Genomic DNA, 461,373 nt, shown 5'->3' with positions numbered 1-461,373 from the left:
GCTTCGCCTCCAGCTTCCAGTACGTGTCGATGACCGCCGGCCAGATCCTCGGCCTCGGCCTGCAGATCGTGCTCCAGCGGACCATGTCCACCGAGGCCCTGCACAGCTGGGGCTGGCGCATCCCCTTCATCGTGGGCGCCCTCGGCGCGGCCGTCGTCTTCTACCTGCGCCGCAACATGCTGGAGACCGAGGTCTACGAGGAGACCGCCGACGACGGCGTCGCCGGCGCCGAGAAGGGCACCATCAAGGCCCTGTGGGCGCACCGGCGCGAGGCCTTCCTCGTCATCGCGCTCACCATGGGCGGCACGGTCGCCTACTACACGTACACCACCTACCTCACCAAGTACCTGTCCAACTCCGCCGGCCTGTCCAAGCAGACCGCCACCCTGGTGTCCTTCTGCGCGCTGATCGTCTTCGCCTGCCTCCAGCCGCTGGCCGGCCGGCTCTCCGACCGGATCGGCCGCCGCCCGCTCCTCATCACCTTCGCGGTCGGCTCCACCCTGCTCACCGTGCCGATCATGACGATGCTGCGGCACGCCGGCTCCTTCTGGCCCGCCCTCGGCCTGTCGCTGCTCGCCCTCGTCGTCGTCACCGGCTACACCTCGATCAACGCCTGCGTGAAGGCCGAACTCTTCCCGACCGGCGTGCGCGCCCTCGGCGTCGCCCTGCCGTACGCCATCGCCAACGCCCTCTTCGGCGGCACGGCGGAGTACGTCGCCCTGTGGTTCAAGGACGCGGGCGTCGAGTCCGGCTACTACTGGTACGTGGCGGGCTGCGCGGCCGTCTCCCTGATCGTGTACGTCACCATGCGCGAGACCCGCGACATCGACCTGGGCCGGGTGGGCCGCGGCGACCGGGCCGCCGTCCCCGCGCCCGTACGAGCGAGGGAGACCGCCGCCGATTCCGCATCGTGAGATCCGCGTCCGCCGTCGCGCGCGGGTGTGGCAGACTTCCGGCGTGCTCGCTACCACCCTGATTATCGGCAGCAGCGCGCCGGTCCGCAGTGACCGCTGAACCGCGGGACTCCACCCCCGCGGCAGCGGCCACCGTGCCCCAGACCCGCGCGCAGACCTCTCGCACCCGCGAGGGGTTTTTTCGTTTTCCGGCCCCACCACCGCCGGAAGCGGACAGCGCGTGAGAATGGGGGCAAGTGGATCCAGACCTTCCGGAGCCACATCCGACAGGAGCCATCACAGTCATGACCACGGAGAACGGCGAGAGCTCGCGCCTGGACGCCGGCCACGTCGACGACAGCTTCCACGTCTTCGACACGACGCTGCGCGACGGGGCGCAGCGTGAAGGCATCAACCTCACCGTCGCGGACAAGCTGACCATCGCGCGACACCTCGACGAGTTCGGCGTGGGCTTCATCGAGGGCGGCTGGCCCGGCGCCAACCCGCGCGACACGGAGTTCTTCGCCCGCGCCCGGCAGGAGATCACGTTCCGCAACGCCCAGCTCGTGGCCTTCGGCGCCACCCGCCGGGCCGGCGGCAACGCCGCCGAGGACCCGCAGGTCAAGGCACTGCTCGACTCCGGCGCGCCGGTGATCACGCTGGTCGCCAAGTCGCACGACCGGCACGTCGAGCTCGCCCTGCGGACCACCCTCGACGAAAACCTGGAGATGGTCCGCGACACCGTCTCCTACCTGCGCTCCCAGGGCCGCCGGGTCTTCGTCGACTGCGAGCACTTCTTCGACGGCTACAAGGGGAACCCGGACTACGCCAAGGCCGTGGTCCGCGCCGCCCACGAGGCCGGCGCCGACGTCGTCGTCCTGTGCGACACCAACGGCGGCATGCTGCCCGCCCAGATCCAGGCCGTCGTCGCCACCGTCCTCGCCGACACCGGCGCCCGCCTCGGCATCCACGCCCAGGACGACACCGGCTGCGCCGTCGCCAACACCCTCGCCGCCGTGGACGCCGGCGCCACCCACGTCCAGTGCACCGCCAACGGCTACGGCGAGCGGGTCGGCAACGCCAACCTCTTCCCCGTGGTCGCGGCCCTGGAGCTGAAGTACGGCAAGAAGGTGCTGCCCGAGGGCGCGCTCGCCGAGATGACCCGGATCTCGCACGCCATCGCCGAGGTCGTCAACCTCACCCCCTCCACCCACCAGCCCTACGTGGGCGTCTCCGCCTTCGCGCACAAGGCGGGCCTGCACGCCTCCGCCATCAAGGTGGACCCGGACCTCTACCAGCACATCGACCCCGAGCTGGTCGGCAACACCATGCGGATGCTCGTCTCCGACATGGCCGGCCGCGCCTCCATCGAGCTCAAGGGCAAGGAGCTCGGCGTCGACCTGGGCGGCGACCGGGCGCTGGTCGCCCGGGTGGTGGAGCGGGTCAAGGAGCGCGAGCTCAAGGGCTACACCTACGAGGCGGCCGACGCCTCCTTCGAGCTGCTGCTCCGCGAGGAGGCGGAGGGCAGGCCGCGCCGGTACTTCCGTACGGAGTCCTGGCGGGCGATCGTCGAGGACCGCCCGGACGGCACCCACGCCAACGAGGCCACCGTGAAGCTGTGGGCGAAGGGCGAGCGGATCGTCGCCACCGCCGAGGGCAACGGACCCGTCAACGCCCTCGACCGGGCGATGCGGGTGGCCCTGGAGCGGATCTACCCCCAGCTCGCCAAGTTCGAGTTGGTCGACTACAAGGTCCGCATCCTGGAGGGCCGCCACGGCACCGAGTCCACCACCCGGGTCCTGGTCACCACCAGCGACGGCAACGGCGAGTGGTCGACGGTGGGCGTCGGCGAGAACGTCATCGCCGCGTCCTGGCAGGCCCTGGAGGACGCCTTCACCTACGGCCTGCTGCGGGTCGGCATCGAACCGGCCGAATAGGTGCCCCGTTCCCGCTGATCGCACCATGTCCGCTATGTCCTGTTCGACGTTGTTCGGGTAGCGTCGAAGCATGAGGACCAGGGCGATATCCGCGACCACGGCACTGTCGGCCCTCGCGGGGCTGATACTCCTGCTGCTCACGGTCCTGGCCCCCGCCGCGGGAGCCAGGGCCACGGGCATCTCCGACGCCGCCGCCGCCCTCAAGCAGGGCCCGGTGTACGTCGACCCCGGCGCGGCCGACCAGCTGTCGAAGGCCGACGCCGACGCCCTCGCCCAGAAGATCGAGGACGCCGACAAGCCGCTCTTCGTGGCGGTGCTGCCCGCGAACGCGCAGTTCCCGCCCGAGGACCTCTTCCAGAACCTGCGCACCCGGACCGGCATCACCGGCCTGTACGCGGTCCGCCTCGGCGACGGCTTCGACGCCCGCGCCGACCGGTCGGTGATGTCCCGCGACGCCGTGGAGAACCTGGTCACCTCCGTACGACAGCCCGGGGTGGACGCCCGGACGGAGCTGAACGACTTCGTCGACCAGGCCCTGCCCACCCTGCGCGGCTCCGCGCCCGCGAGCTGGGGCTCCACCGGCGCGGACTCCGGCGCGCCGGTGGGCGGACTGGTCGTCCTGGGCGCGGTCGCCGCGGCCGGCGGCGCCGGGGCCTACGCGGTCGTCCGCCAGAAGAGGCGCCGCAGGGAGGCCGAGGAGCGCGAGGCCCTGGAGCGGCTGCGGGTCGTCGTCGACGAGGACATCACCGCCTTCGGCGAGGAGCTGGAGCGGCTGGACTTCCACCCGGCCGAGGCGGGCGCCGACGACGCCATGCGCGGCGACTACGAGCGGGCCCTGGACTCCTACGACAAGGCGAAGTCCCTGATGGGCTCCGCCACGCATCCGCACGACGTCCGCGCCGTCACCGAGGCCCTGGAGGACGGCCGCTGGTCGCTCGCCGTCCTGGCCGCCCGCCGCGCGGGCCGGCCGCTGCCCGAACGGCGCCCGCCCTGCTTCTTCGACCCCCGTCACGGCCCCTCCACGGCGGACCGCACCTGGACCCCCGCGGCCGGTGCCGCCCGCCAGGTCCCGGTCTGCGCGGCCGACGCGACCCGCCTGGACGAGGGCCGCGACCCGATGGCCCGCACCGTCGACACCGAGACCGGCCGCCGCCCCTACTGGGAGGCGGGGCCCGCCTACGGCCCCTGGGCCGGCGGCTACTTCGGCGGCGGCATGCTGCCCGGCCTGCTCGTGGGCACCATGCTCGGCTCGATGCTGGCCACCCCCGCCTACGCCGGCGAGTACGGCGGCGGTGACTTCCAGGACTTCCAGGGCGGCGACTTCTCCGGCGCCGACTTCAGCTCCGGGGACTTCGGCTCGGGCGACTTCGGCGGCGGAGGAGGCTTCGACGGGGGCGGCGGCTTCGACGGCGGCGGCGGTTTCTGAGCCGCGGCCGGCCCCTCGGGGTCAGACCAGCGGCTTGACCGACATCAGCAGATGGCGGTGCGCGTCGCCCTCCGCGTCCGTGATCAGCGCCCGCTGCCCCGGTCCGAGCAGCCGCAGCCGCAGCCGAGGGGTGTCGAAGGAGCCGAGCGCGTCGAGCAGATAGCCCGGGTTGAAGGCGACCGTCATGGCCTCGGCCCCCAAGAGCCCGGCCGGCAGCCGCTGCGAGGCCACGTCGTCCTCGTACCCCGCCTGCAGGTGCACCGTCGTGCCGTCGAAGGAGAGCTGTACGGGGCTGTCGCCCTCCGCGACGACCGCGACCCGCCGCACCGCCTCGACCAGCGGCGCCCGCTCGGTGACCGCCACCGCGTGCTCCCCGAGCGCGAAGAGCTTGTCGTGCCGGGGCAGCCGGCCGTCGAGGAGGCGGGTCGTCGTCCGCATGCCGCCGCTCTCGACGCCGAAGGAGCCGCCGTCGAGGGCGAGCCGGACCGTCCCCGCGCCGGCGAGCGAGCGCGCGATCTCGGTGAGCCGGCGGGCCGGCACCACCACGTCGGCGGCGTCTTCCGCGCCGGGCGCGGGCTTCCAGTCCAGCGTGCGCACCGCGTACCGGTAGCGGTCGGTGGCCGCCAGCGTCATCGTCGTCCCGTCCAGGCCGAGCCGTATCCCGGTGAGCACCGGCAGCGAGTCGTCCCGGCCGGCCGCCACCGCCACGTGTCCGACGGCGGCCGCGAAGGCGTCCGCGTCGACCTCGCCGCGCCACGCGGGCAGGGCCGGCTGGGCCGGATAGTCGTCCAGCGGCAGCAACGAGAGCCCGAAGCGGGCGTCACCACCGGTCACCGAGAGCCGCGCGCCGTCGGCCGCGCACTCCACGGGTCCCGGCGGCAGCACCTTGCAGATGTCGAGCAGCCGCCGCCCGAGCACCAGCGCCCGGCCCTCGCCCAGGACGTCGGCGTCCACCTCGATCCGGGCGGACGCCTCGTAGTCGAGGCCGGAGACGCGCAGCCTGCCGTCCGCCGCCTGGAGGAGCAGGCCGCCGAGGACGGGCACGGGGGAGCGGGCGGGCAGCACGCGGGCGGCCCAGGCCACGGCCTCGGTCAACACGGCTTTCTCGATGCGGAATTCCATGCCGCCGACGTTAACGGCCGCCACTGACAACGGCGTCGGCCGGCAGTTTCAGCCGACCGTCGGCGAGGTCCAAACGCAGCCTGCCGCTGCCGTCGAGCGCGGCGAGTCCGCGCAGGGCGCTCCAGGTCAGCGCGGCGGGGGAGTGCCGTCCGGCCGGCCGCCGGGCGCCCTGTGCGCGGGACCGGAACGCCGAGCGCCCGCCCTCCGTGACGACGGAGAGGCGGGCGCGCTCGTTTCCGGCGGGGCCGGGGGCCGGGGCTCGCTCAGGCGGCGTTCCTGATCGCGGAGATGTCGAAGGTCAGCTTCACCTTGTCGCTGACCATGACGCCGCCGGTCTCCAGGGCCGCGTTCCAGGTCAGGCCCCACTCGGAGCGCAGGATCTCGGCCGAGCCCTCGAAGCCGACGCGCTCGTTGCCGTAGACGTCCGTGGCCACGCCGTTGAACTCCAGGTCGATGGAGAGCGGCTTGGTGACGTCCTTGATGGTGAGGTCGCCGGTGATGCGGTACAGGTCGCCGCCCAGCTGCTCGGCCCCCGTGGAGCGGAACGTCATCAGCGGGAAGCGCTCGGCGTCGAAGAAGTCGCCGCCGCGCAGGTGGGCGTCGCGGTCGGCGATGCCCGTGTCGACGGAGGCGATCCGCACGTCGATCGCGGCGCTGGAGGAGGCCGGGTCGGAGCCGTTCAGGTCCAGCGTGCCCTCGTACTCGCCGAAGCCGCCGCGCACGTTCGTGACCATCGCGTGACGCACGGTGAAGCCGATGCTGCTGTGGGCCGGGTCGATGGTGTACGAGCCGGTCAGCGCGGCGAGGGCCGGGTCCACCGGGAGGGTGGCGACGGCGGAGGTGGCGGCGGACTCGTTGTTCTTGCGGCTGAAGAGACCCATGACTGCTCCTTGGGGACGGTGCGCGGGGGTGCGCTTCGTGGCTTTGTTGAACCTTCAACGAGAATGACTCTAGACCTATTCCGTTCAACTTTCAACATCTCGCGCCGAGTGTTCACCCGCAGGACCCCAAGAGCACCGCGCGGCCCTCTAGCGGACGCGCGTAGACCTGCGCCACCATCTCCCTGCGCGATCCCCCACAGCGACACCCGCGCAGTGACACCCGCGCAGCGACACCACGTAGCGACACCCACGTACGTTCACTCCCAGGAGGAACCGAACCGTGAAGCTCCGCTCCGTCCTCACCGCCCTGGCCCTCGTCCTCGGCGCCCTCTTCGCCCCGGGCTTCGGCGTCCTGGCCACCGCCACCGACGCCCACGCCGTCACCAAGATCAGCCACTCCACCGCCACCTCGATGTTCCGCGAGGTCGGCATCACCTGGTCCTCGTCCGGCGGCTGCTCGGACCGCTACAACTCCACCTGCACGTCCTTCGAGCAGCTCAACCTCGCCTCCGCCCAGGGCGCCCAGACCCTCAAGCGGGCCAGCGGCTGCGCCCTCAACATCACGGGCGGCACCGAGACCGGCCACGCGAGCGGCACCTACTCCCACTGGAACGGCTACAAGCTCGACTACAGCAAGTACACGTGCATCGGGAACTACATCAAGAACACCTTCACCTACATCGGCGTCCGCGGTGACGGCGCCCCACAGTGGAAGTCCGGCTCGGGCAACATCTACGCCGACGAGGGCAACCACTGGGACGTCACCTACTACAACTGCGGTGGCTGCTGAGGGCCTTGAGGCACCGGGACCAGCACTTGGACTAACCGCAGGGGGTTGTTGGACTGGAGGGGCCGTCGACGCGCGATCTCGTTGACGGTGGTCCGTCACACGGGCCAACTAGTGCGCATGTCGCACCCATACCCTCCCGCCGCGGCGCGGCGGCTGCGCACGGCCTGTGCGCTGGCCGCCGCCGCCTCCGCCGTGCTCGTCCTGGCCGGCCCGGCCCGCGCCGGCACCCCGTCCACGGCCCCGGCCCGCGTCGGCACCCCGTCCACGGCCCCGGCCCGCGCCGGGGCCCCGGCCGCCGCCGAGACCGCCGCCGCCTCCGCCGTCATCGGCTCCGAGCAGCTCTCCGTCACCGTCGCCGAGGACTTCCCCCGCGTCCTCGCCTACACCGACCGCGCCACCGGCGCCCGGCTACTCGGCTCGACCGCCCCCGTCACCCAGGTCGTCCTCAACGGCACCGCCCACACCGTCCGGGCCGGGGCCGCGCCCGCCGTGACCGGCGACTCCGCCGCGTACACCCTCGTCTTCCCGGACCTGCCCGGCGTCGAGATCGACGCCCGGATCAGCGTCAGCGGCCGGTCCACCACCTTCCGGATCACCGCCGTCCGCGACACCGAGACCTTCCGGGTCGGCACCCTCGACATCCCCGGCCACGACCTGGTCTCCGTCGGCTCCACCGACCCCGGCGCCGCCACCGCCTTCACCCGGCTCGACCCCGACTCCACCCGGACCGCCGACGTCTTCGCCCAGGTCACCGACGCCACCCCGGCCGACACCGCACCCGTCGGCGCGAGCTACGCGATCGTCAGCACCGGCCGGCTCGCCGCCGCCGTCGAGTCCAACTCCAGCTACGACAAGCCCTCCGGCGCCTCCGCCCGCGACGGAGCCCGCTTCTGGCACCAGGCCCGCAAGGCGTCCACCCCCGCCGGCACCGAGACCCGCGTCGGCGTCTGGTCCGGCCAGTGGACCTACCGCGGCGCCGGTGCCCCGCAGCCCGAGAGCGGCGACCACCTGCCCTGGGCCAGGGTCGTCGTCACCCCCGACGCCAACGACGACGGCCGCACCGACTGGCAGGACGGCGCCGTCGCCTTCCGCACCATCGGCATCAAGGCCCCGGGCAGCGACCGGACCCCGGACCGGGTCGTCGCCCACATCCCGTTCAACTTCGCCTCGAACGCCACCCACCCCTTCCTGCGCACCCTCGACGACGTCAAGCGGGTCTCCCTGGCCACCGACGGCCTCGGCCAGTTCGCCCTGCTCAAGGGATACGGCTCCGAGGGCCACGACTCCGCCCACCCCGACTACGGCGGCAACTACAACAAGCGCGCCGGCGGCCTCGCCGACCTCAACACCCTCCTGAGGCAGGGGAAGAAGTGGGGCGCGGACTTCGGCGTCCACGTCAACGCCACCGAGGCGTACCCGGAGGCGAAGAACTTCAGCGAGACCCTCGTCGACAAGAGCAGGCCCGGCTGGAACTGGCTCAACCAGAGCTACTACATCGACCAGCGCCGGGACGTGAACAGCGGCGACCTCGCCCGCCGCCTCCGGCAGCTGCGCGACGAGACCGACCCCGGCCTCTCGACGCTCTACATCGACGTCTACTACACGCACGGCTGGATCGCCGACAAGACGGTGCAGGCCGTCCAGGCGCAGGGCTGGAACGTCGCCACCGAGTGGTCCGAGAAGTTCGAGCGGGCCTCGCTCTGGTCCCACTGGGCCAACGACCTCGACTACGGCGGCGTCACCAACAAGGGCCTCAACTCGCAGATCATCCGCTTCATCCGCAACGGCGAGAAGGACGTCTGGAACGACCACCCCGTCCTCGGGCAGACCGCCCTCGTCGACTTCGAGGGCTGGACCGGCGAGACCGACCACACCGCCTTCACCGCCAACCTCTGGCAGCGCAACCTGCCCGCCAAGTACCTCCAGCGGCAGCGGATCACCCGCTGGAACGGTGACGACATCACCTTCACCGGCGGCGTCCGCGGCACCGTCGAGAACGGCCGCCGCACCTTCTACGAGAACGGCCGCAAGGTCCTCGACGGCGACGCCTACCTGCTGCCCTGGGCCGGCGGGAGCAAGCTCTACCACTACAACAAGACCGGCGGCAGGACCAGTTGGGCCGTGCCCCCCGGCACCGGCGCGTACTCCGTCTACCGGCTCACCGACAACGGCCGGGTGAAGACCGGGACGGTCACCCCCGTCGGCGGCCGCGTCTCCCTCGACGCCACCGCTGGACAGCCCTACGTGCTCTATCCCTCCGCCGCCCCGGCCGCCCCCGATCCCCGCTGGGGCGAGGGCACCCCGGTCCGGGACCCCGGCTTCAACGACGCCCGGCTGAACGCCTGGGCGAAGAGCGGCACCGTGACCCGCGACACCGACGCGCACGGCCGCAACAGCGCGAAGCTCACCGGCTCCGCCACCGCCTCCGTCCGCCAGCAGATCACCGGACTGACCCCGGGCCGGCGCTACACCGCCTCGGTCCTCGTCGAGGTCGAGGCCGGGAAGACCCGCCCGACCACGCTCTTCGCCGGCGGCACCTCCGTCACCGTCGCCCGCTCCACCCTGACCGACCGGGTCGCCGCCTCCGACTGGAACGGCACCCGCTTCCAGCGCGCCAAGACCACCTTCACCGCCCCCGCCACGGGCACCACCACCCTGCGCGTCGAGGCGGCGGGCGGCTCCACCGCCGCCGTCCGCCTGGACGACGTCCGCATCGTCGCGAACGACCCGGCGACGAAGGCCGGGACCACGGTGTACGAGGACTTCGAGGCCGTCGACCAGGGCTGGGGCCCCTTCCTGAAGGGCGACGCCGGCGGCACCACCGACCCGCGCACCCACATCGCCCAGCTCCACGCCCCCTACACCCAGGCCGGCTGGAACGGGAAGACGGTCGACGACGTCCTCGACGGCGCCGAGTCCCTCAAGTCCCACGACGAGAACAGCGGTCTGGTCTACCGGACGGCACCCTGGACCGTCCCCATGAAGGACGGGCGCAGCTACCGCGTCGAGTTCGCCTACCAGTCCAGCCACGCGGGCGCCTACGAGTGGGTCACCGGCTACGACCGTACGAGCGGCCAGGGCGCCCCCGTCGAGACCCGCCGCACCCCGATCGGGCAGCAGAGGACCACCGGCCACTTCTCCCAGACGGTGACCGCCGGTTGCGGCGACACCTGGACCGGACTGCGCAAGCGCGCCGACGCCCCCGACGGTGCCGACTTCGTCCTCGACCGCTTCACCGTCACCGACCTCGGCCCGGCCGCCGAGCGGGCCGCCTGCGGCACGCTCTCCGTGACGGCGCCCGAGACCCTGGAACCGGGCCGGGCGAACACCGTCACCGCCACCTTCGGCAACGACGAGGCCGCCGCCGTCTCCGGCGCCGAGGCCGTCCTCACCCTCCCCGAGGGCTGGACCGCCGAACCGGCCGGCCCGGTCGCCCTGGCCACCGTCGCCGCGGGCCAGTCGACGACCGCCACCTGGAAGGTCACCCCGCCGGTGGACGCGGCCCACCGCCCGTACGACCTCGGCGCCACCGTCACCTACGGCGTCGCCGGAGAGGCGCGCCGGCTGACCGCGGCCACCACCGTCCGCACCCTGCCCCCGCCGCCGACCGCCGACGCCTGGGCGAGCGACCTCCACTGGACCTCGGCCGCGAACGGCTGGGGCCCGGCAGAGAAGGACCGGTCCAACGGCGGGACCGGCAGCGGCGACGGCGGCCCGCTCACGATCGGAGGAGTCGCCTACGCCAAGGGACTGGGCACCCACGCGACCGCGAAGGTGCGCTACTACCTGGGCGGACGCTGCACCTCCTTCACCGCCGAGGTCGGTGTGGACGACGCGCAGACCACCCGGGGCAGCGTCCAGTTCGGCGTGCTCGCCGACGGCACGGAGAAGGCGAAGTCCCCGGTCCTCAGGGCCGACGACGGCGCCTGGTCCCTCACCGCCGACGTCACCGGCGCCTCGTACGTCGACCTGGTCGTCGGCGACGCGGGCGACGGCAACGGCAACGACCACGCGGACTGGGGGAACGCCCGCTTCCACTGCGCGGCCTGATCCTCGCCGGGCCCGGGCGGGACAAGGCGGAAAGCGCTTCCCGGCGTTGCCGTCCGCCGTCCCGCCCGCTGCCCCCGTCCCCTTCGGCCGTGCTCATTGATTGCGTTCCGAATCCGCTGCTACACCAGGCGCCAACCGGTCTACACCACCCTTCCCGGGAGGCTTTCGTGCCCGTCCCCGCCTGGTCCCGCCGCACCTTCCTCGCCACCGCCACCGCCACCGCCACCGCGGCCGCCCTCGCCCTCGACCCCCTCGGCCCCCTCGCCCACGCGGCGGAGACCGACGAGTTCGAGACCCTGCGGAGGCGGTGGCTCGACATCCAGCTCGGCTCCGGCTACGACGCCGGGGCCGAGCCCTACGCCTCCCGGCTCGCCGAGACCGGCACCCTCGCCCGCACCTTCCGGGCCACCATGGCGCCCGCCGCCACCTCGCTGTGGCCCGGACTCGCCTTCGACCCGCCCGCCGGCATCACCCAGAGCTACGGCCGGCTGTGGACGATGACCCAGGCGTACGTCCAGGACGGCACCGGCCTCACCGGCGACCCCGGCCTGCTCACCGACGTCCTGCGCGGCCTCGACCACCTCTCCGAGCGCGTCTACCACTCCGGCACCACCCGCTACGGCAACTGGTGGGAGTGGCAGATCGGCTCCCCGCGCCTGCTCATGGACATCGTCGCCGCCCTCCACCCGTTGCTCGGCGCCGCACGGATCGCCGCCGCCTGCGCGGCCGTCGACCACTTCGTCCCGGACAGCGCGCTCGGCTCCTACACCGGCACCTCCACCGGAGCCAACCGCGTCGACCTGTGCCGCTCGGTCGCCCTGCGCGGCGTCCTCGGCGCGAACCCCGCCAAGATCGCCCTCGCCCGTGACGCCCTCTCGCCCGTCTTCCCCTACGTCACCAAGGGCGACGGCCTCTACGCCGACGGCTCCTTCGTCCAGCACACCTGGGTCGCCTACTCGGGCACCTACGGCCAGGTCATGCTCGACGGCCTCGGCCGGCTCTTCACCCTGCTCGCCGGCTCCAGCTGGGACGTCACCGACCCGAACCGGCAGATCGTCCTCGACAGCGTCGAGAGGGCCTACGCGCCCCTGATCTACGACGGCCTGATGATGGACAGCGTCAACGGCCGTGCCGTCAGCCGCGGTCTGCCGAAGGACGACGAGCGGCGGATCATGCGCTCCGACCACTTCCACGGCCAGGGGGTCATCGCCGCCGTCGCCCTGCTCGCCGGCGGCGCGAGCCAGGCCGAACGGGACCGCTGGCACGCGCGCGTGAAGGGCTGGATCGAGCGCGACACCGTCTCCCCGATCCTGAGCGCCCGCCAGTTCGGCGTCGCCGACCTCGCCCGCCTCCACGCCGTCGCCGCCGCACCCGTCCCCGCCGCCCCCGAGCCCACCGGGCACCGGCTCTTCGCCGCCATGGACCGGGCCGTGCACCGCCGCCCCGGCTGGGCCGCCAACATCTCCATGGCCTCCGAGCGGATCGCGTACTACGAGTGCGGCAACGGCGAGAACCCGCGCGGCTGGCACACCGGCGCCGGAATGCTCTCCTGGTGGACCCGGGGCCAGGGCGGCCAGTACACCGACTGGTTCTGGCCCACCGTCGACCCCTACCGGCTGCCCGGCACCACCGTCTCCACCAAGCGCCTCGCCGACCGGGCCGGCGGCGAGTGGGGCGCGCCCAAGCCGGCCGTGAAGTGGGTCGGCGGCACCACCGACGGCGAGTTCGCCGCCGTCGGCCAGCACCTCAAGGGCCTCGGCTCCACCCTGGAGGCCCGCAAGTCCTGGTTCTGCGCCGCCGACACCGTCATCTGCCTGGGCGCCGGCATCACCGCCCGGGACGGCGTCCCCGTCGAGACGGTGGTCGACAACCGCTGCCTGGGCGAGGAGGGGACCGCCTCCTTCACGCGGGGCGCCGGCTGGGCGCACCTCGCCGGCCACGGAGGCTGGGTCTTCCCCGGCCCGGACGGTACGGAGCGGCTGCGCACCCTGCGCGAGGACCGTACCGGCGCCTGGAGCGACATCAACACCACCAGCGCCACCGAACGCCGCACCCGCCGCTACCAGACCCTCTGGATCGACCACGGCACCGACCCGACGGACGCCTCCTACGCCTACCTGCTGATGCCGGGCGCCTCGCCCGCGACGCTCGCCGCCCGCGCCGCCGACCCCGGCTGGCTCAGGATCCTCGCCAACGGCGCCGACCGGCAGGCCGTCGCCGTCCCGTCCCTCGGACTGACCGCCGCCAACTTCTGGCAGGCCGGTACGGTGGACCGCCTCACCGTCTCGGCACCCGCGAGTGTGCTGCTGCGGCGAGGCCGCTCCACCGCGACCCTGCGGATCAGCGAGCCGCTCCGGTCCGGGCAGCCGTTCGAGCTGGTCTGGGACCGGCCGGTACGGGCCGTGCTCGCCCGCGACGCCACGGTGGAGGTGCTCGGCACCGGGGCCGCGCTGCGGCTGCGGATCACGCCCGGTACGGCGTGCGCCACCCACGGCTGCACCCTGCTCGTCTAGGGCTTATGTGGAAACCCTACAAGCAGCTGGGGTGCCTGGCTGTTGAGTCGGCCTGGTGGGGGGACGGTTCTGTCCGGCCCCACCAGGATTCGACACGCGAGACTGTACGGAGTCGACGGCGGGTTTTCCCCACCGAGTTCGTAGGGTCGGTACATGACCGTTGTGGACCAGATCCCGAGCGAGCCCGCTGACGCCCGTGGCCGTGTGGCCGAGCTGCACGAGCTGCGCGAGCAGGCTCGCCGCGGCCCGAGCGACCGGGCGACCGAGGCCCAGCACGCCAAGGGCAAGCTGACCGCTCGCGAGCGCATCGAGCTGCTCCTCGACCCTGGTTCCTTCCAGGAGGTCGAGCAGCTGCGCCGCCACCGCGCCAGCGGCTTCGGCCTGGAGGCCAGGAAGCCGTACACCGACGGTGTCATCACCGGCTGGGGCACGGTCGAGGGCCGTACGGTCTTCGTCTACGCGCACGACTTCCGGATCTTCGGCGGCGCCCTCGGCGAGGCCCACGCCACCAAGATCCACAAGATCATGGACATGGCCATCGCGGCCGGCGCCCCGCTGGTCTCCCTGAACGACGGCGCCGGCGCCCGCATCCAGGAGGGCGTCTCCGCCCTCGCCGGCTACGGCGGCATCTTCCAGCGCAACACCCGCGCCTCGGGCGTCATCCCGCAGATCTCGGTCATGCTCGGCCCGTGCGCCGGCGGCGCGGCCTACAGCCCCGCCCTCACCGACTTCGTCTTCATGGTCCGCGAGACCTCGCAGATGTTCATCACCGGTCCGGACGTCGTCAAGGCGGTCACCGGCGAGGAGATCACCCAGAACGGCCTCGGCGGCGCCGACGTCCACGCCGAGACCAGCGGCGTCGCGCACTTCGCGTACGACGACGAGGAGACCTGCATCGCCGAGGTGCGCTACCTCCTGTCGATGCTCCCGCAGAACAACCGCGAGAACCCGCCGACCGTCGTCTCCGAGGACCCGGCCGACCGCCGCTCGGACGTCCTGCTCGACCTCGTGCCCGCCGACGGCAACCGCCCGTACGACATGCACAAGGTCATCGAGGAGCTCGTCGACGACGGCGACTACCTGGAGATCCACGAGCGCTGGGCCCGCAACATCATCTGCGCCCTGGCCCGCCTCGACGGCCAGGTGGTCGGCATCGTGGCCAACCAGCCGCAGACGCTCGCCGGCGTCCTGGACATCGAGGCGTCCGAGAAGGCCGCCCGCTTCGTCCAGATGTGCGACGCCTTCAACATCCCGATCATCACCCTTCTGGACGTACCCGGCTTCCTGCCCGGCGTCGACCAGGAGCACGGTGGAATCATCCGCCACGGCGCGAAGCTGCTCTACGCCTACTGCAACGCGACCGTGCCCCGGATCTCGCTGATCCTGCGCAAGGCGTACGGCGGCGCGTACATCGTCATGGACTCCCAGTCCATCGGCGCCGACCTGACCTACGCCTGGCCCACCAACGAAATCGCGGTGATGGGTGCCGAAGGCGCCGCCAACGTCATCTTCCGCAAGCAGATCGCCGAGGCCGAGGACCCCGAGGCCATGCGGGCCCGCATGGTCAAGGAGTACAAGGCCGAGCTGATGCACCCGTACTACGCCGCCGAGCGCGGTCTCGTCGACGACGTCATCGACCCCGCCGAGACCCGCGAGGTGCTGATCAAGTCCCTCGCGATGCTCCGCACCAAGCACGCCGACCTGCCGTCCCGCAAGCACGGCAACCCGCCTCAGTAAGAGGAGCCCACCCACGTGACCACGCCCGCCACCGCCAGCCTTCTCCGCGTCGAGAAGGGCCACGCCGAGCCCGAGGAGCTGGCCGCCATCACCGCGGTCCTGCTCGCCCGCGCCGCCGCCACCCCCGCCGAGCCCGCCCACCGCGGCCGCTCGACGGCCGGCTGGCGCCGCCTGGAGCGCGAGAACGGCTTCCGCGCGCCGCACAGCTGGCGCTGACGCCGCCACGCCCACGGAGAGAGGGCCGGACCCCGGGGAGACCGGGGTCCGGCCCTCCTCCTTCTATTTGAGAAGCCCCTGGATCAGCACGATCAGACCCCAGATCACCGCGACCACGACACCGGCGGCCAGCGCGAAGATCGCACAGCCGAGCGCCATCTCGCCGTTGGTGGCGGGCTGGGGGGCGGTCTTCCCGGCCGGCTCGGGGGCGCCCTGCGCCTTCCCGTTCCCGTCCGAGTCCGGCTTCGGCCTCGGCTTCGACGGCGGGGCGGGACGGGGCTTCGGCTTCGACGCGGACGTCGGGGTGGGCTTGGTCCTCGGGGGAGGGGCGGAGGACCCGGACCCGGAAGCCGACGTGGCGGACGAGGTCGAGGCGGAGGCGGACGACGAGGTCGAGGCGGACGACGAGGCGGAGGCGGACGACGAGGCGGAGGAGGGCCGGGAGGCCGACGTGGAGCCGCCGGGCCGCTGGGCCGACGCCCTCGTCCCGGCCCGGCCGTCCACGAACGGGTCGGACTGCCCCGCCCCGACCCGAGCACACCACGGACAGTCGGACAGGTGCCCTCCGTAGTGGTGCTCCGGCACGGCCGCGCAGGTCACCACCGACTCGCGGGCCTCGTCCAGGGCCTGGAGCCACCGCGCCGACGAAGGCCGCCGGGCCGGATCCCTGAGTCCCGGCCCGAACGCCTCCCGGGCCAGCCGCAGCACCGCGGGCGGCTGCACCTCGGGCGGCAGCAGCCGGGCCGGGACGCGCACCCGGGCCGGCTCCACCAGGAAGGACGTGCCGGCCACGATGTTGTCCTTGCGGGTGGCCTCGGCGGAGCCGTTCAGCGGGGCCCCGTCGAAGGGGTGGTTGCCCGCGGTGAGCAGCTGGTAGACGAGGACGGCGAGCGCGAAGTCGTCCGAGTGCCGGGTGGCCTGCTCCCCGCGGTGCCGCTCCGGCGCCGCGTAGTCGTCGGTGAAGACGTCACAGCCGAAGAACTCGCCGGTCATGGTGTCCGTGAAGGCGAAGGAGTCGCAGTCCAGGAGCGTGACGTAGCCGCGCGGGTCGACGACGGCGTTCCGGTCGGACAGGTCGCCCACCACGAAACCGCGGTGGTGCAGCTCCGCGGTCATGTACGCGAGGTTGGCCGCGACCCCGAGCAGGAACTTCCAGTGCGCCCGCCCCTCGAAGCGGCGCAGCCGCACCTGCTTCTGGAGCACCCCGTTGAGCGGGGTCTGCACCGTGAGGTCCACGAGCGGCATCCCGTAGCCGATGGCCCGTCCGCCCGCCTCGATCAGCTGGACCGGCCACACCAGCATCGGCGGCTGTCCGGGGGCGAGCCGCTCGCCGGCCAGCGGGTCGGCCCGCAGCATCGCGGCGAGCCGGCGCAGCTGGGCGTCGTCGGGGGCCCGGTCGTAGATCTTGCCGGCGAGGTCGGAACGCTCCGCGAGCGCCCAGACGCTGCCCTGACCGCCGGTGCCGAGCGCCTTGCCCGTACGGCTGATCCGGGTGCCGTCGCCGAGGGTCAGGTCGAGGCCGTCCGCGAGGCCCGAGCCGTCGGTGGAGTCGTCAGTGGTCGTCATGTCGTATCGCCCACAGGAGAGTCTTGTCGTCCCCGGTCACACGGGTGATCTGGTCGGAGGCGAGGAAGTCCCCGAGCCGGCGCTCCTCCTCGTCGTGGTCGTAGTCGGACCGGCCGAGCCGGTCGAAGAGATGGCCGAGGAAGGCGTCGTGGGGCAGCGGCGGGCCGGCGGGCGCCCGCCGCAGCAGCGCCTGGGTCAGACCGTCCGTGGACAGCAGCACCCCGTCGATGGCGTCGTCGCGGACGCAGTCGACCCGGAGCCGGCCGAGGGCGGTGGTGGAGCCGAGGAAGACGGTCTCGTTCGCGTACTCGCTGCCGGTGTGCGCCCGCGGCAGCAGATGGTACGAGGGCGCCGCCGTGCCCCCGCCGGGGCCGGCGGTTCCGCTCGCGTACGGGCCGCTTTCCGCAGGCCCCGCCGGGCCGCCCCGCGGACCGCCGACCGGTACCGCCCGGACGAGCACGAGACCGTCGCCGACCGAGGCCTGCCCCAGCCAGCCTTCGGCGGCCACCACCACCGTCAGCGTGGTCGCGTACGGCCCCGGCGGGCCCTCGCACCAGCGCAGGAAGGAGGACCGGACCTCCCGGAACGCCTCGGTCATCCGCTCCCGGCACAGCCGTGCGCCGCCGATCCGCTGCCACGGCGCCGCCACCGGCGCGAACGCCTCCACCGCGAGCCGTACCGCCTCCCGCGCGCCCTCGCCGGACCGGGGCGCGCTGCCCGCCCCGTCCGCCACCGCGAGCACCAGACCGCCCGGGGTCTCCAGCCGGTCCCAGGCGTCCTGACAGGGCGTGTCGTCCTGGATGTGCCGGTAGCCCCGGGAGCTGATGTCGTGCACCCGCCACCGGGACGACGGCCGGTCCCGCCCCCTCACGCGGGGACCTGCCCACCGCCGCGCCGGCGCTTGAGCCGGGCGAAGATCTCCTGGAACTCGGCCTCGGCCGCGCCGCCCTGGGTGGCCCGGGCGCTGTGCGACATCGCCGTGAGCAGCTCGGCGAAGGGGAAGCCGTCCAGCCAGGCGTGGTAGTGCGGGGCGAGCTCCTTGAGCACCTCCTCCGCACCGGCGTGCCGCTCGCCCACCCCGACCGCGAAGAGCCGGAACCGCTGTTCCCGCTCCGCCTTGCGCAGCTCCGGCAGCAGCTCGCGGTAGGCGTGCGAGAACCGGCCCTGCTCGTCGCTGGGGGCGCCGTCGGTGACCACGCAGATCTGCGGGCGGTAGTAGGTGAGGCCCTCCGCGCGCAGCCCCGCCTTGTAGTCGGCGACGACCTCCATGGCCAGGTGCAGCGCCCGGTCCAGGAGCGTCACCCCGTGGGCGCGCAGCACCGGCGGACGGAACTCGTTGGCGGGCACGAACGGGCTGTGCGGCCACTTCGGCGCGACGGCGCCGAGCGGGGTGGCGCCCTGCCAGACGGTGATGCCCTCGACGCCCCCGAACGTGATCACGGCGACATCGACGGCGGCGCTCAGCGCCATGTCGTTGGCCAGGCTCTCCGCCCAGGAGGTGAGGGCGTCGTTGAGCGCGCCGATGGCGCCGCTCTGCGTCAGGGACGAGGAGGTGTCCAGACACAGCAGGAGCGGCAGGCGCTGGGCACTGTCGAACTCGAAGCCCATGTACGGCACGGGGAGCGGGGCTTCGTCGGGACTTGCGGTGGGGAACACGGCTACTCCGTGGAGCGAAGGACGGGGACGGGGGTCGCGCGGTGGTTCAGTGGAGCGGGCCGGCCAGGAGCAGCGGCGGGTCGAGGGCCGGATCGAGGGTGACGCGGACCAGGTCGCCGGGGCGGGGGTAGGCCGACGCGGGCCCCAGCCAGCGGGCCCGGCACAGGGCGCCCTCCCACTCCACGTATCCGTCGGGGCGCAGCCAGGTCGCGGCGCTGACGACGATCCGCTGCCCGGAGCCGAGGGCGAGGGTGTCGCCCTCGGCGGCCCGTGGGGGCGGGCCGGCCGGAGCGGTCGGTGCGGCCGTGGCCGGCAGGGCGGGGCGACGGGCCGCGGGGACGGCCCACGGCTCCGGCACCGTCGCCGCGCCTGGTCCCGCCCTGGTGCCCGCTCCCGGACCGGACCCCGGTCCCGGCTCCGTGTCGAGCCGCGACGCCGCCTCGGACCCGGCCCCCGGCCCGGTCCCCGGCGTCGCGCCGGGCGGGGTTCCGGCATCGGCCCCCGGCCCGGCCGCGCCGTCGGCCTCCGCCCGCGCCGCGGGGTCCGGCGGCGGCGTCGTGCGGTGCGGCAGCAGGGAGGCGGTCGCGTCGAGCACGTTGTTCAGGAGCGCGCGCGGGCCGGCCATGAGCCGCTCGACGTCGTCCCGCAGCAGCCGGGGCGGCGGACCGGAAGGGCTCCGGTACGGGTCCGGAGGAGCCGTGCCCTGCCCCTGCTCCTGCCCCTGACTCCCGTACGCCTGGCGGGGGTCGGGCTCCTGTCGCCCGGCCCGGCCCGGCCCGGGCGCCCGGCCCCCGGACTCCCACGGCCGGGCCGGGCGTTCACCCGCCCGCCGCTCGTCCGTCCGGCGTTCGGCGGCCCGGCGCTCCTCGGTCCGGCGTTCGGCGGCGCGGCGTTCTTCGATCCGTCGTTCCTCGTCCGTCCGGCGTTCGGCGGCCCGGCGTTCTTCGATCCGTCGTTCCTCAGCCCGGCGCTCTTCCGCCCTGCGGTCTTCCGCCCGGCGCTCTTCCGCCCGGCGACGGTCGGGCCGTTCGTGGTCGTCCGCGTGCCGGCGGGGGCCCGTGAGCCAGGAACCCGTGCTCGCCCACAGCACGACGAGCAGCGCCGCCATGGGCACCACCGCGACCGCCAGGACGACGGCTGCCGACTCCACGGCGTCAGTCCCGCGTGGCGAGGTCATCGTCGCTCCGCAGAACGAATCCCAGGTCATGGCACTCGCGCAGCAGCCGCACCGCCCGCTCGAGGAGCGTGTCCAGCGTCGCCGCGAACCCGGGGACGGACAGGTGCGAGACCAGGGGCAGCGCGAGGACCGCGGAGAGCAGGGGCTCGTCGCTGCGGGCGTCGCCGAGGACGGCGGCCGGGGTCACCTCGTGGGCGTTCCACGCGGTCGCGGCCGCGGCCGTCGGGGCCAGCCGGTCCGGCGGGACCAGCGTCCCGTCGGTGACGGCCACCACGAGCGAACCGGCCGCCGGGCTGATGTCCACGGTGAGACGGGTCCCGGACGGGCCCCCGGCCTTCGTCTGGAGGTACAGCGCGCCGTCCTCGCTGTGGACCTGCTCGCCGCGCCGCCGCGCCCAGGCGCGGACCAACGACTCCCAGCCCTCGCGCAGTTCGACCACGGGCTCAACGGGCATGTTGCAGAACCGCCTTCCTGATGAGGGGACGCGACATCCCCGAGGCGAGCAGTCGGGCCGCGACCGGCCGCAGGGCGCACCCCTCGCCGGCGGCCGGCGGCACCGGCACGTGGCAGTGGTGCGGTGGATCGGACACGGGGAGGGTGCGGGCCCGCGGGTCCCGGCCCGGCGCGGCGGGCGTCGCGGGCGAGCCGGGCGTGGCGGACAAGACCGGCGGGGCGGGCGCGTCGCGTGGTGCGGGCGGGGCGGGGGAGTCCTCGCGCGCGACCTCGTGGAGCGCCGCCATGATCGCCTCCGGCGCCGGGCGGTCGGCCGGCGCGGCCGACAGACAGGCGGCCACGACGTCCACGAGCGAGGGCGGGACTCCGGTCAGCCGGGGCGGCTCGCCCTGGTGGATCCGCAGGCTCGCGGGCAGTCCGTGGCCGTACGGCGGATGGCCGGTGGCCGCGAACACCAGGACGGCGCCGAGCGCGAACACGTCGACCGCGGGCGTCGGTTCGTCCCCCTGTAGCTGTTCGCGCGGCATGTAGCCGTGCGTGCCGAGGGGCGAACCGGGGATGGTCAGGCCGCGGGTCACACCGGCCGACCGGGCGATCCCGAAGTCGATGAGCCGGGGCTCCCCGCCCTCCAGGATGATGTTGGTGGGCTTGAGGTCCCGGTGGATCACCCCGTGGGCGTGCACGTCGGACAGCGCCTCCGCCAGCATCGCCCCCAGCTCCGCGACCCGCCGCTCGGGCAACGGCCCCCGGGCGCGGACGTGGGCGTCCAGGGTGGGCCCCTCCACGTACCGGGCGGCGAGCCAGAGCGGTGGCCGAACGGTCTCGGCCGCGTACACCGGCAGCGTGTACGGGCTGCGCACCCCGAGCAGGGCGTCGACCTCGCGGTTGAACCGCACCCGGATGTCGTGGTCGTCGGCCAGGTCCTTGCGGATCACCTTGACCGCGAGCCGGAGTCCGGCGGGCGTACGGCACAGGTAGACCTTGCCCATCCCGCCCCGGCCCAGCGTCTCCTCGATCGTGAAACGCCCGATCCGGCGCACACCGTCCGGTGCCCTCGACGTGCCCGACGCGTCCGGCCAGCCCATCCCCACCCCCCCGGGTCCGCGTACAACGTACTGGACGCGCCGCACCCGGCGGGCGGTTTCGCCGGGGACGGCGGCGGGGGCACGAGCCGGCGGCGGGGGGCCACAAGCCGAAGGCCGCGTTCCCCGGGACGGGGACGCGGCCTTCGGCGAACGCCGGGGACAACTACCGCAGGCGGGCCATGAGGGCGTGCTCGACGAGGGTGATGAGCGCGCTCTTGGCGTCCGCGCGGTGGCGGGCGTCGGTGGTGATGATGGGGGTGTCGGGACCGATCTGGAGGGCCTCGCGGACCTCGTCGGGGGTGTACGGCTGGTGGCCGTCGAAGCCGTTGAGGGCGATGACGAACGGCAGGCCCGAGTTCTCGAAGTAGTCGACCGCCGGGAAGCAGTCGGCGAGACGCCGGGTGTCGACCAGCACCACGGCGCCGATGGCACCGCGGACCAGGTCGTCCCACATGAACCAGAAGCGGTCCTGACCGGGCGTACCGAAGAGGTACAGGATCAGGTCCTGGTCCAGGGTGATGCGGCCGAAGTCCATGGCGACAGTCGTCGTCGTCTTGTCGCCCGTGTGGGTGAGGTCGTCGATGCCCGCGGACGCGGACGTCATCACGGCCTCGGTTCGCAGCGGGTTGATCTCGGAGACGGCGCCGACGAATGTGGTCTTGCCCACGCCGAAGCCACCCGCCACCACGATCTTCGCGCTGGTGGTTGAACGGGTCGCGCCGCCGCTAGAGCTTGCGAAGTCCACTGAGCACCCTTTCGAGCAGTGTCACGTCTGGCTGACCGCCGGCGGCCTCGTCGCCGCCGGGCTGGTGGATGGCGACAAGTCCGGCCTCGGCCAGGTCGGCGACGAGAATCCGGGCAACGCCGAGGGGGATGGAGAGAAGTGCCGAGATCTCCGCGACCGACTTGATCTCGAAGCACAGCCGGCAGATCCGCTGGTGCTCGGGCAACTGCCCCTGCAGCCGGGCCGGATCGGCCGTCGTACTGACCAGCGCCTCGATGGCGAGCTGGTAACGCGGCCGGGTCCGGCCGCCGGTCATCGCGTACGGGCGCACGAGCGGGTTGTGCCCGCCCGAGGCGCCCTGACCGCCCGCTCTGCGGCCCGGCGCGGCGGACGCGCTCGGGCTGCCGGCGGCCGGGTGCTGAGGCTGCGGCTGCTGCTGATAGGGCTGCTGGGTGCCCTGTCTGCTCGGGGCGGAGGGAAAGTTGAAGCGGTTCTGCGCGGTGTCGCCCAGCGGCGCCTGATGCCCGTCGAAACCGTTGTAAGGGCTTCCGCCCGGGGGTGTGCCCACGTCTTCGTCTCCTCCTCCGACTGCCTCGCGGCCCCATGTCCCTTGGAACCGCGCCACCGCACCCTACGGTGCGGTGGCGAGAAACGCACCGTCTGTCTGTTAGTTGAGAAGACTTCCCTGCAGTTCCGCCCGCAGGTCGGGGGTCAGGACGCTTCCCGCGCGGTCGACGAGCAGTGCCATCTCGTAGCCCACGAGACCGATGTCGGACTCGGGGTGGGCGAGCACGGCCAGCGAGGAGCCGTCCGAGATCGACATGATGAAGAGGAAGCCGCGCTCCATCTCCACGACGGTCTGGTTGACCGCACCGCCCTCGAAGATCCGGGACGCGCCCGCGGTCAGCGAGGTCAGCCCGGACGCGACCGCCGCCAGCTGGTCGGCGCGGTCCCGGGGGAACCCCTCGGACATCGCCAGCAGGAGGCCGTCGGCGGAGACCACCACCGTGTGGGACACCCCGGGGGTGTTGTCCACGAAGTTGGTGATCAACCAGTTCAGATTCTGCGCCGCCTGGCTCATCGCGCTCACACTAACGCTCCTGGTTGTAGGTGTTGCCCGGGCCGAGGCCCGATCCGTTCGTGTCCGTACCCCCGCTGCGCCCCTGCTGGACTCCGCGGCGCAGGTTGCTCAACCTGCCCCGCACGTCCTCCGGTGCGCGGGAGACCTGTGGGCCGCCCTGCGGGGTCTGCTCCGCGGCCCCTTCGACCAGGTTGGCCTTGGGGACCCGTCGGGGAAGACCGGAGGGGGTGACCCCGCCCGCCTTCGGGTCGCGGAGCTTCTCGGCCCGGGACCAGCGCTCGTCGTTGGCGGAGCGCCAGTCCCCGGTGCCGTCGGCTTCGTTTCCGGCCGGACCCGCGGACTGGGCCGGCGGCGCGGACTGCGGCGCCTGCGGGGTCTGCGGCGCCTGCGGGGCGACGCTGCCGCGGCGCGGCAGACCGGCGTCGGTCAGCGCGTGGCCGGCGTCCGGGGAGGGACTCGGCGTGGCACCCGGACGGTCGAAGCCTACGCGGTCACGGTCCTGTTCGGGAGCGGCCTGGGCAGATTCCGATTCGGTCCCGAACTGCTGCGCGTAGCCGTCGCCGTAGCCGGTCTGCTGCTGCCAGTCCCCCTGGTGGGGCTGGGGTTCGTAGCCGTTCTGGTATCCGCCGTGGCCGCTCGCGCCGGCGTCGTACGAGGCTTCCGCATATGCCTGCTCGCGGTAGCCGTCGGCGGGCTGCTCGTACTGCTCGTACCCCTGCTGCGGGAAGCCGTAGGCGTCCTGGCCCTGCGGGTAGTCCTGCCCGTAGTCCTGGGCGTACTCCTGCGGGTACTCGGCGGACTGCTCCGCGCCGTACTCCTGCTGGTGCTCCTGCGGTACGTACGTCTGCTGCCCGGAGGCGTCCGTCTCGTCCCCGTACAGCGGGCGGTCGTCGCCGTGCTGCACCTGGGCCCCGAGGGCCGCCCGGCGCTCCTCGCGCATCAGGGAGCGGTTCACCGGGTCCAGCTGGCGGTCGTCGGCCGGCTGCTCGTAGCGCGAGTCGTCGAAGCCGAGCTCGGCCGCGGTCCGCATCGGCTGCGCCTGCGGCTCGAAGGCGTGCTGTGCCTGCTGCGGGATGATCTGCGAGACGGTGAAGTCGTCCTGCACCGGCTGCTCGCCGCCACCGCCGTGCGTGATCGCGTCCGGCAGCATGACCAGCGAGGTCGTGCCGGCCTGCTCGCCCGAGGGGCGCAGCTGGACCCGGATGCCGTGCCGGTCGGCGAGGCGGCCGACCACGAACAGGCCCATGCGCTGCGAGACGGCGGCGTCCACGGTCGGCGGGTTGGCCAGCTTGTGGTTGATGTCCGCGAAGTCCTCGGCGGTCAGGCCGATGCCCTTGTCGTGGATCTCGACCATGACGCGGCCGTCGGGCAGGCGGGTCGCGGTGACCCGGACCTTGGTCTGCGGGGAGGAGAACGTGGTGGCGTTCTCCAGGAGCTCGGCGAGCAGGTGCACGAGGTCGGTCACGGCCTGGCCGTGGATCTCGGCGTCCGGGACGCCGGCCAGCTCGATGCGCTCGTACTGCTCCACCTCGGAGGAGGCGGCGCGCATGACGTCGACCAGCGGGACCGGCTGGTCCCAGCGGCGGCCGGGCTCCTCGCCGGCGAGGACGAGGAGGTTCTCGCCGTTGCGGCGCATACGGGTCGCCAGGTGGTCCAGCTTGAAGAGGTTCTCCAGCTGGTCCGGGTCGGCCTCGTTGTTCTCCAGGTCGGTGATGAGGGTCAGCTGGCCCTCGATGAGCGACTGGTTGCGGCGCGAGAGGTTGGTGAAGATCGCGTTGACGTTGCCGCGGAGCATGGCCTGCTCGGCGGCGAGCCGGACGGCCTCGCGGTGCACCTGGTCGAAGGCGCGGGCGACCTCGCCGATCTCGTCCTGGGAGTCGATCGGGATGGGCTGCACGCGGGTGTCGACCCGGCCCGGCTCGGTGCGGGAGAGCTGGTCGACCAGCATCGGCAGGCGCTGCTCGGCGATGGAGAAGGCCGCGGTGCGCAGCTCGCTCATCGAGCGGCTCATCTGGCGGGCCATCATGCCGGCCAGGATGAAGGCGGCGAGCAGGGCGATCACGACGATGCCGCCGTTGACCCAGGCGTCGGTCTGGGCGTCGCCGGCGATGTCGGCGGCCTCGGTCACGGCCTTGTCGACGAGCTCCTTCTCGACCTCGGTGTAGCCGTCGAACTTGGCGGTGGCGATGGCCATCCAGGTCTCGGCGGTGATGCCCTGCTGCTTGAGGTCCGCGAGCGCGTCGGCGTCCTTCGCGGAGCCGATCAGCTGGGCCGCGCCGCCGTAGACGGAGCCGGAGGCGTCCTTGGGCAGTTCGACGCCGGCCGCGGCCATCTTCCGGGAGCCCTCGGTGGCCTTGGCCGCCATGACCTTCTTCAGCCGCTCCACGTCGGCCTCGGTGCCACCCGACTGGTACTCGCCGAGGGCGATCTGCTCCAGGTAGTTGTACGAGTTGAACGCAACCGACTGCTGCGCGAAGACGTCGTCCTTCTTGGAGGGACGGACCAGCAGCTGGGTGCCGATCGACCGCTGCAGGGACTCGGCGGCCTTCGCGAGCTGGATCGCGTAGACCGTACGGCCGTAGCTGGTGATGTTGCCGGTGCCCAGACCGAGCTCGTTGGAGAACTCCATCAGGTAGTGCTGGACCTCGGTGTAGCCGCGCTGGGTGTTCACCGGGTCGAGCGCCCGGGTGTAGGCGACCTTGCGCAGCTCCGTGAGCTTGGGCTCGGCGCTGCGGAACAGGCCGAGGCGGCGCTCCAGGCCCTGTCCGCTCGGCAGGTTCTTGGCCGCCTCGTCGAACTTCAGCTTGGCGGCGTCGGTGGCGGCGTACGCCTGGGTGACCTCGTCGGTCTCCCGGTCGCCGGCGTTCTTGGCCTTGAGCAGCGGGATGGCGGTCAGGTCACGCTCGTTGAGCAGCGCCTGGCTGTACTCCGAGGCGGCGCGCACGATGAGCGCCGTCTTCTCGGCGTCCTTCGCCTCCTGCCAGGTGTCGATGGCGGTCTTCACCTGGAAGCCGCCCATGACCAGGCCGACGAGCACGGGTATGAGGAGGATCGCGTTCAGCCTGGTGGGCACGCGCCAGTTGCGCGGGGACAGCTTGCTGGAGCTGCCCTTGCGGCTCGGGGCCGGGGGCGTCACGGGCTCGTCCACGGGCGTGAACCCCGGGCGGGACGGCGGCGTGAAGTTGCCCCGCGCCTGCTGCTCTGCGGAGCTTTCCTTGCTTCGCCTCACTCGACCAACAACCTCTCGGCGTCGGCACCTACGTTGTGCCGGTGTTTCGTTCAGGGCCGTACTACTCGGGAGTTCATGAATTGCAGCACGTGAAGGGGGTCCCTTCCAAACAGTGCGGAGCAGCCGGTTTTTCTGGCTCCGACCCGAGATAAAACGGGCATAAAGAGCGAGCCCCGCCAAAAAGCGGGGCTCATGTGAGCGCAGCGGCACCGATCGGATGCGTCGGGTGTCCGAGGCGCCCCAATTCTCTGTCGAAATGTTATGAACCCCGGGGCGGTCGTGTCGAAGGACACAGACCGCCCCCAAAACCTCTACGACAACTGCCGTATATCGACTTCTACTTGATGTGTACTACTTCAGACGCGCCATGAGGGCGTGCTCGACGAGGGTGATGAGCGCGCTCTTGGCGTCCGCGCGGTGACGGGCATCCGTCGTGATGATCGGGGTGTCGGGACCGATCTGGAGGGCCTCACGGACCTCGTCGGGCGCGTACGGCTGGTGGCCGTCGAAACCGTTCAGGGCGATCACGAAAGGAAGGCCCGAGTTCTCGAAGTAGTCGACCGCCGGGAAGCAGTCGGCGAGACGCCGGGTGTCGACCAGCACGACGGCGCCGATGGCACCGCGGACCAGGTCGTCCCACATGAACCAGAAGCGGTCCTGACCGGGCGTACCGAACAGGTACAGGATCAGGTCCTGGTCCAGGGTGATGCGGCCGAAGTCCATGGCCACCGTGGTGGTGGTCTTGCCCCCGGTGTGCGTCAGGTCGTCGATGCCCGCCGAAGCCGCCGTCATCACGGCCTCGGTCCGCAGCGGATTGATCTCGGAGACCGCGCCGACGAACGTGGTCTTGCCCACGCCGAAGCCGCCGGCCACCACGATCTTCGCGCTGGTGGTCGAACGACTCTGCGGAACGGAGCCGCCGCTAGAGCTTGCGAAGTCCACTGAGCACCCTTTCGAGCAGTGTCACGTCCGGCGTGCCGCCGGCCTCTCCGTTGCCCGGCTGGTGGATGGCCACCATGCCCGCCTCGGCCAGGTCGGCCACGAGGATGCGGGCGACGCCGAGCGGCATCGACAGGAGCGCCGACACCTCCGCCACCGACTTCACCTCACGGCACAGGTGGCAGATCCGCTGGTGCTCGGGAAGCAGGGTGGCCAGGTGCGCGGGGTCGGCCGTGGTGCTGACCAGCGCCTCGATGGCGAGCTGGTAGCGCGGCCGGGTCCGGCCGCCGGTCATCGCGTACGGACGGACCAGCGGCTGGTCGCCCTCAGGTCCGTACGGGTCGTCTATCGAGGCGCCGTACGGATCGTGAGAGGCGGGGGGCGGGGTCATGAATCCTCCGGGCGTGACGGCAGAGGCCTCTGCCGTCTGATGGGGCCGGTGGGGGGCCGGGTGGGGCGGCCGGACGGTGAACGGTACGGGGCGGTGCGGAGGGGCGCACCGCCCTGCGGCGTGTCGTTTCGGGTACGGACGTGAGGAGCCGGACTAGTGGAGCAGGCTGCCCTGGAGCTCCGCCCGCAGATCCGGGGTGAGCACGGAGCCCGCCCGGTCCACGAGGAGCGCCATCTCGTAGCCCACGAGGCCGATGTCGCACTCCGGGTGGGCGAGCACGGCCAGCGAGGAACCGTCCGAGACGGACATCAGGAAGAGGAAACCGCGCTCCATCTCCACGACGGTCTGGGCGACGGGCCCGCCCTCGAAGATCCGGGACGCCCCCGCGGTCAGCGAGGTCAGCCCGGACGCGACCGCCGCCAGCTGGTCGGCACGGTCACGGGGGAACCCTTCGGACATGGCAAGGAGCAGTCCGTCGGCGGAGACCACCACCGTGTGGGACACCCCGGGGGTGTTGTCCACGAAGTTGGTGATCAACCAGTTCAGGTTCTGCGCCGCCTGGCTCATCGCGCTCAACTATCGCTCCTGCTGCTGGGTCGGGCCGAGAGGGAAGGAACCCGTGGTGGAGTTGCCCGCCTGCCGGCCCTGCTGGATACCGCGGCGCAGATTGGTGAGCCGGCCGCGGACGTCGTCGGGTGCGCGGGAGACCTGGGGGCCGGCCGTGTGGGCCTGCTCCTGGGCTGTCCCGGGCACGAGGTTGGCCCGCGGCACGCGCCGCGGAAGCCCCGAGGTGGTGACACCGCCGGCCGCGGGCTTGCGCACCCGCTCGGCCTGGCGCACCAGCTCGTCGTTGGGAGAGGTCCGCCAGGCGGCCCCGCCGTTGGTGTTCTGCCGCCCCGCCTCGGGCTGCTGCGGGACAGCCGCCCCCGGCCGCTGCGCGGCGTCCGTTCCGGGTCGCTGCCCGACCACGGGGGACTGCATCGTCCGCTCGGCCTCCGGCACGCCCCGCGACGGGTCCTGCCGCGGCGCCGGGGACTGGGGCGCCGCCGGGGCGGGCGTCTGGCCCTGGCCCTGCTCCTGGCGGAACCAGTTGGTCTCCAGCGTGTCGTACAGCGGCGTGCGGCCGTCACCGGCACCCGCCGGCGGCAGGGCCTCCGGCTGACGCGGCTGCTGGAGCTGCGGCTGACGGGGCTGCTGCTGCGGCTCGCCGGCCGCGTGCCGGCGCGAAGGCTGCTGCGGGGCCTGCTGCTGCGGGGCCTGCTGGGGCGCCTGGGCCTGCGGCACGAACGGCTGGTGGCCGTACGCCTGCTGCTGCGGAGCCTGCTGCGGGGCGTGCTGCGCCTGCTGGGGCGCCCCGAAGTCCGGCCGCGGGAACTGCGCGGTGGACGCCGGGTCCTGCGCGCCGCCCTGGTAGCCCTGCGGGGCCTGCTGCGGCGCCCCGAAGTCCGGGCGGGCGAACTGGCCCGTGGAACCGGGACCCTGCGGCTGCGCGTGACGGCCCTGGTTCTCCGGCTCCTCGTGACCGCGCGGCGCGTCCAGCGGCGTCATGTCCTGCTGCGGCCTGCGGACCGGCTGCGCCTGGTCGTTGCTGCCCCAGCTGGCGGCCTGCGGCCGCTGCGGGTGCTGCGGCTGCGGGTTGCCGCCGGGCAGCTCCGCGCGCGGGAAGCCGTTCTGGGCCGGGCGCGGCTCCTGCGGTGCCGGGGCCTGCGGGCCCTGGCCGCCGTTCAGGCCGTTCTGGCCGTTCCGGTCGGTGTTCTGAGCGTTGCCGCGGGCGTTGCCCTGGCCGCCCCAGACGTCCGTGCGGGACGGGATCGCGCTCTGCGCGCCGCCCACGAGGCCGCCGGGCGCGCCGAGGCCGGGACGCGCCCCCCGGTCCTGCGGAACGGGCGGCAGCTGCGCGGTCTGCGGTCCCTGGGCCTGGGCCGGAGCCGGGGTCTGCGGCCGCTCCTGGAACAGGTTCGGGCCGCCGGGGGCCTGACCGCCCTGGCCCTGCGGGCCGTTCGCGGCACCGTCCCGGCCGGGCAGCGCCGTACGGGCCGCACCGGCGCCGAGCCGGCCGCCGGGCGCGGACGGGGCACCGCCCGGACGACCGCCGGGGGCACCCGGACCGCCGGCCGCACCGGGACCGCCGGCGAGGCCGGCCGGGGCCGGACCGCCCTGGCCGCCGGGACCGGCCTTCGGCACGGGCTTCTTGCCGCCGTGGGCGACGTCGACCGGGAGCATGACGAGCGCGGTGGTGCCGCCCGAGTCGGACGGGCGCAGCTGGATCCGGATGCCGTGCCGCAGGGACAGGCGGCCGACCACGAACAGACCCATGCGGCGGGAGACGGAGACGTCCACGGTGGGCGGCGAGGCGAGCCGCTCGTTGATCGCGGCGAGGTCCTCGGGGGACAGGCCGATGCCGGTGTCGTGGATCTCGACCAGCACCCGGCCGTCCGGCAGGGCGTGACCGGTGACGCGGACCTTGGTCTGCGGCGAGGAGAACGACGTGGCGTTCTCCAGCAGCTCGGCGAGCAGGTGGACGAGGTCGTTGACGACCCGGCCGGCGACCTCGGTCGCGGGGACCGCGGCCAGCTCGATGCGCTCGTACTGCTCCACCTCGGAGGCGGCGGCGCGCAGGACGTCGACCAGCGGGACCGGGCGGGTCCAGCGGCGGCCGGGCTCCTCGCCCGCGAGGACGAGGAGGTTCTCGCCGTTGCGGCGCATGCGGGTCGCGAGGTGGTCGAGCTTGAACAGCGAGGACAGCTGGTCCGGGTCGGCCTCGCGGGACTCGAGCTCGGAGATCAGCGAGAGCTGGCGCTGGATGAGGCCCTGGGAACGGCGCGAGAGGTTGGTGAACATCGCGTTGACGTTGCCCCGGAGGAGGGCCTGCTCGGCGGCGAGGCGGACCGCCTCGCGGTGCACGTCGTCGAAGGCCGCGGCCACCTGGCCGATCTCGTCGCGGGAGTGCACACCGACCGACTCGACGGAGGTGTCCACGTCCTGCGGGTCGGACTCGGAGAGCTGCTTGACCAGCTCGGGCAGGCGTTCCTGGGCGACCTTGGTGGCGGTGTCCTGGAGCCGGCGCAGCGACCGGATCATGGACCGGGCCACGACGAAGGCGCCGACGAGCGAGACGCCGAGGACGAGGAGGATCAAGGCACCGTTGATGATGGCGTCGCGCTGCGACTCCTGCCGCAGCTCACGGGCCTTGGTCTCCATCTCGCCGAGCAGCGTCGCCTCGATGGTGTTCATGGCACGCATCTTGGTGTCGTACTCGTCGGTGAAGTTCAGGTAACCGCGCTTGACGTCGGGCAGGCCGCGGTCGGACTTCAGCATCCGCTGCGCGTAGTTGTCGGCGGCCTCGATCGAGGGGTTGCCGTTGGTCAGCGAGGCGGTGAGCTCCTCGGCGTCGCCGCCGGTCGACTCGTAGATCGCCTTGAAGGACTTGAACTCGACGGCCTCACTGGTGAGCGCGGCGTCGCCGTAGAGGCGGTCGCCCTGCTCGATCCGGGCGGCCCGGCTGTCGTTCGGGGGCAGCGAGGCGGCGATGATCGCCTGCTGGATGGAGGCGTACTCCTTGGCGGACGAGAACGCGGCGAGCGCCCGGGTCCGCTTGATCATCTCCGGGTTGCTGGTGGCCTGCGCCATGTCCTGGGACAGGCTGAGCAGGGAGCGGATCAGCCGGCTGTACGCCTCGACCGTCACCGAGTGGGCGACGTTCTTCTTGTACGCCTCGCCGCGGATGCCGTGCAGCTGGCTGACCTGGGAGGCGATCTGGTTGACGTTCTGCCGGATGCTGCGCAGCGACTCGTCGTCCTCGGTCGCCGGGATCGCGTTGGTGGCCTCCAGGAAGGCCTTGTAGGCGCGGTCCGTCTTCTTGCGCGGGGTGTCGACCTGGTAGTCGCCGGGCGACTTGCCGTTGGCGAGCGGACCGGCGGAGTGGTCGCGCTCCTCCTGGAGTGCCTCGGCGAACTTGGTGGCTTCCTTGGTCAGCTCGGTGAGCAGCTGCATGTGATCCAGCTGCTCCATGTCCTGCAAGGACTCGTTGATGCGGATGCCACCGAGGCTGGTCGCCGCGACCACCGGAAGGGTCAGCAGGGCGACCAGACGGGTGGAGATGCGCCAGTTGCGCAGGGCTATTCGGGGCCCGACCTGGTTCTCGGACTGGAGCCGGGGCAGGGGGGCCTGCTCGGCGACGGCGTCCGCGGCGGTGGTGCGCGCGGCACCGTCGGAGCCGTCGCCCTTCCCCGGCTTCTGGGGGTGCGGGGCCGGGGAACCGTGCTGGGTCCCGGCACGCGGCTCCTGCTCCGCCGGAGCTTCCCCTCGGCCCTTGCGGGCCTGGGAAGAGCCCGTGCCATCCCTCTTGAAACGTCCCTGCACTAGCGTCGCAACCTCTGGACCAGGCGTCCCTCCGCGTGAACGGAGAGGACGGTGTCGGCGTGTGGGACGCGGTGCGTCCCCGTGGTGGTCGTCGGTGACCGGCGCAGATCCCCCTATCCCCGCCACTCGGCCGGCGCTGCGTTGCGCCCCCTGCGCGCCGGCTTGAAACCCGCGGCGGTGCGTGGAATTCCAGCACAGTGCCGGATCTCCAACAAGGTCCGCCGGGCGTGGCGCGAAGGGCATGACAACGCGTGAACGGCGAGTCACCCCACGTAGAACATGATCACGGAGGAATCGGGCGTATCACCCTGAAGGGGTGGACGGCGGGGGGTGTCCCAGTCGCGATGATCAGGAGCGGAATGGCGCGTTCAGTGGCGGAATGCCCGTTTCGGTCACCCCTCATGGCAGTGCGTAATGCCCGGTTTGTTCCCGCTGGGGTGAGCAAACTCACACGTAGTTCGTTGAATCCGCCATGCATTCGAAGGGAATTGCATGTTTAGCCTGACGCTTTACAGAATGGGAACCCCGTCCACCGCGCCCGCGTGGGCGCGCCCCCACCGCAGACAAGGGTCCGACACGCGATGAAGACGACGTCCGTACTCCGCACCACGGCCAACCCCCGCCGCGCCACGCTCGCCCACCTGGAGGACGCCGCGCAGCTGAGCCGGGGCGCCCGGCCCGAGTACGCCGTCGAGCTCCCCGGCCGGACCGCCAACCCCCGCCGCACCATCCTGATGACCGCGCCCGAGCCGTACCGCCCCGCCGAGTAATCCGGCGATCGGGCCTCCTTGCCGCGTTAGCCTGGAGCGTCAGACTCCAGCCAGCAGCAAGTGAGGGGCCACAGCACTCGTGCGCATCGCCAGATTCTCCATCGACGGCAACGTCGCCTTCGGCGCGGTCGAGGGGGAGGGGACCGTCGAGTCCGGCGGCCTGGTCCTCGACATCATCAAGGGCATCCCGTACACCGACTTCGAGCTCAGCGGCACCAAGGTCCCGCTGAGCAAGGTCCGGCTCCTGCCGCCCGTCCTGCCCAACAAGGTCGTGGCCATCGGCCGCAACTACGCGGAGCACGCCAAGGAGCTCGGCAACGAGGTCCCCGAGGTCCCCGTGACCTTCCTCAAGCCGACCACCTCCGTCATCGGCCCCGGCGACGCCATCGAGTACCCCTCCTTCTCCCGCGAGCTGCACCACGAGGCGGAACTGGCCGTGGTCATCGGCCGCATGTGCCGCGAGGTGCCGCGCGAGCGGGTCAAGGACGTCGTCTTCGGCTACACCTGCGCCAACGACGTCACCGCCCGCGACGTCCAGAAGCGCGAGGCCCAGTGGGCCCGCGCCAAGGGCTTCGACACCTCGTGCCCGCTGGGCCCCTGGGTGGAGACCGACCTCGACCCCGCCGACCTCACGATCCAGTGCACGGTCAACGGCGAACAGCGCCAGCTCGGTCGTACGAGCGACATGACCCGCTCCATCGAGGACCTGGTCGTCCACATCTCCGAGGCCATGACGCTGCTCCCCGGCGACGTCATCCTCACCGGCACCCCCGCCGGGGTCGGCCCCCTCAACGTCGGCGACGAGGTCGCCGTCACCATCGAAGGCATCGGCACTCTCACCAACAGGGTGATCAAGCGTGGCTAACGCGAACGTCCGCGTACGTTTCTGTCCCTCCCCGACCGGCAACCCCCACGTGGGCCTGGTCCGCACCGCCCTCTTCAACTGGGCCTTCGCCCGGCACAACCAGGGCACCATGGTCTTCCGCATCGAGGACACCGACGCGGCCCGCGACTCCGAGGAGTCGTACGAGCAGCTGCTCGACTCGCTGCGCTGGCTGGGCCTCGACTGGGACGAGGGCCCCGAGGTCGGCGGCCCGCACGCCCCCTACCGCCAGTCGCAGCGGATGGACATCTACCGGGACGTCGCCGACAAGCTGCTGGCCGGCGGCTACGCGTACCACTGCTACTGCACCACCACCGAGCTGGACGAGCGCCGCGACGCCGCCCGCGCCGCCGGCCGGCCCTCCGGCTACGACGGCCACTGCCGCGAGCTCACCGCCGAGCAGGTCGAGGTCTACCGGGCCGAGGGCCGCGACGCCATCGTCCGCTTCCGGATGCCGGACGAGCCGATCACCTTCACCGACCTGGTCCGCGGCGAGCTCACCTTCACCCCCGACAACGTCCCGGACTACGGCATCGTGCGCGCCAACGGCGCCCCGCTGTACACCCTGGTCAACCCGGTCGACGACGCCCTGATGGAGATCACCCACGTCCTGCGCGGCGAGGACCTGCTCTCCTCCACCCCGCGCCAGATCGCGCTCTACAAGGCGCTGATCGAGCTGGGCATCGCCAAGGAGATCCCGGCCTTCGGCCACCTGCCCTACGTGATGGGCGAGGGCAACAAGAAGCTGTCCAAGCGCGACCCGCAGTCCTCGCTCAACCTCTACCGGGAGCGCGGCTTCCTCCCCGAGGGCCTGCTGAACTACCTCTCCCTGCTCGGCTGGTCCTTCTCCGCCGACCAGGACATCTTCACCGTCCCCGAGATGGTCGAGAAGTTCGACATCGCGGACGTCAACGCCAACCCGGCCCGCTTCGACCTCAAGAAGGCCGAGTCGATCAACGCGGACCACATCCGGATGCTGGACGTGAAGGACTTCGCCGCGGCCTGCGAGCCCTGGCTGAAGGCCCCGCACGCCAACTGGGCCCCGGAGGACTTCGACCAGGCCGCCTGGGAGGCCATCGCGCCGCACGCCCAGACCCGCCTGACCGTCCTGTCCGACATCACGGCCAACGTCGACTTCCTCTTCCTGAAGGAGCCGGTCTTCGACCAGCCCTCGTGGGACAAGGCGATGAAGGGCGAGCCCGCCGCCCTCCTCACCACCGCCCGCGAGAAGCTCGTGGACGCCGACTGGAGCGACCCCGAGTCCCTCAAGGCCGCCGTCCTCGCCGCCGGCGAGGCCCACGGCCTCAAGCTCGGCAAGGCCCAGGCCCCGGTCCGCGTCGCCGTCACCGGCCGCACGGTCGGCCTGCCGCTGTTCGAGTCGCTGGAGATCCTGGGCAAGGAGAGGACCCTCGCCCGCATCGACGCGGCCCTGGCGAAGCTCGCCGGCTGACCCTTGCGCGTACGCCCCCGGGGGCGGCGGCCACGACGGCCGCCGCCCCCGCGGCGTACCCCGGCCGAAGTCCCCGGGGGGGGTATCCCTCGGCATCCGGGCCGTCGACACCGGGAAACCCCGACCGGCCGCCGGCCCCGGCGGTACGGTCGTTCCATGGCCATCCGCGCGGTGCTCTGGGACATCGACGACACGATCTTCGACTACGCGAGCGCCGACCGCGCCGGCATGCGCGCCCATCTCGCGGCCGAGGGGCTGCTCGGCGGCTACGCCTCCGTGGAGGAGGCCCTGCTGCGCTGGAAGGAGCTCACCGAGCTGCACTGGCGGCGCTTCGAGGCCGAGGGCGGCGACTTCCTCGACCAGCGGCGCGACCGGGTCCGCGACTTCCTCGGCGCGCCCGAGCTGACCGCCGCCGAGGCCGACGACTGGTTCGAGCGGTACGTGGTCCACTACGAGGCCGCCTGGGAGCTCTTCCCGGACACCCTGCCCGTGCTCGACCTGCTCGCCGCGGACTACCGCCACGGGGTGCTGTCGAACTCCAGCATCCGCAACCAGGACCGCAAGCTGCGCGTGCTCGGCGTACGGGACCGGTTCGAGGCGGTCGTGTGCGCCGCGGAGCTCGGCGTGGCCAAGCCGGCCGCCGCGGCCTTCCACGCGGCCTGCGCGGCCCTGGGGCTGCCGCCGGAGCAGGTGGCGTACGTGGGGGACCAGCCGGAGACCGACGCCCTCGGGGCGGCACGGGCGGGCCTGACGGGCATCTGGCTGGACCGTGCCGGCACGGGCGGCAGACCGGGTCTGACCAGGATCACCGGCCTCCACCAGCTGCCCGGAGTGCTGCGCGGGGATACCCGTTTTGGAGCACCGGACACCTTCGGGTAATGTTCTTCCTGCGCCGAGGGGAGCGGGCCGAAAGGCCGGAAAGCCCCGAAAGCGCAAGCCAGAGCAAGATCCCCCTACGGAGGGATCACGCCCCGGTGGCCTATGGTGTAATTGGCAGCACGACTGATTCTGGTTCAGTTAGTCTTGGTTCGAGTCCAGGTAGGCCAGCTCGCAGAGCTCATCTGCAACCGTGGATAATGATCCACAAAGCCCCCGTTGTGTAGCGGCCTAGCACGCTGCCCTCTCAAGGCAGTAGCGCCGGTTCGAATCCGGTCGGGGGTACAGATCCATCCTGCGGATCACCAGGGTCGCACCCGGTGAACACGCGGTGACATCATCCGGCGCTCAGGCGCCGGATGGGATCGCTAGGGCCCCCGTTGTGTAGCGGCCTAGCACGCCGCCCTCTCAAGGCGGTAGCGCCGGTTCGAATCCGGTCGGGGGTACCAACTGGTCTAAACCACCAGTGGCCTATGGTGTAATTGGCAGCACGACTGATTCTGGTTCAGTTAGTCTTGGTTCGAGTCCAGGTAGGCCAGCGGATCTTCCAGATCTTGCCCCCGTTGTGTAGCGGCCTAGCACGCCGCCCTCTCAAGGCGGTAGCGCCGGTTCGAATCCGGTCGGGGGTACCAAACGAAGAAGCCCTTCCCTTCGGGGGAGGGCTTCTTCGCTGTCTGCCGTCGTGGGTACAACTCCGGCCCACCGCTGCGGCGTTGGAGCGGTGGGCCGGAGTCACACAGGTGAAGAGGGGAAGCGGATCAGCCGTTGCGGCGCAGGGCCTCGGTCAGGCGGGCGGCCGCGTCGATGACCGCCTGGGCGTGCATGCGGCCCGGGTGGCGGGTCAGGCGCTCGATGGGGCCCGAGACCGACACGGCGGCCACCACGCGGTTCGAGGGGCCGCGCACGGGCGCCGAGACGGACGCCACGCCGGGCTCCCGCTCGCCGATCGACTGGGCCCAGCCGCGGCGCCGTACGCCAGACAGGGCCGTCGCCGTGAAACGGGCGCCCTGCAGGCCGCGGTGGAGCCGCTCGGGCTCCTCCCAGGCCATGAGGATCTGCGCGGACGAGCCGGCCTTCATGGTCAGCGTGGAGCCGACCGGGACGGTGTCCCGCAGTCCGGACAGCCGCTCGGCCGCCGCCACGCAGATCCGCATGTCGCCCTGGCGCCGGTAGAGCTGCGCGCTCTCCCCGGTCACGTCGCGCAGATGCGTCAGCACCGGCCCGGCGGTCGCGAGCAGACGGTCCTCACCGGCCGCGGCGGCGAGCTCCGCCAGGCGCGGTCCGAGGATGAACCGGCCCTGCATGTCGCGGGCCACCATCCGGTGGTGTTCCAGTGCCACGGCGAGTCGGTGTGCCGTGGGTCGTGCGAGTCCCGTCGCCGCGACCAGACCTGCGAGGGTGGCCGGACCGGACTCCAGGGCGCTCAGGACAAGGGCTGCCTTGTCGAGAACGCCTACGCCGCTAGAGTTGTCCATGCAACGATATTCACGTCTCACTCTGTGAAACGCAAGTTCAATTTTCCGAGGAACCCGTCACTCTGGTGGGGCGGCCGCACAACGGCCCGCGAAACGGGTCTCTAGCAGTGCCGGCGCAGCCGCCGGCCGGAGGGAAAGCGATGGGTAGGACACTCGCGGAGAAGGTCTGGGACGACCACGTCGTCCGGCGCGCCGAAGGCGAGCCCGACCTCCTCTTCATCGATCTGCACCTGCTGCACGAGGTGACCAGCCCGCAGGCCTTCGACGGGCTGCGTCTCAGCGGCCGGCAGGTGCGGCGCCTCGACCTCACCATCGCCACCGAGGACCACAACACCCCGACCCTCGACATCGACAAGCCCATCGCGGACCCCGTCTCCCGCGCCCAGCTGGAGACCCTGCGCAAGAACTGCGCCGAGTTCGGCGTGCGGCTGCACCCGCTGGGCGACGTCGAGCAGGGCGTCGTCCACGTCGTGGGACCGCAGCTGGGCCTGACCCAGCCCGGCATGACCGTGGTCTGCGGCGACTCGCACACCTCCACGCACGGCGCGTTCGGAGCCCTCGCGTTCGGCATCGGCACCAGCCAGGTCGAGCACGTGCTCGCCACCCAGACCCTGCCCATGGCCCGCCCGAAGACCATGGCGATCACCGTCGACGGCGAGCTGCCGGCCGACGTCACCGCCAAGGACCTGATCCTGGCGATCATCGCCAAGATCGGCACCGGCGGCGGCCAGGGCTACGTCCTGGAGTACCGGGGCTCCGCCATCGACAAGCTCTCGATGGAGGCCCGGATGACCATCTGCAACATGTCGATCGAGGCCGGCGCCCGCGCGGGCATGATCGCCCCCGACGAGACCACCTTCGCCTACCTCGAGGGCCGCGCCCACGCCCCCGAGGGCGAGGACTGGGACGCCGCCGTCGCGTACTGGAAGACGCTGAAGAGCGACGAGGACGCCGTCTTCGACGCCGAGGTCGTCATCGACGCCGCCTCGCTGGCGCCGTTCGTCACCTGGGGCACCAATCCGGGCCAGGGCGCGCCGCTTTCGGGACAGGTCCCCGACCCCGCTTCGTACGAAGACCCTTCGGAGCGCCTGGCCGCCGAAAACGCCCTGAAGTACATGGGGTTGACCGCCGGACAGCCGCTGCGCGACATCAAGGTCGACACCGTCTTCGTAGGCTCCTGCACCAACGGCCGCATCGAGGACCTGCGCAACGCCGCCGCCCTCCTGGAGGGCCGCAAGGTCGCCGACGGCGTCCGCATGCTGGTCGTCCCCGGCTCGGTCCGGGTCGCCCTGCAGGCCGTCGAGGAGGGCCTGGACAAGGTCTTCAAGGAGGCCGGCGCCGAATGGCGGCACGCGGGCTGCTCGATGTGTCTGGGCATGAACCCCGACCAACTGGCCCCCGGTGAGCGTTCCGCGTCCACCTCCAACCGCAACTTCGAGGGCCGGCAGGGCAAGGGCGGCCGCACCCACCTGGTCTCCCCCCAGGTCGCCGCCGCCACCGCCGTCCTGGGCCACCTGGCCTCCCCGGCCGATCTGTCCGACGTCGCCACCACCGCGGGGGTCTGAGGAACCATGGAAGCTTTCACCACCCACACCGGCCGCGCCGTTCCGCTGCGCCGCAGCAACGTCGACACCGACCAGATCATCCCGGCGCACTGGCTCAAGAAGGTCACCCGCGACGGTTTCGAGGACGGCCTGTTCGAGGCCTGGCGCAAGGACCCCGAGTTCGTCCTCAACCGCCCCGAGCGGCAGGGGGCCACGGTCCTGGTCGCCGGCCCCGACTTCGGCACCGGCTCCTCCCGTGAGCACGCCGTCTGGGCCCTGCAGAACTACGGCTTCAAGACCGTCATCTCCTCCCGCTTCGCCGACATCTTCCGCGGCAACTCGCTGAAGAACGGCCTGCTGACCGTCGTCCTGCCGCAGGCCACGGTCGACGCCCTGTGGGAGCTGACCGAGGCCGACCCCACCGCCGAGGTGACCGTCGACCTGGAGGCCCGCAAGGTCCTCGCCGCCGGGATCGACGCCGACTTCGAGCTGGACGAGAACGCCCGCTGGCGGCTCCTGAACGGACTGGACGACATCAGCCTCACCCTTCAGAACGAAGCGGACATCGCCGCCTACGAGGCCGCCCGCCCGTCCTTCAAGCCCCGTACAATTACCGCCTGAGCAGCGCTTTTCCAGTACTGCGCCCTCCACCGTCCGGTGGGGGGCGCAGTCGCTTGTTGAGACCCCGTCGGGCGACAACTCGCCCTAGATGGCACAATCGGTGCATGGAACGCGACAGCCAACTCGAGCTCTACGAGGCAGTCGCCGCCCGATTGAAGGAAGCGCACACCAGGGTGCGCGCACTGCAAGTCCCGGAGGGCGTAAGGATGGCGCTGTCCCGGAAGCTGCTGGTCGTCACGGCCGCGGCGAAGCACGATCTCGCGGACGCGGCAACGCGTCTGGACCGGTTGATGAAGGACCTCGACGAGGGCCGATTCCCTGAAGACGACTGACACCAGGAACTCCGCAACGGCACTTCCGCGTTGCGGCACTAGGGTGATTAGCCCGTTTCGTGTTTGATTTGCGGTATATACATGCCTAACGTGCGAAAAAGCTTGAACACTTTCGTTCCGGCAATGTCTCCGAAGGGGAAGACGTGAACAAGGCGCAGCTCGTAGAAGCGATTGCCGACAAGATGGGCGGTCGCCAGCAGGCCGCCGACGCCGTCGACCACGTGCTCGACGCCATCGTGCGTGCCGTGGTCGGCGGGGACCGGGTCTCGGTCACCGGCTTCGGCTCGTTCGAGAAGGTCGACCGTCCGGCCCGCTACGCCCGCAACCCGCAGACGGGCGAGCGGGTCCGGGTCAAGAAGACCTCCGTTCCGCGCTTCCGTGCGGGTCAGGGCTTCAAGGACCTGGTCAGCGGTTCGAAGAAGCTCCCCAAGGGAGGCGAGGTCTCCGTCAAGAAGGCGCCCAAGGGCAGCCTCTCCGGTGGCGCCTCCGCGACCGTGAAGAAGGCCGCGGCCAAGAAGGCCACCACCGCGAAGAAGGCGGCCGCCGCGAAGAAGGCGACCCCGGCCAAGAAGACCACCACGGCCGCAGCGAAGAAGGCGACCCCGGCCAAGAAGACCAGCACGGCCGCCGCCAAGAAGGCCACTCCGGCCAAGAAGACCAGCACGGCCGCCGCCAAGAAGGCCACTCCGGCCAAGAAGACCACCACCGCCGCGGCCAAGAAGACCACCGCCAAGAAGACCGCGCCGGCGAAGAAGGCCACCGCGAAGAAGGCGCCCGCCAAGAAGACGACGGCGCGCAAGACCACCGCGAAGAAGACCGCCGCGAAGTAGCGACGGCAGTACGCGACGGCAGTACTCACACGCCGGGCCGGGCTCCCCCAGGGGGAGCCCGGCCCGCGGCGCGCCCGGGGGACCCGGCGAGGGCCCCCTAGAAGGTCTGCAGCGTCACCAGCGTGATCCGCAGGGCCGCCCCTGAGCCCTCCGTCTCGATCCGCACCCGCTGCCCCGGCCTCAGACGCAGCAGCCCGCCCGCCTCGAAGGCGTCGGCACCGAACTCCACCGGCGTGCCGTCGTCGAGCAGCACACTGCCGCTGCGGGTCTCGGGATCGTACGTGTACGCGGTCGCCTGCATGGACCGCAGCCTATCCGGCCGCGGGCAGCCAGCGGGCCGCCGTCCGCGGCCCCACGCCCAGCGCCACGGCCGCCGCCAGGTCCTCCCCGGTGTCCACGTCCCGGCGCACGGAATCCACCCCCGTCAGCCGGATTTCCACCGCCCCCGACGACAAATGCCGGCGCCGCGAAGCCCCTCCGAAAGCCGGTTCCAATTCCACCCCCGGCCCCGCCGAGAGGAATGTCGTACCTATTCCGGCGGCATCCGCGAGAAATGCCCGCCCGAATTGCCCCGCCGCCGCGAGCACCCGCGCCAGCTCCGCCGGACGCAGCGCCGGGAGGTCCGCGTTCAGCGCCGCCACCCGCGCCGCCGGCCGCACCGCCCGCACCGCCCGCGCCCCGTGCGCCAGCGCCGCGTTGAGCCCCGCACCCGGAAGGTCGGGCACGATCCGCGCCCCGAGGGCCGCGAGGGCCGCACCGGCGGCCGGATCGTCCGTGATCACCGCCACATCCCGCACCCCCGGGCTGGCCAGCGCCGCCGCCACCGTGTCCTCGGCGAAGGCCAGCGCGAGGCGGCCCCGCAGCGGGCCCCCCACGGCCGGGCCCAGTCTGCTCTTCGCCCGCGCCAACGGCTTCAGGGGCACCACCAGGGACCAGGTGCCGCCCCCGGTCCCGGCGGCGTATCGATCGGCGTAGGTCGTCATCGCGCCCTATTGTGTCCCGCCCGCGCGAAGCGCCCGAGTCCCGGGGCGTACGGTGTCCTCGACAGGCCAGGAGCAGCGGGCGACACTTGACCCCCTGCGAACCAGTCCGGAGAAAGGTGTCCGAGTGTCCCGCCGCAGAATCGGCTTCTGGTACCGCCTGGCGGCGGTCATCGCCAAACCCCCACTGGTGGTGCTGTTCAAGCGGGACTGGCGCGGAACGGAGCACATCCCGGCCGAGGGCGGCTTCATCACCGCGGTCAACCACAACTCGTACCTGGACCCGCTGTCCTACGCCCACTACCAGTACAACACCGGGCGCGTCCCCCGTTTCCTGGCCAAGGCGGGGCTCTTCAAGAGCGGCTTCGTGGGCACCATGCTCCGCAACACCGGCCAGATCCCCGTCTACCGCGAGACCACCGACGCCCTGGACGCCTTCCGCTCCGCCGTCGACGCCATCGAGCGCGGCGAGTGCGTCGCCTTCTACCCCGAGGGCACCCTCACCCGCGACCCCGACATGTGGCCCATGGCCGGCAAGACCGGCGCCGCCCGCGTCGCCCTGCTCACCAAGGTCCCCGTCATCCCGGTCGCCCAGTGGGGCGCCAACCTCGCGATGCCGCCCTACGCCAAGGAGAACAAGCTCCGGCTCTGGCCGCGCAAGACCCTGATCGTGCAGGCCGGTCCGCCGGTCGACCTCTCCCGCTTCCACGACGTCGAGCCGACGCCCGACGTGCTGCGCGCGGCCACCGAGGAGATCATGGCCGCCATCACCCGGCTCCTGGAGGAGATCCGCGGCGAGAAGGCCCCCGCGGAGCCCTACGACCACCGCAGGGCCCGCCTCGAACAGCGCCGCAAGGCCGCGCAGGGCGGGGCCGGGAAGAGCGCCGGCGCCGCGCAGGGCGGCAAGGCCACACCGAGCAGCAGGACCGGAGAGGGCGAGAAGTGACCAAGGCAGCCGTCTTCGGCAACGGATCCTGGGGCACCGCCTTCGCCATGGTGCTCGCCGACGCGGGCTGCGAGGTCAGCCTCTGGGGCCGCCGCGCCGCCCTCGCCGACGCCATCAACAGCACCGGCGTCAACCCCGACTACCTGCCCGGCGTCGAACTCCCCAAGGGCATCACGGCCACCGCCGACCCGGCCGAGGCCGCCCGCGACGCCGACTTCACCGTCCTCGTCGTGCCCTCCCAGACCCTGCGCGAGAACCTCGCGGCCTGGGTGCCCGACCTCGCCCCCGGCACCGTGCTCGTCTCCCTGATGAAGGGCATCGAACTCGGCACCGCCAAGCGGATGAGCGAGGTCGTCCAGGAGGTCGCCGGCGTCCCCGCCGACCGCGTCGCCGTCCTCACCGGCCCCAACCTGGCCAAGGAGATCGCCGCCCGGCAGCCCGCCGCCGCCGTCGTCGCCTGCGCCGACGAGACGGTCGCCCAGCGGCTCCAGACCGCCTGCATGACCCCGTACTTCCGCCCGTACACCAACACCGACGTCGTCGGCTGCGAACTCGGCGGAGCGGTCAAGAACGTCATCGGCCTCGCCGTCGGCATCGCCGACGGCATGGGCCTCGGCGACAACTCCAAGGCCACCCTCATCACCCGCGGCCTCGCCGAGACCACCCGCCTGGGCCTCGCCATGGGCGCCGACCCGCTCACCTTCTCCGGTCTCGCCGGCCTCGGCGACCTGGTCGCCACCTGCTCCTCGCCGCTCTCCCGGAACCACACCTTCGGCACCAACCTGGGCCGCGGGATGAGCCTGGAGGAGACCATCGCGGTCACCAAGCAGACCGCCGAGGGCGTCAAGTCCTGCGAGTCCGTGCTGGATCTGGCCCGCCGCCACGGCGTCGACATGCCCATCACCGAGACCGTCGTCTCGATCGTCCACGAGGGCAAGCCGCCGATCGTCGCCCTCAAGGAGCTGATGTCGCGCAGCGCCAAGGCGGAACGCCGGTGACCCGCCGCTGACCCGGACGCGCGCGGAACGCGCGGGGCGCTCAGCAGTTCGGACGTCGCAAGGTACCCTCATCGCGATATGAGCGAGAACACCCAGAGCCCCCGCAAGCCGCGCGTGGCCGTCGTCTTCGGCGGACGCAGCTCCGAGCACGCCATCTCCGTCGTCACCGCCGGTGCCGTCCTCAGCGCCATCGACCGGGACGCGTACGACGTGCTGCCCATCGGCATCACCACCGACGGGCGCTGGGCGCTGACCGCCGACGCGCCGGAGCGGATGGCCATCGCCGACCGCGCCCTGCCGAACGTCAGCGACCTCGCCGAGTCCGAGACCGGCGGCGTGGTCCTCTCCGTCGACCCGGCCAGCCGCGAGGTCGTCCACACCGAGCCCGGCTCCGTGCCGAAGGCCCTCGGCGAGGTCGACGTCGTCTTCCCCGTCCTGCACGGCCCCTACGGCGAGGACGGCACCCTCCAGGGCCTCCTGGAGCTCTCCGGCGTCCCCTACGTCGGCGCGGGCGTCCTCGCCTCCGCCGTCGGCCAGGACAAGGAGTACATGAAGCGGGTCTTCGTCTCCTTCGGCCTGCCCGTCGGCCCGTACACGGTGATCCGCCCCCGGGAGTGGGAGCAGAACCCCGCCGCCGCGCGCAAGAAGATTGTGGAGTTCGCCGCCGACCACGGCTGGCCGCTGTTCGTGAAGCCGGCCCGCGGCGGCTCCTCCGTGGGCATCACCAAGGTCGACGACCTCTCCGGCCTCGACGAGGCCGTCGAGGAGGCCCGCCGCCACGACCCGAAGATCATCGTCGAGGCGCTGGTGCGCGGCCGCGAGATCGAGTGCGGCGTCCTGGAGTTCGAGGACGGCCCCCGCGCCAGCGTGCCCGCCGAGATCCCGCCCGTCACCGACCACGACTTCTACGACTTCGAGGCCAAGTACATCGACTCGGCCTCCGGCATCGTGCCCGCGCCGATCGGCGACGAGGCCACCGCCGAGATCCAGCGCCTCGCCGTCGCCGCCTACGAGGCCATCTCCTGCGAGGGCCTGGTGCGCGCCGACTTCTTCCTCACCGAGGACGGCGAGTTCGTCATCAACGAGGTCAACACGATGCCCGGCTTCACGCCCATCTCCATGTACCCGCGCATGTGGCAGGAGAGCGGCGTCAGCTACCCCGAGCTCGTCGACCGGCTCATCCAGGCCGCGCTGCGCCGCTCCACGGGCCTGCGCTAGGAGCGGTCCGACGGACCGGAGGGCGGCCCGGGGACCCTCCCTAGCCGCACTCCGGTTCCAGGGCGCAGGGCACGGCCCGCCGCACGGGGGCGGCGAGGTCCGTGAGCGGGCCGATGTCGTGCGCGTACCGCTCGTCGAGGGTCACCTCGACGTACGCCTTGCGGTACGTCGTGGTGAAGCGGGGTCCGTCGCCCTCGCGCTGCTCCAGGAGCCAGCGCACGCCGTCGGCGACGATGCCCAGCGACTGGGGATCGCTCATCTTTTCGGGCCGCGGGACCCCGCAGCGCAGTACGATCGCGGCATCCCCCCACGCGGCGGTCAGCTCGGACTCCGGCTCGGTGCCGGTCCGCTCCAGACCCGCCACGGCGCCGGGCAGCTCCTTCGCGAGGGCGCGGCAGAAGGCGGCCTCGGCCGCCGGAGGGCGGGGGACCGGGACCGACGCCTTCGCGTCCGGAGAGGAACAGCCCGCGACGGCCAGCAGCAGCACGGCCGAGGCGGCGGAAGCGGGCAGGCCGAAAGGCCGGTGGGAAGACATCACCGGCCAAGGGTAGACGGGGGCTAGATATGCACGACCGGGCAGGTGAGGGTGCGCGTGATGCCTTCCACTTGCTGGACCTTGGCGACCACCATGCGGCCCAGCGCGTCCACGGTGTCGGCCTCGGCACGCACGATCACGTCGTACGGACCCGTCACGTCCTCCGCCTGGATCACCCCCGGGATCTTGGCGATGGTCTCGGCGACGGTCGACGCCTTGCCCACCTCGGTCTGAATAAGGATGTACGCCTGTACCACGGAACCTCCAGGGCGGCCACGAGGATCTTGTGGGAGAAAGAGACGCCACGGTACCGCGTCGCCGCGGGCCGCGGGGAGACCTCCGTGATCGGAGGCGCCCGGGGTGTGGCGTACACAGATGAGAAGTTGACGGTCTACTTGACGGTATCCGGCACGGTGACGGCCCGCGACCCGCACGGCGAGGAGCAGCGGAGCGGCGCGGCGGCCGGCACGACGACACGAGGTGAATCGCGGTGAAGGGCACAGTCGGAGAGCTGGGCGAGTTCGGGCTCATCAGGGAGCTCACCTCCCGGCTCACCTCCACCCCCGCGGTGCGGATCGGCCCCGGCGACGACGCCGCGGTGGTCTCCGCCCCCGACCGGCGGGTGGTGGCCAGCACGGACATCCTGCTCGAAGGACGCCACTTCCGCCGGGACTGGTCGACGGCCTACGACGTCGGCCGCAAGGCCGCGGCCCAGAACCTCGCCGACATCGCCGCCATGGGCGCCGTCCCCACCGCCCTCCTGCTCGGCCTCGTCGTCCCCGCCGAACTGCCCGTCACCTGGCCCACCGAACTCATGGACGGGCTGCGCGACGAGTGCCAGGTCGCGGGCGCCGCCGTGGTCGGCGGCGACGTCGTCCGCGGCGACACCATCACGGTCGCCATCACCGCCCTCGGCGACCTGCGCAACCACGACCCGGTCACCCGCGGCGGGGCCCAGCCCGGCGACGTCGTCGCCTACACCGGCTGGCTCGGCTGGTCCGCCGCCGGCTACGCGGTGCTCTCCCGCGGCTTCCGCTCCCCGCGCGCCTTCGTCGAGGCCCACCGCCGCCCCGAGCCGCCCTACCACGCGGGCCCCGCCGCCGCCGGACTCGGCGCCACCGCCATGTGCGACGTCAGCGACGGCCTCATCGCCGACCTCGGGCACATCGCCGAGGCCAGCAAGGTCCGCATCGACCTGCGTTCGGGACTCATCGACATCCCGACCCAGATGAACGACATCGGCCAGGCCGTCGGCGTCGACCCGCTCCAGTGGGTGCTCACCGGGGGAGAGGACCACGCGATCGTCGCCACCTTCCCGCCGGACGTGAAGCTGCCCGCCCGCTGGAAGGTCATCGGCGAGGTCCTCAACCCCTCCGCGCTGCCCCAGGTCACCGTCGACGGCGCCCCCTGGCACAGCAAGGGCGGCTGGGACCACTTCGGGGTGACCGAGTGAGCTCGGCCCCGCGCCCGCCCCTGGTGCTCACCGTCGCCGGATCCGACTCCGGCGGCGGCGCCGGCATCCAGGCCGACCTCAAGACCATGCTCGCCCTCGGCGTCCACGGCATGAGCGTGCTCACCGCCGTCACCGCCCAGAACTCACTGGGCGTCCACGGTGCCTGGGAACTGCCCGAGGAGGCGGTACGGGCCCAGTACCGGGCGGTCGTCGACGACATAGGCGTCCAGGCCGTCAAGACCGGCATGCTCTCCTCCGCCGCGCTGGTGGAGACGGTGGCGGAGCTGCTGGCCGGCACGGACGCCCCGGCCGTCGTCGACCCCGTCGGCGTCTCCAAGCACGGCGACCCGCTGCTCGCCGCCTCCGCGCTCGACTCCGTCCGCACCACGCTGCTGCCCGTCGCGACCGTCGCCACCCCCAACCTGGACGAGGTGACGCAGCTCACGGGCCTGGTGGTGGAGGACGAGACCGGAATGCGGCGCGCGGCCGACGCGATCCTGGCGTACGGGCCGCGCTGGGCGCTGATCAAGGGCGGCCACCTGCCCGGTGACGCCGCCGAGGTCGTGGACCTGCTCACCGACGGCAGCGAGGAGCACTGGCTGTACGCCCCCCGCTACGACAACCGCCACACCCACGGCACGGGCTGCACGCTCGCCTCGGCGGTCGCCTCGCACCTGGCGAAGGGCCTGACGGTGCCGGAGGCCGTACGGGAGGCGAAGGCGTACGTGACCGGGGCCCTCGCGGCGGGCTTCGCACTCGGCGGCGGCATCGGCCCCGTCGACCACGGCTGGGCCTTCCGGGGCTGACTGGGGACCGGCCCGTCCCCGGGCAAGGCAAAAGGCCGGTTCACCGAAGTGAACCGGCCTCTCAAGGCAACCGCAGGGCTGCGCTACGACAAAACGTCGCGGTTAGCGCGAGACCTTGCCGGCCTTGATGCACGAGGTGCAGACGTTGAGCCGCTTCGGCGTCCGACCGACCACGGCACGCACGCGCTGGATGTTCGGGTTCCAGCGACGAGACGTACGGCGGTGCGAGTGCGAAATGTTGTTGCCGAAGCCCGGCCCCTTGCCGCAGACGTCGCAGTTGGCAGCCACGGGTCACTCCAAAGACTTCAGATTTACAGTGAAATCCGGCGCACCGGATCGGATCAGGGATCTGAAGTGGTTTGCCGGGGGAATGGCCCGACAGGTGCCGGGCAACCGAAGCAGCATACAACGACTGCTTCCGTGGAACGAAACTACCACGGTCCGCACGGCCCCCGCCCCGGGCCCCGGACCGATGCGGGTCTACCCTGCGGTGAGCCCACCGCAGAGCACAGGAGGACCACCCGTTGCCGCGAGCACCGCAGACCCTCGACGCCGAGGCGGTCCGATCCTGGTGCCGGGGGGCGCTGGAGGCGCTCGGCAGGGAGCGCGAGGAGATCGACGCGATCAACGTCTATCCCGTCGCGGACGGCGACACCGGCACCAACCTCTACCTGACGGTGGAGTCGGCGGCCCGGGCCGTGGACGCGACCTTCACGGACGCGACCGACGGCCCTCCCGGCGTCGCCGAGGCCATACGGGCCATGGCCCGGGGCGCCCTCCTCGGCGCCTGCGGCAACTCCGGCACCATCCTCTCCCAGCTGCTGCGGGGCATGGCCGGCGTCCTCGCCTCGGGCGGTGACGGGGATCACCTCGCCCGGGCCTTCGCGAGCGCCGCCGAAGCGGCCCGCAGGGCCGTCGCCCACCCCGTCGAGGGCACCCTCCTCACCGTCGCCGACGCCGCCGCCCGCGCCTGCGACGGGGGCCGCGACCTCCTGACGGTGGCCTCGGCGGCCTACCAGGGGGCGTGCGAGGCCCTCGACGCCACCCCCGGACAACTGGCCGCGCTCCGCCGCGCCGGGGTCGTGGACGCCGGCGGACGCGGTCTGGTGGCCGTGCTCGGAGCGCTCGTGGAAGCCCTGTCCGGTGAGACGCCCGCCCGCCCCGCGGCACGGGAACGCTCCCGGCCCGCCCCGAACGGCGACCTCGCCGGCCCCCTCGACATCGCCGGCGCCCTCGACTGCGACGGCGCCCTCGACTGCGACGGCGCCGACGCACCCGCCGCCGGCCCCGCCTACGAGGTGATCTACCTCCTGGAGGCCGAGGACGCCGCCGTCGACCGGCTCCGGACCCGCCTCGACGAACTGGGGGACTCCCTGGTCGTCGTCGGCGGCGACGGGCTGTGGAACGTGCACGTCCACGTCGACGACGCCGGCGCGGCCGTCGAGGCGGGCGTCGAGGCGGGACGCCCGTACCGCATCCGCATCACCCACTTCGACCTGCCCGAGCCCGCCGGACGCGCCGTCGTCGCCGTCCTGCCCGGCGAGGGCCTCGCCGGGCTGTGCGCCGAGGCCGGCGCCACCACGCTGCTCGCCCGCCCCGGCGAACCCCCCACCGGCACCGAACTCGCCGAGGCCATCCGCCGCGCCCACGCCCACGAGGTCGTGCTGCTGCCCAACGACACCGAGCTGCGCGGGGTCGCCGCCGCGGCCGCCGAACAGGTCAGGGCCGAGGGCATCCGCGTCGCCCTCATCCCCACCCGCGCCGCCGTCCAGGGCATCGCCGCCCTCGCCGTCCACGAACCGGCCCGCCGCTTCGACGAGGACGTCGTCGCCATGACCGCCGCGGCCGGCGCCACCCGCTACGCCGAACTGGCCGTCGCCGAACGCCAGTCCTTCACCTCCGCGGGCGTCTGCCAGGCCGGCGACGTCCTCGGCCTCATCGAGGGCGACGTCGCCGTCATCGGCCGGGACCTCACCGCCACCGCCGTCACGGTCCTCGACCGCATGCTCTCCGCCGGCGGCGAACTCGTCACGCTCATCGTCTCCTCCGACACCCCCGCCGCCCTCGCCCCCACCCTCGAACAGCACGTCCGCGCCGCGCACTTGGCGGTCGACACCACCGTCTACCACGCGGGCGAGGGAGCCCCGCCGCTGCTGATCGGGGTCGAGTAGCCACGACGGGCGTCCCCGCCTCCTCGGCGCATGTCCGAGCCATGGTGTGCAATGGATCGCGTGCCTTCGCTCGACGAACCCCTCAAGAAGCTGCTCGGCGCCGCCACCGCCAAGGTGATGGCCGAGCACATGGACCTGCACACCGTCGGTGACCTGCTCCACCACTACCCCCGGCGGTACGCGGAGCGCGGCGAGCTCACCGCGCTCGCCGACCTGCCGCTCGACGAGCACGTCACCGTCGTCGCCCAGGTCGCCGACGCGCGCCTGCACACCTTCAACAAGGGCGGCCGCGGCAAGGGACAGCGCCTGGAGGTGACCGTCACCGACGGCAGCGGCCGGATGCAGCTCGTGTTCTTCGGCCGCACCGTCCACTTCCACCAGAAGGAACTGCTCCCCGGCCGCCGCGCCATGTTCGCCGGCAAGGTCGGCGTCTTCAACCGCAGGCTCCAGCTCGCCCACCCCGAGTACAAGCTCCTCGACGCCGACACCAGCACCGACACCGTCAGGGCCTTCGCGAGCGAACTGCTCCCGATCTACCCGGCCTGCAAGCAGATCGAGTCCTGGACCATCGAGCAGTCCGTGGCCATCGCCCTCGACTCCATGGCGGCCACCGGCTGGGAAGGGCTCGTCGACCCGCTGCCGCCCGCCCTGCGCGAGGGCCGCGGCCTCACCGACCTGCCCGACGCCCTCACCAGGATCCACCGGCCCCGCACCAAGGCCGACATCGCCGACGCCCGCGACCGCCTCAAGTGGGACGAGGCGTTCGTCCTCCAGGTCGCCCTCGCCCGCCGCCGGCACGCCGACACCCAGCTGCCCGCCGTCGCGCGCCGCCCCGCCCCGGACGGGCTGCTCACCGCCTTCGACGCCAAGCTCCCCTTCACCCTCACCGAGGGCCAGCGGAAGGTCTCCCAGGAGATCTTCGACGACCTCGCCACCGACCACCCCATGCACCGCCTCCTCCAGGGCGAGGTCGGCTCCGGCAAGACGCTGGTCGCCCTGCGCGCCATGCTCGCCGTCGTCGACGCCGGCGGACAGGCCGCGATGCTCGCGCCCACCGAGGTCCTCGCCCAGCAGCACCACCGCTCGGTCACCGAGATGATGGGCGAGCTCGCCGAAGGGGGCATGCTCGGCGGCGCCGAGCACGCCACCAAGGTCGTGCTGCTCACCGGCTCCATGGGCACCGCCGCCCGCCGCCAGGCGCTGCTCGACCTGGTCACGGGCGAGGCCGGCATGGTCATCGGCACCCACGCGCTGATCGAGGACAAGGTGCAGTTCCACGACCTCGGCCTGGTCGTCGTCGACGAGCAGCACCGCTTCGGCGTGGAGCAGCGCGACGCCCTGCGCGGCAAGGGCAGACAGCCCCCGCACCTGCTCGTCATGACGGCCACCCCCATTCCCCGTACGGTCGCCATGACCGTCTTCGGCGACCTGGAGACCTCCGTCCTCGACCAGCTGCCCGCCGGCCGCTCGCCCATCGCCAGCCACGTCGTCCCCGCCGCCGACAAGCCGCACTTCCTCGCCCGCGCCTGGGAGCGGGTCCGCGAGGAGGTCGAGGCCGGGCACCAGGCGTACGTCGTCTGCCCCCGCATCGGCGACGAGGAGGACCAGAAGCCCAAGCGGAAGGCGGGCCCCGAGGACGACGCCGAGAAGCGGCCGCCGCTCGCCGTCCTCGACGTCGCCGAGCAGCTGCGCGCCGGACCGCTCGCCGGGCTCCGCGTCGAGGTGCTGCACGGCCGTATGCACCCCGACGACAAGGACGAGGTCATGCGCCGCTTCGCCGCCGGCGAGGCCGACGTCCTCGTCGCCACCACCGTCATCGAGGTCGGCGTCAACGTCCCCAACGCCACCGCCATGGTGATCATGGACGCGGACCGCTTCGGCGTCTCCCAGCTCCACCAGCTCCGCGGCCGCGTCGGCCGCGGCTCCGCCCCCGGCCTGTGTCTGCTCGTCACCGAGATGCCCGAGGCGAGCCCCGCCCGGCAGCGCCTCGGCGCCGTCGCCGCCACCCTCGACGGCTTCGAGCTCTCCCGCATCGACCTCGAACAGCGCCGCGAGGGCGACGTCCTCGGCCAGGCCCAGTCGGGCGTGCGTTCCTCGCTGCGGATGCTCACCGTCATCGAGGACGAGGAGGTCATCACCGCCGCCCGCGAGGAGGCCACCGCCCTCGTCCTGGCCGACCCCGACCTCACCGCCCACCCCGAGCTGCGCACCGCCCTCGACGCGCTCCTGGACAAGGACCGGGAGGAGTACCTGGAGAAGGGCTGACCCCGTCGCGCCGGGCACCGCCCTAAGCTGTTGCCCAGGCAGACGCCCACGAGGACGAGGAATCCACATGACCCGCGTGATCGCCGGCACCGCCGGCGGACGCCGACTCGCCGTACCGCCGGGCAACGGCACCCGCCCCACCTCCGACCGGGCGCGGGAGGGCCTCTTCTCCACCTGGGAGTCCTTCCACGGCCTGGCCGGCGCGCGCGTCGCCGACCTCTACGCGGGCTCCGGGGCCGTCGGCCTGGAGGCGCTGTCCCGCGGCGCCTCCCACGCCCTGCTCGTCGAGGCCGATCCGCGCGCCGCGCGCACGGTCCGGGAGAACATCCGGTCCCTCGGCCTGCCGGGCGCCGAGCTGCGCACCGGCAAGGCCGAGCAGATCGTCACCGGGCCGGCCCCGGCCGAGCCCTACGACCTGGTCTTCCTCGACCCGCCGTACGCCGTCTCCGACGACGCTCTGCGCGAGATCCTCCTCACACTGCGCTCGGGGGGCTGGATCGGCGAGGATGCCCTCGTCACCGTGGAGCGCAGCACCCGGGGCGGAGAGTTCCGCTGGCCGGACGGCTTCGCACCACTGCGGTCCCGTCGCTACGGCGAGGGAACGTTTTGGTACGGTCGCGCCGCCTCTACGTGCGAAGACGCACGATGACCGGACCGGAGAGCGAGGGACCCAAGTTGCGCCGCGCCGTCTGTCCGGGGTCATTCGACCCCATCACCAATGGACACCTCGACATCATCGCCCGCGCCTCCAAGCTGTACGACGTCGTGCACGTCGCGGTGATGATCAACCAGTCGAAGCAGGGCCTGTTCTCCGTCGACGAGCGGATCGAGCTCATCCGCGAGGTCACCGCCGACTTCGGCAACGTCGAGGTGGAGTCCTTCCACGGCCTGCTCGTCGACTTCTGCAAGCAGCGCGACATCCCGGCCATCGTCAAGGGCCTGCGGGCGGTCAGCGACTTCGACTACGAGCTCCAGATGGCCCAGATGAACAACGGGCTCTCGGGCGTCGAGACCCTGTTCGTGCCCACCAACCCGACCTACAGCTTCCTGTCCTCCTCCCTGGTCAAGGAGGTCGCGGCCTGGGGCGGCGACGTGTCCCACCTGGTGCCGCCGGCGGTGCTCGCCCGGCTCACCGAACGCCTGCGCGAGCGGTGACCCGGGGCCACCTCCCCTGACGCTCCGTCACCAGCTCCCGGGCAGGGCCCGACTGGCCTTACAGTCGTCCCGTCCGTCTCCAACCAGCTGTAGAGAGTGGCGAGCACCGGTGGACGTGCAGAAGAAGCTCGACGAGATCGTCGCGACGGTCAGAAACGCCCGCTCCATGCCCATGTCGGCGTCCTGCGTGGTCAACCGGGCCGAGCTGCTCGCCCTGCTCGAAGAGGTCCGCGAGGCCCTGCCGGGCTCGCTCGCCCAGGCCCAGGAGCTGCTCGGCGGGCGCGAGCAGATGGTCGAGCAGGCCCGCCGGGAGGCCGAGCGGATCATCGAGGCCGCCCATGCCGAGCGCGGCTCGCTGATCTCCGACACCCAGGTCGCCCGCCAGTCCCAGGACGAGGCCGAGCGCATCCTGGCCGAGGCCCGCCGGGAGGCGGAGGAGATCCGCGCCGAGGCCGACGACTACGTCGACTCCAAGCTGGCGAACTTCGAGGTGGTCCTCGGCAAGACCATCGCCTCCGTCGACCGGGGCCGCGAGAAGCTCCTCGGCCGTGGCCCGGGCCTGGACGCCGACGGGTTCGCCGACGAGGACGCACCCGAGTACAGCTCCGACCCGCAGACCCTGATCCAGCGCGCCGACGCCTACGTGGACACCAAGCTGGGCGCCTTCGAGGCCGTGCTGAGCAAGACCCTGGAAGCGGTCGGCCGCGGCCGCCAGAAGCTGCACGGCCGGATCGCCAGCGACGCCCTCGGGGAGCACATGGCCGCCCAGGACGCGGCCGGGCCCGGGACGCAGCACACCAGCGACGCCGACTACCTGGCCGGCCTCGCGGAGCTGGCCGACCCCGAGCCCGTACAGATCCCCGCGCAGCAGCAGGCCGCCCCGCCGCCGCAGCACGACCCGTACGCCTACCAGCAGCCCGTCCAGGACCCGTACGCCTACCAGCAGCCGGTCCAGGACCCCTACGCCTACCAGCAGCCGCAGCAGGCCGACCCCTACGCGTACCCGTACGGCTACGAGCAGCAGCAGCAGCCGCAGCAGCAGCCCCACCCGCCCCAGCACCAGCCGCAGGCCCAGCAGGCCGGCTCGCTCGACGAGACCAGCTTCTTCGACACGAGCATGATCGACCTGGACCAGCTGCGCCGGTACGAACAGGGCCACTAGCCCGGATTGGGCTGTGAGCGAAGCGTCCAGTATCCTGGCTGTTCGGTCGCGCTATGCCCGCGATCCATGCTGCCCGCTTCGACTGGCGACGCGTACGGCAGCCCCCACGTCGTGAACGATCCGAAAGCAGGAAGAGCCCTGAGCACGCGCCTCGACCATCGCAACCCCCTCGTGTTCGACACGCACGAGCTGGGACGGCGTCCTGGTGCCATGCAGCGGCTCTCCCGCACGGTCGACGCCCCGGTCGACCTGGGGATCGCCGACGTCATCGCGGTGCCCGAGGGCGCCCCGGTGGAGATCGAGCTCCGTCTCGAGTCGGTCATGGAAGGGGTGCTTGTCACAGGCACCGCCCGTGCATCGGCCGAGGGGGAGTGCGTAAGGTGTCTGGAGCCCGTCGAGCTCGATGTCGACGCGGATTTCCAGGAGATGTTCTCGTACCCCGACTCCGACGACCGGGGCCGCTCGAAGGCGGCCGCGGACGACGAAGCCGAGGACGGCGAGGACATGATCCCCCTCGAGGACGGCATGTTCGACCTCGAACCCGTGCTGCGTGATGCGGTGGTGCTCGCACTGCCGATGCAGCCGGTGTGCCGGGAGGACTGTGCGGGCCTGTGCTCCGAGTGCGGAGCCAGCCTGAACGACGACCCGGACCACCACCATGACGCCGTCGACGCACGTTGGGCGGCACTGCAGGGACTCGCCGGTTCGCTGGGAACCGACGAGAAGGACAACATGAGCGATGCCGCATCCGGTGTCGACGAGAAGCAGGAGAAGTAGCCGTGGCTGTTCCGAAGCGGAAGATGTCGCGCAGCAACACGCGCCACCGCCGGTCGCAGTGGAAGGCTGCGGTCCCCACCCTGGTTTCGTGTGAGCGTTGCCAGGAGCCGAAGCAGCAGCACATCGCGTGCCCGAGCTGCGGCACCTACAACAAGCGCCAGGTCCTCTCGGTCTGAGGGGCTGGTGAGAGGCACGATGTCTGACCACGTCAGTTCAGCCTCGTCCCACACGCTTCTGGAAGGGCGGCTCGGGTATCAGCTCGAGTCCGCCCTTCTGGTGCGTGCGCTCACCCACCGTTCCTACGCGTACGAGAACGGCGGTCTGCCCACCAACGAGCGTCTGGAGTTCCTCGGGGACTCCGTGCTCGGCCTGGTGGTCACGGACACGCTGTACCGCACCCACCCCGACCTGCCCGAGGGCCAGCTGGCCAAACTGCGGGCCGCGGTGGTCAACTCGCGTGCGCTGGCGGAGGTGGGCCGCGGCCTCGACCTCGGCTCCTTCATCCGGCTCGGCCGGGGCGAGGAAGGCACGGGCGGCCGGGACAAGGCGTCCATCCTCGCCGACACCCTTGAAGCGGTGATCGGCGCGGTCTATCTCGACCAGGGCCTCGACGCGGCGTCCGAGCTGGTGCACCGGCTCTTCGACCCGCTGATCGAGAAGTCCTCGAACCTCGGTGCGGGCCTGGACTGGAAGACCAGTCTCCAGGAGCTGACCGCGGCCGAGGGTCTGGGTGTTCCGGAGTACCTCGTCAGCGAGGAGGGTCCGGACCACGAGAAGACCTTCACTGCTGCCGCCCGCGTCGGTGGTGTCTCGTACGGCACCGGCACCGGCCGCAGCAAGAAGGAAGCGGAGCAGCAGGCGGCGGAATCCGCGTGGCGCGCGATTCGCGCGGCCGCGGACGAGCGCGTGGCGGCGGCGAAGGCCGTCGTCGAGAACGCGGTCGACACCGCCGTCGCGGGCGACGGGGAAGAGGCCGCCGACCCCTCTTCCACCAGGGACCAGGCCACGGCCTGACCCCTTCGCTTCCCGGTGCCCCCGCCCTCGCCAGGGACGGGGGCACCGTCATGCCGGGGCCCGGCCCGGCGGTTGTAGGCTGCGAGGAACAGCCGCCGAACGCCATCCGGAGGAGTCCCGTGCCCGAGCTGCCCGAGGTCGAGGTCGTACGACGCGGTCTTGAGCGATGGGTCGCGGGGCGGACCGTCGCCGACGTGGAGGTCCTGCACCCGCGGGCCGTGCGCCGCCACGCGGAGGGCGCGGCCGACTTCGCCGCCCGGCTGAAGGGCCACCGGTTCGGGGTGGCGCGGCGGCGCGGCAAGTACCTGTGGCTGCCGCTGGCGGACGCCGGCGCCTCCGTGCTCGGGCACCTCGGCATGAGCGGTCAGCTCCTGGTGCAGCCCGAGGACGCCGCCGACGAGAAGCACCTGCGGATCCGGATCCGCTTCGCCGACCTCGCCGGCACCGAGCTGCGCTTCGTCGACCAGCGGACCTTCGGCGGGCTGTCCCTGCACGACACCGCCCCGGAGAGCACCGACGGGCTCCCGGACGTCATCGCGCACATCGCCCGCGATCCGCTCGACCCCGCCTTCGACGACGCCGCCTTCCAGACCGCGCTGCGGCTGCGGCGCACGACGATCAAGCGGGCGCTGCTCGACCAGTCGCTGATCAGCGGCGTGGGCAACATCTACGCCGACGAGGCGCTGTGGCGGGCGCGGCTGCACTACGACCGGCCGACCGCCACGCTGACCCGGCCGCGCTCGGCCGAGCTGCTCGGGCACGTACGGGACGTGATGAACGCGGCGCTCGCGGCCGGCGGCACCAGCTTCGACTCGCTGTACGTGAACGTGAACGGCGAGTCCGGCTACTTCGACCGGTCGCTCGACGCCTACGGGCGGGAGGGCGAGCCCTGCCGCCGCTGCGGCACGCCGATGCGCCGGCGCCCCTGGATGAACCGCTCCAGCTACTACTGCCCGCGCTGCCAGCGTCCTCCGCGCGCGCCGGCGGGAGCGGTCCTGGCCGCCTGAGCGGTCCCGGCCCGCCCTGCGGACGCGTTACGGGGCCACGGACGCGTTACGGGGCCACGGGCGCGGCGCGCTCCGCGTCGTACGCCTCGCGGGCGGCGAGGACCTCGTCCATGCGGCCCTCCACCAGGTGGATCAGGCCGAGCAGCCGCTCGGCTACCTCCGCGCCCAGCGGCGTGAGCCGGTAGTCGACGCGCGGGGGATTGGTGGGCTGGGCCTCGCGGTGCACGAGGCCGTCGCGCTCCAGGGCGTGCAGCGTCTGGGACAGCATCTTCTCGCTGACGCCGTCGACCCGGCGCCGCAGCTCGTTGAAGCGGAACGAGCCTTCGTGGAGCGCGCCCAGGGTCAGGCTGCCCCATCGGCCGGTCACGTGCTCCAGCGTGCCGCGCGAGGGACAGCCCTTCGCGAACACGTCGTAGACGAGGTCGTCGGTCATGTCTCCACCATACTCCCGCACAGCGCTATCTGAAGGTGGGCGCTAACCCTGGGGTTGCACTTTCGAAAAGTTAGTGCTCTACTTCTGGGCGTTCCCCTGCCGTTCCAGCGCACCACCGAGGAGTCCCTCCATGACCACGCCCGTCGTCTCCATCGCGTACCACTCCGGCTACGGCCACACCGCCGTCCTCGCCGAGGCCGTCCGGGACGGTGCCGCCGACGCAGGGGCCACCGTCCACCTGATCAAGGTCGACGAGATCACCGAGGCCCAGTGGGAGCTCCTCGACGCCTCCGACGCGATCGTCTTCGGCTCGCCGACCTACATGGGCACCGCCTCCGGTGCCTTCCACCAGTTCGCCGAGGCCACCTCGAAGCGCTGGTTCGCCGACGCCTGGCTGGACAAGCTGGCCGCCGGCTTCACCAACTCCGGCTCGAAGAGCGGCGACAAGCTGCACACCCTGCAGTTCTTCCAGACCCTCGCCGGCCAGCACGGCATGACCTGGGTCAACCTCGGCCTGAAGCCGGGCTGGAACACCAGCGAGGCGTCCGAGAACGACCTGAACCGCCTCGGCTTCTTCTCCGGCGCCGGCGCCCAGAGCCCGGCCGACCTCGGCCCCGAGGCCGTCCACAAGGCCGACATCGTCACCGCCGAGCACCTCGGCCGCCGCGTCGCCGAGACCGCCCGCACGTTCGCGCGCGGGAAGGCCGCCGTCTGACCCTCCGCTACGCGAAAGGGCCCGTCACCGGTGCGGTGACGGGCCCTTTCGCGTACGAGGAGATTCAGAAACCGAAGAAGTGCTGGGCCGGCCTGCGACTGCGTCATGGATCAACGCTACGACCTGCGATCTAGCCGTTGGCCTTGATCAACGTTGGTCGTTAGTGGTCTTCATTGCAGCCCAGAGACGGCTTCTGGAAATCCCGTGCGCTTGCACTGCGCCATTCGGCATAGTCCTTTCCGTGTCCCGCGACCGTGGTGAAGAGAAGTGGGCGGCAGCTTGCCTGCGCCAGGCACTGCCAGGCGTGCAGGTGGAGCCTTATGACGACGGCAGCCGACCAGGTATGCACGACTTCAACCTGACCCGCGCTGGGCACAAGTTTGCTGCTCTGGAGGTCACGTCGGCGTCCGACGCCGAATCGATAACCCTCTGGAAGATCATGCACCGCGAGGGGCTCTGGGTTCACGACAGACTGGTCGGCGGCTGGATGGTAGGACTGCTGCCGTCAGCGAGGGTCAAGCGGGTTCGCGCCGAATTGCCACGCTTGCTGGCCAAGCTAGAAGATCTAGGTGTTACACACCTGAATGAGTTCGGTGGAGCCCCAGAGGAGTTCTTCGAGTCGGCGGAACGTCTCGGGGTGGTGTCGGCACATCAGTCAGCAACAGACTTCCCTGGCAGCATCTACTGCACTATTGCTCTGCCGCCCGAGCAAGCAGGCGGATGGGTGGCGGACACCGGAGACGCGCTTGCGACCTGGATCAGCGCATGGGTATGTGAGCCGTCTCAGGCTGACAACCTCGGCAAGCTAAGTCGTTCCCAGGCGGAGGAGAGGCATCTGTTTGTGCTCCTTCCGGTCTTCACCACTGCTCCCTTCGAGGCTTTCGAGCCTCTGGTGAGGCATGACGGCCCACTGCCTACCGTAACCCCTGAGCTGCCAGACGAGATCACACATCTATGGGTGATGAGCCAGTGGGCCTCGGGTGACGGTTTTGCCTGGGCTCCGGATTCCGGGTGGCGCCGCTTCCAGAAGCTAGTGTGACGTCGACGGAGCGGCTTTGGGCGGGAGCTGCCATGGGGCGCGTGATCATGACCCAGTAAGCTGATGGCGCGTCGGGCAGTCTGTGGAGGGCAAAGAGCGACGGTCGCCCTTGAGCACCCCTTCGCCGTGATTTATGTCCTGGTCAAGATCGCCCTGTCGGGCAGCCACCACGCCAAGAGTGATCCGCGCCTCCGCCATGTGCAGAGGTCGATCGCTCTGAGCCGTCGAAGTCTGTAACGGCCCGGATGACGTCGTGGGCAAGGTTCTAGCCGTGTATCAGTGGTGCCGTAAGCGCACCAGTCCGCACAACTTTCGCGTAGGTCGCCACCTCCGCTAAGACCCCGAAGGCGTTCGCGCCTGGGTCTGCTAGGGCGCTTATGGAAGCTGTCTTCGGTACTCAAGGGTTACGGATGACAGCCCAGAGGCGGCCCAACAGGGGGCTGATAGTGCCCTGACCAGTGCTTGTCTCAGAAACCGAAGTCCTGGGTCCACCACGGGCCGCCCTCGGCGAAGTGCACACCCACGCCCAGGGTCGTGTAGTCGCAGTTCAGGATGTTGGCGCGGTGGCCGTCGCTCGCCATCCAGGACTTCATCACCGCCGCCGCGTCGACCTGCCCGCGGGCGATGTTCTCGGCGCCCAGGTTGGTGATGCCGGCCTTCGCGGCCCGGCTCCACGGGGTGGCGCCGTCCGGGTCGATGTGGTGGAAGAAGTTCCGGGCGGCCATGTCCGCGCTGAAGGCGCCGGCCAGGGCCGCGAGGCCGGAGTCGGAGCGCACCGGGCCGCAGCCCACCTGCGCGCGCTCGACGTTCACAAGCCGCACGACCTCCGCCTCGGCGGCCGCCGCCTTGCTGCTCAGGGAGCGGGTGGCGGCGGAGGGGGAGGAGACGGGGGTCCTGGTGGCCGGAGCCCCGGTCCGACGGGTCGTCCGCGGCGGCTCGGCCGCCGGCGTCCTGGTGGTCCTGGTCACCTCGGGGACCGGCTTCGCGGCGGGCGCGGAGGAGGGCTGCGCCTTCGTCGCGGCGGGCTCGGTCGCGGCGGGCTTCGGCGCCGAGGGCTTCGCCGACGGGGTGGTCGGCGCGGAGGGGGCCTGGGCGCTGCCCGTACCCCTGCCCGCCGGGGTGCCGCTGCCCGTACGGGCCGGGGACGTCGAGGAGCCGCCCTGCGTGGTCAGGCTCGGCGCCTGCTGCGCCTCGGTGCGCTGCTCACCGGTGGCGCTGCCGCCGGTCGTGAACGTGTCGCCGCCGGGCAGCAGGCCCGCCGCCACGCCGATCGCGCCGACCGCGACCGCCGCGGAGACACCGAGCAGTCCGGTGCGCACGGGTGCGCCGCGTCGTGCGCCGCGATGACGTCCCATCTCCTCGGCCTCCCTGACGATCTTTGCTGTCTTTGCTGGTGTGGATGCTGTCGAGCGGGGCGCGGCCAAACGGGTGAGCCCCATTCCGTCGGGACTGTACGCCATGACATGCCGGGCCGACGTGCTCCTTCCGCGATTCGCCCGTTAGCGTGCAGCCATGAACGACGACGTACGAATGACCGCCTGGGTGCGCGGCCGGGTACAGGGAGTGGGCTTCCGCTGGTTCACCAGGGCAAACGCACTGGAGATCGGGGGGCTCGTCGGCTTCGCCCTGAACCTCGACGACGGCCGGGTGCAGGTGGTGGCCGAGGGGCCGCGTGAGAATTGCCACCGTCTGCTCGACTGGCTCTGCTCCGACGACACGCCCGGCCGGGTGGACGGAGTCACTGAGATCTGGGACACCCCCCGCGGCGTCTACGACACCTTCGCCATCCGCTGACGATCTTCGCGCGCCCGCTCCGCCCGGTGGCCGGAACCGGCCTCGGGCGGACGTTCGACGAACAGTTCGCGAAGCGGAAAAAGCCTGGTGATTGCCAAGAAGCACTTGCCGTGCCAGGCTCCGCGAGGAAGGATGATCTCCAAGCCCCTCGGGCACCGAGTTGCGAGGCGCCGCCGCCCTGCGTACGGCCGCGGACCCCCCGGTGAGCCCGCGATGCCGGGCGTGATCGTGTTGACCGTCAAACTTTTTGGTGAGACTCTGGAAGCCCCGCGCACCTTAGCTGTTCGAGCGTGAGAACGGGCACGACAAAGAGCACGGTCGGACACCGCGGGTGCGAATCCCTCACGACCCAACCGCATCGGTCGGTCACTCATTGTGGAGGACCATCCATCATGGCAAAGGCGCTTCTCGGTTACGTCGGCGGCTCCGACCCGCGACTCCTCGCCGAGATGCGACGGCTTCAGCAGCGCGTCCAGGACCTCGAGTCCGAGCTTGTTCGGATCCAGTCCGAGAACGACGCCCTGACCGCCGCCGCTCAGCAGGGAGACTCGCTGCTGGACAGCATCGATCTCGACGTCACCAAGGCGGAGCCTGCGCTCACCTGAGGTATCAGCCCCGAGGGGCCAGGTGAGAAACACTCTCGCCAGCACAGCTGGATATGCAAGGGACGCTTCGGCGTCCCTTCTTTCTTGAGCCCCCCATGCCCCACCCTCCTTGGGGGAGGGTGTGCCCTGCACCTTCACAGGTGAAACCCACGGCCCCGGGTAGAGTCCGCAGGCGTGCACCTCAAGGCCCTCACGCTCCGCGGTTTCAAGTCGTTCGCCTCCGCCACCACGCTGAGGTTCGAACCGGGGATCACCTGCGTCGTCGGCCCCAACGGCTCCGGCAAGTCCAACGTCGTGGACGCCCTGTCCTGGGTCATGGGCGAACAGGGCGCGAAGTCGCTGCGCGGCGGCAAGATGGAGGACGTCATCTTCGCCGGCACCACCGGGCGGCCGCCGCTCGGCCGGGCCGAGGTCTCGCTGACCATCGACAACTCCGACGGCGCCCTGCCCATCGACTACGCCGAGGTCACCATCACGCGGATCATGTTCCGCGGCGGCAGCAGCGAATACCAGATCAACGGCGACACCTGCCGGCTGCTGGACATCCAGGACCTGCTGTCCGACTCCGGCATCGGCCGCGAGATGCACGTCATCGTCGGCCAGGGCCAGCTCGACTCCGTCCTGCACGCCGACCCGATGGGCCGCCGCGCCTTCATCGAGGAGGCGGCCGGCGTCCTCAAGCACCGCAAGCGCAAGGAGAAGGCGCTGCGCAAGCTGGACGCGATGCAGGCCAACCTCGCCCGCGTCCAGGACCTCACCGACGAGCTGCGCCGCCAGCTGAAGCCGCTCGGCCGGCAGGCCGCGGTCGCCCGGCGCGCCGCCGTCATCCAGGCCGACCTGCGCGACGCCCGGCTGCGGCTGCTCGCCGACGACCTCGTACGCCTCAAGGAGGCCCTCGAGGCCGAGGTCGCCGACGAGGCCGCGCTGCTCGCCCGCAAGGAGACGGCCGAGGCCGAGCTCAGGGCCGCCCTCACCCGGGAAGCCGAACTGGAGGACGAGGTGCGCCGCCTCGCCCCACGGCTCCAGCACGCCCAGCAGATTTGGTACGAGCTCTCGCAGCTCGCCGAACGCGTCCGCGGCACGGTCTCCCTCGCCGACGCGCGCGTGAAGAGCGCCACCGACCGGCCCGTCGAGGAACGGCGCGGCCGCGAACCCGAGGACATGGAACGCGAGGCCGCCCGCATCCGCGAACAGGAGGCCGAACTGGAGGCCGCCCTGGAGGCCGCCGAGCGCGCCCTGGAGGACACGGTCGCCCACCGCGCCGAACTGGAACGCGCCCTCGCCGTGGAGGAACGCCGCCTCAAGGACGTCGCCCGCGCCATCGCCGACCGCCGTGAGGGCCTGGCCCGGCTGCACGGCCAGGTCAACGCGGCCCGCTCGCGCGCCGCGTCCGCCCAGGCCGAGATCGACCGGCTCGCCGCCGCCCGCGACGAGGCGGGGGAGCGGGCCGCCCTCGCCCAGGAGGAGTACGAGCGGCTGAAGGCGGAGGTCGACGGGCTCGACGCCGACGACACCGAACTGGGCGAGCGCCACGAGGCAGCCCGCCGGGAGCTCGCCGACGCCGAGGCCGCACTCGCCGCCGCCCGCGACGCCGCCGGAGCCGCCGACCGAGCCCGCGCCGCCACCCGCGCCCGCCACGACGCCCTCGCCCTCGGCCTGCGCCGCAAGGACGGCACCGGCGCCCTCCTCACCGCCGGCCTGGCCGGCCTCCTCGGCCCGGCCGCCGAGCTCCTCACCGTCACCCCGGGCCACGAGATCCCGCTCGCCGCCGCCCTCGGCGCGGCCGCCGACGCCCTCGCCGTCACCGGCCCCACCGCCGCCGCCGAGGCCCTCCGCCTCCTGCGCAAACAGGACGCGGGCCGCGCCGCCCTGCTCCTCGCGGGCGAGCCGCACCAGGCCGCCGAGCCGCCCGCCGCCACGACGGTCGGCGGTGTCGGCGTCGTCCCCGCCGCGCGACTGGTCACCGGACCCGACGAACTCCTCGCAGCCGTACGGCGGCTGCTGGAGGACGTCGTCGTGGTCGGCACGCTGGACGAGGCGGTCGAGGTGGTGCGGGCACGGCCCGAGCTCACGGCCGTGACGGCGGAAGGCGACCTGCTCGGGGCGCACCTCGCGCAGGGCGGCTCCGCCGGTGCGCCCAGCCTCCTGGAGGTGCAGGCGTCCGTGGACGAGGCGGCGGCCGAACTGGCCGACCTGGAGGTGCGCTGCCGGGAGTCGGCGGCCGCGCAGGAGGAGGCCGCCGAGCGCAGGCGGGAGGCGGCGCGGCTGGTCGAGGAGCTGGGGGAGCGGCGCCGCGGCGCCGAGCGGGAGAAGTCGGCCGTGGCCCAGCAGCTCGGGCGGCTCGCCGGGCAGGCCAAGGGCGCCGCCGGCGAGGCCGAGCGTGCCGCCGCCGCTGCCTTTCGCGCCCAGGAGGCCCTGGAGAAGGCGCTCGTCGAGGCGGAGGAGCTGACCGAGCGGCTGCTCGTCGCCGAGGAGACCCCGGCCGACGAGGAACCCGACACCTCCGTGCGGGACCGGCTCGCCATCGACGGCTCCAACGCCCGCCAGACCGAGATGGAGGCCCGGCTCCAGGTCCGCACCCACGAGGAGCGGGTCAAGGGCCTGGCCGGACGGGCGGACTCCCTGGACCGGGCGGCCCGCGCCGAGCGCGAGGCCCGGGCACGCGCCGAACAGCGCCGGGCGCGGCTGCGCCACGAGGCCGAGGTCGCCGCCGCCGTCGCCTCGGGCGCCCGGCAGCTCCTCGCCCACATCGAGGTGTCCCTGGTCCGGGCCGAGCGGGAACGCGCCCTCGCCGAAGCCGGCAAGAGCGCCCGCGAGCAGGCCCTCGCCGCCGCCCGGGCCCGGGGCCGGGAACTGAAGGCCGAGCTCGACAAGCTCACCGACTCCGTCCACCGCGGCGAGGTCCTGGGAGCGGAGAAGCGGCTGCGGATCGAGCAGCTGGAGGCCCGCTCGCTGGAGGAGCTCGGCGTGGAGCCGGCCACGCTCGTCGACGAGTACGGCCCCCGTCAGCCCGTACCGCCGTCGCCGCCCGCCGAGGGCGAGGAGCTTCCCGAGGACCCGGAGCACCCGCGCAACCGGCCGCGCCCCTTCGTCCGTTCGGAGCAGGAGAAGCGGCTCAAGGCGGCCGAGCGGGCGTACCAGCAGCTCGGCAAGGTCAACCCGCTCGCCCTGGAGGAGTTCGCCGCCCTGGAGGAGCGGCACCAGTTCCTCTCCGAGCAGCTGGAGGACCTGAAGAAGACCCGGGCCGACCTCCTTCAGGTCGTGAAGGAGGTGGACCTGCGCGTCGAGCAGGTGTTCACCGAGGCGTACCGGGACACGGCCCGCGAGTTCGAGGGCGTGTTCGCGCGGCTCTTCCCGGGCGGCGAGGGCCGGCTGGTGCTGACGAACCCGGCCGACATGCTCACCACCGGCGTCGACGTGGAGGCCCGTCCGCCGGGCAAGAAGGTCAAGCGGCTCTCGCTGCTGTCCGGCGGCGAGCGCTCGCTGACGGCGGTGGCGCTGCTGGTGTCGATCTTCAAGGCGCGGCCGAGCCCGTTCTACGTGATGGACGAGGTCGAGGCGGCCCTCGACGACACCAACCTCCAGCGGCTCATCCGGATCATGCAGGAGCTCCAGGAGTCCTCGCAGCTGATCGTCATCACGCACCAGAAGCGGACGATGGAGGTCGCGGACGCGCTGTACGGCGTTTCCATGCAGGGCGACGGGGTATCGAAGGTCATCAGCCAGCGACTGCGCTGAGATGACTCTCTTCAAGTTCTGAACACAAGAGGTCATGGAGTGCGTGACAAGTCATACGACATTCCCTCTTGACTTCGAAACCTGAAGGAATAGTCTCTGCAACGTTGCTTTTACCTTCAAGTGGTGGGCGGCGTGAAGTTGTGCGCCACTGGAAGGGCTCGCCCCCCACCGCACCGGCGACGCTGCCGGAGCCCCGAGGAGTCCCCGTGACCAGCACCGCGCAGGCGCCCACACCGCCTCCGTCCGAGGGCCGTTCGGCCCACCCGGACCACATCGGACACGTCATCTTCATCACGGCCTCGGCCGCGATGGGAGGCTTCCTCTTCGGTTACGACAGTTCCGTCATCAACGGCGCCGTCGAGGCCATCCGCGACCGCTACGACATCGGCTCCGGCACCCTCGCCCAGGTCATCGCCATCGCCCTGATCGGCTGCGCCATCGGCGCCGCCACCGCGGGCCGCATGGCCGACCGCATCGGCCGCATCCGCTGCATGCAGATCGCCGCCGTCCTCTTCACCATCAGCGCCGTCGGCTCCGCGCTGCCCTTCGCCCTGTGGGACCTGGCCTTCTGGCGGATCGTCGGCGGCTTCGCCATCGGCATGGCCTCCGTGATCGGCCCCGCCTACATCGCCGAGGTCGCCCCCGCCGCGTACCGCGGCCGGCTCGGCTCCTTCCAGCAGGCCGCCATCGTCATCGGCATCGCCATCTCCCAGCTGGTCAACTACGGCATCCTCCAGCTCGCCGACGGCGACCAGCGCGGCGAGATCGCCGGCCTGGAGGCCTGGCAGTGGATGCTCGGCGTGATGGTCGTGCCCGCGCTCCTCTACGGCCTGCTCTCCTTCGCCATCCCCGAGTCCCCGCGCTTCCTGATCTCCGTCGGCCGCGTCGACAAGGCCAAGGAGGTCCTCGCCGAGGTCGAGGGCCGCGGCGTGGACCTGGACCGCCGGGTCGCCGAGATCGACCAGGCCATGCGCCGCGAGCACAAGTCCACCTTCAAGGACCTCCTCGTCGCCGGCTCGAAGTCCAAGCTGCTCCCCATCGTCTGGGTCGGCATCGGACTCTCCGTCTTCCAGCAGCTCGTCGGCATCAACGTCGCCTTCTACTACTCCGCGACGCTCTGGCAGTCCGTCGGCATCGACCCGTCGAGCTCCTTCCTGTACTCCTTCACCACGTCGATCATCAACATCGTCGGCACCGTGATCGCGATGGTCCTGGTCGACCGGGTCGGCCGCCGCCCGCTCGCCCTCGTCGGCTCCGCCGGCATGGCCCTCGCCCTCGCCGTCGAGGCATGGGCCTTCTCCGCCGACCTCGTCGACGGCAAGCTGCCCGAGACGCAGGGCGTCGTGGCCCTCGTCGCCGCCCACGTCTTCGTGCTCTTCTTCGCCCTGTCGTGGGGCGTGGTCGTCTGGGTCTTCCTCGGCGAGATGTTCCCCAACCGCATCCGCGCCGCCGCCCTCGGCGTCGCCGCCTCCGCCCAGTGGATCGCCAACTGGGCCATCACCGCCAGCTTCCCGTCCCTCGCGGACTGGAACCTCTCCGGCACCTACGTGATCTACACGATCTTCGCCGTGCTCTCGATCCCCTTCGTGCTCAAGTTCGTGAAGGAGACCAAGGGCAAGGCGTTGGAGGAGATGGGCTAACCCCCGCTGCCCCTCTCCTCGGAACGCGAGACCGCCCCGGGGCCAGGTCCACACCTGGCGCCGGGGCGGTCCGGCGTTACCGGCCGGGACGGACTCCCGCTATGCCGCCGGGCCACCGCTCGTGACGCCCAGATCCGCCCGGGCCCGCTCGTGATAGCGGTTCATCAGCTCGATCAGCTCACCCTCCGCGTCGCCCCCTTCACCGTTCCTGGTCGCGATCTCCTCCCGCCACAGGGCGAGGTTGACGGCGTGGGCGGCCTCGATCGCCGCCGGCAAGGCCAGCAGGACGAGGGTTTCGAAGAGCACGGACCGCCGCAGCTCGGCCGTCTCCATGCGGGTCAGGTAGTCCGCCCGTTCGTCCGACCCCTCCGCCGCCTGGCGGGCCCGCTTGGCCGTACTGGATATCTCCTTCACACACTCGGCGTACTCGATGTAGGTGGCGAGCTTGCGCTCGTCCCAGCGCGTCGCCATGGTCCGGCGGTGCCGCGTGCGCTCGGCCGCGGAGGTCACGAGGAACGAGGTCAGGGCACCGGCGAGGACGCCGACGAGGGTCACTATCTGACTGATCACGAGAGCGAACACTGGCCGCACGGGGCCCCCTTGGCAAGCCCGCCCGGTTCGCGTGCCGTCCCGACGCTAGGAGACGGCGTCCCGGGCCGTCAGCCGCGGCAGTACGCCGTCACAGAACAGCTCCACGCTCCGCCACCCCTCCTCGACCGGCATCCCGCCGCACAGCGGATGCAGCACCAGGCTCTCCAGCTCCCGCCCGAGCGCCACGCACTCCTCGGGCGTCACCACCCGGTACACACCCTCCGCCCGCAGCTCGGCCACCGTCCGCGCGCCCGAGCGCACCGCCGAGCGGATGTCCTTCGACTGCCAGGACGCGTAGGTCCGCGCCTCGTGCAGGAAGTGCTCCCCGTACCGCGCCCAGGTGCGGTCCGGATCCTCCGAGACGTGCAGCAGCGGGGTCTCGCGGGCCGGCATCATCGTCCAGCCCTCCGTCCCGTACGCGGCGCACCGCTCCCGGTAGTACGCCTCCAGTTCCGGCAGGTGCGCGCTCGGGAACAGGGGAAGTCCCAGCCGGGCCGCCCGGCGGGCGGCCGCCTTCGACGAGCCGCCCACGAGCAGCAGCGGGTGCGGCCTGGTCAACGGCCGCGGGGTGACCCGTACCGTACGGCCCCGGTACGGGAAGGGCTCGCCGGACCAGGCGGCGAGCAGGGTCTCCAGGAGTTCGTCCTGGAGCCTGCCGCGCCGCCCCCAGTCCACCCCGCGCTCCTCGTACTCCTCCGGCCGGTAGCCGATCCCCGCCACCGTCACGAGGCGGCCCCCGCTCAGCAGGTCCAGGACCGCGATCTCCTCCGCGAGCCGCAGCGGGTCGTGCAGCGGGCCGATGGCCGCCGAGACCGTCACCGCGATCCTCTTCGTCGCGCCGAAGACCGCGCCCGCGAAGACGAAGGGGGAGGGGAGCCAGTTGTTCGCCGCCCCGTGGTGCTCCTCGGTCTGCACCGTGTCGACGCCGTGGGCGTCGGCACGGGCCGCCATCTCCAGGGCCGCCCGGTAGCGGGCCGAGAGGGAGACGGGACCGGCGTGCGGGTCGACGAGGTTGAAGCGGACGACGGTGAACGGCATGGGAAGTCCCCCTCCACGGATGCGTCGTGGAGGGGGACGTTAGCTGACGAAGTGTCAGATGGAAACGGTCTCGCGCGCCCCGGCGGGCTCGTCGGCCACCGGCGCGGCGGCCGCGCGGTCCCGCGGCAGCACCGCGTACAGCACCGCCGCCACCACGATCGTCGCCGCCCAGCCGAGCCCGTTCCGGCCGATCCACGAGGACGCCAGCGGCCCCGCGAACCAGTCGACCTTCGTGAACAGCAGGCCCGCCACCAGCGCCACGGCCCACGCCGTCATCGCCTGCCAGGCGAAACCGCCCCGGTACCAGTAGGCGCTGGTCCGCCCCGTGTCCATCAGCGCCTCCGCGTCGTACGACGTACGCCGCAGCATGTCCACGCCGAAGACGCCGATCCACGCCGAGAACGCCACCGCGAGCAGCGTGAGGAAGGAGATGAACGAACCGATGAAGCTGGTCGCCACCACCATCAGCAGGAAGCCGAAGACCAGGCTGATCACCGCGTTCACGCTCACCGCCGCCGCCCGCGACACCTTGATGCCGAGGGTCTGCGCGGTGAAACCGGCCGAGTACATCGACATCGAGTTGATCAGCAGCATCCCGATCAGGGCGATCAGCAGGTACGGCACCGAGATCCAGGCCGGCAGCAGCTCGCCGATGAAGGACACCGGGTCCTGCGCCGAGGCCAGGTCCGGCGTCGACACCGCCATCACCGCACCCATCAGCACCATCGGCAGCACGACGATCCCCGCGCCGCCCACGGTCGAGCCCACCACGGCCTTCGACGAGGCGGTGCGCGGCAGATAGCGGGTGAAGTCGGGGCCCGAGGGCACCCAGCTGATGCCGCCCGCCGCGATCGTGCCGATGCCGGCGACCAGCATCGCCGTCGAACCGGCCGGCTTGGCGAAGACGGCCGACCAGTCGGTGTTCGCCACCAGATAGACGAGCACCAGCACCGAGAACGCGCCGAAGAGGTACGTCGACCAGGTGCTGCACACCCGCAGCGCGTTGATCCCGAGCCCGGAGACCAGGAAGGTGCAGGAGACGAAGGCCAGCAGCGTCACCACGATCAGGAACGTGTTGGACTTCACGCCGAACAGCAGGTCGAGCACCGTGAGCACCGCATAGGCGCCGGTGACCGCGTTGATGGTCTCCCAGCCCCAGCGGGCCACCCAGATCAAGGACCCGGGAAAAAGGTTTCCGCGCTGACCGAACACCGCCCGCGACAGCGCCATGCCCGGCGCGCCGCCCCGCTTCCCGGCGATCGAGATCACACCCACGATCCCGTACGACAGGACCGGCGCGGCCACCGCCACCAGCAGCACCTGCCAGAAGTTCAGGCCGTTGAAGACGATCAGACCCGCGCCCATGGTGAGCAGCAGCACACTGATGTTGGCGGCGACCCAGGTCGGGAAGAGCTCACGGACCCGGCCGGTCCGCTCGGCGTCGGGGACGGGTTCGAGGCCGCGGCTCTCCAGCGTGCCGCCGCTCGGCACGCCTTCGGTCTCGGGCGCGTGGGGCATAGGGGTACTCCGTCGTACAGATGGGGGGAACCACCACTCTACGTGCTCCGCCTCAGGCGCCCTCGTGGCCGATACTGGTCCCGTTATGGAACTCATCCTTGCTGTAGTCATCGCTCTCGTCGTCGCGGTCGCCGTGACCAGCGGGCTCGTGATCAGCGGTCGCAAGAAGAAGCAGCTGCCGCCGGCCGAGCCGCCGTCCACCACGCCGACCATCACCGCTCCGCCCGCCGAACCGCACGTCGGCGACGAGGCGGAGACACCGCGGGAAGAACCACGCCGCACCGTCGAGGAGGTCGAGCTCCCCACCGCCGAGGCCCCCGAGGCCCCGGTCGCCGTCGAGGAGCCGCCCGCCCCCGAGGCCCCCGCCATCGAGGTGCCCGAGCCCACCGCCGGCCGTCTCGTCCGGCTCCGGGCCCGGCTCGCCCGCTCCCAGAACTCCCTCGGCAAGGGGCTGCTCACGCTCCTGTCCCGCGAGCACCTCGACGAGGACACCTGGGAGGAGATCGAGGAGACCCTCCTCACCGCCGACGTCGGCGTCGCCCCCACCCAGGAGCTCGTCGAGCGACTGCGCGAGCGCGTCCGGGTCCTCGGCACCCGCACCCCCGAGGAGCTGCGCGGCCTGCTGCGCGAGGAGCTCATCGCCCTCCTCGGCCCCGACCTCGACCGCACGGTGAAGACCGAGAGCCCCGAGGACGTCCCGGGCGTCGTGATGGTCGTCGGCGTCAACGGCACCGGCAAGACCACCACCACCGGCAAGCTGGCCCGCGTCCTGGTCGCCGACGGCAAGTCCGTCGTCCTCGGTGCCGCCGACACCTTCCGCGCCGCCGCCGCCGACCAGCTCCAGACCTGGGGCGAGCGGGTCGGCGCGCGCACCGTGCGCGGCCCCGAGGGCGGCGACCCGGCCTCCATCGCGTACGACGCCGTCAAGGAGGGCATCGCCGAGAAGGCCGATGTCGTCCTCATCGACACCGCCGGCCGCCTGCACACCAAGACCGGCCTCATGGACGAGCTCGGCAAGGTCAAGCGCGTCGTCGAGAAGCACGGCCCGCTCGACGAGATCCTCCTCGTCCTCGACGCCACCACCGGCCAGAACGGCCTCATCCAGGCCCGGGTCTTCGCCGAGGTGGTCGACATCACCGGCATCGTCCTGACCAAGCTCGACGGCACCGCCAAGGGCGGCATCGTCGTCGCCGTCCAGCGCGAGCTGGGCGTCCCGGTCAAGCTGGTCGGCCTGGGCGAGGGCCCGGACGACCTCGCCCCCTTCGAGCCGGCCGCGTTCGTCGACGCGCTCATCGGCGACTGACGCTCCCGGCGCCCATCGGCCCGTACGAGAAGGGCCCCTGCCGCAGCTCAACGGCAGGGGCCCTTCTCCATGCGGCCGGCGCGGCCGGCTTCACGCGGCCGGATCTCAGAAGTGCGTCCGATGGCAGATGTACGCCAGCGTCCCCAGCAGCAGCCGGGCCTGCGGCGGCGCGCCCGCCGTGTCCAGCGTCGGTGGCCGCAGCCAGCGCACCGGGCCGAGGCCGCCGAGGTCCGAGGGCGGGGCCGTGACGTGGGCGCCCGGCCCCAGGCAGTGCAGGTCGAGATCGGCGTCGTCCCAGCCCATCCGGTACAGCAGCTCCGGCAGCTCGGCCGCCGCGCCCGGAGCCACGAAGAACTGCGCCCGCCCGGTCGGCGTCGCGCACACCGGCCCCAGCGGCAGCCCCATCCGCTCCAGACGCACCAGCGCCCGCCGGCCCGCCGCCTCCGCGACCTCGATCACGTCGAAGGAACGGCCGACCGGCAGCAGGACCGCCGCCCCCGGATACCGCGCCCACGCCTCCGTCGCCTCGTCGAGGCCCGCGCCCGCCGGAACCGGCTCGGCGAAGCCGAGCGGATGCGCCCCCGGGGCCGTACAGTCCGGATCGCCGCAGGAACAGCGGCCGGCCGCCGCCCGCGCTCCCGGGACCACGTCCCAGCCCCACAGCCCGGTGTACTCGGCCACCGCTGTGCACTCCGTGGTGCGTACGCGGCGACGTGAGCCGGACCGCATCTCACGAATGCCGCCGATCGTGAAGCCCATGCCCCCTCCAACGGGTCGGACGCGCCGGTGGTTACGGACCGGAGGTCCACCGCCACCCTCCGTCGCCACTCAGGGCGCGCGGTGGTGCGAGTGGTGGTGCGCACCGCCGCGCGCGCCTCCTCGCGCTGCGGTCCGCCGACCCCGTTCCGTCGCATGTCAAGTGAATCGCGTTCCACGCGTGGCGAGTTCATTCGAAGGGGTGGCGAATGGTGGCGTTTCTTGAAACGCCATGTCCGGACGGGTGATCGTAGGATTACCTTCGGTACACGAACCCCGGCGCGGAGCGCACGCACGGGTATGCCGGAGGCAACCCGGTTTTCCGTTCGAAGGAGTAGAAACACCGGACGAACACCGGGGAACAGGGCATCCTGTCAGGGGTTCGCACGACGACATCAGGTGGATGGGGGCGTTCCAGTGGGCGGCAACGGCGCAGACGGTACGACTGCCGGCAAGCGCCCCAACGAGCAGCTGGGCTCGTGGTTCGTGCGCAGCGGCTGGTCGAAGGGCGAGCTGGCGCGCCAGGTGAACCGCAGGGCACGCCAGATGGGCGCGCACCACATCTCCACCGACACCTCCCGGGTGCGCCGCTGGCTCGACGGCGAACAGCCCCGCGAGCCCATCCCGCGGATCCTGTCCGAACTGTTCTCCGAGCGCTTCGGTTCCGTCGTCGCCATCGAGGACCTCGGCCTGCGCACCGCCCACCAGTCGCCGTCCGTGTCCGGCGTCGACCTTCCCTGGGCCGGCCCGCAGACCGTCTCCCTCCTCAGCGAGTTCTCCCGCAGCGACCTCATGCTCGCCCGCCGCGGCTTCCTCGGCTCCTCGCTCGCGCTGGCCGCCGGCCCCGCGCTCATCGAACCGATGCAGCGCTGGCTCGTGCCCACCCCGGCCGGCGAGCCCGAGCGGCCCGACGGCCCCGGCGAGGAGCGGCGCACGCACCGGCTCTCCCCGGTCGAGCTCGACCTCCTCGAATCCACCACCGCGATGTTCCGCCAGTGGGACGCCCAGTGCGGCGGCGGACTGCGCCGCAAGGCCGTCGTCGGCCAGCTGCACGAGGTCACCGACCTCCTCCAGGAGCCCCAGCCCGCCGCCACCGCCCAGCGCCTGTTCCGCTGCGCCGCCGAACTCGCCGAGCTCGCCGGCTGGATGAGCTACGACGTGGGCCTCCAGCCCACCGCCCAGAAGTACTTCGTGCTCGCCCTGCACGCCGCCAAGGAAGCCGGCGACAAGCCGCTGGGCTCGTACATCCTCTCGTCCATGAGCCGCCAGATGATCCACCTCGGCCGGCCCGACGACGCCCTCGAACTCATCCACCTCGCCCAGTACGGCAGCCGCGACTGCGCCACCCCGCGCACCCAGGCCATGCTGTATGCGATGGAGGCCCGCGCCTACGCCAACATGGGCCAGCCCTCCAAGTGCAAGCGGGCCGTCCGCATGGCCGAGGACACCTTCGCCGACGTCGGCCTCGACGGCGAACCCGAGCCGGACTGGATCCGCTTCTTCTCCGAGGCCGAGCTCAACGGCGAGAACTCCCACTCCTACCGCGACCTCGCCTACGTCGCCGGACGCTCCCCGACCTACGCCTCGCTCGCCGAACCCGTCATGGAACGGGCCGTCGAGCTCTTCGAGAAGGACCCCGAGCACCAGCGCAGCTACGCCCTCAACCTCATCGGCATGGCCACCGTCCACCTCCTCAAGCGGGAACCGGAGCAGTCCGTCGTCCTCGCCGAGAAGGCCCTCACCGTCGCCCGCCGGGTCCGCTCCGAGCGCGTCAACACCCGACTGCGCAAGACCGTCGACACCGCCGCCCGCGACTTCGGTGACGTCGCCGAAGTCGTCCAGCTCACCGACCGGCTCACCGCCCTCCTCCCCGAGACGGCCGAGGCCGTCTGACCGGACCCGCGACCCGCCCGCCCCAAGACCCCGGCCGCGCCGGCCGTCCCGTAAAGCCCGACTCGGCTCCCCCGCCGCAAGGACATACGGACGCCGGCGCGGCCGGCCCGTTCCCGGCGCACGGCCCGAGGCCCGTTGCCGGAGCGGTCGGCCCCCGCCCGGACCGTGGCCCGTTCCCGGTCCGCGACCGGCCCCTGCCCGGACCGTGGCCCGTTCCCGGTCCGCGGCCCGGATGGTACGCCCGTTACATCCCCGTGACCCTGCCGTTCACGGCCGCGTAACACGCCCCGCCCCTTCGTCACTGCGGCGAAACATCGAGCGGCATCGGCCGAAACCGCGCTGCGCGAATCTCTGGCGCATAACCGGCCACCCCTCATGGCCGAGCCGCTCTTCGGCCCCGCCCCCGCACCGGCCGTTCGACGACGAGGAGACGCCGATGGCAGCAGCCATCACGACCCTGGCCGCAGGCGAGCCCACGCTCTCCGCAGCCAACACCGGGTTCATGCTCATCTGCTCCGCCCTGGTCATGCTGATGACCCCGGCCCTCGCCTTCTTCTACGGAGGCATGGTCCGCGTGAAGTCCACCCTCAACATGCTGATGATGAGCTTCATCAGCCTCGGGATCGTCACGATCCTGTGGGTGCTCTACGGCTTCAGCATCGCCTTCGGCACCGACTCCGCCTCGCTCGTCGGCTGGTCCTCCGACTACGTCGGACTCAGTGGCATCGGCATCACCGAACTGTGGCCCGGCTACACCATCCCGGTGTACGTCTTCGCCGTCTTCCAGCTGATGTTCGCGATCATCACCCCCGCCCTCATCAGCGGCGCCCTCGCCGACCGCGTCAAGTTCACCGCCTGGGCCCTGTTCATCACCCTGTGGGCCACGATCGTGTACTTCCCCGTCGCCCACTGGGTCTGGGGCACCGGCGGCTGGCTCTTCGAGATGGGCGTCATCGACTTCGCCGGCGGCACCGCCGTCCACATCAACGCCGGCGCCGCCGCCCTCGGCGTGATCCTCGTCATCGGCAAGCGCGTCGGCTTCAAGAAGGACCCGATGCGCCCGCACAGCCTCCCGCTGGTCATGCTCGGCGCCGGTCTGCTCTGGTTCGGCTGGTTCGGCTTCAACGCGGGCTCCTGGCTCGGCAACGACGACGGCGTCGGCGCCGTCATGTTCGTCAACACCCAGGTCGCCACCGCCGCCGCCATGCTCGCCTGGCTGATCTACGAGAAGGTCCGCCACGGCTCCTTCACCACCCTCGGCGCCGCCTCCGGCGCGGTCGCCGGCCTCGTCGCCATCACTCCCGCCGGCGGCTCCTGCTCCCCGCTCGGCGCCATCGCCATCGGCGCCGTCGCCGGCCTGGTCTGCGCCATGGCCGTCGGCCTCAAGTACAAGTTCGGCTACGACGACTCCCTCGACGTCGTCGGCGTCCACCTCGTCGGCGGCGTCATCGGCTCCCTCCTCGTCGGCTTCTTCGCCACCGGCGGCGTCCAGTCCGACGCCAAGGGCCTGTTCTACGGCGGCGGCCTCGAACAGCTCGGCAAGCAGGCCATCGGCGTCTTCTCCGTCCTCGCCTACTCTCTGATCGCCTCCGCGATCCTCGCCCTGATCATCGACAAGACGATGGGGATGCGGGTCAGCGAGGACGACGAGGTCGCCGGCATCGACCAGGTCGAGCACGCCGAGACCGCATACGACTTCAGCGGGGCCGGCGGCGGCATCGCCGGACGCACCGCCACCGCCGCCCCCGCCCCCGCCCCGACGGAGAACAAGAAGGTGGACGCATGAAGCTCATCACCGCGGTCGTCAAGCCGCACCGGCTCGACGAGATCAAGGAAGCCCTCCAGGCGTTCGGCGTCCACGGGCTCACCGTCACCGAGGCCAGCGGCTACGGCCGCCAGCGCGGCCACACCGAGGTCTACCGCGGCGCCGAGTACACCGTCGACCTCGTCCCCAAGATCCGCATCGAGGTCCTCGTCGAGGACGACGACGCCGAACAGCTCATCGACGTCGTCGTGAAGGCCGCCCGCACCGGCAAGATCGGTGACGGCAAGGTGTGGAGCGTGCCGGTCGAGACCGCCGTACGGGTCCGCACCGGCGAACGCGGACCGGACGCGCTGTAGAGCACACGACCCCCAAGGAGCCGCCGGGTGACGAACCTCGACGTGAAAACGGAAACCGAAGACTCGGGACCCAGCGGTTACGCGGCGGCCCGGCTGCGCCTTCTCACCGAGAAGGCGCGGCCCGGGCCGCCGCGCCGTACCGCCCTGGCCCGCCTCACCGACGACTGGCTCGCCGGCCTCCACCGGGCCGCCGGAGCGCCCCCCGGAACCGCGCTCGTCGCCGTCGGCGGCTACGGACGCGGCGAACTCTCCCCGCGCAGCGACCTCGACCTGCTCCTCCTGCACGACGGCACCGCCGACGCCCGTACGATCGCCGCCCTCGCCGACCGCCTCTGGTACCCAATCTGGGACCTCGGCCTCGCCCTCGACCACTCCGTCCGCACCCCCGCCGAGGCCCGCAGGACCGCCGGCGAGGACCTCAAGGTCCAGCTCGGCCTCCTCGACGCCCGGCCCGTCGCCGGCGACACCGCCCTCGCGACCGCCCTGCGCACCGCCGTCCTCGCCGACTGGCGCAACCAGGCCCCCCGCCGCCTGCCCGAACTCGACGCCCTGTGCCGCGAACGCGCCGAACGCTCCGGCGAGCTCCAGTACCTCCTCGAACCCGACCTCAAAGAGGCCCGCGGCGGACTCCGCGACGCCCAGGCCCTGCGCGCCGTCGCCGCCTCCTGGCTCGCCGACGCCCCCCGCGAAGGACTCGACGACGCCCGCCGCCGCCTCCTCGACGCCCGCGACGCCCTCCACCTCGCCACCGGCCGCGCCACCGACCGGCTCGCCCTCCAGGAACAGGACGCCGTCGCCGCCGGACTCGGCCTCCTCGACGCCGACACCCTGCTGCGCGAGGTCTACGAGGCCGCCCGCACCGTCTCGTACGCCTCCGACGTCACCTGGCGCGAGGTCGGCAGGGTCCTCAAGGCCCGCTCCGCCCGCCCCCGGCTCCGCGGCCTCCTCGGCGGCCGCGGCAGCGGAGGAAAACCACCGGTGGAACGCACCCCGCTCGCCGAAGGCGTCGTCGAGATGGACGGCGAGGCCGTCCTCGCCCTCAGCGCCCGCCCCGAACGCGACCCCGTCCTGCCGCTGCGCGCCGCCGCGGCCGCCGCCCAGGCCGGCCTCCCGCTGTCCCTGCACGCCGTACGCCGCCTCGCCGCCACCGCCAAGCCGCTGCCCGCGCCCTGGCCCGCCGAGGCCCGCGAGGCCCTGGTCACCCTCCTGGGCGCCGGCGAGGCCACCGTCCCCGTCTGGGAGGCCCTGGAGGCCGAAGGACTCGTCACGCGCCTCCTGCCCGACTGGGAACGCGTCCGCTGCCGCCCCCAGCGCAACCCCGTCCACACCTGGACCGTCGACCGGCACCTCGTCGAGACCGCCGTCCGCGCCGCCTCCCTCACCCGCCGCGTCCACCGCCCCGACCTGCTGCTCGTCGCCGCCCTCCTGCACGACATCGGCAAGGGCTGGCCCGGCGACCACTCCGTCGCCGGCGAGACCATCGCCCGCGACCTCGCCACCCGCATCGGCTTCGACCGCGCCGACGTCACCGTCATCGCCACCGTCGTCCGCCACCACCTCCTCCTCGTCGAGACCGCCACGCGCCGCGACCTCGACGACCCCGCCACCGTCCGCACCGTCGCCGCCGCCGTCGGCACGCTGGGCGCACTGGAACTCCTGCACGCCCTCACCGAGGCCGACGCCCTCGCCACCGGGCCCGCCGCCTGGTCCTCCTGGCGCGCCTCCCTCGTCGCCGACCTCGTCGCGCGCGTCGCCGGCGTCCTCGCGGGGGAGGAGCCGCCCGACCCCGAGGCCGCCGCGCCCAGCGCCGAACAGGAACGCATCGCCATCGAGGCGCTGCGCACCGGGGAACCCGTCCTCGCCCTCCACGCGCACGAACCGGCGGCCCCCGACTCCGACGAGCCCGAACCCGTCGGCGTCGAACTCCTCGTCGCCCTCCCCGAGCGGCCCGGCGTCCTGCCCGCCGTCGCCGGCGTCCTCGCCCTGCACCGCCTCACCGTCCGCGCCGCCGAACTCCGCGCGGTCGCCCTGCCCACCGAACTCGGCCGCGGACCCGTCCTCGTCCTCGACTGGCGCGTCGCCGCCGAATACGGCTCGCTCCCCGAGGCCCACCGCCTGCGCGCCGACCTCGTCCGCGCCCTCGACGGCTCCCTCGACATCCCGGCCCGCCTCGCCGAACGCGACACCTCCTACCCGCGCCGCCGGGGCGTACCGGCCCCGCCACCCCGCGTCACCGTCGCCCCGGCCGCCTCCCGCCACGCCACCGTCATCGAGGTCCGCGCCCAGGACGCCCCCGGCCTCCTCCACCGCATCGGCCGCGCCCTGGAGGGCGCCGACGTCCGCGTGCGCAGCGCCCACGTCTCGACCCTGGGAGCGAACGCGGTCGACACCCTGTACGTGACCCGGCCGGACGGCCTGCCCCTGTCGGACGACGAGGCGACGGACGTGGCGAAGGTGGTGGAGGGGGCGCTGGGGTAGGGCGTGCCCTGCGCCCGTGCCGGTCGATCACGACCGGCACGGGCGACTCCGTCCCCGGGCCGGATACCCTTGGTGGCGACCATCCGCCCCGACCCGAGGAATCGCGACCACCGTGTTCGATACGCTTTCCGACCGCCTCAGCGCGACCTTCAAGTCCCTCCGGGGCAAAGGCCGCCTCACCGAGCAGGACATCGACAGCGCGGCTCGGGAAATCCGTATCGCCCTCCTCGAGGCCGATGTCGCCCTTCCCGTCGTCCGCGCGTTCATCTCCCGCGTCAAGGAGCGGGCCGTCGGAGTCGAGGTCTCCAAGGCCCTGAATCCGTCGCAGCAGTTCATCAAGATCGTCAACGATGAGCTGGTCGCCATCCTCGGTGGCGAGACCCGCCGCCTCCGGTTCGCCAAGACCGCGCCCACCGTGATCATGCTCGCCGGTCTCCAGGGTGCCGGTAAGACCACCCTCGCCGGAAAGCTCGGCCTCTGGCTCAAGGGCCAGGGCCACTCCCCGCTGCTCGTCGCCTGCGACCTCCAGCGCCCCAACGCCGTCAACCAGCTCTCGGTCGTCGCCGACCGCGCGGGCGTGGCCTTCTACGGCCCGCAGCCCGGCAACGGCGTCGGAGACCCGGTCCAGGTCGCCAAGGACTCGATCGAGTACGCCCGGTCGAAGGTGTACGACGTCGTCATCGTCGACACCGCCGGCCGCCTCGGCATCGACCAGGAGCTGATGCAGCAGGCAGCGGACATCCGCGACGCCGTCAGCCCCGACGAGATCCTCTTCGTCGTCGACGCCATGATCGGTCAGGACGCGGTCAACACCGCCGAGGCGTTCCGCGACGGCGTCGGCTTCGACGGCGTCGTGCTGTCCAAGCTCGACGGCGACGCCCGCGGTGGTGCCGCGCTCTCCATCGCGCACGTCACCGGCAAGCAGATCATGTTCGCCTCCAACGGCGAGAAGCTGGACGACTTCGACGCGTTCCACCCGGACCGCATGGCGTCCCGCATCCTCGGCATGGGCGACATCCTGTCGCTCATCGAGAAGGCCGAGCAGACCTTCAGCCAGGAAGAGGCCGCCAAGATGGCCTCCAAGCTGGCGTCCAAGAAGGGCCAGGAGTTCACGCTCGACGACTTCCTCGCCCAGATGGAGCAGGTCCGCAAGATGGGCTCCATCTCCAAGCTCCTCGGCATGCTCCCCGGCATGGCCCAGATGAAGGAGCAGATCAACAACATCGACGAGCGCGAGGTCGACCGCGTCGGCGCGATCATCAAGTCGATGACCCCGGCCGAGCGCCAGGACCCGACGATCATCAACGGCTCGCGCCGCGCCCGCATCGCCAAGGGTTCCGGCGTCGAGGTCAGCGCCGTGAAGGGCCTGATCGAGCGCTTCTTCGAGGCGCGCAAGATGATGTCGCGGATGGCGCAGGGCGGCGGCATGCCCGGCATGCCGGGGATCCCGGGCATGGGCGGCGGCCCCGGCCGGCAGAAGAAGCAGATCAAGCAGGCCAAGGGCAAGCGCAAGAGCGGCAACCCGATGAAGCGGAAGGCCGAGGAGCAGGCCGCGCAGGCGAAGCGCGAGCAGGCGCAGGCCGGCGGCGCGTTCGGGCTGCCGGCGGCGGGCCAGGGGCCGGGCGACTTCGAGCTCCCGGACGAGTTCAAGAAGTTCATGGGCTGAGGCCCGAGGGGCGCCCACGCGCGTACAGAGGACGCGCGTACAGAGGACGCACGTACAGAGGAGAGGGCCCGGGCGGTGCGACACCGCCCGGGCCCCTCGTCCCGTTTCATCCCCGCAGATCATCCGTAATGCCGGGAATGCCCCGCTCTTCGATACTGGGGCCACTGCTGTCCCGAGGAGAGCCCGTGGCCAACCCCGTACCCCCGCGCGACCGGACCGACCAGCCCTGGCGCTCGGAAGGGGCGCCGCCTCCGCCGGCGAAGAGGAAGATGCCCGGCGGCTGGGGCGGTCTCATCCTCACCGCGCTCGCCGTCTACCTCATCGCCAACATCGTGCTGTCGTTCTTCAACGAGGGCGACGGGCCGACCATCTCGTACACCGAGTTCGACAAGCAGGTCGCCGCCGGCAACGTCACCAAGATCTACTCCAAGGGCGACGCCATCCAGGGCCAGCTGAAGAACAAGCAGCCGGTCCCCGACGGCGAGGGCGACTACACCAAGTTCACCACCCAGCGGCCCGCCTTCGCCGACGACGACCTGTGGGCCCAGCTCACCCGGCAGAAGGTCGTCGTCACCGCCGAACCGGTCGTCCAGGAACGCAGCTTCCTGTCCAACCTGCTGATCTCGCTCGCCCCCATGCTGCTGCTCGTCCTGCTGTGGGTGTTCGTCGCCCGCCGCATGAGCTCGGGCCTGGGCGGAGCCGGCGGCATGCTGGGCCGCAAGGCCCCGCCCAAGCCGGTCGAGCTGGAGAGCGGCAAACGCACCACCTTCGAGGACGTCGCCGGCATCGACGAGGTCGAGGGCGAGCTCAACGACGTCGTCGACTTCCTGAAGAACCCCGGCGCCTACCGCGAGCTCGGCGCCAAGATGCCCCGTGGCGTGCTGCTCGCCGGCCCGCCCGGAACCGGCAAGACCCTGCTCGCCCGCGCCGTCGCAGGAGAGGCCGGGGTGCCGTTCTTCTCCGCCTCGGCCTCCGAGTTCATCGAGATGATCGTGGGCGTCGGCGCGTCCCGGGTGCGCGAGCTGTTCGCCGAGGCCCGCAAGGTCGCCCCCGCCATCATCTTCATCGACGAGATCGACACCATCGGCCGGGCCCGCGGCGCGGGCGCCGGCATGGGCGGCCACGACGAGCGCGAACAGACCCTCAACCAGATCCTCACCGAGATGGACGGCTTCACCGGCTCCGAAGGCGTCATCGTCCTCGCCGCCACCAACCGCGCCGACGTCCTCGACCCCGCCCTGACCCGGCCCGGCCGCTTCGACCGGATCGTCCACGTCAACCCGCCCGACCGCGGCGGGCGCGAGGCCATCCTGCGCATCCACACCCGCGAGATCCCCCTCGCCGAGGACGTCGACCTCGAACACGTCGCCAAGACCACGCCCGGCATGACCGGCGCCGAACTCGCCAACCTCGCCAACGAGGCGGCCCTCCTCGCGGTGAAGCGCCGGCAGAAGGCCGTCACCCGATCGGACGTCTCCGACGCCCTGGAGAAGGTGCAGCTCGGCGCCGAACGGCCGCTGGTCATGCCGCCCGAGGAGCGGCGGCGCACCGCGTACCACGAGAGCGGCCACGCCCTGCTCGGCATGCTCCAGCCCGGCGCCGACCCCGTCCGCAAGATCACCATCGTGCCGCGCGGCCGGGCCCTCGGCGTCACGCTGTCCACCCCGGAGTCCGACAAGTACGCCTACACCGAGGACTACCTGCGCGGCCGGATCATCGGCGCGCTCGGCGGCATGGCGGCCGAACAGGTCGTCTTCGGCGTCATCACCACCGGCGCCGAGAGCGACCTGGAACAGGTCACGAAGATCGCCCGGGGCATGGCGGGCCGCTGGGGCATGAGCGAACGCGTCGGCCGGCTGACCGCGATCCCCGGCGACGCCCAGCAGGCGTACGGCCTGTCGGCTGCACCCGCCACCCTCGACGCCGTCGACGAGGAGATGCGCCGCATCGTCGACGAGTGCTACGAGAGCGCCCTGCGGCAGCTGCGCGAGCACCGCGACCGGCTCGACGCCCTCGCCGAGGCCCTCCTGGAGAACGAGACCCTGGAAGAGGACGCGGCCTACCGTGCGGCGGGCATCCCGCGCCGCACGGAGCAACCGCCCGCCGGGCCCGCGGAGGCGTGACCCGCAGGCGCGGGGTTCGGGGGTGCCGGGCCTCTACGGGGCACGGGACCTGGGGGCACGGGACCTGGGGGAGCGGGCCACGGGGAGCCGGTCCCGGGACGCCGGAACCCCACCCGGGGGCCCCGCACCGCCGGGCCCGCGGGCCGGCGGCACCCGCCCCCCCCACGGCACCCGCCCCCATGGCGCCCGCCCCCTACGGCACCCGGGCGATGACGTACCGGAAGACGTTCGGCATCCACACCGTGCCGTCGGGGCGCACGTACGGTTCGAGCGCCTCCAGGAGCTCCTTCTCCACCTGACCCGGGTCCGTCGCCCGGACGGCCGCGTCGAACTCGCCCGTGGACAGCAGCCCCCGCACCGCGCTGTCCGCATCGGCGTAGCCGAACGGGCACGCCACCCGGCCCGAGCCGTCCGGGCGCAGCCCCGCCGCCAGGACCGCCCCGTCCAGGTCCTCACGGGGCGCCGGACGCCAGCCGGTCAGACGCGCCGCGAGCCCCAGCACCGACGTCGTCGCGCACCGCTCCGGCGGCCCCCAGCCGGCCAGCACCAACGCCGCGCCCCGCTGGGCCGAACGGGTGAGGGCAGCCGGGTCCCTGCCGAGCGCGGCCGTCCCGTGGAAGGCCGTGACCACGTCGTAGGGACCGTCCTGCGGCAGGTCCGCCGTCAACGGCGTCCCCTCCGGCAGACGTTCCCTGGCCAGCGCCACGCGCGCGTGGTCCCGGTCGACGCCGGCCACCCGCGCGCCCCGGGCCGCCGCCATCAGCAGCGCGAGACCGGAGCCGCAGCCGAGGTCGAGCACCCGCGACCCGGCGCCCACGCCGAGCCGGTCGTACACCGCCTCGTAGAGCGGCACGAGCATGCGTTCCTGGATCTCGGCCCAGTCGCGCGCGGGGTGGTGCGGGACGAGCGTAGGTGTCATGGAAAGCGCCCCAATCCGTGCCTGGACGACAACCCCCCGTAACCAGGGAACTGCGCATCCGGGCGCCCGTCCAGTGCTCGCGCCGGACGACTCCGCCCCGATCCGGGCGACTTCCGCCCGGAGCCTGCCGCACTCCGGCGATATTCGGCCGAGGGGAGGGGTCGGTGCCCGAGTTCGGGCAGACACCCGGTACTGTCCGTTCCACCGTCCCCCCGGCGCGCGTGAGTCGACCGCGCGCGGGGCGTATGAGCCGCTGTGCACCAGCTCCGGTCGCATCCGTACCGACTGACGGGTACGTGCAAAATATTTGAGTTGCCCCGGAATGGAACCCGGAAGCGATCCGGCTCGTTGTACCCGACGTGAGCACGACACCACCTGTTCTCGCCGCAGAGCTGGCACAGGCGTGGGCCGACATTCAGCGGCACCACCCCGAGCTGCCGGACCTTGCCGCGCCCGAGTCCCTGATCGGAGAGTCCTCGTCCGCCTGCGGCGCCGAGCTCTCCTTCGAGCGACTGCTCCACGAGGCAGTCCACGGCATCGCCGCCGCCCGAGGAGTCCGCGACACCTCACGCGCCGGCCGCTACCACAACCGCAGATTCCTCGCGATCGCCGAGGAGCTGGGCCTGGACCATCCGGAGGAACCGCACGCCAGCAGCGGCTTCTCCCTGGTCACCCTGAACGCGGAGGCCAGGCGGCGCTACCGGCCCACCATCGAGCGGCTCCAGCGCGCCCTCAAGGCGCACACGGTCGCCACCGCCGCCGACACCAAGCGCTCCTTCCGCGGACCGGCCGCCCGGCACGGCTCCTCCGGCGGCGGCGTGCGCGTCAAGGCCGTCTGCGACTGCGGACGCAACGTGCGCGTGGTCCCCTCGGTGCTCGCCCAGGCCCCCATCGTCTGCGGCGGCTGCGGCAAACCCTTCCGCATTCCGGAGACGGTGGGCGCCGCGAGCTGACCCCTCGGCGTGTGGCACAATGGCTAGCTGTACTCGACAGTCGCACAGGACCCCTCTCTCCTCCGACTGACGCGTCCATCGGGCACCCGAGTACCGCAACCCCACGTGGCATCTCAAGTGCCCAACCACGTCAAGACCAGGAGACACCACTCCAGTGGCAGTCAAGATCAAGCTCAAGCGCCTCGGCAAGATCCGCCAGCCGCACTACCGCATCGTCGTCGCCGACTCCCGCACCCGCCGGGACGGTCGTGCGATCGAGGAGATCGGCCTCTACCACCCGACGTACAACCCGTCGAAGATCGAGGTCGACTCCGAGCGCGCGCAGTACTGGCTGTCCGTCGGCGCCCAGCCGACCGAGCCGGTTCTCGCCATCCTGAAGCTCACCGGCGACTGGCAGAAGCACAAGGGCCTCCCCGCTCCGGAGAAGCCGCTGCTCGCCCCGGCGACCAAGGAAGCCAAGCGCGCCACCTTCGACGAGTTCGCCAAGGCGCTCGAGGGTGACGACACCAAGGGTGAGGCCATCACCCCGAAGGCCAAGAAGGCCGACAAGAAGGCGGACGAGGCTGCTGAGGCCGAGTCCACCGAGTCGACCGAGGCCTGATCATGCTCGAGGAGGCTCTCGAGCACCTCGTGAAGGGCATCGTGGACAACCCCGACGACGTGCAGGTCGCCTCGCGCAACCTGCGCCGCGGTCGCGTGCTGGAGGTTCGGGTGCACCCCGACGACCTCGGCAAGGTGATCGGCCGCAACGGCCGCACCGCGCGTGCGCTGCGGACCGTCGTGGGCGCCATCGGCGGCCGTGGCATCCGGGTCGACCTCGTCGACGTGGACCAGGTCCGCTGAAGTTTGACACCGGCACGGGCCGGGGAGGGCTGACCGCCCACCCCGGCCCGTTGCCGTACGACAGGAGAGATCACCAGTGCAGTTGGTAGTCGCACGGATCGGCCGCGCCCACGGCATCAAGGGCGAGGTCACCGTCGAGGTGCGGACCGACGAGCCCGAGCTGCGGCTCGGACCCGGCGCCGTCCTGCACACCGACCCGGCCTCCGTCGGGCCGCTCACCATCGAGACCGGCCGGGTGCACAGCGGCCGGCTGCTGCTCCGCTTCGAGGGCGTGAAGGACCGCAACGCCGCCGAAGCCCTGCGCAACACCCTCCTCATCGCCGACGTCGACCCCGACGAGCTGCCCGAGGAAGAGGACGAGTACTACGACCACCAGCTCGTCGACCTCGACGTCGTCCTCGCCGACGGCACCGAGATCGGCGTGATCTCCGAGATCTCCCACCTGCCGTCGCAGGACCTCTTCATCGTGGAGCGGCCCGACGGCAGCGAGGTGATGGTCCCGTTCGTCTCGGAGATCGTCACCGAGATCGACCTGGAGAACCAGCGGGCCGTGATCGCCCCGCCGCCGGGCCTCATCGACGACAGCGAGGCCGTCGTCGCCTCCACGCGCGACGCCGGCGCCGAGGCTTCCGAGCCCGCCGCTGCCGGAAACGCCGACGGTGAGGGCCCCGACGGTGAGGGCGACGTGCAGAAGGACGCCCCCTGATGCGCCTCGACGTCGTCACGATCTTCCCCGAGTACCTGGAACCGCTGAACGTCTCCCTCGTCGGCAAGGCCCGCGCCCGCGGCCGCCTCGACGTGCACGTCCACGACCTGCGCGACTGGACCTACGACCGGCACAACACCGTCGACGACACCCCGTACGGCGGCGGCCCCGGCATGGTCATGAAGACCGAACCCTGGGGCGACGCCCTCGACCAGGTCCTCTCCGACGGCTACGAGGCCGGCGCCCACGGCCCGGTCCTCGTCGTCCCCACCCCCAGCGGCCGCCCCTTCACCCAGGAGCTCGCCGTCGAACTCTCCGAGCGGCCCTGGCTGATCTTCACGCCCGCCCGCTACGAGGGCATCGACCGCCGCGTCATGGACGAGTACGCCACCCGGATGCCCGTCTACGAGGTGTCCATCGGCGACTACGTCCTGGCCGGCGGAGAGGCCGCCGTCCTGGTCGTCACCGAAGCCGTCGCCCGGCTCCTGCCCGGCGTCCTCGGCAACGCCGAGTCGCACCGGGACGACTCCTTCGCCCCGGGCGCCATGGCCAACCTCCTGGAGGGGCCCGTCTACACCAAGCCCCCCGAGTGGCGCGGCCGCACCATCCCCGACGTGCTCCTCAGCGGACACCACGGCAAGATCGCACGCTGGCGACGGGACGAGGCGTTCCGCCGCACCGCCGCCAACCGGCCCGACCTCATCGAGCGCTGCGACCCCGCCGCCTTCGACAAGAAGGACCGCGAGATCCTCTCCATGCTGGGCTGGGCCCCCGAGCCCGGTGGCCGATTTTGGCGCAGGCCGCAGAGCGTGGAAGAATAGGCCGCTGTCGTACGTCCGGCGCGCGCCCCTGCCACAGGGGGGACGACGCCCGCCACAGACGGACGACGCCCATTCACCATTCGTACGTACCGCTGATGACCTGTGGCATCAGCGAGGAAAGAGACCTCCATGGCCTCCCTGCTCGACCAGGTCAACTCCGCTTCGCTGCGGTCCGACGTCCCGGCCTTCCGCCCCGGCGACACCGTGAACGTCCACGTTCGCGTCATCGAGGGCAACCGCTCCCGTATCCAGCAGTTCAAGGGCGTCGTCATCCGCCGTCAGGGCTCGGGCGTCTCTGAGACCTTCACGGTCCGCAAGGTCTCCTTCTCCGTGGGCGTCGAGCGCACCTTCCCGGTGAACAGCCCGATCTTCGAGAAGATCGAGCTCGTCTCCCGCGGTGACGTCCGTCGCGCCAAGCTCTACTACCTGCGTGAGCTGCGCGGCAAGGCCGCCAAGATCAAGGAGAAGCGCGACAACTGAGCTCCGGCCCACAGGGGTGCGGGATAGGCTCTGCCCCCGATGGACACCGAAGCACAGCACACGGAGCGCGACCGCTCCTCCGGCGAGGAGGAGCGGTCGCGCTCCGCGCGCGTTTCCGGGACGGGCACGGACGGTGACGCGGTACGGGGCGGTGACCGGGCCGTACGAGGTGACGGTGACGCGGTACGGGGCGGTGACCGGGCCGTACGAGGTGACGGCGAGGTCGCGGGAGACGGTGACGGAGGCGCACGGGACGACGATGCGGGGGGCACGCCCTCCGGGCTCCTGACCTGGCGCCGCACGGGACTCATCGGCGGCGCCTGCATGGTGTTCCTGCTGCTGTTCAGCCACTTCGTGCTGCAGCCCTTCCTCATCCCCAGCGGCTCCATGGAGCCCACCCTCCGGGTCGGCGACCGGATCCTGGTCAACAAGCTGGCGTACCGTTTCGGCGGCGAGCCGAGCCGCGGTGACGTCGTCGTCTTCGACGGCACCGGGTCCTTCGTCCAGGGACAGCCCGAGGGGAACCCGGTCAGCGGCCTGCTGCGGGACGCCGCGGCCGCCCTCGGCCTCGCCGAACCCGCCGAGACCGACTTCGTCAAGCGGGTCGTCGGCACCGGCGGCGACCGGGTGATCTGCTGCGACAAGGACGGCCGCCTCACCGTCAACGGCGTGCCCGTACCCGAGACGTACGTGATGCTGGGCGACCGTCCCTCCGACGTGCCCTTCGACATCGTGGTGCCGGACGGCACCCTCTGGGTGATGGGCGACCACCGCAGCCAGTCCAGCGACTCCCGCGACCACCTCGGCCGGCCCGGCGGAGGCATGGTGCCGGTCGACAAGGTCGTCGGGCGCGCCGACTGGATCGGCTGGCCGGTCGGCCGCTGGTCCACCGTGCCCGGCACCGACGCCTTCGACGCCGTACCGGAACGGACCGCCGGCGGCCATGGGTAGACGGGGCAAGACCCCCGCCGGCCGCCGGGCCGCCGGACCCGGGCCGCGCGGCGGCGACGGCGCCGGCGGCGAGGGCCGACGGGGCGGCGAGACCGGGACCCGCGGCGGGGGTCGGCGGCCCCGCGAGGGGCGACACAGCGGCGGCGAGGGCCGTGCGCCGCACGGGCGGGCCGAGCGGCGCAGACTCGCCCGCAAGGTCAAGCGGCGCCGGCGGCGCTCCGCCGTCACGGAGATCCCGCTCCTCCTCACCGTCGCCGTCCTCATCGCCCTGGCCCTGAAGACCTTCCTGGTGCAGGCCTTCGTCATCCCCTCCGGGTCGATGGAGCAGACCATCCGGATCGACGACCGGGTGCTCGTCGACAAACTGACACCCTGGTTCGGGGCCACCCCGCAGCGCGGCGACGTCGTCGTCTTCAGGGACCCCGGCAACTGGCTCCAGCAGGACCCCGCGCCGCCGGCCGACGACCCCGTCGGCGTCAAGCAGCTCAAACAGGCCCTGACCTTCATCGGACTGCTGCCCTCGGCCGACGAGCAGGACCTGATCAAGCGGGTGGTCGCGGTCGGCGGGGACACCGTGAAGTGCTGCGGCGAGGACGGCAGGCTCACGGTCAACGGCGTACCGGTGGAGGAACCGTATCTGCACCCCGGGAACGCGCCGTCGACGATCCCCTTCGAGGTGAAGGTCCCGCCGGGCCGGATCTTCGTGCTCGGCGACCACCGGTCCGACTCGGCCGACTCGCGCTTCCACCTCGACGAGAAGGACCACGGCACCGTCTCCGAGGACCAGGTGGTGGGCCGCGCCGTCGTCATCGCCTGGCCCGTGGGCCACTGGCGGCGCCTGGAGGAGCGGTCCGCGTTCGCGTCCGTCCCGGACGGCGGCGCGGTGCGCGCGGCCGAGGCGGGGGGCCCGTCGCATAGTGTGTCCCAGCGGAACACGAACGGATTGCCCTGGCTCCCGACCCCTGCGGAACTTCTGCTCGTTATGGGAGTGGTGGGCCTGTCCCTGTCCTGGGACGGGCGATTGCACGGAGTGAGGAGTGGATGTGGGGGATTTGGCCGTCGGCGCACGGTCCGGACACGGCGAGCCCGAGAAGAGGCCCGAGCGGCCCGCACCGGCGGCGGCCATGACGGATGACTCCACGGGCCGCCAGGACCCCGATCCGCGAACCGAACCGCCAGCCGATCCTCCAAGCGGTCCGCGCTCCGACCAGCGGCCTGACCTGGGCCACCAGGCGCCTTCCGGCGGGCCGGGCGGCACAGCGTCCGACGGCGGCGACGGACCCGGGCGCGGCGACGGATCCGGGCGCGGTGACGGCTTCCGGCCCGGCGGTATCCCCGGCGCCGTCCCCGGAGACGGTGACGGACACCGCGACGGACACGGTGACGGGCAGGGTGACGGTCAGGGCGAGGGCCAGGACGCGGGGCACGGCGACGGTGGCGACGAGACCACCGGCCGAGAAGGACACGACGGCCGCGACCCCAGAAGGCCGCGCTCCTTCTGGAAGGAACTGCCCCTCCTCATCGGCATCGCGCTCGTCCTGGCGCTGCTGATCAAGACCTTCCTCGTGCAGGCGTTCTCGATCCCCTCGGACTCGATGATGAACACGCTGCAGCGCGGCGACCGGGTCCTCGTCGACAAGCTCACCCCGTGGTTCGGCGCCGAGCCCGACCGCGGCGAGGTCGTCGTCTTCCACGACCCGGGCGGCTGGCTCGAGGAGAGCAAGGCCCCCGAGCCGAACGCCCTGCAGAAGGTCCTCAGCTTCATCGGCCTCATGCCGTCCGCCGAGGAGAAGGACCTGATCAAGCGGGTCATCGCGGTCGGCGGCGACACCGTCTCCTGCAAGGAGGGCGGCAAGGTCGTCGTCAACGGCAAGGAGCTGGACGAGAGCGCCTACCTCCACCCCGGCTCGGTGCCCTGCGACCCCGCCTTCGGGCCGGTCAAGGTCCCCGACGGCCGCATCTGGGTCATGGGCGACAACCGCCAGAACTCGCTCGACTCCCGCTTCCACATGGAGCTCCCCGGCGGCGGCACCGTCTCCAACGACGAGGTCGTCGGCCGCGCGGTCGTCATCGCCTGGCCGGTGACCCGCTGGGCCACCCTTCCGGTCCCCGACACCTTCGACCAGCCGGGCCTCGGCCAGGCCCTCGCCGTCGCCCCCGGCGCGGCCGGACTCGCCGGCGCGCTCCCGCTGGTGCTGTGGCGGCGCAAGCGGCGCACCCTGCGCGAGACGGCGGGCTCCGCCCGTACCGCCGGGTAGCGACCCGCGGGTAGGGTGCGGTCCCTGGCCGTCGCACGGACGGCCCGCGGATCCTCCGAGGTGCCCATGAGCGTCGACACCAACGACGACACGAGTGACGTGAGCGGCGGGCGCGTCCCGCCGCTCCCGCCGCTCCCACCGCGTACGAAGGCCGGCCGCGGCCGCCTCGGCAGTGTCCTGTCGGGGCTGGCCGTGGCCGTCGGCTGTGTCCTCTTCCTCGGCGGATTCGTCGTCGCGGCCGTGCTCTACCAGCCGTTCTCCGTGCCCAGCGACTCCATGACACCGACCCTCGACGTCGGCTCCAAGGTGCTCGCCCAGCGCGTCGACGGTGCCGACGTGAAGCGCGGCGACATCGTCGTCTTCCAGGACCCGCTGTGGGGCGACGTCACCATGGTCAAGCGGGTCGTCGCCGTCGGCGGCGACACCGTCGCCTGCTGCGGCGCCGACGGCCGCCTCACCCTCAACGGCACCCCCGTCGACGAACCGTATCTGCCGGCCGGAAAGCCCGCCTCCGGGCAGAAGTTCTCGGTCACCGTGCCGGCCGGGAACCTCTTCCTGCTCGGCGACGAGCGGCACACCTCGATGGACTCCCGCGCCCACCTCCAGGAGGCCGGGCGGGGCTCCGTACCGCGCTCGGCCGTCGTCGCCCGCGTCGACGCCGTCGCCTGGCCCGCCAAGGGCGTCGTGGAGCGGCCCGCGCCGTTCGCCGCCCTCCCCGGAGGCATCTCACGGCCCGGCCCCATCGCCCTCCTCTTCTTCGCGATCGTCGCCGGGTGTGTACTGATCCTGGGCGGAGCGGCGTACGGGCCGGTGGCCCGTGCGCTCGGACGGAAGGCGAGCGCCGGGCAGCAGGTCAGCGCCGGACAGCAGGCGCGCCCCGGGCAGAAGGCGAGCTGAGCGCATGAGCGAAACGGAACAGGAGCGAGCCGAGCAGACGGCCGGGGAGGCCGAGGGCGCCGGGGGTGCCGGGGGTGGTGCGGAGGCCGCCGGGTACGCGGACGGTGGTGCGGACGCCCCGGCGGTGGAGCCGCGCCGCGTGGCACGCGTCGTGCTGCTCGACCCCGACGACCGCATCCTGCTCCTCCACGGCTACGAGCCCGACGACCCCGCCCAGACCTGGTGGTTCACACCCGGCGGCGGCCTGGAGGGCGAGGAGACCCGCGAACAGGCCGCCCTGCGCGAACTCACCGAGGAGACCGGCATCACCGACGTCCGGCTCGGACCGGTGCTGTGGCGGCGCTTCTGCTCCTTCCCCTTCGCCGGGCGCCGCTGGAACCAGGACGAGTGGTACTACCTCGCCCGCACCACCCAGACCGCCACCGCTCCCACCGCCCTCACCGAGCTGGAGGCCCGCAGCGTCGCGGGGCTGAGGTGGTGGACCTCCGCCGAACTGTCGGCGGCCCGTGAGACGGTGTACCCCAACAGACTGGCCGAGCTGCTCCAGACGCTGCTCGACGAAGGACCTCCGAGCGCGCCGCTCGTTCTCGCCCCCGAAATCGTTTAGGGGCCCGGACGACTGGCGCACAATAGGGGGACGCACGGCTGAAGGGGAACATGCCATGAGCGCCGAGGACCTCGAGAAGTACGAGACCGAGATGGAGCTGAAGCTCTACCGGGAGTACCGCGATGTCGTCGGGCTGTTCAAATACGTGATCGAGACCGAGCGGCGCTTCTACCTCACCAACGACTACGAGATGCAGGTCCACTCGGTCCAGGGCGAGGTCTTCTTCGAGGTCTCCATGGCCGACGCCTGGGTCTGGGACATGTACCGGCCCGCCCGCTTCGTCAAGCAGGTCCGCGTCCTGACCTTCAAGGACGTGAACATCGAGGAGCTCAACAAGAGCGACCTCGAACTCCCCGGCAGCTGACGCCCCGGCCGCGGCCGGCACGGAAACCGAAGCCGGAACCACCCGCGAGGGTGGCCCGGTTATCCACAGCGGGCCGCCTGTCCACAGGCTCGCACACGCTCCGTCACCGTGCGTCACAGTCGGTGCCGGAGGTGGTACCGAATGAACGCCACGACAACCGCCCGCGAAGCCCTCGGACGGTACGGAGAAGAACTCGCCGCCCGCCGGCTCACCGCCACCGGACTGCACGTCATCGCCAGGAACTGGCGATGCGGCCGCACCGGAGAGATCGACATCGTCGCCCGCGACGGCGACACCCTCGTCGTCTGCGAGGTCAAGACCCGCCGCGGCGGAGCCTACGAACACCCCATGGCCGCCGTCACCCCCCGCAAGGCCGAACGGCTGCGCCGCCTCGCCGCCTGCTGGCTCCACCGCCACGGCGGCCCACCCCCCGGCGGAAACGTCCGCATCGACCTCATCGGCGTCGTCCTGCCCCACCGCGGCGCACCCGTCGTCACCCACGCCCGAGGGGTGGCCTGATGGGATTCGCCCGCACCTGCTCCGTCGCCCTCGTCGGCGTCGAAGGCGTCGTCGTCGAGGTCCAGGCAGACCTGGAAGCCGGAGTCGCCGCCTTCACCCTCGTCGGCCTCCCCGACAAGAGCCTCACCGAAAGCCGCGACCGCGTCCGCGCCGCCATCGTCAACTCCGACGCCGAATGGCCCCAGAAGAAACTCACCGTCGGCCTCAGCCCCGCCTCCGTCCCCAAAGGAGGCAGCGGTTTCGACCTGGCCGTCGCCGCAGCCGTCCTCGGCGCCGCCGAACGCATCGACCCCCGCACCATCGCCGACCTCGTCCTCATCGGCGAACTCGGCCTCGACGGCCGCGTCCGCCCCGTCCGCGGCGTCCTGCCCGCCGTCCTCGCCGCCGCCGACGCCGGCTACCGGCAGGTCGTCGTCCCCGAACAGACCGCCGGCGAAGCCGCCCTCGTCCCCGGCATCTCCGTCCTCGGCATCCGCAGCCTGCGCCAGCTCATCGCCGTCCTCACCGACGAACCCGTCCCCGAAGAAGAACCCCACGAAGAAGGCCGCCCCGACCCCATGCTCGCCGGACTCCTCGTCCCCGGAGCGGGCATCGGCACCGGACTCGCCGCCGACCCCACCGACGGACCCGACCTCGCCGACGTCGCCGGACAGCACACCGCCCGCCGCGCCCTCGAGATCGCCGCCGCCGGCAGCCACCACCTCCTGCTGACCGGCCCACCCGGAGCAGGCAAGACCATGCTCGCCGAACGCCTCCCCGGCATCCTGCCGCCCCTCACCCGCCAGGAATCCCTCGAAGTCACCGCCGTCCACTCGGTCGCCGGCATCCTCCCGCCCGGCGAACCCCTCGTCCACCGCCCGCCCTACTGCGCACCCCACCACTCCGCGACCATGCAGTCCCTCGTCGGCGGCGGCAACGGACTGCCCCGCCCCGGCGCCGTCTCCCTCGCCCACCGCGGCGTGCTCTTCCTCGACGAAGCCCCCGAGTTCTCCTCCAAAGCCCTCGACGCCCTCCGACAACCCCTCGAATCCGGCCACGTCGTCGTCGCCCGCGCCGCCGGCGTCGTCCGCCTCCCCGCCCGCTTCCTGCTCGCCCTCGCCGCCAACCCCTGCCCCTGCGGCCGGCACACCCTCCACGGCGCCGGCTGCGAATGCCCCGCCTCCCTCATCCGCCGCTACCAGGCCCGCCTCTCCGGCCCCCTCCTCGACCGCGTCGACCTCCGCGTCCAGGTCGAACCCGTCCACCGCTCCGACCTCCTCGGCCACGGCGGACGCGGCGAACCCAGCACCACCGTCGCCGCCCGCGTCCACGAAGCCAGGGCCCGCGCGGCCGCCCGCCTCGACGGCACCCCCTGGACCGTCAACAGCGAAATCCCCGGACACGAACTCCGCACCCGATTCCTCGCCCGCCCCGGCGCCCTCGCCGCCGCCGAACGCGACATCGAACGCGGCCTGCTCACCGCCCGGGGCCTCGACCGAGTCCTCCGCGTCGCCTGGACCGTCGCCGACCTCGCCGGACACGACCGCCCCGAAGCCGACGACATCGCCCTCGCCCTCGAACTGCGCACCGGCATCACCCGAGGCGTCCCCGTCGCGGCGGGGGAGTGGCGATGACCACCACACCCCACCACCACGAAGCCGAACGCCTCGCCCGCGCCGCCCTCACCCACATCATCGAACCCGGCGACGAACACGCCGGCCGCGCCCTCCGCCGCCACGGAGCAGTCCACCTCCTCCGCCTCCTCCACCAGAACGACACCCCACGCCACCCCACCCCCTGGGACCCCGCCGAACCGGACACCCCGCCCCGCACACCCCCCGCAGCACCCGACCCCCGCCCCCGGCCCGCCCACACCCACCCCGCACCACCCGACCCCGGCCCCGGACGACCCGCGAAGCCCCCGCACCCCACCCGTACCGACCCCAGCCCCCACGCCGACGACTTCCCCGGCACCGGAGAAGCCCGCATCGCCACCTGGCGACGCCGCGCCCGCACCGCCACACCCGAACACGACCTCGACCTCATCACCCGCCTCGGCGGACACTTCCTCATCCCCGGCGACACCGACTGGCCCACCCAACTCGACGACCTCGGCGACGCCCGCCCCATCGGCCTGTGGACCCGAGGCCCCGCCCCCCTCCGCACCTGGGCCCTCCGCTCCGTCGCCCTCGTCGGCGCCCGCACCTGCACCCCCTACGGCGCCCACACCGCCACCACCCTCGCCGCCGGACTCGCCGAACGCGGCTGGGTCGTCGTCTCCGGCGCCGCCTTCGGCATCGACGGCGCCGCCCACCGCGGCGCCCTCGCCGGCGGCGGCGCCACCATCGCCGTCCTCGCCTGCGGAGTCGACACCCCCTACCCCCGCGGCCACGCCGGCCTCCTCGGCCGCATCGCCGAACAGGGCCTGATCATCGGCGAACTCCCACCCGGCGCCCACCCCACCCGCAGCCGCTTCGTCCTCCGCAACCGCGTCATCGCCGCCCTCACCCGCGGCACCGTCGTCGTCGAAGCCGAATACCGCAGCGGCTCCCTCGTCACCGCCCGCGCCGCCACCCGCCTCGGCCGCCACACCATGGGCGTCCCCGGCCCCGTCACCAGCGGCCTGTCCGCCGGAGTCCACGAACTCCTCCGCGGCGAAGCCACCCTCGTCACCGACGCCGCCGAGATCATCGAACTCGTCGGATCCGTCGGCGACCTCGCCCCACCCCGCCGCGGCCCCGTCCTGCCCCGCGACCTCCTCGCCCCCGACACCGCCCGCGTCCTCGAAGCCCTCCCCGCCCGCGAGCCCGCCTCCCTCACCACCATCGCCGCCCGCGCCGGCACCCACCCCGACCACACCCTCGCCAAGCTCTACGAACTCCACTCCCTCGGGTTCGTCGAACGACGACAGGACCACTGGCGGTTGACGAACACCCGCACAGAACGCTCGAACACCCGGCATGGCGCCTGTCGACCCGACGCAATCGGGTGAAAAGGTGAGGCCGATGAGCAATCGAGTTCTCTCGGCCGCACCCGAGGGGCCGACCCGCGCCACGGCCCCCGTTCGAAGACCTGGACGACGCCGGCCACCCGGACCGGCGGCAACCCCCGATGTTCGCGCACCGCGATCGTCCACTCACGCTACGCTCACGAGGATCCCCCGCCCCGCGACCGGACCGACTCCTCCGCACCCGACAGCAGAACGGCTCAAGGCAACGCATGCCCCAGCACACCTCCGGGTCTGACCGCGCTGCGGTGCCCCCAGCAGCCCGGGGCACCGTGCGACCACCCGCACCGACCTCGCTCGACGAGCTGTGGCGCTCGTACAAGGAAACCGGCGACGAACGGCTGCGGGAACAGCTGATCCTGCACTACTCGCCCCTCGTCAAATACGTCGCCGGACGCGTCAGCGTCGGACTGCCCTCCAACGTCGAACAAGCCGACTTCGTCTCCTCCGGAGTCTTCGGGCTCATCGACGCCATCGAGAAATTCGACGTCGAACGCGCCATCAAATTCGAGACCTACGCGATCACCCGCATCCGCGGCGCCATGATCGACGAACTCCGCGCCCTCGACTGGATCCCGCGCTCCGTACGCCAGAAGGCCCGCAACGTCGAACGCGCCTACGCCACCCTCGAAGCACAGCTGCGCCGCACCCCCTCCGAGGCAGAGGTCGCCGACGAGATGGGCATCACCCTCGACGAACTCCACGCCGTCTTCAGCCAGTTGTCCCTGGCCAACGTCGTCGCCCTCGAAGAACTCCTGCACGTCGGCGGAGAAGGCGGCGACCGGCTCTCCCTCATGGACACCCTGGAGGACACCGCCGCCGACAACCCGGTGGAGGTCGCCGAGGACCGCGAACTGCGCCGGCTCCTCGCCCGGGCCATCAACACGCTCCCCGAGCGCGAGAAGACCGTCGTCACGCTCTACTACTACGAGGGCCTCACCCTCGCCGAGATCGGCCACGTCCTCGGCGTCACCGAGAGCCGCGTCAGCCAGATCCACACCAAGTCCGTCCTCCAGCTTCGAGCCAAACTGGCCGACGTGGGCCGCTGACCCACCCCGGTCCACCGGTCGTACAGTGGAGCCGTGCCAAGGATTCGAGCGGCCTCCGTGGCCGAGCACCGGACGATGCAGCGCGGCGCCCTGCTGGACGCCGCGCGAAGCCTGCTGTCCGAAGGCGGTACGGAGGCGCTGACCTTCCCCGCCCTCGCCGAGCGCACGGGCCTGGCCCGGTCCTCGGTCTACGAGTACTTCCGCTCCCGCGCGGCCGTGGTCGAGGAACTCTGCGCCGTCGACTTCCCCGTCTGGGCCGCCGAGGTCGAGGCCGCCATGGCCGCCGCCGACACCGCCGAGGGCAAGATCGAGGCGTACGTCCGCAGCCAGCTCCAGCTGGTCGGCGACCGGCGGCACCGCGCGGTCGTCGCGATCTCCGCCGGCGAGCTCGACGACGGCGCCCGCGAGAAGATCCGCGCCGCCCACGGGGGCCTCGTCACCATGATCGTCGACGCCCTCACCGCCCTCGGCCGCCCCCAGCCCCGCCTGGAGGCCATGCTCCTCCAGGGCGTCGTCGACGCGGCCGTCCGCCGCATCGAACTCGGCGCCGCCGAGGACCCGGCGACCATCGCCGACGCGGCCGTCTCGATGGCCCTCGGCGGCATCCGCGGCACCTGAGGCACCTGTCCCCTTCCCTTCACCTCCGGGGCCCCCTCCCCCCCTCCCCCCCACCCCGCCCCGCCCCCCGTCCCCCCTGTCGTGTCAGTCCGGTGCGCCGTGCAGCGGCAGCAGGCGGGACGGGCCCGTGCCGAGCAGGCGGAGCGGGTTCAGGTAGGTGTCGCCGCGCAGCAGGCCCCAGTGGAGGCAGGGGCGTGTGCAGTGGCCGCCGGGGCTGACGCGGGCGAGGAGGTCGCCGGGGCGGACGGTGGTGCCGGGGCGCAGGAGGGGGTCGACCGGGACGTAGGTGGTCCGCAGGGGTGGTGCGCCGCCACCCGTAAGGGTGAGGACGAGGACGCCCTGGCCGCCGACCGGGCCGGCGAAGGTGACGGTGCCGGCGGCGGGGGCGTGGACCGGGGTGCCCGGTGGGGCGGCGAGGTCGATGCCGCGGTGGCCGGCGGCGTAGGGGCCCGGTGGTGGTTCCCAGCCGCGCAGGACGTCGGGCCGGGGCGGGCCGACGGGCCAGACGGCGGTGGCCAGGGCGAGGGGGAGGGCGAGCAGGAGTGTCGTCGTGGAGTGCATGACGGCAGGTTGCCCGGCGGGCGGGGTCCGCGACGGGCGCGGGGCGGATCTGTGGACAACTCCCGGGTTGTGGACAGCGCCGTCACCCGGTGCCCCCGGGGTCCCGTACACTTTCCATGGCGACCCGGGTCACCGGGTCGACTTCGCACGCCCCGCCACCGGTCTCTGGCGGGTGGCAGCGCCTTTCGGTCCTTCGTGGCACGGCGCGCCGGGGCGTCAGGAAAACAACCGAGAAACCCAAGGAGATACGGCCATGGCCGTCGTCACGATGCGGGAGCTGCTGGAGAGCGGCGTCCACTTCGGTCACCAGACCCGTCGCTGGAACCCGAAGATGAAGCGCTTCATCTTCACCGAGCGCAACGGCATCTACATCATCGACCTGCTCCAGTCGCTGTCGTACATCGACCGCGCCTACGAGTTCGTCAAGGAGACCGTCGCGCACGGCGGCTCCATCATGTTCGTCGGTACGAAGAAGCAGGCCCAGGAGGCCATCGCCGAGCAGGCGACGCGTGTCGGCATGCCGTACGTGAACCAGCGCTGGCTGGGTGGCATGCTCACCAACTTCTCGACCGTCTACAAGCGTCTGCAGCGCCTCAAGGAGCTCGAGCAGATCGACTTCGAGGACGTGGCCGCCTCCGGCCTCACCAAGAAGGAGCTCCTGGTCCTCTCCCGCGAGAAGGCCAAGCTGGAGAAGACCCTCGGTGGTATCCGCGAGATGCAGAAGGTGCCGAGCGCCGTCTGGATCGTCGACACCAAGAAGGAGCACATCGCCGTCGGTGAGGCGCGCAAGCTCCACATCCCGGTCGTCGCGATCCTCGACACCAACTGCGACCCCGACGAGGTCGACTACAAGATCCCGGGCAACGACGACGCGATCCGCTCCGTCACCCTGCTCACCCGCGTGATCGCCGACGCCGTCGCCGAGGGCCTCATCGCCCGTTCCGGCGCCGCGACCGGTGACTCGAAGCCGGGCGAGAAGGCCGCCGGCGAGCCGCTCGCCGAGTGGGAGCGCGACCTGCTCGAGGGCGACAAGAAGGCTGACGAGGCCCCGGCCGCCGAGGCCGCTGCCGAGGCTCCGGCCGCCGAGGCCGAGGTTGCCGCCGAGGCTCCGGCCGCCGACGCCGAGCAGGCCTGACCCTTCCGGTCCCTGAGGACCTTCGGGTGATGACGGCGGGGGCACGTGCTGCTCCCGCCGTCCACCCGTGGACCCGCCCGATCTTTCAGACTTCGAGAGAGAAAAAGACTCATGGCGAACTACACCGCCGCTGACGTCAAGAAGCTCCGCGAGCTCACCGGCGCCGGCATGATGGACTGCAAGAAGGCCCTGGACGAGGCCGACGGCGACGTCGACAAGGCCGTCGAGGCCCTGCGCATCAAGGGCCAGAAGGGTGTCGCCAAGCGCGAGGGCCGCTCCGCCGAGAACGGCGCCGTGGTCTCCCTCATCGCCGACGACAACACCTCCGGCGTCCTGGTCGAGCTGAAGTGCGAGACGGACTTCGTCGCCAAGGGTGAGAAGTTCCTGGCCGTCGCCAACGCGCTCGCCGCGCACGTCGCCAAGACCTCCCCGGCCGACATCGAGGCGCTGCTCGCCTCCGAGATCGAGCCCGGCAAGACCGTGCAGGCGTACGTCGACGAGGCCAACGCCAACCTCGGCGAGAAGATCGTCCTGGACCGCTTCGCGCAGTACGCCGACGGCTACGTCTCCGCGTACATGCACCGCACGATGCCCGACCTGCCGCCGCAGATCGGTGTCCTGGTCGAGCTCGACAAGGAGAACGCCGAGGTCGCCAAGGGTGTCGCGCAGCACATCGCCGCGTTCGCCCCGAAGTACCTCACCCGCGAGGACGTCCCGGCCGACGTCGTGGAGTCCGAGCGTCGCATCGCCGAGGAGACCACCCGCGCCGAGGGCAAGCCCGAGGCCGCGATCGCCAAGATCGTCGAGGGTCGTGTGAACGGCTTCTTCAAGGACGCCACGCTGCTCGGTCAGCCGTACGCCCTTGACAACAAGAAGTCGGTCCAGCAGATCCTGGACGAGGCCGGTGTCACCCTGAAGCGCTTCACCCGCATCAAGGTCGGCATCTGAGTCCGTACGCAACGGACACCGGACCCCGGTAGGGTCTGAGGCAGCCGCCGGCGTACGCGCCGGACGGCCGCAGATCTGACGAGGAGGCCATTGCCGTACGGGAAACCGCAAGGACCCCAGGGCAATGGCCTTCTTCGTATGTGCACGAGGAGATCTCCAATGAATCAGGGCGCCGCACAGGGCGACGACAACAACGGCAAAATGGCCGGCCGCTTCATGCTGAAGCTGTCCGGTGAGGCTTTCTCCGGGGGCACCGGCCTCGGGGTCGATCCGGATGTCGTACACGCCATCGCGCGCGAGATCGCCGCTGTCGTCCGCGACGGCGCCCAGATCGCGATCGTGATCGGCGGAGGCAACTTCTTCCGTGGCGCCGAGCTCCAGCAGCGCGGCATGGACCGGGCCCGCTCCGACTACATGGGCATGCTCGGTACCGTGATGAACTGCCTCGCCCTCCAGGACTTCCTGGAGAAGGAGGGCATCGACTCCCGCGTCCAGACCGCCATCACCATGGGGCAGGTCGCCGAGCCGTACATTCCGCTGCGTGCCGTGCGCCACCTGGAGAAGGGCCGTGTGGTCATCTTCGGTGCCGGTATGGGCATGCCGTACTTCTCCACCGACACGACCGCCGCGCAGCGCGCGCTGGAGATCGACGCCGAGGCCCTGCTCATGGGCAAGAACGGCGTCGACGGGGTCTACGACTCCGATCCGAAGACCAACCCGGACGCGGTCAAGTTCGACGCGCTGGAGTACGGCGAGGTGCTCTCGCGCGACCTGAAGGTCGCCGACGCCACCGCGATCACCCTGTGCCGTGACAACAACCTTCCGATCCTCGTCTTCGAACTGCTCGCCGAGGGCAATATCGCGCGCGCGGTGAAGGGTGAGAAGATCGGCACGCTCGTGAGCGACCAGGGCACCCGGGCCTGACCCGAACCGGGAACCGCCCCGCGAGGGGGGATGGACAGAGCCCTGCCGGTCGTACACCGTGCAGGACACAACGCGACGACACGCAGGAGCAAGTGGTGATCGAAGAGACCCTCCTCGAGGCCGAGGAGAAGATGGAGAAGGCCGTCGTGGTCGCCAAGGAGGACTTCGCCGCGATCCGCACCGGCCGTGCGCACCCGGCGATGTTCAACAAGATCGTGGCCGACTACTACGGTGCGATCACGCCCATCAACCAGCTGGCGTCGTTCTCGGTGCCGGAGCCGCGCATGGCCGTGGTGACCCCGTTCGACAAGAGCGCGCTGCGCAACATCGAGCAGGCCATCCGCGACTCGGACCTCGGCGTCAACCCGAGCAACGACGGCAACATCATCCGGGTGGTGTTCCCCGAGCTGACCCAGGACCGCCGCAAGGAGTACATCAAGGTCGCCAAGACCAAGGCCGAGGACTCCAAGATCTCGATCCGCTCCGTGCGCCGCAAGGCCAAGGAGACCATCGACAAGCTCGTCAAGGACGGCGAGGTCGGCGAGGACGAGGGCCGCCGCGCGGAGAAGGAGCTCGACGACACCACCGCGAAGTACGTCGCGCAGGTGGACGAGCTGCTCAAGCACAAGGAAGCCGAGCTGCTCGAGGTCTGATGAACGACTCTTCCTGGAGGGCCCCGGCCGGTTCCGGCTTCGGGGGGCCCGACCAGGGGCCTGCCCCGGCGGGTCCCGCCTACGAAGGGCGGCGGGCGGCGCAGACTCGGCCCATGCCCATCGTGTCCGATCCCGCCGGCGACAACCAGGACGATCACGACCGGGGGGCCGCTCAGCCGGGCGGTCCCCTGTTCCGTGACGAGACGCCGCACGAGCATCCGCAGGAGCCCATGTCCAGCCCGTCCCAGCCCGCGCCTGCGCCTTCGCCCCGGCAGAAGCCGCGGCAGAAGAAGAGTGCGGGCCGTGACCTGGGTGCGGCCATAGGAGTCGGTCTCGGTCTCGGCGCCGTCATCATCGCGTCGCTGTTCATCTGGAAGCCGGCGTTCGTCGGTGTGATAGCGGTCGCCGTCGTGGTCGGCCTGTGGGAGCTGACCTCCCGCCTCCAGGAGCGCAAGGGCATCAAGGCTCCGCTGGTCCCGCTCGCGCTCGGCGGTGCGGCGATGGTCGTCGCCGGGTACGTGCGGGGGCCGGAGGGCGCGTGGGTGGCGATGGCGCTCACGGCTCTCGCGGTGCTCGTGTGGCGGATGACGGAGCCGCCCGAGGGCTATCTGAAGGACGTCACGGCGGGGGTCTTCGCGGCCTTCTACGTGCCGTTCCTGGCGACGTTCGTGGCCCTGATGCTGACGGCCGACGACGGCCCGTGGCGGGTGCTGACCTTCCTGGTCCTCACCGTGGTCAGCGACACCGGCGCGTACGCGGTGGGCTGGCGTTTCGGCCGGCACAAGCTGGCCCCGCGCATCAGCCCCGGCAAGACCCGCGAGGGTCTGCTCGGCGCGGTCGCGTTCGCCATGGCGGCGGGCGCGCTGTGCATGGAGTTCCTGATCGACGGCGGCCTGTGGTGGCAGGGGCTCCTGCTCGGCCTCGCGGTGGCGGCGAGCGCGACGCTGGGCGACCTGGGCGAGTCGATGATCAAGCGTGACCTCGGCATCAAGGACATGGGCACGCTGCTGCCGGGCCACGGCGGGATCATGGACCGGCTGGACTCGTTGCTGCCGACGGCGCCGGTGGTGTGGCTGCTGCTGGTGCTGTTCGTCGGAAGCGGTTGACGGACAGCAGGTACTCTGGAAGGGCTCGCGGCCTGGTGTCGCGGGCCCTTCGCAGTCCCCGCCACCGCGGGGACGGTCCAGTGAGGTCTCCTGGCTTCGGCACCGTGTTGCCGTGCTTCCCGCCGCCGCGGGGATGTCGGACCTCGTCGTACTGAGGAGACACCCGCCGTGGCCCGCCCGCTTCCCGGAGAACTCACTTTCGTCGCCCCGCGCGGAGCCAAGCAGCCCCCGCGGCACCTGGCCGACCTCACGCCCGCCGAGCGGAAGGAGGCGGTCGCCGCGATCGGCGAGAAGCCGTTCCGCGCCAAGCAGCTGTCCACGCACTATTTCGCCCGGTACGCGCACGACCCGGCGCAGTGGACCGACATCCCCGCCGCCTCGCGCGAGAAGCTGGCCGCTGAGCTGCTGCCCGATCTGATGTCGGTCGTGCGGCACGTCTCGTGCGACGACGACACCACCCGCAAGACGCTGTGGCGGCTGCACGACGGGACGCTCGTGGAGTCGGTGCTCATGCGCTACCCGGACCGGGTGACCATGTGCATCTCCTCGCAGGCCGGCTGCGGCATGAACTGCCCGTTCTGTGCCACCGGCCAGGCCGGTCTGGACCGGAACCTGTCGACGGCGGAGATCGTGCACCAGATCGTCGACGGTATGCGCGCGCTGCGGGACGGCGAGGTGCCGGGCGGCCCGGCGCGGCTGTCGAACATCGTCTTCATGGGGATGGGCGAGCCGCTGGCCAACTACAAGCGGGTCGTCGGCGCGATCCGCCGGCTCACGGACCCCGAGCCCGACGGCCTGGGCCTGTCGCAGCGCGGGATCACGGTGTCCACGGTCGGTCTGGTCCCGGCCATGCTGCGGTTCGCCGACGAGGGCTTCAAGTGCCGGCTGGCGGTCTCGCTGCACGCGCCCGACGACGAGCTGCGCGACACCCTGGTGCCGGTGAACACCCGCTGGAAGGTCCGCGAGGTCCTCGACGCGGCGTGGGAGTACGCGGAGAAGTCGGGGCGCCGGATCTCCATCGAGTACGCGCTGATCCGGGACATCAACGACCAGGCGTGGCGGGGTGACCTCCTCGGCCGGCTGCTGAAGGGCAAGCGGGTGCACGTCAACCTGATCCCGCTCAACCCGACGCCCGGCTCGAAGTGGACGGCGTCCCGTCCCGAGGACGAGAAGGCGTTCGTCGAGGCCATCGCCGCGCACGGCGTGCCCGTCACCGTCCGCGACACCCGCGGGCAGGAGATCGACGGTGCCTGTGGACAGCTCGCGGCCGCCGAACGCTGACCTTGTAGTCTGAGCTCGAACACATCTGCATATTCCGACAGGGGAGCGCCACAGCGCTGAGAGTGCGGCACATGCTGGGAAGTCGAGCACCGTGGCCGCAGACCCTCTGAACCTCGCCCAGGTCATTCTGGGTAGGAAGTTCGGTCGTAACTCGAGCTGTTGCGCCCTGCCCGCGTCCGGTGTCCCCGGCCGCGGGCAGGGCCGCGTCTCTTCCTGGTCAACCCCAGGAGGAATTCACGTGAACACCACGAAGGCAGCCGCCGCCGCGCTCGTCGCGGCGCTCGGCGTCACCACGCTCGCCGCCTGCGGCACCGACGACGCGCGGGACGCGGCCGGCAAGAGCGGCGGTCCCGCGCCCAAGACCGTCACCCTGGTCAGCCACGACTCCTTCAACGCCTCCAAGGAGGTCCTGGCCGAGTTCACCCGGCAGACCGGTTTCACGGTCCGGGTGCTCAAGAGCGGTGACGCCGGCGAGGCCGTCAACAAGGAGATCCTCACCAAGGGCGCCCCCCAGGGCGACGTCTTCTTCGGCGTCGACAACACCCTGCTGTCCCGCGCCCTCGACAACGGCATCTTCGTCCCGTACGAGGCGAAGGGCCTGGACCGGATCCCCGCCGCGCTCCGGCTCGACAAGGAGCAGCACCGGGTCACCCCGGTCGACTCCGGCGACATCTGCGTCAACTACGACAAGAAGTACTTCGCCGACAAGAAGCTCGCTCCGCCGCAGACCTTCGACGACCTGGCCAAGCCCGCGTACAAGGACCTCCTCGTCGTCGAGAACCCCGAGCGCTCCTCCCCGGGCCTCGGCTTCCTGCTCGGCACCGCCGCGAAGTACGGCGATGGGGGCACCTCCCAGGGCGAAGCCTCCGGGGGAGGGTGGCAGGACTACTGGAAGAAGCTCAAGGCCAACGGCGTGAAGACCGTCGACAGCTGGGAGCTCGCCTACAACCAGGAGTTCTCCGGATCCGCCGGCGGCAAGAAGGCCAAGGGCGACCGTCCGCTCGTCGTCTCCTACGCCTCCTCCCCGCCGGTGGAGGTGCTCTACTCCGAGCCGCAGCCCAAGGTGGCCCCCACCGGCGTGTCCACCGGCACCTGCTTCCGGCAGACCGAGTTCGCCGGTCTGCTGAACGGGGCGAAGAACCCCGAGGGCGGCAAGGCGCTGATCGACTTCCTGATCTCCAAGACGTTCCAGGACGACATGCCGCTGCAGATGTTCGTCAACCCGGTCACGAACGACGCGACGCTGCCCGAGCTGTTCACCAAGCACGGCGTGGTGATCGACAAGCCGGAGACGATGGCGCCGGAGAAGATCGCCGAGAAGCGCGAGCAGTGGATCGGGCAGTGGACCTCGCTCGTCCTGAAGTAGTCCGCCGGGGCCGCCCTTCCGGCCGCCGTCGGGGAAGCGCGGCGCGGCTGGGGCTGATGCTGCTGCCCGTCGCCTTCTTCGCGGTCTTCTTCGCCTGGCCCGTCGTCTCGATCGTCGGGCGCGGGCTCAGGCCGGACGGGCGGCACTGGGAGCTCGGCCGGTTCGGTGAGACGCTGACCCGGCCGGACATCCTCGACGTCCTGTGGTTCACGCTGTGGCAGGCCCTGGCCTCCACGGCGCTCACCCTGCTCGTCGCGCTCCCCGGCGCCTACGTCCTGGCCCGGTTCGACTTCCCCGGCAAGCGGATCCTGCGGGCCGTGGTCACCGTGCCGTTCGTGCTGCCGACCGTCATGGTCGGCACCGCGTTCCTCGCGCTCGTCGGCCGGCGCGGACTCCTCGACGAGCTGTGGGGCGTCCGGCTCGACACCGGCGTGTGGGCCATCCTCCTCGCCCACGTCTTCTTCAACTACGCCGTCGTCGTCCGCACCGTCGGCGGCCTGTGGTCGCAGCTCGACCCGCGCCAGGAGGAGGCCGCGCGGGTGCTCGGCGCCTCCCGCTGGCGGGCCTGGCGGACCGTGACGCTGCCCGCGCTCGGGCCGGCCGTCGCCGCCGCCGCGCTCATGGTGTTCCTGTTCACCGCGAGCTCCTTCGGCATCGTGCAGATCCTCGGCGGCCCCGCGTACTCCACCCTGGAGACGGAGATCTACCGGCAGACCGCCGACCGGCTCCAGCTGTCCACGGCCGCCGTCCTCACCATGGTGCAGTTCGCCGCCGTCGGCACGATCCTCGCCGTGCACGCGCGGACCGTCCGGCGGCGGGAGACGGCGCTGCGGCTCGTCCCGCCGGAGCGGACCGCGCGCCGTCCGTGCGGCGCGGGACAGTGGGCGCTGCTCGGCGCCGTGCTGCTGTCCATCGCGCTGCTGATCGTCGCCCCGCTCGGCGTGCTCGTGGAACGGTCCCTGGCCACACCGTCCGGTTACGGACTCGACTACTTCCGGGCGCTGGGGCACGTCGACGGCACCGGCACCTTCCTCGTGCCGCTGACCGACACCGTCGTCAACTCGCTGCAGTACGCGCTCGCCGCGACCGGCATCGCCGTCCTCGTCGGCGGGCTCGCTGCGGCGGCCCTCACCCGGCGTGCCGGGCGGCTCGTGCGCGGCTTCGACGCCCTGCTGATGCTGCCGCTCGGCGTCTCCGCCGTCACCGTCGGCTTCGGCTTCCTCATCACCCTCGACGAGCCGCCGCTCGACCTGCGGGCCAGCTGGATCCTCGTCCCCCTCGCGCAGGCCCTGGTCGGCGTCCCCTTCGTCGTACGGACCATGCTGCCCGTGCTGCGGGCCGTCGACGAACGGCTGCGGGAGGCCGCTGCCGTCCTGGGCGCCTCGCCCTGGCGGGCCTGGCGCGAGGTCGACCTGCCGCTGGTGCGGCGGGCGCTGCTCATCGCCGCCGGTTTCGCGTTCGCCGTGTCCCTCGGCGAGTTCGGGGCGACCGTGTTCGTCGCCCGCCCCGACAACCCGACCCTCCCGGTGGCCGTGGCCCGGCTCCTGAACCGGCCCGGCGAGCTCAACTACGGCCAGGCCATGGCCCTCTCGACGATCCTCATGGTGGTGTGCGCGGTGTCCCTGCTGCTGCTCGAACGGCTCCGTACCGACCGGACCTCGGGGGAGTTCTGATGCTGACGCTTCGCCGGGCGACCGTACGGTTCGGGGACCGCACCGTGCTCGACGCGGTGGACCTGGAGGTCGCCGACCACGAGATCGTGTGCGTGCTGGGGCCCAGCGGCAGCGGCAAGTCCACGTTGCTGCGGGCCGTCGCCGGACTCCAGCCGCTGGACGACGGGCGGGTGTTCCTCGACGGCGCCGACCAGAGCGGCGTGCCCGTGCACCGGCGCGGCGTCGGCCTCATGTTCCAGGACCACCAGCTGTTCCCGCAGCGGGACGTCGCCGGGAACGTCGCCTTCGGGCTGCGGATGCGGCGCGTCGCCCGGGCCGAGCGGGACGCGCGGGTCGAGGAACTCCTCGACCTCGTCGGGCTGCCCGGCGCCGGGCGGCGGGCGGTCGCCGCGCTGTCCGGGGGCGAACAGCAGCGTGTCGCGCTCGCGCGGGCGCTCGCCCCCCGGCCCCGGCTCCTCATGCTCGACGAGCCGCTCGGCCAGCTCGACCGGGGCCTGCGGGAACGGCTCGTGCTGGAACTGCGGGAGCTGTTCGGGCGGCTGGGCACGACGGTGCTCGCCGTCACCCACGACCAGGGCGAGGCCTTCGCCCTCGCCGACCGGGTCGTCGTGATGGACGACGGGCGGATCGCCCAGTCCGGCACGCCCCTCGACGTGTGGCGGCGGCCCGCCTCCGAGTTCGTCGCCCGCTTCCTCGGCTTCGGCAACGTGGTCCCGGCCACCGTCACCGGCACCACCGCCGACACCCCCTGGGGCAGGATCCCCGTCCCCGACGGCTCCCCCCAGGGCGAGCGCCGCCTCCTCGTCCGTCCCGCCGGCGTCCACCTCGCCGCGACCGGCGACGGCCTGCCCTGCCGCGTCGAGACCCGCACCTTCCGCGGCAGCCACGTCGCCGTCACCCTCCGCCCCAGCGAAGGCCCGCTGCTGGAGGCCGAGTTCGCGCTGCGGGACACCCCGGACGAGGGCGCCGAGGTGGACGTGGACTTCCGGGCGGACGACGTGGTGGTGCTGGGCGCCCCCTCGATCGCGTCCGGAACGTAGCGCCGTCCGCCCGAAGGGCAGGGCCTCGGCGGCGTCCGGTGCGCGGGGTCCGCCCGGGCCCGCACCTCCTGGCCGCCCGATCCGCTCACGCCGTCAGAGGTGGCGGTCGTAGAGCGCGCGCAGCCAGGGTTCGCGGACCTCCGGCATCCGGGCCAGTGTGCCGCGGAAGGCCCGGAGGTCCGGCTGCAGCGTCCTCCAGGGGTGGTCCGGGAGCGGGTAGTCGTCGCGCAGCACTCCTTCCGGCAGGGTGCCCGACGCCGGGAGGGGCGAGGTCTCCGGGGGCAGCGCCAGCCAGGCCCACACACCGTCCGGCAGCGGTACGGGAACCGCGCCGCCCTCGGGGCGCCAGGGACCGCCCGTCCCCGGGTCGTGCGGTACGAGCGCGATGTCGAGGCCGTCGCCGGGCAGCCCCGGACCGGCCGGACCCGCCGTCCGCACGACCGGGCCGGGCGGGAGCAGCGCGTCCAGCGCACGTCCGAGCACGTCGGTGAGGAGCCCGGCGGGCAGCCGGACGCGTGCCCCGCCGGAGGCGACCACCAGACCGGCGAGCGCCGCCCCCATGGCCGCCTCCCAGCGGGGGCTCCAGGAGCCCGGAGGGTCGACGGGCGGGACGGCCGTGAACGTACGGGGCGGAGCCGGGGCACCGGTGGGCACCCGGCGCACGGCGCCCGGTTCGAGCCACACCGTCTGCCAGAGTCCGCAGTCGTCCACCCGGGACGCCACCGGCAGCCCGCAGCACTCGCACTCCAGGTTCGGCTCGGCCCCCGCGGCGATCCCCAGACAGTGGTTGACGCACTTCTCGGGCACGAGGACCGTGCCGCGCACGTCACCCGGAGCGGTCACGATCCGGCCCCGGGCCCCGAAGGACACCGGCCACGGTGCGAACACCCCCTGCGCGGCGGCCGCCGCCTCCCCGATGTCCTGCCCGTCCCGGAACGGCGGGCCCGACGGAGCCGGGTCGACCGCGTACGTCCCCGGTTCCATCAGGGCGGGGTACGGCTCGTGCCCGTACGAGAGGTGTGCCTCCGGAGGGAGCGGCACCCGTGCCAGGGGCACCGTCAGCACCGCGTCGCAGCGCGCGCACACGAAGACGTCCATCGCCCGGGATTCTCCCCCGGCCGGTCCCAGTGGCGCGCGCGGTTTTCCGTGGGCCCGCCTTGGACCCGCCCGCCGGCGACGGACCGGGGCGGCCGGCCCCGCCGGGCCCTCGCGGAAAAGGGCTGTGCCCCTGGCGGGGCCGGGCCTACGGTGGGCCGGTGAGGAAGGACCGCCGGCTCCGCCGGCTCGTGGTCGGCGGGACCACCTGGCACTGGACCGTGCGGCAGCGGATCCGGCCCCGCTACGAGGACTGCCGGCTGACCCTGACGTTCTTCCGGGGCGGCGGGGCGGGAGCCGACCGGCAGCGGTTCGCGCTGGTGTTCGCACCGGCCGGGAACCGCGTCGTCTCGAACTGCTCCTTCGAGTCGGGCACCGTGATCCGCCTGCCCGGGCAGGAGTGGCTGAACCTGTACGAGCCGGGGACCGCACGGCGGCTCCTCGAAGCCGCCGTGCGCCCCGGCGCGCGCGGCGCCCGCGTCGACGGATGGCCGTACGCCGAGGCCCTGATGGACGCCACCGACTACGGCGCGAGCCGCGCCAGCGCCTGAGGGGCCTCGTCGACCGAGTCCACCAGCGCGATCCGCGCCGCCATCGGACGCTCGGCCGCCAGCGCGGACAGCAGCGGCCACACCGGCAGCCGCTCGGTCCAGTGGACCCGGTCCACCAGCACCATCGGGGTCGGGGCGCCCCGCGACCCGTAGTAGTTCGGCGTCGCGTTGTCGAAGACCTCCTGCACCGTGCCCGCGGCGCCCGGCAGGAACACCACACCGGCCGTCGACCGCGCCAGCAGACCGTCCTCGCGGGTCGCGTTGGCGAAGTACTTCGCGATGTGCCCCGCGAACGCGTTGGGCGGCTCGTGGCCGTAGAACCAGGTCGGGATGCCGACCGAGTCGCCGCCGCGCGGCCACCGCGCCCGCACCCCGAACGCGGCGCGCGCCCAGTCCGTCACCGAGGGCCGGAAGGACGGCGCCTTCGCGAGCAGCTCCAGGGCCTCGTCGAGGACCCCGTCGTCGAACGGTGCCGTGTACGCGCCCAGGTTCGCCGCCTCCATCGCGCCCGGCCCGCCGCCCGTCGCCACCGTCAGGCCCGCCCGGGTCAGCGAGCGGCCGAGCCTGGCGGCCCCCGCGTACGCGTCCGTGCCCCGGCCCATCCGGTGCCCGCCCATCACCCCCACCACCCGCGCCCCCGCCAGGTGCTCGTCCAGGGCGTCCGAGACGGCGTCGTCGTGGATCGCCCGGAGCATCGACGCGAAGACGTCGCCGTCCGCCTTCGTCCGCTGGAACCAGCCGTACGCGAGGGCGTCCGGCGTGTCCTCGTACGGACGGTCGGCGATGCCCTCGTACAGCTCTTCGGGGGAGTAGAGCCGGGCCCGGTACGGGGCGAACGGAAGGTCCGGCACCGGCGGGAACACCAGCGCCCCGTCCGCCCGCACCTTCGCCGCGGCCTCCGGCTGCAGCGCGCAGCCCAGGAACACGGCGCCGGCGGCGGGGACGGTGAGCAGGGCGAAGGTCCGGTCGGTGAGATCGACGGACTGGATCCGGTAGCCGGTGAGGGAGCCGTGCGCGGCGAGCACCGCGTCGAACTCGTCCGGTGAGTGGATCTCGCGCTCGTGCGTCATGCGGCCACGATAGGGGCGGTGCGCGGGGTGCGGGACCGGGCCGGCGCGGCGCGCGGCCCCGGCACGGTCCCGTGTCGGTCCGGCCGTCCGCTCAGCCGCGCAGGGGTACCGCGGCGAGCGTGCCGACGGTCCAGGTGAGCGGGGTGAACAGGGCGATGAGGACGGCGGCGCGGAGCAGGGCCGTGGTGCGCAGGACCGTGGGCGGCGCGCCGAGGCGGCGGAGGGCCTCGGTGGTGTGGGCGCGGGTCTGGCGGGACTCCAGGGCCGCGGTCAGCAGGGTCGCCGTGGTGCAGCCCACCACCAGGGCCACGCCGAGCCAGGCGAGGGCGTCGACGGCGCCGTCGTGGAGCACGTATCCGGCGACCGCGCCCGAGCCGACGGCGCAGACCACGCCGAGCGGGCGGCCGATGCGGCGCGAGTCGTTCATCAGGACCCGGCCGGCGAGCAGCCGGACCGCGCCGGGGCGGGCCGTCTGGAGCAGGCGGCCGCAGCCGTAGGTGAGGCCGGGGCCCATCGTGGCCAGGCCGACCGCGGTGAGGATCCAGCCGGTGAGGACGCCTCCGCCGTCGCCGCGGGCCGCGTACGTCTCGACGGCGAGGCCCACCGCGAGGAGGGCGATGCCCCAGGGGAGGCCCGAGGTCGGTGACGTGCCGGAGGGGGCCGGCCGGCTGCGGGGGCGCAGGGCCAGGGCGGCCGCCGCCGACGCGGTGACGGGGACGATCGCGAGGAGGGTCAGGGCCGCCGCGAGCGGGACGGGCTGGTCGGCGGCGAGCAGCCCGGCTGCCGCGCCGTCGAAGGGCAGGCCGGTGAGGTCGCCGCGCAGATGCAGGTAGAACAGCAGGGCGACGGCGGAGCCGAGGGTGCAGGAGACGGCCGTGGAGGCCGCGGCGACGGCGGTGAGCCGGGCGGGGCCGAGGCCGATCGCACAGAGGCCGGGCCGTGGCCGGGTGCTGGGGTCGGTGCGGGCGACGGCGACCGCGAACTGCACGGTCGCGGCGAGCGGGAGCACGCACCACAGCAGCCGCAGGGCCGCGGTGGGGGAGCCGGGATGGCCGACCGCGTAGCCGAGGGCGCACAGCAGCAGGAAGCCCACCCCGGCGGCGGCCGTGGCGACGGCGAGCCGGCGGAGCTGGACGACGGGGTGGGTCCCGCGGACTAGACGGAGAGCGAGCACGCCGTGACGCCCTCCGCCCCGGTGGCCGGTGGTACGGAGCCGACGCGGCGTCCGTCGAGGAGCGCGACCGTGCGGTCGGCGACGGCGGCGACCTCCGGGTCGTGCGTCGCGAGCAGCACGGTGATGCCGTGGGAGCGGGCCGCAGCGGCGAGGGTGCGCAGGACCTGCGCGCCGTCGGCGCGGTGCAGGGTGGCGGTCGGCTCGTCGGCGAAGAGCACGGACGGAGTGGTGACGAGCGCGCGGGCGATGGCGATCCGCTGCCGCTGCGGGTGGGGGAGCGTGGAGGGGCGTTTGCGGGCGGCGGCGCCGACGTCGAGGCGTTCGAGCCACTCGGTGGCGGCGGTCCTCGCGGCCCGGTGGGACACCCCGCGCAGCAGCAGGGGGAGGGCGGCGTTCTCCCAGCCGGTGAGCTCGGGGACGAGGCCCGGCTCGGGGTCGATCCAGGCGAAGCGGTCGCGGCGGAGCCGTTCGCGCCGGCTGTGGTTCATGGTGTGGACGGGGGTGCTGTTGAACCAGATCTCGCCCTGTTCGGGGACGAGCTGGCCGGACAGGCACCGCATGAGGGTGGTCTTGCCGCTGCCGCGCGGGCCGACGAGGGCGAGGATCTCGCCCTCGCGCACGCCGACGGAGACGCCGGTCAGCACGTCGGAGCCGGCCAGGGCGCAGCGCAGGGAACGCGCCCAGAGCACGTCGTTGTCCGGTGGGGCCATCGCGTACACCTCGATGTGGAAGCCGGTCCGTTGTCGTTCCCCTGGATGGGGGAACGAGAGGGCGGGCCGGTCGGTCACTGGGCCTTTCCGGCACGTTAAGGATTCACATCGGTTTGTACGGACAGCACGCGGCCCGGGCCGCCGCCATCCACTCGGATGGCGGCACGCCCGGGCCGGGGTCACGCCGTGAGGGCGGCGTGATGCTTCGGGAGGATCAGAGCTTCGTCCACGCCTCGGTGAGGGTGGCGCGGAGGATCGACTCGATCTCGTCGAAGGTGGACTGGTCGGAGATCAGCGGCGGAGCCAGCTGGATGACCGGGTCGCCACGGTCGTCGGCACGGCAGTACAGGCCGTTGTCGAACAGCGCCTTGGAGAGGAAGCCGTACAGGACGCGCTCGGTCTCCTCGTCGTTGAAGGACTCCTTGGTGGCCTTGTCCTTGACGAGCTCGATGCCGTAGAAGAAGCCGTTGCCGCGGACGTCGCCGACGATCGGCAGGTCGTGCAGCTTCTGCAGGGTCGACAGGAAGTTGCCTTCGTTGTCGAGCACGTGCTGGTTCAGCTTCTCCTTCTCGAAGAGGTCGAGGTTGGCGAGGCCGACGGCCGCGGAGACCGGGTGGCCGCCGAAGGTGTAGCCGTGCAGGAAGGTGTTGTCACCCTTGTAGAACGGCTCGGCCAGGCGGTCGGAGATGATGCAGGCGCCGATCGGGGAGTAGCCCGAGGTCATGCCCTTCGCGCAGGTGATCATGTCCGGCACGTAGCCGAACTTGTCGCAGGCGAAGGTGGTGCCGAGGCGGCCGAAGGCGCAGATGACCTCGTCGGAGACGAGCAGCACGTCGTACTGGTCGCAGATCTCGCGGACCCGCTTGAAGTACCCGGGCGGCGGCGGGAAGCAGCCACCGGCGTTCTGCACCGGCTCCAGGAAGACCGCGGCGACGGTGTCGGGGCCCTCGAAGAGGATCTGCTGCTCGATCTGGTCGGCGGCCCAGCGGCCGAAGGCCTCGGGGTCGTCGCCGAAGAGCGGCGCGCGGTAGATGTTGGTGTTCGGCACCTTGTGCGCGCCGGGGACCAGCGGCTCGAAGGGGGCCTTCAGGCCGGGCAGGCCGGTGATGGACAGGGCGCCCTGCGGGGTGCCGTGGTAGGCGACCGCACGCGAGATGACCTTGTACTTGGTGGGCTTGCCGACCAGCTTGAAGTACTGCTTGGCGAGCTTCCAGGCGGTCTCGACGGCCTCGCCGCCGCCGGTGGTGAAGAACACCTTGTTGAGGTCGCCGGGGGCCTCGTTCGCGAGGCGCTCGGCCAGCTCGACGGCCTTGGGGTGGGCGTAGGACCACACCGGGAAGAAGGCGAGCTCCTTGGCCTGGCGGGCGGCGGTCTCGGCGAGCTCGGTGCGGCCGTGTCCGGCCTGGACCACGAACAGGCCGGCGAGGCCGTCGAGGTACTTCCTGCCCTTGTCGTCGTAGATGTAGGTGCCCTCACCGCGGACGATGGTGGGCACGGGGTTGTTCTCGTACGACGACATGCGGGTGAAGTGCATCCACAGGTGGTCGTAGGCGGACTTGGAGAGGTCGCTGCGGGAGGTGCTCACGGCTATCGGGTTCCCCACATATAGGTCTGCTTCTTGAGCTTCAGGTAGACGAAGCTCTCGGTGGAGCGCACCCCGGGGAGGGTGCGGATGCGTTTGTTGATCACATCCAGGAGGTGGTCGTCGTCCTCGCAGACGATCTCCACCATCAGGTCGAAGGAGCCCGCGGTCATCACCACGTACTCGCATTCGGCCATGGCCGTCAGGGCGTCCGCAACCGGATCCAGGTCACCCTCGACGTTGATGCCGACCATCGCCTGACGCCGGAAGCCCACGGTGAGCGGGTCGGTGACGGCGACGATCTGCATGACGCCCTGGTCGAGCAGCTTCTGGACGCGCTGCCGTACGGCTGCCTCGGACAGCCCGACGGCCTTGCCGATGGCGGCGTAGGGACGGCGGCCGTCCTCCTGGAGCTGTTCGATGATCGCCAGGGAGACGGCATCGATCGTCGGGGACGAACCGGTTCCGGTTCTGGAGTGGGTGCTTTGACTGGCCACGTCTTCACTGTGCACCGAACCTCGTCAGTCTCGCAACCCCAGACTGATGAAATCCGTTGTTCAGGGGTCTCGATCATGCTGAATCCGAAGTTGCGGGGGGTCGGGGCTGTTGAAAGCGTCGGTGGACCGATTACCCTGGGGTGTCTCGCCCATCGGGACACCGCACGACGAGGTGCGGAGACAGAACGTGACAGGAGGGGTGGCAAGTGACCACCGAGCTGCGCCGGCTGCGCAACTACATCAACGGGGAGTTCCGGGACGCGGCCGACGGCCGCACGATCGACGTGATCAACCCGGCCACCGGTGAGGTGTACGCCACCTCCCCGCTGTCCGGGCAGGCCGACGTCGACGCCGCCATGGAGGCCGCCGCGGCCGCCTTCCCCGCCTGGCGTGACACCACGCCCGCGGAGCGCCAGAAGGTCCTCCTGAAGATCGCGGACGCCTTCGAGGAGCGCGCCGCCGACCTCATCGCCGCGGAGGTCGAGAACACCGGCAAGCCGATCGCCCTCACCGCGAGCGACGAGATCCCGCCGATGGTGGACCAGATCCGCTTCTTCGCGGGTGCCGCCCGGATGCTCGAGGGCAAGTCCGCCGGCGAGTACATGGAGGGCATGACCTCGATCATCCGCCGCGAGCCGGTGGGCGTCTGCGCGCAGGTCGCGCCGTGGAACTACCCGATGATGATGGCCGTGTGGAAGTTCGCCCCGGCGCTCGCCGCGGGCAACACCGTCGTCCTCAAGCCCTCCGACACGACCCCCGCGTCGACCGTCCTGATGGCCGAGATCATCGGCTCCATCGTCCCCAAGGGCGTCTTCAACGTCATCTGCGGCGACCGCGAGACCGGCCGCGCCATGGTCGAGCACCCGACCCCGGCGATGGCCTCCATCACCGGCTCGGTCCGCGCCGGCATGCAGGTCGCCGAGTCGGCGTCCAAGGACGTCAAGCGCGTCCACCTGGAGCTGGGCGGCAAGGCCCCGGTCGTCGTCTTCGAGGACACCGACATCGACAAGGCCGTCGAGGACATCTCGGTGGCGGGCTTCTTCAACGCCGGCCAGGACTGCACCGCCGCCACCCGCGTCCTGGTGCACGAGTCCATCCACGACGAGTTCGTCTCCGCCCTCGCGAAGGCCGCCGCCGGGACCAAGACCGGTCAGCCGGACGACGAGGACGTGCTCTACGGCCCGCTGAACAACGCCAACCAGCTGAAGCAGGTCGCGGGCTTCATCGACCGCCTCCCGGCCCACGCCAAGGTCGAGGCCGGCGGCCACCGGGTCGGCGACAAGGGCTACTTCTACGCCCCGACCGTCGTCTCCGGCCTCAAGCAGGACGACGAGATCATCCAGAACGAGGTCTTCGGCCCCGTCATCACGGTCCAGTCCTTCACCGACGAGGCCCAGGCCCTGGAGTTCGCCAACGGCGTCGAGTACGCCCTGGCCTCCTCCGTCTGGACCAAGGACCACGCCCGCGCGATGCGCATGTCCAAGTCCCTCGACTTCGGCTGCGTGTGGATCAACACCCACATCCCGCTGGTCGCCGAGATGCCCCACGGCGGCTACAAGAAGTCCGGCTACGGCAAGGACCTGTCGGCCTACGGCTTCGAGGACTACACGCGCATCAAGCACGTGATGACGTCCCTGGGCTGATCACCGGCGCCACACGGCCGTGCGGGCGGGGGACCTTCCCCCGCCCGCACGGCCGTTCTCACGAACAGTCGTGGTGGTACGCGAAGGGCCGGCCGGGACAGGTCCGGCACTCGAAGACGTACACCCCGCCCATGTCGCCGAGCATCAGCCCGTGCGCGCCCTGCACCCGGCGGCGCTCCTCATGGGGGAGGTCCAGCACCGTCCCGGTCCGCGGCACGTCCTCGCGGGGCACCCACGAGCGCCACGACTCGCCGTCGAACTCCCGGCTGCTCACCGTCAGCAGGTGCTCCATCCGCCGCCCGCAGCCCTCGCAGTCCGGCCAGTGCGGATCCTGCGTCCAGGTCGGGAAGCCGCCCGCCTTCACGCCGGGCGCCACCGACAGGTGCGACCAGTACGACCAGCCCGTCTCCTCCTCGACCTCCTCGAAACGCTCCTCCAGCGCCTCGTACACCTCCTCCGGCAGGTCCCACGAGGGATACTCCGCCACCCGCTCCGGGTGCAGCACGCACGGCTCCGGCACGTAGTCCTCCGGGGCGCCGGCGGGGCGCGGCGGGGCGGGCAGGACCTCGGTGACCTCGGCGGCCGCACGCCAGTACCGCTCCGGGCGCGGCGCGTAGCGCGGCTCGTGGTCGAAGGGGCACCACAGCAGCTGGAGCACGTCCGTGCCGGGCGGGAAGGGCAGCCCGGGGACGTCCCCGGCGAACAGCTGGAGCACCGGCACGAGCGGCAGGGGGCCGGCGGCGTCCCGCGGCGGGGCGAACGCCGTGCGGGGGTGGTCGTCCGCGCAGGCCGGCCACGGCTCCTGGGCCGGCCACAGCAGCGGCCCGCCCATCGAGCTCTCCCGCACCCCGGGACGCCCGGCGCGCGGATGCAGCCGGACCGCCTCCCGGCGGTAGCAGGCCGCCTCGGGGAACAGGGCCGCCACGTCGAGCGGCCGCGGCGGGGTCGTACGCGCGGGTCGGTCAGCCATCCCGGCACCGTACCGCGCTCCTTGACCGGCACGGTGCCCGGGCCGGCGGCGGCTGCCCGGTCCGCCGTCGCCCCGGACGTCACGCCCCGGGAGCGTGCCTCGTCCACCGGGCGGTGGAACTCGCTGACGGGCCCGCGAGTTGCCGGTGCGTGGACCACGACACCCCCGATGCCCTCGTCACCTACGGACTCCTCGCCGCCTGGGCCCTGCACGACGCCGAGGAGGTGGCCTTCGGGCCGCGCTGGCTGCGGGAGAACCTGCCCCGGCTGCGGGAGCGTTTCCCCGGCGTGCCGGAGGCGGTGTGGCGGGCGGCCGGCTCCGTCGACGACCGCGAGTTCCGGGCCGCCGTCGCGGTGATGGCCGTGATCGTGGGCTCGGCCGCGGTCGCCGGGCGGCGCAGCGGCGGCCGGTCCGCCTTCTACCAGGGGGCGTTGAACGGCTTCGGCCTGCACGGGCTCGTGCACCTGGCGCAGGCGGCCGCGGTCCGTGGCTGGACGCCTGGCTCGGCCACCTCGCCCCTGGTCGTCGTCCCCTTCACCCTGTGGGCGCGGGGCCGGCTGCGACGGGCCGGGGTGCTGCGGCCGGCCCGGGCCCGGGACGTGGTCGCCGGGCTCGCGGTGGCGGCCGGGGCGACGGTCCTCTCGCATGCCGCGGCCCGTGCCCTGACCCGTTTTTGAACGCGTTCATGAAGGGCGTAGGCTGCTCCCATGAGCGACACGAACGGGCCGAGAGCCCTCCTCAAGCGCATCCGCGTCTGGCTGGTCGTCTTCATCGTCTGCCTGGTGCTCAGCGGGGTCACCGCCTTCCCGCTGGTGACCGAACTCCGCCTGGTCGAGGGCGCCCTGACGTCCTGGGCCGCCCCGCTCGCCGACCTCTTCCCCGGACTCCTGGAGTGGATCCGGCGGGTGCGGGACGGCCTCGACGCCGCCGACGCCCGGTACCCCTTCCTGCTGTACGGCACGGACTGGCTGGCCTTCGCCCACCTCGTCATCGCCGTCGCCTTCTACGGGCCCTACCGCGACCCCGTGCGCAACATCTGGGTCATCCACTTCGGGATGATCGCCTGCGCCGGGATCATTCCGCTCGCCCTGATCTGCGGGCCGATCCGCGGCATCCCCTTCTGGTGGTCCGTGATCGACATGGCCTTCGGCGTCATCGGGATCCTGCCGCTGCTCGCCGTCCACCGGCTCGTCAGGCGCCTGGAGGCGGCGACGGCGGACGCCCCCCCGCGAGCCCGTCACTCCGGCGGCAGGCCGTACGTCCCCAGCATGATGCCGAGGGCCACCCTGTTCATCTCCTGGCCCTTCGCGTCCGTCGCGTTGACGCTGTAGACCAGGGTCCGCTCGCCGTGCCGGGTCGAGGCGATGGCCGTGTTGTAGCCCCAGCGGCCACCCGTCTTGCCCCACACCTCGCGCCCGCCCAGCCTCTTCATCGACAGGCCCACCGAGTACGCGGCCGGATCGCCGCTCTTGAGGTCCGCCACCTTCGGCAGCGTGAACATCTCCTCCAGGAGCGGCCCGCGCACCACCGCCCCCGCGAACAGGGCCCGGGTGAACCGCTCCAGGTCGGCGGTCGTGGAGATCAGGTCCCCGGCCGCCCAGCCGTCCGTCACGCCCCACACCGACACGTCCCGCAGCCCGGTCGTCCCGTCGTCGAGCCGCATCGTCTGATAGCCGTGGTTGTACGGCCCCGCGATCCGCGGGTCCGTCCCCGGGAAGTAGGTGTCCCGCAGCCCGAGCGGACGCAGGACCCGCCGCTCCACCTGGTGCTCGAACCGGCCACCGGTGACCCGCTCCACGAGCAGACCGGCGATCGTGTAGCCGATGTTCCCGTAGTGCTGCCGCGTCCCCGGCTCGAACTCGCGCGGCTTCGCCGTCGCCGAGCGGACGACGTCCTCGGGCACGTGGACGTCGAAGCGGTGCGCGTACTTCTCCTCCACCGTGGTGCCGGGGAAGTCGGCGGACGGGATGCCGTGCGTGTGGTCGAGGAGCTGGCGGACCGTCACCCCCGCGTAGCGGCCCGGGATCAGCTCCGGCAGGTACGAGCGGGCCGAGCGGTCCAGATCGATCCGGCCCTCGGCGGCGAGCCGCAGCACCGTCGCCGCCGTGAACACCTTCGTCACCGAACCGACCCGGAAACGCGCGGCCGGATCCGCCGGGCGCATCGACTCCAGGTCCCGCACGCCCGAACTGCCCCGCCACACCCCCTCCGTGCCGCCGATCCGCACCAGCGCCGCCGTCGCGTCCGCGCTCGGCAGCCCCGCGATCACCGCGCTCAGATCAGGGGCCGGGGCCCCCACCTCCGACACGGCCGCCGGGCCCGCGGCGAACGCCGGGGTGAGCGCCGGGCCGCCCGCGACACCCAGGACCAGGGCCGCGGCCAGCAGGGCACGGGTGGACTTCCTCATGGTCAACTCCAGTGATGTGAGCCGTTGTTCTCGACGGCTTCATCCTGTCGACCGGCGGCGGCCCGCGGATCGCCCGCACCGGCGGTTCCCGCCCGGTCAGTTCCTCGCCCACGCGGGGGAGCCGGCCGCGGCCCGGCCTCCCCCGGCCGGGGGAGCGCCCGCCGTGACCAGACCCGTCTCGTACGCGCAGATCACCGCCTGGATCCGGTCGCGCAGACCCAGCTTCGCCAGCACGTTGCCCACATGCGTCTTCACGGTGTGGTCGCTCACCACCAGCTCCGCCGCGATCTCCGCGTTCGTCAGGCCCCGGGCGAGCAGCAGCAGCGTCTCCCGCTCCCGTGCCGTCAGCGCGTCCAGGCGCGGATCGGTCCGCCGCGGACCGCCCGCCGTGTACTGCTCCACCAGCCGTCGCGCCACCGACGGGGCGAGCAGCGCCTCGCCCGCCGCCACCACCCGCACGGCGTGCACCAGATCGTCCCGGCGGACGTCCTTCAGCAGGAAGCCGCTGGCGCCCGCGTGCAGCGCCTCGTACACGTACTCGTCGGTGTCGAAGGTCGTCAGCATCACCGTCCGGCACGCTGACCCGGCGCTGATCGCCCGGCACGCCGCGATGCCGTCCATCACCGGCATCCGGATGTCGAGCAGCGCCACATCGGGGGAGTGCCGGCGCACCGCGTCGACCGCCGCCGCTCCGTCCCCCGCCTCGGCGACCACCTCGATGTCCTCCTGGACGTCCAGGATCAGCGCGAAACCACTGCGCACCAGCTCCTGGTCGTCCGCCACCACCACGCGGATCGTCATGACGTCCCCACCTCGCGTCCCGCGCGCGCAGCCGTCAGCGGGAGCACCGCGCGCAGCTCGAAGCCCCTGCCGTCGGGGCCCGGACCGGACCAGGCGGAGCCGCCGTGGGCCGCCGCCCGCTCCCGCACCCCCACCAGGCCGTGGCCGCCGGAGCGGCCGGGCCGCGGGCCGTGCCCGTCGTCCGTCACCCGGACCTCCACCTCGTCCTCCCCGTAGACGAGCAGCACGGACGCCGAGGCCGCCCGGGCGTGTCTGACCACGTTCGTCAGCCCCTCCTGGGCGATCCGGAAGACGGCCGCCCCCGTCGCCGCGGGCAGCGGGCGCACGGCGCCGCTCGTCTCCCACCGCACGTCCAGGCCGCCGGCCCGGACCCGCCGCACCAGCTCGGGCAGCTCGCCCACGCCGGGCTGCGGCCCCCGGGGAGCCCGCGGCGCGGACTCGTCCTCGCGCAGCACGCCCAGCATCCGCCGCAGCTGCACCATCGCGTCGCGGCCCGTCTCCGAGATCGCCTCGAAGGCCGCCTCCGCCCGCTCCGGCGCCGCCCGCACCGCCACCGGGCCCGCCTCCGCCTGCACGATCATCAGGCTCACCGCGTGCGACAGGATGTCGTGCATCTCCCGCGCGATCCGGGCCCGTTCACGGGCCGCCGCCTGCTCCGCCTCGACCCGGTGGGCCCGCTGCCGGGCATCCGTCAGCCGGCCGAAGACGTACGCGGCCCCGAACACGAAGAGGGAGAAGGTCAGTTCGCGCATCGACCGGCTGTTGAGCCACACGGACACCGGCACCGCCAGCACGATCAGCACCGCCGCCGCCAGCCGCTTCGGCGCCGGGGAGAGCACCGCGATCGTGTAGAGGCTGACCAGACCCGTGTACGGCAGCGGCTGCCCCGGCCCCTCCAGGGCCAGCCGGTACAGGCCGCTCGTCGCCAGGATCGCCAGCAGGACGGCCAACGGCGCCCGGCGCCGCCACACCAGCGGCACGACGGTCAGGGTGGTGAGCCCGTACGCCTGCCAGGTCGCCGGCGGCAGGTCCGGCGCCCGCGGCACCACGAACGGCATCGTCATCGCCGCCTGCACCAGCAGCGCGATCCCGATGTCCACCACCCACGGATTGGCCGCGCCCCAGGCCGCCCCCCGGGCCGTGCCCCGGGCCCACAGCTCCCGGGCCCCCCGTATCCGCCCCGCCCCCATTACGGCTTGCGGCCCACCGCACCGAACTGCGCGACCTCGGCCGCCTCCGGCGCACGCCAGCGCGCACACGACACGATGCCCGGGTCCAGGAGGTCGAGCCCGTCCAGGAAGGAGGCGAACTCGGCCCGGCTGCGGGCGGTGATCGGCGGGGTGGCGTGGGCGTTCCAGAACTCCATCGCGGCCACGTTCGCCTCGCCGCCCAGATCCGCGTCGTACGTCGGGTGGGTGAGGACGAGATGGCTGCCGGACGGCACCGCGTCCATCAGGGTGCGGACGATCGAACGGGCCTCGTCGGTGTCCAGGACGAAGTTGAGGATGCCCAGCATCAGCACCGCCACCGGCCGCGAGAAGTCCAGCGTCCGTGCCGCCGCCTCGAGGATCCGCTCCGGGGCGTGCGCGTCCGCGTCCACGTACTCCGTGGCGCCCTCCGCCGTGCCCGTGAGCAGGGCGCGGGCGTGCGTCAGGACGATCGGGTCGTTGTCGACGTAGACGATCCGGGAGTCCGGCGCCACCCGCTGCGCCACCTCGTGGGTGTTGTCGGCCGTCGGCAGCCCGGTGCCGATGTCCAGGAACTGGCGCACCCCCGCCTCGCGCGCCAGATGCGTCACCGCCCGCCCCAGGAACGCCCGGTCCGCGCGCGCCACCGCCCCGATGCTCGGATGGAACGCCGTCACCCGGTCGCCGACCTCCCGGTCGACCGGGTAGTTGTCCTTGCCGCCCAGCCAGTAGTTCCACACCCGCGCGTTGTGCGCGATGTCCGTGCGGATGCGGTCGTGGAGGTGCTCGGAAGGGGGCAGGTCGGTCATCGACGGGCCTTTCGGAGGACGGCGGCCAGGGCGTCGACCCGATTGGTCGTGATCGAATCGACCCCGTTGCCGATCAGCTTACGCATCGACCGGCGGGTGTCCGGCGTCCACACGGACACCAGCAGACCGTCCCGGTGCACCCGCTCCACCAGCTCCCGACTCGCCAGGCCGAAGCGGTAGTTCAGCCAGCGCGGGCGCACCGCCTCCAGCAGCACGGGGCGCGGCGGCGCCAGCGTGTTCCAGGTCAGCGCGATCTCCGCGTCCGGATCCGCCGCCCGCACCTGGAGCATCGCCACGCCCCCCGCGCAGTAGAGGACCCGTTCCGCCGCCCCGCACTCGCGGACCGTGCCGACGACCGTGCGCACCGACCCCTCGTCCCCGCCCGGCAGGTCCAGCATCAGCCGGTGCTCCCCGGCCGCGGTCAACGCCTCCCGCAGCGTCGGCACCCCGCCGTCCGTCAGCTCCTTCACCTCGGTCACGGTCAGCGAGGCCAGCGGCCGGTCATGCCCCCACAGCCGCTTCAGGGTGTCGTCGTGGAGCAGGACCGGCACCCCGTCCTTCGTCAGCCGCACGTCCACCTCCACCGCGTCCGCGCCCCGCCGGATCGCCGACAGGACCGAGGGGACGGTGTTCTCGCGGACGCGGTACGGGTCGCCGCGGTGGGCCACCACGGTGGGGGAGGCGGACGACGACGGCGGAGTCACGGGGGGCACGGGCGTCAGGGAGGCCATGACCCCATTCTGCTGACCGCTAGGCCGACAGCCACCGCTCCGTGTACGTGTCGATCTCCCCGGCCAGCCGCGCCTTGCCGTCGTCGTCCAGGAACGACGCCTCCACCGCGTTCTTCGCGAGCGCCGCGAGACCCCGCTCGTCCAGGTCCAGCAGGCGCGCGGCCACCGCGTACTCGTTGTTCAGATCCGTACCGAACATCGGCGGGTCGTCGCTGTTGACCGTCACCAGCACACCCGCCTCCACCATCCGCCGGATCGGGTGGTCCTCCAGGCGCTCCACCGCCCGGGTCGCGATGTTCGACGTCGGGCAGACCTCCAGCGCGATCCGGTGCTCGGCCAGATACGCCAGGAGCTCGGGGTCCTGGACGGAGCTCGTGCCGTGGCCGATCCGCTCGGCGCCCAGCTCGCGCAGGGCGTCCCACACCGTCTGCGGGCCCGTCGTCTCGCCGGCGTGCGGCACCGAGCGCAGACCGGCCGCGCGGGCACGGTCGAAGTACGGCTTGAACTGCGGACGCGGCACACCGATCTCCGGGCCGCCCAGACCGAACGACACCAGGCCCTCCGGGCGCAGGTCCACCGCGAGCCGTGCCGTCTCCTCCGCCGCCTCCAGACCCGCCTCACCCGGGATGTCGAAGCACCAGCGCAGGATCACGCCGAGCTCCGCCTCCGCGGCCTTGCGGGCGTCCTCGATCGCCGCCATGAACGCGCGCTCGTCGATGCCGCGCCGGGTCGAGCTGTACGGAGTGATGGTCAGCTCCGCGTAGCGGATGTTCTGCCGGGCCATGTCCCGGGCCACCTCGAAGGTGAGCAGGCGCACGTCCTCCGGGGTGCGCACCAGGTCCACGACGGACAGGTACACCTCGATGAAGTGGGCGAAGTCCGTGAACGTGAAGTAGTCCACCAGGGCTTCCGGGTCCGTCGGGACCTTGGAGTCCGGGTGGCGGGCGGCCAGCTCGGCCACGATCCGCGGCGAGGCGGAGCCCACGTGGTGGACGTGCAGCTCCGCCTTCGGGAGCCCGGCGATGAAGGAATGCAGGTCGGTCATCAGGTCATCGTAGGCCGGGCCGTTCCCCCGGAAGGGCGAGGTCGTAGCATGGCGTGACCACGATGGGGGAGGCCCATGTCTGAGAACAGCGACCAGCCGGTGGACCCGTGGGCTCCGCCGAACCAGGACGGCGTCGAAGTGAGCAAGGGGGCGACGGGCGGAGCGGCGCCGGGTACGCCGGGCGCGCCCGGATCGCCCGTGCACGACCAGCCGACCATGGCGTCCGGCGTCGAGCTTCCGCCTCCGCCGGCCGCGCCGGGCGGCGGCTTCGGGCAGCCGACGACGCCGATGCAGCCGGTCGCGCCGCAGCCGACGATGGGCGCCGGCACGGGCTACGGCTATCCGCCGGCCCCGGGATACCCGGGATACGGCACCGGCTACGGGCAGCAGGGCTGGCAGCAGGCCCCGTCCAACGGCATGGGCACGGCCGCCATGGTCCTCGGCATCATCGCCGTGGCCGGCTTCTGCTTCTACGGGCTCGGCGCGATCCTCGGCATCCTCGCCCTGATCTTCGGCATCCTCGGCCTGAAGAAGGCCAACCGCGGCGAGGCCACCAACCGGGGCATGGCCATCGCGGGCATCGTGCTCGGCGCCATCGGCACCCTGGTCAGCGCCGTCTTCCTGGGCTTCATCATCTGGGCCGTCGCCAACGACCCGGACGCCTTCGACGACTCCGAGGACCCCTGGGCGACGAGCCTCACCGTCTCCGCCGCCACCCGCTGACGGGCGGCCGTCAGGCCGGCACGGGGGACGTTCCGGGAGCCGGAACGTCCCCCGCTCCCGTCTCTCGCAGCCTCTCCCGCGCCTCCATCAGCGCGAAGCCGAGGAGGTTGAGGCCCCGCCACCGGCCCGGGTCGAAGGCCCGCGGGTCGTCGGCGGCCAGACCGATGCCCCAGACGCGGTCCAGGGGACTGGCCTCCACGAGGACGCGCCCACCGGTGCCGAGGAGGAAGGCGCGCAGGGGCTCGGACGAGAACTTGTGGACGCTGCCCCGGACGACGATGCCGAAGCGGTGCTCCGCCCAGACGGCCTCGTCGAAGCCGCGCACCCGCCTTCCGGCGTTCTTCGCCTGCGCGGGGGAGCCGGCCGTCAGGGCCTCCGCCTCCGCCTCGGCGTCCCCGAAGAGCCGCGCCTTCTCGGCCATCATCCAGTGCTCGGCCGTCGCGTACCGCACGCCGTCCACCTCGAAGGGTGACGGCCACCACTGACTGAGGCAGCTCGCCGAGAGCCGCCCGTCAGGGTGCGGCCGGTGGCCCCAGAAGTGCAGCCATTTGATCTTCGCTCCCGTTCTGACCTGGCGTTTCAGTGCGTCGAGATCGTTCATGCATGCCACCTTGTCAGGTGCCACGGACACTCCGTACGGCAATTTCCCGCCGCCCTCGACACATGGTCGACCGATTCCGTCGCGTAATCAAAAGGCAACAACGGAATCCCTTGTTGGGTGTGGGGGCCTCTGTCAGGATCGGCACTCAACTCGAGCTGGAACAACGGAGAGCGTCATGGTCAACCGCTTCCAGGTGTCGGATCGCTTCGCGGACGGCGCGCAGTACATCGGGGGGCGGCTGCGCGCCGGAACCTCCGGAGAACACCACAGCGTGATCGATCCGGCGACCGGGGAGAGCGTCCACACGTACGAGCTCGCCTCCACCGTCGACGTGGACGAGGCGGTGGCCGCCGCCAAGGAGGCGTTCGACGGGTGGGCGGGCGCCACGCCCGGGGAGCGGTCCGACGCGATGCACCGGCTCGCCGGGGTGCTGGCCGAGCAGGCGGAGGACTTCGCCCGGGTCGAGTCCCTCCAGTGCGGCAAGCCCCTCAAGCTCACGACCGAGTTCGACGTGCCGGGGACGGTCGACAACACCGCCTTCTTCGCCGGCGCCGCCCGCCACCTCCAGGGGCAGGCGGCGGGGGAGTACAGCGGTGACCACACCTCGTACGTACGGCGGGAGCCGGTGGGCGTGGTGGGGTCCGTCGCCCCGTGGAACTATCCGCTGCAGATGGCCGCCTGGAAGATCCTCCCGGCGATCGCCGCTGGCAACACCGTCGTCCTGAAGCCGGCCGAGCTGACGCCGCTGACCTCCCTGATGTTCGCCCGGGCGGCGACGGAGGCCGGCATCCCGGACGGCGTCGTCAACGTGGTGACCGGTGCCGGGCGGGTCGCCGGTGAGCATCTGGTCGGGCACCCCGACGTGGCCATGACCTCGTTCACCGGGTCCACCGGGGTGGGCAAGCGGGTCGCGGAGATCGCCACCGCCACGGTCAAGCGGCTGCACCTGGAACTCGGCGGCAAGGCGCCCTTCCTGGTCTTCGACGACGCCGATCTTGAGGCCGCCGCCCACGGCGCCGTCGCCGCCTCCCTGATCAACAGCGGCCAGGACTGCACCGCCGCCACCCGGGCCTATGTGCAGCGCCCGCTGTTCGACGCCTTCGTCGCCCGCGTCGCGGAACTCATGGAGACCGTACGGGTGGGGGACCCCTTCGACCCCTCGACCGATCTCGGGCCGCTCGTCAGCCACGTCCAGCGGGACCGGGTCGCCGGTTTCGTCGAGCGGGCGCGGGCCTACGCGACCGTCGTCACCGGAGGCGAAGCCCCTGGTGGCGCGCTCAAGGACGGCGCATATTATCGGCCCACCCTGATCACCGGTGCCCCGCAGGACAGCGAGGTCGTGCAGTCGGAGATCTTCGGACCGGTCCTGGTGGCCCTGCCCTTCGACGGCGACGACGAGGGCATCCGGCTCGCCAACGACACCCCGTACGGACTCGCCGCCTCCGCCTGGAGCCGGGACGTCTACCGGGCGAACCGGGCCACGCGGGAGATCAAGGCGGGATGTGTGTGGGTCAACGACCACATCCCGATCATCAGCGAGATGCCGCACGGGGGCTACAAGGCCTCCGGGTTCGGAAAGGACATGTCCGCGTACTCCTTCGAGGAGTACACGCAGGTCAAGCACGTGATGTACGACAACACGGCGGTCGCCGCGAAGGACTGGCACCGCACGATCTTCGGGGACCGATAGCAGCCAGCCGTCGACCAGCGGCGAACCCATCCCGAAAGGGCACAGCGCATGGAGCAGTACCAGCCGGACAGCCTGTCCGCCGCGCAAGCGGCGGCGATGCGGCGCAGTCTCACGAGCGGCCGGGGCGCCCTCACCCGCCGTTCGATGCTGCGTGCCGGAGGCGTCGGCGCGCTCACCGTCGGCGGCCTCGCCGGCCTGAGCGCCTGTGGCATCCCGCCCGCCAAGCGCGAGGGCGAAGGCCCCGCGTCCACCGACTTCTCGGCCAAGGAGAAGACCCTCAGCTTCTCCAACTGGACCGAGTACATGGACGTCAGCGAGGACGAGAAGTCCCGCCCGACCCTGGAGGCCTTCACCCGGCGGACCGGCATCAAGGTCAGGTACACCGAGGACATCAACGACAACGTCGAGTTCTTCGGGAAGATCAAGCCGCAGCTCGCGGCCGGCCAGGACACCGGCCGTGACCTGATCTGCGTCACCGACTGGCTGGCCGCCCGCATCATCCGGCTCGGCTGGGCGCAGAAGCTCGACCCGGCGAACCTCCCGAACGCGTACGCCAACCTGTCCGCCCAGTTCCGCCGCCCCGACTGGGACCCCGGCCGGGCCTACTCGTACCCGTGGACCGGCATCTCGACCGTGATCGCCTACAACAGCAAGGCGACCGGCGGGAAGAAGGTCGACTCCGTCACCCAGATGCTGGACGACCCCTCGCTCAAGGGCCGGGTCGGCTTCCTCACCGAGATGCGCGACTCGGTCGGCATGACGCTCCTGGACATGGGCAAGGACCCCGGTTCCTTCACCGACGCCGACTTCGACGCCGCCGTCGGGCGCCTGCAGAAGGGCGTCGACAAGAAGCAGATCCGGCGCTTCACGGGCAACGACTACACCTCCGACCTCGACAAGGGCGACCTGGCGGCCTGTCTCGCGTGGGCCGGTGACGTCATCCAGCTCCAGGCGGACAACCCGGACATCAAGTTCGCCATCCCCTCCGCCGGATACATCACCTCCAGCGACAACCTGCTGGTCCCGGCGAAGGCCCGGCACAAGACCAACGCCGAGAAGCTCATCGACCACTACTACGAGCTCCCGGTCGCCGCCCAGCTGGCCGCCTACATCAACTACGTCTGCCCGGTCGACGGGGTGAAGGACGAACTCGCGAAGATCGACCCCGAGCTGGCGAACAACACGCTGATCCTCCCGGACAAGGCGATGGCCGCGAAGTCGCGCGCCTTCCGTTCGCTCAGCAGTGCCGAGGAGACGGCGTACGAGGAGAAGTTCGCCAAGCTCATCGGTGCCTGAGGCCGTCGTCCCCCATCTGAACGAACACCGGGAATCCCTCCATGACTGACACCACCACCGGCGGCGACGTCCGTCTCACCGGCATCAGCAAGACCTACGGCTCCTTCACCGCCGTGCACCCCCTCGACCTCACCGTCCCGCAGGGGTCCTTCTTCGCCCTGCTCGGCGCCTCCGGCTGCGGCAAGACCACCACCCTGCGGATGATCGCCGGCCTCGAGGACCCCACCACCGGCAGCGTCTTCCTCGGCGACCGGGACGTGACGGACCTGCCGCCGTACAAGCGGCCCGTCAACACCGTCTTCCAGTCCTACGCGCTCTTCCCGCACATGGACATCTCCGAGAACATCGCCTTCGGCCTGCGCCGGCGCGGCATCAAGTCGGTGAAGAAGCAGGTCGACGAGATGCTGGAGCTCGTCCAGCTCGGCGACAAGGCCCGGCACAAGCCGCACCAGCTCTCCGGCGGCCAGCAGCAGCGCGTCGCCGTCGCCCGCGCGCTCATCAACCACCCGCAGGTGCTGCTCCTCGACGAGCCGCTCGGCGCCCTCGACCTCAAGCTGCGCCGCCAGATGCAGCTGGAGCTCAAGCGCATCCAGACCGAGGTCGGCATCACCTTCGTGCACGTCACCCACGACCAGGAGGAGGCCATGACCATGGCCGACCAGGTCGCGGTCATGAACGGAGGCCGGGTCGAGCAGCTCGGCGCCCCCGCCGAGCTGTACGAGAACCCGCGGACCACCTTCGTTGCCAACTTCCTCGGCACCTCCAACCTGATCGAGGCCGAGGTCGTCGAGACCGGCGCCGACGTCCTCGTCGCCGCCGGCGGCGGCAGGCTGCGGGTACCGGGCGAGCGCTGTGCCTCGGGCGTCCGGACCGGGGAGAAGGTGCTCGTGGGCGTACGGCCCGAGAAGATCTCGCTGGCGCACGCCGACGACGCGGGCGAGATCGGCGCGGGCCGCAACCGGGTGACCGGACGGATCGTCGACTCCTCGTTCATCGGCGTCTCCACCCAGTACGTGGTGAACTCGCCGGCCGGCGCCGAGCTCCAGGTGTACGAGCAGAACATCGAGCGCGACACGCGCCTGGTGCCGGGCGCCGAGGTCGTCCTGCACTGGAACCCCGCCCACACCTTCGGCCTCGACGCCGGCCAGGACATCGACGCGGGCGTGGAGACGGTGGAGGACTCGCTGTGAGCGCGACGCTGACGAAGGAGGCGCCGCCGGCCGGCGGGCCGGTGCCGCGCAAGCCCGCCACCCGCAGGCGGCTGGTCCCGTACTGGCTGCTGCTGCCCGGCATCCTCTGGCTGCTCGTCTTCTTCGCGCTGCCGATGGTCTACCAGGCGTCCACCTCCGTGCAGACCGGCTCCCTGGAGCAGGGCTTCGAGGTCACCTGGCACTTCGCGACCTACTGGGACGCCCTGACGGAGTACTGGCCGCAGTTCGTCCGCTCGCTGCTGTACGCGGGCACGGCGACGCTGCTGTGCCTGCTGCTCGGCTACCCGCTGGCGTACCTGATCGCCTTCAAGGCCGGCCGGTGGCGCAACCTGCTGCTGGTCCTCGTCATCGCGCCGTTCTTCACCAGCTTCCTGATCCGCACGCTGGCGTGGAAGACGATCCTCGCCGACGACAGCGTCGTGGTGGACGTCCTCAACGCGCTGCACGTCCTCGACGTGACCAGCTGGCTCGGCTGGACCGAGGGCGAGCGGGTCCTCGCCACCCCCATGGCGGTGGTCTGCGGCCTCACCTACAACTTCCTGCCGTTCATGATCCTGCCGCTCTACACCTCCCTGGAGCGGATCGACGGCCGGCTGCACGAGGCCGCCAAGGACCTCTACGCCTCCCCGGCGACCACCTTCCGCAAGGTGACCTTCCCGCTGTCCATGCCCGGCGTCGTCTCCGGCACCCTGCTCACCTTCATCCCGGCGAGCGGCGACTACGTCAACGCCGAGCTCCTCGGGTCGACGGACACCAAGATGGTCGGCAACGTCATCCAGTCGCAGTTCCTGCGGGTCCTCGACTACCCGACGGCCGCCGCCCTGTCGTTCATCCTCATGGCGATCGTGCTGCTCATGGTCACCGTCTACATCCGCCGCGCGGGAACGGAGGACCTGGTCTGATGCAGTGGCTTCGGAAGAACCTGGTGGCCATCGCGGGACTGCTCACGCTCGCGTACATGGTCCTGCCGAACGTCGTCGTCATGGCGTTCTCCTTCAACAAGCCCAACGGGCGCTTCAACTACGCCTGGCAGCAGTTCTCGCTGGACGCCTGGAAGGACCCCTGCGGCGTCGCCGACCTGTGCGCCTCGCTCACCCTCTCGCTCCAGCTCGCCGCGTGGGCCACGGCCGGCGCGGTCGTCCTCGGCACGATGATCGCCTTCGCGCTGGTCCGCTACCGCTTCCGGGCGCGCGGCGCGATCAACTCGCTGATCTTCCTGCCGATGGCCATGCCCGAGGTCGTCATGGCCGCCTCGCTGCTCACCCTGTTCCTCAACATGGGCGCCGAGCTGGGCTTCTGGACGGTCCTGATCGCCCACATCATGTTCTGCCTGTCGTTCGTCGTGACGGCGGTCAAGGCGCGCGTGATGTCCATGGACCCGCGCCTGGAGGAGGCGGCACGCGACCTGTACGCCGGTCCCGTGCAGACCTTCCTGCGGGTCACGCTGCCGATCGCCGCCCCCGGCATCGCCGCCGGCGCGCTGCTCGCCTTCGCGCTGTCGTTCGACGACTTCATCATCACCAACTTCAACGCGGGCTCCACCGTGACCTTCCCCATGTTCGTCTGGGGCTCGGCACAGCGCGGAACCCCCGTGCAGATCAACGTGATCGGCACCGCGATGTTCGTCCTCGCGGTGGTGATCGTCGTGGCCGGTCAGATCATCTCGAACCGGCGCAGGAAAACAGCAACAGCCTGAATCAGCGCCCGACCGGCGACAGCCCGGTCGGGCACCGAAGGAGTTGGAAACCATGGCCCCAGTCGCCATGCGTCTCGCTGCACAATCTCTCTCCGACGCCCAGCCCGTCCCCTTCTGGCTGGAAGACCCCGGCAAGCCCGGAGCCCTGCCCGCCCTCACCGGCACCGAGCGGTGCGACCTGCTCGTGGTCGGCGGCGGTTACAGCGGACTGTGGACCGCGCTCCTCGCCAAGGAGCGCGACCCCTCCAGGGATGTCGTCCTGATCGAAGGCCGCGAGGTGGGCTGGGCCGCCTCGGGCCGCAACGGCGGCTTCTGCGCCGCCTCCCTCACCCACGGCTTCGGCAACGGCCTCGCCCGCTGGCCGGGTGAGCTCGCGACGCTGGAGCGGATGGGCGAGCGGAACCTCGACGCCATCGAGGAGACCGTCGCCCGCTACGGCCTGGACTGCGACTTCGAGCGCACCGGCGAGATCGACGTGGCGACCGAGCCCTACCAGGTCGACGAACTGCACGCCTGGTACGAGGAGGCCGACCGGCTGGGCCTGGCCGACGGACTGACCCTCCTGGACCGGGACGCGGTGCGCGCCGAGGTCGACTCGCCGACCTTCCAGGGCGGTCTGTGGGACCGCCGCGGCGTGGCCATGCTGCACCCGGCGAAGCTCGCCTGGGGGCTCAAGCGGGCCTGTCTGGACCTCGGGGTGCGGATCTTCGAGAACACCCCGGCGCTCGACCTGGTGTCGGCGGGCGGCCCCGGCGGCGGCATGGCCGTGCGCACCCCGTACGGCCGGGTCGCGGCCCGCCGGGTCGCCCTCGGCACCAACGTTTTCCCGTCGCTGGTCAAGCGGGTGCGGCACTACGTCGTCCCTGTCTACGACTACGCGCTGATGACCGAGCCGCTCTCGCCCGAGCAACTGGCGTCGGTGGGCTGGAAGAACCGGCAGGGACTCGGCGACTCCGCCAACCAGTTCCACTACTTCCGGATCACCGCCGACCACCGCGTCCTGTGGGGCGGTTACGACGCGGTCTACCGCTTCGGCGGCAAAGTGGCCGCCGAGATGGACCACCGCCCCGAGACCTACCTCAAGCTCGCCCAGCACTTCTTCACCTGCTTCCCGCAGCTGGAGGGCCTGCGCTTCAGCCACGCCTGGGGCGGCGCGATCGACACCTGCTCGCGCTTCTCGGCCTTCTTCGGCACCTCCCACCAGGGCAAGGTGGCGTACGCGGCCGGCTACACGGGCCTCGGCGTGGGCGCGACGCGCTTCGGCGCGGACGTGATGCTGGACCTGCTGGCGGGGGAGCGGACCGAACGGACGGAGCTGGAGATGGTCCGCTCCAAGCCGCTGCCGTTCCCGCCGGAGCCGATCGCCTGGGCGGGCATCGGGCTCACCAAGTGGTCGCTGGCCCGCGCCGACGAGAACGGCGGCCGGCGGAACCTGTGGCTGAAGGCGATGGACCGGCTCGGCCTCGGCTTCGACAGCTGATCCCGCCGATGTGACACAGGTCACATGCGCGGAGTGGTGAACCCGCGTCATAGCGGCGGGGCGGCCCTCTCTCTCCGTACGGACACCGCGACCGCGGGTCCCGACGCAGAGAGAGGGCTTTCGTGATGACCGGTACGGAGACGGGGACGGGTGCGGGCGCCGGGGAGGCCAGGACCGCGGTGGAGTGGCTCGTCTCGGTCGCGCCGGATCCCGACGCCTGCCGCTGGGAGTGGGAGCGCAATCCGCACGGGGTCGCGCTGCTGCCCGCCGGCCGGCGGTGGGACGTGCTGATCCTGCCGGCCGAGCTCGGCTATCCCACCCTGGACGTGCTGACCCGCCTGGTGGACCGGCCGGGCCCGGTCCTCGCCGATTTCGGCGACGCCCGGATGGGCTTCTTCGTCCCGCCGGGCACCGCGACCCGCTGGCTGGGCACCGGCGTCCGCGGCGCCGGCGCCGGCACCTGGATCGTTGTCCCCTACCCGGGCCGGGCGACCGGCGGCGGGGTGCGCTGGCTGGTGGCCCCGGACGCGGCCGGAACCCTCACCGACGCCTCGCTGCTCGAACTGGCGATGCACGAGGCGGCGGGCCGGCTGGCCGGGGAGGAACGCGAACCGGGAGGCGCCTGAGCCGCGCGCGGACCCCTACGGGTCGCGGTCAGAGGTCTTGACCACTCGATTGGTCTGGACCATGCTGTGGCGCGCTCCACCTCGATTCCCCATCCCCGGAGGCAGTTGTGGACCGCCCCAGACCCCTCACCCTCCTGCTGGCCGGAGTGCTCGCCGCCGCGGGACTCACGGCGCTCACCCCCACCGCCCAGGCCGCCGACACCGAGATCGCCCGCAACGGCGGCTTCGAGGCCGGCCTGGACGGATGGAGCTGTACGGCGGGCAGCGGGGCCGTCGTCACCTCGCCCGTGCACGGCGGGACGAAGGCCCTGCGCGCCACCCCGGCCGGCAGCGACAACGCCCGCTGCTCCCAGACCGTCAGCGTGAAGCCCGACTCCACCTACGCGCTCAGCGGCTGGGTCCGCGGCGGCTACGTGCACCTGGGCGCCACCGGCACCGGCACCACCGACGTCACCACCTGGACCCAGTCCGCCCCCGACTGGCAGCGGCTCGCCACCACCTTCACCACCGGCCCCCGGACGACCTCCGTCACCGTCTTCACCCACGGCTGGTACGGCACCGGCGCCTACCTCGCCGACGACCTGTCCCTCCTCGGCCCCGGCGGCGACCCCGTCGGCACACCGGCGACCCCCACCGGCCTCACGGCCGGCTCCCCGGCCGCCACCTCGGTGACGCTGACCTGGCCCGCGGTCCCCGGCGCCACCTCGTACCGGGTCCACAAGGACGGCCTCCCCCTCGCGACCGTCACCACCCCCGCGTACACGGCCACCGGCCTGAGCCCCGCCACCGCGTACACCTTCCAGGTCTCCGCCGCCAACAGCGCCGGCGAATCGGCGAAGTCCACCCCCCTGACCGTGACCACCGCCTCCGAAGGCGGCGGCGACCCCGGCGGCGGTCTGCCCGCCCACGCCCTGGTCGGCTACCTCCACGCGAGCTTCGCCAACGGCTCCGGCTACACCCGCATGGCCGACGTCCCCGACTCCTGGGACGTCATCAACCTCGCCTTCGGCGAACCGACCACGGTGACCTCGGGCGACATCCGCTTCCGTCTGTGCCCGGCGACCGAATGCCCGAACGTCGAGCCGGCCGCCGACTTCAAGGCGGCCATCAAGGCCAAGCAGGCCGCCGGCAAGAAGGTCCTCATCTCCATCGGCGGCCAGAACGGCCAGGTCCAGCTGGCCACCACCGCCGCCCGCGACACCTTCGTCTCCTCCGTGTCGAAGATCATCGACGAGTACGGCCTCGACGGCCTCGACATCGACTTCGAGGGCCACTCGCTGTCGCTCCAGACCGGCGACACCGACTTCCGCAACCCGACGTCCCCGGTCATCGTGAACCTCATCGCGGCCCTGAAGACCCTGAAGGCCCGCTACGGCGACGACTTCGTGCTGACCATGGCGCCGGAGACCTTCTTCGTCCAGCTGGGCTACCAGTACTACGGATCCGGCCCCTGGGGCGGCCAGGACCCGCGCGCCGGCGCCTACCTGCCGGTCATCCACGCCCTGCGCGACGACCTCACCCTGCTCCACGTCCAGGACTACAACTCGGGCCCGATCATGGGCCTCGACAACCAGTACCACTCCATGGGCGGCGCCGACTTCCACATCGCCATGACCGACATGCTCCTCACCGGCTTCCCCGTCGCCGGCAACACCGACCGCGTCTTCCCGGCCCTGCGCCCCGACCAGGTCGCCATCGGCCTGCCCGCCTCCCCCCAGGCCGGCAACGGCCACACCCCGCCGGCCGAGGTGAACAAGGCCCTGGACTGCCTGACGAAGAAGGCGAACTGCGGCCCGTACCGGACCCACGGCACCTGGCCCGGCCTGCGCGGCCTGATGACCTGGTCGATCAACTGGGACCGCTTCCACCAGCAGGAGTTCAGCCGGAACTTCGACGCCTACGCCTGGAGCTGACCGGCCTCGGCCTCGCGGTCCAGACCCGTGCGCCGCAGCGCCCGGACCATCGCCGGAAGGTCCGGGTCGCCGCGGTCCTCCGCCACGACGTGCGCCGCCAGCAACTCCGGCGTCAGGCGGTGCCCTTCGGCGGCGGCCATGAGGAGCTCCGCCGCCGGACGGTCGTACGCCACGTGGTCGGCCAGCAGGAGCAGGGTCTCGGCCCGGAAGACGAACCGGCTCATCCCGCAGTCCAGGCCGTCGTCGTCCAGGTCCTCCGGGTACGGGGCACGGCCCCAGGCGCCGTCCTCGTACCAGTAGACGCAGCCCAGCTCGTTCCCCGCGAGCCGGTCGCGCAGCTCCTCGTACGGGAGCCAGTCCGGGCCGCCCGCCAGCATGTCGACCGGCGGCTCATACCACTTGCAACCGCTCGACTCGTCCTCGCCGAACAGCACGTAACGGCCCTCGCCCACGCGGGAGAAGGTCCACCAGGTGCAGCCGCAGTCGTCGAGGTGCAGACCCTCGTCGTCGATCCAGACGCCGGTCCGGTGGACGCCGTCGTCCTCCGCCTCGGTGGTGGCCTGCACGACGGCGGCCAGGGCCCAGCGCGTCCACAGGAGGTCGGGGTCGGGCAGGTCGGTCGGGAGGCCGGGCCGGTGGATCGTCATCTCTTCTCCGGTGCGGGTGTCGCGGGCGGGGCGACGCGACCGTACCGCGCGGCGAGGGCGGGCCAGTACAGCAGGGGCAGGCACAGCGCGACGGAGGCCAGGATGTCCAGGGGCCAGTGGAAGCCGCGCAGCACCAGCCCCGTGGCGGTGACCGCGGTCAGGAGCACGGCCAGGGGCAGCAGGCGGCGGGAGACCAGGAAGGCCGCGCTGACGTAGGCGACCAGCGCCGTGGCCGTGTGGCCGGAGGGGAAGTAGCCGTGGGCCCACGGCTCCAGGGGCCCGGGGCGGGCCGTCCAGAGCTTCAGCGGCACCACCAGGAGCGGGACGAGGGCCATGGCGAGGCCCGCGAAGACGGCGGCCGCGCGGCGCCCCCGCCGGACCGCGTACGCCATCGCGCAGGCCAGGACCGGTACGGCCACCGTCAGGTTGCCGAGGTCGGAGGCGAGCTCGGAGAGCGGGCGCGGGACGGAGTCCACCAGCGCGCGGGACACGCGCTCGTCGAGGCGGGCGAGGGGGCCGTGGACCAGGACCTGCCAGGTGCAGACGGCGAGGAAGGCGAGGCCGAGGAGGGCGACGAGGACCCGGAGGGCCCGGAGGGCAGCCGACCGCCCCGGAACAGGGGGGGTGGTTCCGGGGCGGTCGTCGTGACCGGGCTGCCGCGCGCCCCGGGGGGTGTGGGGCGGGCGGCCATCCGATCGGTGAGGAGTTCCGGAGCCCAGGGCTCCAGTGGTGTGCGCGAAGGCACGGTGCGGGCGGGGCTGGGGAGGCTCCGCCCGGGGTGTTTCTCTCATCTGCGGAAACCGTACGGCACGCGGAAGGGGACCGACAGCCGGATCGCCATCCCGCCATCGGCCCCCCACAGCTTCTTCACACAGGGTGTCAGAAGCGGTCTTCCGGTCGTCAGATACGGGCCAGCGCCGACTCGATGACGTCCAGGCCCTCGTTCAGGAGGTCCTCGCCGATGACCAGCGGCGGGAGGAAGCGCAGCACGTTGCCGTAGGTGCCGCAGGTGAGGACGAGCACGCCCTCGGCGTGGCAGGCCTTGGCCAGCGCGCCCGCGGCCTCCGGGTTCGGCTCCTTGGTCGCCGGGTCCTTCACCAGCTCGATGGCGACCATGGCGCCGCGGCCGCGGATGTCGCCGATGATCTCGTACTTCTCCTGCATGGCGGAGAGGCGGCCCTTCATGACCTCCTCGATGCGCTTGGCCTTGCCGTTGAGGTCGAGCTCCTTCATGGTCTCGATGGCGCCCAGCGCACCCGCGCACGCGACCGGGTTGCCGCCGTAGGTGCCGCCGAGGCCGCCGCCGTGGACGGAGTCCATGATCTCGGCGCGGCCGGTGACGGCGGCGAGCGGCAGACCGCCGGCGATGCCCTTGGCGGTCGTGATCAGGTCCGGGACGATGCCCTCGTCCTCACAGGCGAACCACTGGCCGGTGCGGCAGAAGCCGGACTGGATCTCGTCCGCGACGAAGACGATGCCGTTGTCGTTGGCGAACTTCACGATCGCCGGCAGGAAGCCCTTGGCCGGCTCGATGAAGCCGCCCTCGCCGAGCACCGGCTCGATGATGATCGCGGCGACGTTCTCGGCGCCGATCTGCTTGGTGATCTGGTCGATGGCCTGGGCGGCGGCCTCGGGGCCGCAGTTCTCCGGGCCGGTGGGCCAGCGGTAGCCGTAGGCGACCGGCACGCGGTAGACCTCGGGGGCGAACGGGCCGAAGCCGTGCTTGTACGGCATGTTCTTCGCCGTCAGCGCCATGGTGAGGTTGGTGCGGCCGTGGTAGCCGTGGTCGAAGACGACGACGGCCTGGCGCTTGGTGTACGAACGGGCGATCTTGACCGCGTTCTCGACGGCCTCGGCGCCCGAGTTGAACAGCGCGGACTTCTTGGCGTGGTCGCCCGGGGTCAGCTCGGCGAGGGCCTCGCAGACCTCGACGTAGCCCTCGTACGGCGTGACCATGAAACAGGTGTGGGTGAAGTCCGCGAGCTGGGCGGAGGCGCGGCGGACCACGGCCTCGGCGGAGGCGCCGACCGAGGTCACGGCGATGCCGGAACCGAAGTCGATCAGCAGGTTGCCGTCGACGTCCTCGATGATGCCGCCACCGGCCCGCTTGGTGAACACGGGCAGCACCGAGCCCACGCCACCGGCGACCGCGTCGAGACGGCGGGCCTGAAGCTCCTGCGACTTCGGGCCGGGGATGGCGGTGACGACGCGCCGCTCCTGCGGGACAGCGTTCATGCGGGGCTCCTGGGGGTGTTCTGGACGCACTTGCGGGTTTCCTCCGCAGGCTAGGCGCGGAGGAGGGGGTCGGGCATGCGCCGATCGGGAGTGTTGCGGGCGTGTCGTTGTCCGTGGTGGACATGGTGCGGCGGGCGAGGCCGGGAAGGCGGGCCGGATCCGGGTCCGTGCCGCTCCTCGGAGGAGATGGTCCGTACGGGTGGGCGAATCCCCTCCGGCGCGGGCCCGGCGCACTAGATTGACGGTGGCACAGTGGCGGCGACCTGGCTGGTCAGGGGGCAGGGGTTCATGGAGACCGACGGTACGTACGAGTCGAGCGACACCCGAGGAGCCGGGGTGCCGCGCCCGGCCACGCCGCCGGGCGCCCTGCCGCCGGCGCCGCCGGTGCCGCCGAGCCCCCCGGCGCCCGCGCCGGCCCCGGCCGTACCGCCGAGTCCCCCGGCGGCCGGGCCGGGACCTGCGGCGGCCGGGCCGGGACCTGCGGCGACCCCGGGTGGGGCGCCCGCGCGGGGATCCGATCCGGGACGCCCGCCCGTGTCCGCGGCGGCTTCCGCGCCCGCCGGGGCCCCGGGGCCCGCTGAGGTGCCCGGCCCCACGGGAGTGCCGGGGCCCGCGGGCGTGCCCGCGCCCCCGGCCGTCCCTCCGGCCGCGCCGCCCCCGCCCGCCCGGGCGCCCGGCGCGAGCCTCGTCGCCGAGTGGCTGGACGCCCCGCGTCCGGCGGCCGGGCCCGGGATCTGGCGGTTCCGGCACGAGCCGCCCGGCCCCGAGGGGCCCGAGCGGCTCGCCCCCGTCACCATCGCCGGCATGCTCATCCCGGTGGCGATCGGACTGCTCGCCTGGTCGGCCTGGCGGTCCGACGTCTTCCCCTACAAGCCCGAGTTCCTGTGGCTGCTCACCCCCAGGGACTGGTGGTACCCGGCCACCACCGCCCCCGTGGACTGGCACGGCCAGGCGGCCCGCGCCATGTACGACGGCGTGTTCCTCCTCGTCCTCGTCTGCGCCATCGGCTTCCTCGGTTCGTGGCGCGCGATCGTCCGGCACTACGTGAGCCGCTTCCGCCCCGGCGGCCGCGCCGCCGTCGCGGCCGCCATGGCCCTGGGCACCCTCGTCCTGGTGTGGCCGGAGGCGTTCGGCCTCGACTGGGACCCGCTGCCCGTCGTGGCGCCCGTGCTCGCGCTCGTCGCCCTGCTCACCGGCGGCTTCGACGTCTTCACGTCCCCCTTCGTCGTCTACACCCTCTACACCCTCATCACCCTCCTCGTCCTGTGGCCCTTCGCCCGGCTCGGCGACTGGAAGGGCCTCCTCCGCGCCCGCCGCGCCCGCCGCGCCCGCGCCGCCGCCGCTGCCGCCGCCCAGGCGGCGGCAGCCGGACAGGCCCCGCCCCCCTCCCAGTGGCCCGAGCTCCGCGAGGCCGGCGAACGGCAGACGGCGGACCTGCTCACCGCCGCCGTGGCCGACGGCCGCATGAACGACGTCGACTGCGCCCGGGTGCGCCGCGCCTGGCAGGACGCCGGCCACGACGCCGTACGCCGCGCCGCCCTCGTCGGGCAGCTGCTGCGGGAAGGGCCCGGCGCCGGCGCCCACCCGTCCGGCGACCGCGACCTGCCCCGGCGCACGGCCACCCACGACCTGCTCCTCGGCCAGGTCCGGGTCGGTCGCTACGCCGCCGCGGACCGCACGCCCCGCGCCTACCGCGAGGCCGGTCTCGCCCTCGACCCCGGCCTCCTCGGCACGTCCCTCCTCGCCGTCGGCCCCTCCGGCTCCGGCAAGACCCGCTCGCTCGTGGCCCCGGTCGTCGAGTCGCTCACCCTGCAGGCCCTCGCCGGCGGCTGCTCCGTCGTCGCGGTCGCCGCGGCCGGCGCCCCGCTCGGCCCCGACGGGGCCTACGACGTCGTGATCCGGCTCGGCGACCCCACCTCCCCGTACGACCTGGACCTCTACGCCGGCGCCGTCGACCCCGACGAGGCCGCCGCCTTCCTCGCCGAGGGGCTGGTCGGCGACATGGAGGGCGTCGAGACCCGCCGCGCCGCCACCGTGCTCGCCCAGCTCATCGGCCCCTACCGGGCCGCGTACGGCCGCTTCCCCACCGTCCCGGTGCTCCGCGAACTCCTGGAGGCCCGCCCCGAGGCGCTGCGGGCCCTGGGCGGTCTGCTGACCGAGGACACCGCCGGGGCCATGCGGCGGGAACTGGACTCCCGGATCCGCCAGGTCGGCACCGCCACGGACCTCGGCCCCGTCCTCGCCGACCGCCTCGCGGCCCTCGACCGCCCCGTCTTCGCCGACTTCTTCGGCGGCGGCGGTACGGACAGCCGCTCGTTCTCCCTCCGGGCCGTCACCCAGCACCCCGTGCGGGTGAGGATCGGCCTGCCCGACGGCGCCCACGAGGAGGCCGCCCGGCTGCTCAACCGGCTGTTGCTCGCCCAGTTCCAGACGGTCGTCCGGGACCGCGCGCCGCGCGGCCACTTCGCCTGCCTCGTCCTCGACGACGCGGCCGGCGCGCTCACCACCGGGACCGTGCGGGCCCTCCAGCGGCTGCGCCCCCAGAACGCCGGCGTCGTCCTCGCCCTGCGCACCCTCGCGGAGGTCCCCGCCGCCCTGCACGGACCGCTGCTCGCGGTGGTCGGCTGCCGGATGGCGTTCGCGGGCATTCCCAACTGGGACGGCCGGGCCTTCGCCGAGGCGTGGGGCACCGAGTGGGTGCAGAGCACCGAGGTCGCGCACCACACCGTGTTCGCCGACCAGCCGATGACCCGCGCCTTCCACGCCCTGCGCAAGCTGATGACGGGCAAGGCGGTGACGACGGAGGCCGTGACCGTCCGCGAGGTCGAACGGGAACGCTGGTCCGCCTCCGACCTCGCCCACGCCGTCCCGCCCGGCCACGCGGTCCTGTCCCTCACCCACGTACGGGGCGAACACACCCCGCCGCTCCTGGTCGACCTGCGAGACACGGCCTGAGGGCCCGGGGACGCCTGCGAGGCCGAGGGCGCACCCCGGTACGGACTGGCACAATCGGTGGCGCGCCGCCCGACGGGCGGCGCGCGCCTCCCCACCGCGCGCCTTCCCTCCCCCCTTAAGGTCCGACGGTCCCCAATGCCGCCCACCCTCGCCTCGCTCGTCCAGCACTCGGCGCTCAAACTCACCGTCCGAGCCGGTGAGGACCGCCTCGACACCCCCGTGCGCTGGGCGCACGTCAGCGAGCTCGCCGACCCCGTCCCCTACATGGAGGGCGGCGAGCTGCTGCTCACCACCGCGCTCACCCTCGACGCCGAGGACCCCGAGGCGATGCGGCGCTATGTGCGGCGGCTGCTCGGCGCCGGTGTCGTCGGGCTCGGCTTCGCCGTCGGCGTCAACTACGAGACCATTCCGGCGGCGCTCCTGGGCGCGGCCCGCGAGGAGCACCTGCCGCTGCTCGAAGTGCCCCGGCGCACCCCGTTCCTCGCCATCAGCAAGGCCGTGTCCGCGGCCATCGCCGCCGACCAGTACCGGGCCGTGACCGCCGGTTTCGAGGCCCAGCGCGAACTGACCAGGGCCGCGCTCGCCGAGGGCCCCGACGCCGTCGTCGCCCGGCTCGCCGCGCACGTCGACGGCTGGGCCGCGCTCTACGACACCTCCGGCAGCGTCCTCGCCGTCTCGCCCGAGTGGGCGGCCCGCCGGGCCGCCCGGCTCACCGCCGACGTCGAACGGCTCCGGGAGCGGCCCGCGCCCGCCAGCGCCGTCGTCGGCGGCACCGACGACCGGGTGGAGTTGCAGTCCCTCGGCACCGGCCGGCGGGTGCGCGGCGCGCTCGCCGTCGGCACCGGGGCGCCGCTGGGCACGGCCGAGCGGTACGCCGTGCACTCCGCGGTCGCCCTGCTGACCCTCACGACGGAACGCTCCCGCTCCCTCCAGGCCGCCGAGCAGCGGCTCGGCGCGGCGGTGCTGCGGATGCTGCTCGCCGGGCAGCCCGACCACGCGCGCGCGGTGGCCGGCGGCCTGTACGGGAGCCTGCTCGACGCCCCGTTCCGGCTGCTCATCGCCGAGCCGGTGCCGGGCGGCGAGGCGAAGGAGGGCGGCGAGGCACCGCTCGCGGTGCTCGCCGAGACGCTGGAGGCGGCCGCCGCCCGGGCGGGCGAGTCGGTCCTGACGGTGCCGGAGGGCCCGGAGAGCGCGGAGCGGCTCGTCGTCCTGGCCGGGGACGGGGGAGCGGTGGTCGCGGCGTGCGCGGGGTACGCGACGCGGGAGGCGGAGGAGGCCGGTCTGGTCGTGGGGCTGTCCGCCCCGACCGGGCTGATCGCGGCGGCCGCCGCCTACAAGCAGGCCGAGCAGTCGCTGTCCGTGGCCCGCCGGCGCGGGCGGGCGCTCGTCGAGCACGAGGAGCTGGCGGCCGGCTCCGTGCTGCCGCTCCTGGCCGACGACGCCGTCCGGGCCTTCGCCGACGGCCTGCTGCGCGCCCTGTACGACCACGACGCCACCGGCCGCGGCGACCTGGTCGCCTCCCTGCGTGCCTGGCTCTCCCGGCACGGCCAGTGGGACGCGGCCGCGGCGGACCTGGGCGTCCACCGCCACACGCTGCGCTACCGGATGCGCCGGGTGGAGGAGATCCTGGGCCGCTCCCTCGACGATCCCGACGTCCGCATGGAGCTCTGGCTGGCCCTCAAGACGCGTGGCGACGGGACGCCTCCGCGCGGGGCGGCCGGCTCGGAGTAGCCCCACCTGGCCGAAAACGTTCCCCTGCTGCCCGATATCGGGCACAATTCTTGGATATCTCCCCTTCCGCTGCCTAGTCTCCTGGGCATGACAACCCCCGCCGCCGACACGGCGACCGACGCCCAGCCGCCCGCCTCCGCCCCCCGGCGCGTTCCCGTCGCCGTGTGGGTGGCCCTCGGGATCGTGTACGTCGTGTGGGGGTCGACCTACCTCGGCATCCGGGTCGCCGTGGAGACGCTGCCGCCGTTCCTCTCCGCCAGTACCCGGTTCGTCGTCGCGGGACTGCTCCTCGCCGGGATCATCGCCTGGCGGCAGGGGCCCGCCGCGCTCAAGGTGACCCCGCGCCGGCTCGGCTCCGCCGTGGTCGTCGGACTGCTGCTGCTCCTCGGCGGCAACGGCCTGGTCGTCCTCGCCGAGACCTCCGTGCCGTCCGGGCTGGCCGCGCTGCTCGTCGCGGTCGTCCCGGCCTGGGTGGTGCTGTTCAAGGCGGGCTTCGGCGAGCGGCCGAGCGCGGGCGGTCTCGTCGGCGTGCTGCTCGGCCTGGCCGGGCTCGCCGTGCTCACGCTGCCGGGGCTCAGCGGGGACGTGCAGGCCGGCGGGGTGGTCCTCGTGATCGTCGGGACGCTGCTGTGGTCGGTCGGATCGTTCGCCTCCTCGCGCATCCCGATGCCCGCCAACCCCTTCACCGCCAGCGCGTACGAGATGATCGCCGGCGGCGTCGGCTGCCTCGGCGTCGCCCTGGTCCGCGGCGAGCAGCACGGCCTGGACCCGTCGGCCGTCTCCGGCCGCTCCTGGGCCGCCCTCGGCTACCTGATCGTCTTCGGCTCGCTGATCGCCTTCACCGCGTACGCCTGGCTCCTCCAGACCGCTCCGCTCTCGCTCGTCGCCACCTACGCGTACGTCAACCCGGTCGTCGCCGTCGCCCTCGGCGCCCTGATCCTGAACGAGGCCCTGTCGTGGCCCATCGTGCTCGGCGGCGCGATCGTGGTCGCCGGGGTCTGTCTCATCGTCTCGACCGAACGGCGCGGATGATCGCGACAACGCCAAAGCGGACAGGACGTCCCGCCCACCACTCCATCACGGACAAGCGCCCCTTCGCCCGCTTCGCCCTAACGTGGCACGAGAGCGCGAGAACACCCCCTCGCACCACCCCCGAAACGGAAAGGGCCGGTACGCAATGACGACCACCCACGCCTTCTGGCTCGCCGGCCGCGAGGCCACCGGCGAGGCCACCTTCGACGTCACGAACTCGTACGACGGACGTCTGGTCGGCAAGGTCAGCGTGCCCACCGAGGCCCAGGTCGAGGAGGCCGTCGCCGCCGCGTACGCCGTCGTCGACGAGTTCGCCGCCACCCCGGCGCACGTCCGCGCCGCCGCCCTCGACCACGTGTCGAAGCGGCTCGCCGAGCGCTCCGAGGAGATCGCCCAGCTGATCTCCGCCGAGAACGGCAAGCCCATCAAGTGGGCCCGCGGCGAGGTCGGCCGTGCCGTGTCCGTGTTCCGTTTCGCCGCGGAGGAGGCCCGCCGCTTCAACGGCGGCGAGGCCCAGCGCCTCGACACCGAGGCCGGCGGCGTGGGCCGCCTCGCGCTCACCCGCCGCATCCCCAAGGGCGTCGTGCTCGGCATCGCGCCGTTCAACTTCCCGCTGAACCTCAGCGCCCACAAGGTCGCCCCGGCCATCGCCGTCGGCGCCCCCATCATCCTCAAGCCGGCCCCGTCCACCCCGATCTCCTCCCTGGTCCTGGGCGAGATCCTGGCCGAGACCGACCTGCCGGCCGGCTCCTGGTCGATCCTGACCGTGCCGAACGACCGCATGCCCGCCCTGGTCCAGGACGAGCGCCTCCCGGTCATCTCCTTCACCGGCTCCGACAAGGTCGGCTACGCCATCCAGGAGTCCGTGCCGCACAAGCACTGCACCCTGGAGCTCGGCGGCAACGCCGCCGCCGTCGTCCTGCCCGACTGGTCCTCCGAGGAGGACCTGGACTGGGCGGCGACCCGCATCGCCACCTTCTCCAACTACCAGGGCGGCCAGTCCTGCATCTCCGTGCAGCGCGTGATCGCGGACGCCTCCGTCTACGACCGCCTGCTGCCGAAGATCGTCGCCGCCGTCGAGGCCCAGGTCACCGGCGACCCCGCGGACGACGCCACCGACGTCGGCCCGCTCGTCGACGAGAACGCCGCCCGGCGCGTCGAGGCCTGGGTGGACGAGGCCGTCGCGGCCGGCGCCAAGCTGCTCGCCGGCGGCAAGCGCGAGGGCGCGACCTACGCCCCGACCGTCCTCACCGACCTCCCGGCCGACGTCACCCTGGCCCGCGCCGAGGTCTTCGGCCCGGTGCTGACCGTCGCCCGGGCCGACGGCGAGGCCGAGGCGTTCGCCGCGGTCAACGACTCCGACTTCGGCCTCCAGGCCGGCGTCTTCACCCACGACCTCCAGGCCGCCTTCCGCGCCCACCGCGCCCTCGAGGTCGGCGGCGTGATCATCGGCGACGTCCCGTCCTACCGCGCCGACCAGATGCCGTACGGCGGCGCCAAGCGCTCCGGCGTCGGCCGCGAGGGCGTCAAGTACGCCATGGACGACTACACGTACGAGCGGGTCCTGGTCCTCACGGGCCTCGCGCTGTAACCCGTACGTACGCATCACAGACCGACGGCCGGAGCCCACTGTGCGGGGGCTCCGGCCGTCCTGCGTGCCCGCTCCCCGCCCCGCCCGTCTTTCCGAACCCGTGGATATCGGGTACGACGGACATAGCCACATGGCCCCCCGACGAGCGGCGAGGTGAGCTTTTCATGTCCGCACCCACCCAGCGGCCGCCCAAGGTCACCGAACGCGAGGCCCGGCAGGTCGCCGAGGCAGCCCGGCAGCAGGACTGGCACAAACCCAGCTTCGCCAAGGAACTCTTCCTCGGCCGCTTCCGTCTCGACCTCATCCATCCGCACCCGCTCCCCGCCGACGAGGACGTCCGGCGCGGCGAGGCGTTCCTCGCCAAGCTGCGCGCGTTCTGCGAGACCCGGGTCGACGGGGCCCGCATCGAACGCGAGGCCCGCATCCCCGACGAGACCGTCCAGGGCCTCAAGGAGCTCGGCGCGCTCGGCATGAAGATCGACCCCAAGTACGGCGGCCTCGGCCTCACCCAGCTGTACTACAACCGCGCCCTCGCCCTCGTCGGCTCGGTCAGCCCCGCGCTCGGCGCGCTGCTCTCCGCCCACCAGTCGATCGGCGTCCCGCAGCCGCTGAAGCTCTTCGGCACCCAGGAGCAGAAGGACGCCTTCCTGCCCCGGCTCGCCCGCAGCGACATCTCCGCCTTCCTCCTCACCGAGCCCGACGTCGGCTCCGACCCGGCCCGGCTCGCCACCACCGCCGTCCCCGACGGCGACGACTACGTCCTCGACGGCGTGAAGCTGTGGACCACCAACGGCGTCGTCGCCGACCTGCTCGTCGTCATGGCCCGCGTGCCCGCCTCCGAGGGCCACCGCGGCGGCATCACCGCCTTCGTCGTCGAGGGCGACTCGCCCGGCATCACCGTCGAGCACCGCAACGCCTTCATGGGCCTGCGCGGCCTGGAGAACGGCGTCACCCGCTTCCACCGGGTGCGCGTTCCCGCCGCGAACCGCATCGGCCCCGAGGGCTCCGGCCTCAAGATCGCCCTCACCACCCTCAACACCGGCCGGCTCTCGCTGCCCGCCGCCTGCGCCGGTGCCGGCAAGTGGTGCCTGAAGATCGCCCGCGAATGGGCCGCCGAACGCGAGCAGTGGGGCAAGCCGGTCGCCCGGCACGAGGCCGTCGGCACCAAGATCTCCTTCATCGCCGCCACCGCCTTCGCCCTGGAGGCCGTCGTCGACCTCGCCTCGCAGATGGCCGACGAGGACCGCAACGACATCCGCATCGAGGCCGCCCTCGCCAAGCTCTACGGCTCCGAGATGGCCTGGCGGATGGCCGACGAACTGGTCCAGATCCGGGGCGGACGCGGCTACGAGACCGCCGACTCCCTCGCCGCCCGCGGCGAACGCGCCGTCCCCGCCGAACAGCTCCTGCGGGACCTGCGGATCAACCGCATCTTCGAGGGCTCGACCGAGATCATGCACCTGCTGATCGCCCGCGAGGCCGTCGACGCCCACCTCGCCGTCGCCGGCGACATCATCGACCCCGACAAGGCCCTCGCCGACAAGGCGAAGGCCGGCGCCAGGGCCGGCGGCTTCTACGCTCGCTGGCTGCCGAAACTCGTCGCCGGCCAGGGCCAGCTGCCCGGCGCGTACGGGGAGTTCGGCGACCTCGCCACCCACCTGCGGTACGTCGAGCGCACCTCCCGCAAGCTCGCCCGCTCCACCTTCTACGCCATGTCCCGCTGGCAGGGGAAGATGGAGCTCAAGCAGGCGTTCCTGGGGCGGATCGTCGACATCGGCGCCGAGCTGTTCGCGATGAGCGCGGCCTGCGTACGGGCCGAACTGCTGCGCACCACCGGCGACCACGGCCGCGAGGCCCAGCAGCTCGCGGACGCCTTCTGCCGCCAGGCCCGGCTGCGGACCGCCGAGCTCTTCGGCCGGCTCTGGGACAACACCGACGACCTGGACCGCAAGGTCGTCGACGGGGTCCTGGCCGGCTCGTACACCTGGCTGGAGGAGGGCATCCTCGACCCCAGCGACGACGGCCCCTGGATCGCCGACACCACCCCCGGGCCGTCGTCGAAGGACAACGTCCACCGCAAGATCCGCTAGACAGCCGGCCTCCGGCCGCGCGGCGCCGTCACGGGACCCGGTCCCGAGGCGGCGCCGCCTCCCTCCCCACCGCACCCCCGCCCGCCGTACCACCGCCCCGCCGCAGCCCGCCGCGCGCGCCGGACCGGGCGCGGCCTCCGTCCCCGCCGTACCCCCGCCCCGCCGTCCACGTTCCGGACTGCGCGGCGACCGCGCCGCCCGCACCGGCAGGATGACGGGCGTGACCGTCATCGACATCCCCGGCTCCAAGTCCGTCACCGCCCGCGCCCTGTTCCTCGCCGCCGCCGCGGAAGGCACCACCACGCTGCTGCGGCCGCTCCGCTCCGACGACACCGAGGGCTTCGCCGAAGGTCTGAAGTCCCTCGGCTACGCCGTACGGCAGGAGCCCGGCGCCTGGCACATCGAGGGGCGGCCCGCCGGGCCCGGCGTCGACGAGGCCGACGTGTACTGCCGGGACGGCGCCACCACCGCCCGCTTCCTGCCCGCCCTCGCCGCCGCCGGCCACGGCACCTTCCGCTTCGACGCCTCCGCCCAGATGCGCCGCCGCCCCCTCGGTCCGCTCACCACCGCCCTGCGCGAGCTCGGCGTCGAGCTGGCCCACGGCGAGCGCGAGGGCCACCACCCGCTCACCGTCACCGGCCGCGGCATCAAGGGCGGCGCCGTCCGGCTGGACGCCGGCCAGTCCTCCCAGTACCTCACCGCGCTGCTGCTGCTCGGCCCGCTCACCGCCGAGGGCCTCGCGATCACCGTCACGGACCTGGTCTCGGAGCCGTACGTCGAGATCACCCTCGCGATGATGCGGGCCTTCGGAGCGGAGGTCACCCGTGCGGCCGGCCCCGGGGGACGCACGTACACCGTCGCCCCCACCGGCTACCGCGCCACCACCTACGCCATCGAGCCCGACGCCTCCACCGCCAGTTACTTCTTCGCGGCGGCCGCCCTCGTCCCGGGCGGCGCCGTCACGGTCCCCGGCCTCGGCACCGGCGCCCTCCAGGGCGACCTCGCCTTCGTCGACGTCCTGCGCCGCATGGGCGCCGACGTCTCGGTCGGCGCCGAGGCGACCACGGTCCGCGGCACCGGAACCCTGCGCGGCCTCACCGTCAACATGCGGGACATCTCCGACACCATGCCCACCCTCGCCGCCCTCGCGCCCTTCGCCGACGGGCCGGTCCGCATCGAGGACGTCGCCAACACCCGCGTCAAGGAGTGCGACCGCCTCGACGCCTGCGCCGAGAACCTGCGCCGCCTCGGCATCACCGTCACCACCGGCCCCGACCGGATCGAGATCCACCCCGGCACCCCGACGGGACCGGTGGAGATCACCACCCACGGCGACCACCGCATCGTGATGTCCTTCGCGGTCACCGCCCTGCGCACCCCGGGCATCACGTTCGACGACCCCGGCTGCGTACGGAAGACGTTCCCGGACTTCCACACCGTTTTCGAGGGCTTCCGACAGGCCCTGTGAAGAGCGCACGGCGTTTGCGGCAAGAATGGGGGGCATGAGCGACCGCCCCTCTCCTCTCGCCGACCCGCACATCGCCTTCGACGTCTCCGAAGGCCGCCGGGACGTCGTCGTCCTCGGCTCCACCGGGTCCATCGGCACCCAGGCCATCGACCTGGTCCTGCGCAACCCCGACCGGTTCCGGGTCACCGCCCTCGCCGCCTCCGGCGGCCGCGTCGGGCTGCTCGCCGAGCAGGCGCACCGGCTGAGGGTCGAAGCGGTCGCCGTCGCCCGCGAGGAGGCACTGCCGGAGCTGCGCGAGGCGCTGAAGGCGCTGTACGGCTCCGAGCCGCTCCCCGAGCTCCTCGCGGGCCCCGACGCGGCCACCGAGCTCGCCGCCTCGCCGTGCCACACCGTCCTCAACGGCATCACCGGCTCCATCGGCCTGGCGCCCACCCTCGCCGCCCTGGAGGCCGGCCGGACGCTCGCGCTCGCCAACAAGGAGTCGCTCATCGTCGGCGGCCCGCTGGTGAAGGCGCTCGCCAAGCCCGGCCAGATCATCCCGGTCGACTCCGAGCACGCGGCCCTCTTCCAGGCGCTCGCCGCCGGCACCCGCGCCGACGTCCGCAAGCTGGTGGTCACCGCCTCCGGCGGTCCCTTCCGCGGCCGGACCCGGGCCGAGCTGGAGGGCGTCACCCGCGAGGACGCGCTCGCCCACCCCACCTGGGCCATGGGCCCCGTCATCACGGTGAACAGCGCCACCCTCGTCAACAAGGGCCTGGAGGTCATCGAGGCCCACCTGCTCTACGACATCCCGTTCGACCGGATCGAGGTCGTCGTCCACCCCCAGTCGTACGTCCACTCCATGGTGGAGTTCACCGACGGCTCCACCCTGGCCCAGGCCACCCCGCCCGACATGCGCGGCCCCATCGCCATCGGCATCGGCTGGCCCGAGCGCGTCCCGGACGCGGCCCCCGCCTTCGACTGGAGCACCGCCTCCACCTGGGAGTTCTTCCCGCTCGACGACGAGGCCTTCCCGTCGGTCAACCTGGCCCGGCACGTCGGCACCCTCGGCGGCACCGCCCCCGCCGTCTTCAACGCCGCCAACGAGGAGTGCGTGGACGCCTTCCTCGCCGGAAGGCTGCCGTTCAACGGAATCATGGATACGGTCACCGCAGTCGTCACCGAGCACGACGGGAGCCCCACGGGAACCTCCCTCACGGTGTCCGACGTCCTGGAAGCGGAGACCTGGGCCCGGGCCCGGGCCCGGGAACTCGCGGCGAAGGCAATCGCGGAGGCGCGCGCATGACCACACTCCTGACCCTCCTCGGCATCGTGCTGTTCGCGGTGGGACTCCTCGTCTCGATCGCCTGGCACGAGCTGGGGCACCTCTCCACGGCCAAGCTCTTCGGCATCCGGGTGCCGCAGTACATGGTCGGCTTCGGCCCGACCCTGTGGTCGAAGAAGAAGGGCGAGACGGAGTACGGCATCAAGGCCATCCCGGCCGGCGGCTACATCCGGATGATCGGCATGTTCCCGCCCGGCAAGGACGGCCGGATCGAGGCCCGCTCCACCTCCCCCTGGCGCTCCATGATCGAGGACGCCCGCGAGGCGTCCTTCGAGGAGCTCCAGCCCGGCGACGAGTCCCGGCTCTTCTACACGCGCAAGCCGTGGAAGCGGATCATCGTCATGTTCGCCGGGCCCTTCATGAACCTGGTGCTCGCCGTCCTGCTGTTCTTCGGCAGCGCCATGGCGATCGGGTTCGAGACCCAGACCACCAAGGTCGCCGGCGTCCAGAAGTGCGTCATCGCCCAGTCCACCGAGCGGGACCGGTGCCAGGCCGGAGACCCGGTCTCGCCCGCGTACGCCGCCGGCCTCGAGGAAGGCGACCGGATCGTCGCCTTCAACGGCACCCCCGTCGCGGACTGGAACACCCTCTCCGACCACATCCGCGACACCATCGGCCCCGCCACCGTCACCGTCGAGCGCGGCGGGCAGCGGATCGACCTCCACCCGACCCTGATCAAGAACGACGTCTACAAGAAGGACGCCGACGGCCGGGTCGTCCAGCCGCTGCAGACCGTCCCCGCCGGCTACCTCGGCTTCGCCTCGAAGACCGAGGTGCTGCCCCTGACCTTCGGCCAGGCCACCGACCGGATGACCGAACAGCTCCAGGCCGGCGTCGAGTCCGTCATCGCCCTGCCGAGCAAGATCCCCGCCCTGTGGGACGCCGCCTTCGGCGACGGCGAACGCAAGCAGGACTCCCCGGTCGGCGTCGTCGGCGCCGCCCGCCTCAGCGGCGAGCTGATGAACCTCGACGCGCCGCCCCAGACCATCCTCGTCTGGTTCATGAACCTGCTGGTCATGTTCAACGTGTCGCTGTTCCTGTTCAACATGCTCCCGCTGCTCCCGCTCGACGGCGGCCACATCGCCGGCGCCCTGTGGGAGTCGATCCGCCGCAACACCGCCCGGATCTTCCGCCGGCCCGACCCGGGCCCCTTCGACGTGGCCAAGCTGATGCCGGCCGCCTACGTCGTGGCGGGCGTCTTCGTCTGCTTCACCCTGCTCGTCCTCGTCGCGGACATCGTCAATCCGGTGAAGCTCACGTGACGCGCCAAGCGGCCGGACCCGTGCTGTGTCCGGCCGCCCGCCCCCGGGGCGGTAATCTCGAAGACCTGAGCCCGATGAACCACACCTTGGGGTTGTACAGCTGATGACCGCGATCTCTCTCGGTATCCCGTCCGTTCCGACGAAGCTCGCCGAGCGGCGCAAGAGCCGCCAGATCCAGGTCGGGTCGGTGGCCGTCGGCGGCGACGCCCCGGTGTCGGTGCAGTCGATGACCACCACCCGCACCTCCGACATCGGCGCCACGCTGCAGCAGATCGCCGAGCTGACCGCCTCCGGCTGCCAGATCGTGCGCGTCGCCTGCCCCACCCAGGACGACGCCGACGCGCTCCCGATCATCGCGAAGAAGTCGCAGATCCCGGTCATCGCCGACATCCACTTCCAGCCGAAGTACGTCTTCGCCGCCATCGACGCCGGCTGCGCCGCGGTCCGGGTGAACCCCGGCAACATCAAGCAGTTCGACGACAAGGTCAAGGAGATCGCCAAGGCCGCCGGCGACGCCGGCGTCCCGATCCGCATCGGCGTCAACGCCGGCTCCCTCGACCGCCGCCTGCTCCAGAAGTACGGCAAGGCCACCCCCGAGGCCCTCGTCGAGTCCGCCCTCTGGGAAGCCTCCCTCTTCGAGGAGCACGGCTTCCAGGACATCAAGATCTCGGTCAAGCACAACGACCCGGTCGTGATGGTCAACGCCTACCGCCAGCTCGCCGCCCAGTGCGACTACCCGCTGCACCTCGGCGTCACCGAGGCCGGCCCCGCCTTCCAGGGCACCATCAAGTCCGCCGTCGCCTTCGGCGCCCTGCTCGCCGAGGGCATCGGCGACACCATCCGGGTCTCCCTCTCCGCCCCGCCGGCCGAGGAGATCAAGGTCGGCATCCAGATCCTGGAGTCCCTGAACCTCCGCCAGCGCCGCCTGGAGATCGTCTCCTGCCCGTCCTGCGGCCGCGCCCAGGTCGACGTCTACAAGCTCGCCGAGGAGGTCACCGCCGGCCTCGACGGCATGACCGTCCCGCTGCGCGTCGCCGTCATGGGCTGCGTCGTCAACGGCCCCGGCGAGGCCCGCGAGGCCGACCTCGGCGTCGCCTCCGGCAACGGCAAGGGCCAGATCTTCGTCAAGGGCGAGGTCATCAAGACCGTCCCCGAGTCGAAGATCGTCGAGACCCTCATCGAGGAAGCCCTCAAGATCGCCGACCAGATGGAGAAGGACGGCGTCGCCTCCGGCGAGCCGACCGTCGCCGTCGCCGGCTGACGCCTCCTGCCGGACCCCGCAGCACGGAAACAAGCCCCTCCCGCCACGGGAGGGGCTTCTTTCGTACCTCCCCGAGGGCGGGAAGGGGCGGTAAAGTGCCAGGACCAGCAGAACCGTACGGTGAGGCCCCACGTGTTGACGCAATCATCGACGCGGGTCCTCGAACCCGCCGACCTCGGCGCCGCGCTCGCCGTCCTGGACAGCGCCCCCGTCGAGAACGCCTTCGTCGCCGCCCGCGTCCAGATCGCCGGCCTCGACCCCTGGCGCCTCGGCGGCGAGATGTGGGGCTGGTACGCCGACGGGCACCTGCGCTCGCTCTGCTACTCCGGCGCCAACCTCGTCCCCATCTGCGCCACCCCCGAGGCCGTCCGCGCCTTCGCCGACCGGGCCCGCCGCGTCGGCCGCCGCTGCTCCTCCATCGTCGGCCCCGCCGAACCCACCGCCCGGCTCTGGAGCCTCCTCGAACCCAGCTGGGGCCCCGCCCGCGACGTCCGCGCCCACCAGCCCCTGATGATCGCCGAGGAACCGTCCGCCACCGTCCCGCCCGACCCGCTGGTCCGCCGCGTCCGCAAGGACGAGATGGACGTGATCATGCCCGCCTGCGTGGCCATGTTCACCGAGGAGGTCGGCGTCTCCCCGATGGCCGGCGACGGCGGACTGCTCTACCAGGCCCGCGTCGCCGAGCTCGTCGGCGCCGGCCGCTCCTTCGCCCGCATCGAGGACGGCAAGGTCGTCTTCAAGGCCGAGATCGGCGCCGCCACCCGCCACGCCTGCCAGATCCAGGGCGTCTGGGTCGCCCCCGAACACCGCGGCAAGGGCCTGTCCGAGACCGGCATGGCCGCCGTCCTGCAGTACGCGCTCACCGACGTCGCCCCGGTCGTCAGCCTCTACGTCAACGACTACAACACCCCCGCCCGCGCCGCCTACCGCAAGGTCGGCTTCCAGGAGGTCGGCGCCTTCATGAGCGTGCTGTTCTGACCGGCTTGTAGGGTGCGGCGCATGGATGAGCGCATGGATGACACCGAGGTCGCGATCGCGCCGGTCGATCTCGCCGCACGGGTCGACGAGGCCCTGGCCGTACAGGCCGTCGCCTTCGGACTCGACGAGACCGAGGTCGCCGTACGCCGCCACATCGTCCTGCGCCACCTCCTCAGCCTCGGCGCCCGCGCCTTCGCCGCGACGACCCCCGACGACCGGCTCGTCGGCTTCGTCTACGGGATGCCCAACGACCGCACCCACTGGTGGTCCACCGTCGTCGAGCCGTACCTCCGCTCCGAGGGCCACGCCGCCTGGCTCCACGACGCCTTCGTCATCACCGAGCTGCACGTCCACCCCGACTTCCAGGGCAGGGGAGTGGGCCGCGCGCTGATCACCACCATCACCGACGGCTCCGACCTCCCGAAGTCGATCCTCTCCGCCATCGACACCGAGAGCCCCGCCCGCGGCCTGTACCGCTCGCTCGGCTACACCGACCTCGCCCGCCGCGTCCACTTCCCCAGCGCGCCCCGCCCCTACGCGGTGATGGGCGCGCCGCTGCCGCTGCGGCGCGCGCCCGGCACCCGGAACTGATTTCACCGTCCCGGGGCCGCCCGGCTAACCTCCTAGCCATCACCCTTTGTCCCGGCAGGAGTACGAGAACCATGGCCAACGCACCGGTCCAGCGCATGTCCCAGTTGATGGCGAAGACGCTGCGCGACGACCCGGCGGACGCCGAGGTCCTCAGCCACAAGCTCCTCGTCCGCGCCGGCTACGTCCGCCGCACCGCCGCCGGCATCTGGAGCTGGCTGCCCCTCGGCAAGAAGGTCCTCGCCAACGTCGAGCGGATCGTCCGTGAGGAGATGGACGCCATCGGCGCCCAGGAGGTGACCCTCCCGGCGCTGCTGCCCCGCGAGCCCTACGAGGCGACCGGCCGCTGGGACGAGTACGGCGCCGAGCTGTTCCGCCTCCAGGACCGCAAGGGCGGCGACTACCTCCTCGGCCCCACGCACGAGGAGATCTTCACCCTGCTGGTGAAGGACCAGTGCTCGTCCTACAAGGACCTGCCGGTGATCCTCTACCAGATCCAGACGAAGTTCCGCGACGAGGCCCGCCCCCGCGCCGGCATCCTGCGCGGCCGCGAGTTCCTCATGAAGGACTCGTACTCCTTCGACCTGGAGGACGAGGGCCTCGCCCACTCCTACGAGCTGCACCGCCGGGCCTACCAGCGCGTCTTCGAGCGCCTCGGCCTGGACTACCGCATCTGCGCCGCCACGGCGGGCGCGATGGGCGGCTCCAAGTCCGAGGAGTTCCTCGCCCCGGCCGAGGCCGGCGAGGACACCTTCGCCGACTGCCCGAACTGCGACTTCGCCGCCAACACGGAGGCGGTCTCCTACGAGCTGAAGCCGGTGGACGCCGCCGGTGTGCCCGCCGCCGAGGACATCCCCACCCCCGACACCCCCACCATCGAGACCCTGGCCGCCTCGCTCGGCGTGCCGGCCTCCGCGACGCTCAAGAACCTCCTGGTGAAGGTCGACGGCGAGATCGTCGCCGTGGGCGTGCCCGGCGACCGCGAGGTCGACCTGGGCAAGGTCGAGGCGCACTTCGCCCCCGCGGCCGTCGAGATGGTCACCGAGGCCGACTTCGCCGAGCGCCGTGACCTCGTCCGCGGCTACGTCGGCCCGCAGGGCCTCGACAAGGTGAAGTACGTCGCCGACCCGCGCGTCGCGCCCGGCACCGCGTGGATCACCGGCGCCAACAAGGAGGGCACGCACACGAAGAACGTCGTCGCCGGACGTGACTTCGAGGTCGAGGAGTACGTGGACGTCGTCGTCGTCGAGGAGGGCGACCCCTGCCCGAAGTGCGGCACCGGCCTGAAGCTGGACCGCGCCATCGAGATCGGCCACATCTTCCAGCTGGGCCGCAAGTACGCCGACGCGCTCAAGCTCGACGTCCTCGGCCAGAACGGCAAGCCGGTCCGCGTCACCATGGGCTCGTACGGCATCGGCGTCTCCCGCGCCGTCGCCGCGCTCGCCGAGCAGACCGCCGACGACAAGGGCCTGTGCTGGCCCGCCGAGGTCGCCCCGGCCGACGTCCACGTCGTCGCCGCCGGCAAGGCCCTCCAGACCGAGCTGGCCCTGGAGGTCTCCGACAGGCTCTCCGCCGCGGGCCTGCGCGTCCTCGTCGACGACCGCGCCGGTGTCTCCCCGGGCGTCAAGTTCACCGACTCGGAGCTCATCGGCGTCCCCAAGATCCTCGTCGCGGGCCGCCGCGCGGCCGAGGGCGTCCTCGAGCTGAAGGACCGCCGGACCGGCGAGCGCGAGGAACTGACGGTCGACGAGGCCATCGCCCGCCTCAGCGCCTGACGGCCCGGCTCCGCGTACGCGGCGGGGCATCGCCTCGTGGGCCCCGCCCCTCACCGGGGACGGTGCCCCGGGCGGCCCCACCGCGGGCCGGTGCGGCCTCCAGCCGGCGACCGCGGTGCCCACCCGCGCTCGGCGCGCGTGCGGCGTCGCCGTGCGCTTCCTGCCCTGCCGGGCGCCGCCCGCCCGGCGCGGGGCGTGCTCGTTGCGGGACGCCTCGGCCGGTTCACCGGGCGGAGCACACCCTCAGCACTCCCGTTGTGGGCATGTGTCCCGCTGGGGCCCCAGCGGGACACATGCCCACAACGGAGGTCGGTGAAGGGCACCATTCCAGGGGGTCGCAGGCCCTCCACGGAGGAGCAGCGGCAGCGCGCCCGGCGGGGCGACGGCCCGCACGGGGGTGGGGAGGTCACGCACGTGCGCGGCGGCCCGCACGGGAGCCGGGCGCGAGCCCAGGTCGCAGCTGTACGGGCACCCGGCACGAGCCCGAGGCCCGCACCCCGTCCCGCCAGGGACCCCTCAGCCGCCGTCCTCGTGCGGGGCCGGTTCCACCGACGTGCCCGTCAGGTCCTCGATCGCGTCCTGGGCCGCCGCCCGGCCCGCCGTGTACGCGTCGCTGCGCGGCGGCACCGTAGGTTCGTGGTACGCGTGGTGCTGGGCCGGCCCCGGCCCGGCGGGTGCCGCCCGCTCCAGGAACCGCAGCAGCTCCACCGGAATCGGCAGGACCAGCGTCGAGTTCTTCTCGGCGGCGACCGCCATGACCGTCTGCAGCAGCCGCAGCTGCAGCGCGGACGGCGCCTCCGCCATCTGGTGCGCCGCCTCCGCCAGCTTCTTCGACGCCTGCAGCTCCGCGTCCGCGTTGATCAGCCGCGCCCGCCGCTCCCGGTCAGCCTCCGCCTGCCGGGCCATCGACCGCTTCATGGTCTCCGGCAGCGAGACGTCCTTGATCTCGACCCGGTCGATCTGCACGCCCCACCCGATCGCCGGCGAGTCCAGCATCAGCTCCAGCCCCTGGTTGAGCTTCTCCCGGTTCGACAGCAGGTCGTCGAGGTCGCTCTTGCCGATGATCGACCGCAGCGAGGTCTGCGCCATCTGCGAGACGGCGAACTTGTAGTCCTCCACCCGCACCAGCGCCTCGGCCGCGTCGACCACCTTGAAGTAGACGACCGCGTCCACCCGCACCGTCACGTTGTCCCGGGTGATGCCCTCCTGCGCGGGCACGGGCATCGTGACGATCTGCATGTTCACCTTGTGCAGCCGGTCCACGCCGGGAACGATCATGGTGAAGCCGGGCTTGCGGACCTCACCGCGCAGCCGCCCGAAGCGGAACACCACGCCCCGTTCGTACTGCTTCACCACGCGCGCCGCGGCGCCCACGTACGCCACGGTCGCCGCCCCGGCTCCCGCGGCCGCCATCAACAGCTCTTCGATCATCACGGCCCCCTCAGGAAGGGTTAGAGCCAGCGTATGCCCCTAGAGCCAGCCCGCGAACTCGAACAGCAGCTCCGCGTCCGTCCGCCGGCCCGCCGTGAGCGCGCGGGTCGCGGACTCGACGGCGCGGAACAGGGTCCAGCCGCGCAGCCGCTCCCGGTCCAGCTCCAGGGAGTCCGCCAGCTTGTTCACCCGGCGCCGGGCCGTCGACGCGCCGGCCGAGCCGGCCACCAGGTCCTCCACCCGGTCCCGTACCAGCCGCGCCAGGTCGTAGGCGCGCTCGCCGACCAGGGGATCGGGGCCGACCGCGAGCCACGGCGCCCGGTCGCCGGCCAGCACCTTGCCCTGCCGGAAGCAGCCGTGCAGCAGCAGCGTCTCCGCCGGCCCGGCGACCAGCTCCGCGCGGGCGGCGAGCGCGGCCGCCACCAGCTCGCCCGCCTCGGCGTCGGCCCGGTGGGCGTCCATGGCCGCGGCCTGGCGGGCCGTCCGCTCGGCGACCGACTCGAAGCCGTGGCCCGCGGGCGGCTCCACCCACAGCTTCCGGACCGTCCCCGCGGCCTCCAGGAGGGCCTTGGCCTCCGGCAGCGAGCGCAGTGAGACGTCGGGGTGCAGCCGCTCCAGGAGCAGCGCGCCCTCCCGTGCCTGGTCGAGGAGCCGGACCGCGCCCCAGCCGTTCCAGTGGGCGAGCGCGTCCCGCTCCAGGTCCGGACGGGTGAATCCGGGCGCGATCTTCACGACGGCGCCGGGGACGAGGACGACGAGGCTGCTGCGCCCGCCGGGGGCGATCACCCGTTCGGCGGCGAGCCCGGTGTGTTCCAGGGTGTCCCGGGTGAGCTCCGGGAGCTCGTCGAGCCATCCGGCCGCGGCAGCGTCCCCGTACGTCTCGCGGAGAGCCCGCACCAGTCGCTGCGGCGGTTCGAAACCCATGCGTGCGTTGTTCCTTCGGCTCGGCTCAGGCCCGTTCGGCGAGCCCAGGAAAGGTTACGTCGGTGCCGCGCCAGCGGACCGCCCGCACCGCCGCCTCGCGCAGCGCGGACGCCGCGTCCCGGCGCAGCGCCCCGTCGGCGGAGCGCACCAGGTCCGAGTAGACGCCCGCGACCCGGTCCTCCAGGACGGCCGCGAGGCGGACGGCGGCGGCGCCGTCCGGCACCGGGAACGGCAGCGCGTAACCGGCGGCCGCGGCGACCGGCTCGCCGCCCAGGTCCCGTACCGTGCGGCGCAGCGCGTCGCGCCGAGCGCGGTGGGCCTCGTAGGCGGCGGTGGCCTCCGGGCGCCGTTCCTCGCCGACGCGGGCGCCGACGACCCCGTAGCCGTACACGGCGGCGTGTTCGGCGGCGAGTGCGGCCTGGGCCGCGTCGAGCGCCGTCATCCCCGGCCCCCTTCGGTCGGAGCGGTCGTCGCAGCGGTCAGCAGGAAGGCGTGGGCCGCCCCGGAGGCCGCGACGGAGGCGAGCAGCCGGGCGTACTCGGGCGGCGCGGTCAGGAGCGCGGCCGTGTGGGCGTCGGCGGCCGCCCGTTCGGCGGTGGCGAGCGTCTTCAGCGCCGCCTCCGGGTCGGCCGGTACGCGGACGAAGGCGAGCGACCGGGACGGCGACGGAGAGCCGGAGGGGGCGGCGGAGTCCGGGGCGGCGGGGGCGGCGGACGCGGAGGAGCCCGGGGCCGGGCCCGTGCCGTCCTCGCCCAGGGCCTTCACGTGGGCCGCCACCGAGGCCCGCAGCGGCGCCAGCCGGGCGGCGAGCACCGGATGCCCGGAGAGGACGGCGTCGTACCGGAGCAGCAGGTCCCGGCTGGTGTGCGCCGAGCGGGCGCGCAGGGCCGCCTCCGCGGCCGCCGCCCGTTCGGCCGCGTCCGGCTTCCTCGGGCCGTCGTTGCGGCCGGACGTACAGCCCGCGAGGGTCGTCGCCGCGCCCGCCGCGAGGAGCGCGCGCCTGCCCACTGTCGTCACGCCTACTCCCTCGCGTGTTCGAATCACTCGAAGATCACCGCAGGCGAGCGTACCCGCGGCCCCCGGCCAGGTGGACGGCAACACCCTCCTGGACCGGATACCCTTTGATCTGACACGCGACGAACCCACAACAGCACACGCGGCCGAGGAGTCACCCGGATGAGCACCACCCAGAGCGAACGGCTGCGCGGTCTTCTGGAGCCGCTCGTTCACGCGAAGGACCTCGACCTCGAAGAGATCGAGGTGTCCCGGGCCGGCCGCCGCGGACTGCTGAGGGTCATCGTCGATTCGGACGAGGGCGTCGAGCTGGACGCCTGTGCCGAGCTGAGCCGCGTGATCTCCGAGAAGCTGGACGAGACCGACGCGATGGGCGAGGGCGAGTACGTCCTCGAAGTCAGCTCGCCGGGCGCCGACCGCCCTCTCACCCAGCACCGCCACTACGTGCGCGCCACCGGCCGCCTCGTCAAGCTGCAGCTGACCCCGGAGGCGGGCGGCGGCGAGGTCGTCACCCGCATCGTCGCCGTGGACGAGGACGGTCTGGACACCGAGGTGCCGGGCGTGAAGGGCCGCAAGGCCACCGCCCGCCGCGTGGAGTTCGCCGAGATCGCGAAGGCGCGTGTCGAGATCGAGTTCAACCGCAAGGACAAGAAGGAAGAGGAGGCGTAGCCGTGGACATCGACGTGAAGCTCCTGAAGGGCTTGGCACAGGAGAAGGAAATCTCCTTCGAGATGCTGGTCGAGGCGATCGAGTCGGCCCTCCTCATCGCGTACCACCGCACCCCCGACGCCCGCCGCCACGCGCGCGTGGAGCTGGACAAGAGCACCGGTCACGTGACGGTGTGGGCGAAGGAGGACCCCTCCGAGCTGGAGGAGGGGCAGCAGCCGAAGGAGTTCGACGACACGCCGTCGGACTTCGGCCGGATTGCGGCGAGCACCGCCCGCCAGGTCATCCAGCAGCGGCTGCGGGACGCCGAGAACGACGTCACCTTCGGCGAGTACGCCCGCCGCGAGGGCGACATCGTGGCCGGCCAGGTGCAGCAGGGCAAGGACCCGAAGAACGTCCTGGTCAAGCTCGACGACAAGCTGGAGGCCATCCTGCCGGTGCAGGAGCAGGTGCCCGGCGAGGAGTACACGCACGGCCTGCGGCTGCGCACGTACGTCGTACGGGTGGCCAAGGGCGTCCGCGGCCCGTCCGTCACCCTCTCGCGCACCCACCCCAATCTGGTGAAGAAGCTCTTCGCCCTGGAGGTGCCGGAGATCGCCGACGGTTCCGTCGAGATCGCCGCCATCGCCCGTGAGGCCGGTCACCGCACCAAGATCGCCGTCCGTTCCACCCGTTCGGGCCTGAACGCCAAGGGCGCCTGCATCGGCCCCATGGGCAGCCGGGTGCGCAACGTGATGGCGGAGCTGCTCGGCGAGAAGATCGACATCGTCGACTGGTCGGACGACCCGGCCGAGATGGTGGCGAACGCCCTGTCCCCGGCGCGGGTCTCCAAGGTCGAGATCGTCGACCTGGCCGCCCGTTCGGCCCGGGTGACGGTGCCCGACTACCAGCTGTCGCTGGCCATCGGCAAGGAGGGCCAGAACGCCCGGCTGGCCGCGCGGCTCACCGGCTGGCGGATCGACATCCGCCCCGACACCGAGCAGCCGGACGACGCGGCTCACTGATTCTTTTTGGCCAACGACTGTTCGATTTTTGCCCCGAACGGGTGAGGTCGGTACGGGGAGGTAGACTTAAGCGTGTCTGGCCGGACGCATGCCCGCGCGTGCCCTGAGCGAACCTGTGTGGGATGCCGGGAGCGAGCGGCCAAGAGCGATCTGCTGCGGATCGTGATGAATAAGGACGAGTGCGTTCCGGATCATCGCGGTACGCTGCCCGGCCGGGGTGCTTATCTGCACCCCGCCTCGGTCTGTCTCGACCTGGCGGTGCGTCGCCGGGCGTTCCCGAGGGCCTTCAGGGTCCAGGGTCCGCTCGACACGACGGCGCTTCGCGAAGACGTCGAGCAGGCGGCACCGTAGAGATGTACGGCACGAAGAAGTACGGCACGGAACACCGTGCGGTCAGGTACCTCGCGAGTTGGAAGTAGGTCGAGATTGCGATGAGCACTCGATGAGTACGCGATGAGTACGCCCATGAAGTAGCGACGGTCCGGCGGTAACCGGACCTCAAAGGAGCGAAGTGGCTAAGGTCCGGGTATACGAACTCGCCAAGGAGTTCGGTGTGGAGAGCAAGGTCGTCATGGCCAAGCTCCAAGAACTCGGTGAGTTCGTCCGTTCGGCGTCCTCGACGATCGAGGCGCCGGTCGTGCGCAAGTTGACTGATGCACTGCAGGGTCCCGGCGGCAACGCCGGCAAGACCGCTGCGAAGCCGGGTGCGCCCCGCAAGGCGACGCCCGCCCCCAAGCCGGCCCCCGCGCCCTCCCCGGCGCAGGCCGCACGTCCGGCTGCCCCGAAGCCTGGCGCGCCCACCCCGGCGCCCAAGCCCGCGGCTGCCGAGAAGCCCGCAGCGGCCCCCGCCGCCCCGGGCCCCCGTCCCACCCCGGGTCCGAAGCCCGCGGCCGCGCCCAAGCCGGCGCCCGCCGCCCCGGCTCCGACCACCCCGGAGTTCACCGCGCCTCCGTCGGCCCCGGCCGCCGGTCCGCGCCCCGGCGCGGCCCCCGGTCCGCGCCCGACCGGCGCCCGCCCGGGCCAGCAGGCCCCGCGCCCCGGTCAGCAGGCTCCCCGTCCCGGCGGCCAGCAGGCCCCGCGTCCGGGTGCCCGTCCGGCCGGTCCCCGTCCGGGCAACAACCCCTTCACCTCCGGTGGCTCCACCGGCATGGCGCGTCCCCAGACGCCCCGTCCGGGTGGCGGCGCGCCGCGTCCCGGCGGCCAGGGCGCCGTTCCGGGCGCTCCGCGTCCGCAGGGTCCCGGCTCCGTGCCCGGCGCCCCGCGTCCGCAGGGCCAGGGTGCGCGACCGACCCCCGGTGGCATGCCCCGTCCGCAGGCTCCCCGTCCGGGCGGCGCGCCCGGCGGCAACCGTCCGAACCCGGGCATGATGCCGCAGCGTCCCGCTGCCGGCCCGCGTCCGGGCCCCGGCGGCCGTGGCCCGGGTGGCCCCGGCGGCCGTCCCGGCGGTCCCGGCGGCGGCGGTCGTCCCGGCTTCGCCGGTCGTCCGGCCGGTCCCGGCGGCGGTGGCGGCGGCTTCGCCGGCCGTCCCGGCGGTCCCGGTGGCGGCGGCGGTCGCCCGGGTGGTCCCGGCGGCGGTGGCGGCGGCTTCGGCGGTCGTCCCGGCGGCTTCGGCGGCCGTCCCGGCGGCCCGGGTGGCCGTGGTGGCACGCAGGGCGCCTTCGGTCGTCCCGGCGGTCCCGCGCGTCGCGGTCGCAAGTCGAAGCGGCAGAGGCGCCAGGAGTACGAGGCCATGCAGGCCCCGTCCGTGGGCGGCGTGATGCTGCCTCGCGGCAACGGCGAGACCATTCGCCTGTCGCGCGGTGCGTCCCTCACCGACTTCGCGGAGAAGATCAACGCCAACCCGGCGTCGCTCGTCGCGGTCATGATGAACCTCGGCGAGATGGTCACGGCCACGCAGTCCGTCTCCGACGAGACGCTGCAGCTCCTCGGCGACGAGATGAACTACACCGTTCAGATCGTCTCGCCGGAGGAGGAGGACCGTGAGCTGCTCGAGTCCTTCGACATCGAGTTCGGCGAGGACGAGGGCGGCGAGGAAGAGCTCGTCTCCCGTCCGCCGGTCGTGACCGTCATGGGTCACGTCGACCACGGTAAGACCCGACTCCTCGACGCCATCCGCAAGACCAACGTGGTCGCGGGCGAGGCCGGTGGCATCACCCAGCACATCGGTGCCTACCAGGTCGCCACCCGCGTCAACGACGAGGACCGGGCCATCACCTTCATCGACACCCCGGGTCACGAGGCGTTCACCGCCATGCGTGCCCGTGGTGCGAAGTCGACCGACATCGCGATCCTCGTGGTGGCGGCCAACGACGGTGTGATGCCCCAGACGATCGAGGCGCTGAACCACGCCAAGGCGGCCGACGTGCCGATCGTGGTCGCGGTCAACAAGATCGACGTCGAGGGCGCGGACCCGACCAAGGTGCGCGGTCAGCTGACCGAGTTCGGTCTGGTCGCGGAGGAGTACGGCGGCGACACCATGTTCGTCGACATCTCCGCCAAGCAGGGCCTGAACATCGACAAGCTGCTCGAGGCGGTCGTCCTGACCGCCGACGCCGCCCTGGACCTGCGGGCCAACCCGAACCAGGACGCGCAGGGCATCGCGATCGAGTCCCACCTCGACCGCGGCCGCGGTGCGGTCTCGACCGTCCTCGTCCAGCGCGGCACGCTGCGCATCGGCGACACGATGGTCGTCGGCGACGCGTACGGCCGTGTCCGGGCCATGCTCGACGACAAGGGCAACAACGTCGAGGAGGCGACCCCGTCGACTCCGGTCCTGGTCCTGGGTCTCACCAACGTCCCGGGCGCCGGCGACAACTTCCTCGTCGTCGACGAGGACCGCACGGCCCGCCAGATCGCCGAGAAGCGCGCCGCGCGGGAGCGCAACGCCGCCTTCGCCAAGCGCGTCCGCCGGGTGTCCCTCGAGGACCTCGACAAGGTGCTCAAGGCCGGCCAGGTCCAGGAACTCAACCTCATCATCAAGGGCGACGCGTCCGGTGCGGTCGAGGCCCTCGAGTCCTCGCTGCTCCAGCTCGACGTCGGTGAAGAGGTCGACATCCGCGTCCTGCACCGCGGTGTGGGTGCGGTCACCGAGTCCGACATCGACCTGGCCATGGGCTCCGACGCCATCGTCATCGGCTACAACGTCCGCGCGGCCGGCCGTGCCGCGCAGATGGCGGAGCGCGAGGGCGTCGACGTCCGGTACTACTCGGTCATCTACCAGGCGATCGAGGAGATCGAGGCGGCGCTCAAGGGCCTCCTCAAGCCGGAGTACGAAGAGGTCGAGCTCGGTACGGCGGAGATCCGCGAGGTCTTCCGCTCGTCCAAGCTGGGCAACATCGCCGGTGTCCTCATCCGCTCCGGCGAGGTCAGGCGCAACACCAAGGCGCGCCTCATCCGCGACGGCAAGGTCGTGGCCGAGAACCTCAACATCGAGGGTCTGCGCCGCTTCAAGGACGACGTCACCGAGATCCGCGAAGGCTTCGAGGGCGGTATCAACCTCGGAAACTTCAACGACATCAAGGTCGACGACGTCATCGCGACCTACGAGATGCGCGAGAAGCCGCGCTCGTAACGCACAGCGCGAGGACCGGGGCCGGTCGGCGGAGTATTTCCGTCGATCGGCCCCGGCCGTTGCGTGTACGGTTTTGATGTTCCTGCCGGGCCGTCGCCCGGCAGGCCGTCGAACCCGAACCGGCGGGACATCCGGCACCGCATGTACGTGGGGACCCTGTCCTTCGATCTGCTCCTCGGCGACGTTCATTCGTTGAAGGAGAAACGCTCCGTCGTCCGGCCCATCGTCGCCGAGCTCCAGCGCAAGTTCTCCGTGAGCGCGGCCGAGGTGGGCGACCAGGACCTCCACCGCAGAGCCCGTGTCGGGGTCGCGCTGGTCGCCGGGGACGCGGGGTTCGTGTCGGACGTGCTCGACCGCTGTGAGCGGCTGGTCGCGGCCCGGCCCGAGGTGGAGCTGCTGTCGGTGCGCCGCAGACTCCACACTGATGAAGACTGAATGAGCAAGGCAAAGAAGGAGAAGGACCAGTGGCCGACAACGCGCGGGCGAAGAAACTGGCGGACCTCATCCGGGAGGTGGTCGCCGAGAAGCTGCAGCGCGGCATCAAGGACCCGCGCCTGGGTACGCACGTGACCATCACGGACACCCGCGTCACCGGTGACCTGCGGGAGGCCACGGTCTTCTACACGGTCTACGGCGACGAGGAGGAGCGGGCCAGCGCCGCCGCCGGCCTGGAGAGCGCCAAGGGCGTCCTGCGCTCGGCCGTCGGCCGGGCCGCGGGCACCAAGTTCACCCCGACGCTCACCTTCGTGGCCGACGCCCTGCCGGAGACCGCCCGGAACATCGAGGACCTCCTCGACCAGGCGCGGGCCTCCGACGCCAAGGTGCGCGAGGCGTCCTCGGGCGCCACGTTCGCCGGCGACGCCGACCCGTACAAGAAGCCCGGCGAGGACGAAGCCGCCGAATGAGCAAGGCAACCACCACCACGCCCGACGGGCTTGTCATCGTCGACAAGCCGTCGGGCTTCACTTCGCACGACGTCGTGGCCAAGATGCGCGGGATCGCCAGGACCCGCCGGGTCGGCCACGCCGGCACGCTCGACCCCATGGCCACGGGCGTCCTCGTCCTCGGCGTGGAGCGGGCGACCAAGCTGCTCGGTCACCTCGCACTGACCGAGAAGGAGTACCTGGGCACGATCCGCCTCGGGCAGACCACGATCACCGACGACGCCGAGGGCGAGATCACGGCGTCGGTCGACGCGTCGAAGGTCACCCGCGCGCAGATCGACGCGGGCGTGGCCGAGCTCACCGGCGCCATCATGCAGGTGCCGTCGAAGGTCTCCGCGATCAAGATCGACGGCAAGCGGTCCTACGCGCGCGTGCGCGGCGGCGAGGAGTTCGAGATCCCGGCCCGTCCGGTCACCGTCTCCTCCTTCCAGGTGTACGACGTGCGCGAGGCCACCGCCGAGGACGGCACCCCCGTCGTCGACCTCGTCGTCTCCGTCGTCTGCTCCTCCGGCACCTACATCCGGGCGCTCGCCCGCGACCTGGGCGCCGGACTCGGCGTGGGCGGCCACCTGACCGCCCTGCGCCGCACCCGGGTCGGCCCGTACAAGCTCGACGCGGCCCGCACCCTGGACCAGCTCCAGGCGGAGCTGACGGTCATGCCGGTCGCCGAGGCGGCCGCGGCGGCGTTCCCGCGCTGGGACGTCGACGAGAAGCGGGCACGGCTGCTCCTGAACGGCGTCCGCCTGGAGATGCCGGAGTACCCGGCGGGCCCGGTCGCGGTCTTCGGTCCGGACGGGCGGCTGCTCGCCCTGGTCGAGGCGCAGCGGGGCAAGGCGAAGAGCCTGGCCGTCTTCGGCTGAGCCGGATCGCGTCCCTCGGGCTCGTGGGCGGGGCACCCCAGGGTGCCCCGCCCCCTTTTTTGCCCCCCGTTCACCCCATCGGGCAGGCGCTCGAAGTGAACGGGGGGAGCGCGAGGGGGCGCGTTCGGCCGGTGCGCTGCCCCGGTGATCACCGGACGCCTACCGTCGAACCATGGGGAGCGGGAATCGGACGACGCTGGTACGGATCGAGGATCCGTCCGGCCGCTCCGTCGGCACCGGATTCCTCGTCGACCACCACGGCACCGTCCTCACCGGCCACGAGGTCGTCGCCACCGCCGGCCCCGAGGGCCTGCTGCTGCGCGCCCCCGGCGGCCCGAGCCGCCGCGCCACGCCCGCCGACATCACCCCGCTGCCCGACAGCGGGCTCGCCCTCGTCCGCACCGACGGCCTGGACGCCCGCCCGCTGCCGCTCTCCGCCCGGCGGGACCTCGAACCCGGCACATACGTACGGATCGAGGCCCACGGCTGGCGCGAGGCCCGCGTGCTCGGCGCCACCGCGGGAGGCGCGCTCGAACTCGCCATCGGCACCGAGGGCGCCGAAGCCCTGCGCGACGGCGGCCCCGCCGCCGGAGGCCCCGTCCTCGACCCCGTCACCGGAGCCGTCCTCGCCGTCCTCGGCACCGCCCGCCACGGCGACCGGCGCGCCGCCGGCCACGCCCTGCCCGTCCCGCCCACCGGGCCGCTCGCCCCGCTCCTGCGGCGCAACGCCGCCACCGTCCCCTGCTACGGCCGCGACCTCAACGCGGCCGGCGTCCTGGAGCTCACCGCGACGACGACCGGCACGCACGAGGACCTTCCGCCCGCCCGCGTCCACGACGACGGCACCACTCCCGTCCTCGCCGTCGTCGGCGCCCCCGGCACCGGCCGCAGCACCGCCCTCGCGGGACTCGCCGCCGCCCGCGCCCACGGGCCGGAGCCCGCGCCGACCGTCTGGCTGCGCGGCGCCGACCTGCGCGCCGGCGACCGCTCCGTCGCCGACGCCGTCGGCCGCGCCCTGCGCCGGGCCGGCAGGGTCGCCGCCGCCTCGGGCACCCCCGGCGACCCCGCCGCCGTCACCCCCGAGCAGGCCGCCGCCCACGGCCCCCTCCTCGTCCTCCTCGACGCCCCCGAGGAGATGCCGCCGCACCTCGCCCACCGCCTCGCCGCCTGGACCGCCGCCACCGAACGGTGGCTCGGCGACCACGGCGCCCGCCTCGTCGTCGCCTGCCGCCCCGAGCACTGGGAGCAGGCGAGCGGGCTGTACGGGACGCAGCCCCGGGCCGTCGTCCTCGGCGACCTCACCGAGGCGGAGGCGGCCGAGGCCCGGCGGCGCCTCGGGATCCCCGACGACGCCCTCGCCGAGGAGGACGCCCGCCACCCGCTCGCCCTGCGGCTCCTCGGCGAGGTCCGGGCGGCCGCCCGCGGCGACCTGCCGGGGCGGCCCGACCGGCACGAGATCTTCCAGGCCCACCTGGACCTGATGTGCCTGCGCGTCGCCGTACGCATCGCCGCCGCCCGCCGTCCCTTCCTGCGGGGCACCGCCGTGCGCCGCCTCGCCGCCCGCGTCAGCGGCCGGGTCCACGAGGCCGCCCGCCGCTGCCTCGGCCCCGGCCAGGGCGAACTGGACCGCGCGTCCTTCGAGGAGCTCTTCCCCTGGAGCACCGGCTGGGCCTCCGCCGTCCTCACCGAGTCCCTCCTCGTCCCCGCGGGCGCCGGCTACCGCTTCGCCCACGAGGAGGTCGCCGACTGGCTCCAGGGCACCCACCTCGACATCGACCGCGCCCTCGACACCCTGATCCACCACCCGGCCCCCCTCCCCGTCCCCCGCCACCGCATCGGACCCGTCCTCCAGTCCCTCCACCACCTCCACCACGACCACGGCCCGACCGCGCTGATCCCACGCCTGACGCACCTGGTGGACGCGCTGGAGAGCTTCGGGCCAGGGGCGGGGGCAGCAGCTCTGGGGGCCGGCCCGGGGCGCGAAGCGCCGGACGCCGTGTGGCCGGCGGCTGCCGAGGAGCCCGACGGCGTGGCGGCTTCGCAGGCGCCGCGTGCGTACGGGACGCAAGGCGGGGCCGGTGTGCCCGAAGCCGTGCCGCCGGTCACGGGTGAGGGCTCCTCGTCCGCCCCTCCCGCCCGGGGGCGGCACCGGGCGGGCGCGGCCCCGGCACCTGCGGCCGCGGACGCGGTCGGGCGCGGGCCGGCAGGGGGGCCCGGAACCGGCGCGGGCGCGTGGTGCGCCTCGGGCGTGGCCCGACCCGTCCTGGCGGACACCGGCGTGGCCCCCGCCGCCGGGCCGGCGGAGCCGACGGCCCGGGCTGCGGCCGACGGACCCGGCCGCGAGGGACCGCACGGCCCGGCCGCAGCGCCTGTGGCATGGGCCGCCGCGCCGGCGCCCGGCGCCCCTGGAGCCGCCCCGGCGGCGGATAGCGCACACCCGGCGCGGGCCGTCGGTGCCGTCACCTGGGGTGTCGCGGCGCCCGCCCCGGCCGCAGGTGGAGGCGCGGCCTCCTCCAGCGCCCGGGAGTGGCCCGCCACGGCGCCGTCCGGTGCGGCGCACCTGGGGGCCTCCTCCAGCGCCCGGGAGTGGCCCGCCACGGCGCCGTCCGGTGCGGCGCACCTGGGGGCCGCCTCCGGGCAGCGCGCGGCAGTCGACGGTCCGCAAGAGGGGCCCGGACCCGGCCGGTCCGGGGACCCGGGTGGTGTCGCCCCTCCCGTGCCGGGATCCGAGAGCGGCCCCGCCGGCAGCCCGGAGGCGCCCGCTCCGGACGCGCCGGTGGGCGTGGTGCCCCGCGCTCGGGACACGGTCCCTTCGGCGGGGGCGGCCGGAGCCGAGGCCGCACACGCCGCCGCGGCCCTGATGGGCTCCGGCGCCGGCGAGAGCGAATACGCGGCCGGCGCCGGGCCGTGGGCCGGTCAGCAGGCGGTGGCCGGTCAGCAGGCGGTGGCCGCGTGGCGTGCGGGAGAGCCCCGCGGCTGGGCCACCTCCGTGCCGGGAGGCGGAGCCCCGGGCACGGACGTGGCACACCCGGCGGAAGCCGCCCGCAGGGCCCTGGACCCGGTGGTGCCCGCACCCGGCGCCCCGGCGGCCGTCCGTACGGCAGCCCGGGCCCCGGCGCCACCCCCCGCGGGCGCGCCGCCGGCCGCAGGCCCGGAGGCATGGGCTCCGGCCGGGTCAGTGGCCGTGGCCCCGCGGGACGCCGCCGCGCCCCCGGCCGCCCCGGGTGCGGGCGGCACCGGCCCCGTGGACACCGGGTCCGGTGTGCCCCCCGCCACCGCGCCCCTGACCGTCCCGGGCTCGGGCGCGGGCGAGGCCGTCCCGGCGGGCGCGAGGGTGCTGCGAGGCGCCGACTCCGCGGTGCGGGTCCCCCGGCCCCGGGTGGGGGCGGTGGGGCTGCGGGCCGAAGGGGCGTGGTGGGCCTCGCGACTGCTGCGCGGGGTGCTCGCGGGGACGCGGGACGCACGGCCGTACCTGCCCGTGCTGCGGCGGCTCGCCGATCTCGTCGGCGCCGGCACGGTGCGGGGGTTCGAGCCGGAGTTCTGGGGCGGGCTGCGGGTCGGCGAGGGGGAAGGGCTCGATCTGCTGCGGCGGCTCGTGGTCGCCGACCCGCCGCCCGCCGCGCGCGGCCCCCGGTTCCTCGACCTCGCCGCCGCCCGCCTCGTCGCCGACCCGCGCGGCGTACAACCCCTGCTGTGCCGGTGGTTCGGCGACGAGCGGCCCCTCGTCGCCGCACCCGGCGCCACCGTCGGCACCGCCGCCCAGGCGCTCCTGCACACCCACCGCTCGCTCGCCGTGGACGACCTGTGCGAGGCCCTGGTCGCCACCGCCCACCCGCTCGCCGAAGGGCTCCTCGCGGCGCTCGCCGAGGACGAACCGGCGGCCGTGTGCCGGGCCGTCGACCGGTGGGCGCACGACGACGGCCGCCCCGAGCGGCGTGCGGCGGCAGCGGCGTACGGGACCCTCGTCGCCCCGCACGCCACGGACCCCGCCGACCGCGGCACCCTGCGCTACGCGGCCCTCGCCCTGCTCGCCCGCCCCGCCGACCGCCCCCTGCACGGCGCCGCCCTCGGGCTGCTGCTCCGCGACCCGGACGTCCGCGGCCGGTTCCTGCCCCGCGCGCTCGCCGACCCCGACGTGCCCGTGGACGCCCTCGCCGCCGCCCTGCCCACCCACCCCGAACCGGTCCTCGACGCCCTCGGGGCCCGGCTCCACGGCTCCGACCCGGGCCCCGTCCTGCGCGTCCTCGCCGAGGTGGACACGCCCCGCCTCGCGCGCCGCGCGGCCGCCCTCGTCGCCGAGTACGCCGAGCGGCATCCGGAGGGCGCCCCGCTGGTCGCCGCCTTCGTCGACCGCCGCCTCGAAGAGGGCCCGGTGGTCCGCTGCGTCCTGCACCCGCTGGTGACCCGGCTCCTGGCCCTCCCGGCCGCCCGCGCCGCCCTCGCGCCCGTCCTCGCCGCCCCCGGCACCGGCGCCTCCCGCTTCCTGCGCGGGGAGTTGCGGGCCGGACCACGAGACATGGCCGACACCATGCCGATGCCTACGAAGCCGCATGCTCATGGCAGTCTTAGACCTGCGCCAACAGGCGTACACGCGGACATGGGTACAGGCGGACGAGGAGCGGTCACAGTGCAGCGCTGGCGTGGCTTGGAGGACATTCCCGAGGACTGGGGGCGCAGCGTCGTCACCATCGGCTCCTACGACGGCGTGCACCGCGGGCACCAGCTCATCATCGGCCGGGCCGTGGAGCGCGCCCGCGAGCTGGGCATCCCCTCGGTGGTCGTCACCTTCGACCCGCACCCCTCCGAGGTCGTCCGCCCCGGCAGCCACCCGCCGCTGCTGGCCCCGCACCACCGGCGGGCCGAGCTGATGGCCGAGCTCGGCGTGGACGCGGTGCTGATCCTGCCCTTCACGGCGGAGTTCTCGCAGCTGTCCCCGGCGGACTTCATCGTGAAGGTCCTCGTCGACAAGCTGCACGCCAAGCGCGTGATCGAGGGCCCCAACTTCCGCTTCGGCCACCGGGCCGCCGGCAACGTCGACTTCCTGGCCGAGCTCGGCGCCACGTACGACTACGAGGTCGAGGTGATCGACCTGCGGGTGAGCGGCACCGCGGGCGGCGGGGAGCCGTTCTCCTCGACGCTCGCCCGCCGGCTCGTCGCCGAGGGCGACATGGCGGGCGCCGCCGAGATCCTGGGCCGCCCGCACCGCGTCGAGGGCATCGTCGTGCGCGGCGCCCAGCGCGGCCGCGAGCTCGGCTTCCCGACGGCCAACGTCGAGACCCTGCCGCACACCGCGATCCCGGCCGACGGCGTCTACGCGGGCTGGCTGACCGCCGACGGCGAGCGGATGCCCGCCGCGATCTCGGTGGGCACCAACCCGCAGTTCGACGGCACGGAGCGGACCGTGGAGGCGTACGCGATCGACCGCGAGGGCCTGGACCTGTACGGCCTGCACGTGACCGTCGACTTCCTCGCCTACGTGCGCGGGATGCTCAAGTTCGACACCCTCGACGACCTGCTCGCGGCGATGGCCGACGACGTCGCCAAGTGCCGCGAGCTGACCGCCGCCTACGACCGGGGCGGACGCCCGGTCACCACGTGACCCACAGCTCCCTCGGCCCGCGGATCAGTCCCTTGGACTGGAACTCCGTCTCCTCGGGGCGGCCCGCGAGCCGCAGCCGCGGATAGCGGGTGAGCAGCGTGGAGAGCATCACCTCGGACTCCATCCGGGTCAGCATGGCGCCCATGCAGTGGTGGGGCCCGTGGCCGAAGGAGACGTGCCCGACACCCGTACGGTCGAAGTCGACGGTGTGCGGGTCCTCGAAGACCTCCGGGTCGCGGTTGGCGGCCAGGTAGGAGGCGTACACCGCCTCGCCGGCCCGGATCAGCACCCCGCCGACCTCCACGTCCTCCAGGGCGATCCTGGGCAGGCCGACGCCGTTGCGGTGCGGGATCCAGCGCAGCAGCTCGTCCACGGCCTGCGGCAGCAGCTCCGGTTCGGCGCGCAGCCGGTCGGCCAGGTCCGGCCGGGTGAGCAGCAGGTAGACCATGTTGGCGCTGTTGTTGCGTACCGCGTGCGCGCCGCTGATCAGGATCGCCATGGCGAGCGACACGGCCTCGTCGTTGTCGACGCGGCCCTCGGCCAGGGACTCGGCGAGCACCCCGGCCAGGTCGTCGGACGGCTCGGCCCGGCGCTGTTCGAGGAGCCGGGAGATGTAGCCGTGGATCTGGGCCTTCGCGGCCCGGCTGCTCTCCGGGCCGGGACCCGAGGACAGGATCAGGTCCGGCCAGGAGGCGAGTTCCGCCCGGTCCTCCTCGGGAATGCCGAGCAGGTCGCACACCACCGCCATCGGCAGCGGCCCGTGCAGGTGCTTCATCAGGTCGGCGGGACGCCCGGCCCGCTCCATGGCGTCGAGGAGCCGGTCCGTGGTCGCCTGGGCGAGCGGACGCAGCCGTTTGGTCGACTGCCCGGTGAACGCCTTCGTCACCGCCTTGCGGAGCTGGGTGTGGTACGGCGGATCGGCGTAGTTCAGCGCCGCCTTGGAGGCCACCATGTGGCCCGTCATCCCGGTCACCGGGCGGTCCAGCAGGGCCGTCCGGCTGAACCGCGGGTCGGAGGTCACCGCGCGGACGTCGTCGTACCGGGTGACCAGCCACGCCTCGTGGTCCGCGCCGAACGGCAGCCGGATCCGGGCGACGGGCTCGTCGCGGAGCAGTTCCGTCAGCAGCGGGTCGAAGTCGAGGGCCGGCAGGTCCTCGACCGCCCAGGTGCGGACGGGCCGGGACTCACCCGGGGGGACCGGGGCCGGGGGAGCGGCCGCCGGGGGCGGGGAGGTGGTGGGTTCGGAGGTCATGACAGGGCTGTTCCCGGCGGGGCCCGACCGCGACACGCCGAGCGCCGACAGCCCCCTGAACGGAGGACGCGCCCGGCCCGCCCGCGGTCACGTTCCGCGACCGTCCGGTCGCTCTCGCGGTTGCGGGCTCGCGACGCCGGGGTGAGTGTGGGCCCAGTTCACGGCGAACGAGACGAAGGAGCGCGTGTCGTGGTGACTCTGTGCAAACCCGCGGTGTCCGTACCCGAGTACGTGATCACGATGGAGGAGACCCTCGAGCTCGCCCGCTCACGCCATGCCGACCACCCCCAACTGGCCCTCGCCCTCAGGCTGATCGGGAACACCGGGGTCACCCGTCGGCACATCGTGCAGCCGATCGAGGAGACCCTGAAACATCCCGGTTTCGAGGAGCGCAACGCGCTCTACGAGGCCGAGGCGAAGGCCCGCGTGCCCGCGGTGATCAAGGAGGCCCTGGACAACGCCGGTCTGGGCCCCCAGGACATCGACATGATCGTGTACGTGTCGTGCACGGGCTTCATGATGCCCTCGCTCACCGCCTGGCTCATCAACACCATGGGCTTCCCCAGCCACACCCGGCAGATGCCCATCGCCCAGCTCGGGTGCGCGGCGGGCGGCGCGGCCGTCAACCGGGCGCACGACTTCTGCACCGCCTACCCGGACGCCAACGTCCTCATCGTGGCCTGCGAGTTCTGCTCGCTGTGCTACCAGCCCACCGACCTCGGCGTCGGATCGCTGCTGTCCAACGGCCTGTTCGGCGACGCGGTGGCCTCCGCCGTCGTCCGGGGCCGCGGCGGCACCGGCATCGCCCTGGAACGCAACAACTCCTACCTCGTGCCCGACACCGAGGACTGGATCGCCTACAGCGTCCGCGCCACCGGCTTCCACTTCCTGCTCGACAAGCGGGTGCCCGGCACGATGGAACCCCTCGCCCCGGCGCTGCGCGAACTCGCCGGCGAACACGGCTGGGACGCCGGCAAGCTGGACTTCTACATCATCCACGCGGGCGGCCCGCGCATCCTGGACGACCTCAGCCGCTTCCTCGAAGTGCCCCCGGAGGACTTCCGGTTCAGCCGGGCCACCCTGACGGAGTACGGCAACATCGCCAGCGCCGTCGTCCTGGACGCGGTGCGCCGGCTCTTCGACGAGGGCGGTCTTCCGGAGGGCGCGCGGGGCATCCTGGCCGGCTTCGGCCCGGGCATCACCGCCGAGATGTGCCTGGGGCGGTGGACGAACGGGCAGCCCGCGCAGGACACGAGCCTGAACGCGCGCCGCATCGTGGGCTATGCGCCCCGGCACGCCACCCCGGTCCGCACCACCGCCGCCTGACCACCGGCCGGGCCTGTACGGCGTCGCCGGCCCGGCCGCGTCCCCGAACCCCACCTCACCCCCGTACCACCCCGCTCCCCACCGCAGAGGAGATCCCATGCCCGCCACGCCACCCTCTCCCCGCAGATCGCTGCGCGGCCCCGCCGCCCTGGCCGTCCTGGTCGCCGCGGCCTCCCTCACCGGTGTGCCCGCCCACGCCTCCGCCCGCGTCCCCATGCACCAGTGCTGGGTCAACGACGTCCCCGCCCCGCCCGGAGCGCAGGTCAACGGCACGCCCAAGGACGACCACATCTTCTGTGACAGCGACATCGAGGGCGTCACCGTCTCCGGCGGCAACGGCAACGACATGATCGAGGTCAGGGGCCTGGTCATCGACTCGGCCGTGGTCGGCGGCGAGGGCGACGACATCATCCGGACCAAGCACCTGGTGCCGCAGACCACCTTCAGCATGGTGCGCGGCAACCGCGGCAACGACATCATCAAGGTGGCCACCGTGCACGGCGACGGGGCCAAGCTGGGGGCCGTCGTCCACGGCGACGACGGCAACGACAAGATCACCACCGGCTCGGTCCACGGTGCGCCCGGCCAGTTCAACCGCGGCGGCGGCATCGTCACCGGCAACGACGGCGCGGACACCATCAAGACCGGCGTCATCGACTTCTCCGGCCGGGTCCTCGGCGGCAGCGAGAACGACACCATCGAGGCCGCCGCGCTCGGCCCCGAGTCCGGCGGCATGATCCAGTCCGGACCGGGCGACGACACCATCCAGGGGCCCGGCGGGGCCGTGCTGATCGTCGGCGAGCACTGGGGCACCGTGGACGCCGGCGTCGGCAAGGACACCTGCACCGTGAAGTCCGTCTCCACCCGGACCTCCATCAGCTCCTGCGAGATCCTCCCGAAGGGCTCCGTGACCCAGAAGCCCTCGGGCCAGCCGCAGAACCCCGCGGCCCCGGACTCCGAGACGAAGCCGCCGCACGACCAGGCGAAGCCGGCCCAGGACCACGACCAGGCGCAGCCGCCGCAGCACCCCGCGGCCCCCCACTCCGAGGCCAAGCCGTCCCACGACCAGGGGCAGCCGCCGCACGACCAGGCCAAGCCGTCCCACGACCAGGGGCAGCCGCCGCACGACCAGGCCAAGCCGTCCCACGACCAGGGGCAGCCGCCGCACGACCTGGTGCCGCCGCCCTTCTAGGCCGCGTCAGACCCGTTCGGCCCGCGCCCAGTGACAGGCCGCCTCCACCCGGTCCGCGCCCCCGGCGAGGACCGGAAGGTCCTGCGTACGGCAGCGCTCCGCCACCTCGGCCGCCTCGCCCGAGGCCAGCACGGGGCAGCGCACGTGGAAGCGGCAGCCGGACGGGATGCGGGCCGGGTCCGGGGGTTCGCCGGTGAGCACCACCGGATCGCCCCCGGACTCCGGAAGCACCGACAGCAACGCCCGCGTATAGGGATGCCTGGGGCTCGTCAGAACCGATTCGACGGGCCCCGTCTCCACGATCCGGCCCAGGTACATGACCGCCACCCGGTCCGCGATGTTCCACGCCAGGCCCAGGTCATGGGTCACCACCAGGGCCGACAGGCCGAGTTCGTCGCGCAGGCGCAGCAGCAGGGCCAGGATCTCGCCGCGGACCGACGCGTCCAGCGAGGCGACCGGCTCGTCCGCGACGATCAGTTCGGGCTCCAGGACGAGCGCGCCCGCGATGACCACCCGCTGGCGCTGCCCGCCGGACAGCTCGTGCGGATAGCGCAGGAAGAACCGCTCCGGCGGCCGCAGCCCGGCCCGTGCCAGGGCCTCCGCGACCGCCGCCCGCTCGTCCCCCGCGTACCCGTGGATCCGCAGCCCCTCCGCCACCGCGTCGTACACCGTGTGCCGCGGGTTCAGCGAACCGCTCGGATCCTGAAGGACCAGCTGGGCCCGCTTCCGGTAGGCCCTCAGCGCCTTCCCCGTGTACGCCAGCGGCTCGCCCGCGAACCGCACCGTGCCGCCGCTCGGCCGGACCAGGCCCAGCAACGACCGGGCCAGCGTCGTCTTGCCGCACCCCGACTCGCCGACCAGGGCCACGATCTCGCCCGCGCCGACCTCCAGGTCCACCCCGTCCACCGCCCGCGCGGCCGGCGCGCCCCGCCGCCCCGGGAACACCACCCGCAGACCCTCCGCCGACAGCAGCGGCCGCACCGGCCCGGAAGAACTCATGACGTGCTCCCCACCTGGGTTCCGACGTGTACGCAGGCCGCCCGGCGCCCCGCGCCCGCGTCCCGCAGCTCCTGGTCCCGCTCCGCGCACCCCTCCACCGCCACCGGACAGCGCGGATGGAAGGCGCAGCCGCCCGGCAGGCCGGCCGGGTCCGGAGGGTCGCCCGGCAGCCCGCGCGGGGCGCGCCGCGAGGCCGGATCACCGATGCGGGGGAACGCCGCGGACAGCGCCCGCCCGTACGGGTGCGCGGCGGCCTCGTACACCGCCTTCGCCGGACCTTCCTCGACCACCCGCCCCGCGTACATCACGGCGAGCCGGTCACAGGTGTCGGCCAGCACCGCCAGGTCGTGGCTGATCATCAGCAGACCGATGTCCTGCTCGGCGACCAGCCGCTCGATCAGCCGCAGGATCTGCGCCTGGATCATCACGTCCAGCGCGGTGGTCGGCTCGTCCGCCACGATCAGCCGCGGATCGCAGGCCAGCGCCATCGCGATCATCACGCGCTGCCGCTGCCCGCCGGACAGCTCGTGCGGATACGCCGCCGCCCGCGCGGCCGGCAGGCCCACGTGCTCCAGCAGCTCACCGGCCCGGGATCGCGCCGCCGCCGGGGTGGCCCGGCCGTGCACGAGCAGCGGCTCGGCGATCTGGTCGCCGATCCGCCGTACCGCGTTCAGCGAGTGCATCGCGCCTTGGAAGACGATCGACGCGCCCGCCCAGCGCACGGCCCGCAGCCGCCCCCACTTCATGGTGAGGACGTCCTCGCCGTCCAGCAGGATCTCCCCGGTCGTCCGGGCCGACGCCGGGAGCAGCCGGAGCAGCGCGAGCGCCATCGTCGACTTCCCGCACCCGGACTCGCCCGCCACCCCGAGCTTCCGCCCGGCCGGCAGGGTGAGGTCCACGCCCCGTACGGCGGGGACGGCGGCCGCCCCCGACCCGTACGTCACGCTCAGGTTCCGTACCTCCAACAGCGGACGCGTGCTCAACGCCCCACCCCCAGCCTCGGGTTGAGTACGGACTCGATGGCCCGACCGCACAGCGTGAACGCGAGCGCGACCAGGGCGATGGCGATCCCCGGCGGCGCCAGGTACCACCAGTGCCCGGACGAGACGGCACCCGCCTCACGGGCGTCCTGGAGCATCCCGCCCCAGGAGACCACCGTGGGGTCGCCGAGCCCGAGGAAGGCCAGCGTCGCCTCGGTGAGGATGGCCGTGGAGATGCCCAGCGTGGTCTGGGCGAGCACCAGCGGCATCACGTTCGGCAGCACGTGCCGGGTCATGACGTGCCCGTGGCCGCCGCCGAGCGCCCTCGCCCGCTCGATGTACGGGCGGGACTCCACCGCGATGGTCTGCGCGCGGACCAGCCGGGCGGTCGTCGGCCAGCTGGTCACCCCGATCGCCAGGATCACCGTCCACATCGACCGGGACATCACGGTCGCGAGCACGATCGCGAGGACCAGGGCCGGCATCACCAGGAACCAGTCGGTGATCCGCATGACGACGGTGGAGAACCAGCCGCCGTAGTGCCCGGCGACGATCCCCACGAGGGTGCCGATGGCCACGGACAGCGCCGCCGCCGTGAGGCCGACCAGGAGCGAGATCCGCGCACCCCAGATCAGCAGGCCGAGCAGCGAACGCCCGAACTGGTCGGTGCCCAGCGGGAACGCGGCGCTCGGCGATTCGAGCGCGGTGCCGGGCGCGTTCGTCACCGACTGGACGTCGGCGCCCACGACCAGGGGCGCGGCGAGCGCGAGCAGCCCGATCAGGGCCAGCCCGAACAGACCGTAGAGCCCCGCCCGGTGGCGGCGGTACTCCTTCCAGAAGCGGGCGACCGTGCGGCGCCTGCGTGCCCAGGTCAGCGAGGTCTTCGTCGGTGTCGCCGGTGTCGTCGGTGTCGTCGGCGTCGTCGGGGAGGACTTCGTCGGTGAGGTCATCGGCCCACCCGGGGGTCGAGCAGCGGATAGAGCAGGTCGGCGATCAGGTTCATCACGATCATCGCGCCGGCGAACACCACGAACAGGCCCTGCACCAGCGGCAGGTCGGGCACGCTGAGCGCCTGGTAGAACAGGCCGCCGAGGCCCGGCCAGGAGAACACCGTCTCCACCAGGATGGAGCCGGCCGCCACATGGCCGAGGTTGATGAAGACCATCGTCACGGTCGGCAGCAGCGCGTTCGGTACGGCGTGCCGGCGCCGTACGGCGTCGTCGCGCAGCCCCTTCGCGCGGGCGGTGGTCAGATAGTCGCCGCCCATCTCGTCGAGCAGCGAGGACCGCATCACGAGCAGGGTCTGCGCATAGCCCACGGCGACCAGGGTCAGCACCGGCAGCACCATGTGGTGGGCGACGTCGAGCACGTGGGCGAAGCCCGTCTCGCCCGTGCCCGACTCCATGCCGCCGGTCGGGAAGAGCCCGGGCACGGGCCCGACGCCCACCGAGAACACGATGATCAGCAGCAGGCCGAGCCAGAACGACGGCACCGACCAGAGGGTCAGCGCCACACCGGTGTTCAGCCGGTCACCGAGGCCGCCGTGCCGCCACGCGCTGCGGGTGCCGAGCCACAGGCCGAGGGCCGAGTACAGCAGCACGGCCGTGCCGGTGAGCAGCAGCGTCGCCGGGAGCTTCTGCGCGATGAGCTCGCCGACCGGGGCACGGAACTGGTACGACATGCCGAGGTCGCCGGTCAGCGCCTTGGCGCAGTAGTCGGTGAACTGCTGCCACAGCGGCAGATCGAGACCGAACTGCCGGCGCAGGGTCGCCAGTTGCTCGGCCGTGGTGGGCATGCCGTGGGTCATCGTCTTCACCGGGTCGCCCGGGATGATCCGGAACAGGAAGAAGCTGGTGACCAGGACGGCGAGGAGCGAGACGGCCGCACCGGCCGCCTTCCCCGCCGCGTGACGGAGGTAGGCGGCGGCGGTACGGGCCCGCGCGCCGCCCTCGGTGGCGCGGACCGTGCCGGCACCGGTGCCGGTGCCGGTCTGCGCCACCGGGGCGGGAGTGCTTGCGCTGGTCACGGGCTACTCGCGGTCGTCGGCGGAGGTGCGGCGGCGCAGCGCGAAGAAGATCCCGATGGCGACGACGGCCACGACGGCCGCGCCGATCCCGGTCACCACACCGGCGGACGAACCGCCGCCGGACCCCCCGTCGGAGGTCTGCGCCGCCGGCACGGCGGACCACCAGCTCCAGTAGCCGTCCTGCCCCCACAGGTTGCCGGCCGCCTCGGGCATGGTGGTGATGGAGCCGATCTGGTCCGTGCGGTAGGCCTCCAGGGCGTTCGGGTACGCGAGGACGTTCATGTACCCGGTGTCGTAGAGCCGCGACTGCATCCGCTTGACGATCTCGGCGCGCTTGGCGGCGTCGTACTCGACGGCCTGCTGCGCGTAGAGCGCGTCGAACTCCCGGTCGCAGATGAAGTTGTCGGTGGCGCCGGTGTCCTTCGGGGTCGCGGGCAGCGTGCCGCAGGTGTGGATGGACAGCACGTAGTCCGGGTCGGGGTTCACCGACCAGCCGTCGAAGGCGAGGTCGTAGTCGCCCTTCACCCACGGGTCGGAGACGCTGTCGAGGCACTCGACCTTCAGCCCGATGCCGAGCTTGCCCCACCACTCCTGGAGGTACTTGCCGACGGCCTTGTCGTTGGGGTCGGTGGCGTGGCACAGGATGCGGAAGTCCAGCGGCCTGCCGTCCTTGCCGACCCGCTTGCCCTCACCGTTCACGCGGTAGCCGGCGGCGTCGAGGACCCGCGCGGCCCCGGCGGGGTCGTAGGAGCGCTTCTGCCCCTCGGCCGGCTTCCAGAAGTACGAGCCGAAGCGCGGCGGGATGTAGCCCTCGCCCTCGACGGCGTGGCCCTGGAAGACCTTGTCCACGAGGGTGGTGCGGTCCACGGCGAGGAACAGCGCCTTGCGCACCTCGGGGTCGAGCAGGGCCTTGTGCCCGTTGCCGAAGGTCCGGCCGTCCTTGGCGCGCGCCCCGGGATTGGTGGCGAGGGCGAAGAAGCGGCGGCCGGGCGCGTCGTTGACCTTGATGTCGTCGTGCTTCTTCAGGGCGGCCGCCTGGGCGGGCGTCAGGTTCGGCACGAAGGACACCTCGCCCTTCTGGAGGGCGGCGACGGCCGCGTCACCGTCCTTGTAGTACTTGAAGACCAGCTCGTCGAACTTGGGCGCCCCGCGCCAGAACTTCCTGTTCGGCTCGAGCTTGATGTACTGGTCGACCTTGAAGTCGGTGATGACGAAGGGCCCGTTGCCGACGATGGGGAACTGCCGGTCGTTGTTGAACTTCGAGAAGTCGGTGACCTTCTCCCAGACGTGCTTGGGCACGATCGGCACGTCCAGGGCCGTCATCGTCGCCTGCGGCTTCTTCAGCTTGATGACCAGCGTCTGCGGGTCGGGCGCGGTGACCTTCTCGAAGTTGGCCGTGAAGCTGCCGTTGGCGGTGGCGGCGTTCGGGTCGGTCATCATCTTGTTGAAGGTCCAGGCGGCGTCCTCGGCGGTGGCCGGCTTGCCGTCGGACCACAGCGAGTCCTTGCGGATCGTGTACGTCCAGGTCAGCTTGTCCGGCGAGGTCTTCCACGCGGTGGCGAGACCCGGGATGGGGCGCGCGTCCTTCACGTCGTAGTTGGTCAGGTACTCGTAGGCGAGCCGGTGGATGCTGGTGGAGACGAGCTTCTGGGCGAGGAACGGGGACAGCGAGTCGACGCTCTGCGAGACGGCGACGGTGAGCGTCGTCCGGGCGGGCTTGTCGTCCGCGCGGGCCGCCTGCGCCGCCTGCGCCGGCCGCGCGGCGTGCGCCGCCGCGGGGACCGCGACGAGCGAGGCGGCGAGGACGCCGGCCGCGGTCAGGAGGCGCGCGGCTCTGCGGAGGGGTGCCGGACGGGGTGGAACCTTCGTGACCATGACCATGGGACGTGACCTCGCGTCGGGATGCGTGCGTCGGGGGAAGTGCCGTGGATCTTGGGCTGACGATGGATGAAGCGAAGGTGTATCAGCGGTGGTCTGCCGTCGTCAACGATCCCTCAAACCCCGTGTGGGCTGCGGGAATGCCGAGAGGCCCCGTACCGGAACACCGGTACGGGGCCTCATTGGTCTACTCCTGTGACGCCCTACTGCTGAGGGGCTGGCGGCGCCTGCGGGGGCTGCTGCTGCCAGTTCGGCGGCGGCACCTGGCCCGGAGCCGGAACCTGGCCCTGGGCCTGCGGGTCGGCATGCGGCGGCAGCGGCTGCGCCGGGGGCTGCTGCCAGCCCTGCGGCACGCCCGGCTGACCGGCCGGAGCGGGCGCCGCACCGTACGGATGTCCGGGTGCCTGCGGTGCTCCGTACGGCTGACCCGCGGCCTGCTGCGGCGGGTACGGCTGCTGCGGGAACGGCTGCCCGGGGGCCGGCGGCCCGCCGTAGGGCTGCCCCGGCGCGGGCGGCTGCTGCTGCGGATAGGGCTGACCGGCCCCCGGCTGACCGGGCATCGGCTGCCCCGGCACCGGCTGACCGGGGCCGCCCTGCGCCGGCATCGGCGGGGCCATGTGCGGAGGCATCCCGCCCTGGCCGTCACCGGTCCACAGGCCCTGCGCCTGCTGCGCCCGGGAGAAGTCCTCCGCCACCATCGCCGACAGGTGGAAGTACGCCTCGCGGGTCTTCGGCCGCATCATGTCGAGGTCGACCTCGGCGCCGGCCGCCAGGTGCTCGTCGAAGGGCACCACGACCACACCGCGGCAGCGCGTCTGGAAGTGCTGCACGATGTCCTCGACCTTGATCATCTTGCCCGTCTCGCGGACCCCGGAGATGACCGTGATCGACCGCTGCACCAGCTCCGCGTACCCGTGCGCGGACAGCCAGTCGAGCGTCGTCGACGCGCTGGAGGCACCGTCCACGGACGGCGTCGAGATGATGATCAGCTGATCGGCCAGGTCGAGGACGCCGCGCATCGCGCTGTAGAGCAGACCGGTGCCGGAGTCGGTCAGGATGATCGGGTACTGCTTGCCCAGGACGTCGATCGCCCGCCGGTAGTCCTCGTCGTTGAAGGTCGTCGAGACGGCCGGGTCCACGTCGTTGGCGAGGATCTCCAGACCGGACGGCGCCTGCGAGGTGAAACGGCGGATGTCCATGTACGAGTTGAGGTACGGGATCGCCTGCACCAGGTCGCGGATGGTCGCCCCGGTCTCGCGCCGCACCCGGCGGCCGAGCGTGCCGGCGTCCGGGTTGGCGTCGATGGCCAGGATCTTGTCCTGGCGTTCGGTGGCGAGGGTCGCGCCCAGCGCGGTGGTCGTGGTGGTCTTGCCCACGCCGCCCTTGAGGGAGATCACCGCGATCCGGTAGCAGGAGAGCACCGGCGTCCGGATCAGCTCCAGCTTCCGCTGCCGCTCCGCCTCCTCCTTCTTGCCGCCCAGCTTGAAACGGGCCGAAGCCCCGGGGTTCCGGCTGGACTTGGGCTTCTGCTTGTTGTTGCGCAGCAGCCGGTCGGAGGACAGCTCGACGGCGGCGGTGTACCCGAGCGGCGCACCCGGCACCGAACGCTCCCGCTGGTCGTGCGTCACCGCCGACGGCCACGCGGCGCCCGTCCGCGGATCGGTCCCCGGCCCCCCGGGACCGGGCGCGGGCTGCGGGAAGCCGTAACCGCCCTGGGGCGGCTGGGGCGCGTGGGGCGCGTGGGGCGGCTGAGGCGCGTAGGGCGCCTGCGGCGGTACGGGCCCGGGGGCGGCGGCCTGGGGCTGCGGCTGGGCCTGCGGGTGAGGCTGGGCCTGGGCGTGAGGCTGGGCCTGGGCCTGGGCCTGGGCTTGGGCGTGGGGCTGGGGCGCCTGACCGGGGTGCGGGAAGCCGTATCCGCCCTGCGGGCCGGGGGCCGGGGCCGGGGGCTGGCCCGGCTGTCCGGGCTGGCCGGGGTGCGGGAAGCCGTAGCCGCCGTGCGGCGGCTGGGCCTGCGGGGGCACCGGCGGCTGTCCGGGCTGGCCGGGGTGCGGGAAACCGTAGCCGCCCTGCGGGCCGGGGGCCGGGGCCGGGGGCTGGCCCGGCTGTCCGGGCTGGCCGGGGTGCGGGAAGCCGTAGCCGCCCTGCGGCGGTACGGGGCCGGGAGCGCCCGGACCCGGAGGCGCGGGCCAGGCACCGGCGGCCGGCAGCGGCGCGGCCTGGGGCTGCGGCTGCTCGCCCGGGGCGCCCTGCGCGGGCCACTGCGGCGCGGACGCGGGGGTCGCGGGCTGGAACGACGGCGGCAGCGGCGGAAGCCCGGCGTTCTGCGGCGGCAGCGGGGCACCGACGGGCGGCAGCGGCGCGGCCGGTGCGGCGTCCTGCGGCTGCTCGACCGGCGTGGCGGCGTCCGTGGCTCCGGTGGCCCCGGTGCCCTCGGCCGCGGGCGTCTCGGGCGTGGCGGTGCCGGGTTCGGTGCCCGCCGCGTCGTCCGTGGCGGCCGGGGTGTCCGCCGGACCGCCCTCGGGCGCGTCCGCCTCCGTGGTGCCGGCGGCCGCCGGAGCGTCGTCCGCACCGCCGTCCACCGCGCTGTCGGCGCTCTCGCCGCCCGCGCCGCCGCTCTCGGCGCCGTCCTCGGCCTCCGCGTCCGGGCCGGACGTCAGGGGGGCGGCGCCGGTCTCACCGTCAGCTCCGTCCGTGCCGGCTCCGGCGGCCTCCGGTGCGGGCCGCTCGGCGTGCTCGGCCTGCGGCGCGGTGCCCGCGGTCCCCGCGGTGTCGGTGGCCGGGGTGGCCGGGGTGTCCGGGGTCCCGCCGTCCGTACGGCCGGTCGTGTCCGGCGTCGGGGGCAGCGGCGTCGGCTGAGGCGCCTCCGGGGCGGCAGCGATGTCGGCCGGAGCAGGCTGCTGCTCGGCCAGTTCCGCCATCTCGCGCTTCAGCGCGGCGGGGGAGAAACGCATGGTGGCCCCGCTCTCCACGTCCCCGCCGCCGAACGGCGCCGGTGCGGGGGCAGGCTGGGGCTCGGGCTGGGGCGCGGGAGTGGGCTCGGGCGCGGCGGCGGGAGCGGCCGGCGGCACCGGGGCGGCCGGCGGCGGGGGCGCCGGGGCCCAGGCCGCCTCGTAGGGCCCGGGTGCCGGGACGCCGGGCACCGCGACCGGGGCACCGGTCGGCGGCGGAGGCGCGGGCACCCCGCCCCCCGTACCGCCCGACGACGCGTTCTGCGTGTACCAGGCCGGCGGGGTGTAGTCGATGGTGAACTCACCCGTCATCTCGGCGGGATCTGCGTCGGACTGATCGTCGACGGGCGGGTTCCAACCCCCGTTGATCTCGTCCCGATCGCGGTTCACTTTGCCTCCTGGTGTGGTCGCGCACCCTTGTGCAGTCGTGGGCGGGCACATCCCACCCTAAACGCCAACCGGGTCCGCCGGGCAGGGCCGTCGGCCCGCCGCCGGTCCTCGCGCCGACGGCGCGCGCCCCCAAGTGACCCGCAGGTACCGGAGAGTGAAACCCCGGATGCCCCGAACCCCTACAAAAGCGGACAGGTTCGGCTGGATCTCGTGGGGTTCCGGTGTGGTTCTCGTGTGTTCCCCCGGGTCCGGCCCGGGTCAGTCCATGCGGCGGGCGCCGCCCAGCAGTCCGGTCTCGGCGTCCGTGGCCTGCGTCATCACGAACTGCCGGTCGCCCGGCGTGCACCAGAGCGTGACCCCGTCGGCCAGCGTGGACAGCGCCTCCCACTCCGCGCGCTGCAGGCCCATGATGCGGCCGATCTGCGCGGCCTCGTCGGGGGAGACCCGCTGCACCCCGACGAGGGAGGACTTCTCCAGCAGCCGCGGGGCGACCGGGCTCAGATAGGGGAGGAGGGTGACGACCGACTGCCAGGGGGCGGAGACGACCCGGCCGCGCGGCGGCCGCATGCCGCAGTCGCGGACGACGACCACGGGGCTGCCCGCCGACGCGCCCTGCGGCGGCACCCGGCCCACGTCGTGCAGGGTGACGCAGGGCTGGCCGCCTCCGGCCGCCTGGGCGAGCGCCGTCCATGCCTGCGCCCGGCCGGTCTCCACCGCGATGCGCGCGCCGGTGGCCGCCGCCCGCAGCGCCAGGACCTGCGCGGTCCACAGGCCGCCGATCAGCGTGACGTCGTACGGGCTGGGCCGGTTGATGCCGAGCACCGCGGGCCGGCCCTCGGCGTCCACGCCGACGACCACGCCGTCGTCGCCCACCGGCAGCGTCAGCGCGTCCAGTTGGTCCACGGGAACGGAGTGACGGTCGCGGCGCGGGCCGATGAGCCCGAAGCCGAACCGGGGCTTCGTCCCCCGCCCCGTACGCCGGGCGGCCCGTCCGCCACCCGCGTGGCCCCGCCGCGCGGGCGCCGAGCCGGGCATCCCGCCCGACGGCCCGGCCGTGCCCCCACCGGCCACACCGCCCGCCACGAAACCACCCGTCACCGGCCCACCGGCCGCCATCTGCCCACCGGCCACCGGCCCGCCGTGCGGCTGTCCACCGGCACCGGGCCCGCCCGCCACACGTCCGCCTGCCGGTCCGCCTGCCGCGGGTCCGCCCGGACCCGGCCGCCCCATCGCCGGAGTCGTCATCAGCGCGCACCCCCCAGCGGCAGCGTCGCCAGCATGCCCGGGACCTGTTCGCGGTCCAGCCGCACCAGACCCGTCTTCACGCCGCGCGCCGCGCGCTCCAGTTCGTGCCGGGCGGCCACCAGTTCCTCGTCGCTGCGCCCGGTGATCCGTACATGTCCGGTGACCGTCACCTCCTGACGGTCACCACCGCTCAGCGTCAGGCTGAAGGTCGTCGCGAGCGCCGGCAGCGAGGTGAGCAGCGCCACCAGCTGCGGCATCGACGCCCCCGCGCCGCCCGCCGCGCCCAGCTGGGGCCAGCGTCCCACCCAGTACGTCGTGTGACGCCGGTCGTCGACCCGCCAGGTGCGCGCCGTCTCCTGGGTGCGGCGGCCCGGAGCCTGGCCCCGGCCCGCCTGCGCTATCGCCATCGGGCTGGCGCACGTGGAGGTGGCCAGGGCCGAGGTGAGCTCCTGCTCGGTGAGGACCGTGGCGCGGAACCCGGCGCCGGACAGTCGGCTCGCCAGCTGGTCCGCCGCCCGCACCAGGCACTTCTGCGCGCCCGTCAGACCCCCGCCGCGCGCCTCGACCGCCTCCGGGCACAGCTCGGGGTCCAGCTTCAGCGCGATCCAGGTGATGCGGACCGCCGGCGAACCCGTCTGGGCCTGCAACGGCACGTAGTTGCGGGCGGCCATCGACTGCGCGGGCAGATGCGGCGCCGGGGCGGGCTGCGTGTGCTGCACGATCTGCGCGGACTCCAGCCGGATGCCGTCCACCGACAGCACGTCCCGGACCAGGCCCACCGGCAGCGGCCGCGCCGCGCGGTCGGGGCGCAGCGCCGAGCCCTCGGACTCGACCCGTACGACCGCGGTGAGGAAGGTGCCGTCGCCGATCATCCCGATCGGCCGCCGGTCACGGTCGCTGTACGTGTACGTACGCAGCGCCGGGTCGCACTCCACGACCGGGGCGAGACCCGGCTCCGTGCCCTCCGGCACGGTGAAGGAGGCCGCCCGGCGGGTGCGGGCCCGCAGCGCCAGGAAGGTGGAGAGCCACTCGGGCAGCGAACGCCGGTGCCGGCGCACCACCGCGAGCAGCACCAGCAGCGCCGCGACCACACCGGCCGGAACGAGCAGAAGCTTGTCGACGACCGCGGCGACGAACAGCAGCGCCGCCGCCACCTCGATCAGCACGAGCTGTTGCAATCGGAACGCACCGAAGTGTCCCGGGCGTGCCTGGAGCCTCGGCGAGACCGAGGACGGAACCGGCGAACCGGACCCCTGCGAGGCGGCAGCGGGGGGCGCGGAAGTGGACGTGGCCGCAGCGGGCCGCGTCCGCGTCGCGGAAGCCATGATGGAGAATCCCCCTCAATTCGTCCCGATCACCCTCGCTCGCCAGGCCTTTGGCGGCTGGATCACCCTACCCGCCCCACGAGCACGGACGGACAGCAGGCATAGTAGGGGGCCGGTCCGACAGCCGGGGCCCGGGCGCCATGCTCCCCGGACTCCCGCGCGAAGACTGCGCCTGACGAAAATGGGGACTCATGGCATCACGGCGGGACGAGCTCAACGCGTACACCTTTGCGAAGAAGCGCACGGTCGCGGCATTCCTCCAACCCTCTCCCTCCGGTACGGAGGAGGGGGCGCCCCGGCCGCTGCGCGCGGTGCTCCCCGGGCTCATCGTCGGCGCGCTCGTCATCGCCGGCTTCGGCGCCTGGGGCATGTTCAAGCCCACCGCGCCCAAGGGGTGGGACGAGCCCGGCACCAAGGTGATCGTCGGCAAGCAGTCCACCACCCGCTACGTCGTCCTCACCACCGGCAAGGGCAAGGACAAGAAGACCCTCCTCCACCCGGTCCTCAACCTCGCCTCCGCCCGGCTGCTGCTGAACCCGGACGACTTCCAGGTCATCCAGGTCGACGACAAGACCCTGGACGAGGGCAAGCCGCCGCGCGGCCCGATCCTCGGCATCCCGTACGCCCCCGACCGCCTCCCCGGCGCGCCCGACGCCGGCACCGCCAAGCGCTGGGCCGTGTGCGAGCAGCCGGGCGGCGGCAACGGCGGCAGCGTGCAGAAGGCCACCTTCCTCTTCGCCAAGCGCGACCTCGGCCGCACCGACAACAGCAGCAAGCTGAAGGCCGGACAGATCCTCTACGTCAAGGGGCAGAAGGACAGCGCCCAGTACCTGGTCGACCACACCGGCACCAAGTACCTCGTCAACGACGAGGCCAAGGGCCTCACCACCACCCTCTTCGGCGTCAACCGCGAGCCGCAGCAGGTCACCGACGACTGGCTGGCCACCCTGAAGACCGGCAGCCCCGTCGACTTCCCGCAGATCCCCGGCCCGGTCGGCGCCGACGCCCACGTCGACGGCGGACTCACCCCCGCGCAGGACAGGGTCGGCATGGTGCTCCTCGCCCAGACCGGATCCGGACCCCAGCACTACGTGGTGCTCCAGGGCAAGGTGCAGCCGGTCTCCGGCTTCACCGCCTGGCTGCTCATCAACTCCCCGCAGACCGACATGCTCGACATGAAGGGCGAGCCCTCCGCCGTCGACCAGGTCTCGCTCAGCCCCGACTCCGCGTACTTCGGCGCCGGCCTGCGCTGGCCCGAGGTCAAGTCCGCCCAGGTCAACTCGGTGGGCGGCGCGGGCTCCCGCGACACCATCTGCTCCGTCCTGGAGAGCGTGGACTCCAAGGGCCGGCCCACCCTCTCCACCTGGGCCGGCACCAAGTACCCCGCGGACATCACGGCCGGCGGCACCAGCACGTACGTCACCCCCGGCACCGGCCTGCTCTACACCCAGGTGCAGGGCAACCAGTCCCGGCCCGACGGCTCGCTCTTCCTCGTCACCGACACCGGACTGCGCTACGCGGTGCAGGCCAACGGGGACAGCGACTCGGGCCGCTCCGAGATCGGCGCCCCCGAACAGAACCAGCAGAGCGACGGGCGTCCGGAACCCAGCGACGCCCAGAAGCGTCTCGGCTACGAGAAGGTCACCCCGGTCCTCGTACCGCTGGAGTGGTCGGAGTTCCTGTCGAAGGGCCCGCGTCTCGACACCAACAGCGCACGTCAGCCGCAGGGTTCGTGAGGGGGCGCGAGGTGACGACACGAGATACGGCGAGGACACGGGTCGCGGCGACGGCGCGGGGCGCGGCGCCCCGGCGTGCGGCCGCCCTGCTCGCGGCCGCGACCCTGACCGGCCTCCTGGCGGCGCCGCCCGCGGCCGCCGAGAGCCCGGTGGACATAGACGGCAGCGGTGAGTGCACCTTCCCGATGAAGAAGCAGATCGAGGGCATCCCCTGGTCGCTCCAGCGGGTGCTGCTCGACGAGCTGTGGCAGGACACCAAGGGCAAGGGCGTCAAGGTCGCCGTCATCGACACCGGCGTCGACGACGTCAACCCGCAGCTCAAGCCCGCCGTCGACGCCAGACTCGGCAAGGACTACCTGAAGCCCGACAAGGAGAGCGCGAGCAGCGGCAACGACCAGCGCGGCAAGACCGACGGGACCGTCGACGAGGTCGGCCACGGCACCAAGGTCGCCGGCATCATCGCCGCCAGGCCCCGCAAGGGCACCGGCTTCGTCGGCCTCGCTCCCGAGGCGACGATCATCCCGATCCGGCAGAACGACGAGAAGAACAGCGGCAAGTCCGACACCATGGCGCAGGCCATCGACCACGCGGTCGACAAGGGCGCCCACGTCATCAACATCTCCCAGGACACCACCCAGCCGCTCGGTCCCGAATCGCTCATGGCCAAGGCGGTGGCCCGCGCCCTCGCCAAGAACGTGGTGGTCGTCGCCTCCGCCGGCAACGACGGCATGGACGGCAAGCTCAAGAACACCTACCCCGCGGCCTTCCCGGGCGTCCTGGCCGTCGCCTCCTCCGACCGCAACAACGAACGCGCCGCGTTCTCCCAGTCCGGCACCTTCGTCGGCGTCGCCGCACCGGGCGTCGACATGGTCTCCACGGTGCCCGGCGGCGGTCAGTGCGTCGACAACGGGACCAGCTTCTCGGCCCCGTACGTCGCGGGCGTCGCGGCACTGCTGCGCGCCAAGTACCCGCAGTGGACGGCCGCGCAGATCGTGACGAGAATCGAGCAGACGGCCATCCGCTCCATCAACGGCCGTGACAACCACGTCGGTTGGGGAGTCGTCGACCCCGTACGGGCACTCGCCGACGGTCCCGAACCACCACCGTCCGGTCCCACCCCGGACCCCGGCCCCCCGAAGCCACCCGCGCCCGAACCGGCCCACATGGCGATGTCGGAGACTCCCCAGGAGCGCTCCGAACGCCTCGCCACCTACGCACTGGGCATCGGCGCGGTGCTGGTCGCGGTGGTGTCCGGGACGGCCGTCGTCATCCGCGACAGCCGGCGACGCGGGGCCATCCGATGAGCCGTCACATGCGGCATGTCGTAAGTAGGAATACCTAGGTAGCTTTGCAGTTGGAACTGTCGTACCAAGTCGTTAGAGTGAGCGAGTTCGAGCGTGTGACGAGGGGGAACTGAAGTGGCAGGGCCGAACGGGGACGGCAGTGGCAAGCAGGGTCTGGAAGTCGGGGACGTCACCCTCCAGACCTTCCAGTCACGCATGCAGAAGCTGGTCGACGATCTGAAGGGCTCACCCGCCGAGCACAAGAAGATCGGCGAGCAGAAGGTCACGGCGGACTCGTACGGGACGGGCTTCGCCGCGGCGACCGAGCTCCACGGGGCGTACGAGAAGGTGCGCACGCGGCTCGAGGAGCTGACGCGGATCTTCGGCGAGACGATCGAGGCCATGGGAATCCGGGCCCAGATCGCCGACAAGGGCTACGCGGGCGTGGACGAAGAGGAGCGCCAGCGCTTCGCGGAGATCCAGAAGCGCACCAAGGAAGACTACGAAGAGCGCCACGGCGGCGGTCAGCAGCCGGCGACCGGCCCGGCCGGCCCGGCCGGCCCGAACCAGCCGGCGCCCAAGCCGACGACCAACACCGGCGATTCCGGCGGATTCAGCTAAGCGGGGGAGTGCACCAAGATGTCTGGAGAGTTCGAGGGCAAGTCCCTGGACGCCCTGTACGCGATGATCGCGTCCGCCAAGCCCGAGGAGATCACCAGCACCGGCGAGGCCCTCGCGGCGGCGGTGCCGAAGATCCTCGACATCGCGGCCGACCTGCGCCACTACATCTCCCGCGTCCAGTGGGAGGGCGAGGGCGCCGAGGCGTTCCGCAAGTGGGGCGCCGGCATGGTCTCGGAGACGCTCGTCCTGGGCGACTTCACCAAGGTCGTCTCCGAGGAGATGAAGCGCGCGGGCGCGGCACTGCGGGAGGCGAAGTCCTCCGTGCCGAAGCCGGCGGGCATGTGCTTCGCGGACCCGGAGAAGGAGAAGGCCCGCCAGGAGGCGGAGACGGGCCCGAAGCTTCAGGAAGCGATCGCGGCGATGCGGCGGCTGTCGTCGTACTACACGGCGACGAACAACCGGATTTCGTCGGAGCGGCAGCCGGACTTCAAGCCGATGACCGGTGAGGTCTGGGTCTCTGAGCGCGAGATTGGAACGGGGAGCGGTACCGGCTCCGGCACCCACTCGGGTACGGGTACGGGCTCGACTGAGTCCAGCCACACGTCTCTCCGTCGCGCCGACGAGTCGATCACCAGCAACGGCACCGACCGGCAGATCCGCGACGAGCGCATCACCCTGCCACCGACCGCGCCGACCCGTCCGCCGGAGTCCGAGGTCGACACCAACCTCGACTCGGTGACCATCACGCCGGAGACGCCGACCAAGCCCACGGTGCAGCCTCCGGCCGTGCAGCCGCCGTCGACGAACGGCCCGCAGCCGGTCGTGCTGCCGCCGGTCGCTCCGCCGCTCGGGCCGCAGACCAATCCCCAGATCGGTCCGCAGGGCCGGACGTCCCACCCGGGTCTTCCGGGCCCTGCCGGTCGGAGCAACCCGTTCTCGCCCAGCCCGCTGGGTCCGGGGCCTCGGGCCGAGGGCATCACCGGTGGGCGCCAGGTGCCCGGTCGCCCCGGCATGGGCCAGCCGGTGGGGAGGCCGCCCATGGCCACCGTCATCGGCGAGGAGAGGGCCTCTCAGTACGGTCGCGGTGCGGCCGGTCTGCACGCTCCTGGTGCCATGGGGCCCGGCGCTCCCACTGGTGGGCCGGGCGCTGGTTCCGGTCGTCGTCTGGCGACGCAGCCAGGCGGAACCGTGGGAGGTCCCTCGGCGTCCGGAGTCACGGGACGCTCGGCGTTCACGCCCGGCGGTACGGGCCTCGTCCGTCCGCCCGCCTCGACGGAGCCGGGCCAGGAGGAGCGGCGTTCGTCGCGCCGTCGGCCCGACTACCTGTCCGAGGACGAAGAGACGTGGAACTCGGGCCAGCGCCCGATCGTCCCGCCCGTCATCGACTAGGAGCACTCTCTGATGTCCCCCCTCACCCGGGCCGCTCGCAAACGAGCGGTCGGCCTGCTCGGCGCCATGGCCGCCGTCGTCGCGACCTGGACCGTCGCGGCGCCGGCGGCGCAGGCCGAGGACATGCGGTCGCGCCAGTGGTACCTGGACGCGATGAAGGCCGACGAGATGTGGAAGGTCGCGACGGGCAAGGGCATCACGGTCGCTGTGCTCGATACGGGTGTCGACTCGACTGTGTCGGAACTGCGCGGCAAGGTCCTGCCGGGGCGCAACTTCAACGGGCAGGGCCTGGGACGTGTCGATGAGAAGGACACGAACCGTCACGGCACGAATATGGCTATCGTCATCAGCGGTAGTGGAACGAATGGCGGGATCAAGGGGATCGCTCCCGATGCGCAGATCCTCCCAGTCAAGATCGGGGATTCCACCTCGTTCGGGATTGTGGGGACCGCGACGAAGGGGATCCGCTACGCGGTTGACAACGGCGCCCGAGTGATCAACATCTCCTTCGCCGGACCGGCGGACGAGACAGAGATTCCTCAGTGGCGAGAGGCGGTGGAGTACGCCCAAAGGAAGGGCGCTTTGATCTTTGCAGGCTCCGGCAATGAGGGGCTTGCGATGAAGGTCCATCCTGCCGCTATTCCTGGCGTCGTTGCCGTCGGGGCCCTGGACACCAAAGGCAAGGTTGCCAAGTTCTCCAACTATGGCTCCCACCTCGCCCTCGCCGCCCCCGGAGTCGAAATTCCCTCCCGCTGCATCGACAACAAGAACAAGTACTGCGCCGCGGATGGCACCAGTGGTGCCACCGCCATCGCCTCCGGCACCGCCGCCCTCATCTGGTCCGCTCACCCCGACTGGACCGGCAACCAGGTCCTCCGCGTCATGATGGAGACGGCCGGCCACAACGGCCCCGTCCCCAGCAAGTACATCGGCTACGGATCCGTCCGTCCCGCCCAGGTGCTCCTCGAAGGCAAGGGGAACCCGGGCGATCCCGACGTCAATCCGCTGCTCGCCGCGCAAGGCGGCGGCCAGTCACCGGCGTCCAAGCCTTCTGAGCCTTCCCAGGCTTCACAAACCTCCCCCTCTCCTGAGAACACGGGGGCAAGCGGCAGCGACCAGGTCGAGGACCAGGCCGCAGGGTCCGACGAGGGCGGGTTCCCGCTCTGGGCCATTGTCGCGAGTGCCGTCGCCGTCGTGGCCGTCATCGGCCTCGTCGTCGCGGCGGGCGTACGCAGGAGAGCGTCGACAGACGCATGAACAACGCCATCGACTAGAACGAGGAGCTTCAATGAGCACTCCGGGTGGGTTCGGACTCGCAGACGATCCGATCGTCCAGGCGAAGAACAAGATCATGGAGACCGGTGACGCCGTCACCAAGCAGGCCCGTGAGCTCGCCAACATCCTCGAGACCTGCAGCGCCGGCTGGACCGGTGTGGGTGCGGCGGGCTTCAAGCAGGCCCAGACGCTCCTCAACGAGGACCACGACGTCATCCGTCGCCTGCTGAACGTTCTCCTGAACGCCGTCGGCGAGACGAAGAACCTCAGCAACGCCAACGACGACGAGGTGCGCGCCACCTTCGCCGCCGTCAACAACTCGTCGCTCAACAACATCTGACGTAAAGGGGGAGCACCATGTCTGCCGACAACGCAGGGACCAAGGTCCGGTACGAGAGCGTTCAGGAGATGGCGAACCGCATCCGTACGGTTTCGCAGAACATCGTCAAGGACATCCAGGAGATGGACGCCGCGCTCCGCGTCGTCACGGACACCTGGGACGGTGACGCGCACCGCGAGTACGAGATCCTCCAGGGCAAGTACAAGAAGCGCGCCGAGGACATGAAGAACCGCCTCGAGCAGACGGCGAAGATCGTCGAGCAGGGCAAGGACAGCTACCGCTCCACGGACGTCAAGGCCTCGCGCCTGTTCACCGAGGCGTACTGATCCACCCGGACCCTTCCGGTCCACGAGAAGGGGCCCGCTCCTCCCGGAGCGGGCCCCTTCCGCACGTCCTCCGGCTTCACTGGAGGTCGAACTCGCCGTCCTTCGCGCCGAGGACGAACGCGTCCCACTCGGCCTTCGTGTAGCGCAGCACGGTGTCGTGGTCGAGGGAGGACCGCATGGCGACGGCGCCGCCCGGCAGGTGGGCGATCTCCACGCGCTCCTCGTCGGGGCTCGTCCCCGGAGCGCCCTGCCACTCGACGCCGCTGATGTCGAGCGCGTACAGCTCGTCCTTCTCCTGCTGAGTGCCCATCTGGCTCTCTCCTTCATACGGCGGTGGAACACGCGCACACGCGTCGTTGCAGGTCAATCATGGGTGCCGCGGGGTCCGGCTGTCAGCCGGACCCCGGAATCGGCCCCGCCGGTTCACTCGGCCTGGGCGGCGAAGGTCCGCGCGAGGTCGAGTACCTGCTCCGGCTTCAGCTTGCTCTTGTCGTCCTCGCCGACGGTCAGCAGCAGGGCGACGTCCCCCTTGCCGCCGGAATCGAGCCGTACGGTGACGACGTTCCCGCCCTTGGTCGGCACGGCCTCGCCGGGCTTCGCCTTGTCGGCCTTCTGGTGGTAGGCCGTCACCTCGTCGACACTCATGCCGGAGGCGCTCTGCGTGGTGGGCAGCAGGAGGTTGACCACGCTTCCCGCTTCCGTGCCCGCGGTGTGGATAACCAGACTCTCGTCACCCACGTGGTACGAGCAGGTGACCCACGCACCGGGCTTGCCGGCGAAGGGCGACTGCGGATCCGTCTTCTTCCCGCCCTCGGCGGTCGCCACGGGGTCGTCGGCCCCCGCGTCCGCCGCACCCGGCTGGATCTTCTCGCCGACCTTCGCCGCCTCGGCCGCCTTCTCGACGTCGTACGGCAGCGGGCAGTTCTCCGCCCCGTCCTTGCCGACCTCTTCCGAGAGCGTGACCAGCCTGTCCACACTCAAGGGCCCACCGGCGCCCGCCCCGCCGCCTCCGCAGGCGACGAGGGTGGACAGAACGGCGGTGCCCGCCACAACGGCGATCTTGTGCTTCACGTGGTTCACGATCCGGCTCTCTCAGTTCGGACTACGGGGTCCTTCTTCAGCGGATCCCCCTTGCAGCCCAAGGCCTCCGTGACCTCCCGAGCCAGGAGATAGGCGAAGGAGACCTGCTGCTTCTTCGTCTCCTCACTGACCTTGGTGCCCATCAGCACAGTGTTCGTGAGGTCGGCTCGGAGATAGACCTGGCTCGACGGCTTGGCCTCGGCCGCGGGAAGGACGCAGCTCACGCGGAGCGCCGACGTGATGTCGTTCGCCTCGGCCTCCACTCCGTTGACGTCGTAACGGCTGGACGGAGCAGGAAGCCGCCGACCGGTGTCGTCCTTCGGGAGCCAGAAGAACTCGAGCCGGGCGCTGCTGCTGCCCGTCCCGTCCTTCGGCTTGAAGCGGCATGCGTCCGCCGTGGACGTGGGCTTCCCGGGGACCTGCTCGCGGAGATCCTCCCGCAGCCGCTCCACAAGATCAGGAGTCGTCTCGAAGTACGTCGTCTCCACCTGGTCCGTGCCGAGCAGCCCGTGCAGCAGCTTCGCCTCGGCGGAACCGGCGGCCACCTCGCACGGCTGGTCGACGGGAGCCGCGGACTCGTCGCTGGTTCCGCACGCGGTCACCACCAGGGCCGTCGCGGCGAGCACGGCGGCCCAGGCCCGCAGGTTATTCACCTTGTCGCAGGTGCGTGGTGGCGGCGTTCCGTCCGGCGTCATAGCCGTCATTGGCACTGTTCTTGGCCTCCTTCCAAGCCCCGTCTCCCTGGATGCCATTCTTCTCTCCCCAGGCGTCGAACAGGCGGTTGGTGCCTTCCATGCCCGTCGCGTAGTTGTTGCTGGCGTCCTTCTTGCCCTGGTCCTCGGCCGCCTCGACGACATCCTTGGTCCAGTCGTACTTGATGGTGTCGACGATGGCGCCGGCGGCAGACCCCGCGAAGGGAATCTCGCCGACGACGCTGTTGACGCCGTTCGCCGCGTACTCGGCCGTGTCCTCCGCCCATTCGACCTTGTCGTCCATCTTGTCCCGGTAGACGTCGGCGCCGATGCCGTTGAGCGCGCCCATCGCCGCACCGACGTCCCGGCCACGGTCGTTCCACTCCGCGCTCGAAGCGTGCGTCTTGTCGCCCTCGAACGAGGGGACGGTGGCCAGCTGATGGGCCGAGTACGCGCGCTCCGACTCGTACAGCAGGGCGAAGCCCTCGCTGTCGTCGGCGACGCCTCGCATGACACGGACCAGGCTGCCCTGTCCCACGGCGATGCTTGACGTGTCCCCCGGGCCCTGGCGGATGGTGATGTCCTCGTTGCCCTTGATTCCGCCGTAGGCCGACTCCTGGCCGCCCAGGATGACGTGGGTGTCGGCCACGTAGTCCGCCAGCGCGTGGGCCATCGGCTTCTGCAGGTTCTTCAGGTCCTCGGGGAACTCGTCGCCGCCCATTTCGGAGTCCAGGTACTTGATGGCGTGGTGCATCACGCGCGCCTGGCCGTCGCTGTGGAGGCCCACCGGCCCCGGCTTCTCGCCCGGCTCGTGACCCGTCGCCGCCGCCTGGATCGCCGCCCCCAGGCCCGCGGCCTTGTTCGGGTTGTCCATGTCCATGGGGGGCCCGACGGCCGTCGCCATCCAGGGGTCGACCCATTTCCGGTCCGTGAGCAGGTACTTCAGGTGGTCGTTCTCGTTGCCCGGGGCCTTGGGGTCGAGGAAGTACTCCGCGTCGGACGGGTCCTTGCTCATGATCTTGAGCAGGCCGTCCAGGGGGTCGTGCATCAGGTTGGGACGCTGGCCGTCGAAGGCGTGCGCCCAGATGTTCTCCTTGTCCTTCTCGACCTTGATCATGTCGGTGCCGATCTCGTTGAGGAACTCCTTGCCGTAGTCGGCGTTCCCCTGCGACATCAGCGTGACCAGGTGCTGGTACCCGTGCGACGGCCTCAGGTTGCCCGTGAGGTTGTCGTCGCCGAGTTCCTTCAGCCCGTTCACGAACGGCCGGTACGCGTAGCCGTTCGGGTCCTTCGTGCCGGAGGCGATCGTGTCCGCCAGGCCCGTCTGGATCGCCTCGTAGAGCTTCTTCTGGTCGGCGGGGATGCCCCGCTCGTTCGCCGCCAGGTTCATCGTGTCGGCGATCTTCAGCGCGTCCTTCGGCCCGAGGGCGTGCAGGTACGCCTCGCTGAAGTGCTTGTCGCCCGAGTTCTTCGCCAGGATGTCCCGGTAGTGCGCCAGCTCCTCCTTCGACGCCTTGCCCTCGCGGACCTTCTCCGACAGGGCGAGCGCCTCGACGGCCTCGACGTCGTTGACCGGCTTGGAGTTGAAGCCCAGGGGAGCCGTGCCGTCGGCGCCGGAGGCGTTGAGGAGGGCGACCTTGACGTCGGCGTCGAAGTCGGTGACCGCCTTCACCGCGTCGTTGATCTTGCGCGTGTACGACATCTCCACTTCCCGCAGGTCCGGGTCGTGGCGGATGGCGTACGCCTCCTTGTCGCTGACCTTGCTGAAGTCGTAGCTCGCGTTGCCGGACTCGGAGACCTTCATGCCGGCCGCTATCGCCTCGTCGACCGCCGACTTCACCCGGCCCTTGAGCTCGGTGAAGGTGCCGTGCGCGTCACGCAGCAGCGACTCCATGGCGAGCGCTTCCTTCTGGGCGGCGTCGAGCTCGTTGCGCGTGATCTGGAAGTTCTGCGCGCTGAACTGCTGGGCCTGGCCGGTCCACAGCGGGTTCTTGGTGGCGACGCTCTGGACCTCCCTCTCGTAGAGGTCCTCGACCTTCTTCAGCTTCTCCGCCATGCTCTTCCAGCCATCGGCGGCCGTGTTCAGCTTGCCGAGGTCGGTCTGCATGATCTCCTGGTACGTCGGCATCGCGATTCCCCCTAGATTCCCGAGACCTTGGACTGCGTCGGGGCGAAGCTGTACCCCGTCGTCAGGTCGTTGTTCTGGAACAGCGTCGAGGTGTTCCGCAGCGAGCTCTTCTCCGACTCCAGGCGCGCGTTCAGACGCTTCACCTGGCTGTCCCAGTGCTCGTGGGCCTTCTTCAGGCCGCTCGCCGTGTCCCAGCCCTTGAATTCGGCGACCGCGCCGTTGGTGCCCTCGTCGGCCGCGTCCGCGGCCGTCTTCAGGTCCGGCTGGATCTGGGTCTCGATGGTGTTGGCCGCGGCCTTCTTCTTCGCCGGCGACGTCGCCAGGTCCGGCTGCCCGCCCCCGCCCCCGCCTCCGCCTGGGTCGGCCGGCAGCTGATTGAGCTGCATGCTCGTCGATTGACGCTCCATGACGGCGCTCTTCTGCTGTGCCCACTCGTCGTCGAACGACACGGTTTCCCCCTTGGCTGGCCTTGGGCTGGGTTACGGCGATGTTTGCATTTCTGAAGTGCTCACGTCCAACGACGTGTACGGACCGGTTCCGCCATGATCACGGCGGAACCGGCCCCGTACGTCACGAGCCCTACCTTTCCGGCATACGACCCGTCTGCACCAGCGACGCGGCCCCGCGCCGCGACACGAAGTACCCGCGGCCCGGCGGCATCGGCCGCGGCCGCGCGGTGCCGAGCAGGTCACCCTCCGACGGGTCACCCGAGAGGACCACGCCCTGCGCGCCCAGCTCCTTGATGCGCTGCATGAACGCCTCGTACATCGAGCGCGAGGCGCCCGCGCTGTTGCGGGCGATGATGAAGCGCACGCCGGTGTCGCGGGCGAACGGCAGGTACTCCGCCAGCGGCGCGAGCGGGTTGCCGGCGCTCGTCGCCACCAGGTCGTAGTCGTCGACGATGATGAAGACCTGCGGACCCGACCACCAGCTGCGGTCCCGCAGCTGCTGCGGCGTCACGTCCTGCGGCGGCTGGCGGCGCGCGAAGACGCCCGAGAGCGCCTCCATGTGCATCTGCATGGAGCTCGCCATCGGCGCGTACTCCAGCAGGTGCTCCTCCGGCAGGCTGCCGAGCAGCGCGCGGCGGTAGTCGCCCACGACGAGCTTCGCCTCGTCGGGGGAGTAGCGCTCGCCGATCTGCTTGGCGATCAGGCGCAGCAGGTTCGTCTTGCCGGACTCGCTCTCGCCGAAGATGAGGAAGAACGGGTCGGTCTCGAAGTTGACGAAGACCGGCTCCAGCCGCGTCTCGTCGATGCCGATCGCGATGCCGTGCTGCGGGAACTCGAAGCCCTTCGGCAGCCGGTCCGCCGACAGCTTGTGCGGCAGCAGCCGCACCGGCGGCGTCGCCGGCCCGTGCCAGGCGGCGCGCACCGCCTCGACGAAGGCCGCCGTGCCCGCCGCGAGGTCGCTCGCCGAGCTCGACCCGTCGATCCTCGGCAGCGCCCCCATGAAGTGCAGCTTCTCCGGCACCTGGCCGCGACCGGGCACGCCGGTCGGAACGTTCGCGGCGACCTTGCGGTCGAACTCGGAGTCCATGACGTCACCGAGCCGCAGCTCCAGACGCCCGAGCATCTGGTCCTTGAGCGCCGCCCGCACCTCCATGTAGCGGGCGGCGGTGATCACGACGTGGATGCCGTAGCCGAGGCCGCGCGCCGCGAGGTCGGCGACCAGCGGCTCCAGACCCTCGTACTCGTTGCGGAAGCCGCCCCAGCCGTCGATGACCAGGAACACGTCGCCCCACGCCTCGTTCGGCAGCTCGCCCGCCGCGCGCTTGCGCCGGTAGGTGGCGATGGAGTCGATGTTCTGCGAACGGAAGAACTCCTCGCGCCGGTTGAGCACGCCGAGCACCTCGGCGACCGTCCGCCGTACCCGCTCCGGGTCGAGCCGGGACGCCACCCCGCCGACGTGCGGCAGGTCGGCGAGCGAGGACATGCCGCCGCCACCGAAGTCCAGGCAGTAGAACTGCACCTCGGCCGGGGTGTGGGTGAGCGCGAACGACGAGATCAGCGTCCGCATCAGGGTCGACTTGCCCGACTGCGGACCGCCGACCACCATCATGTGGCCGGCCGCGCCGGAGAAGTCCCGGTACAGCACCTCACGCCGCTGCTCGAACGGCTTGTCGATCAGGCCGAGCGGGACCGTCAGGCCGCCCGGACGGGTGTACTCCGTCGCCGTGAGCCCCCGGTCCGCGGTCTGCGCGAGACCCGGAAGGAGCTGGTCGAGCGACGGCGCCTGGTCGAGCGGCGGCAGCCACACCTGGTGGGCGGGGACGCCCTGCCCCTCCAGACGGCGCACGATCACGTCCAGGACGGTGTCCGCGAGCGCGTCGTCCTCCTCCGCCCGCTGCGCCGTCAGGTACGCCGGGTCCGGAGCCGCGTACACCACCGGCACCGGCGAGGCCGTGAACAGCGCGGGCCGCCGCTCGATCGGCAGCTGCCCGACCTCCAGGCGCGGACCGCCCGTGCGGTACGTGCCCGAGACGTACGCCGCCTTGAAGCGCGTCATCTCGTCCGTACCGAACTTCAGATAACCCGAACCCGGCACCGACGGCAGGTGGTAGGCGTCCGGCACGCCGATCGCCGTGCGCGACTCGGCCGCCGAGAACGTCCGCAGACCGATCCGGTACGACAGGTAGGTGTCCAGGCCGCGCAGCTTGCCCTCCTCCAGGCGCTGCGAGGCGAGCAGCAGGTGCACACCCAGCGAGCGGCCGATGCGGCCGATCTGGATGAACATGTCGATGAAGTCCGGCTTCGCCGTGAGCAGCTCGCTGAACTCGTCGATGACGAGCACCAGCGAGGCCAGCGGCTCCAGCGGGGCGCCCGCCGCCCGCGCCTTCTCGTAGTCGTGGATGTTGGCGTAGTTGCCCGCCGAACGCAGCAGCTCCTGACGCCGCTGCAGCTCGCCGCGGATCGCGTCGCCCATGCGGTCGACCAGCGTCAGGTCGTCCGCCAGGTTGGTGATGACGGCCGCCACGTGCGGCATCTGCGACATGCCGGCGAAGGTCGCGCCACCCTTGAAGTCCGCGAGGACGAAGTTCAGCGTCTCCGAGGAGTGCGTCACCGCGAGACCGAGCACCAGGGTGCGCAGCAGCTCCGACTTGCCGGAACCCGTCGCGCCCACGCACAGACCGTGCGGGCCCATGCCCTCCTGCGCGGCCTCCTTCAGGTCGAGCATGACCGGCTGGCCGTCCTCACCGACACCGATCGGCACCCGCAGCCGCTCCGCGACCGACCGCGGCCGCCAGGTCCGCGCCACGTCCACCGACGCCGCGTCGCCCAGGTTCAGCAGGTCCGTGAAGTCCAGGTTGGCCAGCAGCGGCTCGTCGTCGTCCCCGCCGCCCATCCGCAGCGGCGCCAGCTGACGGGCCAGCGCCTCCGCGGCCGGCAGCGACATGACGTCCGGCACGCCCTCGTACGCGAAACCGCCGCCCGCCTCCAGGCGCAGTCGCCCGGGCCGCACGACCACGGACAGACCGCCCCGCGGCTCGTCCAGCTCGCCGGAGACCACCTCGACGATGGTGACGCCCTGCAGCCCCTCGGCCGCCGCGAACAGCGAGTCCGGCGGCACCATCCCGCCGTCCAGGATCACCACCACGTGCGGCTGGTCGAGCACCGGCTGGTTCTCCCGGCTGAACCGCGGCCGGCCGTCCAGCTTCGAGCGGATCAGCTGCTCCAGCTCGCCCAGGTCGTCCCCGAACAGCCGCTTCGTGCCCGCGCCGTCGACCGTGCCCGGCACCTGCGTGTGGGGCAGCCACTTGGTCCAGTCCCAGCGCTCCTGCGCGCCCCGCGCCGCCACCACGGCCAGCATCAGGTCCTCGGGGGAGTGCAGGGTCACCAGCTGCGCCACCAGACCGCGCGCCGCGGACTGCGCCGCCTCCGGGTCACCGGAGACCGTCACGTGGTAGAAGGCCCGCAGCGACACCGCCATCGGCAGTCCGTCCAAGGTGCCGTGCACCGCGAGGAACTGCTGCATCGCGCCCGCGCACAGCGGCTCCAGCTCGTCGACCGGCGCCGTCTCCGGCGCCACCAGCGGCGTCGCCAACTGCTGGGCGCCCAGTCCGATCCGGGCCTGCGCGAAGTCGGCGTCGCCGACCCGGCGCTCCCAGACGCGCGACCCCTCGGCGACCACGGACCACAACTGCTCGGGCGCCGGGTGCAGATACAGCTGCGCGTCCCGCTGCCGGCGCGCGGTCCGCCGCACCGTACGCCGCGTCTGGGCGAGGTATTTGAGGTAGTCCCGCCGGACATCCGCCATTTGCCCCTGCGACCCGCGGCGGAACCTCACGAACTGGGCGATCGCCATGCCGATGGTCGACGCCAGCATCAGCGTGCCCATGATCCGCATGATCGGCGACGGCGTCATGAAGAAGAACACCACGGACGAACCCATGCCGAGCATCGGCAGGAGCTGCATCAACGCCGACTCCTGCTGTCCCCGCGGCAGTTCCGGCGGAGACTCCAGGACCAGTTCCTCGCTGGGTACTTCCGGAGGAAGGGACCTCGGCGGGCGTTTGACGACGATCTGGCTCACCGGCGCATCAATCCCTCGTTACGGGCGGGCTCGTGGAGGGAACTTCCGCACCGGCGCCCCCGTCGGCTGTGTGCAATGCGGACCCCCGAGACGACCAGGATCCTACTTGCAGCCACTGACACCGGTGCCCGGTAGGGTGGCCCGGCATCGTGCGCAACCGCGAATCAGGGGGTCCAGACACGTGAGTACGACCGCAGCGACCGGTTTCTGCCGCGTCACCGTCGTGGCGCCGGACAGCCGCATCGACGTCGCACTCCCCGAGGACATCGCCGTCGCCGACGTCTACCCGGAGATCCTCCGGCTCACCGGCCAGACCCAGCCGGCCGGCGCCCCCACCGGCTACCACCTGGTCCGGCGCGACGGCTCGGTCCTCGACGGCGCCCGCAGCCTCGCCGCCCAGCAGGTCCTCGACGGCGAGGTGCTCTCGCTGCGCCCCTTCGCGCAGTCCCTGCCGCCCGCCGTCTACGACGACGTCTCCGACGCCGTCGCCTCCGCCGTCACCCGCGACCGGCACCTGTGGAGCGACGAGCTGCTGCGCGGCGCCGGACTCGTCGGCGGCGTCCTGCTCCTGGTCCTCATGGGCTTCGTGCTCTGGTTCGCCGACCCGGTCCGCCACGACATGCACAGCCTGCCCGGCATCATCGCCGGCGCGGCCGGACTGCTGCTGACCGCCTTCGCCGGCGTCCGCGCCCGCGTCTACGGCGACCGGGCCACCGCCGTCGCCCTCGGCCTCGGCGCGCTGCCGCTGCTGCTGATCGCCGGCTCCGGCATCGTCGCCCCGGACGCGGGCCAGGGCCCCGGCCGGCTGCAGTTCCTGCTCGGCTGCGTCACCGTCCTCGTCGCCGCCGTCGCGCTCGTCGCGCTCACCCCGAGCGGTGACGCCCCCTTCGTCGCCGCGACCTTCCTGGCCGCCGTCGGCACCCTCGCCACCTTCGTCGCCGTCCTCACCGAGGCGTCGGCCACCCAGACCGCGTCCGTGTGCGTGCCCGTCGCCATCGGACTGGTCGCCTTCCTGCCCGGCCTGTCGGCCCGCTTCGCCCGGCTCCCCATCGGCTACGCCTCGCCGCGCAGCGCCACCGACGAGGAGTTCCTCGGCGACCCGCACCAGCCGGCCCAGGAGCAGGCCCAGCCGGTCGACGGCGAGCGGATCGCCCTCCAGGCCCGCCGCGGCCACGAAATGCTGCTCGGCCTGGTCGGCGGCTGCGCGGCCGTCGTCGTCGGCGCCTGTGCCGTCCTCGGCTTCGCCGGGAACGTGTGGGGCCAGCTCCTCGCCCTGGCGGCCGGCCTCGCGATGCTGCTGCGCGCCCGGCTGTTCCGCTACACCGCCCAGGTCACCTGCGTCCTGGTGGCCGGCCTCGCCGCCATCGCCCTGCTGGTCCTCGGCCTCTCCCTGAACCCGCCGGTCGACCTGGTCAAGGACCTGCTCCTGTACGGCGACCGCGGCGGCCTGGACATCCGTACGATCTGGCTGTCGGCGGCCGTCGCCGCCGGCGCCGCCCTGGTCACCGCCATCGGCCTGATCATCCCGCGCAAGGGCCTCTCCCCCTTCTGGGGCCGGCTGCTCGACCTCACCGAGGGTTTCGTCCTGCTCTCCCTGGTGCCGCTGTGCCTCGCCGTCCTGGACGTCTTCATGCGGGCCCGCTCGCTCACCGGCTGAGCCGCCGGCCGGTGACCGGCGCTCCCGTCGGGGGCGTGGCCGCGAGCTGGTACGCTGGGTGACGGCCGTTTGTGTACGCGCTTCCGGAAAAGCCACGGGTCTCCCGTGAGGATCGGGGAGCAGCGCTCATCGGACCTTCGCTCCCGAGTCACGGAAGTTTCCCCTGAGACCAAGACCAGGGGCACTCGTGGGCGCACGAACCAAGAGGAGATCCGCGTGGCTCTCGACGCCGCCGTCAAGAAGCAGATCATGGCCGAGTTCGGCACCAAGGAGGGCGACACCGGCTCCCCCGAGGTCCAGGTCGCGATGCTGTCCCGCCGCATCTCGGACCTGACCGAGCACCTCAAGACCCACAAGCACGACCACCACTCCCGTCGTGGTCTGCTGATCCTGGTCGGCCAGCGCCGCCGCCTGCTGCAGTACCTGGCCAAGAAGGACATCCAGCGCTTCCGTACGCTGGTCGACCGCCTCGGCATCCGCCGCGGTGCGGCCGGCGGCGCCAAGTAAGACGCTCGGAGGGAGCGGTTCCCACTTTCAGGGGGCCGCTCCCTTTGCTGTACGTGCGCGATGTACCCACCGGCACTTAGTCTGGTCACACAACGCCACACCAACGCGCGAGAAGCAGCCGGCACGCCGCCGGTCCTCGGTAGTGGCCCCCGGGCATCGTCCCCGGGTGCTTCGATCGAAGACCGGCCTGCCACGACAGCGCTCCTCCCGCACCGTCCCGGGCCATACGGGCCCGGGACGCAAAGACGCAAACGTAGGAGAAACCGCTAGTGGAGAACGAGACCCACTACGCCGAGGCCGTCATCGACAACGGCACCTTCGGCACCCGCACCATCCGCTTCGAGACCGGCCGCCTCGCCAAGCAGGCCGCCGGCTCCGCCGTCGCCTACCTCGACGACGACACCATGGTCCTCTCGGCCACCACCGCCTCGAAGAAGCCCAAGGACCAGCTCGACTTCTTCCCCCTGACGGTCGACGTCGAGGAGCGGATGTACGCGGCCGGCAAGATCCCCGGCTCCTTCTTCCGCCGGGAGGGCCGCCCCTCCGAGGACGCGATCCTCACCTGCCGCCTGATCGACCGCCCGCTGCGCCCCTCCTTCAAGAAGGGCCTGCGCAACGAGATCCAGATCGTCGAGACGATCATGGCGCTCAACCCCGATCACCTCTACGACGTGATCGCGATCAACGCCGCCTCCTGCTCCACGCAGCTGGCCGGCCTGCCCTTCTCCGGCCCGATCGGCGGCACCCGTGTCGCCCTGATCAAGGGCCAGTGGGTCGCGTTCCCGACGCACACCGAGCTCGAGGACGCCGTCTTCGACATGGTCGTCGCCGGTCGCGTCCTGGAGGACGGCGACGTCGCGATCATGATGGTCGAGGCCGAGGCCACCGAGAAGACCATCGAGCTCGTCAAGGGCGGCGCCGAGGCGCCGACCGAGGAGGTCGTGGCCGCCGGTCTCGAGGCCGCGAAGCCCTTCATCAAGGTCCTGTGCAAGGCGCAGTCGGACCTCGCCGCCAAGGCCGCCAAGCCCACCGGCGAGTTCCCGGTCTTCCTCGACTACCAGGACGACGTCCTGGAGGCGCTCACCGCCGCCGTCAAGAGCGAGCTCGCCCAGGCGCTCACCATCGCCGGCAAGCAGGAGCGCGAGGCCGAGCTCGACCGCATCAAGGAGCTCGCCGCCGAGAAGCTCCTCCCGGCCTTCGAGGGCCGCGAGAAGGAGATCTCGGGCGCCTACCGCGCGCTGACCAAGAAGCTGGTCCGCGAGCGGATCATCAAGGACAAGGTCCGCATCGACGGCCGCGGCATCACGGACATCCGTACGCTCGCCGCCGAGGTCGAGGCCATCCCGCGCGTGCACGGCTCGGCGCTGTTCGAGCGTGGCGAGACCCAGATCCTGGGCGTCACCACCCTCAACATGCTCCGCATGGAGCAGCAGCTGGACACCCTCTCCCCGGTGACCCGCAAGCGCTACATGCACAACTACAACTTCCCGCCCTACTCCGTCGGCGAGACCGGCCGCGTGGGCTCGCCCAAGCGCCGCGAGATCGGCCACGGCGCGCTCGCCGAGCGCGCCATCGTGCCGGTCCTCCCGACCCGCGAGGAGTTCCCCTACGCGATCCGCCAGGTGTCCGAGGCCCTCGGCTCCAACGGCTCGACGTCCATGGGCTCGGTCTGCGCCTCCACCATGTCGCTGCTGAACGCCGGTGTGCCGCTCAAGGCCCCCGTCGCCGGCATCGCCATGGGCCTGATCTCCGAGGAGATCGACGGCCAGACGCACTACGTCGCCCTCACCGACATCCTCGGTGCGGAGGACGCCTTCGGCGACATGGACTTCAAGGTCGCCGGTACGAAGGAGTTCGTCACCGCCCTCCAGCTCGACACCAAGCTGGACGGCATCCCGGCCTCCGTCCTGGCCGCGGCCCTCAAGCAGGCCCGCGACGCCCGCCTCCACATCCTCGACGTGATGATGGAAGCGATCGACACGCCGGACGAGATGTCCCCCAACGCCCCGCGGATCATCACCGTCAAGATCCCCGTGGACAAGATCGGCGAGGTCATCGGCCCCAAGGGCAAGATGATCAACCAGATCCAGGAGGACACCGGCGCCGAGATCACGATCGAGGACGACGGCACCATCTACATCGGTGCCCAGGTCGGCTCGCAGGCCGAGGCCGCCCGCGCCACGATCAACGGCATCGCCAACCCGACCATGCCGGAGGTCGGCGAGCGCTACCTGGGCACGGTCGTCAAGACCACCACCTTCGGTGCGTTCGTCTCCCTGCTCCCGGGCAAGGACGGTCTGCTGCACATCTCGCAGATCCGCAAGCTCGCCGGTGGCAAGCGCGTGGAGAACGTCGAGGACGTGCTCGCGGTCGGCTCCAAGGTCCAGGTCGAGATCGCCGAGATCGACCAGCGCGGCAAGCTCTCCCTCATCCCCGTGATCGAGGGCGAGGACGAGGCGAAGGACGACACCGACCAGTGACGTCCCGCAGTTCCGCGACGACGGCCCGCCCCTCCTCCGAGGGGCGGGCCGTCGCCCGTACCCAAACGCTTCTCCCGGGCAAGGACGGCATCGGCACGGTCCGGCGCACCACCCTCCCCGGCGGCCTCCGCATCGTCACCGAGACCCTGCCCTCGGTGCGCTCCGCCACCTTCGGCATCTGGGCGCACGTCGGCTCCCGGGACGAGACCCCGGCGCTCAACGGCGCCACCCACTACCTGGAGCACCTCCTCTTCAAGGGCACCCGCAAGCGGTCCGCCCTCGACATCTCCGCCGCCGTCGACGCGGTCGGCGGCGAGATGAACGCCTTCACGGCGAAGGAGTACACCTGCTACTACGCCCGGGTCCTTGACACCGACCTGCCGCTGGCGATCGACGTCGTCTGCGACATGCTCACCGACTCGCTCATTCTCGAAGAGGACATCGACGTCGAGCGCGGGGCGATCCTCGAAGAGATCGCGATGACCGAGGACGATCCGGGCGACGTGGTCCACGACCTGTTCGCCCGGACCATGTTCGGCGACACCCCGCTGGGCCGCCCGGTGCTCGGCACGGTGGAGACGGTCACCGCCCTCGACCGCGCCCGGATCGCCCGCTTCTACAAGAAGCACTACGACCCGACCCATCTGGTCGTCGCCGCCGCCGGCAACGTCGACCACGCCACGGTGGTGCGCCAGGTCCGCCGCGCCTTCGAGAAGGCCGGCGCCCTCACCCGTACCGACGCCGTCCCGGTCGCCCCGCGCGGCGGACGGCGCACCATCCGTACGGCGGGCAGGGTCGAGGTGCTCGGCCGCAAGACCGAGCAGGCCCACCTGGTCCTCGGCATGCCGGGGCTGGCCCGCACCGACGAGCGCCGCTGGGCGCTGGGCGTGCTGAACACCGCCCTCGGCGGCGGCATGTCCTCCCGCCTCTTCCAGGAGGTCCGGGAGAAGCGCGGCCTGGCCTACAGCGTCTACTCGTACACCTCCGGATTCGCCGACTGCGGCCTGTTCGGCGTGTACGCGGGCTGCCGGCCCGGCCAGATCCACGACGTGCTGAAGATCTGCCGGGACGAGCTCGACAAGGTCGCGGCCGACGGACTGACCGACGAGGAGATCACCCGCGCCATCGGGCAGCTCTCCGGCTCCACCGTCCTCGGCCTGGAGGACACCGGCGCGCTGATGAACCGCATCGGCAAGAGCGAGCTGTGCTGGGGCGACCAGATGTCGGTCGACGACATGCTGGCCCGGATCGCCGCGGTCACCCCGGACGACGTGCGCGAGGTGGCCCGCGATGTACTGGAGCAGCGGCCCTCGCTGTCGGTGATCGGCCCGCTGAAGGACAAGCAGGCGGACCGCCTCCACCGAGCGGTCTCCTGACCCACCCGTCCCTTAAGGAAGAGCAATGAGCAAGCTGCGCGTGGCGGTCCTCGGAGCCCAGGGCCGTATCGGCTCCGAGGCGGTCAAGGCGGTCGAGGCCGCCGAGGACATGGAACTGGTCGCGGCCCTCGGCCGCGGCGACAAGCTGGAGTCGCTGGTCGAGGCGGACGCCCAGGTCGCCGTCGAGCTGACCACCCCCGCCTCGGTCATGGGGAACCTCGACTTCTGCGTGCGCCACGGCATCCACGCGGTCGTCGGGACCACCGGCTGGACCGACGAGCGCCTCGCGCAGCTGAGGGGCTGGCTCGACCAGTCTCCGCAGACCGGCGTCCTGATCGCCCCGAACTTCTCCATCGGGGCGGTCCTCACCATGAAGTTCGCGCAGATCGCGGCCCCGTACTTCGAGTCGGTCGAGGTCGTCGAGCTGCACCACCCGAACAAGGTGGACGCCCCCTCCGGCACCGCCACCCGCACCGCCCAGCTGATCGCCGAGGCCCGGTCGAAGGCAGGCTGCGCCCCGCAGCCCGACGCCACGACCACCGCCCTGGACGGCGCGCGCGGCGCGGACGTGGACGGCGTGCCGGTGCACGCGGTACGCCTCCGGGGCCTGCTGGCCCACCAGGAGGTGCTGCTCGGCGGCGAGGGCGAGACCCTCACGGTCCGCCACGACTCGCTGCACCACTCCAGCTTCATGCCGGGCATCCTCCTGGGCGCCCGCCGCGTGACGACCGCCCCGGGCCTCACCTTCGGCCTGGAGCACTTCCTGGACCTGGGCTGACGGTCATGGGCGGAAAGATCACGTACGTCTTCCTCAGCACCGTCCTCGTCCTGGTCTTCGCGGTGGTGGGGATGGAGGGCGTCCTGCTCCTGCTGACGGGCGAGCCGGCGGCGATGGGCATGGGCGCGGTGGCGTTCCTGCTGCCGCTGGTCGGCGGCTGGTTCCTGTGGAAGAACACCCGCTTCGCGCGCCGGGCGAACCGCCTGGCCGCGGAGCTGGAGGCCGAGGGCGGGCTGCCGGTCGACGAACTGAAGCGCACGGCGGGCGGCCGGATCGACCGGGACTCGGCCGACGAGGTGTTCGCCCGGCGCAAGGCGGAGACGGAGGACGCGCCGGACGACTGGCGCTGCTGGTTCCGGCTCGCGGTGGCGTACCACGACGCCCGTGACACGCCGCGCGCCCGCAAGGCGATGCAGCGGGCGATCGCCCTCCACGAGGGCCGTACGGCCGGCGTCTAGCGGACCTCGGCGCCCGCGTACTCGGCGCTCTCGGTGTATTCGGCGTTCCAGGCCTCGATGGAGTCCGCGGCACGGTCGAAGGCCTCGACGCGGGCGAGGAAGTCGGCGTTGTGATCGGTGAGCAGGGGAGCCTGCTCACCGTTCTGCCGTACGAGGACGAGGGCCTGGCCCTGCACGGTGCGGGGGAGTCCCAGCCAGCGCACCGGCTGCTGCGCGGTGCGCACGGCGGAGACCTGACCCCAGGGGACGGTCCTCGTCGAGAAGAAGGCGACGTGCCGCAGCCCGGCGCGGCTCACCCACACCCCCATGCGCAGCAGGCGCAGGGCGGCGCAGATGACGACCGCGGCCAGGCCGAAGGTGAACAGGGCCCCGCCTGCCGCCCCCGCGACGGCGATGATCACGGCCGCGAGCAGCACGAACGAGGCGAGCAGCAGCGCCACGGCGGCGATGCCCACGCGCCACGGACCGGGCCGGTACGGCCGGCGCCACTGGTCGTGGTCGTCGAACGGCAGCGCGACGTCGTCGGTCGTGTCGAATGCACGGTCAGCCGTCAGGAAGGGCAGGGGCACGACGGGTCCTCACTCACAAGCACGTTCGGGGGCTGTGCCCGGGAGGCTACCTCAGCGGCCCTGGGAAGCCTCGGACCGCTGCTGGTGCCCGCTCGCGTCGCCGGGCTGCAGGGACGGCATCCCGAAGACGAGGGAGCCGACGAGCCCCGCGACGAGGGTCAGTCCGAGAAGGGTGCGGCCGAGGATCTGGGATGCGGTGGGCCGCTGGCGGGGCGGCGGTGTGACGTTACTGCGGAAGCGGTCGGACTCCGCGACGAACGCGAACGGGACGGCCTCTCGCCGGGACGGCATCAGGGTCACTCTCCTTCGGACCAGTGGGTGCGGGTGTGTGTCGTGCGATCACAGGTACAGACGATCGAACCCCTGGTTTGGTGCCGTTTTTCATCAAAGCGGCCGAATCTCCGACGGGTGTGGCACCGGAGCGGACATAAGTACGAACTTCGCGGGCGAAGTGTCCGTATTGCGACGTTTCGTGAAGTTCATCTAGGCTGATCAAACGGACCCGGCACTGCTTGAACCCCCGAGCAGGCAGTGCCGGGCTCCGCATATCCCGTCCCCCGAGGGGGGACCCGGCGCTGAGCAGCGAGTAGCGTGTTACCCATGGCTCCGATCTCCACTCCGCAGACCCCCTTCGGGAGGGTCCTCACCGCCATGGTCACGCCCTTCACGGCGGACGGCGCACTCGACCTCGACGGTGCCCAGCGACTCGCCACCCACCTGGTGGACGCCGGCAACGACGGCCTCGTCGTCAACGGCACCACCGGCGAGTCGCCCACCACCACCGACGCGGAGAAATCGCAGCTCGTACGGGCCGTACTGGAGGCGGTCGGCGACCGCGCCCACGTCGTCGCCGGCATCGGAACCAACGACACCCACCACACCCTGGAGCTCGCCCGCGCCGCCGAGCGCGACGGCGCACACGGCCTGCTCGCCGTCACGCCGTACTACAACAAGCCCCCGCAGGAGGGCCTGTACCGGCACTTCTCGGCCATCGCCGACGCCACCGAGCTCCCGGTGATGCTCTACGACATCCCCGGCCGCAGCGGCGTCCCCATCGACACCGAGACGATCGTCCGGCTCGCCGAGCACCCCCGGATCGTCGCCAACAAGGACGCCAAGGGCGACCTCGGCCGCGCCAGCTGGGCCATCGCCCGCTCCGGCCTCGCCTGGTACTCCGGCGACGACATGCTCAACCTGCCGCTGCTCTCCGTGGGCGCCTGCGGCTTCGTCTCCGTCGTCGGCCACGTCGTCACCCCCGAGCTGCGCGCCCTGCTCGAGGCCCATCTGGCCGGCGACGTCCAGAAGGCCACGGAGGTCCACCAGCGGCTGCTGCCCGTCTTCACCGGCATGTTCCGCACCCAGGGCGTCATCACCACCAAGGCCGCCCTCGCCCTCCAGGGCCTGCCGGCCGGCCCCCTGCGCCTGCCGCTCGTGGAGCTCTCCGAGCAGGAGACCGCCCAGCTCAAGGTCGATCTGGCCGCCGGCGGGGTACAGCTCTGACAACGGACTTCACAACCGAAGACGCGTAACTGAACAGAACAACCGAACAGACGTAACTCAAAACAACAGCAAGTGCACGATTGTCATGCGCGCCACGTGCCGAGCCGGTACGTGGCGCGTGTGGTGAGGAGAGACTTTTGAGCCATCCGCATCCCGAACTCGGCGCCCCGCCGAAGCTGCCCAAGGGCGGCCTCCGCGTCACCCCCCTCGGCGGGCTGGGTGAGATCGGCCGGAACATGACGGTCTTCGAATTCGACGGCCGTCTGCTGATCGTCGACTGCGGCGTCCTCTTCCCCGAGGAGGAGCAGCCCGGCATCGATCTGATCCTGCCCGACTTCACCACCCTCCAGGACCGCCTCGACGACATCGAGGGCATCGTCCTGACCCACGGCCACGAGGACCACATCGGTGGTGTGCCGTACCTGCTCCGCATGAAGCAGGACATCCCGCTCATCGGCTCCAAGCTGACCCTGGCCCTCATCGAGGCCAAGCTCCAGGAGCACCGCATCCGCCCCTACACCCTTGAGGTGGCCGAGGGGCAGCGCGAGCGGTTCGGCCCCTTCGACTGCGAGTTCATCGCCGTCAACCACTCCATCCCCGACGCGCTGGCCGTCGCCATCCGCACTCCCGCGGGCATGGTCGTCCACACCGGCGACTTCAAGATGGACCAGCTCCCGCTGGACAACCGCCTCACCGACCTGCACGCCTTCGCGCGCCTGAGCGAGGAGGGCATCGACCTCCTCCTCACGGACTCGACGAACGCCGAGGTCCCGGGCTTCACCCCGCACGAGCGCGACATCTCCAACGTCCTGCGGAACGTCTTCGCCAACGCGCAGAAGCGCATCATCGTGGCCAGCTTCGCCAGCCACGTGCACCGCATCCAGCAGATCCTGGACGCCGCCCACGAGTACGGCCGCCGGGTCGCCTTCGTCGGCCGCTCCATGGTCCGCAACATGGGCATCGCCCGCGACCTCGGCTACCTGCGGGTCCCCGCCGGCCTGGTCGTCGACGTCAAGACCCTCGACGACCTCCCGGACGACGAGATCGTGCTGGTCTGTACGGGCTCCCAGGGCGAGCCGATGGCCGCCCTGTCCCGGATGGCCAACCGCGACCACCAGATCCGGATCGTCCCCGGCGACACCGTGATCCTGGCGTCCTCGCTCATCCCGGGCAACGAGAACGCGGTCTACCGCGTGATCAACGGCCTGACCCGCTGGGGCGCCAACGTCGTCCACAAGGGCAACGCCAAGGTCCACGTCTCGGGCCACGCCTCGGCCGGCGAGCTGCTGTACTTCTACAACATCTGCAAGCCGAAGAACCTCATGCCGGTCCACGGCGAATGGCGCCACCTGCGCGCCAACGCCGAGCTCGGCGCGATGACCGGCATCCCGAAGGACCACATCGTCATCGCCGAGGACGGCGTCGTCGTCGACCTGGTCGACGGCCGCGCCCGCATCACCGGCAAGGTCCAGGCCGGCTACGTGTACGTCGACGGCCTCTCGGTCGGCGACGTCACCGAGACCTCCCTCAAGGACCGCCGCATCCTCGGCGAGGAGGGCATCATCTCGGTCTACGTCGTCGTCGACTCGACGACCGGCAAGATCGTCGGTGGGCCCCACGTCCACGCCCGCGGCTCCGGCATCGAGGACTCCGCCTTCGACGCGGTGCTCCCCAAGATCGACCAGGCCCTGAACAAGTCCGCCCAGGACGGCGTGGTCGAGGCGCACCAGCTCCAGCAGCTGATCCGCCGCACGGTCGGCAAGTGGGTCTCCGACACCTACCGCCGCCGCCCGATGATCCTCCCGGTGGTCGTGGAGGTCTGACGGCCGGCCCGTCGACGGGCTCGACCAGGAGCGGGGCGCCTCGATTTGCATCGGGGCGCCCCGCTCCAGTACGTTTACGGCTCCGCCAGAACGGGAAGCCCCGGGCGCCGCCGTGCGCCAGGAGAGTGAACCGGGAGGCGGGAAATCCGACTCAGAAGTTCTGATAAAGTCGGAGCCGCCGGAAAGGCCCGAAACGACGAAAGTCGAATAGGACCCGGAAAGCACCGAGGAAATCGGATCGGAAAGATCTGATAGAGTCGGAAACGAAGGAAGCGCCCGGAGAAAAGCCCGTGAGGGTGAGTACAAAGGAAGCGTCCGCACCTTGAGAACTCAACAGCGTGCCAAAAATCAACGCCAGATTAGTTGATACCCCGTCCATCTTCGGATGGTCGAGGTTCCTTTGAAAAAGTCCACCCCACGGGGTGGCACACAGCGAGGACGCTGTGAACGGTACGGACTATTCCTCCGGACCGTTCCGCTCAACGCGAGTGTAGAACCGGATTACCGGTAAACATTCACGGAGAGTTTGATCCTGGCTCAGGACGAACGCTGGCGGCGTGCTTAACACATGCAAGTCGAACGATGAAGCCCTTCGGGGTGGATTAGTGGCGAACGGGTGAGTAACACGTGGGCAATCTGCCCTTCACTCTGGGACAAGCCCTGGAAACGGGGTCTAATACCGGATACGAGTCGCGGAGGCATCTCCGAGACTGGAAAGCTCCGGCGGTGAAGGATGAGCCCGCGGCCTATCAGCTTGTTGGTGAGGTAACGGCTCACCAAGGCGACGACGGGTAGCCGGCCTGAGAGGGCGACCGGCCACACTGGGACTGAGACACGGCCCAGACTCCTACGGGAGGCAGCAGTGGGGAATATTGCACAATGGGCGAAAGCCTGATGCAGCGACGCCGCGTGAGGGATGACGGCCTTCGGGTTGTAAACCTCTTTCAGCAGGGAAGAAGCGAAAGTGACGGTACCTGCAGAAGAAGCGCCGGCTAACTACGTGCCAGCAGCCGCGGTAATACGTAGGGCGCAAGCGTTGTCCGGAATTATTGGGCGTAAAGAGCTCGTAGGCGGCTTGTCACGTCGGGTGTGAAAGCCCGGGGCTTAACCCCGGGTCTGCATCCGATACGGGCAGGCTAGAGTGTGGTAGGGGAGATCGGAATTCCTGGTGTAGCGGTGAAATGCGCAGATATCAGGAGGAACACCGGTGGCGAAGGCGGATCTCTGGGCCATTACTGACGCTGAGGAGCGAAAGCGTGGGGAGCGAACAGGATTAGATACCCTGGTAGTCCACGCCGTAAACGTTGGGAACTAGGTGTTGGCGACATTCCACGTCGTCGGTGCCGCAGCTAACGCATTAAGTTCCCCGCCTGGGGAGTACGGCCGCAAGGCTAAAACTCAAAGGAATTGACGGGGGCCCGCACAAGCAGCGGAGCATGTGGCTTAATTCGACGCAACGCGAAGAACCTTACCAAGGCTTGACATATACCGGAAAGCATTAGAGATAGTGCCCCCCTTGTGGTCGGTATACAGGTGGTGCATGGCTGTCGTCAGCTCGTGTCGTGAGATGTTGGGTTAAGTCCCGCAACGAGCGCAACCCTTGTCCTGTGTTGCCAGCATGCCCTTCGGGGTGATGGGGACTCACAGGAGACCGCCGGGGTCAACTCGGAGGAAGGTGGGGACGACGTCAAGTCATCATGCCCCTTATGTCTTGGGCTGCACACGTGCTACAATGGCCGGTACAAAGAGCTGCGATGCCGCGAGGCGGAGCGAATCTCAAAAAGCCGGTCTCAGTTCGGATTGGGGTCTGCAACTCGACCCCATGAAGTCGGAGTTGCTAGTAATCGCAGATCAGCATTGCTGCGGTGAATACGTTCCCGGGCCTTGTACACACCGCCCGTCACGTCACGAAAGTCGGTAACACCCGAAGCCGGTGGCCCAACCCCTTGTGGGAGGGAGCTGTCGAAGGTGGGACTGGCGATTGGGACGAAGTCGTAACAAGGTAGCCGTACCGGAAGGTGCGGCTGGATCACCTCCTTTCTAAGGAGCACAGTACCGATTGCAGGCAAACGTTCTGCACGGTCAGCTCATGGGTGGAACGTTGATTAGTTGGCACGATCGTGAGAGTCCGTCACCAGTACTGCTTCGGCGTGGAACGTGATGAGGTCTTGAAGGATCGTGCTTGGCACGTTGTTGGGTATCTGAGGGTACGGCCGAAAGGTCTTGCCTTCGCGATGCCGGCCCCAGTAAAGCTTTGCTTCGGCAGGGTGTGATGGGTGGCTGGTCGTTGCTTGAGAACTACACAGTGGACGCGAGCATCTGTGGCCAAGTTTTTAAGGGCGCACGGTGGATGCCTTGGCACCAGGAACCGATGAAGGACGTGGGAGGCCACGATAGTCCCCGGGGAGCCGTCAACCAGGCTTTGATCCGGGGGTTTCCGAATGGGGAAACCCGGCAGTCGTCATGGGCTGTCACCCATGCCTGAACACATAGGGCATGTGGAGGGAACGAGGGGAAGTGAAACATCTCAGTACCCTCAGGAAGAGAAAACAACCGTGATTCCGGGAGTAGTGGCGAGCGAAACCGGATGAGGCCAAACCGTATGCGTGTGATACCCGGCAGGGGTTGCGCATGCGGGGTTGTGGGATCTCTCTTTCACAGTCTGCCGGCTGTGAGGCGAGTCAGAAACCGTTGGTGTAGTCGAAGGACATGCGAAAGGTCCGGCGTAGAGGGTAAGACCCCCGTAGACGAAACATCAGCGGCTTGCTTGAGAGACACCCAAGTAGCACGGGGCCCGAGAAATCCCGTGTGAATCTGGCGGGACCACCCGCTAAGCCTAAATATTCCCTGGTGACCGATAGCGGATAGTACCGTGAGGGAATGGTGAAAAGTACCGCGGGAGCGGAGTGAAATAGTACCTGAAACCGTGTGCCTACAAGCCGTGGGAGCGTCGCGCATTGAGTTTACTCAATGCGTCGTGACTGCGTGCCTTTTGAAGAATGAGCCTGCGAGTTTGCGGTGTGTTGCGAGGTTAACCCGTGTGGGGAAGCCGTAGCGAAAGCGAGTCCGAACAGGGCGTTTCAGTAGCACGCTCAAGACCCGAAGCGGAGTGATCTAGCCATGGGCAGGTTGAAGCGGAGGTAAGACTTCGTGGAGGACCGAACCCACCAGGGTTGAAAACCTGGGGGATGACCTGTGGTTAGGGGTGAAAGGCCAATCAAACTCCGTGATAGCTGGTTCTCCCCGAAATGCATTTAGGTGCAGCGTCGTGTGTTTCTTGCCGGAGGTAGAGCACTGGATAGGCGATGGGCCCTACCGGGTTACTGACCTTAGCCAAACTCCGAATGCCGGTAAGTGAGAGCGCGGCAGTGAGACTGTGGGGGATAAGCTCCATGGTCGAGAGGGAAACAGCCCAGAGCATCGACTAAGGCCCCTAAGCGTACGCTAAGTGGGAAAGGATGTGGAGTCGCAGAGACAACCAGGAGGTTGGCTTAGAAGCAGCCACCCTTGAAAGAGTGCGTAATAGCTCACTGGTCAAGTGATTCCGCGCCGACAATGTAGCGGGGCTCAAGCGTACCGCCGAAGTCGTGTCATTGCAGCAATACTCCCAACGGAGGCTGTGATGGGTAGGGGAGCGTCGTGTGCCGGGTGAAGCAGCCGCGGAAGCGAGTTGTGGACGGTTCACGAGTGAGAATGCAGGCATGAGTAGCGATACACACGTGAGAAACGTGTGCGCCGATTGACTAAGGGTTCCTGGGTCAAGCTGATCTGCCCAGGGTAAGTCGGGACCTAAGGCGAGGCCGACAGGCGTAGTCGATGGACAACCGGTTGATATTCCGGTACCCGCTTTGAAACGCCCAATATCGAATCCATTAATGCTAAGGCCGTGAAGCCGCCCCGGAGCCTTCGGGCAAAGGGGAGTGGTGGAGCCGCTGACCCAAGGTGGTAGTAGGTAAGCGATGGGGTGACGCAGGAAGGTAGTCCAGCCCGGGCGGTGGTTGTCCCGGGGTAAGGGTGTAGGGCGCTGTCTAGGCAAATCCGGACAGCACATAGCCTGAGACCTGATGCCGAGCCGATTGTGGTGAAGTGGATGATCCTATGCTGTCGAGAAAAGCCTCTAGCGAGTTTCATGGCGGCCCGTACCCTAAACCGACTCAGGTGGTCAGGTAGAGAATACCGAGGCGTTCGGGTGAACTATGGTTAAGGAACTCGGCAAAATGCCCCCGTAACTTCGGGAGAAGGGGGGCCACGCCTGGTGATCGGATTTACTCCGTGAGCTGGGGGTGGCCGCAGAGACCAGCGAGAAGCGACTGTTTACTAAAAACACAGGTCCGTGCGAAGCCGTAAGGCGATGTATACGGACTGACGCCTGCCCGGTGCTGGAACGTTAAGGGGACCGGTTAGCTCACTTTCGGGTGGGCGAAGCTGAGAACTTAAGCGCCAGTAAACGGCGGTGGTAACTATAACCATCCTAAGGTAGCGAAATTCCTTGTCGGGTAAGTTCCGACCTGCACGAATGGCGTAACGACTTCTCGACTGTCTCAACCATAGGCCCGGTGAAATTGCACTACGAGTAAAGATGCTCGTTTCGCGCAGCAGGACGGAAAGACCCCGGGACCTTTACTACAGTTTGATATTGGTGTTCGGTTCGGCTTGTGTAGGATAGGTGGGAGACTTTGAAGCCGTGACGCCAGTCATGGTGGAGTCGCCGTTGAAATACCACTCTGGTCGTGCTGGATGTCTAACCTGGGTCCGTGATCCGGATCAGGGACAGTGTCTGATGGGTAGTTTAACTGGGGCGGTTGCCTCCCAAAGGGTAACGGAGGCGCCCAAAGGTTCCCTCAGCCTGGTTGGCAATCAGGTGTTGAGTGTAAGTGCACAAGGGAGCTTGACTGTGAGACCGACGGGTCGAGCAGGGACGAAAGTCGGGACTAGTGATCCGGCGGTGGCTTGTGGAAGCGCCGTCGCTCAACGGATAAAAGGTACCCCGGGGATAACAGGCTGATCTTCCCCAAGAGTCCATATCGACGGGATGGTTTGGCACCTCGATGTCGGCTCGTCGCATCCTGGGGCTGGAGTCGGTCCCAAGGGTTGGGCTGTTCGCCCATTAAAGCGGTACGCGAGCTGGGTTTAGAACGTCGTGAGACAGTTCGGTCCCTATCCGCTGTGCGCGTAGGAATATTGAGAAGGGCTGTCCCTAGTACGAGAGGACCGGGACGGACGAACCTCTGGTGTGCCAGTTGTCCTGCCAAGGGCATGGCTGGTTGGCTACGTTCGGGAGGGATAACCGCTGAAAGCATCTAAGCGGGAAGCCTGCTTCGAGATGAGTATTCCCACCTCCTTGAGAGGGTAAGGCTCCCAGTAGACGACTGGGTTGATAGGCCGGATGTGGAAGCCCAGTAATGGGTGGAGCTGACCGGTACTAATAGGCCGAGGGCTTGTCCTCAGTTGCTCGCGTCCACTGTGTTAGTTCTGAAGTAACGAACACGCCCCCCTTTTGGTCAGGGGCGCGGCGGTTCAACTTCATAGTGTTTCGGTGGTCATAGCGTTAGGGAAACGCCCGGTTACATTCCGAACCCGGAAGCTAAGCCTTTCAGCGCCGATGGTACTGCAGGGGGGACCCTGTGGGAGAGTAGGACACCGCCGAACAACCCGCCCTTTTAGCTCAGTCGGCAGAGCGTCTCCATGGTAAGGAGAAGGTCAACGGTTCGATTCCGTTAAAGGGCTCAGAGAAAAGGCCTCCGCCTGATGGCGGGGGCCTTTTTTGTTTCACCGACAGCCGGCAGAAGAAGCCGGCCCCCGAAAGGGCCGGCGTTCTCACTACTGGTGGTGCGGCTCCGGGATGCGCAGGGCCAGGATGGCCATGTCGTCGGAGGCGGGCTCCTGGGCGAAGCGTTCGACCGCGCGCAGGACACGGGCGGCGACCGCGCCGGCCGTCAGGCCCGTACACGTCCTGAGAACCTCGGTGAGCCCGTCGTCGCCCAGCATGCGCGTGCCCTCGCGGCGCTCCGTCACACCGTCCGTGACGCACAGCAGCACGTCGCCCGGGTCCAGGGTGACCGTCTGCTCGTAGAGCTCCAGGTCGTCCATGACGCCGAGGAGGGGCTGCGGGTCGGCGGCCGGGCGGACCGTGCCGTCCTGGCTGAGGCGCAGCGGCAGCGGATGACCCGCGCACACCACCTTCAGGACGGCGGAGCCGTCCTCCTGGGGACGCATCTCGCCGTACAGCAGCGTCAGGAAGCGGCTGCGGGCGCCCTCGTCGAGGATCGCCGCGTTCAGCCGCTCCAGGACCGCCGGACCGCCGAAGCCCTCACGGGCGAGGAGCCGCAGGGCGTGGCGGGCCAGGCCCGTCACGGCGGCGGCCTCCGGGCCCGTACCGCAGACGTCGCCGATGGCGAAGCCGTAGGAGCCGTCCCGGATGGGGAACAGGTCGTAGAAGTCGCCGCCGACCTCGTTGCCCTCGCCGGCCGCGCGGTAGATGACGTCGACCTCGACCCCGGGGATGTCCGGCAGGCCGGGCGGCAGCAGGCTGCGCTGGAGCGAGCGGCTGATCGCCGTGCGCTCCGAGTACAGGCGGGCGTTGTCCAGGGCCAGGGCGGCCCGGCGCGAGAGGTCCTCGGCGAGCTCCAGGATCTCCTGGCGGAAATGGTCGTCGGTGGGCTTGCCCAGGGTCAGCATGCCGATCACGCGGTTGCGGGCGACGAGCGGCAGCACCACGGTCTCGCCGCCGACGGCCGCCGCGGTCGCCAGCGTCGGGCCGATGCCCGAGGAGACCGGCCCGGCGGCGCCGTCGAGCTCGCGCATCGAGGCACCGAGCGCGGCGCGGTGGGCGGCCTCGCCGGGCGCCGTCCACACACGGGCGCCGGGCGTCGGCACCGGGTCCGGCGGAGCGATCGAGGAGAGCAGGTCCTTCAGCCCGTCGATGAGGTCCTCGTCCTCGTGGAGGACATAGGAGAGGTACGGGTCGGAGGACTGGTCGGCGATCGTGTAGACCGCGCACCAGGTCGCCAGGGTGGGGACCGTCATCTGGGCCATGAGGGCCAGGGTCTGGTCGCGGTCGAGGGTTCCGGCCAGCAGGTCGGACGCCTCGACGAGGAAGCTGAGGGAGCCGCGGCGGAGCCGTTCGAGCTCGCCGAGGCGGGCCGACTCGACGGCCAGGGCGATGCGGTCGGCGGCGAACTGGAGGCGCAGGGCCTCCTCGTTGGAATAGCGGTTGGGGGTCTCGGCGGCCACCCCGAGGGAGCCGGTGAGCCGGCCCTCGACCTTGAGCGGGACCGTGACGACCGAGCGCATGCCCGTGCCTTCGAGGAGGGGCACGGCGCCGGGCACGGCGGCCAGGTCCTCGTGGACGGCGGGCATGCGGGCCGAGCCGTAACGGCTGGCGCCGGTCTCGACGGGGACCCGGGCGAAACGCTGACGGGCGGAGGGCAGGCCCGTGGTGGCGCGTACCTCCAGCTCCGTCTCGTCGTCCGTGGCCAGCAGCAGGAAGGCGGAGTCCCCGTCGAGCATGTCACGGGCGCGTTCCACGGTGCGCTGGAGGAGGCCGTCGAGGTCGTCGGGGGCCGGGGAGCCGATGAAGACCTCGAAGGGGTCCGCGGTGGTACGGCTCTCGGGGCCGCCGGACTCCGAGGCGCTGGGGCGCTGCGGGGTCTGGAGGACGGCGCGCTCGTGCTCCCGTACCAGGAGGCAGACCGTGGAGGGCTCGCCCTGGGCGTCGCGGACGCGCAGATGCGAGGCGTAGACGGGGATGACGCGGCCGTCGGCGCAGCGGATGCCGTAGCTGCCCTCCCAGCGGGAGAGGCGGAGGGCCTCGGCCAGGCCGGTGCCGATGCCGGGAGTGTGGGGCCAGGCGGCGAAGTCGCCGAGAGGCTTGCCGGTGACCTGCTCGGAGCCGTATCCGAAGAGGTCTTCGGCGTCCTCGTTCCAGGCGGAGATGGCGCCGGTGCCGTCGATCTGGACGACGGCGACGCGGACGCGGCTGTCGGCGAGGGGCAGCAGCGGGTCGGGCAGGACGGGGCCGGCGGAGCGGGTGCCGACGGGCCGCTCGGGGAGGTCGAGGTGGAACCAGACGTGTTTGCGGGTGGGGCTGTAGTCGACGCCCCAGCGGGTGGCGAGGGCGGCGCAGAGCAGAAGGCCCCGGCCGTTCTCGCGGTCGGGGCTGCCCATGGTGCGTCCGTGCTGGAGGGGGATCTCGCGCTCGGGGTAGCGGTCGGCGACCTCGATGCGGATGCCGTCGTCGCCGCGCAGGCACAGGACGTCGGCCGCCGTGCCGGCGTGGATGACGGCGTTGGTGACGAGTTCGCTGGTGAGGACGACGGCGTCGTCGACGATCTCGGAGTGTCCCCAGCCCTGGAGGGTGTCCCGGACGAAGGCGCGGGCGGTCGCGACGGACCGCCCGACGGGTTCGAAGGTGGCAGCCGCCCGCGCGGTGATCACTGAACTCCTCGTACGCGTTTCGACGCCCGGCTCTGCCATGATCGGTGTGCCCCTCCCCGCTGTCCGTGCTCTCTTCGCGCCGTGCCGCCCCCGCCGGGCGGCCCGGGGCGGTTGGACAGCCGCATGCCAGGTTACTTACCTTCGCTGTCCCAGCGGATGCCGGTCTCCGCTGTTTCGGTCCCTCGGACGTGGGGACGTTGTGCGAAGCTGCCGAACTGTTATCGCCTGGTTCGGACACGGTGAAACACTGGGCAGGCTGGTAGCGAAAGACCGATCGGTACGGTCGACCCCTTCGGGAGGGACACGGTGGAGTCTGGCACGACGACGCGACGCGGTGGCGGTTCGCGGGCGAAGGGCGGCGGCCGGTCCAGGGGCGGGGGCACGGTGCAGGTGGACGCGGCGGCGCTGCACCGGTTGCTGGCCGCCCTGGTCTCGATGCGGGACGGCAATTTCCGCAAGCGGCTGACGGTGTCGGGCGACGGGGTGATGGCGGAGATCGCGGCCGTCTTCAACGAGGTCGCGGACCGGCAGACGCATCTGACGGGGGAGCTGTCCCGGGTGCGCCGGGTGGTGGGGCGTGAGGGCAAGCTGTCCGAGCGCCTGGAGACCGGTGCGGCCGAGGGGGCCTGGGCGGCGGCCATCGACGCGGCGAACGCGCTGGTCGACGAGCTGGCGCGGCCGGTGTCCGAGGTGGGCCGGGTGCTGTCGGCGGTGGCCGAAGGCGATCTGGGGCAGCGGATGGAGCTGCGCTCGGAGGGGACGGACGGGACGACGCGGCCGTTGCGCGGTGAGTTCCTGAAGGTCGCGCGGACCGTGAACAACCTGGTCGACCAGCTGTCGGTGTTCGCGGACGAGGTGACCCGGGTCGCCCTGGAGGTGGGCACCGAGGGCATTCTCGGCGGCCAGGCGCAGGTGCGCGGGATGTCCGGTTCGTGGAAGGACCTCACGGACTCGGTGAACACCATGGCGAACCGGCTGACGGCGCAGGTGCGGGACATCGCGCTGGTCACGACGGCGGTGGCCAACGGTGATCTGTCGCAGAAGGTCACGGCGAACGTGGCCGGCGAGATGCTGGAGCTGAAGAACACCGTCAACCGGATGGTGGACCAGCTGTCCTCGTTCTCCTCCGAGGTGACCCGGGTGGCCCGTGAGGTGGGCACGGAGGGCGAGCTGGGCGGTCAGGCCGAGGTGGCCGGGGTCGCCGGCGTGTGGAAGGACCTCACCGATTCCGTCAACACGATGGCGGGGAATCTCACCAATCAGGTGAGGGGCATCGCGGAGGTCACCACCGCGGTGGCCAACGGTGACCTGTCGCAGAAGGTGCGGGTGTCGGCGCGCGGTGAGATCGCGCAGCTCGCGGACACCATCAACCAGATGACGGAGACGCTGCGGACCTTCGCCGACGAGGTGACCCGGGTCTCCGGCGAGGTCGGTGCGCAGGGTCTGCTGGGCGGTCAGGCGCAGGTGCCGGGCGCGGCGGGTACGTGGAAGGACCTCACGGACTCGGTCAACACCGTCTTCCGGAACATCACCACGCAGGTGCGGGACATCGCGCAGGTGACGACGGCGGTGGCCAACGGTGATCTGTCGCAGAAGGTCACGGTGGACGTGGCCGGCGAGATGCTGGAGCTGAAGAACACCGTCAACACGATGGTCGACCAGCTCTCGGCGTTCGGTTCCGAGGTGACCCGGGTGGCGCGGGAGGTCGGCGTCGAGGGTCTGCTGGGCGGCCAGGCCGAGGTGCCGGGTGCGGCGGGCACGTGGAAGGACCTCACCGATTCGGTGAACACGGCGTTCCGCAACCTGACGGGTCAGGTGCGGGACATCGCGCAGGTGACGACGGCGGTCGCGAACGGTGATCTGTCGCAGAAGGTCACGGTGGACGTGGCCGGCGAGATGCTGGAGCTGAAGAACACCGTCAACACGATGGTGTCGCAGCTGTCGTCGTTCGCGGACCAGGTGACGCGGATGGCCCGGGACGTGGGCACCGAGGGCCGGCTCGGCGGTCAGGCCCGGGTGGACGGCGTGTCCGGCCGGTGGCGGGAGCTCACCGACTCGGTGAACTTCATGGCCGGCAACCTGACCTCGCAGGTGCGGCAGATCGCGCAGGTGACGACGGCCGTGGCGCGCGGTGACCTGTCGCAGAAGATCGACGTGGACGCGCGCGGCGAGATCCTGGAGCTGAAGAACACCATCAACACGATGGTCGACCAGCTGTCCGCGTTCGCGGACCAGGTGACGCGGGTGGCCCGTGAGGTGGGCACGGACGGGCGGCTCGGCGGTCAGGCGCAGGTGCCGGGCGTGGCCGGGGTGTGGCGCGATCTGACCGACTCGGTGAACGGCATGGCCGGGAACCTGACGGCGCAGGTGCGCAACATCGCGCAGGTCGCGACCGCGGTGGCGCGCGGTGACCTGTCGCAGAAGATCGACGTGGACGCGCGCGGCGAGATCCTGGAGCTGAAGAACACCCTCAACACGATGGTGGACCAGCTCTCCAGCTTCGCCGACCAGGTGACGCGGGTGGCCCGTGAGGTGGGCACCGAGGGCATCCTGGGCGGTCAGGCCGAGGTGCAGGGGGTCTCCGGCACCTGGAAGGACCTGACCCAGTCCGTGAACTCGATGGCGAACAACCTGACCTTCCAGGTCCGCAACATCGCCGAGGTCACCACGGCGGTGGCGCGCGGCGACCTGTCGAAGAAGATCACCGTCGACGCCAAGGGCGAGATCCTGGAGCTGGTGACGACCGTCAACACGATGGTCGACCAGCTGTCGAACTTCGCCGACGAGGTGACGCGGGTGGCCCGTGAGGTGGGCACCGAGGGCATCCTCGGCGGTCAGGCCCGGGTGCGCGGGGTGACCGGCATCTGGAAGGACCTGAGCGACAACGTCAACCTGATGGCCAACAACCTGACCTCGCAGGTGCGGAACATCTCCCGGGTCTCGGCGGCGGTCGCCAACGGCGACCTGACGAAGAAGGTCACCGTCGAGGCGCGCGGCGAGGTCGCCGAGCTCGCCGACACCGTCAACACGATGGTGACGACGCTGTCGTCGTTCGCCGACGAGGTGACGCGGGTGGCCCGTGAGGTGGGCACCGACGGCATCCTCGGCGGTCAGGCGCGGGTGCCGGGCGTCTCGGGCACCTGGAAGGACCTCACCGACTCGGTGAACGGCATGGCCGACAACCTGACCGGTCAGGTGCGGCAGATCGCGGCCGTCACCACGGCCATCGCCAAGGGCGATCTCACCAAGAAGATCGACATCGATGCGCGGGGCGAGATCCAGGAGCTGAAGAGCACCATCAACACGATGGTCGACCAGCTGTCGAACTTCGCCGAGGAGGTCACGCGCGTGGCCCGCGAGGTGGGCACGGACGGGCAGCTCGGCGGTCAGGCGCGGGTGCGGGACGTGGACGGCACCTGGCGGGACCTGACGGAGTCCGTGAACGAGATGGCCGGGAACCTGACCCGGCAGGTGCGGGCGATCGCGGCCGTCGCCACGGCGGTGACCCGCGGCGACCTCAACCTGAAGATCGACGGTGTCGACGCGGCGGGCGAGATCCAGGCCCTCCAGGAGAACATCAACACCATGATCGCCAACCTGCGGGACACCACCCTCGCCAACGAGGAGCAGGACTGGCTGAAGGGCAACCTGGCGCGCATCTCGGGTCTGATGCAGGGCCGGCGGGACCTCGACGACGTGGCCTCCCTCATCATGAGCGAGCTCACGCCGGTGGTCTCCGCGCAGCACGGCGCCTTCTTCGTGGCGATGCCGACCGGTTCCGCCAACGCCGACGGCGAACCGCTGGGCGAGGGAGAGGGCTCGTACGAGCTGCGGATGCGCGGCAGTTACGGCTACTCCGCCGGTTCCATGCCGACCTCGTTCCGGCCGGGCGAGACGCTCATCGGGACGGCCGCGGAGGAGAAGCGGACCATCCAGGTCAACGTGCCGCCGGGCTATCTGAAGATCTCCTCCGGGCTCGGCGAGGCGGCGCCAGCTCATGTGATCGTGCTGCCGGTGCTGTTCGAGGGCCGGGTCCTCGGGGTGATCGAGCTGGCCTCGTTCCAGCCGTTCACGCAGATCCAGCGGGACTTCCTCAACCAGATCGCCGAGCTGATCGCGACCACGGTCAACACCATCAGCGTCAACACCCGTACCGAGGTGCTGCTCCAGCAGTCGCAGGAGCTGACCGAGCAGTTGCGGGAGCGGTCGGCGGAACTGGAGCACCGGCAGAAGGAGCTGCAGAACTCCAACGCCGAGCTGGAGGAGAAGGCGGAGCTGCTGGCCCGTCAGAACCGGGACATCGAGGTGAAGAACACCGAGATCGAGGAGGCCCGGCAGGTCCTGGAGGAGCGTGCCGAGCAGCTCGCCGTCTCCATGCGCTACAAGTCGGAGTTCCTGGCCAACATGTCGCACGAGCTGCGCACGCCGCTCAACTCGCTGCTGATCCTGGCCAAGTTGCTCGCCGACAACGCGGACGCCAATCTGACGCCCAAGCAGGTCGAGTTCGCCGAGACCATCCACGGGGCCGGCTCCGACCTGCTCCAGCTGATCAACGACATCCTGGACCTGTCGAAGGTCGAGGCGGGCAAGATGGACGTCTCGCCGACGCGGATCGCGCTGGTGCAGCTCGTCGACTACGTGGAGGCCACCTTCCGGCCGCTGACCGCGGAGAAGGGACTGGACTTCTCGGTGCGGGTCTCGCCGGAGCTGCCGGCCACCCTGCACACCGACGAGCAGCGGCTGCTCCAGGTGCTGCGCAACCTGCTGTCGAACGCGGTGAAGTTCACCGACACCGGCGCGGTGGAGCTGGTGATCCGGCCCGCGGGCGCGGACGTGCCGCAGTCGATCCGGGAGCAGCTCCTGGAGGCCGGGACGCTGCGCGACCCGGAGGCCGAGATGATCGCGTTCTCGGTCACCGACACCGGCATCGGCATCGCGGCCGGCAAGATGCGGGTGATCTTCGAGGCGTTCAAGCAGGCCGACGGCACCACCAGCCGCAAGTACGGCGGTACGGGGCTGGGTCTGTCGATCAGCCGGGAGATCGCCCGGCTGCTGGGCGGCGAGATCTACGCGGCGAGCGAGCCGGGCCGCGGCTCGACGTTCACCCTGTACCTGCCGCTGAACCCCCAGGAGCCCGCGCAGTCGGGGCAGGGTTCCGAGCAGCCGGACGCGGAGGACCGCCTCGCCCTGGAGGAGCAGACCGCGGAGGGCCTGGTGCACTTCGCGCCGGCACCGGCGCGCACGGAGGCCAGGTCCGGGGCCGGCGCGCTGTTCCGGCACCGCCGCAAGGCGGTGGAGCAGCGGGCGCAGCTGCCGGGGCAGCCGGGCAAGGAGGAACAGGCCGCCGGGGAGGAGCGGGCGGAGCCCGAGCCGCGTCCGACGTTCTCGTTCGCGGGCGAGAAGGTGCTGATCGTCGACGACGACATCCGCAACGTGTTCGCGCTCACCAGCGTCCTGGAGCAGCACGGCCTGGCGGTGCTGTACGCGGAGAACGGCCGCGAGGGCATCGAGGTCCTGGAGCAGCACGACGACGTGTCGGTGGTGCTGATGGACATCATGATGCCGGAGATGGACGGGTACGCGACGACCACCGCGATCCGGCGGATGCCGCAGTTCGCGGGCCTGCCGATCATCGCGCTGACCGCGAAGGCGATGAAGGGCGACCGGGAGAAGGCGATCGAGTCGGGGGCCTCCGACTACGTCACCAAGCCGGTCGACCCCGACCATCTGCTGACGGTGATGGAGCAGTGGATGCGGGGGGAGGGCCGCTGACGAGGTGGGGCGCCGTCCGGCGGGCCGCCGCCACCGGGTGTGAGAGCCCGCCGGACGGGGAACCTTCTGGTCTCCCGCCGCGTTCGACGGAGGGGCACGCAAGTGCGTGCTCTGTGACAATGCGGTGACAGGGTGTGGCGACGGGCGGGGTGCGGCTACGATGACCGGCACAAGGACGGACGGCGCATGGGAGTCGTCTTCTGGGGCGGCGCCCGGTGCTTCCCCCGGCTCGCAGAGCCTGAGGGAGCCAGTGCCGGGGCGAGGAGGACGGGGCATGGTGCAGAAGGCCAAGATCCTCCTGGTCGATGACCGGCCGGAGAATCTGCTGGCGCTGGAGGCCATTCTCTCCGCGCTCGATCAGACGCTGGTGCGGGCATCGTCCGGGGAGGAAGCGCTCAAGGCGCTGCTGACGGACGACTTCGCGGTCATCCTGCTGGACGTCCAGATGCCGGGCATGGACGGGTTCGAGACGGCCGCGCACATCAAGCGGCGCGAGCGGACCCGGGACATCCCGATCATTTTCCTCACGGCCATCAACCACGGCCCCCCACCACACCTTCCGGGGGTACGCGGCGGGCGCGGTCGACTACATCTCCAAGCCCTTCGACCCGTGGGTGCTGCGGGCCAAGGTCTCGGTCTTCGTCGACCTGTACATGAAGAACTGCCAGCTGCGCGAGCAGGCCGCGCTGCTGCGCCTCCAGCTGGAGGGCGGGGCCAACGGCGGCCAGGGCAGCCAGTCGGCCGGGCTGCTCGCCGAGCTGTCGGCGCGGCTCGCCGCGGTCGAGGAGCAGGCCGAGGCCCTGTCCAAGCAGCTCGACGACGACTCCGCCGACGCGGCCGCCGTCGCCACCGCGGCCCACCTGGAGCGCAAGCTCACCGGTCTGCGCCGGGCCCTGGACGCCCTGGAGCCGGGCACGGGCGCCGCGCCCACGTCCCTGCCCACGCAGAACTGACACCGGCTGACGCACGGTCACCCGGCCGGTGCCCGCCGTGAGCGGGCGTCAGTTTCGCGCTCCCGTACGGGCGACACGAACGGGTGAGCTGTATCCCCGGCGGCGTACACCGGTAACCTCGGCATCATGGCCTCACGTACGTCCGGCAAGGGTTCCCAGGGCACGGCGGGCACCGCGAAGCCGCGCGCCGGCCGTACGACCGGCACCGCGAAGAAGGCGGCGGCCGCGAAGTCGCCCGCCAAGCCTCCCGCGAGGAAGGCGCCGGCGAAGAAGGCCGCGCCCGCCAAGCGCGCGCCCGCGAGGAAGGCGGCGGCGAAGAAGGCCGCGCCCCGTCCGGCCCCGTCCCCGACCGGCGGCGTCTACCGGCTCGTGCGCGGGCTCTGGCTCGGGCTCGCCCACGCGGTCGGTGCGATGTTCCGGGGGATAGGGCGCGGCGCCAAGGGCCTCGACCCGGCCCACCGCAAGGACGGACTCGCGCTGCTGCTGCTCGGCGTCGCCTTGATCGTCGCCGCCGGCACCTGGTCGAACCTGCGCGGTCCGGTCGGCGACCTGGTGGAGATGCTGGTCACCGGCGCCTTCGGCAGGCTCGACCTGCTGGTCCCGCTGCTGGTCGGCGCGATCGGCGTGCGGCTGATCCTGTATCCGGAGAGGCCCGAGGCCAACGGGCGGATCGTGATCGGCCTGTCCGCGCTGGTCATCGGCGTTCTCGGGCAGGTCCACATCGCGTGCGGGTCGCCCGGCCGGGGCGACGGCACCGAGGCCATGCAGGACGCGGGCGGGCTCATCGGCTGGGCCGCCTCGCAGCCGCTCGTCTTCATGATGGGCGAGGTCCTCGCGGTGCCGATGCTGGTGCTGCTGACGATCTTCGGTCTGCTGGTGGTCACCGCCACCCCCGTCAACGCCATCCCGCAGCGGCTGCGGGCCCTCGGCGCCCGGCTCGGCATCGTCGAGGCGGAGTACGACCCCGAGGAGGCCGCGGGCCACGACGCGTACGGCGACGACTGGCGGGACGACCAGCCGCGGCCCACCCGCCCGGTCCGCCGCCGTGCGTCCGCCGCCGGGCCGGACTACGACCCGGACACCGCGGAGGCCGCCGCCCTGGAGCGGCGCGGACGCCGGCGCCGCACCCCGCCGGCGTCCGCCTTCGACACCGGGGGCCTGGACCCCGTCGACGTGGCCGCCGCCGCGGCCGCCGCCCTCGACGGTGCCGTCCTCAACGGCATGCCGCCGTCCCCCGTGGTCGCCGACCTGACCCGGGACGTCACCGCGGAGCGGTCCGCCGCCGTGACCGCGGCCGGCGCCGACGCGGCACCCGACACCGTGCCCGTACGACCGGGCGCCCCCGTGCCCGGCGCGCGGGGCGGCGGGGAACGGCAGACCGGCGGGCCCGCCGGGGGAGTGCCCGACCTGACGAAGCCGGCGCCCGAGCCGACCGAGATGCCGTCGCGGGCCGAGCAGCTCCAGCTCTCCGGCGACATCACGTACTCGCTGCCCTCGATGGACCTCCTGGAGCGCGGCGGGCCCGGCAAGACCCGCAGCGCCGCCAACGACGCGATCGTCGAGTCGCTCACCAACGTCTTCGCCGAGTTCAAGGTCGACGCGGCCGTCACCGGCTTCACCCGCGGCCCGACAGTCACCCGCTACGAGGTGGAGCTCGGCCCGGCCGTCAAGGTCGAGAAGATCACCGCGCTCACCAAGAACATCGCGTACGCGGTGGCCAGCCCCGACGTGCGGATCATCTCGCCGATCCCGGGGAAGTCCGCGGTCGGCATCGAGATCCCGAACACCGACCGCGAGATGGTCAACCTCGGCGACGTGCTGCGCCTCGCCGACGCGGCGGAGGACGACCACCCGATGCTGGTCGCGCTCGGCAAGGACGTCGAGGGCGGCTATGTGATGGCCAACCTGGCGAAGATGCCGCACATCCTCGTCGCCGGCGCCACCGGATCCGGCAAGTCCTCCTGCATCAACTGCCTGATCACCTCGGTGATGATAAGAGCGACCCCGGAGGACGTCCGGATGGTCCTCGTCGACCCCAAGCGGGTCGAGCTCACCGCGTACGAGGGCATCCCGCACCTGATCACCCCGATCATCACCAACCCCAAGCGGGCCGCCGAGGCGCTGCAGTGGGTCGTGCGCGAGATGGACCTGCGCTACGACGACCTGGCCGCGTTCGGGTTCCGGCACATCGACGACTTCAACCAGGCGATCCGGGACGGCAAGGTCAAGCCGCCGCCGGGCAGCGAGCGCGAGCTCCAGCCCTACCCGTACCTGCTGGTGATCGTCGACGAGCTCGCCGACCTGATGATGGTCGCGCCCAGGGACGTCGAGGACGCCATCGTCCGCATCACCCAGTTGGCCCGCGCGGCCGGCATCCACCTGGTGCTGGCCACCCAGCGGCCTTCGGTCGACGTCGTCACCGGCCTGATCAAGGCCAACGTGCCCTCCCGGCTCGCCTTCGCCACCTCCTCGCTCGCCGACAGCCGCGTCATCCTCGACCAGCCCGGCGCCGAGAAGCTGATCGGCAAGGGCGACGGCCTCTTCCTGCCGATGGGCGCCAACAAGCCCATCCGTATGCAGGGCGCCTTCGTGACCGAGCACGAGGTCGCCGCCGTCGTCCAGCACTGCAAGGACCAGATGGCGCCCGTCTTCCGGGACGACGTCACCGTCGGCACCAAGCAGAAGAAGGAGATCGACGAGGAGATCGGCGACGACCTCGACCTGCTGTGCCAGGCCGCCGAGCTGGTCGTCTCCACCCAGTTCGGCTCCACCTCGATGCTCCAGCGCAAGCTGCGCGTCGGCTTCGCGAAGGCCGGCCGGCTGATGGACCTGATGGAGTCCCGCAACATCGTCGGACCGAGCGAGGGTTCGAAGGCCCGCGACGTGCTGGTCAAGCCGGACGAACTGGACTCGGTGCTCGCCGTGATCCGGGGGGAGGACGGGGCCTGAGGGGCCCCCGGGGCGGCGCTGCCGTAACGAGACCTGGCCGAGACTCACTCGTAAGGGAACGGGGGCAACCGTTTCCCCTGGGCGTACGTCAAGTTGGAGGGAGGGAAAGCACCATGTCCAGCCTCATGGCGTACAAACGACGCCCGCCCGGTTGCCCCACCCTTTCGTACCACCCATAGACTGAACGTCCAGCAGGTGGCTACACGCTCGAAAGGCGCTCTCGTGTCCATCGGCAACTCCCCCGAATCCCCCGAGGACGACCGGAACTTCCCGGCAGATGACCGGGATTCGATCGGTCGCGCCCTCCAGCAGGCCCGTGTCGCCGCCGGTCTCACCGTCGAAGAGGTCAGCGCCTCCACCCGGGTGCGCGTGCCGATCGTGCACGCCATCGAGGAGGACGACTTCTCGCGGTGCGGCGGCGACGTCTACGCCCGCGGGCACGTCCGCACGCTCGCGCGCGCCGTGGGGCTCGATCCGGCTCCGCTGATCGAGCAGTACGACGCCGAGCACGGCGGGCGGCCCTCGCCCACCCCGGCCGCCCCCCTCTTCGAGGCGGAACGCATCCGCCCCGAGCCCCGCCGCCCCAACTGGACCGCCGCCATGGTCGCGGCCATCGTGGCCGTCGTCGGCTTCGTCGGCTTCACCATGTTCAACGGCACCGACGGCCAGGCCGGACCGGGCGCGGTCGCGGAGGGGCCCGCCCCCGTCAAGACCACCGCCCCCGCCAAGCCCAAGCCCGTGAAGCCGGCCCCCAGGCCCTCCGAGAGCGCCATCGCGGCGGTCCCGCAGGACAAGGTCACGGTCAGGCTGACCGCCACCGACGACAAGAGCTGGATCTCGGCCAAGGCCCACGACGGCAAGCTGCTCTTCGACGGGCTGCTCCTCGCGGGCGAGTCCAAGACCTTCCAGGACGACGAGCGCATCGATCTCATCCTCGGCAACGCCGGTCCGATCGAGCTCTACGTCAACGGCAAGAAGATCGAGGACTCGTTCGAGCCCGGCCAGGTCGAGCGCCTGTCCTACACCAAGGGCGACCCCCAGGCCGGCTGACGTCCGGCCGCCTCATGGGCCGGACGACCGGATGTGACGACCGTCGCGCAGGTGAACCCTGCGCGACGGAGGTGCGTCCGGGACGAAGTAGTCTTGAGTCCATGCCCGAACGCCGTACCGTCGCCCTTGTCACTCTCGGCTGCGCCCGTAACGAGGTGGACTCGGAGGAGCTCGCAGGCCGCTTGGCAGCGGACGGCTGGGAGCTCGTCGAGAACGCCGAGGAAGCGGACGTCGCCGTCGTCAACACCTGCGGCTTCGTCGAAGCCGCCAAGAAGGACTCCGTCGACGCCCTCCTCGAAGCCAATGATCTGAAGGACCACGGCCGCACCCAGGCCGTCGTCGCCGTCGGCTGCATGGCCGAGCGCTACGGCAAGGAACTCGCCGACGCGCTGCCCGAGGCCGACGGCGTGCTCGGCTTCGACGACTACGCGGACATCTCCAACCGCCTCCAGACCATCCTCAGCGGCGGCAGCGTCGAGGCGCACGCGCCGCGCGACCGCCGCCAGCTGCTGCCGCTGTCTCCGGTGGAGCGGCAGAAGGCCGCGGCCGCCGTGGCCCTGCCCGGGCACGGCGACGGAGCCGCCCCCGCCGAGACCCCCGCGGACGAGCCCGCCGCCGACCTGACGGACCTCCCCGAGGGCCTCGCACCCGCCTCCGGGCCCCGCGCGCCGCTGCGCCGCCGCCTGGACAGCAGCCCCGTCGCCTCCGTGAAGCTGGCCTCCGGCTGCGACCGGCGCTGCACGTTCTGCGCCATCCCCTCCTTCCGCGGCTCCTTCGTCTCCCGCCGTCCCTCGGACGTGCTGAACGAGACGCGCTGGCTCGCCGAGCAGGGCGTGAAGGAGATCATGCTGGTCTCCGAGAACAACACCTCGTACGGCAAGGACCTCGGCGACATCCGCCTCCTGGAGAGCCTGCTGCCCGAGCTGGCGGCGGTCGACGGCATCGAGCGGGTCCGGGTCAGCTACCTGCAGCCCGCCGAGATGCGTCCCGGCCTGATCGACGTGCTCACCTCCACCGAGAAGGTCGCCCCCTACTTCGACCTGTCGTTCCAGCACAGCGCCCCGGACGTGCTGCGGGCCATGCGCCGCTTCGGCGACACCGACCGCTTCCTCGAGCTGCTGGAGACCATCCGCTCCAAGGCCCCGACCGCCGGCGCCCGCTCCAACTTCATCGTCGGCTTCCCCGGCGAGACCGAGGCGGACTTCGCCGAGCTGGAACGCTTCGTCACCCACGCCCGCCTCGACGCCATCGGCGTGTTCGGCTACTCCGACGAGGACGGCACCGAGGCCGCCACGTACGAGCACAAGCTGCCCCAGGACGTGGTCGACGAGCGCCTCGCCCACCTGTCCCGGCTCGCCGAGGAGCTCACCGCCCAGCGTGCGGAAGAGCGGATCGGCGAGACCCTGGAAGTACTGGTGGAGTCCTTCGACGAGGAGGAGGACGGCTGGATCGGCCGGGCCGCGCACCAGGCGCCCGAGACCGACGGCCAGGTGCTCCTGCCCGCGGACTCCGCCGAGGGCCTCGACCTGGCCCCGGGCCGTATGGTCAGGGCCGAGGTCGTCGCCACCGAGGGCGTCGACCTGGTGGCCGAGTGCCGCGCGAACCTGGGGATCGACCCCCAGGCCCCCGAGGCCGAGGAGGCGGGCAGATGACCGGAGTCCCGGCATCCGCGACGGGCGGGTCCGGAAGGCCGGCGCCGCGCGGAAAGCTGGGCGCGGCGGCCGTCAATCAGGCCAGCCTCTGGAACATCGCCAACATCCTGACCATGGTCCGGCTCGTGCTCGTGCCCGGCTTCGTGGTGCTGCTGCTCCAGGACGGCGGACACGACCCCGCGTGGCGTGCCTGGGCCTGGGCGGCGTTCGCCGTCGCCATGATCACGGACATCTTCGACGGGCACCTGGCGCGGGCGTACAACCTGGTCACCGACTTCGGGAAGATCGCCGACCCGATCGCCGACAAGGCGATCATGGCGGCCGGCCTGATCTGTCTGTCCGCCCTCGGCGACCTGCCCTGGTGGGTCACGGCGGTGATCCTCGCCCGGGAGCTCGGCATCACGCTGATGCGGTTCTGGGTGATCCGGCACGGGGTGATTCCGGCCAGTCGCGGCGGCAAGATGAAGACCCTCGCCCAGGGCACCGCGGTCGGCATGTACGTGCTGATGCTCACCGGTCCACTCGCCACCCTGCGCTTCTGGGTGATGGCGGTGGCCGTCGTGCTGACGGTCGTCACCGGTCTGGACTACGTGCGGCAGGCGGTCGTGCTGCGCCGTCGCGGGCTCGCACAGGAGCGGGCGGCCGCGGCGGCGGAAGCCGCCTCGCAGGCCGGTTCCGGGGCCGGTCCGGCCGGTTCGGGGGCTGGCGCACGATGAACGAAGCCGCCCGGGTGCTGGCGCTGCTCGCGGAGCGTGGTCACACGCTGGCCGTCGCGGAGTCCCTCACGGGCGGTCTGGTGGCCGCGGAGCTCACCGGGGTACCCGGTGCCTCGAAGTCCTTCCGCGGATCCGTCACGGCCTATGCGACGCCCCTCAAGCAGCTGCTGCTCGGCGTGGACGCGGCCCTTCTGGCGGAGCGCGGAGCGGTCGACCCGGACGTCGCGCTGCAGATGGCGGCCGGTGTGCGGGCCCGGCTCGGCGCCGACTGGGGGCTGGCGACGACCGGTGTCGCCGGGCCCGATCCGCAGGACGGGCAGCCCGTGGGCACCGTCTACGTGGCCGTCGCGGGGCCCTCGGGGCAGCCCGGCGGGGCCGCGGCGGCGGGGAAGGTGGCCGCGCTGCGGTTGAACGGCGATCGAGCGGAAATCCGTAGAGAGAGTGTACGGAGCGTGCTCGAATTGCTGCGTGAACTGCTCGCCGACGAACACTCGGAAAATGCGCGGGCACAGGATACGGAACAGAACGGGGGAGATTGATGTTTGCAGCCATGAGTGAACACGACATCGCTCCCCGCACGGCCGCGGCGCGAGGCGGTACGGTGGGGCGTGAAGGATGCGGCTACGCGGTCCGAGGAGGGAGCCACCGATGATTCTGCTCCGTCGCCTGTTGGGTGACGTGCTGCGTCGGCAGCGCCAGCGCCAGGGCCGTACTCTGCGCGAAGTCTCCTCCTCCGCCCGAGTCTCACTCGGCTATCTCTCCGAGGTGGAGCGGGGGCAGAAGGAGGCTTCCTCCGAACTGCTCTCCGCGATCTGCGACGCGCTGGACGTACGGATGTCCGAGCTCATGCGCGAAGTGAGCGACGAGCTGTCGCTGGCCGAACTTGCCGAATCGGCAAGGGCGAGCGAACCGGTGCCGGCGCCGGTACGGCCGATGCTCAATTCGGTGTCGGTGACGTCGGTGGCCGGTGTGCCCACCGAGCGGGTGACCATCAAGGCACCCGCGGAGGCCGTGGACGTCGTCGCCGCCTGAGAACGACACGGGGTGAAGCCCCGGTCGGTGCCCTGGTCAGGGTGCCGGCCGGGGCTTTCCTCATGCCCGGACGGGACTTCGGTCCCTCGCCCCGCCGGCCCTTGGTCCGGTAATCAGTTGATTACGTTTGAGATGCCGGATTCGGGTGATGCGTGACATCGTTGGGGGAACCGTACGACCGAAGTTGGAGAGTACGCATGACTGTCGTGAAGAGCTCCCTGTCCGATGCCGACCTGAAGACGGTCGGCAACGCCCTGCAGGGCGCGCTGGTCGACCTGGTCGACCTCGCCCTGGTGGCCAAGCAGGTCCACTGGAACGTGGTCGGCCCCCGTTTCCGGTCCGTCCACCTCCAGCTCGACGACGTGGTGGCCACGGCCCGGACGCACTCCGACACGGTGGCCGAACGCGCCTCGGCGATCGGCGTGAACCCGGACGGACGCGCGACCACGGTGGCGTCCGGGAGCGCGATCGGCTCCGTGCCGGAAGGCTGGATCAAGGACACCGACGCGGTACGGATCCTCGTCGACGCGCTGGGCGCGGTGGTGACGCGGATGCGCGAGCGGATCGGCGCGACCGAGGAGCCGGACCCCGTGACGCAGGACATCCTCATCGGGCTGACGGCCGACCTCGAGAAGCACGCCTGGATGTTCCAGGCGGAGAGCGCCTGACCGTGGCTGACGGCGTGGCGATATGCGTCCCGTGCGCCGGGGTTGCCACTTGTGCGCCCTCCCGCCGGGTGATCCTGCCGGTCTAGCGTCGACCGGAGGAGGCGGCCATGGTACGGCGACGGGTTCCGCTGGTGACGCTCATGCTGGTCGCGGCCGGACTGGCGGTCGGCGGGCTCTGGTGGTGGGCGGTGGCGCGCCTGCTGCTGGTGCCGGGGGAGACCGGACCGGTCGAGGGGGCGGTGGCCGCGGGCGGCTGGGGGCTGAGCCTGCTGCCGGTGCACGTGGCCGCCTCTTCGAGCCGGCGAGGCCGCGGCGGCCCGAGCCGGCCCGGACGCACTCCGGGCGGCGCGCCGCGGGCGGGGCTCTGGCGGTCGGTCACCAGGACGGCGTCACGCGGTGGTTGAGGCCACCGGCGGGGAGACGGCCTGACAGCCGGTCAATCGCTCGGCAGACAGTGGAGAGATCAGGGCGTTGAACCGCCCTGCGGGCCCTTCTGGCAGCCGGGACACCAGTACGTCACCCGGTCGCCGAGCTCCGCCTTGCGGATCGCCGTGCCGCAGCGCGCACAGGGGCGCCCACCACGACCGTAGACGTACAGACGTTCACCGGGACGGCGGCTCGTGGTCGTCCGCATGCCGGGACTGTCCTTGTTCGCCTCCAGGAGGCGGTGCGCCGTGGCGACCAGCCGCTCCGGGACGCCCGGCGCGAGCTCGCCCACCGGCAGCCAGGGCGTGACGGCGGCGAGAAAAGCCAGCTCCGACTTGTAGACATTGCCGATCCCGGCCAGGTTCCGCTGATCGAGCAGAGCCTCACCGAGCGTGCGCTCCGGATCCGCGCCCAGACGGCGCACGGCCTCCGCCGGGTCCCAGTCCGGCCCGAGCAGATCCGGCCCGAGATGGCCGACCACCTTGGCTTCCTCCGCCGTACGGATCAGCTCCAGGACCGGCAGACGGTAACCGTACGCGGTGAACTCCGCGTTCCCGAGGATCGCCCGGATCTGGTGCGCGGGCCCGCCGCGCGGGCGCTCACCGGTGGCGTACACCCGCCACGCCCCGTCCATCCGCAGGTGCGAGTGAAGGGTCAGCCCGCCCTCGATCCGGGTCAGGAGATGCTTGCCGCGCGGCGTGACGTCCAGGACCCGCCGCCCGGTCAGATCGGCGGTCGCGAACCGGGGCACCCGCAGATCCGACCGCGTCAGCACCCGCCCCGCGAGGGCCGAGTCGAGCCGGTGGGCCTCGTACCAGACGGTGTCACCTTCGGGCATGGAGCCATGATGCCGTGCGGGGGCGCGGCACGCTTCGAGCAGGGGCGGCGACGGGGTGGCGGGCGGCGAGCGGGTGGCGGGCGGCACGCGGGGTGGGAGGGCCGCCGGACCGGTGCCCCTCCCACCCCGCGCTCTCGTCGGGCGGGGCGGCACCGGGCCGGCGAACGGCAACCGGGGCGGCGCGCCGGGGCGCGCCCGGTCGTCACGCGCGCAGGCGCAGGCCGCGGGGGGTGGCGTGGAAACCGGCGGTCTCCAGGGCCCGGGCGAGGGGTGAGGTGAGGGCGGTCGCCCCGTTGAGGCGCTCCACCGTGACCGTGCCGAGCGAGCCCGCCGACGCCGCTGCCGCCAGGGCCTCCGCCGCCGCCCGCAACGCGGGGGACTCCGGGTCGTCCGGCCAGGACAGCAGCGTCTTTCCGCCCCGCTCCATGTAGAGCGTGAGCTCGCCGTCCACCAGGACGACCAGGGCACCCGCCTTGCGCCCCGGCTTGTGGCCCGCGCCCGACGGCGGCTCGGGCCAGGGCAGGGCGGCCCCGTACGCGTTCGCCGGGTCGGCCGCCGCGAGGACCACCGCCTGGGGACCCGCGCCCTCCTCGGCCCCCCGGTCCCGGGCGTTCGCCGCCGCGCGCAGCCGGTCCACGGCCCCGTCCATGGCGAACTGGGCCGCGCCGAGCCCCTCCACCACATAGCCCCGGCGGGCCTGGCCGCTGTCCTCGAAGGCGGACAGGATCCGGTACGTCGCCGAGAAGCCGCCCTCCACACCCTCGGCGGCGACCGCGCCCCGGGTGACCACCCCGTGCCGGTCCAGGAGCGTGCGGGCCAGGGCGTGCGCCCGGTGGGTGGGCTCCGGCTCCAGCGGGGGCAGCAGCGACCAGCGGCCGCTCACCGTGGGCGGCCCGGTGCGGGAGGCCGTGCGGGCGGCGGCGCTCAGCGTCCCGTACCGGCCGCGGGGGACCGTGCGGCGGGCGCGGTGCGCCGTGGAGCCGGCCGTGCGGCCCGAGCCCAGGAGGGCGCGCAGCGGGGCCAGCGTGTCGTTGGTGAGCCGGCCCGACCAGGCCAGGTCCCACAGCGCGTCCGCCAGCTGCGGATCCGTCGCGTCCGGGTGGGTCGTGGCCCGCACCTGGTCGGCGATCTGGCGGAAGAACAGCCCGTACCCCCCGGACAGGGTGGTCAGGACGGACTCGTGCAGCCCGGTGAGCTCCAGGGGGTGGGCCGGGGGCAGGAGCAGCGGCGCCGCGTCGGCCAGGTAGAGCGAGATCCAGCCGTCCTTGCCGGGCAGGGCCCCGGCGCCCGCCCAGACGACCTCGCCGGTCGTGGTCAGCTCGTCGAGGAGCGCGGGGGAGTAGTCCCGCACCCGCGAGGGCAGGACGAGCTTCTCCAGGGCCGAGGCCGGCACCGGCGCGCCCTGGAGCTGCTCGATCGCCCGCGCCAGACCGTCGATGCCGCGCACGCTGCTGCTCCCCAGGTGCTGCCACTGGGGCAGGAAGGTGGCGAGCGCGGCCGGCGGCACCGGCTCCAGCTCGTGGCGCAGGGCCGCGAGGGAGCGGCGGCGCAGCCGGCGCAGGACGGCGGCGTCGCACCACTCCTGGCCGATGCCGGACGGGTGGAACTCGCCCTGCACGACCCGCCCGGCACCGGCCAGCCGGTGCAGCGCCCCGTCCGTGACGGCCGCGCCCAGGCCGAAGCGGGCCGCGGCCTGGGCGGAGGTGAACGGGCCGTGGGTACGGGCGTAGCGGGCGAGGAGGTCGCCCAGCGGGTCCTTCACCGGCTCCGTGAACGCCTCCGGCACGCCCACCGGCAGCGCCGTGCCGAGCGCGTCCCGCAGGCGGCCCGCGTCCTCGATCGCCGCCCAGTGGTCCGCGCCCGCGATCCGCACCCGGATCGCCCGCCGGGCCCGGGCCAGTTCCTCCGCCCAGCCGGCCTCGGCGCCCCGCGCGGCCAGCTCCGCGCCGGTCAGCGGCCCGAGGACCCGCAGCACGTCGGCGACGCCCTCCACGTCCTTGATCCGCCGGTCCTCGGTGAGCCACTGCAGCTCCCGCTCCAGCTCGGTGAGGACGTCCGCGTCGAGCAGCTCCCGCAGCTCGGCCTGCCCGAGCAGTTCGGCCAGCAGCCGCGAGTCCAGGGACAGCGCCGCCGCCCGCCGCTCGGCGAGCGGTGAGTCGCCCTCGTACAGGAACTGGGCCACGTAACCGAAGAGCAGGGAGCGGGCGAACGGAGACGGCTCGGGAGTGGTGACCTCCACGAGCCGCACCCGGCGGGACTCGATGTCCCCCATCAGCTCCCGCAGGCCCGGCACGTCGAAGACGTCCTGGAGGCACTCGCGGACCGCCTCCAGGACGATCGGGAACGAACCGAACTCGCTCGCCACCTGGAGCAGCTGCGCGGCCCGCTGCCGCTGCTGCCACAGCGGGGTGCGCTTGCCCGGATTGCGCTTGGGCAGCAGCAGGGCGCGCGCCGCGCACTCCCTGAACCGGGAGGCGAACAGGGCGGAGCCGCCGACCTGGTCGGTGACGATCTGCTCGATCTCACCCCGGTCGAAGGCGACGTCGCCCGCGCCGATCGGCGCCTGATCGCTGTCGTACGTGGTGTCGGCGAACCGGCCCGGGTCCACGGGGTCGTGGTCGAGCAGGTCCAGGCCCATCAGGTCCGCGTCCGGCAGCCGCAGCACGATCCCGTCGTCGGCGTGCATGACCTGGGCGTCCATCCCGTACCGCTCGGCGAGCCGGGCGCCGAGCGCCAGCGCCCACGGGGCGTGGACCTGCGCGCCGAACGGGGAGTGGATGACCACCCGCCAGTCGCCGAGCTCGTCGCGGAACCGCTCCACCAGGATCGTCCGGTCGTCCGGCACGTGGCCGCAGGACTCGCGCTGCTCGGCGAGATACGCCACCACGTTCTCCGCCGCCCACGCGTCGAGCCCGGCGGCCAGCAGCCTGAGGCGGGCGTCGTCGGGCGCGAGGGCACCCACCTCCCGCAGGAACGCGCCCACCGCCCGGCCCAGTTCCAGCGGCCGCCCCAGCTGGTCGCCCTTCCAGAACGGCAACCGCCCCGGCACGCCCGGCGCGGGCGACACCAGCACCCGGTCACGGGTGATGTCCTCGATCCGCCAGGACGTCGTGCCCAGCGTGAAGACGTCGCCGACCCGCGACTCGTAGACCATCTCCTCGTCCAGCTCGCCGACCCGGCCGCCGCCCTTCTTCGGGTCCGAGCCCGCCAGGAACACCCCGAACAGGCCCCGGTCGGGGATCGTGCCGCCCGAGGTGACGGCGAGGCGCTGTGCGCCGGGCCGGCCCGTGACCGTCCCCGTGACCCGGTCCCACACCACGCGCGGGCGCAGCTCGGCGAAGGCGTCCGAGGGATAGCGTCCGGCCAGCATGTCCAGGACCGCCGTGAACGCCGACTCCGGGAGCGCCGCGAACGGGGCCGCCCGGCGGACCGTCGCGAGGAGGTCGTCCACCTGCCAGCTGTCCAGGGCGACCATCGCCACCAGCTGCTGGGCGAGCACGTCCAGCGGGTTCGCCGGCACCCGCAGCGACTCGATGGAGCCGCTGCGCATCCGCTCGGTGACCACCGCCGACTGCACCAGGTCGCCGCGGTACTTGGGGAAGACCACACCGGTGGAGACCGCCCCCACCTGGTGGCCCGCGCGGCCCACGCGCTGGAGCCCGGAGGCGACCGAAGGGGGCGACTCCACCTGCACGACCAGGTCCACCGCGCCCATGTCGATGCCCAGCTCCAGGCTGGACGTGGCCACCACGGCGGGCAGCCGGCCCGCCTTCAGGTCCTCCTCGACCTGGGCGCGCTGCTCCTTGGAGACCGAGCCGTGGTGCGCGCGGGCCAGCAGCGGCGGGGCACCCTGCGCGGCACCCGACTGGGCCATGATCTCGGCGGGCGGGGATCCCTCGGGCAGGGCCTCGCCGGTGGCCCGCTCGTACGCGATCTCGTTGAGCCGGTTGCACAGCCGCTCGGCGAGCCGGCGGGAGTTGGCGAAGACGATGGTCGAGCGGTGGGCCTGCACGAGGTCGGCGATCCGCTCCTCCACATGCGGCCAGATCGACGGCCTGTCGCCGCCCTCGGTGCCCGCCGAGGCGGGGGAGCCGCCCAGCTCGCCCATGTCCTCCACGGGCACGACCACGGAGAGGTCGAACTCCTTGCCCGACGGGGGCTGGACGATCTCCACCTTCCGCTGCGGAGAGAGGTAGCGGGCCACCTCCTCCACCGGCCGGACCGTCGCCGACAGGCCGATCCGGCGCGCCGGGCGGGGCAGCAGCTCGTCCAGCCGCTCCAGGGAGAGCGCCAGATGCGCGCCGCGCTTCGTCCCGGCGACGGCGTGCACCTCGTCGAGGATGACCGTCTCGACGCCCGCGAGGGCGTCGCGCGTGGCCGAGGTCAGCATCAGGAACAGCGACTCGGGCGTGGTGATCAGGATGTCCGGCGGCCGGGTCGCCAGCGCCCGGCGCTCGGCGGGCGGAGTGTCACCGGAGCGGATGCCGACCTTCACGTCCGGCTCGGGCAGTCCGAGCCGGACCGACTCCTGGCGGATGCCGGTCAGCGGGGAGCGCAGATTGCGCTCCACGTCGACGGCGAGCGCCTTCAGCGGAGACACGTACAGCACCCGGCAGCGCTTCCTGGCGTCGGCGGGCGGGGGCGTGGCCGCCAGCCGGTCGAGGGAGGCGAGGAAAGCGGCGAGCGTCTTGCCGGAACCGGTCGGCGCGACGACGAGCACGTCCGAGCCCGCGCCGATCGCCTGCCAGGCGCCCTCCTGCGCCGCGGTGGGCGCGGTGAAGGCCCCGGTGAACCAGCTGCGGGTGGCGGGGGAGAACGAGTCGAGTGCGGACCTGGCCATGCCCCCCATCGTGCACCCCGCCACTGACAACCGCCCGGACCTGGGGAAAGCGGCTCGTGGCGGCGCCGGGCCGTGGCGCACAATGAGGACATGGCAAGCGGCGGCGCGGAGGACGGACGCGCGGGCGGGACGGGCCCCGACCCGGCGCCCCGGGCCGAGGCCGCCGACGGGAGCCGGGCGGGCACAGCCCCAGCCCCGGGCGGACGGGCCGGCCAGGGCGGACCGGCGGGCCAGGGCGGACCGGCGGGCCGGGCCGGACGGGGCGGGGACGGGTGGCCGAGGGGGCACGCCGTCGCCGAGGGCGACCGGAGCGGAGCGCCGACCGAGCCCGATGCCCCGGGAGCCGGCGGAACCGCTCGCGCGTCCGCGCGCGGCCACGCGGCGGACGGCGACGGCCCCGGCGGGCCACGCGGTGAGCGGGCACGCTACTGGCGGTACCCCGACCTGCCCGGGGTGGATCTGCTGCACGCGCACTACATACGGAAGTCCTTCTCCCGGCACACCCACGAGAGCTTCGTCTTCGCCGCCATCACCGAGGGCGTCGAGGCCTTCCACTACGGAAGCGACCTCGTCCACGCGGGCCCGGGCCAAATCGCGCTGGTCAACCCCGACACCCCGCACACCGGGCACGCCGGGGTGCCCGAGGGATGGACCTACCGCACCATCTACCCCGACGCCGAGCTGATCCGCTCCATCGCCGCCGACACCATCGCGCTGCGCGGCGACATCGGCTTCACGGCCCCCGTCGTCGACGACCCGTACGCCGCCCAGCTCGTCATCGGCGTCCACCGCGCCGCCGAAGAGGGCAACGCGCTCGCCGCCGACAGCCTGCTGCGGCTGGTCACCGCGCGGATGCTGCGCAGCCACGGCGGCCGGGTACGGTCCCCGGCGCCCCTCGCGGCCGGGGCACGGGACGCGGCACGGGCGCGTGCCCTCCTGGAGGAGCGGATGGCCGACCCGCCGACCCTGGAACGGCTCGCGGCCGAGCTCGGCACCAGTCCCTTCGCGCTGCTGCGGGCCTTCCGCGCCGCGTACGGGATGCCGCCGCACACCTGGCTCACCGACGCCCGGGTGCGGCGGGCCCGCCGGCTCCTGGACGCGGGCACGCCCCCGGCGGAGGCCGCCGTCGCGGTCGGCTTCACCGACCAGCCCCACCTGAACCGGCACTTCACCCGCAGCGTGGGCGTGCCCCCGGGCGCCTACCAGCGGGCCAGGGCCGCAAGAACGTACAAGACCGGGCGCCGACCGTCCCCGTAACGTCCCCGACGTGGCACAACGGACAGCATCATCACCCTCAGTAAGAGGAGGCGGGCCGGCAGCGGAGCCCAAGAGCGACGGGGCCGTCGTGCGCGACGCCCTCGGCGTCGGCATCGCCGTCGGACTCTCCGGCTTCGCCTTCGGCGTGACCTCGGCCGGATCCGGCCTCACCCTGCTCCAGACCTGCGCGCTCAGCCTGCTGGTGTTCACCGGCGCCTCGCAGTTCGCCCTGGTCGGCGCCCTCGCGGCGGGCGGCAACCCGTTCACCGCCGCCGCCGGAGCCTTCTTCGTCGGCACCCGCAACGCCTTCTACGGCCTGCGGCTGTCCCAGCTGCTCGCGCTGCGCCCGCTCGTGCGGCCGCTCGCCGCGCAAGCGGTGATCGACGAGACGACGGCCGTCGCCCTCGCCCAGCCGGACCGCAGGACCGCGCGCATCGGCTTCACGGTCACCGGCCTGACCCTGTACGTGCTGTGGAACGTCACCACGCTGCTCGGCGCGCTCGGCGCCGAGGCCATCGGCGACACCAGCGCGTGGGGCCTGGACGCGGCCGGGCCTGCGGTCTTCCTCGCGCTGCTCGCGCCCATGCTGAGGAGCACCACGGAGCGCGCCACCGCCGCCCTCGCGGTCCTGCTCGGCCTCGGCCTGCTCCCCGTCCTGCCGGCCGGCGTTCCCGTCCTGGCCGCCGCGCTCGCCGCACCGGCGGTGCTGTGGTTCCACGGGCGCCGCCTCGGCAGCGGGCATCTCCGGGGCGGCCGCTCCGGAGAGGGCGAGGGCCGTTCCGGGCGCCCGGGGGAGGACGCCCGATGAACGTCTGGCTCGCCATCGCGCTCACCGCCGCCGGCTGCTACCTGGTGAAACTCCTCGGCCTGCTCGTCCCCGCCGACACCCTGGAACGCCCCCTCGTCCAGCGGCTCGCGGCCCTGGTCCCCGTCGCCCTGCTGGCCGCGCTCACGGCCCAGCAGACCTTCAGCGCCCAGGGCGCCCTCACCGTCGACGCCCGGGCCGCCGGACTCGCCGCCGCGGCCCTCGCGCTGGTCCTCAGGGCTCCGTTCCTCGTGGTCGTCGGCGCGGCCGTCCTCGTCACGGCGGGGGCCAGGGCCCTGGGCGGCTGAGCTCGTCCCGGGGCCCCGCCCTCCACCTGGAGCCGCCCGTCAGCCGCCAGCAAGCCGATCGTCAGCCGCCAGCAAGCCGATCGTCAGCCGATCGCCCGTCCGTGCGCGCGCAGCGTGCGCAGCGCCTCCACGGTGACGATCGGGCGGCTCTCCAGGGCCGATCCCGGCGCCCACCGCCGCCAGGTGACCGGCCAGCCGCCGTCCTCCGCCTGAGAGGCCGCGAGGTGGTCCAGGGACCGGGCCATCTCCTCGTCCGTGAACCAGCGGCGCGCCAGCGAGTCCGGCACGCGCGCGTAGTCGTGCGGATAGTGGAGCTCGCCCGGCGCGTACCCCTCCGCGACCGGGTAGTCCTCCGGCCGGTCCGGATCGAGCACGGCGAGCCCCTGCTCCCGCACCAGACGCCCCAGCCGGTCGCTCGCCGCCTGGGCGCGGGCGCGGTCGGGGACCCCGTCGAGGAACGCGACGGCGGCCTGGACCTCGTACGGATGGGACTTCTCCAGCGCCTCCACGGCCGCCCAGCAGAACTCGGTGGCCCGGAACAGCCAGGCGTGCCAGACCTGGTTGCGGTGCAGCAGACCGACCACCGGGCCGGTGGACAGCAGTGCGCTGGGCGGGTCGTCGACGACGGGCACGAACGGGGCCGCCGGATAGTCGCGTTGCGAGGGATGGACGGCGGGCAGCGCGCCGTCGTGGGTCGACACCTCCGTCAGATAGCGGCAGATCCGCTCGACCCGCAGGCCGCCGCAGCGGCCGATGGAGTCCAGGACCCGCAGCGCGTGCGCGGTGTGCAGCGGCTGGCTGACCGGTCCGCGCAGATCGGGTTCGAGGGCGTGGCCGTAGCCGCCGTCCTCGTTGAGGTACGCGGTGAGCGCCGCCTCGACGGGGTCCGCACCGCCGCGCAGGAAGTGGTACGCGAAGCGGCGCTGTTCCAGCACGCGGGCGGTCAGCCACACGAAGTGCTCGGCACGCGCGAGGGGTGACGCGGACGGATCGGGGGTTTCTGCAGGTTTTCCGGCCATGTTCCGACCGTAGGCGGGAAAGCGCGTCTGACAAGGTCTACGGCCCGGGCTGCACTCCTGAGGGCGGGATACTGGGGTCATGCGGTTGACGATTTTCTGGGAACGGATGTCGGAGCACTTCGGTGCGGCCTACGCCGAGACCTTCGCGCGGGACCATGTGATGACCGAGCTCGGCGGACGGACGGTGCACGAGGCGCTGGACGCGGGCTGGGAGGCCAAGGACGTGTGGCGGGCGGTCTGCGCGGCCGTCGGCGTACCGGCCGAGAAGCGATGACCTGACGGGTCCGGACGGGAATGTCCGGGCGGTGAGCGAGACTGGCGGGGTGGCCCCGATCGACGTGAACGACGACACCGATGGCAACGAGGACGACGACCGCCGGAGCACGCCGGTCTCCGGCACCGAGGGTCCCGGCGGTCCCTCTGGCCCCACTGGCCCTTCCGAACCCGCCGCACCGACGGTCCTCTCCCGTCCTTCCGGCCCCACTGGGCCTTCTGGCCCCACTGACCCTTCCGGACCCACTGGCCCTACTGGCCCTTCTGGACCCACTGGGCCTTCCGGACTCACGGGTCCCTCCGAGGCCGTCCCGCCGGCGGCCAGGATGCCGCGCTGGCTGCCCCGGGCCCTGGTGCTCGCCCTCGCCCTCTACGCCTGCTTCCAACTGGGCAGCTGGGCGTTCCACCAGCTCATCGGCCTCCTCGTCAACATCCTGCTCGCCTTCTTCCTGGCCCTCGCCATCGAGCCGGCCGTCGGCCGCATGGCGGCGCGCGGAATGCGCCGGGGGCTCGCCACCTTCATCGTCTTCTTCGCCGTCCTGGCCATCGGCGTCGGCTTCGTCGTGCTCCTCGGCTCGATGCTCGCCGGCCAGATCGTCGACATCTTCGAGAACTTCCCCAAGTACCTCGACTCGCTGATCAACTGGATCAACCAGCACTTCCACACCGAGCTGTCCCGGGTCGCGGTCCAGGACAGCGTGCTGCGCTCCGACTGGCTCCAGAAGTACGTGCAGAACAGCGCGGCCGGTGTCCTGGACGTCTCCGCCACCCTCCTCGGCGGCCTCTTCAAGCTCCTGACGATCTTCCTCTTCGCGTTCTACTTCGCCGCCGACGGGCCCCGGCTGCGCAGGGCGCTGTGCTCGGTGCTGCCCCCGAGCCGGCAGACCGAGGTGCTGCGCGCCTGGGAGATCGCCGTCGACAAGACCGGCGGCTACCTCTACTCGCGCGGCCTGATGGCGCTGATCTCCGGCGTGGCGCACTTCGTGCTCTTCGAGATCCTGGGCGTGCCCTACGCGCCCGCGCTCGCCGTCTGGGTCGGTCTGGTCTCGCAGTTCATCCCGACGATCGGCACGTATCTGGCCGGGGCCCTGCCGATGCTGATCGCCTTCACCGTGGACCCCTGGTACGCGCTGTGGGTGCTGTGCTTCGTGGTCGTCTACCAGCAGTTCGAGAACTACGTGCTGCAGCCGAAGCTGACCTCCAAGACCGTCGACATCCATCCGGCCGTGGCCTTCGGTTCCGTCATCGCCGGCACCGCGCTGCTCGGCGCGGTCGGTGCCCTGATCGCCATCCCCGCCGTCGCCACCCTGCAGGCGTTCCTCGGCGCCTATGTGAAGCGGTACGACGTGACGGACGACCCGCGCGTCCACGGCCACCGGCGGTACGGGGAGGCCGTCGTCGCCCGGCTCCAGAAGGCGCTGCACCACAAGAAGGAGAAGGAGCGGAAGCAGCGGCACGAGGCGGAGCGCCGGGCGCGGCGGCGCGACCAGGGGCAGGGCGAGGTCTAGGACCGGGCCGGGGCCGGGAAGGGCATGGACCAGTGCCAGGGCCAGGGCCAGGGGAAGGGACGGGCCTGACGGCGGGCCGGTGCCGGTGCCGGCGACCGTGGGACGGGTGAGGGACGGTCAGAGGTAGGACGGTCCGGTCACGCGGTGCCGGAAGGTGTGCCAGATCCACGCCTGGACGCCCACGAGCGGCACGGTGACCACGAGCAGGGCCGGCACGAGCAGCCCCAGGGTGCCCGGATCAGCGGTGTGGGAGCCGGGCGCGAGCGCCGCGCCCCCGGCGAGCGGCAGGCCGCCGAGCAGCACGGCGGTGAGGGCGAAGGAGTGCCAGGGCCGACGGGCCCGCCCCACGAGCCGGCGGGCGCGCTCGTACGGCAGCCCCGTCAGGCGCAGGGTGGCGAAGCCGAGGCCGTGCGCGGCGAAGAGCGCGGCCACCGCGAGCGCGGTGAGGACGGCGGTGGGCCCGGTGGCCGGTTCGTACGGTCGTCCGGTGAGGAGGGCCGCGAGCAGCCAGCCCGTCGCCAGGGCCAGGGTCCAGCTGCCGGTCGTCACGGCGCCGTCGCAGAGCGCGCGCCAGCGCGGCCCCGGCCCCCGTCCGCGCGTCCACAGCCCGACGTCGCGCACGATCCAGCCGGTGAGGAGCGGGAGGAGGACCGGGAGCTGGCCGGTCAGCAGGGTGCCTTCCAGCTCCGGGAAACAGCCGGCGAGCACGCCGGCGGTGGCGATCAGCCAGACCTCGTTGCCCAGGAAGAACGGCGCGAAGGAGGCGAGGACGAGCCGCCGTTCGCGGTCGGTGCGGCCGAGGTACGGGGTGAGCATGCCGGTGCCGATGTCCGCGCCGGCGAGGACGAACCAGCCGGTGGCGAAGAAGGCCAGCAGGGCGAGGGCGAGGGTGTCCACGGTCGGTCGGCTCCTCGTTCGGGTCGGTGGCGCCGAGGGGACGGCGGCGGGGGGTGGCGGCGCGCGGCGGTGGTGCGCGGCGGTGGTGCGCGGCGCGGTGAGTCAGTAGCGGGGGACGGGGAGGGCGGCGGCCGGATCGGGCGCGTCCGCGTCCGCGGTCCGGTCGTCGTGGCCGAGTCCGGCGTCGACCGGCCCCCGGCGGGCGTGCCGCGCGAGCAGCCAGGCGTTGAGCACGGCGAGGAGAACGAAGAGGGTGGTGAAGACGGCGAGCGAGAGCCGCATGGTGCCGGGGGAGAGGGCGGAGACCGCGTCCTCGGTCTTCAGCAGCCCGTAGACCACCCACGGCTGGCGGCCGGCCTCCCGGAAGACCCAGCCGCTGATCATCGCCAGGTACGGCAGCGGGACCGCCGCCATCAGAGCGAGGTGCCAGAGCCGGAAGCGGAAGACGGCCTTCTTGAAACAGGCGAGGATCACCCCGGCGAAGCTGAAGTACATCATCAGGGCGAAACAGATGAGCATGACCAGACCCGCCCCGCGCGTCCAGCCGATCGAGGGCACGTAGTCCCCCGGACCGAACCGGGCGACCATGTCCGCCTGGATCTGAGCGATCTCGGCGGTCTTCTGACTGAACACGGCCGACTTCATGGGCTGGAAGGTGCGCAGACTCGCGAACTGGATCCCGCCGAAGACCGCCGTCACCATCAGCGCGGGAAAGGACAGGAACACGCCCGTCCGCAGACCGCGCCCGAAGAACTCCCACTCGGGCGTGCGCCGGAAGAGGTGGTAGGCGCTCACCCCCGCGACGAAGAACCCCGCCGTGAGCAGGGCCCCGGCCACGATGTGCCCGAAGGCCGACAGGGCCGAGGGGTTGGTGAGCACGGCCACCGGGTCGTCGAGGACCAGCTTCCCGCCCTCGGTGCGATGCCCCACGGGGTGGTTGAGGAAGCCGTTGGAGACCAGGATCCAGTAGGCCGAGAGGTAGGCCGTGAAGGTGACGATCCAGATCGCCGCCAGGTGCGCCCAGCGGTTCAGCCGGTTCCAGCCGAAGATCCACAGCCCGAGGAACGTCGACTCGACGAAGAAGGCCACGATCGTCTCGACCGCGAGCGAGGCGCCGAAGACGTTCCCCGCGTAGTGGGTGAGGCCGCTCCAGCTCATGCCGAACTGGAACTCCATCACGATGCCGGTGACGATCCCGACCGCGTAGTTGATCACGTACAACTGGCCCCAGAACCGCACCTGGCGGGCGTCCAGCGGTGAGCCGGAGAGGGTCGCCCGGGTCTGGAGCACCGCGACGACGGTCGCGAGCCCCAGCGTGAGGGCGACGAAGAGGAAGTGGCCGCCCGCCGTGAGGGCGAACTGCAGCCGCGCGAGATCGAGGACGTCGGGATTCACGCCGCAAGCGTCGGCGTACGGCCGGGGGCGGGGCGTCGGCCCCCGGTGGACACCGGCCCTACCCCAGCGGTTGCGCCGGCCCCCGCCCGCGTACCCCGGAAGTTGCGCCCGGCCGGCCCCGCCCCCTAAGGGTCGGACGGCCGGTCAGCCCGGCCACTCGGACAGGCAGACAGGTAGGCAGGCAGGCAGGCAGGCAGGCCGGAGGGGGTCAGGCCAGCCAGCCCGGAGTGATCATCCCCGACTCGTACGCGAGGATCACCAACTGCGCCCGGTCCCGCACGTCCAGCTTGGTCATGATCCGGCTGACGTGGGTCTTGGCCGTGGCCGGCGACAGCACCAGCCGCTGGGCGATCTCGTCGTTGGACAGCCCCGCCCCCACCAGGCCCATCACCTCCCGCTCGCGCTCGGTGAGCGCGTTGAGCCGTGGGCTCGGATCCGGCCGCCGGACGGCCCGGCCGGCGAACTCGGCGATCAGCCGCCGGGTCACCGCCGGGGCGATCAGCGCGTCGCCGCGCGCCACGACCCGGATGCCGTGCAGCAGCTCCATCGGTTCGGTGTCCTTCACCAGGAAGCCGCTCGCGCCGGCGCGCAGCGCCCCGTAGACGTAGTCGTCGACGTCGAAGGTGGTGAGGATGACCACCCGCACGCCGTCGAGGCGGGCGTCCCCAGTGATGCGGCGGGTCGCCTCCAGGCCGTCGAGGACCGGCATCCGTACGTCCATCAGGACGACGTCCGGCCGCAGCTCGCGGGCGAGCGCCACCGCCCGCTCCCCGTCGGCCGCCTCGCCGACCACCTCGATGTCGTCCTCGTCGGCCAGGATCGAGCGGAAACCGGCCCGGACCAGGGTCTGATCGTCGGCGAGCACGACACGGATCATGCGGGATCTCCCTCGGAGGCAGGCGCAGCGGGGGCGGACGGGGCGGTGAACGGAAGCCGGGCGTCGACCCGGAAGCCGCCGGGAACGTTACGCGCCGTCAGCTCCCCGCCGAACGCACGGGCCCGCTCGGCCATGCCCCGGATGCCGCTGCCCGACGGTCCGTCCTCCGGCGCGCCCCCGCCGTCGTCCTCGATCCGCAGCCGCAGCTCGTCCGCACCCCACTCCAGCGCCACCAGCACGGAGCACGCGCGCGCGTGCCGGGTCACATTGGTCAGCGACTCCTGCACGATCCGGTACGCGGCGAGGTCGACCGGAGGCGGCAGCGGCACCGGCGTGCCGTCGACCCGGCTCCGGACGTCGAGACCGGTGCTCGCGGCCCGCTCCACCAGTTCGGGCAGGAGCGCCAGACCGGACGACGGGGCGGTCGGAGCGGCCTCGTCGGCCCGGCGCAGCACCCCGAGCGTGGCGCGCAGCTCCCGCAGCGCCTCCTTGCTCGTGTCCCGTACGGCCTGCAGCGCGTCCTGCGCCGTGGCGAGGGCGAGCTCGGGGGCGGGCTTCTTGCCGAGCCGGTGCAGCGCGGCGCCGGACTGGACGTTGATCAGCGAGATGCTGTGACCGAGGATGTCGTGCACTTCACGGGCGATCCGCAGCCGCTCCTCGGTGGCGCTCTGCCGGGCCCTGGCCTCCTGCTCCCGTTCCGCGGCGAGGGCGCGCTGCTCCACCTCGTACAGATAGGCGACCCGGTTGCGCTGCGCGCGGCCGACGGCGACCAGGCTGATCAGCCAGCCGGCCATCATCGCGAGCGAGGTGTCGTCGATCTGCCGGCGGCCCGGCCGGTGTCCGATCTCGCCGAGGCCGACCGCGAGGAGCGTCACGGCCGCCAGGGCGACGGCGGCGGCGAACCGGCCCTCGGCGGCGGTGGTGTACAGCGCGAGGGCGAAGGCGATCAGGAGCGGACCGTCCTGCGCGGACAGCGGGTAGTAGACGGCGCAGGCGAGGAGCGTCACCACGGCCACCGTCACCGGCTGCCGGCGGCGGAAGCACAGCGCCCCGCAGCCGGCCAGGATCAGCAGCCAGCCCAGTACGGTGCGGGAGACCGGTTCCTCGGCGTAGTGGGCCGAGACCAGGGTCCAGACCGTCACGACGAGCAGGACCAGCAGCGCCACACCGGGGTCGCGCACGCGGAGGGGGAGGGCCATGGCACGAAGGATAGGCATGGTGCCGCGCCCTCGGGGGACCTCGTTCCGCGGCCCGTGAGGGCCTCGTCCCGCGATCGGCCGGGGCCCACGCACCGGTGAACGCGCCTCCCCGGGCGCCCGCGCCCGGCCCGCCCGCCCGCCGGAAGGTCGCTCTTGCCGCCCGTCACGCGGCCCGGGGCGCGGAGGACACAGGCGCGGTGGTCCCGGGCGCCGGGGTGCGGGAGGCGCGTGCCACGAGGAGGAGGAAGAGGCCGCAGCACGTCACGAGGAGCCAGCCCGGCCTCGACGCCTCGGCCAGACGGCCGTCGGGGACGTGGGCGACCAGGGCTCCGGCGGCGGCGATGCCGACGGCGGCGCCGAGCTGGCGCGCGGTGGAGGTGATGGCTCCGGCGACGCCGGCCCGGGCGGGCGGCAGGCCGCCGACCGCGGTGTTGGTGAGCGGGGCGTTGGCGAAGCCGAAGCCGATGCCGATGAGGAGGTACGCGGTCGACAGCTGCGCCAGTCCGGTGGCCTGGCCGAGGTTCACCAGGCACAGGCCGCCGGCGGCGGTGAAGGCGCCGGCGAGCAGCAGCGGGCGGCGCGGCCCGACGCGGCCCGCAAGGACGCCGGCCCAGGGCGCGCACACGGTGGCTCCGAGGGCCATGGGCAGCGTCGCCGCGCCCGCCGCGAGCGGCGTCCAGCCGCGGGAGTGCTGGAGGTAGAGCGTGGTGAGCAGGAGGCTCACGTTGAGCGCGACGAACACCGCGACCGCGCCGAGCACCGCCATCGTGAAGACGGGCCGCCGGAAGAGGGCGAGGTCCATGAGGGGTTCGGGGCGGCGCAGCTCCACGCGGACGAACGCGGCGGTCGCCGCCACGGCCACGGCGTAGCCGGTCAGGGCGAGCGGCGAGGTCCAGCCGGCGCGGGGGGCTTCGATGAGGACGGCGACGGTGACGGCCAGCGCCAGGGTGAGGAGGACCTGCCCGCCCAGGTCGAGCCGCCGGGCCCGCCGGCCACGGGACTCCGGCACGAAGACGGCGACGAGGACGAGGGCGGCGGCGATGACGGGCGCGTTCACCCAGAAGACCGACCGCCAGCCGAACGCCTCGACGAGGGCCCCGCCGGTGACCGGTCCCGCCGCCATGCTGAGGCCGAAGACCGAGGCCCATAGGCCGATCGCGCGGGCCCGCTCCCGCGGGTCGGGCATGGCGTTCACGACGATCGCCAGGGCGACGGGGCTCAGCATGGAGGCGCCGACGCCCTGGACGGCCCGGGCCGCGACGAGCAGGCCGAGCGACGGCGCCAGGGCGCAGGCCAGCGACGCGAGCCCGAAGACGACGAGCCCGCAGCGGAACACCCGGCAGCGTCCGAAGCGGTCGGCGAGAGCTCCGGAGACGACGAGGAAACCGGCCAGGACCACGGTGTACGCGTCCACGATCCATTCCAGGCCCCGCGTGTCCGCGCCCAGGCCGCGCCCGATCTCGGGCAGGCCCACGTTGACGATGGTCGTGTCGAGGCCGACGAGGAACATGCTCAGGGCGCAGACGGCCAGGACCGTCCATCTGCGGCGGGTGCCGAGGGGCTCGTCGGCCGGGGTCGCGGCGGTGGCCGCGGGCGTGGCCCCGGGTGTGGCTGGCGGCGTGGTCATGAGGTGCGCCTTCCGTCGTCGTACGGACCGGATCTTTAAGGTCCCGTCATGCTCGAACCCGCGGGCGGCGGCGGCCCAGCGCTTTTGCGGACACCGCAAAATGGAGGTCATGGACGCCGATCTCGCACGGATTCTCGATGGCATAGGCCCCCGGCTGCGGGTGCTGCGGCGCGACCGGGGACTCACCCTCGAAGCCCTCGCCGACGAGACCGGGATCTCGCTGAGCACGCTGTCCCGCCTCGAATCGGGCAAGCGGCGCCCGACGCTCGACCTGCTCATCCCGCTCGCGCGGGCGCACCGGGTCGCCCTGGACCAGCTGGTGGCGGCGCCCGCCACCGGCGACCCCCGCGTCCACCTGCGCCCCCGGCGCGGCAGTCAGGGCAGCGTGCTCGTGCCGCTGACGCAGTACCCGGGCCGGGTCCAGGTCTTCAAGCAGGTGCTGTCCCGCCGCGAACCGAAGCTGGTGACCCACGCCGGTCACGAGTGGCTGTACGTGCTCGCCGGTGAGCTCCGCCTCGTGCTCGGCGCGCGCGAGTTCACGCTCCGGCCCGGGGAGATCGCCGAGTTCGACACCGCCGAACCGCACTGGTTCGGCCCCGCCGGCGACCGGGCCGTGGAGATCCTCCACCTCTTCGGCCCGCAGGGCGATCAGGCCGTCGTCCGCACCGGGTCCGCCGCCGCGACCTGACCGGGGTGGACCCGGCGTGGTGCGCTTGACACGAAAATCGAACATCCATTCATATGGGGGGGCCGGGCCTTGGAATCTCGGGGTTGTCGCCGAGTTATCCACAGGCCGGAGGGGACGTCGGGGCCCATTGTCAGTGGCAGGGGTTAGCGTCTTTCACATGAAGCGATCGACTCAAGCAAACCGGGTGGAACCCATGGCAGGAACCGACCGCGAGAAGGCGCTCGACGCCGCGCTCGCACAGATTGAACGGCAGTTCGGCAAGGGTGCCGTCATGCGCATGGGCGAGCGCTCGAGGGAGCCGATCGAGGTCATCCCGACCGGGTCGACCGCCCTCGACGTCGCCCTCGGCGTCGGCGGCCTGCCGCGCGGCCGTGTGGTCGAGATCTACGGACCGGAGTCCTCCGGTAAGACGACCCTGACCCTGCACGCCGTCGCCAACGCGCAGAAGGCCGGCGGCCAGGTCGCCTTCGTGGACGCCGAGCACGCCCTCGACCCCGAGTACGCCCGCAAGCTCGGCGTCGACATCGACAACCTCATCCTGTCCCAGCCGGACAACGGTGAGCAGGCCCTCGAGATCGTCGACATGCTGGTCCGCTCCGGCGCCCTCGACCTGATCGTCATCGACTCCGTCGCCGCGCTCGTCCCGCGCGCGGAGATCGAGGGCGAGATGGGCGACTCCCACGTCGGTCTCCAGGCCCGCCTGATGAGCCAGGCCCTGCGGAAGATCACCAGCGCGCTCAACCAGTCCAAGACCACCGCGATCTTCATCAACCAGCTCCGCGAGAAGATCGGCGTGATGTTCGGCTCGCCGGAGACCACGACCGGTGGCCGCGCCCTGAAGTTCTACGCCTCGGTGCGCATCGACATCCGCCGCATCGAGACCCTGAAGGACGGCACGGAGGCGGTCGGCAACCGCACCCGCTGCAAGGTCGTCAAGAACAAGGTCGCGCCCCCCTTCAAGCAGGCCGAGTTCGACATCCTCTACGGCCAGGGCATCAGCCGCGAGGGCGGCCTGATCGACATGGGCGTGGAGCACGGCTTCGTCCGCAAGGCCGGCGCCTGGTACACGTACGAGGGCGACCAGCTGGGCCAGGGCAAGGAGAACGCCCGCAACTTCCTCAAGGACAACCCCGACCTCGCCAACGAGATCGAGAGGAAGATCAAGGAGAAGCTGGGCGTCGGCGTCCGGCCCGAGGAGCCCTCGGCCGAGACGGGAGCGGACGCGGTGAGCGGCACGGACGCGGCCGGTGCGGCGGCTGCGGCGGGCGCGGACGAGGCGGCCAAGGCCGTCCCGGCCCCGGCCAAGGCCGCCAAGGCGACCAAGGCCACGGCGGCCAAGAGCTGACCCGGTGACCGGTCGCACCGAATGGCCGGACGACAGCCCCGACTCGTCGAGGGCCGAGAAGGAGCTGTCGTCCCAGGATCCGGGTGAGCGGGCGCGGGCGATCTGCCTGCGCCTGCTCACCGGGACCCCCCGCACCCGCAAGCAGCTCGCCGACGCCCTGCGCAAGCGGGAGATCCCGGACGAGGTCGCCGACGAGGTGCTCTCCCGGTTCGAGGACGTCGGGCTCATCGACGACGCCGCCTTCGCCGGCGCCTGGGTGGAGTCCCGCCACCACGGCCGGGGCCTCGCCCGCCGGGCCCTCGCCCGCGAGCTGCGGACCAAGGGGGTCGACCCCACCGTGATCCAGGAGGCGGTCGACCGGCTCGACTCCGACCAGGAGGAGGCGCGCGCCCGCGAGCTCGTCGACCGCAAGCTGCGCGCCACCCGCGGCCTGGAGCGCGACCGGCGGCTGCGCAGACTGGCCGGCATGCTCGCCCGCAAGGGATACCCGGAGGGCATGGCCCTGCGCGTGGTCCGCCAGGCCCTGGAGGAAGAGGGCGAGGACACCGAGGGGCTGGACGAGCCCTTCTAGCCTCCCGACGACCCCGACCCCGACCCCGACCCCGGCACCGGCCCGGACCTCGGCACCGGCTCAGGCCCCGAGTCCGGTCCCCAGCCCGGCGCCGACTCCGAGCCCGGCCTCGTACCCGACCCCGACTCTCGACTCGGCGTCGGCCCGGGCCCCGGGTAGGACCTCGGCCCCGACTCCGGCCCCGCACCCGAGCCCGTCTCCGTACCCGACCCCGAGTCCCGACCCGACCCCGAGTCCCGACCCGGCGTCGGCCCGGCTCCCGGTGACGGGCCCTTCGACGGCAGCAGGACCGGAAGGCCCGCCGCCCTCCACGCCTGGAAGCCGCCGATCACATCGGTCGCGCGGTGCAGGCCCAGCCGGCGCAGGGAGGCGGCGGCGAGCGAGGAGGCGTAGCCCTCGTCGCAGAGCACCACCACCCGCAGATCGTGGCTGTCGGCCTGAGGGGCGCGATGACTGCCCAGGGGATCGAGCCGCCACTCCAGTTCGTTGCGCTCCACGACCAGCGCGCCGGGGATCAGACCGTCCCGTTCGCGCAGGGCGGCGTAGCGGGTGTCGACCAGCAGGGCGTCGCCCGCCGCGTAGGCCGCGTACGCGGTCCGGGCGTCGATCCGGTCGAGACCGGCCCGGACCCGCTCCAACAGCTCGTCGATGCCGACGGGTTCACTACCGCCGCCACCGGCACCGGACCCCACACCGCCGGCCGCGTCGGCAACGGCGCCCGTACGCACGCCCTCGTGTGCCGCGCTCACTGCCAGTCCTCCGGGCGCTCGACCTGCTCGAGGCGGAGCATCGCGCCCGCCCGGCTGAAGCGCCGGATCAGCGGGAGCGGCGGATGGTAGGCGTGCACCGAGACCGCGTGCTCGGTGCGGGACTCGTTCAGCACCTCGTGCACATGGTGCCGGCCGAAGGACCGGCTCCGGCCGGCCGGGAGCTCGCGGTCGCGGTCGACGCCGTCGGCCAGCTCCAGGGTCTTCCAGCCGCTCGCCGGGAGCCGCACCGCGAGGGAGTTCTCGCGCAGGGTCCCGCGCGCGGTGGCGAAGGCGCCGAGCGACTCGGCGTGGTCGTGCCAGCCGGTCCCCGTCCCGGGCGGCCAGCCGATGAGCCAGGCCTCGCTGCCGCCCGGCCCGTCGAGCCGCACCCAGGTGCGCCCTTCGGGGTCCAGGGGCAGGGAGGCGATCAGCGCGGGATCGGCGGCCGTGCGCCGGACGAAGTCCAGCAGATCGGCCTGGGTGGGGGAGGCGGGGGAGGGGGCGGGGCCGGAAACGGGCGAGGAGACGTGCTGCGTCTGGGGCACGGAGGACCGTCCTGAGGTTCGCGAAAGAGCGCACGGCGAAGCGCGCGCCGGAAGAAGGGAAGGCGAATTCAGCAGGACGGGCGACACACGCAGCCCGCATAGCGGACGAGGTCCATATGGACCCTCCGCCACAGGCGCAGATCGGTGCCGGTCACGTTCCGGAGTACACCATGGACGCCCGTGGCGGTCAATCGTCCCTCACTTGACGTCCGCCGCCACGTCCGCCGCGGCGCCCTCCGGCACCGGCTCCGGCTCTCCCTCCGACTTCCCCTCCGGCGTCCGCCCCGCCCGCGCCTCCGGCTCCGTCGCCGCGTCCCCCGCCGGGTCCCCGCCCCGTACCGCCTCCGCCGCAGCGTGCAGTTCCTCCGGCCGCACTCCGGCGAACGCCGCGGCCAGATGGCCGTCGGGGCGGACGAGGAGCACCGCGTGGGCCGGGGCGCCCGGATACGCCTCGGTCACCAGGAGCTCGGCCGGCGCGGGCAGCCCGTCCACGGCCTCGGCGAGCCGGGGCATCACGCCCGCGCTCACCCAGTGCCGCCGGTCCCACACCCCGGTGCCCGGGGCGACGAGCAGCACCAGGAGCCGTCCCCTGCCGAGCCGGTCCCGCAGCCGTACGGTCGTGCCGTCCGGCGCCGTCACCCGCACGTCGTCGACCGGCGCGCCGTCCGGCGTACCCACCGGGATGCGTCCCTCGGAGGGCTCCGGCGCCAGCGGGGAGTGCGGGAACGCCGGAAGCGCGCCCAGCGGACCGCGCCCCAGGTGCCCGTCGGTCAGCAGGGCGTCGTGGCCGCGGCCGCCGCCCGGCAGATACGTGCGCAGGCCCCGGCCGCCGCGCAGCACGGGCAGCACCTGGTCGGCCGCGCGCAGCAGCCCGGCGACGGCCGCCCGGCGCTCGCTCTGGTAGCTGTCGAGCAGGGTGACCGAGGCGTCGCGGTGGTGCCAGGCGTAGGCCAGTTTCCAGGCCAGGTTGTCGATGTCCCGCAGGCCCTCGTCGAGCCCCTGGGTGCCGACCGCGCCCAGCAGGTGCGCCGCGTCCCCGGCGAGGAAGACCCGGTCCACCCGCCAGCGCCGGGCGAGCCGGTGGTGCACCGTGTGGACGCCGGTGTCGATCAGGTCGTACGGCGGGGTCGAACCCTCGCACCAGCCGGCCAGGGTCTCCCGGATGCGGGTGACGAGCGCGTCGGGAGTGACCAGTTCGCCGCGGGGCGGCAGCAGCCAGTCGATCCGCCACACGCCGTCGGGCAGCGGCCGGGCGGCGACCTCCTCGCCGCCGCTGCGCCACGGCGGCTGACGGTGGAGCAGGGCCTCGCCCGCCCAGGGGAGTTCGGTGCGCAGCGCGGCCACCGCGTGCCGTTCCACCGCCGTACGCCCGGGGAAGCGGACGCCGAGCAGCTTGCGCACGGTGGAGCGGGCGCCGTCGCAGCCGACGAGGTGGCTGCCGCGCCACCAGGTGCCTTCGGGACCGCGGGTGTGGGCGCTGACGCCGTGGGCGTCCTGCTCGATGGTGTCGACCCGGGAGTCGGTGACCACGGTGACGAGGTCCTGGCGAGCGATGGCGTCGCGCAGCCCACGGGCCAGGGCGTGCTGCGGGATGTGCAGCGGGGCGGCGGGCCCCGTGGCGCCGCTCTCCGGGTCGCCGGCGTCGCCGGGCAGGCCGAGGTCGAGCGGGACGTGCCGCATCTGCTGCCGGCGGCGCACGGAGCGCCAGCCGACCCAGCGGACGCCCTCGTCACGGAGCGTGGCACAGCCGAGCCGCTCCACCAGGGCGGCCATGTCCGCGCGCAGCACGACGGTGCGGGCGGGGCGCGGCTCCTCCTTGCCCCCGCTCTCGTCGAGGACGACGCTGGGCACGTCCTGGGCGGCCAGGGCGAGGGAGAGCGCGAGGCCGACCGGCCCCGCGCCCACGATGATCACCGGGTCCACGGCGCGGCTCCTGAGGGCGTGCGAGGCCGTACGGTCGTGCGGGAAGCACAGCGGGGTGTGGCGCGGGCCCGGAGCTTGATCACAGAACGTATGCAACCCACTGGGGGTGCGTGCGTCAAGTGACGGGGGCAGCGGCGTCGCCACTGCCCCCGGATGATGTCACATGCCGTCAGTTCTTCGTGATGCCAGGGCCGTCGGAGCCGTCACCGATGATCCCGGCCGCCCCGCCGGCGGTGCCCGCCTCGGCGGCGCGCACGACGGCCTGCGCGTCGGTGTCGGAGGCGAGGACACCGGTCTTCGAGCGGCGGCCGCGCTTCTCGATCCAGGTGGCGAGCGCGGACAGCGCCAGACACAGCGCGATGTAGATGACGCCGAAGACCACGATCACGGAGACGTACGGGTACGAGCCGTTGACCAGCGTGTTGGAGGCGATCAGACGGGCCGAGTAGAGCAGCTCGGGGTACAGGATGACGAAGCCGAAGGAGGTGTCCTTCAGGGTGACCACCAGCTGGCTGATGATCGTGGGCAGCATGGCCCGGACCGCCTGCGGCAGCAGGACGGTGGTCATCACCTGGGTCTTGGTCATGCCGAGCGCGTACGCGGCCTCGCGCTGTCCGCGCGGCACGGAGTTGACGCCGGCGCGCAGCACCTCGGCCTGGACGCAGCCGTTGTAGATCGACAGGCCGATCGCCAGCGCCCACATCGAGTAGTCGGTGAGGAAGGCGACCCACACCGCGTAGATGGTGATGAGCAGCGGCAGGGAGCGGAAGACCTCGATGAAGGCGGTGGCCGGCCAGCTGATCGCCTTGTGGTCGGAGAGCCGGGCGACGGCGAGCAGCACGCCGAGGACCAGGGAGCCGACGGCGGCGAGAGCGAAGGCCTTCAGGGTGGCGAGCAGCGCGTCGGCGATGTTCTGCCGGATGCCCGCGTAGTTGAAGATGTCCCACATCTCGGGGGCGAGGTGCCCCTTCTCGGCGAGCCGCAGCAGGCTGACGACGAGCAGGGCGACGATGACGAGGCTGCCGACGACGGCGTAGATCCGGTTGCGGATCTTCGCCTTGGGGCCGGGGGCGTCGAAGAGAACGCTGGCGCTCATCGGGCGACCTCCAGGTTGCGCTCAAGGAGACGGAAGAGTCCGCTGATGGCGAAGGTGATGACGAGGTAGGCGACGGCGACCCAGCAGAAGATCGGGAGGATCGCGTAGCCCTGCTCGCTCATCAGCGTCTGCCAGCCGAAGAGCTCGGTGACGCTGAAGGCGCCGGCGATGGCCGAGTTCTTGGTCAGCGCGATGAAGATCGAGCTCAGCGGCGGCAGCACCGTACGGGTGGCCTGCGGCAGCACGATCAGGCGCAGCGTCTGCGAGAAGGTGAGCCCGAGCGAGCGGGCGGCCTCGGCCTGGCCCAGCGGCACCGTGCTGATGCCGGAGCGGACCGCCTCGCAGATGAACGAGGAGGTGTAGAAGCCGAGCGCCAGGGAGGCGAGCACGAAGGGGCTCATGCCCGGGAAGAGGATCTCCGGGACGACGAAGAAGAAGACCAGGAAGAGCAGCGTCAGCGGGGTGTTGCGCAGCAGTGTCACCCACGCCGTGCCGAAGAAGCGCAGCGGCGGGACGGGGGAGACGCGGAAGCCGGCGATGACGATGCCGAGGACCAGGGCGATGACCGAGCTGACGGCGGTGATCGACACGGTTCCTATGAATCCGTTGCGGAACTCCGGGAAATGGTCGAGCAGTACGTTCATGAGGACTCCGCGTCGGCAGTCAGCGGCAGGTGTACGGGCAGGGGGCGGGGCGCCCCGTAGCGCACAGGGCGTACGGGGCGCTCACGCGGAGGCGGATCAGTAGCGGACGACCGCCGGCGGCGCGGTGTAGGCCGAGCCGGAGAGGCCGAGGGTGGCCTCGTAGATCTTCTTGTAGGTGCCGTCGCCCACGTACTTCTCGAGGATGTCGTTCACCTTGTCGCGGAGGACCTTGTCGTCCTTGTTGATGCCGACGCCGTACGGCTCCTTGGTGAACGGCTTGCCGACGACCTTGAGCTTGCCGGCGTTGGCGGCGGCGTAGCCCTTGAGGATGGAGTCGTCGGTGGTGACGGCGTCGACCTGCTTGGTCAGCAGCTGCTGGACGCAGTCGGAGTACTTGCCGAGCTCGACGGTCTCCGCGCCGTACTGCGGCTTCTTGATCTCCTGGAGCGGGGTCGAGCCCGTGATGGAGCAGACCTTCTTGCCCTTGACGGACTCCGGGCCGGTGATCGCGGTCTCGTCCTTGCGGACCAGCAGGTCGGCGCCGGCCTGGTAGTACGGGCCCGCGAAGCCGACCTGCGCCTTGCGCTTGTCGTTGATCGTGTAGGTGCCGACGTAGTAGTCGACCTGACCCGTGGAGATCGCGGTCTCACGGAGCTTGGAGTCGACGGTCTTCCACTCGATCTTGTCCTCGGAGAAGCCCAGCTCGGCGGCGATCATCTTGGCGATCTCGATGTCGAAGCCGGAGCGCTTCTTGGTGGCCTGGTCCTCGAAGCCCAGGTACGGCTGGTCGGCCTTGGAGCCGATGATCAGCTTGCCGCGCTCCTTGGCCTTCTTGAAGGTCGGCGAGTTCAGGTCGACGCCGCTCGCGACGGTGTACGTGGGGAGCTTGGGGGCGCTGGCGTCACCGGGCTTGGTGGCGGGCTTGTCGCCGGCCGAGCCCTCCTTGCCGCCACAGGCGGTCGCGGTCAGCGCGAGCACGGCAACGGCCACGGCCGCGGTCTTGCGGAGCTTCATCGTGAACATCCCTCAGGTCGTGGGTAGTTGATCGTCAGTGTGCAGCACGTCGGCGGCGGCGACTGGGAAGTTGTCGCGGCAGGGCGCCAGCGGTACCCGTCAGTGGTGCAGGATCTTCGACAGGAAGTCCTTGGCGCGGTCGCTGCGCGGGTTGCTGAAGAACTCGTCGGGGGTGGCCTGCTCCACGATCCGGCCGTCGGCCATGAAGACCACGCGGTTGGCGGCGGACCGGGCGAAGCCCATCTCGTGGGTGACGACCACCATCGTCATGCCGTCCCGGGCCAGCTGCTGCATGACCTCAAGGACCTCGTTGATCATCTCCGGGTCGAGGGCCGAGGTCGGCTCGTCGAACAGGATGACCTTGGGGTCCATCGCCAGCGCGCGGGCGATCGCCACGCGCTGCTGCTGGCCGCCGGACAGCTGCGCCGGGTACTTGTCGGCCTGCGTGCCCACGCCGACCCGGTCCAGAAGGGCGCGGGCCTTGGCCTCCGCCGCCTTCTTCTCGGTCCTGCGGACCTTGACCTGACCCAGCATCACGTTCTCGAGCACCGTCTTGTGCGCGAAGAGGTTGAAGGACTGGAAGACCATGCCGACGTCGGAACGCAGCCGCGCCAGTTCCTTGCCCTCCTGGGGCAGCGGCTTCCCGTCGATGGTGATGCTGCCGGAGTCGATGGTCTCCAGCCGGTTGATCGTGCGGCACAGCGTGGACTTGCCCGACCCGGACGGCCCGATCACGACCACGACCTCGCCGCGGCGGATCGTCAGGTCGATGTCCTGGAGCACGTGCAGCGCGCCGAAGTGCTTGTTCACGTCGGACAGCACGACCAGGTCGTCCGTGGCCGGCACGGCGCCCTCCGAACCCTTGGTCACTGACACTCCGCTCATCGGCATCTCGCTCCGTCCTGCTCGGTTGGGGAGGACACTAGAGACCGGGTGCGAGAAGCGTCATCACATCTGAGCGAAGTTTGAGCATAACGATCCGGTCGCAACCGGACACACTGCGTGAAGGGGGTGCGTACCGCCGTACCGGGTGGATAACGAAAAACGCGGGAGTCACGGGGGGACACTTGACTGTGACCGTGACCATCGGCGTTCATGCCCTGGTACACAGATAGTCATCACCCGCGCCGCGCGCACGCAGCGAGCACCGCGCACACACCAGGCGACCGCAGGCCCGACCCCCTGCGGAGACACCATCGAGAGATGCCGAGAGATCACGGAGGAGGGCCATGAGACTGCTGCTCGTCGAGGACGACGACCACGTCGCCGCCGCGCTCTCCGCGATCCTCGCCCGCCACGGCTTCACCGTCACCCACGCCCGCAACGGCGAGGAGGCGCTCCAGGCCGTCCTGCCCGCCGCCCACGGCGAGCGCCCCTCGTACGGCGTGATCCTGCTCGACCTCGGCCTGCCCGACCAGGACGGCTACCAGGTCTGCGGACGCATCCGGAAGCTCACCGCCACCCCCGTGATCATGGTGACCGCGCGCGCCGACGTGCGCTCCCGCATCCACGGCCTCAACCTCGGCGCCGACGACTACGTCGTCAAGCCCTACGACACCGGTGAACTGCTGGCCCGGATCCACGCCGTCAGCCGGCGCAGCGCCGCCGGCGACGAGCAGTCCGGCCCCGGCGACGACAGCACCCTGCGCCTCGGCTCCGTCACCATCGAGCTGCCCACCCGCCGGGTCAGCGTCGACGGCGACGCCGTCCCCCTCACCCGCAAGGAGTTCGACCTGCTCGCCCTGCTCGCCCAGCGGCCCGGCGTGGTCTTCCGCCGCGAGCAGATCATCAGCGAGGTCTGGCGCACCAACTGGGAGGGCACCGGGCGCACCCTGGAGGTCCATGTGGCCTCCCTGCGTTCGAAGTTGCGCATGCCCGCCCTGATCGAGACCGTGCGGGGCGTCGGCTACCGCCTGGTCGCGCCCACCGCGTAGCGGCAGGTCCGCCCGCCCGTGCGCACCCGACTCCTCCCGCTCCTGATCGTCCTGATGGCGGGCGTGCTGCTCGCCCTCGGCTTCCCCCTGGCCGCCAGCACCGCCGCCTCCGAGCAGCAGCGGGTGGTCGTCGACCGGCTCGACGACGCCGCCCGCTTCGCCGCCCTCGCCCAGTTCGTCGAGGAGAGCAGCTTCGGCCCCGACGAACGGCGCTTCACCCTCAGCGGCGAGCTCGCCAGCTACCACGACGTCTACGGCATCCGCGCAGGCATCTTCTTCCGCGACAACCAGGCCATGGCCGCCGCCCCCGAGGACTGGGTCGTCCCGTACGAGGGGGAGGGCCGGCGCGCCTTCAACGAGGCCCTGCTCGGGCGCCGCAGCCACGACCCGCCGCAGGTCTGGCCCTGGCAGGGGCACGCCCGGCTCACCATCGCCTCCCCGGTCGTCCGGGACGGCGACGTCGTCGCCGTCGTCGTCACCGACTCGCCCACCGGGCAGCTCCGCTCCCGCATCCTGCGCGACTGGCTGCTGATCTTCGCCGGCGAGGCCGCCGCCATGCTGCTCGCGGTCGGCGCCGCCTTCCGGCTCACCGGCTGGGTGCTGCGGCCCGTGCGGGTCCTGGACGCCGTCACCCACGACATCGCCACCGGCCGCATGAAGTCCCGCGTCGCCGCGGCCGGCGGACCACCCGAACTGCGCCGCCTCGCCCGCTCGTTCAACGAGATGGCCGACAACGTCGAGGACGTCCTCGAACAGCAGCGGGCCTTCGTCGCCGACGCCTCCCACCAGCTGCGCAACCCGCTCGCCGCGCTGCTGCTGCGGATCGAACTGCTCGCCCTCGAACTCCCCGAGGGCAACGAGGAGATCGCCTCCGTCCGCACCGAGGGCAAGCGGCTCGCCCAGGTCCTCGACGACCTGCTCGGCCTCGCGCTCGCCGAGCACACCACCGCGGACCTGCGGCTGACCGACATCGGCGCGCTCACCGCCGAGCGCGTGGGGTCCTGGCGGGCGGTCGCCGACGACAAGGACGTGGCGATCGTCGCCGACACCACCGCCGTCACCGCCTGGACGGACCCGGTGGCGCTGTCCAGCGCGCTCGACGCGGTGATCGACAACGCCTTGAAGTTCACCCCGGCGGGCGAGGACGTCTCCGTACGGGTCTTCCTCAGTCCCGGCGGCCGGACCGTCGCCGTCGAGGTCGCCGACCACGGCCCCGGCCTCACGGACGAGGAACTGGAACGGGTCGGCGACCGCTTCTGGCGGTCCAACCGGCACCAGAACATCAAGGGATCGGGCCTCGGCCTGTCCATCGCGCGGGTCCTCCTGGCGGCGGGCGGCGGCACCCTGGCGTTCGCCCGCAACGAGCCGCACGGCCTCAAGGTGACCGTCAGCGTGCCGCGGGACGACCCGCGCTCGGCCTCGGGGGGCGGTCTGCGGATCGCCGCGGCCGGGGAGGGGGCGCGCGGGGGGCGCTCGGACGAGGGCCAGGGGCGGGCGGACCGCACTCAGGGCTTCACGGAGCGGTAGTAGCGCCGGGCGCCCTCGTGCAGCGGCAGCGGATCGGTGTAGATCGCGGTCCTCAGGTCCACCAGCTGGGCCGGGTGGACCTGGCTGCCGATCCGGTCACGGCTGCCGATCACCGTACGGGTGAAGCCCTCCACCAGGTCCGGGTCGGCGGCCTCCGTGGTGACCAGGATGTTCGCCACCGCCAGGGTGTCCACCGCGTTGCCGTCCTGGGCCCGGCTGTAGGCGTCGGCCGGGATGGTCGCCGAGCGGTAGTGGCGGGTGGAATCGCCCACGTCGTGCAGGCTCTGGACCAGCGTCTCGTCGAGGGCCACCAGCCGGATCGGCAACCGCACGGACAGCTCCTGGACGGCGTCGGTGGGCAGGCCGCCCGACCAGAAGAAGGCGTCCAGCCGGTGCCGCTCCAACAGGCCCGGCATCGTGTCGATGCCGGCCGAGACCGGGACGATGTCGACGTCCGGGGTCAGCCCCGCCGCCGCGAGGACCCGGTCGGCGATCAGCCGCACGCCCGAGCCGTCCTGTCCGACGCCGACGCGCCGCCCGCGCAGATCGGCCACCGACTGCACGGTCGATCCCTTGGGCACGACCAGCTGGACGTAGTCGTCGTAGAGCCGCGCGCAGCCGCGCAACCGCTCGAAGCCGGGCTTGCGGTCCCGCTGGTACTGGGCCACGGCGTCCGCCGTCGCCACCGTGAAGTCGGCCTCGCCCGAGGCGAGCCTGGCCAGGTTCTGCTGGGAGCCCTCGCTGTCCTTCAGCGTTATCGAGACGTCCGGGAGATCACGGGCCAGGGCCTGCTGGAGCAGCTTCCCGTACCGCTGGTAGACGCCCGTGGGCACGCCGGTGCTGAAGGTGATGTGCCCGCTGGGCTCCTTCGCACCGATCGGAACCAGCCACCACACCAGGACTCCGGCCAGCGCCAGGAGCGCTGCCGAGACCTGAAGGACGCGGCGGCGGGCGGTGCGGGAGAGTGCGGCGGGCATGGCGCGATCCTGCCAGCTCGCCGGGCGTCCTGGCCAGGGCGGACGGGCGGGCGGCCGGTGTCGGTGCTCACGGTGGTGACGTACACCGTGGTGGCGGCCTCAGGCGGCTGGTGGCGATGCCGGTGGAGGCGGCGTCGGCGTCGATGGTGACGGCGGCGTCCGCGTCGATGGTGACGGCGGCGTCGGTGACGGCGGTGACGGCGGCGGGGTCAGGGAAGCCGCCTGCTGCCGCAGCCAGCCCAGCAGCGTCACGATCCGAGCGTCCCGCTCCGGCGGGCGCGGGCTGAGCAGTCCGTAGCCGGTCCCGTCCGCCACGAACCCGTACGGGGCGGCCAGCTGCCCCCGTACGAGATCGTCCCGGACCAGCGCGTACGGCCCGACGGCGACGCCCACGCCCGCGACGGCCGCCTGCAGCGCCAGATAGAAGTGCTCGAAGGTCTGCTGCGGCGTGCCGGCGGCGCCCGTGGTGCGCCCGCTCAGGCGCCGCCAGTCGTCCCAGGCGGTCGGCCGGGTGCCGGTGTGCAGCAGGGTGACGCCCTCGAAGCCGCCGGTCGCCAGCCGCTCGGCCAGCTCGGGGCGGCAGACCGGGCCGATCCACTCCTCGAAGAGCGGCACCCGGCTCACCCCCTCGGGCACCGGGAAGTCGTCCCGGCGCAGGGCCACGTCCACCGTGTCCCGAGCGAAGTCCGGCGGGCCGCCGCCCGCCGACAGGTGCACGGTGAGGCCGGGGTGCCGTGCCGCGAGGTCGGGGAGGCGCGGGATGAGCCACCGCATCAGGAGCGTCGGCTCGCAGGAGAGGGCCAGCGGGCCGCCCGGACCCCGGCCCGAGACCTCGGCCGCGGCCGCCTCGATCAGGTCCAGCGCCTCCCGGACGGCCGCGGCGAGCCGCCGGGCCTGGGGGGGTGGGCCGCAGGGAGCGCGCGCCGCGTTCGAAGAGGGTCGTCCCGAGCGCCTTCTCCAGGTTCTGCACCTGGCGGCTGACGGCGCCGTGCGTGACGTGGAGCTCCCGGGCGGCACCGGTCATGCTCGCGTGGCGCACGGCGGCCTCGAAGGGCAGGAGGGTGGAGAGGGGCGGCAGGGAGGGCCTGGTCATGAGGGGAATCTAGCTGTGAGGCCTGCTCACAGGAGGGGTGAGAAGGAATCGCTTGTCCTGCGCGTTCGCGAGGGGCGAGGGTTGATCCCGTCACGCACCGACGGCCCACGGCCGTCAGGCGCGGCCCGCACCGTCACCCACCCCGTTCCGCCTCCTTCCCCGAGAAAGGGGCCGTCCAGCATGCCGCCCTCCACCGTCGTCGTCCTCGCCGACGACCTGACCAGCGCCGCCGACGGCGCCGCTCCCTTCCGTCGGCACGGCCACCGCGCACGCGTCCTCTTCGCCCCCGAGGCCGCCGCTCCCGGCATCGAGTCCGGCGTCACCGCCGTCGACCTCGGCACCCGGCTGCTGGGCGAGGCGGACGCCGCCGCCCGGTGCCGCGAGGCGGCCGCCGCGTACGCCGGCGCGGACCTCCTGGTCAAGACCGTCGACTCGACCCTCCGCGGCCATGTGGCGGCCGAAGTGCGCGCCGCGCTCGCCGGATCCGGCCGCCGCACGGTGATCCTCGCCCCCGCCTTCCCCTCCGAGGGCCGTACGACGGTCCGGGGCGTCCAGTACGTCCGGGGCGTACGGGTCGACGCGAGCGAGTTCGCCCGCGACCCGGCCCACCCGGTCCGCTCGGCCGACCTCGCCCGCCTGCTGCCGGAGGCCGTCGTCCTCGATGTCGCCGCCCCGTCCGAGCCCGAGCCCGAGCCCGCGTCCAGTCCCGACCCGGGCCCTGAGCCCGTCACCGCGTGCGCGTCCGGTCCCGGCCCGGACCCCGGCCGCGATCCCGGCCCTGAGCCCCGCCCCGACCCCGTACGGGAACGGCTCGCGGAGCTGTCGCGGCTGGTCGACGCCGGGGGGATCCTCGTCTGCTCGGCGGCCGACGACGCCGACCTGGACGCCGTCGTCGCCGCCGTCCCCCGCCCCCAGGACGTCCTGTGGGTCGGTTCACCGGGACTCGCCGACGCCCTGGCCCGCCGCCACGCACGGCGTCCGGCCGACGCCCTTCCCGCGCTCCCCGCCGTGCGCAGCCCGCTGATCGTCGTCGGCAGCGCCAACCCCACGAGCCGCCGCCAGCTCGCCGCCCTGCGCGCGCGGTTCACCGGCGAACCCCTCGCCGTCCTCCACACCCCCGAGGAACGGGCCGCCGACCCCGCCGACCCCGCCGGGCCGGCCGCGCTCGTCCGCCGGCTCGCCGAGGAGACGCGGCGGCGGACGGAGAGCGGCCGCGCCGACGGACTCGTCCTCACCGGCGGGGAGACCGCCGCCGCCGTCCTGGGCGCGCTCGGCGGCACCGGCATCGAGCTGTACGACGAGCCCGAGCCCGGCATCGCCCGCGGCACCCTGCACGGCCCCGGCGCACCCCGGCTTCCCGTTCTGGTCAAGGCCGGGGGCTTCGGCGACGACGGCACCCTCGTCCGCCTCCACGCCCTCCTGACCGCGGGTGGCGCCCGGTGACCCGCCCCGTCGCCGTCACCATGGGCGACCCCCACGGCATCGGCCCCGAGATCACCGTCAAGGCGTGCGCCGACCCGCGCCGCCGCGTCCCCGTCGTCGTCATCGGCGACCCCGGCACCCTCGAACGCGCCTGCCGCACCACCGGCGCCCGCCTCCGCGTGCGCGCCCTGCCGGCCGCGCCCGGGGCCGCGACCGTCCCCGGCACCGCGGGAGGCACCGGCGGCACCCCGCGCGTCGAGGACGCGGGCCGCACCCCCGGAGTCCTGGACGTCCTCGCCGAAGGCCCCGCCCTGCCCGCCTCCGGCCTCGCCCTCGGCACCGTCGCCGCCGAGGCGGGCGCGGCCTCCTACGCGTACGTGCGCAAGGGCGTCGAACTCGCCCTCGAGGGCCGGGTGCGCGCGCTCACCACCGCCCCCGTCAACAAGGAGGCCCTGCACCTCGCCGGCGTGCCCCACCCCGGCCACACCGAGATCCTGGCCGAGCTCTCCGGCACCCGCAGCTACGCGATGATGATGGCCAACGACCAGCTGCGGACCGTCCTCGTCACCGTCCACCAGTCGCTGCGCAGCGCGATCGACGCGCTCACCGCCGAGCGGGAACTCGACGTCATCCGGCTCACCCACCGCGCGCTGCGGCCCTCGTCGCCCTCCCGGCCCCGGATCGCCGTCGCGGCCCTCAATCCGCACGCCGGCGAGAACGGCCTGTTCGGCCGCGAGGACCTCGACGTCATCGCCCCCGCCGTGCGCGCCGCCCGCGCCGAGGGCATCGACGCGAGCGGTCCCTGGCCCGCCGACACCGTCTTCATGCGGGCCCGGGCGGGAGAGTTCGACGCCGTCGTCGCCCAGTACCACGACCAGGGGCTCATCCCGGTCAAGTACCTGGGCCTGGAGCACGGGGTCAACATCACCCTCGGCCTGCCGTTCGTCCGCACCAGCGTCGACCACGGCACCGCCTTCGACCTCGCCGGAACCGGCACCGCCGACCACACGAGCCTGCTCACCGCCCTGCGCCACGCCGACGAGCTGGCCCCGCGACACCCTTGAGGGGAACCCCGTGGACTTCATCTTCATGCTCACCCGCGACGACCGGACCGTCACCGACTGCCTCCACGTCCTCGACTCCGTCCGCGAGCTGGGCATCACCCACATCGGCTTCAAGGACGTCGGCGTCGACACCGCGACCCTGCGCCGGCTCCACGAACAGATCAGGGCGCTCGGCGCCACCAGTCACCTGGAGGTCGTCTCCACCGGCCGCGCCGAAGTGCTCGACTCCGTACGGACGGCCGTCGACCTCGGTGTGGACTGGCTGCTCGGCGGCACCCGGATCGAGGAGACCCTCGCCCTGCTCGACGGCACCGGCATCCGCTACCTGCCCTTCGCGGGCGAGCCGACGGGCCATCCGACCCGGCTGGCCGGCACCCCGGCCCGTATCGCCGACGACTGCCGCCGTGCCGAGGCCGCCGGGTGCGCGGGCGTCGACCTGCTCGCCCACCGCGCCACCGACGCCGACCCGCTCGACCTGGTCCGCGCCGCCCGCGCCGCCACCGCGGGCCGGCTCGTCGTCGCCGGTTCGCTGAGCACCCCGGCCGAGATCCGGGCCCTCGCCGAGGTCGGCGCGGACGCCTTCACCGTCGGCTCCGCGGCCTTCGCGGGCGCCCTGCGCCCGGAGGCCGGCACCCTCGCCGCCCAGCTCACGGCGGTCCTGGAGGCGAGCGGCGGCCGGCCCCGAGGTGGACCGGTGACGGGCGGAGGTGGCCGGGCAGCCCCGTGACCCCCTTACCCTTGTCTGGTGACCAGCAGCAAAGACGGGACCGGAGCCGTGGCCGAGCAGGACGTCGTGACGCGAACCTACGAAGTGCGCACCTACGGGTGTCAGATGAACGTCCACGACTCCGAGCGGCTCTCCGGTCTCCTGGAGGACGCCGGCTACGTCCGCGCCCCCGAGGGCTCCAACGGCGACGCCGACGTCGTGGTCTTCAACACCTGCGCGGTCCGCGAGAACGCCGACAACAAGCTGTACGGCAACCTCGGCCACCTCGCCCCGAAGAAGGCCGCCCGCCCGGGCATGCAGATCGCCGTCGGCGGCTGCCTGGCCCAGAAGGACCGCGACACCATCGTCAAGAAGGCCCCCTGGGTCGACGTGGTCTTCGGCACGCACAACATCGGCAAGCTGCCGGTCCTGCTGGAGCGCGCCCGCGTCCAGGAGGAGGCGCAGGTCGAGATCGCGGAGTCCCTCGAGGCCTTCCCGTCGACGCTGCCGACCCGCCGCGAGTCCGCGTACGCCGCGTGGGTCTCCATCTCCGTCGGCTGCAACAACACCTGCACCTTCTGCATCGTCCCGGCGCTGCGCGGCAAGGAGGAGGACCGCCGCCCCGGCGACATCCTCGCCGAGATCGAGGCGCTGGTCGCCGAGGGCGTCTCCGAGATCACCCTGCTCGGCCAGAACGTCAACGCCTACGGCTCCGACCTCGGCGACCGCGAGGCGTTCAGCAAGCTGCTGCGCGCCTGCGGCGAGATCGAGGGCCTGGAGCGGGTCCGCTTCACCTCCCCGCACCCGCGCGACTTCACCGACGACGTCATCGCCGCGATGGCCGAGACGCCGAACGTGATGCCGCAGCTGCACATGCCGCTCCAGTCCGGTTCGGACACGGTCCTGAAGGCGATGCGCCGCTCGTACCGGCAGGAGCGTTTCCTCGGGATCATCGAAAAGGTGCGCGCCGCCATCCCGCACGCCGCCATCTCCACCGACATCATCGTGGGCTTCCCCGGCGAGACCGAGGAGGACTTCGAGCAGACCATGCACGTGGTGCGCGAGGCCCGCTTCGCGAACGCCTTCACCTTCCAGTACTCCAAGCGCCCCGGCACCCCGGCGGCCACCATGGAGGGCCAGGTCCCCAAGGAGGTCGTGCAGGCGCGCTACGAGCGTCTCGTCGCCCTCCAGGAGGAGATCTCCTGGGAGGAGAACAGGAAGCAGGTCGGCCGCACCCTGGAGGTCATGGTCGCCGAGGGCGAGGGCCGCAAGGACGGCGAGACCCACCGCCTGTCCGGCCGCGCCCCCGACAACCGGCTCGTCCACTTCACCAAGCCCGACGAGGACGTCCGGCCCGGTGACGTGGTGACCGTCGAGATCACCTACGCCGCCCCGCACCACCTGCTCGCCGAGGGCCCGACCACCTCGGTGCGCCGCACCCGCGCGGGCGACGCCTGGGAGAAGCGCACCGCCGCGGCGGCCGCGAAGCCGGCCGGCGTGATGCTCGGGCTGCCGAAGATCGGCGTCCCGGAGCCGCTGCCGGTCGCCGACGCGCCGGCCTGCGGGAGCCACTGACAGAAGTGACGCAACAGGGGGGAAACATGGGGGAATGGGCCGTCGTCGCACAGTACGGCGCGGGGGAGAACCACCGGACCCGGGTGGTCCGGGAAGTGACCGGCACCCTGGAGCAGGCGAGGGACGCGCTCTGGAAGACCGCCCTCTCCTACCGGGAGCCGGTGCGCGAGAAGCGCCGCCGGGTGTACCGGCTCGGCACCGGCGACGCCTATCTCCTGCGGGTGAGCGGGCTGATGTCCGAGACGGACACCCTGCTGACGCTGGCCGAGCTGGTCCACGACTCGGCCGGAGGCGCCGCCCCGGAGGGCCCGCCCGCCGCGCAGTAGGCTGCGGATCATGCTTGTCGCCGCAGCCGTCTGCCCCTGCCCCCCGCTGCTCGTGCCCGCCGTCGCGGCCGGTGCCGCCGCCGAGCTCGCCGACGCGCGAACGGCCTGTTCCGACGCGCTCGCCGTGCTGGCCGCCTCGCGGCCGGACCGCCTCGTCGTCGTCGGCCCGGCGGACGAGGGCTCCCGGGGCGTCCACCCGGGCGGTACGGCCGGGTCCTTCGCCGGGTTCGGCGTCGACCTGACCGTACGGCTCGGCAGCGGGCCCGGCGGCGGCCGGCCGCTGCCCGCCTCCCTGGCCGTGGGCGCCTGGCTCCTGGAGCACACCCGCTGGGCCGACGCACCGATCGAGGGCCTCGGGGTCGACGCGTCGCTGGACGCCGCCCGCTGCGCCGGGACGGGCCGGGAGATCGCCGCCTCGGCCGGACGGGTCGCCCTGCTCGTGATGGGCGACGGCAGCGCCTGCCGCACCGTGAAGGCCCCCGGCTACCTTGACGAGCGCGCCGAGGCGTTCGACGCCGAGGCCGCCCGTGCTCTCGGCGCGGCGGACGCGGCGGCGCTGCTCGCCCTGGACGAGGGCCTGGCGCACGAACTGAAGGCGGCCGGCCGGGCGTCCTGGCAGGTGCTGGCGGGCGCCGCGGAGGGCGCGGACCTGGCAGGGCGGCTGCTGTACGAAGACGCCCCGTACGGCGTCGGCTACGTCGTCGCCGCCTGGAGCTGAGGCGCGAGGTCACCGGCCATCCCGGAACACGACGGCGGACGGCCGCGGAGCGAGGTGCTCCGCGGCCGTCCGCCGTCGCGAAGGGATCGGGGCCGGGACCGGGGACCTCGGGCGAGGCCCGGCGCCGCGGGCGTCGGTCAGGCGGCCGGCGGCGGCGAGGCCGGGGGAGGAGACGGGGGCGTGTCCCCGTCCTTGTGGGCCAGCCGCTCGATGGCGTCCTTGGCCTTGCCCGTACCGGACTCGATCTTGTCGCTGTACTTGCCCTTGGTCTTCTCGTCGACCACCCGCGCGGCCTTCTCCAGGCCGTGCTCGACCTTGCCCCCGTGCTCCTTGGCGAGGTCGGAGACCTTGTCCTTGGCGGGAGCGAGCTTGGCCTTCAGTGAATCCAGGAGACCCATGGGGTCACCATCCCTCCGACGGACCGCTGGGGCCCGTGCCGTTCTTCGTTCGCTACCGAACGCTTCCGTGCCCGTCCTACGCGCGGGCGCCCTCGCCGGCCTCGTTGTCCGCGGCCTCCTCCGCCGACTGCTGCTTCGGGATCTCCACGGCCTCGCCCTTGGCCCCCGTGTCGGCGCCGGCGTCACCGGCCTCGGTGGCCTTCGGCGCGGCGGCCTCCGGCTCCCCGGACTCCGGCTCCTCCGCCGCACCCGCGACCGCCTCCGTCTCCTCCGTCACGGCCGCGGCCTCGACCGTTTCCGATTCCTTGCTCTTCCGGCGAAACAATGCGAAAACACCCATATCTGCTCCCTAGCGTACTCAGGGTCGGAATCCCGCAACAGGCAACGAAGTCGGACCAGGGCCGTCACGTAGCTCATTCGGGGACGCGCCGTGAGGTTTGCGAGACTGGGGAAGTGAGAAGTGCAGCTCCCGCCCCGCGGGTCATCGCCGTCGTCGGTCCCACAGCGGCCGGAAAGTCCGATCTGGGCGTTTTCCTGGCCCAGCAGCTGGGCGGCGAGGTCGTCAACGCCGACTCGATGCAGCTCTACCGAGGGATGGACATCGGCACCGCCAAACTGACGGTGGAGGAGCGCGGCGGCGTCCCGCACCACCTCCTCGACATCTGGGACGTCACCGAGGCCGCCAGCGTCGCCGAGTACCAGCGCCTCGCCCGCGCCGAGATCGACCGGCTGCTCGCCGAGGGCCGCACCCCCGTCCTCGTCGGCGGCTCCGGCCTGTACGTCCGCGGCGCCATCGACGTCCTGGACTTCCCCGGCACGGACCCGGAGGTCCGGGCCCGCCTGGAGGCCGAGCTGGAGGAGCGCGGCTCCGGCGTCCTGCACGCCCGGCTCGCCGTCGCGGACCCCGAGGCCGCCCGCGCGATCCTGCCGAGCAACGGCCGGCGCATCGTCCGCGCCCTGGAGGTCATCGAGATCACCGGCAAGCCGTTCACGGCCAACCTCCCCGGCCACGACTCCGTCTACGACACCGTGCAGATCGGCGTCGACGTCGCCCGCCCCGAGCTCGACGAACGCATCGCCACCCGGGTCGACCGCATGTGGGAGGCCGGCCTCGTCGACGAGGTCCGCGCCCTGGAGGCGCGCGGTCTGCGCGAGGGGCGCACGGCCGCCCGCGCGCTCGGCTACCAGCAGGTGCTCGCGGCGCTCGCGGGGGAGTGCACGGAGGACGAGGCGCGGGCCGAGACGGTGCGCGCCACCAAGCGCTTCGCGCGCCGTCAGGACTCGTGGTTCCGGCGCGATCCCCGTGTCCACTGGCTCAGCGGCGCCGCCGCGGACCGCGGGGAACTCCCCGGGCGGGCCCTCGCGTTGATCGAACGAGCGGTTACAGCCTGATCACGTGATGGCATCGGGACGTCATGCCCGTCATTCCGGGGGGCGGGAGCGTGCCATCATCGAGCATCGATCGACCAAGTGGAGTCCGAGTTGGGAGGGCGCGTGGCGATGGAGGCCGGCCCTCGCGACACAGAGCAGCAAGCCGCCGTCCGGGGCGAAAGCACCGGTGGGGCGCCCGGACTGACCCCTGACGGCCCCGACGAGGCCGAGGGCAGCGCCGTCGAGGTGGACGCGGCGGAAGTCGAGGTGGAACTGCGCCCGCAGCGCCGCCTGAGGATCTGGCAGCTCGCCCCGATCGTCGGGCTCGCCGCCCTCGGCTCCCTGATGTTCGCCTTCCCGCTCGCCTTCGGCTCGGGCGACGGCGGCGCCGTCGTCGCCATGCTGGGCCTGCTGATCAGCTGCTGCGCGGCCGGCTGGGGCATGATGGCCGCCCGCCGGGTCGGCCACACCTGGCCCGGCCTGCCCGCCCGCGGCTCCGGCGAACGCCCCGACTGGCGCGTCCTCGCCCTGTACGTGTCGCTCAGCGCCCTCGTGGTCGCCCTGGCGGTCTGGCGCGTGGCCCGCCTGCGCTGAGCGCCCCGCCCGGCGAGAACGCGCGGTGACGGGCGCCCCTGGCCCCGTGCCGCCCTGTCCGGCCGGGCGCCCCTGGCCCCGTACCGGCCTGTCCCGCCGGGCCCGGCCGGGGCCACGGCGCCGGGCGCCCTCGTACCCGACCACCCGCGCCCAGGCCCGCGCCCCCACCCCGTACCGCTCACCGGACGGCCGGGCCCCCCGTCGTACCCGACCCGTACAGTTGATCCCGTGACCAACGCGCAGACCTCGCCCCTCGTCTTCCTCAAGGGCCACGGCACCGAGAACGACTTCGTCATCGTCCCCGACGCCGACAACGCCGTGGACCTGCCCCCGGCCCTCGTGGCCCGGCTGTGCGACCGCCGGGCCGGCATCGGCGGCGACGGCGTGCTGCACGTGGTGCGCAGCGCCGCCCACCCCGAGGCGCGCGCCATGGCCGACGAGGCCGAGTGGTTCATGGACTACCGCAACGCCGACGGCTCCGTCGCCGAGATGTGCGGCAACGGCGTGCGCGTCTTCGCCCGCTACCTCCAGCACGCCGGCCACGTCACCGCCGGTGAGGTCGCCGTCGCCACCCGCGGCGGTATCAAGCGCGTCCACCTCGACAAGGACGGCTCGGTCACCGTCTCCATGGGCCGCGCGGTGCTGCCCGAGGAGGGCGTCACCGTCACCGTCGACGGCCGCAGCTGGCCCGCCCGCAACGTGAACATGGGCAACCCCCACGCGGTCGCCTTCGTCGACGACCTCGCCCACGCGGGCACCCTCTACGACGAGCCCCCGTACGAGCCCGCCGGGGTGTATCCGAGCGGCGTCAACATCGAGTTCGTCGCCGACCGCGGTCCCCGCCACGTCGCCATGCGCGTCCACGAGCGCGGCGCCGCCGAGACCCGCTCCTGCGGTACGGGCGCCTGCGCCGTCGCCGTCGCCACCGCCCGCCGCGACGGCCTCGACCCGGCCCAGACCGGGGCCCCCGTCACGTACACCGTCGACGTCCTCGGCGGCACCCTCGTCATCACCGAGCACCCCGACGGCGAGATCGAGATGACCGGCCCCGCCGTGATCGTCGCCGAGGGCACCGTCGAGCCGTCCTGGCTCGACGCCTCCGCCTGAGCCGCCCGCGGCACCGCCCGGCCCTCGCGCGGGCGCGCCGGGACCCGGCGCGAGGGGCCGGATCCCCCACGGTCAACGACTGATTCGTCCCTCGAATGGGTGATCCGGTTCACGCTCGGCGAGAGCGCGACTGCGCCACGTGGTGGGGTCGGTAGCATCAAGCACCGGCCCACCGGGCATGCCGGCCCGGTTCCGCCGGTCGACGCCGCCGGAGGTGCCCCCCATGAGCGCAGAGGCCATCAATCCCGTGAGCGAGGCCGGGGCCAGTGGCCCCGACGCTCCCGGCCGCAGACGAGGCCGCCCGAGGATCGACCTGCGCAGGATCGGCCGCGCCGCCCTGCTCGGCGCGACCGCGGGACCCGCCGTGCGCGACCGCCTGCCCGACGCCATCGGGCACGTCGCCGAGGCCCACCGGGCCCACCACCCCGACGCCGACCTGTCCGTGCTCCGCCGGGCGTACGTGCTCGCCGAGTCCTCGCACCGGGGCCAGTTCCGCAAGAGCGGCGAGCCGTACATCACCCACCCGCTCGCGGTCACCCTGATCCTCGCCGAACTCGGCGCCGAGACGACCACGTTGACCGCCTCCCTGCTCCACGACACCGTGGAGGACACCGAAGTGACGCTCGAACAGGTCCGGCGGGAGTTCGGCGACGAGGTCGCCTACCTCGTCGACGGCGTCACCAAGCTGGAGAAGGTCGACTACGGCGCGGCGGCCGAGCCCGAGACCTTCCGCAAGATGCTCGTCGCCACCGGCAACGACGTCCGCGTCATGTCCATCAAACTCGCCGACCGGCTGCACAACATGCGCACCCTCGGCGTGATGCGCCCGGAGAAGCAGGCCCGCATCGCCCGGGTCACCCGGGACGTCCTCATCCCGCTCGCCGAGCGCCTCGGCGTCCAGGCCCTCAAGACGGAGCTGGAGGACCTCGTCTTCGCGATCCTCCACCCCGAGGAGTACGAGGCCACCCGGGCCGTCATCGCCGACGCCCCCGGCGCGGCCGACGCCCTCGCCGCCGTCGCCGAACAGGTCTCCGCCGTGCTCCGCGACGCGGGCATCGGCGCGGAAGTCCTCGTCCGTCCGCGGCACTTCGTGTCCGTCCACCGCGTCCGCCTCAAGCGCGGCGAACTGCGCGGCAGCGACTTCGGGCGGCTGCTCGTCCTGGTCGCCGAGGACGCCGACTGCTACGCCGTCCTCGGCGAACTGCACACCTGCTTCACCCCGGTGATCTCCGAGTTCAAGGACTTCATCGCGGCCCCCAAGTTCAACCTCTACCAGTCGCTGCACACCGCCGTCGCCGCCCCCGACGGCGCCGTCGCCGAAGTGCTCATCCGCACCCACCGGATGCACAAGGTCGCCGAGGCCGGCGTGGTCGCCCTCGGCAACCCGTACAACGGCCAGGAGACGGCGCCGGGGGAGTGCGTCGAGGACGGCGAGCGCGCCGACCCGACCCGGCCCGGCTGGCTGTCCCGGCTGCTCGACTGGCAGCAGTCCGCCCCCGATCCCGACACCTTCTGGACCTCCCTGCGGGCCGACCTCGCCCAGGACCAGGAGATCACCGTCTTCCCCACCGACGGCGACACCCCCGGCGCGATCAGCCTGCCCGCCGGAGCCACCTGCGTCGACGCCGCCTACGCCCAACACGGAGACGCCGCTCACGGCTGTCTGGGGGCGCGGGTCAACGGCCGGCTCGCGCCCCTCGGCACCGTGCTCCAGGACGGCGACACCGTCCAGCTGCTGCTCGCCCAGGACGCCGGTTCCGGGCCTCCTCCGGAATGGCTCGACCACGCCAGGACCCCCGCCGCCCGCATCGCCATCACCGGCTGGCTCCAGGCCCACCCCGAGGCCGCCAAGGACCCCGCGGCCACCCCCCGGCCACCGGTCACCGTCACCGCCGACCGGCGCTCCGGGGCGAGGCTGCGCGTCGAGCTCCCCGGGCCGGAGGGCGTCGCGCCGCCCGCCGTGCGGCCGGCGGGGTGCTGCACGCCCGTACCGTCCGACGAGATCACCGGCTTCGTCGTCCGCGGCGGCTCCGTCACCGTCCACCGCACCGGCTGCGCCTCCGCCGACGCCATGAAGCGCCTAGGCCGGGCGCCGGTCACCGTCCACTGGGGCGACACCGCCGCCTGCCGGGTCACCCTCGTCGCCGAGTCCTTCGGCCGGCCGCGGCTCCTCGCCGACCTCACCGAGGCCATCGCCGCCGAGGGCGCCGCCGTCGTCTCCGCCACCGTCGAACCCCCCAGCGAGCAGCGGGTCCGCCACACGTACACCCTCCAGCTGCCCGACGCGGCCCGGCTGCCCGCGCTGATGAAGGCGATGCGGGACGTGCCGGGGGTGTACGACGTGAGCCGGGCGCGGCACCAGGCGGCGCCGCAGCTCTGACGCCGGATCCCGGATCCCGGATCCCGTGCGCGGGATCCGGGATCCGCTCCCCCTGCCCCCTTCGAGTGGCAGGTGCGCGCGCCGCCCCGGGGAGCGCCGCGTCCCCTGGTAGCGGTAACCCATGCCGCTCCCCTCCCGCACGCCCCGTGAACGGGCTCCCCGCGCGCGTGCCCTGCGCTCCGCCGTCCTCGTCGCCCTCTCCGCGGGGCTCGTCGCCGCCGCCCTGCCCGCGCCCACGCCGCTGGGCATCGGAGACCCGCTCTTCCCCCACCTGGGCAACCCCGGCTACGACGTCCTGACCTACGACATCGACCTCACCTACAAGGGTCCCAACACCGCCCTGCTCGACGGCGTCACCCGGATCAAGGCGCTGGCCACCGGCGACCTGGAACGGATCAACCTCGACTTCACGCACGGCACCGTCTCCACCGTCACCGTGGCGGGCGAGCGGGCCGACTGGACGACCAGCGGCGAGGACCTGGTGATCACCCCCGCACGGCCGGTGGACCGGGGGGAGGCGGTCGAGATCGCCGTCGCCCACACCAGCGACCCCAGCGGCCCGGCCACGTCCGGCGGCTGGGTCCGCACCGGCGACGGCCTCGCCATGGCGAACCAGGCGGACGCCGCCCACCGCGTCTTCCCCTCCAACGACCACCCCTCCGACAAGGCGTTCTTCACCTTCCGGATCACGGCGCCGAACGACCTCACGGCCGTGGCGAACGGCCTGGCCGGCGAGCCGGTCCGCAACGGCCCGACCACCACCTGGACCTACCGCACCGCCCACCCCATGGCCACCGAGCTCGCCCAGGTCTCCATCGGCACGTCCACCGTCGTGCACCGCGAGGGTCCCCGCGGACTGCCGGTACGGGACGTCGTGCGCACCGCCGACCGGGAGGTCCTGGAGCCCTGGCTCCGGCGCACCCCGGGCCACCTGGAATGGATGGAGGCCCACGTCGGCCCGTACCCGTTCGAGAACTACGGGGTGCTGGTCGCGGACGCCGAGACCGGCTTCGAGCTGGAGACCCAGACCCTCTCGCTCTTCGAGCGGCGCCTGTTCACCGGGCCCGGCTACCCGAAGTGGTTCGTCGACTCCGTCATGGTCCACGAGCTCGCCCACCAGTGGTTCGGCGACAGCGTCTCGCCGCGCACCTGGTCGGACCTCTGGCTCAACGAGGGCCACGCCACCTGGTACGAGGCCCTGTACGCGGAGGAGAACGGCGGGCCCGCCCTGGAACGGCGCATGAAGGCCGCGTACGCCGCCTCCGACGGGTGGCGCGCGGCGGGCGGCCCGCCCGCCGCGCCCAAGCCGCCGGCGCCCGGCCAGAAGATCAGCCTGTTCCGCCCCGTGGTCTACGACGGCAGCGCCCTGGTCCTGTACGCGCTGCGCCACGAGATCGGCGCCGACGCCTTCGGGCGCCTGGAGCGGCGCTGGGTGGCCGACCACCGGGACGGCACGGCCACCACCGCCGACTTCACCGCCCTCGCGGCCGAGGTCGCGGGGCGGGACCTGACCCGGTTCTTCGCCGACTGGCTCTACGCGGCGAAGACTCCGCCCATGCCGGGGCACCCGGACTGGCGCAGCCGGGCCCCGGAGCGCGCCGCCGGCCCGGAGGCGCGCCGGGCCCGGTGAAACCCGGGTGACGCGGGCCGCCCCGCCGTGCCACCATCTTCAGGTCGGCGGCGCGGCCGGGCCCCGGGAATTCTTTCCGGGCATCACGCGTTGTGACTGCCGTAACGACTTTTCTTCGACGTAAGGATCAAATGACCTCCTCTTCTTCCCCTTCCCAGGACAAGCAGAGCTTCGCGGAGACGAGCCGCACCGAGAGCCTTCGGGCCGATGCCCTGATGGAAGAGGACGTCGCCTGGAGCCACGAGATCGACGGAGAGCGGGACGGCGACCAGTTCGACCGCTCCGAGCGCGCGGCTCTGCGCCGTGTCGCCGGCCTCTCCACCGAGCTCGAGGACGTCACCGAGGTCGAGTACCGCCAGCTGCGCCTGGAGCGCGTCGTGCTGGTCGGTGTGTGGACCTCGGGGACGGTCCAGGATGCGGAGAACTCCCTCGCGGAGCTCGCGGCCCTCGCCGAGACGGCGGGTGCCCTCGTGCTCGACGGCGTCATCCAGCGCCGCGACAAGCCGGATCCGGCCACCTTCATCGGCTCGGGCAAGGCGCAGGAGCTCCGGGACATCGTCCTGGAGACCGGTGCCGACACCGTCGTCTGCGACGGTGAGCTCAGCCCCGGCCAGCTCATCGCACTCGAGGACGTCGTCAAGGTGAAGGTGGTCGACCGGACCGCCCTCATCCTCGACATCTTCGCCCAGCACGCCAAGTCCCGAGAGGGCAAGGCGCAGGTCGCTCTCGCGCAGATGCAGTACATGCTGCCGCGACTGCGCGGCTGGGGTCAGTCGCTCTCCCGGCAGATGGGTGGCGGCGGCGGTGGCGGCATGGCCACCCGCGGTCCCGGTGAGACCAAGATCGAGACGGACCGGCGCCGGATCCGCGAGAAGATGGCGAAGATGCGCCGGGAGATCGCGGAGATGAAGACCGGCCGCGACATCAAGCGGCAGGAGCGGCGTCGCCACAAGGTGCCGTCGGTCGCCATCGCCGGATACACCAACGCCGGCAAGTCCTCCCTGCTCAACCGCCTCACCGGCGCGGGCGTGCTGGTGGAGAACGCCCTGTTCGCCACCCTCGACCCGACCGTACGGCGGGCCGAGACGCCCACCGGCCGGGTCTACACCCTGGCCGACACCGTCGGCTTCGTCCGGCACCTGCCCCACCACCTGGTCGAGGCGTTCCGCTCCACCATGGAGGAGGTCGGCGACTCCGACCTCATCCTGCACGTGGTCGACGGCGCGCACCCCGCCCCGGAGGAGCAGCTGGCGGCCGTCCGCGAGGTGATCCGGGACGTCGGCGCGGTGGACGTGCCGGAGATCGTCGTGATCAACAAGGCGGACGCGGCGGACCCGCTGGTGCTCCAGCGGCTCCTGCGGGTCGAGAAGCACTCCATCGCGGTCTCCGCCCGCTCGGGCGAGGGCATCGAGGAGCTGCTGGCCCTCATCGACGCCCAGCTGCCGCGGCCGCAGGTCGAGATCGAGGTCCTCGTGCCGTACACGCAGGGCGGGCTCGTCTCGCGGGTGCACGCCGAGGGCGACCTCCTCTCCGAGGAGCACACCCCGGAGGGCACGCTGCTCAGGGCACGGGTGCACGAGGAGCTGGCGGCGTCGCTCGCGCCGTTCGTTCCGGCCGCGCACTGACCCGCCCGGCTCCGCCCGACGGACAGGGGCGGGGCCGTACGGAGACGTACACAAAGGCGCCGGCCGCCTCCCGAGAGGGAGGCGGCCGGCGCTTCGCGCGTATCCGGTCGGGACCGGCGGGTCGGATGCGGTCAGCGGGCGAACTTCTTGCTGACCATCTCGTGGGCCGCCTTGGCGCCCTTGCCCAGCTGCGGTCCGGCCAGCCAGCCGTTGCGGCCGGCGGGGCCGATCGAGGTGTTCGACACCAGCGCCGTCTTGCCGTTCGGCATGACGCGGAACCAGCCGCCGCCGGAGGAGCCGCCCGTCATGGTGCAGCCGATCCGGTACATGGTCGGCGTCGCCGGAGCGGTGGTGTACCGGGTGGCCCGGTCCAGGCACTTGTGCATGATCACGCCGTTGTACGGCGGCGCGGCCGGGTAGCCCCAGGCGCCGACGGTGCCGGTCCGCGCGGGCGCCGGAGCGGAGAAGTCCATCGGCAGGGCCGCGCCCACCGTCTCCTCCAGGGACTTGCGGCCCTTCTGCGGCTGGACGTGCAGCACGGCGTAGTCGTACGGCCAGGCCTGGTTGGTGCCGCCGTTCCTGATCCACTCGCCGGAGGTCACGGCCCAGTCGGCCCAGTACTGGCCGTACGGGTAGACCTGGTGCGGCTGCGCGTTGCGCAGCGCCGAGGGCGACTTGCCCAGGTCGTTGAAGGCGGGGACGAAGGTGATGTTGCGGTACCAGCCGCCCTTCTTGCCCGCGTGGACGCAGTGGCCCGCGGTCCACACCAGGTTGGACTTGCCGGGCCGGCGCGGGTCCTTCACGATCGTGCCGGAGCAGACCATGTGGCCCTTCGGCGAGTCGAAGAAGATCTTGCCGACCGGGGCGGCGTTGCGGTGGTACGGCGTCTTCTCGCGCTGCGCGGTCACCGGCCGCGGCACCGGGTCGCTGCCGCCGCCGGTCGCCTGCGTCTCGACGGTCGGGTCGGGGCTCGTCGCGGACTGCATCCGCTCGGTGTCCCACAGGCCGTCGATCACCGGGTTGACGAAGTCCTCGGCCTCACGGAGCCAGGTGGCCTGGTCCCAGTTCTGCCATTCGCCGTTCTTCCACTTGTCGATGTCGACGCCGTGCTTCTTCAGCTTGTCGAGACCGTCGGCGAGGGCGTCACCGGCGTCGCCGGCGGCCGGGCTCGCGGTGGCGGTGGCGGTGGTTTCGGCGGGCTTGTCGGCCGCCGGAGTCTCCGTCGGGCCGCAGGCAGTCGCGGTCAGCGCTATCGCGAGCGCCGCCGCCACGCCGGTGGCGGCGGGCATGAGTCGTATGGAACGCATGAAGTGGTTTCCCCCTGGGGTGTTCGCGCGTCCGGCCCGGGGCGGCTGCGGCCGCCACGGATGGTTTGCCATGGACGCGTCACTAGCGGTGCACAGTATGCCCGCACGGGCCGGGCGGGACCGCATCGGTCCCGCCCGACACCCGCGCGTGTCCTACTGGTTGGCGTACTTCTTGCTCACGCCCTCGTACAGGGCCTTCGCCTCGGCGCCGAGGCGCGGACCGGCCAGCCAGCCGGCCGACACCGGCCCGATCGACGTGTTCGACACCAGCGCCGGCTTGCCGTCCTTGCCGGTGGCCACCCAGCCGCCGCCGGAGGAACCGCCGGTCATGCTGCAGCCGATCCGGTACATCGTCGGCTGATCCGCCTTCACCGACAGCCGGCCCGGCTTGTCCGCGCACTGGAACATCTTCTGGCCGTCGAAGGGCTTGCCCGCCGGATAGCCCGTCGCCGTCATGCTCGCGATCTTCGGGACCGCGGGGGCGTTGAAGTCCACCGGCAGGGCCGCGCCGACCGTCTCCTCCAGCGACTTGCCCGTACCGCCCTTCTCCGGCGTCACGTGCAGCACCGCGTAGTCGTACGGAGCGCCCTTGCCGCCGGTCTGACCGCCCTGGTCGATCCACTGCTGCGAGGTCTGCGCCCAGTCGCTCCACCACACGCCGTACGGGGCGATCTCCTCGCGGGTCGCGCTCTCCAGCGCGGCCGTCGGCTTGCCGCTGTCGTTGTACGACGGGACGAAGGCGATGTTGCGGTACCAGCCGCCCTTCTTGCCCGCGTGCACACAGTGCCCGGCCGTCCAGACCATGTTGGACTTGCCCGGGTGCGCCGGGTCCTGCACGACCGTCGCCGAGCAGACCATCGAGCCCTCGGGGCCGTCGAAGAACACCTTGCCGGAGGCCGGCTCCGACGAGTGGTAGGGCGGCTGCACGGCCTTCGCCCGCACCGGCTCGGGCGTCGGGTCGGTCACGCCCTTGTCACCGGAGATGTCCTCCTCCTCGACCGGCTTGTCGGGACGCTCGGCGTCCCGCATCCGGTCCGGGTCCCAGAGGTCCTCGATGATCGGGTTGACGAAGTCCTTGGCCTCACGCAGCCACTTGTCCCTGTCCCAGTTCTTCCACTCGCCGCCCCGCCACCGGTCGACGTCGATCCCGTGCTCCTTCAGACGCTCCTTCAGGTCCGGCGGAATCGTGATCTTGCCGCCCGCGGACGGGGTCGCGGAGGCGGTGGGCTGCTTGTCACCCCCCGCGTTGTCCTCGGTCGGACCGCAGGCAGTCGCCGTCAGCGTCAGCGCCGCGACGGCGGACGCTGCGGCCAGCAGCGGACGAATCGATCGCATCTCGTGATCCCCCTGGGACTACGTCAACTTGTGCATAGGTGAACAACGGCGGCGCGGCAGCCCGCGTCGCACGAAGCCCCCACTATGCCGGTGCCGGAGGGGACGGTACGACGCAGGTCCGCGGTTCCGGCCCCGCACCGGTCGTTGCCGTGCCGTGATCCACGAGCCGCCAAGGATCTTGACGCCCGACCGTGATCCCCGGCAGACCCCGTCGTTGGTACGTGCGGGGGACACGACGGCAGCCTTCAGGACGCCCTCGGGCCGGCCCTGCAACGTACCGACGTGCAACGCAACCGTTACCGCGGGAGGACACCGAGCCGTGGCCGTGACCGAACCAGCTCCGGCCGTACCACCGGCCGCGCGGGCCTTGGAGGGCCCCCGCACGACCGTCGACGGCAGCGCCCACGAGGGCATCCTGCGCCGCCAGGCCCAGCGCGAATCCGCCGCCCGCACCTATGCGCGGTCCCTGCCGATCGTCCCCGTGCGGGCCAGAGGGCTCACCATCGAGGGCGCGGACGGCCGCCGCTACCTGGACTGCCTCTCCGGCGCGGGCACCCTGGCCCTCGGGCACAACCACCCCGTCGTCCTGGAGGCCATCCGCAAGGTCCTCGACTCGGGCGCACCCCTCCACGTCCTGGACCTCGCCACCCCCGTCAAGGACGCCTTCGTCACCGAACTGTTCGCCACCCTCCCCGCGGGGCTCGCCGACGACGCCCGCGTCCAGTTCTGCGGACCCGCCGGCACCGACGCCGTCGAAGCCGCCCTCAAACTCGTCCGCACCGCCACCGGCAGGAGCGGTGTCCTCGCCTTCAGCGGCGCCTACCACGGCATGACCGCCGGCGCCCTCGACGCCTCCGGCGGCGCCACCGACGTCCGCGTCGCCCGGCTGCCCTACCCCCGCTCCTACCGCTGCCCCTTCGGCGTCGGCGGCGACCGCGGCGCCGAACTCGCCGCCCGCTGGACCGAGAGCGTGCTCGACGACCCCAAGAGCGGCATCCCCACCCCGGCCGGGATGATCCTCGAACCCGTGCAGGGCGAAGGCGGCGTCATCCCCGCCCCGGACGACTGGCTGCGCCGCATGCGGGAGATCACCGAGGCCCGGTCCATCCCGCTGATCGCCGACGAGATCCAGACCGGAGTCGGCCGCACCGGCGCCTTCTGGGCCGTCGAACACAGCGGCGTCGTCCCCGACGTGATGGTCCTCTCCAAGGCCATCGGAGGCTCCCTCCCCCTCGCCGTCATCGTCTACAGGTCGGAGCTCGACGCCTGGGAACCCGGCGCCCACGCCGGCACCTTCCGTGGCAACCAGCTCGCCATGGCCGCGGGTGCCGCCACCCTGGCCTACGTACGCGAGAACCAGCTCGCCGAACGCGCCGGTGCCCTCGGCGCCCGCATGCTCGGACAGCTCCAGGGCCTCGCGGCGGCCCACCCCTCCATCGGCGACGTCCGCGGCCGCGGACTGATGATCGGCGTCGAACTCGTCGACCCGGAGGCCACCGGCCCCGACGGGCTCACCCCGCCACCGGACGCCGAGCTCGCCCGCGCCGTCCAGCGTCACTGCCTCGACCGAGGACTCATCGTCGAACTCGGCGGCCGTCTGGGCGCGGTGGTCCGCCTGCTGCCCCCGCTCACCCTCACCGACGAGCAGGCGGCCGCCGTCCTCGACCGCTTCGCCGACGCCCTGGCCGCTGCCGAACGGGCCCACCGGCCCCGACCGTCCGGATCGCCCCACTGAACCGGACCGCCTCCGACCGGTCCCCGCCCCCTCCCAAGGAACCCCGTGAACCCCACCCCCACCCCCACCCCCGCTCCTGAAGCGCCCGGCACCGGCACCGCCGGCGGCCCCCTGACGGCCGAACCCACCGTCCCCCGGCAGTACCCGGGCCCCCACCCCGCCCCGTACGAGCCGGGCGGCACCGCACCCGCCGGGGCCGGGGCGACGGCGCCCGACCCGCTGGACGACCCCGACCCGGCCCGCGCCGCGGACAGCGCCTCCGTCGAGAACCTGCTGCGCTGCTGGGTACGGGAGAAGAACCTCCCCGCGCCCAGCGGCGACGCCCCCCTGCGCATTCCCCTCGACACCAGCGGCACCGCCCTCCTCGTCCCCGTCCGCCACTGGTCGCCCACCGGCTGGCACCGCTTCGGCGCCCCCGCCATCGAGGGCCTCCCCGCCTCCGCGCCGCCCGTCGACGCCGTCACCCTCGCCGCCCTCCTCAGCCGCGAGACCGGCCGCCCCGAAGCCACCGAACTCGTCGGCCGGGTCGCCGACTCCACCCGCCGCACCGCCGAGTTCATCGCCGCACGCCGGCGCGACCCCCGGCCCGCCCCCGAGGCCGACCTCTTCCTCACCGCCGAACAGTCCCTGCTGCTCGGCCACCCCCTCCACCCCACCCCCAAGAGCCGCGAAGGACTCTCCGACGCCGAGGCCCGGCTCTACTCACCCGAACTCCACGGCTCCTTCCCCCTCCACTGGATGGCCGTCGACCCCGCCGTCCTCGCCACCGACTCCGCCTGGACCGAACAGGGCCGCCCTGTCGCCGCGGCCCAGCTCACCGCCGGCCTCGCCGAGGGCCTCGACCTCCCCACCGGCACCGCTGCCCTGCCCCTCCACCCCTGGCAGGCCCGGGAGCTCCGCCACCGCCCCGCCGTCGCCGCCCTCCTCGACGCGGGCCTCCTCCACGACCTCGGCCCCCACGGCAGCCACTGGCACCCCACCTCCTCCGTCCGCACCGTGCACCGCCCCGGCGCCCGCGCGATGCTCAAGCTCTCCCTCGGCGTACGGATCACCAACTCCCGCCGGGAGAACCTCCGCAAGGAACTCCACCGCGGCGTCGAGGTCCACCGGCTGCTGCGCACCGGCCTCGTCGACCAGTGGCAGGCCGCGCACCCCGGCTTCGACATCGTCCGCGACCCCGCCTGGCTCGCGGTCGACACCCCCGACGGCGAACCCGTCCCCGGACTCGACGTCATGATCCGCCACAACCCCTTCGCCGCCGGAGACGACGCCGTCTGCCTCGCCGGACTCACCGCCCCGCGGCCCTGGCCCGGCTCCACCCGGATGCGCTCACGCCTCGCCGACATCGTCCTCCGCCTCGCCTCCCGCACCGGACGCCCCACCACCGCGGTCGCCGCCGAGTGGTTCCTGCGCTACCTCGACCAGGTCGTCCGCCCCGTGCTCTGGCTCGACGGACAGGCCGGCGTCGCCCTGGAGGCCCACCAGCAGAACACCCTGGTCCTCCTCGACCCCGAAGGCTGGCCCGTCGGCGGCCGCTACCGCGACAACCAGGGCTACTACTTCCGCGAGTCCCGCCGTGACGACCTCGAAAGCCGCCTCCCCGGCATCGGCACCGTCAGCGACACCTTCGTCTCCGACCAGGTCACCGACGAACGCTTCGCCTACTACCTCGGCATCAACAACGTCCTCGGCCTCATCGGCGCCTTCGGCTCCCAGCACCTCGCCGACGAACGCGTCCTGCTCGCCGCCCTCCGCCAGTTCCTCACCGGCGTCACCAGCCTCGGCTCACCGCTGCCCCACCGGCTCCTGGAGGCGGCGACCCTGCGCTGCAAGGCCAACCTGCTCACCCGCCTCCACGGCCTCGACGAGCTCGTCGGCCCCGTCGACACCCAGTCCGTCTACGTCACCATCACCAACCCCCTCCGCACCTGAACCCACCACCCGAAACCACCCCGGCCGGCCCCGCCCGCCGACCCCACACGACCACCGGCCCCCCGCCCGCCGAGAGGAGAGCGCCCCGTGCCTCCCACCGAAGCGCACCCCGGCACCGCCGGCCCACCCGATGCCGACCACGTCGCCCACCCGAGCGCCGACCCGAGCGCCGACGACACCCTGGACCTGCACCTGCCCGAGGAACTCGCCGCCCTCCTCGCCCTGGGCGAGCAGCACCCCGGCGACACCGGCGACACCGGCGACCTCCTCGACGACCTCGCCGACTGGCGCCCGGCCGCCACGCCCGCCGGCCGCTTCCAGCTCGTCCCCGTCCGGCTCGACCGCGACCTGCCGCTCGTCGCCCGGTGGATGAACGACCCGGCCGTGGCCGCCTTCTGGGAGCTCCAGGGCCCCGACAGCGTCACCGCCGACCACCTCCGCGCCCAACTCCACGGCGACGGACGCAGCGTGCCCTGCCTCGGCGTCCTCGACTCCACACCGATGAGCTACTTCGAGATCTACCGCGCCGACCTCGACCCGCTCGCGCGCCACTACCCCGCACGCCCGCACGACACCGGGATCCACCTGCTCATCGGTGGCGCCGCCGACCGCGGCCGCGGCCTCGGCACCACGCTCCTGCGGGCCGTCGCGGACCTCGTCCTCGACCACCGGCCCCGGTGCACCCGGGTCATCGCCGAACCCGACCTGCGCAACACCCCCTCCGTGTCAGCCTTCCTGGCCGCCGGCTTCCGCCTCTCCGCGGAAATCGACCTGCCCGACAAACGAGCCGCGCTCATGATCCGCGACCGGGCCCTGCGCCACGTCCTCTGAACACCCTCTGCCTTACATACACCGCTCGACCCACAGCGGTTCCCACTCCGAGGAGTCCTCGTGTCGACGTCCCCTGCACCTCACGACTCCGCACCATCCACACCGTCGGACCTCTACGATCCCCCCGAGCTCCGGGCGGCCGCCTGGAGCAGGGCCGGTGCCCGTCTGCTGGCCAAGGCAGTCGCCGAGTTCGCCTACGAGGAGATCGTCCGGCCCCGGCCGGCCGACGGCCCCGGCCGCTACGCCCTCACCCTCGACGACGGCGGCACCCTCGCCTTCACCGCCCGCCGCGGCGCCTACGACAGCTGGCGGGTCGACCCCGGCTCGCTCACCCTCGACGGCAGGCCCGCCACCGACCCCCTCGCCTTCCTCGTCCGTGCCCGCCGGCTCCTCGCCCTCGACGGCGCCACCCTCGGCCACCTCATCCGCGAGCTGACCACCACCCTCGCCGCCGACACCCGGCTCGACCACACCGCCCTGCCGGCCGCCCGCCTCGCCGACCTCGGCTACGCGGAGCTGGAAGGCCACCAGACCGGCCACCCGTGGCTCGTCGCCAACAAGGGCCGGATCGGCTTCTCGGCCACCGACGCCGCCCGCTGGACCCCCGAGGCGCGCCGCCCCGCCCGCCTGCCCTGGATCGCGGTCAGCAGCCGGATCGCCGCCTACCGCGGCGCCCCCGGCCTCGACACCCCCGACCTGCTCTACGCCCGCGAACTGGACCCCGAGGTGCGGGAGACCTTCCACGGCACGCTGCGCGCCCGCGGCCTCGACCCCGACGGCTATCTGTTCCTGCCCGTCCACCCCTGGCAGTGGGACGAGATCCTGCTGCCGCTCTACGCCCCGGCGATCGCCACCGGAGCCGTGGTCCCGCTCCCCGCCGACCCCGACCTGCGACTGCCGCAGCAGTCCGTCCGTACCTTCCTCAACACCACCCGTCCCGACCGGCACACCGTCAAGCTGCCGCTCTCCGTCCTCAACACCCTGGTCTGGCGGGGCCTGCCCACCGAGCGCACCCTCGCCGCCCCCGCCGTCACCTCCTGGGTCCACGGCCTGCGCGACGCCGACCCCTTCCTGCGTGAGGAGTGCGGCGTGATCCTGCTCGGCGAGGTCGCGTCCGTGACCGTCGAGCACCCGCTGTACGACCGGCTGCCGGAAGTCCCGTACCAGTACAAGGAACTCCTCGGCGCCATCTGGCGCGAACCCCTCCGGCTGCCCCCCGGCGAGCGCGCCCGCACCCTCGCCTCGCTGCTCCACACCGACCCCGACGGGCGGGCCTTCGTCGCCGAGCTGGTCACCCGCTCGGACCTCGCCCCCCGGGCCTGGCTCCAGCGCCTCTTCGCCGCCCTGCTGCCGCCCCTGCTGCACTTCCTCTACCGGTACGGCACCGTCTTCTCCCCGCACGGCGAGAACGCCATCGTCGTCTACGACGAACAGGACGTGCCCGTCCGCCTGGCGATCAAGGACTTCGTCGACGACGTCAACGTCAGCGCCGTGCCGCTGCCCGAACACGCCTCCATGCCGGACGACGTCCGCGCCGTGCTCCTCACGGAGGAGCCCGACTTCCTCACCCAGTTCATCCATTCGGGCCTTTTCGTGGGCGTCTTCCGCTACCTGGCGCCGCTGTGCGAGGAACAACTCGACGTGCCCGAGGAGGAGTTCTGGACCCTGGTGCGTACCGAGATCCTCCGCCACCAGGCACGCTTCCCGGAGCTGAAGGAACGGTTCGAGCTGTTCGACCTCCTCGTCCCGAGGATCGAGCGGCTGTGCCTCAACCGCAACCGCCTCCACCTCGACGGCTACCGCGACCGCCCCGAGCGGCCCCACGCGGCCGTCCACGGCACCGTCCCCAACCCGCTCGCGTGATCACGGGGAGGACCCGGCTGTCAGTGCCGCCCCGTAGGCTGGGAGGGCTATGACGAAGCCATCCCTCCCCGATCTCCTCCACGCCGCCGTCACCGCCGTCGGCGGTGTGGAGCGCCCCGGCCAGGTCACCATGGCCGAGGCCGTTGCCGAGGCCATCGACGACGGTTCCCACCTCCTCGTCCAGGCCGGCACCGGCACCGGCAAGTCCCTCGGCTATCTCGTGCCGGCCCTGGCGCAGGGCGAGAGGGTGGTGGTCGCGACGGCGACGCTGGCGCTCCAGCGCCAGCTCGTCGAGCGCGACCTCCCGCGGACGGTCGACGCGCTCCATCCGCAGCTCCGCCGCCGCCCCGAGTTCGCCATGCTCAAGGGCCGGTCGAACTACCTGTGCCTGCACCGGCTGCACGAGGGCGTCCCGCAGGACGAGGAGGACGGACTCTTCGATCCCTTCGAGGCGGCCGCGCCGACCAGCAAGCTCGGCCAGGACCTGCTGCGGCTGCGGGACTGGTCGGACGAGACGGAGACCGGCGACCGGGACGACCTCACGCCGGGCGTCTCGGACCGGGCCTGGGCCCAGGTCTCGGTCTCCTCGCGCGAGTGCCTGGGCGCGAGCAAGTGCGCGTACGGGGCGGAGTGCTTCGCCGAGGCGGCCCGTGAGCGGGCCAAGCTGGCCGAGGTCGTCGTCACCAATCACGCGCTGCTCGCCATCGACGCGATCGAGGGTGCGCCGGTGCTGCCGCAGCACGAGGTGCTGATCGTCGACGAGGCCCATGAGCTGGTCTCCCGGGTGACCGGCGTGGCCACCGGCGAGCTCACGCCCGGCCAGGTGAACCGGGCGGTGCGACGGGCGGCGAAGCTGGTCGACGAGAAGGTGGCCGATCAGCTGCAGACCGCCGCCGAGGGTTTCGAGAAGCTGATGGAGCTGGCACTGCCCGGCCGCCTGGAGGAGATCCCGGAGGACCTCGGCTATGCGCTGATGGCCCTGCGCGACGCCTCGCGGGCGGTGATCACCGCGCTCGGATCCACCCGCGACCGCTCCGTGCAGGACGAGGACGCCGTGCGCAAGCAGGCCCTCGCCTCGGTGGAGACCGTCCACGGGGTGGCCGAGCGGATCACCCAGGGCTCCGAGTGGGACGTCGTCTGGTACGAGCGGCACGACCGCTTCGGTGCCTCGCTGCGGGTCGCGCCGCTCAGTGTCTCCGGCCTGCTGCGGGAGAAGCTGTTCGCGGACCGCTCGGTGGTGCTGACCTCGGCCACCCTCAAGCTGGGCGGCGACTTCAACGGGGTGGGAGCCTCGCTGGGGCTCGCGCCCGAGGGCACTCAGGGCGAGGACCTGCCGGTGTGGAAGGGCATCGACGTCGGATCGCCCTTCGACTACCCCAAGCAGGGCATCCTGTACGTGGCCAAGCACCTCAACCGGCCCGCCCGGGACGGTGAGCGGGGCGACATGCACGACGAGCTGACCGAGCTGATCCAGGCCGCCGGCGGTCGGACGCTGGGGCTGTTCTCCTCGATGCGGGCCGCTCAGCAGGCGGCCGAGGAGCTGCGGACCCGGATCCCCGAGCTGCCGATCCTGCTCCAGGGCGAGGACACGCTCGGCGAGCTGATCAAGAACTTCGCCGCCGACCCGAAGACCTGTCTGTTCGGGACGCTGTCGTTGTGGCAGGGGGTGGACGTGCCCGGCCCCAGCTGCCAGCTGGTCGTCATGGACAAGATCCCGTTCCCGCGCCCGGACGACCCGCTGATGAGCGCGCGGCAGAAGGCGGTCGAGGAAGCCGGCGGCAACGGCTTCATGGCCGTGGCGGCGACCCACGCGGCGCTGCTCATGGCGCAGGGTGCCGGCCGGCTCGTACGGGCGACGGGGGACCGCGGCGTGGTCGCCGTCCTGGATCCGCGGCTCGCCACCGCCCGATACGGCAGCTATCTCAAGGCGTCGATGCCCGACTTCTGGTACACGACCGATCGCAATCAGGTGCGGCGGTCGCTGGCGGCCATCGACGCGGCCGCGCTCAAGGCGGCAGCCGACCAGCCCTGAGGGGCGTCCCGAGGCGCCCGAGGCGAGTGAACCGAAGGGGTGCGCCGAGGGAACCGTGCCGAGGCGCGCGCAGGCCCTGAGGAACGAGGGGGCGAGCACGGTCGGTGCCGTGAGCTCGGCTCCAGCGCCCCCGGAGGAGAACAGAGCCCAGAAAAAAGAGCCCCGGGACCGGCGCAGTGGGTCCCGGGGCCCGGTGCAGGGCCGACGTGGTGGGTCACACCCGTCGTAGCACGGCGACGACCTTGCCGAGGATGGTGGCCTCGTCGCCGGGGATCGGCTGGTAGGCCGCGTTGTGCGGCAGCAGCCAGACGTGGCCGTCCTCGCGCTTGAAGCGCTTGACCGTGGCCTCGCCGTCGAGCATGGCGGCCACGATGTCACCGTTCTCGGCGACGGGCTGGCGGCGGACCGTGACCCAGTCGCCGTCGCAGATCGCGGCCTCGATCATGGAGTCGCCGACGACCTTGAGGACGAACAGCTCGCCGTCACCGACCAGCTGCCGGGGAAGCGGGAACACGTCCTCGACCGACTCCTCGGCCAGGATGGGGCCACCGGCCGCGATGCGGCCGACCAGGGGAACGTAGGAGGCGGCGGGCTTGCCCGTCGTGTCCGTCGGCTGGGTGCTGGGCTGGTCGGAGCCGCGCACCTCGTACGCCCGGGGCCGGTGCGGGTCGCGACGGAGGAAGCCCTTGCGCTCGAGGGCCATGAGCTGGTGTGCCACGGAGGAGGTGCTGGAGAGGCCGACGGCCTGGCCGATCTCGCGCATCGACGGGGGGTATCCACGGCGCTGCACGGAGTCGCGGATGACCTCGATGACCCGGCGCTGCCGGTCGGTGAGGCCGGAGCTGTCGGCCCTGATGCCTGGAGGCCGGCCGGGGAGCGAGCGCGCGGGGCGGCCGGGCTCCCCCTCCCCGTTCATGACTGTGTCGTTCATGGCGTGTACCGGCTCGAGTCGGCCCTGGGAGCGGTCCTGGGCGGTAATGGTGGCACTGTCTGCGGTGGTGGTCACGTCGTCGGCCCCTCTCGAATGGTCTCCCTGGCTGGCACAACGGTAGTGGCTTTCGAAAGGTTGCGCCAAACACACGTTCGAGTGAAAATTCGCAGTTCGGCTTACGCGTACACATAGGTGGGTGTATATGCAGACCCCCGCCGTTCGAACGCGGTCGTCACGGTAGCCTTCACCACCGGGCCGCAGGGGACGGATTCCGTCCCCGGGGACGCCCTTCCAGTGTCGCACCGGCCACCCCGCAATCCGCGGCGCCGCGCCCTTCCCGTACCCTCATGCCCGTTCCCGCCGCGCTTCGCGCGCCCGTCGGCGGCGCGACACGCGCATGGTGCCGAAATTGCGGATGGACCCAAGATCTAGTGGTTGGATTGCATCCGCCACCCACAAGTAGTGGTCCCCGGTCTGCCGGGGGTGCTCGGATCGCCTATGCTGGTGGTCGCTTCGAGGGGGCCTTGACGGGCCCGGCGAAGCTATTCAGTCGTGCCGTGAGGGAGGGTCGGAACCAATGCACTGCCCCTTCTGCAGGCACCCCGACAGCCGTGTCGTCGACAGTCGCACCACCGACGACGGGACGTCGATCCGACGCCGCCGCCAGTGCCCCGACTGCTCCCGTCGCTTCACGACGGTGGAGACGTGTTCGCTCATGGTGGTGAAGCGGTCCGGGGTCACCGAGCCCTTCAGTCGTACCAAGGTCATCTCCGGCGTGCGCAAGGCGTGCCAGGGGCGGCCCGTCACCGAGGACGCCCTCGCCAAGCTCGGCCAGCGGGTCGAGGAGGCGGTGCGCGCCACCGGGAGCGCCGAGCTGACCACGCACGACGTGGGACTGGCCATCCTCGGCCCGCTGCAGGAACTCGACCTGGTCGCCTACCTGCGCTTCGCGTCCGTGTACAAGGCTTTCGACAGCCTCGAAGACTTCGAGGCCGCCATCGCGGAACTCCGTGAGCGGCCTCCCGCTGAGGACGGCGGGACCGCGGCGACCCCAGGGGTCCCCGTTCCCGCCCACGCCGCCGACTGACCGGCGGGCCGGACCGCCAGGGTCCGGCAGCCGGCCGCCGCGCGGCCGGGGAAGGACGTGCCCCGAGAGGCCCCTGAGGCGCTCGTGGCAGCAGCAGTACAGACAGCAGTACAGAAAACAGGGCCCTGGAATTTTCCGGGTGCTCCAGGGTGTTTTGCCCGTATATGGGAGGCGGCATGACAGAGACGGCGAGCGGTCCGGCACGTGGTTCCCGCACCAAGGGAGCCAAGGCGGCGAGCAAGGGCCTGCGTATCGAGCGCATCCACACCACCCCCGGCGTGCATCCGTACGACGAGGTGACCTGGGAGCGTCGTGACGTCGTCATGACCAACTGGCGCGACGGCTCGATCAACTTCGAGCAGCGAGGCGTCGAGTTCCCCGACTTCTGGTCGGTGAACGCGGTCAACATCGTCACCAGCAAGTACTTCCGCGGGGCCGTCGGCACCCCGCAGCGCGAGACCGGTCTCAAGCAGCTCATCGACCGGATCGTGAAGACCTACACCAAGGCCGGCGAGGACTACGGCTACTTCGCCTCGCCCGCCGACGCCGAGATCTTCGAGCACGAGCTGGCCTACGCCCTCCTGCACCAGATCTTCAGCTTCAACTCCCCGGTGTGGTTCAACGTCGGCACGCCGCAGCCCCAGCAGGTCTCCGCCTGCTTCATCCTGTCCGTCGACGACTCCATGGAGTCGATCCTCGACTGGTACAAGGAAGAGGGCATGATCTTCAAGGGCGGCTCCGGCGCCGGCCTGAACCTCTCCCGCATCCGCTCCTCCAAGGAGCTGCTCTCCTCCGGCGGCAACGCCTCCGGCCCGGTCTCCTTCATGCGCGGCGCCGACGCCTCCGCAGGAACGATCAAGTCGGGCGGCGCCACCCGCCGCGCGGCCAAGATGGTCATCCTCGACGTCGACCACCCGGACATCGAGGACTTCATCGAGACCAAGGTCAAGGAGGAGGAGAAGATCCGCGCCCTCCGTGACGCGGGCTTCGACATGGACCTGGGCGGCGACGACATCACGTCCGTCCAGTACCAGAACGCCAACAACTCCGTCCGCGTGAACGACGAGTTCATGAAGGCCGTGGAGTCCGGCGGCACGTTCGGCCTGCGCGCCCGCATGACCGGCGAGGTCATCGAGGAGGTCGACGCCAAGTCGCTCTTCCGCAAGATGGCCGAGGCCGCGTGGGCCTGTGCCGACCCGGGCATCCAGTACGACGACACGATCAACCACTGGCACACCTGCCCCGAGTCCGGCCGCATCAACGGCTCGAACCCGTGCAGCGAGTACATGCACCTGGACAACACGTCCTGCAACCTCGCCTCGCTGAACCTGATGAAGTTCCTCAAGGACGACGGCAAGGGCAACCAGTCCTTCGAGGTGGAGCGCTTCGCCAAGGTCGTCGAGCTCGTCATCACCGCGATGGACATCTCCATCTGCTTCGCCGACTTCCCGACCCAGAAGATCGGCGAGAACACCCGCGCCTTCCGCCAGCTCGGCATCGGGTACGCCAACCTCGGCGCCCTGCTGATGGCGACCGGCCACGCCTACGACTCCGACGGCGGCCGCGCCCTCGCCGGCGCCATCACCTCCCTGATGACCGGCACCTCCTACCGGCGCTCCGCCGAGCTCGCCGCGGTCGTCGGCCCGTACGACGGCTACGCCCGCAACGCCGAGCCGCACCAGCGGGTCATGAAGCAGCACGCCGACGCCAACGACAAGGCCGTCCGCATGGACGACCTGGACACCCCGATCTGGGCCGCCGCCACGGAGGCCTGGCAGGACGTGATCCGTCTCGGCGCCAAGAACGGCTTCCGCAACTCCCAGGCCTCGGTCATCGCCCCGACCGGCACCATCGGCCTCGCGATGTCCTGCGACACCACCGGCCTCGAGCCCGACCTCGCCCTGGTCAAGTTCAAGAAGCTGGTCGGCGGCGGCTCGATGCAGATCGTCAACGGCACCGTCCCGCAGGCCCTGCGCCGCCTGGGTTACCAGGAGGAGCAGATCGAGGCGATCGTCGCCCACATCGCCGAGCACGGCAACGTGATCGACGCCCCCGGCCTGAAGACCGAGCACTACGAGGTCTTCGACTGCGCCATGGGCGAGCGTTCCATCTCCGCGATGGGCCACGTCCGCATGATGGCCGCCATCCAGCCCTGGATCTCGGGCGCCCTGTCCAAGACGGTCAACATGCCGGAGTCGGCGACCGTCGAGGAGGTCGAGGAGATCTACTTCGAGGCGTGGAAGATGGGCGTCAAGGCGCTCGCGATCTACCGCGACAACTGCAAGGTCGGCCAGCCGCTCTCCGCCAAGAAGAAGGAGGACGAGAAGGCCGAGGTGACCGCGAAGACCGAGGCGACGATCCGCGAGGCCGTCGAGAAGGTCGTCGAGTACCGCCCGGTCCGCAAGCGCCTCCCCAAGGGCCGCCCGGGGATCACCACCTCCTTCACCGTCGGTGGCGCCGAGGGCTACATGACCGCCAACTCCTACCCGGACGACGGTCTCGGCGAGGTCTTCCTGAAGATGTCCAAGCAGGGCTCCACCCTGGCCGGCATGATGGACGCCTTCTCCATCGCCGTCTCCGTGGGTCTGCAGTACGGCGTCCCGCTGGAGACCTACGTCTCCAAGTTCACCAACATGCGCTTCGAGCCGGCCGGCATGACGGACGACCCGGACGTGCGGATGGCGCAGTCGATCGTCGACTACATCTTCCGTCGCCTGGCGCTCGACTTCCTGCCCTTCGAGACCCGCTCCGCCCTCGGCATCCACTCGGCCGAGGAGCGTCAGCGCCACCTGGAGACCGGTTCGTACGAGCCGGCCGAGGAGGACGTCGACGTCGAGGGTCTGGCCCAGTCCGCGCCCCGCGCCCAGGAGCTGAAGGCCGTCGCCGCCCCGGCCCCGAAGGCCGAGGTTCCGGCGCCCAAGCAGGCCCACACCTCCGCGGAGCTCGTGGAGATGCAGCTCGGCATCAGCGCGGACGCCCCGCTCTGCTTCTCCTGCGGTACGAAGATGCAGCGCGCCGGCTCCTGCTACATCTGCGAGGGCTGCGGCTCGACCAGCGGTTGCAGCTGACCGACTGACGCGTGAGTGAGAGGGTGCCGACCGGTGGTCGGCACCCTCTTCCGCGTGCGCGGACCTCTCCGTTCGCGCGCCGACGATCACTGGTTAGGCTCTGCCGTCGCGCGCACGGAGCGCGCCCAGGGGTGGGGTGGAACATGGCCTGTGACACGGGCGGATCGTTGAAGGGGCCGAGGGTGGGCGCGCAGGTGGCGGCGGCGCTGGCCCTGGGCGGGGTGCTGGCGGGCGGCTTCTGGTTCCTGGCCAAGACCTCCCAGGAGGGCTCCGTGGAACGGGGCCCCGCCGTCTGCACGACGGCGGCGACCGATCCCGTGCCGCCGCGGTACGTGTCCGGGACGCGGTTGTGCGAGGCGCTGAACCGGCCGGACCTGCCGGTGCTGCTCGCGACGCCGGGCGAGAAGGCGACGAACGCGTACGGCACCCACGGGTGGACGACCCTCGGCGGCAGCGAGGGCGGAGGAGAGACCGGGAGCGCGAACGGCGCCGGGGACGGGGACGGAGCCGGGGACGGGAACGGCGCCCGGGACGGGAACGGGGCCGGGGGCGGCAGGATCCCGACGCCCTCGGGCGCCGTCGACCTGCCGACGTACTCCGTGCGCCTCTCGGTCTCCTACGACCGCCTTCCGGTCGCACGCCTGGGACGGCTGCTCGGGAATACGGTGGAGCCCACGAAGGTTCTGGGGCGCACCGCGCTCTTCTACTCGGACCGCACCCTCGCGTTCAGGGCGCCGCTGGGCGGCGGGAAGGCGGAGACCACGACGGGCGGCATCGCCCGGCACCTGCTGGTCGCCAAGGACCCGAAGGACGGCGGCGGCTCCTACGAGCTCGTCATCTGGCGCCAGGACCAGGGGATCCCGGTCGACGACGCCGCGCTCGTGCGCCTCGCCGAGCGGGTGCTGCCGACCGTTCCCGGCTGGACGACGGGCTGACGAGCCGGCCGGAGCGCCGGTCCCGCGGAGGACCGGCGCCCCGTGGCCGGGCGGCCCGGCTCAGGAGTGCCGCGCGCCCATCAGGGCGCCGAAGTCCTGCGGATCCGTGTCGAGACCGCGCAGGAGGGGACGGAAGGTCCAGCCTTCCGTCTCGTCGCGGACGAACTCGGCCACGACCACGGCGGTCGCGTCCGCCACGGACGTGAGGTCGTCGTCCAGGAGGTCGGTGTAGCCCTCACGGACCCGTACGCCGGTCCGGGCCACCTGCCCGAAGGTCACCCGGCCGCCGCTCTGCTGGATGGCCACGCCCACCACCACGCGCGCGTACCGCTCGGCGAGCCGCGGGAGTTCGAGCGTCATCGCCTCGTCGTAGCCGAAGCCCTGGCCCGTACGGCTGTCGCGGTGGAGCGTGATGGTGCCGTCGGGGGAGCGGCTGTCGAAGTGCACCAGATAGGCCGGAGAGCCGTGCGGAGCGTCCGCCGTGTAGACCCCGGCGACGAGGTCCAGGTCGTGCGGAGCGGCGCCGGCCGGACTGGGGTCCCACTTGAGCGCCACCTCGACCTTGCCGACCCCTTTGTTGAGTCCGCTCATCGTGAATCCCCTCTCCGCGCGCGGTTTCTGACGAGACGTTCATGGTGTCATGTGATCAACATGTCACCGGACGAGGGGGAGCGCCGCATGTGGGGCGGGGAAGAGCTGGATCTGGACGCATATCTGGCGAGGATCGGCTACTCGGGGGCGCGCACGGCCGATCTGGCCACCCTGCGCGCCGTACAGCGGGCGCACGTCTCGGCCATTCCCTTCGAGAACCTGGACGTCGCACTCGGGCGCCGGATCGCGCTGGACGTCACGAGCCTGCGGACCAAGCTCGTCGACCGGCGGCGCGGCGGCTACTGCTACGAGCAGAACACCCTGCTCGCCGCCGCCCTGGAGCGGATCGGCTTCCGGGTCGCGGGCCGCGGCGCCCGGAACCGTACCCGCGGAGACGTGCTGACGCCGGTCACCCACGCGCTCCTCGTCGTCACCGTCGAGGACGAGCAGTGGCTGGTGGACGCCGGATTCGGGTGGCAGGGGCCACTGGAGCCGGTGCCGCTGACCGCCGGCTCCCGGGTCGAGCAGGACGGCTGGGGCTTCGGCGTCGAGGCCGAGGACGAGGGCGTCCACGTGCTGCGCGCCCGTCGCCCGGAGGGGTGGACCGATCTGTACGCCTTCGCTCCGCACACCCTGTACCCCGTCGACTTCGAGCTCATGAACCACTACAGCTCCAGCCATCCCCAATCGCGCTTCCTCGGCCAGGTCGTGGCCCAGCGGCCCGGGTCCGAGGTGCGCAGGGCTCTGGTCCGCGACGGCCTGACCTCGGTGCGCGTGGACGGGAGCCGCGAGGAACGCCGGGTCGGGCCGCACGAGTTGGTCGCGACCCTCGACGGGCTGTTCGGCATCGAACTGGACGACGAGGAGGCCGCGGGCCTGCTGCGGGTGCACTCCGCAGAGGTCTGACGGCGTGCCGTTCCGCCCCGTACCATGGCGCGGTGCTGGTCAAGTGGATTCGCTGCACCGTGGTGGACCGTCGAGGGTTCGAGCGGGGGCAGCGGAAGTGGGCGGGGCTGCTCGGTGAGCCGGGATTCCGGGGGCAGGGCGGGGGATGGAGCCGGCTGAGGCCGGATGTCGCCCACGTCTTCGCGTTCTGGGAGAGCCGTGCCTTCTACGACTCCTTCATGGCGCGCTCGCACGACCGGCTGGCGGCGGCGCAGGTCGGCACGTTCCGCAACGCCCAGGTCAAGCTGTTCGACCACCGCTTCGACGTGAAGACCGGATTCGAGCCGCGCTTCGCCGACGCCGACGTGGCCCGGGTCGCGCACTGCCGCGTGCGGGAGGAGAAGGTCGAGCACTTCGCCCTCATGCAGGAGAAGGTGTGGAACCCGGCGATGGCCGGATCCCCCGGCATGCTCCGCGGCATGTTCGGGGAGGCGCCGGGACACGAGTTCGTGGTCCTGTCGATGTGGAACTCGGCGGCCGAACACGGCAAGTACCGGGCGGAACGGGTCGAGCGCCTCGGCCTGCGCGCGCAGACCGAGGCCGACGTGGCGGCGATGACCGGCGACGTGGTGCAGCTCGAATCCGCCTGGACGGTGTGAAGGGACGGGTGGACGGGGCGCTGAACGAGGCCGCCTGAACGGGACCGGCTGAACGAGGCCGCCTGAACGGGACCGGCTGAACGAGTCCGGCTGAGCGGGACCGGCTGAACGAGTCCGGCTGAGCGGGACCGGCCGGCTCGGCCCGACCGCCCTCCCGGTCGGCCCGGCCCTCTCCGGCCGGCCCCTCCGCCCGGGCCCCGTCCGGCCGGCTGGGCGTGGCGTGGCGAGGCCCGCTCCGCCGGTGCTCGCCTCGGGGACGCGCCGGCGCCCACCGCCACCGCCGGGGCCGTCCGGCGGCCTGGGCTCCGACCGCCGGGTCGATCCGGTCACGGGGTGGCTCGCGGGTGGCTCGCGGGTGACGAAGAGGCGCCGCATACGCCGGATGGACTCCGGACGCCTGCCCGGCTGAGCCGGCCGGCGGGGGTCCGTCTAGGGTCGGTCGCATGGCACGACCGCGGCGCATCGTCCTCGTACGGCACGGAGAGTCCGAGGGCAATGCCGATGACACGGTGTACGAGCGGGAGCCCGACCACGCGCTCCGGCTCACCGCGACCGGGTGGCGGCAGGCCGAGGAGACCGGGGAGCGGCTGCGGGCGCTGTTCGGTCAGGAGCGGGTCAGCGTCTACGTGTCGCCGTACCGCCGCACGCACGAGACGCTGCGCGCGTTCCGGCTCGACCCGCACCGCGTCCGGGTCAGGGAGGAGCCCCGGCTGCGCGAGCAGGACTGGGGCAACTGGCAGGAGCGGGAGGACGTGCGCCTCCAGAAGGCGTACCGGGACGCCTACGGACACTTCTTCTACCGCTTCGCCCAGGGCGAGTCGGGAGCGGACGTCTACGACCGGGTGGGCGCCTTCCTGGAGAGCCTCTACCGGAGCTTCGAGGCACCCGACCACCCGCCCAACGTCCTGCTCGTCACCCACGGCCTGACCATGCGCCTCTTCTGCATGCGCTGGTTCCACTGGACGGTCGCCGACTTCGAGTCCCTCTCCAACCCGGGCAACGCGGAGACCCGGATGCTGCTGCTCGGAGAGGACGGGAAGTACCGGCTCGACCGGCCCTTCGAACGCTGGCGTACCCCGGAACCGTACGGCCCCACCGGATAGAGTGGCGGAGCGATGACCGCTGACTCCTCTCTTGACCGGCGCTTCGACCGCGCCCTGGCCAGCCTGCGCGGGCTGTCCGTGGGAGACGCCCTGGGCTCCCAGTTCTTCGTTCCCGCCCACTACCCCCTGCTGAAGCGGCACGAGCTGCCGCCCGGTCCCTGGCAGTGGACCGACGACACGGAGATGGCCTGTTCGGTCCTGGCCGTGCTGGTCAGCCACCACCGCGTCGACCAGGACGCCCTCGCCGAGTCGTTCGCCCGTCACCACGACTTCGACCGCGGCTACGGCCCGGCCGTCAACCGGATGCTCCGGCTCATCCGCGAGGGAGGCGACTGGCGGCAGCTCGCGGCGGCCCTCTTCAACGGCCAGGGCTCGTGGGGCAACGGCGCGGCCATGCGGATCGCGCCCCTCGGCGCCTGGTACGCGGACGACCCGGAGCAGGCCACCCACCAGGCGGAGATCTCCGCGTACACCACCCATCAGCACCGCGAGGCCGTGGTCGGGACGATGGCCGTCGCCGCCGCCGCGGCCCTCGCCGCGGACCCGGCCGGGCCGCCCACGCCCGAGGCGCTGCTCGACGGAGTCGTCGCCCTCGTGCCGCGCAGCGCCGTCGGTGCCGGTCTGCGCCGGGCGCGCGACATGCTCGACTACGGTGACGCGGCCACGGTCGCGGCAGTGCTCGGCAGCGGCCGGCGTACCACCGCGCACGACACCGTCCCGTTCGCGCTCTGGTCCGCGGCCCGGGCGCTCGGTGACTTCGAGCGGATGTTCTGGACGACGGCGGAGGTCGGCGGTGACGTCGACACCACCTGCGCCATCGCCGGCGGGGTCGTCGCCGCCTCGGCGGCCGGGGCCCCGCCCGCCGAGTGGCTGGCCCAGACCGAAGACCTGCCCGACTGGGTCCCCTCGGCCGTACGCCCGTAGCCCGACGAGCCTGGCACCGTAGGCCACCGACATGCCGATGGCCTGCGGCCAGGTCATGACGGGGACGACCTGCGCGGCCGCCCTCGGTGGCGGCGGCCCTGGTGCAGGCCCGTCGAGGGCGGCGATGCCCTGGCCGACGGCGAGGCCGGGTTTTTCGGAATCGGACGTTCAGGGCGGAACCCGTCGCCCGCCGACGGGTTCGGGCGGGCTGAGTGTCACGGTCCTGCCACAGCCGCGTCCGGGGCGGTTCGGCAGGGCGCGGCGCGGTTAGAGTCGGCCACTCCGCAGCGCTGATCATGACAACAGCGTGCCGACGAGACACCCGGGACCGCCTTCTCCGGCCACACGGCCGCCGCGCGGCCCGGGCCGGGAGGGGGTCCCGTGACCGATACACCATCCGCAGAGCCGCCGAAGGACGGCCGGCCGGAGGGCAGCGCGCCGGACGGCTCGCCGGAGGGTGGCGCCGCGCCTGAGGGTGCCACGCCGTCGGCGCAGGCGAACACGCCGGGCGGCTCGTCGGAGGGTGGCGGGCCGGAGGGCGGCGCCGGGCCCGAGGGCACCGCGCCGTCGGCGCAGGCCAACACGCCGGAACCGGGGCGGACCGTCGCCGCATCACCCGCCCCACCCGCCCTACCCGCCTCGCCCGCTGCCCCAGCCGCTTCGAGGGCGGCCGCGTTCGGCGGCGCGCCGTCGCCCGGCGGGCCGCCTCCCGGAAGGTACGGGCCGGGACAGCCGTACGGGCCGGGACAGCCGTACGGACCGGGGCAGCCGTACGGGCCGGGAACCCACCCGACGTACCGGGCCTGGGGCCCGCCGCAGCCGAAGCCCAGCCGGCTCAGGCCCGCCGCACCCGCCAAGCCGACCGCCGCCACGCTGTGGGCCGTCCTCGCCACCGCGCTGGCCGCGGCCCTGCTGCTCGGCGGGGGCGCCGGGGTGAACCTGCTGCTCGTGGCGGTGCCCGCGACCCTCGCCGGCGCCTTCGCCGCCCGTGCGGCCGGCCGACGGCTGCGGCCCTGGACCCTGGTCTGGGCGATCGGAGCCGCCTCGCTGCTCGTCGTGCCGGTGCTGAGCGACGCGAGCTGGCCGACCTTCCTCGCGGTCGTCACGGCCCTCGGTCTCACCGGCTTCGCCCTGCACGGTGGCCGCGGATGGCCGAGCATGCTGTTCGGTCCCCTCGGCCTCTTCGACTCCGTCGGCACCGGCATGATGTGGGGATGGCGGGGCGTACGCGAGCGTGCGGGCGCGTCCCAAGGGCGCTGGGGTCCGCTCCTGCGCACCGTCCTGATCGCGGTCGGTCTGCTGGTCGTCTTCGGGGCGCTGTTCGCCGGGGCCGACGCCGCCTTCGCCGACCTGCTCGGCTCGCTCGTCCCGGACGTCTCTCTCGACCAGGCGCCCTGGCGGCTGCTGCTCTTCCTGCTCGGAGTGGTCGGCGGCCTCGCCGTCGCCCGCACCGCGGCGGCACCGCTGCGGTGGGACCGCCTGACCTTCAGCCCCGGCCGGGCCCGCGGCCGGTTCGAATGGGCGCTCCCGCTGGTCGTCCTGAACCTGCTCTTCGCGGCCTTCATCGGGATCCAGCTCACCGTGCTGTTCGGCGGCTACGACAAGGTCCTCGACGAGACCGGCCTGACCTACGCCGAGTACGCGCGCCAGGGTTTCTGGCAGCTGCTCATGGCCACCCTGCTCACCCTGGGCGTGATCGGCCTGGCCCTGCGCTGGGCGCCCCGCGCCCATGCCGGCGACCGGCGTCTGGTGCGGGCCGTGCTCGGAACCCTGTGCGTCCTCACCCTCGTCGTCGTCGCCTCCGCCCTGCGCAGGATGGACCTGTACGTCGACGCGTACGGTCTCACCCGGCTCCGGATCTCCGTCACCGCCATGGAGATCTGGCTCGGCGTGGTGATCCTGCTGATCATGGCGGCCGGGATCTGGGGCGCCCGTCTGCTGCCCCGCGCCCTGGCGGCCAGCGCCGCCGGCTTCGTCCTCGTCTTCGGACTGATCCAGCCGGACTCCGTCATCGCCCAGCAGAACGTCGAACGCCACGAACGGCTCGGAAAGATCGACCTGCACTACCTGGCGGGCCTCTCGGCCGATGCCGTGCCGGCCCTCGACCGGCTGCCCGAACCGCTGCGGTCCTGCGCACTGCAGAGCCTCGCCTACCGGCTCCGCGAAGACGGCGACGAGGCCTGGTACGAGACCAGCCTGGCGGAGGCCCGGGCCAGGGACATCCTGGCCGAGCGCGAGGCCGGCCGCACCGGCTCGTGCGGCGACCCGACGCGTGAGGAGCACTACGACCCGGACGCCGACCCCTACTCCGACGACTCCGACCCGTACGCGCCCTGAGAGACGGGGCGTGCTCTCCTCCCCGTACCGTACGGAGAGGAGAGCACGCCCACGTCCTCAGACGGCGGAAATCCTTCACGAATGCGACCGCGAGACCGTCGGCCGTTCCCTTGGGGCGAGCCTCGACGGAGTGTGAGCAGCCCGTAACGCGGCCGCAGGGCGAGGCGTTCGGTGCCGTCCGCGAGGGGATCGAAGGAGATTCCGGCGCTCGCTCGGTGATGTGCGGCAGCGAAGAGATGCCACCTGTGCGCCGTGCTGGAGGGGTCGGGTTTCGGCCGGGGTGGACCAGCACACGGAATCCGGGTACCAAGGGAGGTATCCATCGGCGTAACCTGTCAGGCGCCATGCCGTACGAACCACCCACCCACACTGTCGAGCGATCGATCCGGGCCACCACCGGCGCCAAGATCGTTGCCGGGGTCGACGAGGTCGGACGCGGGGCTTGGGCAGGTCCAGTCACGGTGTGCGCCGCCGTCACCGGCCTGCGCCGCCCGCCCCCAGGGCTCACCGACTCCAAGCTGATCACCCCCAAACGCCGCGCCGCGCTCGCCGCGGAACTCGAGGGGTGGGTCACGGCGTACGCGCTGGGCGACGCCTCACCCGCCGAGATCGACGAACTGGGGATGACCGCGGCGCTCCGACTGGCCGCGATCCGCGCCCTGGAAGGCCTCCCGGTCCGCCCCGACGCCGTGATCCTCGACGGCAAGCACGACTACCTCGGCACCCCCTGGCAGGTCCGTACGGTGATCAAGGGCGACCAGTCCTGCGTCGCCGTCGCCGCCGCCTCCGTGATCGCCAAGGTCCGCCGCGACGCGCTGATGGCAGAGCTGGAGGCCGAGGCCGAGGGCTACGCCGCCTACGCCTTCGCGGCCAACGCGGGCTGCCCGTCCCCGGTTCACAAGGCCGCACTGCACGAGCTGGGGCCCAGCCCCTATCACCGGCTCTCCTGGGCCTATCTCGACGCGATGCCTCGCTGGCGGCATCTCAAGAAGGTCCGGATCTCCGCCGAGGCGGCCGCACTCGAAAGCGGGGGCCAACTCGGCTTCGACTTCTGACCACTTCCCACCACCGACTTCCGGCTTCTGAATCTGCTTCTGGATGCTCCGGCGGGCCCCTGGGTCTCTCCGGCAGAGCCGTCTCAGCAGCCGGGGCGCATCTCTGCGCCCACCCGCCGGAGCCCCGCGCGACGGCGTTTGATAGACATCCACCCATGCCTCTCATCCCCGAGGAGCCTCAGATTCACGAGAGTGCCCAGGGTCCCCGCGTGACCGCGCCCGCAGGCCGTCCCACGCCGACCCCTCGACCCGTACCCGGCCCGCGTTCCACGGCCTCTCCGCGCCCCGGGCGTCCGGGCCCCGGCCCGGCCAGGCCCGCACCGCCGGTGCCGCGCCCGCCCGTTGCCGCTACGGCGCCCGTTGCCACGGAGAATCGTTCCGACGAACGCTCCGCGCCGCAGATCCAGCTGATCCCCGCACCCGCCGACGGCGCCGTCGACGCCGCCGAGGAGGCCGTGGACCTGCTCCTGGAGTCCGGTCGCGCCCCCGGCGACGTCCTGGTGCTCACCACCGGCGAGCAGCACCCGTGGGCGGCGCACGAGCTGTCCTTCGGTGAGGCCGCCTACTGGGCCCAGCAGGACACCCGCGAGGACGTGTTCTTCGCGGACGCCGCCGCCGTGTCCCGGGCAGCCGTCCGGCCCGTGGTGGTCGTCGCCGTCAACGGCGGCTCCGACGAGGACCTCGCGCGCCGGCTGCCCGAGGCGATGCGGCGGGCGACGGCCCTCCTCATCGTCTGCGGCGACCCGCAGCGGGTCAACACCGTGCTCGGCGCAGGCGTCTGACACGCCCGTCCACGTCCCGGCCGCCGTCCGGCGGCCGGGCGGACACCCTTCCAGGCGCCGCCCTACCCGCATCGGGCCGGACGGACGCCGATCGGTGCAGGTGCCGGTGCAGGTGCCGGTGACGTGCCGGTGTCCGGGCGAGGGGGGAGGGGGAGGCGGGGAGGCCGGTCGCTCAGCGGGCGGCGGCCCGGCGCAGTGGCTCGGGCGCACCGCTCGCGATCCGCGGCGCCAGCCGGTCGGGTTCGGAGTCCTCACCCAGGGGTGTCGGGCGCGAGTCGGAGCTCGGCCTGCGACCGCCCCGCCCCTCGCCGAGCACCTGCCAGCCGCCGGCGGTCAGGGTGATGTACGCACCGCAGCGCAGGCCGTGCAGGGTGCAGGCGTCCCGCAGGCCCCACATCCACGCACCGTCCTCTTCGGTCCAACGCTCGTCGCCCTCACGGCAGTAGAGCAGCACGGCCGTACGCACGGGGGAACGCCGCCGCAGGTCGTGCGGGATGACCCGGCGCAGATGGGCGAGGAGCGCGTTGCGGAACTCCCAGCCGTCCGCCGGAGCCGGCCTGCGGAAGAAGGAGGCGCTGGCCGCGAGCCGTTCCTCGTGGTCGAGCACGGCGACCACCGCCGTCGACGGCGTCGGCCGGTGACGGGAGTGCAGACCGCTGACGACATCCCGGGGATTGCGCAGCAGCGGGATCCCCGCCGCGGCCCACTCGGCCGGTTCCAGCATCCGAGCGAGGCGGCTGGCCGACCCGGACGACAAGTTGCCCGAGGCGGCTGAGGACGGAGCGAATCCGAGGGTCACGATCCTCCCTTCGGATACGCGCCCGCTCCGCGGGCAGGGTCGGGTGAGGGCGCACCACGGCATGGTCCAACCGGACCACGTACGGGCCGTGCGGGGCGGATTCCCAATTCTTCCTGGCCCGTGGTCGAGCGGCAACGAGCAATTGAGACCGCTGACTGGAATGATCCGGTATGCCTCTCATATCCCTGCCCAGTTACCTATTGTTCACGCCCCGTTCTACGCCTGGACGGCGAGGACCAGCGGAAACACTCCCTCGGCTCCCGCCCGTCGCATCAGCCTCGCCGCCACCGCCAACGTCCAGCCGCTGTCGGAGAGATCGTCCACGAGCAGGACGGGACCGCCCGCCGATCCCAGACGCTCTGCCAGATCGGGCGGTACGACCAGCGCCCGCTGCAGTCCGAGCACGCGCTGTGCGCTGTTCGTCCGGGAGATCCGCAGGTCCTCCGCCTCCGGCGCGTACTCCACCGATCCGAGCAGCGGCATCCGCCCGATCTCGGCGATCCGCCGGCCGAGCGAGCCCACGAGCCGCGGCTTGCGGTGCGAGGCGACCGTCACCACGCCGACCGGCCGGGGCGGGGCGTCGGCCGCTCCCGAGGCCCAACCGCCCGGCCCCTTGGCCCAGTCGGCCAGCACCTTGACCACCGCCTGCACCACGTCGTCCGGCACCTCCCCGTCCGGCGCGGAGTCGGCCAGCAGCGGACGCAGCCGGTTGCCCCAGCCGATGTCCGAGAGCCGGCCCAGCGCCCGGCCCGCGTACGACTGCTCGCCCGCCGGGATACGACCCTTCAGATCCACGCCCACGGCGGGCAGTCCGGTCGGCCACATCTTGCGCGGCTCCACCTCCACGCCCGCCCTGCCCAGCTCGCCCCGCGCCATGTCCAGCGCGGCCTCGGACACCTTCGCGTCGAACCTGACGCCCGCACAGTTGTCACAGCGGCCGCACGGAGCCGCCGCCTCGTCGTCCAGCTGCCGGCGCAGGAACTCCATCCGGCAGCCCGACGTCGCCGCGTACTCCCGCATGGCCTGCTGCTCGGCCGCCCGCTGCCGGGCCACCCACGCGTACCGCTCGGTGTCGTAGACCCACGGGCGGCCCGTGCTCGTCCAGCCGCCCTTCACCCGGTGCACCGCGCCGTCCACGTCGAGCACCTTCAGCATCGTCTCCAGCCGCGTCCTGCGCAGTTCGACCAGCGGCTCCAGCGCGGGCAGGGACAGCGGCCGGCCGGCCTGAGCCAACACGTCGAGGGTGCGGCGCACCTGCTCCTCCGGAGGGAAGGCCACCGAGGCGAAGTACTGCCAGATCGCCTCGTCCTCCTTGCCCGGCAACAGCAGCACCTCCGCGTGCTCCACACCGCGCCCGGCACGGCCCACCTGCTGGTAGTAGGCGATGGGGGAGGAGGGCGAACCCAGATGGACCACGAAGCCCAGGTCCGGCTTGTCGAAGCCCATGCCGAGCGCCGAGGTGGCCACGAGCGCCTTGACCCGGTTGGCCAGCAGGTCGTCCTCCGCCTGCTGCCGGTCGGCGTTCTCCGTACGCCCCGTGTACGAGGCGACCGTGTGCCCGCACTGGCGCAGATGCGCGGTCACCTCCTCGGCCGCGGCGACCGTCAGCGTGTAGATGATCCCCGAGCCGGGCAGCTCGTCGAGGTGGTCGGCCAGCCAGGCCAACCGGTGCGCCGCGTCCGGCAGCCGCACCACGCCGAGGCTCAGGCTCTCGCGGTCCAGCGGGCCGCGCAGCACCAGCGCGTCCGTGTCCCCGCCCGTCCCCAGCTGCTCGGCGACGTCCGCGGTCACCCGGGCGTTGGCCGTCGCCGTCGTCGCCAGCACCGGCACCCCGCCCGGCAGCTCCGCGAGCATCGTCCGCAGCCGCCGGTAGTCGGGCCGGAAGTCGTGACCCCAGTCCGAGATGCAGTGCGCCTCGTCGACGACGAGCAGTCCGGTCGCAGCGGCGAGGCGCGGCAGCACCTGGTCGCGGAAGTCGGGGTTGTTCAGCCGCTCGGGGCTCACGAGCAGCACGTCGACCTCACCGGCCGCCACCTCCTCCTGGACGGTGTCCCACTCCTCGGTGTTCGACGAGTTGATCGTGCGGGCGCGGATGCCCGCGCGGGCGGCCGCCTCCACCTGGTTGCGCATCAGCGCGAGCAGGGGCGAGACGATCACGGTCGGGCCCGCGCCGCGCTCGCGCAGCAGCGAGGTCGCGACGAAATACACCGCCGACTTGCCCCAGCCGGTCCGCTGCACGACCAGCGCCCGGCGTCTGTCCGCGACCAGTGCCTCGATGGCGCGCCACTGGTCCTCGCGGAGTCTCGCCGTCCCCGTCGGGTCCGAGACGAGTCGGGCGAGCACGGCGTCGGCGGCGGCGCGCAGGGCGGCGCGGTCCTCGGGGCGGTCTGCGTTGGTCATGCCCCCATGCAACCTGATCGGTCCGACAAAGCGCGAACGAGCGGGCCGAGCCTGTGGAAAACTCACGGACCGGTCGGGCCGGGAGTTATCCACAGGGGTTTCGCTACCGACCGTGATCGCGGGACCGTCGTGACCATGAACACGAACCACGACGAATCCCACGGCCCGTCCTCGACCCAGCAGATCACCCTGCGCGGCCCGGCCGAGCTGGCCGACGCGCTGCCGTTCATGCTCGGCTTCCATCCCAGCGACTCCGTCGTCCTCGTCGCGCTCCACGGCGAGCGCGGTCGCTTCGGCGGCCGCGTCAGGGTCGGCATCCCGAGCTCGCCGGCCGAGTGGTCCACAACCGCCGACCACCTGGCCGAATGCCTGGTCGAAGGCTCCACGCGCCGAGGCGACCGCCCCGACGCGATCGTCGTCTTCCTCTGCCAGGAACCGGCACCGGGCGAGACCGGGCGGCGCGTGATGGAGCGGCTGCGCCCCTTCGCCCAGCGCCTGCGCACCGCCTGCGGCGCGCTCGACACCCCCGTCCTCGAAGCCCTCTGCATTTCCGACGGCCTGTACTTCTCCTACTGCTGCCCCGACGCCCGCTGCTGCCCGCCCGACGGCACACCCCTCGCCCTGTCCGGTACGTCGGTGATGGCGGCGTCCGCCGCCTATGCGGGGATCCAGGTGCGCGGCAGTCTCAAGGACATGGAGGCCCGGCTGAAGCCATGGGGCTCCGAAGGCGACGCGGCGCAGCGCGCGGCCCTGAACGACGCCGCCGCGGTCATCGTGCCCAGGATCCTCGCCGGCGCGCCGGGAGGTCTGGGGCGCCAGGAGACGCGTGACACCACCCTCGCCCTGGTCCGCCGGCTGATCGCCCGGTTCGCCGCACCGCCCGAGTCCCCGGTGGCAGGCGCGACCACCGGCCGCAGCGTCGTTCCGCCCGGACTCACCGGGCTCACCGGTCTCGTGAACGGGGCGGCGGCCGGGACGGCGAGCGCCGACGCCCGCGACGACGCGCTCCTCACACCCGACGAGGCCGCCACGGTGATCCTCGGCCTGCAGGACCGCGACACCCGCGACCAGGCCGCCGAATGGATGGAAGGCCCCGAGGCGGCCCCCGCGCTGCGGCTCTGGCGAGCCCTGTCCCGGCGCTGCGTCGCCCCCTACCAGGAATACGCCGCCGCACCCCTCACCCTGGCCGGCTGGGTCGCCTGGTCCACCGGTGACGAACCCTCCGCCCGGGTGGCCCTCGGCCTGGCCCTGGAGGCCGACCCCGACTACCTCTTCGCTCGCCTGCTCCACCAGGCGTGCAACGAGGGCCTGGATCCCGAGTCCCTCCGCGACTGCCTGCGCAAGGAGCGGGACGCGCGTCTCGCCGCCACGTCCGGGCCCGGTCCGGCCCCGACGGAGGAGGGCCGGGAGCCGGACGGGGCCGGCGTGCCGGAATGGAGCCAGCGGCAGGACGGGCCGTCCGGCCCGCAGCCGGTGCAGGCGGCCGCCCCGAGTGACGGCGGGACCCGGGACCGACTGCGACGCCAGGCCCGCCAGGCCGCCCGGCGGACGACGCGGCAGGCCGGGCTGCGCGCCGCGGGAGCCGGCCGAGGCCCGGCCCATGCCCCCTCGACAGCCCGCCGTGACGCGCAGCCCAGGTCACCCCGGAGCGCGGTGGTGCGACGGACCGGCCGGCGCGGAGCCAGGAGCGGTGAATGAGCCGTACACATGCCCCTAAGGGCGTGACCGCCCGGCCGGGCACCGGTGTCCCCGGGCTGCGGGGTGCCGTCAGGTCAGGAGCGAAGCGTGTCGCCGGACCGCGGCGCGTCGTCCGGTCGGTGGCGGGGTTCGCCGCAGGGGGTCGAGGAGCAGCCCGGCGGGGCGCGGGACCTGCCACCCGGGCCTGGGGTGCTGTCCGGCCGGGTGGGGGACTTGCCGCTGGGGTTCGGCGTGTTGCCCGGGTGGGAGAGCGGTGTGCCGCCGGGCGGCAGGGCCTCATCCGGACGTGCACGGGTCTGGGCACAGGGGGGCCGGGCACAGGGGGTCGGGGTGCCGTCCGGCCGAGTGGGGGACTTGCCGCACGGGTCAGGAGCGTCACCCGGTCTCGGGCGAGGTCCGCCGCAGGAGTCCGGGGCGGCTTTCGGCCGGGTGCGTGGTTCGCCGGACGGGGGCTGCGGGGCATCCGGGCAGGCGCGAGGCTCGTTGGCGAACCGCGCCGCGTCTTCCGGTCGAGGGCGGGCCGGGCCGTGACCCGGTGGGCCGCGGCGGCGTTCACCTCTGTGGCGGTCGCGCAGGAGCGGTGCCGCCCCATGGCCGGAACCCCGGACCACCCGAGCGGCGTCCACCGTGGACGCCCCGGGGCCCGGCCGAGCCGTCCGGACCGCACAGAGAGCGCCGCACACCTGTCATGGCCCCCAGCCCCGCCCAGGCCCCCGGACCCTCCACCGGTCACTCCTCCCACCCCGGCCCTCCGCCACCGGGAACGGGAGCCGGGCCGGCCCGCCCCGTCGACCTGCCCGCCCTGCACGACACCCTCGTCGGCGTCGCGCTCCCGGCCCTCACCCTCAGCCCCCGCCACGGGCAGCTCACCGGCACAGGAATCGAAGGCGTCTTCCTCGGCGGGCGACGGCTCCTCTCCCGATGCGTCCTGCGCGTGGCCGGACGTGAGCCCGTCCCCCTCCACGGCCGGCCGGCCGCCCCGGACCGCGCCGACTTCCTGGCTGTCCTGCGCGCGCCCGGCGACACCGGCCCCGACCCCGGCCTCCGCGTCGAGCGCAGCCGCGAGGCCGACGGGACCGAGCGGATCACCCTGCGCAGCTCCGCGCTCCGGCCACTACGGGTCCCCGTGGAGCTCGCTCTGGGCACGGACCTCGCGGACCTGGGCGCGGTGGCGGGCGGGCGGCCGGGGCCCGAGCTGGCCGCGAGCGTCCACGGCACCGGGCTCCGCTGGGTCCATGAGGACGGCTCCGCCGTCACCGTCGCGGCGGACCCGCCGCCCAGCGACGCGCTGGCGGCGGCCGGGCTCCTCCGCTGGGAGGCCGCACTGGCCCCAGGGGATCACTTCGCCCTCACCCTCCGGCTCGGCAGCGAGCGCTCCCGCCGCCGGCAGGGCCCCGGTGCCGGACGGCCGGGCGGCCACACGCTCGCCGACGCCGCCGCCGAAGGAGACGACCCGCGCCTCGGGCCGCTGCTGCGCTCCTCCGTCGCCGACCTGCGCGCGCTGCTCCAGCGCGACCCCGCTCACCCCGCCGACGTCCACCTCGCGGCCGGAGTCCCCTGGCGCTGCGGCCCCGTCACCGCGGAGGCGCTCTGGGCCGCCCGCATGGCCCTGCCGCTCGGCACCCGGCTCGCCGTCACCACCCTGCGGGCCCTCGGCCGGGCCCAACGCGCCGGCACGGGACCGCAGGCGGGGCTCGTCCCCGGGCCGCTCAGGGACGCAGGCCCCCTGCTGCCGCCCCGCTGCACCGGCGTCGAGGCCACCCTCGCCTTCCCCGTCGTTCTCGCCGAGGCCCGCCGCTGGGGACTTCCCGAGCAGGACCTGGCAGAACTGGTCCCCATCGCCGAGCGGTGCCTCGACTGGCTGCGCGGGGCCGCCGACACCGACGGGTTCGTGCCGGATCCGTGGCCCACCGGGCCGGTACGGGCCGAGACCCAGGCCCACGCCCACCGTGCGGCCCTGCTCGGCGCCGACCTGCTCGACGCCTGCGGGAGACCCGGCGGGGACGCGTGGCGGGAATGGGCGCGGGCACTGCGCGAGCGGTTCCGCGGGAGGTTCTGGCTCGACGACCCCTCCGGCGGCCGGCCCGTTCTCGCCCGCACACCCGACGGCCGCCCGCTGCCGCACCTCGGAGGCTGGGCCGCGCACCTCCTCGACACGGGGCTCGCCGCCGCCGGCCGGCGGGCCCCCGGACTGCTCGACAAGGACCAGACCGAGCGACTGGCCAGGCTGCTCGCCGCCCCGGCGCTCGACTCCGGGTGGGGCCTGCGCGGCCTCGGGGAGAAGGAGCCCGGCTACAACCCGTTCGGGCACCGGTCGGGAGCGGTGCGGGTGCACGAGACGGTGGTCGCCGTCGCCGGGCTCGCCGCGGCCGGGCACGAGAACGAGGCGGCGTCGCTGCTGCGCGGCGTTCTGGACGCCGCCGAGGCGTTCGACCACCGGCTCCCCGAGATGTACGCGGGGGAGCGGCGGACGACCGGCGCGCTCCCGGTGCCGCACCCGGCGGCCTGCCGGCCCGCCGCGGTGGCCGCAGCGTCCGGGGTGCATCTGCTCACCGCGGTCCTCGGGATCCGTCCCGACGTCCCCGGACGCACGGTCGCCCTGCACCCGCTGCCTTCGGCCCCGCTCGGAGAAGTACGGCTGTCGGGTCTCCGGGTGGCCGGCGAGCCGTTCGCGGCCCGCGTCGGACGGCTGGGGCTCGGCATGGTCGAGGAGGCGACGCCCGGCCTCCAGCTGGGAGTCTGACCCGCCACGGGCCTTTCGACGGTGGTCGGCGAGTTCGAGCGGAAGAACAGGAGGACCGGGAGGGGCGAGCGGAGAAGAAGTGGTGCCGGATCCTTCCCGCGGGCGTGTTTATCGTCAGGAAGACGACTATGATCACGGGCATGCCTCCCTACGACCCGTCGGCCTTTCCGCCCTTCGCCGTCACCGTCGATCTGGTCGTGCTCACCGTGCGGCGCCATGCCCTGTGCGCCCTGGTCGTGAAACGGGGGGAGGCCCCGTTCCAGGGGCGCTGGGCACTGCCGGGCGGCTTCGTCCGGGCCGACGAGGACCTCGACGCCGCCGCCGCGCGCGAGCTGGTCGAGGAGACCGGCCTCTGCGTCCACGACCCGGGGGCCCCGCCGCCCGTGCCCGGCAACGGGGCGCACCTGGAGCAGCTGGCGACCTACGGAGCGCCCGACCGCGACCCGCGGATGAGGGTGGTCAGCGTGGCGCACCTGGCGCTCGCGCCGGACCTGCCGGCGCCGCGGGCGGGCGGCGACGCCAACAGTGCGCGCTGGGCACCCGTCGAGGAGCTCCTCGGGCAGGACGGGGCGGCGGATCCGGAAGGCGAACCGCCGGTGCCGCTCGCCTTCGACCACGCCCGGATCCTCGCCGACGGGGTGGAGCGCGCACGCTCCAAGATCGAGTACTCCTCGCTCGCCACCGCCTTCTGCCCGCCGGAGTTCACGGTCGGCGAGCTCCGCCGGGTCTACGAGGCGGTGTGGGGAGTGGCCCTCGATCCGCGCAACTTCCACCGCAAGGTGACCGGCACGCCCGGCTTTCTGGTTCCGGCAGGCGGCACCACGACCCGTCAGGGCGGCCGTCCCGCCCAGCTTTTCCGCGCTGGTGGGGCCACGTTGCTCAACCCGCCCATGCTCCGGCCGGAGGTCTGACGGGCGGTCGCCCGCCCGCCCCGAGCCGTCAATCCTGCGCCAAAAGTCCTAAATGGGACGTTATCTTGCTGGGAAAGCCGCCCTGCCGCGGAGCGGTCTCACCTACCCGCGAGAGAAGCGATGCTCCAGGCCATCGGACTCACCAGCACCCCCCGCCGGGACCTTCCTCCCGCCGTGGACGACCTCACCTTCGAGGCGCGGCCGGGCGCCGTCACCGCCTTGCTCGGCCCGGCCGGCGCCGGCAAGACCACCGCGCTGCGGCTCATGCTGCAGCTCGAACCGGGCCGTGGTGTCACCTACTTCCGGGGCCGCCCGCTGCACCGCGTCGCCAACCCCGCCCGGGAGGTCGGCGTCCTGCTCGGTGACGTCCCCGGCCACCCCTCCCGCACGCTGCGCAGTCAACTGCGCATGCTGTGCGCCGCCGCCGGAGTCCCCGGAACCCGCGCCGACGAGATGCTGCGGGTCGTCGGGCTGACCGGCGTGCACGACCAGCGCATCGGCACCCTGTCGCTCGGCATGGACCGTCGACTGGGCCTCGCCGCAGCCCTGTTGGGCGACCCGCACACCCTGCTCCTCGACGAGCCCGCCGCCGGACTCTCCGTACGCGAGAGCGCCTGGCTCCACGAACTGCTGCGCACCCACGCCGACGAGGGCGGCACCGTCCTCTTCACGACGAGCGACCCCAAGGACGCCGCCCGCAACGCCGACCGGGTCGTCACCCTCGACGGCGGCCGGCTCGCCGCCGACCAGGATGTCACCGAGTTCGCCCGCACCCGGCTGCGTCCCCGGGTCGCGGTCCGCACCCCGCACGCCGCCCGGCTCGCCGCCGTCCTCACCCAGGAGTCCCGCGCCGCCCGCCGTCCGGTCGTGGTGGTCACGGAGGGAGGCAACCGCCTCTCCGTCTACGGCAGCGACTGCGCCACCGTCGGCGAGACCGCCTTCCGCAACGGCGTGCTCCTCCACCGCCTCGCCGACGAGACCGGTGACACCCGCCCGTCCTCCGACATCCGGCGTGCCACGCCCCAGCCCCCCGCGGGCCCGCCCCCCACCGCCGTACCCCCTGCCGCCCCGCCCTCCTCGACAGCGGCCCCCGCCGCCGAGACCGCAGCCCACGGCACCCCCGCGACCGCCCTCACCCCCGCGACCGCCCTCACCCCGGCGACCGCCCCCGCCCCGGCGGCCGTGCCCGCTCCGCCGGCCGGGCGCCGGGCGCACCGCGCCCCGTACCGTTCCCCGCTGCGTCCGCTGCGGTACGAGATCCGCCGCCTGCTCGGCGTCCCCTCCACGCCGCTCGTCGTCGCCGGGGTGGTGCTGGTGTCCGTCGCCCTGGCCGTGCTGCTCGCGCGCGGCGGGCGCACCCCGGTGCCGGCCGTCCTGGCGGGATGGCCGGGCATCTCCCCGCTGCCGCCCGCCGCGCTGGGGGCGGGGCTGCTCGGCGCCTTCTCGTTCGGCGAGGAGTACCGCTACCCGGCTCTCACCACCGGGCGCGGCGCCGTACCACGCCGGCTGGGCCTCCTCCTCGCCAAGCTCGCCGTCGCGGCCGCCGTCGGAGCGGCCCTCGCGGTGCTCGTGGTCGTGGCAGACCTGGAGGCGCTGCGCCTCGTCTACGGCGGCGAGTTGATCCCCGTACCTCGCAACTGGCCTGCCCTCTGTGCGAATTGGTGCGGTCTGGTGATCGGCTGCGCCTGGGCCGGAGTGCTCGGTGCGGGCGTCTTCCGGGCCGCGGCCGCGGGCGTCGCGGCGGTGCTGGCCGTACCGGTGGTCTTCGCCCCGCCGCTCCAGCGCCTGCTCGCCGGCGCGCCCCGGCGGTCGGTCGCCGGACTGCCCGCGCGGTTGCGCGAGTTCGTCGGCTTTGAATGGTCGTCGGCCGCCGACCGGTGGCTGATGGGTGCGCTGCGCGTGCTCGGGCAGCCCGTGGGAGTGGCTCTGACCCTGACGTTGACGGTCCTGCTCTGTGCCTATGTGTTCACCGGCCGTCACAGCAGAGCGCGTTGGTGATCGCCTTCCGACCGGAAGTTTCCGCATGGGCGGCAACTCCCTTGAAGGATGTGCGCTATGTCCGATTAATCGTCAATTGTGTAGCGAGTGCCGATCACCCTTTCGTGTGCTTTTCACCAAAGACCTCAAGGGGGGTGAGAGCCACGCCGACAAAGGATGCGTGAGTACCCTTGCGCACACGATGATGACCCCCGCCCGCCCCGTCGAGTCCGGCCTCGGCGCGCCGGGCGACCTCGACCGCTACCCCTACGCGGAGACGCCAGGGGCCGACCGCGTGGGCCCGCCCGCCTGGGAGGCCACGGAAGACCTCGGCCGGGTCGGCCGCAGGACCGCCGGCAGCCGCGGCCGCGGACTGCACGGACAGCTCGTCCAGCAGCTCGGCCAGATGATCGTCTCCGGTGACCTCGGCGCCGACCGGCCCCTCGTTCCCGAGGAGATCGGCCAGCGCTTCGAGGTCTCCCGCACCGTCGTCCGCGAGTCGCTGCGCGTGCTCGAGGCCAAGGGCCTGGTCAGTGCCCGCCCCAACGTCGGCACCCGAGTCCGTCCCGTCAGCGACTGGAACCTGCTCGACCCCGACATCATCGAATGGCGCGCCTTCGGGCCACAGCGCGACGACCAGCGCCGCGAGCTCAGCGAACTCCGCTGGACCATCGAACCCCTCGCCGCGCGACTGGCCGCGGGCCACGGCCGCGAGGACGTCCAGCAGCGCCTCTCCGACATGGTCGAGATCATGGGCCACGCGTACGCGCAGGGCGACGGCATCACCTTCTCCCGCGCCGACACCGAGTTCCACGCCCTGCTCATCCAGCTCGCCGGCAACCGCATGCTGGAGCACCTCTCCGGCATCGTCGGCGCCGCCCTCCAGGTCTCCGGGGCGCCCGCCACCGCCTGTGACCGCCCCGGCGAGAGCTGCCTCGCCCACCACGCCCGGATCGTCGACGCCCTCGCCGCCGGGGACGCACTGGGCGCCGAGACGGCCATGCGCCAGCTGCTGACCGTCCACCCCGAGGTGGAGCGTGTCGTGCCGGCACCCCGCGAGCATTGATCCGCCGGCCGTGGGCAGGAGCACCGTGAGGCCCGCACCGCGTGCCGCCGGATCCGAGCGGAGCCCGGGGGCGGAACCCGTCCCCGGGGGCGCCAGGGTCTGGCGGCACGCGCCGGGGCGCGCGGAAGCGGGGCCGGGACGCCGCGAGACGCCGTGATCGTGTCGCGTTCCGTATGTTTGATGGCGGATCGTCGCAAATGAGGTGTGACTCGGGCCACGCGGATTGGGCGTAACACTCCTCGAAGCCGCGCGATGACCTAAGAGGTGACAGCCGAGGAAGGAATACAGCAGCCGCTCGTGGCGCTGTGCAGTTCCCCGGTCCAGCCCGCGCCGTCGGCACATTCCCGGCCGACGGTCGTCGGCTCCGGCCCGATCCCGGGCGGGGCCGGAAGCCGTTTCCATCGTTCCGAGAGGTTGTTCGTGTCGGCCAGCACATCCCGTACGCTCCCGCCGGAGATCGCCGAGTCCGAGTCTGTGATGGCGCTCATCGAGCGGGGAAAGGCTGATGGGCAGATCGCCGGCGATGACGTGCGTCGGGCCTTCGAGGCTGACCAGATTCCGCCAACCCAGTGGAAGAATGTTCTGCGCAGCCTCAATCAGATCCTCGAGGAAGAGGGTGTGACGCTGATGGTCAGTGCAGCGGAGTCGCCGAAGCGCGCCCGCAAGAGCGTCGCAGCGAAGAGCCCGGCCAAGCGCACCGCCACCAAGACCGTCACCGCCAGGACGACCGTGACGAAGTCCGTCTCGGGCGCCTCCGCGGCCCCGGCGGCCGAGAGCGCGGACCCGGCCGACGAGGCCGGAGCCCCGGCCAAGAAGGCGGCCGCCGCCAAGAAGACCGCCGCCAAGAAGACGGTGGCGAAGAAGGCCACCGCCAAGAAGACGGCGGCCAAGAAGACCACGTCCAAGAAGGACGAGGACGAGCTGCTCGAGGGCGAGGAGCTGCTCGAGGACGTCGCGCCCGGCAAGGGCGACGACGAAGAGGCCGAGGGCGAGAACAAGGGCTTTGTCCTGTCCGACGAGGACGAGGACGACGCGCCGGCCCAGCAGGTCGCCGTCGCCGGTGCCACCGCGGACCCGGTGAAGGACTACCTCAAGCAGATCGGCAAGGTCCCGCTGCTCAACGCCGAGCAGGAGGTCGAGCTCGCCAAGCGCATCGAGGCCGGTCTGTTCGCCGAGGACAAGCTGGCGAACTCCGACAAACTGGCGCCCAAGCTCAAGCGCGAGCTGGAGATCATCGCCGAGGACGGCCGCCGCGCCAAGAACCACCTCCTGGAGGCCAACCTCCGCCTCGTGGTCTCCCTGGCCAAGCGCTACACCGGCCGCGGCATGCTCTTCCTGGACCTGATCCAGGAGGGCAACCTCGGTCTGATCCGCGCCGTCGAGAAGTTCGACTACACCAAGGGCTACAAGTTCTCCACGTACGCCACCTGGTGGATCCGTCAGGCGATCACCCGCGCCATGGCCGACCAGGCCCGCACCATCCGCATCCCGGTGCACATGGTCGAGGTCATCAACAAGCTCGCGCGTGTGCAGCGCCAGATGCTCCAGGACCTGGGCCGCGAGCCCACCCCGGAGGAGCTGGCCAAGGAGCTCGACATGACCCCGGAGAAGGTCATCGAGGTCCAGAAGTACGGCCGCGAGCCGATCTCCCTGCACACCCCGCTGGGCGAGGACGGCGACAGCGAGTTCGGTGACCTCATCGAGGACTCCGAGGCGGTCGTCCCGGCCGACGCGGTCAGCTTCACGCTCCTGCAGGAGCAGCTGCACTCGGTCCTCGACACCCTCTCCGAGCGCGAGGCCGGCGTCGTCTCCATGCGCTTCGGTCTCACCGACGGTCAGCCCAAGACCCTCGACGAGATCGGCAAGGTCTACGGCGTGACGCGTGAGCGCATCCGGCAGATCGAGTCGAAGACGATGTCGAAGCTGCGCCACCCGTCGCGCTCGCAGGTGCTGCGCGACTACCTCGACTGATCCGGCCGAGGGACGCGTACGACGAACGAAGGGCCCGGTTCCCCGTGGGGGAGCCGGGCCCTTCGGCGCGTGCGCGGGTGCAGGGAACGTCCGTCTGGACGACGCTGGGTGAACCGACATCACCGGAGAGTCAGGAGGCTTCATGCGTCGTCCCATCGCCCGAGCATTGACCGGTTCCCTGGGCCTGATCGCCGCGGCGGCGGCACCGCTCACCGCCGCGGCTCCCGCGTCCGCCGACAGCGTCGTCGTCGGCGGACAGCCGACCCGGATCTCCGAGGCGCCCTGGGTGGTGGCGCTGTCCAGCCGTGACCGGTTCGGGGGTACGCGGGCCGGTCAGTTCTGCGGCGGGGCCCTCGTGGCCCCCACGAAGGTCCTCACCGCCGCCCACTGCCTGGGCCGCGACGTCCTCGGCGGAGAGCCGTGGCAGCTCCCCGACCTCAGGGTGATCGCCGGACGCACCTCGCTGCGCGGGCAGGGCGGCCAGGAGGTCCGGATCGCCGACACCTGGGTCGATCCCCGTTACGACCCCGCGACCAACTCGCGGGACCTGGCGGTGCTCACGCTGGAGAAGCCGCTGCCGGCCTCCTCCGTGATCCCGGTGGCCGCGCCAGGCGACGCCGCCACCACCCCCGGGACACCGGCGAAGGTGTACGGCTGGGGCGACACGAGCGGCCGCGGGACGTACGCGATGTCGCTGCGCTCGGCGCCGGTGCAGGTGCTGCCCGACGCGGCCTGTGAGCGGGCGTACCCGAGCGGCCTCGGCGCCGCCTACCGCGGCGACACCATGCTGTGCGCGGGCGACCCCGACGGCGGCAAGGACGCCTGCCAGGGCGACAGCGGAGGGCCTCTGGTGGCCCAGGGCAAGCTCATCGGCCTGGTGTCCTGGGGGAGCGGCTGCGGGCAGGCGGAGAACCCCGGGGTCTACACCCGGGTCTCCGAGCTGCTGCCACGCCGTTCCTGAAAGCCGGTCACTCCCGGGCCGGCCCTCGTCACCGTATGAGAACGGGCGGCCACCCCCTCGCGGGGAGTGGCCGCCCGTCGGCCGGTCGTCAGGAGCCGGCCCCTGGCTCGTCGTGGACGCGAGGCGTCAGTGCTCGTCTCCCATGGTTCGGGCCGGCACGTCGGTGAGCCGGTCCGTCTCATCCTGTATCTCTGCGGCGATCTTCTTGAGTTCCGGCTCGAACTTGCGCCCGTGGTGGGCGCAGAAGAGCAAGTCACCACCGCTGGTCAGGACGACACGCAGGTACGCCTGGGCGCCGCAGCGGTCGCAGCGGTCAGCGGCCGTCAGGGGGCTCGCGGGGGTCAGAACAGTAGTCACGTCGCCTCTTCTCTAGCTCGACGAGCTGTCGTACCAGGGTCAACATCCAACCAGGCCGAAAACGTTCCCGCTCGTGGCTTTTCCTCGAAACTTTTTCCCAAGGTGGCTGTCTGCTGCCGGTTGGCGGCGAATGAGCCGTATTGCTTCGCTCTACGGGTTTCGCATTGCTGTGTGTGGTTGAGTCCCTCCGGCGGGTTGCCGGTTGTTCATCAGGACGTGCCCGAACCCTAAATGGTTCATGCCTCGAAGGGAACGTGATGTTCACGTCACCCTATCGAGGGATCGAACACTCATACGACACTGGACTAGCATGAGGAATCAGGAGGGTGGCGTGACAGCGCCTCTACCAGGCATCGGTACCCTCTGACCGGTGACCGACGCCGGGCTTTACCCCACCGGGCAAGATTTCAAATTCAGCGAGGAGCGAACCGCGTGACCGCCGAGACGTCCGTGCCGTCCAGTGCGCTGCTGACCGCAGACCGTGACGGTTCCAACTACACCGCGCGGCACCTGCTCGTCCTCGAAGGGCTCGAAGCCGTCCGCAAGCGCCCCGGCATGTACATCGGGTCCACCGACAGCCGTGGCCTGATGCACTGCCTCTGGGAGATCATCGACAACTCCGTCGACGAGGCCCTCGGCGGCTACTGCGACCACATCGACGTCATCCTCCACGACGACGGCTCCGTCGAGGTCCGCGACAACGGCCGGGGCATCCCCGTCGACGTCGAGCCCAAGACCGGCCTGTCGGGCGTCGAGGTCGTCATGACCAAGCTCCACGCCGGCGGAAAGTTCGGCGGCGGCTCGTACGCGGCCTCCGGCGGCCTGCACGGCGTCGGCGCCTCCGTGGTGAACGCGCTCTCCGCCCGGCTCGACGTCGAGGTCGACCGCAACGGCTCCACCCACGGCATCAGCTTCCGCCGCGGTGTCCCCGGCATCTTCACCGAGCAGGGCCCCGACAGCCCCTTCGACCCGGCCGGCGGCCTCCGCAAGACCAAGCGCGTCCCCAAGACGCGCACCGGCACCCGCGTGCGGTACTGGGCGGACCGCCAGATCTTCCTCAAGGACGCCAAGCTCTCCCTGGAGACGCTGCACCAGCGCGCCCGCCAGACCGCCTTCCTCGTCCCCGGCCTCACCATCGTCGTCCGCGACGAGCGCGACCTGGACGGCGTGGGCAAGAGCGAGGAGATGTTCCGCTTCGACGGCGGCATCAGCGAGTTCTGCGAGTTCCTCGCCCAGGACAAGGCCGTCTGCGACGTGCTCCGCCTCACCGGGCAGGGCACCTTCAAGGAGACCGTCCCGGTCCTCGACGACCGCGGCCACATGACTCCCACCGAGGTCACCCGCGAGCTCGGCGTCGACGTCGCCCTGCGCTGGGGCACCGGGTACGACACCACGGTCCGCTCCTTCGTCAACATCATCGCCACGCCCAAGGGCGGCACCCACGTCTCCGGCTTCGAGCAGGCGATCACCAAGACGGTCAACGAGGTGCTGCGCGCCACCAAGATGCTGCGCGTGGCCGAGGACGACATCGTCAAGGACGACGCCCTCGAGGGCCTCACGGCCGTCGTGACCGTCCGCCTCGCCGAGCCGCAGTTCGAGGGCCAGACCAAGGAGGTGCTGGGCACCTCGGCGGCCCGCCGGATCGTCGCCAACGTGGTGGCCAAGGAGCTGAAGGCCTTCCTGACCTCCACCAAGCGCGACGCCAAGGCCCAGGCCCGCGCCGTCCTGGAGAAGGCCGTCGCCGCCGCCCGTACCCGGATCGCGGCCCGCCAGCACAAGGAGGCGCAGCGCAGGAAGACCGCCCTGGAGTCCTCCTCGCTGCCCGCCAAGCTCGCCGACTGCCGCAGCGACGACGTCGAGCGCAGCGAGCTCTTCATCGTCGAGGGAGACTCCGCGCTCGGCACCGCCAAGCTCGCCCGCAACAGCGAGTTCCAGGCCCTCCTGCCGATCCGCGGCAAGATCCTCAACGTCCAGAAGTCCTCCGTCTCGGACATGCTCAAGAACGCCGAGTGCGGAGCGATCATCCAGGTCATAGGAGCGGGCTCGGGCCGCACCTTCGACATCGACGCCGCCCGGTACGGGAAGGTCATCATGATGACCGACGCCGATGTCGACGGCTCCCACATCCGTACGCTGCTGCTGACCCTGTTCCAGCGCTACATGAGGCCCATGGTCGAGCAGGGCCGCGTCTTCGCCGCCGTGCCGCCGCTGCACCGCATCGAGCTGGTCCAGCCCAAGAAGGGCCAGGACAAGTACGTCTACACGTACTCGGACAACGAGCTCCGGCAGACGCTGCTGGAGTTCCAGCGCAAGGGCGTCCGCTACAAGGACTCCATCCAGCGCTACAAGGGCCTCGGCGAGATGGACGCGGACCAGCTGGCGGAGACCACCATGGACCCGCGCCACCGCACCCTGCGCCGGATCAACATCGGCGACCTGGAGGCGGCCGAGCAGGTCTTCGACCTGCTCATGGGCAACGACGTGGCACCCCGCAAGGAGTTCATCACCAGCTCCGCGGCGACCCTCGACCGCTCCCGCATCGACGCCTGACGGCCTCGGGGACCCACGCCCGACGCCTCCCGCGGCCGCCGTGCGCCCTCGGAGCACCGCGGCACCGCACACCACCCTGACCGGCCCCCGATATGCCTATCGGACGGGCCGGTCAGGCGCATCCGGGATCGCATCACCTAATGGGGTGAAGAGGGGCGGGAGAAGAGTCCGGGATCTTCCCGCTCTGTCCATCCTTGGGCACGCGGCCGAAACGGTTCGCTGACAAGGAGAGTTCACCGGTGGAGAAGCAGGAAGGGCGCGACCCCGCGGCGGTGGGGATCGACGACCCCTGGTACGACGAGCTGGCCGCCGGCTGGGGCGAGCACGACGGCGACGGGACCGAGGGCGAAGGGCCCGTCGGCCACGAGCAGGGCGGCGGCGAACTCGACGGCGCCGTGTCCGGCCGGACCATCACGGCGGCCCCGCACCTCTCCGGGACCGTGCCCCGGCAGCAGGCCGCCGACAGCGCCGCCGACATCTACCTGGAGGTCCAGCGCAGCCCCGCCTTCCAGGAGGTGCGCGGCCGCTACCGCCGCTTCGTCTTCCCGGCCGCCCTCGCCTTCCTCCTCTGGTACCTGGCGTACGTCGTCGCGGCGACCGCAGCCCCCGGCCTCATGGCCCGCCCCGTCGCCGGGGCGGTCAACGTCGCCATGCTCGCCGGACTCGGCCAGTTCGCCACCACCTTCCTGCTGACCTGGGCCTACGCCCGGCACGCGCGGCTGCACCGGGACCGGGCCGCCCTCGAACTGCGCTGGGACACCCAGGAGATGACCCGGGGGGTGCGGCGGTGACCGGAGACCACCAGACCCTCGCGCTGCTGCTGTTCAGCGCGTTCATCGCGGTCACCCTGGGGATCACCACCTGGGTCAGCCGCAACCGGCACGGCTCCGCCGAGGAGTTCTACGCCGGAGGCCGGCTGTTCTCACCGATGGAGAACGGCTTCGCCATCGCGGGCGACTACATGTCCGCCGCCTCCTTCCTCGGCATCTCCGGCCTCATCGCCCTCTTCGGCTACGACGGCATGCTCTACTCCGTCGGATTCCTCGTCGCCTGGCTGGTCGTGCTCCTGCTCGTCGCCGAACTCGTCCGCAACTGCGGCCGTTTCACCCTCGCCGACGTCGTCGCCTCCCGGATGGCCGAGCGTCCGGTCCGGATCGCCGCCGGAACGTCCTCCGTCACCGTGTCCGTGCTGTACCTGGTCGCCCAGATGGTCGGCGCCGGCAGCCTCGTCGCCCTGCTGCTCGGCGGCACCAGCGAAGCCGCCCGCTCCTGGACGGTGATCGGCGTCGGCGCGCTGATGGTCGTCTACGTGTCGCTCGGCGGCATGCGGGCCACCACCTGGATCCAGATCGTCAAGGCCGTGCTCCTCATGGCCGGCACGATCACCCTCACCCTGCTCGTGCTGGCCCGCTTCCATGGGGACTTCGACCAGCTGCTCACCACCGCGGCGGAACGCAGCGGCCACGGCCGGGACTTCCTCGCCCCCGGCCTGCGCTACGGCGGCGACTGGACCGCCCGCGCCGACTTCATCAGCCTCGGCATCGCCCTCGTCCTCGGCACGGCCGGACTCCCGCACATCCTGTCCCGCTTCTACACCGTGCCCACCGCCCGCGCGGCCCGGCGGTCCGTCGTCTGGGCCATCGGGCTCATCGGCGGCTTCTATCTGATGACGATCGTGCTCGGCTTCGGCGCGGCTGCCCTGGTCGGTCCCGACGCCGTCCGCGCCTCCAACAGCGCCGGCAACACCGCCGTGCCGTTGCTCGCCCTCGACCTCGGCGGCGGAGCGGGCTCCACCGGCGGCACGGTCCTCTTCGCCGTCGTCGCCGCCGTCGCCTTCGCCACCATCCTGGCCGTCGTCGCCGGCATCACGCTCGCCTCCTCCGCCTCCGTCGCCCACGACCTGTACGCCTCCCTGCGCCGCGGCCACGGCAAGCGGTACAGCGAGGTGACCGTCGCCCGGCTCGCCGCCGCGGGGATCGGCGTGGCCGCCATCGGCCTGGGCCTGCTGGCGCGGGACCTCAACGTGGCCTTCCTCGTCGGCCTCGCGTTCGCGGTCGCCGCCTCCGCGAACCTTCCCGTGCTGCTCTACTCGCTGTTCTGGCGCCGATTCACCACGCGCGGAGCGGTCTGGTCGGTCTACGGAGGACTCGTCCCCGCCGTTCTGCTGGTGGTGGTCTCGCCGGTCGTCTCCGGCAGCCCCGACGCCCTCTTCCCCGGCGTCGACTTCCAGCTCTTCCCGCTGCAGAACCCGGGTCTGGTGTCCATCCCGCTCGGCTTCCTCGCGGGCTGGCTCGGCACCGTCACCTCGCCCGAGCCGCCCGACGAGGCCCGGCACGCCGAGACCGAGGTACGGGCGCTGACGGGGGCGGGCGCGGTGTGACGGGAGCGTGCGGGAGGGCGTCGGGGACGAGCAGAGGGCGGTGAGTTCGGCGAGGGCGGTGAGGTCGAGCGGGAGGCCGAGGACGGGGCGGCGCGGGAGGATCCGCCGCCGGGTCAGCCCGCGGGCGAGCTCACCCAGGCGTACCGGTGCTCGGGGCGGCCCGTCTCGCCGTACTTGAGCGACAGCCGCACCCGGCCGGCCCGCTCCAGCAGCTTGAGATAGCGCTGGGCGGTCTGCCGGCTGACCCCCGCCCGCTCGGCGATCTCCTGTGCCGACAGCGGCCCGTCCGCCCCGAGCAGCACCTGGCGCACCAGCTCCGCCGTCGTGGGCGAGTGTCCCTTCGGCAGGTCCGGCTCCGCCGAGCCGGCCGACAACGCGCCGAAGATCCGGTCCACCTCGGCCTGCTCCGCCTCGCCGCCCTCGTCGAGGGTGCGCCGCAGCGCCGCGTACGCCTCCAGCTTGGCGCGCAACCCGGCGAAGCCGAACGGCTTCACCAGGTACTGCAACGCCCCGTGCCGCATCGCGGCCTGCACGGTCGCGACGTCGCGGGCCGCGGTCACCATGATCACGTCGCAGGGCCGGCCGAGGGCGCGCAGTTCCCGGACGACCGCGAGGCCGTTGCCGTCCGGCAGGTAGTGGTCGAGCAGCACCAGGTCCACCGGCGGCGCCGCCTCCGCGAGCCGGGCCAGGGCCTCGGCAGCCGAGTGGGCGACCCCGACCACCCGGAACTCCGGCACCTTGGCCACGTAGGCGGCGTTGACCCGCGCGACCCGGACGTCGTCGTCGACCACGAGGACGCCGATCACCGTGCCTCCTCCGCGTCCACCGGGGCGAGATCGTCGTCCGCCGCACTCAGTGCCTCCGGCAGGACCACGGTGAACTCCGCCCCGCCGTCCGCGCCCGTCCCCACCCGGGCGCTGCCGCCCCGGCGTTCCGCGAGCCGGCGCACCAGAGGGAGTCCCAGGCCGCGCTTGCCGTGCGCGGGCGGCTCCTTGGTGCTCCAGCCCTCGGTGAAGATCAGCTCACGGCGCTCCTCCGGCACGCCCGGACCGCTGTCCGTGACGCGCAGCACGACCGTGCGGCCCTCGGCCCGCAGATCCACCTCCACGCGCGCGTGGAGGGTGCCGGAGGCGGCGTCCAGGGCGTTGTCGACCAGGTTGCCGACCACCGTGACCAGCTCGCGCGGATCGACGAGCCGGTCGGGGAGCAGCGAGCCGGGCGCGATGCGCAGCGAGACGCCCCGCTCGGCGGCGACGGTGGCCTTGCCGACCAGGAGCGCGGCGACCAACGGGTCGTGGACCTTCTCGGTGACCTGCTCGGCGGTGGCGCGGTGCACGCCGACCACCTCGGTGACGAAGGCGGCCGCGTCCTCGTACATCTCCAGTTCCAGCAGGCCGAGAAGGGTGTGCAGCCGGTTCGCGTGCTCGTGGTCCTGCGCGCGCAGGGCGTCGATGAGGCCGCGCGTGGAATCGAGCTCCCGGCCGAGCCGCTCCAGTTCGGTGCGGTCGCGCAGGGTGGCGACGGCGCCGCCGTCGTCCGTCGGCATCCGGTTGGCGATGAGCACCCGGCTGCCCCGCACGGTCACCAGGTCCTCGCCGGTTGCCCGGCCGGCGAGCACGTCGGCGGTGCGGCCCGCGCCGAGGACCTCGTCGAGCGGGCGTCCGGTGGCCTCGGGGCCCAGTTGGAGCAGCCGCTGCGCCTCGTCGTTCATGAGCCGGATCCTTCCGGCGCGGTCGAGGGCCACCACGCCCTCGCGGATGCCGTGCAGCATCGCCTCGCGCTCGGCGAGCAGCGCCGAGATGTCGGAGAAGGCCAGGTCGTGGGTCTGCCGCTGCAGACGGCGGGAGATCAGATACGCGGCGAGCGCGCCCGCGGCGAGGGCGCCGCCGGCGTAGCGGAGGAGCCCGGGGATCGCGGCGACGAGCCGGTCGCGGACGCTGTCGTACTCGATGCCCACGGACACCGCGCCGACGATCTCCCCGTTCCTGTCCCGCAGCGGGGCCTTGCCCCGGGCGGAGCGGCCCAGGGTGCCGCTGTCGATCTCCATCACCTCGCGGCCCGCGAGCACGTCGCTCGGGTCGGTGGAGACGCGTCCGCCGATGCGGGCCGGGTCGGTGTGCGACCAGCGCACCCCGTGCGTGTCCATGACCACCACGTACTCGGCGCCCGTCGTACGCCGGATCCGCTCCGCCTCCGCCTGCACCGGCCCGGTGGCCGACGGATGGGTGGACAGCAGGTCGCCGGCCACCCGCGGTGAGGCGGTGGTCTGCGCGATGGCCAGGGCACGGCGCATGGCCTGGTCGTCGAGCTGGGCGCTGAGCGGGGCGAGGAACAGGCCCGTGGCGAGCACCGTCACACCGGTCGCGACGGCCAGCTGCATCAGCAGGACCTGCGAGAACACCCGCTGGGGCCACCCGAACCCGCGCCGGCGGACGGGCGGCCGCGCGGGGGAGGGGGGTGCGGGACTCATGGCGAAAACGGTACGGGGAGGAGGGCACCGACCGGAAATGTCGCCGCCCTGACCACGGGCGCGGTCTGCCTATCCTGGATCTTCGCCGGCGCGGCCACCGCCCGTGGCGGCGACACCCGCACACATCGACACAGCGACACAGCGAGACCCGCACACAGCGGCACAGCGGCACAGCGGCACAGCCGCTCAGCGACGAACCGACGTATCGACCCACCGACGGCCCGGAGGCTTGACCCGTGACCACCCAGCAGATCCCCGTCGTCGTCCTGGCCGGGTTTCTCGGGGCGGGGAAGACGACCCTGCTCAACCACCTGCTGCGCAGCGCGCGCGGGACGCGGATCGGGGTCATGGTCAACGACTTCGGCGACATCGGCATCGACGCCATGACCGTCGCCGGGCAGGTGGGATCCACCGTCTCCCTCGGCAACGGCTGCCTGTGCTGCGCCGTGGACGCCAGCGAACTCGACGAGTACCTGGAGGTGCTGACCCGCCCCGAGCTCCGCCTCGACGTGATCGTGATCGAGGCCAGCGGACTCGCCGAGCCGCAGGAGCTCGTCCGCATGGTGCTGGCCAGCGACAACGAGCGGATCGTGTACGGCGGGCTGATCGAGGTGGTCGACGCCGCCGAGTTCGCGGCCACCCGGTCCCGCCACCCGGAGACCGACCGCCACCTCGCCGCCGCCGACCTCGTCGTCGTCAACAAGACCGACCGGGTGCCGCCGGAGCAGCTCCGTACCGTACGGGAGACCGTCACGGGCCTCGCGGGACGGGCGGCCGTGGTCGAGGCCGTCCAGGGCCGCGTCGACCCGGAACTGCTCTTCGACCGCGTCGTCCCGGAGGACGAGATCACCGGCCAGATGTCGATCGAGGACGTTCTGTACGGCTCCGGGGAGGACGACCACGCCCACCCGCACGCGGCCTACGAGACCGTCTCGCTGGCGACCTCCACCCCGCTCCACCCGCGCCGCCTGATGGCCTTCCTCGACTCGCGCCCCGAGGGCCTCTACCGCATCAAGGGCTTCGTCGACTTCGGCACCGCCGATCCCGCCAACCGCTACGGCGTGCACGCCGTCGGCCGCTTCCTGCGCTTCTACCCCGAGCCCTGGCCCGCCGGCGAGGAACGCCTCACCCAGCTCGTCCTGATCGGCTCCGGCACCGACACGGCCGCCCTCCGCAAGGAGCTCGCCGCCTGCGAACAGAACGGCCCGCAGGACACCCCCGACGAGCACAGCATGTGGGGAGTGCTCCGGTACGTGCCCGGCACCGAGGACGAACCGGAGCCCGACGCCTCCTGAAGCCCCCGAAGGGCCGTCGCCTCAGCCGGCGGCGTCCGCGTGCTCCACCGCGTCGTCGGCGATGCTCTTGCCCGTCTCCGCGGCGACCCGCGCCAGCAGCGCGGCCTTCCGGGCGGCGAAGAACGCCGGGAAGTCGTCCGTCGCCATGTGCTCGGGAGCGGCGAGATGGGACCGGATGTGGCTCTGCACCTGCTCCGCCGTGGTCTCCGCGCTCCTCGCGAGCTTCACCAGGTAGTCGGACGGTGCGTTGCCGCCGATGATCCGGTTGGTGCGGGCGGTCAGCGGGGTCTTGTTGACGATCGAGTTGTACAGGTCCGGGTCCTGCCGCTCCGCGTGGCACCACGCCTTGGGGAAGATGTGGTGGATGTCGATCGACTCGTCGAAGTACCCGGTGATCTCGGCCTTCTCCCCGGTGCGCCAGTCCATGGCCCCGGCCTTGAGGAGCAGTGCGTAGATGCCCTTGTACGCGGCGCTGTTACGGGTCCGCAGGGTCAGCAGCCGGCCCGGGGCGAACTGGGCCGCCTCCACGGTCCTCGGCTCGCCGGAGGTGCCCCGGATCCAGCCGACGACGTCCGGCAGGTCGTGGCTGAACCGGGTCTCCGTCGAGCCTCCGTAGAGCTCGCCGAAGACCCCGCACCAGTACCAGCGCGCGAGCTTGGACTGCGCCCCGGCGCTCTGCGCGTCCTGTCCCGCCTGCGCCAGGATCGCGGCGAGCGGGATGAGCTGGGTGCCGTACGGCAGGAACCTGGTGTCGAACACGTACTGCTGGCGCAGGAACTTGGCCGCGCCCTTGAACCCCTGGACGACGAGCGGCGCGAAGCGCACGTACTCGTCGAGGGAGAGCTCCAGCATGTCCTTGCGCTTGCAGCCGATGCGCGGACGGCGCTCTTCCGGTACGCCGTCCGCGACCGCCTCCTCGTGCCGCGCGGCGGTCGCGAGCAGCGTCACCGACTGGAGGAAGTCGGTGTTCGACACGTCCTTCAGGATCCGGTACTCCGGTGCCTCCCAGGCGGCCTTCACCTCTTCCTTCCAGTGCCGCCTGAGGTCGAACTCGTCCGCCGCGAACGTGGCCGTGAGCAGCTCGAAGACGGTGAGGGAGACGCCGCCCGTGTTGACGTTCTCGAAGACCTGGCAGACGGCCTGGCGGGCGGTGTTCTTGCCGAGGGAGATCACGGGCATCTGATAGCGGTCGAAGCGCCGGACGAACTCCTCGTCGAAGTCCCTCCAGAAGCGCAGCTTCTCCTTGTCGAAGTCCCAGAAGTCCTGGTAGCCCGACTCCCAGTCGCGGGGGTTCATGACGTACCGCAGCGGGAAGAGGTCCGCCCCGTACTCCTTCTCAGGGGTCGAGTAGTCCTCCAGCACCTCGCCGCGGAAGTTCCGCACGATCCTGTCCTTCGGCAGGAACCGGATGGCGTCCTCACGGTCGGTCTGTCCGTCCAGGACCGCGCGCATGTCGGCGTAGAACCAGCCCGACACCCGCTGCTTGCGCACGTCCTGGGTCTCCACCGGCCGTCCGAGCCGGATCGACTGGAAGAGCGAGGTGAGCCGCTGCTGCCCGTCGAGGACCAGCGTCTCCGGCTCCGTACCCGGGGGAGGGGTGGCGCCCTCGATGGGGCGGTGCTTGAAGCGGACGTCACCGCCGGACTGCAGCGTCATGACCGTGCCGACCGGGAAACCCTGGGAGACGGAGGCGAGCAGCGCGGTGATGTTCGGATGCGGCCACACCCAGCCCCGCTGGAACTCGGGCAGCTGCGCCCTGCCGTCCTCGACCTGCCGCAGCAGGTCCCGCAGCGGGCGCTTGTCGATGCTGAATGCTTCGTCCGTCAACGCGGCCTTCCTCTGCTCGGCACAGGATCCGCCGGGCGGACCCGGCAGATCTCCGGGCCGAGGCTATCGGGCCTCCGAGCGGCGCGTCCGGCGTTTGCGCAGGTCGGTACGGTGCGAGAACGACGTGACCCCCGCCGGGCGCGGCCGTTCGGCCGGGTACGACGGGGGTCGGCTGTCCGGTGCGGGCGTCAGGAAGCCGGGGGGGCCCGCCACCACGTCGACCGGCTTCGCGAGCGGCGTGCCCGAGCCGTCGCGGCGCGGGTCGGGCTCGGGGAGGTCGACCGGGGTGCCGTTCTTCTGGGCGGCGCGGGCCGGGGTCGCGCCCGCCCAGGCGAGGAGCAGGACGTCCTCGCCCTTCAGGAAGCGCTGGCAGCGGACGCCGCCGGTCGCGCGGCCCTTGCGCGGGTACTGGTCGAAGGGGGTGAGCTTGGCCGAGGTCGGCGCCGCCCCGGTGAGCGTGCCCGAAGAACCGGCCACCGTGAAGACGACCGCGTCCGCCGCCGGGTCCACCGCGGTGAAGGAGATCACCTCGGCGCCCGCCGACAGCTTGATGCCGGCCATGCCGCCGGCCGGCCGGCCCTGCGGCCGCACCTGGGAGGCCGGATAGCGCAGCAGCTGGGCGTCGGAGGTGATGAAGACCAGGTCCTCCTCGCCCGTGCGCAGCTCGGTCGCGCCGACGATCCGGTCGCCGTCCTTGAGGGTGATGACCTCCAGCTCTTCCTTGTTCGCCGGGTAGTCCGGCACCACGCGCTTCACCACGCCCTGCAGCGTGCCGATCGCCAGGCCGTGGGAAGCCTCCTCCAGCGTGGTGAGGCAGACCACCGTCTCGTCCGCCTCCAGGGAGACGAACTCGGCCAGCGGCGCACCGCCCGCCAGCGTGGGCGCGTTCGCCGTGTCCGGCAGCTGCGGCAGGTCGATGACCGCGACCCGCAACAGCCGGCCCGCCGAGGTCACGACGCCGATGTCACCGCGCTGGGTCGCCGCGACCGCGGAGACGATCACGTCGTGCTTGGCGCGCTTGCCGTCCTGCACGGCCGGGAGCTGCTCGGTGACCGTGCGGGCCAGCAGTCCGGTCGACGACAGCAGCACCCGGCAGGGGTCGTCGGCGACCTCCAGGGAGACCGCCGTCACCGGCGCGCCCGCCGACTCCAGGAGCACCGTGCGCCGCTCGGTGGCGAACTTCTTCGCGACCGCCGCCAGCTCCGCCGAGACCAGCTTGCGCAGCTCCGCGTCGGACTCCAGGATCCCGGTCAGCTCGTCGATCTCGCCGTTGAGGCGGTCGCGCTCGCTCTCCAGCTCGATCCGGTCGAACTTGGTCAGCCGGCGCAGCGGGGTGTCCAGGATGTACTGCGTCTGGATCTCGCTCAGCGAGAAGCGCTCCATCAGGCGCTCCTTGGCCTCCGCCGAGTTCTCGCTCTGCCGGATCAGCCGGATGACCTCGTCGATGTCGAGGAGCGCGACGAGCAGGCCCTCCACCAGGTGGAGCCGGTCGCGCTTCTTGCTCCGCCGGAACTCCGAACGCCGCCGGACGACGTCGAAGCGGTGGTCGAGGTAGACCTCCAGGAGCTCCTTCAGGCCGAGCGTGAGCGGCTGGCCGTCGACCAGCGCCACGTTGTTGATGCCGAACGACTCCTCCATCGGCGTCAGCTTGTAGAGCTGCTCCAGGACCGCCTCGGGCACGAAGCCGTTCTTCACCTCGATGACCAGGCGCAGGCCGTGGTTGCGGTCGGTGAGGTCCTTGACGTCGGCGATGCCCTGGAGCTTCTTGGAGCCCACCAGGTCCTTGATCTTGGCGATGACCTTCTCGGGGCCGACCGTGAACGGCAGCTCGGTGACGACGATGCCCTTGCGGCGCGCCGTCACGTTCTCCACGGTGGCCGTCGCACGGATCTTGAAGGTGCCGCGGCCCGTCTCGTAGGCGTCCTTGATGCCGGACAGGCCGACGATCCGGCCGCCCGTGGGCAGGTCGGGACCCGGCACGAAGCGCATCAGCGCCTCCAGGTCCGCGTTCGGGTGCCGGATCAGGTGGCGGGCCGCCGCGACGACCTCGCCCAGGTTGTGCGGGGGCATGTTGGTGGCCATGCCGACCGCGATGCCCGAGGCGCCGTTGACCAGCAGGTTCGGGTACGCGGCGGGAAGCGCCACCGGCTCGCGCTCCTGGCCGTCGTAGTTCGGCGCGAAGTCGACGGTGTCCTCGTCGATGGACTCCGTCATGAGCAGCGCGGCCGGGGCCATCCGCGACTCCGTGTACCGCATGGCGGCCGGCGGGTCGTCGTTGCCGAGGGAGCCGAAGTTGCCGTGGCCGTCCACGAGCGGCAGCCGCATGGAGAAGGGCTGCGCCATGCGGACCATCGCGTCGTAGATCGACGCGTCGCCGTGCGGGTGCAGCTTGCCCATGACCTCGCCGACGACCCGGGCGCACTTGACGAAACCGCGGTCGGGCCGCAGCCCCATCTCGTTCATCTGGTAGACGATGCGCCGCTGCACGGGCTTCATGCCGTCGCGGGCGTCGGGCAGCGCGCGGGAGTAGATGACCGAGTACGCGTACTCGAGGAAGGAGCCCTGCATCTCGTCAACGACGTCGATGTCGAGGATTCGCTCCTCGAACGCGTCGTCCGGCGGCGGTGTCTTCGTGCTGCGGCGGGCCATCGCGGCTGCGGCTCCTTCACCAACAAGGTTGATCTGACGCGGACCATTGTGGACCGTGCCACCGACAACGCCGACCGCGACCCGGAAGAGGGACATCCCCGGCGGGCGGGAACTTCGCCAGGTGTCGGCGCGCTTGCATACAGTGGCAGGACTTTTCCACATCGCGATCGAAGGGACGTACATGCCCATGGGTCACACGGCCACGGCCGAGACCGGCTCCGGCGGCCTGACAGCGACCGAGCACCGGCTGTCCAACGGCCTGCGCGTGGTGCTCTCCGAGGACCACCTGACCCCGGTCGCCGCGGTCTGCCTCTGGTACGACGTCGGCTCGCGCCACGAGGTGAAGGGCCGCACCGGCCTCGCCCACCTCTTCGAGCACCTGATGTTCCAGGGCTCGAAGCAGGTCCACGGCAACGGCCACTTCGAGCTGGTGCAGGGCGCCGGAGGCTCGCTCAACGGCACGACGAGCTTCGAGCGCACCAACTACTTCGAGACCATGCCCGCCCACCAGCTGGAGCTCGCGCTGTGGCTGGAGGCGGACCGCATGGGCTCGCTGCTCGCCGCCCTCGACGACGAGTCCATGGAGAACCAGCGGGACGTCGTCAAGAACGAGCGCCGCCAGCGCTACGACAACGTGCCCTACGGCACCGCCTTCGAGCGGCTGACCGCCCTCGCGTACCCCGAGGGCCACCCGTACCACCACACGCCGATCGGCTCGATGGCCGACCTGGACGCCGCCACCCTGGAAGACGCCCGGAACTTCTTCCGCACCTATTACGCGCCGAACAACGCGGTGCTCTCGGTCGTCGGCGACATCGACCCGGAGCAGACCCTCGCCTGGGTGGAGAAGTACTTCGGCTCCATCCCCGGCCACGACGGCAAGCCCGAGCCGCGCGACGGCTCGCTGCCCGACGTCATCGGCGGACAGCTGCGCGAGGTCGTCGAGGAGGAGGTCCCGGCCCGCGCGCTGATGGCCGCCTACCGGCTCCCGCACGACGGCACGCGCGCGTGCGACGCGGCCGACCTCGCCCTGACCATCCTCGGCGGCGGCGAGTCCTCCCGCCTCCACAACCGCCTGGTCCGCCGCGACCGCACCGCCGTCGCCGCCGGCTTCGGCCTGCTGCGCCTCGCCGGCGCGCCGTCGCTGGGCTGGCTGGACGTCAAGACCTCCGGCGGCGTCGAGGTGCCGCGGATCGAGGCCGCCGTCGACGAGGAGCTCGCCCGCTTCGCCGCCGACGGCCCGACGCCCGAGGAGATGGAGCGCGCCCAGGCCCAGTTGGAGCGCGAGTGGCTGGACCGGCTCGGCACGGTCGCGGGCCGCGCCGACGAACTGTGCCGGTACGCCGTGCTCTTCGGCGACCCGCAGCTCGCCCTGACAGCCGTGAACCGGGTCCTCGACGTCACCGCCGACGAGGTGCGCGAGGTCGCCGCGGCCCGGCTGCGCCCGGACAACCGCGCCGTCCTGGTCTACGAGCCGGTGTCCGGCGAACAGAGCGACAGCGACGAGGAAGAGGGAGCGGACCAGTGACCGACGCTGCCGCGTCTTTGACGAGCATGACCTTCCACCCGCAGCCCCGGCCGGGCGAGGCCAAGCCCTGGGCGTTCCCCGCCCCGGAGCGCGGCGCGCTCGACAACGGCCTGACCGTGCTGCGCTGCCACCGCCCCGGACAGCAGGTGGTGGCCGTCGAGATCGTCCTCGACGCCCCGCTGGACGCCGAGCCCGAGGGCCTCGACGGCGTCGCCACGATCATGGCGCGGGCCCTGTCTGAGGGCACCGACCAGCACAGCGCCGAGGAGTTCGCCGCCGAGCTCGAGCGCTGCGGCGCCACCCTCGACGCGCACGCCGACCACCCCGGCGTACGGGTCTCCCTGGAGGTCCCGGTCTCCCGGCTGCCCAAGGCGCTCGGCCTGCTCTCCGAGGCCCTGATCGCCCCGGCCTTCGCCGAGAGCGAGATCGAGCGCCTGGTGCGCAACCGGCTCGACGAGATCCCCCACGAGACGGCCAACCCCGCCCGCCGCGCCGCCAAGCAGCTCTCCAAGGAGCTGTTCCCGGCCTCCTCCCGGATGTCCCGGCCGCGCCAGGGCACCGAGGAGACGGTCGGCGCGATCGACGCCGCCGCCGTCCGCGCCTTCTTCGACGCGCACGTGCGGCCGGCCGCGGCCACCGCCGTGGTCGTCGGCGACCTCACCGGCGTCGACCTGGACAAGGTCCTCGACGAGACCCTGGGCGCCTGGACGGGCGCGCCGGCCGCGCCCCGGCCCATGCCGCCCATCACGGCCGACGACACCGGCCGGGTCGTCGTCGTGGACCGCCCGGGCGCCGTCCAGACGCAGCTGCTCATCGGCCGCGTCGGCGCCGACCGCCACGACCGCGTCTGGCCGGCCCAGGTGCTCGGCACGTACTGCCTCGGCGGCACCCTCACCTCCCGCCTGGACCGCGTGCTGCGCGAGGAGAAGGGATACACCTACGGGGTGCGGGCCTTCGGCCAGGTGCTGCGTTCCGACGGCGAGGGCAACGGCGCCTCGATGCTCGCCATCAGCGGCTCCGTCGACACCCCCAACACCGGTCCGGCGCTGGAGGACCTGTGGAAGGTGCTGCGCACCCTCGCCGCCGAGGGACTGACCGACGCCGAGCGGGACGTCGCCGTGCAGAACCTGGTGGGAGTCGCCCCGCTCAAGTACGAGACGGCCGCCTCCGTGGCGGGCACCCTCGCCGACCAGGTCGAGCAGCACCTCCCGGACGACTACCAGGCGCAGTTGTACGCGCGCCTGGCAGAGACGGGCACGGTGGAGGCGACCGCGGCCGTGGTCAACGCCTTCCCGGTGGACCGGCTCGTGACGGTGCTCGTCGGTGACGCGTCGAAGATCGCGGAGCCGGTACGGGCGCTCGGCATCGGCGAAGTGACCGTCGTCACCGGCTGATTGAGCCGCCGTCACGCACGACGGAGGACCCCTGCGACCTGGTTCGCCGGGGTCCTCTCGTATGTCCGTATTGTCGTCAAGCATGCCTGAATGACCTGTGGCATGTCTTACAAACGAGCGAGTCTGTTTGCCGATTGACTGAAGATCCGCCTAGCGTCGACCCGGCTGTCCGGCCGTTGCACCACGCCGCATCCGCGGCAACGGACAGTCATCGCCGAGTCCCCGCAAGGCGCGAGCCTGGGGAGCCGGGGACCCGCACGCAGTCCCTGGGGTGAATCGGACGCCTTCGCTCAGCGCGGAGGGGCCCGTAGGAGACCTTCCTGCTCCGAACCCGTCAGCTAACCCGGTAGGCGAGAGGGAAGGAAAGGATCAGCCACTACATGGCGTTCACCCGTGCCACCGGGAAGCATCGTGGTCCGAGCCGTCTGGCGCGCCGCAGCGCCGGCATCGCCGGCGTGGCGACGCTCGCCACCACCGGCGTCATCGGCACCCTCGCCTCCCCGGCGTTCGCCGCCGACACGGAGGAGCCCTCTCCCGAGGACACCGGCCTCACCCAGGTGATCACCGAGGAGTCCCTCGCCGAGCGGGTCGACGCCCAGGCCGCCGCCCAGGAGGAGGAGGCCTACGAGGCCGCCGCCCGCGTCAAGGCCGCCGCCGAGGCGAAGCGCAAGGCCGAGGCCCGCGCCAAGGAGGCCCGTGCCGCCAAGGAGCGCGCCGCCCGCGAGGCCGAGCGCAAGCGCCTGAACTCCTTCCAGCTCCCCGTCGCCGGCACGTACGTGTCCACCGGCTACAAGACCGGTGGCTCGCTCTGGTCCTCCGGCAGCCACTCCGGCATCGACTTCCACGCCTCCTACGGCAGCAAGGTCGTCTCCGTCGGCTCCGGCACCGTCGTCGAGGCCGGCTGGGGCGGCGCGTACGGCAACAACATCGTCATCCGGATGCACGACGGCACGTACACCCAGTACGGCCACCTCTCGGCGATCAACGTCTACGTCGGCCAGAAGGTCACCCCCGGCGAGCAGATCGGCGTCTCCGGCTCGTCCGGCAACTCCACCGGCCCGCACCTCCACTTCGAGGCGCGCACCAGCGCCGAGTACGGCTCGGACATCAACCCGATCTCCTACCTCCGCGCCCGCGGCGTGAACGTCTGATCCGACGGACCCGCAGACGCGCCCACGACCGGCGCGACCCGTGCGACAGAAAAAGGCCCCGGCTCCCGCGAGCCGGGGCCTTTTCTGTGCGGAATTGACGGGCGGCATCGGAAATTCCGCCGTCCTGCAATAGAGTCGCCGGAACAAGAGCCGCTCGATGGGGTTTCGCGCGGATCAACGGGGAGGTCGGACATGCGCATTCCCGCGCACTCGGTATGCACGGCGATCCGGGACGACATCGTCACCGGAACGTTCGAGCGGGGCGCCCGGCTGACGGAGGAACAGCTCGCCCGCCGCTACGGGGTCTCCCGCGTCCCGGTCCGCGAGGCCCTGCGCACCCTGGAGTCCGAGGGCTTCGTGGTCACCCGCCGCCATGCCGGCGCCCAGGTCGCCGAGCCCACCGAGCAGGAGGCGGCCGACCTGCTCGAGATGCGGTCCCTGCTCGAACCGCTGGGCGCCGCCCGGGCCGCGCAGCGGCGCACCGACGCCCACCTCAAGGTGCTGCGCGGCCTGGTCAGACTGGGGCAGGAGCGGGCCAGGGGCGGCCAGGGCGAGGACCTGGCCTCGCTGGGCGGCTGGTTCCACGAGACCCTGGCGCAGGCGTCCGGCAGCCCGCCGCTCACGGCGCTGCTCACCCAGCTGCGGCACAAGATCGCCTGGATGTACGCGGTCGAGCCGGCGGTCCGGCCCGTGGAGGCGTGGGCCGAGCACGGGGCCATCGTCGACGCCGTGGCGCGCGGGGACGCCGAGCGGGCCCGGGCGCTGACCGCGCTGCACGTGGAGCACGCACTGCCGCAGCACCGGCTGAAACGGCCGGAGCGGCCGCGTGTGAGGGTTTCGCAACATGTCGTCAACATCGCCGGCCGGGGGAATTAACACGGACGCCGTATACAAAGAGGGAGCGAATTCAGGGGATTGTCTCGCTCTGCCCGCCGCTCCTCTTTATCCGCCTATTCCCATGACCGCCGTGTATTCCCCCGCGGTCGTGCAATGGTCCCCGGCGGCGATCTGCCGACAACCGTGATTCCCGGTCCGGAAAAGAGGAGGCCGCGTCCGCCGGCATTCCGGCGGACGCGGCTCTCGTGATCCGTCGTCGGGGAGGAGACGGGTCAGACGGTCTCGGGAAGCTCCTCGAGACCCTCGGCGACCAGCTTCGCCAGGCGGTCGAGCGCGGCCTCGGCGCCGTCGGCGTCCGAAGCGAGCACGATCTCCTCGCCGCCCTGGGCACCCAGGCCGAGCACCGCGAGCATGGACGCGGCGTTCACCGGGTTGCCGTCGGCCTTGGCGATCGTCACGGGGACGCCGGCGGCCGTGGCGGCACGGACGAAGATGGAGGCGGGGCGGGCGTGCAGGCCCTCGGCCCAGCCGACGTTGACGCGGCGCTCAGCCATGGTGGTTGCCCTTCAACTTTCAGCGGTTGTCTAGACCAGTCTCTCACGCGTGGCGACGTGCTCTCGTACCGAGCTTCGACCCCGGCCGGGACCGCCGTTCGGCCTTCCCTACCTTGCACGGAGCGCACCTGCCGCGCGACCGGTGCCACTGTCGGACCCCGGCCGTACGCTTGCCCCATGCAGAGCGCGTCGGAACAGTCGGAGCAGCCGGAACACGCGTATCCCGACCACTGGGAAGCGGACGTGGTCCTCCGCGACGGCGGCACCGCACGCATCAGGCCCATCACCGCCGAGGACGCCGACCGGCTGGTCAGCTTCTACGAGCAGGTCTCGGACGAGTCCAAGTACTACCGCTTCTTCGCGCCCTACCCGCGCCTGTCCGCCAAGGACGTCCACCGCTTCACCCACCACGACTTCGTGGACCGGGTGGGACTCGCGGCGACCGTCGGCGGCGACTTCATCGCCACCGTCCGCTACGACCGCATCAACGAGCAGGGCCGCCCCGCCTCCGCCCCCGCCGACGAGGCCGAGGTCGCCTTCCTGGTGCAGGACGCCCACCAGGGACGGGGGGTCGCCTCCGCCCTCCTCGAACACATCGCGGCGGTCGCCCGCGAGCGCGGGATCCGGCGGTTCGCCGCCGAGGTGCTGCCCGCCAACACCAAGATGATCAAGGTCTTCACGGACGCCGGCTACACCCAGAAGCGCAGCTTCGAGGACGGCTCCGTCCGCCTCCACCTCGACCTGGAGCCCACCGACCGCTCCCTCGCCGTCCAGCGCGCCCGTGAACAGCGCGCCGAGGCCCGCTCCGTGCAACGGCTCCTCGCCCCCCGCTCCGTCGCGGTGATCGGCGCCGGCCGCGCCCCCGGTGGAGTCGGGCGGACCGTGCTGCGCAACCTCCTCGACTGCGGCTACACCGGCCGCGTCCACGCGGTGAACGCCGCACTGGGGGAGGGGCGGCACGAACTGGAGGGCGTCCCCGCCTTCCGCTCCGTCGCCGACATCGGCGAGCCCGTCGACCTCGCCGTCGTCGCCGTTCCCGCCGAGCGCGTCCCCGAAGCCGTCGCGGACTGCGGCGAACACGGGGTGCGCGGACTGGTCGTGCTCTCGGCCGGATACGCGGAGAGCGGGGCCGAGGGCCGCGAACGCCAGCGCGCCCTGGTGCGCCAGGCCCGCTCGTACGGGATGCGGATCATCGGACCCAACGCCTTCGGGATCATCAATACGGCCGAGTCCGTACGGCTGAACGCCTCGCTCGCCCCCCAGATGCCGACCGCCGGACGGATCGGGCTCTTCACCCAGTCCGGCGCCATCGGCATCGCGCTCCTCGCCGGACTGCACCGGCGCGGCGCGGGACTCTCCTCCTTCCTCTCGGCCGGCAACCGCGCCGACGTCTCCGGCAACGACCTCCTCCAGCACTGGTACGACGACCCCGCCACCGACGTCGTCCTGCTCTACCTGGAGTCGATCGGCAACCCCCGGAAGTTCACCCGGCTCGCCCGCCGGACGGCCGCCGTCAAGCCGGTCGTGGTCGTCAAGGGCGCGCGGCACAGCGGCAGCGCCCCGCCCGGCCACCGCGTCCCGGTCACCCGCATCCCGCACGCCACCGTCTCCGCCCTGCTGCGCCAGGCGGGCGTCATCCGCGTCGACACCGTCACCGAACTCGTCGACGCGGGCCTCCTGCTCGCCGACCAGCCCCTGCCGGCGGGCCCGCGCGTCGCCATCCTCGGCAACTCCGAGTCCCTCGGGCTGCTCACCTACGACGCCTGCCTCACCGAGGGCCTGCGGCCGCTGCGTCCCCTCGACCTGACCACCGGCGCCACTCCCGCCGACTTCCGCGCCGCGCTCACGGCCGCCCTCGCCGACGACGCCTGCGACGCCGTGGTCGTCACCGCCATCCCCTGGGTCGGCGAGAACGGCGCCACCGAGTCGGGCGACGGCGAGGTCCTGGCCACCGCCCTCCGCGCCGCCGTGGCCGCCGCCCCCGGCCCGGCCAAGCCGGTCGTCGTCGTCCACGTCGAGATGGGCGCCCTCGCCGAGGCCCTGTCCGCCGCCACCCGCACGCGCCCCGCGGGCCCGGCGGCCCCGCCCGCCCCCACGGGGGAGCGCCCGGCCGGCCTCACGGACCGCCCGGTCGGCCTCACGGACCGCCCGGCCGCCCTCGCGGACCGCCCGGCCGGCGCCACCGCGCCGAGGCCCCTGACCGAGGAGCCGCCCGCGCCCTCCGGGACCGCCTCCTCGGCACCCGCCTCCGCCGCCGGGGTGCCCGGCACTCACCCGGCCCCGCCCGCCTCCGCCGCGGCGGCACCCGCCTCCGGCTCGGGGACGGGCGGCCCCGCGACGTCCGACGTCGAACACCCGGAAGCGGCCGACCCGGCGCCCACCCGGGGCCCCATCCCCGCCTATCCCGCCGCCGAGCGGGCCGTGAGGGCCCTCGCCGAGGCCGTCCGCTACGGCCAGTGGCGCCGCCAGACCGCCACCGACCCCGGGCGGGTGCCCGAGTTCGACCACATCGACGAGGCCGGCGCCGCCGCCCTCATCGACCGGATCCTCGGCGCGCCCGCCGTCGACACGCGCGGCGTGACCCTCGGCACCGACGACACCCTCGCCCTGCTCGGGCGGTACGGGATCGAGGTCCTGCCCACCCTGCCCGCACCCACCCCCGACGAGGCCGTACGGGCCGCCGCCCGCCTCGGCTTCCCCGTCGCCCTCAAGACCACGGCCCCCCACCTGCGCCACCGCCCCGACCTCGGCGGCGTACGCCTCGACCTCGCGAGCGAGGAACAGCTCCGCACGGCCTACACCGAGCTCACCGACACCCTCGGCAAGCCCGAGGAACTCCAGCCGGTCGTGCAGGCCATGGTGCCCCGCGGCGTCGACACCGTCGTCCGCGCCGCCATCGACCCGGCCGTCGGCGCCGTCCTCTCCTTCGGTCTCGCCGGCGCCCCCTCCGAGCTCCTCGGCGACATGTCCCACCGGCTCGTCCCCGCCACCGACCGGGACGCGGCCGACCTCGTCCGCTCCATCCGCACCGCCCCGCTCCTCTTCGGCTGGCGCGGCTCCGCCCCCGTCGACACCCCCGCCCTCGAAGAACTGCTGCTGCGGGTCTCCCGGCTCGTCGACGACCACCCCGAGGTCGTCGCCATCTCCCTCGAACCCGTCGTCGTCGCCCGCCGCGGCCTCTCCGTCCTCGGCGCCACCGTCCGCCTCGCCCCGCCCCCGCCGCGCAGCGACCTCGGCCCGCGCCGCCTCCCGAGCTACCAGTGAGCGTGGGAAGGAGCACGCCGTGACCGAGCCGCCGAGCAGCGCCGGAGGGCCGGAGGGGCCCCCACCGCCCCGTAGGATGGAGCCCATGGCGAAGACCGGTACGACGACCCAGGGGCTGCGCGCGGCGATCGAGCGCAGCGGCTACTACCCGGCCCTCGTGGCCGAGGCGGTGGAGGCCGCCGTCGGCGGCGAGGCCGTCACGTCGTACGTGGTCCACCAGGAGACCACCTTCGACGCAAACGAGGTCCGCCGCCACGTCACCGTGCTCGTCCTGACGGCCAACCGCTTCATCGTCAGCCACACCGACGAGCAGGCCGCCGACAGCAGCTCCCCGACGCCGTACGCCACCACGTCCACCGAGTCCGTGAAGCTCGACCGGATCTCCTCGATCGTGGTCAGCCGGGTCGTCGCCAACCCCGAGTCGTACACCCCGGGCACCCTGCCCCGCGAGGTCGTCCTCACCATCGGCTGGGGCGCCGTCTCCCGGATCGACCTGGAGCCGGCCGCCTGCGGTGATCCGAACTGCGACGCCGACCACGGCTACACCGGCAACTCCACCGCCGACGACCTCAGCCTCCGGGTCAGCGACGCCGGCGACGGCCCCGACACCGTCCGGCAGACCCTGGCCTTCGCCCAGGCGCTGTCCGAGGCCACCGCGTCGACCCAGGCCGCCCGCTGATGGTCCTGCCCGTGGCTCTGACCGGGGGCTGGCCCGACGACCCGGTTCCGCTGGACCCCGCCTCCGCGCCGGTCCCCGCCTACGGCACCGGCTCCCTCGCCGACCTCCTGCCCACGCTCGTCGCCGGGCAGGGAGTGCCCGGCTTCGAGGCGCGCCTGACGGAGCTGGAGCCCGCCGACCGCAACTGCGTCTTCCTCATCGACGGGCTCGGCTGGGAGCAGATCAAGGCCCACCCGGACGAGGCGCCCTACCTCACCTCGCTGCTCGCCGGCTCCCTCGGCGGCACCGGTCGCCCCCTCACCGCCGGCTTCCCCGCCACCACCGCGACCTCCCTCGCCTCGGTCGGCACCGGACAGTTCCCCGGCACCCACGGCCTGCCGGGCTACACCGTGCGGAACCCGGACACCGGCGAGCTGATGAACCAGCTCCGCTGGAACCCCTGGACCTCGCCGCCGGTCTGGCAGCCGTACCCCACCGTCTTCCGGCTCGCCGACGAGGCCGGGATCCACACCGCCCAGGTGTCCTCGCCGGTCTTCCGGGACACCCCGCTCACCAAGATCGCGCTGAGCGGCGGAACGTTCCACGGACGGCTCTCCGGCGAGGAGCGCATGGACCTGGCCGCCGAGCAGCTCGCCGCCGGCGACCGCTCCCTGGTCTACACGTACTACAGCGAGCTCGACGGCGCCGGACACCGCTTCGGCATCGGATCCGACGCCTGGCGCGGCCAGCTGATGTTCGTCGACCGGCTCGTCCAGCGGCTCGCCGAACAGCTCCCGCCCCGCTCGGCCCTCTACGTCACCGCCGACCACGGCATGGTCGACATCCCGTTCGACGAGGACCACCGGATCGACTTCGACGAGGACTGGGAGCTGCGCGCCGGCGTCGCCCTCCTCGGCGGCGAGGGCCGGGCCCGCCACGTCTACGCCGTTCCCGGTGCCGAGGCGGACGTCCTCACCTGCTGGCGCGAGGTGCTCGGCGACCGCTTCTGGGTGGCGAGCCGCGACGAGGCCATCGGACTCGGCTGGTTCGGCGACCGGATCGACGAGCGGGTGTACGGACGGATCGGCGACGTGATCGCCGCCGCCGACGGCGACCTCGCCCTCACGGCCTCCGTCAACGAGCCCAACGAGTCCGCCATGGTGGGCATGCACGGGTCGATGACGCCGGCGGAGCAGCTGGTGCCGCTCCTCGAAGTCCGTACCTGACGCGTCCCGCCCGCTCCACGCCCGCGCCCCTGCCCCCCTCCCCCTCCGATCGCGAAAGGTCCTCGACCTCCCATGCCCGAGCTGGTGTTCTTCTCCGGAACGATGGACTGCGGAAAGAGCACCCTCGCTCTTCAGATCGAACACAACCGCTCCGCGCGGGGCCTCCAGGGCATGATCTTCACCAGGGACGACCGCGCGGGCAAGGGCAAGCTCTCCTCCCGCCTCGGGCTCGTCACCGACGCCGTCGAGGCCGCCGAGGGTTTCGACTTCTACGCGTACCTCGTCGCCCATCTGTCGAAGGGCGGACGTTGCGACTACGTCATCGCCGACGAGGCCCAGTTCCTCGCGCCCGAGCAGATCGACCAGCTCGCCCGGGTCGTCGACGACCTGGAACTCGACGTCTTCGCCTTCGGCATCACCACCGACTTCCGCTCCAAGCTGTTCCCCGGCTCCCAGCGGCTCGTCGAACTCGCCGACCGGGTCGAGGTCCTGCAGGTCGAGGCCCTGTGCTGGTGCGGCGCCCGCGCCACCCACAACGCGCGCACCGTCGGCGGCGAGATGGTCGTCGAGGGCGCGCAGGTCGTCGTCGGCGACGTGAACGCGGGGAACGAGATCGGCTACGAGGTGCTGTGCCGCCGGCACCACCGCAAGCGGATGACGAGCGCGACGGCGCGGGCGGCGGCGCTGTCGCCGGACGTCCTGCCGGTGAGCCTGGGCTGAGCCGGCCGACTGCGCCTGGCCGACCGGCCGAGCCGGCCGACTGAGCCTGGCCCGGGCCGCCGTCCGTCGTCCCCTACCCCCCACTACGCACTGTCCGTCGCCCGCCGTCCGGGCGGGCCCTCAGCCGGGCGTGGTGCGGAAGCGGCGCCGGTACTCCATCGGCGTCGTGTCGAGCCTGCGGCGGAACGCCCGTATCAGCGTGTCCGTGGTGCCGAACCCGCACAGGGTGGTGATCCGTTCGAGCGTGGCGTCGGTCGACTCCAGCTGCCGGCGGGCCATCTCCACGCGGGCCGACTCGATGTACGCGCTCGGGGTGGTGCCCAGCTCCGACTTGAAGATACGGGTGAGCTGGCGCTCGCTGATGTGGGCGCTCGCGGCGAGGTCCGCGAGGGTGAGGCGCTCACCGAGGTTCCGGTTGATGTAGTGGCGCAGGTCCTCCACCCGCCGGGTCGTCGAGACCGGTTCGAGGGGCACGCTGAACTGGCTCTGCCCGCTGGGCCGCTTCACGTACATCACCAGCTGACGGGCGATCCGCAGTGCCGTCGTCTCGCCGAAGTCGTCGGCGACGAGGGCCAGCGCCAGATCCAGACAGGAGCTGATGCCCGCGCCCGTCCACACGTCGCCGTCCCGGATGAAGATCGGGTCGGCGTCGACCTCCACCTCCGGATGCTCGGCGGCGAGCTGCTGGGCGGTCGACCAGTGGGTGGTGGCGCGCCTGCCGTCGAGCAGTCCGGCGGCGGCCAGGATGTGCGCCCCGACGCAGACGGACGTGACCCGCCGGGTCCGCTCGGCGAGGGACCGCACCCGGTCGACCACTTCGGGGTCGACCAGCGCGCGCACCCGGCGCCGCTCGTCGACCTCGACCGATCCGGGCACGAGGAGGGTGTCGACGGCCCGTGCGGCCAGCTCGTCGAAGGTGACGTCCGGCAGGACGCGCACACCGGCGGACGTGGTGACCGGAGCCATGGTCTCGGCGGCCAGGACGACCACGTAGCCCGGCGCCCCGTCCGTCTCGCGGCGCAGCAGGGCGAAGACCTCCGGCGGTCCCGTGACGTCGAGCAGATCGACGCCCTCGAAGAGGACGATGACGACGAGGCGTTCGGCGGGACCCATGATCCGCATCGTACGAGGACGGGCACCCGCTGTTCACCTGAGGTGCGCGCGGAGACCGCCTGCCGATGGGCCGGCCGTCGCCCGCTTCGGCGGTAATGCCGTCCTACGGCGATCACCGCAGAGCTCCTGGAGGACGTGTGCCACCCGCTGCCGAGACAGAGCCCTCACCGTCCCGGCCGCGACTGCGGGCGGCGGCCGGAGCGGCCCTCCTCACCGGCCTCCTGTTCTGCCTCGCCGGCCGGCTCGCCGGGAGCCACCCGCTCGGATCCAGAACCCGCAACATCGTCGACCTGGGCCAGCAGTACCTGCCGTACCACGTCCACTGGCGCAAGCTCCTCCTCGGCGAGACCCCGGGGGACCTCTTCCTGAACTGGACATCGGGTTTCGGCTCCAACTTCCTGGGCGACTTCGGCACCTACCTGAGCAGCCCGTTCGCCCTGCTCGTCGTCCTCTTCCCGGCCGACCGGCCCGAGCTCGCCCTGTACGTGATCACCGCCGCCAAGATCGCCGGCGCGGGCGCGGCGATGGCGGCCCTCCTGCTCACCCTGCGGCGCGGTCCCTGGCCGGTGGCCGCCGTCCTCGGCACGGCCTACGCGCTGTCGGGCTGGACCTTCAACTACGGCGCCAGCGTCCCGATGTGGCTCGACGGACTGCTCGCCTTCCCGTTGCTGTGCCTGGTGGGGGAGTGGGCGCGCCAGGGCCGCAGGCCGGTGCTCGGGCCGCTGGTCGTCGCCCTCGCCTGGTTCGCCAACTTCTACACCGCCTACATGGCGACGATCGGCGCGGCCCTCGTCCTCGCCGTGCGCCTCCTCACCGAGGACGGCGGCGCGGCCGAGAGGCCGGGCGAGGATCCGGCCACCCGCGCCGCCTCCGCCGAACGGCGCCCGCGCCTCATGGGGCTGGTGCGGGCCGTCCGTACCGTCCTCATCGGCATCGGGCTCGCCGCCCCGCTCGTCGTCGTGATCTTCCTCGGCACCAAGGTGGCCGATCCGACCCCGCCCACCGCCTTCGCCCCCGCTCCCTGGACGGACGTCCTGGCCCGCCTCCTGCCGGCGACCGCGAGCGTGGCCACCCCAGCCCTCTTCATCGGCACCCCGGCCCTGGCACTCGCCCTGACCCTGCCCTTCAACCGTGACGTCCCCGCCCGGGAGCGCGTCGGCTGGAGCGCGGCGATCGTCCTGGTCGCCCTTTCCCTCCAGTGGGAGCCGACGCACCTGCTCTGGCACGCCGGCGCCTCGCCCAACGGCATCCCGTACCGCCAGACCTTCGTCCTGTGCGGACTGCTCCTCGTCGCGGCCTGGCTGTCCACGGCCCGGGGACTGCCCCGGCCGGCCGCCCTGCTCGGCGGCGGTGCGCTGCTCGCGGGCGCGGCCCTCGCCGCGCGCGGCAGCGCCGACATCGACCGCTGGACCTACCCCGCCGTCACCGCGTCCGCCGCGCTCGCCGTGCTGGCCGCCGGCGCGGCCCTGCGCGCGGGCCGCCGCCCCGGCGGCCGGCTGCTGCCCGCCCTCGCCGTCGGCCTACTGCTCGCCGCCCAGGCCGGCGAGACCCTCGTCACCGGCAAGCGCATCGAGGAACAGCAGCTGAGCAAGGTCTCCTGGGCGCCCCGGATCGGCCCCTGGCACACCGACATGGCCCGCGCCGTCGCCGCCGAGGACTCCTGGCCGCGCCACCGCACCGACCCGGGCGAGGTCCCGGGCGGCAACGACGTCCTGATCGTCGGCGGGGAAGGCGCCGACTACTACAGCAGCCTCACCGCGGCCACGTACTCGCGCACCCTCGCCGGCCTCGGCTTCGGCTACTACGCCAAGGGCCGGCACCCCGTCAGCCTCGACAACCCGGTCACCGACGCGATCTTCTCCATCGGCACCCGGATGCGCTCGACCCCTTCCGCCCCGCTCGACCCGGACCGGCTGCCGGAGGCCCGCATCACCGTCACCGACACCCCCGTACCGCCGCTCGTCACCGTCCACCCGCGCACACCGGGGCCGGCCCGCGCCGGCGCCGCCGACTCCGCCTTCACCCGCCAGGAACTCCTCCTCGGCCACACCGTGTACGACGTGCCGGACGCCCCGCTCCGCACGACCGCGCCCGACGGCAGCACCACCCTCACGGCGCGCTGTCCGGCCGGTTCCCGGGTCTGGTTCTGGGCGCCCGAGTACCGGGGTACCGCCGCGCTCGCCGACGCGCAGCCCGTCGGCTTCGCGGGCAAGCAGCCCTCCGTCCTGGCCCCCATGCAGCAGCTGGGCACCACCCCCGCCACCGGCGCGGTCCGGATCGACCTGCGCCCCAAGTCCCAGGCCGGGCCCAGGACCCCGGCCGGCACCGAGCCCGAGGCCGGCCCTCGGTCCAAGTCCCAGGCCGGGCCCGGGACCCCGGCCGGCACCGAGCCCGAGGCCCGCCCTCGGTCCAAGTCCCAGGCCGGGCCCAGGACCCCGGCCGGCACCGAGCCCGAGGCCCGCCCCCAGCCCAAGCCCCGGGCCGGCTCGCCCTCCGCGCCGAAGGGCGGCCCCCGGCCCAAGCTGCCCGAGCACCCGATCGGCTGCCTCGTGCCGGAACGGCTCGACGCCGCCGTACGGCAGCTGACCGCCACCGGCGCGACCGACGTCCGCACCACCGGCCACACCGTCACGGCCGAGCTTCCCCCGGGCAGCACCGGCACCGCCGTCCTCGCCGTCCCCCGGATCTCCGGCTGGCGCTGCGCGGCCGGCGACGCGCCCCTCGTCCCCGCCCACAGCCGCAACGGTCTGCTCGCCGTCCCCCTCGACGGCCGGGCCACCTCCGTGACCTGCTCCTTCCGCCCGCCGGGCCTGCGGCTCGGCGGCGCGACCGGAGCCGTGGCCCTCGCCGCGCTGCTCGCCACGGCCCTGCTGCACCGTCGCCGCACCCGTGCACCCGAGGGACGGCAAGAGTTCACCCCGCGTGAACCGGAGCCTCGTCCGGCGGAGAAGAGCGCTGCCTAGTCTGCCCGCCAGTACAGACACACGAGTTGGGGAAGTCCGAGTGCCGAAACTGTCCGTCGTCGTGCCCTTCCACAATGTCGGGCCGTACGCCCCCGACACCCTGCGCAGCCTCGCGGACAACGCGGACCCCGCCGGCACCGACATCGAGTTCCTGCTGATCGACGACCACTCCACCGACGAGACGCCGGACTTCCTCGACCGCTGGAAGGACCGCATCCCGCGGGCCACCGTGATCCGCCACGCGACCAACCTCGGCGTCGCCCAGGCCCGCAACACCGGGATCGACGCGGCGACCGGCGACTACCTGACCTTCCTCGACGGCGACGACTGGTACGCCCCCGGCCACCTGCGCGCGATGGTCGCCGGAATCGAGCGTCTGGGCTGCGACTTCGCCCGCACCGACCACGTCCTGTCCACCGGCCGCAACCGGCAGATCCGCTACGCCCCGGCGAAGCTGCGCGACACCGTCATGGATCCCAGGGACGGCATCGCCCCGGCCAGCATGGTGACGATGGTCGACTACCCCTTCGTCCCGTTCGGCATCTACAGCGCCCGGCTGTTCGAGGACGGCGCCTCCCGCTTCGAGACGAAGCTGCGCACCGCCGAGGACCGGCTCTGGATCTGGCGCCTCCACCTCACCGCCCGCAGTTACGCGGCGCTCTCCCTGCACGGCGTCTTCTACCGGCGCGGGGTCACCACCTCGCTCACCCAGATCACCGACAACCGCCAGCTCGACTTCATCCCGTCCTACGACCTGCTCCTGGAGGAGGTCTCCCGCGACCGCGACGCCGACCGGTTCCTGCCGAAGGCCGTCCGCACCTACTGCGCGATGATCGCCTTCCACATGGCGAAGGCGGACCAGTACGAGCCGGCGGTGGCCAAACGGCTGCGCCGCGACGTCTCCGACGCCCTGCGGCGCATGCCGCAGACCGTCCTCGACGAGACCCTCGCGACCATGGACGCACCCCGCAGCACCCTGCTCAGGAGCCTGCGCGACACCGGAAAGGCCGCCTGACCATGCCGACCACGGAGAACGTGCACGGAGTCGACCGCGTCAACCGCGTGGACCGCGTCAACCGCGTCGACGCGGTCGGCCACCCGGAGGGCAGGAGCCGCTCTGACGGCACGGATCGCGTGCAGATCTTCCAGGTGTCCACCCTCTACGGCGCCGCGACCGTCGCCGCGGCCATCGACGCCGGGCAGTTCGGCGCCCCCGGCCACGCCCGGCGCCTGCTGCTCGTCGCGAACAACGCCGAGGTGCCCGAGACCGCCCTCCGCCTCGACGCCATGACCGGCTACGAGCGGATCGCCACCCGCTTCGACGAGGTCGTCGACTGGAACGAGGCCGTCCACCCGCACCACCCCAGCTCCTGGGCGCCCCGCCCCGAGGAGTCCCCGCTCTGGCAGCGGGTCTTCCGCACCGCGTGGGGACTCGGCACCGCCACCGTCGAGGTCGTCGTCGAGTCCATCCAGGTCAACCCGGCCAAGGCGCTCGCCGCCGTCTTCGCCGAGAGCGCCGTCCACGTCTACGCGGACGGGCTGATGAGTTACGGCCCCACCCGCGACGAACTTCCCCAGTCCATCGCCTGCCGCATCCGCCGCGTCCTCCACCTCGACCTCGTCCCGGGCCTGCGCCCGCTGCTGCTCACGGAGTACGGGGTCGGGGCCGAGCTGGTCCCCGACGACGCCTTCCGTGTGGTGCTGCGGGAGATCGCGGACGCCGCCGGAGTGACGACCGGAGTGACGGCTGGGGCGACGGCCGAGGTGACCGCCGGGGCGACGACCGGAGCGACGACCGGAGCGACGACTGGAGCGACGACCGGAGTGACGACCGAGGTGACCGCCGGGGCGACGACCGGAGTGGCCGCCGGGGCCGCGGGCGGGGCAGAGGTCCTCGCCGCCGCGGTCGCCGCCGCGCCCACCGCGCTGCTGCTCGGCCAGTACCTCGCCGTCCTCGGCATCCTCACCGTCGAGGAGGAAGAGGACCTGCACGTACGGATGCTGCGGGGCGCCGCCGCGGCCGGGCACCGCTCCGTCGTCTTCAAGCCCCACCCCACGGCCCCCGCGAGCTACTCGCGCGCCCTCCACGAGGAGGCCGCCCGCGCCGGCGTCACCCTCACCGTCCTGGACGGGCCGCTGCTCGCCGAGACCTTCTACGAGCGATGCCGGCCCCGCCTGGTGGTGGGCTGCTTCTCCACGGCCCTGCTGACCGCCGCCGTCTACTACGGCGTGCCCGTCGCGCGGGTCGGCACCGGCACCGTCCTGGCCCGGCTCACCCCGTACGAGAACAGCAACCGCGTACCGCTGACCGTGGTCGACCACCTCGTGCCCGACCTGGAGGGGGGCGCCGAGCCCGCCGTGCCGGGCGGCGCGCCCGCCGGTCTCGCGCCGCTGGTGCGGGCCGTCGGCTACTGCATGCGGCCGACCGCCCACCCGGGGCTGCGCGCCGAGGCCGTCCGCTACCTGGCGGAGCACCGGGACGACCCGGCCGCCGCCCTCCACTTCCCGGCGGAGCGGCTTGCCGAACTCGGGCTCGACGCCCCGGCGCGCGCCCGGGTCTGACCGGCTCCCGGCCCCTCACGGGCGAGGGCCGTCAGCTCCCGGGGCCTCCGTCCGTTCGGGGCCGACCCCGGACCTCAGGACCGCCGACCTCAGGTCCGTTCCGCCGACCGTACGAGCGTGAAGACCGCGCCCTCGGGGTCGGTCACCAGTGCCAGCCGTCCCGCCGTGCCCTCGCGCGGCGGGCGGAGCACCTGGCCGCCGAGCTCCGAGACCAGCCGGGCCGAGGCGTCGACGTCGTCGACCTCGAAGTACGTCATCCAGTGCGCGCCCCGGTCCCGCGGCAGTGCCGTCCCCACGCCGTGCAGGGAGGCGACCGGCCGGCCGTCGAGGTGCAGCGTCATGAAGTCGAAGTCGGCGGAGACGACGGGCTCCGCCTCGTAACCGAAGATCGTCCGGTAGAACTTGCCGACCGAGGACGTCTCGTACGTCAGGAGCTCGTTCCAGACCGGGGTGCCGGCCGGCCCCGCAGTCGCCGTGCCGTGATGGGCCTCGGCCTGCCAGACGCCGAAGACGGCGCCGGCCGGGTCCGAGCAGATCACGAGCCGCCCCGCCTCGCCCGCGTCGAGCGGACCGACGGCGACCGTGCCTCCGCAGCAGCGGATGGTCTCCGCCGTCTCGTCGGCGTCGTCCGTGGCCAGATACGTGGTCCAGGCGATCGGCAGATGGCGGTCGGGCGGCAGCTGGCCGATCCCGGCCACCTCGCGGCCGTCGAGCAGGGCCCGCACGTAGGGGCCGAGCTGCTGCGGGCCGGGCACGAAGTCCCAGCCGAACAGCGACGCGTAGAACTCCAGCGTCGCGTCAAGTCCGTGCACCATCAAGCTCACCCAGCAGGGTGTACCGGGGGTGCGCCGAGTCGCCTCGGTCATCGTCACTCTCTCCTCGCCAGTGGCCGTACGAGGGTGGGGTCGGCGGGCCGTACGGCGGGGCTCCGGCGGGTCCCTGCCCAGCTTCCGCCCGTCGTACACATCGACCGGTCGTACGTCCCGTGCCGATGGTTGCACCGCGGGCGCGCCGCGCGCCCCCGACGATTCGGGAAGGAGGGCCGTCTTCAGGGTGCGCGCTGAGCGAGGATGGCACCCATGAAGCCCATCATCTCCGCAAGCGAACTGTTGAGCGAGTCGGCCGGGGCGCGGCCGCCGGTCCTCCTGGACGTCCGCTGGACCCTCGGCGGCCCGCCCGGACGCCCCGAGTACGAGGCCGGGCACCTTCCCGGCGCGGTCTACGTGGACCTCGACACCGAACTCGCGGGCCCGCCCGGACGCGGTGGCCGGCACCCGCTGCCGGACCCGGCCGCCTTCGGCGCCGCGATGCGCCGCGCGGGCGTCTCGGCGGATACGCCTGTCGTCGTCTACGACGGCGGCCTCGGCTGGGGCGCCGCCCGCGCCTGGTGGCTGCTGCGCTGGGCCGGGCATCCCGACGTGCGGGTGCTGGACGGGGGCCTCGCCGCCTGGGAGGGCGAGCTGTCCAAGGACGTCCCGTCCCCCGAGCCGGGCGACTTCGAGCCACGGCCGGGAGCGCTCGGTCTGCTGGACGCGGACGGCGCGGCGGCGCTGGCCGGCTCGGGCCTGCTGCTCGACGCGCGCGCGGCGGAGCGCTACCGCGGTGACGTGGAGCCCATCGACCGGGTCGGCGGTCACATCCCCGGCGCGGTCTCGGCCCCCACCACGGAGAACGTGGGCCCCGACGGCCGCTTCCTGCCCGCTGACGCCCTGGCGGCCCGCTTCGCCGGCCTGGGCGCGAAGGAGGACACGGAGGTCGCCGTCTACTGCGGCTCGGGCGTCTCCGGCGCCCACGAGGTCCTCGCCCTCGAGATCGCCGGCATCCCCGCCGCCCTCTACGCGGGTTCCTGGTCCGAATGGTCCTCCGACCCGTCCCGCCCGGTCGCCACGGGCCCGGACCCGCGCTGACGCCCGGACCCCGGCCGTACGGGGAAGGGGGCGCCGCCGCCCCGGGATCGCGCCCCGGTGATCACCACCGGTGTCGCGACGCCGAGCGCGAGAGCGGTGCCAGGCCGGGGGAACACCTCGAACGTGACCGCCGTACGGCCGCCCAAGCGGGCGGCGGCCGCGCGGTGGACTCGGTGCCCCCGGGCCCGGCCCGCCGACGGACGCGCGGGGTGGGCGCCGCCGGCCGGGGAGGCGGTGCCCGACCGGGCCGGCGCCGAGACCCCCGCATCCCGCTCCGACGCCCGGGCCCTCCCGGCACGCGCCGTACCCGATAGGTGCGGGCAGGCCCGCGACCTCCCGTACGCGTCGGGCCCGTGCCGGCTGCCAAGGCCCACGCCGGGGCTCTGGCCTGCGCGGTACGCCGTACGCGCCCGGTCCGCCTCGGGCCAGCCCCGTGCGCGGAGGGCGCGGTCCCACCGCGGAGGCTCGCGCGGCGGCTTCCGGTCTTGGCCCTGCGTCGACGAGCCCGGTCAGGCGCCCCGCCGCTCGTCACGCGTCGTAGGCCGGGCAGGTCCTGCGGCCCGCCCCATACGCGGGGGCGCGATCCCACCGCGGAGGCCCGCGCGACGGCTTCCGGTCTTCGCCCTGCATAGACGGGCTCGGTCAGGCGCCCCGTTGCTGCCACGTGCCGCGTAGGTCCGGCAGGTCCTCCGGCTCGCGCCATACGCGGGGGCGCGGTCCCGCCGCGGAGGTCCGCGCGGCGGCTTTCGGTCTTGGCCCTGCGTCGACGGGCCCGGTCAGGCGCCCCGCCGCTCGTCACGCGCCGCGTAGGTCCGGCAGGTCCTCCGGCCTGCGCCATACGCGGGGGCGCGGTTCCGCCGTGAAGGCTCGTCCGGCGGCTTCCGGTCTTCGCCGTGCGTCGACGGACCCGGTCAGGCCCCCGCCGCTGCCACGCGCCGTAGCCCCTGCCGTCCCTCTCGCACCCCGTACGCGGAAGGTCCCGCCCCAGCGCGAAAGGCGCGCTCAGACCTCGGCCCGGGCCGTCACTCCAAGGCCGGCCAGGCTCTGCCGTCCGCCCCGTGCACGAAGGGGCCCGCGCCACACCGGCGCGGGCCCCTTCGTCTTCGTACGGGGTGTCACTCCTGCTTCTTGCGGCGGGTGCCGAAGACGATCTCGTCCCAGCTGGGGACCGCGGCGCGGCGGCCCGGGCGGACGCCGTCCGCTTCCGCCTGGCGGTCGGTGGCGCCGTGGAGGCGGTCGCGGTGGCCCGAGACGGCCCGCGGCATGAGGACGTCGGCGTAGGCCGAGCCGGCACCCGCGGAGGCGGCCGGGGCCGGCGGTTCCTCCGCCTCGACCTCGTCCGAGGGCTCCGTGTCGGCCGGTTCGGTCACCACCAGGTCGCCACGGAAGCTCGGCACGGCCTCCAGAAGACTGGTCAGGGAGTCGCGCTCCTCCTCGGCCTCGGCCGCCGGAGCGGGCGTCCGCTCCATCTGGCGGTCGAGCGCGCGGTCCAGCGGCCGGTCCCGGGGCAGCCGGGCGATCCGCGGCACGAAGGGGAAGCTCGGCTCCGGCACCGCGGCGAGCGTGTCGTCGGTCTCGCCGATCAGCGCGCGCGCCTCGTCGTCGACGGCCTGGACGAGCCGGCGCGGCGGGTCGTACGTCCAGCTGGCCGTGTGGACCTCGCCGGCCACCCGGTAGACGAGGAGCACCTCCCAGGTGCCGTCGTCACGGCGCCAGGAGTCCCACTGCACGGTGTCCTTCTCGGCGCCGCGCAGCAGCAGCCGCTCCTGCACCGCCTCGCCGAGCTGCGGCCCGGTGTTCTCGCCGGGCCGTCGTACGGGGGTCTTGCGGGCCCGCTCCGCCATGAAGGCGCGCTCGGCGAGCACCGGGCCCTCGAAGCGCCGGACGCGGTCGACGGGAATGCCGGCGAGCTGGGCGACCTCCTCCGCGGAGGCACCGGCACGTATGCGCGCCTGGATGTCGCGGGGGCGGAGGTGGCTCTCCACCTCGATCTCGATCTGGCCGAGCCGCGCACGGTCGTTGCGCACGGCGGCGCGCAGCCGCTCGTCGATCGGAAGCGTGTACTCCGTGCTGTCAGCAGCCTTCAGCACCAGTCGTGTGCCGTCGTTCGAGACGGCCACGACACGCAGTTCGGGCATGGGAACCTCCCGGGTGGTGCCTGCCGACGTCACGTGCGTCGCTGCTTCCGCTAGTCGAGTGTGGCCTGCCCGGGTGCAGCCTGCCACAACCCTGCCGAGTTGCCCGGCGTGTCGGGCCTGGACCCTGGAACGCCGTTATGGCACGGTTACCCATTTGCGACGCAGAGTGACAGGCCGTCACGCTGTGTCGCGGGAGTCCGTGCGGTGCCGCGGCGCCGCCGGTTCGAGTGCCACCTTCGGCCCCCTTCCGTCGATTCCGGACACCCGTGAGGGAATCCGGACCCAGGGTTCGCCACAGTACTCCATTCGGGCCACCTGGGTGGACAGGCGCGCCGCCCAACTTCTCGGGGTGCGCGGGAGTTGATTCCCCGTCGTCCGGGTGACGCGTGTCGCTCTTCACAGAAACACCAGAAACGGAACTAATCCCTTCGCCCATGGGCCCTTGTGGGTGCACGGTGGAACAGATGAACAAGCAGGGGCCGCAGATGCGTCACACGGAGACCACGGGGACGACTGAGACGGCGGAGAAGGCGGGTACGGGTACGCAGGCAAAGGCGGGCAAGGCGGGTACAGGTGCGCAGGGAAAGGCGGGGAAGGGGGAGAGGGCGGAGAAGGCGGAGAGGAAGCGGTTCGACCTGAGCGTGCCTCAGGTCGCGGGCAGCGCCCTCGCGGCCGTCCTCGCCGCCAAGCTCGCCTCCACCCTCGGCGTGTACGGCACCATCGTCGGCGCGGGTGTGATCAGCGTCATCGCCACCTGCGGCGGCCCGGTCCTGCAGCACCTCCTCAAGCGCACCGGTGAGCAGATGCGCGAGGTCAAGGTCCCCCGGCCGAAGGCGCGGCAGGCCGCCGCGCCGTACGGGAGCGGGGCGACGCCGACCGGAGAGTTCGGCCAACCCACCACCCACGGCACCCGGGTCCGGGGCTGGAAGCGCCCCGCCGTCGGCGCCGCCGTGGTCTTCCTGATCTCGATGGGCGGCATCACCGCGTACGAGCTGACCTCCGGTCAGGACCTCAGCGGCACCGGGGGGACGACCACCTTCGGCTCCGTGGTCAGCGGTCGGGGCGGCGGAGGCGGAGACAGCGGCGAGGGCGAGGAGCGGCCGGCCGGCGGCGGGACGCCGGACGCGACGCCGAGCGCCGGCGCCGGGCAGGGGGAGGGCGGGGAGCGGACCGGAGGCGGGGACGTCCCGGACCCCGCCGCCACCCCCGGCAGCGGTCCGACCGGTCCGGACACCACCCCGACGCCGGTGCCCACGCCCACTCCGACGCCCACGCCGTCCGGTTCCACCGGGCCCTCCGACGGTGCCGGCGCCACGTCTCCGGCGCCCCCGCCCGCCACCGCCCCCGTCAGTCCCCGGGAGCCGGCGGCGGAGTGACCGTCAGTCGCCCAGGACCCGGCGCAGGTAGTCGTTGCCGAAGCGCCGGTCCGGGTCGAGGCGGTCCCGCAGCGCCGTGAACTCGGCGAACCGCGGATACACCTTCTCGAAGTAGGCGGCGTCCCGGGTGTGGATCTTCCCCCAGTGCGGCCGGCCGCCGTGCCCGGTCATGATGCGCTCCACCGCGGTGAAGTACCCGCGGTACGGCGTGCCCTTGTACAGGTGCACGGCGATGTACGCCGACTCCCGGTCCGAGGCGGTGGACAGCGTGATGTCGTCCGCCGGTGCCGTGCGCACCTCCACGGGGAAGCTCACCTTCAGCGGCGAGCGTTCGATCATCGCCTTCAGCTCGCGCAGCGCCGGCACCGCCGCCTCGCGCGGCAGCGCGTACTCCATCTCCACGAAGCGCACCCGGCGCGGCGAGGTGAACACCTTGTACGGGATGTCCGTGTACGTACGGGCCGACAGGGCCCGGCTGGAGACCTTGGCGATCGACGGGACGAGCGGCGGCACCGCGCGGCCCACGGCGCAGGCGACCTGGAAGATCCCGTTGGACAGCAGCTCGTCCTCGATCCAGCCGCTCACCCGTCCGGGCGGCGCGGCGGGGCCCGCACTGCGGTTGTTGCGCTTGGTGTTGCAGTTGTCGGTGTGGGGGAACCAATAGAACTCGAAGTGCTCGTTCTCCGCGTGCAGCGCGTCGAACTCCGAGGTCACCCGGTCGAAGCTCATCGGTTCCTCGCGCGCGGTGAGCAGGAAGACCGGCTCGACGGCGAAGGTGAGGGCCGTGACGATGCCGAGGGCCCCGAGGCCGATCCTGGCGGCGGCGAAGACCTCGGGGTTCTCCTCGGCCGAGCAGGTCATCAGGCGGCCGTCGGCGGTGACCAGCTCGATCCCGCGGATCTGCGCCGCGAGGGACGCCGACTCCCGTCCGGTGCCGTGGGTGCCCGTGGAGGTCGCCCCGGCGACCGTCTGCTCCATGATGTCGCCCATGTTCGTGAGCGACAGGCCCTCCCGGGCCAGCGCCACGTTGAGCCGCTTCAGCGGCGTGCCGGACTCCACGGTCACGGTCATCGCCTCGCGGTCGATCCGCCGTATGCCGGTGAGCAGACCGGGCCGGATCAGCACGCCGTCGGTGGCGGCGATCGAGGTGAAGGAGTGGCCGGTGCCGACCGTCTTCACCCGCAGCCCGTCCTCGGCGGCCTTGCGCACGGCGTCGGCGAGCTCCTCGGCGGAGGCCGGACTCACCTCCCGCACCGGCCGGGAGGTGACGTTCCCCGCCCAGTTACGCCACGTGCTGCTCGCCGTCGAGCCGTTCCCCGACCGCTGTGTCATCGTCACGCCGTCCCTCCCGCGTCGGCGCCGGCTCGCGCAGCCGGCGATAGCCCAGGAGCCCCACCACGACCGCGAGCGCGCCCGAGACCACGGGCACCACGTACGCGGCCTCCGCCCCGGACGCGTCGACCACCCAGCCGGCGGCCGAGGAGCCGAGCGCCACACCGATCGCGAGCCCGGTACCTGTCCAGGTCATGCCCTCGGTCAGCTTGGTGCGCGGTACGTGCGCTTCGACGAGGGCCATGGTGGTCACCATCGTCGGCGCGATGGACAGGCCCGCGACAAAGAGCGCCACGGCCAGCAACGGCAAGTTCCCGGCCAGTAGGAGGGGGATCATACTCACGGCCATCGCGCAGACGCCCACGAGCCAGCGGACGGACGGCTCGCCCTTGACGTGGAGCAGTCCGAAGACGGCGCCCGCGAGGCAGGAACCGAGCGCGTAGACGGCCAGAACCAGGCTTGCGGCGGCCTTGTGGCCCTGCTCCTCGGCGAACGCGACCGTCACGACGTCCACCGAGCCGAAGATGGCGCCGGTGGCGACGAAGGCGAGGGCGAGCACCTGGAGGCCGGGGGAGCGCAGGGCGGAGCCGCCGGAGTGCTCCTCGTGGGGGTGCGGGGCCGGTTCGGTGGCGCGCTGTGCGGTCAGCCAGAAGACGCCGACGGCGAGGAAGACGCCGGCGAGCAGCGGACCGGCCTCGGGGAACCAGATGGTCGACAGGCCGATGGAGACGATCGGTCCGAAGATGAAGCACACCTCGTCGACGATCGACTCCCAGGAGTACGCGGTGTGCAGCCGCTGGGCCTCGCCCCGGTAGATGTCCGCCCAGCGGGCCCGGGTCATCGCGCCGACGCTCGGGACGCAGCCGATGAAGGCCGTGAACACGAACAGCGTCCAGTCGGCGGCCTCGAACTGGACGCAGAGCAGCAGCCCCGCGGCGGCCAGCAGCGCGACCACGGTCGCCGGGCGCAGCACCCGTCGCTGGCCGTGGCGGTCCACCATGCGGGAGATCTGCGGGCCGAGCACCGCGGCGGACATCGCGAGCGTCGCGGAGAGCGCGCCCGCGAGACCGTACCGCCCGGTGACCTGCGAGATCATGGTCACGATGCCGATGCCCATCATGGACAGCGGCATCCGGCCGAGGAAGCCGGCCACGGAGAAGGATCTGGTGCCGGGGGCGGCGAAGATCGCGCGGTAGGGACTGGGCAAGGTGATCTCCGGGCTTCCGCTCAACACGTGTAATTAATAGCTAAAGCCTACGGCTTTGAACTGAATCGGTCACTCTCTTTTTCGGCCGGGCCCACCCGGCCGCCCTCCCGAGGGGCCTGCCCGCCGGGGACCGGGCGGGGGTGGGAGGATCGGTGCCATGTCCGACGAGCTCGATCCCGCCCCGTACGACGCGCTGCTGCTGCTCTCCTTCGGCGGCCCCGAGGGCCCGGACGACGTGGTCCCGTTCCTGGAGAACGTGACCCGCGGCCGAGGCATCCCCAAGGAACGGCTGAAGGAGGTGGGCCGGCACTACTTCCTCTTCGGCGGCGTCAGCCCCATCAACGACCAGAACCGCGCCCTCCTCGACGCCTTGCGCGCCGACTTCGCCGCGGCCGGCCTCGACCTGCCGGTCTACTGGGGCAACCGGAACTGGGCCCCGTACCTCACCGACACCCTGCGCGAGATGGTCACCGACGGCCGGCGCCACATCGCCGTCCTCGCCACCAGCGCCTACGCCTCCTACTCCGGCTGCCGCCAGTACCGCGAGAACCTCGCGGACTCCCTTGCCGCGCTGGAGGCGGAAGGGCTGCCGCTGCCCCGCGTCGACAAGCTGCGGCACTACTTCAACCACCCCGGCTTCGTCCGCCCCATGGTCGAGGGCGTGCTCGCCTCGCTCGCCGATCTCGACGAGTCCGTGCGGGCCGGCGCCCACCTCGCCTTCACGACCCACTCCATCCCGGACTCCGCCGCCGACACCTCCGGGCCCGTCACCGAGCACGGCGACGGCGGCGCCTACGTGAAGCAGCACCTCGACGTGGCCCGGCTGATCGTCGACGCGGTCCGCGAGGAGACCGGCGTCGCGCACCCCTGGCAGCTCGTCTACCAGTCCCGCAGCGGCGCCCCGCACATCCCGTGGCTGGAGCCGGACATCTGCGACCACCTGGAGGAGGTGCACGGCGCCGGCGCCCCGGCCGTCGTCATGGTGCCGATCGGCTTCGTCTCGGACCACATGGAGGTCCTGTACGACCTCGACACCGAAGCCACCGCCAAGGCCGCCGAGCTGGGGCTCCCGGTGCGGCGCTCGGCCACCGTCGGGGCCGACCCGCGGTTCGCCGCCGCCGTCCGCGACCTCGTCCTGGAGCGGGCGGCGACCGAGCGCGGGCAGCGCGTCGAGCGCTGCGCCCTCGGCGCCCTCGGCCCCTCCCACGACCTCTGCCCGATCGGCTGCTGCCCCGCCCGGGCCGAGCGGCCGGCGGCGGCCGGCGCCGACAGCCCGTACGCGTAAGGAGACCGCCCCGTGACCGATCCCCTGCTGTCCGAACTCCTCGACCTGGCCCTGGAGGCCGGGCGCCGGGCCGGAGCGCTGCTGCGCGACGGGCGCCCCGACGACCTGGCCGTGGCCGACACCAAGTCCAGCGCCATCGACGTCGTCACCGAGATGGACATCGCCGCCGAGAAGCTGATCACCGGCTTCCTCGCCGAGCACCGCCCCCAGGACGGCTTCCTCGGCGAGGAGGGCGCCTCCAGCGCCGGGACCAGCGGGATCCGCTGGGTCATCGACCCGCTGGACGGCACCGTGAACTACCTCTACGGGCTGCCGACCTGGGCCGTCTCCATCGCCGCCGAGCGGGACGGCGAGACGGTCGTCGGCGTCGTGGAGGTGCCGTTGCGCGGCGAGACCTTCCACGCCGTCCTCGGCGGCGGCGCCTGGCTCGGCGACCGCCGCCTCGCCGCCCGTCCCTCCCCGGCGCTCGACCAGGCCCTGGTGGCCACCGGCTTCGGCTACGTCCAGACCCGGCGCGCCCACCAGGCCGACGTCGCCCAGCGCCTCGTGCCCCGCGTCCGCGACATCCGCCGCGGCGGCTCCGCCGCCATCGACCTCTGCGACGTCGCCGCCGGCCGCCTCGACGCCTACTACGAACGCGGCCTCAACCCCTGGGACCTGGCCGCCGGCGACCTGATCGCCCGCGAGGCGGGCGCCCTGACGGGCGGCCGCCCGGGTGAGCCGGCGTCGGGTGAGCTGGTGCTCGCGGCGTCGGCGGGGCTGTTCGGGGTGGTGCAGGAGCTGCTGGAGGAGTGGGGGGCCTGGCACGACTGAGGGTCGGGTGTGCCGGACGCGGGCGGGCCCCCGGAGTCGAGGACTCCGGGGGCCCGCCCGTGCCGGTGGGATCAGGCGCAGGCCGCGCGGACCTCCACGCCGTGTTCGGCGGCCAGGCGGTGCAGGTCGTCGAGCTCGGCCTGCTCGACCTCCGCGAGGAAGTCGTCGCCCGTCTCACGAGCGCGCGTGAGGTCGGACTGCGTGGTCTTGATCCGGTGCAGCAGCCCTGCGGTGAAAGCGTCCATCGTGCGCCCCCTCGTCGTGGGTCGGTGGCACGGGGGTGTGCCGAGGGTGGGTGGATCACACACTGCTACCTCTGGGGGACAGAGAGCGGTAGGTGGTGCGCCACCTACAGGGCGTGATCGCGGGGTGTGCAGTCGTCCTCCCCAGGCCCTTCCTCAGAGAAACCTCAACTGGGCCCCGAATCGGGTCGATTCTCGTCCGCTGCACCGGCCCGGCCCCGCCCCGCCCGGCCCGCGGGCCCCCGCATCGCCGCCTTACAGCCGGTTTACGCGCGTTCGGGGCAGGATGGACACGCACAGTCAGTGCGCGAAACCGCCCGTCCGCGTCCAGGACCAGGGCCCAGGAAAGGACTGAGACACGTGCGCGTACTCGTCGTCGAGGACGAGCAGCTGCTCGCGGATGCGGTGGCCACCGGCCTGCGCCGGGAGGCCATGGCGGTCGACGTCGTGTACGACGGCGCCGCGGCCCTGGAGCGCGTCGGGGTCAACGACTACGACGTCGTGGTCCTCGACCGCGACCTCCCCCTGGTCCACGGCGACGACGTCTGCCGCAAGATCGTCGAGCTCGGCATGCCCACCCGCGTCCTGATGCTCACCGCCTCCGGGGACGTCAGCGACCGGGTGGAGGGCCTGGAGCTCGGCGCGGACGACTACCTCCCCAAGCCCTTCGCCTTCAGCGAGCTCACCGCCCGCGTCCGCGCCCTCGGCCGCCGCACCACCGTCCCCCTCCCGCCCGTCCTGGAGCGCGCCGGCATCAAGCTGGACCCCAACCGCCGCGAGGTCTTCCGCGACGGCAAGGAGGTCCAGCTCGCGCCCAAGGAGTTCGCGGTCCTGGAGGTCCTGATGCGCAGCGAGGGCGCCGTCGTCTCGGCGGAGCAGCTCCTGGAGAAGGCCTGGGACGAGAACACCGACCCGTTCACCAACGTCGTGCGCGTCACCGTGATGACGCTGCGCCGCAAGCTGGGCGAGCCCCCGGTGATCGTCACCGTGCCCGGTTCGGGATACCGGATCTGACCGATGCCGCACTCCCCGGCGCCCGTCAACGCGCCCCCGAAACCGACGTGGGACCCCAGAGACCCGGTGCGCCCGCTGCTGCGGCCGACCATCCGGATAAGGCTCACCCTGCTCTACGGCGGGATGTTCCTGATCGCCGGCATCCTGCTGCTCGCGATCATCTACCTGTTCACCGCGCAGGCCCTGCGGGACAGCACCTCCCAGCTGCCCTTCAAGGTCGTCAGCGGCACGGTCACGCCGACCACCGACTGGTGCCAGCTGCCCAAGACGTCCACCGGCGAACCCTTCACGGGCGAGCAGCTCAACAACGCCGTCTCCATGTGCCTGCGCCACCAGAGCGACCGGGCCCTGGACGACCTGCTGCGCCGCTCCCTGTTCGCCCTCCTCGGCCTGAGCATCATCGCCTTCGCCTTCGGCTACGCGATGGCGGGACGGGTCCTGTCTCCGCTCGGCCGGATCACCCGGACCGCCCGTCAGGTGGCCGGATCCGATCTGTCCCGGCGGATCGAGCTGGACGGCCCCGACGACGAGCTCAAGGAGCTCGCCGACACCTTCGACGAGATGCTGGAGCGCCTGGAGCGCGCCTTCGGCGCCCAGCAGCGCTTCGTCGCCAACGCCTCGCACGAGCTGCGCACCCCGCTCGCGATCAACCGCACGCTCCTGGAGGTCCAGCTCTCGGACCCCGAGGCGCCGGTGGAGCTCCAGCAGCTCGGAAAGACGCTGCTGGCCACCAACGAGCGCAGCGAGCAGCTGGTCGAGGGCCTGCTGTTGCTGGCCCGCAGCGACAACGAGATCGTCGAGCGCAAGCCGGTCGACCTCGCGGAGGTCGCTTCCCGCGCCATGGACCAGGTGCGCGCCGAGGCCGAGGCGAAGGGCGTGGAGTTCCGGGGCGAGCGCGCGCCGGCCGTGGTCCAGGGCAACGGCGTGCTGCTGGAGCGGATCGCCCTGAACCTGGTGCAGAACGCCGTCCGGTACAACGTCCCGGAGGAGGGCTGGGTGGAGGTCACCACGGCGACGGGCAACGGTCAGGCGGTCCTGGAGGTCTCCAATACGGGTCCCGTGGTCCCCGCCTACGAGATCGACAACCTTTTCGAGCCATTCCGGCGCCTCCGTCAGGAGCGCACCGGGAGCGACAAGGGGGTCGGTCTCGGCCTGTCGATCGCGCGCTCCGTCGCGCGTGCCCACGGGGGCCGTATCATCGCGGAGCCCCGCGAGGGCGGTGGCCTCGTGATGCGTGTCACTCTCCCGATCTGACACACTGCACGAGCCGACCGGATTTGTTCGCTTTGCGCGGAATTTCCGGTTCCCATTCCTGAGACGCTCCTGTGTGATCGATCACAGGAATGGGCGCCTGCCCCTCCACTCTCCGTGATCGCGAATTCCCTCGGAAAACCCTGAAAAGTCCGGGTTTCCGGGGGTCCGTATGACGGGAAGTACACGGGGTGGCGCCTGAGAGGGACGGCCGACGGACCGTGTACGGTCCGGTTCGCCACCCAAAGCCGCTCACTCGTGAGAGGGCGCATTGGGTGTCGATTGAGTAACAGACCTTGATGTGAGGCAAAATCTCCGCCTCGGGTCGGGCACAAGTCCGGCCTCTCACGCGTTACGTGCGCTGGAGACACCGCAAACCACCCAGAGGGGGAGAGCGACATGGCAACGGATTACGACACCCCACGCAAGACCGACGACGACGTCGACTCGGACAGCCTTGAAGAACTGAAGGCCCGCCGGAACGACAAGTCGACCTCGACCGTCGACGTCGACGAGTTCGAGGCCGCCGAGGGCCTGGAGCTTCCGGGCGCCGACCTCTCGAACGAGGAGCTGGCCGTCCGGGTCCTGCCCAAGCAGGCCGACGAGTTCACCTGCATGAGCTGCTTCCTCGTGCACCACCGCAGCCAGCTGGCTCGGGAGAAGAACGGCCAGCCGATCTGCCGCGACTGCGACTGAGACCGAGCGGCCGTGGCAGGCGACACACCGTCTCGGAAGCGACGGCTCCGACTCCCCGGGAGGCCGGAGGCGTACAAGGGCGGCTCGGGCCCGGCAGAGGGCGGTCATGACACCTCCTCCGCCGAGCACTCCGCCCCCCTGCCCACCCCTGGCGCACGTGACGACGAGCGAGGCCACGCGGCCTCGCTCGAAGCAGCGCCGCACCAGGCCGACCACCGGCCCGACCAGGACGGCAGCCCCGGGGCCGACCGCCCCAAGGGAGGCGTCCTGCGGCGCGTGACCGACCCCGCGCGTGCCCAGCTCGACCGCGTCAAGCTCGACCGCGCCCGCATCGACGCCGTACGGCGCGGAGTCCAGCGCGGCGGTCAGGGCGCCAAGGCGGGCCTCGGCTATCTCGCCGACCGCGTCATCGAGATCGCCCCGCGCGTCCCCGTACGCGACCTGGACACCCTGCGCCGGCAGTTCCCCGGCCTCGGCCCGGAGCAGCTCGCCGACAAGCTCGTCGCCGGCGCGGCCAACGCCAGCGCGACCGTCGGCGCCGGCATCGGCGCCGCCGCCATGCTGCCCGTACCGCCCGCGATGCCCGCCGAACTGGCCGCGGAGATCACCGGCGTCGCCGCCGTCGAGCTCAAGCTCATCGCCGAACTGCACGAGGTCTACGGCCTGCGGCCGCCCGGCACCCTCACCCAGCGCTCGACCGCCTACCTGACCTCCTGGGCCGAGGAGCGCGGCATCGACCCCACCAGACCCACCACCGTCAACGCGGCCCTCGGCGGACAGCTCAAGCGCGAACTGCGCCAGCAGATCATGAAGCGCATGGTGCGCAACCTGCCGAACCTCACCCCGTTCATGGTGGGCGCCGCCGTCGGCGCCGTCATGAACCGGCGCGACACCAAGAAACTCGCCGCGCACGTCCGCAAGGACCTGCGCGCCCGCCAGATCCCCTGGGACGCCCTCCCCGCCCAGCCCCCGCTGGAACGGCCGGAGAACCCCAAGGAGATCGACTTCTAGACCCGGCGCCGCCCGCCCGGCGCCTGCGGCCCCTAGGCCGCGGAAGCGTCGCTGCGGGCCGCCTCCAGGGCCGCCACGAGCCCCTGCGGATCCCGCGTGGAGAGGTAGACGTACGGGGTCGGGTCCGCCGGGTCCGTCACCTCGACCCGTACGGCCGTCGGCACGTAGCTGCGCATCACCATGAAGGCGCGCGGATCGGCCTTGTGCGTGCGCCAGGCGCGCGCCTCCTCGGCGTCCAGGGCCTCCGGCACGCCGAGCGCCGACACCGGAATCCGTGCGTCCGCCGCGACGAGGGATCCCGCCACCACCCGGATCCGGGCGGAGCCGTACGACGACACCGCCACCGCCGCGAGGGCCGCCGCCGCGATCAGACCCACGAACGTCGGCACCGTCCCCAGCGGGAACATGATCAGCCCGCCGGACAGGCCGAGGAGCGCCACGATCACCCACCAGGAGCGGGGCGCGGTCAGACGTTCGTCGAAGCTGGGCGCGGTCGGGGGCACGGAAGGCTGCTGCATGCGTCCAAGCTTGGCACGGCGCGACCCGCGCCCGGCCGCGCGGGTAAGGTCTGCGCCTGTGACTGGAACATCTGCCGCTCTCACACCGCCGGCCGACGCCATACCGCCGGTACGCCACGCCGACGCGCCCGCCCCCGGCGAGCTGCTCGGCGCGCACTACGAGTACTGCTTCGGGTGCGGCGGCGGACAGCCCCACGGGCTGCACCTGGAGGCGCGGGCGGGCGAGGGCGTGACCGTCACCGCCGAGTTCACCGTGACCCCCGACCACCAGGGCGCCCCCGGCCTCGCGCACGGCGGCGTGCTCGCCACCGCGCTCGACGAGACCCTCGGCTCCCTGAACTGGCTGCTGCGGGTGATCGCCGTGACCGGACGTCTGGAGACCGACTTCGTGCGGCCCGTCCCGGTCGGCACCGTGCTCCACCTGGAGGCCGAGGTCACCGCCGTACACGGCCGCAAGATCTTCTCGACCGCCGTCGGCCGGATCGGGGGGCCCGAAGGCCCCGTCGCCGTCCGCGCCGACGCCCTCTTCATCGAGGTCAAGGTCGACCACTTCATCGACAACGGCCGCCCGGAGGAGATCCAGGCCGCCATGTCCGACCCCGACCAGGTCAGGCGCGCCCGCGCCTTCGAGGTGAACCCCTGATGCGCAATCCCGTCGACGTACTCATCCGCCGCCTGGACCCCGAGGTGCCGATCCCGGCCTACGGCCACCCCGGCGACGCCGGCGCCGACCTGGTGACCACCGAGGCCGCCGTGCTCGCCCCGGGGGAGCGGGCCGTGCTGCCCACCGGCGTCTCCCTCGCGCTGCCCGACGGCTACGCCGCCTTCGTGCACCCGCGCTCCGGTCTCGCGGCCCGCTGCGGCGTCGCGCTCGTGAATGCCCCGGGGACCGTCGATGCCGGGTACCGTGGAGAGATCAAGGTGATCGTGGTCAACCTGGACCCGCGCGAGAGCGTGCGGTTCGAGCGGTTCGACCGGATCGCCCAGCTGGTCGTCCAGCAGGTCGAGAAGGTGCGCTTCCACGAGGTCGCGGAGCTTCCCGGCTCCGCGCGGGCCGAGGGGGGCTTCGGGTCCACCGGCGGTCACGCCGCCGTGGACGGCACTACGGGTGGGAATCGATACGCTTCGGTCGTATCCGACCGGGAAGGACAGTGACGTGTTCGGACGTCGCAAGAAGAGCGGTGCCGCTGCGGACGCAGCGGTCGATGCCGAGCAGGTCGTCGAGGCGGTGGACTCCGAAGACGCGGCCGAGACGGCCGAGGGGTCGCGCCGGGTGAACCTTCCGCCGGCGCCCCGGCCCGACGGTCCCTGGGACATCTCCGAGGTCAGCAAGCCCGAGGAGGGCCGGGTGGACCTCGGCGGCCTCTTCGTGCCCGGAGTCGAGGGCATGGAGCTGCGGGTGGAGGTGGCCGGTGACGCCATCGTCGCGGCCACCGTCGTGCTGCGCGACAGCGCCGTGCAGCTCCAGGCCTTCGCCGCGCCGAAGAAGGAAGGCATCTGGGGCGAGGTCCGCGACGAGATCGCGGGCGGCATCACCCAGCAGGGCGGCGCCATCGAGGAGGTCGAGGGTCCGCTGGGCTGGGAGCTGCGGGCCCAGGTGCCCGTGCAGCTGCCGGACGGCAACCGCGGCGTGCAGCTGGTGCGCTTCGTCGGCGTCGACGGCCCGCGCTGGTTCCTGCGCGGCGTGATCTCCGGCCAGGGCGCGGTGCAGCCGGAGGCCGCCGGCCTCCTGGAGCAGATCTTCCGGGACACCGTCGTCGTCCGCGGCGAGGGCCCGATGGCCCCCCGCGACCCGATCGTCCTCAAGCTGCCCAACGACGCCCAGATGGTGCCGGACGGCGTGCAGCAGGAGGAGCAGGCCGGCTCCCGCTTCTCCGGCGGCATGGGCCAGCTGCAGCGCGGACCGGAGATCTCCGAGATCCGCTGACACCGGCCGGCCCGCCGACGCGGGCCGACCGCGCGAGCGATGCCCGGTGGGCCGCTTCCCTCCACCCGTACCCCGGTACGGAGCGGGCGAGGAAGCGGCCCACCGGGCTTTTCCACAGCCGGCGACGAGCACCGGAGGCGGTTGTCCACAGCCCTGGCACCGGCCGCCGTCACCGGCCCATACTGACGGCGCACACGTTCGCAGCAGGGGGGTACACGGTGAGTGAGAGCAACGCGCGGACCGGCACGGCCGTGATCGACGACCCGGCCGGCGCGCCGATGGTCCGGGTCGAGGACCTGCACCGCTCGTACGGGACGGGGGACGCCGCCGTCCACGCCCTGCGCGGGGTCTCCTTCGCCATCCCCCGCGGCGAGCTGGTCGCCCTCAAGGGCCGTTCCGGCTCCGGCAAGACCACCCTGCTCAACCTCGTCGGCGGCCTCGACACCGCCGACCGGGGCCGCATCGTCATCGACGGCACCGACCTCGCCGAGCTGGGCGAGGACGGCCTCCTGGAGCTGCGCCGCGACCGCATCGGCTTCATCTTCCAGTCCTTCGGCCTCATACCCATCCTCACCGCCGCCGAGAACGTGGGCGTGCCGATGCGGCTGCGCAAGGCCGACCCGAAGGAACGCGAGGAGCGGGTCGCCCTGCTCCTCGCCCTCGTCGGGCTCGCAGACCACGCGGCCCAGCGCCCCGGAGAGCTCTCCGGCGGCCAGCAGCAGCGCGTCGCCATCGCCCGCGCCCTCGCCAACCGGCCCGCGCTGCTGATCGCCGACGAGCCCACCGGCCAGCTCGACGCCGAGACCGGCCTCGCCGTCATGGAGCTGCTGCGGGCGGTGGTCCGCAGCGAGGGCTGCACGGCCCTGGTCGCCACCCACGACCACCAGCTCCTCGGCCTCGCCGACCGCGTGCTGGAGCTGCGCGACGGGGAGATCATCGAGCACTGAGCGGCCGGCCGGCAGCGCGCCGCCCACCGCGGACGGGCCATCAGGATCACGTCAAGACGGTCCCGAGCGCACACACCCGCGCCGAATGTCCGTTTCGCTGGACGTAAGGTCGAGCCATGGCACGCGGCACACTTCGGATCTACCTCGGCGCGGCGCCGGGCGTCGGCAAGACGTACGCCATGCTCTCCGAGGGCCATCGGCGGGTCGAGCGCGGCACGGACTGCGTGGTCGCGTTCGTGGAGCACCACGGCCGGCCGCGTACCGAGGTGATGCTGCACGGCCTGGAGACGGTGCCGCGCACGGAGCTCGCGTACCGGGGCACCACCTTCCCCGAGATGGACATCGACGCCGTCCTCGCCCGCCGGCCCGCCGTCGCCCTCGTGGACGAGCTCGCCCACACCAACGTCCCCGGCTCGCGCAACGCCAAGCGCTGGCAGGACGTCGAGGAACTCCTCGCCGCCGGGATAGACGTCATATCCACCGTCAACATCCAGCATCTGGAGTCGCTCGGCGACGTGGTCGAGTCGATCACGGGCGTACGGCAGCGGGAGACCGTCCCCGACGAGGTCGTGCGCCGCGCCGACCAGATCGAGCTCGTCGACATGTCGCCGCAGGCCCTGCGGCGCCGGATGGCGCACGGCAACATCTACCAGCCCGACAAGGTCGACGCCGCCCTCTCCAACTACTTCCGGCCCGGGAACCTGACGGCGCTGCGGGAGCTCGCCCTGCTGTGGACCGCCGACCGGGTCGACGCCTACCTGCGGCAGTACCGCGGCGAGCACAACATCCGCTCCACCTGGCAGGCGCGCGAGCGGATCGTCGTCGGCCTCACCGGCGGCCCCGAGGGGCGCACCTTGATCCGGCGCGCCGCCCGGCTCGCCGAGAAGGGGGCGGGCGGCGAGGTCCTCGCCGTCTACGTCTCCCGCAGCGACGGCCTCACCGCCGCCTCCCCGAAGGAGCTCGCCGACCAGCGCACCCTCGTGGAGGACCTCGGCGGCACCTTTCACCACGTCATAGGCGACGACGTGCCCTCGGCACTGCTCGAATTCGCCCGCGGCGTCAACGCCACCCAGATCGTCCTCGGCTCCAGCCGCCGCCGCTCCTGGCAGTACATCCTCGGTCCCGGCGTCGGCCAGACCGTCGCCCGCGACTCCGGCCCCGACCTCGACGTCCACATCGTCACCCACGAGGAGGCCGCCAAGGGCCGCGGTCTGCCCGTCGCCCGCGGCGCCCGGCTCGGCCGCGCCCGCATCGCCTGGGGCTGGGCCGTCGGCGTCGCCGGACCCGTCCTGCTCAGCCTGCTGTTCACCCATGTCGACGCGGACCTCGGCCTCGCCAACGACATGCTGCTCTTCCTCGCCCTGACCGTCGCCGCCGCGCTCCTCGGCGGACTGCTGCCCGCCCTGGCGTCGGCGGCCTTCGGTTCCCTGCTCCTCAACTGGTTCTTCACCCCGCCCCTGCACCGGCTGACCATCGCCGACCCCAAGAACATCGTCGCCATCGCCGTCTTCTTCGGTGTCGGCGTCGCCGTCGCCTCCGTCGTCGACCTCGCCGCCCGCCGTACCCACCAGGCGGCCCGGCTGCGCGCCGAGTCGGAGGTCCTGTCCCATCTCGCCGGCAGCGTGCTGCGCGGCGAGTCCAGCCTGGAGGCGCTCCTCGAACGGGTCCGGGAGACCTTCTCGATGGAGTCCGTCGCCCTCCTGGAGCGGGCCGGCGACGTCGAACCGTGGACCTGCGCCGCGAGCGTCGGCACCCGGCCCGTGGCCCGTCCCGAGGACGCCGACGTCGACATGCCCGTCGGCGACCACCTGGCGCTCGCCCTGAGCGGCCGGGTGCTGCCCGCCGAGGACCGCCGGGTGCTGGGCGCCTTCGCCGCCCAGGCCGCCGTCGTCCTGGACCGCCAGCGGCTCGTCGACCAGGCCGAGGAGGCCCGCAAGCTCGCCGAGGGCAACAAGATCCGCACCTCGCTGCTCGCCGCCGTCAGCCACGACCTGCGCACCCCGCTGGCCGGCATCAAGGCATCCGTCTCCTCACTGCGCTCCGACGACGTCGAATGGTCCGACGAGGACCGGGCCCTGCTCCTCGAAGGCATCGAGGAGGGCGCCGACCGGCTCGACCACCTCGTCGGGAACCTCCTCGACATGTCCCGGCTCCAGACCGGCACCGTCACCCCGCTGATCCGCCCCACCGACCTCGACGAGGTCGTGCCGATGGCCCTCGGCGGCGTCCCCGACGGCAGCGTCGAGCTGGACATCCCCGAGACCCTGCCCATGGTCGCCGTCGACCGCGGCCTGCTGGAACGGGCCGTCGCCAACATCGTCGAGAACGCCGTGAAGTACAGCCCCGAGGGCGTCCCGGTCGCCGTCGGCGCCAGCGTCCTCGGCCGGCGTCTCGAACTGCGGGTGACCGACCGCGGCCCCGGAGTCCCGGACACGGGCAAGGACGGCATCTTCGAGCCGTTCCAGCGCTTCGGCGACGCCCCCCGCGGCTCGGGTGTCGGCCTCGGCCTCGCGGTCGCCCGCGGCTTCGTCGAGGCCATGGGCGGCACCCTCACCGCCGAGGACACCCCCGGCGGGGGGCTCACCATGGTGCTCACCCTGCCCACCGCCGCGCAGGACGCCGCCCCGCCGCCGGACGGCACCGACGCCACGGCGCCGGTGCACACCTTCACCTGACCCGGCCCGCGGGCGCCACGCCCGCACCCGTACCCCGCCCCGTCCCGCAACCCCACCCCGTAACCGCCCCCCTACCGGCGACAAGCTGACCGGCGACAAGCCCGGCCGACGTAAAGGAAGGTCCCCCTCCATGACCCGGGTCCTCGTGGTCGACGACGAACCACAGATCGTCCGCGCCCTGGTGATCAACCTCAAGGCACGGAAGTACGAGGTCGACGCGGCGCCGGACGGTGCCACCGCCCTCCGGCTCGCCGCCGAGCGCCATCCCGACGTCGTCGTCCTCGACCTCGGACTGCCCGACATGGACGGCGTCGAGGTGATCAGGGGGCTGCGCGGCTGGAGCCGGGTGCCGATCCTCGTCCTGTCCGCGCGCCAGACCTCCGACGAGAAGGTCGAGGCGCTCGACGCCGGCGCCGACGACTACGTCACCAAGCCCTTCGGCATGGACGAGCTGCTGGCCCGGCTCCGTGCCGCCGTCCGCCGGGCCGAGCCGGTCGGCGGCGGCGAGGACGGCGTCGTGGTCGTCGAGACGGAGGGCTTCACGGTCGACCTCGCCGCCAAGAAGGTCCACCGCGCCGGCAAGGACGTCCGGCTCACCCCCACCGAGTGGCACCTCCTGGAGGTCCTGGTCCGCAACAGCGGCCGCCTGGTGAGCCAGAAGCAGCTCCTCCAGGAGGTCTGGGGACCCTCGTACGGCACCGAGACCAACTACCTGCGCGTGTACATGGCGCAGTTGCGGCGGAAGCTGGAGCAGGACCCCTCCCACCCCCGTCACTTCGTCACCGAACCGGGCATGGGCTACCGCTTCGAACACTGAGTTCGGTGCCGGGTCCGGCGTCGGCGGGGGCCGGTACGCTTTCTGTATGAGTGCTGCACCGCGTACAGAGAAGCCGGCCGGGCGCTTCCGCCGTATGCTCGACCGCCTTTCCACCTCGCAGGAGGAACTGGAGTCGGTGGAGCTCCGGGAGGACTCCGCGGCCTCGGGGTGCACGCGCATCTCCGACTGTGCCGACCGACAGATAGTCAAGGTGACTGGTACGTTGCGCACGGTCACCCTGCGCCCCCGGGCGGGTGTGCCCGCACTGGAGGCCGAGCTGTTCGACGGCACGGCACCGCTGGACGTCGTCTGGCTGGGCCGCCGGTCCATCGTGGGCATCGAACCGGGCCGCAAGCTGATCGCCTCCGGCCGCATCTCGATGAGCCACGGCCGGCGGGTCCTCTTCAACCCCAAATACGAGCTGCGACCGCTCGGACAGGAGTAGCCGGTGACGTCAGTCGACAAGCCGACCGCCGACCACGGAGCCGGGACCGGCCCCGTCGCCGACAAGGCGGTGACCGAGGCCGCGCTCTTCGAGGCGTTCGGCGGAGTGCGCGGCATGGTGGAGACGGTCCTGCCGGGCCTGCTCTTCGTCACCATCTACACGATCAACAAGAACCTGCACTTCTCGGCCATCGCCGCCCTCGGGGTCTCGCTCGTCCTCGTGGCCGTCCGGCTGGTCCGCCGCGACACCGTCAAGCACGCCTTCAGCGGCGTCTTCGGAGTCGCCTTCGGTGTCGTCTTCGCGATGATGACCGGCAACGCCAAGGACTTCTACCTCCCGGGCATGCTCTACACGCTCGGCCTCGGCCTCGCGTACATCATCACGACCCTCGCCGGCGTGCCCCTGATCGGCCTCATCCTCGGCCCGGTCTTCAAGGAGAACCTCTCCTGGCGCACCCGTAACCCCGGCCGCAAGAAGGCGTACGCGAAGGCCAGCTGGGCCTGGGGCCTGATCCTGCTGGCGAAGTGCGCGATCCTCTTCCCGCTGTACTGGTGGGCCGACACCACGCAGCTCGGCTGGGTCCTGGTCGCCCTGAAGATCCCGCCCTTCCTGCTCGCGGTCTACCTGACCTGGGTGTTCCTCGCCAAGGCGCCGCCGCCCATCGACGTCTTCGCCGAGATGGAGGCCGAGGAGCAGGCGGAGAAGGCCCGCAAGGCCGAGGCACAGGGCCGCCCACAGGCGTAGCCGCCCGCCCACAGGCGTGGCCGCGGCGCGCCCCCACCGCGCGCCCTCGTCGCCGCGCACCCCCCGAGCGCACCCACGGTGCGCCCGCCGCACGAGAGGGGCCCGGGACCTGTCACAGGTCCCGGGCCCCTTCGCCGTACCACCCACCCCGCCCGGCGCTCCCGCGAAGGGCGGCAGCGGGCTCAGGACTCGTTGGACTCCCGGCGGACCGACAGCAGCTCCTCCAGCTGCTCCTCGCGCGCCTGCGTGGCCACGAACAGCAGCTCGTCGCCCGCCTCCAGGGTCTCCTCCGGGCTCGGCGTCAGGACCCGCGAGCCGCGGATGATCGTCACCAGGGAGGTGTCCTGCGGCCAGGCCACGTCACCCACCTGCGTGCCCGCGATCCCCGACTCCGGCGGAAGCGTCAGCTCCACCAGGTTGGCGTCACCGTGGCTGAAGCGCAGCAGCCGGACGAGGTCGCCGACGCTCACCGCCTCCTCCACCAGGGCCGACATCAGACGCGGCGTCGAGACGGCGACGTCCACGCCCCACGCCTCGTTGAACAGCCACTCGTTCTTCGGGTTGTTCACCCGGGCGACCACGCGCGGCACGCCGTACTCGGTCTTGGCGAGCAGCGACACCACCAGGTTGACCTTGTCGTCGCCGGTCGCCGCGATGACGACGTTGCAGCGCTGCAGCGCCGCCTCGTCCAGCGACGTGATCTCGCAGGCGTCGGCGAGCAGCCACTCCGCCTGCGGCACCCGCTCCACCGAGATGGCGGTCGGAGCCTTGTCGATGAGAAGGACGTCGTGCCCGTTCTCCAGGAGCTCGCCCGCGATGGAACGGCCCACCGCGCCGGCGCCGGCAATAGCGACACGCATCAGTGACCGCCCTCCTCGGGACCCTCGGCGAAGGCCGCCTCGACCTTGGCGATCTCGTCCGTCCGCATCATCACGTGGACGAGGTCACCCTCCTGAAGCACCGTCTGCGAAGTCGGCAGGACCGCCTCGCCCAGGCGGGTGAGGAACGCCACCCGCACCCCGGTCTCCTCCTGGAGCCGGCTCACCTTGTGGCCGATCCACGCCGGAGAGGTGTGCACCTCGGCCAGCTGCACGCCGCCGCTCGGGTCGCGCCACAGCGGCTCCGCGCCCGACGGCAGCAGCCGCCGCAGCATCTGGTCGGCGGTCCAGCGGACCGTCGCCACCGTCGGAATGCCCAGACGCTGGTAGACCTCGGCACGCCGGGGGTCGTAGATGCGGGCGGCCACGTTCTCGATGCCGAACATCTCCCGCGCGACCCGCGCCGCGATGATGTTGGAGTTGTCACCGCTGCTCACCGCGGCGAACGCACCGGCCTCCTCGATCCCCGCCTCACGCAGCGTGTCCTGGTCGAAGCCCACGCCCGTGACCCGGCGCCCGCCGAAGCCCGAGCCCAGACGGCGGAAAGCGGTCGGGTCCTGGTCCACGACCGCGACCGTGTGCCCCTGCTGTTCCAGGGTCTGCGCGAGAGCGGCTCCCACTCGCCCGCAGCCCATGATGACGATGTGCACGTCCCCTTACCCCGCACTCCTGATCGTCTTGCTGACCTGCGAAAACACCCTGCTCACAACTTTCCTCGCCCGATTCGCCCGGGCCGTGGCGGGCAGCGTCACCATCGCGCTGCCCGGTCCGAGCTTATGCGGCAACAGTGGCCGGGACCGCATCCGAGGTGGTAACCAGGGAGATTCCGTGCGGATCGGGGGTGCCGGTCAGCGTGGCGCTTTTCGAACGCTTACGATCCTCTGTTGTGTCCAAACTGACCGACGTGCCCAAACGGATCCTCATCGGACGGGCCCTGCGCAGCGACAAGCTCGGCGAGACCCTCCTGCCGAAGCGCATCGCCCTCCCCGTCTTCGCCTCCGACCCGCTGTCCTCGGTGGCGTACGCGCCGGGCGAGGTCCTCCTCGTCCTGTCCGTCGCGGGCCTGTCGGCGTACCACTTCAGCCCCTGGATCGCGCTGGCCGTCGTCGTCCTGATGTTCACGGTCGTCGCCTCCTACCGGCAGAACGTCCACGCCTACCCGAGCGGCGGCGGCGACTACGAGGTCGCCAACACCAACCTCGGCCCCAAGGCCGGACTCACCGTCGCCAGCGCGCTGCTCGTCGACTACGTCCTCACCGTCGCCGTCTCCATCTCCTCCGGCATCGAGAACCTCGGCTCCGCCGTGCCGTTCGTCGTGGAGCACAAGGTCTTCTCGGCCATCGCGGTGATCGTGCTGCTCACCGTCATGAACCTGCGCGGGGTGAAGGAGTCCGGCGGTCTCTTCGCCATCCCGACGTACGTCTTCGTCTTCGGCGTCTTCGCGATGATCATCTGGGGTGCCTGGCGCGGCATCGTCCTGGACGAGACCATGCGGGCGCCCACCGCCGACTTCGAGATCAAGCCCGAGCACCAGGGCCTGGCCGGCTTCGCGCTGATCTTCCTGCTGCTGCGCGCCTTCTCCTCCGGCTGTGCCGCCCTCACCGGCGTCGAGGCCATCTCCAACGGCGTCCCCGCCTTCCGCAAGCCGAAGTCGAAGAACGCCGCCACCACCCTCGCGCTCATGGGCGGCCTGGCCGTCACCATGTTCTGCGGCATCATCTTCCTGGCCACCGCCACCGACGTCCGGATGGCCGAGAAGCCCGCCCACGACCTGCTGCTCAACGGCAAGCCGGTCGGCGAGGACTACGTCCAGGACCCGGTCATCTCGCAGGTCGCCGCCGCCGTCTTCGGCGAGCACACCTTCTTCTTCGTCCTGCTGGCCGCGGCCACCGCGCTCGTCCTCTTCCTGGCCGCGAACACCGCGTACAACGGCTTCCCGCTGCTCGGCTCGATCCTCGCCCAGGACCGCTACCTGCCCCGCCAGCTGCACACCCGCGGCGACCGTCTCGCCTTCTCCAACGGCATCGTGCTGCTCGCCGGCGCCGCCGCCCTCCTGGTGTGGGTCTACGGAGCCGACTCGACCAAGCTCATCCAGCTCTACATCGTCGGCGTCTTCGTCTCCTTCACCCTCAGCCAGATCGGCATGGTCCGGCACTGGAACCGGCACCTCGCGACCGAGCGCGACCCGGCGAAGCGCCGCCGCATGATCCGCTCCCGCGCGATCAACACCTTCGGCGCCTTCTTCACCGGTCTCGTCCTGGTCGTCGTCCTCGCCACCAAGTTCACCCACGGCGCCTGGGTCGCGCTGCTCGGCATGGTGATCTTCTACGTGACGATGACCGCGATCCGTAAGCACTACGACTCGGTGGCCGCGGAGATCGCCGCCGCCGAGGAGCGCCCCGACGAGTACGTCCGCCCGTCCCGGGTCCGATCGGTCGTCCTGGTCTCCAAGCTGCACAAGCCGACCCTGCGCGCCCTCGCCTACGCCAAGCTGATGCACGCCCACGAGCTGGAGGCGCTCACCGTCAACGTCGACCCGGCCGAGACCAGGGCCCTCAAGGCGGAGTGGGAGCGGCGCGGCATCAACGTGCCGCTGAAGATCCTCGACTCGCCGTACCGGGAGATCACCCGGCCGGTCATCGAGTACGTGAAGAACCTCCGCAAGGAGAGCCCCAGGGACGCCGTCTCGGTGTACATCCCCGAGTACGTGGTCGGTCACTGGTACGAGCACTTCCTGCACAACCAGAGCGCCCTGCGCCTCAAGGGCCGGCTGCTGTTCACGCCGGGTGTGATGGTGACCTCCGTGCCGTACCAGCTCCGCTCCTCCGAGGTCGCGAAGAAGCGCGAGAGGAAGCGCCAGGAGTGGAACGCGCCGGGCTCCGTGCGCCGCGGGCCGGTGGAGAAGGGGCAGCGGGAACCGGCCGGAAAGAACAACTAGACTGGTGGGCTGCTGTGGAAGCAGCCCCCAGTCTCCCCTCTTCGCTCGTTCTTTCTCTGTCTGGAGCCCCCGATCATGCAGAACACCCCTGTTTCGTCGCTGGTCGGGGAGGAGTACGAGGTCGAGGTCGGCCCCGTGGCCCACGGCGGTCACTGCATCGCCCGCACGGAAGGCGGGCGGGTCCTCTTCGTCCGCCACGCGCTGCCGGGCGAGCGCGTCCGCGTCCGGGTCACCGAGGGCGAGGAGACCTCCCGCTTCCTGCGCGCCGACGCCGTCGAGATCCTGGAGGCGTCCAAGGACCGCATCGAGGCGCCGTGCCCCTTCGCGGGTCCCGGCAAGTGCGGCGGCTGCGACTGGCAGCACGCCAAGCCGGGTGCTCAGCGCCGCCTCAAGGGCGAGGTCATCGCCGAGCAGCTCAAGCGGCTCGCGGGCCTCACCCCCGAGGAGGCCGGCTGGGACGGCACCGTCGTGCCGGCCGAGGGCGACAAGCTGCCCGCGGGCCAGGTGCCGCAGTGGCGCACCCGCGTGCAGTACGCGGTCGACGCCGAGGGCCGCGCCGGGCTCCGCAAGCACCGCTCGCACGAGGTCGAGGTCATCGACCACTGCATGATCGCGGCCGAGGGCGTCTCGGAGCTCGGCATCGAGCAGCGCGCCTGGGAGGGCATGGCGTCGATCGAGGCCGTCGCGGCCACGGGCTCCCAGGACCGCCAGGTGATCCTCACCCCCCGGCCCGGGGCGCGGCTGCCGCTCGTCGAGCTGGACAAGCCGGTCTCCGTGCTGCGGGTCGAGGAGAAGGACGGCGGGGTCCACCGCGTCCACGGCCGCCCCTTCGTCCGCGAGCGCGCCGACGGCCGCACCCACCGGGTCGGCAACGGCGGCTTCTGGCAGGTCCACCCGAAGGCCGCCGACACCCTGGTGACGGCCGTCATGCAGGGCCTGCTGCCCCGCAAGGGCGAGACCGCCCTGGACCTCTACTGCGGCGTCGGCCTCTTCGCGGGCGCCCTCGCCGACCGCCTGGGCGACCAGGGCGCCGTCCTCGGCATCGAGTCCGGCAAGCGCGCGGTGGAGGACGCCCGCCACAACCTGGCCGACTTCCCGCGGGTCCGCATCGAGCAGGGCAAGGTCGAGTCGGTCCTCCCGCGCACGGGCATCACCGACGTCGACCTCATCGTCCTCGACCCCCCGCGCGCCGGCGCCGGCAAGGACACGGTCCGCCACCTCTCCGCCCTCTCCGCCCGCCGCATCGCCTACGTCGCCTGCGACCCGGCGGCCCTGGCCCGCGACCTGGCGTACTTCCGCGAGGGCGGGTACCGGGTGCGGACGCTGCGGGCGTTCGACCTGTTTCCGATGACGCACCACGTGGAGTGCGTGGCGATCCTGGAGCCGGTGAAGTAGGGCCGCTGACCTGCGGTTTTGTCGAGTGGGCGTGATGTGCGTCGGTGGTGACGTTTCCGTGAGCCGGGCGAGGTGTCCGGTGCGCCCGTAGGGCTTCGCGTCGACGACGGAGCCCGCCCAACGGCACCGGTTGACAGCGCGCGGGCCGGCGTTCCCGGCGCGCCCTCCTGGGTGGGTGCCAGCCGCGCGGCCGCATGCTCGGACCACTGGGCTGCCGGCCTGGACGGACGCCTCGTCAGCGCTGGGTTCCTCTGGTCGTACCGCGGATCGGCTTTTCCAGTCACTCGGCGGGAGTGCACCCGTCGATCGCCGGATGGCCGGCGGCGCCCCCGGGGCCCCAGGCTGGGGGCACGGCCCGTCGTGCTCGGCGGGGCGATGCCGTCCCGCCGCCGATCCTGTGCGGGGCGGACCGCGGAGGAAAGGAAACTTGTGAACACCGCATCCGCCCCGGAGGCGACGGGTGCCGAGTCCCTGCGCGTCCGCGAGACGCTCAAGGCGCTGTACGGAACCGCCCGCAAGTCGGCTGCTGACCGGGCATTTTGCTCCTCCACGACGGACACGAACGTCCCGGGAGCCCGACGGCCTTCTCGCGGCGGCCGCGCGCCGGACGTCACTTCGAGGTGCGGCGCCAGGGGTTCTGCCGCCATGACGGCGGGCGCGGCGATCGTGCAGAAGGTCTTGACCGACCACGGGGAGCGCTCTAACTTTCAACCGCTTGCCGAAAGTTACAGCAACGTTTTGCGGAGCGTGGCACCCGTAACCTCCGCGACTCATATCCCCACCCCCACCCCTTCGGGAGCCGCCGTATGAGCCGGACCTCACCTGCCTTAAGACGAATCCCCGCCGCTCTGGCGGGCGTCGGCCTGATCCTGGGCCTGACCACCGCCCTCACCGCGTCCGCCCAGCCGGCGGTGGCCGCGCCGACCGCCAACGGTGACAAGAAGGTCACCGCCGTGCTGTTCGAGTGGAACTTCGACTCGATCGCCCGCGAGTGCACGCGCACCCTCGGCCCCAAGGGCTACGGGTACGTGCAGGTCTCTCCGCCGCAGGAGCGCATCCAGGGCAGCCCCTGGTGGACCGCCTACCAGCCGGTCAGCTACAAGATCCAGGGCCCGCTCGGCGACCGCACCGCCTTCACGAACATGGTCGACACCTGCCACGGCGCGGGGGTCAAGGTCGTCGTCGACGCCGTGCTCAACCACATGACGTCCGGCTCGGGCACCGGCACCGCCGGCACGCCGTACGGCAAGTACACCTACCCCGGCACCTATGCGGACGTCGACTTCCACACCTGCCGCCGCCCCATCGGCAGCAACTACACCGACCGCTACAACGTCCAGCACTGCGAACTCGGCGAAACCGGACAGCCCTCGCTGGCCGACCTCGACACCGGCAGCGACCACGTCCGCGGCAGGATCGCCGGCTACCTCAACGACCTGCTGTCGCTGGGCGTCGACGGCTTCCGCATGGACGCCGTCAAGCACGTGCCCGCCACCGACCTCGCCGCCATCCGCGACAAGCTCACCGATCCGGGCGTCCACTGGATGCAGGAGGCCATCCACGGCGCGGGCGAGGCCGTCTCACCCAGCGAGTACGTGGCCACCGGCGACGTACAGGAGTTCCGCTACACCACCGACCTCAAACGCGTCCTGACCGGCGAGAAGCTGTCCTACCTCAAGAACTTCGGCGAGGCGTGGGGCTACCTGCCCTCCGGCCGGAGCGGCACCATGGTCGCCAACCACGACACCGAACGCAACGGCTCCAGCCTGAGCTACCGCGACGGCGCCCGCTACACACTCGCGCACGTCCTCATGCTCGCCCACCCCTACGGCACCCCGTCCGTCCACTCCGGCTACGAGTTCACCGACCGCGACGCCGGCGCCCCCAACGGCGGCAACGTCAACGCCTGTCACCGCGACGGCTGGACCTGCCAGCACGCCTGGCGCCAGATCGCCAACATGGTGGCCCTCCGCAACGTCTCCGAGGGCACCGGTCTCACCCATTGGTGGGACAACGGCAACAACGCCATCGCCTTCGGCCGCGGCAGCAAGGCGTTCGTCGCCGTCAACCACGAGGCCGGGGCGCTCACCCAGACGTTCCAGACCTCGCTTCCGGCCGGTACCTACTGCGACGTCCAGCACGGCGACCCGACCACCGGCGGCGGCTGCACCGGCACCACGTACACCGTCGGTACGGACGGCAGGTTCACCGCCACCATCGGCGCCCACGACGCCGTCGCCCTCCACATCGGCGCGAAGCTCGGCGACGAGCCGGGCGACAACACGGCCACCGTCTACTACGGCACCGACAGGAACTGGTCCGCCCACCACCTCCACTACGCCCCCACGGGCGGCGCCTGGACGGCCTCACCCGGTGTGGCCATGGAGAGCGCGTGCACGGGCTGGGTGAAGACGACCGTCACCCTCGGCTCCGCCACCGGCCTCAAGGCGGCCTTCACCAACGGCTCCGGCGCCTGGGACAGCAACAACGGCGCCGACTACGCCCTCGGCACCGGCGACGTCACGGTCAGGAACGGCACCGTCGGCACGGGCAACCCCTGCGGCGTCCAGCAGACCGAGCCCGGCGCCTCCTTCGCGGTCACCGCCACCACCGTCCCCGGCCAGGACATCTACGTCGTCGGCGACCACCCGGCCCTCGGCAACTGGGCGCCCGCCGCCGCCCTCAAGCTCGACCCCGCCGCCTACCCGGTGTGGAAACTCGACGTGAAGCTGCCCGCCGGCACGTCCTTCGCGTACAAGTACATCCGCAAGGACGCCTCGGGCAACGTCACCTGGGAGGGCGGCGCCAACCGTACGGCCACGGTTCCCGCCGACGGCAGGACCACGCTGAACGACACCTGGCGCACCTGACCTTCGCGCGGCGTCCGCACACGGGCCACCGCCGGCCGGGCGATCCGTGGTGAGGCCGCCGCGGCGGAAGACCGCCCTCCGACCAGGTGTCCACCGGTCAGGAGGGCGGCCTTCCCTCGCGTACGGCACGCTCGCCGGGGCGTCACACGTACGTCTGCCCCGGTCCCGGGGTCAGGACGGGTCGCCGTACTGCAGCCCGCGCCCGTTCGTGCCGACGTACACACGGCCGAAGGTGTCGGGGTCGCCGGTGACGACGCCGGTGCCGCCGATGCCGCCCCACTGGTGGGCGTCGTCGTTGACCCGGAGCCAGGTGGCGCCCTTGTCGGTGGAGCGGTGGACGCCGGTGACGTCGTTGACGGTGCCGATCAGGTACAGGGCCTGGTAGGAGGCGCCGGGGGCGGCCCTTCCGAAGCCGAGGGCGGAGGCGGACCGTACCGTGGTGAGCCGCGCGAAGGTGCGGCCGCCGTCAGTGGAGTGCAGCAGCCCCCCGTTCCCGCCGGCGATCCACAGGTGGCCGGCGACGCCGGGCACGGCCGTGAGCCGACCGGCGGGCAGGTTCGTGGCGCGGGCGGTGAAGGTCGCCCCGCCGTCCGTGGAGGCGTGCAGCGTACCGCCGGACAGGGAGTAGAACGTCCGGGCCGAGGAGCGGTCGGCGACGACCACGGCGTCGGAGCCCAGACCACCGACCCGCGACCAGCTCGCCCCCTTGTCGGTCGACCGGTACGGAACCTGGCCCGCCTGGGTCCACACGATCGTCGAGCCGTCGGCGGCGAGCGCGACACGGCCGTCCCGGGCGGCGGGCACCGGCTCGGACGCGAAGCCCTTCCAGCTGGTGCCGCCGTCGGTGGAGTAGGCGCCGTCCTGCGCCCCGCCCCGGCCGACGCGGACCATGACCGCGGGCGCGGACTGGGCGAAGTCGATGTCGGTGCTGTTGGTCATCATCGGGTTGTCCAGCCGCCCGGCGGGCACCTTGGTCAGGTCGTCGTGACGGAAACCGCCCTGGTCGCCCATGGCCGTCACGACGGCGGCGCCGCCGGGCGGGGCGACGGCGTCCATCAGCGCGGTCTCCTCCAGGCCCCGCGCCCCGGCCGCCCAGTGGCTGGTGCCACCGCTGTCGGTGGCGTGGGCGTCCTCGCTGCGCCAGATGCCGTTGCCCGTGCCGTACAGCACGTGCCCGGAGTCGAAGGGGTCGATGGCCAGGGCGGTCATCCAGTGCCCGGTGTGGGTGCCGACGTAGGGAGCGGCGGAGGCGTCGCGCACCGACCGGTCCGCCAGCGCCTGCCAGGTCGTGCCGCCGTCGGTGGTGCGGTAGATCTCGTCCTCGGGCCACCAGCGGTCGAGGGTGGTGACCATCACCGTGGACGGCCTGCGCGGGTCGACGGCCAGGCCGGAGAACCCGTAGCCGCCCTGGGAGGGGGAGACGTTCTTCCAGGTCGCACGGCCCGGCGTGTACTTCCACACGGAGCCGGCCGTCACGCCGTTGGGTCCGAGGGCGTCGGTGTACGTCAGGTAGAGCGAGCCGTCGCCGGAGAGGACGCCGTGCTGCGGGTACTGTCCGGTGGGCTGTCCGGGGACGGCCTGCCAGGTGCCGCCGCCGTCGGTGGAGCGGTAGAGGGAGGTGGACCTGTCGGCGACGCCGACGTACACCGTGCGGCTGCCGGCCGGGCCGTACGTCACGAAGGAGATGCCCGCGCCGCTGCCCGCGCCGTCCTTGACGGGGAACGAGGAGACCTGCTGCCACGTCGTCCCGCTGTCGGTGCTGCGCCACAGGCCGTTCTTGCGGGTGCCGAGGAGCAGGGTGCGGTTGTCGGACGGGTCGATCACGAGCCGCTCGCCCGCCCCGCGGCCGTCCTCGTTGCCGCCCAGCTTGAACGGCAGGTCGGTGCGCCGGAAGGTGCGGCCCCGGTCGGTCGAGCGCAGGATCGCGCCGTTGCCGGCCCACTCGTTGGTGTAGGTGCCGGCCGCGAGGTAGAGCCGGTCGGGGTCGACGGGATCGGTGGCCAGCGCGTCGATGCCCAGCAGGTTCCAGTCCTTCTCGCCGATCCAGTCGGTCAGCGGGATCCACTGCTCGGCCGCGGCGTCCCAGCGGTAGGCGCCGCCCATGTCGGTACGCGCGTACAGCAGGCCCCTCTCCCGTGGGTTGAACACCAGACCGGTGACGTAACCACCGCCCACCACCTGGGCGTTCTTCCACACGTACGGTCCGGTCCCGGTGGCCGGGGCCCCGTCCGTCCTCACCAGCCTCCACTGCTGGTTGGTGCCGCCGTGGCCGCGGTACTGGACGACCGCCGCGCCGTCGGCCGTGGAGGCCCCGGAGACGTCCAGGACCTGGCCGCTCCGGCGGGAGGTGAACGTGACGGCGTCGGAACCGCTGACGGCGTCGATCCGCCACTCCTGGGAGGCGGAGGAGCTGTCGGTCTGCTGTTCGGCGGCAGCCGACTGTGCGGTCGCATCGCCCGCTATGCCGAGCACTTTGCCGCTGTTGCGGTTCACCAGCTCGTAGTGGCCGTCGCCGGTGGGCCTCAGTCGCCACTGCTGGTTGGCGGTGTTCTGGTCGGTCCACTGCTGGATGCGGGTGCCGTCGGCGGTGGAGAAGGCGTTGACGTCCAGCACCTTGCCGCTGCGCACGGAGACCAGTCGGTAGTAGGCGCTGCCGTCGACCGTCGCGGCCCGGGAGTCGTCCTGCGCGAACAGGAGGTACGGCACGACGGTGGCGGGCACACCGAGCAGCAGGGCGGTGGCGGTCCTGCGACGGCGGTGGCGTCCGCGACGCCCGCCGTTCGTGGGGTTGTTCATGGGGGGTGTTTCTCCTTGAGGAACCGTGGATCGGGCGGGTCAGCGCCGCAGGGTGAGGACACCGGGCCGGTACGGCAGCCGGTCGTAGGGGCCTTGCGCGCCGGGGGACTTGCCCTGGTACAGGAACCGCAGGTCGCAGGGGTCGATGGTCATGGTCTGATCGGGGTCGCTGCGGACCAGGTCGCCGTGGCTGATGTCGTCGGTCCAGGTGGCACCGCTGTTGGCCCTGCCCGCGAAGGGGTTGCTCTCGGTGGCGGCCTGCGGGGTCCACGTACCGCTCAGACCGGAGGCCGTGAACGACCGGAAGTAGCGCCGCTCGTTCGCACCGCGCGCCTCGACGATCATGAGGTACTGGTCGCGGCCCTTGACCTTGTAGACCTGCGGCGCCTCGAAGAGGTTCTTCGCCGTGTCGCTCATGACCGTCGTGTACGACGAGCCGAAGCTGCCCGGGAAGTCTCCGATCGGCATGCTCGCCCGGTAGATCCTGCCGTTGTCACCGGCGAAGAACAGGTACATGTTCTTCTCGTCGCCGATCAGCGCCTGGTCGATGGGGCCGGTGCCGGACTCGGTGCGGGGAATGCTGCCGGTGAACAGCGGCCGGGGCGCCGACCAGCCGTTGGGGTCGGTGGGGTCGCTCGACGTGCGGTAGCTGAAGGGGGACGCGCCCCACTGGTACGCGAGGACCCAGATCTTCTTGGGCGCGAAGTAGAACAGCGTGGGGGCCACCGCGTTCCCGTTCATCCGGGTCTGCCCGGCCGACGCCATGTCGGACCAGTCCGTGAAGGGGCTGAACGCCATCGAGCCGTAGGACGTCCCGGACGCGGTCGACGCGTACACCAGGTGCTTGCCGCCGTACGTCACGTGGGTGAAGTCCTTCACCGCGGCCCACCCGTTCGACGGCTGTGCGAGGGGGCCGGTGGAACTCCACCTGTACGTGGACGGAAGGGCGCACGTGCCGCCGCCCGTCGCGGAGGGGGCGGTCCACTGCTGGTTGCCGACGGGCGCGCAGGTGTGCAGCTGGATCCCGGTGCCGTTCGCGGTGGCGGCGCCGACGGCGTCGAGGCACCGTCCGGACTGGACGCCGGTGATCGTGCCGTCGGCGTTGACGGTCCACTGCTGGTTGGCGCCGCCGTGGCAGTCCCAGACGACCACCGGGGTGCCGTTGGCGGTGCCCTTGCCCTTGGCGTCCAGGCACCTGTCGCCGTCCACCCTCAACTGCTTCGCGGCGGTGTGGGTCCAGCGCTGCCCGGCCTGTCCGCCGCAGTCCCACAGTCGGGCCCGGGTGCCGTTGGCGGCGGCGCCGGGGACGTCGACGCAGCGGCCGGAGGCCACGCCCCTGATCTCTCCGGTTCGGCCGGCCGGCTCGGCCGGGGTGGTGCCCGAGCCGGAACGGAGGGCGTTCATGACGGCGGTGTACGCGGGCTTGGGCTTGCCGTCGCCGTCGAAGAGAAGGGGCTTCTCGTCGCTGCGCCAGGAGTCGCCGTCGCGGACACCCCACACCGTGATGCCGGTGCACCGGGCCACCGACAGGCAGGCGTCGACCGCGCTCGCGTAGTGGACGGGTGAGGCCTTCGCGATGTCCAGCTCGGTGATCTGCACGTCGACACCGAGGGCGGCGAAGCCGGCGAGGGTGGTCCTGAAGCTCGCCGGCGGGCCGCCGTCCCCGAAGTGGCTCTGGAACCCGACGCAGTCGATGGGCACGCCGCGGGACCTGAAGTCCTTGACCATGCGGTGGACGCCCTGGGTCTTGGCGTCCGACCAGTTCTCGATGTTGTAGTCGTTGTAGCAGAGCTTGGCCGAGGGGTCGGCCGCGCGGGCGGTTCGGAACGCCTCCTCGATGAAGCTGTCGCCGAGCACCTTCTGGAAGACCGAGTCGCGCAGCCGGCCGCTGCCGCCGTCGGCGAACGCCTCGTTGACCACGTCCCAGGCGTGGATCCTGCCCTTGTAGTGGGTCAGCTGCGTGGTGATGTGCTGGTTCATCACGGCGCGCAGCGTCTTCGCGTCGCGGATGGAGCCGACCCAGGAGGGGAGCTGCGCGTGCCAGACCGTGGTGTGGCCGCGTACGCGCTGGCCGCGCGCCAGGGCACGGTCGACGATCCGGTCAGCGGGACCGAAGGTGAAACGGCCGCGCGACGGCTCGGTGGCGTCCCACTTCATCTCGTTCTCCGGGGTGATCATGGTGAACTCGCGGTCGACGATCGCCGTGTACGCCGGATCGCCGAGCCGGCCGGCGGCCACGGCCGTGCCGAAGTACCTCCCCGAGGGGGCCGCCTGGGTCCCCAGGCCGGCCGCGCCGGCGGAACCGGGGAGGAACGTCACGACACCGGCCACCACTGCCGCGGCCGACAGTCCTGCCACCACGGTGCGGCGACGCCGGCGGAGCCGGTGCAGGCCCTTCGTGCTTCTGCTCGGGGGCCCTGCGTACCGGTCGCCCGGTGTTCGTGGGATGTGCTGCGTCATGGGGGAACCTTCTTCAGGGGACACGTCGGTCGGGGACGTCGGCCCCGCCGCGCCGGTAGGGCCGGGCGGACGGCGGGATGACCCCCCTGAAGGGGAGGCGTCCGGGCGCGCGGGCTCGTAACAGAAAAGTCGCGTCGCCCGGAGATTTTTTTCGGTGAGGCGTCTCGCGGCGGCAGGCGATCCCGGACTCCCGCGGCGGCGACGCCGGTCTTGGCGTGGTGCGGGAGCCGTGCCGGAGCGTGCCGGAGGATCACCGGCCGGCACTGCTACCGGCCGTTCCGCCCGGGGAGCGGACGGTCAGGTCCAGGCACCGCGCACGACGAAGGAGGCCTGGCCGGCGAAGGTCCCTGTGCCGTCGGAGCCGTCGAGCCAGATGCCACCGTCGCGGTGCCGGAGGACCGATCCCGGGTAGTTGTGCGCGTGCAGGGTCACCGAGCCGGCGACCGCGCCGGGGCGGGGGCAGAAGGTCGCGTCCTCACGGAAGAGCGCGCTGCCGTCATCGGCGCTGAGCCGTAGCCGTAGATAGGAGTGGCGAAGGTACCGGCCGTCAGCCGCGCGGAAGGTGACGCACCGTGGGTCCGCCAGCCCCCCGACCACCGTGAACGTGCCCCGCTGACGTACCTGCGCGCTGCTGGACGCGGAGACCGGGCCGAGCGTCGCGAAGTCGCCGTCGTAGGTGGCGAACAGGCCCGGCGCGTCCACGGATTCGAGCGACCGTGCCCCCAGCGGGACGGTGCCCGCGGCGGCGGACGGGCTCGCCGGTGACGCCCTCGTCGGGGAGGGGCCCGCCGGGGTCGGTGCGGCCGACGCGGTGGTGCGCGACGGGTTCGGCGCGGGACGGCCGGCCGTCGGAGCGACGATGACGCCGGGTCCCCGCGGCGCCGGGTCCGGCCAGGTCACATAGGTGGCGGTCCCCGCGATGAGCACGGCGCCGGCAGCCAGGCTCACCAGCGGATGAGCGGTCACCGCCTGGAGTTTCCCGGTCAGCGCGCTGCGCAGGCCGCCTCCCTGCGCCGCCGTGCCGGCGGCGACGGACGCCGCGGCCGACCCGGCAGTGCCGGTGACCGCACCCGACAGCAGGCCCTTGGCGACCAGCGCGGCGACGAGCCCGGCCGGTACGGCCAGCGCCGTGAGGCTGAGGGGCAGCAGCTCGGCCGGCACCCGCTCCGCCGTCGTCGCCGTGCAGACCGGGCAGTCCCGGGTGTGCCGCGCCAACCGCTTGCGCCACACCGATGCGGGCCGGCCGTCCCAGCCGGCGACGGTCTCGCCGACCCCCGGACAGCGCGGGTCGGCCTCGAGCGCGGCGACGATCGTCCGGCACAGTTCCAGCTGCTCGCGCATGCGTTGCAGGCGCACTCCGACGTGCGCGACCGAGAGTCCCGTCGCGGCGGCGATGTCCTCCCGGCTCAGCAGACCGGCGCACTCCTGCCACCACAACGACAGCAGCACCCGGTGGTCCGCGTCGAGCCACCGGCCGGCTTCGACGACCCGCCGGCGCTCGTCCGACACGTGCAACCGCAGGATCGTGACGTCCACGGGCTCGGCACCGGCATCCGGTATCCGGTGAGCCTCGTCGATGACCGTGGTCCGGTCGGCGAAGACGTGTTGCCTGCGCCAGTGGTCGTTGATCTGCCGGAGAGTGATCGACACCAGCCAGGACCGGAAGCTCTCCGGGGCACGCAGATCGGGAAGGTCACGCACCACGCGCAGCAGGGTCTCCTGGACCACGTCGTCCACATCGGCATGACCGCTCAGCGCTCGCCCGACGATGTTGTAGACCAACGGCAGGCAGGCGGCCATCAGTTCCTCGCGCGCCCGAGCGTCACCGGCCTGCACCGCGACGACCAGTCTGGCGTGATCCGTGTCCATGAGCCCCCTTCCCGCCTTCCCAGGGGAACGATCCGCCGAGTACGGCGGCACACCCTAGCCGCGGTGACGGTGTACGACCAACGCGACTCAACGCCGCGGGCGCGGGTAGGGGCCCTGCGCGGGTCGACAGGACGCCGGCCCGGAGAGCGGTCTGTGGGCGAGAGGTGGCGGGCCATGGAGCGTACAGCGCTCGTCGTGATCGACATGTTGAACACGTACGACCACCCGGACGCCGACCGGCTCGTCCCCTCGGTGCGCGAGGCCCTGCCGGTCGTGGAGGAACTGCTGCGGCGTGCTCGGGCCGGCGGCGCGCCGGTGATCTATGTGAACGACAACTTCGGGCAGTGGCGCTCCCATCACGGTGAGCTCCTCGACGAAGCGCTGTCCGGTCGGCACCCCGAACTCGTGCGGCCGATCGTTCCGGACGACGACTCCCTCTTCGTCGTCAAGGCGCGCCACTCCGCCTTCTTCGAGACGCCCCTCGCCTATCTGCTCTCACAGCTGCAGGCACGGCGGCTCGTCCTGTGCGGGCAGGTGACGGAGCAGTGCGTGCTCTACTCGGCGCTGGACGCGCACATCCGGCACCTCGACGTCACCGTCTGCCCGCAGGCGGTCGCCCACATCGACCCCGAGCTGTCCGATGCCGCACTGCGCATGATGGAACGCAACATGGGGGCGACCATCTGCCCCGTGGACGCCATCGACTTCGGGGAACCGGAGGGGAAACCGGCTCCCTGACGTGCGGCTCCTGCCGGGTGTGGCTCCGCGCCCCTGCCGGTCGCGGACACGTACTCCACCAGGCTCCTGGCCTCGAAGGCGCGCGGTCGACCCGGCACGGCCGCGTGGAGCGGGGCGGCATCGACCGGCCCGGCCGGCGTCCGGACCCTCAGGGCGTGAAGAGGACCTTGACGGCGCCGTCCTGCTTCTTCTGGAACATCTCGTACGCCTGGGGCGCATCGGCGAGCGGGACCCGGTGGGTGGCGAAGTCGTCCACGCCGAGCGGGTCGGCACCGGTGAGGAGGGGCAGGAGGTCGTCGACCCAGCGCCAGACGTTGGCCTGCCCCATGCGGAGCTGGATCTGCTTGTCGAACATGGTCAGGAGCGGCATCGGGTCGGCCATGCCGCCGTAGACGCCGGACAGCGAGATGGTGCCCCCACGCCGTACGAGTTCGATGGCGAGGTGGAGGGCGGAGAGACGGTCCACGCCGTACCGTTGCATCATCCTGGAGGCCAGGGCGTCGGGCAGCAGGGTGGTCATGTGCTGGGCCCCCTTCGCCAGCGGCGCACCGTGGGCTTCCATGCCGACGGCGTCGATGACGGCGTCGGGGCCGCGTCCGCCGGTCAGTTCCCGTACCTCGTCGGCGAGGTTCTCGCCGTAGGCGGAGAGATCGAGCGTGTGCACACCACGGGCGGCGGCCCGCCGCAGGCGCTCGGGGACGAGGTCGACGCCGATGACGAGGCCGGCTCCGCGGTGGGCGGCGATGCGGGCGGCCATGTCCCCGATGGGGCCCAGGCCGAGGACCGCCACCGTGCCGCCGGGAGGGATCGCGGCGTACTCGACGGCCTGCCAGGCGGTGGGAAGGACGTCGGACAGGTAGACGAAGCGGTCGTCGGGGCCGTCACCCGGTACGGGGATGGGGAGGGTGTTCCCGAAGGGGACCCGCAGGTATTCCGCCTGCCCTCCCGGAACCTGCCCGTACAGCTTCGTGTAACCGAAGAGGGAGCCTCCGGTGCCGTGCTCGCGGACCTGTGTCGTCTCGCACTGGGACTGGAGGCCCTGTTCGCAGGTGTGGCAGGTGCCGCAGGAGACGTTGAACGGGACGACGACCCGGTCGCCCGGCTTCACGCGGGTCACGTCGGGGCCGACCTCGGCCACGACGCCCATCGGCTCGTGGCCGAGGATGTCGCCGACGTCGAGGAACGGGCCGAACAGCTCGTACAGGTGCAGGTCGGAACCGCACAAGCCGGTCGTCGTGACCTGCACGATCACGTCGGTCGGGTCCTTGATCACGGGGTCGGGCACGCTGTCCACGCGGACGTCGCGCTTTCCGTGCCAGGTCAGGGCCTTCATGGTGTCTCCTCGCTGCGGTGGGAGGGGGCGAACCTGCGCGCCCCGGCTTTCATCGACGCGAGGCAGGGACGTACGTTCGTCGTGCGAAGCCGGCCCTTCGGCGAAGCCGGGCGCGGATGACCACCGCTTCCGGTTCCTCGCCTACGGACGCCGGCCCCTGCTGCTCCAGCAGCCGTACCGGCCACGGTCTGCCTCCGTCGTGGGTGTGACCCGCTCGCGCGGTCCGCGGCCGGTGGCCGTCTCCGCGCGACTTCCCCCAGCCGGGCGACCCATCCGTGGTATCGGGGATCACTTCGCGCAGCGCCCCGTCAGCGGAGGCCACCCGGCCGGGCGGTCGGACCATGAGACGGCACCGGGCCTTGTTCCTCCGTCACCCCCCGGTTCTTCTCGCGGAGCCGAGGAGCTCCGGCACCTGCGCCTCCTCTCGCTCGACGGGAAGTGCGGCAGCGCGGCTCCGCCCGTCTGCGCGGACGGGCGACGCTGAGGGAATCAGTGGTTCCCGGGCATGACGCCGCGCGTGCCGGAGCCGTGGCGGCCGCTGTCCTTGTCGCGTGCGGCGGAGGCGGCGGCGAGGGCGAGGAGGGTGGCGACGGCGCCGGTGATGAGGTTGCTCGTGATCGAGCGGGTACGGGCGACATCGCCCGCGACGACCCAGGGCGCGACGCAGGTCCAGATGCCGATCGCGGCCGCGGCCCAGGCCATGGAGTGGGTCCGCTCGTAGGAGTTGCCCAAGCCTCCCAGGAGGAGCATGTAGGCGATGCCGGCGATGAGGTTCGTGACGGCGAGGGTGGTGAAGCCGTTGAAGCCGGCGATCCAGGGGGGACGCGGCGAGGTAGAGACCCGTGATCAGGGCCAGAGCCTCGACCATCTGGGCCCGCGGGGTGGCGGCCGCCCGGTCGTGCCGGGCGCGGAGTTCCATCAGGTCGGGGTGTTCTTCGATGGGTGCGCGGTGCGTCGATGCCATGACGACCTCCGGAGAAGGAGTGGTGACCCGGCCCCTACCCATAAATGTGGCGTTAATAGGCAGAACATGGACAAATTCATGGTCATCTGTCGTGGGTCCCCGGGCGGAAACGACCGTGCCGGCCGGACCCGTCGCGTGCCGGTCCCGGGGGCTGCCGTTCCGTCGTCCGGGGCACACGGGCCGCCCGCTGGGCGTGGGCGCTGGCGGTTCCCCCCACGGCGGCGAAGCATGGGCAGGTGGTCTGCGGGCAGGCGGGCCTGGACCGCGGATCGCAGAAGCATCACGTGCACGTGCCTGCCACATTCGTTACGCGTCGAGGAGACCGCCGTGACATTCAATCCGCTCGAACAGCGGGGGATCCCGCTGGACCGGCAGCTGCGCAGTTGGCGTGAGCTGAACGTCAAGCCGATCGACCCCGACCGGTGCGATCCGTACACCCGGTGCCGCATCATCACGATGAACGGCATCGAAGTCGAAGCGATCATGTTCAGCCACATGCTGGCCCGCAACACGGTCGATCCGGAGGTGAAGCGGCAGCTGGCGCAGACGCGCTACATCGAGGCGCAGCAGCAGAAGGTCGTGAACTGGCTGCTGCCCGGTGTGTCATCGGTGCTGGAGACGACGATCGCGTACGAGCAGGTCGCCGTGGACCTCACGGCGTGGGTGGCGCGCATGGAGCCGGACCCGTATCTGCGGCAGGCGTACGAGTTCGGTGTGCTGGAGGACTTCGACCACCTGTACCGGTACGCGAACCTGTACGAGATGATCGAGCACCGCAAGGCGGAGGCGATCGTCGACGGGCTGACCGAGGTGATGCCCGGCCGTCCGACGAAGTTCCACCACCGCGATCCGGTGGACAACGTGCGCGACCCCTACGCGAAGGACGGCACCAACCCGCTGTCGAAGCTGCACGCGCTCACCATCATGTCGGCCGAGCAGCAGACGATGAACTTCTACATGAACACCGGCCCCACCTACATGGAGCCGATCGCCCGGCAGCTCTACCAGGAGATCGGGCTCATCGAAGAGGAGCACGTCACCCACTACGAATCGCTCGTTGACCCCGGCGAGACCTGGTGGGAACAGCTCGTCAACCACGAGTACAACGAGTGCTACCTCTACTACTCGTTCATGGAGCAGGAGAGCGACCCGAAGGTCAAGGCGATCTGGGAGCTGCATCTGAACATGGAGCTGGAGCACCTGCGCATCGCCTGCGACCTCATGCGGCGGCACGACGGCCGGGACCCGGAGTCGGTGCTCGCCCCGGAACTCCCGAACGTGCTCACCTTCGAGCCCAACAAGACCTACCTGCGCGAGCTCCTGGACACCCAGATCGATCTCACCACGCTGGGCGCCGGCTACGTCCGGGAAGCGCACGAGCGGTTCGAGAAGATGCAGGAGCAGATCCACGGCGGCGAGGAGCCCCCGAGCGAGCGCGTCATGACCGAGCACGACGCGATGTTCGGCCGCGAGTACCGCGTCGAATCCGAAGGCGAGCACCCCGACCCCGCCCTGCGCGGGAAGTAGGGAGAAGCCATGACCGGGCTGCAGACCCCGCACGCCGGGGACGACCTCGCTCCCGACACCGACGTCGTGTCGCTGCTCATGCGCCAGCACGGCGACATCCGCAACCTCTTCGACGAGGTGGAGGCCGCGTCGGGCGAGGAGCGCCGCGAGAGCTTCCGCCGTCTGGTGCGCCTGCTCGCCGTCCACGAGACCGCCGAGGAGGAAGTCGTCCACCCCTTCTCGCGGCGCGCCTTCCCGGGCGGCGAGCAGGTCGTCGAAGACCGCCTGGCCGAAGAGCACGCGGCCAAAGAGGCGCTCTCGACCCTCGACGACCTCGACACGGACGACCCGACCTTCATGCCCCGCTTCATGAAGCTGCGCACGGACGTCCAGGAACACGCCCGCGCCGAAGAACGCTACGAGTTCATCCACATCCGCCGCAGCACCGACGCCACGAAACTGGCGGCGATGGCCAAAGCCGTCAAAGCCGCCGAGGCGATGGCCCCGACCCGACCGCATCCGGGAGTGGAGTCGGCCGCCGCGAACATGACCCTGGGACCGGTCGCCGCACTCATGGACCGGACCAAGGACGCCGTCCGCAAGGCCATGGGCAAGGACGGCTGAGGGCGGCGGTCCCGGCCCCGGGCCGGGAGTCGCCCCAGGGCGGTGCCCTCATGGTGCCGTCCCCTGTCACCCGGTCGGCTCGCGTGCGGAGGCAGGGCGTCCTCCGCACGCCGGCCGGTCAGCGTTCCGCTTGTCTCACGACGGCCGACTGCGTGAACTGCAACGCGTCCGAGAGCGTCAGAGCGGTCAGGGCGCCGGTCACCGTGCGGGTGGCTTCCGGCCAGACGGCGCGCGCGCCGACGAAGGTGGTCACGATCCACACGCTCAGGCAGAACGGACAGCTGATCAGCTCGCCCAGGGTTTCCCGGCCGGGTTCCTCGCGGGGGGACTCGTTGAGTTCTGCCGGGGCGCCCGGACCGTCCACGTCGGTGAACGGGGCGCGTACGGGCCGCGTGACCGTGGCCTTGGCGATCAGCCGGCTGAGCTTGAACGTGGCGGTGGCGGTGAGGGCGAGCTCCCAAGGGCCGGGGGAGTCGGGCCGGGGACGCCCGATCCGGCGCCGGAGGGCCGTCCAGCCGGCCACGTATCCGGCGAAGCCGGCCATCGCACCCAGGTGCCCGCCGTGGGACCGCAGACCCGGAAATGTCGTCATGCACGTGCCTCGTTCCGTCGGCTCGGCCGTCGTCGCAGCGTAGCCGCCATGATCGACCGCAGGGTGCTGTCAAGGGCGCGTATACCCGGCTTCGACCTGCGAACGCCTGGACGGAGCGGCCCCGACGCGTCGTGGAACCGATCGGTGGGCGAGCAGGCCACCCCATCCTCGCCGGTGCGGCGAGGGCGTCGGCGACGACGCCTTCGCCCGGCCGCCGGGTGACTCACCCGGATGCCGTGCCCGGCAGGCATGCGGCTCGTGTGAGGGGTAGGCGTTCCGGGCAGCAGACGCGGCCCTGGTCAGGAAGGCAGGCTCATGAGTACACCGGTCCACCCGCCCGCGGTCCCCGACGCGCGGCCCGAGCCGCGCAGGTCGATGGTGGTGAGCGGTGTGATCGGGGCGACGGTGATGGCCGCGGTGGACGAGATCGTCTTCCACCAGCTGCTGGGCTGGCACCACTTCTATGACCGCTCCACCACCGGCGTCGGGCTGATGTCGGACGGGGTGCTGCACACCGCTGAGCTGCTGGGGTTGGTCGCCGGGTTCTTCCTCTTCGCCGATCTGCGGCGCCGCCGCGCCTGGGCCACGGCCCATGCCCGGGCCGGATTCTTCCTGGGACTGGGGTGCTTCCAGCTCTTCGACGGAATCGTGGACCACAAACTGCTGCGCCTGCATCAGATCCGTTACGGCGTGGATGTCACGCCCTATGACTGGGCCTGGAATCTCGGGGGCGTGGTGCTGCTGCTGGTCGGCGTGGCGCTGGCCGTCCGTGCGGCCCGCAGCGGCCGGGCCGGGACGACCTCGTGATCTTTGCGCACGTCCATCCCGGTCAGGCCGCGGGCCCCGGCCCGGCCGGGATGATGAACGCGGTGGTCGCGCTGACGGCGGCCCTCGCCTATGGGGCGGCCGCGGGCCGCCTGCGGCGCCGCGGGGACGTCTGGTCCCGGTGGAGGGACACGTCGTTCTCCGCCGGCAGCGGGGCCCTGGCCTGGGCGGCGGTGGGCCCACTGCCGGGCGGTCCGTTCACCGCCCACATGGTCCAGCACCTGATCGTCGGTATGGCGGCCCCGCTGCTGCTCGTCCTCGCCCGCCCCCTCACCCTCGTCCTGCGTGCCCTGCCCCCCGGAGCCGCGCGCCGAGGGCTGCTGGCGCTCGCTCACTCCGGTGCCGTGGGCCTGCTGCTCTTCCCGCCGCTGGCGGCCCTGCTCGACGCCGGTGGGCTGTGGCTGCTGTACCGCACCGAGCTGTTCGCCGCCCTGCGGCACCTACCGTGGTTGAACGCCCTGGTGCATGCCCACGTCCTGGCCGCGGGGCTGCTGTTCACCTTCGCCGTCTGCCAGCTCGACCCGGTGTCCCGCCGCTGGGGCCTGAGGGTGCGCGGTGCGACCCTGCTGGCCACCGGTGCCGCGCACGCCGTGCTCGCCAAGAGCGTGTACGCGGCCGGGCCTCCCGGCACCGCCTTCACCACCGCCGACCTGCACACCGGAGCTCAGGTGATGTACTACGGCGGTGACCTGGTCGAAGCCGCGCTGGCCGTCGTCCTGGCCGGCTCCTGGTACGCGGCCACCGGCCGTGCCCGGACGCGGCACCGGGCGCGTCGTCCCGCACCGGAAGCTGCTGTGAGCCTTCCCGCTCCGGCCCAGCGGCGAGGTGTCAGGTGGGCCCAGGACACCGGTTTCGCCGGCGTCGAGCCGGTCGCCCACGGGCCGGACGACGACGCTTCTCAGCCGGCCGGGCGGGGGAAGCCGAGCCGTACATCCCGTACGCCGGGGGAGTAGTGGACCAGCGGCCGCGCCGCACACGGCGGGAGTCCTGCGGCGTTCCGCAGGTTCTCCGCCAGGGACTCGACGGTGGCTCCGGCGAGGGGCCACGGCTCGTGTTCCACCGGGATCTCCCACAGCATGCCCAGACGTCGGGTGTAGGCCCGCCAGCGGGAGGTCAGCCAGACGTCGAGGTCCGTCCGCTGTGTGGGGCTCTCCCCTCGCCGGATGACCAGGTGGTAGGACACGTCGGCGCCCCGTCGTCTGCCGGCGTACTTCACTCGGTGTCCCTCCTGTGCCACGTGGAGGCGGGCGAGCCGGTAGGGGGCGCCGACCGTCTGGGCACCCAGCAGCAGCGGGTTGGTGACGTCCAGGGAGAAGAACCACAGTCCTCGTCGGCCACCGGAGTGCCGTACGTAGGTCCGTAGATTGGTCTCCGCGAAGCGCGGCAGTCCAGGCACGGCGGGGAGCGGATGGGGGCGCACGTCCGTCATCACGAACGGAGTGAGGCCGACCCACGCCGCTCCCGCGTACTCGTCCGGCTCCAGACCGTGAGGGAGCAGTCGCCGTACCGACTCCGGCGGGTAGGGCCAGTGGAGGAAGCACTGGGTGACCCAGGAACACCGCAACGCCGGCACGCGCACCCGCTGCGCGGTCATGTCCGCCCGCTCTCAGCCCGGGCCGCTGCCGCGCTCGCCCTCTGCCTGAGACGGTGTCGTGCGTGGCACGTCGGGGCGGTCGGCGTCGGTCGGCTCTTCCGTCTTCTGCTCCTCCTCCATTTCCGGTTCCCCTTCCGCCTGGGAAGGCGTCGGCTCGGAGTTCATCGGGTCATCCATGCTCTGATCAGCCCTTTCCGAGGTGGCTCTGCCACCGACGGACGTGCCGGTGACACGGAGCGGCTACCCCGTCCCGTTCCCGGTATCCGGTCCGCCGCCGGGGGCTCGACGCAAGAGGCGGTGCGCCTGCGGGCGGGTTCTCGGCGACGGCGAGGAAGTGGCGCGAACCGGGGGCGCGGAGTCCTTGTACGTCGCCCATGAGGACGTCGCCCATGAGTAGCCGGCACCCGGCCGGAGCCGGCCGGCCGGCCTGCCGCCGGCTCCGCCACGATCCGCGTCTAGAGCTGCTCCGAGTGGGTAGTCGGCGGAGAGATCCGCGGGCGTACGGGTCACGGCGCCGCACCGGGCCTCATGGCAGCGACGCACCACTCGAAGGCAAGGAGAGTGATCATGACCCTGCCGATCGCGGCCCAGAGCGTCGAGCAGCTGGGCGGCAACGCCAGCATCCTGGCGAGACAGCGCCGGGATCACGCCGAGCTGGACCGCTTGATGCGGGCATACGAGTCCGGCCGGGGGTCACGGGAGGAGCGGCGGCGGACCCTCAAGGCGCTCGTGCAGCTCACCTTCAGTCACGCCTTCGCCGAGGAGACCGTTCTGTGGCCCGTGCTGCGTCGCCTCGCACCCGACGGGGAGGAGCAGACCGCGACGGTCGAGAGCGAGCATCAGCAGATCAACGACCTGGTCACGGAGATGGAACGGATCGGGGCGGATGACCCCCGTCACGATGTGCTCGCCACCGAGGCGTTCGCGCTGATCCGGCAGGACATCCGCGACGAGGAGGATCTGCTGCTGCCCCGGTTGCAGGAGTCCCTCGACAGGACCCGCCTGCGTCGGCTCGGCTCGGCGTGGGAAGCCGTGCGCCGCACCGCACCCACGCGTCCCCACCCGGTGGTGCCCCGGAGACCGCCGGCCAACGCCGTCCTCGGCGTACCCCTGAGCGCCTTCGACCGGGCGCGGGATCTCCTCCCGGCCGGCAGCCGAGTGCCGCGCGGCCGGACACTCGTCCTGGCGGGAGGCTGTCTCGGCATCGCCTGGCTGCTGGCGAAGGGCTTCCGGAGGAGCCGCTGATCGCGCAGTGTCGGCGCTGTGGTTCCCGCCGTCGTGGTCGGCAACGCGGGACCCGATGAGCAGCACGTCGCCACAGACGGGTCGTGAAGATCCCCCGCAGGCGCCGGACATCGCAGGAGTGCGGCGCCCCATACCTGAGACGGGCGTCCGGCGCGCCGTTAACCTGCGGTGATGCGGATTCCTTTCTTACTGGCCGACGTGCTGCTCGCGGCGGCCATCGGCTGCCTGGCCCTCCTGCTCGCGCAGGAGGCACCGGAGCAGGGGTGGCCGGCGCTCGACGTCACGGGGTACGTCCTGGTGGTCGCGCTCCACCTGCCGCTCCTGCTGCGCTCGCTCCGCCCCGTCGCGGTCTGCCTGGTGGTCGACGCTCTCTGGGTGGTGTACGTCACCGCCGGATACTGGCCCGTGGTCAGCTCGTTCGGCCCCATGCTGGCCCTCTACACCGTGGCCTCGACCCAGCGGACCCGTGTCTCCGGTGTGGCCGCGGCGCTCATGAGCGCGGTGTGGATCTATGCCGGCCTCATCACGCCCCAGTCCGTCATGGCGTCGGTCCTCGGCCAGGCCCTCATCTTCTCCGTCGCCCTCTGGCGCTTCGGATACCTGGCCCGCCGGTCGATGGAACTGACGCGGCGGCTGCGTGCGGAGCAGGAGGAGCGGGCGCAGCGTGAGGTGGCGGCCGAGCGGGCCCGTATAGCCCGGGAGTTGCACGACGTCGTGGCCCACCACATGGCGGTGATATCCGTGCAGGCCGGCCTCGCCCGCTACGTCGTCGACTCCGATCCGGCGACGGCGCGCACCGCGCTCGGCACCATCACGAGCACGAGCAGTGAGGCGCTGGAGGAACTGCGCCGCATGCTCGCGCTGTTGCGGACCGACGAACCGGACGTCGCTCCGCTCACGCCGATGCCGGGCCCGGAGCGACTGTCCGACATGGTGGCCCGCCTCCGCGCCGGCGGTGCGGAGACGGAGCTGCGCGTCGTCGGCCGGCCGCGGCCGCTCGCCCCGGGCCCCGGTCTGTGCGTGTACCGCGTGGCGCAGGAGGCGCTGACCAACGTGCTCAAGCACGCCCCGCACGCCGCCGCCACCGTGGAACTCACCTACGGCGAGGACCAGGTGACCGTGGAGATCACCGACGACGGACGGGGGTCGTCGCCGGGCACTCCCAGCGGCAGCGGACACGGCCTGATGGGCATGCGGGAACGGGCCAAGCTGTACGGCGGAAAGATCAGCATGGGCCCGCGTCCCGAGGGAGGCTTCGCGGTGTGTCTGACCCTGCCGACATCCACGGGTGACGGCGACCGGTCACACGACGGCGCGGCCGGGCAGGGGGCGCCGGGGAGCGAGCACCCGGACGCCACAGGTGTGGCCGGGAACCCCGTAGGCGGCGAAGACGGCCGGGAGACGCCTCCGGGGGCTTCCTCCTACCTCCGGCCCTCGCTCCCCACGTGATCCGTCGCGTGGGAGGCGGTACGGCCCGGGGTGACGAGGCCGCTCTCGTAGGCGAGGACGACGGCCTGCGCCCGACTGCCGAGCCGTAGTTTCGACATCACGCGGTTCAGGTGACTCTTGACGGTGGCGACGGTCACCACGAGCTGGTCGGCTATCTGCTCGTTGGTCAGTCCCCGGCCGACCAGTCGGAGGACCTCGGTCTCCCGCTCGGTGAGCTCGGGCAGGGAGGCCGCCTGCGTACCCGTCGCCTCGGACCGCGGGGCGAAGGTCTCCACGAGCCGGCGCGTGACGGTCGGCGCGAGAAGCATCTCGCCGTCGGCGATCAGACCGATCGCCGCGAGGAGACGTTCGGGTGGGGTGTCCTTGAGGAGGAAGCCGCTGGCACCGGCACGAAGCGCGGCGTAGACGTATTCGTCGAGGTCGAAAACGGTCAGCATGATGATCTTCGGCTTCGGGTCGGCTGCCCGCCGGAGGATGTGCTCCAGCGCGGTGATGCCGCTCATGCCGGGCAGGCGGATGTCCATGAGGATCACGTCCGGTCGTAGCGAGGCGGCGAGTTCGACCGCTTCCTCGCCGGTGGCGGCCTGCCCGACGACATCGAAACCGGGTGCGGCCGCGGCCAGAGCGGCCAGCCCGGCCCGGATGAGCACTTGGTCGTCCACGATCAGCAGCCGAGTCATCGCTGCCGTCTCCCCCCGTGTGTGCGGGGGTGGTGTCACGCGCCCCCGTCTGTGTCCTGCGACGCCAGCGGGACGGTGAAGACGACCTCGAACCCTCCCTCGGCTCTCGATCCGACCCGCAGCGATCCCCCGTAGAGTCTCACCCGTTCACGGATCCCGAGCAAACCGGGCTCACCCGAGGGCCGGACGACCCCCCTGGCCGTGCTTCCCCGGGCGACGATGTCGCCCCTCAACACGTCCGCGCCGAACGCAAGGCTGACGGTGACACGCGATCCACGTCCCGCACAACGCGGGATTCCGGCCATCACCTCCTCGACCATGCGGTACACGCCGACATCGAGACCTGCGGGCAATGGCTTGCGATGTCCGGAAACCGACCAGTCCACCTCGACGCCGGCCGCTCGCGTGCGCCGCATCAGGTCTTCCAGGTCGCTCAGTCCGGGCGCCGACCGGTACAGCGCGTCGTCCTCGTCGGCCGGTTCCGTGCCGGTGCGCAGCACGTCGAGCAGGCCGCGCATCTCCTGCAGCGCCCGACGGCTGCTGGTGCCGACCGCCGTCACCGCCGCACGGGCGACGACGGGATCGGAGGCGAACACCGTCTCGGCCAGACCTGCCTGGACGGTGACCTCGGACAGGTGATGGGCGGCGGCGTCGTGCAGCTCTCGGGCGATACGCAGCCGCTCCCGCATGACGGCCTGCTGGGCCAGGAGGTCCCGCTCGTCGTGGGAACGCCCGGCCGGCCGGGCGGGCCGGGCGTCGTCCCGGGCCGGTCGGCGGCTTTCTGCGACGCACAGCCACACGGCCCCGACGCCGATCGGGGCCTGTGCCAGCGCCAGTTCCATCGGAAGACCGTCTGTCAGGCCGCTCGCCACCCACACCGCGGCCGTCGCCGCCGAGGCCCACAGCGCCTCGCGCAGCGGACGGCTCGTGATCACCGTGCAGAGGGCCAGGAGCGGTGCGTACACGTTCGCCGACGGCTGGTATCCGGCCAGGGTGTACGTCACGAGTGCCCCGCACGAAACGGCGAAGGCGGTTCCCGGGACCAGGCGCCGCACCGCCAGGGGCAGGTTCGCCGCCACGCTCAGCGCGACGGCGACGAACCCGAAGGGCGGCCAGCCCTCGGCCTGGTAGCGGGTGGCGTGACCGTGCCGCGCGTGCACGATCGTCACCGTCGCCATCAGGCACGCGAGGGCCGTGTCGATCACCAGGGGACTGACCGGAAACCGCCTTCTGCCTTCCTGCATCCCCGCAGGGTAGAGGCGAGTCTCCACCGGTGTCCTCCACCTCGGGGTTGACCTCGGACGGCCGAGGCCGGCCCATGGCCTCAGCAGCCGCCGCAGCTGTAGAAGGTGACGTCCCAGTGGTTGCTCTCGCGGGCGTAGATGTTGCCCGAGGCCGCCTTGTACTGCTTGGCTCCGTCACCTCGGTCGGCGATGCGCGTGAACGTGCTGGTGACGTAGTTGTTCAGGCACGTGGTCGGGCTGAAATCGAGCTTGTAGCCGTTCCAGTGGCTGTAGGTGCCGCTCGAGTGCCCGGTCTCCGTACCGCCGGTGATCGTCAGGGCGCAGCGGCTCGCGTTCTTGAGCGTGACGGCGCCGAGCGCGGTGTTGAGGTTGAGCTGCTCGAAGGAGGTGCAGGTCGGGCGGTTGCGGTCGGAACAGTTGCCGCTGGAGCGCCAGGTGATGCCGGCGGCGGAGAACCGGCTGGTGGCGTTGGAGTGGCTGATCTTGGTCACAGCCGCGACGGCCTGCCCGCTCTCGGTGGCGGCACCGTCCTGAGCGACGGCCGGCGCGGCGAGGAGACCGGTGAGGAGCAGGGCGGCAGCGGTGCCGGCGTAGGGGGTCAGTCGCATGCTTCTTCCTTTCCTTCGTGGGGACGAGTCGAGGCGGTGCGGTCAGCCGCAGCCGTAGCGGAGGAAGTTCCAGGTGACCGGGCCGACGATGCCGTCCACCGTCACGTTCCTTCCGCAGGCGCTGTGGCGTTTGAGGCCGTCCTGGAACGAGATCACCGCGGCGCGGGTCTTCGTTCCGAAGATGCCGTCCACGTCACCGGCCCGGAGCCGGCCGTAGTGGACCAGCCGGCACTGGGCCTCGATGACCCGGCTGCCGGTGTCTCCGTAGGCGGTCAGGGCGGTGCCGGAGTAGTAGGTGCGGTTGCACGTGTAGGTGGTGGCGGCGTCAGCGGGGGCCGGGGTCAGGGTCAGGGAACCGAGCGCGATTGCGCCCACCACCAGGACACCGGAGAACCGCTGCTGCCTCAGCCGGGAGAGCATGATTCCTGCCTTTCTCGACGAGGGGGAGAGGGCGATGGTTCGACGAAGGGGGGAGCGCGGCGGTCAGTCGACCAGGGCCTGCCAGGTCCGGGGGCCCACGATCCCGTCCGCGTCCAGGGACTTGCTCCTCTGGAAAGCGACGACCGCGTCACGCGTCCCGGCGCCGAAGTCGCCGTCCACGTCGAGCTTCCCGCCGTGGCCGTTGAGGAGGGCCTGTACGGCCTTGACCGTGTTGCCCTTCGCACCGGACTGGACGGTCGAGATCAGGGCCTGCCAGGTCCGGGGGCCCACGATCCCGTCCGCGTCCAGCGACTTGCTCCTCTGGAAGCCGACGACGGCTTCTCGGGTGCCCGGGCCGAACCGGCCGTCCACGTCGAGCCCGGCGCCGTGCGCGTTGAGCAGGTGCTGGAGACCGGTGACGCGGTAGCCGCTGCTGCCCTCCTTGACCGTGGTCCAGTCACCTCCGGGAGAAGGCGGCGTGTACGCGCCGTCGGCGAGCCTGCGCAGATCGGCAAGGGTGCCGTTGAAGACGTTCTGGTCCCCGGGGAAGGTGCCGTGGTCGGCGGTCTGCCAGATCGTGTACGTCGACCAGCCCCTGGGCAGCGGCAGCGGGGTGCCGTTGTAGTTGGCGATCCACAGCGGCGTCTTGGAACCGAGGGCGGTGGTGTCTCCCGTGCACCGGGACCACCAGTCGGTGGTCGAGTAGACCATGGGGTAGCGGCCCGTCTTCGTCTTGTAGCGCTCGACGAAGGCGGTGATCCAACTGGTCATCGCGCTCTGACTCAGGCCGTAGCAGGTGCCGCCGCCGTACGGGTTGTACTCGATGTCGAGAGCCCCGGGCAGTGTCTTTCCGTCCTTCGACCAGCCCCCGCCGTTGGCGACGAAGAAGTCGGCCTGCGCCGCACCGCTCGACCTGTCGGGCAGGGCGAAGTGGTAGGCGCCGCGTATGAGGCCGGCGTTTGCGGAACCGCTGTACTGCTGGGTGAAGTACGGGCTCTTGTACGTCGTGCCCTCAGTGGCCTTGACGTAGGCGAACCTGGCTCCGGCGGACGACACCCGGGCCCAGTCGACGTTGCCCTGGTGGCTGCTCACGTCCAAGCCCCGCACGGTGTCCGCCGCCAGCCGGGGAGCGATCGGTCGTGCCGTACGGGCGGACAGACCGGATCCCGCGCGATGGCCGTCGGGCTCGGCGGCGCCGGCCGCACCGGCGGCTGCGGGGGAAACGGCGAGCAGAGCGGACAGGGCGGACAGGACCACGAGAGGTGCCGTCGCCGGGCTACGGGAGGCCGACGCACGGGGGCGCCGTGTGCATGACAAGGAAAGGACGGGACGCATCTGCTTCTTTCGGCAGGCCGGACAACGAGGTGGGCGAGGAGAAGGGGCCGGCGCCTGGAACACGCGTCTGCGGGGCGCCGGCCCCTGGGTGCGGCCGAGGTCAGCTCGGGCTGGGCACGTAGTTGTAGCAGTAGTTGCGGTGGTATCCGGCGTTGTCGAGGATGCTCTTGCCCGTCCGCGGCCCGACGACGCCGTCATCCGTCTGGCCGGACGCCCGCTGGAACTTCTTCACCCAGGCCTCGGTTCCGGGACCGAAGATGCCGTCCTCACCGAGCGGTCGGCCCTGACCGGTCCGCTCGGCCCAGTTGTTGACGGCGCGCTGGACGCACCAGGTGGGGGTGCCGGGGTCGTCGCCCCTGTTGATGTTGGGCAGTCCCGGCCGTGCCTCGGCCGAACCCGCCAGCGCGCCGACGGCGAGACCCGCCGCCATCAGGGTCACACCCGCGGTGCGCACCGTCTTCTTCAGAATCGCCATATGTGTCTCCTGTTCGTCGCAGGCGCTCCGTCTGGAGGTCCTGCTCCCGGGGGGGCGAACGGAAATCTATGGATGCGGGACGTCCTGCCGCGTCGAGCGAGGGGTGGAACCTCGGGCTCATACCAGCGCGCCAGGACGGGACGTCGAGGACTCCGGTTGAGCCCCAGGTTGGAGACGGGATCCAACCTGGGTTGGACCACGCACCGGACTCGTCGCGATCCGGCCGGTCTCTTGCGTCGGGTTCGAGACCTGATGCGTACTCGCATCACGTGCGAAGGCCGGGCGGCAGGCTCCTGATGGGCCGTCATGCAGGGACGCCGACCGTGGGGCGGAGCGTCCAGTGTGTGGTCGTAGCGCCCCGACGCGGCGACGGGGCGAAGCCGTCCCCGGACGACCGAAGCGTCACCCGGGCCCGAGGACGGTCCGGCGGGGCCTCGACGCAGCCGCGATGCCATCATTCGACTATTTCTACGACGGAGGCGGTCATGGCCAATCTGGCAGGGTTCCTTGTGGAGACGGCTCGGCGGCAGCCCGAGCACCCCGCGCTGCGGCTGGGGGAGCGGGTCATCACGTACGCGGAGCTGGACGACTCCAGCGCCCGTGCCGCCACGCTGCTCAGGTCCGAGGGCGTCGAGCCGGGCGACCGGGTCGCCCTGATGCTCCCCAACGTTCCCGAGTTCGTCGTCCTCTACTACGGAAACCTGCGCGCCGGCGCCGTCGTCGTTCCGATGAACCCGCTCCTGAAGACCAGGGAGAGCGCGTTCCACCTCACCGACTCCGGTGCGGTACGGCTCTTCGAGTGGCATCAGGCCCCGGGCGAAGGCGCGCAGGGAGCCGCGGCCGCGGGGGTGCGGCACACCGCCGTCGAACCCGCCGGGTTCGCCGCTGAACTGGCCCGGCACGAGCCCCTGCCCGGGGCCGCCGAGGTGGACGGCGAGGACATGGCCGTCCTGCTGTACACCTCCGGAACGACCGGCCACCCCAAGGGCGCCGTCCTCACCCACGCCGGTCTGCGGCACAACACCGAGGTCAACGGCGTCGAGATCCAGCGGATGACGCCGGACGACGTGGTCGTGGGCTGCCTGCCCCTGTTCCACATCTTCGGACAGATCTGCACCATGAGCACGGCCGTCCGCAGCGGTGCCTCGCTCGTCATGATCCCCCGCTTCGAACCGGGGGCCGTCCTGGACGCCATCGCCCGCGAGCGGGCCACCGTCTTCGAGGGAGTGCCGACCATGTACGCGGCCCTGCTCCAGTACCCGTCGGAGGCGGACGTCTCGACCCTGCGGATGTGCATCTCCGGCGGCGCCTCGCTGCCGGTGGAGATCCTCCACGGCTTCGAGCGGCGCTTCGGCTGCGCGGTGCTGGAGGGATTCGGCATGTCCGAGACCAGCCCGGTCGTCACCTTCAACCACCCCGACCGGCCCCGCAAGGCCGGCTCCGTCGGCACCCCCATCCGGGACGTCGAGGTACGGCTGCTCGACGACAAGGGCCAGGACGTGACCCCCGGTGAGGTCGGCGAACTGGCCGTCCGCGGACCCAACGTGATGAAGGGCTACTGGAACCGCCCGGAGGAGACCGCGGCCGCCGTCCCCGACGGCTGGCTGCGCACGGGCGACCTCGCCCGCGCCGACGAGGACGGCTTCCTCTACATCGTGGACCGCAAGAAGGACATGATCATCCGCGGCGGCTACAACGTCTACCCGCGCGAGATCGAGGAGGTCCTGCACGAGCACCCGGCCGTCGCCCTGGCCGCCGTCGTGGGCGTCCCGCACGCCGACCTGGGCGAAGAGGTCGCCGCGGCGGTCGTCCTGCGCCCCTCCGCGCAGGCCACCCCCGACGAACTGCGGGAGTACGTCAGGGAACGGATGGCGGCCTACAAGTACCCGCGTCACGTCTGGCTCGTGGACCGGCTCCCCCTGGGCCCGAGCGGCAAGATCCTCAAGCGGGAGATCACCCTGCCGACGCCGTAGCGGCACGCCCCGGATGATCCTCTCGCTCCCGGAACCGAGGGCGCCGTGGCCGTGCTCCGGCAGTCCCTGCGGCCCGGCACCCTCCCGGGGCAGCGCCTCATCCTGGACCCCCTTCACCCCCCGACCGCAGGACTGTCCGGACCTGCGACGATGGTCCGCACGACATCGGAAGCGCTGGGCGCCGCGGGGAGTGCGCCGAGCGCACGGAACGCGCCGAGCGTCGTCACGCGCACGCGCGGGACGACGCGGGACGACGCTGAACGACGCGGGGGACGGGATGAGCCAGTACTTCGACCTGGGTGACGAGACCTTGTGGAACCCGTCCAACGGTGCTTCCCGCATGTTCCAGCGCCATGTGGCCCTCCACGAGGCGGAGTTGGGGCTGCCGTCCGGAATCGGGCCGATGGAGATGGACGAGTGCCAGATCGATCCTGTCGCCTTCGGGGCATTCGTCCACGCCTTGCTGGCCCGGCACCGGCGGACCGGTCACAGCATCGTCCTCGCGCTCTCCGAGGACTTCACGGCGATCGCGCTGGTCCTGGCCGGACGCGCCGGAATCGAGGTGGACTGGGCGCGGCTCAGCGCCGAAACGGACGGTCGCCTGGAGGATGTGCAGGTGTCCGCCGTCACCGGGATGTCCGAGCCGCCCGACGGCGCGGCCTGGGCGGCGGCCCTGCGGGCGAGGGCCCGGGAGCTGGGCCGGCGCATGCCCCGCTGAACCGCGGCGAGCCGAGTGGACCGGGCGGGCCGGGTGACCGGCCGGACCGGACGGACCGGTCCGCCGTCGGTCCGCGGCGAGTCGGTTCGTGTCGGTGTTGGGCCGAACGGGTGAGGAACGGGAGGATGGACGCATGAGTAGGTACGAGAGGTACGACGTCACCGACGAGCAGTGGGAGGGTCTGGCACAGGTCGTGCCCCTGCGCGGCCGCGACGAATGGCCGTCCAGGGTCGACCACCGCACGATGCCCGAGCAGTACGAGGCCGCCGAGCAGCGCCGCATGGTCGTGCTGCGGGTCCAGGTCTTCGCCGACGCCCGCGAGGTCGCCGAGTACCTCATCGCCCAGGTTCCCGTGCTGCTCGACCTCACGAGCGCCGACACCGAGGTCGCCAAGCGCGTCCTCGACTTCAGCAGCGGTGTCGTCTTCGGGCTCGGCAGCGGCATGCACCGCGTCGACCGCAACGTCTTCCTGCTGGCGCCCGCGGGCACCGAGGTGGAGGGCGCGGAGGACGGAAGCCCGGAGGACATCGACGAGGACGCGGTCCCCCGTTCGTAGGAAGCTCCTTCCGCCGTAACGGTTCGTCGTCCGCACGCCTGCGTACGGTCCGATCATGACCATCACCGGCGGCACCGCCTCCGACCGCACCCCCGCTCCAGCCGCCCGCGACCGTAGGTACGGTCCGGCGGCGGCCGGGGTGGTCCCGGCCCAGGGACGCCCGCGCGTCCCCGCACCCCCGTCCCCGTCCGTTCCCGCCTCGCCTCTCGCGTCCCCTCCCGCCTCCGCCGAGCGGCGCAGGGGCGAGAGGGTCCGGCCCGCCGTCACGGAGTTACGCCTCTCGGCCTTCGGCGCGCATCGCGGGACCGCCCTCCCGCTCGGCCCCGTGACGCTGCTCCGGGGTCCGAGCGGAAGCGGCAAGTCCACCGCCCTGCGCGCGTACGAGGTACTGACGGCGCTCGGCTCCGGCGCGGGGCTCGCCGAGGCGCTGCCCGACGCGGCGGACCGGGTGCCGGAGTCGGCGCGGCCCGACGCCCAGGGGAGGCGGGGCTTCCGGATCGGCTGCACGGTCGACGGACCGGTGGGCCCGGTCCGCCTCGACATCGCCGTCCAGGCGGAGCCCTCCTTGCGGATCGTCGGCGAACGCCTCACCGCCCAGGGGCGCGTCCTCCTCGCCACCGCCCTGCGCGACCCCGGCCGCGGCACCGTCCAGGCCGAATGGCACACGGCGGGCAGCACCCCCGTCACCCGCGCTCCGCTGCCCGACGACCTCCTCGCCACCGCCCTGCTCCCGCTGCGCGTCGCCGGCAAGACCCAGGGACAACGGGACGTCCTGGCCGCGGCGGAACAGGTGGTCGTCGGACTGCGCTCGGTCTTCCCGTGCGACCCGCAGCCGCGCAGCATGCGGGCACCGGTGCCGGTGGGCGAGGGCCGGCTGCGGCGGGACTGCCGCAACCTCGCGGAGGTGCTGCACCGCACCGCCACCGAATGCCCCCGGCGCCACGTCCGCCTCGCCGCGTTCGCCCGTGCGGGCTGCACCGGGCCGGTCACGGGCCTCGGCCTCCGGGAGTCGGCGGAGGGCGACACCGTCCAGGCCGTCCTGGAGCGCACCGCCCGCGCGGCGACGCCGCTGGGCCGCCTCGGCGACGGCGAACTGCGCTACCTCGCCCTCGGTCTCGTCCTGCTCACCGGCCCCGGTGTGCTCGCGGTGGACCCGGTCGCCGAGGTGCCGCAGGCCATGCAGACCCTCACCGTCCTCGCCGACGGCTTCGACCGGGGCCTCGACGGCCGGCAGGTGAGCGCCCTGCTCGCCCTGGCACGGGAGATCTGCGCGAGGGGCCACCTCCGGCTCGTCGCGACGATCGGCGAGGGCACGGCGGTCGATCTGCCGGACCTGCCGGACCTGCCGGGCCAGGCGAGTGGGGTGAGCGAGCCGAAGGGGGCCAACGAGGTTCAGGGGGCGGGGCCGGGGGTGGGGGCGAACGAGTCACAGGTGACGGTGGTAGACCTGGGGCGTGACAGAACTTGATGTGGCGGGCCTGCAACGCCGCCTCGCGGACTTCGCCGCGGCCCGCGCGTGGCAGCCCTACCACACGCCCAAGAACCTGGCCGCGGCGCTGAGCGTCGAGGCGGCCGAACTCCTGGAGATCTTCCAGTGGTTGACCCCGGAGGAGGCGGAGCGGGTGATGGCGGACCCGGAGCAGGCGCACCGGGTCACGGACGAGGTCGCGGACGTCCTCGCCTATCTGCTCCAGTTCTGCGGGGTGTTGGGGATCGACCCGCTCGCGGCGCTCTCGGCCAAGATCGACCGCAACGAACTCCGTTTCCCGGTGCGCGGAGGTCGCCGACCGGACACCGAAGACCCCGATCGTCACTCTTCGGAGTGATCGAGTTTTCCCCATCGAGCTTCCTGTCCACAGTTTTCCGAATTCCCCTGGTGTTTGGGTCCGGTCGGCCTCACGCTGGGTAATGGAATGAATGAGCGGTAAGTCTTGGGAACGGGGGCGGCGTTGATGGAAGCGGAGCGACTCGTCGCGGCCGGTCGGCATGCGCTGGCCGAGAGCCACACGGCACTGGACATCGTGGCGGAGGCGTGGCAGGCCCAGGCCCTCGCCCAGGCGATAGGAAGTCACCTCGCGCTCGGCGGCCCGCCGGAGCTGCGGGGCGAGGCACGGGGGCTGAGCGAGATAGCCGGCGGGCGGGGCACGGTCGACCACCCCGTGCTGCGCACCGGAGCGTTACGGGCCGCGCAGCTCACCACCGTGAGGGACGCGCGGTCGGCGCTCATCGCGCTCGGCGCGCTCCTCGGCGAGGTGGGCATCGCCCTGGTCGGGGTGGCGTGCGCCACCGACGAGGACGGGCTCTACTGGCAGTGCATCGAGGCGATCGACGCCGCCGACGAGGCGGGCGACCGCGTGCGCGCCATGCTCCGCCGCCTGGCCGTACGCGAGCGTGAGCGCGGCAGACCGCCCGACCCCGCCGGCAACCGGGCGGGCCCGGCCCCGGGGCCGCGCTGAGCGGGAGGAAAAGGGGCGAGCGCGGCGCGCGGGTCCGGAGCGGGCGTCAGGCGGGGGTGACGTCAGGGTGGTCCGGGGTCCCGCTTGCGGAGGCGGGCGACTGGCGGTCCGCCGACGACTGGAGGTCGGCGTCGAGCTGGGTCAGGTCGGCGGTCAGCGCGGCCATCAGCTCCTCCATCTGCTGCAGCAGGCCCTTCGGGGCGCCGCCCTGCTCGGGCACCGACCGGGCGGTCCGGGAGGGCACGGACTCGGCCGACGGCTGCGCGGGCGGCACCTGTGGGGCGCCCTGCTCGGGCACGGCCCGCTCCGGTGCGGCTTCCTGGGACATGGCGGCCTCCTCGGCCCGGGGCCCTCCGGCGCGGGAAGGGCCCATGAGAGACGCACCGGCACGGGCCGCCGGCACGCGGGCCGGGCGGTCCGGCTCCGCCCGAGCCAACGACCGGTCACCGGCGCCGGTCACTGGCCCGGCGGGAGGCCGCCCGCCAGGAGGGCCGATATTCACCCGACCGAGCCGGTGGAGATCATCCGCTGACGAAATGGTTGACGCGCCCCGAAGGTGCAGGATGGAGGCATGGATCTTCGAATCTTCACGGAGCCCCAGCAAGGGGCCGACTACGACACCCTGCTCAAGGTCGCCAAGGCCACGGAGGAGCTCGGCTTCGACGCCTTCTTTCGCTCGGACCACTATCTGAGCATGGGATCCGCCGACGGGCTGCCCGGACCCACGGACGCGTGGATCACCCTGGCCGGTCTCGCCCGGGAGACCCGGCGGATCCGCCTCGGCACGCTGATGACCGCCGGCACGTTCCGGCTCCCCGGCGTCCTGGCCATCCAGGTCGCCCAGGTCGACCAGATGTCCGGCGGCCGGATCGAACTCGGCCTCGGCGCGGGATGGTTCGAGGAGGAGCACCGGGCGTACGGGATCCCGTTCCCCAAGGAGAAGTTCGGACGCCTGGAGGAGCAGCTGGAGATCGTCACCGGGCTGTGGGACACCGAGGTCGGCAAGAAGTTCTCGTACGAGGGCGAGTACTACCAGCTGACCGACTCGCCCGCGCTGCCCAAGCCGGCCCAGGAACGGATCCCGGTGCTCGTCGGCGGGCACGGCGCGACCCGCACGCCGAGGCTGGCGGCGCGCTTCGCCGACGAGTTCAACATCCCGTTCGCCTCGCTGGAGGACACCGAGCGGCAGTTCGGCCGGGTGCGGGCCGCGGCGGCGGAGGCCGGGCGTCCGGCCGACGCGCTGGTGTACTCCAACGCGCTCGTGGTGTGCGTGGGCCGGGACGACGCGGAGGTCGCCCGCAGGGCGGCGGCCATCGGGCGGGACGTCGACGAGCTCAAGGCCAACGGCCTGGCCGGCTCACCCGCCGAGGTCGTGGACAAGATCGGCAGGTACGGTGCACTGGGCTCCACCCGGATCTACCTCCAGGTCCTCGACCTGGACGATCTGGACCACCTGGAGCTGATCTCCGCACAGGTCCAGACGCAGCTGGGGTGACCCGATGAAACCCGCCCGCACACTCGCCGCCGCCCTCGCCGAGGAGGTGCTCGTCCTCGACGGCGGGCTCTCCAACCAGCTGGAGGCGCAGGGCTGCGACCTGTCCGACGCGCTCTGGTCGGCCCGACTGCTCGCCGACGCGCCCGAGCAGATCGAGGCGGCCCACGCGGCCTACGCGCGGGCGGGTGCCCAGGTGCTGATCACCTCCAGCTACCAGGCCACCTTCGAGGGCTTCGCCCGGCGCGGGACCGACCGGGCGGAGGCGGCGCGGCTGCTCGCCCGCAGCGTCGAGCTCGCCCGCGCGGCGGGCGGGCGGACACAGCGCGAGATCTGGGTCGCGGCCTCCGTCGGCCCGTACGGGGCGATGCTCGCGGACGGCAGCGAGTACCGGGGCCGGTACGGGCTGTCGGCCGCCGAGCTGGCACGGTTCCACCGGCCCCGGGTCGAGGTGCTGGCCGAGGCCGGTCCGGACGTCCTGGCCCTGGAGACGGTGCCCGACGCCGACGAGGCCGAAGGGCTGCTGCGGGCCGTCGAGGGCTGCGGGGTGCCGGTCTGGCTCTCGTACACGGTCGACGGCCGGCACACCCGGGCCGGGCAGACCCTCGAGGACGCCTTCGGGCTCGCCGCGGGCGTCGACCAGGTCGTCGCGGTCGGCGTCAACTGCTGCGACCCGGCGGACGCCGGACCCGCCGCGGAGATCGCCGCCTCGGTCACCGGCAAGCCGGTCGTCGTCTATCCCAACAGCGGCGAGCAGTGGGATGCCGGCGCCCGCGGCTGGCACGGCGGAGCGAGCTTCGACCCGGCCACGACCGATGCCTGGCGCACGGCCGGTGCCCGTCTGATCGGAGGATGCTGCCGGGTCGGCCCCGACGCCATCGCGGCCCTCGCCGGCGCGCTGAAGCCGTAGGACCGGGAGGGCGACGGAGCGGCGCCCCGAAATGCGTTGGCCCGGGGCGGCGGCGCAGGTCATGCTGGAGCGCATGTTCCTGACGATCAGCACCACGGGCACCCCCGAGAAACCTGCCACTGACCTGGGCTTTCTGCTGCACAAGCATCCCGGAAGGGCGCAGGCGTTCTCGACCTCGCACGGCACCGCGCACGTCCTCTACCCCGAGGCGAGCGCGGAGCGGTGCACGGCCGCGCTGCTGCTCGAAGTGGACCCCGTGGCGCTCGTGCGCCGGGGCCGCGGCAAGGGGCGGGGAGGCGCGCCGGACGCGGCGCTCGCGCAGTATGTGAACGACCGGCCCTACGCGGCCTCCTCGCTGCTCGCGGTCGCCCTCGCCCGGGTGTTCAAGAGCGCCCTGCACGGCACCTGCGCGGCCCTGCCCGAGCGGGCCGCCGCGGCCATGCCGCTGCGGATCGAGGTGCCCGCGGTGCCGGCGCGCGGTGGCGCGGAACTGGTGAAGCGGTTGTTCGGCCCGCTGGGCTGGACGGCCGTCGCGGCCGAACCGGTCGCGCTCGACCCGGAGTTCCCCGAATGGGGCGACTCCCGCTACGTGCGGCTCGTCCTGGAGGGCGAACTGCGGCTCGCCGACGCGCTCAACCAGCTGTACGTGCTGCTGCCGGTGCTCGACGACGCCAAGCACTACTGGGTCGCGCCCGACGAGGTCGACAAGCTGCTGCGGGCCGGTGACGGCTGGCTCGCCGACCACCCCGAGCAGAAGCTCATCACCAGCCGTTACCTGTCGCGCCGCTGGGGCCTGACCCGGGAGGCGACGGAGCGTCTGGAACTGGTGCGGCTCGCCGAGACGGACGGCCTGGACGTCGAGGACGTCGACAACGCGGTCGACGAGACGACGGACACCGAGGAGCGGCCCGTTCCGCTCGCCGAGCAGCGCCGCGAGGCGATCCTCGGCGCGCTGCGCGCCGCCGACGCCACACGGGTGCTCGATCTCGGCTGCGGCCAGGGCCAGTTGGTGCAGGCGCTGCTCAAGGACGTGCGGTTCACCGAGATCGTCGGCATCGACGTGTCGGCGCGCGCTCTGTCGGTGGCCGCCCGCAGGCTGCGCCTGGACCGGATGGGCGAGCGGCAGGCCGCCCGGGTGCGCCTGCTCCAGGGCTCGCTCACGTACACCGACAAGCGGCTCGCCGGCTACGACGCGGCCGTGCTCAGCGAGGTCATCGAGCACCTGGACCTGCCGAGGCTGCCCGCGCTCGAATACGCGGTGTTCGGTTCGGCCCGGCCCCGCACGGTCGTGGTGACCACTCCGAACGTCGAGTACAACGTGCGCTGGGAGTCGCTGCCGGCCGGCCACGTCCGGCACGGCGACCACCGCTTCGAGTGGACCCGCGAGGAGTTCCGCACGTGGGCGGCCGGACTCGCCGGACGGTACGGCTACGCGGTGGACTTCGCGCCCGTCGGCCCCGACGACCCCGAGGTCGGCCCGCCCACGCAGATGGCCGTCTTCACCCGTGACGACGAGCCCGCCACCGACCGGACCCGTACGGAGGAAACCCCCACCGACACGACCCGCACCGCCCCCACCGAAGGGAGCTCCACCGAAGGGAGCTCCACCGAAGGGAGCTCCACCGAAGGGAGCTCCACCACCGACCAGACCCGTACCGACCAGACCCGTACCGACGAGACCCCGAAGGAGGACGCGGCATGAGCGACACGACCGACGCCCCGACCGACACGACCGGCACGGCCCCGACCACGGTCACCGCCCCCGCTCCCCGCACGCTGCCCGTCACCGACCTGTCCCTCGTGGTCCTGATCGGTGCGACCGGCTCCGGCAAGTCCACCTTCGCGCGGCGGCACTTCAAGCCGACCGAGATCATCTCCTCGGACTTCTGCCGAGGACTCGTCGCCGACGACGAGAACGACCAGAGCGCCAGCAAGGACGCCTTCGACGTCCTCCACTACATAGCGGGCAAGCGGCTCGCGGCCGGGCGGCTGACCGTCGTCGACGCCACCAGCGTGCAGCGCGAGGCGCGCCGCCAGCTCGTCCAGCTCGCCCGCGAGCACGACGTGCTGCCCATCGCGATCGTCCTCGACCTGCCCGAGGACGTGTGCGCCGCACGCAACGCGGCCCGGCCCGACCGGGCCCACCTGCCCCGCCACGTCATCCAGCGGCACCGCCGTGAACTGCGCCGCTCGCTGCGCGGTCTGGAGCGCGAGGGCTTCCGCAAGGTGCACGTGCTGCGGAGCGTCGAGGAGGTGGAGGCGGCCGAGGTCGTCCTGGAGAAGCGGTTCAACGACCTGCGCCACCTCACCGGCCCCTTCGACATCATCGGTGACATCCACGGCTGCCGGTCCGAGCTGGAGACGCTGCTCGCGAAGCTCGGCTACGTCGACGGACACCACCCCGAGGGGCGTACGGCCGTCTTCGTCGGCGACCTGGTCGACCGGGGCCCGGACAGTCCCGGAGTGCTCCGCCGCGTCATGGGCATGGTGGCCGCCGGGGACGCGCTGTGCGTGCCCGGCAACCACGAGAACAAGCTGGGGCGCTGGCTGCGCGGCCGCAAGGTGCAGCAGACCCACGGCCTCGCCGAGACGATCGAGCAGCTGGAGCGCGAGCCGGAGGAGTTCCGCGCGGAGGTGGCCCGGTTCATCGACGGCCTGGTCAGCCACTACGTCCTCGACGAAGGGCGGCTGGTGGTCTGCCACGCCGGTCTGCCGGAGAAGTACCACGGCCGTACCTCGGGGCGGGTGCGCTCGCACGCCCTGTACGGGGACACGACGGGCGAGACCGACGAGTTCGGGCTGCCGGTGCGCTACCCGTGGGCCGAGGACTACCGGGGCCGCGCCACCGTCGTCTACGGACACACGCCGGTGCCGACCACGTCCTGGATCAACAACACCATCTGCCTCGACACCGGCGCCGTGTTCGGCGGGAAGATGACCGCCCTGCGCTGGCCGGAGCGCGAGCTCGTCGACGTACCGGCCGAGCGGGTCTGGTACGAGCCGGCCAAGCCGCTCGCGCCCGAGGCGCCGGGCGGGCACCAGGGCCGGCCCCTCGACCTGGCGGACGTGCACGGCCGCCGCGTCGTGGAGACCCGCCTGATGGGCAACCTGGCGGTACGGGAGGAGAACGCGGCGGCCGCGCTCGAGGTCATGAGCCGGTTCGCGGTCGACCCGCGGCTGCTCGCCTACCTGCCGCCGACGATGGCGCCCACCGCGACGGCGAGGACGGACGGCTATCTGGAGCACCCGGCCGAGGCGTTCGCGCAGTACGCGGCGGACGGGGTCGAGCGGGTCGTGTGCGAGGAGAAGCACATGGGTTCGCGGGCGGTCGCGCTGGTCTGCCGGGACGCGGCCGTCGCGGCGGAACGATTCGGCGTGACCGGTGCCGGGCCGGCCGGTACGGCGGCCGGGGTGACGGGTGCGCTGCACACCCGCACCGGACGCCCGTTCTTCGACGACCCGCAGACCACCGAGCAGGTCCTCGCACGGCTGCGGGCGGCGATCGACGCCGCCGGGCTGTGGGAGGAGCTGGACACGGACTGGCTGCTGCTCGACGGTGAGCTGATGCCGTGGTCGCTGAAGTCGGCGGGTCTGCTGCGGTCCCAGTACGCCGCGGTCGGCGCGGCCTCCCGCGCGGTGTTCCCCGGCGCCCTCGGGGCGCTCGAACAGGCGGTCGCCCGGGGCGTCCCGGGACTCGACGGACTGCTCGGCAGGCAGCGGGAGCGGGCGGCGGACGCGGCGGCGTTCACCGACGCCTACCGGCGCTACTGCTGGCCCACCGAGGGACTGGACGGCGTGCGGTTCGCGCCGTTCCAGGTGCTCGCGGCCCGCGGGCGCTCGCTCGCTGCCGTACCGCACGACGAGCAGCTGGCCTGGCTGGACCGGCTGGTCGAGCACGACCCGACGGGACTGCTCCAGGTCACCCGGAGGCTGATCGTCGACCCGGCGGACGAGGTGTCCGTACGGGCGGGCGTCGACTGGTGGCTGGACCTGACCGGGGCGGGCGGCGAGGGCATGGTCGTCAAGCCGCTCGCGGCCCTTGTGCGGGGCGCCGACGGCCGTCCCGTCCAGCCGGGCGTGAAGGTACGCGGCCGGGAGTACCTGCGGATCATCTACGGCCCCGAGTACACCCGCCCGGACAACCTGGAGCGGCTGCGCGGCCGGTTCCTCGGCCACAAGCGCTCGCTGGCGCTGCGGGAGTACGCGCTCGGCCTCGAAGCGCTCGACCGGCTGGCGGCCGGGGAGCCGCTGTGGCGGGTCCACGAGGCGGTCTTCGCGGTCCTGGCCCTGGAGTCGGAGCCGGTGGATCCCCGCCTGTGAGGGGACGGCGGGGGCGGTCGGGGCCGGCGTAGGCATCGGCCTGGGTGCTGGGCGCTGGGCGGCAGGCGGGCCCGGCCGCGGCCCGGAGCTGCCTCCGGTCCCCGGCCCCCGGCCCCCGCCCGACCGCCCCGATGCCCGACCTGCCGCCCGGCCCGCCCCGCTCGGGACCCGCCCCGATGCCCGACCTACCGGGCCGGCGGGGGCGGGCCAGGGGAGGGCGGGTCGGGGGCGGCGCAGTCGCCGCGCTCGTCGGGGCCGTCGACCGCTTCCCGTACGGGCGCGCCGTGAACACCCGGTGCGAGTACCCCGTGCGACTACCACGCGCGAGCCGCCCCGCTCCGCCAGGATGGGCGCATGGGATTCCATGTCGATTCCGAGACCGGGCGGCTTCGCCGCGTCATCCTGCACCGCCCCGATCTCGAACTGAAGCGGCTCACCCCGACCAACAAGGACGCCCTCCTCTTCGACGACGTGCTCTGGGTGCGCAGGGCCCGGCAGGAGCACGACGGGTTCGCGGACGTCCTGCGGGACCGGGGAGTGGAGGTACACCTCTTCGGCGACCTGCTGCGCGAGGCCATGGAGGTGCCGGCGGCGCGGGCGATGGTCCTCGAGCGGGTCTTCCACGAGAAGGAGTACGGTCCGCTCGCCGCCGACCATCTGCGGGCCGCCTTCGACTCGCTCGATCCCTCCGCCCTGGCGGAGGCGCTGGTCGGCGGCATGACGAAGCGGGAGTTCCTGGCCTCCCACCGCGAGCCGACCTCGGTGCGCTTCCACGCCCTGGACCTGGACGAGTTCGTCCTCGGTCCGTTGCCGAACCACCTCTTCACCCGGGACACCTCCGCCTGGATCTACGACGGGGTGTCGATCAACGCGATGCGCTGGCCGGCCCGGCAGCGCGAGACCGTGCACTTCGAGGCGATCTACAAGCACCATCCGCTGTTCACCGGCCCGGAGGCCGGCCGCTTCCACCACTGGTCGGAGGGGCAGTCCGACTACCCCTCCACCATCGAGGGCGGCGACGTCCTCGTCATCGGCAACGGCGCCGTGCTCATCGGCATGAGCGAGCGCACCACCCCCCAGGCCGTGGAGATGCTGGCCCGGGGCATGTTCGCGGCCGGGTCCGCGCGCACGATCATCGCGCTCGACATGCCGAAGCGCCGGGCGTTCATGCACCTGGACACGGTGATGACGATGGTGGACCAGGACACCTTCACCCAGTACGCGGGGCTCGGCATGCTTCGCTCGTACACCATCGAGCCGGGCGACGAGGGGCAGTCGCTGCGGGTGACCGACCATCCGCCGGAGCACATGCACAGCGCGATCGCCGCCGCCCTCGGCCTCCAGGACATCCGGGTGCTCACCGCCACCCAGGACGTCCACGCGGCGGAGCGGGAGCAGTGGGACGACGGCTGCAACGTGCTCGCCGTGGAGCCGGGCGTCGTCGTGGCGTACGAGCGCAACGTCACCACGAACACACACCTGCGCAAGCAGGGCATCGAGGTGATCGAGATCCCGGGGAGCGAGCTCGGCCGGGGGAGGGGCGGTCCGCGCTGCATGAGCTGCCCGGTGGAGCGGGACGCGGTCTGACGGCGGCGGCCAGGACGACGGCGGCGGGCCCGCGGGCGGGGGAGGGGGCAGGGGCAGGCGACGGTGGGCACGCCTACGGGAGGCGGTCCCGGAGGGCTGTATAAGAATGCTGAATTACGTATAGACTTCCAGGGCTCCCCTTCGCGGGGGCCCGTCCGTCGACCCGACCGTAACCCAGGAGGGCCCATGGCCACCGACCTCATCGGCCGCCACTTCCTCAAGGAGCTGGATTTCACCGCCGAGGAGTTCCGCGGCCTGATCGCGCTCGCCGCCGAACTCAAGGCGGCGAAGAAGGCCGGTACGGAGGTGCAGCGGCTGCGGGGCCGGAACATCGCCCTGATCTTCGAGAAGACCTCGACCCGGACCCGCTGCGCCTTCGAGGTCGCCGCCGCCGACCAGGGCGCCTCCACCACGTTCCTGGACCCCTCCGGTTCCCAGATGGGGCACAAGGAGTCGGTCAAGGACACCGCCCGCGTGCTCGGCCGGATGTTCGACGGCATCGAGTACCGGGGCGACAGCCAGGCCGCCGTCGAGGAACTGGCCGCCTTCGCCGGCGTGCCCGTCTTCAACGGACTCACCGACGACTGGCACCCCACCCAGATGCTCGCCGACGTCCTCACCATGACCGAGCACAGCGACAAGCCGCTCGACCAGCTGGTCTTCGCCTACCTCGGCGACGCCCGCTTCAACATGGGCAACTCCTACCTGATCACCGGCGCCCTGCTCGGCATGGACGTCCGGATCGTGGCCCCCAAGGCGTACTGGCCGGTCGATGCCGTCGTCGCCGAGGCGCACCGGCTCGCCGAGACGAGCGGCGCGACGATCACCCTCACCGAGGACGTCGCCGAGGGCGTGCGGGGCGCCGACTTCGTCGCCACGGACGTGTGGGTGTCGATGGGGGAGCCCAAGGAGGTCTGGGACGAGCGGATCGCCGCCCTCGGTCCGTACGCGGTGACGATGGACGTCATCCGGGCCACCGGCAACCCGGACGTGAAGTTCCTGCACTGCCTGCCCGCCTTCCACGACCTCGGGACCGCCGTCGGCCGCGAGATCCACGCCCGGCACGGGCTCACCGAGCTGGAGGTCTCCGACGAGGTCTTCGAGTCGGCGCACTCGGTGGTCTTCGACGAGGCCGAGAACCGCATGCACACCATCAAGGCGGTCATGGTCGCCACCATGGGCGACCCCGTCGCCTGACCCGGTCTTACGAGGACGAGGGTCGGGGCGAGGGCGAGGGCGAGGGCGAGGGCGAGGGCCGGGACGGGGCGGGGGCCGTGGCCGGGTCCGCTGCGGCGGCCGGGGGCGCGACTGGTGCCCCGACCGGAGCCGTGGCCGTCGGCACGCGGCCCACGGCCCGCTTGAACTCCGGGCAGTCCACGATCGGTTCGTGCGTGCACACGGCCGCGTGCCGCATGCTGTCGCGGAGCCGTGTCAGGCGGCCGATCTGTTCGTCGAGGTCGTCGGCCCTGGCGTTCATCCGGGCGCGCAGGTCCGCGTCGGACGGCCGGGCCACGAGGAAGCGGTGGATCTCGGCGACCGAGAGTCCGGCGCCGCGGGCGCAGGTGATCAGCGCCAGGCGTTCCAGGACGTCCGGCCGGTACGCCCGCCGGAGCCCGTTGCGTCCGGCGGGCTCGATCAGCCCCTTCTTCTCGTAGAAACGCAGGGCCGAGGGCGCGAGGCCCGACCGTTGCGCGACCTCCCCGATGTCCAGCAGCGGCCCGCTCGTCCTCGGCTCCTCGCTCGTCCTCGGCTCTTCGCCCGTCCTCGGCTCCTCGCTCGTCCTCGGCTCTTCGCTCATCTTCGGCTCCTCACCGGTCCGTGACCCCTCGCCGGTCCTCGGTGCGTCGCCGGTCCTCTACCTCCCGGCCGCCCTCTACTGCCCGGCCGCCCTCTACCGCCCGGCCGTCCTCGACTGCTCGCCGGTCCCTCGCCGCCCCGGCCCTGCCGTGACGGGTTGACTTGAAGCGCGGTTCACGTCGCAGCCTAGCGGGCATGAAGATCCATCACCTGAACTGCGGCTCGGTCCGCACGATCGAGGCCACCTACGAAGGCCCCGCGCCCGCGCCCGCCGTCAACCACTGTCTGCTCGTGGAGACCGACCACCACGGACTGGTCCTCGTGGAGACCGGCCTCGGCCTCGGTGACGTCCGTGACCCGGAGGCGACGCTCGGCGCCGACTGGATCGCCATGGCCGCCCCCGCGCTCGACGAGGAGGAGACGGCCCTACGGCAGATCGCCCGGCTCGGCCACGACCCGTCCGACGTGCGCCACGTCCTCGTGACCCACCTGGACGTCGATCACTCCGGTGGTCTGCCCGACTTCCCGCGTGCCCGGGTCCACCTGCTCGCGCCGGAACTCGCCGCGGCCCGTGCCGACACCGCCGGCAGCCGCTACCGGCCCGCCCACTGGGCGCACGAGCCCCGGTGGGTTCCGCACGACCCCGCGGACCCCGCGTCCGCCGAGGACTGGTTCGGCTTCACCGCGCTGCGGCCCGAGGGCCTGCCGCCGGAGTTCCGGCTCGTCCCGCTCGGCGGACACACCGAGGGTCACGCCGGGGTCGCCGTGCGCGACGGCGACCGGTGGCTCCTGCACTGCGGCGACGCGTACTACTACCACCGCGAGCTCCAGGAGGCGAAGGAGCCGCACCCGGTCCTCGACGTCGTCCAGACCCGCTCGCAGGTCCACCGGGACCTGCGGCTCGGCACCCAGGCCAGGCTGCGCGAGCTGGTCCGCGAGCACGGTGACCGGGTCGAGGCCTTCTCCGCGCACGACCCCTGGGAGTTCGCCCGCCTCGCGAGCCCTCCGCTTCCCGCCGCCCCTCCGTCGTCCTAGACGGCGGAGATCACAACAGACCACCACAGATCACCCTGCGGGAGGGGGATACGCCTGATTGGGGGAATGTCCGCCTTTCGGTTTACGATCGACGATTCGGAGGCCCCCGCGCCGCGGCACGCGCGCGCGGCGGGCCCCTCCGGGACCCCCTCCTCACGTCCTTCCCTCCCCGTGCGCGACCAGAGACGAGCCCCCGCATGCCCCCGTCCGCCCCGCGGATCAAGTCCCCGCAACGGCTGATCGCCGAGTCCGGTGCCGACCTGGAAGGCCATGGCCTCAAGCGCACCATGGGCCTCTTCCAGCTCGTGTGCTTCGGCATCGGCGCCATCGTCGGCACCGGCATCTTCGTCGGCCTGTCCGACAGCGTCGCCGAGGCGGGGCCCGCCGTGGTGGTCTCGTTCGTCCTCGCCGCGATCACCTGCGTCTTCACCGCGTTCTCCTTCGCGGAGCTCGGCAGTGCGATCCCGGTCTCCGGCTCCTCGTACTCCTTCGCCTACGCGAGCCTCGGGGAGCGCGTCGCCTTCCTGGTCGGCTGGTGCCTGCTGCTGGAGTACGGGGTGTCCGTCTCCGCCGTCGCGGTCGGCTGGAGCCAGTACCTGAACGAGCTCCTCGACAGCCTCGTCGGATGGCAGCTGCCCGCCGCCCTCTCCGCCGGGCCCGCCGACGGCGGCGTGGTCAACCTGCCCGCCGTCGTCGTCATCCTGCTCGCCGCCACCCTGCTCGTGCGCGGCGTGCGCGAGAGCGCCCGGGCGACCGCGGCCATGGCGGTGCTCAAGATCGCGATCCTGGTGATCTTCTGTGCCGTCGGCTTCAGCGCCTTCCGGGACGGCAACCTGTCGCCGTTCGCCGGACACGGCGTCGCCGGGATCACCGCGGGTGCCTCCGTCGCCTTCTTCTCGTACATCGGCTTCGACGCCATCACCACCGCCGGCGAGGAGGTGCGCAACCCGCGGCGGACCATCCCGCTCGCGATCCTCATCTGCATCGGCGTGGCCACCCTGCTCTACGGCGCCGTCGCGCTCTCCGCGATCGGGGCGCTCGGCGGCGACGCCGTCGCGGGCAAGCCGGCCGCGCTCTCGCTCGTCGTCGACCAGGTGACCGGCTCGGCCGTCGGCGGCGGGATCATCGCCTTCGGCGCGGTCGTCGCCATCGCGTCCGTCGTGCTCGCCGTGATGTACGGGCAGACCCGCATCCTCATGTCGATGTCCCGTGACGGCCTCGTGCCGGGGGTCTTCGAGCGGGTCTCGCCGAAGAGCGCCACGCCGGTGGCCAACACCTGGATCGTGGCGGCCGTCTTCGCGGTCCCGGCGGCGTTCTCGTCGCTCGACGCGGTCGTCGGCCTCACCACCATCGGCACCCTCGCGATCATGGCCGTGGTGAACATCGCGGTGATGGTGCTGCGCCGGCGCGACCCGGAGCTGCCGCGTTCCTTCCGCGTGCCGCTGTACCCGCTCAGCCCGGTGCTCGGCGTCGGCTTCTGCTGCTATCTGATCTGGGGCACGGGCTGGACGACCTGGGTGCAGTTCGCGGTCTTCCTGGCCGTCGGCGCGCTCGTCTACGCGCTCTACGGCCGACGCAACTCGCGGCTCGGGCAGGAGGAGGCCGTCGGCGCCGGGTCCGGGCCGGCCGCCCCGCCGCTCACGCGGACGGGGGACGGCGCCGCTGTGGCGGCACGGCCGGGAGGGTGAACCAGACCGCCTTGCCGTGCGGGGTGGGGCGGTGGCCGCAGTCGCTGCTGAGGGCGCGGATGAGGAGCAGTCCGCGGCCGTGCTCCTGCCACGGGTCGACGGGCGCCACCGGCCCCGGGCCGATCAGCTCCCCGGGCGCCGCCGGGCGGCGGTCGTGGACCTCGATCTGACAGTCGCCGGAGGGCGTGAGCAGCTCGACGACCAGCTCGATGGGGCCGTCGCCCGAGGTGTGCTCGACGGCGTTGGCGACGAGCTCGGCGGTGAGCAGCTCGGCGGTGTCGATGTCGGCCCTGTCGCCGTCGCCGTCGCCGTCGGCGGTGTCGCTGTCGGCCCTGTCGGCCTCGGTCTCGGTCTCGGCGTCGGTCTCGGTCTCGGCGTCGGCGTCGGTCTCGGCCTCGGCGGCCCGGCTCGTGGCCCTCGGGGCCCGCTTCGTGGCCCTGTCCGCGCCTGCGTCCGCGCCTCTGCGCGCACCCCGGTCCGCCGCCTGTTCGCCGAGACCGGCGAGGACGGTGCGGACGAGGGAGCGGGCCATCGGCACGGCGGCCGTCGTGTGCGGCAGCTCGACGCGCCAGGAAGCGGGTCCTGAGACTTCGAACACGGGGATCCGTTCGGACTGGGGAAGAGGGCGGGAGCGGAGAGACGTCCTGGTTTCAACCATACGGACCGAAAAATGCGGCGAGAGAGGCGGGCGCCCTGTTCTCCGTGGGACCTCGGTCCGGGCCTTCTGGCACCCCTGCCCCTCCCGCCGTATCGCGCAGTCGTGACGACAGTCACATGAGAGTGATACCCTCCTCGTGGTGATGCCGTACCCGTACGTGCACACAACAGGGAGGTCGTCCCGCATGAGCCCCTTCACCGGCTCCGCGACCCGCACCGAACGCTGGCGGCACCTGCGCGTCACCTTCGACGACGGCGTCGCCACGATCACGCTGGCCCGCCCGGAGAAACTGAACGCCCTCACCTTCGGCGCCTACGCGGACCTGCGCGACCTGCTCGCCGAGCTCTCCCGGGAACGGGCCGTCCGCGCGCTCGTCCTCGGCGGCGAGGGGCGCGGCTTCTGCTCGGGCGGCGACGTCGACGAGATCATCGGCGCCACGCTGTCCATGGACACCGCCCAGCTCCTCGACTTCAACCGGATGACCGGTCAGACCGTCCGGGCCCTGCGCGAATGCCCGTTCCCCGTGATCGCGGCCGTCCACGGCGTCGCCGCCGGTGCCGGGGCGGTCCTCGCCCTCGCCGCGGACTTCCGGATCGCCGACCCCACCGCCCGCTTCGCCTTCCTCTTCACCCGGGTCGGGCTCTCCGGCGGCGACATGGGCGCCGCCTATCTGCTGCCCCGCGTCGTCGGCCTCGGCCACGCGACCCGGCTCCTCATGCTCGGCGACCCGGTCGGCGCCGCCGAGGCCGAGCGCATCGGCCTGATCAGCGAGCTCACCGAGGAAGGCGCCGCCAGCACCCGGGCCGCCGCCCTGGCCCGCCGGCTGGCCGAAGGACCCGCACTCGCCCACGCCCAGACGAAGGCCCTGCTCACCGCCGAGCTCGACATGCCGCTGGCCGCCTCCGTCGAGATGGACGCCGCCACGCAGGCGCTGCTCATGCACGGCGAGGACTACGCGGAGTTCCACGCCGCCTTCACGGAGAAGCGCCCCGCGAAATGGCGGGGGCGGTGACCGTGCGCTCCCCGGCGCCGGCCCGGCGGCCGCTGCGGATCGCCGTCATCGGCGGCGGCCCCGGCGGGCTGTACGCCGCCGCACTCCTCAAGCGGGGCGACCCCGAACGCGAGGTCACCGTCTGGGAACGCAACGCCCCCACCGACACCTTCGGCTTCGGCGTCGTCCTGTCCGACGAGACCCTCGGCGGCATCGAGAGCGCCGACCCGGCCGTCCACGCCGCGCTGCGCCGCGAGCTCGTCCACTGGGACGACGTGCACATCGTCCACCGCGGCCGACTGCTCACCTCCACCGGCCACGGCTTCGCCGCCCTCGGCCGCCGCCGGCTCCTGGAGCTCCTGCACGCGCGCTGCACCGACCTCGGCGTACGGCTCCGCTTCCGCGCCGAGGCCCCGCCCGCCGCCGAGCTCGCGGCCACGCACGACCTGGTCGTCGCCGCCGACGGCGTGCACAGCCGCACCCGCGAGGCCCACGCCGACGTCTTCCGGCCGACGCTCACCACCCACCGCTGCCGCTACATCTGGCTCGCCGCCGACTTCGCGCTCGACGCCTTCCGCTTCGACATCGCCGAGACCGAGTACGGCGTGATGCAACTGCACGCCTACCCCTACGCCCTCCCGGCCGCCGACTCCGTCACCGCCACCGCCGATTCCACCGCCGACACGACTGCCGACTTCACCGCCGACTCCACCGGGGGCCCAGGCCGCCCGACGTCCCGGTCTTCCCCGCCACCCCCGCCACCCCCGCCACCCCCGCCATCCCCACCATTCCGGCCTTCGCGGCCTTCCCGGCCGCCGGTCCGTCCCGGCTCCTCCACCGTCATCGTCGAGATGCGCGAGGAGGTCTGGCGAGCCGCCGGCTTTGACGAGCTCGACGAGGCCGAGTCCGCCGCCCGCTGCGCCAAGATCTTCGCCGAGGCGCTGCACGGCCGCGCCCTGCGCTCCAACAAGTCGGCCTGGACCGCCTTCCGTACGGTCGTCAACGACCGCTGGTCCCACGGCAACATCGTCCTCCTCGGCGACGCCGCCCACACCGCCCACTTCTCCATCGGCTCCGGCACCAAGCTCGCCGTCGAGGACGCCGTCGCCCTCGCCGCCCGCGTCGACGAGCACCCCACCCTCGCCGAGGCGCTCACCGCCTACGAGGCCGAGCGCCGCCCCGTCGTCGCGTCCACCCAGCGCGCCGCCGCCGCGAGCCTGCGCTGGTTCGAGGAGCTCGCCGGACAACTCGACCGGCCGCCCCGCCAGTTCGCCTTCAACCTGCTCACCCGCAGCCGCCGCGTCACCCATGACAACCTGCGGCTGCGCGACCCCGCCTTCACCGCCGCCGTCGAGGCCGAGTTCGGCTGCCCGCCCGGCACCCCGCCCATGTTCACCCCCTTCCGGCTCGGCGGACTCACCCTCCGTAACCGGGTCGTGGTCTCACCCATGGACATGTACGTCGCCGAGGACGGCGTCCCCGGCGACTTCCACCTCGTCCACCTGGGGTCCCGTGCCCTCGGCGGCGCCGGCCTGGTCATGACCGAGATGGTCTGCGTCAGCCCCCAGGGCCGGATCACGCCCGGCTGCACCGGTCTGTGGACCGACGAGCAGGCCGAGGCGTGGACCCGGATCACCCGCTTCGTCCATGCGCAGGCCCCCGGCACCGCCATCGGCGTCCAGCTCGGCCACTCCGGCCGCAAGGGTTCCACCCGCCTCATGTGGGAGGGCATCGACCAGCCGCTGCCCACAGGCAACTGGCCGCTCGTCGCCGCCTCACCCCTGCCGTACCGCCCCGGCGTCAACCAGACCCCGCACGCCCTCGACCGGGCCGGACTCACGTCCGTACGCGAGGAGTTCACCGCGGCCGCCCGCCGGGCCGCCCGGGCCGGCTTCGACCTCCTCGAACTCCACTGCGCCCACGGGTACCTGCTCTCCGGCTTCCTCTCCCCGCTGACCAACCACCGCACCGACGCCTACGGCGGCGACCTCGCCGGCCGGCTGCGCTACCCCCTCGAAGTGTTCGACGCGGTACGGGAGGTGTGGCCGGCCGACCGGCCCATGACGGTCCGGATCTCCGCCACCGACTGGGCCGAGGGCGGCACCACCGCCGACGACGCCGTCGAGATCGCCCGCGCCTTCGCCGCCCACGGCGCCGACGCCCTCGACGTCTCCACCGGCCAGGTCGTGCCCGACGAGCGCCCCGAGTTCGGCCGCTCCTACCAGACGCCGTACGCCGACCGCATCCGCTCCGCCCTCGGCGTGCCCGTCATCGCGGTCGGCGCCATCTCCTCCTGGGACGACGTCAACTCCCTGCTGCTCGCCGGCCGCGCCGACCTCTGCGCCCTGGCCCGCCCCCACCTCTACGACCCCCACTGGACCCTGCACGCCGCCGCCGAACAGGGCTACGAGGGCCCGGCCGCCCCTTGGCCGGCGCCGTACCGCGCGGGCAGCCGCCGTCCCCCGACGGGCCGTAAGGACGGCTGAGACGCGGGCCCGGTACGAGGGGTGAGACCCGGGTGGTCCGGCGCGAGGTTGAGGCACCGGCCTTCGCGACGGCTGAGACGCGCGCCCGGTACGAGGGCTGAGGCGACACGGACCTTCGCGACGGCTCCGACGCGGGCCCGGTACGAGGGTCGAGGCCCGGGTGGTCCGGCGCGAGGGCTGAGACGCGGCGTCCACGGCGGCCGAGGCCCCCGGCCCGTCAGGACGGCAGCCAGGCCGGCCACCACGGCGGCACATTGCCCGCCGCGCAGAGCCCCGAGTCACCCGGGTAGCCGTCCGGGGTCGCCCGGAGGCCCACGTACCACCACGCGAGGAGCAACAACACCAGGAGGACGGAAACGAGTTGGGACGAGCCTCGGACCGCGCGCGGTGCCCCATCCGTCACCCGGCGGGCCACCACCGCGGCCAGCAGCGCCGCCGTCACGGCGGCACCCGCCAGCAGGACGAGCTCGACGAGGTGGACCAGCCGGTGCGGCGGCTCCCAGGCCGCGTCACAGAACGCACGGGCCCGGGCCGTCACCGCGCTCGCGCCGTACGCGACGCCGAGGCCCACCGGCAGCGTCGCCCACCAGCACAGCCGCTGCCAGCGGGAGATCGTGGAGGCGCTCACGCCTCGGAGGGACGGACACCGGGGCCGTACGGTTCCACGAACTCCGCCCCCCGCGCGTACAGCAGCTCGTGCAGCGCCGCGAAGACCTCCGCGGACCTGGTGCCCGGCCAGTTCTCCGGGAGGAGCTCCAGTGGCAGGACCGGGTCCGCGTACGGCAGCCGGCGCCAGGAGTCGAGGGCGAGCAGATACGCGCGGTAGGCGTCCTCCGGCGTGCCCGGACCGGCCGCCCAAGCGCGCAGCACCGGCTCGTGGGCGTCCAGGAACTCCTCGTGCAGCTTGGCGATCGACGGCAGGTCCCACCACCGGGCCACCGCCTCCGCCGTGGGCGCGAAGCCCAGGTGGTCGCCGCGGAACAGGTCCACGTAGGCGGCCAGATCCAGCCGCTCCAGCGTGTGGCGGGTCTCGTCGTGCAGACGGGCCGGGGCGATCCAGACACCGGGCGCGGCCGTGCCGAAGCCCAGCCGGGCCAGCCGGGACCGCAGCAGGTGGCGCTTGTGGCGCTCGGCCTCGGGGACGGAGAAGACGGCGAGCACCCAGCCGTCCGACAGGGCCGGTTCCGCACGGGCGTAGATCCGGCGGTCGCCGTCCTCCAGCAGCATCCGCGCCTCGTCCGACGGCGCGTACCCGGCGGCGCCGTCCGCCGTGCGCCGGGGCAGCAGCAGTCCCCGGCGCTTCAGCCGGGACACCGACGAGCGCACCGAGGGCGCGTCCACGCCGAGCACGCCGAGGAGCCGGATCAGCTCCGCGACCGCGAGCGGCGCGCCGTCCGGCGACCGGCCGTACGCGCCGTACAGGGAGACGATCAGGGATCGGGGGGTGTGCTGCTCGGCCACGTGATCACTTTAGGCCGCCGGGCGCGGCGGGGGGAGGTCCGGCCTCGGCGTCCCGCAGCCGGAACCGCTGGAGCTTGCCCGTCGCCGTGCGTGGCAGGGCGTCCAGGAAGACGATCTCGCGGGGCGCCTTGTACGGGGCGAGCCGGGCCCGGACGAAGGCCCGCAGCGCCGTCGCGGTGCCCGCGTCGCGCGGCACCCCGTCCCGCACCACCGCGTAGGCCACCACGATCCGGCCGCGCAGCTCGTCGGGCCGTCCGACCACCGCCGCCTCGACGACGTCGGGATGGGCGAGGAGGGCCTCCTCCACCTGGGGGCCCGCGATGTTGTAGCCGGCCGAGATGATCATGTCGTCGGCGCGGGCGACGTAGCGGAAGTATCCGTCCGGCTCGCGGACGTACGTGTCGCCGGTGAGGTTCCAGCCGTCGTGCACGTACTCCGTCTGGCGCGGGTCGGCGAGATAGCGGCAGCCGACCGGGCCGCGGACCGCGAGCAGGCCCTCCTCGCCGTCCGGGACGTCGGTGAGCCCCGTCCCCGTCCCGTTCCTGCTGACCACCCGGGCTTGCCAGCCGGGGACCGGCCGCCCCGTCGTACCCGGCCGGATCTCGCCGTCGGCGGCGGAGATGAAGATGTGCAGCAGCTCGGTCGCCCCGATGCCGTTGATCAGCTTCAGGCCGGTGCGCTTGTGCCATGCCTCCCAGGTCGCCTCGGGAAGGTGCTCGCCCGCCGAGACGCAGCGGCGCAGCGAGCTCAGGTCCGGGCCGTGACCGGGCCGGCCGTCGTGCTTGGGGGAGTCGAGCTCCTCCAGCATCACCCGGTAGGCGGTCGGCGCCGTGAAGAGCACGGACACCCGGTGCCGTTCGATCGCGGCGAGCAACTGCTGCGGACCCGCCTGTTCGAGCAGCACCGCGCACGCCCCGGCCCGCAGGGGGAAGACGACGAGCCCGCCCAGGCCGAAGGTGAAGCCGAGCGGCGGGGAGCCGGCGAAGACATCGTCCGGCTCCGGGCGCAGGACGTGCGCGGAGAAGGTGTCGGCGACGGCGAGCACGTCGCGGTGGAAGTGCATGCAGCCCTTGGGGCGCCCGGTGGTGCCGGAGGTGAAGGCGATCAGGGCCACGTCGTCGGCCGCGGTCGGGACCGCCTCGTAGCGCTCCGGCTTGCCGATGGCGAGGGTCAGCAGGTCGTCGGGGCCGTCTCCGCCGTACGGGGTGATGCGCAGCCCCGGCACCTCGGCCTTCACCAGCTCGTCGACGGCCCGCACGTCGCACAGCGCGTGGCTGCACCGGGCCATCTCGCCCATCACCGCCAGCTCCCGCGCCCGCTGCTGGGCGAGGACCGTGACGGCGACCGCGCCCACCTTCATCACCGCCAGCCAGCAGGCGGCGAGCCAGGGGGTGGTGGGACCGCGCAGCAGCACCCGGTTTCCGGGACGGACGCCGAGGTCGCCGTCGAGGACGTGGGCGATCCGGTCCACCCGCTCGCGCAGCTCCCCGTACGTCCAGACGCCGCCCTCGCCGTCGAGGAAGACCGGGCGGTCGGCGCCGAACCGTTCCACCGTGCGGTCGAGCAGTTCGGCCCCGCAGTTCAGCCGGTCGGGGTAGGCGAGGGAGGGCAGGTCGAACAGGAGCCGGGGCCACTGCCCCGCGGGTGGCAGGTGGTCGCGGGCGAAGGTGTCCAGGTGGGCCGAGGGCGTCAGCTCCATGCGTCCGTTCCCCTGTCGGGTGGGATCGTCGAGGACCGTGCGGGTCCCGTCGAGGCCCGTCGGGCCCCGTCGCGGTTCGGCGGGGCCTCGGGCGTTTCGACGGGAGGGGCGGGGCGTCGCCGGATCCGTCGGAGGCCGGCGGGCGGTGTCGGAACGGTGGTGCGGTGTCGGAACGGTGGTGCCGTGTCGGAACGGTGGTGCCGTGTCGGAACGGTGGTGCGGTGTCGGGGGCCGGCGGGTCGGGGCCGGCGGGTCGTCGTCGGAGCCCGACGGGGCGGTCGCCGGACGGCGGGGCGCCGTCGGAGATCCGGCGGGGTGCTGTCGGGATCAGCGGTGCGTCGTCGTGAGGGCGGGCGTCGTCGTGACGGCGGACATCGTCGGAAGGGGGTCGACCGTCGCCAAACGAGCGTATCGTGATGGTGACGACAGTCAACGGTTCGCGATAGAAGCCGCCGTCGGCGCCCGCCGGGGCGCCAGAGAGGGCCACCGCACATGGCCGCATTCTCGCTCGATCCGGAACAGATCGCCTGGTGCCAACGGCTGCGGGAGCTCGCCGCCGGCCAGCTGCGCCCGCTGGCCGACAAGGGTCCGCCCGGCCGCGTCAACCGCCCCCTGGTCGCCGCCCTGGGCGAGCACGGCCTGCTGGCCCGCGTCTTCGAGTCCGGCGCGCTCGACCTGTGCCTGATGCGCGAGTCCCTCGCCCACGCCTGTACGGAGGCGGAGACGGCCCTCGCCCTCCAAGGCCTCGGCGCCCACCCGGTCGCCGCGTTCGGCAGCCCCGAGCAGCGCGCCCGCTGGATCCCCGAGGTCGTCGCGGGCCGCGCCGTCGCGGCCTTCGCCCTCTCGGAACCGGGCGCGGGCTCCGACGCGGCCGCACTCTCCCTGGAGGCCGTCCCGGACCCGTCGACGGGCGGCTGGCGCCTCTACGGGGAGAAGCGCTGGATCTCGAACGCGCCGGAAGCGGACGTGATGACGGTGTTCGCCCGTACGGGCGAGACGGGAGCCGGGGGAATCGGTCCGGGCGGCCGTGGCGTGGGTCCGGACGGTGGTCGGGGCGGCGGCGGGGACGGTGGTCGGGGCGGCGGTCCTGACGGCGGCGGGGACGGCGGCCGGGGCACCGGCCGGGGCGGCGGTCCTGACGGCAGCGGGGGCGTCGGCCGGGGCGGCGGCCCTGACGGCAGCGGGGGCGTCGGCCGAGGCGGCGGTCCTGACGGTGGTCGAGGCGGCGGCTCCGGGGCCCGGGGTGTCACCGCCTTCCTCGTGCCCGCGGGCCGGCCGGGGCTGTCCGGCGAGGCCCTGGACATGCTCGCGCCGCACGCCCTCGGCAGCCTCGTCTTCGACGGGGTGCCGGTCGGGCCCGGCGACGTGCTCGGCGAGCCGGGGCAGGGCTTCCGGGTCGCCATGAACACCCTCAACCTCTTCCGGCCCAGCGTCGGCGCCTTCGCCGTCGGCATGGCGCAGGCCGCCCTCGACGCCACCGTCGCCCACACCGCGGGACGCCCGGCCTTCGGCGGCGTGCTCGCCGACCTCCAGGCCGTCGCCCACCAGGTCGCCGAGATGGCCACCCGGACCGAGGCGGCCCGGCTCCTCGTGTACGCGGCGGCGGAAGCGTACGACCGGGGCGACCCGGACGTGCCGCGCCGCGCCGCCATGGCGAAGCTGCTGGCCACCGAGACCGCGCAGTACGTCGTCGACGCCGCCGTCCAGCTGCACGGCGCCCGCGCCCTGCAACGCGGCCACCTCCTTGAACACCTCTACCGGGAGGTGCGGGCACCTCGTATCTACGAGGGAGCCACGGAGGTGCAGCGCACGATCATCGCGAAGGAGCTCTACAAGCAGGAGCTCGCCGGGCGGCCGGCCGGCCCCACCCCGCCCCCACCCGCCTCGTGGGCGGGAGCCACGTCAGCAGCCCCGCCGCCAGCCACGTCAGCAGCCCGGCCGACAGCCACGTCCGCAGCCACGTCGTCAGCCGGCCCGGCCTCCAGCCCGGCAGCCACGTCACAAGTCGCCCCGGGAGCCGTGACATGAGCCTGCACCGGCACAACCCCGCCGAACTGTCCCCGCCCACCGGCTTCAGCCACGCCGTCACCGCCACCGGCAGCCGGCTCGTGTTCCTCGCCGGGCAGACCAGTCTGGACCGGGACGGGAAGGTGACGGGGGAGAGCCTGCCCGAGCAGTTCGAGACGGCCCTCGCCAATCTGCTCACCGCGCTGCGCCACGCCGGTGGCTCGCCCGCCGACCTCGCACGCGTCACCGTCTACGCCACGGATATCGCCGACTACCGTCGGCACGCGCACCAACTCGGCCTCATCTGGCGGCGGTTGGCGGGCCGCGACTATCCGGCGATGGCGGTCGTCGGCGTCGTACGGCTGTGGGACGAACAGGCCCTCGTCGAACTGGACGGATTCGCCGTCGTCGGCTGAAACGAGGCCGGCGGAGCGCCGTGAAGATCGACTGGTCACCCGTGTGGAGCAGCATTACCGTCGAAAGGTGGACTGACCGGCCCATGGTTCCCACAGGTGGGGGCGCGATGCGCCATGAGTACATCCAAGCCGACGACCCCGCAGAAGTCCGCGGCTCCCAGGAAAGGCGGCGACGGCAAGGGGATAGCCCTGTTCGTCATCGCCGCCAGCCAGCTGATGGTCGTTCTCGACATCACCATCGTGAACATCGCGCTCCCGCACATCCAGAGCGCGCTGGACTTCTCGACCACCAGCCTGTCGTGGGTGGTCAACGCCTACACGCTCAGCTTCGGCGGCCTGCTGCTCCTGGGCGGCCGCTTCGGTGACATCCTCGGCCGACGGCGGGTCTTCGTCTTCGGCGTGCTGCTGTTCGGACTGGCCTCCCTCTTCTGCGGGCTGGCGCAGGCCGAGTGGCAACTCCTGGCCGCCCGCGCCCTCCAGGGCGTCGGCGGGGCCATCGCGTCCCCGACCGCGCTGTCCCTCATCACCACGACCTTCGACGAAGGCCCCGAACGCAACCGCGCCTTCGGCGTGTTCGCGGGCGTCTCGGCGGGCGGCGGCGCGATCGGCCTGGTCGCCGGCGGCATGCTCGTCGAATGGCTCGACTGGCGCTGGATCTTCTTCGTCAACGTGCCCATCGCCCTGCTGATCGCCTTCCTCACCCCCCGGCACGTCCGGGAGTCCGAGCGGCACCCCGGGCACTTCGACTTCGCCGGCGCGCTCACGTCCACGCTCGGCATGGTGGCGCTGGTGTACGGGTTCATCCGGGCGTCGCAGGAGGGCTGGCGCGACCCGTACACGATCGGCTCGTTCGCCGCGGCGGTGGTGCTGCTCGTGGCGTTCATCGCGATCGAACGCCGCTCCCAGCAGCCCATCACGCCCCTGCACATGTTCGCGGACCGCAACCGCTCGGGCACGTACGCCATCATGCTGTGCCTGGCCGCGGCGATCTTCGGCATGTTCTTCTTCCTGACGCTCTTCGTGCAGCAGGTCCTGGCCTTCAGCCCGCTGGCCACGGGGTTCGCGTTCCTGCCGGTCAGCGCGATCATCGCGGTGGCCGCCGGCCTCACGTCCAGCCTCCTGCCCAGGTTCGGGCCGAAGCCCTTCATGGTGACCGGGTCGGTGCTGGCGGCGCTCGGGCTGGCCTGGCTGACGCTGACGGACGTGCACTCCACGTACGCGGGCAGCATCCTCGGGCCGATCCTGGTGTTCGGCTTCGGCATGGGCTTCATCTTCGTCTCGCTGACCATCATGGCCCTGTCGAACGTCCCGCAGCGGGAGTCGGGCGCGGCCTCCGGTCTGCTCAACGCCACGCAGCAGGTCGGAGGTTCGCTAGGTCTGTCGATCCTGGTCACGGTCTTCGGCACGTACAGCCGCACCGAGGCCGAGAAGCAGGTGCCCGCGTTCCTGTCCCAGGCCGGCCCGCTGGAGAAGGCCCAGTTCGCGAGGACCGGCGAGCTCCCGCCGCCCTATGCCGACCAGGTGCTGACCGCCGGCGTCTCCGCGGGCTTCGTCACGGCCGCGATCTTCGCCGCCGTGTCCGCGCTCATCGCCCTCTTCGTCATCAAGGTCCGCCCCTCGGACATCGAGCGCCTGAAGGGCGGTGGGATGCTGCCGGGTGCCTGAGGCCCAGATCATCGCTCGTATCCGTTTGAACGCCTCCCGTTCGAGACAATGTTCGACGGAAACCCGAAGGACGAGCGAGAGCAGGCACCGTGAGACAGCACCCGATACAGCACAGGGCCCGCCGGATGTCCCTGACCGTGGCGGCGGCGACCTCGTTCGCCGCCGCCGCCGTGTTCCTGACGACCGGCACGGGCCTCGCCGGGAACCTCGGTGCGACCGCTCCGGCGGCGGCCGCACCGGGCGAAGGCGACACCGTGGGCGTGACCTCGGGAGAGACCACGGTCGGCACGACGAGCGGCGTCGACGGCGGAGTCACCGGCGGAGCCGACAGCGGCGGGACCGTCGGGGTCAGCGAGGGTACGACGACGGGGGAGACCACGGTCGGGACGACGAGCGGCGGATCCGACGGCGGCGCGAACACCGGGGTCAGTGAGGGTACGACGACGGGCGAGACCAGCGCCGGGACAACGAGCGGCGGATCCGACGGCGGCGCGAACACCGGGGTCAGCGAGGGTACGACGACGGGGGAGACGACGGGCGGCGGCGAGCCGACCCCCACCCCGAGCACGCCGCCGACCCAGCCCCCGGGCACGGGCGGGATCCCGTACACCGCCCACCCCTGCTGGTCCCCGGACTCGAAGCCGATCACGGGCACCTTCGTGGCGATGGTCCCGGCCGGAACCCTCCCGACCGGCAACAAGGCCACCCTGGTCGAGCTGCGCTTCGCCCCGAAGACGGACCCGGACACGGGCGTCCGCGGCGACGACGAGATCCTCACCCGCTTCGCCCAGACCGGCGGCGCGTGGACGGCGGCCCGTCCGGCGAAGCTGGAGCTGTCGACCGACGCCATCAAGCCCTTCCGCCCGGTGGTGGACGGGAGCACCCTCAAGATGCCCGAGATCCGCCTCACCGACGTCAACTGCTGGAACGACACCGTCGCTTCCCTCGGCGGCACCCTCCGCTTCGGCGGCGAAGGCGGCAACGGCGGTGCCGAGGTGAAGGTCCCGGTGACCTGGCAGCGCTCCTGACGGCGCCCCGGAATCACAGGGGATCGGGACGGCCGCCCACGGGACCGCTCCGTGCTCGCCGGTCGCCCTCTCGGTGAGCCGAGTCAGCCGGACGGACTGATGACGTCCGCGAGGGGTACGCCTTCCTGAGCCCATCGGCGCAGCCCCTCGCGGTCGACGAGGCGAACCCGGTCGCGCTCCGCCGCCCAGACCTTCGCGGCGGCCGTGAACCGGCCGTTGGTGACGACGACCGGGAGCGTCGCCTGGTGCTCCGCCACGGCTCCGCCGTACAGGTGCTGCACGACCGGCTGGCCCACCGAGCCCTGGCCCTTCCGGAAGTGTTTCGCCTGCAACATGATGCGCCGCCCGAATTGGTCGACCGCGATGACGTCGGCACCCTGGTCGCCGGCTCCTCCACCCGAGCGCACGATCCGAAACCCGTCGCGATGTAGGAGGTCGGCGACGAGCTGCTCGAATGCGCGGTGGTGGAGCTCGTCGGCCTCGTCGAGACTCATCTCCACGGGCGGCTTGAGCACGGGGCCCTCCAGGGCCTCCTGAGCGAAGGCCGTCAGGGTCTCGCAGCGGTCCCGGGTCTGGTCGTGAAGGGACCGGACAGCGGCCGTGTGCCTGGCGTAGCGCTCCAGGAACAACTGTGTGGCCTGGAAGAAGAGACCGTCTCCGGCCTGCAGGAGGGGAGAGGAGGCGTAGGTGAACGTCTCCTTGATCTCACCGATCACGTCCCGATCGGCGGTCCGTGGGAAGGGGGCGCTCCGCAGGCGCTCGTACAGCCGGGCGGCCTCCTGACGCCGTCGTGCAGGCTTCAGATCGAGCTCCGCCAGTTCGGCGAGCGCGTCTCTCAGATCCCGGTACACGCGGCCGAGAGCTTTGTCGCTCTTCTCCACGTCCGACAGCAGTCTGCTCTGCGCCGTCACCTCCACCGGCACGAGGCCGGTCTCGCTGTTCTTGCGCGGCAGCGTCCCGGAGTGGCGTTCCAGGTCGGCGGAGACGCGTGTCAGCTGCTCGCGCAGGTTCGTCAGACGGGAACGGAGACCCTCCTCGCCGTCCTCCATACCCGGAATGACGCCCACGGGTACGGCCGTGTCCGGGCGCAACGTTCTCGCCGGCCTCGCCGTGGTCGAATCAACGCTCAAGGTCCCCTCCCAGGTCGTGAAACACGCCGCTCAAGATCGTAGGCGGGCCCGGGAGGTGAGGTGACAGCGGATCAGGCCGAGTCGGTGCCGGGGGAGCCCCGCGCCCACGGGCGGATCCTGCGACCGCGGCATCGCCCGGGCACTGCTCGACATGACTCCGCGGAGGAAGGCTGCCCGTCGTGACGGCCGCCCTCGGGGCGCCCTCGGGGCGCACCGGGTTCGGCGATGCCAGAGGCCCTCTCGGCTCCGCGAGGAGTGAGAGGGCCTCAGGTCTGGCTCGACGCCCGGGAACCCACCGCCGCGAGCGGCCTGCATCCCCCGGTAGGTCGACGTGCTCAGATGTCCCGGAAGATCTCGATCTGCGCCCCCACCGAGTTCAGCCGCTCCGCCAGGTCCTCGTACCCCCGGTTGATGACGTACACGTTGCGCAGCACCGACGTGCCCTCGGCCGCCATCATCGCGAGGAGGACGACCACGGCCGGGCGCAGGGCCGGGGGGCACATCATTTCGGCGGCGCGCCAGCGGGTGGGGCCCTCGACCAGGACGCGGTGGGGGTCGAGGAGCTGGAGGCGGCCGCCGAGGCGGTTGAGGTCCGTGAGGTAGATGGCGCGGTTGTCGTAGACCCAGTCGTGGATCAGGGTCTTGCCCTGTGCCGTGGCCGCGATGGCAGCGAAGAAGGGGACGTTGTCGATGTTGAGGCCCGGGAAGGGCATCGGGTGGATCTTGTCGATCGGCGCCTCCAGCTTGGAGGGGCGGACCGTGAGGTCGACCAGGCGGGTGCGGCCGTTGTCCGCCGGGTACTCGGCCGAGCGGTCGTGGTCGAGGCCCATCTCCTCCAGCACCGCGAGCTCGATCTCCATGAACTCGATCGGGACCCGGCGGATCGTCAGTTCCGACTCCGTGACGACGGCCGCGGCGAGCAGGCTCATCGCCTCGACCGGGTCCTCGGAGGGGGAGTAGTCGACGTCGACGTCGATGTCCCGGATGCCGTGCACGGTGAGGGTGGTGGTGCCGATGCCCTCGACCCGTACGCCCAGCGCCTCCAGGAAGAAGCACAGGTCCTGGACCATGTAGTTGGAGGAGGCGTTGCGGATGACGGTGACGCCGTCGTGGCGGGCGGCCGCCAGCAGGGCGTTCTCGGTCACCGTGTCGCCGCGCTCGGTCAGGACGATCGGGCGGTCGGGCACCACGGAGGACTCGACCTGGGCGTGGTAGAGGCCCTCGGTGGCGGTGATGTCCAGGCCGAAGCGGCGCAGCGCGATCATGTGCGGCTCGATCGTGCGCGTACCGAGGTCGCAGCCGCCGGCGTAGGGCAGCTTGAAGCGGTCCAGGCGGTGCAGCAGCGGGCCGAGGAACATGATGATGGAGCGGGTGCGGATGGCCGCCTCGGCGTCGATGGCCTCCATGTCGAGCTCGGCCGGCGGCACGATCTCCAGGTCGACGCCCTCGTTGATCCAACGGGTGCGGACACCGATCGAGTTCAGCACCTCCAGGAGGCGGAAGACCTCCTCGATGCGGGCCACCCGCCGCAGCACCGTACGGCCCTTGTTGAGGAGGGAGGCGCACAGCAGCGCCACACAGGCGTTCTTGCTCGTCTTGACGTCGATGGAGCCGGACAGGCGCCGGCGGCCGACGACCCGCAGATGCATGGGGCCGGCGTAGCCCAGAGAGACGATCTCGCTGTCCAGGGCTTCGCCGATCCGGGCGATCATCTCAAGGCTGATGTTCTGGTTACCGCGTTCGATCCGGTTGACGGCGCTCTGGCTGGTGCCGAGCGCGTCCGCCAGCTGGGTCTGGGTCCAGCCGCGGTGCTGACGGGCGTCACGGATGAGCTTGCCGATGCGTACGAGGTAGTCGTCTGCCATGGCGTCACGTTATCTCAGATATGAGATGAGTTACGCCAGGGGCTAGGCCATCAGGGTGAGGCGGTGTGGGCGACCGGGTGGCGCGGTTCGTAGAGCGGCAGTTCGGATCCGCTCGGCAGGCGCACCGCGCAGACCAGGCCCCAGCCCTGGTCGCTGATGGGGCGTGAGACCTCGGCGCCCCGGTCCTCCAGCCGCTTCAGGGTCTCGGCGACGTCGTCGCACATCAGGTAGACCTCGTTCTTCGGCTCCCCGTCGGTGGGGTGCACCGCGATCTCGGCCGGTGGCAGCCGGAAGATGAGCCACCCGCGTCCCGCGTCCACGTGGTCGAAGCCGACCACGTCCTTGAGGAAGGCGCGGTCCGCCTCCGCGTCCTGGGTGTAGAGGATGACATGCGCGCCGCTGAACATGACTCGATCGTCCGTCGGGGTCCGCTGTGCGGCAATCCCACCGCGGCCGTACGGGGGTCGGGTCTCCTCCGGCCGTGCGGGGGTCAGCTCTCCCGCAGCCGGACCCGCTGGACCTGGCAGGCGAGCGTGCGGCGCCTGGCCGCCGGTCCGGCGGCGGGTCCGTCCGTCGCGGTCGGGTCGTCGAGGCCGCGGGCGATCCGGTCGTAGGCGTTCCGGTACGCCCCGAACGGCGGCTCGGCGCCGTGTTCCCTCAGGTCCTCCTCGACCAGCCGCCGCAGCGCGTCCACGTTCTGCGGCGTGAACCGCTTCCGGCCGCGCGCCAGCGCGTGCACCAGGCGCGAGCAGTGGGCGGCGTCCTCCAGGGTCTCCGAGACCGCTTCGGCCAGGCCCCACAGCCGGCCTTCGAGCCAGGGGAGGTCCCGCTGGTCGAGCGAGAGATCCACCGGCCCGCCCGCGCCGCCGCCCGTCGCCCGGCCCCCGCTTGCTGCCGCGCCGCCCGCCGTCGCCCCGCCGTCCGTCCTCGCCCCGGCCACCTGCTTGGAGACGGCGGGCTGGCTCATTCCGGCGAGCCGGGCGAGCCGGTCCTGGGTCCAGCCGGCGCCGGCGAACAGCCGGATCATCTCGGCGCGCAGGCGGCGCATCTCCTCGCCCGCGCGGATGATCTCGTTCATCTCGGCGAACATGCGTCCGACCTGTTCCTCGGTCAACTCCCGCTCCGCAGTCACAACTCAGTTATACCCGGCCGTCGGGAAGGCTCGACACGGGTCATAACCAGGTTGTACAACGTGGTTATGAATCCTTTGCACGCCGCCTTCGCCGCGCCCGACGGCACCCGTCTCGCCTACCGCGCCACCAGCCCCGGCGCCCCGCTCCTGTGCATCCCCGGCGGCCCCGCCGACTCCGCGTACCTCGGCGACCTCGGCGGTCTGTCCGCCCACCGCGGGCTCGTGATCCCGGACCTGCGCGGCACCGGCCGTTCCGCCGTGCCCGCCGACCCCGCCTCGTACCGCTGCGACCGGCTCGTCGACGACGTCGAGGCCCTGCGCGTCCACCTCGGCCTGGAGCGGATCGACCTGCTCGGCCACTCCGCCGGAGCGGACATCGCCGTCCAGTACGCGGCCCGCCACCCGCACCGCGTGTCCCGGCTCGCCCTCGTCACCCCCGGCACCCGCGCCCTCGGCGTCGAGGTCACCGTCGAGCAGCGCCTGGCCCTCGCGCGAGTGCGTGCGGGCGAGGTGTGGTTCCCCGCCGCCTTCGCCGCCCTGGAGGCGATCAACGCGGGCACCGGAAGCGACTGGGAGGCCGTCGCCCCCTTCCGTTACGGCCGCTGGGACGAAGCCGCCCGGCGCCACCACGCCGCGGGCCGCCCCGGCCCTCCCGGGGCCCTCGCCCGCTTCGGCGCCGACGGCGCCTTCACCCCAAACGCCACCCGCGCGGCGCTCGCCGCGCTCGACGCCCCGGTCCTGCTGCTCGCCGGCGCGTACGACCTGAACAGCCCGCCGGACGCGGTGGCCGCATGCGCCCGCTTCGTGGCGGACGCCACATTCCGGGTGCGGCCGCGGGCGGGCCACTATCCGTGGCTGGACGACCCCGCCGGCTTCGTCGCGACCCTCACGGCGTTTCTCGGGGCCTGCCGGGCATGACCGACCGCCGGTGATGTACTAGAGTTATCTCGACATCGAGATATCTGCCGAGGCGCACCGCTGCCGCCACCCGGTAAGGGTTACCTAACTTAGCCTTACCTTAGCGGATCGACGACGTGTACGTGGCGGCAGGATGTGGTGGAACGCGCACATATATGAAGGAGACTGTCGTGTCGGCGAACAGCTTCGACGCCCGCAGCACGCTGCGCGTGGGCGACGAGTCGTACGAGATCTTCCGCCTGGACAAGGTGGAGGGCTCGGCCCGGCTCCCCTACAGCCTTAAGGTTCTGCTGGAGAACCTGCTCCGCACCGAGGACGGCGCGAACATCACCGCCGACCACATCCGGGCCCTCGGCAACTGGGACTCCCAGGCCCAGCCCAGCCAGGAGATCCAGTTCACGCCCGCGCGCGTGATCATGCAGGACTTCACCGGTGTCCCCTGTGTCGTCGACCTCGCCACCATGCGCGAGGCCGTCGCGGCGCTCGGCGGCGACCCGGCGAAGATCAACCCGCTCTCCCCGGCCGAGATGGTCATCGACCACTCCGTCATCGCCGACAAGTTCGGCACCAACGAGGCGTTCGCGCAGAACGTCGAGCTGGAGTACGGCCGCAACAAGGAGCGCTACCAGTTCCTGCGCTGGGGTCAGACCGCCTTCGACGACTTCAAGGTCGTCCCGCCGGGCACCGGCATCGTGCACCAGGTGAACATCGAGCACCTGGCCCGCACGGTCATGGTCCGGAACGGCCAGGCGTACCCCGACACCCTCGTCGGCACCGACTCGCACACCACCATGGTGAACGGCCTCGGCGTCCTCGGCTGGGGCGTCGGCGGCATCGAGGCCGAGGCCGCCATGCTCGGCCAGCCGGTCTCCATGCTGATCCCGCGCGTCGTCGGCTTCAAGCTGACCGGCGAGCTGCCCACCGGCACCACCGCCACCGACCTGGTCCTCACGATCACCGAGATGCTGCGCAAGCACGGTGTCGTCGGCAAGTTCGTCGAGTTCTACGGTGAGGGCGTCGCCGCCACCTCGCTCGCCAACCGCGCCACCATCGGCAACATGTCGCCGGAGTTCGGCTCCACCGCCGCGATCTTCCCGATCGACGGCGAGACCCTGAACTACCTCAAGCTCACCGGCCGCTCCGAGCAGCAGGTCGCGCTCGTCGAGGCGTACGCCAAGGAGCAGGGCCTCTGGCTCGACCCGGCCGCCGAGCCCGACTTCTCCGAGAAGCTGGAGCTCGACCTCTCCACCGTCGTCCCCTCGATCGCCGGCCCGAAGCGCCCGCAGGACCGCATCGTCCTCGCCAACGCCGCCGAGCAGTTCAAGCAGGACGTCCGCAACTACGTCGACATGGTCGACGAGGCGGGCCAGGAGTCCTTCCCGGCCTCCGACGCCCCGGCCGTCAGCAACGGCGTCCCGTCGAACCCGGTCCAGGTGACCGCCCCCGACGGCTCGACCTACACGCTCGACCACGGCGCCGTCACCGTCGCCGCGATCACCTCCTGCACCAACACCTCGAACCCGTACGTCATGGTCGCCGCCGCGCTCGTCGCGAAGAAGGCCGTGGAGAAGGGCCTGACCCGCAAGCCGTGGGTCAAGACCACTCTCGCCCCGGGCTCGAAGGTCGTCACCGACTACTTCGACAAGGCGGGCCTGACCCCGTACCTCGACAAGGTCGGCTTCAACCTCGTCGGCTACGGCTGCACCACCTGCATCGGCAACTCCGGCCCGCTGCCGGAGGAGGTCTCCAAGGCCGTCAACGAGCACGACCTCGCGGTCACCTCGGTCCTCTCCGGCAACCGGAACTTCGAGGGTCGCATCAACCCCGACGTCAAGATGAACTACCTGGCCTCCCCGCCGCTGGTCGTCGCGTACGCCATCGCGGGTTCCATGAAGGTGGACATCACCAAGGACGCCCTCGGCACGGACCAGGACGGCAAGCCGGTCTACCTGGCCGACATCTGGCCCTCCGAGGCCGAGGTCAACGACGTCGTCGCCAACGCCATCGGCGAGGACATGTTCTCCAAGTCCTACAGCGACGTCTTCGCGGGCGACGCCCAGTGGCAGGCGCTGTCGATCCCGACCGGCAACACCTTCGAGTGGGACCCCGAGTCCACCTACGTCCGCAAGCCCCCGTACTTCGAGGGCATGACGATGGAGACCACCCCGGTCACCGACATCACGGGCGCCCGCGTGCTCGCGAAGCTCGGCGACTCGGTCACCACCGACCACATCTCCCCGGCCGGTGCCATCAAGGCCGACACCCCCGCCGGCAAGTACCTCACCGAGCACGGTGTGGAGCGTCGTGACTTCAACTCCTACGGCTCGCGCCGGGGCAACCACGAGGTCATGATCCGCGGCACCTTCGCCAACATCCGCCTGCGCAACCAGATCGCGCCGGGCACCGAGGGCGGCTACACCCGCGACTTCACGCAGGAGGGCGGCCCGGTCTCCTTCATCTACGACGCCTCGCAGAACTACCAGGCCGCCGGCACCCCGCTGGTCATCCTGGGCGGCAAGGAGTACGGCTCCGGCTCGTCCCGCGACTGGGCGGCCAAGGGCACCGCGCTCCTCGGCGTCAAGGCCGTCATCACCGAGTCGTACGAGCGCATCCACCGCTCGAACCTCATCGGCATGGGCGTCCTTCCGCTCCAGTTCCCGGCCGGCCAGTCGGCCGACTCCCTCGGCCTGACCGGCGAGGAGACCTTCTCCATCACCGGCATCACCGAGCTGAACGAGGGCCGGACCCCGAGCACCGTGAAGGTCACCACCGACACCGGTGTCGAGTTCGACGCGGTCGTCCGCATCGACACCCCCGGTGAGGCGGACTACTACCGCAACGGCGGCATCATGCAGTACGTGCTGCGCAACCTGATCCGCGGCTAGTCACCACGACGCACGCCGAACCGGCCGCCACCCCCGCTCGGGGTGGCGGCCGGTTCCGTCGTTCCGGGGCACCTATCCTGCGCGCCATGGACCTCGACCAGGACCTGGACGGGCTCGACCGCGACGCGCTCCTCGCGGAGGCGAAGCGGCTGCGGGCCGGGATCCGGGCCCACCGCGACAGCACCGGGCACGACCTGTGCTGGCACCACCCCGCACTCTGGGGCCTGCTGCCCGAACCGATCGCCCCCGAGGTCGCCGTGCCGCCCTGGCCCGTGTTCCTCCGCGGCTGCGTGCGCTACCGCGAGGCCCTGGAGCGCGAACTCCCGGCCGCGCCCGCGCACGACCGGGAGTACGAGGAGCGGGACCGTCAGGGCCCCTAGGACCCTGCCCGTGGACGGGCCTCGCCGAGCAGCTCCACCTCCGCCAGCTCGACGGCGCCCGCGCCCGACGGCACCAGCCGGTACGTCGCGTACGTCCCCGGCTTCGCCACCGAGAAGACCCGCGTCTGGCGGTCCCAGGCGAACACCTCGCCGTCCCGCCGGTCCAGGTCCGTCCACGTCACGCCGTCCGCCGAACCCTGGAGCACCCAGCCGGACGGCGCCTTCGCCCGGTCGGCCGAGGACGTGAGCGTGTACTGCACCGCGCGGCCCGGCTCGGCCACCGGCAGCTCCAGCGCGCCCGCCACCGGGCCCGCCGTCGCCGAGGTGTCGTCGAACAGCGCCCCCGCGCCCCGCACGAGGTCCGCCCGCGGCGCCGGCACCTCGTCGTCCCGGGTGATCGAGACCGGGGCCGCCGAGGCGCCCGTGCCCCAGGCCGACGGCCTTGGCCCCATGTCGAACTTCAGCGTGCCGCCCTTCGCGAGCAGTTCGTGCGGCAGCGCCGTCGAGTTCCAGCGCTTGCCGTTCAGCTTCACGCCCTGCACGTAGATGTTGCGGGCGCTGTTGCGCGGGGCCTCCACGACCAGGGTGCGGCCGTTGTCCATCCGCACGGTCGCCTTCGTGAAGAGCGGCGAGCCGATCGCGTACTCCCCGCTGCCCATCACCAGCGGGTAGAAGCCGAGGGCCGAGAAGAGGAACCAGGCCGACTGCTCGCCGTTGTCCTCGTCGCCGTGGTAGCCCTGGCCGATCTCGCTGCCGGTGTAGAGCCGCGAGAGCACCTCGCGCACCTTCTCGGCCGTCTTCCACGGCTGCCCCGCCGCGTCGTACATGTACGGCACGTGGTGGGCGACCTGGTTGGAGTGCCCGTACATGCCCATCCGCACGTCCCGCGCCTCGGTCATCTCGTGGATGACGCTGCCGTACGAGCCGGCGAAGTCGGGGCTCGCCGTCTCCGGCGTGGAGAAGTACGCGTCCAGCTTCCGCGCGAGGCCCGCGCGCCCGCCGTACAGGTTGGCCAGGCCCCGGGAGTCCTGCGGGGCGGTGAAGGCGTAGCCCCAGCCGTTGGTCTCCGTGTAGTCGTGGCCCCAGATCCGCGGGTCGTACGACCGCGAGGGCACGCGCCACGCGCCCTTGGCGTCCCGGCCCTGGAAGAAGCCGGTGGTCGAGCCGCTGCCCGGCCCGGCGCCCGATCCGGCCTCCGGGTCGAAGAGCGAGACGTAGTTCCGGGCCCGCTCCAGGAAGTACGCCGACTCCTCCGCGTACCGCTTCTTCCCGGTCTTCTCGTGGAGCGCCTGCCCCATCCGCGCGATGCCGTAGTCGTTGAGGTAGCCCTCGAGCGACCAGGACAGGCCCTCGTGGGTCGCGGTCGAGGCGTAGCCGGTGAAGGGGGAGGTGTCCATGCCCTTGCGGCCCACGCCCCGGCTCGGCGGCACGACCGTCGCGTTCTTCAGCGCCGCCTCGTACGCCGCCTCCGCGTCGAAGTCGACGCCCTTGACGTACGCGTCGGCGAAGGCCACGTCCGAGGAGGTGCCGGTCATCAGGTCCGCGTAGCCGGGGGAGGACCAGCGGGAGATCCAGCCGCCGTCCTTGTACTGCTGCACGAAGCCGTCGACGAGCTCGCCCGCCTTCTGGGGCGTGAGGAAGGAGTAGGCCGGCCAGGTCGTCCGGTAGGTGTCCCAGAAGCCGTTGTTGACGTACGCCTTGCCCTCGACGATCCTCGCGCCGGTACGGGTCGGAGTGTCCGGCCCGGCCGGGGCGGAGAAGGGGCTGGCGTACAGGTACGTCGAACCGGCCTTCTCGAAGCCGGAGTTCGGGTAGAGGTAGAGCCGGTAGAGGCTGGAGTAGAGGGTGACGAGCTGGTCGTGGGTCGCGCCCTCGACGGTCACCCGCCCGAGCACCTCGTCCCAGGCGTCCTGGGCCCGCTCCCGCACGGTTTCGAAGCCGGTGCCCTCGGGGATCTCGTCGGCGAGGCTGGCCTTCGCCTGCTCGACCGAGATGAGGGAGGTGGCGATCCGCAGGTTCACCGTGCGGTCGTCGCCCGCGTCGAAGCGGAAGTGTCCCTTCACGCCCTGGGCCGTGGGCTTGCCGGAGGCGGTGACCGGCGCGTCGAAGACGCCGTACACGAACATCCGGCCCGCTCCGGTGGACAGTCCGCTCTTCACGTCGGAGTAGGCCGTGAAGGAGCGGCTCTCCGGGTCGAGGGTGAGGCCGCCCTGGTCGGTGACGTTGTCGAAGACGACGCTCGCGTCGTCGCCGGGGAAGGTGAAGCGCATCGCGGCCGCGTGGTCGGCCGGCGCGATCTCGGCCTTCAGACCGTTCTCGAAGGTGACGCCGTAGTGGTGCGGCCTCGCCGTCTCGTTCTCGTGGCGGAACGGCAGGGCGCGGGCCGCCCGGTCGGCCGGCGGGGTGCCGGCGGCCGCCGAGGGCATCACCTGGAAGGTCTGCCGGTCGCCCATCCAGGGGCTGGGCTGGTGGCTCGCGGACAGCGCCTGCAGGGTCGGCAGGTTGTCGGCGTTGTTGCCGCGCGCGTACTCGTAGATCCAGCTCTGACTCGCCGCGTTGGTCACCGGCGTCCAGAAGTTGAAGCCGTGCGGGACGGCGGTGGCGGGGAAGTTGTTGCCGCGCGAGAAGGAACCGGAGGAGTTCGTGCCGCGGACCGTGGAGGCGTAGTCGGAGAGCCGGTCGTACGGCTCGCGGGGCGCCTTGGGGGCGATCGCGAGGTCGTCGATCCAGCCCTGGAACTTCGCCGGCCCCTTGGGGGAGTCGTACGCGACCAGGATCCGGTCCACGGTCTTGCCGTTCGCCACCTCGCCGATCCGGGCGCTGACCCGGTTCCACTGGTTGACGTAGAGCCGTTTGGCCGCCCCCTGGCCCTGCGGGCTGAGCCGTCCGCCGTGGCTGTCGTGGGCGCCCAGGTCGCTCAGATACGTCCCGTCGGTGAAGGCGAGGTCCACGGATACGTTCGTGGCGGGATAGTTGAGGTCCGTCTCGGACGCCGGCATCGACGGGAGGATCAGGTACGACAGCTCGGTGTTCCGGACGATGCGGGTGTCGACGTCGAAGACCTTGTTGTACGAGTAGGCGCGGCCCGCTCCCTTGTGGGTGCCGGCGTAGCGCAGCGCCCGCTTCCCGGTGAAGCCCGCACCGGCCTTGGCGGTGGGGGAGCCGCTGGGGCCGCGGTCGACGTGGCTGCGCATCTCCTCGGGGACGGGCTGGGAGGTGTCCCCGTTCGAGAACTGAACGTCGGCGAGCTGGGTCAGGCCCGCGCCGGCGTTCTTCGTGATCTCCAGGCGGTAGTGGGCGTAGGCGGTCGCGCCGCCGCCGGAGGCGCCCGGAACGTCGAAGGTCCTCGTCTCGAACCGCTTGGCGAAGCTCTCGCCCGCGCGGGTGTCGAGGACCGTCCACTGCTTGCCGTCCGCCGAGCCCTTGAGGGTCCAGTCGCGCGGGTCGCGCTCGGCGGCGTCGTTGGCCGAGGTCAGCGCGTAGGTCGCGAGTCTCACCGGGGCGTCGAGGTCGAACTCCAGCCAGGCGGTGGGTTCAAAGGCGAGCCACTTGGTGCCCGCCTGGAGGTCGACCAGGTTCTCCTTCACCTCGCCGGCGCCGGCGTGCTCGGCACTGGCGCGCACGGCGGTGACCCGGTCGGTGACATTGCCGGGGATGCCGGTGACGTAGCCGCCGTCGACACCGGAGGCCCGCTTCTGTCCGTCGGGGCCGGTGTCGACGGTGTTCCGCCAGGTGGGCTGTGTTTCGCCCGCTTCGAAGGAGGTGGTGAACTCCCGTTCGGAATTGTCCGGTTGACCCGGAAGCGCCTGAGCCACCGAGGGGGTGAGGCTCAGGACCATGGCCGCCGAGGCCGCCAGCGAGACCACTCTGAGATGGGACCGCATGCCGTGTCGTCGCTCCTGCCGCTCGTTTCAGACAACGTTGTCAAGCCGATGGCGCGAGAACTAAGGACAAGGGCGACGACCTGCTGGTGTCAAGGGTGTTGACGAGAATTCGGGGGAGGAAACGGGGCAGAAACGGCTCGGTCGTCCCGCAGGTCTCAACTCGGAGAAGACTGCCCGGGAAAGCTGGTTTCGATCTTGCTCCCGTGAAGGGAAGTGGACTATACCTGTCGGCGTCCGACCCGTCGTATCACTGCACACGACGGCCCGACGCCTGCACGACCCAGCAATTGACCGCGGTGGCGGGGCCCTTCGCCTTGGGCGAGTGAAGTACGGGTGACCGGTACACCGCCTGAGTCCTGAATGAAGGCGAGGACTTGAGCATGGGATCCACCTCCGCCCCGAAGAACGACGGTCTCGGCCGTCGCGACCTGATCAAGCGTTCCGCCGCACTCGGTCTGATCTCGGTGCCCACCATGAGTTTCCTGTCCGCGTGCGCCTCCAGTGGTGGCGACAGCGGCGGAAACGACGCGCCCAAGGGCGAGAAGACCAAGGACAATCCGTTCGGCGTGGCCAAGGGCGGCAAGATCGACGTCGTCGTCTTCAAGGGCGGATACGGCGACGAGTACGCCAAGGCGTGGGAGGCCAGCTTCAACAAGAAGTGGGGCGTCACCGCCACCCACACCGGCACCCAGGAGATCACCGGAAAGCTCCAGCCGCGCTTCAACGCCGGCAACCCGCCGGACATCGTCGACAACTCCGGCGCCCAGAAGATCAAGATCGACGTCCTGTACAAGAACGACCAGCTGCTCGACCTCGCCGAGGTCCTCGACGCGCCGTCCGTCGACGACCCGAGCAAGAAGGTCCGCGACACCCTCATCCCCGGCACCCTCGACCCGGGCCTCCAGGAGGGCAAGGTCGTCGCCCTCAACTACATCTACACGGTGTGGGGCCTGTGGTACTCCGGCAAGCTCTTCAAGGAGAAGGGCTGGACGGAGCCGAAGACCTGGGACGAGTTCCTCGCGATCTGCAAGGAGGCCACCGCCCAGGGCATCGGCGGCCTGGCCCACCAGGGCAAGTACCCGTACTACATCAACGTCGCCATCATGGACCTGATCGCCAAGACCGGCGGCCTGGAGGCCATGAAGGCGATCGACAACCTCGACCCCAGGGCCTTCGTCGGCTCCGACGCCGCCAAGCAGGCCGTCGAGGCGATCTACGAGGTGGTCGAGAAGGGCTACCTCATGCCCGGCACCAACGGCCTGGAGCACACCGAGTCCCAGACCCGCTGGAACCAGTACAAGGCCGCGTTCATCACCTGTGGTTCCTGGCTGGAGAACGAGCAGATCAAGCAGACTCCGGCCGACTTCGACATGCGGTTCATGCCGATGCCGCTGCTGCCCGGCAGCAAGATGCCCTACGAGGCGATCCGCGCCGGCTCCGGTGAGCCCTTCATCATCCCCTCCAAGGCCAAGAACCTCGCCGAGGCCAAGGAATTCATGCGGATGATGCTCTCCAAGGAGTGGTCGACGCTCTTCGCCAAGGAGGCCAACTCCCTCACGATCCTCGCCGACGGCGTGGACCCGAGCGTCAAGCTGCGCCCCGGCACCCAGTCCACCGTCGAGGCGTCCAAGAAGGCCGGCCCGAACACGTTCCGCTACCTGTACACCGAGTGGTACAGCGAGATGGACACCGAGCTCCAGAACGCCTCCAACGAGCTCATGGCCAAGCGCATCCAGCCCGCGGAATGGCTGAAGCGGGCCCAGGCCGCCGTCGACAAGGCCGCCAAGGACCCGGCGTCCAAGAAGAACCGCCGCGACTGATTCGCGGACCGATCCCGCGCCTCACGCCGGGAACACCGCCGCCGGGAACATCAGGGACAGGAACGCCATGCGCAAAGGGCAGTACACGTTCGTCACGGGATTCCTCTTCATACCCGTGGCCCTCTATCTGGTCTTCGTCATCTGGCCGTACGTCCAGACGTTCGGCTACTCGCTGACCGACTGGAAGGGACAGTCGCAGACCTTCTCCTTCGTCGGTCTCGACAATTACGTCGCACTCCTGGAGGACGACGTCTTCCTCGGAGCGGTCTGGCACAACATCCTGTTCCTGGTGTTCATCCCGGTGATCACCATTCTGCTCGCCCTCTTCCTCGCCTTCATGGTGAACGCGGGCGGCGGCGGCCGGGCCGGCGGCGTCTCCGGCGTCACCGGCTCCAAGTTCTACAAGGTCGTCTACTTCTTCCCGCAGGTGCTCTCCCTCGCGATCCTCGCCGTCCTCTTCGGCGCCGTGTACCGCAGCGACACCGGCGGCATGCTCAACGGCCTCCTCCTCAAGCTCGGCCTCATCGAGGCCGACCGGCCCATCGAGTGGCTCAACGAGCCCGACTTCGTCCTGTGGGCCCTCATGGCGGTCGTCGTCTGGCACGGCGTCGGCTTCTACCTGGTGCTGTTCTCCGCCGCCATGCAGTCCATCCCGCGGGACATCTACGAGGCCGCCCTGATCGACGGCGCCGGGCGCGCCCAGTCCTTCTTCCGCATCACCCTGCCGCTGCTGTGGGACTCGGTGCAGACCGCCTGGGTGTACCTCGGCATCGTGGCGATGGACATGTTCGTGCTGGTGTCCACCATGACCTCCGGCGACTACGGCGGTGGACCGGACCACCACAGCGAGGTCATGTCGACGGTCATGATGCGCAACTTCCTCTACTTCGGCAGGAGCGGCTACGCCTGCGCCATGGGCGTGGTCATGCTGCTCCTCACCCTGATCGTGTCCGTGGTCACGCTGCGCGCCACCCGCCGCGAGCGCCTCGAGTTCTGAGCGGGAGACGTAACGATGACTGCACCCATCCAGAAGTCCGACGCGAGCCCGGCCTCGGGCGGCGGCTCCGTGCCCCGTCAGCGGGCCGTCCGCAAGGGGAGCACCCCGGTCCCCGGCCCGGCCCGCGAGGGCGTCGTCCTGAACGTCTTCTCGCACGGCTTCCTCGCCGTGTGGGCCCTGCTGATCGTGCTGCCGCTGCTGTGGCTGGTGCTCAGCGCCTTCAAGACCGACTCCCAGATCGCCGGGTCGGCCTTCGGCTGGCCGTCGAACTGGTCCCTCGACGTCTTCGCCCGCGCCTGGGAGAAGGGCATCGGCGACTACTTCGTGAACACCGTGATCGTGCTGGTGTTCTCGGTGCCGCTGACCATGCTCTTCGGCTCCATGGCCGCGTACGTGCTCGCGCGCTACCAGTTCTGGGGCAACCGGCTCCTCTACTACTTCTTCGTCGCCGGCGCGATGTTCCCGGTCTTCCTCGCCCTGGTCCCGCTCTTCTTCATGGTGAAGATGCTCGGGATGCTCAACACCTACCAGGGCCTGATCCTGGTGTACGTCGCCTACTCGATGCCGTTCACCGTCTTCTTCATGCACTCCTTCTTCAGGACGCTGCCGACGGCCGTCTTCGAGGCGGCGATCCTGGACGGCGCCTCGCACACCCGGGCCTTCTTCCAGGTGATGCTGCCGATGGCCAAGCCGGGCCTGCTCAGCGTCGGGATCTTCAACACGCTGGGGCAGTGGAACCAGTTCATCCTGCCGACCGTGCTCATGCAGCCGCAGAGCGGCGACGACCCCGAGCGGTACGTGCTCACGCAGGGCCTGATCCAGCTCGAACAGCAGCAGGGGTACGCGACGGACCTGCCGGTCCTCTTCGCCGGTGTGACCATCGCCATGATCCCGATGCTGGTGGTCTACCTCTCCTTCCAGAGGCAGGTCCAGGCAGGTCTCACTTCGGCCACGCTCAAGTAACGGTCCGCACCGCCGCGCGGCCCCAGGGGTCCGGCCCCGGAGACTCGCTCTCCGGGGCCGGACCTTTTGGTTCCAGATTCCACTACCGTCGAGGACTTGACGACGACAAGCCCCACGAAGGAGCTTGGAGTTCATAACTTGTACACGTCGTAGGGTGGAGAGAGTCAATGGAGACTCCGGGGTCGCAGTCCTCGCTGCACCGGGCCAATCTGGAGCGGGTCGTCCGTGCGGTACGGATGGCCGGATCGCTCACCCAGGCGGAGATCGCCCGCGCGACGGGCCTGTCCGCCGCCACGGTCTCCAACATCGTGCGAGAACTGAAGGACGGCGGCACCGTCGAGGTCACCCCGACCTCCGCGGGGGGCCGCCGGGCCCGCAGCGTCTCGCTCAGCGGTGACGCCGGCATCGTCATCGGCGTCGACTTCGGCCATACGCACCTGCGGGTCGCGGTGGGCAACCTGGCCCACCAGGTGCTCGCCGAGGAGGCCGAGCCGCTGGATGTGGACGCCTCCGCCGCGGAGGGCTTCGACCGGGCGGAACAGCTGGTCAGCCGCCTGATCGCGGCCACCGGCATCGGCCGGGACAAGGTGGTCGGGGTCGGCCTCGGCGTGCCCGGCCCGATCGACGTCTCCTCGGGCACCCTGGGCTCCACCTCGATCCTGCCGGGCTGGAGCGGGATCAACCCCGCCGACGAGCTCTCGGGCCGCCTGGGCGTCCCCGTGCACGTGGACAACGACGCCAACCTCGGCGCCCTCGGCGAGCTGGTCTGGGGCAGCGGCCGGGGCGTCAAGGACCTCGCGTACATCAAGGTCGCCAGCGGTGTCGGCGCCGGCCTCGTGATCGACGGCCGGGTCTACCGGGGGCCCGGCGGCACCGCCGGCGAGATCGGCCACATCACCCTGGACGAGTCGGGACCGGTCTGCCGCTGCGGCAACCGGGGCTGCCTGGAGACCTTCACGGCCGCCCGCTACGTGCTGCCGCTGCTCCAGTCCAGCCACGGCCCGGACCTGACCATGGAGCGGGTGGTCCAGCTGGCCCGGGAGGGCGACCCCGGCTGCCGCCGGGTGGTCGCCGACGTGGGCCGCCACATCGGCAGCGGCGTCGCCAACCTCTGCAATCTCCTGAACCCGAGCCGGGTGGTCCTCGGCGGCGACCTCGCCGAGGCGGGGGAGCTGGTCCTGGCGCCCATCAGGGACTCCGTGTCGCGCTACGCCATCCCCAGCGCCGCCCGGCAGCTGTCCCTTGCCCCGGGCGCCCTGGGCGGCCGTGCGGAGGTGCTCGGCGCGCTCGCCCTCGTCCTGAGCGAGATGGGTGATTCGTCGCTGTTGCAGGGGTCTGCCGGCACGCTGTCGAGTGCTGCCGGGACGAGGACTCCTGCCTTCACTTAGATAACGGATGGCACCGTTGTCATCTCGTTAAGGATTTACTCCTTGACGTCGACCCTGCGGCCGAGTTGACTTCCAGCCACCTCGGCCGCAATGTCGCGGCCTCGTCAGGGAGGCAACCCCACATGAACGCAGTGACGCGTCGCGTCGTCATAGGCACGGCCGCGGTTTCCATGGCCCTCTCCCTCGCCGCCTGTGGCCAGGCCGGCGACAACGGCTCCGGCGATGCGGGTGGCGACGGCAAGACCATCGGTCTGCTGCTGCCGGAGAACAAGACGACCCGTTACGAGACCTTCGACCGTCCGATCATCGAGGCGAAGATCAAGGCCCTCTGCTCGGACTGCGAGGTCAAGTACAACAACGCCGCTCAGGACACCGAGACCCAGAAGAAGCAGTTCGACGCGCTCGTCACCCAGGGCGTCAAGGTCATCATCCTGGACTCGGTCGACTACAAGGCCACCAAGTCCTGGGTCCAGCAGGCCGAGAAGAAGGGCGTCAAGGTCGTCGCGTACGACCGGCTGGCCGAGGGTCCGATCTCCGCCTACGTCTCCTACGACAACGAGAAGATCGGCCGCCTCCAGGGCGAGGCCCTGGTGAAGGCCCTCGGCGCGAAGGCCAAGGAAGCCAACGTTGTCATGATCAACGGCTCGCCGACCGACCCCAACGCCCCGCTGTTCAAGAAGGGCGCCCACAGCGTCCTCGACAGCGGCGTCAAGAAGGTCGTCTACGAGCAGGACATCCCGGACTGGTCCCCGGACGAGGCCAACAAGAAGATGGGTGCCGCCATCGACTCCCTGGGCAAGACCGGCTTCCAGGGCGTGTACTCGGCCAACGACGGCATGGCCGGCGGCATCATCACCGCCCTCAACAAGCAGGGCGTCAAGGTCCCGGTCGGCGGCCAGGACGCCGAACTCGCGGGCCTCCAGCGCATCCTGAAGGGCGACCAGGCCTTCACCATCTACAAGCAGATCAAGCCGGAGGCCGAGACCACCGCCGAGATCGCGGTGCGCCTCCTCAAGGGCGAGAAGATCGACGACCTGGTCACCACCAAGGTCACCAGCCTGACCGGCGAGTTCAAGGACATCCCGGCCAAGCTCTACGACGCGCAGATCGTGACCAAGGAGAACATCGCCTCCACGATCATCGCCGACAACGTCTACAAGGCGGCCGACATCTGCACCGCCGAGTACAAGGCGGCCTGCGAGGCGGCGGGCATCAAGTAGCCCGCCCCGCTCCACGGACCGGTCCGGCGCACCCCGCCCCGTCCACGCCCCGCGAGCGGGGGCGGGGCGCCGGACTCCCCTCCCCGTACCTCGCAGTACCTTCTCGCACCACATCCCCGCCGGTCAGGCGGCGAAGGAGATGATTCACGTGTCCGCTACGCCCGTGCTGGCGTTGCGCGGGGTCTCCAAGCGGTTCGGCGCCGTCCAGGTGCTCACCGATGTCGATCTGGAGATCCACGCCGGAGAGGTCGTCGCCCTGGTGGGCGACAACGGCGCCGGCAAGTCGACCCTCGTCAAGACGATCTCGGGTGTCCACCCGATCGACGAGGGCACCATCGAATGGGACGGCCGTCCGGTCCAGATCACCCGGCCCCACGACTCCCAGAACCTCGGGGTCGCGACCGTCTACCAGGACCTGGCGCTCTGCGACAACCTCGACGTCGTCGCCAACCTCTTCCTCGGCAGCGAGCTCAGCTCCGGCAGCGTCCTGGACGAGATCGCCATGGAGAAGCGCGCCCGGGAGCTCCTGGACACCCTGTCCATCCGGATCCCCTCGGTCCGCATCCCCGTCGCGGCCCTCTCCGGCGGTCAGCGCCAGGTCGTGGCCATCGCCCGCGCCCTGATCGGCGACCCGAAGATCGTCATCCTGGACGAGCCCACCGCCGCCCTCGGCGTCGAGCAGACCGCACAGGTGCTCGACCTCGTGGAGCGGCTGCGCGAGCGCGGCCACGGCGTCATCCTCATCAGCCACAACATGGCCGACGTCCGCGCCGTCGCGGACCGCGTCGCCGTGCTCCGCCTCGGCCGCAACAACGGCGACTTCAAGGTCGCCGAGACCAGCCACGAAGAGATCATCGCCGCCATCACGGGCGCCACGGACAACGCGGTGACCCGCCGGCAGGCCCGTACGGCCGCGGCCGCGAAGGAGGACGCCAAGTGAGCGACCTCGCCAAGACCACCCCCCAGGACGCCCAGGGCGAGACGGCGCAGCAGTCCGCGGCTCCCGTCCCGGCCGTCGACCCCCGCCTGCTCGTCCGCGAGGAGGGCATCAAGGGCTACTGGACCGAGTTCACCCGCAAGATCCGCGGCGGCGAGCTCGGCTCCCTGCCCGTGATCCTCGGCCTGATCGTCATCGCCGTCGTCTTCCAGCTCCAGAACAGCAACTTCCTGTCCGCGAGCTCGGTCGCCAACGTCGCCGTCTACGCCTCCGGCCTCGGCATCATGGCCGTCGGCATCGTCTTCGTGCTCGTCCTCGGCGAGATCGACCTCTCCATGGGGTCCGTCGCCGGTGTCGGCGCCGCCGTCTGGGCCGGGCTCCAGGTGAGCAACGGGATGAACGAGTGGGCCGCCATCGTGCTCGCGGTGCTCACCGGCACGGTCATCGGCGCGCTGCACGGCTTCTTCTTCGCCAAGATCGGCGTCCCCGCCTTCGTGGTCACCCTCGCCGGCTTCCTCGGCTGGATGGGCTTCCAGGAGTGGCTGATGGGCGGCGAGGGCTCCATCAACACGCCGTCCGGCAGCGTGGTGGAGAACCTCACCAACTACTTCTTCGCCGACAAGATCGCCGCCTACGGCCTCGCGCTCGTCGCGATCGCCGTGTACCTGTTCTCGCTGCTGCGCGACAGCAGCCGCCGCAAGGCCGCGCTGCTCCCGGCCCGCCCGGTCTCCGAGATCGCGCTGCGCACCGCCGTCGTCGCCGTCCTGGTCCTCGCCGTGGCGTACGTCATGAACGAGCCCGCCGGCGCCCGCGGCCTGCCGCTCGCCCTGGTGCTCTTCCTGGCCGTCCTCGTGATCGCCGACTTCGTCGCCCGCCGCACCCTCTTCGGCCGCAAGGTCTTCGCGGTCGGCGGCAACGCCGAGGCGGCCCGCCGCGCCGGCATCAACGTCGACGGAGTCAGGATCGCCGTCTTCGCGATCTCCGGCACCCTCGCCGCCTTCGGCGGCCTGTTCATCGCGAGCCTCTCCGGCGGCGCCACCAAGAGCCTCGGCGGCGGCAACACGCTGATGCTGGTCATCGCCGCCGCGGTGATCGGCGGCACCAGCCTCTTCGGCGGCCGCGGCAAGGTCTGGTCCGCCCTCCTGGGCATGATCGTGATCCAGTCGATCCAGCAGGGCCTGAACATGATCGGCATGTCCAACGCGATCCAGAACATGATCACCGGCGCGGTGCTGCTCGCCGCCGTCGTGATCGACTCGGTCTCCCGCCGCACGCAGAAGACCGCGGGCCGCGCCTGACGCTCGCGTGAGCGGGCGTAACGCACATCACCCCCCAGTCCGCCCGGCGCCGGGAAACCGGCGCCGGGCCGACGCGCGTCCGGAGCAGTGGACGGGGCAGACGCGGCGACGACGTGTCGGCCATCGGAGTGGCCCGCCACCCCGGCCCGATGCCCACGATCCAAGACGGAACATTAGACTCGACAAATCGGCAAGCTCGACCAGTTCAAACGCAAGGAGGCACGGGTGGCATTGCTGACCCGTATCAGGGGACCGCGAGATCTGGACCGGCTCTCCTCGGAACAGCTGGACCAGCTGGCCGAAGAGATCAGGTCGTTCCTCGT

The 461,373-nt window shown here is 72.3% G+C and carries 374 protein-coding genes, 6 tRNA genes, 3 rRNA genes, 9 pseudogenes and 1 riboswitch (2 of these 393 only partly in view); of the genes and pseudogenes, 255 read left to right on the top strand and 137 right to left on the bottom strand.

The window, feature by feature from the left end:
* The 3 genes from ABD954_RS09450 to ABD954_RS09440 all read left to right on the top strand — a co-directional run.
* Window positions 1-914, top strand: the 3' portion of a protein-coding gene (locus tag ABD954_RS09450; RefSeq protein WP_345485430.1) for an MFS transporter. The gene continues 430 nt to the left of window position 1, outside the view; the window shows 914 of its 1,344 coding nt (coding positions 431-1,344); its start codon lies beyond the left edge, outside the window; the stop codon is at window positions 912-914.
* Window positions 915-1,198: 284 nt separating this feature from the next.
* Complete coding sequence (gene cimA / locus ABD954_RS09445; RefSeq protein ID WP_345485429.1) at window positions 1,199-2,830, top strand: citramalate synthase; 1,632 nt, start codon at window positions 1,199-1,201, stop codon at window positions 2,828-2,830.
* A gap of 70 nt (window positions 2,831-2,900) precedes the next feature.
* Window positions 2,901-4,256 (top strand): hypothetical protein, encoded by a 1,356-nt coding sequence (locus tag ABD954_RS09440; protein ID WP_345485428.1) that lies wholly within the window; start codon window positions 2,901-2,903, stop codon window positions 4,254-4,256.
* A gap of 21 nt (window positions 4,257-4,277) precedes the next feature.
* Here the strand turns inward: ABD954_RS09440 and dnaN are convergent, their stop codons facing one another.
* Complete coding sequence (gene dnaN / locus ABD954_RS09435; RefSeq protein ID WP_345485427.1) at window positions 4,278-5,378, bottom strand: DNA polymerase III subunit beta; 1,101 nt, start codon at window positions 5,376-5,378, stop codon at window positions 4,278-4,280.
* A gap of 263 nt (window positions 5,379-5,641) precedes the next feature.
* A complete protein-coding gene (locus ABD954_RS09430; protein WP_345485426.1) occupies window positions 5,642-6,259 on the bottom strand; it encodes a YceI family protein in 618 nt (205 codons plus the stop codon).
* Between the two features lie 280 nt (window positions 6,260-6,539).
* Between ABD954_RS09430 and ABD954_RS09425 the strand changes: the two genes are divergently transcribed.
* From ABD954_RS09425 to ABD954_RS09405, 5 genes are all read left to right on the top strand, one after another.
* A complete protein-coding gene (locus ABD954_RS09425) occupies window positions 6,540-7,049 on the top strand; it encodes a hypothetical protein (RefSeq protein WP_345485425.1) in 510 nt (169 codons plus the stop codon).
* Window positions 7,050-7,166: 117 nt separating this feature from the next.
* Window positions 7,167-11,099, top strand: a complete 3,933-nt coding sequence (locus tag ABD954_RS09420; RefSeq protein WP_345485424.1) for an endo-alpha-N-acetylgalactosaminidase family protein — start codon at window positions 7,167-7,169, stop codon at window positions 11,097-11,099.
* A gap of 167 nt (window positions 11,100-11,266) precedes the next feature.
* Window positions 11,267-13,612, top strand: a complete 2,346-nt coding sequence (locus ABD954_RS09415; RefSeq protein WP_345485423.1) for a polysaccharide lyase 8 family protein — start codon at window positions 11,267-11,269, stop codon at window positions 13,610-13,612.
* Between the two features lie 153 nt (window positions 13,613-13,765).
* Window positions 13,766-15,349 carry an acyl-CoA carboxylase subunit beta gene (locus ABD954_RS09410; protein ID WP_345485422.1) on the top strand — a complete coding sequence of 528 codons (1,584 nt, stop codon included), beginning with the start codon at window positions 13,766-13,768 and terminating at the stop codon, window positions 15,347-15,349.
* A 15-nt stretch (window positions 15,350-15,364) separates the two neighbouring features.
* On the top strand, window positions 15,365-15,565 hold the full coding sequence (locus ABD954_RS09405; protein ID WP_345485421.1) for an acyl-CoA carboxylase subunit epsilon: 201 nt from the start codon (window positions 15,365-15,367) through the stop codon (window positions 15,563-15,565).
* 63 nt (window positions 15,566-15,628) lie between these two features.
* Here ABD954_RS09405 and ABD954_RS09400 read toward each other — a convergent pair whose 3' ends face one another.
* The 14 genes from ABD954_RS09400 to ABD954_RS09335 all read right to left on the bottom strand — a co-directional run bounded on the left by ABD954_RS09400 (window position 15,629) and on the right by ABD954_RS09335 (window position 32,228).
* Window positions 15,629-17,131 carry a protein kinase gene (locus ABD954_RS09400; RefSeq protein WP_345485420.1) on the bottom strand — a complete coding sequence of 501 codons (1,503 nt, stop codon included), beginning with the start codon at window positions 17,129-17,131 and terminating at the stop codon, window positions 15,629-15,631.
* On the bottom strand, window positions 17,118-17,966 hold the full coding sequence (locus ABD954_RS09395) for a PP2C family serine/threonine-protein phosphatase (RefSeq protein ID WP_345485418.1): 849 nt from the start codon (window positions 17,964-17,966) through the stop codon (window positions 17,118-17,120). Before ABD954_RS09395 ends, ABD954_RS09400 begins: the two co-directional genes overlap by 14 nt.
* A gap of 32 nt (window positions 17,967-17,998) precedes the next feature.
* Complete coding sequence (locus ABD954_RS09390) at window positions 17,999-18,787, bottom strand: vWA domain-containing protein (RefSeq protein WP_345485417.1); 789 nt, start codon at window positions 18,785-18,787, stop codon at window positions 17,999-18,001.
* A gap of 46 nt (window positions 18,788-18,833) precedes the next feature.
* On the bottom strand, window positions 18,834-19,937 hold the full coding sequence (locus ABD954_RS09385; protein WP_345485415.1) for a hypothetical protein: 1,104 nt from the start codon (window positions 19,935-19,937) through the stop codon (window positions 18,834-18,836).
* A gap of 4 nt (window positions 19,938-19,941) precedes the next feature.
* Window positions 19,942-20,418: a hypothetical protein gene (locus tag ABD954_RS09380; protein WP_345485413.1), complete on the bottom strand. Its 477-nt coding sequence runs from the start codon at window positions 20,416-20,418 to the stop codon at window positions 19,942-19,944.
* On the bottom strand, window positions 20,408-21,502 hold the full coding sequence (locus tag ABD954_RS09375) for a serine/threonine-protein kinase (RefSeq protein WP_345485412.1): 1,095 nt from the start codon (window positions 21,500-21,502) through the stop codon (window positions 20,408-20,410). The genes ABD954_RS09380 and ABD954_RS09375 overlap by 11 nt, the downstream gene beginning before the upstream one ends.
* Window positions 21,503-21,665: 163 nt before the next feature.
* The gene (locus tag ABD954_RS09370) at window positions 21,666-22,247 is read right to left on the bottom strand and encodes a GTP-binding protein (protein ID WP_071269896.1); all 582 of its coding nucleotides are present in this window, start codon (window positions 22,245-22,247) and stop codon (window positions 21,666-21,668) included.
* Window positions 22,228-22,794 carry a DUF742 domain-containing protein gene (locus tag ABD954_RS09365; RefSeq protein WP_345485411.1) on the bottom strand — a complete coding sequence of 189 codons (567 nt, stop codon included), beginning with the start codon at window positions 22,792-22,794 and terminating at the stop codon, window positions 22,228-22,230. Before ABD954_RS09365 ends, ABD954_RS09370 begins: the two co-directional genes overlap by 20 nt.
* A gap of 99 nt (window positions 22,795-22,893) precedes the next feature.
* The gene (locus tag ABD954_RS09360) at window positions 22,894-23,307 is read right to left on the bottom strand and encodes a roadblock/LC7 domain-containing protein (protein WP_128978734.1); all 414 of its coding nucleotides are present in this window, start codon (window positions 23,305-23,307) and stop codon (window positions 22,894-22,896) included.
* Between the two features lie 10 nt (window positions 23,308-23,317).
* Complete coding sequence (locus ABD954_RS09355) at window positions 23,318-26,536, bottom strand: sensor histidine kinase (protein WP_345485410.1); 3,219 nt, start codon at window positions 26,534-26,536, stop codon at window positions 23,318-23,320.
* Window positions 26,537-26,887: 351 nt separating this feature from the next.
* Window positions 26,888-27,478 carry a GTP-binding protein gene (locus tag ABD954_RS09350; protein WP_345485409.1) on the bottom strand — a complete coding sequence of 197 codons (591 nt, stop codon included), beginning with the start codon at window positions 27,476-27,478 and terminating at the stop codon, window positions 26,888-26,890.
* Entirely contained in the window at window positions 27,459-27,866 is a 408-nt protein-coding gene (locus ABD954_RS09345; RefSeq protein ID WP_345485408.1) for a DUF742 domain-containing protein, read from the bottom strand. Before ABD954_RS09345 ends, ABD954_RS09350 begins: the two co-directional genes overlap by 20 nt.
* Window positions 27,867-28,019: 153 nt before the next feature.
* A complete protein-coding gene (locus ABD954_RS09340; protein WP_030496942.1) occupies window positions 28,020-28,433 on the bottom strand; it encodes a roadblock/LC7 domain-containing protein in 414 nt (137 codons plus the stop codon).
* 9 nt (window positions 28,434-28,442) lie between these two features.
* Window positions 28,443-32,228 (bottom strand): sensor histidine kinase, encoded by a 3,786-nt coding sequence (locus ABD954_RS09335; protein WP_345485407.1) that lies wholly within the window; start codon window positions 32,226-32,228, stop codon window positions 28,443-28,445.
* A 581-nt stretch (window positions 32,229-32,809) separates the two neighbouring features.
* Here ABD954_RS09335 and ABD954_RS09330 point away from each other — a divergent pair.
* From ABD954_RS09330 to ABD954_RS09290, 9 genes are all read left to right on the top strand, one after another.
* Window positions 32,810-32,998 (top strand): hypothetical protein, encoded by a 189-nt coding sequence (locus ABD954_RS09330; protein ID WP_345485406.1) that lies wholly within the window; start codon window positions 32,810-32,812, stop codon window positions 32,996-32,998.
* 79 nt (window positions 32,999-33,077) lie between these two features.
* A complete protein-coding gene (locus tag ABD954_RS09325) occupies window positions 33,078-33,863 on the top strand; it encodes a fumarylacetoacetate hydrolase family protein (RefSeq protein ID WP_345485405.1) in 786 nt (261 codons plus the stop codon).
* Window positions 33,856-35,331, top strand: a complete 1,476-nt coding sequence (gene gltX, locus ABD954_RS09320; protein WP_345485404.1) for a glutamate--tRNA ligase — start codon at window positions 33,856-33,858, stop codon at window positions 35,329-35,331. Before ABD954_RS09325 ends, gltX begins: the two co-directional genes overlap by 8 nt.
* A gap of 156 nt (window positions 35,332-35,487) precedes the next feature.
* The gene (locus ABD954_RS09315; protein ID WP_345485403.1) at window positions 35,488-36,210 is read left to right on the top strand and encodes an HAD family hydrolase; all 723 of its coding nucleotides are present in this window, start codon (window positions 35,488-35,490) and stop codon (window positions 36,208-36,210) included.
* Between the two features lie 96 nt (window positions 36,211-36,306).
* Window positions 36,307-36,378, top strand: a tRNA-Gln gene (locus ABD954_RS09310).
* Window positions 36,379-36,419: 41 nt separating this feature from the next.
* Window positions 36,420-36,492, top strand: a tRNA-Glu gene (locus ABD954_RS09305).
* 88 nt (window positions 36,493-36,580) lie between these two features.
* Window positions 36,581-36,656, top strand: a tRNA-Glu gene (locus tag ABD954_RS09300).
* An 18-nt stretch (window positions 36,657-36,674) separates the two neighbouring features.
* A tRNA-Gln gene (locus tag ABD954_RS09295) sits at window positions 36,675-36,746 on the top strand.
* A 17-nt stretch (window positions 36,747-36,763) separates the two neighbouring features.
* A tRNA-Glu gene (locus ABD954_RS09290) sits at window positions 36,764-36,839 on the top strand.
* 126 nt (window positions 36,840-36,965) lie between these two features.
* Here the strand turns inward: ABD954_RS09290 and ndgR are convergent.
* Window positions 36,966-37,682 (bottom strand): IclR family transcriptional regulator NdgR, encoded by a 717-nt coding sequence (ndgR, locus tag ABD954_RS09285; RefSeq protein WP_128977462.1) that lies wholly within the window; start codon window positions 37,680-37,682, stop codon window positions 36,966-36,968.
* 140 nt (window positions 37,683-37,822) lie between these two features.
* On the opposite strand from ndgR, the gene leuC reads away from it, so the two are divergent.
* The 4 genes from leuC to ABD954_RS09265 all read left to right on the top strand — a co-directional run bounded on the left by leuC (window position 37,823) and on the right by ABD954_RS09265 (window position 41,009).
* Complete coding sequence (leuC, locus tag ABD954_RS09280) at window positions 37,823-39,247, top strand: 3-isopropylmalate dehydratase large subunit (RefSeq protein WP_345485402.1); 1,425 nt, start codon at window positions 37,823-37,825, stop codon at window positions 39,245-39,247.
* Window positions 39,248-39,253: 6 nt separating this feature from the next.
* Entirely contained in the window at window positions 39,254-39,847 is a 594-nt protein-coding gene (gene leuD / locus ABD954_RS09275; protein WP_345485401.1) for a 3-isopropylmalate dehydratase small subunit, read from the top strand.
* Between the two features lie 104 nt (window positions 39,848-39,951).
* Window positions 39,952-40,179, top strand: coding sequence for an SCO5555 family protein (locus ABD954_RS09270; RefSeq protein WP_031013922.1), 228 nt, complete (start codon window positions 39,952-39,954; stop codon window positions 40,177-40,179).
* 143 nt (window positions 40,180-40,322) lie between these two features.
* Complete coding sequence (locus ABD954_RS09265; RefSeq protein WP_345485400.1) at window positions 40,323-41,009, top strand: HU family DNA-binding protein; 687 nt, start codon at window positions 40,323-40,325, stop codon at window positions 41,007-41,009.
* Between the two features lie 97 nt (window positions 41,010-41,106).
* Here ABD954_RS09265 and ABD954_RS09260 read toward each other — a convergent pair whose 3' ends face one another.
* Both ABD954_RS09260 and cofC read right to left on the bottom strand, forming a co-directional pair.
* Window positions 41,107-41,310: a hypothetical protein gene (locus ABD954_RS09260; protein WP_345485399.1), complete on the bottom strand. Its 204-nt coding sequence runs from the start codon at window positions 41,308-41,310 to the stop codon at window positions 41,107-41,109.
* A 10-nt stretch (window positions 41,311-41,320) separates the two neighbouring features.
* A complete protein-coding gene (gene cofC, locus ABD954_RS09255; RefSeq protein ID WP_345485398.1) occupies window positions 41,321-41,992 on the bottom strand; it encodes a 2-phospho-L-lactate guanylyltransferase in 672 nt (223 codons plus the stop codon).
* 124 nt (window positions 41,993-42,116) lie between these two features.
* Between cofC and ABD954_RS09250 the strand changes: the two genes are divergently transcribed.
* From ABD954_RS09250 to ABD954_RS09240, 3 genes are all read left to right on the top strand, one after another.
* Entirely contained in the window at window positions 42,117-42,935 is an 819-nt protein-coding gene (locus ABD954_RS09250; RefSeq protein ID WP_345485397.1) for a lysophospholipid acyltransferase family protein, read from the top strand.
* Window positions 42,932-43,933: an NAD(P)H-dependent glycerol-3-phosphate dehydrogenase gene (locus ABD954_RS09245; protein WP_345485396.1), complete on the top strand. Its 1,002-nt coding sequence runs from the start codon at window positions 42,932-42,934 to the stop codon at window positions 43,931-43,933. The genes ABD954_RS09250 and ABD954_RS09245 overlap by 4 nt, the downstream gene beginning before the upstream one ends.
* A gap of 78 nt (window positions 43,934-44,011) precedes the next feature.
* Window positions 44,012-45,151, top strand: coding sequence for a D-alanine--D-alanine ligase family protein (locus ABD954_RS09240; protein WP_345485395.1), 1,140 nt, complete (start codon window positions 44,012-44,014; stop codon window positions 45,149-45,151).
* Window positions 45,152-45,191: 40 nt separating this feature from the next.
* On the opposite strand, the gene ABD954_RS09235 is transcribed toward ABD954_RS09240, so the two are convergent.
* Both ABD954_RS09235 and ABD954_RS09230 read right to left on the bottom strand, forming a co-directional pair.
* A complete protein-coding gene (locus ABD954_RS09235) occupies window positions 45,192-45,686 on the bottom strand; it encodes a DUF3515 domain-containing protein (RefSeq protein WP_345492051.1) in 495 nt (164 codons plus the stop codon).
* 23 nt (window positions 45,687-45,709) lie between these two features.
* Window positions 45,710-45,943, bottom strand: a complete 234-nt coding sequence (locus ABD954_RS09230) for an Lrp/AsnC family transcriptional regulator (RefSeq protein ID WP_046905450.1) — start codon at window positions 45,941-45,943, stop codon at window positions 45,710-45,712.
* Between the two features lie 233 nt (window positions 45,944-46,176).
* Between ABD954_RS09230 and ABD954_RS09225 the strand changes: the two genes are divergently transcribed.
* On the top strand, window positions 46,177-47,139 hold the full coding sequence (locus tag ABD954_RS09225; RefSeq protein WP_345485394.1) for a thiamine-phosphate kinase: 963 nt from the start codon (window positions 46,177-46,179) through the stop codon (window positions 47,137-47,139).
* Window positions 47,136-47,945, top strand: coding sequence for a bifunctional hydroxymethylpyrimidine kinase/phosphomethylpyrimidine kinase (gene thiD / locus ABD954_RS09220; protein WP_345485392.1), 810 nt, complete (start codon window positions 47,136-47,138; stop codon window positions 47,943-47,945). Before ABD954_RS09225 ends, thiD begins: the two co-directional genes overlap by 4 nt.
* A gap of 102 nt (window positions 47,946-48,047) precedes the next feature.
* Here thiD and rpmB read toward each other — a convergent pair whose 3' ends face one another.
* Window positions 48,048-48,233 carry a 50S ribosomal protein L28 gene (gene rpmB, locus ABD954_RS09215; RefSeq protein WP_003957616.1) on the bottom strand — a complete coding sequence of 62 codons (186 nt, stop codon included), beginning with the start codon at window positions 48,231-48,233 and terminating at the stop codon, window positions 48,048-48,050.
* A gap of 236 nt (window positions 48,234-48,469) precedes the next feature.
* On the opposite strand from rpmB, the gene ABD954_RS09210 reads away from it, so the two are divergent.
* The 9 genes and pseudogenes from ABD954_RS09210 to mutM all read left to right on the top strand — a co-directional run bounded on the left by ABD954_RS09210 (window position 48,470) and on the right by mutM (window position 57,496).
* Complete coding sequence (locus tag ABD954_RS09210) at window positions 48,470-50,116, top strand: DAK2 domain-containing protein (protein WP_345485391.1); 1,647 nt, start codon at window positions 48,470-48,472, stop codon at window positions 50,114-50,116.
* A 51-nt stretch (window positions 50,117-50,167) separates the two neighbouring features.
* Complete coding sequence (recG, locus tag ABD954_RS09205) at window positions 50,168-52,381, top strand: ATP-dependent DNA helicase RecG (RefSeq protein ID WP_345485390.1); 2,214 nt, start codon at window positions 50,168-50,170, stop codon at window positions 52,379-52,381.
* Between the two features lie 55 nt (window positions 52,382-52,436).
* Window positions 52,437-53,030: pseudogene (rsmD, locus tag ABD954_RS09200) on the top strand (16S rRNA (guanine(966)-N(2))-methyltransferase RsmD); the annotation flags it as partial.
* A 26-nt stretch (window positions 53,031-53,056) separates the two neighbouring features.
* Window positions 53,057-53,536 carry a pantetheine-phosphate adenylyltransferase gene (gene coaD / locus ABD954_RS09195; protein WP_345492049.1) on the top strand — a complete coding sequence of 160 codons (480 nt, stop codon included), beginning with the start codon at window positions 53,057-53,059 and terminating at the stop codon, window positions 53,534-53,536.
* A 109-nt stretch (window positions 53,537-53,645) separates the two neighbouring features.
* Window positions 53,646-54,698, top strand: a complete 1,053-nt coding sequence (locus ABD954_RS09190) for a F0F1 ATP synthase subunit B (protein WP_345485389.1) — start codon at window positions 53,646-53,648, stop codon at window positions 54,696-54,698.
* Between the two features lie 66 nt (window positions 54,699-54,764).
* Window positions 54,765-55,475: a YceD family protein gene (locus ABD954_RS09185; RefSeq protein ID WP_345485387.1), complete on the top strand. Its 711-nt coding sequence runs from the start codon at window positions 54,765-54,767 to the stop codon at window positions 55,473-55,475.
* Between the two features lie 2 nt (window positions 55,476-55,477).
* Window positions 55,478-55,651: a 50S ribosomal protein L32 gene (rpmF, locus tag ABD954_RS09180; protein ID WP_030496967.1), complete on the top strand. Its 174-nt coding sequence runs from the start codon at window positions 55,478-55,480 to the stop codon at window positions 55,649-55,651.
* Window positions 55,652-55,670: 19 nt separating this feature from the next.
* Complete coding sequence (rnc, locus tag ABD954_RS09175) at window positions 55,671-56,489, top strand: ribonuclease III (RefSeq protein WP_345485386.1); 819 nt, start codon at window positions 55,671-55,673, stop codon at window positions 56,487-56,489.
* Between the two features lie 119 nt (window positions 56,490-56,608).
* Window positions 56,609-57,496: a bifunctional DNA-formamidopyrimidine glycosylase/DNA-(apurinic or apyrimidinic site) lyase gene (gene mutM / locus ABD954_RS09170; RefSeq protein ID WP_345485385.1), complete on the top strand. Its 888-nt coding sequence runs from the start codon at window positions 56,609-56,611 to the stop codon at window positions 57,494-57,496.
* A gap of 46 nt (window positions 57,497-57,542) precedes the next feature.
* On the opposite strand, the gene ABD954_RS09165 is transcribed toward mutM, so the two are convergent.
* Window positions 57,543-57,929, bottom strand: coding sequence for a winged helix-turn-helix transcriptional regulator (locus tag ABD954_RS09165; protein ID WP_345485384.1), 387 nt, complete (start codon window positions 57,927-57,929; stop codon window positions 57,543-57,545).
* Window positions 57,930-58,059: 130 nt separating this feature from the next.
* Here ABD954_RS09165 and ABD954_RS09160 point away from each other — a divergent pair, with 130 nt between their 5' ends.
* Both ABD954_RS09160 and ABD954_RS09155 read left to right on the top strand, forming a co-directional pair.
* A complete protein-coding gene (locus ABD954_RS09160) occupies window positions 58,060-58,644 on the top strand; it encodes a flavodoxin family protein (protein ID WP_345485382.1) in 585 nt (194 codons plus the stop codon).
* Window positions 58,645-58,885: 241 nt separating this feature from the next.
* The gene (locus tag ABD954_RS09155) at window positions 58,886-59,683 is read left to right on the top strand and encodes a hypothetical protein (protein ID WP_345485381.1); all 798 of its coding nucleotides are present in this window, start codon (window positions 58,886-58,888) and stop codon (window positions 59,681-59,683) included.
* Between the two features lie 467 nt (window positions 59,684-60,150).
* Here the strand turns inward: ABD954_RS09155 and ABD954_RS09145 are convergent, their stop codons facing one another.
* A complete protein-coding gene (locus ABD954_RS09145; RefSeq protein ID WP_345485380.1) occupies window positions 60,151-61,038 on the bottom strand; it encodes a CAP domain-containing protein in 888 nt (295 codons plus the stop codon).
* A 157-nt stretch (window positions 61,039-61,195) separates the two neighbouring features.
* On the opposite strand from ABD954_RS09145, the gene ABD954_RS09140 reads away from it, so the two are divergent.
* From ABD954_RS09140 to ABD954_RS09125, 4 genes are all read left to right on the top strand, one after another.
* A complete protein-coding gene (locus ABD954_RS09140) occupies window positions 61,196-61,477 on the top strand; it encodes an acylphosphatase (RefSeq protein WP_345485379.1) in 282 nt (93 codons plus the stop codon).
* A gap of 392 nt (window positions 61,478-61,869) precedes the next feature.
* Window positions 61,870-62,082, top strand: coding sequence for a hypothetical protein (locus tag ABD954_RS09135; protein ID WP_345485378.1), 213 nt, complete (start codon window positions 61,870-61,872; stop codon window positions 62,080-62,082).
* Window positions 62,083-62,256: 174 nt separating this feature from the next.
* The gene (smc, locus tag ABD954_RS09130) at window positions 62,257-65,820 is read left to right on the top strand and encodes a chromosome segregation protein SMC (protein WP_345485377.1); all 3,564 of its coding nucleotides are present in this window, start codon (window positions 62,257-62,259) and stop codon (window positions 65,818-65,820) included.
* Between the two features lie 206 nt (window positions 65,821-66,026).
* Window positions 66,027-67,460, top strand: a complete 1,434-nt coding sequence (locus ABD954_RS09125; RefSeq protein ID WP_345485376.1) for a sugar porter family MFS transporter — start codon at window positions 66,027-66,029, stop codon at window positions 67,458-67,460.
* Window positions 67,461-67,559: 99 nt separating this feature from the next.
* On the opposite strand, the gene ABD954_RS09120 is transcribed toward ABD954_RS09125, so the two are convergent.
* From ABD954_RS09120 to ABD954_RS09110, 3 genes are all read right to left on the bottom strand, one after another.
* A complete protein-coding gene (locus ABD954_RS09120) occupies window positions 67,560-68,030 on the bottom strand; it encodes a hypothetical protein (protein WP_345485375.1) in 471 nt (156 codons plus the stop codon).
* A 66-nt stretch (window positions 68,031-68,096) separates the two neighbouring features.
* Complete coding sequence (locus ABD954_RS09115; protein WP_345485374.1) at window positions 68,097-69,089, bottom strand: LLM class flavin-dependent oxidoreductase; 993 nt, start codon at window positions 69,087-69,089, stop codon at window positions 68,097-68,099.
* Window positions 69,090-69,143: 54 nt separating this feature from the next.
* Window positions 69,144-70,607, bottom strand: a complete 1,464-nt coding sequence (locus ABD954_RS09110) for a cytosine permease (RefSeq protein WP_345485373.1) — start codon at window positions 70,605-70,607, stop codon at window positions 69,144-69,146.
* Window positions 70,608-70,692: 85 nt separating this feature from the next.
* On the opposite strand from ABD954_RS09110, the gene ftsY reads away from it, so the two are divergent.
* A complete protein-coding gene (ftsY, locus tag ABD954_RS09105) occupies window positions 70,693-71,910 on the top strand; it encodes a signal recognition particle-docking protein FtsY (protein ID WP_345485372.1) in 1,218 nt (405 codons plus the stop codon).
* A gap of 105 nt (window positions 71,911-72,015) precedes the next feature.
* Here the strand turns inward: ftsY and ABD954_RS09100 are convergent, their stop codons facing one another.
* A complete protein-coding gene (locus tag ABD954_RS09100) occupies window positions 72,016-72,669 on the bottom strand; it encodes a bifunctional DNA primase/polymerase (protein ID WP_345485371.1) in 654 nt (217 codons plus the stop codon).
* A gap of 414 nt (window positions 72,670-73,083) precedes the next feature.
* Here ABD954_RS09100 and nsdA point away from each other — a divergent pair, with 414 nt between their 5' ends.
* From nsdA to ftsH, 6 genes are all read left to right on the top strand, one after another.
* Window positions 73,084-74,559 carry a transcriptional repressor NsdA gene (gene nsdA / locus ABD954_RS09095; protein WP_345485370.1) on the top strand — a complete coding sequence of 492 codons (1,476 nt, stop codon included), beginning with the start codon at window positions 73,084-73,086 and terminating at the stop codon, window positions 74,557-74,559.
* A 436-nt stretch (window positions 74,560-74,995) separates the two neighbouring features.
* Window positions 74,996-76,345 (top strand): ammonium transporter, encoded by a 1,350-nt coding sequence (locus ABD954_RS09090; RefSeq protein WP_345485369.1) that lies wholly within the window; start codon window positions 74,996-74,998, stop codon window positions 76,343-76,345.
* Window positions 76,342-76,680: a P-II family nitrogen regulator gene (locus ABD954_RS09085; protein WP_004924863.1), complete on the top strand. Its 339-nt coding sequence runs from the start codon at window positions 76,342-76,344 to the stop codon at window positions 76,678-76,680. Before ABD954_RS09090 ends, ABD954_RS09085 begins: the two co-directional genes overlap by 4 nt.
* A gap of 27 nt (window positions 76,681-76,707) precedes the next feature.
* The gene (locus tag ABD954_RS09080; protein ID WP_345485368.1) at window positions 76,708-79,158 is read left to right on the top strand and encodes a [protein-PII] uridylyltransferase; all 2,451 of its coding nucleotides are present in this window, start codon (window positions 76,708-76,710) and stop codon (window positions 79,156-79,158) included.
* A 112-nt stretch (window positions 79,159-79,270) separates the two neighbouring features.
* On the top strand, window positions 79,271-80,824 hold the full coding sequence (ffh, locus tag ABD954_RS09075; protein ID WP_345485367.1) for a signal recognition particle protein: 1,554 nt from the start codon (window positions 79,271-79,273) through the stop codon (window positions 80,822-80,824).
* A gap of 185 nt (window positions 80,825-81,009) precedes the next feature.
* Window positions 81,010-82,947 carry an ATP-dependent zinc metalloprotease FtsH gene (gene ftsH, locus ABD954_RS09070; protein ID WP_345485366.1) on the top strand — a complete coding sequence of 646 codons (1,938 nt, stop codon included), beginning with the start codon at window positions 81,010-81,012 and terminating at the stop codon, window positions 82,945-82,947.
* A gap of 193 nt (window positions 82,948-83,140) precedes the next feature.
* Here the strand turns inward: ftsH and ABD954_RS09065 are convergent, their stop codons facing one another.
* Entirely contained in the window at window positions 83,141-83,866 is a 726-nt protein-coding gene (locus ABD954_RS09065) for a class I SAM-dependent methyltransferase (RefSeq protein ID WP_345485365.1), read from the bottom strand.
* Between the two features lie 359 nt (window positions 83,867-84,225).
* On the opposite strand from ABD954_RS09065, the gene ABD954_RS09060 reads away from it, so the two are divergent.
* From ABD954_RS09060 to ABD954_RS08980, 17 genes are all read left to right on the top strand, one after another.
* Window positions 84,226-84,819, top strand: coding sequence for a hypothetical protein (locus ABD954_RS09060; protein ID WP_345485364.1), 594 nt, complete (start codon window positions 84,226-84,228; stop codon window positions 84,817-84,819).
* 154 nt (window positions 84,820-84,973) lie between these two features.
* A complete protein-coding gene (rpsP, locus tag ABD954_RS09055) occupies window positions 84,974-85,420 on the top strand; it encodes a 30S ribosomal protein S16 (RefSeq protein ID WP_345485363.1) in 447 nt (148 codons plus the stop codon).
* Between the two features lie 2 nt (window positions 85,421-85,422).
* Entirely contained in the window at window positions 85,423-85,662 is a 240-nt protein-coding gene (locus tag ABD954_RS09050; RefSeq protein ID WP_005311361.1) for an RNA-binding protein, read from the top strand.
* Window positions 85,663-85,738: 76 nt separating this feature from the next.
* Window positions 85,739-86,368: a ribosome maturation factor RimM gene (rimM, locus tag ABD954_RS09045; protein WP_345485362.1), complete on the top strand. Its 630-nt coding sequence runs from the start codon at window positions 85,739-85,741 to the stop codon at window positions 86,366-86,368.
* Window positions 86,368-87,189: a tRNA (guanosine(37)-N1)-methyltransferase TrmD gene (gene trmD, locus ABD954_RS09040; protein ID WP_345485361.1), complete on the top strand. Its 822-nt coding sequence runs from the start codon at window positions 86,368-86,370 to the stop codon at window positions 87,187-87,189. Before rimM ends, trmD begins: the two co-directional genes overlap by 1 nt.
* Window positions 87,190-87,318: 129 nt before the next feature.
* Window positions 87,319-87,669, top strand: a complete 351-nt coding sequence (gene rplS, locus ABD954_RS09035) for a 50S ribosomal protein L19 (RefSeq protein ID WP_128977504.1) — start codon at window positions 87,319-87,321, stop codon at window positions 87,667-87,669.
* 39 nt (window positions 87,670-87,708) lie between these two features.
* Window positions 87,709-88,620 (top strand): signal peptidase I, encoded by a 912-nt coding sequence (lepB, locus tag ABD954_RS09030; protein ID WP_345485360.1) that lies wholly within the window; start codon window positions 87,709-87,711, stop codon window positions 88,618-88,620.
* Entirely contained in the window at window positions 88,613-89,755 is a 1,143-nt protein-coding gene (gene lepB / locus ABD954_RS09025; RefSeq protein ID WP_345485359.1) for a signal peptidase I, read from the top strand. Before lepB (ABD954_RS09030) ends, lepB (ABD954_RS09025) begins: the two co-directional genes overlap by 8 nt.
* On the top strand, window positions 89,745-90,878 hold the full coding sequence (gene lepB / locus ABD954_RS09020; protein ID WP_345485358.1) for a signal peptidase I: 1,134 nt from the start codon (window positions 89,745-89,747) through the stop codon (window positions 90,876-90,878). Before lepB (ABD954_RS09025) ends, lepB (ABD954_RS09020) begins: the two co-directional genes overlap by 11 nt.
* A gap of 66 nt (window positions 90,879-90,944) precedes the next feature.
* On the top strand, window positions 90,945-91,775 hold the full coding sequence (lepB, locus tag ABD954_RS09015) for a signal peptidase I (RefSeq protein ID WP_345485357.1): 831 nt from the start codon (window positions 90,945-90,947) through the stop codon (window positions 91,773-91,775).
* Window positions 91,776-91,779: 4 nt separating this feature from the next.
* Window positions 91,780-92,382: an NUDIX hydrolase gene (locus ABD954_RS09010; RefSeq protein ID WP_345485356.1), complete on the top strand. Its 603-nt coding sequence runs from the start codon at window positions 91,780-91,782 to the stop codon at window positions 92,380-92,382.
* 55 nt (window positions 92,383-92,437) lie between these two features.
* The gene (locus ABD954_RS09005) at window positions 92,438-92,746 is read left to right on the top strand and encodes a DUF2469 domain-containing protein (RefSeq protein ID WP_005311352.1); all 309 of its coding nucleotides are present in this window, start codon (window positions 92,438-92,440) and stop codon (window positions 92,744-92,746) included.
* Window positions 92,747-92,887: 141 nt separating this feature from the next.
* Entirely contained in the window at window positions 92,888-93,265 is a 378-nt protein-coding gene (locus tag ABD954_RS09000) for a YraN family protein (RefSeq protein WP_382746035.1), read from the top strand.
* Window positions 93,265-94,878 carry a YifB family Mg chelatase-like AAA ATPase gene (locus ABD954_RS08995; RefSeq protein ID WP_345485355.1) on the top strand — a complete coding sequence of 538 codons (1,614 nt, stop codon included), beginning with the start codon at window positions 93,265-93,267 and terminating at the stop codon, window positions 94,876-94,878. Before ABD954_RS09000 ends, ABD954_RS08995 begins: the two co-directional genes overlap by 1 nt.
* Complete coding sequence (gene dprA, locus ABD954_RS08990) at window positions 94,875-96,236, top strand: DNA-processing protein DprA (RefSeq protein ID WP_345485354.1); 1,362 nt, start codon at window positions 94,875-94,877, stop codon at window positions 96,234-96,236. Before ABD954_RS08995 ends, dprA begins: the two co-directional genes overlap by 4 nt.
* A gap of 227 nt (window positions 96,237-96,463) precedes the next feature.
* Complete coding sequence (gene whiG, locus ABD954_RS08985) at window positions 96,464-97,300, top strand: RNA polymerase sigma factor WhiG (protein WP_345485353.1); 837 nt, start codon at window positions 96,464-96,466, stop codon at window positions 97,298-97,300.
* A 57-nt stretch (window positions 97,301-97,357) separates the two neighbouring features.
* The gene (locus ABD954_RS08980) at window positions 97,358-97,918 is read left to right on the top strand and encodes a TetR/AcrR family transcriptional regulator (protein ID WP_345492047.1); all 561 of its coding nucleotides are present in this window, start codon (window positions 97,358-97,360) and stop codon (window positions 97,916-97,918) included.
* Between the two features lie 84 nt (window positions 97,919-98,002).
* On the opposite strand, the gene ABD954_RS08975 is transcribed toward ABD954_RS08980, so the two are convergent.
* The gene (locus ABD954_RS08975; RefSeq protein ID WP_345485352.1) at window positions 98,003-98,479 is read right to left on the bottom strand and encodes a M23 family metallopeptidase; all 477 of its coding nucleotides are present in this window, start codon (window positions 98,477-98,479) and stop codon (window positions 98,003-98,005) included.
* A gap of 253 nt (window positions 98,480-98,732) precedes the next feature.
* Between ABD954_RS08975 and rpsB the strand changes: the two genes are divergently transcribed.
* The 9 genes from rpsB (at window position 98,733) to ABD954_RS08930 (ending at window position 108,605) form a co-directional block, all read left to right on the top strand.
* Window positions 98,733-99,614 (top strand): 30S ribosomal protein S2, encoded by an 882-nt coding sequence (rpsB, locus tag ABD954_RS08970; protein WP_345485351.1) that lies wholly within the window; start codon window positions 98,733-98,735, stop codon window positions 99,612-99,614.
* A 111-nt stretch (window positions 99,615-99,725) separates the two neighbouring features.
* The gene (tsf, locus tag ABD954_RS08965) at window positions 99,726-100,562 is read left to right on the top strand and encodes a translation elongation factor Ts (RefSeq protein WP_345485349.1); all 837 of its coding nucleotides are present in this window, start codon (window positions 99,726-99,728) and stop codon (window positions 100,560-100,562) included.
* A 159-nt stretch (window positions 100,563-100,721) separates the two neighbouring features.
* Window positions 100,722-101,486, top strand: a complete 765-nt coding sequence (gene pyrH, locus ABD954_RS08960) for a UMP kinase (protein ID WP_345485348.1) — start codon at window positions 100,722-100,724, stop codon at window positions 101,484-101,486.
* A gap of 95 nt (window positions 101,487-101,581) precedes the next feature.
* Window positions 101,582-102,139 carry a ribosome recycling factor gene (gene frr, locus ABD954_RS08955; protein ID WP_345485347.1) on the top strand — a complete coding sequence of 186 codons (558 nt, stop codon included), beginning with the start codon at window positions 101,582-101,584 and terminating at the stop codon, window positions 102,137-102,139.
* Window positions 102,139-103,245, top strand: coding sequence for a phosphatidate cytidylyltransferase (locus ABD954_RS08950; RefSeq protein WP_345485346.1), 1,107 nt, complete (start codon window positions 102,139-102,141; stop codon window positions 103,243-103,245). Before frr ends, ABD954_RS08950 begins: the two co-directional genes overlap by 1 nt.
* A 168-nt stretch (window positions 103,246-103,413) precedes the next feature.
* Window positions 103,414-104,526 (top strand): dual-specificity RNA methyltransferase RlmN, encoded by a 1,113-nt coding sequence (rlmN, locus tag ABD954_RS08945; RefSeq protein ID WP_345485344.1) that lies wholly within the window; start codon window positions 103,414-103,416, stop codon window positions 104,524-104,526.
* 238 nt (window positions 104,527-104,764) lie between these two features.
* Window positions 104,765-105,892, top strand: coding sequence for a thiamine ABC transporter substrate-binding protein (locus tag ABD954_RS08940; protein WP_345485343.1), 1,128 nt, complete (start codon window positions 104,765-104,767; stop codon window positions 105,890-105,892).
* Window positions 105,893-105,948: 56 nt separating this feature from the next.
* Window positions 105,949-107,565, top strand: coding sequence for an ABC transporter permease (locus ABD954_RS08935; protein ID WP_345485342.1), 1,617 nt, complete (start codon window positions 105,949-105,951; stop codon window positions 107,563-107,565).
* Window positions 107,565-108,605, top strand: coding sequence for an ABC transporter ATP-binding protein (locus tag ABD954_RS08930; RefSeq protein WP_345485341.1), 1,041 nt, complete (start codon window positions 107,565-107,567; stop codon window positions 108,603-108,605). The genes ABD954_RS08935 and ABD954_RS08930 overlap by 1 nt, the downstream gene beginning before the upstream one ends.
* Window positions 108,606-108,698: 93 nt before the next feature.
* Here the strand turns inward: ABD954_RS08930 and ABD954_RS08925 are convergent, their stop codons facing one another.
* Complete coding sequence (locus tag ABD954_RS08925) at window positions 108,699-109,703, bottom strand: hypothetical protein (RefSeq protein WP_345485339.1); 1,005 nt, start codon at window positions 109,701-109,703, stop codon at window positions 108,699-108,701.
* Window positions 109,704-109,861: 158 nt separating this feature from the next.
* Here ABD954_RS08925 and ABD954_RS08920 point away from each other — a divergent pair, with 158 nt between their 5' ends.
* Entirely contained in the window at window positions 109,862-110,251 is a 390-nt protein-coding gene (locus tag ABD954_RS08920) for a hypothetical protein (protein WP_345485337.1), read from the top strand.
* Here ABD954_RS08920 and ABD954_RS08915 read toward each other — a convergent pair.
* From ABD954_RS08915 to ABD954_RS08895, 5 genes are all read right to left on the bottom strand, one after another.
* Window positions 110,224-111,321 carry an LOG family protein gene (locus tag ABD954_RS08915; protein ID WP_345485336.1) on the bottom strand — a complete coding sequence of 366 codons (1,098 nt, stop codon included), beginning with the start codon at window positions 111,319-111,321 and terminating at the stop codon, window positions 110,224-110,226. The two genes, ABD954_RS08920 and ABD954_RS08915, sit on opposite strands and share 28 nt — an antisense overlap.
* Window positions 111,322-111,412: 91 nt before the next feature.
* Entirely contained in the window at window positions 111,413-112,495 is a 1,083-nt protein-coding gene (locus ABD954_RS08910) for a hypothetical protein (RefSeq protein WP_345485334.1), read from the bottom strand.
* Window positions 112,477-113,205, bottom strand: coding sequence for an ABC transporter ATP-binding protein (locus tag ABD954_RS08905; protein ID WP_345485333.1), 729 nt, complete (start codon window positions 113,203-113,205; stop codon window positions 112,477-112,479). Before ABD954_RS08905 ends, ABD954_RS08910 begins: the two co-directional genes overlap by 19 nt.
* Before the next feature lie 214 nt (window positions 113,206-113,419).
* Window positions 113,420-114,808, bottom strand: a complete 1,389-nt coding sequence (locus ABD954_RS08900) for an aspartate aminotransferase family protein (RefSeq protein WP_382746037.1) — start codon at window positions 114,806-114,808, stop codon at window positions 113,420-113,422.
* Entirely contained in the window at window positions 114,793-115,299 is a 507-nt protein-coding gene (locus tag ABD954_RS08895) for an Lrp/AsnC family transcriptional regulator (RefSeq protein WP_382746039.1), read from the bottom strand. Before ABD954_RS08895 ends, ABD954_RS08900 begins: the two co-directional genes overlap by 16 nt.
* Before the next feature lie 191 nt (window positions 115,300-115,490).
* On the opposite strand from ABD954_RS08895, the gene ABD954_RS08890 reads away from it, so the two are divergent.
* Complete coding sequence (locus ABD954_RS08890) at window positions 115,491-116,927, top strand: gamma-aminobutyraldehyde dehydrogenase (RefSeq protein WP_345485330.1); 1,437 nt, start codon at window positions 115,491-115,493, stop codon at window positions 116,925-116,927.
* Between the two features lie 58 nt (window positions 116,928-116,985).
* Here the strand turns inward: ABD954_RS08890 and ABD954_RS08885 are convergent, their stop codons facing one another.
* Window positions 116,986-117,897, bottom strand: a complete 912-nt coding sequence (locus ABD954_RS08885; protein WP_345485329.1) for a DUF1963 domain-containing protein — start codon at window positions 117,895-117,897, stop codon at window positions 116,986-116,988.
* Window positions 117,898-118,046: 149 nt separating this feature from the next.
* Here ABD954_RS08885 and ABD954_RS08880 point away from each other — a divergent pair, with 149 nt between their 5' ends.
* Together ABD954_RS08880 and ABD954_RS08875 are read left to right on the top strand one after the other, a co-directional pair.
* Window positions 118,047-118,574 carry an HXXEE domain-containing protein gene (locus tag ABD954_RS08880; RefSeq protein ID WP_345485327.1) on the top strand — a complete coding sequence of 176 codons (528 nt, stop codon included), beginning with the start codon at window positions 118,047-118,049 and terminating at the stop codon, window positions 118,572-118,574.
* A 30-nt stretch (window positions 118,575-118,604) separates the two neighbouring features.
* The gene (locus ABD954_RS08875) at window positions 118,605-119,228 is read left to right on the top strand and encodes a hypothetical protein (RefSeq protein WP_382746041.1); all 624 of its coding nucleotides are present in this window, start codon (window positions 118,605-118,607) and stop codon (window positions 119,226-119,228) included.
* Here ABD954_RS08875 and ABD954_RS08870 read toward each other — a convergent pair.
* From ABD954_RS08870 to ABD954_RS08845, 6 genes are all read right to left on the bottom strand, one after another.
* Window positions 119,135-120,304, bottom strand: a complete 1,170-nt coding sequence (locus ABD954_RS08870) for a serine hydrolase domain-containing protein (protein WP_345485325.1) — start codon at window positions 120,302-120,304, stop codon at window positions 119,135-119,137. The genes ABD954_RS08875 and ABD954_RS08870 overlap by 94 nt on opposite strands.
* Before the next feature lie 96 nt (window positions 120,305-120,400).
* Window positions 120,401-121,105 (bottom strand): response regulator, encoded by a 705-nt coding sequence (locus ABD954_RS08865; RefSeq protein ID WP_345485323.1) that lies wholly within the window; start codon window positions 121,103-121,105, stop codon window positions 120,401-120,403.
* Window positions 121,102-122,295: a sensor histidine kinase gene (locus ABD954_RS08860; RefSeq protein ID WP_345485322.1), complete on the bottom strand. Its 1,194-nt coding sequence runs from the start codon at window positions 122,293-122,295 to the stop codon at window positions 121,102-121,104. Before ABD954_RS08860 ends, ABD954_RS08865 begins: the two co-directional genes overlap by 4 nt.
* The gene (locus ABD954_RS08855; protein WP_345485321.1) at window positions 122,295-123,101 is read right to left on the bottom strand and encodes an SAM-dependent methyltransferase; all 807 of its coding nucleotides are present in this window, start codon (window positions 123,099-123,101) and stop codon (window positions 122,295-122,297) included. Before ABD954_RS08855 ends, ABD954_RS08860 begins: the two co-directional genes overlap by 1 nt.
* Entirely contained in the window at window positions 123,098-123,832 is a 735-nt protein-coding gene (locus ABD954_RS08850) for a glycerophosphodiester phosphodiesterase (protein ID WP_345485320.1), read from the bottom strand. Before ABD954_RS08850 ends, ABD954_RS08855 begins: the two co-directional genes overlap by 4 nt.
* Window positions 123,833-123,851: 19 nt before the next feature.
* Window positions 123,852-124,877 (bottom strand): adenosine deaminase, encoded by a 1,026-nt coding sequence (locus ABD954_RS08845; RefSeq protein WP_345485319.1) that lies wholly within the window; start codon window positions 124,875-124,877, stop codon window positions 123,852-123,854.
* A 75-nt stretch (window positions 124,878-124,952) separates the two neighbouring features.
* On the opposite strand from ABD954_RS08845, the gene ABD954_RS08840 reads away from it, so the two are divergent.
* Window positions 124,953-125,600: a DUF4190 domain-containing protein gene (locus tag ABD954_RS08840; RefSeq protein ID WP_345485317.1), complete on the top strand. Its 648-nt coding sequence runs from the start codon at window positions 124,953-124,955 to the stop codon at window positions 125,598-125,600.
* A gap of 10 nt (window positions 125,601-125,610) precedes the next feature.
* On the opposite strand, the gene ybiA is transcribed toward ABD954_RS08840, so the two are convergent.
* A complete protein-coding gene (gene ybiA / locus ABD954_RS08835) occupies window positions 125,611-126,201 on the bottom strand; it encodes a riboflavin biosynthesis intermediates N-glycosidase (protein WP_345485314.1) in 591 nt (196 codons plus the stop codon).
* 175 nt (window positions 126,202-126,376) lie between these two features.
* On the opposite strand from ybiA, the gene ABD954_RS08830 reads away from it, so the two are divergent.
* From ABD954_RS08830 to ABD954_RS08795, 8 genes are all read left to right on the top strand, one after another.
* Complete coding sequence (locus tag ABD954_RS08830) at window positions 126,377-127,891, top strand: gamma-aminobutyraldehyde dehydrogenase (protein WP_345485312.1); 1,515 nt, start codon at window positions 126,377-126,379, stop codon at window positions 127,889-127,891.
* Between the two features lie 48 nt (window positions 127,892-127,939).
* A complete protein-coding gene (locus ABD954_RS08825; RefSeq protein ID WP_345485310.1) occupies window positions 127,940-129,187 on the top strand; it encodes a polyamine ABC transporter substrate-binding protein in 1,248 nt (415 codons plus the stop codon).
* 41 nt (window positions 129,188-129,228) lie between these two features.
* Window positions 129,229-130,377 (top strand): ABC transporter ATP-binding protein, encoded by a 1,149-nt coding sequence (locus ABD954_RS08820; protein WP_345485308.1) that lies wholly within the window; start codon window positions 129,229-129,231, stop codon window positions 130,375-130,377.
* Entirely contained in the window at window positions 130,374-131,300 is a 927-nt protein-coding gene (locus tag ABD954_RS08815; RefSeq protein ID WP_382746043.1) for an ABC transporter permease, read from the top strand. Before ABD954_RS08820 ends, ABD954_RS08815 begins: the two co-directional genes overlap by 4 nt.
* On the top strand, window positions 131,300-132,094 hold the full coding sequence (locus tag ABD954_RS08810; RefSeq protein ID WP_345485306.1) for an ABC transporter permease: 795 nt from the start codon (window positions 131,300-131,302) through the stop codon (window positions 132,092-132,094). The genes ABD954_RS08815 and ABD954_RS08810 overlap by 1 nt, the downstream gene beginning before the upstream one ends.
* A gap of 52 nt (window positions 132,095-132,146) precedes the next feature.
* On the top strand, window positions 132,147-133,574 hold the full coding sequence (locus tag ABD954_RS08805) for an NAD(P)/FAD-dependent oxidoreductase (RefSeq protein WP_345485303.1): 1,428 nt from the start codon (window positions 132,147-132,149) through the stop codon (window positions 133,572-133,574).
* Between the two features lie 125 nt (window positions 133,575-133,699).
* Window positions 133,700-134,200, top strand: coding sequence for a hypothetical protein (locus ABD954_RS08800; protein ID WP_345485300.1), 501 nt, complete (start codon window positions 133,700-133,702; stop codon window positions 134,198-134,200).
* Between the two features lie 107 nt (window positions 134,201-134,307).
* A complete protein-coding gene (locus ABD954_RS08795) occupies window positions 134,308-136,113 on the top strand; it encodes a chitinase (protein WP_345485298.1) in 1,806 nt (601 codons plus the stop codon).
* Here ABD954_RS08795 and ABD954_RS08790 read toward each other — a convergent pair.
* From ABD954_RS08790 to gabT, 3 genes are all read right to left on the bottom strand, one after another.
* Window positions 136,098-136,760: a hypothetical protein gene (locus ABD954_RS08790; RefSeq protein WP_345485296.1), complete on the bottom strand. Its 663-nt coding sequence runs from the start codon at window positions 136,758-136,760 to the stop codon at window positions 136,098-136,100. The two genes, ABD954_RS08795 and ABD954_RS08790, sit on opposite strands and share 16 nt — an antisense overlap.
* On the bottom strand, window positions 136,757-137,551 hold the full coding sequence (locus ABD954_RS08785; protein ID WP_345485294.1) for a phosphatase PAP2 family protein: 795 nt from the start codon (window positions 137,549-137,551) through the stop codon (window positions 136,757-136,759). The genes ABD954_RS08790 and ABD954_RS08785 overlap by 4 nt, the downstream gene beginning before the upstream one ends.
* A gap of 109 nt (window positions 137,552-137,660) precedes the next feature.
* The gene (gene gabT, locus ABD954_RS08780; RefSeq protein WP_345485292.1) at window positions 137,661-138,995 is read right to left on the bottom strand and encodes a 4-aminobutyrate--2-oxoglutarate transaminase; all 1,335 of its coding nucleotides are present in this window, start codon (window positions 138,993-138,995) and stop codon (window positions 137,661-137,663) included.
* Between the two features lie 618 nt (window positions 138,996-139,613).
* Between gabT and ABD954_RS08775 the strand changes: the two genes are divergently transcribed.
* The 12 genes from ABD954_RS08775 (at window position 139,614) to ABD954_RS08720 (ending at window position 157,050) form a co-directional block, all read left to right on the top strand.
* Window positions 139,614-141,950 carry an ATP/GTP-binding protein gene (locus ABD954_RS08775; protein ID WP_345485291.1) on the top strand — a complete coding sequence of 779 codons (2,337 nt, stop codon included), beginning with the start codon at window positions 139,614-139,616 and terminating at the stop codon, window positions 141,948-141,950.
* A 135-nt stretch (window positions 141,951-142,085) separates the two neighbouring features.
* A complete protein-coding gene (locus tag ABD954_RS08770; RefSeq protein ID WP_345485289.1) occupies window positions 142,086-143,681 on the top strand; it encodes a PucR family transcriptional regulator in 1,596 nt (531 codons plus the stop codon).
* Window positions 143,682-143,768: 87 nt separating this feature from the next.
* Window positions 143,769-144,713 carry an EamA family transporter gene (locus ABD954_RS08765; protein ID WP_345485287.1) on the top strand — a complete coding sequence of 315 codons (945 nt, stop codon included), beginning with the start codon at window positions 143,769-143,771 and terminating at the stop codon, window positions 144,711-144,713.
* 145 nt (window positions 144,714-144,858) lie between these two features.
* Window positions 144,859-146,304 carry an aldehyde dehydrogenase family protein gene (locus ABD954_RS08760; protein WP_345485285.1) on the top strand — a complete coding sequence of 482 codons (1,446 nt, stop codon included), beginning with the start codon at window positions 144,859-144,861 and terminating at the stop codon, window positions 146,302-146,304.
* Window positions 146,305-146,468: 164 nt separating this feature from the next.
* Window positions 146,469-148,394, top strand: coding sequence for an acyl-CoA dehydrogenase family protein (locus ABD954_RS08755; RefSeq protein WP_345485283.1), 1,926 nt, complete (start codon window positions 146,469-146,471; stop codon window positions 148,392-148,394).
* A gap of 220 nt (window positions 148,395-148,614) precedes the next feature.
* Complete coding sequence (aroA, locus tag ABD954_RS08750) at window positions 148,615-149,862, top strand: 3-phosphoshikimate 1-carboxyvinyltransferase (protein ID WP_345485281.1); 1,248 nt, start codon at window positions 148,615-148,617, stop codon at window positions 149,860-149,862.
* A 34-nt stretch (window positions 149,863-149,896) separates the two neighbouring features.
* Window positions 149,897-151,147, top strand: coding sequence for a 1-deoxy-D-xylulose-5-phosphate reductoisomerase (dxr, locus tag ABD954_RS08745; RefSeq protein ID WP_345485279.1), 1,251 nt, complete (start codon window positions 149,897-149,899; stop codon window positions 151,145-151,147).
* Entirely contained in the window at window positions 151,144-152,448 is a 1,305-nt protein-coding gene (locus ABD954_RS08740; RefSeq protein WP_345485277.1) for a M50 family metallopeptidase, read from the top strand. Before dxr ends, ABD954_RS08740 begins: the two co-directional genes overlap by 4 nt.
* Before the next feature lie 103 nt (window positions 152,449-152,551).
* Window positions 152,552-153,709, top strand: coding sequence for a flavodoxin-dependent (E)-4-hydroxy-3-methylbut-2-enyl-diphosphate synthase (ispG, locus tag ABD954_RS08735; protein ID WP_345485275.1), 1,158 nt, complete (start codon window positions 152,552-152,554; stop codon window positions 153,707-153,709).
* A gap of 132 nt (window positions 153,710-153,841) precedes the next feature.
* Window positions 153,842-154,687 carry a GNAT family N-acetyltransferase gene (locus ABD954_RS08730; protein WP_345485273.1) on the top strand — a complete coding sequence of 282 codons (846 nt, stop codon included), beginning with the start codon at window positions 153,842-153,844 and terminating at the stop codon, window positions 154,685-154,687.
* A 33-nt stretch (window positions 154,688-154,720) separates the two neighbouring features.
* Window positions 154,721-155,278: a GNAT family N-acetyltransferase gene (locus ABD954_RS08725; protein ID WP_345485272.1), complete on the top strand. Its 558-nt coding sequence runs from the start codon at window positions 154,721-154,723 to the stop codon at window positions 155,276-155,278.
* Between the two features lie 71 nt (window positions 155,279-155,349).
* Window positions 155,350-157,050 (top strand): proline--tRNA ligase, encoded by a 1,701-nt coding sequence (locus ABD954_RS08720; protein ID WP_345485270.1) that lies wholly within the window; start codon window positions 155,350-155,352, stop codon window positions 157,048-157,050.
* A 516-nt stretch (window positions 157,051-157,566) separates the two neighbouring features.
* On the opposite strand, the gene ABD954_RS08715 is transcribed toward ABD954_RS08720, so the two are convergent.
* The 4 genes from ABD954_RS08715 to ABD954_RS08700 are packed head-to-tail and all read right to left on the bottom strand — an operon-like array spanning window position 157,567 to window position 160,422.
* Window positions 157,567-158,481 (bottom strand): slipin family protein, encoded by a 915-nt coding sequence (locus ABD954_RS08715; protein ID WP_345485268.1) that lies wholly within the window; start codon window positions 158,479-158,481, stop codon window positions 157,567-157,569.
* Between the two features lie 39 nt (window positions 158,482-158,520).
* Window positions 158,521-159,405, bottom strand: coding sequence for an aminoglycoside phosphotransferase family protein (locus ABD954_RS08710; RefSeq protein WP_345485266.1), 885 nt, complete (start codon window positions 159,403-159,405; stop codon window positions 158,521-158,523).
* Window positions 159,406-159,430: 25 nt separating this feature from the next.
* A complete protein-coding gene (locus tag ABD954_RS08705; RefSeq protein ID WP_345485264.1) occupies window positions 159,431-159,847 on the bottom strand; it encodes a ferritin-like domain-containing protein in 417 nt (138 codons plus the stop codon).
* Entirely contained in the window at window positions 159,844-160,422 is a 579-nt protein-coding gene (locus ABD954_RS08700) for a hypothetical protein (RefSeq protein ID WP_345485262.1), read from the bottom strand. Before ABD954_RS08700 ends, ABD954_RS08705 begins: the two co-directional genes overlap by 4 nt.
* Before the next feature lie 159 nt (window positions 160,423-160,581).
* On the opposite strand from ABD954_RS08700, the gene rimP reads away from it, so the two are divergent.
* The 9 genes and pseudogenes from rimP (at window position 160,582) to ABD954_RS08655 (ending at window position 173,063) form a co-directional block, all read left to right on the top strand.
* Window positions 160,582-161,088: a ribosome maturation factor RimP gene (gene rimP, locus ABD954_RS08695; RefSeq protein WP_345485260.1), complete on the top strand. Its 507-nt coding sequence runs from the start codon at window positions 160,582-160,584 to the stop codon at window positions 161,086-161,088.
* Between the two features lie 2 nt (window positions 161,089-161,090).
* Window positions 161,091-162,089: a transcription termination factor NusA gene (nusA, locus tag ABD954_RS08690; protein ID WP_345485258.1), complete on the top strand. Its 999-nt coding sequence runs from the start codon at window positions 161,091-161,093 to the stop codon at window positions 162,087-162,089.
* Between the two features lie 72 nt (window positions 162,090-162,161).
* Window positions 162,162-162,440 (top strand): YlxR family protein, encoded by a 279-nt coding sequence (locus tag ABD954_RS08685; RefSeq protein ID WP_345485256.1) that lies wholly within the window; start codon window positions 162,162-162,164, stop codon window positions 162,438-162,440.
* A 160-nt stretch (window positions 162,441-162,600) separates the two neighbouring features.
* Window positions 162,601-165,660, top strand: a complete 3,060-nt coding sequence (infB, locus tag ABD954_RS08680; RefSeq protein ID WP_345485254.1) for a translation initiation factor IF-2 — start codon at window positions 162,601-162,603, stop codon at window positions 165,658-165,660.
* Between the two features lie 141 nt (window positions 165,661-165,801).
* Window positions 165,802-166,095: a DUF503 domain-containing protein gene (locus ABD954_RS08675; RefSeq protein ID WP_345485252.1), complete on the top strand. Its 294-nt coding sequence runs from the start codon at window positions 165,802-165,804 to the stop codon at window positions 166,093-166,095.
* Between the two features lie 29 nt (window positions 166,096-166,124).
* Window positions 166,125-166,565 carry a 30S ribosome-binding factor RbfA gene (gene rbfA / locus ABD954_RS08670; RefSeq protein WP_345485250.1) on the top strand — a complete coding sequence of 147 codons (441 nt, stop codon included), beginning with the start codon at window positions 166,125-166,127 and terminating at the stop codon, window positions 166,563-166,565.
* The gene (gene truB, locus ABD954_RS08665) at window positions 166,562-167,464 is read left to right on the top strand and encodes a tRNA pseudouridine(55) synthase TruB (RefSeq protein WP_345485248.1); all 903 of its coding nucleotides are present in this window, start codon (window positions 166,562-166,564) and stop codon (window positions 167,462-167,464) included. The genes rbfA and truB overlap by 4 nt, the downstream gene beginning before the upstream one ends.
* Window positions 167,465-167,636: 172 nt before the next feature.
* Window positions 167,637-169,460: pseudogene (locus ABD954_RS33605) on the top strand (S1 family peptidase); the annotation flags it as partial.
* A gap of 2,631 nt (window positions 169,461-172,091) precedes the next feature.
* On the top strand, window positions 172,092-173,063 hold the full coding sequence (locus tag ABD954_RS08655; RefSeq protein WP_345492043.1) for a bifunctional riboflavin kinase/FAD synthetase: 972 nt from the start codon (window positions 172,092-172,094) through the stop codon (window positions 173,061-173,063).
* Here the strand turns inward: ABD954_RS08655 and ABD954_RS08650 are convergent.
* Window positions 173,053-174,315: a cytochrome P450 gene (locus tag ABD954_RS08650; protein ID WP_345485246.1), complete on the bottom strand. Its 1,263-nt coding sequence runs from the start codon at window positions 174,313-174,315 to the stop codon at window positions 173,053-173,055. The genes ABD954_RS08655 and ABD954_RS08650 overlap by 11 nt on opposite strands.
* A 189-nt stretch (window positions 174,316-174,504) precedes the next feature.
* Between ABD954_RS08650 and ABD954_RS08645 the strand changes: the two genes are divergently transcribed.
* Together ABD954_RS08645 and ABD954_RS08640 are read left to right on the top strand one after the other, a co-directional pair.
* Window positions 174,505-175,641: a type III polyketide synthase gene (locus ABD954_RS08645; RefSeq protein WP_345485243.1), complete on the top strand. Its 1,137-nt coding sequence runs from the start codon at window positions 174,505-174,507 to the stop codon at window positions 175,639-175,641.
* 97 nt (window positions 175,642-175,738) lie between these two features.
* On the top strand, window positions 175,739-176,833 hold the full coding sequence (locus ABD954_RS08640) for a hypothetical protein (RefSeq protein WP_345485241.1): 1,095 nt from the start codon (window positions 175,739-175,741) through the stop codon (window positions 176,831-176,833).
* A 6-nt stretch (window positions 176,834-176,839) separates the two neighbouring features.
* Here the strand turns inward: ABD954_RS08640 and ABD954_RS08635 are convergent, their stop codons facing one another.
* The 8 genes from ABD954_RS08635 to eccE all read right to left on the bottom strand — a co-directional run bounded on the left by ABD954_RS08635 (window position 176,840) and on the right by eccE (window position 188,624).
* Window positions 176,840-177,832: an oligopeptide/dipeptide ABC transporter ATP-binding protein gene (locus ABD954_RS08635; protein WP_345485239.1), complete on the bottom strand. Its 993-nt coding sequence runs from the start codon at window positions 177,830-177,832 to the stop codon at window positions 176,840-176,842.
* Window positions 177,829-178,815 (bottom strand): ABC transporter ATP-binding protein, encoded by a 987-nt coding sequence (locus tag ABD954_RS08630; protein ID WP_345485237.1) that lies wholly within the window; start codon window positions 178,813-178,815, stop codon window positions 177,829-177,831. Before ABD954_RS08630 ends, ABD954_RS08635 begins: the two co-directional genes overlap by 4 nt.
* Window positions 178,812-179,762: an ABC transporter permease gene (locus ABD954_RS08625; protein ID WP_345485235.1), complete on the bottom strand. Its 951-nt coding sequence runs from the start codon at window positions 179,760-179,762 to the stop codon at window positions 178,812-178,814. The genes ABD954_RS08630 and ABD954_RS08625 overlap by 4 nt, the downstream gene beginning before the upstream one ends.
* Window positions 179,759-180,811 (bottom strand): ABC transporter permease, encoded by a 1,053-nt coding sequence (locus ABD954_RS08620; protein ID WP_345492041.1) that lies wholly within the window; start codon window positions 180,809-180,811, stop codon window positions 179,759-179,761. The genes ABD954_RS08625 and ABD954_RS08620 overlap by 4 nt, the downstream gene beginning before the upstream one ends.
* Before the next feature lie 30 nt (window positions 180,812-180,841).
* Window positions 180,842-182,713: an ABC transporter substrate-binding protein gene (locus ABD954_RS08615; RefSeq protein WP_345492039.1), complete on the bottom strand. Its 1,872-nt coding sequence runs from the start codon at window positions 182,711-182,713 to the stop codon at window positions 180,842-180,844.
* 206 nt (window positions 182,714-182,919) lie between these two features.
* Window positions 182,920-186,054, bottom strand: a complete 3,135-nt coding sequence (locus ABD954_RS08610) for an SCO5717 family growth-regulating ATPase (protein ID WP_345485232.1) — start codon at window positions 186,052-186,054, stop codon at window positions 182,920-182,922.
* Window positions 186,055-186,312: 258 nt separating this feature from the next.
* Window positions 186,313-187,089: a hypothetical protein gene (locus tag ABD954_RS08605; protein ID WP_345492038.1), complete on the bottom strand. Its 777-nt coding sequence runs from the start codon at window positions 187,087-187,089 to the stop codon at window positions 186,313-186,315.
* A gap of 209 nt (window positions 187,090-187,298) precedes the next feature.
* Complete coding sequence (gene eccE, locus ABD954_RS08600) at window positions 187,299-188,624, bottom strand: type VII secretion protein EccE (protein ID WP_345485230.1); 1,326 nt, start codon at window positions 188,622-188,624, stop codon at window positions 187,299-187,301.
* Window positions 188,625-188,815: 191 nt separating this feature from the next.
* Here eccE and eccB point away from each other — a divergent pair, with 191 nt between their 5' ends.
* The 7 genes from eccB to ABD954_RS08565 all read left to right on the top strand — a co-directional run bounded on the left by eccB (window position 188,816) and on the right by ABD954_RS08565 (window position 195,594).
* The gene (gene eccB / locus ABD954_RS08595) at window positions 188,816-190,360 is read left to right on the top strand and encodes a type VII secretion protein EccB (RefSeq protein WP_345485228.1); all 1,545 of its coding nucleotides are present in this window, start codon (window positions 188,816-188,818) and stop codon (window positions 190,358-190,360) included.
* Window positions 190,361-190,545: 185 nt separating this feature from the next.
* On the top strand, window positions 190,546-191,664 hold the full coding sequence (mycP, locus tag ABD954_RS08590; RefSeq protein ID WP_345492037.1) for a type VII secretion-associated serine protease mycosin: 1,119 nt from the start codon (window positions 190,546-190,548) through the stop codon (window positions 191,662-191,664).
* A 114-nt stretch (window positions 191,665-191,778) separates the two neighbouring features.
* Complete coding sequence (locus ABD954_RS08585; RefSeq protein ID WP_345485226.1) at window positions 191,779-192,264, top strand: hypothetical protein; 486 nt, start codon at window positions 191,779-191,781, stop codon at window positions 192,262-192,264.
* A gap of 18 nt (window positions 192,265-192,282) precedes the next feature.
* Entirely contained in the window at window positions 192,283-193,653 is a 1,371-nt protein-coding gene (locus tag ABD954_RS08580) for a WXG100 family type VII secretion target (protein WP_345485224.1), read from the top strand.
* Between the two features lie 12 nt (window positions 193,654-193,665).
* Window positions 193,666-194,910, top strand: a complete 1,245-nt coding sequence (locus ABD954_RS08575; RefSeq protein WP_345485221.1) for a S8 family peptidase — start codon at window positions 193,666-193,668, stop codon at window positions 194,908-194,910.
* Between the two features lie 31 nt (window positions 194,911-194,941).
* Entirely contained in the window at window positions 194,942-195,268 is a 327-nt protein-coding gene (locus tag ABD954_RS08570) for a hypothetical protein (protein WP_345485219.1), read from the top strand.
* Between the two features lie 17 nt (window positions 195,269-195,285).
* Complete coding sequence (locus tag ABD954_RS08565; RefSeq protein WP_345485218.1) at window positions 195,286-195,594, top strand: WXG100 family type VII secretion target; 309 nt, start codon at window positions 195,286-195,288, stop codon at window positions 195,592-195,594.
* A gap of 76 nt (window positions 195,595-195,670) precedes the next feature.
* Here the strand turns inward: ABD954_RS08565 and ABD954_RS08560 are convergent, their stop codons facing one another.
* The 6 genes from ABD954_RS08560 to eccCa all read right to left on the bottom strand — a co-directional run bounded on the left by ABD954_RS08560 (window position 195,671) and on the right by eccCa (window position 204,024).
* The gene (locus ABD954_RS08560; RefSeq protein WP_345485215.1) at window positions 195,671-195,904 is read right to left on the bottom strand and encodes a DUF397 domain-containing protein; all 234 of its coding nucleotides are present in this window, start codon (window positions 195,902-195,904) and stop codon (window positions 195,671-195,673) included.
* Window positions 195,905-196,017: 113 nt separating this feature from the next.
* Complete coding sequence (locus tag ABD954_RS08555) at window positions 196,018-196,674, bottom strand: hypothetical protein (RefSeq protein WP_345485214.1); 657 nt, start codon at window positions 196,672-196,674, stop codon at window positions 196,018-196,020.
* Window positions 196,671-197,327 carry a hypothetical protein gene (locus ABD954_RS08550; RefSeq protein ID WP_345485212.1) on the bottom strand — a complete coding sequence of 219 codons (657 nt, stop codon included), beginning with the start codon at window positions 197,325-197,327 and terminating at the stop codon, window positions 196,671-196,673. The genes ABD954_RS08555 and ABD954_RS08550 overlap by 4 nt, the downstream gene beginning before the upstream one ends.
* The gene (locus tag ABD954_RS08545) at window positions 197,320-199,494 is read right to left on the bottom strand and encodes a hypothetical protein (protein WP_345485211.1); all 2,175 of its coding nucleotides are present in this window, start codon (window positions 199,492-199,494) and stop codon (window positions 197,320-197,322) included. The genes ABD954_RS08550 and ABD954_RS08545 overlap by 8 nt, the downstream gene beginning before the upstream one ends.
* Window positions 199,495-199,505: 11 nt before the next feature.
* Window positions 199,506-199,943 (bottom strand): hypothetical protein, encoded by a 438-nt coding sequence (locus ABD954_RS08540; RefSeq protein WP_345485210.1) that lies wholly within the window; start codon window positions 199,941-199,943, stop codon window positions 199,506-199,508.
* 130 nt (window positions 199,944-200,073) lie between these two features.
* The gene (gene eccCa, locus ABD954_RS08535; protein ID WP_345485209.1) at window positions 200,074-204,024 is read right to left on the bottom strand and encodes a type VII secretion protein EccCa; all 3,951 of its coding nucleotides are present in this window, start codon (window positions 204,022-204,024) and stop codon (window positions 200,074-200,076) included.
* A gap of 181 nt (window positions 204,025-204,205) precedes the next feature.
* Between eccCa and eccD the strand changes: the two genes are divergently transcribed.
* The 6 genes from eccD to ABD954_RS08505 all read left to right on the top strand — a co-directional run bounded on the left by eccD (window position 204,206) and on the right by ABD954_RS08505 (window position 211,280).
* The gene (eccD, locus tag ABD954_RS08530; RefSeq protein WP_345485208.1) at window positions 204,206-205,681 is read left to right on the top strand and encodes a type VII secretion integral membrane protein EccD; all 1,476 of its coding nucleotides are present in this window, start codon (window positions 204,206-204,208) and stop codon (window positions 205,679-205,681) included.
* 216 nt (window positions 205,682-205,897) lie between these two features.
* On the top strand, window positions 205,898-206,188 hold the full coding sequence (rpsO, locus tag ABD954_RS08525) for a 30S ribosomal protein S15 (protein WP_128976159.1): 291 nt from the start codon (window positions 205,898-205,900) through the stop codon (window positions 206,186-206,188).
* A 269-nt stretch (window positions 206,189-206,457) separates the two neighbouring features.
* Window positions 206,458-208,668, top strand: coding sequence for a polyribonucleotide nucleotidyltransferase (locus tag ABD954_RS08520; protein ID WP_345485207.1), 2,211 nt, complete (start codon window positions 206,458-206,460; stop codon window positions 208,666-208,668).
* Entirely contained in the window at window positions 208,665-210,044 is a 1,380-nt protein-coding gene (locus ABD954_RS08515) for a M16 family metallopeptidase (RefSeq protein WP_345485206.1), read from the top strand. Before ABD954_RS08520 ends, ABD954_RS08515 begins: the two co-directional genes overlap by 4 nt.
* A gap of 25 nt (window positions 210,045-210,069) precedes the next feature.
* Complete coding sequence (gene dapB / locus ABD954_RS08510; protein ID WP_345485205.1) at window positions 210,070-210,822, top strand: 4-hydroxy-tetrahydrodipicolinate reductase; 753 nt, start codon at window positions 210,070-210,072, stop codon at window positions 210,820-210,822.
* A gap of 5 nt (window positions 210,823-210,827) precedes the next feature.
* On the top strand, window positions 210,828-211,280 hold the full coding sequence (locus ABD954_RS08505) for a hypothetical protein (RefSeq protein WP_345485204.1): 453 nt from the start codon (window positions 210,828-210,830) through the stop codon (window positions 211,278-211,280).
* On the opposite strand, the gene ABD954_RS08500 is transcribed toward ABD954_RS08505, so the two are convergent.
* Together ABD954_RS08500 and ABD954_RS08495 are read right to left on the bottom strand one after the other, a co-directional pair.
* Entirely contained in the window at window positions 211,277-211,849 is a 573-nt protein-coding gene (locus ABD954_RS08500) for a hypothetical protein (RefSeq protein ID WP_345485203.1), read from the bottom strand. The genes ABD954_RS08505 and ABD954_RS08500 overlap by 4 nt on opposite strands.
* A gap of 51 nt (window positions 211,850-211,900) precedes the next feature.
* Entirely contained in the window at window positions 211,901-212,140 is a 240-nt protein-coding gene (locus ABD954_RS08495; protein WP_345485202.1) for a hypothetical protein, read from the bottom strand.
* Between the two features lie 309 nt (window positions 212,141-212,449).
* Here ABD954_RS08495 and dapA point away from each other — a divergent pair, with 309 nt between their 5' ends.
* From dapA to ABD954_RS08465, 6 genes are all read left to right on the top strand, one after another.
* Window positions 212,450-213,349, top strand: a complete 900-nt coding sequence (dapA, locus tag ABD954_RS08490; protein WP_345485201.1) for a 4-hydroxy-tetrahydrodipicolinate synthase — start codon at window positions 212,450-212,452, stop codon at window positions 213,347-213,349.
* A 137-nt stretch (window positions 213,350-213,486) separates the two neighbouring features.
* Entirely contained in the window at window positions 213,487-215,172 is a 1,686-nt protein-coding gene (locus tag ABD954_RS08485) for a ribonuclease J (RefSeq protein ID WP_345485200.1), read from the top strand.
* 514 nt (window positions 215,173-215,686) lie between these two features.
* Window positions 215,687-217,212 (top strand): 16S ribosomal RNA (locus ABD954_RS08480).
* A gap of 283 nt (window positions 217,213-217,495) precedes the next feature.
* Window positions 217,496-220,618: ribosomal RNA gene (locus tag ABD954_RS08475) — 23S ribosomal RNA — on the top strand.
* Between the two features lie 86 nt (window positions 220,619-220,704).
* Window positions 220,705-220,821 (top strand): 5S ribosomal RNA (rrf, locus tag ABD954_RS08470).
* Together the 16S, 23S and 5S rRNA genes with 1 tRNA gene alongside form the textbook arrangement of a ribosomal RNA operon.
* A gap of 5 nt (window positions 220,822-220,826) precedes the next feature.
* Window positions 220,827-220,899 (top strand) — tRNA-Thr (locus tag ABD954_RS08465).
* A gap of 93 nt (window positions 220,900-220,992) precedes the next feature.
* On the opposite strand, the gene ABD954_RS08460 is transcribed toward ABD954_RS08465, so the two are convergent.
* Window positions 220,993-223,647, bottom strand: coding sequence for a SpoIIE family protein phosphatase (locus ABD954_RS08460; protein ID WP_345485199.1), 2,655 nt, complete (start codon window positions 223,645-223,647; stop codon window positions 220,993-220,995).
* Between the two features lie 267 nt (window positions 223,648-223,914).
* Between ABD954_RS08460 and ABD954_RS08455 the strand changes: the two genes are divergently transcribed.
* The 10 genes and pseudogenes from ABD954_RS08455 (at window position 223,915) to ABD954_RS08410 (ending at window position 238,804) form a co-directional block, all read left to right on the top strand.
* Window positions 223,915-229,380, top strand: a complete 5,466-nt coding sequence (locus tag ABD954_RS08455; RefSeq protein WP_345485198.1) for a HAMP domain-containing protein — start codon at window positions 223,915-223,917, stop codon at window positions 229,378-229,380.
* A gap of 274 nt (window positions 229,381-229,654) precedes the next feature.
* Window positions 229,655-230,333, top strand: a pseudogene (locus tag ABD954_RS08450) (response regulator).
* Window positions 230,334-230,459: 126 nt separating this feature from the next.
* Window positions 230,460-233,282 carry a DNA translocase FtsK gene (locus ABD954_RS08445; RefSeq protein ID WP_345485197.1) on the top strand — a complete coding sequence of 941 codons (2,823 nt, stop codon included), beginning with the start codon at window positions 230,460-230,462 and terminating at the stop codon, window positions 233,280-233,282.
* A 222-nt stretch (window positions 233,283-233,504) separates the two neighbouring features.
* Window positions 233,505-234,332, top strand: a complete 828-nt coding sequence (locus tag ABD954_RS08440) for a helix-turn-helix domain-containing protein (protein WP_345485196.1) — start codon at window positions 233,505-233,507, stop codon at window positions 234,330-234,332.
* A gap of 101 nt (window positions 234,333-234,433) precedes the next feature.
* The gene (gene rimO / locus ABD954_RS08435) at window positions 234,434-235,984 is read left to right on the top strand and encodes a 30S ribosomal protein S12 methylthiotransferase RimO (protein WP_345485195.1); all 1,551 of its coding nucleotides are present in this window, start codon (window positions 234,434-234,436) and stop codon (window positions 235,982-235,984) included.
* A complete protein-coding gene (gene pgsA, locus ABD954_RS08430; protein WP_345485194.1) occupies window positions 235,981-236,700 on the top strand; it encodes a CDP-diacylglycerol--glycerol-3-phosphate 3-phosphatidyltransferase in 720 nt (239 codons plus the stop codon). Before rimO ends, pgsA begins: the two co-directional genes overlap by 4 nt.
* Window positions 236,697-237,239, top strand: a complete 543-nt coding sequence (locus tag ABD954_RS08425) for a CinA family protein (RefSeq protein WP_345485192.1) — start codon at window positions 236,697-236,699, stop codon at window positions 237,237-237,239. The genes pgsA and ABD954_RS08425 overlap by 4 nt, the downstream gene beginning before the upstream one ends.
* Window positions 237,240-237,348: 109 nt before the next feature.
* Window positions 237,349-237,732, top strand: coding sequence for a helix-turn-helix domain-containing protein (locus tag ABD954_RS08420; protein ID WP_345485190.1), 384 nt, complete (start codon window positions 237,349-237,351; stop codon window positions 237,730-237,732).
* Window positions 237,733-237,929: 197 nt separating this feature from the next.
* Window positions 237,930-238,400 carry a Dps family protein gene (locus ABD954_RS08415; protein WP_345485189.1) on the top strand — a complete coding sequence of 157 codons (471 nt, stop codon included), beginning with the start codon at window positions 237,930-237,932 and terminating at the stop codon, window positions 238,398-238,400.
* A 107-nt stretch (window positions 238,401-238,507) separates the two neighbouring features.
* On the top strand, window positions 238,508-238,804 hold the full coding sequence (locus ABD954_RS08410) for a hypothetical protein (protein WP_345485188.1): 297 nt from the start codon (window positions 238,508-238,510) through the stop codon (window positions 238,802-238,804).
* Between the two features lie 59 nt (window positions 238,805-238,863).
* On the opposite strand, the gene ABD954_RS08405 is transcribed toward ABD954_RS08410, so the two are convergent.
* Together ABD954_RS08405 and ABD954_RS08400 are read right to left on the bottom strand one after the other, a co-directional pair.
* Window positions 238,864-239,664, bottom strand: a complete 801-nt coding sequence (locus tag ABD954_RS08405) for an Fpg/Nei family DNA glycosylase (RefSeq protein ID WP_345485187.1) — start codon at window positions 239,662-239,664, stop codon at window positions 238,864-238,866.
* Window positions 239,665-239,866: 202 nt separating this feature from the next.
* Window positions 239,867-244,504: an ATP-dependent helicase gene (locus ABD954_RS08400; RefSeq protein WP_345485185.1), complete on the bottom strand. Its 4,638-nt coding sequence runs from the start codon at window positions 244,502-244,504 to the stop codon at window positions 239,867-239,869.
* Window positions 244,505-244,957: 453 nt separating this feature from the next.
* Between ABD954_RS08400 and ABD954_RS08395 the strand changes: the two genes are divergently transcribed.
* The 3 genes from ABD954_RS08395 to ABD954_RS08385 are packed head-to-tail and all read left to right on the top strand — an operon-like array spanning window position 244,958 to window position 246,874.
* A complete protein-coding gene (locus tag ABD954_RS08395) occupies window positions 244,958-245,761 on the top strand; it encodes an AraC family transcriptional regulator (protein WP_345485183.1) in 804 nt (267 codons plus the stop codon).
* A 10-nt stretch (window positions 245,762-245,771) separates the two neighbouring features.
* On the top strand, window positions 245,772-246,569 hold the full coding sequence (locus ABD954_RS08390; protein ID WP_345485181.1) for an AzlC family ABC transporter permease: 798 nt from the start codon (window positions 245,772-245,774) through the stop codon (window positions 246,567-246,569).
* On the top strand, window positions 246,566-246,874 hold the full coding sequence (locus tag ABD954_RS08385) for an AzlD domain-containing protein (RefSeq protein ID WP_345485180.1): 309 nt from the start codon (window positions 246,566-246,568) through the stop codon (window positions 246,872-246,874). The genes ABD954_RS08390 and ABD954_RS08385 overlap by 4 nt, the downstream gene beginning before the upstream one ends.
* Window positions 246,875-246,957: 83 nt before the next feature.
* On the opposite strand, the gene ABD954_RS08380 is transcribed toward ABD954_RS08385, so the two are convergent.
* Window positions 246,958-247,893 carry a hypothetical protein gene (locus ABD954_RS08380; RefSeq protein ID WP_345485178.1) on the bottom strand — a complete coding sequence of 312 codons (936 nt, stop codon included), beginning with the start codon at window positions 247,891-247,893 and terminating at the stop codon, window positions 246,958-246,960.
* A gap of 79 nt (window positions 247,894-247,972) precedes the next feature.
* Between ABD954_RS08380 and ABD954_RS08375 the strand changes: the two genes are divergently transcribed.
* Both ABD954_RS08375 and ABD954_RS08370 read left to right on the top strand, forming a co-directional pair.
* A complete protein-coding gene (locus ABD954_RS08375; protein WP_345485177.1) occupies window positions 247,973-248,167 on the top strand; it encodes a DUF3046 domain-containing protein in 195 nt (64 codons plus the stop codon).
* Window positions 248,168-248,492: 325 nt separating this feature from the next.
* Entirely contained in the window at window positions 248,493-249,674 is a 1,182-nt protein-coding gene (locus tag ABD954_RS08370) for an AI-2E family transporter (protein ID WP_345485176.1), read from the top strand.
* Window positions 249,675-249,791: 117 nt separating this feature from the next.
* Here the strand turns inward: ABD954_RS08370 and ABD954_RS08365 are convergent, their stop codons facing one another.
* From ABD954_RS08365 to ABD954_RS08345, 5 genes are all read right to left on the bottom strand, one after another.
* A complete protein-coding gene (locus ABD954_RS08365; protein ID WP_345485175.1) occupies window positions 249,792-250,571 on the bottom strand; it encodes a cytochrome d ubiquinol oxidase subunit II in 780 nt (259 codons plus the stop codon).
* Window positions 250,572-250,673: 102 nt separating this feature from the next.
* Window positions 250,674-251,966: a cytochrome ubiquinol oxidase subunit I gene (locus ABD954_RS08360; RefSeq protein WP_345485174.1), complete on the bottom strand. Its 1,293-nt coding sequence runs from the start codon at window positions 251,964-251,966 to the stop codon at window positions 250,674-250,676.
* Window positions 251,967-252,174: 208 nt separating this feature from the next.
* Window positions 252,175-252,843, bottom strand: a complete 669-nt coding sequence (locus tag ABD954_RS08355; RefSeq protein WP_345485173.1) for a response regulator — start codon at window positions 252,841-252,843, stop codon at window positions 252,175-252,177.
* The gene (locus ABD954_RS08350) at window positions 252,840-254,042 is read right to left on the bottom strand and encodes a sensor histidine kinase (protein ID WP_345485172.1); all 1,203 of its coding nucleotides are present in this window, start codon (window positions 254,040-254,042) and stop codon (window positions 252,840-252,842) included. Before ABD954_RS08350 ends, ABD954_RS08355 begins: the two co-directional genes overlap by 4 nt.
* Window positions 254,043-254,205: 163 nt before the next feature.
* Window positions 254,206-255,669, bottom strand: coding sequence for an MFS transporter (locus ABD954_RS08345; protein ID WP_345485171.1), 1,464 nt, complete (start codon window positions 255,667-255,669; stop codon window positions 254,206-254,208).
* Between the two features lie 109 nt (window positions 255,670-255,778).
* Between ABD954_RS08345 and ABD954_RS08340 the strand changes: the two genes are divergently transcribed.
* The 3 genes from ABD954_RS08340 (at window position 255,779) to recX (ending at window position 258,273) form a co-directional block, all read left to right on the top strand.
* Complete coding sequence (locus tag ABD954_RS08340; protein WP_345485170.1) at window positions 255,779-256,357, top strand: helix-turn-helix domain-containing protein; 579 nt, start codon at window positions 255,779-255,781, stop codon at window positions 256,355-256,357.
* Between the two features lie 193 nt (window positions 256,358-256,550).
* Window positions 256,551-257,702 (top strand): recombinase RecA, encoded by a 1,152-nt coding sequence (gene recA, locus ABD954_RS08335; protein WP_345485169.1) that lies wholly within the window; start codon window positions 256,551-256,553, stop codon window positions 257,700-257,702.
* Between the two features lie 4 nt (window positions 257,703-257,706).
* Window positions 257,707-258,273 carry a recombination regulator RecX gene (recX, locus tag ABD954_RS08330; protein ID WP_345485168.1) on the top strand — a complete coding sequence of 189 codons (567 nt, stop codon included), beginning with the start codon at window positions 257,707-257,709 and terminating at the stop codon, window positions 258,271-258,273.
* Window positions 258,274-258,551: 278 nt separating this feature from the next.
* On the opposite strand, the pseudogene ABD954_RS08325 reads toward recX, so the two are convergent.
* The 8 genes and pseudogenes from ABD954_RS08325 to ABD954_RS08290 all read right to left on the bottom strand — a co-directional run.
* Window positions 258,552-258,965: pseudogene (locus ABD954_RS08325) on the bottom strand (rhodanese-like domain-containing protein); the annotation flags it as partial.
* Window positions 258,966-259,018: 53 nt separating this feature from the next.
* Window positions 259,019-259,567 carry a cupin domain-containing protein gene (locus tag ABD954_RS08320; protein WP_345485167.1) on the bottom strand — a complete coding sequence of 183 codons (549 nt, stop codon included), beginning with the start codon at window positions 259,565-259,567 and terminating at the stop codon, window positions 259,019-259,021.
* A gap of 68 nt (window positions 259,568-259,635) precedes the next feature.
* Window positions 259,636-259,683 (bottom strand): hypothetical protein, encoded by a 48-nt coding sequence (locus tag ABD954_RS33600; RefSeq protein ID WP_309506048.1) that lies wholly within the window; start codon window positions 259,681-259,683, stop codon window positions 259,636-259,638.
* An 82-nt stretch (window positions 259,684-259,765) separates the two neighbouring features.
* A complete protein-coding gene (locus tag ABD954_RS08310; RefSeq protein WP_345485166.1) occupies window positions 259,766-261,490 on the bottom strand; it encodes an FAD-dependent monooxygenase in 1,725 nt (574 codons plus the stop codon).
* A gap of 169 nt (window positions 261,491-261,659) precedes the next feature.
* Window positions 261,660-262,586, bottom strand: a complete 927-nt coding sequence (locus ABD954_RS08305; RefSeq protein ID WP_345485165.1) for an amino acid ABC transporter permease — start codon at window positions 262,584-262,586, stop codon at window positions 261,660-261,662.
* Complete coding sequence (locus ABD954_RS08300) at window positions 262,583-263,230, bottom strand: amino acid ABC transporter permease (protein ID WP_345485163.1); 648 nt, start codon at window positions 263,228-263,230, stop codon at window positions 262,583-262,585. Before ABD954_RS08300 ends, ABD954_RS08305 begins: the two co-directional genes overlap by 4 nt.
* Before the next feature lie 96 nt (window positions 263,231-263,326).
* Complete coding sequence (locus ABD954_RS08295) at window positions 263,327-264,244, bottom strand: glutamate ABC transporter substrate-binding protein (protein ID WP_345485161.1); 918 nt, start codon at window positions 264,242-264,244, stop codon at window positions 263,327-263,329.
* Window positions 264,245-264,343: 99 nt separating this feature from the next.
* Entirely contained in the window at window positions 264,344-265,129 is a 786-nt protein-coding gene (locus ABD954_RS08290; RefSeq protein WP_345485159.1) for an amino acid ABC transporter ATP-binding protein, read from the bottom strand.
* Between the two features lie 344 nt (window positions 265,130-265,473).
* Between ABD954_RS08290 and ABD954_RS08285 the strand changes: the two genes are divergently transcribed.
* Window positions 265,474-266,178, top strand: a complete 705-nt coding sequence (locus ABD954_RS08285; RefSeq protein ID WP_345485157.1) for a response regulator transcription factor — start codon at window positions 265,474-265,476, stop codon at window positions 266,176-266,178.
* Window positions 266,179-266,196: 18 nt separating this feature from the next.
* Complete coding sequence (locus ABD954_RS08280; protein WP_345485155.1) at window positions 266,197-267,705, top strand: sensor histidine kinase; 1,509 nt, start codon at window positions 266,197-266,199, stop codon at window positions 267,703-267,705.
* Here ABD954_RS08280 and ABD954_RS08275 read toward each other — a convergent pair.
* The 3 genes and pseudogenes from ABD954_RS08275 to ABD954_RS33595 form a co-directional block, all read right to left on the bottom strand.
* A complete protein-coding gene (locus ABD954_RS08275) occupies window positions 267,684-268,682 on the bottom strand; it encodes a TAXI family TRAP transporter solute-binding subunit (protein WP_345485153.1) in 999 nt (332 codons plus the stop codon). The two genes, ABD954_RS08280 and ABD954_RS08275, sit on opposite strands and share 22 nt — an antisense overlap.
* A gap of 99 nt (window positions 268,683-268,781) precedes the next feature.
* Window positions 268,782-269,534: a LysR substrate-binding domain-containing protein gene (locus ABD954_RS08270; protein WP_425584108.1), complete on the bottom strand. Its 753-nt coding sequence runs from the start codon at window positions 269,532-269,534 to the stop codon at window positions 268,782-268,784.
* Window positions 269,535-269,586: 52 nt separating this feature from the next.
* Window positions 269,587-269,775, bottom strand: a pseudogene (locus ABD954_RS33595) (LysR family transcriptional regulator); the annotation flags it as partial.
* 180 nt (window positions 269,776-269,955) lie between these two features.
* Here ABD954_RS33595 and ABD954_RS08265 point away from each other — a divergent pair.
* The 6 genes from ABD954_RS08265 to ABD954_RS08240 are packed head-to-tail and all read left to right on the top strand — an operon-like array spanning window position 269,956 to window position 275,586.
* The gene (locus tag ABD954_RS08265) at window positions 269,956-271,218 is read left to right on the top strand and encodes a four-carbon acid sugar kinase family protein (RefSeq protein WP_345485149.1); all 1,263 of its coding nucleotides are present in this window, start codon (window positions 269,956-269,958) and stop codon (window positions 271,216-271,218) included.
* A complete protein-coding gene (pdxA, locus tag ABD954_RS08260; protein ID WP_345485148.1) occupies window positions 271,215-272,261 on the top strand; it encodes a 4-hydroxythreonine-4-phosphate dehydrogenase PdxA in 1,047 nt (348 codons plus the stop codon). Before ABD954_RS08265 ends, pdxA begins: the two co-directional genes overlap by 4 nt.
* Window positions 272,262-272,271: 10 nt before the next feature.
* Complete coding sequence (locus ABD954_RS08255) at window positions 272,272-272,988, top strand: hypothetical protein (protein WP_345485147.1); 717 nt, start codon at window positions 272,272-272,274, stop codon at window positions 272,986-272,988.
* Window positions 272,989-273,006: 18 nt separating this feature from the next.
* On the top strand, window positions 273,007-274,542 hold the full coding sequence (gene miaB, locus ABD954_RS08250) for a tRNA (N6-isopentenyl adenosine(37)-C2)-methylthiotransferase MiaB (protein WP_345485146.1): 1,536 nt from the start codon (window positions 273,007-273,009) through the stop codon (window positions 274,540-274,542).
* A 26-nt stretch (window positions 274,543-274,568) separates the two neighbouring features.
* Window positions 274,569-274,868, top strand: coding sequence for a hypothetical protein (locus ABD954_RS08245; RefSeq protein ID WP_345485145.1), 300 nt, complete (start codon window positions 274,569-274,571; stop codon window positions 274,866-274,868).
* Window positions 274,869-274,878: 10 nt separating this feature from the next.
* Window positions 274,879-275,586, top strand: coding sequence for a class III extradiol ring-cleavage dioxygenase family protein (locus ABD954_RS08240; RefSeq protein WP_345485144.1), 708 nt, complete (start codon window positions 274,879-274,881; stop codon window positions 275,584-275,586).
* Between the two features lie 137 nt (window positions 275,587-275,723).
* Here ABD954_RS08240 and ABD954_RS08235 read toward each other — a convergent pair whose 3' ends face one another.
* Both ABD954_RS08235 and ABD954_RS08230 read right to left on the bottom strand, forming a co-directional pair.
* Window positions 275,724-275,984: an antitoxin gene (locus ABD954_RS08235; protein WP_345485143.1), complete on the bottom strand. Its 261-nt coding sequence runs from the start codon at window positions 275,982-275,984 to the stop codon at window positions 275,724-275,726.
* 76 nt (window positions 275,985-276,060) lie between these two features.
* A complete protein-coding gene (locus ABD954_RS08230; protein ID WP_345485142.1) occupies window positions 276,061-276,261 on the bottom strand; it encodes a gliding motility protein in 201 nt (66 codons plus the stop codon).
* Between the two features lie 176 nt (window positions 276,262-276,437).
* Here ABD954_RS08230 and miaA point away from each other — a divergent pair, with 176 nt between their 5' ends.
* From miaA to hflX, 6 genes are all read left to right on the top strand, one after another.
* Entirely contained in the window at window positions 276,438-277,376 is a 939-nt protein-coding gene (gene miaA / locus ABD954_RS08225; RefSeq protein WP_345485141.1) for a tRNA (adenosine(37)-N6)-dimethylallyltransferase MiaA, read from the top strand.
* 108 nt (window positions 277,377-277,484) lie between these two features.
* Window positions 277,485-277,949 carry a hypothetical protein gene (locus tag ABD954_RS08220; RefSeq protein WP_345485139.1) on the top strand — a complete coding sequence of 155 codons (465 nt, stop codon included), beginning with the start codon at window positions 277,485-277,487 and terminating at the stop codon, window positions 277,947-277,949.
* 228 nt (window positions 277,950-278,177) lie between these two features.
* Window positions 278,178-279,056, top strand: coding sequence for a diaminopimelate epimerase (gene dapF / locus ABD954_RS08215; protein ID WP_345485137.1), 879 nt, complete (start codon window positions 278,178-278,180; stop codon window positions 279,054-279,056).
* Between the two features lie 223 nt (window positions 279,057-279,279).
* A complete protein-coding gene (locus ABD954_RS08210) occupies window positions 279,280-281,436 on the top strand; it encodes a RelA/SpoT family protein (RefSeq protein ID WP_345485135.1) in 2,157 nt (718 codons plus the stop codon).
* Between the two features lie 121 nt (window positions 281,437-281,557).
* Window positions 281,558-283,066, top strand: a complete 1,509-nt coding sequence (locus ABD954_RS08205) for a M1 family metallopeptidase (RefSeq protein ID WP_345485133.1) — start codon at window positions 281,558-281,560, stop codon at window positions 283,064-283,066.
* A gap of 131 nt (window positions 283,067-283,197) precedes the next feature.
* On the top strand, window positions 283,198-284,691 hold the full coding sequence (gene hflX / locus ABD954_RS08200; RefSeq protein WP_345485132.1) for a GTPase HflX: 1,494 nt from the start codon (window positions 283,198-283,200) through the stop codon (window positions 284,689-284,691).
* A 131-nt stretch (window positions 284,692-284,822) separates the two neighbouring features.
* Here hflX and ABD954_RS08195 read toward each other — a convergent pair whose 3' ends face one another.
* Window positions 284,823-285,998, bottom strand: a complete 1,176-nt coding sequence (locus tag ABD954_RS08195) for a trypsin-like serine peptidase (protein ID WP_345485131.1) — start codon at window positions 285,996-285,998, stop codon at window positions 284,823-284,825.
* A 153-nt stretch (window positions 285,999-286,151) separates the two neighbouring features.
* On the bottom strand, window positions 286,152-287,333 hold the full coding sequence (locus ABD954_RS08190; RefSeq protein ID WP_345485130.1) for a trypsin-like serine peptidase: 1,182 nt from the start codon (window positions 287,331-287,333) through the stop codon (window positions 286,152-286,154).
* A gap of 319 nt (window positions 287,334-287,652) precedes the next feature.
* Between ABD954_RS08190 and ABD954_RS08185 the strand changes: the two genes are divergently transcribed.
* The 5 genes from ABD954_RS08185 (at window position 287,653) to ABD954_RS08165 (ending at window position 295,726) form a co-directional block, all read left to right on the top strand.
* Window positions 287,653-289,068 (top strand): diaminobutyrate--2-oxoglutarate transaminase family protein, encoded by a 1,416-nt coding sequence (locus ABD954_RS08185; RefSeq protein WP_382746055.1) that lies wholly within the window; start codon window positions 287,653-287,655, stop codon window positions 289,066-289,068.
* Window positions 289,069-289,113: 45 nt separating this feature from the next.
* Complete coding sequence (locus ABD954_RS08180) at window positions 289,114-291,000, top strand: IucA/IucC family protein (RefSeq protein ID WP_345485129.1); 1,887 nt, start codon at window positions 289,114-289,116, stop codon at window positions 290,998-291,000.
* An 87-nt stretch (window positions 291,001-291,087) separates the two neighbouring features.
* Window positions 291,088-291,831, top strand: coding sequence for a GNAT family N-acetyltransferase (locus tag ABD954_RS08175; RefSeq protein ID WP_382746057.1), 744 nt, complete (start codon window positions 291,088-291,090; stop codon window positions 291,829-291,831).
* A gap of 60 nt (window positions 291,832-291,891) precedes the next feature.
* Window positions 291,892-293,694, top strand: a complete 1,803-nt coding sequence (locus ABD954_RS08170; protein WP_345485128.1) for an IucA/IucC family protein — start codon at window positions 291,892-291,894, stop codon at window positions 293,692-293,694.
* Between the two features lie 49 nt (window positions 293,695-293,743).
* Window positions 293,744-295,726 (top strand): ATP-dependent DNA helicase, encoded by a 1,983-nt coding sequence (locus ABD954_RS08165; protein ID WP_345485127.1) that lies wholly within the window; start codon window positions 293,744-293,746, stop codon window positions 295,724-295,726.
* Window positions 295,727-295,940: 214 nt separating this feature from the next.
* On the opposite strand, the gene lexA is transcribed toward ABD954_RS08165, so the two are convergent.
* Window positions 295,941-296,732, bottom strand: a complete 792-nt coding sequence (lexA, locus tag ABD954_RS08160) for a transcriptional repressor LexA (protein ID WP_345485126.1) — start codon at window positions 296,730-296,732, stop codon at window positions 295,941-295,943.
* A 502-nt stretch (window positions 296,733-297,234) separates the two neighbouring features.
* On the opposite strand from lexA, the gene nrdR reads away from it, so the two are divergent.
* The 3 genes from nrdR to ABD954_RS08145 all read left to right on the top strand — a co-directional run bounded on the left by nrdR (window position 297,235) and on the right by ABD954_RS08145 (window position 301,747).
* The gene (nrdR, locus tag ABD954_RS08155) at window positions 297,235-297,744 is read left to right on the top strand and encodes a transcriptional regulator NrdR (RefSeq protein ID WP_345485125.1); all 510 of its coding nucleotides are present in this window, start codon (window positions 297,235-297,237) and stop codon (window positions 297,742-297,744) included.
* Window positions 297,745-297,920: 176 nt separating this feature from the next.
* A complete protein-coding gene (locus ABD954_RS08150) occupies window positions 297,921-300,812 on the top strand; it encodes a vitamin B12-dependent ribonucleotide reductase (RefSeq protein ID WP_345485124.1) in 2,892 nt (963 codons plus the stop codon).
* A gap of 182 nt (window positions 300,813-300,994) precedes the next feature.
* On the top strand, window positions 300,995-301,747 hold the full coding sequence (locus ABD954_RS08145) for a DUF6215 domain-containing protein (protein ID WP_345485122.1): 753 nt from the start codon (window positions 300,995-300,997) through the stop codon (window positions 301,745-301,747).
* 60 nt (window positions 301,748-301,807) lie between these two features.
* Here the strand turns inward: ABD954_RS08145 and ABD954_RS08140 are convergent, their stop codons facing one another.
* Window positions 301,808-302,338 (bottom strand): TerD family protein, encoded by a 531-nt coding sequence (locus tag ABD954_RS08140; protein WP_345485121.1) that lies wholly within the window; start codon window positions 302,336-302,338, stop codon window positions 301,808-301,810.
* A gap of 60 nt (window positions 302,339-302,398) precedes the next feature.
* On the opposite strand from ABD954_RS08140, the gene ABD954_RS08135 reads away from it, so the two are divergent.
* The 7 genes from ABD954_RS08135 to ABD954_RS08105 all read left to right on the top strand — a co-directional run bounded on the left by ABD954_RS08135 (window position 302,399) and on the right by ABD954_RS08105 (window position 310,083).
* On the top strand, window positions 302,399-303,244 hold the full coding sequence (locus ABD954_RS08135) for an arylamine N-acetyltransferase family protein (protein WP_345485120.1): 846 nt from the start codon (window positions 302,399-302,401) through the stop codon (window positions 303,242-303,244).
* A 32-nt stretch (window positions 303,245-303,276) separates the two neighbouring features.
* Window positions 303,277-303,882, top strand: a complete 606-nt coding sequence (locus ABD954_RS08130) for a YdbC family protein (protein ID WP_345485119.1) — start codon at window positions 303,277-303,279, stop codon at window positions 303,880-303,882.
* A 443-nt stretch (window positions 303,883-304,325) separates the two neighbouring features.
* Window positions 304,326-304,985, top strand: a complete 660-nt coding sequence (locus tag ABD954_RS08125) for a histidine phosphatase family protein (protein ID WP_345485118.1) — start codon at window positions 304,326-304,328, stop codon at window positions 304,983-304,985.
* Between the two features lie 12 nt (window positions 304,986-304,997).
* Window positions 304,998-305,909, top strand: a complete 912-nt coding sequence (locus ABD954_RS08120) for an ADP-ribosylglycohydrolase family protein (RefSeq protein ID WP_345485117.1) — start codon at window positions 304,998-305,000, stop codon at window positions 305,907-305,909.
* Between the two features lie 381 nt (window positions 305,910-306,290).
* Window positions 306,291-308,246: a DUF4153 domain-containing protein gene (locus tag ABD954_RS08115; RefSeq protein ID WP_345485116.1), complete on the top strand. Its 1,956-nt coding sequence runs from the start codon at window positions 306,291-306,293 to the stop codon at window positions 308,244-308,246.
* Window positions 308,247-308,590: 344 nt separating this feature from the next.
* Window positions 308,591-309,301 carry a ribonuclease HII gene (locus tag ABD954_RS08110; RefSeq protein WP_345485115.1) on the top strand — a complete coding sequence of 237 codons (711 nt, stop codon included), beginning with the start codon at window positions 308,591-308,593 and terminating at the stop codon, window positions 309,299-309,301.
* A gap of 155 nt (window positions 309,302-309,456) precedes the next feature.
* The gene (locus ABD954_RS08105; RefSeq protein WP_345485114.1) at window positions 309,457-310,083 is read left to right on the top strand and encodes a hypothetical protein; all 627 of its coding nucleotides are present in this window, start codon (window positions 309,457-309,459) and stop codon (window positions 310,081-310,083) included.
* A 172-nt stretch (window positions 310,084-310,255) separates the two neighbouring features.
* Here ABD954_RS08105 and ABD954_RS08100 read toward each other — a convergent pair whose 3' ends face one another.
* On the bottom strand, window positions 310,256-310,882 hold the full coding sequence (locus ABD954_RS08100; RefSeq protein WP_345485113.1) for a hypothetical protein: 627 nt from the start codon (window positions 310,880-310,882) through the stop codon (window positions 310,256-310,258).
* A 216-nt stretch (window positions 310,883-311,098) separates the two neighbouring features.
* A complete protein-coding gene (locus ABD954_RS08095; protein ID WP_345485112.1) occupies window positions 311,099-313,282 on the bottom strand; it encodes a RecQ family ATP-dependent DNA helicase in 2,184 nt (727 codons plus the stop codon).
* 135 nt (window positions 313,283-313,417) lie between these two features.
* Between ABD954_RS08095 and ABD954_RS08090 the strand changes: the two genes are divergently transcribed.
* The 7 genes from ABD954_RS08090 (at window position 313,418) to ABD954_RS08060 (ending at window position 324,609) form a co-directional block, all read left to right on the top strand.
* Window positions 313,418-314,980, top strand: coding sequence for a DUF4192 domain-containing protein (locus tag ABD954_RS08090; protein ID WP_345485111.1), 1,563 nt, complete (start codon window positions 313,418-313,420; stop codon window positions 314,978-314,980).
* Between the two features lie 688 nt (window positions 314,981-315,668).
* Window positions 315,669-317,723 carry a glycogen debranching N-terminal domain-containing protein gene (locus ABD954_RS08085; RefSeq protein ID WP_345485110.1) on the top strand — a complete coding sequence of 685 codons (2,055 nt, stop codon included), beginning with the start codon at window positions 315,669-315,671 and terminating at the stop codon, window positions 317,721-317,723.
* Window positions 317,724-317,863: 140 nt separating this feature from the next.
* Entirely contained in the window at window positions 317,864-318,634 is a 771-nt protein-coding gene (locus tag ABD954_RS08080) for an NUDIX hydrolase (protein WP_345485109.1), read from the top strand.
* Between the two features lie 120 nt (window positions 318,635-318,754).
* Window positions 318,755-320,632, top strand: coding sequence for an ABC transporter ATP-binding protein (locus tag ABD954_RS08075; RefSeq protein ID WP_345485107.1), 1,878 nt, complete (start codon window positions 318,755-318,757; stop codon window positions 320,630-320,632).
* Window positions 320,633-320,792: 160 nt separating this feature from the next.
* Complete coding sequence (locus tag ABD954_RS08070) at window positions 320,793-321,677, top strand: FadR/GntR family transcriptional regulator (RefSeq protein WP_345485106.1); 885 nt, start codon at window positions 320,793-320,795, stop codon at window positions 321,675-321,677.
* Window positions 321,678-322,097: 420 nt separating this feature from the next.
* Complete coding sequence (locus ABD954_RS08065; protein WP_345492031.1) at window positions 322,098-323,648, top strand: RNA polymerase sigma factor; 1,551 nt, start codon at window positions 322,098-322,100, stop codon at window positions 323,646-323,648.
* 142 nt (window positions 323,649-323,790) lie between these two features.
* The gene (locus ABD954_RS08060) at window positions 323,791-324,609 is read left to right on the top strand and encodes a serine protease (RefSeq protein ID WP_345485105.1); all 819 of its coding nucleotides are present in this window, start codon (window positions 323,791-323,793) and stop codon (window positions 324,607-324,609) included.
* Window positions 324,610-324,735: 126 nt separating this feature from the next.
* Here ABD954_RS08060 and ABD954_RS08055 read toward each other — a convergent pair whose 3' ends face one another.
* Window positions 324,736-324,966: a DUF7455 domain-containing protein gene (locus ABD954_RS08055; protein ID WP_046910811.1), complete on the bottom strand. Its 231-nt coding sequence runs from the start codon at window positions 324,964-324,966 to the stop codon at window positions 324,736-324,738.
* Between the two features lie 432 nt (window positions 324,967-325,398).
* Here ABD954_RS08055 and ABD954_RS08050 point away from each other — a divergent pair, with 432 nt between their 5' ends.
* From ABD954_RS08050 to ABD954_RS08040, 3 genes are all read left to right on the top strand, one after another.
* Entirely contained in the window at window positions 325,399-327,516 is a 2,118-nt protein-coding gene (locus ABD954_RS08050) for a DNA gyrase/topoisomerase IV subunit B (protein ID WP_345485104.1), read from the top strand.
* A 239-nt stretch (window positions 327,517-327,755) separates the two neighbouring features.
* Window positions 327,756-328,307: a DUF485 domain-containing protein gene (locus ABD954_RS08045; RefSeq protein WP_345485103.1), complete on the top strand. Its 552-nt coding sequence runs from the start codon at window positions 327,756-327,758 to the stop codon at window positions 328,305-328,307.
* On the top strand, window positions 328,304-329,896 hold the full coding sequence (locus tag ABD954_RS08040; protein WP_345485102.1) for a solute symporter family protein: 1,593 nt from the start codon (window positions 328,304-328,306) through the stop codon (window positions 329,894-329,896). The genes ABD954_RS08045 and ABD954_RS08040 overlap by 4 nt, the downstream gene beginning before the upstream one ends.
* A gap of 113 nt (window positions 329,897-330,009) precedes the next feature.
* On the opposite strand, the gene ABD954_RS08035 is transcribed toward ABD954_RS08040, so the two are convergent.
* Together ABD954_RS08035 and ABD954_RS08030 are read right to left on the bottom strand one after the other, a co-directional pair.
* The gene (locus ABD954_RS08035) at window positions 330,010-330,702 is read right to left on the bottom strand and encodes a DUF7342 family protein (protein ID WP_345485101.1); all 693 of its coding nucleotides are present in this window, start codon (window positions 330,700-330,702) and stop codon (window positions 330,010-330,012) included.
* Window positions 330,699-332,366: a sensor histidine kinase gene (locus ABD954_RS08030; RefSeq protein ID WP_345485100.1), complete on the bottom strand. Its 1,668-nt coding sequence runs from the start codon at window positions 332,364-332,366 to the stop codon at window positions 330,699-330,701. The genes ABD954_RS08035 and ABD954_RS08030 overlap by 4 nt, the downstream gene beginning before the upstream one ends.
* A 236-nt stretch (window positions 332,367-332,602) precedes the next feature.
* Between ABD954_RS08030 and ABD954_RS08025 the strand changes: the two genes are divergently transcribed.
* A complete protein-coding gene (locus ABD954_RS08025) occupies window positions 332,603-333,661 on the top strand; it encodes a CobW family GTP-binding protein (RefSeq protein ID WP_345485099.1) in 1,059 nt (352 codons plus the stop codon).
* Window positions 333,662-333,682: 21 nt separating this feature from the next.
* Here ABD954_RS08025 and ABD954_RS08020 read toward each other — a convergent pair whose 3' ends face one another.
* On the bottom strand, window positions 333,683-335,488 hold the full coding sequence (locus ABD954_RS08020) for a GmrSD restriction endonuclease domain-containing protein (RefSeq protein WP_345485098.1): 1,806 nt from the start codon (window positions 335,486-335,488) through the stop codon (window positions 333,683-333,685).
* Between the two features lie 198 nt (window positions 335,489-335,686).
* Window positions 335,687-338,137: pseudogene (locus ABD954_RS08015) on the bottom strand (DNA gyrase/topoisomerase IV subunit A); the annotation flags it as partial.
* A gap of 181 nt (window positions 338,138-338,318) precedes the next feature.
* Between ABD954_RS08015 and ABD954_RS08010 the strand changes: the two are divergent.
* The 4 genes from ABD954_RS08010 (at window position 338,319) to ABD954_RS07995 (ending at window position 343,086) form a co-directional block, all read left to right on the top strand.
* Window positions 338,319-339,665 carry a M16 family metallopeptidase gene (locus tag ABD954_RS08010; protein WP_345485097.1) on the top strand — a complete coding sequence of 449 codons (1,347 nt, stop codon included), beginning with the start codon at window positions 338,319-338,321 and terminating at the stop codon, window positions 339,663-339,665.
* 26 nt (window positions 339,666-339,691) lie between these two features.
* Window positions 339,692-341,059, top strand: coding sequence for a M16 family metallopeptidase (locus ABD954_RS08005; protein ID WP_345492029.1), 1,368 nt, complete (start codon window positions 339,692-339,694; stop codon window positions 341,057-341,059).
* Window positions 341,060-341,261: 202 nt separating this feature from the next.
* Window positions 341,262-341,427: riboswitch (cyclic di-AMP (ydaO/yuaA leader) on the top strand.
* Between the two features lie 12 nt (window positions 341,428-341,439).
* On the top strand, window positions 341,440-342,210 hold the full coding sequence (locus ABD954_RS08000; RefSeq protein WP_345485096.1) for a M23 family metallopeptidase: 771 nt from the start codon (window positions 341,440-341,442) through the stop codon (window positions 342,208-342,210).
* A 192-nt stretch (window positions 342,211-342,402) separates the two neighbouring features.
* Window positions 342,403-343,086 (top strand): GntR family transcriptional regulator, encoded by a 684-nt coding sequence (locus tag ABD954_RS07995; protein ID WP_345485095.1) that lies wholly within the window; start codon window positions 342,403-342,405, stop codon window positions 343,084-343,086.
* A gap of 233 nt (window positions 343,087-343,319) precedes the next feature.
* Here the strand turns inward: ABD954_RS07995 and ABD954_RS07990 are convergent, their stop codons facing one another.
* The gene (locus ABD954_RS07990) at window positions 343,320-343,601 is read right to left on the bottom strand and encodes an HPr family phosphocarrier protein (protein ID WP_046910823.1); all 282 of its coding nucleotides are present in this window, start codon (window positions 343,599-343,601) and stop codon (window positions 343,320-343,322) included.
* 177 nt (window positions 343,602-343,778) lie between these two features.
* Between ABD954_RS07990 and ABD954_RS07985 the strand changes: the two genes are divergently transcribed.
* The 4 genes from ABD954_RS07985 to ABD954_RS07970 all read left to right on the top strand — a co-directional run bounded on the left by ABD954_RS07985 (window position 343,779) and on the right by ABD954_RS07970 (window position 349,469).
* Complete coding sequence (locus tag ABD954_RS07985) at window positions 343,779-346,865, top strand: bifunctional acetate--CoA ligase family protein/GNAT family N-acetyltransferase (RefSeq protein WP_345485094.1); 3,087 nt, start codon at window positions 343,779-343,781, stop codon at window positions 346,863-346,865.
* Between the two features lie 85 nt (window positions 346,866-346,950).
* Entirely contained in the window at window positions 346,951-347,544 is a 594-nt protein-coding gene (locus tag ABD954_RS07980; protein ID WP_345485093.1) for a DUF5998 family protein, read from the top strand.
* Window positions 347,544-348,749, top strand: a complete 1,206-nt coding sequence (locus tag ABD954_RS07975) for an alkaline phosphatase family protein (protein ID WP_345485092.1) — start codon at window positions 347,544-347,546, stop codon at window positions 348,747-348,749. Before ABD954_RS07980 ends, ABD954_RS07975 begins: the two co-directional genes overlap by 1 nt.
* Window positions 348,750-348,821: 72 nt before the next feature.
* Window positions 348,822-349,469, top strand: coding sequence for a thymidine kinase (locus ABD954_RS07970; protein WP_345485091.1), 648 nt, complete (start codon window positions 348,822-348,824; stop codon window positions 349,467-349,469).
* A 120-nt stretch (window positions 349,470-349,589) separates the two neighbouring features.
* On the opposite strand, the gene ABD954_RS07965 is transcribed toward ABD954_RS07970, so the two are convergent.
* Window positions 349,590-350,582 (bottom strand): GlxA family transcriptional regulator, encoded by a 993-nt coding sequence (locus ABD954_RS07965; RefSeq protein WP_345485090.1) that lies wholly within the window; start codon window positions 350,580-350,582, stop codon window positions 349,590-349,592.
* 137 nt (window positions 350,583-350,719) lie between these two features.
* Between ABD954_RS07965 and ABD954_RS07960 the strand changes: the two genes are divergently transcribed.
* Genes ABD954_RS07960 through ABD954_RS07950 form a run of 3 tightly spaced genes read left to right on the top strand, consistent with a single transcriptional unit; the run spans window position 350,720 to window position 356,107 of the window.
* Window positions 350,720-353,545 (top strand): YfhO family protein, encoded by a 2,826-nt coding sequence (locus ABD954_RS07960; RefSeq protein WP_345485089.1) that lies wholly within the window; start codon window positions 350,720-350,722, stop codon window positions 353,543-353,545.
* Between the two features lie 40 nt (window positions 353,546-353,585).
* Entirely contained in the window at window positions 353,586-354,560 is a 975-nt protein-coding gene (locus ABD954_RS07955) for a glycosyltransferase family 2 protein (protein ID WP_345485088.1), read from the top strand.
* Window positions 354,561-354,562: 2 nt separating this feature from the next.
* Complete coding sequence (locus ABD954_RS07950; protein WP_345485087.1) at window positions 354,563-356,107, top strand: polysialyltransferase family glycosyltransferase; 1,545 nt, start codon at window positions 354,563-354,565, stop codon at window positions 356,105-356,107.
* 89 nt (window positions 356,108-356,196) lie between these two features.
* Here ABD954_RS07950 and ABD954_RS07945 read toward each other — a convergent pair whose 3' ends face one another.
* The gene (locus tag ABD954_RS07945; RefSeq protein ID WP_345485086.1) at window positions 356,197-356,973 is read right to left on the bottom strand and encodes a VOC family protein; all 777 of its coding nucleotides are present in this window, start codon (window positions 356,971-356,973) and stop codon (window positions 356,197-356,199) included.
* Between the two features lie 213 nt (window positions 356,974-357,186).
* On the opposite strand from ABD954_RS07945, the gene ABD954_RS07940 reads away from it, so the two are divergent.
* Window positions 357,187-358,014, top strand: coding sequence for a sulfurtransferase (locus ABD954_RS07940; protein WP_345485085.1), 828 nt, complete (start codon window positions 357,187-357,189; stop codon window positions 358,012-358,014).
* A 1,115-nt stretch (window positions 358,015-359,129) separates the two neighbouring features.
* Here the strand turns inward: ABD954_RS07940 and sepH are convergent.
* Window positions 359,130-360,185: a septation protein SepH gene (sepH, locus tag ABD954_RS07935; RefSeq protein WP_345485084.1), complete on the bottom strand. Its 1,056-nt coding sequence runs from the start codon at window positions 360,183-360,185 to the stop codon at window positions 359,130-359,132.
* Window positions 360,186-360,793: 608 nt separating this feature from the next.
* Between sepH and ABD954_RS07930 the strand changes: the two genes are divergently transcribed.
* Window positions 360,794-361,528, top strand: a complete 735-nt coding sequence (locus ABD954_RS07930) for a hypothetical protein (protein WP_345485083.1) — start codon at window positions 360,794-360,796, stop codon at window positions 361,526-361,528.
* Window positions 361,529-361,531: 3 nt separating this feature from the next.
* On the opposite strand, the gene ABD954_RS07925 is transcribed toward ABD954_RS07930, so the two are convergent.
* Together ABD954_RS07925 and ABD954_RS07920 are read right to left on the bottom strand one after the other, a co-directional pair.
* Complete coding sequence (locus ABD954_RS07925; protein WP_345492027.1) at window positions 361,532-362,860, bottom strand: D-arabinono-1,4-lactone oxidase; 1,329 nt, start codon at window positions 362,858-362,860, stop codon at window positions 361,532-361,534.
* Window positions 362,811-364,067, bottom strand: a complete 1,257-nt coding sequence (locus ABD954_RS07920) for an MFS transporter (protein ID WP_345485082.1) — start codon at window positions 364,065-364,067, stop codon at window positions 362,811-362,813. The genes ABD954_RS07925 and ABD954_RS07920 overlap by 50 nt, the downstream gene beginning before the upstream one ends.
* A 157-nt stretch (window positions 364,068-364,224) precedes the next feature.
* Here ABD954_RS07920 and ABD954_RS07915 point away from each other — a divergent pair, with 157 nt between their 5' ends.
* Both ABD954_RS07915 and ABD954_RS07910 read left to right on the top strand, forming a co-directional pair.
* Window positions 364,225-365,352 carry a ferrochelatase gene (locus tag ABD954_RS07915; protein ID WP_345485081.1) on the top strand — a complete coding sequence of 376 codons (1,128 nt, stop codon included), beginning with the start codon at window positions 364,225-364,227 and terminating at the stop codon, window positions 365,350-365,352.
* Between the two features lie 12 nt (window positions 365,353-365,364).
* A complete protein-coding gene (locus ABD954_RS07910; protein WP_345485080.1) occupies window positions 365,365-366,165 on the top strand; it encodes an inositol monophosphatase family protein in 801 nt (266 codons plus the stop codon).
* A gap of 71 nt (window positions 366,166-366,236) precedes the next feature.
* On the opposite strand, the gene ABD954_RS07905 is transcribed toward ABD954_RS07910, so the two are convergent.
* Complete coding sequence (locus ABD954_RS07905; protein ID WP_345485079.1) at window positions 366,237-366,410, bottom strand: hypothetical protein; 174 nt, start codon at window positions 366,408-366,410, stop codon at window positions 366,237-366,239.
* Between the two features lie 357 nt (window positions 366,411-366,767).
* Here ABD954_RS07905 and ABD954_RS07900 point away from each other — a divergent pair, with 357 nt between their 5' ends.
* From ABD954_RS07900 to ABD954_RS07885, 4 genes are all read left to right on the top strand, one after another.
* Entirely contained in the window at window positions 366,768-367,421 is a 654-nt protein-coding gene (locus tag ABD954_RS07900) for a response regulator transcription factor (RefSeq protein WP_345485078.1), read from the top strand.
* 3 nt (window positions 367,422-367,424) lie between these two features.
* A complete protein-coding gene (locus tag ABD954_RS07895) occupies window positions 367,425-368,675 on the top strand; it encodes a sensor histidine kinase (RefSeq protein ID WP_345485077.1) in 1,251 nt (416 codons plus the stop codon).
* A gap of 396 nt (window positions 368,676-369,071) precedes the next feature.
* Complete coding sequence (locus ABD954_RS07890; protein ID WP_003955561.1) at window positions 369,072-369,368, top strand: DUF4193 domain-containing protein; 297 nt, start codon at window positions 369,072-369,074, stop codon at window positions 369,366-369,368.
* A gap of 12 nt (window positions 369,369-369,380) precedes the next feature.
* Complete coding sequence (locus tag ABD954_RS07885) at window positions 369,381-370,379, top strand: hypothetical protein (protein ID WP_345485076.1); 999 nt, start codon at window positions 369,381-369,383, stop codon at window positions 370,377-370,379.
* A 32-nt stretch (window positions 370,380-370,411) separates the two neighbouring features.
* On the opposite strand, the gene ABD954_RS07880 is transcribed toward ABD954_RS07885, so the two are convergent.
* The gene (locus tag ABD954_RS07880) at window positions 370,412-370,897 is read right to left on the bottom strand and encodes a DUF3093 domain-containing protein (RefSeq protein WP_345485075.1); all 486 of its coding nucleotides are present in this window, start codon (window positions 370,895-370,897) and stop codon (window positions 370,412-370,414) included.
* Between the two features lie 58 nt (window positions 370,898-370,955).
* On the opposite strand from ABD954_RS07880, the gene ABD954_RS07875 reads away from it, so the two are divergent.
* The 8 genes from ABD954_RS07875 to ABD954_RS07840 all read left to right on the top strand — a co-directional run bounded on the left by ABD954_RS07875 (window position 370,956) and on the right by ABD954_RS07840 (window position 378,452).
* The gene (locus ABD954_RS07875; protein ID WP_345485074.1) at window positions 370,956-371,540 is read left to right on the top strand and encodes a PaaI family thioesterase; all 585 of its coding nucleotides are present in this window, start codon (window positions 370,956-370,958) and stop codon (window positions 371,538-371,540) included.
* Window positions 371,540-372,052: a dUTP diphosphatase gene (gene dut / locus ABD954_RS07870; RefSeq protein WP_345485073.1), complete on the top strand. Its 513-nt coding sequence runs from the start codon at window positions 371,540-371,542 to the stop codon at window positions 372,050-372,052. Before ABD954_RS07875 ends, dut begins: the two co-directional genes overlap by 1 nt.
* 1 nt (window position 372,053) lies before the next feature.
* A complete protein-coding gene (locus ABD954_RS07865) occupies window positions 372,054-372,824 on the top strand; it encodes a DUF3710 domain-containing protein (protein ID WP_345485072.1) in 771 nt (256 codons plus the stop codon).
* A 278-nt stretch (window positions 372,825-373,102) separates the two neighbouring features.
* On the top strand, window positions 373,103-373,771 hold the full coding sequence (locus ABD954_RS07860) for an ABC transporter ATP-binding protein (protein ID WP_345492025.1): 669 nt from the start codon (window positions 373,103-373,105) through the stop codon (window positions 373,769-373,771).
* A gap of 116 nt (window positions 373,772-373,887) precedes the next feature.
* Window positions 373,888-376,446: a DUF4118 domain-containing protein gene (locus ABD954_RS07855; RefSeq protein ID WP_345485071.1), complete on the top strand. Its 2,559-nt coding sequence runs from the start codon at window positions 373,888-373,890 to the stop codon at window positions 376,444-376,446.
* Between the two features lie 130 nt (window positions 376,447-376,576).
* Window positions 376,577-377,263, top strand: coding sequence for a response regulator (locus ABD954_RS07850; RefSeq protein ID WP_345485070.1), 687 nt, complete (start codon window positions 376,577-376,579; stop codon window positions 377,261-377,263).
* Window positions 377,264-377,309: 46 nt separating this feature from the next.
* A complete protein-coding gene (locus ABD954_RS07845; RefSeq protein ID WP_345485069.1) occupies window positions 377,310-377,708 on the top strand; it encodes an OB-fold nucleic acid binding domain-containing protein in 399 nt (132 codons plus the stop codon).
* Window positions 377,709-377,711: 3 nt separating this feature from the next.
* Window positions 377,712-378,452, top strand: a complete 741-nt coding sequence (locus tag ABD954_RS07840; RefSeq protein ID WP_345485068.1) for a DUF3159 domain-containing protein — start codon at window positions 377,712-377,714, stop codon at window positions 378,450-378,452.
* A 182-nt stretch (window positions 378,453-378,634) separates the two neighbouring features.
* Here ABD954_RS07840 and ABD954_RS07835 read toward each other — a convergent pair whose 3' ends face one another.
* Window positions 378,635-379,312 (bottom strand): potassium channel family protein, encoded by a 678-nt coding sequence (locus ABD954_RS07835; RefSeq protein ID WP_345485067.1) that lies wholly within the window; start codon window positions 379,310-379,312, stop codon window positions 378,635-378,637.
* On the bottom strand, window positions 379,312-379,980 hold the full coding sequence (locus ABD954_RS07830) for a potassium channel family protein (RefSeq protein WP_177151612.1): 669 nt from the start codon (window positions 379,978-379,980) through the stop codon (window positions 379,312-379,314). Before ABD954_RS07830 ends, ABD954_RS07835 begins: the two co-directional genes overlap by 1 nt.
* Window positions 379,981-380,216: 236 nt before the next feature.
* Between ABD954_RS07830 and ABD954_RS07825 the strand changes: the two genes are divergently transcribed.
* The 3 genes from ABD954_RS07825 (at window position 380,217) to ABD954_RS07815 (ending at window position 386,533) form a co-directional block, all read left to right on the top strand.
* A complete protein-coding gene (locus ABD954_RS07825; protein WP_345485066.1) occupies window positions 380,217-382,268 on the top strand; it encodes an APC family permease in 2,052 nt (683 codons plus the stop codon).
* A gap of 75 nt (window positions 382,269-382,343) precedes the next feature.
* Window positions 382,344-383,663: a class I SAM-dependent RNA methyltransferase gene (locus ABD954_RS07820; protein ID WP_345485065.1), complete on the top strand. Its 1,320-nt coding sequence runs from the start codon at window positions 382,344-382,346 to the stop codon at window positions 383,661-383,663.
* Window positions 383,664-384,469: 806 nt separating this feature from the next.
* The gene (locus tag ABD954_RS07815; RefSeq protein WP_345485064.1) at window positions 384,470-386,533 is read left to right on the top strand and encodes a carbohydrate-binding module family 20 domain-containing protein; all 2,064 of its coding nucleotides are present in this window, start codon (window positions 384,470-384,472) and stop codon (window positions 386,531-386,533) included.
* Window positions 386,534-386,704: 171 nt separating this feature from the next.
* Here the strand turns inward: ABD954_RS07815 and ABD954_RS07810 are convergent, their stop codons facing one another.
* From ABD954_RS07810 to ABD954_RS07800, 3 genes are all read right to left on the bottom strand, one after another.
* Complete coding sequence (locus ABD954_RS07810; RefSeq protein ID WP_345485063.1) at window positions 386,705-389,329, bottom strand: RICIN domain-containing protein; 2,625 nt, start codon at window positions 389,327-389,329, stop codon at window positions 386,705-386,707.
* A 39-nt stretch (window positions 389,330-389,368) separates the two neighbouring features.
* Window positions 389,369-391,789, bottom strand: a complete 2,421-nt coding sequence (locus ABD954_RS07805) for a non-reducing end alpha-L-arabinofuranosidase family hydrolase (RefSeq protein ID WP_345485062.1) — start codon at window positions 391,787-391,789, stop codon at window positions 389,369-389,371.
* Between the two features lie 297 nt (window positions 391,790-392,086).
* Complete coding sequence (locus ABD954_RS07800; RefSeq protein WP_345485061.1) at window positions 392,087-393,658, bottom strand: sigma-70 family RNA polymerase sigma factor; 1,572 nt, start codon at window positions 393,656-393,658, stop codon at window positions 392,087-392,089.
* A 174-nt stretch (window positions 393,659-393,832) separates the two neighbouring features.
* Here ABD954_RS07800 and ABD954_RS07795 point away from each other — a divergent pair, with 174 nt between their 5' ends.
* Window positions 393,833-394,396: a cysteine hydrolase family protein gene (locus tag ABD954_RS07795; RefSeq protein ID WP_345485060.1), complete on the top strand. Its 564-nt coding sequence runs from the start codon at window positions 393,833-393,835 to the stop codon at window positions 394,394-394,396.
* A gap of 148 nt (window positions 394,397-394,544) precedes the next feature.
* Here the strand turns inward: ABD954_RS07795 and ABD954_RS07790 are convergent, their stop codons facing one another.
* Both ABD954_RS07790 and ABD954_RS07785 read right to left on the bottom strand, forming a co-directional pair.
* The gene (locus tag ABD954_RS07790) at window positions 394,545-395,729 is read right to left on the bottom strand and encodes a zinc-dependent alcohol dehydrogenase (RefSeq protein ID WP_345485059.1); all 1,185 of its coding nucleotides are present in this window, start codon (window positions 395,727-395,729) and stop codon (window positions 394,545-394,547) included.
* 489 nt (window positions 395,730-396,218) lie between these two features.
* Window positions 396,219-396,693: pseudogene (locus tag ABD954_RS07785) on the bottom strand (SPW repeat protein).
* A 327-nt stretch (window positions 396,694-397,020) separates the two neighbouring features.
* On the opposite strand from ABD954_RS07785, the gene ABD954_RS07780 reads away from it, so the two are divergent.
* Together ABD954_RS07780 and ABD954_RS07775 are read left to right on the top strand one after the other, a co-directional pair.
* Entirely contained in the window at window positions 397,021-398,220 is a 1,200-nt protein-coding gene (locus ABD954_RS07780; protein ID WP_345485058.1) for a hypothetical protein, read from the top strand.
* 9 nt (window positions 398,221-398,229) lie between these two features.
* Window positions 398,230-398,823 (top strand): hemerythrin domain-containing protein, encoded by a 594-nt coding sequence (locus tag ABD954_RS07775; protein ID WP_345485057.1) that lies wholly within the window; start codon window positions 398,230-398,232, stop codon window positions 398,821-398,823.
* A 118-nt stretch (window positions 398,824-398,941) separates the two neighbouring features.
* On the opposite strand, the gene ABD954_RS07770 is transcribed toward ABD954_RS07775, so the two are convergent.
* Entirely contained in the window at window positions 398,942-399,415 is a 474-nt protein-coding gene (locus ABD954_RS07770) for a DUF1360 domain-containing protein (RefSeq protein WP_345485056.1), read from the bottom strand.
* Between the two features lie 315 nt (window positions 399,416-399,730).
* Between ABD954_RS07770 and ABD954_RS07765 the strand changes: the two genes are divergently transcribed.
* Window positions 399,731-400,222 (top strand): DUF2243 domain-containing protein, encoded by a 492-nt coding sequence (locus ABD954_RS07765; protein WP_345485055.1) that lies wholly within the window; start codon window positions 399,731-399,733, stop codon window positions 400,220-400,222.
* Window positions 400,219-401,193: a cytochrome c oxidase assembly protein gene (locus ABD954_RS07760; protein ID WP_345485054.1), complete on the top strand. Its 975-nt coding sequence runs from the start codon at window positions 400,219-400,221 to the stop codon at window positions 401,191-401,193. The genes ABD954_RS07765 and ABD954_RS07760 overlap by 4 nt, the downstream gene beginning before the upstream one ends.
* On the opposite strand, the gene ABD954_RS07755 is transcribed toward ABD954_RS07760, so the two are convergent.
* Together ABD954_RS07755 and ABD954_RS07750 are read right to left on the bottom strand one after the other, a co-directional pair.
* The gene (locus ABD954_RS07755) at window positions 401,139-401,834 is read right to left on the bottom strand and encodes a YqjF family protein (protein WP_345485053.1); all 696 of its coding nucleotides are present in this window, start codon (window positions 401,832-401,834) and stop codon (window positions 401,139-401,141) included. The two genes, ABD954_RS07760 and ABD954_RS07755, sit on opposite strands and share 55 nt — an antisense overlap.
* 12 nt (window positions 401,835-401,846) lie before the next feature.
* Window positions 401,847-401,999, bottom strand: coding sequence for a hypothetical protein (locus ABD954_RS07750; RefSeq protein ID WP_345485051.1), 153 nt, complete (start codon window positions 401,997-401,999; stop codon window positions 401,847-401,849).
* Between the two features lie 402 nt (window positions 402,000-402,401).
* Here ABD954_RS07750 and ABD954_RS07745 point away from each other — a divergent pair, with 402 nt between their 5' ends.
* Together ABD954_RS07745 and ABD954_RS07740 are read left to right on the top strand one after the other, a co-directional pair.
* Window positions 402,402-403,079: a hemerythrin domain-containing protein gene (locus tag ABD954_RS07745; RefSeq protein ID WP_345485049.1), complete on the top strand. Its 678-nt coding sequence runs from the start codon at window positions 402,402-402,404 to the stop codon at window positions 403,077-403,079.
* 171 nt (window positions 403,080-403,250) lie between these two features.
* Entirely contained in the window at window positions 403,251-404,528 is a 1,278-nt protein-coding gene (locus tag ABD954_RS07740) for a sensor histidine kinase (RefSeq protein WP_345485048.1), read from the top strand.
* Here ABD954_RS07740 and ABD954_RS07735 read toward each other — a convergent pair.
* The 7 genes and pseudogenes from ABD954_RS07735 to ABD954_RS07705 all read right to left on the bottom strand — a co-directional run bounded on the left by ABD954_RS07735 (window position 404,501) and on the right by ABD954_RS07705 (window position 409,290).
* A complete protein-coding gene (locus tag ABD954_RS07735; protein WP_345485047.1) occupies window positions 404,501-405,208 on the bottom strand; it encodes a response regulator in 708 nt (235 codons plus the stop codon). The genes ABD954_RS07740 and ABD954_RS07735 overlap by 28 nt on opposite strands.
* A gap of 35 nt (window positions 405,209-405,243) precedes the next feature.
* Window positions 405,244-406,452 carry a sensor histidine kinase gene (locus tag ABD954_RS07730; protein WP_345485046.1) on the bottom strand — a complete coding sequence of 403 codons (1,209 nt, stop codon included), beginning with the start codon at window positions 406,450-406,452 and terminating at the stop codon, window positions 405,244-405,246.
* Window positions 406,453-406,532: 80 nt separating this feature from the next.
* The gene (locus tag ABD954_RS07725) at window positions 406,533-407,060 is read right to left on the bottom strand and encodes a hypothetical protein (RefSeq protein ID WP_345485044.1); all 528 of its coding nucleotides are present in this window, start codon (window positions 407,058-407,060) and stop codon (window positions 406,533-406,535) included.
* Window positions 407,061-407,102: 42 nt separating this feature from the next.
* Entirely contained in the window at window positions 407,103-407,480 is a 378-nt protein-coding gene (locus ABD954_RS07720; RefSeq protein WP_345485043.1) for a peptidoglycan-binding domain-containing protein, read from the bottom strand.
* Between the two features lie 63 nt (window positions 407,481-407,543).
* Window positions 407,544-407,987, bottom strand: coding sequence for a peptidoglycan-binding domain-containing protein (locus tag ABD954_RS07715; protein WP_345492023.1), 444 nt, complete (start codon window positions 407,985-407,987; stop codon window positions 407,544-407,546).
* Window positions 407,967-408,815, bottom strand: a pseudogene (locus ABD954_RS07710) (lysozyme); the annotation flags it as partial. The pseudogene ABD954_RS07710 and the gene ABD954_RS07715, both read right to left, overlap by 21 nt.
* A gap of 100 nt (window positions 408,816-408,915) precedes the next feature.
* Window positions 408,916-409,290, bottom strand: coding sequence for a peptidoglycan-binding domain-containing protein (locus ABD954_RS07705; protein WP_345485042.1), 375 nt, complete (start codon window positions 409,288-409,290; stop codon window positions 408,916-408,918).
* 485 nt (window positions 409,291-409,775) lie between these two features.
* Here ABD954_RS07705 and ABD954_RS07700 point away from each other — a divergent pair, with 485 nt between their 5' ends.
* The 6 genes from ABD954_RS07700 (at window position 409,776) to ABD954_RS07675 (ending at window position 414,993) form a co-directional block, all read left to right on the top strand.
* Window positions 409,776-411,263 carry a long-chain-fatty-acid--CoA ligase gene (locus tag ABD954_RS07700; RefSeq protein WP_345485041.1) on the top strand — a complete coding sequence of 496 codons (1,488 nt, stop codon included), beginning with the start codon at window positions 409,776-409,778 and terminating at the stop codon, window positions 411,261-411,263.
* A 277-nt stretch (window positions 411,264-411,540) separates the two neighbouring features.
* Window positions 411,541-411,981, top strand: coding sequence for a DUF6086 family protein (locus tag ABD954_RS07695; RefSeq protein ID WP_345485040.1), 441 nt, complete (start codon window positions 411,541-411,543; stop codon window positions 411,979-411,981).
* Window positions 411,982-412,114: 133 nt separating this feature from the next.
* Complete coding sequence (locus ABD954_RS07690; protein WP_345485039.1) at window positions 412,115-412,537, top strand: cell division protein SepF; 423 nt, start codon at window positions 412,115-412,117, stop codon at window positions 412,535-412,537.
* Window positions 412,538-412,592: 55 nt separating this feature from the next.
* On the top strand, window positions 412,593-414,005 hold the full coding sequence (locus ABD954_RS07685) for an AAA family ATPase (protein WP_382746063.1): 1,413 nt from the start codon (window positions 412,593-412,595) through the stop codon (window positions 414,003-414,005).
* On the top strand, window positions 413,992-414,363 hold the full coding sequence (locus tag ABD954_RS07680; protein ID WP_345485038.1) for a nucleotide pyrophosphohydrolase: 372 nt from the start codon (window positions 413,992-413,994) through the stop codon (window positions 414,361-414,363). The genes ABD954_RS07685 and ABD954_RS07680 overlap by 14 nt, the downstream gene beginning before the upstream one ends.
* 126 nt (window positions 414,364-414,489) lie before the next feature.
* A complete protein-coding gene (locus ABD954_RS07675) occupies window positions 414,490-414,993 on the top strand; it encodes a DUF6099 family protein (protein WP_345485037.1) in 504 nt (167 codons plus the stop codon).
* A 46-nt stretch (window positions 414,994-415,039) separates the two neighbouring features.
* Here the strand turns inward: ABD954_RS07675 and ABD954_RS07670 are convergent, their stop codons facing one another.
* On the bottom strand, window positions 415,040-415,321 hold the full coding sequence (locus ABD954_RS07670) for a hypothetical protein (protein ID WP_382746064.1): 282 nt from the start codon (window positions 415,319-415,321) through the stop codon (window positions 415,040-415,042).
* 243 nt (window positions 415,322-415,564) lie between these two features.
* On the opposite strand from ABD954_RS07670, the gene ABD954_RS07665 reads away from it, so the two are divergent.
* The 6 genes from ABD954_RS07665 (at window position 415,565) to argF (ending at window position 424,499) form a co-directional block, all read left to right on the top strand.
* A complete protein-coding gene (locus ABD954_RS07665) occupies window positions 415,565-416,488 on the top strand; it encodes an LLM class F420-dependent oxidoreductase (RefSeq protein ID WP_345485036.1) in 924 nt (307 codons plus the stop codon).
* Window positions 416,489-416,492: 4 nt separating this feature from the next.
* On the top strand, window positions 416,493-417,395 hold the full coding sequence (gene mmuM, locus ABD954_RS07660; RefSeq protein WP_345485035.1) for a homocysteine S-methyltransferase: 903 nt from the start codon (window positions 416,493-416,495) through the stop codon (window positions 417,393-417,395).
* Window positions 417,396-417,468: 73 nt separating this feature from the next.
* Window positions 417,469-419,097, top strand: a complete 1,629-nt coding sequence (locus ABD954_RS07655; protein ID WP_345492021.1) for a 3' terminal RNA ribose 2'-O-methyltransferase Hen1 — start codon at window positions 417,469-417,471, stop codon at window positions 419,095-419,097.
* On the top strand, window positions 419,094-421,715 hold the full coding sequence (locus ABD954_RS07650; protein ID WP_345485034.1) for a polynucleotide kinase-phosphatase: 2,622 nt from the start codon (window positions 419,094-419,096) through the stop codon (window positions 421,713-421,715). The genes ABD954_RS07655 and ABD954_RS07650 overlap by 4 nt, the downstream gene beginning before the upstream one ends.
* Window positions 421,716-422,069: 354 nt before the next feature.
* Window positions 422,070-423,302, top strand: a complete 1,233-nt coding sequence (locus ABD954_RS07645) for an arginine deiminase (protein WP_345485033.1) — start codon at window positions 422,070-422,072, stop codon at window positions 423,300-423,302.
* A gap of 186 nt (window positions 423,303-423,488) precedes the next feature.
* Window positions 423,489-424,499 carry an ornithine carbamoyltransferase gene (gene argF / locus ABD954_RS07640; RefSeq protein WP_345485032.1) on the top strand — a complete coding sequence of 337 codons (1,011 nt, stop codon included), beginning with the start codon at window positions 423,489-423,491 and terminating at the stop codon, window positions 424,497-424,499.
* Between the two features lie 7 nt (window positions 424,500-424,506).
* Here argF and ABD954_RS07635 read toward each other — a convergent pair whose 3' ends face one another.
* Entirely contained in the window at window positions 424,507-425,100 is a 594-nt protein-coding gene (locus ABD954_RS07635) for a MerR family transcriptional regulator (protein WP_345485031.1), read from the bottom strand.
* 194 nt (window positions 425,101-425,294) lie between these two features.
* Here ABD954_RS07635 and ABD954_RS07630 point away from each other — a divergent pair, with 194 nt between their 5' ends.
* Window positions 425,295-426,134, top strand: coding sequence for an MBL fold metallo-hydrolase (locus ABD954_RS07630; protein WP_345485030.1), 840 nt, complete (start codon window positions 425,295-425,297; stop codon window positions 426,132-426,134).
* 197 nt (window positions 426,135-426,331) lie between these two features.
* On the top strand, window positions 426,332-427,822 hold the full coding sequence (locus tag ABD954_RS07625) for an amino acid permease (RefSeq protein ID WP_345485029.1): 1,491 nt from the start codon (window positions 426,332-426,334) through the stop codon (window positions 427,820-427,822).
* Here the strand turns inward: ABD954_RS07625 and ABD954_RS33590 are convergent.
* Window positions 427,773-428,117 (bottom strand): annotated as a pseudogene (locus tag ABD954_RS33590) (ATP-binding protein); the annotation flags it as partial. The gene ABD954_RS07625 and the pseudogene ABD954_RS33590 overlap by 50 nt on opposite strands.
* A 547-nt stretch (window positions 428,118-428,664) precedes the next feature.
* Here ABD954_RS33590 and ABD954_RS07615 point away from each other — a divergent pair.
* Window positions 428,665-429,492 (top strand): enoyl-CoA hydratase family protein, encoded by an 828-nt coding sequence (locus ABD954_RS07615; protein ID WP_345485027.1) that lies wholly within the window; start codon window positions 428,665-428,667, stop codon window positions 429,490-429,492.
* On the top strand, window positions 429,477-431,957 hold the full coding sequence (locus ABD954_RS07610) for an oxidoreductase (protein ID WP_382746066.1): 2,481 nt from the start codon (window positions 429,477-429,479) through the stop codon (window positions 431,955-431,957). The genes ABD954_RS07615 and ABD954_RS07610 overlap by 16 nt, the downstream gene beginning before the upstream one ends.
* Before the next feature lie 217 nt (window positions 431,958-432,174).
* On the opposite strand, the gene ABD954_RS07605 is transcribed toward ABD954_RS07610, so the two are convergent.
* Genes ABD954_RS07605 through ABD954_RS07595 form a run of 3 tightly spaced genes read right to left on the bottom strand, consistent with a single transcriptional unit; the run spans window position 432,175 to window position 435,117 of the window.
* Window positions 432,175-432,585, bottom strand: a complete 411-nt coding sequence (locus ABD954_RS07605) for a hypothetical protein (RefSeq protein ID WP_345485026.1) — start codon at window positions 432,583-432,585, stop codon at window positions 432,175-432,177.
* On the bottom strand, window positions 432,582-433,418 hold the full coding sequence (locus ABD954_RS07600) for a PaaX family transcriptional regulator (protein WP_345485025.1): 837 nt from the start codon (window positions 433,416-433,418) through the stop codon (window positions 432,582-432,584). The genes ABD954_RS07605 and ABD954_RS07600 overlap by 4 nt, the downstream gene beginning before the upstream one ends.
* Window positions 433,419-433,422: 4 nt before the next feature.
* Entirely contained in the window at window positions 433,423-435,117 is a 1,695-nt protein-coding gene (locus ABD954_RS07595) for an AMP-binding protein (protein WP_345485024.1), read from the bottom strand.
* Window positions 435,118-435,609: 492 nt separating this feature from the next.
* Here ABD954_RS07595 and ABD954_RS07590 point away from each other — a divergent pair, with 492 nt between their 5' ends.
* From ABD954_RS07590 to ABD954_RS07575, 4 genes are all read left to right on the top strand, one after another.
* The gene (locus ABD954_RS07590; protein ID WP_345485023.1) at window positions 435,610-437,145 is read left to right on the top strand and encodes an acyl-CoA dehydrogenase family protein; all 1,536 of its coding nucleotides are present in this window, start codon (window positions 435,610-435,612) and stop codon (window positions 437,143-437,145) included.
* The gene (locus ABD954_RS07585) at window positions 437,142-437,540 is read left to right on the top strand and encodes a RidA family protein (protein ID WP_345485022.1); all 399 of its coding nucleotides are present in this window, start codon (window positions 437,142-437,144) and stop codon (window positions 437,538-437,540) included. Before ABD954_RS07590 ends, ABD954_RS07585 begins: the two co-directional genes overlap by 4 nt.
* Window positions 437,541-437,654: 114 nt before the next feature.
* A complete protein-coding gene (locus tag ABD954_RS07580; RefSeq protein ID WP_345485021.1) occupies window positions 437,655-439,205 on the top strand; it encodes an MFS transporter in 1,551 nt (516 codons plus the stop codon).
* Between the two features lie 125 nt (window positions 439,206-439,330).
* Window positions 439,331-440,233, top strand: a complete 903-nt coding sequence (locus ABD954_RS07575) for a hypothetical protein (protein ID WP_345485020.1) — start codon at window positions 439,331-439,333, stop codon at window positions 440,231-440,233.
* 83 nt (window positions 440,234-440,316) lie between these two features.
* Here the strand turns inward: ABD954_RS07575 and ABD954_RS07570 are convergent, their stop codons facing one another.
* The 4 genes from ABD954_RS07570 to ABD954_RS07555 all read right to left on the bottom strand — a co-directional run bounded on the left by ABD954_RS07570 (window position 440,317) and on the right by ABD954_RS07555 (window position 444,360).
* Entirely contained in the window at window positions 440,317-441,282 is a 966-nt protein-coding gene (locus tag ABD954_RS07570; protein ID WP_345485019.1) for a restriction endonuclease, read from the bottom strand.
* A 416-nt stretch (window positions 441,283-441,698) separates the two neighbouring features.
* Window positions 441,699-443,228, bottom strand: a complete 1,530-nt coding sequence (locus tag ABD954_RS07565) for a helix-turn-helix domain-containing protein (RefSeq protein WP_345485018.1) — start codon at window positions 443,226-443,228, stop codon at window positions 441,699-441,701.
* Window positions 443,229-443,278: 50 nt separating this feature from the next.
* Window positions 443,279-443,635 (bottom strand): VOC family protein, encoded by a 357-nt coding sequence (locus tag ABD954_RS07560; protein WP_345485017.1) that lies wholly within the window; start codon window positions 443,633-443,635, stop codon window positions 443,279-443,281.
* 83 nt (window positions 443,636-443,718) lie between these two features.
* Window positions 443,719-444,360, bottom strand: coding sequence for a sigma-70 family RNA polymerase sigma factor (locus ABD954_RS07555; RefSeq protein ID WP_345485016.1), 642 nt, complete (start codon window positions 444,358-444,360; stop codon window positions 443,719-443,721).
* Window positions 444,361-444,426: 66 nt separating this feature from the next.
* Between ABD954_RS07555 and ABD954_RS07550 the strand changes: the two genes are divergently transcribed.
* From ABD954_RS07550 to ABD954_RS07540, 3 genes are all read left to right on the top strand, one after another.
* Window positions 444,427-445,278 (top strand): alpha/beta fold hydrolase, encoded by an 852-nt coding sequence (locus ABD954_RS07550; protein WP_345485015.1) that lies wholly within the window; start codon window positions 444,427-444,429, stop codon window positions 445,276-445,278.
* 155 nt (window positions 445,279-445,433) lie between these two features.
* Window positions 445,434-448,163, top strand: coding sequence for an aconitate hydratase AcnA (acnA, locus tag ABD954_RS07545; protein ID WP_345485014.1), 2,730 nt, complete (start codon window positions 445,434-445,436; stop codon window positions 448,161-448,163).
* 86 nt (window positions 448,164-448,249) lie between these two features.
* A complete protein-coding gene (locus ABD954_RS07540) occupies window positions 448,250-448,543 on the top strand; it encodes a hypothetical protein (RefSeq protein ID WP_345485013.1) in 294 nt (97 codons plus the stop codon).
* Here the strand turns inward: ABD954_RS07540 and ABD954_RS07535 are convergent.
* Window positions 448,540-452,427 (bottom strand): GH92 family glycosyl hydrolase, encoded by a 3,888-nt coding sequence (locus ABD954_RS07535; RefSeq protein ID WP_345485012.1) that lies wholly within the window; start codon window positions 452,425-452,427, stop codon window positions 448,540-448,542. The two genes, ABD954_RS07540 and ABD954_RS07535, sit on opposite strands and share 4 nt — an antisense overlap.
* Before the next feature lie 380 nt (window positions 452,428-452,807).
* Between ABD954_RS07535 and ngcE the strand changes: the two genes are divergently transcribed.
* From ngcE to dxs, 8 genes are all read left to right on the top strand, one after another.
* Window positions 452,808-454,247 (top strand): N-acetylglucosamine/diacetylchitobiose ABC transporter substrate-binding protein, encoded by a 1,440-nt coding sequence (gene ngcE / locus ABD954_RS07530; RefSeq protein ID WP_345485011.1) that lies wholly within the window; start codon window positions 452,808-452,810, stop codon window positions 454,245-454,247.
* 67 nt (window positions 454,248-454,314) lie between these two features.
* Window positions 454,315-455,244 (top strand): carbohydrate ABC transporter permease, encoded by a 930-nt coding sequence (locus tag ABD954_RS07525; protein WP_345485010.1) that lies wholly within the window; start codon window positions 454,315-454,317, stop codon window positions 455,242-455,244.
* 15 nt (window positions 455,245-455,259) lie between these two features.
* Window positions 455,260-456,207 carry a carbohydrate ABC transporter permease gene (locus ABD954_RS07520; RefSeq protein WP_345485009.1) on the top strand — a complete coding sequence of 316 codons (948 nt, stop codon included), beginning with the start codon at window positions 455,260-455,262 and terminating at the stop codon, window positions 456,205-456,207.
* 167 nt (window positions 456,208-456,374) lie between these two features.
* Window positions 456,375-457,595 (top strand): ROK family transcriptional regulator, encoded by a 1,221-nt coding sequence (locus ABD954_RS07515; RefSeq protein WP_345485007.1) that lies wholly within the window; start codon window positions 456,375-456,377, stop codon window positions 457,593-457,595.
* Between the two features lie 122 nt (window positions 457,596-457,717).
* The gene (locus ABD954_RS07510) at window positions 457,718-458,815 is read left to right on the top strand and encodes a sugar ABC transporter substrate-binding protein (protein WP_345485005.1); all 1,098 of its coding nucleotides are present in this window, start codon (window positions 457,718-457,720) and stop codon (window positions 458,813-458,815) included.
* A gap of 139 nt (window positions 458,816-458,954) precedes the next feature.
* Window positions 458,955-459,755 carry an ATP-binding cassette domain-containing protein gene (locus ABD954_RS07505; RefSeq protein ID WP_345485004.1) on the top strand — a complete coding sequence of 267 codons (801 nt, stop codon included), beginning with the start codon at window positions 458,955-458,957 and terminating at the stop codon, window positions 459,753-459,755.
* Window positions 459,752-461,050 carry a sugar ABC transporter permease gene (locus ABD954_RS07500; RefSeq protein WP_345485003.1) on the top strand — a complete coding sequence of 433 codons (1,299 nt, stop codon included), beginning with the start codon at window positions 459,752-459,754 and terminating at the stop codon, window positions 461,048-461,050. The genes ABD954_RS07505 and ABD954_RS07500 overlap by 4 nt, the downstream gene beginning before the upstream one ends.
* A 225-nt stretch (window positions 461,051-461,275) precedes the next feature.
* Window positions 461,276-461,373, top strand: the 5' portion of a protein-coding gene (gene dxs / locus ABD954_RS07495; protein WP_345485002.1) for a 1-deoxy-D-xylulose-5-phosphate synthase. The gene runs 1,822 nt beyond the window's last position; only the first 98 of its 1,920 coding nucleotides appear in the window; the start codon lies at window positions 461,276-461,278; its stop codon lies beyond the right edge, outside the window.

The sequence above is a fragment of the Streptomyces roseoviridis genome, from assembly GCF_039535235.1.
Taxonomy (GTDB): Bacteria; Actinomycetota; Actinomycetes; order Streptomycetales; family Streptomycetaceae; genus Streptomyces; species Streptomyces roseoviridis.
This window is presented reverse-complemented; position numbering and strand designations above follow the sequence as displayed.

What these genes read in the sequence shown, in the direction of transcription:
- ABD954_RS08075 (WP_345485107.1), top strand. Translation starts at nt 318,755, where the DNA reads ATGCTCCAGGCCATCGGACTCACCAGCACCCCCCGCCGGGACCTTCCT.
- ABD954_RS07585 (WP_345485022.1), top strand. Translation starts at nt 437,142, where the DNA reads ATGAGCCTGCACCGGCACAACCCCGCCGAACTGTCCCCGCCCACCGGC.
- pyrH (WP_345485348.1), top strand. Translation starts at nt 100,722, where the DNA reads ATGAATCAGGGCGCCGCACAGGGCGACGACAACAACGGCAAAATGGCC.
- dnaN (WP_345485427.1), bottom strand. Translation starts at nt 5,378, where the DNA reads ATGGAATTCCGCATCGAGAAAGCCGTGTTGACCGAGGCCGTGGCCTGG.
- ABD954_RS07880 (WP_345485075.1), bottom strand. Translation starts at nt 370,897, where the DNA reads ATGCAGCAGCCTTCCGTGCCCCCGACCGCGCCCAGCTTCGACGAACGT.
- ABD954_RS08725 (WP_345485272.1), top strand. Translation starts at nt 154,721, where the DNA reads ATGGATGACACCGAGGTCGCGATCGCGCCGGTCGATCTCGCCGCACGG.
- ABD954_RS08760 (WP_345485285.1), top strand. Translation starts at nt 144,859, where the DNA reads ATGACGACCACCCACGCCTTCTGGCTCGCCGGCCGCGAGGCCACCGGC.
- ABD954_RS07755 (WP_345485053.1), bottom strand. Translation starts at nt 401,834, where the DNA reads ATGACCGCGCAGCGGGTGCGCGTGCCGGCGTTGCGGTGTTCCTGGGTC.
- ABD954_RS09005 (WP_005311352.1), top strand. Translation starts at nt 92,438, where the DNA reads ATGAGCGCCGAGGACCTCGAGAAGTACGAGACCGAGATGGAGCTGAAG.
- ABD954_RS08125 (WP_345485118.1), top strand. Translation starts at nt 304,326, where the DNA reads ATGGCACGACCGCGGCGCATCGTCCTCGTACGGCACGGAGAGTCCGAG.
- ABD954_RS08425 (WP_345485192.1), top strand. Translation starts at nt 236,697, where the DNA reads ATGAACGAAGCCGCCCGGGTGCTGGCGCTGCTCGCGGAGCGTGGTCAC.
- ABD954_RS07630 (WP_345485030.1), top strand. Translation starts at nt 425,295, where the DNA reads ATGAAGATCCATCACCTGAACTGCGGCTCGGTCCGCACGATCGAGGCC.
- eccB (WP_345485228.1), top strand. Translation starts at nt 188,816, where the DNA reads ATGGCATCACGGCGGGACGAGCTCAACGCGTACACCTTTGCGAAGAAG.
- ABD954_RS08935 (WP_345485342.1), top strand. Translation starts at nt 105,949, where the DNA reads ATGCTGCTGCCCGTCGCCTTCTTCGCGGTCTTCTTCGCCTGGCCCGTC.
- ABD954_RS08205 (WP_345485133.1), top strand. Translation starts at nt 281,558, where the DNA reads ATGCCGCTCCCCTCCCGCACGCCCCGTGAACGGGCTCCCCGCGCGCGT.
- ABD954_RS08340 (WP_345485170.1), top strand. Translation starts at nt 255,779, where the DNA reads ATGGACGCCGATCTCGCACGGATTCTCGATGGCATAGGCCCCCGGCTG.
- ABD954_RS08135 (WP_345485120.1), top strand. Translation starts at nt 302,399, where the DNA reads ATGTCACCGGACGAGGGGGAGCGCCGCATGTGGGGCGGGGAAGAGCTG.
- ABD954_RS07890 (WP_003955561.1), top strand. Translation starts at nt 369,072, where the DNA reads ATGGCAACGGATTACGACACCCCACGCAAGACCGACGACGACGTCGAC.
- ABD954_RS08210 (WP_345485135.1), top strand. Translation starts at nt 279,280, where the DNA reads ATGAGCGCAGAGGCCATCAATCCCGTGAGCGAGGCCGGGGCCAGTGGC.
- ABD954_RS08915 (WP_345485336.1), bottom strand. Translation starts at nt 111,321, where the DNA reads ATGACGCACGAGCGCGAGATCCACTCACCGGACGAGTTCGACGCGGTG.
- ABD954_RS07835 (WP_345485067.1), bottom strand. Translation starts at nt 379,312, where the DNA reads ATGCGTGTCGCTATTGCCGGCGCCGGCGCGGTGGGCCGTTCCATCGCG.
- ABD954_RS07565 (WP_345485018.1), bottom strand. Translation starts at nt 443,228, where the DNA reads ATGGCAGACGACTACCTCGTACGCATCGGCAAGCTCATCCGTGACGCC.
- ABD954_RS07990 (WP_046910823.1), bottom strand. Translation starts at nt 343,601, where the DNA reads ATGGCTGAGCGCCGCGTCAACGTCGGCTGGGCCGAGGGCCTGCACGCC.
- ABD954_RS07665 (WP_345485036.1), top strand. Translation starts at nt 415,565, where the DNA reads ATGGATCTTCGAATCTTCACGGAGCCCCAGCAAGGGGCCGACTACGAC.
- ndgR (WP_128977462.1), bottom strand. Translation starts at nt 37,682, where the DNA reads ATGGACAACTCTAGCGGCGTAGGCGTTCTCGACAAGGCAGCCCTTGTC.
- ABD954_RS08800 (WP_345485300.1), top strand. Translation starts at nt 133,700, where the DNA reads ATGACCGGTACGGAGACGGGGACGGGTGCGGGCGCCGGGGAGGCCAGG.
- ABD954_RS09110 (WP_345485373.1), bottom strand. Translation starts at nt 70,607, where the DNA reads ATGCCCCACGCGCCCGAGACCGAAGGCGTGCCGAGCGGCGGCACGCTG.
- ABD954_RS09165 (WP_345485384.1), bottom strand. Translation starts at nt 57,929, where the DNA reads ATGACCGACGACCTCGTCTACGACGTGTTCGCGAAGGGCTGTCCCTCG.
- ABD954_RS07775 (WP_345485057.1), top strand. Translation starts at nt 398,230, where the DNA reads ATGACCGGGCTGCAGACCCCGCACGCCGGGGACGACCTCGCTCCCGAC.
- ABD954_RS09065 (WP_345485365.1), bottom strand. Translation starts at nt 83,866, where the DNA reads ATGACACCTACGCTCGTCCCGCACCACCCCGCGCGCGACTGGGCCGAG.
- ABD954_RS07985 (WP_345485094.1), top strand. Translation starts at nt 343,779, where the DNA reads ATGCAGAGCGCGTCGGAACAGTCGGAGCAGCCGGAACACGCGTATCCC.
- ABD954_RS09160 (WP_345485382.1), top strand. Translation starts at nt 58,060, where the DNA reads ATGACCACGCCCGTCGTCTCCATCGCGTACCACTCCGGCTACGGCCAC.
- ABD954_RS08885 (WP_345485329.1), bottom strand. Translation starts at nt 117,897, where the DNA reads ATGGCTGACCGACCCGCGCGTACGACCCCGCCGCGGCCGCTCGACGTG.
- ABD954_RS08265 (WP_345485149.1), top strand. Translation starts at nt 269,956, where the DNA reads ATGCCGCCCTCCACCGTCGTCGTCCTCGCCGACGACCTGACCAGCGCC.
- ABD954_RS08195 (WP_345485131.1), bottom strand. Translation starts at nt 285,998, where the DNA reads ATGCGTTCCATACGACTCATGCCCGCCGCCACCGGCGTGGCGGCGGCG.
- ABD954_RS07730 (WP_345485046.1), bottom strand. Translation starts at nt 406,452, where the DNA reads ATGCAGGAAGGCAGAAGGCGGTTTCCGGTCAGTCCCCTGGTGATCGAC.
- nrdR (WP_345485125.1), top strand. Translation starts at nt 297,235, where the DNA reads ATGCACTGCCCCTTCTGCAGGCACCCCGACAGCCGTGTCGTCGACAGT.
- ABD954_RS08805 (WP_345485303.1), top strand. Translation starts at nt 132,147, where the DNA reads ATGGCCCCAGTCGCCATGCGTCTCGCTGCACAATCTCTCTCCGACGCC.
- ABD954_RS07535 (WP_345485012.1), bottom strand. Translation starts at nt 452,427, where the DNA reads ATGCGGTCCCATCTCAGAGTGGTCTCGCTGGCGGCCTCGGCGGCCATG.
- ABD954_RS08860 (WP_345485322.1), bottom strand. Translation starts at nt 122,295, where the DNA reads ATGGGGGCGGGGCGGATACGGGGGGCCCGGGAGCTGTGGGCCCGGGGC.
- ABD954_RS08650 (WP_345485246.1), bottom strand. Translation starts at nt 174,315, where the DNA reads ATGACCTCCGAACCCACCACCTCCCCGCCCCCGGCGGCCGCTCCCCCG.
- ABD954_RS08030 (WP_345485100.1), bottom strand. Translation starts at nt 332,366, where the DNA reads ATGAGTCCCGCACCCCCCTCCCCCGCGCGGCCGCCCGTCCGCCGGCGC.
- ABD954_RS08220 (WP_345485139.1), top strand. Translation starts at nt 277,485, where the DNA reads ATGGAGGCCGGCCCTCGCGACACAGAGCAGCAAGCCGCCGTCCGGGGC.
- ABD954_RS08090 (WP_345485111.1), top strand. Translation starts at nt 313,418, where the DNA reads ATGAACACGAACCACGACGAATCCCACGGCCCGTCCTCGACCCAGCAG.
- leuD (WP_345485401.1), top strand. Translation starts at nt 39,254, where the DNA reads ATGGAAGCTTTCACCACCCACACCGGCCGCGCCGTTCCGCTGCGCCGC.
- ispG (WP_345485275.1), top strand. Translation starts at nt 152,552, where the DNA reads ATGACCGCGATCTCTCTCGGTATCCCGTCCGTTCCGACGAAGCTCGCC.
- ABD954_RS09345 (WP_345485408.1), bottom strand. Translation starts at nt 27,866, where the DNA reads ATGACCCCGCCCCCCGCCTCTCACGATCCGTACGGCGCCTCGATAGAC.
- ABD954_RS07725 (WP_345485044.1), bottom strand. Translation starts at nt 407,060, where the DNA reads ATGCGACTGACCCCCTACGCCGGCACCGCTGCCGCCCTGCTCCTCACC.
- ABD954_RS07595 (WP_345485024.1), bottom strand. Translation starts at nt 435,117, where the DNA reads ATGGAGCTGACGCCCTCGGCCCACCTGGACACCTTCGCCCGCGACCAC.
- ABD954_RS09115 (WP_345485374.1), bottom strand. Translation starts at nt 69,089, where the DNA reads ATGCCGTTCACCGTCGTCCGCTTCAACCTCGTCGACCCGCACGCCGGT.
- ngcE (WP_345485011.1), top strand. Translation starts at nt 452,808, where the DNA reads ATGGGATCCACCTCCGCCCCGAAGAACGACGGTCTCGGCCGTCGCGAC.
- ABD954_RS09270 (WP_031013922.1), top strand. Translation starts at nt 39,952, where the DNA reads ATGGAACGCGACAGCCAACTCGAGCTCTACGAGGCAGTCGCCGCCCGA.
- ABD954_RS07970 (WP_345485091.1), top strand. Translation starts at nt 348,822, where the DNA reads ATGCCCGAGCTGGTGTTCTTCTCCGGAACGATGGACTGCGGAAAGAGC.
- ABD954_RS07625 (WP_345485029.1), top strand. Translation starts at nt 426,332, where the DNA reads ATGCCCCCGTCCGCCCCGCGGATCAAGTCCCCGCAACGGCTGATCGCC.
- dapA (WP_345485201.1), top strand. Translation starts at nt 212,450, where the DNA reads ATGGCTCCGATCTCCACTCCGCAGACCCCCTTCGGGAGGGTCCTCACC.
- ABD954_RS07570 (WP_345485019.1), bottom strand. Translation starts at nt 441,282, where the DNA reads ATGGAGGACGGCGAGGAGGGTCTCCGTTCCCGTCTGACGAACCTGCGC.
- mycP (WP_345492037.1), top strand. Translation starts at nt 190,546, where the DNA reads ATGAAGAAGCAGATCGAGGGCATCCCCTGGTCGCTCCAGCGGGTGCTG.
- ABD954_RS07810 (WP_345485063.1), bottom strand. Translation starts at nt 389,329, where the DNA reads ATGAACAACCCCACGAACGGCGGGCGTCGCGGACGCCACCGCCGTCGC.
- cimA (WP_345485429.1), top strand. Translation starts at nt 1,199, where the DNA reads ATGACCACGGAGAACGGCGAGAGCTCGCGCCTGGACGCCGGCCACGTC.
- ybiA (WP_345485314.1), bottom strand. Translation starts at nt 126,201, where the DNA reads ATGAACGATCTCGACGCACTGAAACGCCAGGTCAGAACGGGAGCGAAG.
- rpsB (WP_345485351.1), top strand. Translation starts at nt 98,733, where the DNA reads ATGGCCGTCGTCACGATGCGGGAGCTGCTGGAGAGCGGCGTCCACTTC.
- ABD954_RS09000 (WP_382746035.1), top strand. Translation starts at nt 92,888, where the DNA reads ATGAACGCCACGACAACCGCCCGCGAAGCCCTCGGACGGTACGGAGAA.
- ABD954_RS07845 (WP_345485069.1), top strand. Translation starts at nt 377,310, where the DNA reads ATGAGTGCTGCACCGCGTACAGAGAAGCCGGCCGGGCGCTTCCGCCGT.
- ABD954_RS08995 (WP_345485355.1), top strand. Translation starts at nt 93,265, where the DNA reads ATGGGATTCGCCCGCACCTGCTCCGTCGCCCTCGTCGGCGTCGAAGGC.
- ABD954_RS08400 (WP_345485185.1), bottom strand. Translation starts at nt 244,504, where the DNA reads ATGGCCAGGTCCGCACTCGACTCGTTCTCCCCCGCCACCCGCAGCTGG.
- ABD954_RS07505 (WP_345485004.1), top strand. Translation starts at nt 458,955, where the DNA reads ATGATTCACGTGTCCGCTACGCCCGTGCTGGCGTTGCGCGGGGTCTCC.
- ABD954_RS08275 (WP_345485153.1), bottom strand. Translation starts at nt 268,682, where the DNA reads ATGCCCGCCGCACTCTCCCGCACCGCCCGCCGCCGCGTCCTTCAGGTC.
- ABD954_RS09260 (WP_345485399.1), bottom strand. Translation starts at nt 41,310, where the DNA reads ATGCAGGCGACCGCGTACACGTACGATCCCGAGACCCGCAGCGGCAGT.
- ABD954_RS08875 (WP_382746041.1), top strand. Translation starts at nt 118,605, where the DNA reads ATGAGCGACACGAACGGGCCGAGAGCCCTCCTCAAGCGCATCCGCGTC.
- ABD954_RS08605 (WP_345492038.1), bottom strand. Translation starts at nt 187,089, where the DNA reads ATGCCCGGCTCGGCGCCCGCGCGGCGGGGCCACGCGGGTGGCGGACGG.
- ABD954_RS07645 (WP_345485033.1), top strand. Translation starts at nt 422,070, where the DNA reads ATGGGATTCCATGTCGATTCCGAGACCGGGCGGCTTCGCCGCGTCATC.
- ABD954_RS07980 (WP_345485093.1), top strand. Translation starts at nt 346,951, where the DNA reads ATGGCGAAGACCGGTACGACGACCCAGGGGCTGCGCGCGGCGATCGAG.
- ABD954_RS09240 (WP_345485395.1), top strand. Translation starts at nt 44,012, where the DNA reads ATGAGCGAGAACACCCAGAGCCCCCGCAAGCCGCGCGTGGCCGTCGTC.
- ABD954_RS08370 (WP_345485176.1), top strand. Translation starts at nt 248,493, where the DNA reads ATGCCGCGCTGGCTGCCCCGGGCCCTGGTGCTCGCCCTCGCCCTCTAC.
- ABD954_RS08715 (WP_345485268.1), bottom strand. Translation starts at nt 158,481, where the DNA reads ATGATCGAAGAGCTGTTGATGGCGGCCGCGGGAGCCGGGGCGGCGACC.
- gabT (WP_345485292.1), bottom strand. Translation starts at nt 138,995, where the DNA reads ATGAACGCTGTCCCGCAGGAGCGGCGCGTCGTCACCGCCATCCCCGGC.
- ABD954_RS08640 (WP_345485241.1), top strand. Translation starts at nt 175,739, where the DNA reads ATGCCCGCCACGCCACCCTCTCCCCGCAGATCGCTGCGCGGCCCCGCC.
- ABD954_RS07550 (WP_345485015.1), top strand. Translation starts at nt 444,427, where the DNA reads ATGAATCCTTTGCACGCCGCCTTCGCCGCGCCCGACGGCACCCGTCTC.
- rnc (WP_345485386.1), top strand. Translation starts at nt 55,671, where the DNA reads ATGTCTGACCACGTCAGTTCAGCCTCGTCCCACACGCTTCTGGAAGGG.
- ABD954_RS07635 (WP_345485031.1), bottom strand. Translation starts at nt 425,100, where the DNA reads ATGAGCGAAGAGCCGAGGACGAGCGAGGAGCCGAGGACGGGCGAAGAG.
- rimO (WP_345485195.1), top strand. Translation starts at nt 234,434, where the DNA reads ATGCCCGAACGCCGTACCGTCGCCCTTGTCACTCTCGGCTGCGCCCGT.
- ABD954_RS09440 (WP_345485428.1), top strand. Translation starts at nt 2,901, where the DNA reads ATGAGGACCAGGGCGATATCCGCGACCACGGCACTGTCGGCCCTCGCG.
- ABD954_RS07975 (WP_345485092.1), top strand. Translation starts at nt 347,544, where the DNA reads ATGGTCCTGCCCGTGGCTCTGACCGGGGGCTGGCCCGACGACCCGGTT.
- ABD954_RS08345 (WP_345485171.1), bottom strand. Translation starts at nt 255,669, where the DNA reads ATGACCACGCCGCCAGCCACACCCGGGGCCACGCCCGCGGCCACCGCC.
- dprA (WP_345485354.1), top strand. Translation starts at nt 94,875, where the DNA reads ATGACCACCACACCCCACCACCACGAAGCCGAACGCCTCGCCCGCGCC.
- ABD954_RS09050 (WP_005311361.1), top strand. Translation starts at nt 85,423, where the DNA reads ATGCTCGAGGAGGCTCTCGAGCACCTCGTGAAGGGCATCGTGGACAAC.
- ABD954_RS07850 (WP_345485070.1), top strand. Translation starts at nt 376,577, where the DNA reads ATGACCCGGGTCCTCGTGGTCGACGACGAACCACAGATCGTCCGCGCC.
- ABD954_RS08825 (WP_345485310.1), top strand. Translation starts at nt 127,940, where the DNA reads ATGGAGCAGTACCAGCCGGACAGCCTGTCCGCCGCGCAAGCGGCGGCG.
- ABD954_RS08870 (WP_345485325.1), bottom strand. Translation starts at nt 120,304, where the DNA reads ATGAGGAAGTCCACCCGTGCCCTGCTGGCCGCGGCCCTGGTCCTGGGT.
- ABD954_RS09420 (WP_345485424.1), top strand. Translation starts at nt 7,167, where the DNA reads ATGTCGCACCCATACCCTCCCGCCGCGGCGCGGCGGCTGCGCACGGCC.
- lepB (WP_345485360.1), top strand. Translation starts at nt 87,709, where the DNA reads ATGGACACCGAAGCACAGCACACGGAGCGCGACCGCTCCTCCGGCGAG.
- ABD954_RS08295 (WP_345485161.1), bottom strand. Translation starts at nt 264,244, where the DNA reads ATGAAGCTCCGCAAGACCGCGGCCGTGGCCGTTGCCGTGCTCGCGCTG.
- eccE (WP_345485230.1), bottom strand. Translation starts at nt 188,624, where the DNA reads ATGGCTTCCGCGACGCGGACGCGGCCCGCTGCGGCCACGTCCACTTCC.
- ABD954_RS07905 (WP_345485079.1), bottom strand. Translation starts at nt 366,410, where the DNA reads ATGGACGCTTTCACCGCAGGGCTGCTGCACCGGATCAAGACCACGCAG.
- ABD954_RS08140 (WP_345485121.1), bottom strand. Translation starts at nt 302,338, where the DNA reads ATGAGCGGACTCAACAAAGGGGTCGGCAAGGTCGAGGTGGCGCTCAAG.
- ABD954_RS09400 (WP_345485420.1), bottom strand. Translation starts at nt 17,131, where the DNA reads ATGACGACCACTGACGACTCCACCGACGGCTCGGGCCTCGCGGACGGC.
- ABD954_RS08905 (WP_345485333.1), bottom strand. Translation starts at nt 113,205, where the DNA reads ATGGCCCCACCGGACAACGACGTGCTCTGGGCGCGTTCCCTGCGCTGC.
- ABD954_RS07855 (WP_345485071.1), top strand. Translation starts at nt 373,888, where the DNA reads ATGGCACGCGGCACACTTCGGATCTACCTCGGCGCGGCGCCGGGCGTC.
- ABD954_RS07560 (WP_345485017.1), bottom strand. Translation starts at nt 443,635, where the DNA reads ATGTTCAGCGGCGCGCATGTCATCCTCTACACCCAGGACGCGGAGGCG.
- ABD954_RS08845 (WP_345485319.1), bottom strand. Translation starts at nt 124,877, where the DNA reads ATGACCGACCTGCATTCCTTCATCGCCGGGCTCCCGAAGGCGGAGCTG.
- ABD954_RS07820 (WP_345485065.1), top strand. Translation starts at nt 382,344, where the DNA reads ATGCAGAACACCCCTGTTTCGTCGCTGGTCGGGGAGGAGTACGAGGTC.
- ABD954_RS08385 (WP_345485180.1), top strand. Translation starts at nt 246,566, where the DNA reads ATGAACGTCTGGCTCGCCATCGCGCTCACCGCCGCCGGCTGCTACCTG.
- ABD954_RS08375 (WP_345485177.1), top strand. Translation starts at nt 247,973, where the DNA reads ATGCGGTTGACGATTTTCTGGGAACGGATGTCGGAGCACTTCGGTGCG.
- ABD954_RS09135 (WP_345485378.1), top strand. Translation starts at nt 61,870, where the DNA reads ATGGCAAAGGCGCTTCTCGGTTACGTCGGCGGCTCCGACCCGCGACTC.
- ABD954_RS08010 (WP_345485097.1), top strand. Translation starts at nt 338,319, where the DNA reads ATGCCCATGGGTCACACGGCCACGGCCGAGACCGGCTCCGGCGGCCTG.
- truB (WP_345485248.1), top strand. Translation starts at nt 166,562, where the DNA reads ATGAGCAAGGCAACCACCACCACGCCCGACGGGCTTGTCATCGTCGAC.
- ABD954_RS07860 (WP_345492025.1), top strand. Translation starts at nt 373,103, where the DNA reads ATGGTCCGGGTCGAGGACCTGCACCGCTCGTACGGGACGGGGGACGCC.
- ABD954_RS08380 (WP_345485178.1), bottom strand. Translation starts at nt 247,893, where the DNA reads ATGGCCGGAAAACCTGCAGAAACCCCCGATCCGTCCGCGTCACCCCTC.
- ABD954_RS07615 (WP_345485027.1), top strand. Translation starts at nt 428,665, where the DNA reads ATGAGCCCCTTCACCGGCTCCGCGACCCGCACCGAACGCTGGCGGCAC.
- ABD954_RS08625 (WP_345485235.1), bottom strand. Translation starts at nt 179,762, where the DNA reads ATGACCTCACCGACGAAGTCCTCCCCGACGACGCCGACGACACCGACG.
- ABD954_RS07795 (WP_345485060.1), top strand. Translation starts at nt 393,833, where the DNA reads ATGGAGCGTACAGCGCTCGTCGTGATCGACATGTTGAACACGTACGAC.
- ABD954_RS07950 (WP_345485087.1), top strand. Translation starts at nt 354,563, where the DNA reads ATGCCGACCACGGAGAACGTGCACGGAGTCGACCGCGTCAACCGCGTG.
- acnA (WP_345485014.1), top strand. Translation starts at nt 445,434, where the DNA reads ATGAAGGAGACTGTCGTGTCGGCGAACAGCTTCGACGCCCGCAGCACG.
- ABD954_RS07765 (WP_345485055.1), top strand. Translation starts at nt 399,731, where the DNA reads ATGAGTACACCGGTCCACCCGCCCGCGGTCCCCGACGCGCGGCCCGAG.
- tsf (WP_345485349.1), top strand. Translation starts at nt 99,726, where the DNA reads ATGGCGAACTACACCGCCGCTGACGTCAAGAAGCTCCGCGAGCTCACC.
- rplS (WP_128977504.1), top strand. Translation starts at nt 87,319, where the DNA reads ATGGCCTCCCTGCTCGACCAGGTCAACTCCGCTTCGCTGCGGTCCGAC.
- ABD954_RS08460 (WP_345485199.1), bottom strand. Translation starts at nt 223,647, where the DNA reads ATGGCAGAGCCGGGCGTCGAAACGCGTACGAGGAGTTCAGTGATCACC.
- ABD954_RS08110 (WP_345485115.1), top strand. Translation starts at nt 308,591, where the DNA reads ATGCCGTACGAACCACCCACCCACACTGTCGAGCGATCGATCCGGGCC.
- ABD954_RS09100 (WP_345485371.1), bottom strand. Translation starts at nt 72,669, where the DNA reads ATGGGCTTCACGATCGGCGGCATTCGTGAGATGCGGTCCGGCTCACGT.
- ABD954_RS07650 (WP_345485034.1), top strand. Translation starts at nt 419,094, where the DNA reads ATGAGCGACACGACCGACGCCCCGACCGACACGACCGGCACGGCCCCG.
- ABD954_RS07940 (WP_345485085.1), top strand. Translation starts at nt 357,187, where the DNA reads ATGAAGCCCATCATCTCCGCAAGCGAACTGTTGAGCGAGTCGGCCGGG.
- ABD954_RS07915 (WP_345485081.1), top strand. Translation starts at nt 364,225, where the DNA reads ATGTCCGACGAGCTCGATCCCGCCCCGTACGACGCGCTGCTGCTGCTC.
- lepB (WP_345485359.1), top strand. Translation starts at nt 88,613, where the DNA reads ATGGGTAGACGGGGCAAGACCCCCGCCGGCCGCCGGGCCGCCGGACCC.
- ABD954_RS07540 (WP_345485013.1), top strand. Translation starts at nt 448,250, where the DNA reads ATGGACCTCGACCAGGACCTGGACGGGCTCGACCGCGACGCGCTCCTC.
- ABD954_RS09330 (WP_345485406.1), top strand. Translation starts at nt 32,810, where the DNA reads ATGAAGACGACGTCCGTACTCCGCACCACGGCCAACCCCCGCCGCGCC.
- ABD954_RS08765 (WP_345485287.1), top strand. Translation starts at nt 143,769, where the DNA reads ATGACAACCCCCGCCGCCGACACGGCGACCGACGCCCAGCCGCCCGCC.
- whiG (WP_345485353.1), top strand. Translation starts at nt 96,464, where the DNA reads ATGCCCCAGCACACCTCCGGGTCTGACCGCGCTGCGGTGCCCCCAGCA.
- ABD954_RS08855 (WP_345485321.1), bottom strand. Translation starts at nt 123,101, where the DNA reads ATGACCGACCTGCCCCCTTCCGAGCACCTCCACGACCGCATCCGCACG.
- ABD954_RS09380 (WP_345485413.1), bottom strand. Translation starts at nt 20,418, where the DNA reads ATGCCCGTTGAGCCCGTGGTCGAACTGCGCGAGGGCTGGGAGTCGTTG.
- ABD954_RS08770 (WP_345485289.1), top strand. Translation starts at nt 142,086, where the DNA reads ATGCCGCCCACCCTCGCCTCGCTCGTCCAGCACTCGGCGCTCAAACTC.
- ABD954_RS07580 (WP_345485021.1), top strand. Translation starts at nt 437,655, where the DNA reads ATGAGTACATCCAAGCCGACGACCCCGCAGAAGTCCGCGGCTCCCAGG.
- ABD954_RS07510 (WP_345485005.1), top strand. Translation starts at nt 457,718, where the DNA reads ATGAACGCAGTGACGCGTCGCGTCGTCATAGGCACGGCCGCGGTTTCC.
- ABD954_RS08085 (WP_345485110.1), top strand. Translation starts at nt 315,669, where the DNA reads ATGGCCCCCAGCCCCGCCCAGGCCCCCGGACCCTCCACCGGTCACTCC.
- ABD954_RS09235 (WP_345492051.1), bottom strand. Translation starts at nt 45,686, where the DNA reads ATGTCTTCCCACCGGCCTTTCGGCCTGCCCGCTTCCGCCGCCTCGGCC.
- ABD954_RS08925 (WP_345485339.1), bottom strand. Translation starts at nt 109,703, where the DNA reads ATGGACGTCTTCGTGTGCGCGCGCTGCGACGCGGTGCTGACGGTGCCC.
- ABD954_RS08350 (WP_345485172.1), bottom strand. Translation starts at nt 254,042, where the DNA reads ATGGCCCTCCCCCTCCGCGTGCGCGACCCCGGTGTGGCGCTGCTGGTC.
- ABD954_RS08710 (WP_345485266.1), bottom strand. Translation starts at nt 159,405, where the DNA reads ATGGGTTTCGAACCGCCGCAGCGACTGGTGCGGGCTCTCCGCGAGACG.
- trmD (WP_345485361.1), top strand. Translation starts at nt 86,368, where the DNA reads ATGCGCCTCGACGTCGTCACGATCTTCCCCGAGTACCTGGAACCGCTG.
- ABD954_RS08705 (WP_345485264.1), bottom strand. Translation starts at nt 159,847, where the DNA reads ATGACGGCGCTCGACGCGGCCCAGGCCGCACTCGCCGCCGAACACGCC.
- ABD954_RS07515 (WP_345485007.1), top strand. Translation starts at nt 456,375, where the DNA reads ATGGAGACTCCGGGGTCGCAGTCCTCGCTGCACCGGGCCAATCTGGAG.
- ABD954_RS08105 (WP_345485114.1), top strand. Translation starts at nt 309,457, where the DNA reads ATGCCTCTCATCCCCGAGGAGCCTCAGATTCACGAGAGTGCCCAGGGT.
- ABD954_RS07750 (WP_345485051.1), bottom strand. Translation starts at nt 401,999, where the DNA reads ATGAACTCCGAGCCGACGCCTTCCCAGGCGGAAGGGGAACCGGAAATG.
- ABD954_RS07655 (WP_345492021.1), top strand. Translation starts at nt 417,469, where the DNA reads ATGTTCCTGACGATCAGCACCACGGGCACCCCCGAGAAACCTGCCACT.
- ABD954_RS09010 (WP_345485356.1), top strand. Translation starts at nt 91,780, where the DNA reads ATGAGCGAAACGGAACAGGAGCGAGCCGAGCAGACGGCCGGGGAGGCC.
- ABD954_RS07520 (WP_345485009.1), top strand. Translation starts at nt 455,260, where the DNA reads ATGACTGCACCCATCCAGAAGTCCGACGCGAGCCCGGCCTCGGGCGGC.
- lepB (WP_345485358.1), top strand. Translation starts at nt 89,745, where the DNA reads ATGACGGATGACTCCACGGGCCGCCAGGACCCCGATCCGCGAACCGAA.
- ABD954_RS09340 (WP_030496942.1), bottom strand. Translation starts at nt 28,433, where the DNA reads ATGAGCCAGGCGGCGCAGAACCTGAACTGGTTGATCACCAACTTCGTG.
- ABD954_RS09375 (WP_345485412.1), bottom strand. Translation starts at nt 21,502, where the DNA reads ATGGGCTGGCCGGACGCGTCGGGCACGTCGAGGGCACCGGACGGTGTG.
- ABD954_RS08290 (WP_345485159.1), bottom strand. Translation starts at nt 265,129, where the DNA reads ATGAGCGGAGTGTCAGTGACCAAGGGTTCGGAGGGCGCCGTGCCGGCC.
- ABD954_RS09410 (WP_345485422.1), top strand. Translation starts at nt 13,766, where the DNA reads ATGACCGTTGTGGACCAGATCCCGAGCGAGCCCGCTGACGCCCGTGGC.
- ABD954_RS08410 (WP_345485188.1), top strand. Translation starts at nt 238,508, where the DNA reads ATGGTACGGCGACGGGTTCCGCTGGTGACGCTCATGCTGGTCGCGGCC.
- ABD954_RS08740 (WP_345485277.1), top strand. Translation starts at nt 151,144, where the DNA reads ATGACCACACTCCTGACCCTCCTCGGCATCGTGCTGTTCGCGGTGGGA.
- ABD954_RS07965 (WP_345485090.1), bottom strand. Translation starts at nt 350,582, where the DNA reads ATGGGTCCCGCCGAACGCCTCGTCGTCATCGTCCTCTTCGAGGGCGTC.
- ABD954_RS07895 (WP_345485077.1), top strand. Translation starts at nt 367,425, where the DNA reads ATGCCGCACTCCCCGGCGCCCGTCAACGCGCCCCCGAAACCGACGTGG.
- ABD954_RS08675 (WP_345485252.1), top strand. Translation starts at nt 165,802, where the DNA reads ATGTACGTGGGGACCCTGTCCTTCGATCTGCTCCTCGGCGACGTTCAT.
- pgsA (WP_345485194.1), top strand. Translation starts at nt 235,981, where the DNA reads ATGACCGGAGTCCCGGCATCCGCGACGGGCGGGTCCGGAAGGCCGGCG.
- ABD954_RS08300 (WP_345485163.1), bottom strand. Translation starts at nt 263,230, where the DNA reads ATGAACGTACTGCTCGACCATTTCCCGGAGTTCCGCAACGGATTCATA.
- ABD954_RS08635 (WP_345485239.1), bottom strand. Translation starts at nt 177,832, where the DNA reads ATGAGTTCTTCCGGGCCGGTGCGGCCGCTGCTGTCGGCGGAGGGTCTG.
- ABD954_RS09360 (WP_128978734.1), bottom strand. Translation starts at nt 23,307, where the DNA reads ATGAGCCAGGCGGCGCAGAATCTGAACTGGTTGATCACCAACTTCGTG.
- ABD954_RS08755 (WP_345485283.1), top strand. Translation starts at nt 146,469, where the DNA reads ATGTCCGCACCCACCCAGCGGCCGCCCAAGGTCACCGAACGCGAGGCC.
- ABD954_RS08095 (WP_345485112.1), bottom strand. Translation starts at nt 313,282, where the DNA reads ATGACCAACGCAGACCGCCCCGAGGACCGCGCCGCCCTGCGCGCCGCC.
- ABD954_RS08820 (WP_345485308.1), top strand. Translation starts at nt 129,229, where the DNA reads ATGACTGACACCACCACCGGCGGCGACGTCCGTCTCACCGGCATCAGC.
- ABD954_RS07945 (WP_345485086.1), bottom strand. Translation starts at nt 356,973, where the DNA reads ATGACCGAGGCGACTCGGCGCACCCCCGGTACACCCTGCTGGGTGAGC.
- ABD954_RS08720 (WP_345485270.1), top strand. Translation starts at nt 155,350, where the DNA reads ATGGCCAACGCACCGGTCCAGCGCATGTCCCAGTTGATGGCGAAGACG.
- ABD954_RS07815 (WP_345485064.1), top strand. Translation starts at nt 384,470, where the DNA reads ATGAGCCGGACCTCACCTGCCTTAAGACGAATCCCCGCCGCTCTGGCG.
- ABD954_RS07745 (WP_345485049.1), top strand. Translation starts at nt 402,402, where the DNA reads ATGACCCTGCCGATCGCGGCCCAGAGCGTCGAGCAGCTGGGCGGCAAC.
- ABD954_RS08000 (WP_345485096.1), top strand. Translation starts at nt 341,440, where the DNA reads ATGGCGTTCACCCGTGCCACCGGGAAGCATCGTGGTCCGAGCCGTCTG.
- ABD954_RS07925 (WP_345492027.1), bottom strand. Translation starts at nt 362,860, where the DNA reads ATGACACAGCGGTCGGGGAACGGCTCGACGGCGAGCAGCACGTGGCGT.
- ABD954_RS08240 (WP_345485144.1), top strand. Translation starts at nt 274,879, where the DNA reads ATGCTTGTCGCCGCAGCCGTCTGCCCCTGCCCCCCGCTGCTCGTGCCC.
- ABD954_RS08080 (WP_345485109.1), top strand. Translation starts at nt 317,864, where the DNA reads ATGCCTCCCTACGACCCGTCGGCCTTTCCGCCCTTCGCCGTCACCGTC.
- ABD954_RS07675 (WP_345485037.1), top strand. Translation starts at nt 414,490, where the DNA reads ATGGAAGCGGAGCGACTCGTCGCGGCCGGTCGGCATGCGCTGGCCGAG.
- ABD954_RS08285 (WP_345485157.1), top strand. Translation starts at nt 265,474, where the DNA reads ATGAGACTGCTGCTCGTCGAGGACGACGACCACGTCGCCGCCGCGCTC.
- ABD954_RS07805 (WP_345485062.1), bottom strand. Translation starts at nt 391,789, where the DNA reads ATGACGCAGCACATCCCACGAACACCGGGCGACCGGTACGCAGGGCCC.
- ABD954_RS09315 (WP_345485403.1), top strand. Translation starts at nt 35,488, where the DNA reads ATGGCCATCCGCGCGGTGCTCTGGGACATCGACGACACGATCTTCGAC.
- ABD954_RS08615 (WP_345492039.1), bottom strand. Translation starts at nt 182,713, where the DNA reads ATGGTCACGAAGGTTCCACCCCGTCCGGCACCCCTCCGCAGAGCCGCG.
- ABD954_RS07705 (WP_345485042.1), bottom strand. Translation starts at nt 409,290, where the DNA reads ATGGCGATTCTGAAGAAGACGGTGCGCACCGCGGGTGTGACCCTGATG.
- ABD954_RS08190 (WP_345485130.1), bottom strand. Translation starts at nt 287,333, where the DNA reads ATGCGATCGATTCGTCCGCTGCTGGCCGCAGCGTCCGCCGTCGCGGCG.
- ABD954_RS07695 (WP_345485040.1), top strand. Translation starts at nt 411,541, where the DNA reads ATGAGCCAGTACTTCGACCTGGGTGACGAGACCTTGTGGAACCCGTCC.
- ABD954_RS07735 (WP_345485047.1), bottom strand. Translation starts at nt 405,208, where the DNA reads ATGACTCGGCTGCTGATCGTGGACGACCAAGTGCTCATCCGGGCCGGG.
- ABD954_RS08120 (WP_345485117.1), top strand. Translation starts at nt 304,998, where the DNA reads ATGACCGCTGACTCCTCTCTTGACCGGCGCTTCGACCGCGCCCTGGCC.
- ABD954_RS08005 (WP_345492029.1), top strand. Translation starts at nt 339,692, where the DNA reads ATGACCTTCCACCCGCAGCCCCGGCCGGGCGAGGCCAAGCCCTGGGCG.
- ABD954_RS09430 (WP_345485426.1), bottom strand. Translation starts at nt 6,259, where the DNA reads ATGGGTCTCTTCAGCCGCAAGAACAACGAGTCCGCCGCCACCTCCGCC.
- ABD954_RS08930 (WP_345485341.1), top strand. Translation starts at nt 107,565, where the DNA reads ATGCTGACGCTTCGCCGGGCGACCGTACGGTTCGGGGACCGCACCGTG.
- ABD954_RS09185 (WP_345485387.1), top strand. Translation starts at nt 54,765, where the DNA reads ATGCTGCCCGCTTCGACTGGCGACGCGTACGGCAGCCCCCACGTCGTG.
- dxr (WP_345485279.1), top strand. Translation starts at nt 149,897, where the DNA reads ATGAGCGACCGCCCCTCTCCTCTCGCCGACCCGCACATCGCCTTCGAC.
- mmuM (WP_345485035.1), top strand. Translation starts at nt 416,493, where the DNA reads ATGAAACCCGCCCGCACACTCGCCGCCGCCCTCGCCGAGGAGGTGCTC.
- ABD954_RS08545 (WP_345485211.1), bottom strand. Translation starts at nt 199,494, where the DNA reads ATGCCGACGTACCAGGAGATCATGCAGACCGACCTCGGCAAGCTGAAC.
- ABD954_RS08560 (WP_345485215.1), bottom strand. Translation starts at nt 195,904, where the DNA reads ATGGGCACTCAGCAGGAGAAGGACGAGCTGTACGCGCTCGACATCAGC.
- ABD954_RS07770 (WP_345485056.1), bottom strand. Translation starts at nt 399,415, where the DNA reads ATGACGACATTTCCGGGTCTGCGGTCCCACGGCGGGCACCTGGGTGCG.
- recA (WP_345485169.1), top strand. Translation starts at nt 256,551, where the DNA reads ATGGCAGGAACCGACCGCGAGAAGGCGCTCGACGCCGCGCTCGCACAG.
- ABD954_RS08575 (WP_345485221.1), top strand. Translation starts at nt 193,666, where the DNA reads ATGTCCCCCCTCACCCGGGCCGCTCGCAAACGAGCGGTCGGCCTGCTC.
- hflX (WP_345485132.1), top strand. Translation starts at nt 283,198, where the DNA reads ATGACCTCCTCTTCTTCCCCTTCCCAGGACAAGCAGAGCTTCGCGGAG.
- ABD954_RS08420 (WP_345485190.1), top strand. Translation starts at nt 237,349, where the DNA reads ATGATTCTGCTCCGTCGCCTGTTGGGTGACGTGCTGCGTCGGCAGCGC.
- ABD954_RS07790 (WP_345485059.1), bottom strand. Translation starts at nt 395,729, where the DNA reads ATGAAGGCCCTGACCTGGCACGGAAAGCGCGACGTCCGCGTGGACAGC.
- ABD954_RS08810 (WP_345485306.1), top strand. Translation starts at nt 131,300, where the DNA reads ATGCAGTGGCTTCGGAAGAACCTGGTGGCCATCGCGGGACTGCTCACG.
- ABD954_RS07685 (WP_382746063.1), top strand. Translation starts at nt 412,593, where the DNA reads ATGACCATCACCGGCGGCACCGCCTCCGACCGCACCCCCGCTCCAGCC.
- ABD954_RS08975 (WP_345485352.1), bottom strand. Translation starts at nt 98,479, where the DNA reads ATGCACTCCACGACGACACTCCTGCTCGCCCTCCCCCTCGCCCTGGCC.
- ABD954_RS07525 (WP_345485010.1), top strand. Translation starts at nt 454,315, where the DNA reads ATGCGCAAAGGGCAGTACACGTTCGTCACGGGATTCCTCTTCATACCC.
- ABD954_RS08570 (WP_345485219.1), top strand. Translation starts at nt 194,942, where the DNA reads ATGAGCACTCCGGGTGGGTTCGGACTCGCAGACGATCCGATCGTCCAG.
- ABD954_RS08495 (WP_345485202.1), bottom strand. Translation starts at nt 212,140, where the DNA reads ATGCCGTCCCGGCGAGAGGCCGTCCCGTTCGCGTTCGTCGCGGAGTCC.
- ABD954_RS08445 (WP_345485197.1), top strand. Translation starts at nt 230,460, where the DNA reads ATGGCCTCACGTACGTCCGGCAAGGGTTCCCAGGGCACGGCGGGCACC.
- ABD954_RS08245 (WP_345485145.1), top strand. Translation starts at nt 274,569, where the DNA reads ATGGGGGAATGGGCCGTCGTCGCACAGTACGGCGCGGGGGAGAACCAC.
- ABD954_RS07740 (WP_345485048.1), top strand. Translation starts at nt 403,251, where the DNA reads ATGCGGATTCCTTTCTTACTGGCCGACGTGCTGCTCGCGGCGGCCATC.
- ABD954_RS09140 (WP_345485379.1), top strand. Translation starts at nt 61,196, where the DNA reads ATGAACGACGACGTACGAATGACCGCCTGGGTGCGCGGCCGGGTACAG.
- ABD954_RS08060 (WP_345485105.1), top strand. Translation starts at nt 323,791, where the DNA reads ATGCGTCGTCCCATCGCCCGAGCATTGACCGGTTCCCTGGGCCTGATC.
- ABD954_RS09085 (WP_004924863.1), top strand. Translation starts at nt 76,342, where the DNA reads ATGAAGCTCATCACCGCGGTCGTCAAGCCGCACCGGCTCGACGAGATC.
- ABD954_RS07590 (WP_345485023.1), top strand. Translation starts at nt 435,610, where the DNA reads ATGGCCGCATTCTCGCTCGATCCGGAACAGATCGCCTGGTGCCAACGG.
- ABD954_RS08355 (WP_345485173.1), bottom strand. Translation starts at nt 252,843, where the DNA reads ATGATCCGTGTCGTGCTCGCCGACGATCAGACCCTGGTCCGGGCCGGT.
- ABD954_RS08165 (WP_345485127.1), top strand. Translation starts at nt 293,744, where the DNA reads ATGACGAAGCCATCCCTCCCCGATCTCCTCCACGCCGCCGTCACCGCC.
- dut (WP_345485073.1), top strand. Translation starts at nt 371,540, where the DNA reads ATGCGCAATCCCGTCGACGTACTCATCCGCCGCCTGGACCCCGAGGTG.
- ABD954_RS07700 (WP_345485041.1), top strand. Translation starts at nt 409,776, where the DNA reads ATGGCCAATCTGGCAGGGTTCCTTGTGGAGACGGCTCGGCGGCAGCCC.
- ABD954_RS08150 (WP_345485124.1), top strand. Translation starts at nt 297,921, where the DNA reads ATGACAGAGACGGCGAGCGGTCCGGCACGTGGTTCCCGCACCAAGGGA.
- ABD954_RS07995 (WP_345485095.1), top strand. Translation starts at nt 342,403, where the DNA reads ATGCGCATTCCCGCGCACTCGGTATGCACGGCGATCCGGGACGACATC.
- recG (WP_345485390.1), top strand. Translation starts at nt 50,168, where the DNA reads ATGGATCGCGTGCCTTCGCTCGACGAACCCCTCAAGAAGCTGCTCGGC.
- ABD954_RS08850 (WP_345485320.1), bottom strand. Translation starts at nt 123,832, where the DNA reads ATGGCCTCCCTGACGCCCGTGCCCCCCGTGACTCCGCCGTCGTCGTCC.
- ABD954_RS08415 (WP_345485189.1), top strand. Translation starts at nt 237,930, where the DNA reads ATGACTGTCGTGAAGAGCTCCCTGTCCGATGCCGACCTGAAGACGGTC.
- ABD954_RS08580 (WP_345485224.1), top strand. Translation starts at nt 192,283, where the DNA reads ATGTCTGGAGAGTTCGAGGGCAAGTCCCTGGACGCCCTGTACGCGATG.
- ABD954_RS08405 (WP_345485187.1), bottom strand. Translation starts at nt 239,664, where the DNA reads ATGCCCGAAGGTGACACCGTCTGGTACGAGGCCCACCGGCTCGACTCG.
- ABD954_RS08785 (WP_345485294.1), bottom strand. Translation starts at nt 137,551, where the DNA reads ATGAGAGAAACACCCCGGGCGGAGCCTCCCCAGCCCCGCCCGCACCGT.
- ABD954_RS08235 (WP_345485143.1), bottom strand. Translation starts at nt 275,984, where the DNA reads ATGGGTCTCCTGGATTCACTGAAGGCCAAGCTCGCTCCCGCCAAGGAC.
- cofC (WP_345485398.1), bottom strand. Translation starts at nt 41,992, where the DNA reads ATGACGACCTACGCCGATCGATACGCCGCCGGGACCGGGGGCGGCACC.
- ABD954_RS09090 (WP_345485369.1), top strand. Translation starts at nt 74,996, where the DNA reads ATGGCAGCAGCCATCACGACCCTGGCCGCAGGCGAGCCCACGCTCTCC.
- ABD954_RS07575 (WP_345485020.1), top strand. Translation starts at nt 439,331, where the DNA reads ATGTCCCTGACCGTGGCGGCGGCGACCTCGTTCGCCGCCGCCGCCGTG.
- ABD954_RS09145 (WP_345485380.1), bottom strand. Translation starts at nt 61,038, where the DNA reads ATGGGACGTCATCGCGGCGCACGACGCGGCGCACCCGTGCGCACCGGA.
- dapB (WP_345485205.1), top strand. Translation starts at nt 210,070, where the DNA reads ATGAGCAAGCTGCGCGTGGCGGTCCTCGGAGCCCAGGGCCGTATCGGC.
- ABD954_RS07690 (WP_345485039.1), top strand. Translation starts at nt 412,115, where the DNA reads ATGAGTAGGTACGAGAGGTACGACGTCACCGACGAGCAGTGGGAGGGT.
- ABD954_RS08790 (WP_345485296.1), bottom strand. Translation starts at nt 136,760, where the DNA reads ATGACGATCCACCGGCCCGGCCTCCCGACCGACCTGCCCGACCCCGAC.
- ABD954_RS08305 (WP_345485165.1), bottom strand. Translation starts at nt 262,586, where the DNA reads ATGAGCGCCAGCGTTCTCTTCGACGCCCCCGGCCCCAAGGCGAAGATC.
- rimP (WP_345485260.1), top strand. Translation starts at nt 160,582, where the DNA reads ATGAGCACCACCCAGAGCGAACGGCTGCGCGGTCTTCTGGAGCCGCTC.
- ABD954_RS08505 (WP_345485204.1), top strand. Translation starts at nt 210,828, where the DNA reads ATGGGCGGAAAGATCACGTACGTCTTCCTCAGCACCGTCCTCGTCCTG.
- ABD954_RS07800 (WP_345485061.1), bottom strand. Translation starts at nt 393,658, where the DNA reads ATGGACACGGATCACGCCAGACTGGTCGTCGCGGTGCAGGCCGGTGAC.
- ABD954_RS07720 (WP_345485043.1), bottom strand. Translation starts at nt 407,480, where the DNA reads ATGCTCTCCCGGCTGAGGCAGCAGCGGTTCTCCGGTGTCCTGGTGGTG.
- ABD954_RS07610 (WP_382746066.1), top strand. Translation starts at nt 429,477, where the DNA reads ATGGCGGGGGCGGTGACCGTGCGCTCCCCGGCGCCGGCCCGGCGGCCG.
- argF (WP_345485032.1), top strand. Translation starts at nt 423,489, where the DNA reads ATGGCCACCGACCTCATCGGCCGCCACTTCCTCAAGGAGCTGGATTTC.
- ABD954_RS08830 (WP_345485312.1), top strand. Translation starts at nt 126,377, where the DNA reads ATGGTCAACCGCTTCCAGGTGTCGGATCGCTTCGCGGACGGCGCGCAG.
- ABD954_RS08565 (WP_345485218.1), top strand. Translation starts at nt 195,286, where the DNA reads ATGTCTGCCGACAACGCAGGGACCAAGGTCCGGTACGAGAGCGTTCAG.
- leuC (WP_345485402.1), top strand. Translation starts at nt 37,823, where the DNA reads ATGGGTAGGACACTCGCGGAGAAGGTCTGGGACGACCACGTCGTCCGG.
- ABD954_RS08950 (WP_345485346.1), top strand. Translation starts at nt 102,139, where the DNA reads ATGAACGACTCTTCCTGGAGGGCCCCGGCCGGTTCCGGCTTCGGGGGG.
- ABD954_RS08840 (WP_345485317.1), top strand. Translation starts at nt 124,953, where the DNA reads ATGTCTGAGAACAGCGACCAGCCGGTGGACCCGTGGGCTCCGCCGAAC.
- lepB (WP_345485357.1), top strand. Translation starts at nt 90,945, where the DNA reads ATGAGCGTCGACACCAACGACGACACGAGTGACGTGAGCGGCGGGCGC.
- ftsY (WP_345485372.1), top strand. Translation starts at nt 70,693, where the DNA reads ATGGAACTCATCCTTGCTGTAGTCATCGCTCTCGTCGTCGCGGTCGCC.
- ABD954_RS07670 (WP_382746064.1), bottom strand. Translation starts at nt 415,321, where the DNA reads ATGTCCCAGGAAGCCGCACCGGAGCGGGCCGTGCCCGAGCAGGGCGCC.
- ABD954_RS08865 (WP_345485323.1), bottom strand. Translation starts at nt 121,105, where the DNA reads ATGACGATCCGCGTGGTGGTGGCGGACGACCAGGAGCTGGTGCGCAGT.